Source organism: Gudongella oleilytica (assembly GCF_004101785.1).
GTDB classification, from domain to species: Bacteria; Bacillota; Clostridia; order Tissierellales; family Tissierellaceae; genus Gudongella; species Gudongella oleilytica.
This window is the reverse complement of record NZ_CP035130.1, coordinates 1,153,431-1,614,803: the sequence shown is the minus strand read 5'-3', so window position 1 is coordinate 1,614,803 and position 461,373 is coordinate 1,153,431. Positions and strand designations below refer to the sequence as shown.

Genomic DNA, 461,373 nt, shown 5'->3' with positions numbered 1-461,373 from the left:
AGTAATCAACTGGCCTGATTTAGCATCAGGCCTTCTTTTATTGGAGGAACGGATATGAAATTAAGAGTTTTTATTATAATATTAGGACTACTATTGGTTCTAAGCGGTTGTAGTTCAACTGGAGGAGTTAAAGAGGAAGAATATGACTTGACTGTTGAAGGCGGGGTCATATATGGGACTCTAACAGTTCCTCAGGGTGAAGGCCCGTTTAAGGTAGCAATTATTCACTCTGGTTCAGGACCTACTGACAGAGACGGGAACAGTGCAATAGCGGGATCGAACAATGGACTGAAAATGATTGCTCAGGAGCTTGCAAATAACGGGATCGCATCCATAAGGTATGACAAGAGAGGTATAGCCGAGTCTATGGGGCTTATAAAAAGCGAAAGTGAGCTTGTGTTTGAGGACTATATAAATGACCTGGTTCTCTGGATTGAAAAAGCTGGATCAGACGAGCGATTCAGCAGTGTTTACCTAATTGGACATAGCGAGGGTGCGCTTATATCGGCTGCAGCTGCCACAAAGACCCAGGTTTCAGGCTTTATTTCACTTGCTGGTGTAGGAGAACCCGCCTATGATACTTTAATCAGGCAGCTGTCCACACAACCTAAGGAAATAACCGATCTTACTACTCCGATAATAATGGAGCTTAAGGAGGGAAGGACAGTTGAGGATGTTCCTGAAATGCTTCAATCTCTCTTCAGGGACAGTGTCCAGCCGTATTTAATTTCGTGGTTCAAATATGATCCTGTGAAGGTTTATGGGGAGATAAATGCACCAGTAATGGTAATTCAGGGAGACAATGATCTGCAGGTAACAGTTGAGGATGCCAGAATGTTGGGCGAGGGTGCCGGCTTGGAGCCTGTGATAATTGAAGGTATGAACCACATCCTTAAAGAGGCTCCAACAGATAGTGAAGGAAATTTGAAGACGTATCAGGATCCAAAGCTTCCTCTACACCCCCAGTTGATGGATAAGATAATAAACTTTATTAACAACAATTAAGTCTGCCAGGTGCGGACTTTTTTTTCGAGGATAAATGATAATGTTTATCAATTATATCTTTGGGGTATATGCATACCGGATAACTAATAATTAATATAGATAAAGGAGAGATACAATGACATTCAAACTACCGGAATTAAATTACAAGTACGATCAACTTGAACCACATATTGACGCAAGGACAATGGAGATCCATCACACAAAGCATCATCAGGCATATATCAATAACCTGAATGCTGCACTTGAGGGACACGAGGATTTAAAGAGCAAGAGTATAGAAGAGATAATTTCCGATCTTGGATCCGTTCCTGAAGACATTAGAACAGCTGTTAGGAACAACGGCGGAGGGCACCTGAATCACTCAATGTTCTGGGAGCTTATGTCTCCAGAAGGTGGAGGAGAACCAAAGGGAGAACTGGGCAAGCTTATAGTCAGAGACTTTGGGAGTCTGGATGCCTTCAAGGCTGAGTTTAAAAAGGCTGCAATGGGCAGGTTTGGAAGCGGCTGGGCTTGGCTTGTTCTGGACGGAGAAAAGCTTAAGGTCGTATCAACCCCTAATCAGGATAATCCCATTTCCGAAGGTTTGAAGCCTATAATGGGGATCGATGTTTGGGAGCATGCTTATTATCTGAAATACCAAAATCTAAGGGCAGATTATATCGATGCATGGTTTAACGTTGTTGATTGGGATAAAGCTGAAGAGAATATGAAATAAATCAATAGGTTGAAGAAGTGGGTCCGGGAAACCGGACCTTCTTTTTTCGGCTCGATTTTAGACGCTGATTTTTACAAATATGCGGCAACTATGGTATAATACTATGAACATAATTGAGAAAGAGTGATAAAATGGAGAATTCATTCAGGTATTATAAAAACAACGATTGTCAGTATTATCCTTGTCATGAAATAAAAAATGAGGAGTTCAACTGCATGTTTTGCTATTGTCCACTTTATCTCATAAAAGACTGCAGAGGAAAATACTCAGTAATAAATGGCATAAAGGATTGCAGCAGATGTTTCATTCCACACAGCTATAAAGGTTATGAATACATAAACGATATTCTGATCAAGTACACAAGGGCTAATCCATTGGAGGAGTAGTTATGAAAAAAAAGAAATTTGATCCTGCAAGGATCACTCAGGGTCTGATGGGTAAGGCAAAGGAGTATATGGGAGACTCAGAAAGAATGAAAGATCTCTTGTCTTCAGCCAGCATTAAGGTAAAGGATAACGACCAGCTTTCCGGCATGATAGAAGATATCGGGTTGGCTTTGAGCTTAACAAGAGACTTTTCAAGAAAGACATACAGAGACATTTCCAAAGGAAGTATAGCTTCTATAGTGGCAGGGATAATTTACTTGGTAAATCCTGTAGACATAATTCCTGACTTTCTTATGACGGGATTTTTGGACGATGCGGCAGTACTTGGATATATCCTGACCAGAATGAGGGATGAATTGGACAAGTACAAGCATTGGAAGGATGTCAACAGGTAGGAGGTAATCGATGAGAAAGACATTAATATTGCTTATAATTATGATTTTAATCTTACAGCCATTTCATGTTGAGGCGGTTGGTTTCGAGCCAGGCACTCCCCGGGCAGTCAGTATAGGGTTGCCTGCCGGTGATACACAGGGATTAAATCTATCCTGGATAAATGATCCATTGTTGGAAGAATACATTAACAACAGTTACCAGGGAAGCGGACTGAGTTATCACGTCAATATCTACATAAGAAAGGGAACAAAGATCCATATCAAGGATCTCTATTACAGCTATGATCAGCTTCAGAAGGGATCGGATTCAAGGATTTCTGTAACGGTAACACTTGATGAGCTTGGATCAGATGAGACAAAAATTGATTTCATGAGCACATCCTATAGTGCAAGAGTAAGGTATATCCAGGCTATGAATGACATATTGGGCTCATACTATCTGGCGGACAGCTTCAGTGCAAGTGCAAGTCTTGGTCTCATATACCCATATAATTATGCCAGCAGCTGGGCTATTGAGGAGCTGGATAAGGCGATGGAGTATGGCTTTATCACACCGAGGATCAGCACTAACATGAGAGATATTATAAGCCGTGAGGAATTCAGTGAAATGATGGTAAGCCTCTATGAATCGGCAACTGGCATTGAGGCAGAATACAGTGAAGCCACTTTTACGGATACAGACGACCCCCAAATTTCAAAGGCAGCCAGCCTTGGCATAATAACCGGATATGATGATGGCACCTTCAGGCCAGCCAATCCGATCTCAAGACAGGATATTGCTTTGATAATCTTCAGAACCCTTAAGCTTATTATTCCTGAGATCAACAGTTATTATCAACCGCGGGACACAGGTGAACAGATCCAGCCTTATGCATACGATGCAGTAATGTTTCTTGTCCACAATGGGATAATGAAGGGAGATGCAAAAGGGGCGCTGAACCCACTCGACCATACTACAAGGGAGCAAGCAGCTTTACTTACCTTAAGAGCTTATGAGCAATTTAAATAGGATCGCACTTATAGACCTGCTGTCAGCAGGCCTAACTGGGTCGGACGATTAAGGAGTTGGATATTATGCCACAGGGCAATATAGGTGAGCTTGCAGCAGTGGCGACTGCAATAAGCTGGACTCTGGTAGGCTTGTTTTTCAGCCAGGCCAGTAAAAGGATAGGTAGTTTATCAGTAAATTTTTATAAGTTGATTTTTGGATTTACTATGTTAAGTATAACTGCATACTTTACAAGGGGCATAGCCTTGCCTGTCGATGCAACGCTCAAGAACTGGACCTGGCTGGCCTTGTCAGGCATAGTTGGGTTTTTCCTTGGAGATTATTTTATGCTCAAGGCTTACATAGAGGTGGGAGTCAGAGTGTCTATGCTTATGATGGCGTCAAGCCCGCCTATGGCAGCCTTATTGGGATTTTTCTTCCTGTCTGAAAGGCTATCTCCCTCTGCTCTATTAGGTATGCTTATCACTATTTCTGGCATCGTTTTAGTTATTTTAAGCAAGGATAATGGCAGAATGAGAGTAAGGTACTCGATCAAAGGCCTTACCTATGCCTTTATTGGAGCCTTTGGCAGTGCATCAGGAATGGTCTTCAGCAAGATTGGCCTCGGAGACTACAATACTATGGCAGCTACTCAAATTAGAATTATTGCTGGATTTCTGTGCTTTGTAATTTTTGTTACAGTAAGAAATGAGTGGAAAAACCTTCGTTCTGCAATCATGGACAGAAAAGCCTTGAAATATACTTTTCTGGGGTCCATATTCGGGCCATTCATCGGAGTCAATTTATCGCTTGTTGCTCTTAAGTACACAAGCACAGGAATAGTTTCGACTATAACCTCAATGACTCCAGTCACAATAATACCTTTTTCCATTGCCTTATTCAAGGAAAAGGTCAAACCCAGAGAAATTCTTGGTGCATTGATTTCTGTTTCAGGTGTAGCTATACTTTTATTGACGTAAAAAGTGAGGGACAACAGCCTCACTTTTTTGGTTTTGTTGAACCTATTCCCACCAATGATCCAGCCAAGCCCAATAACAGTGCCGTTGAAAGGGTAAATATTGACAATCCTGTCAGCAGCAAATCATAATCTGGTAAAACCAGAAAAGGGAGAGAACCAGTCAGACCATTAAATATCTGTGAAGCTGACATGATAGTTACCCCGAGACTTAATATTCCTGATAAAATGCTTAGGAATACTCCATTGATGATGAAGGGCAGGTATATGAATCCATCAGGTGCACCAAGTAACTTTAACGTACCAATAGCATCTCTGTTAAGATAAATTCCCTGTCTTATTATATGAGAGGTCAGTACGACAGTGGCGGCACCAACTGCAGCTATAACAAGTAGTCCTGCAAGATTGAACACAGCTGATATGTCCTCAAGTTTGGTCAAGACCTCCCTGTTATCCCGTACGTAATTTACTCCCTCAACATTCGCTGCAGATACGGAAATCTCCTCGGCCTTATCCAGTTGTATGTGTACCTCAAGATACTCGCTGAAGGGATTATAATCAAATAGAGCGAGTATTTTGGAATCATCTCCAAGAAGCTTAACCATCCTGTCCTTCGCTTCATCAGCTTGTATAAGTATAATTTCTTCGACTCCATTTATCTCCTGCAGGTCTTCTGAAATTCTGTCAGGATCAGAACCCGGATCATAATAAACGCTGATTTCAGCCTCAGACTGGAGGGACTCAGCCATATAGCTCATTGAATATCCAAGGCCGGCAGTCATTGACAAAATGAAGAAGATCATAGAAAGACTCAAGACAGACAGGATATAGGACGACAGATCCTTCCTCGCAAGGGTGCCTGCTTCCTTCAGGAAGTAAGGAAAATTGAAAAGCTTAAAGCTCATGATGCACCTCCTTAAGAGACATCCTTCCGTCTTCTACCGTTATGTGTACATAGTCCTTCTCACGTTCCAAAAGATGTGTGGCGTGTGTAGTTATGATTACTGTAGTTTCAGGGGAAACAAAGGTTTTAAGAAGGTCGAGTACTATTATTGAATTGGATCTATCAAGGTTTCCAGTAGGCTCATCGGCAATTATCAACACCGGTTTGCGCGCAACCGCTCTTGCAATGGCAACTCTTTGTCTTTCACCATAGGAGAGCTTGTCAACGATATTGTGCACCTTATGGGAAAGACCGACCTTTTCTAATGATTCTAAAGTTCTCTGGTACAATTCTTCTTTGCTAAGCTCAAGAAACCTAAGGCCTGTCATAACATTCTCACAAGCTGTTCTCCCGTCCAGGAGCTTGAAGTCCTGAAATACAGGTCCTATCTTCTGCCTTAAGCTTCGCAGCTCACCATGACCGATAGATTTCATATCCATATTCATAACTTTAAGATCTCCACTGGTCGGTCTCTCGATACCTAACAGCATCTTTATAAAGCTCGTCTTTCCAGAACCACTTGCACCGGTTATGTATACCAGCTTTCCGCCGGCTATAACAAGGGATGCCTCTTTCAAACCGAAGGTTCCATCCTTGTATTGAAGACTTAATTGATTGGCTTCTATCATAGCTTCCCCCTAAAACAACGACATGTCAATATTCATATAAAGGTACCCGTCCTCTACACGGATCGATCTTATTGTATTATTTCCCAGTAGAGTCTCAAATCTCAGCTCAAACAGGCCAGCTGAAAATAACTCCTCCATAGCAGACCTTTCCAAAGTCAGACCCATGAATTCTCCAACGTTCAGAGAATACCCCAGCGTTCTATCGTCAAGCTGCTCTAAGCGACCCTTCATTATAAGTTGAAGCTCAGGCATTTCAAGAATCATTTCATCCTTTGCAAAAAGTATCCGGACTTTTGCAGGGTAATTCTTCAATGAGAGGTCCCGATTTAGTGACTCATCAGAAATCATTCCACTGACACCGTCAAGCCCAAGCTTAATGGCAACAAGATCCTGTGACAGGTTCCCTGACTCAATATCCTTGGACAATTGAGCAATAGTATCAGAAAAAACTGGCTTAATGTCAACAAGTGAGCTCTCAAGCTGGGCGAGCCAATCCTCGTATTTCTCCCTTTCATCCTGAAGAGCTGAGAGTCTATTCTCGAGCTCTAAAGAGGCTTTTTCCTTAGCCTGAATTGATCTCTGAAGCTCACTTCGTTTGTTGTTTAGCTGCACAAGGGACTCATCAAGCTTTATTTTTTCTGACTCAAGGGCTTCCTTCTCACCTTGCAGTCTGTCCAAAAGCCTCCCCGTACCTCTCGAGATATCTCTGATTCCATTTATCCTGTCTATCAGTGTTGCAACACTGTCTGAGCTTAATATCAGTTGAAGGTAAGAAACTGGTCCTCTTTTCTGGTAATTTTTGAGGATAACTTCCATAACGGACAATCCATTATCATAATCCTCTTGCTTGATCCTTATGTTCTCATCAAGGCTTTGTATGGCGGCATCCAGATTCTGGATCTCTTCCTCGAGCCTAAGCTCCTGTCGCAGAAGCTCATTTACCTCCTGGGACATCAAGAACAAGGCATCGAGAATTTCCTTCTCCTCACCCTGAAGTCTTCTAAGGTCGTCTTTAGCATCAGAGGTCAGGGAGAGAGTGGATGCAAAGCCCGTGAATGATAGTGAAAGAATGAGCACACCTACTATAAAATATAAAAGCAAACTATATTGCTTCATTTGCATCACCTCATAGTATGTTTATACCCTTTGAATGGTGCCGGTGTCAATATTGCAAGGTATAGAAATGCCCGGGAAGACCCGGGCATAAACTTTACTCAAGTGTGTGTATGAAAAGTCCGCTTCTAAGCTTTGGCTCAAACCAGGTTGATTTAGGAGGCATGACCTCCCCCGCATCAGCTATTGCCATAAGATCTGATATGCTCGTCGGGTACATGGAAAATGCCACTCTCATACCGCCTTCATCGACCCTGTCCTCAAGCTCAGCCAAACCTCTGATCCCGCCTACAAAATCTATTCTGTCGTCCACTCGTGGGTCCTGTATACCCAAAAGGGGAGTAAGGACATTTTTTTGAAGTATGGAAACATCCAGTCTGTCGACAGGTGAAGCTTCGTCGAAGGTTCCATCCTTGGCCTTGAGTATATACCATTTGTCGTCAAGATACATGCCAAAGGTATGTTTTTCTGCAGGCTTGAACTGACCCTCTCCTTCAAACTCCTTTACCTCGAAGCTTTGCTTCAAAAGCTCGATGAATTCAGCCGTAGAGTACTCATTAAGATCCCTTACAACTCTATTATAGTCCATTATATAGAGATCCTCATCCGGAAACAGGACTGCCAGGAAGTAATTGAATTCCTCAGTACCATCATAATCGGGAAACTGCTCCCTCCTTTTTAGTCCCACCTTGACGGCAGATGCTGCCCTGTGATGACCATCAGCTATATAGAGGTAGTCAACTCCGCTGAATTTTGCCACAAGCTCATCCACAATACCTCTGTCGTCTATATGCCACACTGTGTGAGTGATCCCATCATCGGAAACAAAGTCATAAATTGGGTCCTTATTTTCCATCCAGCTATTGATCAGTTGGGATATATCTTCCCGCTTTCTATAGGTCAAAAAAATCGGACCGGTATTAGCATTTGTATAATCTACATGATTTATTCTGTCCAGCTCCTTGTCAGCCCTTGTGAATTCATGCTTTTTGATTATATTGTTTAGATAATCGTCAATTGATGTAGTTCCAACCAACCCTACCTGAGTCCTGCCATTCATGATCTGCTTGTAGATATACAGGCTGTCCTGCTGATCATTAATGAATATCTTATCATTGATCATGCCATAAAGGTTATCTCTGGCTTTTTCATAAACCTGTACATCATGGATGTCCACTGAAGGATCAAGATCGATCTCAGCCTTGTCGACATGGAGAAAGGAGTAGGGGTTTCCTGCAACCATTTGTCTAGCCTCATCGCTGTTCATCACGTCATATGGCAGAGCAGCTACCTTGCTGGCCAGCTCAGGAGCCGGCCTGTATGCCTTAAAGGGTTTCAATACAGCCATTTACATACCTCCTTAGAAACTGGTCTTTATTATCTCTACTATCTCCCCGCCTATCCTTTCCTGTGCCTCTGCTGTTGAGCCTCCGATATGAGGTGTTGAAGACACCCTTGGATGATTTATTAAAGCCAGATTTTTAGTTGGCTCCTCGACAAAGACATCTATCCCGGCACCTGCAAGATCCCCGGACTCCAAGGCCTGTAGCAGAGCCTCCTCGTCAACAATACCGCCTCTGGCACAATTTATGATGTAAGCTGTATTTTTCATCAACTTAAGCTCATTCATGCCGATCAAGGCTTTACCTCCCTCAAGTGAAGGAGTATGGATCGATACGAAATCTGAAAGCCTAAGCAGCTCCTCAAGTGTTGAGTAACCGTATTCAGGGAAATCCTCCCTGGGACCCCGCCTGTTTGTATACAGCACCTTCATACCTAATGCGGTTGCTTTCTTGGCTAATTCAATAGAGATCCTGCCAAAGCCTACAAGTCCAAGTGTTTTTCCTGAAAGCTCGACCCCCGTATAATTCTTTTTATTCCATTTTCCCTCTCTCATAGTAACATTGGATATGCCAACAAATCTTGCGAGAGAGAACATATGTGCCAGGGCAAGCTCTGCCACTGATGCACTGCTGGAATTAGGGGTGTTTCTTACCTTTATGCCCTTAGCCTCGGCGTAGTCGACATCGATATTGTCAACTCCCACTCCAGCTCGGATGATCATCTTGAGCCTCCCAGCATCAGCTGCTGCATCTATGATAGGAGCTTTGACCTTTGTGGCAGATCTTACAACTACAACATCATAATCAGCGAGAGCTTTTTTAAGCTCCTCAGGTTCAAAATACTGCTCTGTGACTTCATGACCCATTGATTCAAGCTCATCCCGTGCGGACTTGTCTATTCCATCAGTTGCAAGTATCCTTAGCATATTTCTTATCACTCCAATCCAAGTATATCGTTTATATTATCTAAAAGCTCCCTGACAACTTCAACAGAGTAGTCAGCCATATGTGCGATCCTGAAGGTAACATCCTTCAAATCGCCATAGCCATTGGAGATCATAAAGCCTCTTTCTCCCAGCTTCTTATTTAGATCACTGACGCTTATTCCCTTTGTGTTCGTTATGGTAGTAAGAGTCTGTGACAGATATTTCTCGTCCTTGACAAACAGCGCAAAATGCTTCCTTGCCCAGTCTCTTACAAGCTCTGCCATTTCATGGTGCCTTGAATAGCGATTCTCAAGACCTTCTTCAAGTATCCTGTCCAGCTGGTAGTCCATTGCAAACATATGTGACAGGGATGGAGTGGACGGATATTGATAATCCTTTTTCTTGATGGTGTCATAAAGATCTACTATATCCAGATACAAGCCCCTGAATTCAACCTGTCTGCCAGCCTCAATAGCTCTTTCGGAAACAGAGCATATGCTCATCCCGGCTGGAAGGCCCAGTGCTTTCTGTGTGGAGGTTATACAGACATCTATTCCCCATGCATCAGTATCTATAAGAACTCCGGCCATGGAGCTTACAGTATCAACAAGGAATAATACGTCCGGATACTTCTCCTTAAGGAGCTTGCCGATCTCATCGACCGGGTTCATTATACCGGCGGAGGTCTCGTTGTGCGTAACAGTTATTACATCGTATTTGCCGGTAGCCAGCGCCTCGTCGACCATCTCGGGTGTTGTAGGGTAACCTGGCTCTGATTTGAATATGTCAGCCGGAACATTGTTGGTTTTTGCCATCTTATACCATCTGTCTCCAAATGCTCCTACGGAGAATACAGCTGCTCTTTTCCTTGTGAAGGATCTTATCGCACCTTCCATAAGACCGCTGCCTGATGTAGTTGACAATACTATCTGGTTTTCTGTGCGGAAAACCTTCTGCATTTTTTCGGAAATGTCTCTTTGAAGCTTGGATGCGTCCTTAGTTCTGTGCCCAATTTGGGGTGTTGCCATCTTTTGAAGTACATCTTCCCGAACATCAACCGGTCCCGGGATAAAAAGCTTCTTGTGCATATTAAAACCTCCTATAAATAGACTTAACACTATTTTACCCAAAAAAAGGCCTGTGTATCCCTAAAAAGCTTAAAATATAGATGCTTGTCTTTTCCAGGTCATCTTTCTGTGATAATATTATGATTGACAATAATTCAACCAATAGCCTTAAGGATGTGTTTATATGATAAAACTTGTTATTGGAGGAGCCAGAAGCGGCAAGAGTACCTTTGCCGAAAGCCTGTACAATGGAGTTAGGGATGTTGTTTATATTGCAACTGCAAAAGCTGATGATCAGGAGATGGAGGATAGAATAAAGCACCATAGGTCGTCAAGACCATCTGACTGGAGAACTTATGAGGGAACCGACAGCCTGCACGGAGCCATGGGTGATGAAAAACACTATCTCCTGGATTGCATCACTATTCTGACTTCAAATATTATGTTTGATTTGACCGGAGAATCAGAATACATAGACGATGCGCTCTCAAGGCAGGTGGAGGAACGCGTTGCAGCCGTTATAGACGAGCTTCTGGAAATGATCATCGAGAGAGATCTTGACCTTGTAATGGTTACAAATGAGGTTGGCATGTCATTAGTGCCAGAGCATCATATTTCCAGGGTATTCAGAGATATCCAGGGGAGGATAAACCAAAGGCTTGCAATGAGGGCTGATGAGGTTTATTTGGTATGTGCAGGCATACCAGTGAGGATAAAGTGACAGAAGGAATACTTTTAGCCGTCCAGTTTTTAACCAGGATCCCAGTAAAAAAAGTGATAGAATACAATAACAAAAACCTAAGGATAGCAATCTCAGCTTTTCCCTTGATTGGAATGATTATTGGCTTGATATCCGGACTTTTGTTCAGGATCCTTGTGGTGTATGATGATCAAGTCGCTGCCGGAGTGTGTATCCTCGCTATGGTCATCTTATCTGGAGGCCTGCACCTTGATGGACTCTCAGATACCCTGGATGGATTCCTGTCCGGACGGGGAAAAGAGAGGACAATGGAGATTATGAAGGACAGCAGACTTGGAACCTTTGGCGCTTTGGGACTTATTTTGGTTATTCTTTTGAAGTTTGTTTTTCTGAGCGTATTGGGTATTGATGGATGGATCGGAATACCTGTAGCAATGGCAGGGGGCAGGCTTTCAGCTGCATGGATGATATGGAGGTTTCCACCTGCACGCAAGGAGGGTCTGGGTTCGCTGTTCAAGGGTTCCCAACCAGATAAGAGTATATTAGTAACGTCTCTATTATTTATTATTTTGATTGGATTCTTGGGACTTCTGGGTATGATTGCTTTGACAGCAGCAGTCATTTCAGGCCAATTGGTCGGCAGGTGGTCTATGAAAAAGATAAATGGTCTGACCGGAGACGTTTATGGAGCAGGCATCGAGCTCTCAGAGCTCGTAGCATTAGCAATTTTTGGGGGAGTGAACCTATGGATCTAATATTTATAAGACACGGACAGTCAGAGGACAATCTGGATAAAAGAATGAGCAGAGACTTTACAGAGCTAACACCAAGAGGTATAGAGCAAATCAAACAAACCAGAGTAATGCTAAAGGACTACACCTTTGATACCGTTTACTGCAGCCCGCTCAAGAGAACTGTCCAAACGATGGAGGTACTCGGACTTGAAGGTATGCTGGACGATAGGATAAGGGAGATGAATTGGGGGATATTCACGGGGCATACCTATGAGGAATACAGTAGTAAATACCCCATTGAAACAGCTCAATGGAACAAAGATCCCTTTAAATACACTATTCCGGGAGGAGAGAGCATATACAAGACCTATGAAAGGGTCAAGGATTTTCTGGATGGATTTTCTAAAACCACTGAGAACATTTTATCGGTTACCCATGAAGGAATAATCAGACTTGCGTGTTCCTGGGTCATCGACGATCCTGAGACATTTTTCAGATTCAGGGCTGAGAATGGCAGCATCACAGTGATATCTGTCGTAGATGGATATAAGTATATAAGGCAGATGAACCATAGATAGCTCTAAACAAATTATACGAGGAGAGAGAGAATGGGCTACAGGATCTTAAACTGTATCAGCACTCATGAAAGCTTAAATATTGAGGAAGCAAACAGACTAAACTACGGGATTGAGCTTCAGGATTTCGTCGAGCCAAACCTCGCCGTTGAAGAGAAAAAGAGACTCATATCTGTCTATAGCAGAGATCTGTCAATGCTTAAAGGACCTAAGGCTATACATGGTCCATTTCTGGATCTTAAGCCTTCAAGTCCGGACCTGCTCATAAGGGAAGCCAGCAGGATGAGGTATTCTGAGACATTGGATATAGCTTCATTTCTGAATGTCGACTATGTCATATTCCATAGTCAGATCAATCCTTATTTGAATCTTCCAAGGCTTAGAAAACTTAATGCGAAGCAGGCTGCCGAGTACTGGCATGAAGCTCTGAGGCTTACAAAGTATAAAGGAACAATTCTGCTTGAAAATATTTTTGAGGAGACGCCTGAAATGCTTGCAGAGCTCCTTGAGGAAATAAGCGATGAAAGAATAAGGGTCAACCTTGACATTGGTCACCTCAGACTGGGAAAGTCAAGCTTAGACGAATGGATAAGCACTCTTGCTGAATGGATATCATACATACATGTCCACGGGAATGATGGCAAATTTGATGTGCATCAAGCACCTACGGATGAGGATATAGATGAGCTTATGGCTTCTTTATCGAGGAACGGCATATATCCGGTACTGGCACTTGAGTATACCGTAAAGGATATGGGGTCGGAAATAAGAAGGTATGTCAAATAGTTTCTTAAACCAAGGCTTAACAGGGTATAAGACAGATTAGGATAGCAATTAAGTCAAAGGAGGAATATATATGGCTTTAGTAACGTCAACTGAAATGTTCAGAAAAGCTCAGGCAGGAGGGTATGCGATCGGTGCCTTCAACGTTAACAACATGGAGATCATCCAGGGGATAATCGAGGCAGCGAAGGAGGAGAATTCAGCTCTTATTTTGCAGGTATCTGCAGGTGCGAGGAAATACGCCAACTCTGTTTACCTTAAAAAATTAGTTGAAGCTGCCGTTGAAGATAGCGGTCTCGATATAGTACTCCACTTGGATCATGGTGAGGATTTTGATATAGTAAAAAAATGTATAGATGACGGATTTACCTCAGTCATGATAGACGCTTCTCATCATCCATTCGAGGAGAATGTGAGACTTACACGTGAGGTTGTAGATTATGCCCATGCAAGGGGCGTAGTCGTGGAGGCTGAACTGGGAAGGCTTGCAGGTGTTGAGGATGCCATAAGCGTAAGTAAAGAGGATGCTACTTATACAGACCCTGACCAGGCTGTTGAGTTTGTCGAAAGAACAGGCATCGATTCACTTGCAATAGCTATAGGAACAAGCCACGGCGCATATAAATTCAAGGGAGAACCAAAGCTTGATTTTGAGAGGCTTGAAATCATTGGGAATAAACTTCCAAACACTCCGCTTGTCCTTCATGGAGCATCGACAGTGCTTCCTGAATTTGTAGCACTGTGCAACAAATACGGCGGGAATATACCAGGAGCCCAGGGAGTCCCTGAGGAAATGCTAAGAAGAGCTGCCAGCATGAGGGTTGCAAAGATAAATATCGACACAGATCTCAGACTTGCAATGACAGCAGCAATAAGACAATTTCTTGCAGAGAATCCTTCGGAGTTTGATCCGAGGAAGTATCTTGGACCTGCAAGAACAGCGATCAAGGGTATGGTAAAGCATAAGATAAAGAACGTACTGGGATCCAGTGGATCAAGTCTATAGGAAGGTGCAGGAGGAGGGATAACCCTCCTCCTTTTTAAGGAGGGTAAGCCATGGAGATCTTTCCGGATATAGACCAGGTACAGCAAATGCTGGAGGAGATTTCAGAGAGTATTCCTGCAGAATTTTTCAAGAAGCTGAACGAAGGAGTAGTACTGCTCCCTCAGCACAGGTACCATCCCAGGAGTAGGGAGGGAAGGCCTCTCTATATACTCGGTGAGTATAGAAAAAGCATCACCGGGAGCCATATAAGGATCTACTACGGTTCATTCAAAAGGACCATGGAAGGGATGGAACGCCAAAAAATCAAGGAGAAGCTTGAGGAAACCCTGTTACATGAGTTTACTCACCATCTTGAGACCCTTGCAGGCGAGAGAGGGCTGATACTGAAGGATCAGGAGTCAATAAAAAGGTATCTTGAAAAATAATTTTTCGCATTTGAAGACCTTGAGATAATCGTTTTCATACTTGTTTAATCAAAAGACACTAAAAGAAGAGTGTTGACAATCAAAAATTACGATGTTATAGTCTTATTTAAGTTGAAAAACAGCTTAGACGGGAAGAGTAAGCGTGTGAACACTCTCACAGAGAGCTCTCATTTGGTGAAAGAGGGCAGAGGATAGCAAGCCGAATATGGTCCCTGAGCATGCTTGTCGAAACACCCTGTGGTATTTAGGCAGGCACGTGATGCACACGTTACAGTGCCGGAGTATTAAAGGATTTTTCCTGCGTACTTTACAAGGCTTGTTTCGCGAGAAACAGGTGAATTAGGGTGGTACCACGATGCTTTCGTCCCTTTGCATTTTGCAAAGTGACGAGAGCTTTTTTTATTGTTTTGAAGAGGGGGAAGCAAAATGATCCAGCTAAAGGATGTCAGCAAAACATTCCAGGGAGGGTCGGGTGATGTTCTGGCCTTGAGAAATGTCGACCTAAATGTTGAAGAGGGTGAGATCAGAGGAATAATCGGTTATTCAGGAGCAGGGAAAAGTACACTGATCAGATGTATCAACCTTCTTGAAAAGCCGACAGAGGGACAGATCCTTTTTAAGGGAGAGGATCTTACTCTATTGCCTGAAAAGGAACTAAGGGAAAGGAGAAAGAGGATTGGAATGATATTCCAGCATTTCAACCTTATGCCATCAAGAACTGTTTATAAAAATATTGAGTATCCCTTAAAGGGTTCAGATCTAAGCAATAAACAAAAAAGAGAAAAGATAATGAGTCTCCTGGAGTTGGTTGGTCTTATGGATAAAGAAAATGCCTATCCTTCGCAGCTTAGCGGTGGACAAAAGCAGAGAGTGGCTATTGCAAGAGCCTTGGCCAATGATCCTGATATGCTGCTCTGTGATGAAGCAACCTCTGCGCTGGATCCAAAGACTACAAAGTCGATACTTAGGCTATTAAGGGAGCTAAAGGAAAAACTTGGGTTAACGATAATACTTATAACTCATGAGATGGAGGTAATAAAAGAGATATGCGATAAGGTATCAGTTATGGAGGATGGCCGCATAGTTGAAGAGAATGATGTAGTAGGGATATTTTCAAACCCAAAGGCCAGGATAACAAGGGATTTTCTGGAAACCACCTCTAATCTACCACGGCTGGAGGGCCTGCTGACAGACGACGAGGGATTCCTAAACAATAGAAAGGGTGTACTTGCAAAGGTTCAGTATTTTGGTGAGACTGCAAAGGATGCAATACTATCGCAGGCTTCAAGGAAATACAACATAGACATTTCAGTGCTTTATGGAAGCTTCGATATTATAGCGAAAACACCTGTTGGTGAGCTGATAGTCTTATTCAGCGGAGCCGATGATTCGGTAAATAATGGAATGGAATATTTCAGGACCAAGGGTCTTAAAATAGAAATTATAAATCAAAAGGAGAGAAATTAAATGAAAAGAAAAGGATCACTACTACTTTTAACGTTTCTATTGGCAATAGCAGCGGCTGGATGTACAGGAAATGCCTCAGAGGTAACCTCTGAGGAAGGCAAGACAATAGTTAAGGTTGGCCTAGTAGGAGAAATGGCTGAAATGTGGGTACCGATCCAGGAAAACCTCGAAGATGACGGAATTCAGATAGAGCTTATTAAGTTTGCGGATTATACGCTTCCAAACCAGGCACTGGCTGATGGAGAAATCGATCTGAATGCATTTCAGCATTATGCGTTCCTGTATAATGAAGTAGAGGCAAAAGGACTTGATCTGGTTCCGATTGGGAATACCATAATAGCACCATTAAATGTCTATTCATTAAAGCTGGAATCCATAGATCAAATCAAGGAAGGAGATAAAATAGCTATTCCCAATGACGTCACAAATGGGGGAAGAGCCCTGAAGGTGCTTGAAAGTGCAGGTCTTATAGAGGTTGATCCTCAAGCAGGATATAATCCATCAGTTGGAGATATCACAAGGAATCCGTTGCAGCTTGAAATAATCGAAGTGGAGGCCTCAAATCTTCCATCGCTTCTGCCGGATGTATCAGCTGCGGTTATAAATGGGAACCATGCCCACGATCATGGATTGAAGCCTGCAGAGGACGCAATTTACTCACAAAGCATCGACTCCATTGAAAGCGACAATCCATATATAAATATTATCGCTGCAAGAGCGGAAGACGCTGAGAATGAGGTATACTTGAAGGTAGTGGATGCATACAACCAACCAAACGTTGCAGATGTTATCAATGAGACTTATGACGGTTTATACGTACCGGCCTGGTTTGAGAATTAGGAGGAGATAATGATGGGCAAGTTGAGAAGGATAGGCATACTCGGAGCCGGGAATGTAGGCTCGCATTGCGGGTTTTCACTGGCTTTGCAGGGGGAAGCAGATGAAATAGTATTCGTAGACATTAAGAAGGAAAAGGCTGAGGGGGAAGCATTGGATTTAAGAGATGCTCTTCCATTCCTTCCACATAGAGTTAGGGTATGGGCTGGAAGTGTCGATGACTTTAAGGACAGCGATATTGTAATAGTTGCAGCAGGTCCACTTCCAAGACCGGACCAGGACAGACTTGATACTCTTGGTGAAACTCTGCAGGCCTTTGGAGATACGATTCCTTCAATTGTAAGAGCAGGCTTTGATGGGATCTTTTTATGCATATCAAATCCGGCGGATGTAATAGCTGACTATGTGAGAAAAGCCTCAGGTTTTCCAAAGAACAGGGTTTTCAGTACCGGCACGTCGCTGGATAGTGCAAGATTAAAAAGGATCCTTTCAAGAGATACCGGAATAGATGTTAAATCGATATATGCGTTTTCAATGGGCGAGCACGGAGGTTCCCAGATGATTCCCTGGTCTCAGGTGTCGATCGGGAATAAGCCAATAAATGAGTTTTTTAAGGAAAGGATTGACTCACTGGGGGCTTTTGACACCGAGGCCATTCTTGAGGAAACGAGATTTGCCGGTTATAGTGTATTGACTGGAAAGGGATCGACTGAATTTGGCATAAGCAATGCTGCAACTGATATTGTGAGAGCTATCCTGCATGACGAGAAGAGGATACTTCCTGTATCTCCTTTATTGGAGGGAGAGTATGGGGTATCCGGAGTACACGCCAGTGTACCTGCAGTCATTGGAAAGAGGGGAGTAGAGGAGATAGTCCAGATGAAACTCAGCGAAAAGGAACTGAAGGAGTTCCAACACTCCTGTGAACTAATAAAAAAACACATTGACCTGGTAAGTGAGTTGATTAAGGGAGGCAATTGATATGCAGCTATTTCAAACCTTATTTCCAAATCTCGCGGAAAAGCTTCCTGAGTTTTATGATAGCTTCGTGCAGACTCTATTCATGACAGGGTTCTCAGGTGTAATATCACTTGTCTTAGGACTATTTATAGGGATCACCCTTACAGTAACTAAAAAAGGAGGCATTCTTGAAAATGCCGTCCTTTCCTCGGTTTTAGATAAAACAGTAAACATATTCAGAACCATACCATTCATAATCCTGCTGGCGCTTCTGATACCCTTGACAAGGATGATCGCCGGTACTGCCATAGGCACAAAGGGTGCGATAGTACCTTTGATATTTGGGACAGTCCCGTTCTTTGCAAGACAGGTTGAAACTGCCCTCGCAGAGCTTGATAAAGGTCTTATCGAGGCAGCCTTGTCAATGGGGAACAGTCCAATCGAAATCATTAGACGTGTGTACCTGAAGGAAAGTCTTCCCGGACTCATCCGAGCAGTAACCATAACTGCAATAAGTCTGATAGGACTTACTGCCATGGCAGGAGCAGTTGGCGGAGGAGGCTTAGGCGACTTTGCAATCAGATACGGTCATCAGAGAAACCAGACTGACGTGACCCTGGCAACGGTAATTGTCCTGATATTACTTGTAAGCTTTCTTCAGAGCTTAAGCAACTGGATAATATCAAAAATCAGCCATTGAGTTCCTTGGTCAGGAGCTCGCCAAGGCGTTTAAGCCCCTCATCTATTTTTTCGGCATTGTTGGCTGAAAAATTGAGTCTGATGGAATGTATCCCATCTTCCTCATCAACACAAAATGCTGAACCGGGAACATAGGACACCTTATATTCCTCAGCTGCCTTTTTCAAAAGAGTCCTGGTGTTGACAGTATCAGGAAGGTCGACCCAGACAAATAGGCCGCCCTCGGGAACAGTGTACTTGATTTCAGCGGGGAAATACTTTCTAATACCTTCAAGCATTGCATCCAATCTTTCAAGATATAATGGGACCATGCTTTCAAGATGAGCTGGTAGAAGGCCTCTGTCAAGGAAACCGGAGCATATCGCCTGTGCAAGTATCGGCGTGTTTGTATCAGTTATGCCCTTGGCAAGAATTATGGCGTCGATGATCTCCTTGCTTCCAACCATCGTTCCGACCCTTAATCCGGGTGCAATAGTCTTGGAAAAGCTATTTGCAAGAACTACATGACCTGTTTTATCGAAGGTCTTGATAGGTGGGACTGAATTCCCCCTGTACCTTAGATCACAATATGGATCATCCTCAAGTACGATCATGTCGTATTCGGAGGCAAGGTCCGCAATCATCTTTCTTCTTTCAACCAAAAGGGTTTTCCCGGATGGGTTCTGGAAGGTTGGTATGGTATATAGCATTTTTGGTTTGTGCAGCTTGATTTTTTCCTCAAGGTCAGAAATAATTATACCTTCGTCGTCCATTTTGACTGAAACAAGCTTAGCTTCATATTTCTTGAAAACCGAGATAGTATTTAAATAAGTTGGTGACTCTACAAGAATACAATCACCTGGATCAATGAGGATTTGCGTCAAAAGGTCAACCCCTTGAGTAGATCCGGTAGTAACGACTACTTCATCTTCTGAAGCAATAACACCCTTAGGTTTGGCAACATGCTCCAAATAAGCTTTTTTGAGAGGCTGCCACCCATCTGTCGAGCCATATGACAATGATCTTTGTGAGTCATTGGCAAGTACCTCGTCGACTATCTCCCTGATAGCGTCAACCGGATAAAGCTCTCTTGCTGGACTTCCCATACTAAAGGAAATAACTGAAGGGTCGAGAGAATATCTCAGAATATCAGCTAAATCGTCACCCGAAAATTTTGTCATTCTATTCGCTAACTTCACCATTTCCATCCCTCCTGATTCTTTATTCCATCTACCATAGACTTGATCCCTGCAATATAAAATGCAATATCCGTAGATATGGTAACACTGTCAAAGCCTTGCTCAAGATAACCTATAGCCATTGCAGGATCAGCTGTGAATATAAAGCTTAATTTGTTGCTATCCTTGCATGCCTTTAATATCCTTGCAATAGCTTCCTTGAAAACCGGTTCATTGAATTGGGCAGGTATACCAAGACCCACCGACAGGTCATATGGACCAATAAATATACCGTCTACTCCTTCAAGAGCAGCTATAGCCTCGATGTTATCCAGACATCTCTTTGTTTCACATTGCGGTATCAGCAAAGTCTCTCTGTTGCAGGTTTTGAAATATTCCATAACGTTTCTTGAAAAATCCTCGTAACCAAACCCTGCTTTTCTCGCTGTGAAAAATCCTCTTTTACCAACCGGGTAGTATTTAGCCCACTCAACGAGAGATTTGGCTTCTTCGACTGTTTCCACACACGGTACGACCAGTCCTATGGCACCAATATCAAGATTCTTGAGAACTGAAGGTCTTGATACGTCCTTGATTCTGACAAGGGGTACAAGCTCCTTGAGCTCAGCGGCCCTTATAAGGCCCATTGTGCTCTCTACCTCAAAGGGGCCATGTTCCGTATCTATGATTATGTAATCGAGGCCTGTGTACCCAAGCCCTTCAACAGCTGTCTCTCCTCCTACCTCAAAAAAGGTGCCGATGGCTTTACCGCCTGAGACAAGCTTTTCCTTTAAGTTGTTTTTCATTTGATCCCCACCTTTCTTATCAAACAATGTACCTTTTTTTTGCATAAAAGTCAACCAATTGCTATAGTACAGTATTAAAGGGTATATATGCACATAATGAAACCCATATTTAGGAGGAGTCATAATGATCATAAAAGCACTTATGGAGAACAGGGGAAAATCTGATGAGTATTTGACAGAGCATGGATTGAGCCTATATATTGAAACCGATACAAGGAAGCTCCTTTTCGACACCGGAGAAACTGATAAGTTTCTTTCCAATGCAGAGAAACTCGACGTAGATCTTGCAGATGTGGATATTGTTATAATTTCCCACGGGCATTATGATCATGCCGGGGGTATAGCGTCATTTCTTGAGAAAAACGATAAAGCGAGGATATACATGCAACGTGAGGCATTTATACCCCATGCTTCCGATAAGGATGGAGATATTGAGGATGCTGGTGTTGAGCCATCATTAGAGAACCAGGACAGGATTACACTGGTAGACGAGGATATTTTCTTTGATGATGATTTGATATTGTTTTCAAGGATCAATGGGGACTATCTCGTGCCTGAGGGAAATTCGCACCTTCTTATGAAGAAGGGAGAGGAATGGCAGGTCGATGACTTCCACCATGAACAGAATCTGATCATTAAAGATGGGAAAAAGAGGGTACTATTTACCGGATGCTCACATAGAGGCATCGCAAATATTTTAAGACAAGCTGCAGAAAACTCTGACCTCCCCATAACTCATGTGATAGGAGGATTCCATCTATACGATTTGAAGCTGGATGATCAGAGCGATTTGGAATTTCTCACCAAGGTAGCCGATGAGCTGGATAAATCAGGCGCCATACTCTACACAGCACATTGCACAGGCTATGACCAGTTCAAATGGCTTAAGGGGAAACTGGGTCACAAAATCGATTACGTTTCTGCGGGTACAGTACTGGAGTTATGATTAAAACTTGTATGGAACAGGGTTTTATCGCTTAAAAGGACTTAAGTCCTGGTACGCCTGTGATTATTTAGGTGCTCATATGAGATTCAGCAAACATCTCATTTCATGGAAGGCAATTTCCAATCGGGGGTGAAAATCCGAAATTGGTTTTGAAAAAATGTTCTAATATCTGAAAATCATGCAAAAATGGTACTTACATTTCTTAAAAACAATAGTATAATATAGATGTAAATATTAAACAGCTAACATCTAATACCTCTCAATACATCCCCTTGCGGACGGTTCTTCCAGAAGCAGGGGGACTCCCTTTTTTGAGGGAACAAAGTACACTATTGTCGTATCGCTTTACATAGATTACACATTATGTTAAAATATTGTTGAATAAATAAATCTCCGAGTTTATTGACCTTCGATTATTTATGGTTTATAAACCGATAGGGTTCAGCTGGAAACGGCGGGGCCTCCTGATGGAAAGGAGAGTTATGCAGTATTTCCATTGGGAATGCTGCTTTTTGTTTTTGCAGTCATTCCTTTCCTGCGGAGTACAAACAAAACATGAAAGGTGGATGGATTATGACAAAGTTTAAAAAGGTATCTGCTTTATTATTAGTTATTGCTATGCTTTTCTCACAGGTTGTATTTGCAGAAGGCGAAGCAGTTGTAGTTATTAATGGTGCAGGGGTAGAAAAAGAGCTTTCACTGACTTTGGATGAGCTTAAGGCAATGCCAGAGGAAGCACAAATCGACGAGGAATACATATATAACAGCAAAACAGGTGAAAAGACTGTTACAGTTAAAGGCGTAAGTCTTGCATATGTACTTAGAGAGCTTGCGGGGCTTAAAGTAGAAGAGGCTGAGGTTGCTATGGTTGCTTCAGATGGTTATCCGATCGACCCTCAAATGCTTACAGATATTATGGCAGAAAGTCTAAAGTATGTAATAGCATATGAAGTAAATGGTTTAGCTATAGACAATGACGAGAATCCTGAAACAGATGAAATAGTCGTATATAGAAAGGTTAAAGAATCAGGTGAATTTGGAACAGTATTTAAGCTAGTGGCTGAAATTACAGTAGGAGAAGCAATAGAGCCGATTGTTGAAGAACCTGTTGTCGAGGATCCTGTAGCTGAAGAGCCTGCGGCAGTTGTATTTACAGATTTAACGGATGAATTCGCCTTCGCAAAATCTGCTATTGAAGGCTTGGCACAAAAGGGAATAGTAAATGGAAAGGGCAACGATTTGTTTGACCCTGCAGGTAGCTTCACAAGAGCAGAGTTCTGCAAGATAGCGGTAGTTTCTCTTGGCTATGAGCTTGTAGAGTATAAGGGCGGGTTCAGCGATGTCAAAGCAAGTGATTGGTTTGCACCATATGTTCAGACAGCAGTAGATAATGGTATATTCACAGGCTACCCAGATGGAACCTTTATGCCGATTAAAGTAATAAATAGACAAGAAATTGCAGCTGTTGCTGGTAGAGCTGCAGTTATGGCAGAGGTAGTTGCACAGGAGAAGTTGAATAAATTTGTGATGGAAAAATCCAATTACGAAGACAAGCTCTTAGTACCTGAGTGGGCTGCAAACGAAGTAGCTTGGCTAGAAGCTCAGGGAGTATTTGCTGGCGTTGCAGAGGGCCAATTCCAACCAACAAAGGTAGTCAACAGAGCTGAAGCAGCTGTAATAGTATATAACACCCTGTTCGCCGAGCAGGATTTAGAGTAAAGAATAGGACGGATAGAGCGAGGGCAAAAGTCTTCGCTCTTTTCATAGCACAGGAGGTGCAATTATGAAAAATAGGAAGCTGGCCAAAGCTTGGTTATCGATTATCCTTTCACTGACACTATTTCTTCCAGGTATCCCAATAGCGAGAGCAGAAGCAGTGGATCTTACGATAACCGGCACAGGTATAAATAACCAGATATCCATAGGTCCTGATGACTGGGACCGATATACTATAAAGGAAGCAGTTTTTTCTGGGAACAATAGCTTGAATTTTCACAAGATAACAAAGGTGAAGGGCTATGATCTGTTCGAGCTTATTGGAACAGAAAACCTTATATCAGGAACAGATTGGGAGATGACCTTTATCTGTTCAGATGGTTTTACCTTCAAGAAGACGATAAGCGAGCTTAAGGGTACATACACTTATCCCGATTTTACCGTGGAGAGCAAAAAATCAGCACCAGCAATGATAGCCAGATATTCAGCAGTACTTGCAGACTATCCTAAGGACAGTTTTGCACCTCCCGTCAGTTGGAGCGACAGAGCTCTCACCGAAAGTGACCTTGATAAGGATTTTCCCAAGCTTGTATTTGGTCAGGCAGGTATAAATGACATGAATTTATCCAAATGGGGAAAGCAAGTTGTAAAAATAATAGTTGGCGAGGAAAGATTTGCTGATGTGGGTTCAGCTTCTCCTTACAAACACATCAGCTATCCGGGAGCGCCATATAATATCGATGCCATTTCAGGAGCTACCTTTACTATTGAGGGACCTGCTGTAGAAGGCTACAGAGCCATTTCCTTAAGGCAAATAGAGGAAAACACCAAGGAACAGGCAGTAGTTGAATACTACGAAAAAACTGACCAAGGAGTATTCCTGAACAGCTACGAGGGAGTAGATGCCAAGAGCCTTTTGGAGAACTATGTAAAGCTGCGACCAAATGCAGGAAATATTACATTCAAGAGTAAATCCAGACAGACTATACTTACAGTACCTTTAGAGGATGCGGACAAATACACTATTGCCTATGGAGTAAATGAGGTGCCATATGTGTACCTCGACTCGGACGTAGGTTTTAAGCAGGATAAATTCAACGACAATGGATGCTTCAAGCTGGTATATGAGCAGGATAAAGCCTCTGCCAGGGAATTTTCAAATGTTGCATATATCTACGTTGAGGAAAAGGACGCAAAAAATATATTTGAACATTCCTATGCTCCATTTAACTCTACTGAATACACTGATTATGAAATAATAATACATGGAGATGCGCTTGGCAAGGAGATTAGATATAAGGTATCGGAAATTGAGGCAATGGACGATATCAAGTATACAGGTGAGTACAGTCTCTCAAATAGCGAGTATTTCTGGTATTATAACAACTATAAGGGAGTCAAGCTGTGGGATCTCCTTCTAAAAGCTGGTCTTGATCCTAAGACTCCCAATGATACCAAGATTAGATTCGTTGCGGCAGATAATTATAATTTTGCACCAATGACCATAGGAGAGATAAAGAACTACCAGCTTTATGGTTATTACGAGAAGGACTCCCAAGATTTGGGAGATGGCAAGTTCGACGGTTCAAATGTTAAGCCGGTCAAATCAGGCATGCCACCACTCGTAGCCTATGGTTTCAATGGATATCCATACGTTACAAGGCCGACTGATGAAGGATTCAACCCTGGTTTAGGAAATGACGGCGGGCCATTGAGGATAATATTTGGTAAGACAGGATATAATGATACCAATGGTTCTAATCAGGTACAATATATAAAGGAGATCATAGTTGGAGAGGGAGAAGCTATTGGAACAGGTACGATCAACCAACAAGGAACAGGTGTGGAGACTGCTTCATCTGTAGACTCTACATCGACCTGGAACCACAATCAGGGAGCATATAAAGAGTATTTAGATCAACCTGTTTTGAGAGTGACAGGCTCTCAGGTAAAGGAGCCAATGACCTTTACACTAAGACAGCTTGAGTCAATGCTGGATTATATTTTGCGAGATGTGTATACCGGTGATGGCATAAGAGAATTCGAGGGCATAGAGCTTTGGAAACTGATATCTGATTTTGTACAGCTCAAGGATGGAGTAGATCAACCATCCATCAGAGTATTTAGTGGCGCAAACTACAATCAAATATTACGCAGTAATGATCAGGTCATGAATGGAGTACTTAATTCATCTGGACAACTAAAAAAAATAATGCTCGCATATGCTGTGGAAGGATATCCTCTGGTTCCAAACGAAGCTTCCATTGGATACGAAAATAATAATGCATATGGACCTATAAGGCTTATAATAGAAGAAAGTAAATCCATGTGGGTCAAATGGGTAGATTGTATAGTCGTAGGCACTGGGGATTATGAACAACCGAAGACAGAGGACATCAAAGAGCTTGATTTACCAGAGCTTCCTGAACCAGTTACCAATAGGGAGGCGATCGTAGATTGGATAATCCATAGAAATGATACTGGATTTGAAATGTCAGAAGCCAGTGTAAGAGCTATGGAGTATGATAATGAAGGGAACCTTTGGATAGGAACTAATGGCGGCGGGCTTTCAGTAAGGTCAATCGATGGGAAATGGTCCCACATTACGGAAATAGAGACCATAAATGCAGGTACACTAAAGATAGATACGGTGTATGCGATAGTTCAGAGGGAAAATGGAGAACTATGGCTTACTCTGGGAGGGCCTAACGATCCAAGAGGAATACTTGTCAAGGATCCAAACGGCTGGAGGAGTATAAATAAAGAGAATTCAAATCTTCCGGCTTGCTTTGTACAGGAGCTTGAGCTTGATGGAGATGGTGGGATATATATAGGCACTCAAAACGGTCTGGTTCACATCGATAAATCCGGGGAGTGGAGTATTTATACTCAAGCTGAAGGTTTATTGCCATACTCAGTGGATGCAGTTGAGCCTGATGGTAAAGGAGGAGTATGGATAGGATATTATCCGGACACTAAGGGTACAGAGGCTGAGCCTAAGTATTTTGGAGGGTACCAATATCTTGATCCAAGTGGCAAGCTGACGACTTATCAGGGCTTTGACCCAGACAATTTTAACCATAATTGGGTGAGGAGCATATCAGTTGACCCTGATGGAGGAGTCTGGATAGTTCGTTCAGGGAACGCTCCAGGCTTTGGTCAGGGAGAGGTTGATTATATAATTGGCAATGAGAAGAAGACCTACAAAGCATCAGAGCTTTATCCGGGAATAGGAGAAGACAATGACATAAGACTTGTCAAGGCAAGCTCTGATGAAGCTGGTGTAATTTATATAGCAACAACAGCAGGCGGAGTTGCGAGGATTGATATAAAATTTGAAAAAGCAGAAGCGTATCTTTATGGTAAGCCATTCCCAACTAAGCAGTGGAACAATGTTTACTTCCTGGACTTTTCGGAGGATGGTCTTATGATCGGAACAAACGGAGGTGCAGCGGTCTATAAGGAACTGATGCAGTTTGCTGACACCGAAGGTCATTGGGCTGAGGCTTCAATTTCCAGAATGGCAGAAATGTCATACGTTAAAGGAGATTCCAGAGGATTCAGGCCAAATGACAGCATAACCAGAGCAGAGTTTGTGGTATTGCTTTCAAGGGTCCTTGGTCTGGATACTGAGACAAAAGTCTCTTCCTTTAAGGATGTAACTATAGGGTCATGGTATGGTAAATCCATAACAGCGGCAGTCGAAAATGGTCTGGTAAATGGTTATTCAGATGGAAGCTTTAAACCCTCTGGGAGAATAACCAGAACAGAGATTGCAGCTATCCTGGGCAGGGTCGTGGATACAGAGCTTTCAGAGTCGCAAATAAACGATGCTCTTTCAGAATTTAAGGACACAGTCCCAGAATGGGCTAAGGCACCAGCTGCAGCTGCAGTCAGAGCAGGGATAATCGATGGCTTCCCAGATGGCAGCTTCAGTGGGGCTCAGAGTGCTACCAGAGCACAGACAGCAGTAATGCTCATGAGATTATTGGGACACCAATAGATTTGAGAGCTGACATCCCCAAGGAGGAAGTAAAATGACTAAAAAAAATATAATATTGGTAGTTGTAGCCTTCTTGCTGCTCTCTGTCGTAGCCTCAGGCTGCAGCAAGAAGGACAGCACTGATGCTGAAGTACCGGCTGAACAGCAGGTATTTGAGGAGACTGCAGAGGACCCGGACATAGCTGAGGAACCAGTAGAGATAATCACCGGGGCACCATTGGAGGAACCCTTGGCAGAGCCAGAAGTTGACGAGATTGAGGAAGAGGAGCCAGCTTCAGAGGGATCAAAAGCACCTGAGGAACAATCAACATCATTGGGAGATCAACCAGTTCCACAGGAAGCACCTGTCCAGATAACAGAGTTACCAGTTGAATCACAATCAGCTGAACCTGAAAAGCCAAGTGGACCTTCAATCCAGCTTATCAAGACTAATGGAGAAACTTTCTACATGAGCCTTGATGATATGAAAGACAGATCAGAGCTGCATTTTTCGGGGAGCTTTTATTGGCTAAACAGCTTTGGAAGCACAGGCCATACTGATTTTAAGGGAGTTAAATTGTGGACGTTATTGGAAGCAATGGAAATAGTAGATTCATCCTCATCGAGAGTGAAGGTCATCGCTTCTGACGGCTACAGTATGGATTTTGATATATCCCAAATAAAGAGAATGGATTATATTGATGAAACGAATCAGGATGTTAAGCTTCCAATAATTATAGCCTGGGAGGAGAATGGAGAAGCTTATGATCCATCAGAGGGTGCGCCTTTCAAGCTGGTGGTAGGACAGAAGGAGCCCGGAGACATTAATAAGCCTCAATGGGTTTCTAATATAGAAAAAATAATTGTAGAGTAGGTTATAAAATGACTAAAGGTAAGAAACAATACATTATTTTTCTCGTCGTAACATTGATTATTGCAGCTACTATGCTTTATTTTACAGATACTGTTTCTGAAGAGGAGTCGAAGGTAAGGAGCTACTACCCGGAAGCAAAAAAGGTAAGGCTGATAAGAGATCTTTCTGATGAAGGATTCATAGCATTGAATATGCCTGCAGTTAGGAGAGGCTATGAGGTTGACGGTGAAATCAAGGCTATTGTTTCAAGCTGCGTTGGATATAACGGGCCGGTAGAGATCCTTGCTGCATTTGATGGACAAGCTCTAAGTGGAATTGAGGTCATTGAGCACACTGAATCACCTGATTACGCTGAGCATATTGAGAAGGAATGGTTCCTTGAGAGATTTAGGGAGCTTGGGGCAGATAAATACCTGAACCTTGTGGCTTTGGATAAGGAATCCCCTGAGGATATTGTCCAGGTAACCGGAGCAACTGTCAGCTCTCAGGCTGTAGTAAACGCAGTAAACGCAGCCATTGGTGCATATCAGTACCTTAATAATGGCGTCGAAATGGCTTCCGTAGAAGATGTTGTTCCTCAGGAGATGTGGCAGAAGGATGTAAACAGCTTTGCTATCAATTGGGGTGAAAGCTCAATAAGGATCGATACCGATGAGATAAAAACATATGAACAGGTAGAAAGAGAAGTAGTTCTTATAAATACCACTGGGACACATACCAATATGAAGGTGAAAGGCCCCACTCTTAAAGCATTGCTTGATGCTGAAGGAATAGATCTGTCCAGCTTTGAAGGGATAGGCATAACAGGCAGAGATGGATACTATACCTTAGTGGGTAAAGAAAAATTAGATGTGAATGAAGTTATCTTGGCTTGGGAGGTAGACGGAAAGCATGTAAAGGATGAAGAAAAGCCTGTTAGGGTTGCGATCCCCAACGAGCTGGGACCTTATTGGGTAAAAATGGTGTCGAACATTGACCTTTACGAAAAGATATCACCAAAGAATATTACCAAGGTCCATATGTTCGATGCTCTAACAAGAGGTATAGAGCCCTATTACTATGAATATTATGGCAGTAAGGACAAATCCATAGAAGTAGGGAAAATACTGTCAAAGTTTGACGAGATCGATAAGAAGGGCTTCTTCACTATGGCTGCCAACGATGGTTTGGAAAAAAACGAGACTATATCCCTGGTGATCCAACGGTACTTTATAAAAATCGAGGGAGAGAATGCACCAATGAATATTGCTCCTGGATTTAAACTGGGCATGAACGTAAAGCATATGACCCATTTCTCAACGACAAAAGATGCCGTAGTTTTCCCGGAGAAAATGATAGATGTTGTCAGGACTAAGTTTGCAGGAGATGAGGAAGGGATGCTTCTGGAGGATGTTCTATTGACAGCAGGCATGAGATGGGAGGAAGGAGCGTCATTTTCAGCCATAGCATCAGATGGGAGCATATTTCCGCTGGACTACGCAACGATGCTTCAATGCAGTATAATAGATAATGGAGATGAGGTATCACTTCATAATGGTGAAAAGATACTCACAAATGACCTTTTGAGGATCGAGATAAAATGAGGCGAGATATTAGAATAAGGCTGCAGCTTATTGCTGCAGCCATTGTAGCTGTCAACTGCATAATGTACTATCTATACTTAAATGGGATCACTGAGATAAGATCTTTTTCGATCGCTGATCTGAATCCATATGCAGGCTTTAGCCATCTGAAGGCAGGCTTAACAGATGTATCATACAGATGGAGAGGAATAACAAGAGGGATGGCTCTTACAATAGGGATAACCTTAGCAGCCATAGTATCCGGCAGAGTTTTTTGCGGATATGTTTGTCCAATAGGAATGCTTCAGGATATATCAAACCTTATTGGCAGAAAATTAGGACTGAAGAGCATCAAGTCTTCCAAGCTGACTAAAGACCTTGAAAAGACAAAATATGTTGTATTTTTGTCAGTCGTGATCCTTGGGATATTTGGACTTGGAAATCTGCTGACCCCGATGTCTCCATGGCTTGGATATCTCAATATATTTGCTGGTTTGAAGTTTCATACAGGCTTAATATTGTTGATTTTATTTTTGGTTATATCCCTTAAGATCAAGAGACCATTTTGCAGATTTCTGTGTCCACTTGGAGCTTACCAGGCTCTGCTTTCTGCTGTAGGATTTACAAGTATAAAAGATTCAGAGAATTGCAGCAGCTGTTCATATTGTCTTAGGGACTGCCCGGTAGGAATTGAGTCCTTCGATTATGGTTCAGCAAGTCCTGAATGCATTGGCTGTATGCGATGTGTAGAATCAAATTGCATTAAGGGAAATAAGGGCTATTCTATAAGACTTTTCAACCGACCTGTCAAGGGAATAAGAATCGTGATTATTTCCATGACAATTCTTGTCTTCTCCTATATAGTATTACCTGTTATTGGGGCAACTCAAAATACCACATCCAGGCTACCAGTAGGAGAGCTCAGGGATGGAAGCTATATAGGCCTTGGCACCGGCTTTGGCGGGCCGTTGATGGCTGAGATATATGTCGAGGGAGGAAGAGTCAGCAATATAAGTATAGTTAGCCATAGAGAAACAGAAGGCTACTACGAAGAAGTATTCAGATTTGTTGGATCAGAGATCGTGGCTACTCAGAGCATAAGCATCGATGCCTTAAGCGGAGCGACTGCAACCACCAGGGGATTCCTGGGTGCAGTAAGAAGCGGAATAAGCCAGGCATCAGCTCTTGATTAAGGGGAGAATTTTATGAAGAAAAAATATTTCATTGTAATTTTTCTAACTGTAATTATAGCTTCAGGGTTTTTCCTTTTAACAAGGGAAGGAGCACCCGTCCTGAATATAGTAATAGGTGAGGAAATAATAAGTGTTGACCCGGAATACATATATAATCACTCTGATGCGGAAACATTCCCATCAGTTGTCAGAAGCAGCGGACAGAAGCCAGTTGAAACTGAGTATACCGGGATAGAGTTATCAAAATTATTTGAAGGCTTGGGTGTTAAGCCTAGTGAAAAGATAACCTTAAATGCAGAGGACGGTTACAGGATAGTGATCTTAAAAGAAGAACTGGAGGAACACCATAATGTTTATCTGGCCTTTGCGAGAGATGGAGAGTACATGCTATCCAGGAAAAAAGGAGGAAATGGTCCTTATCAATTAGTAATAAGACGGGATCCCTTCAGCCAACGTTGGATCAAACATATTGATGAAATAGTTATAGTACCTTCAGAAGGAGCTGATGATTGATTTGAGCTCCAACAAACGGTTTTTCGACAGATATACGATATTTGAATTGGTAGCAATAGCGGTGGTCGCAGCACTTGGTGTAGCTACTAAACCAATAGTAGTGCCTCTTGTGCATATAATTACAGGACCATTATTTATACCAGGTGGAGCGATAGCAGGTGGCTTTTATATGCTGTGGATCATTCTGGGAATCGGCTTTGTCAAAAAAACCTGGACAGGGACATTGATAGGTTTGGTTCAGGGCTTGATAGTAGTAGCAACTGGTGTGATAGGGAGTCACGGAGTATTGAGCATTTTTTCGTACACACTTCCAGGAGTTGTAGCTGATCTGGTATTTATGTTTTCAAGGAATAAGAGCTATAATCTGATACATTTCATGTTAGGGTGCATGGCAGCAAATATTACAGGAACTATAATATCAAACTTATTATTCTTTAGACTGCCAGCTGAGATGTTATTATTGCTGATTTCAGGAGCTGCACTTTCTGGAGCTTTAGGCGGTGTCATAGCATGGAACCTTCTGAAGGCATTAGATAAATTAGGTCTGAATCTGTGAGGAATTAAAATGAAAATAAATTTTTTTGGAATGATACTATTACTATTAACAATAATTCTTTCAGGGTGTGGAAGCGCGGAGCCTGCGTATCAGAAGGAGATGGGCATAGGTGTGTTCACTCTCGAAGAAAATATACTTTTCAACTGGTATCCAAATGGCATTGAGATAGAGGACTCTATTGTTTCTAAAAAAATCACCGAGGGATCCCTGCTATTTCAATCGGGAAAGAGAGAGAGCTTTAGTGAGCTTCCAAACCTGGAAAGCAAGAATAATATGGTATACGTGGAAAATGGATATGTCGATGGACCGCTTGCTGGTATATATTTGGGGGAAAAAGTGGAATCCATTACCAAGTTATATGACGATGTCATAAAATCACTTGATGATGGTGTCCCTGTTCTTGTTTTTTTTATTGACGGTTTATCATTTGATCAATACAGTAATGTGGCGGAAACAGGCGAATTGCATTTTTTGGGGGAGTACTATGAAGACAAAATCATCAGTGTATTTACACCAGTTACAAATGCTGGATTTGCAGCAATGATAACAGGAAAGACACCTGATGAAAATGGGGTCCATGACAGAAGCTACAGAGACCTGAAAGCAGAAAGCATATTTGGTTATGCAGATTCAATAGGGAAGAGATCCCTATTGCTGGAGGGTGAAATAAAGATCCTCAATACCGAGATAGAGCCTGTACTTCATGTGGATGTCGATAAGGATGGAGATACTGATGATGAGATGGTTATTACTGCACTTGGTGCTGTGAACGAAGACTATGATTTGATCTTCATTCATTTTCACGGGGTCGATGACAGAGGACATCAATATGGTCCTCAATCCAGTGAAACCCTGGATTATGTAAAGACCGTAGATGAGTGGATCACGAACATCTCAAGTTCCTGGGAAGGAAACATTTATGCGACCGCCGACCATGGAATGCATTCCACCAATGAGGGTGGTGACCATGGAGTATGTAGATATGAGGATATGATAGTTCCGTATTTCACAAGGGAGAAATAGAATGAATAAAACAACTAAAGCAGCAATTTTTATAATAATCATTTTAATTGTCATTTTTTTTGCTGCATTGTTACTTAATAAATCAGAGATCGAGTCCCGAAGGGAACTTTTGGAGAGCTCAGCAATAGAGGTAAAATCGAAAGATTTGAGCGATAAAGTAGATCTTGAGACTTTACAGTCTATAGGACTTGAGGACTTCGAGGCAGTACTTGATACTTCGACTACAGAAGCTTCTTTACTTGAGTATACAGGAGTTCAATTGATCAAGCTATTAGCGAGCCTGGGCTACGAAATAAATGGAAAGGATATTATTATCGCTACAGGAGCTGACGGTTTTTCCGTTGCATATTCCGGTGAGGAAGTGTTAGATTATGGCAACATCTACATAGCTGTTATGGAGGAAGGAAATTATCTGGGTGGAATTGAGGATGGAGGAAGAGGACCTTTTGAAATAATAGTTATCAACGATTCCTTTAGTAACAGGAGATGCAAGTGGGTCACAGGGATCGAGGTGGTCAAATGAAGGCAATAGAGATAACCGGGCTTTCCTTTACATACAAAGGCTCAGAGAAGAAAGCATTTACAGGCATCGACCTTGATGTGGAGGAAGGTAGTATAACCGCGGTCGTTGGCAAGAGCGGGTGTGGAAAAAGTACGCTTCTACGTTGCATTGCCGGATTGTGTCCGAGAGTATATCAGGGGGAAATGGTTGGCACTATCTCAATATTCGGTGAGAAAATATCAAGTATATCACATGTAAGCCTATCTACGATAGTTGGCATTGTATTTCAAAACCCTGCCACTCAGCTATTTTCACCAACTATTGAGGACGAGTTAGCATTTGGCCCCGAGAACCTGTGCATACCGAGAGAAGAAATTGGCAATAGAATGAACGATGTTTTAAGGATCATTGGATTAGAGAAACACAGGAATCTTAATCCAGCTAATCTTTCGGGAGGTCAGCAGCAGCTCGTTGCGATCGGATCCGTTCTGACGATGAAGCCTCGAATATTGTTGTGCGATGAGATATTGTCCTGGCTCGATTTGGAAGGAAGAAAAGCGGTAAGAGATTTGCTGATTGAGCTAAAAAAACACGGAACAACAATTTTATTAGCAGATCATAGAGATGAAAAGATAGATATTGCCGACAAAATAGTAAGATTGTAAGGGCTGAGGTCATGAAACCATTTATTGTATTTGAAAATGTTGATTTTAAGTATAGAAGGAGTAATAATATCTTCCAGAGTCTGGTTCTTGCTATCAACAGTGAAGAAACAACAGCTATCACAGGAAACAACGGTTCTGGGAAAACGACCCTGTCAAAGCTTGCTGCCGGGATGCTGCACCCTCAGAAGGGCAGGGTAGTCGTTGACGGAGAAGATATTAAAGAAATGTCCCTGGGGGAACTGGGCACTAAGCTTGGATACGTGTTTCAGGCCGTCGAGAGGCAGCTGTTCGGTATGACGGTACTGGATGAGCTGACCTTTGTTAACAGGTTGAAGGGGATTGAAGAGTCAGAGACCTATGCTAAGGCAAATAAATTGCTGGAAGCTTTTGAACTGACAGATCTCAGAGATAGACATCCCTCTACCTTGAGCTACGGAGAAAAAAGACGCCTTGCGATAGCAGCAGCACTAATGTCTGATATTAGTTTTCTAATACTTGATGAACCTACTTCATTTCTTGATCCCGATAGGATAGAGAGCTTGTCATCAACACTTGATTCTTTAAAGGCGAATGGGGTGGGAATGCTAATTATAAGTCACGATGAAGACTTTGTTGCCAGACATGCAGATAGGATAATAAGAATAGAGGACGGTGGAATAGTAGATGATCACAGACATTAGACTGGACCCCAGAACCAAGCTTATTACGGCAGCAATTTTTTCCACTCTTGCAATCGTCTACTCTGATCTAAGGATATTGGCAATAATCCTGTTAATATCGTTCATTACGTCAATATCGACGAATAAAGAGATTTCATACCTTCTGTCGAGACTCAAAGGATTATTGATACTTGTAGCAGGGATAGCAGTTATACAAAGTTTATTCACCAACTCCGGGATCCCTTTGCTCAAGATTGGCGAGATAGTTATTTTGACTGACTTTGGAGCATCAAGGGGAATTGAATTTTTGCTGCGTATGGGGATTATTGCTTCTTCTTCGCTGATTTTGGTATCATCAAGCAGCAGAGAGATGATTCAGGGAATGATCAAGCTAAGGATCCCCTATGAGATCGCTTTTATGGTGTCTGTAGGAGTAAGATTTTTTCCGGTATTTCGGGAGGAGTTTATTGATATGACAAATGCGATACAGCTTAGAGGACTTGATTTTAAGAAAATCGGGATAGGGAAAAAACTAAGGGCATATACATATTTGCTTATGCCTATTACAATCAACTCACTTATCAAAGCAAAGGAGCTATCAGTTGCCATGGAGGCAAGGTCATTCAGGGCATATCCTACTAGAACCAGTTGGGTCGTCCTTAGGTTTGGTATAATTGATTATATAGTTTTATCTATGGCATTGGTATTTGTTATGTTGATAGCTTTGTTGGGCTGATAGATCACATATTATGAGAGGTGGATTATACGTGGGTAAAATGAAGGTATTATCAGTTGTAGGGATCAGCAAATCTGGGAAAACTACGACAATTGAAAACATAATCAGAGAACTGACTAGAAGAGGAAGGTCTGTAGGGACCATCAAGGAGATACATTTTCATGAGTTCAAGATGGATATGGATGGTACCAATACTGACAGGCACAAGCAAGCAGGCGCAACATTGGTCACCGCCCGTGGTGACAAAGAAACTGATATTCTTTTTCAGGAGAAACTACCTGTCAATGAAATATTGAGGTTTTATAATCAGGATTATGTGATCATGGAAGGAGTAAGAGACAGCTCCACTGCTAAGATAGTGACAGCTCATGACATAGAAGGTATAGAATCAAGGCTTGACGGAACTGTTATAGCGATTTCCGGAAGAATAGCTTCAAAGATCAGGGAGTATAAGGGAGTACCTGTAATAAATTCCATGACTGACATAGAAGCTCTTGTTGACCTGATAGAAAAGAGAAGCTTCAGACCTTTGCCGGATGTAAGTGATGAATGCTGCAGGGCATGCGGATTTACCTGCTGCGAACTGGGAGCAAGAATAGCACAGGGACTTTCCCATAGAGGTGATTGTGTTCTTGATAGGCAGGAAGTTGTTCTTCGTATAGATGGCACAGAAATACCAATGGTGCCCTTTGTTCAAAGGATAATAAAGAATACGATAATTGGAATTTCAAGTGAGCTTAATGGCTATTCAGACAATGGGGATATAGAGATATGTGTAAGAAGGTGAAGCTTACAAGTAAAAGAAACAAGGTATATAGGTTGCTTGAAGATGAGGGAAACAGCATATTAAAGACTTTCATTGACAAAGAAGACATGAAAAGGGAGCTCAGCATACTTAGATTGCTTCATGGTAGGAACTGTAGAGTGCCTGAGGTGCTTAAGGTCACCTCAGATTCTATTTATCTTGAGGACCTTGGTGACGAAACGCTGCTGGATTGGTATGAAAGCATTGAAAAGACAAATGCGGATAGTATATTGCCAATGATACTTAAGCTGTCGGATTGGCTTGAAGCATTCTATGACACATTAAGTTCCAGTAAGTACGGCAATTATATTATGGGTGATGTAAATTTTAGGAATTTCCTGATTAAGGATGGAGAGATCTACGGCATAGACTTCGAACAGTGCAGGGAAGGTAAGATAGAAGAGGATCTTGGGAAATTAGCTGCATACTCATTGACGTATGATCCTATGATGACTGATTGGAAGAAAAATTTTGTAAAGCTTCTTGTTGAACAACTGTCGATGAAGCTTGATATTTCAAAAGATGCCATAAGCTCTGAAATGGATAAAGAGCTTATTAAGATAAGGCTCAGAAGGAAAAAGAAATAGCATAAAAAAATCTTGATATTTTTATTCTAATAAACTAATATTGTTGTGTGAAGATGAAAGGAGATGGTTCAAATTTCCAGCATTAAGAGAGTTTATATCGAAAAAAGAGATGGGTTTGACATTGAAGCCAAGCATCTGTGTCACGAGCTCAAGGATGCCTTGGGACTTAAAGATCTGAACGGGGTCAGAATACTGAATAGGTATGATTTCACCTGCAGAAGCGATGAAGAGTATGGGAAAATAACCAGGCTGATATTATCAGAGCCTAACGTGGACATTATCCATGAAGATCTTCCGGTGGAGAAAAAGGAAAGCGTTTTAGCGATCGAATTCCTGCCGGGGCAGTATGACCAGCGAGCCGACTCAGCGGTCCAGTGTATCCAAATCCTTATAGGCGATATGGAAGCAAAGGTCAAGACAGCCAAGGTACTCTTGCTTGATGGAAGCTTGACCAAAGAAGACTACAACAGAATAAGGAACTATTGTATCAACCCCATCGACTCCAGAGAAGCATCCATGGGTAAGCCTGTCTCACTCGAAGAAGAGATAAGTGAACCTGATGAAGTGGAGATCCTTGAGGGTTTTATTAATTTTTGCGACGACACTCTGGAAGCCTTCAGGATAGACAATGGGCTTGCCATGAGCCATGATGATATTCTGATGGTTCGGAGCTATTTTAAGGATGAAGAGAAAAGAGATCCATCAGTTACAGAGATTAAGGTAATAGATACATATTGGTCTGATCATTGCAGACATACAACCTTTCTTACCGAGCTTGAAGAGATCAGATTCGAGGAGGGACCTTATAAGGAAGCTATAGAAGCTTCATTTGAGAGATATCTTAAATCAAGAGAAAATACTGGAAGAACCAATTCGATAACTTTGATGGATCTTGCCACTATCAATGCCAGGGAGGAGAGACTAAAAGGGAACCTCGAAGATCTTGAGCTTTCAGATGAAATAAACGCATGCAGTATTGAGATCGAGGTAAATGTCGACGGAAAGCCCGAGAAGTGGCTTCTCATGTTTAAAAATGAGACACACAACCATCCGACAGAGGTTGAGCCCTTCGGAGGAGCTGCGACATGCCTTGGCGGAGCGATAAGAGATCCGCTGTCCGGAAGAAGCTATGTATACCAGGCTATGAGGGTAACAGGAAGCGGAGATCCAAGGCAGCCAATGGAGGAGACACTGCCCGGCAAGCTCCCTCAAAGAAAGATCACCAGAGAGGCAGCCAGAGGCTACAGCTCCTATGGCAATCAAGTCGGCCTGGCAACAGGGCAGGTGACAGAAATCTACCACCAGGGATATATTGCCAAGAGGATGGAGGTGGGTGCTGTAATCGGAGCAGCTCCCAAGGACAATGTAGTAAGGCTCAAGCCAGTAAAGGGCGACCTTATACTTCTGGTAGGCGGACGAACGGGAAGAGACGGTATTGGAGGTGCTACAGGCTCATCCAAGGCACATACAGAGGAATCCCTGGCTAAGTCAGGCGCTGAGGTCCAGAAGGGAAATGCCCCGGAGGAAAGAAAGCTTCAGAGACTATTCAGAAATCCTCAGCTTTCAAGATTGATAAAGAAATGCAATGACTTTGGAGCAGGCGGCGTATCCGTAGCGATCGGGGAGCTTGCTGACAGTCTTCACATAAGGCTCGATGTGATACCTAAGAAATACGAAGGGTTGGATGGCACAGAACTGGCGATCTCTGAATCTCAGGAAAGAATGGCTGTGGTGATTTCTCCGGATGATTTGCTAAGCTTCAAGTCACATTGCGACATGGAAAACCTGGAGGCAACTGTTGTTGCAGAGGTTACAGATACTGGAAGACTTGTGATGGAGTGGAGAGGCAAGCATATACTTGATATCAAGAGGAGCTTTCTCGACATGAACGGAGCCGGTCAAAAAACCAAGGTTAATGTCATATCAGCAGATAAGAACAATACTACAGAAAAATCCCATACCTTCAGAGATGGATTGCTTGAGTCAATGCAGGATCTTAATGTCTGCTCCCAGCAGGGCATGAACCATATATTCGATAATACTGTAGGAGCAGCTACAGTACTGATGCCATTTGGAGGCAAGTATAGGATGACGCCCATAGAGGGCATGTGCGCAAAGATCCCGGTCCTTGAAGGAGAGACTGATACCTGCAGCCTCATGACCTTCGGTTTTGATCCATATATCAGTCAATGGAGCACCTTCCATGGCGGAGCTTTTTCAGTTGTCGAGGCAGTATCAAAAATCGTAGCTATGGGCGGTGACTATAGGAAAATAAGACTGAGCATGCAGGAATATTTTGAAAAGCCGGGGAAGGATCCGGTCAAGTGGGGCAAGCCCTTCAGTGCTCTTTTAGGAGCTTACACCGCTCAGACTGAGCTTGGAATAGCTGCAATAGGGGGTAAGGACAGTATGTCAGGATCCTTCGGGGAGATGACGGTACCTCCTACGTTAATAGCCTTTGCTGTTACAACGGACTCAACAAAGAACATAATCTCGCCCGAGTTCAAAAAGCAAGGCTCGAATGTCTTCCTTGCCGATGCACAATTGGATAAGAACGACCTTCCTGATTTTGAAAGGCTTAAGGAAATCTATGCTTATGTTCGTGAACTTGTACTTGAAGGTAAAGTCTTGGCAGCAAAGACCGTTTCTCACGGAGGAATAGCCGCTTCAGTAGCAAAGATGAGCTTCGGCAATAAGATTGGCTTCTCCTTTGAGGACGGATACGGCCTGGACGAAATGTTCCAAAAGAAAACTGCAAGCATCATCCTTGAGCTGGATATAGGTGAAGATGAGGATATACCAAAGATCCTAAGGCCTTTGGGAGTAACACTAAGGGAGGATGGCTTAAGCTGGTGCGGTCAGACAGTTAGTATTTCGGAGCTGGCTGAAGAATGGCAGAATACACTTAAAGGCGTGTTCCCGTTAAAGCTGGATTCAGAAGGAGAAATAATCACTCTTACCAGTGAAGCCAAGGCAGTACCCTATAAAGGTCAAAGCATTGCAAGACCAAGGGTATTTATACCTGCATTTCCAGGCACTAACAGCGAATATGATTCCCTGAGAGCATTTCAACGAGCCGGAGCTATTGGCACTATAGGAGTGTTCAGAAACAGAAATGCTGATGATATCAAAGAGACGATCAAGGAATGGACCGAAGAAATAAAAAATAGTCAGATCATGATGATACCAGGGGGCTTCAGTGCCGGAGACGAGCCTGATGGCTCAGGAAAGTTCATAGCTGCAGTCTTCAGAAATCCATATCTTTCAGAGGCGGTAATGGACCTCATTAAAAACAGAGACGGACTGGTACTGGGAGTCTGCAACGGCTTCCAGGCTCTGATTAAATTGGGATTACTTCCATATGGAGAGATCAAGGAGCTTGATGAAAATGCTCCCACATTGACATTTAATAGAGTGGGAAGACATATTTCCCAGTTGCAGAGCGTAAGGGTATCATCTAAGCTGTCTCCATGGCTTGCATATGCATCGGTTGGAGAAGTTTTCTCACTGCCGTTGTCGCATGGAGAGGGAAGATTTGTTGCAGATGAATTGACTCTTGCTGATTTGATCAAGAACGGCCAAATAGCTTCCCAATACGTGGATCTGGATGGGAAAGCAACCAATGACGGGACCTTTAATGCAAATGGATCATTGTATGCAGTCGAGTCACTGTCTAGTCCTGACGGACGAATTTTAGGGAAGATGGGCCATTCTGAAAGATGGTCGGAGGGGATCTACAAAAACATACCTGGAAATAAGGATCAACGGCTGTTCGAAGCCGGAGTCGATTATTTCAAATAGACATAACTCAAAAGCCCTGATTCAGGGCTTTTTTGATGACTTAAAATGCATGCAATTGCAGGAAAGAGAAATCATTTAATCAATTTCATCAAATATACTGACATAAAGAACATATTGGAAATAACTCATTTAGTGACGATTGGTTTATTGCCAAATCAATCTTGATAATGTATAATAATGTCGCATATGTCCGTTTCGGTTATCCGACAATCTGGGCATAGTATTTATAATAACACTTGGAGATGATTTTGTGGCACCCAAGATCCTAAGGTATAAGCATATCCTAAACTCATTGGATTCCATTCTGGATTCCTTGCCGGACATAGTTTTCTTTAAAAGTCCTGAGGGAGTATATTTGAAATGCAATAAAAAATATCTGGAGCTTAGGGGAAAAACAAAGGAAGAAGTGTTAGGAAAATCAGATTGTCAGCTTTACCCTGAAGAGGCAGATTTCTATATGGAAATGGATAGAAGAATTGCCGAGACGGGAATGCCCATTGAATTTGGCGAATGGGTCCAGTATCCCGATGGCAGACAGATTTATGTGCATTCCATAAAAACTGCGCAATATGACAATAAGGGAAATCTGGTTGGAATACTCGGCATTGGAAGGGACATTACAGAGCAAAAGCTTATGGAGCAAAAATTAGCTGAAAGAGAGAGTTACCTGTCGACTATATTGGAAACTACAAAGGAAGGCTTCAGCATTCTTGAGATGAATGGGAAAATAGTTGAAGTGAATAATGCCTTCTGTGAAATGACTGGGTACGACAGAGAAGAGCTCATAGGTATGAATATAAGAAGCATAGATGACAAATTTGGAAGCGAAGGTATTTCAGATAATATTCGTCAGATAATTGAGGACGGCTCCACCATGCTAGACACTATCCATAGAAGAAAGGATGGAAGTATCCATAACGTTGAGGTATCCGTTACACTTCTTGACAGAGACAAGAGGCTGATGGTGTGCTTTACCAGAGACATAACTGATAGAAAGCTTGAGATGAAGGAAAAGGAGTCCCTAAGCTATATAGATCATTTGACAGGTTTGTTCAACAGGAGATATCTTGAAAAGGAGCTAAGAAGACTGGATAATCCATCTTCTCTTCCTTTGGCTGTATTGGCGATCGACGTAAACGACCTCAAGCTAACCAATGATGCCTTTGGTCATCAGGGTGGCGATGAACTTCTTAGAGAAGTAGGCGACGTCCTCAGGAGAAGCTGCAGGGATGAAGATATTCTCGGAAGGGCAGGAGGGGATGAGTTTGTTATTTACCTGCCCAGGACCAGCAAAGAGGCCGCTGAAAAGGTCAAGGAGAGAATCCTCAAAGAAACTTCTGAGACCAGGGTAGAGCCCATGTTCCTTTCGCTGTCGGTAGGCATAGCAGTTAAGAAGGATAATTCACAACAGATTGGAGACATCCTTAAAGAAGCCGACAATTCCATGTACTACGACAAGGTACAATTCGCAAGGGCGAGGAAACAGGCAGCTCTGGAAAAATTCCTTGAAATCATATTTACTAAGACCCCATATGAAAAGCTGCATGCTGAAAGAGTTTCTGAACTAAGCTTCGCCCTGGCAAAAGAAACCGGCTTAAGTGAGGACAGGCTGGTGGGCTTCAAGGATGTGGCATATATGCACGATATCGGAAAGATTTCTATTTCTGAAAATATTTTAAATAAACCGGACAAGCTGACACTGGCAGAGTGGGATGAAATCAAGCATCACCCTGCTATTGGCTACAGGATCCTCAAGGGAGTGGAAGGCTATTCCTTCCATGCGAGGGTTATACTTTATCACCATGAGAGGTGGGATGGTACAGGTTACCCTATGGGAGCCAAGGGAGACAGGATCCCCATATTATCCAGGATACTTGCTATAGCTGACGCCTACGAGGCAATGACGGCAGACAGACCATATAGAGGAAAAATGAGCGATGAAGAGGCTGTAGAGGAGCTAAAGAATAATTCAGGGATACAATTCGATCCGGAGCTGGTTGAGATTTTTATAGAGAAGGTTTTGAGAGGAAAATAGAAGAGAGTCCGGAAATCCGGACTCTCTAATTACGTCATTTATCTGAATATTGGAAGTGGATCGTTGCCAACCTATACCTTTGGATCAACAACTACAACATCATCTTCAAAGTCAAATTCTCAAGTTACTTCCTCACCATCCCAGAAGATATCAACATAGCCTACAAGATATCCCTTGGTTATAACGCCCTGTGCTGCTCCAGCGTATATTGGTTTAGTATAAATTGGATCTACTACAGATCCTACACCTTCAACTAAATCTCCAAGGTACATGCTCCAGCCCCAGTTATTTGATGTTAGCCCAAGATCTGTAATGAATCGCTTGTTACCAAACATCCATGCTGTTTCATCACTGTGGCACAGGTTGTAGAAATCGAGTTGCATATTTGGATCTTCACAATCTGAAGCACCCTCTGATAAATCAACATAGATGCAGTCCTCTTCAGGGCCTACTTGTAGCCAGTAATTACCGTCCTTCATCCAGAATCCATATTTTTCTAATGGGTTATCCTCTTCATCAAATACTCCTTTTGATAAATAAAAAAACCGACCTTATAGATCGGCTAAGCTACCCGCTACCAAGGTGAAAAGCTTCTAAATACACACTTCGGTCATCGCCACCGTATGTAAATCAAACACCGCTAAGAATGTAATCGTATGCGTTGAGATTAGACCAATACATAGAATATATAGACATATATAAATGTTAATTATTTTTAATATCATATGTGAAAAAGGAATTTATAGATGCGTAAAATTGCCTCCCACTTGACTTTTAATGCAATCTGGCATCATAATGTTACTATATTGACAAATATATGACTAATTTTGGAGGAGACATGAAAAACAAAGAGTTGAAGGCTAGTTTACTTCTGCTGTTGACAGCTGCCATATGGGGATTCGCATTTGTAGCTCAAAGAAAGGGAATGGACTACATAGGACCATTCACGTATACAGGTATCAGGTTTTTATTGGGAAGTCTGTCATTGCTGCCGGTGATAAAGCTTTTTGGTGGAAGAAAGGAATCGGGTAATAAAGGCGATACGTCGAAGGATATTGTTAAGGCAGGTATTATTGCAGGGACCGTTTTGTTTATTGCAGCCACCTTCCAGCAGGTGGGTCTCCAATACACTACAGCGGGTAAGGCAGGCTTTATAACAAGTCTTTATATAGTCATTGTACCAATTATGGGCCTATTTATGAAGCAAAGGAGCAATGCCTTTATTTGGATAGGGGCCATAGTTGCAGCCTTTGGACTGTATCTGTTAAGCATCAACGAAGATCTTACCATTCAATTTGGAGACCTGCTGCAGTTGATAGGAGCATTTTTCTGGGCAGCACATATTATCATCCTTGGCATCGTTGCCAAGAAACTTGACCCGTTAAAATTCTCAGCAGTTCAGTTTACCGTGACTGGCACATGGGCAATTATCGCAGCTTTTATATTTGAGGATATTCAATTGGGAGGGATCATGGATGCGTCGATCCCACTTCTCTATGGAGGCATATTCTCTGCAGGAATTGCTTATACTATTCAGGCGATCGCTCAGAAGGATGCTAAAACATCACATGCTGCTATAGCCTTAAGTATGGAGGCCGTGTTTGCAGCTATTGGCGGAGCAATAATTCTCCATGAAAGGCTGCCTTTGAAAGGATATATAGGTGCAGGCCTTATGCTGGCCGGGATGCTTATTTCACAGGCTGACAATTTTAGAAAAATGCCTGAGACAAAGTAGTAGAAAGAAATATATTACTTCGAATATGATCGGCTGATTATCCAGCCATTTTTCTTTTTTAAAAATTAGATAAAAATTATTGGTTTTGTCATATTTGTGCAATAATTCATAGAGATAATGTAATCAAGAAAAAGAAAAGGAGGCGGGTTAAAATGATGCTTGTTCCTATACTGCTAATAGTGCTTGTGTATTTGTTGTTCTCTGATGGCAGGAAGAATATCTACATTAAGAGTGAGGATAATGCAGAAAGCATATTGAAGGAGCGTTACGTAAACGGTGAGATAGATGAAGAGACCTTCAGAAAAATGCGGTCTGTGATCAAGAAATAAGGGGATGTAAAAGGAGGGTATTATTATGATGTTTGCAAGAGGGGCTTATGGGATTGGAAGGTGCCTGAGCGGAGGTTTCTTCGGTCCTTGGCATATGATGATCGGGTTAGGGCTTTTAATCGCTATTGCAGCTGTTATCATACTGCTGGTAAGAAAAAATAAAGCGACCGGAAACGATGATGATCTGTTGGCTATGCTTAAGGAGAGGTACGTTAGAGGCGAGATCAGCGAGGAAGAGTATATAAACAAGAGAAACACTTTGACCAGGAGGTAATTTAGATGAAAAAAACTGCGATTGCAATGCTTGTAGTTTCAGGTTTGTTGTTAACTGTAGGGATACTTGGCGGAATAAAAACAGCTAATGCGATGATGGATACAAATTATTTTGAAATCAGGGACGAGAATGTTCCGGCATATGAAGATTCAGTGATGCCCGGATGGAGAAGGTATCAGGATGACTCAGGAGCATATGGCAGACCAAGAGGAATGATGGGCTGGAGATATAACGAGAATTATGCTGATGATGGAATTTACAGAGACATGATGGGACGAGGAAGCTGGCAGGAACCGCTTGTAGAAGGGGAAAAGCTCGATAAGGACTCTGCTAAGAAAAGAGCTGAAGATTTTATTGAGTTTCATAATCTGGATTTTGTGGTAGGTGATATATCTGAGGATGAGGATGGTTATTTCGAAATAAATCTTGTGGATAAAGATTCTGGAGAATTAGAACTCAAGCTGATAGCAGATATTGACACTGGCCTGGTATTTCCGGAGTATTGCCATGGGAATATGGGTAGATTTAATGGGAGAAGGAACTAGCAGTAGATAAGCAAGAGGTGAGGGAATGAATCGAAAAGTATTGGTAGTAGAGGACCAAAGAGAGATCAGTAGTATAATAATCAAGTATCTTGAAAACGAGGGCTATGATTATCAGTTGGCTGAGGATGGTTTGTCCGCTCTCGATACTTTTTCTGATGACTTCTTTCACCTTGTTTTATTGGACGTTATGATCCCTGGCATAGATGGCTTCCAGGTGCTCAGCGAGATAAGGAAAGTTTCTAATGTACCTGTGATCATGCTTACTGCCAGAGAACTGGAGCCGGATCGTATAAAGGGCTTTGATCTCGGTGCAGATGATTATGTTATTAAGCCCTTTAGCCCTAAAGAACTGATGAGGCGGATCAAGTCCTTGTTCAAGAGAGTATACAATGAAAACAGTAGTCAGATAATTGAGTTAGGGGACTTGAAATTAAACATGGGGAGTATGACTCTGGAAAAACGAGGACAGACAGTGGAGCTTACCTCAGTTGAATTCAGGCTTTTAAAGGTATTAGTGGAGAACAGAGGGATAGTGCTAAGCAGGGAGCAAATAATCAACTTAGCCTTTGGTATTGATTACGAAGGTATAGATAGAAACATCGACAGTTATATAAGAAGACTCAGGGCAAAACTGGAGGATGACCCTGGAAAGCCTAAGTATTTAGTGACCAAATATGGTGCAGGCTATGTTTTTGGAGGTGATCAGCAATGAGCATAAAGAGAATGCTGCTGATCATACTCCTTTTGGTTGCGCTGATATCAGTAGGCATCAACGCTGTTATTTTGGGCTCTTTGACAGATAGATTCTTCTCAAACTATTTAAACGAGGTCTATGATAATCACATTGAACAAATAATGGACTATGCTCTCAAGGTGCTTAAGGAGAAGACAATTACAAAAGAACAGCTTAAGGCAGATATGGAGACTCACTTGGTCGACCCGATATTCAGGATAAGACTATTTGACTCGGAGGGTAAACTTTTGGAGGATGTCTCTTCTGACATGCATATGCGTGGGATGATGATGGACGGAAGATTGGCAAGAATGAGATCAAACGGGGACGAAGTTACAGACCAGTTTATCCTGGAGGATGACGGCGGAACCTGGGGTTCCATATACATTACAAGATATAGTGCAGCAGACAATTCTCTTGTGGCAAGATTATTTAAGATGTCTTTGCTCTCCAACAGCTTAAGGGCTGTAATGATTGCAATGGCAATCTCAGCGTCTATTGCACTTCTCATTAGCAGGCTTATGAGCAAAGATCTGAAGGAAACTGCCATACTGGCTTCTGACATTCAGTCAGGAAAGCAGGTAAAGTTCGAAAGGTCTATAGTTTCAGAGATCACAAGCATTAGGAGCAGCCTCCATGATCTTAGCACAAAACTGAGATTGAAGCAGAAAGGGAGAAAAGAACTCACTGATAAGCTTATACATGAGACCAGAACACCCTTGACGATCATAAAAACCCACCTTGAAGGTATAGAGGATGGCGTTATTGCAGCCGATCAGGTTGAAATCGAACTTTTGAAAAACCAGGTTGAGATTATAACCTCTCTTATAAAAGGCTTGAGCGGAATGATAGAAGCTGATGTGCTGCAGAATGAAATGAGCATAGAGGAATTTGAGCTGAATAAGCTTCTGAAGCAGATATTAAGTGGATTAAGCACACAGTTTTCAAATAAAGGATTAAAAATCATACTTGATTCTGAAGATAAGGTTATCATGAGAACAGATAAATTTAAGCTTAGTCAGGTATTTTACAATTTACTCAATAATGCCTGGAAATATACTGACGCTGGAGGTCATGTAACAATTTCATACAATAGGTCCGGTGATTTTATCAACATAAATATAGCAGATAACGGATCTGGAATAGACAATGACGATCTTAAGCATATCTTCGATGCCTATTATCGAGGCAAGGATCAAGCTGGATCAGGTGACGGAATTGGCCTTTATATTGTCAAAGGAAATATGACATTACTTGGAGGGGATGTAACTGTAAGCTCAGCAGTAGGTGATGGAACAGAGTTTGTTCTGAGCTTGCCTGTCACTTATAACAATGGGGAAGCAGAGGAGGTATAACGGCGATGGAAGCAAGGAAGCAATTGGAACTGGCAGACTGGATTGTTGTGAGCTTAATAAAACGGTCCAAAAATTAATATGCGAATCAATGAACAATTATATTGAATATGGTAATTGCAACTGATAGAATCAGACTGTTGATTACATTATTGAGGCTCCCAGATTTGGGAGTCTTATTGATTTAAGGAGATGCTTTTGTTGAAAAAAATTACTAAATACATAGGAATGAGAACTTTAAAAACTGCTATAGGTGCAGCGCTGGCAATTTTCATCGCCCAGCTGCTTGGTCTGGACTATGGTGTAAATACAGCCATAGTCGTCATCCTGAGCCTTCAAAACACTAAAAGAAAGTCTCTTAACCTTGCTGGTGTAAGAATAGCTTCATCAGTTATTGCCTTATCCATAGCCTGGGCTGTTTTTTCGGTAATTGGCTTTAATCCTGCCGCCTTTGGCTTTTACCTCCTGTTATTTATACCAATAGTCGTAAGATTCAGGTTAAATGAAGGCCTGGTTCCAAGCTCGGTTCTAGTAAGTCATCTTCTGGCATCTAATTCAGTTGCCATGGCAAGCCTGATCAACGAATTTGCACAAATGGTAATTGGCGCTTCAATAGCTCTTGTTCTGAATCTTTATATACCTGGTATTGAAAGTCACATTCTCTCTGACCTAGTGAGGATCAAGCAGCTGAAATTCGGCATACTTGGGAAAATGGGAAATATACTTTGTAAAAATGAAAAAACTGGGGATATTCGTTCACTTTTGTCAGAGCTAAGTGAAAGGATAAAGCTTGCAATCCAAAGAGTAACCAGTGAGTATGGGGATAATTTTAATAGAAGCATGGATTATTATCTTAGGTATTTGAAAATGGAAGCTGATCATCTGGACACATTGGAGTACATGGAACGACAAGTCACTATTCTATCGGAAAGTGATGAGGAATGTGGAATTGCATCCGAATTTACAGTAAAAATCTTGGAACAGCTTAAGAAACAGAGCATCGAAAAGGAAGCAGCTGATACGCTGAAGGAATACCTGGATGCCTACTCTTATAGAGGAAATGCAAAAACCAGGGAAGAATTCAGGAACAAGGCGGCTCTATTTGAGTATTTGACCGATCTTTACAGATTGCTTGAAATTAAATCGGAATTTTTAAAAAGTCTGAATTATAATGATAGAAAGCTTTTTAGAGAAATGCACGAAGAAATATTTACTTCCAAGAACGACTTGGAATAAAAATTGACAAAAAACCTTCAAAATATTGTAAATTATCTCTGATTATTGTATCATTATGTTAAACCTGTTTCATTATTCTGAGAATGGGGCTGAACATATTGATAATACCTAATGTAGCAATGATTATGGAGATGGTTCTGGTAAATGTTTATTCGACTCTTTCATGCTCAGGAAAGAAAAAATCAGCCTTGAGCACTTGGTCATATCTGGTTTTGTTCTCAGCGGCATTATTCGCATTAATAGGTTATTTGATTCCGGAGATAGCTCTCTATGCATTGGAGGACAGATACAGGCTGTTGTCCTTTACAGGTGTAGTTTACCTTATTCCACTGATTTTACTTACCAAGCAGCCATACAAGCATACTATGGTCATATTCAATACGTTCTGGATATATTCCCTGATAATTTTTGCAATATCATACAGGATAGCGTGCATTACATGTATTGTCAGCAAATCCTTAGATTCGTTGGTGATCCAGACAGCAGCTTACTTAATTACCCTCCCTGTATTATTGAAGTTTATGAAGAAAAAAATGACTTATACTCTCCAGAACATAAAGGAAGAGACACTAAATTCGCTCTTATCCTTGTCGGTATCAGTGATCCTGGTGATCTATACCATAAAATACGCATTGGAGAATGGTGGATCTGATTTAGTTGAAATCAGTTTATTCCTGTTGCTGGGAGCATGCTTCGCAATAACCTTCCAGCTTGCATACTCATTGGTGGAGGCAAGTAAGTCAGTTGAAATGTTGGGGATAAAAACAAAGACCGACCCACTGACAAGACTGAAAAACAGGGAAGCGATGATTGAGGATGCTACCGGAAGGCTTCGCAATGGCAATCCATTCTGTTTGATTTTCATAGATCTTGATAATTTTAAAACTATAAATGATAATCATGGTCATAGCATTGGGGACGACTACCTTATAGCCTTTTCAAACTCTGCCAGAAGGCTGCTTGATTCAAAGGATAGGTTTTACAGAATATCCGGAGACGAGTTTGTCGTGTTAAAGGATGGGAGTTTTTGTAAAAAAGCATGTACTGAGTTTGAGAATCTAAGATTCTTGAACGATCCATCAGGCATAAAATTTCTTGGTTTAAGCACTGGCTATGCAAATTATCCTGAAGATGCCAAAAACATTAGTGAACTGTTGGGAATAGCAGACTCAAGGATGTACCAGAATAAGAAGAAAAAGCATAAGAGTACCTTTGAATAAGTCTTTCAGTTGCAAGAGTGCCGAGGAATGTTTATCTGGTTGTCATAGGGGTATCACTTGAATGTGGCGAAGTGGTGATGCAGTTGATTTGAAAGGAGAGTCCCTATGTCTGTGGTAAAGGTAATAGAAATACTTGCAGAATCGACAAAAAGCTGGGAAGACGCTACACAGATAGCAGTTACTGAAGCATCGAAGACAGTTAAGAATATTCAAAGTGTGTATGTAAAGGATTTTCAGGCAGTTGTAAGCGATGGACTGATCACCAGGTATAGAGTAGACGCTAAGATATCCTTCATAGTAGAATGACGAAAAAGAGCCGCCGGGGGAACCCGGTGGCTTTACATAAAATGGAGATGATGACATGGCAAGAAGAGCAGTTTATTATATGGCGGTAAAGGAAGGAATAGACCATGTGGCAGCACCGGTTTATTCAGCACTGAATTCTTTATTGAGTTTTACTGAAAAAAGTATTGAAGTGGATGGATACCCGGTCCTGGAATACATAGATGATAAAGGGGATCTTTTTTGGTTCGTAAGAACCGGGAAGGTTGTTTGTCACGACTATAACAGGTATCTGCCAGCGATGCTCGAGCATTTTTCCGACTTTGACGTTGCAGGCCTTATAACATGGCATGAGGGAGAAAATGCCCCTGATAAAGTATTCTCAGTACATACCACCGGAGATGTTGACACAGGGAACTTCGGCCCTGCATCCCCCAGATACATGCATAACCTGTTGGTATGGCTGGAAAAAAACAGGCTGAGAGAGGGTCTGGAGGCTTTCTCGGTTACTACTGAGGCGACCCACTGGTCTGGAATTATGTACGGAGATGCAGCGCCTGAACTTATTCCTGTCTATAAAGTGCCCATAATGGATATTGAGATTGGCAGCACAGAAGAAAGCTGGGGAGATGAAAATGCAGCAAAGGTTCTTTCTGCTTCACTTCTTAGGATTTTTGATGATGATGGACTGACGCTTAAAAATATTCTTTGTGCTGGCGGTACACATTTCGACAGAGCTTTCTCAGGGGAGATCTTTAGGATATGGGAAGATAAAGCATATGGAATATCACATATCATACCAAACCAGTGGCTTGTTACAGGAGGATACGATGGAGACAGGGGACTGGAAAAACTAAAGGGCTGCGTCGATTCCATAGATGGTGGTATCCATGGTATAGCAATGCATGATGGGCTAAAAGGAGCATATAAAGAGAAACTGAGAGAGCTTGGTAAGGATTATGGGGTACCAGTTTTCAAGCATCAACAGCTTAGGAAACCGGAACTAATTGAATGGGCAAAATAAATAGATAAACATGAATATGATTGGGTATATACATTTCAAATACAATAAGGGAAGGGAGGTATACCATGAGCCCGCATGAAGAGATATTGAGAGACTTAAAATTATTGAAAAGGCAGCTTGATATTGAATCCATGAGGAAAATAAGAATAGATTTATATGAGAACATCATAATCAGAATGCAGCATCTTTCTGGTGAGGTCCATGAATGCTCAGATTACCTCGACAATTTGAAGATTGTACTTGATGACATTAAGCAATCACGAGGAAGAGTAAAAAGAAGCCAGATAAAGCTCCTAAAGGACATTAGAAAGAATCTTACGAAGCATTTGAAGGACCACCACGATCTTATACCCAGAGGACAATATTTATCGAGATCCACTGTAATTGGAATCATCGCAGGCTTGGTTTTCGGCGTTATAGCTATGGAATACGCCCTCGTTGGGAGCTTCTTCGGAGCAATTATTGGTATTGCGATTGGAAGTAAGCTTGATTCAGATGCAAGACAAAAAGGAATAGAAATATAGGACATTGGAGCATCAGAAATTTAATTCACGTAAAATCCCTGGATAAGATATCCAGGGATTTTAGTTAAACTGATCATTATAATTGATAATTAGGGCTGGAACATCTGGTATCCTTCAGGAATGGCGAAAAGGGTCTCATCTACCTGGTCAGTTAACTCCTCTATGTCGAGGACATTGCTGTTCCCATCAAAAATCATTTCGATCCTATCAAGCATATTGCCATCAAAGTAATACCTTATACTTCCATCTTCTACCGCGTACTCCTCATAAGTTCTCATATTTCCCATAAATTCAGCTTCGCCCTTTTCGATGTATGTCATTCCATCCATATCAATGTTAGCTGGGCCTTCCGGAGCAGCCTCAGTTGCCTGGTCGGTATCAGCTGGAAATACCATGATCATCTTTTGTTCATGCATAATGAGGTACAGCATTTCATCCTTCATTATCGATGTAGAGGATATATCATCAGATTCAAATACCATGGCAAAGTCATCACCGTCAACAGCCATGGTCATTCTGCCTTCAATCTCTTGTCCTTCAATGTTTGAGATTGTCCTGTACTTCATAGTATAACTTTTACCCTTCATTATCTCAGCATATGTTTCTGAGAGCCTCTCTTCAGGCTCTGGTGGAGCAAACGGCTCCGAAGGTGTTTCAACAGGAGGAGCTTCAGCTGCAGGTAATTCCTGAGGAACGTCAGGAGCAGGAGATTCAGGTGAGCTGCATCCTGTTGACAATAGTCCTATAAGCAGTATCAGTAAGATAAGAGTGTAAATTCTTTTCATAATATCCTTCCTCTCTCAGTCATTAAATCTATGCTTACTTTATACCCTAATATTTAGAATATGGAATAATGGACTGGAAAACATAAAAATCAAATTGAGGATATCAACATATTATACTAACTGGTATAATTAAAAGAGATAGCGGGAATGTTTAGGGGGGATACTATGAGTACAACGGAAAATATATTACGAAAAATCAATGATCTGAGAACCTTGATTAGTCCTCAGGCTTCTAAAAGATTAGACCTGGATACCTTTGAGCGTATAGTACTGAGACTGGATAGCTATAAAGAAAGCTGCAATACCTGTATGGAATTTCTTGAGCACACGGATAAATATTTTGATAGTCTTTCGAATAAGAACGGTGCTGTGAGTAAAAATGACCTGAAAAGACATCGGGATATAAAGACAGAGTTGATCGTCCACCTTATGAAACAGCATAAGCTGGTTCAAAAGGGTCAGTATATGGCAATGTTTATGTCAGTTGGAATGGCCATAGGAGCAGCTCTTGGTTTGACTGTTCTCAATAACCAGGCGATAGGGTTGCCTGCTGGCCTTGTAATGGGTATTGCAGTGGGTAATGCGGTAGATCATGATGCCAAGCGAAAGGGAAGAGTAATATAACAATGGTGGAGATTGGAGCGAAGTACAGACATTTCAAGGGCAATGATTATCTTGTGCTGAATATTGCAAAGCATTCCGAGACCCTTGAGGATTTTGTGGTTTATCAAGCACTTTATGGTGACAGAGGTATATGGGTCAGACCAATGAGTATGTTTGAAGAAATGGTTGAAGTTAACGGGATACCTGTGAACAGATTTAAAAGAGTAGGATAAAAGAAAATTATCAAAAGAAAATTATTACAAAGCGGTTAAAATATAAGAGAAATCCGATATAAGCACCAAAAATGGAGTATAATAGGCATATGTATCCTGTTATTCTCCATTTTTGATTTAGGTTCGCTTATATGAACCATGGGTATAACAATATACGAGATAAAGGAAGACTGGATGGTGTAAAAATGAGAAAAATAATATCTTTTATTATCATAATTTCAATACTGGCAACTACAGGTATTTCAATAGCTGCACCCAGTACTTGGGCTTCTGATGAAGTGGAAATGGCAAGACAATTAGGGCTTGTGCCATCAGGCTTATTAAGCAATTATCAAAGCCATATCACAAGAGAGGAATTCTCGGAGATGGTAGTAAAGCTCTACGAGGAGCTGTCAGTCAGTATTGCAGTTCCGGTATCCACAAATCCCTTTACTGATACATCAAATCCGGAGATACTTAAAGCTTATAAGCTTGGGATAGTTGAGGGAGTAGGTCAGGGGAAGTTTGCCCCATTGGACAAGATAACCAGGGAACAGATTGCTACTATGTATTACCGCACTCTATACGCTGCAGATCCGACATTGGTCACAGGGTCTTACACATTGGGATTTGCAGACAGGGGTCTTGTGAGCAATTGGGCTGCTGACGAAGTTGCCTTTATGAGTGCTAAGGGTGTGATCCAGGGCAAAGGGAGTAATATTTTTGATCCTAAAGGAAACACTACAAGAGAAGAGGCAATCGCCCTGACGGTGAGAACCTATCAGCAGTTTTCAAAGAATCCTCAAACGCCTGTCACATCATTACCTGGGGGCAAGCTCACATCAGAACAGATAGGAGCTTTATCAGACAGTGTTGTTCAGATATTTATTGAGCAGTATGACGGGACCTACAATACCGGCAGCGCTTTTTTCTATGACAAAGGAAGACTTGCTACAAACTTTCATGTAATCGAAAATGCGAAGTCCATAACCATGGAGTATGAGGACGGATCCACCTATACAGGAGGTATAACCGTGACAGGTTATGACAGAGAGCTGGATCTGGCAACCCTGATGGTATCTGATATAAGCACACCGCCCCTGAAGCTTGGGGACTCATCAACTGTAGTAAAAGGACAAAGAGTCTATGCAATAGGGAGTCCTGTTGGGCTTACTAACTCTCTATCTGACGGATTGGTAAGTGCAGTAAGAAGTGATATGATCCAGGTGACCACAGCAATAAATCCCGGTAATAGTGGTGGGGTATTGCTGGATGAATATGGCAGAGTAATAGGTATAACCTTTGCAAGGATAACCGATGGCGATAATTTAGGCTTCGCTATCCCGATAAATTTACTAAAGTCTATGAATAAAGATCGAGTACTCTCAATTAAACAATTCAATGATGAGATTAGCCTAACACTTGAGGACGGATCTAATGAAATAAGTAACTACAAAATAATTGATCACCTTTTTGATAATATGCAGAGTATAGTGGCAAATGGGGTTGAAATTAGCTTTGATGGATATGATGTAGTTAAAAAAACAGATACCCTCACAAAGATATTTGCATATATAGATGAGGAAAACCTCGATAAGTTTCTTGCTTCTGAGAAAGCTGGCATCACAAATATTGCAAAGATATTAAAGGTTCATGCAGTATTCTACGAGGAAATAATTGGGACCAATGTCAATATAGAAGTAATTTACTATGGCGTTTATGATGAGTATCCAAGATTCTTCGAAGAGAACTATTTAAGCGAAGATACTATCTCATATTATGGGATATGGGAAGTGCTTTATCCGTTGATTGAGGTATCTAATAACTCAAATCAATTCAGATCTTGGTACGGCTCACATACATTATAAATATGTTTTTTAAGGATTGCGTTAAATAAACACAATCCTTTTTTTTAGAATCCTATATAATCCGATTGTAACCCATATGTAAATGAAATACGTTGAAATTCGGGTATAATCATAATGGTAACGTTAGCTTATCGAACCTGGAGGTTAGAATATGGGTACTTTCTCAAAGTCTATTATAAAAGTTGCAAAAGGAGCCATGGATGCGTTCGGAACATTTCCCGCAGCTATTGCAAGTGCCCTTGCATTTTCAATAGTCACTGCTATAAGGATACACTTGGACTGGCCACAGCAGGAGGAGTTTAACTTCCTTTTCAATTGTCTGCACTGGGCATTTGGTTTTGGTGCTTTGTTTGGAATTGCAGCTGTCACATATGTGAGGACAAGAAAAAACAGTGTGAAGGATTTTACTATTGCAAATCTCTTCACTGCAGCTGTCATAACAGTCATTTTTATTTTGCTCTATTTCTTTGGAGGAAGAGAGCTCTTGCCAGATGACAATTTTAGATTTATGAGGCTCACTGATATATCGATCGGTAGAATGACTGCACTCTCATTTGCAGTTGCGGTGGCATTTGTAATATTTGCCGGCTTACCAAGAAAGAACCCAAATATGACCAGATCGATTTTCATGACACAAAAAGCATTCATTACGGCAGCTATCTATGGAGGAGTAATGATGGGTGGAACATCAGCGGTTGCAGGCACAATCCAGGCCCTTCTCTATAATGATATGAGCTATAAGGTGTATCAATATCTGGGCACGATAGTTGGATTTTTGACCTTCACAATTTTTGCCGGCTATTTTCCTGATTTCTCCAAAGCTGAGGAGGATAAAAAGAGAAAGTCTGCACAATCTCAGTCAAGATTTATGGAGGTACTCTTTTCATATATAATGGTGCCAATCGCCCTGTCACTGACTGTGGTTTTGCTTTTGTGGACGGTAAGAACAGTTATGGAGGGCATTGGCTCAAGCTTTGTTAGGCTGTCGAGCATAGCTACAAGCTATGCTGTGGGAGGCATTTGGCTTCATATTATGGTTGCGGAGCATAATAACGGTCTGGCGAAATTTTACAGACGAGTATATCCCGTTGCTGCTCTTTTGATACTTGGCTTTGAAGCATGGGCATTAGTTGTGCAGCTTGGCAGGTTTGGCATGAAGACAACTGAATATTTTTTCCTGATTACCTGGGTAGTTGCTGTAGTTTCAGTATTGCTGATAATTTTACAGAAAGAGAGAGCATATATTAAAATATCAATATTGACAGCCTTGGCAGCTTTGATAGCGGTATTACCGTTGGCTGGATATCATACGCTGCCAGCAAGACTCCAATCACAGCGACTTGAAAAGCTGTTAATAAGGGCAAATATGCTCCAGGCAGGAGCAATAGTTCCAGGAAGCGAGTCAATAGATAAAGAACTGCGTGAACAGATCACTGACTCCGTATCATTCCTTGCCTATCAATATGATGCTGAGCTTCCGGATTGGTTCGACAGAGATTTAGCCAATTACAGGGACTTCAAAGACACCTTTGGCTTTGAACAGGCCTGGCCACAATACGACGAATATATTTCCCCATCTGAGTATGTCAGTACTTTCCTGACCCTTGAACCTGTAGCCATAGATGTAAGTGGATATGATTGGGCTTTCAACCTATTGGATTTTTCAAGAAAAGGCGAGGGTGCAGCTGAATTGTCAGGACGTAATGGAGCATATTTGGTTGAATGGATTTTAAATGAAACCAACAGCTCTGTTCCAAGGTTGAGAATTAGCCTTGATGATAAAATCATACTGGATGAAGTTATGCAAAGCTATGTGGACAGGATATCTGAGAAGTACCCGCCGACTGCTTATCAGCCTAGAACCGTTGGCTTGGAGGACATGAGCGAAAGGTTTTATAGTGACAATATAGAAGTTTTAGTAGTTTTTAATACTGCAGAAATAAATCTGGATGCAAAGAATGACAGTATAACTTACTGGTTGTCATTGAATTCAATCTATCTAAAGGAAAAATAACAGAAGCTCCTCGCTAATGAGGAGCTTCTGATCATTTACCTGAAAGTGACAGCACTGTGTGGGCAAACCTTTATACATTTGCCGCACCCAATGCACTTTTCATCATTGACTACTATCTTTCCCATAAAGAAACCGGCTCTTTCGATCGCCCCAGTAGGACAAACTCTCTTAGAAGGGCAGAATGGGGACTTATCGCACTTTGCCTCCATAATAAATGCTTTTTTTCCTTTTTTTGGTTTTTTTTCAGGTTTCAATTATGTACCTCCAATTAGTATTGATTCAATTATATACCATATGGGGGTATATGTAAATAGTTATTGTGTATCAACTCACAAGTAAATATTGTACAATATGATTAAGAGGAGCACAGCTTTATATTTGATAATCACAGGAGGGATAACATGAGATTTAGTATCGAGGGAGAGTATCCTGTTCTTAGGTGTTACTTAAACAAAGGAGAAACGATCAAAACAAGTGCTGGTGCGATGTCATGGATGGATGGAGAGGGCTTTGACACCGAGGTTACAACAGGTGGAATAATGAAAGGTCTTGGGAGGATGCTGGCCGGTGAAAGCTTGTTTTTCAGCTACTATACAGCCAGGTTGGATAACCAGGAAATAGTGTTTGCATCATCCTTACCAGGGAAAATAGTCAATATCAAAATGGGAGGAAAGACCTTTATAGGTCAGAAATCCGCATTTTTAGCGTCTGAAAAAACGGTGGAGATGGAGACTGTATTTACTAAGAGATTTTCTTCAGGTCTGTTAGGTGGAGAAGGGTTTATATTACAAAAATTCTCAGGGTTTGGGGAACTTTTTCTTGAGGCAGATGGTGCCTTGTTCGATTATGAGTTAAGATCTGGTGAGAGCTTGCTGGTTGATCAGGGGCATGTATTTTTATTTGAGGAATCAGTAAGATATGAAATAGAGACTGTAAAGGGAATGAAGAATGTTTTATTTGGAGGGGAGGGCCTTTTCCTTGTAAGATTGATCGGTCCCGGGAAGGTGACGCTCCAATCAATGCCTATCGCAAATTTGGCAGGGAAAATAATACCATATGTTCCTTCAAAGGATTGATATAAGCATATTAACAATATCAATGGCCAGATAATCTGGCCTTTGATATGCTATACATCTTGTTTTGTTAGAGAATCCTGAAGAGTAACTACAGTGACTGATGCAATAACAACAGCTGCACCAAATAATTGTAGAGGAGACAATGTTTCTCCAAATATGAAATAGCTGAAGATAAAGGTGAAAACGGGTATTAAGTTCATAAAAATCGCAGTAGTGGCTACACTAAGATTGCTAAGGGCATAAATATACATGAAGTTCGCTATAGCTGAACAGCCTATTGCAAGGAAAAGAAAATGGAATATAATATTTCCGTTAAGCTGGCTCCATCTGACAGTCTCAAGCCATAAAAAAGGTATAAAAGCAAGTGTACCAAAAATTGACTGGTAAAATGTAACTGCAATACCTGAATAATTTCTGAAAAGTGGCTTTGTAATTATCATGAATATGGAAAAGGAAACAATTGCCCCAACCATATACAGGTAACCCGAAACACTTCCACCTTCAAGCTTGCCGCCTATGATTATGTAAATTCCAAGGATAGATGCTATTATTGCTGCTAATGAGATAGGCGAAAGCTTTTTCCTCAGGAATGCCCATTCACCCATGGCAGCAGCTACTGGCATTATAGCGATTATTATAGATGCATCATTTGGGCTGATTCTCAAAACTCCATTATTCTCGAAGAAAAAGTATATCGTTATACCAAGTATGCCTGAAAATGCCATAAGCGGGAGGTGCTCTTTCCTCAAGGTTTCTCCCGGGCTCATTTTTCTAAGCATAGGATACAAAATCAGGCATGCTATGAGAAATCTGTAAAATGCCATGCTTAACGGAGGAAATACCTCCATAGAAATCTTTATACTCACAAATGATAAGCCGAACATTATGGTTGATCCGATCAAAAAAACGACTGCTGTAATTTTCTTTCTGTCCATACTTAGTTCCTCCTGAATGTATTAAAGAGATTATAACATATTTTGACAGTTAAGAGGCTTAGTATCGATTGATATTAAACTTTATTCCATATGATAAAATATCATTATAAAATGAGTTGATCAAAAGGATGGTGGAAAATGAAAATCTATGTTAAGTATTTAGGTGTAATGGATTATGATCTGCCTTTAGAGATTATAATAAATGAAGGGAGCACGATAAAAAATTTATTTGATGAAATTTTGGATGATGATAAAGAGCTCTTTAACTCAGTATTTTTGGTCAATAACTTACCTGCCAGCCTGGAACAGGAGTTAAAGGAAGGAGATACTTTACTAATTCTTCAGGTATTAGGCGGTGGATAAAAGTGAAAGAGCTTTCTAAGCAATATTTGAATTGAAGCATATTTATTTATATCTTACACATAAAACTGCGAAAAAAGTGTATAAATAACATAAGTCAATATTAAATAAGGGGTGAATAAGATGAAAACAAGGAGTTTGGTTTTAAAGACAGCTTTTTTTATGGCATTTTTGCTGGTCATAGGACTGATAACCCCCTACATAAGCTATGCTGATGATCCAAGTCCGTGGGCATCAACTGAGGTACAGCAAGCAGTTGAAGCAGGGCTGATACCAGTTACCGTAAGTCTTGGATACAGGGAAAATACAAACAGGCTCGAATTTTGTCATCTTGTTATGAGGCTTATACAGGCAAAAACAGGGATGAGCATCTCAGATTTTTTGAGAGTCAAAGGAGTTGAGATTGAACCTCTAACATTTTCTGATACAAATGATTCTTTGATACTTGCAGCTAATGCTTTAGGGATAGTAAATGGAGTTGGGAACAACAGATTTGATCCTTTTGGACAATTGCAGCGTCAGCAGGCAGCAGCAATGCTTTCAAGAGCAGCTAAAGCATTGGGCTATACAGACACAGGAGAGCCAGGCATGTCGTTTTCAGACAGATTGAGCTTTCAGGATTATGCCGTAGAGCCAATAGAATTTATTTCTGGTGTCAAGGACCGGATTTCTGGGAAGAGAGTAATGGGCGGACTGCCTAACAACATGTTTGGTCCTGCTTCTCCATACACCAAGGAGCAAGCAATTCTAACCATGCTTAGAATGTATAATTCCTTTGATTTTATTCAAGTTGCCAGAGTTGTTGGAATCGATTCGATCGAAGGTAAGCCAATGCCTGGTCATAAGCTCACAGCAGGAGAGATAACCTATGATTCAATTCCACAGGATAATCCAGTTCTCCAGTGGCAATGGGTAATAAGTCAGTCAGAGGACGGTACCTATACCCCTATTCCCGGGGCGGTCAAAAGGGATTACACTCCATCCACTGACGAAGTAGGAAAATACCTTAACGTAATTGTTACAGCTGAAGGAGCAGCATATGGCTCTGGCATAAGCTTTCCGGTATTAATAGAACCATTTCAGCTTGTTTTGGCACCGATTAAACCAATAGAAGGTTTCTACCCAATCGATGCCGATTTACCTTTTGATGGTGGGAAGGGAACTAATGAAAGCCCGTTTCTTATTTCTACGGCTGAGCAGCTTGATCTCCTTAAATCTAATACAACTGACACATATTTTAAGCTGACTCAGGACATAAATTTGGGCAATCTTACTGAAAGGATAACTAACACGTTTTTAGGTCACTTGGATGGTGATGGGCATAAAATAACTTTCTCATACGCGGCTGGACTTTTTAGACAGATTGGAGCGGGTGCATCGGTTAAGAATCTAATTGTTGCTGGCGGCATTACCGGAGAAAACCCTAAGGGTATTTCAATTGGAAGACTTGCGGACACTAACTATGGTACGATTGAGAAGTGCGGAGTTGATATGTCGTCCATGATTTTGAAGAGTGCTGTAAATGTTAGAGTAGGTGGGCTGGTTGGAACAAATTATGGACTGATCTCTCAAAGCTATGCAAGTGGGATAATTAAGGTGCAATTGGTCAAGAGAGAAGCAATAAATGGATCTTATCGTTCGTTGGCAGACGATATACTTGGAAATGATTATAACAAAGGCTGGGTTGGTGGGTTATGTGGTGTAAACGCTGAGGGAGCTACCATTAAGAATTGCTGGTCAAACTCAACTGTTATCCTGGAAGCACCTGGGGATATGACCTATGGTATTTCAGGTGGATTAGCAGGAAGCAATAATGGTTCGATTTCTAAATGCTATACGGTAGGATCAGTCTCCAGCAACAAGTATAGAGGTGCAATTTCCGGATCCAGAGGGTCAGGCTCGTTATCTCAGGATTGTTACTACGATATGGATACCTTCAGGCTTTCAGACACCTACGCAGGTCAGCCAAAGACCTCATTACAGATGGTACAGAGATCAACGTATGCGGGATGGGATGATACTATCTGGAGATTTGAGACAGGAACCATTGATTATCCTAAGCTATTCTGGCAGGAATAAAGGCAATTTGCTTTAGTAACGTATAAAATAGAAGCCGGGGAGTGTTTAACGTTCACCGGCTTAGCTTTATTTTAAGATTGCAAACAATAATAAATGAAGAGGATATGCTGCATAGAACGATAGTTGGAGTATCTTGTTTTTTAGACCTTGCTTATTGTTATACATCATCAATGGAATCAGAGCAAGAAGGGAGTATTGCTGCAATCCAGAGGATCCAATCATATTTGTAAGAAACATTATTGCAGCTACTATAGTAAGTCTTTTTAATGAAGGTATCCAATGTGTATAGTAAAAGGCGAGTATATATATAATTCCGATGTATGCATAATCAGTAGAAAGGACCGTTGCAATAAAAGCAGCGCTTAATCCCACAAGGAGCTTAGTTATGTAGCTTCCATCCTTGGATTTTTCAAGCAGAATCATTGCTATAAGACCGATAAATAATGTGAAGAATATATTTTGATGTCCCCAATAGATACCACCAAAGAAAGCATAATCAAATGGAAGCTCAGAAATCAAGGCAAATAAAAAAAGTCTTAAGGAGTATTTTTTAACATCCTTGGTATGAAAGAAACCTTCAACCAACAGGAAACAGTAAATAGGGAAAGCTAACCTACCAATAAGCCTGAAGGTAAGATTTCCTGGTTGGAATATTGCACCGTAGTGGTCGATTATCATTGTAGTAAGCGCGATGAGCTTTAATATCAGCGAGTTCATATACTCCATCCTGTTCATATTTGATAATGTTAGTATAGCAGATTTCCAACATATTTGAAACCAAACTATCTTCCTGATATAATAATTAGGCAAAGTAATAATGTGATCATGACTGTTAGCAAGGAGGAAAATATGGCAGAAATCAAGTTTGAGATAACTGAAAAACTGGGTGTTCTAAGCGAGTCATCGAAGGGCTGGAAGAAGGAGCTTAATAAAGTATCCTGGAATGAATATCCCGCAAAATACGATATCAGAGAATGGGATCCGGACCATCAAAAAATGGGCAAAGGCATTACTTTGAGTAAGGAGGAGATGAGGTTGCTGAAGGAGATCATCAACAGCTTAGAATTGGACTAACAGAGAAAATTTAATGTAAATGCGAGTAGAACAAAACACCTTAGGGTAATAAGATAAATAGGAAACGAGGAGGTGTTGTTATGCTTTATTTCGCTTATGCCAGTAACCTAAGCAAGAAATACATGGCTGGAAGGTGTCCGCACGCTGTGCCTCTGAAGAAGGTAAGACTAAAAGACCATAAACTGACCTTCAACGAGTTGGCAGATATTGTACCATTTAAGGGAGAGGATGTAATTGGGGGTCTGTACCTCATCTCCAAACAGGACCTTGAAAAGCTTGATGCACTTGAGGGTCATCCTGATCTTTATGAACGAATGATGGTTGAACTGGAAGATGAAGAAGGGAACCTATACGAGGCTTTTGTATACTCCATGGTAGACAAGAAAGAGCAGGCTCCCCCTGAAAGCTATTACAAGATCCTCATTGAAGGTTATAAGGACTGGGAAATCGACATGAAAAGGCTTGAAAGAGCCAGACGATTCGAATAATATTTATCCCCTGGTGTATTCACTGGGGGTAATTCTATGAGTAGGATAAAATAATATATATTGGGAGAGACGATATGATCAAGAATTTAAAGGATGTAAAACCAAATATTCATTCTGAGGCCTTCGTTGCAGAAACAGCAGACGTTATTGGAGATGTCGAAATTGGTGAAGGTTCCAGTATCTGGTACGGAGCTGTATTGAGAGGAGATATCGAGGATATAAAGATAGGGAAGTACTCAAATATACAGGACAATGCCACAGTCCATACTGAGACTCACATACCTACAAGGATCGGCGATTACACTGTAATAGGTCATAATGCGATAATACATGGATGCACGATAGGAAGCAACACCTTGATAGGGATGGGATCCACAATCCTTAACAGGGCTGTAATTGGGGACAATTGTATAATAGGCGCTGGAACTGTTGTAACTGAAGGGAAAGTAATACCTGATAATTCAATGGTGATAGGGATACCAGGTAAAATAGTCAGACAGGTAACTGAAGAAGAGGCTGAAGCCATAAAAAGCAATGCAATGAGATATAATGAGCTTTGGAAGAAGCATTTGGATTAACTGGGATTGCACGGCTTTAATGGGTATAAATTTTTAAGGGTGACAAGTACATTACCTATGGAGGGGTGACTATGGAATATAGAGAAAGGTATCAGTCATGGCTGGATGATCCTTATTTTGACGAAGCAACCAAGGCTGAGCTTAGAGCCATAACAGATGAGAACGAGATTGAGGATAGATTTTATCAGGATTTGGAGTTCGGTACTGCAGGCTTGAGAGGAAAGATTGGAGCAGGCACCAACAGGATGAATAACTATACTGTAAGTCTTGCTACCCAAGGTCTTGCACAAACAATAATCAATCATGGCGAAAAAGCTATGAAGAAAGGAGTTGCCATAGCTTATGATGTCAGGCAATACTCCGATAAGTTTGCTGAAATTGCTGCAAGAGTTCTTGCTGGTAATGGAATAAAGGTATATTTATTTGATGATATTCGACCAACCCCCATGCTGTCGTATACAGTTAGAAGACTTGGGACTATTTCCGGAATCGTCGTAACGGCGAGCCATAATCCTAAGGAGTACAACGGGTATAAGGTTTATTGGGAGGAAGGCAGCCAAATCCTCGATGACATAGCAGATGAGATACTTAATGAGATAGACAGTATTGAGCATTTTAGAGATATAAAAGTAATGGAACTTGATGAAGCAAAGTCGAAGGGATTGATTGAAATAATTGGCGGTGCCATCGATGATGAATACAACGACAAGCTCCTTAATATGGCGATAAATGATGATATTGATAAGTCTGTCAAGATAGTCTTTACTCCGTTGAACGGCACAGGCAATATTCCGGTAAGAAGAGTTCTGAAGGATAGGGGATTTACAGACATTACTGTTGTACCCGAGCAGGAAAATCCTGATTGGACCTTTGCAACAGTGGGCTATCCGAACCCTGAGGATACTAAAGCATTTAAATATGCGAGAAATCTTGGACTGAAGGTCAAGGCAGACGTATTGCTTGCTACAGATCCTGATTGTGACAGAGTTGCGATAGGAGTTCTGAATGATAATGGTGATTACACCTATCTGAATGGAAATCAAACAGGTGCATTGCTTATTTATTATATTTTGTCACAGAGGTTTGAAAAAGGAACACTTCCCGAAAATCCGGCAATCGTTAAGAGTATCGTAACAGGAGATTTGGGCAAGGCAATAGCTAAGAAATTTGGCGTAACAACATTTGAAACTCTTACCGGATTCAAACATATCTGCGCAATGGCAAACGAGTGGGATATAACAGAGGCATTCAGCTTCATATTCGGATATGAGGAAAGCATAGGGTACGTCTATCAGGATTTAGTAAGAGATAAGGATGCAGTGGTTTCATCCATGATGATCGCTGAAATGGCAGGATTTTATAAGAAGCAGGGACTGAGCCTTTTAAATGTTCTGGAGAAAATATATGAAGAGTTTGGCTATTACAGCGAGAAACAGATTTCTATAGTTTTGGAGGGAGTTGAAGGACAGCAGAGGATCAAGAGAATGATGGATGACATCCGTCATATGCCTGTTGAATCTATCGGCGAAATGATGCTCCAAAAGACAGTGGACTATTTGAGTGACGAGACGGATGCAGGACGCTCAAATGTTCTGAAATACTATATGGATGACGGATCATGGTATGCAATAAGGCCTTCAGGAACGGAGCCTAAGATAAAGCTTTACATTTACTCGAAGGGTAAGTCAGAAAAAGACGCAAAGGATAAAGTGGAACTCATAGAAAAAGTAGTGAGGCATAGGATGGAGTCAGTAGAGTAGAGTTAGTTTATAATAATAGTTACATGTAAAGCACTCCAAATGAATTCGGAGTGCTTTGTCATGCTGAATGAGTTGCTTGAAATGGGATCAGCATAGTGCTATACTCTTTAGAGTGTCTAAATATATATGAGGGTGATAGTATGGAATCTGCATTTGACAAGAAAAAAATCCGAGGTGACATAACCAGGATAGCAAACCCCGTTTTTATAGAGCTTTTGCTTGGTACCCTATTTGGAATGGTCGATATGATGATGCTTGGTAGATCTGGATCTACCGAGATAACTACTGCATCAATAGCTGCAGTAGGCATAACCAACCAGTTGATATTTGTTGGCCTTTCACTGGTACAAGCACTTAATGTCGGGGCAACCGCAATGGTAGCGAGGTACATAGGTTCTGGAAAGACAGACAAGATAGAGTCCGTGGTGAAACACATAATTATCATGACTCAAATTTTTCTCGTTCTGCCTATTTTGTATCTTGGACTGGTGAAAAGCTTATGGGTAATGGAGGTTCTGGGTGCTGAAAGCGACACTATATCAATAGGGATGGGTTATTTCAGGGTGGTTACTCTAGGATTTATATTTCAGGGCTTCAATTTCTCTTTATTTGCTGCACTAAGAGGTGCTGGGGATACCAGGACCCCAATGAATATAAATATTAAGGTAAATCTATTAAATGTATTCGGTAACGCAGTTTTGATCTTTGGTTTGCTGGGTTTCCCAGCGCTGGGAGTAACAGGAGCAGGGATATCAACTGCAGTTTCACAATTCATTGCAAGTATACTATTGGTAAGGTACCTAATCAAAAGTAAAGGTCACATAAAACTTAATCTAAGGCATAGATTTAAAATTGACAACGACGTAATATACAACCTGGTGAAGATTGGAGTGCCAGCATCATTGGAGCAGATCGCTTTCAGAGCGGGAATACTTATTTTTACAAGAATGGTTGCCACACTTGGTACGATTGCATATGCGACCCATCAGATTTGTATAAATATAATGAATCTATCCTTTACACCAGGTCAGGCCTTTGGAACTGCAGCTTCGACATTGACCGGAAGAAGCCTTGGGGCTCAGGATCCTGACCTTGCGGAGAGATATATTAAGGAAAGCAGAGGCATAGGATCTATAATATCGGCTTTAATGGGACTCTTATTCTTCTTCCTTGGACCATATGTGGCTATGCTGTATACAGACAGCCCGGAGGTTATTGCTGAGGCAACACGTGTTCTTAAGCTGATGGCCTTTATCATGCCGTTTCAGGGATCTCAACTTATTGTAGCTGGCGGTTTAAGGGGAGCTGGGGATACTATATGGACTCTGGTAGCGACATTTGCAGGCATAATAGGTGTAAGAATAGCACTGGCGTGGTTATTCGTAGTAGTTCTTGGATATGGACTCCTTGGGGCATGGCTTTCAGTACTGATAGACCAATTTGTTCGATGGGTTTTTATCTCACTTAGATTCAGGACAAATAAATGGAAATACATTTCTATAAGATAAAATCCGCCGCTTCCAGGCGGATTTTTATTTGACTTTAAATTTAAGGGATGATAGTATATGAGTATAATCGAATATAATCATATAACGAGGTGAAAAGATGGAAGAGCTTTTTAAAGCCATAGGGGATGAAAACAGGCTTCGGATATTGAATCTGTTGACGGATTATGAGCTCTGCGTATGTGAAATTGAGGTCCTCCTCGATTTGAATCAATCCAATGTGTCAAGACATCTGGGTAAGCTAAAATCATCAGGCATAATTTCATCCTATAAGGATGGTCAGTGGATCCACTATAGACTAAGTGATGAGTTCAAGAAGAATAGCACTGACTTACTCAAATACCTTAGAGAGCAGGTTTTCAATAGGAGCGCTTATGTTAGAGAACTTAGAAAATGTAAAATATACATCGACAGTCCTCTAAGCTGTCAGGATATAACCAGCGACAAAGACAGGGTGCAGGTTTTCCTTGAAGGGGAGCTTGAGAGGCAAATATTTCTGGAGGAGTCCAAAAATGAAAAGTAATAAGTTGCATGGAATAAGTTTTTTCGAGAAATACCTTTCGATCTGGGTCGCTCTATGTATGATAGTAGGTGTAGCTATAGGCGTATATTTGCCACAAATACCTAAGTTCCTAAGTAATTTTGAGTACTATAAGGTGTCAGTGCCGGTTGCGATCCTGATTTGGCTTATGATCTACCCTATGATGCTAAAGGTAGATTTTAAGAGCGTCAAAAAGGTGGGGGAAAATCCTAAGGGCTTAATAGTTACATGGGTAACAAACTGGCTGATCAAACCTTTTACAATGTTTGCTATAGCATATGTATTTTTTAATATATTTTATAGAGGTATGATAGATAGTGATACAGCCAAGCAGTACCTGGCTGGAGCAGTTTTGCTTGGAGCGGCACCATGCACCGCGATGGTATTCGTCTGGAGCCACCTTACAAAAGGAAATCCCGCATATACCTTAGTGCAGGTTGCCACTAATGACCTGATAATACTTGTGGCTTTTGTACCTATAGTTGCCCTGCTGTTGGGAGTAAGTGACATTTTAGTGCCATGGAATACTCTTTTCCTTTCAGTAGTACTATTTGTTGTGATTCCTTTGGCAGCAGGTGTGATATCAAGAAATGTTATAACAAAGAATAAGGGACTTGAGTATTTTGAAAAAGTATATATACCAAAGTTCAGCAATGTCACAATAATCGGGCTTTTACTGACGCTTATAATTATTTTTTCGTTTCAGGGGCAAATTATTATCGACAACCCAATAAACATTCTGTTGATAGCAGTTCCTCTGATAATACAGACATTTTTGATATTCTTCATTGCATATTTTTGGTCGAAAGCATGGAAACTGCCTCATGATGTTGCTGCTCCTGCAGGAATGATCGGAGCGTCTAATTTCTTTGAGCTTGCGGTTGCTGTTGCAATATCTGTATTCGGTTTGACATCAGGCGCAGCGGTAGCAACAGTCGTCGGTGTATTAGTTGAAGTACCTGTAATGCTGATCTTGGTCAAGATTGCTAATAACACAAGGCATTGGTTCGATAATGGCTCAAGTAGACTTAAGGAGGTGTAAATTTTGAGAAAACCGAGAGTTGCATTCATATGTGTTCATAATTCCTGCAGAAGCCAGATGGCCGAGGCTTTGGGAAAGCATCTTGCTTCCGAGGTATTCGACAGCTACTCAGCTGGAACTGAGACAAAACCCCAAATAAATCAGGATGCAGTAAGGATCATGAAGGACAGATTTTCAATAGACATGGAAGAGACTCAGCATTCAAAGCTTCTTGATGAGCTGCCAGAGATAGATATTGTCATAAAAATGGGCTGCAACGTGATATGTCCATTTCTTCCGAGCCAATATGAGGAGGATTGGGGACTTGACGACCCATCAGGAAAACCAGATGAGGAGTTCCACAGGGTGATAGATATTATTGAGAAAAATATGGTCGATCTATCCAGGAGAATAAGTGAAGGGGAAATTGAGCTTCAGCTATAAATAAGACCGCCGGATATCAAACCGGCGGTCTTCTATATGTTTTTCATAATATGTTTTGCAAATTCTCTTGCTTTGTCCTCGATGTCCTCTATTCTAAGGATGGAGCCGGGGTCATTTGCCGTTGCCTGCAAGGAGAATGCAGGTGGGAGCTCAAAGGTCTTATTCATATTCAAGCTGCTTATAAGCTGCTTTGCCAGTGCGTCTCCTCCGGAATATCCGGAAACGATAACAGAGAAGAGCTTTTTATCATAGAATTTAGTTTTGCGGAAAAGTGCTGTTAATCTGTTTATTGTGGCTACTATATTGGCAGTGAGCATATCGTTGTAGTTGGGGCAAAGCATTATCAGAGTCGAAGAGTTGCTTATCGCAGGATACACCTCCTCAACAACGATCCCTCCATAAAAGCACTTTGATTGTCTGCCAAAGTATTTGCAAGTTTTGTAACTGCAGCCTCTGCAGTCAGTTATATTTCCATTTCCAAGATATACCTCAGTAATATCAATCCCACTTAGATTTTTCCTTACAAGGTCCCATAGCTGGAGAGTATTAGAGGTACCCTTATTGGACGAGTGAAGTACAGCTATGCTTTTATTTCTGAAGTACTCCTGTGTTGATATGAGTCTTCTTCCAAGCTCCTCGCATTTTAACAGGCAAATTTCCTCAAGAGGCATTCTGTAGATTTTTTCCATTGGCTGGAAATTATCCAGATTTTCATTGGCTTCAATCGCCGGTCTTCCAGGAAATAAGCAACCAAGCTGGTTTGCAAGATATATTATGTCCTGTGACGCTGTTTTGGTAAAGGAGTTATAGCTGCTGTGTACAAGAAGTCCACCTCTGGAGCCTGATAGCGAGGATTTGCCTCTTTCCCAGAGCTTTTCCAGGATATGATTCATTTCAGTGTTTACTCCAATTGGATTTAGCTCAACAGCAAACAGGATATCGTTTTCAGTCATGTCAGGAAGCTCCATGGCGCTCCTTATTATTCTGTGGGAGTTATCCCCTACAGCCCTCTTTATCATTTTTTTTAGCAATCGTCCAGGCTCAGAGGGTATTACTACAGTTAATTGTCTCATATAATGCTCCTTAATCCATTGTAGGTTTCCTTAAGCCTTTCCTTCAATAAAGGATGAAGACTATATTGGGGCACCTCGAGCCCGGAGTCTGTTATTCTAATCTTTGAGCCCATATAGACGTGCCCCATTAGTGAAGAGCCATAAAAATATTCGCCCTGAATCGCCGCTATTATGGATAGGCTCCCTGAAGAAAGACTCGGTGCAACATAAGGCTTATACCCAAGTGCTCTTATTTCGAGATTTGCTTTTACTGTTTTTTCTGTCAGGTATATCGACTTTTCATTATTATAATCGATCATACTGTCAGCAACGATAAGGCCGTTGCCGTGAGGCCCGAAAACCTGACCTTCCCTAAGGTATTGACCAAGAGAAACGTCTCTTTCAGCGTAAAAAGCAGCCCTTGCATCCATTACACCCAATCCGAAACCGATTATCTTATTCGAAGCTATTCCATTAAAATCCATCTCTCCATTGTCATCACTGTTGCTGTCAATAAATACTGCTTTACACAAGGGATCGACAGGATCGCTAACTACTGCAAAGTAGCCCTTAAAACCTATATTTCTTGCCATCTTAGCATATTTATGGATAATCTCCCTGTTTCCTTCAAATTGAGCCATTCTTACATCAGATACATTGGATCCAACTGGAGGAATACCCTTTGATGCACAAAAAACTAACATATCACAGTTAAATAAATCTTCTTCGGAGGCACTTGCCACTTTCGGTAAACTGCCTTCATCAAAAGGTCTTCTTATTTGGTTAAGCTCATATTCCCATCTTTTTTGCTTCTCAGGACTCCTGTCATATAACCCTATGTCAGAGATGTTTTTACCAAGAAGTCGCAGACCAATAGCGAGAGTGCTTCCAACATCTCCCAATGCAGCTATGTTGATCTTCCATTTTTCCGGGAGAGGATCAAGCTCATCTTTCCAGTTGGGATAATTTTTGTTGACTACTTTTACGTCGCCTGCAAATATCCTATTTTTGATCCAATCAGGCAAATCCATACTCTCTTCTTTATTTTCCAGAAGCTCCAAACCTTCAGCCTTGTTTTCCAGCTGGCAAGCAGACATCGCTTTAAAGCCCCTTCGAGAGAGAAGTGGATCACTTCTCCCCAGGTAGTATATGGTTCTCTCATGGTTTTTTACAGCGCCTTCATCAGAATCTTCAAGATCGTCAAACAACTGCCTTGAAAACAAGAAACTATCTCCAGTTTTATAGTAATGCAATTCAATCACCTCACATGTCCTCTAAGGGTGTGCTCGAGTCTTTTCAGATAGTCAAGATCCATCTTGATAGATGCAGAGGGCTTCATATGGCGTTTCTCGCCTATACTCCTCTCAAGATCAGGATACCTTGGTATATGGATGACCTCACCCAGCGAGGCGATAGTCAAGTTCTTTTCATTGATCTCCTGATACAGTTTTTCTATCGCCTTGAAAATATCCATGGTATTCCTCAGAGAAACCTCTGACATTCTGTAGATACTGTCCTGGCTTTTTACCTTAATGAATCTTGGTGAGACATATGGGAGGATGAAGTTTATGCTTGGTATCAGATTATTCTCAAGGTAATCGCTTCTGACCATATCGCCTCCAAGAAATGGGTACTGACCGCTTTCATTGAACCAGAGCTTGAGATTAGGAACGAAGTATGCAGAATCGATATTCAGGTTTCTGATTTCAGCTATTTCTTTACCCTTGCCGGACAATATGCCTACAAGAAGCTTAGATATCTCAATTTCCTCATTTCTCAACAACGGCTCGACTATCTTTATTCTGTAGCCCTTGTGGAGCAGGTCATCCAGAAGGATCACAGGTTTGTTGAAGGATTTAATGGTTTTACATTGTTCCTCCAATGTCAGGTAATTGGGGAAGTGACCAACTGTAAAGCTTTGAATGTCAGGTTCAAAGATCCTTTCAGTATGAAGGGTCTTCGTTACTGTATTGGGAATAATGGAGTTATTCAGTATGATTCCAAAGGGTACGCACATTTTACCTCCAAGCTGTCTTTTACCTGAATCAAGTACTGGCACCTCATTTTCGTCGCAGATTTTTTGTATTAGCTTTGAGTAGACCATATCCCTGTTAAATGAAATCAACAGCTCTCCAGGATAAAGATCTGCCAGAACTTTCTTCAACTTCTTCCTGGATTCGTATATGACTCTCTGAACTCTGGGATCCTCGTCATAAGGAGCCTTTAGAGTGTTCTCAAGATCAAGGTTCAAGCTGACTGGATTGTTCATGTCCACCATAAGGATTGGAGATCCCCTGTGGGTATAGGGGGTTTTAACAAATCCCTGGAGGCTTAGGAATTCCTCAGCTTTTTTATTTTCACCCTTGACCATGGTATTGCTGTATAAAGCATAGTTATAATCTCTGTTTAATGCGATTGACAAAGTCTCGTTCAGGATCATGTCCATTAGATTGTCGTCATCATCCTTGGCAAACATACAGGAAATAAAAGCTGTTCGTCCCTTTGCATTATTTCTTATGAACTCTGTGGTTTCCTGATCCTTGAATTCATCAAAGAGCATACTATGGCGGACCCAATAGAAGGCTGAAAAACCAAGCGGTGAATTAGTCTCGGTGTCCATCAAAAGTATTATCCTGTAGCTTAGTTTTTCCCTTATACCAATAAGACCTTCAATGTCAAGCTTATCTCCAAAATGCCCTGTAAGGTAATCGAGCAGTTCACTGCTTAGGTTTCTATGAACGTCGATATCTACGGTCTTCGTTTCCAGGAGTGTCTTGTATAGGGGTTCTCGAAGATACAAACCAAAATTGTAGATATAATCAGCTGCCATCGGATCGATGAGCTTTGAAATATCTCTATTCTTGTCTATATTTTCCCGGATTTTTGTAGAACTGATGTCTTCATATTGGGTAGGCAGAGTAAGCTTTACTACGTTGCCCTTTATTCTTGAAATCGCTGATTCAAGTCTTTCAGACTCATTTATGTGATTCTGATCTGTTTTTCTGTCGAATATTACATGAGAAAATTTCAGAATTTCTCTTTCTCCTCTATATGCAGAAGCATTCACCAGGACATCAGAGCCAACGGCAAGGTAGACCTCTCTCTTGCCAAAGATAGATTTCAGTTTTTTCATGTCTTGGTCATTTCCGATATTTACAGGTATTTCTCTTGGGAAAAGATAAATTCCGTCCTCCTTGGCAATACTCATATTGATTATATTTCTCCTGAATTGATGGGCCTCTGTTCTCTTGGACCATGAAAACTCATCAACTGCAAGGTAAACCTCGAAGCCTTGATTACGGATCTCCTTGGCAATTTCCCTGTGACTCAGGCTGAATGGATCAAAGGATCCAGGGAAGAATACGACATCCTCCTCAGATTCAATGTCCATATCACCTATTTCAAACTCATACTCAGAAATAAATCTGTATATGTGGTTCAGGGATGCGGCATTATTGTAAAATACAAATGCATTCTCCCGTGCATCCTCGATTAGAGTCAACAGCTTTTTACCTACTCTTCTGAAGACCACAAATTTATCTTCAAGCGATAGTCTGTCTGAGTTAAAGACTGTCGATGAAATTACCCTTAAGGCCTCTGTTTTTATTTCTACCTTATAGGATGATATTGGAACGAGAAGAAGGCCAAGCAATCTGTAAAGTCTTGTTATGTTTCTGCTGAAATCCTCGGGGAACAGATCCTTGTAGATAGGGTAATTAATTATTGCCGTGCCAATAGTATTTAATAACAGAATGACAGTCTGGGGTCTTGAAACCCTGATTTTATCCTCGAGGTCATCAACGATCTCATCAAGCTCCTTCGGAGGAAGAAACAGGAACAAGTGTCCCAGGTACTCAGGTATGAACTTAGTGAACTGATAGCTGTCCATTTCGAGAGCTCTCAATAACTCAATGGCAACGTCGTTCCTCTGCTCAAGCGATAGAAGTGGTATTATATTAAGCAATGTATAACCACTGTAGTTTCTGACCCTTTCAACAGCACTCACCTTTAACAGATTGCATAAGTGTATGGCTGTATGAATGCCTGTCGTCTGGGGATTTTTTCTTACCTGGTCATAAAGGATATCGATATTTATTTTTTTATTGGTCCATCCAGTTGCTGTCTTTAGATTTTCCAGAAACAATTCAGATACATTTGCTTGATCCGAATAGTAGTTTGCTCTAAATACAGCAATCGCGCCATCGTCCATCTTAAGCTTCATGGCCAGGATGTATCTTAGATAATTCTCTGCAGGGATATTTGATTTTTCCATCATTTTAGACAGATAGTTCCTTATAGGGATAAAAAGCTTCTCATCAGCAAAATTTGTAATAATTTCAGAGGTTCTGTCCAAAGCACTTAGTCGGATATTTGTGTTTGGAGAGGATATTTTTTTAAGGATATACCTGTATAGTTGAGATCTTCTGTCATCATCCAAGCTGCTTAGCGGAAGATAATTTATTGTTTGTACAAGATAAAACTGTGCAATTGGGGTCAGACTGTCACATTCCTGATAAAATGAATTCAGCTTATCGAAATATATGGGATATTTATCCCTGTGACAGAACTCGAAAATAGATTTTACTATGAGCTTTAGGTTATACAGCCACTCATTTTGAGAATCGGCAAGCTTATAGCTGGGATACAGAAGGTCAGTCAGCAGTTTTTCAAGAAGCATCTCGCTGGTCTCATCCGGACGATTCATAACCACTGAATCAGGCAGCTCTTTTCTGTATTCCTCGTCATAATTTGACAGGATCCTACCTATTAACTCCGAGGCCTCCTTACGGACATCTTCCTCTTTATGGAGCATCAGGTCACTGAGGAAATGAAGCACCAGTATCTTTTGTTTTTGTGTCAGATAAGTGGAATATTCCTTGAGGATCTCAATATAAAGCCTTAGTCTTCGCCAATTAGCTTGACTTCTTGCCTCCTCCAGAATTTCCAGGAATCTGTCCTGGTTTACAAGGTTAGCCATGAGGTATACGTTGTTTTCTATGGCTTTATATTTGACTGAGCGAACTATATCCTCACCCTTTAGTAAGCTCCAATACACTTGGCCACGGGGGTTGATGCCGCCATTTAAAGTTGTGTCCACACCAAGCTCGATGATATATTCCTCGAAGTCCTTCAGCTTGTTATATACTCTCCTGTACCTTTTCTCCTTTGCTTCATCAACATTATCAAGCTTGTCGAGTATGACCTGGAAGGATTCCTCAAGGGTGTAGGTATACATCTCAAGTCTCCCATCCACGGATCTGTTTTTTACTCTAAAGTCTGCGTATATAAGAACCAGTGACTCCAATGGTAGAGTCTCAAGCTCGAGATCCCAGGTGGAATGATTTGTGGCGATATGACCTATCCTGTCAAGTCCAAGTTCTTTGAACCATTGTTCTGTATAGAAGTAGTGCAGATAAGGTACTCTTGGCTGTTCACGCTGGGTAACTCCATATTTCCCTATGTCATGGCCAAGACTGGAACCCAATACCACACCCAGGTCTATTGGGAGACCAAGGCTTTTTAGTTGGAGAGCAACATGCATAGCCACATCCTTAACACCTAGTACATGCTCAATGGTGTTATGGCCTGTGGCTGCCATATCAAGCTGCATCATCTCAAATATAAAGCGGCTTTCATATTCTGACTTAAAAGTATAGAACTCATGAGAACCATCTGTTATTGTGTAGTCAAAATGCGAGGAACCATTAAGCTCCCTCAACCCTGTCAGGACAGCTTCGTAGAGTTCTATATGCTCCGGTTCTATTCGAGAGGTTCTCTTATGGGGGTATGATTTTGAAACCGCATAGTCAAATAAAGTTCTGATCCACTCATCAGTTCCCATAACCTTGTAACCATCCAGGAAACCCTTAATGACTCCAATATATTCTATCACTGTCTGGTCTAAGCCAATATCAGAACTTTTAAAAGAATCAAATGCCTCTATACCGTTTATGAATTCATCAAGCTTCTCTCTAATATTCATAGAATGCCTCCCAAGGTCTGGAATCTATTTTTCAAAATTTTTATCAGGCTTATAGCTCCAATACCATTTAATCTCGTCGAGTCCGGTTATTTCTGCCAATGTTTCATCACTTAAAAATCCATCCACCTCACATATCATGACTGCTGTATCGCCGGTTCTTTCTACTCTCATATTGGCAATATTTACATCGTGAGAAGCCAGAATGTAACTCACCTTGCTTATTATACCCTTTTGATCGGCATACTTAAGTACAAATGCAGATAATTGGCCTGAAAGGCCATACTCCTCATACATACAGATCCCTCCTCGTAAGTCATCTTCATTATATAATTATAAAGAGTTGTTTTCAATGCTGAAATGGCAATGCCAATTGCCATTTCACCTGTGTGAAGGGTATAATATTCTAATGGGAGGTGTATACTGTGATATTATCTGTAGATTTAAATCCTGTTTTAAGGAAAAGAATCAAAGTTCCATTTAGGAAGGACCATCCAGGAGCTTTAACTCCTGAAAGAATAGATATATTTCCTGGAGGTGAAGGTATCGAGCTTGCACTGATGCTGAGAATAATGAATGAGGATGCATTGGTTTGCGGAATCTCCGGAGGATATACCGGAAAGGTTGTCAGAGATTTTCTTGATGGATCAGGAATCGAGCATGATTTTGTTGAGATCAGGGAATCTACAGGTGAACAGTTATTTATACACTATAGCGATGGGCAGACTTTGATTTCTGAGATCAGACCAAGACTGTCAAAGGACGAGGCAGCTGTCTATCTGAGGCATTTTAAAGAAAATCTTAATACCTGTGAAATTACGTGTATCACAGGTACTGTTCCAAATAATCTTCCTGATGGTATGTTGGAGGAAATGCTCATAATGTCCAGACAGTTTGGAAGAAGATCCTTAGCAGCGTTAAAGGGAAGAGATGCTGCTCAGGCAGTGAAGGGTTCTCCCTACCTCATGGCACTTGATCTGGCTAGTCTTGAGAACATAACTCACCTTAAGCTTGAGTATGACTCTGAGATAATTAAGGCTTGCAGATATTTGCTGGATAAGGACATTGAGTATGTTTTCGTGGATCTAAGAGAGAAGGGAGCCCTGGTGCTTTCTGATGAAAAGGGCTACAGGGTAGATATTCCTTCAATCGGAAGGGAACACTGTAATACTAATTATGGTTATTTGCTCGCGGGAGTGGCATTGGGAATGATAAGAGGCTATGATGAGGAGACGATTTTCAGACTTGGTTCAGCAGCAAGTCTTATACATTGCTTCATAAGATCTGGAGAGGTCGACATGTCCGATATTAAGGGGCTTATGAATAAACTGGAGGTCAGAACCTTTAGAAATATATGAAGGCGGGGGATCAAATGATTAGATTTATCCATACTGGCGATATACATCTTGGACTGAGATTCACAAATACCTCCTTCGGACCAGAAAAAGGCAGGAAGAGAAGAGAAGAGCTGTGGAGCTCATTCCAGAGGCTTGTTTCATATGCTGTTGAAGAAAACATAGATTTATTCCTTATTTCAGGTGATTTGCTTGAGGAAGACAATTTTACACAGAGAGATATTGCAAGGCTTTCAAATATTCTTAGTTCCGCTGAAGGTGTTAGGTTTTTCATTATTGCAGGGAACCACGATATGTTATCCTCAGATTCAATACTATCCAGGTGGAGCTTCAGCGATAATGTCACAGTATTCAAGGGAAAGGAAGTTGAAACAAAAAGATTGGATGATATAGGCGTTGCGGTGCACGGCGTAAGCTGGATCAAATCTATGGATACGTCTGATTTCATCAGTGGTATAAGGGTGGTCGATGGCTGCCATAATATTCTCATGCTGCATGGCGATGTTATGAGTACAAGTAAGTATATGGTACTTGAGAAGAAAAATCTGGAGTCCTTGAAAATGGACTATATTGCACTTGGACACATACATAAGCCAATGTTTATAGCCCATAATATTGCCTACTGCGGCTCGCTTGAGGGTCTGGACTTTGGTGAGCCAGGGAGAAGAGGGTTTATTCTTGGGGAAATCGGAGAAACCAATAGCTTTAATTTTACACCATTTAGCACAAGGGAATTTCATCTGCACCATATCCAATTAAGTGGTGATATGACCCATAGTGATATTTATGGGACTGCAAAAGACATTGTGACTGGGGCAGGGAAAGACGATTTTCATCGAATCCTGTTATCTGGGCATTCACCCAGGCATTTTAATGTTGAGGCATTATATGATCAGCTTGAAAAGGATTGCTACCATATAGAGATCCAGGATAAATCGAGTCCTGATATAAATTTGGATGAACTTCTGGAAATGAATGAAGGGAATATAATAGGTTCATTCATAAAATCATTCACTGAAGAGGATATTGCAACTGATGTAGGAAGAAGAGCTCTTTACTTGGGACTTGAGGCTCTTTTGGAAGGAGGATCTTCTGATGCTGATAAGAGAGATTGACATTAGAGCCTTTGGGAAGCTTAGGGATAAAAGGATTAGCCTTGAGGAAGGTTTAAACGTCATTTATGGTCTCAATGAAAGCGGTAAGACCACCATCCATAGCTTCATTGGAGGTATGCTTTACGGGTTCCTGAAACCGGGAGTCAAGTCTGCCATATATAATCCGGAGCATTCAAAATACACTCCGTGGGTCGGAGAAGCCTATGGCGGCAGATTGACTCTGATCAAGGATGGGGTTGGATACATAATCGATCGTAGTTTTGTAAAGGGCAGAGAAATGACGCGGATAATCGATGAAGCTACTGGCGAGGATGTTACCTCGCAAATGAGGCTGGGACCGTCTGGAAGAATAGCACAGCCGGGCTATCAATTTATCGGAGTCAGCAGCAGCATATTTTACAATACGATTTATGTTGGACAAAGGGCAATTGATACAGATTCAAGGCTCTCAGAGGAAATAAGGGAAAAAATGATCAACGCAGCCGCAACAGGACATGATTCAATCTCGGTGGAGAAAGCCTTAAAGCTTCTGGATAGGAAATCAGCTGATATTGGAACCAATAGAACCTCAAGGACCTGGTTCGGTCAGCTTTCCAGAAGACTGGCTGATATTGAAGAACGGCTTAACGAGCTCAATGAGATCAAGAACCGCTATGATTCAGCCTCCATCCAGAGACAGGAGCTTTCAACAATGCTGGATCATAAGGTAGATAGATATAATTACCTGATATCACTGGCAGATCAGATCAATGCTATAAGGAGAAGGGATAAGAGGGCTAAAATTGATTCAATCGTCAGGGATATAAAGGAACTTGAGCTCAAATGCTTGGATATAGAGTCCTATAGTGTTCTTGTTGAGGACGATCTTGAGGAATGCTATCGCCTCGAATCTGACATCAGATTATCCAAGGACAGGATATCCGGGTTTGATGAACAATGGGGTAATTTACAGGATCAATTATTAAGGTTGTCTGATAACAAAGAAAGAACAGAAGAGCTGAAGCAGATCATCGAGGATGGGCACAAAGCTGAACGTCTTGAATCATCTGCCGGTTATGCCACGAGGGAAGCAGTTGAGTATGAAGTAAAAAGTATTGAGGTAAAAAAACGAAACACTTCAATATTTTTGACAGTAGCAGCGTGTATTTACATCATTGGAAGTGGAGTGCTGCTTCAGACAAGGAATTTTTCTTTGCTACTCTTCATCCAACTGTTCCTCATAGTTGGCCTGCTCCTTTATTTTTCAACGAAAAAATCAGCAAAGTCTATTGCTGAACTGAGGGAGAAACTGCAATATATTGTTGATCTTGAAGCAATCGTTTCTGAGAACGGCAAGAGCACATTAAAGGATTTCTGGCAAGAATTCGAAAGTGCAAAGCTCGAAATTTCATCTTTAGAGTTAAACAGACTAAGAAGGATGGAGCTTGAGGAATCTATGCTGGCAATCGAAGAAAGACGGAAACAGGAGCTTACAGAACTGTCGATGCTGGAGAAACAACTTGCAGGGATATTACGGGATAACAGGGTTTCTGATACACTTGAGTTTAAGACTGGTTTAAGAAACAAGGCATTGCACAGCAAATTGAAGGCAGAAATTTCCAACAAACAGATACAGCTTAAGGGACTTGAGGGAGAAATCGCCTTGCTTCCAAAAGAAAGTGAAGAAGCAACAAGTCTGGACAATGAAAAGCTTCCCTTGGACTTTGACGAGGAGGGTGTTCTGAAGGAGTTGTCTGAACTTGATGAGGAGCTTAAAAATCTGCGGATGGCCATTAAGGAGTTGGATGGAAGGATAATCGCGTATGAGGAGAGCCTGGGGGATAAAATTGAGATGGAGGAGGAAAGAGATCTTTGCATGCAAAAGCTCTCCGAACTTGAAATAGAGAAAAAAGCCATTGATCTTGCAACCTCGAAAATAAAGAGCATATCTGCCGAAATGCATAGAGATTTTGCTCCAGTCCTAAACAAAGAGGTAAGTGAAGCTATTAGAATACTGACTGCAGGGACCTACAATACTGCAAAAATTGATAAAATGCTTAGTGCAAGGGTTATGGATGATTCAACAGGCAAGCTTCTCAACCTTGACGATCTAAGTGGAGGGACTGCTGATCAACTATATCTTGCTTTAAGGATTGGGATGCTAAAGAGCTTAGTCCCAAGGAATACCCCTTTATTTTTTGATGAATGCTTTCAACAATACGATTCAAAAAGGCTTGAGGCTTCATTATCTTTGATTATTGAGGAAGCAAGAGAAAGACAGATACTGCTCTTTACCAGCCATGAAAGAGAAATGTATTTGCTCGATAAGCTTGGTAAAAGTTATAATCTAATTGAACTTAATTAACACTGAGGTGCTGATATGATATTTGCTATTGGAGATCTCCACCTGGATCATTCCGGACAAAAGCCCATGGATATCTTTGGTGACAGGTGGATAGGCCATGAAAAAAAAATAGTCGAGAACTGGAAAGAGCAAGTCGGAGATGAAGATCTCGTTCTTATACCAGGGGATGTTTCGTGGGGACTTAGACTTGAGGATGCTGTTCCTGATTTGAGACTAATAGACTCGCTACCAGGAAAAAAACTCATTATCAAGGGTAATCACGACTATTGGTGGGAGAGCATGTCAAAGCTTGATGGTCTTTCGTTAAAATCCATTCGATTTATGAGAAATACTGCTGAAAATTATTATAACGTAGGTATTGCGGGAACCCGAGGTTGGATGTCCAGAGATTCGGAAGGATTTGATGAAGGTGATGAGAAAATTTACAAGAGGGAGCTGGCAAGGTTGGAGACTTCGATTTTGGCTATAGACAAATCTTGCACCACCAGGATAGTGATGCTCCATTATCCTCCCTTTGACAATAAGCTAAGACCAAATGAATTTGTTGACATCATGAGGAAATATAATGTTAATGTATGTATTTACGGACATCTTCATGCAGAAGGGCACAAGTATTCTGTAGAAGGAGACCTTGAAGGATTGACGCTGCACCTTGTATCCAGTGATTATTTAGAATTTAAACTTAAACCGATTATGGAGGTAGGAGATGAAAATAATTTTGGCTAACAGCTATAATGAATTGAGCAGAAAAGCAGCAGATATAATCGAGGAACTGGTTTCTTCCAATGGTAATGCTGTATTAGGTCTTGCCACTGGATCAACCCCTGTCGGGACCTACAGGGAATTAATAAAAAGATATTTAGAGCATAGCCTCGATTTTTCCGGGGTCACTACCTTCAATTTGGATGAATACATTGGATTAAGAGCATCTAACCATGACAGCTACAATTATTTTATGAATTACAATTTGTTCGATCATATCAATATCAACAAAGATAATACTCATGTTCCTGATGGTATGACTAATGATCCCAGGACATATGGCAGACTTTACGACCGAATGATAGAAAATGCCGGAGGGATCGATCTTCAGATACTTGGAATAGGTTCAAATGGTCACGTTGCCTTTAACGAACCTGCAGAGGAACTGAATCTTGGAACAGATCTTGTAAAGCTAAGTAAAAAGACCATTGAAGACAATTCCAGGTTTTTCGAATCGAAGGAGAACGTTCCAACAGAAGCAATATCCATGGGAATAGGGAGTATTATGAAAGCCAGGAGAATATTACTCCTGGCAAGTGGAGAGGGAAAAGCTGAAGCTATAGGCCAAGTACTGAATTCAGGTAAAGTGACCACCTGGCTGCCTGCTTCTCTCCTGCTATTACACCCTGATGTGACATTGATATGTGACCAGGAAGCTTTCTCACTTGTAGATAGAAGAATAATGGCTGGTGCTATTGTATGATCAGAGAGCTGGAAGTAAAGATTCTGGGCATCGAGCCTGAAGAAATGGAGAAAAAAATAATTGCTTTGGGTGGAAAGCTTATATCAAAAGAGAAACAGACTAATATCCTTATAGACTCTGAATCAAGGCCGATCAAGTCTTTTCTTGATGCATACTTAAGAATAAGACATACCGAAGACCTTATTTCAGGAAACGAGTTTTCAGAGCTTACTCTTAAAAAAAATCTTCGTAATGAAGTTTTGAGGGAAAATGTGGAGCTTAATGTGACTATAGACGACAGTAATACCATGCTTAGTATCTTAAGAGAGCTCGGATTTGATAAAGTGACTGTTGGCTTTAAGGACAGAACATCTTATCTGTTTTACGGGGCAAGGCTTGACTTAGATGTCTGGGATAAGGAAACTTACCCAAATCCTTACATGGAAATAGAAGTCAACAACGAGGAAAAACTTGCAGAGATCCTGGGAGTTCTTCAAATAAAGCCAGAGAGTGTCTCCAGATTGTCAATAGTGGAACTGCAGAGGAAGTTAAGGGAGGATACAGATGCTAAGTGAAAGAGTGGTCAGCAATACAATAAATGCTGCTATGATGAAGGGTGCTGAATTTGTTGAAATTTTTGCCGAGGATAAGCTTATTGGGAATATCAAGACTGTAGGAGGGCTTGTTGAGGATAGTTTATCCGGTAGAGACTATGGTGCCGGCATCAGAATAATAAATGGTCTTAAAAGCATATATGCTTATACCAATGACACATCGGAGGATAACATGGTCAGGCTCGCTTCAGAGGCAGCGCAGTCAATAAAAGAAGGTTCGCCCAAAGAGTTAGCATTCAACAAGAAAGATGCTCCCATTTATAACATGGTTGATAAACTGCTTTTCAGCACTCCAAGAGCAGAGAAGCTTGAATTGCTGAAAAGGGCATATTCTTCTGCTAAGGGTTATAGTAACCTGATAACTCAGGTAACCTCAAGCTACATGGAGGAAGAGCAGGACATTTTAATTGCCAATTCTGAAGGGTTGTGGATCATTGATAAAAGAATAAGGACCCGTTTTGCAGTTTCATCTGTTGCTTCTCTGAACGGGGAAATGCAGCAGGGCTATAATGCACCAGGGGCATCGATGGGCTTCGAGTTCTATTCCATCAATCCGGTTGAAAAAATAGCTGAAGAAGCCTCAAGGATTGCTGTAGAAATGATACATGGAGAATATTCTCCCAGTGGAATAATGCCGGTAGTCATAGACAACGGATTTGGAGGGGTCCTGTTTCACGAAGCATGCGGACATGCTCTAGAGGCTTCATTTGTATCAAAGGGAGTATCCGCTTTTGGTGGTAAGCTGGGCGAAATGGTGGCTTCACCATTGGTAACTGCTATAGATGATGGAACATTAGCAAACGGCTGGGGCACTACAGGAATCGATGATGAAGGAACACCTACCAGGAGAAATATCCTTATCGAGAATGGGGTTCTTAAATCCTACCTGGTAGACAAGCTGAATGGCAAGCGTATGGGTATGGAATCTACTGGTTCTGCAAGAAGACAGTCATATAGATTCTCTCCGACCTCAAGGATGAATAATACCTTTATTGCAAATGGAGATATGGATCCCATGGATATTATCTCAACCACAGAATATGGTTTGTATGCTAAAAGCCTTGGAGGCGGAAGTGTGGACCCGGCTACAGGTGACTTCAATTTCGCTGTAATGGAGGGTTACCTCATAAAAAATGGTAGACTCACAAGGCCGTTAAGAGGTGCAACTATTGTCGGCAACGGTGTCAAGGTACTTGAGCTTATTGATGCAGTGGGAAACAACCTGGCATTGGGACAGGGGATGTGCGGTGCTGAAAGTGGTTCAATTCCGGCAAATGTAGGGCAGCCTATGATAAGAGTAAGCAGCTTGACTGTTGGTGGAAGGAATGGTGATAAATAGTGGAGTTTAATACCTTTACCAGAAAAATATTTCAGAAATCCAGGGTTATCTTTGAAGAAGCTGAGATTTTCAGGGTAGAGAGCGAAAACCTGAAGATAGGGGTATTTAAGGGGGAACTGGATAAATTCAGCTTCTCAAATACTTCAGGGGTTTCTCTTAGAGGGATACTCAAAGGCTCGCCGGGTTACTCCTATACAGAGGCCATCGACGATAAGTCAGTTGATATACTTATAGAAGGAGCTCTCTCCAGTGCTGAGTCAGTAGAGACTGACACAAGGCTTACACTCCCTGAAGCAGGGGAAAGCTATGATGCAATGCCTGAGCCGAAGAATAAGCTTAACTCGATTACAACAGAGGATAAGATAAAAGCAATGCTTCAGCTTGAAGAGAAGACACTTTCACGGGACAGTAGGATACAATCAGTCCAGGAATGCATGTACCAGGAATTTAAGTCCAGGAGAATAGTAAGGAATAGCAAGGGACTTGATCTGGAACATTCTGATGAAGGAGGCTTCGCATATGTATCAGTAGTTTCAAGGAATGGCACTGATACAAAGACTGGATCCAGCTACAGACTTTTCAGAAACCCTTTGGAAATGGATATCGATAAAATGTCCGAGGAAGCGGCAGAGGAATCACTTTCAATGCTGGGAGCATCTCCTGTTGCAAGCGGTATGTACCCTGCAGTCATAAGGTATAATGTTTTTGCTGAGCTGCTTGAAGCCTTTTCTCCTATATTTTCAGCAGATAATGTCCAGAAGGGATTGTCCGGCTTAAAGGGGAAGCTGGGAATGGAAATAGCCTCGTCGGGAGTGACGCTGATTGACGATCCTTTTCATAAGGATGGCTTTTCTGGCTCCAGCTTTGATGATGAGGGAATACCCACATCCAGGAAACTGATTGTGGAGAGTGGAGTTTTAAGGACATATCTACACAATATTCGAACAGCTGAAAAGGATATGACTGAATCAACAGGGAATGGATTCAGAACATCATATAAGACGGCAATTGGTGTAAGCCCGACAAATTTCTACATGGAACCTGGCGAGCATGAACTGGAAGAATTGCTGGAGAGAGCTGACGGAGGTATCCTGATAACTAAGGTTGCAGGTATTCACTCTGGCCTTGATACAGTCTCAGGAGATTTTTCTGTACAAGCCCAAGGTTATTTAATAAAGAAGGGAAAAAAAGAGGACCCTGTTAATGGAATAACGATATCCGGGAATTTTTATGACCTACTGTTACACGTTGAAGAAATAGGCTCTGACCTTAAGTTTACACTTCCTGGTAATGGACATTTTGGATCGCCAAGTGTGTTGGTTGAGAGAATCTCCATATCAGGCATATGATTATCATCCGGCAAGGCCGGATGAATTTTTTTATTATAAGTACTGCAAAATGAACATTCGATTTCTTACGAAGCAACTTGGGATTGGCTCAATTTAAGGAATGGGTCAAATGTATATTAATGGAAATTGAATGTTTTCTATATAACGACTCTTTAGATTGTTAATTCAGATTCTTTATTATATAATGGACTTGTTGAACTATATCTAAGAGCAAAGGAGTTGATATTGTGGGCTGCTGTGGAGCAAAGGAACTAAAATCACACTTCCTGGATGAGGCCGTTGACCTTTCAAAAATGGATTCAGTCATAGCCAAGTACAAAGAGGTAAAGGGAAGTCTTATAACTATTCTTCAATATGCACAGGAAACCTATGGTTACCTCCCAATGTCAGTGCTGGAGTACATATCTGGAGAGACTGGTATATACAGCTCTCAAGTCTATGGGGTAGCTACCTTTTACACCCAGTTCAGGCTGAATCCTGTTGGAGAGAACCTGATAATGCTTTGTAAAGGTACGGCCTGTCATGTAAACGGTGCAGACAACATAGAGGAAGCTATTAATGAAGAACTTGGGATCAAGAACGGCGAAACTACAGATGATAATGTTTTTACACTTAATAATGTAGCCTGTCTTGGCTGCTGCAGTCTTTCTCCTGTAATGATGATAAACGGAGAAACATATGGAAGCTTGACTCCTCAGAAGACAAAGGATATTCTTAGGAGCCTGAGAAAAGCTACCTTGGCTCAAAGGGAGGGGAATTAAATGAAGGTTGTCGTCGGTCTTGGCAGCTGCGGGATAGCAGCTGGAGCCAGAAAAGTATACGATGTCCTGAATGGTGAGGTCAAAAACAACAGGCTCGATATCGATCTTGAGATTACTGGCTGCGTTGGGATGTGCCACCTCGAGCCAATAGTGGACATTTATGATGAGAATAATAATTTAGAAAGATACGTGAAGGTATCAGGTGATGATGTCCTTGGTCTTGTTCATAAGGCTTTGGCAAAGGAAGAGGAAGGTTCACACAAGATATCTGCTGTCGACGAGGAAGCACTTGGAAAACAAGTAAGAATTGCAATAGAAAATTGCGGGATAATAAATCCGGAAAGACTGGAAGAGTACATAGAAAGAGGGGGATACGAAGCCCTTAAGAAGTGTCTTACTGAAATGACTCAGGAGCAAGTGATTGAAGAAATGAAAGAATCAGGCCTCCGTGGAAGAGGTGGTGCGGGATTCCCGACCTGGTTCAAATGGAATGCAGCTTATAGGGAAAAATCAACGCCAAAGTTTATGGTCTGTAATGCGGATGAGGGAGATCCAGGCGCATTTATGGACAGGTCCATACTTGAAGGGGATCCACACAGACTTTTGGAGGGTATGGCTATAGGTGCTTATGCAATAGGTGCAGAGGAAGGCGTTATCTATGTAAGAGCAGAGTATCCCCTTGCAATCAAGAGGTTGGAAATTGCCATAAGACAGGCCAGAGAAGCAGGCTATCTTGGTAAAAAGATTTTTGGTTCTAATTTTAATTTTGATATCAGAATAAAAGCTGGTGCGGGAGCATTCGTATGCGGTGAGGAGACTGCCTTGATAGCATCACTTGAGGGCGAGAGAGGAATGCCAAGACTTAAGCCTCCGTTCCCGGCACAAAAAGGCTATTGGGGGCAACCTACAAACATTAATAACGTCGAGACATTTGCCAACGTTCCATGGATAATCAGGAAAGGCGGAGCAGCCTTTGCAGCTTATGGTACTGAAAGGTCAAAGGGAACCAAGGTTTTTGCTCTTACCGGAAAGATAAAGAAAGGTGGCCTTGTGGAGGTTCCAATGGGAATGCCAATCAAGGAAATCATATACGGTATTGGAGGCGGTATACTAAACGACAAGAAGTTTAAAGCGGTTCAGATGGGGGGACCTTCGGGTGGATGTATTCCTGCACATCTTGAGGATACTACCGTAGATTATGAATCACTTGGAAAGGTCGGGGCAATAATGGGCTCTGGCGGAATGGTAGTAATGGATGATTCAACCTGTATGGTTTCAATGGCAAGATTCTTCCTGGACTTTACACGTAAGGAATCCTGCGGCAAGTGCATACACTGCAGACTTGGAACCAAGAGGATGCTTGAGATACTTGAAAGAATAGTTGACGGGAAAGGAAGACCTGGCGATATTGAGCTGCTGGAGAGCCTGGCAGTCGAGGTCAAGGACGGTTCACTGTGTGGCCTTGGGCAGACGGCTCCAAATCCTGTCCTGAGTACGATCAGATATTTCAGGGATGAGTATGAAGCTCATATACATGACAAGAAATGTCCATCAAAATCCTGTAAGGCGCTCATCAGATATGACATTCTTGACAACTGTATAGGCTGTGGAATGTGTAAGAGAAGCTGCCCGGTTGGAGCCATAACTGGTGAGCCCAAACTGATCCACAAGATAGATCAGGACATATGTATCAAGTGCGGTAAATGCTATGAGGTTTGTAAATTTGATGCTATAGAAATAAGATAGAAAGGTGGGGGTGAATATGTCTGTTATAAATTTGAATATCAATGGAAAAGAAGTTAAGGGTAATGCAGGTCAGACGATTCTTGACATTGCCAGAGCAAACAAAATAGAAATCCCTACCATGTGCTTTGATGAAAGGGTAGAGATATACGGTTCCTGCGGACTGTGCGTCGTAGAGGTTGAGGGTATTCCTAAGCTGTTGAGGTCCTGTGCAACTGTTGCATCCGATGGGATGATAATAAATACAAACACAGACAGAGTTAAGAGCTCAAGGAAAACAGCGCTGGAGCTGCTTTTGTCAGATCACGTAGGAGACTGCAGACCGCCATGTGTTCTTGCATGTCCGGGATATACAGACTGTCAGGGATATGTAGGGCTTGCTGCAAACATGGAATACAGAGAAGGCTTAAAGCTCATAAAGGAGCAGCTGCCACTTCCTGCTTGTATAGGAAGGGTGTGCCCACATCCATGCGAGACTGCCTGCAGAAGACAGCTTGTGGAAGAACCGATATCGATTGCATATCTTAAATCCTTCCTTGCTGATATAGATCTCGCAAGTGACGACGTTTTTATGCCGGAGCTTGGCGAACCGACAGGAAAGAAGGTAGCTATAATAGGCGGTGGTCCAGGAGGACTTTCAGCGGCCTACTTCCTTAGAGTTGCAGGACATGAGGTTACAATTTATGAACAGATGCCTGAAATGGGCGGGATGCTCAGATATGGAATTCCTGAATACAGGCTTCCTGGGCACGTTATCGATCAGGAGATAGACATAATAAGGAAAATGAATGTTAGATTCGTCAATAATGTCAAAGTTGGTGAGCAACTGGATCTTTCCTACATAAGAAACAACTTTGATGCATGCTATATATCCATAGGGGCTTGGAAGAGCACCAGCCTGAGAGTAAAGGGCGAGGATCTTTCTGGAGTTATCGGCGGTATCGACTTCCTAAGAAAAGCAACGATCAATGAAAATATGATGATTGGTGAAAGAGTCGCTGTAGTAGGCGGCGGAAATACAGCTATGGATGCATGCAGAACTGCAGTAAGGCTTGGAGCAAAGGAGGTATATGTACTTTACAGAAGAACTGAGGAGGAAATGCCCGCTGAGCTTATTGAGATAAAAGAGGCCAAAGAGGAGGGCGTTATCTTCAAGTTCCTCGTCTCTCCTTTGGAAATAATTGAAGAAAACGGTAAAGCTGCAAGGATCAAGCTCCAGAAGATGGAGCTGGGTGAGGAGGATGCATCCGGCAGAAGAAAGCCAATCCCAATTGAAGGATCCTTTGAGTACCTGGACATAGACCTTGTCATTGGAGCGATTGGACAGGAATCAGTTCTGGATGGCTTTGAGATCCTTGAGAAAACAAAAAGAGGAACCATTGCGGTAGATGAGAACAGCTATCAAACAAATGTTGAGGGGATATTCGCCGGCGGCGATGTGATCAATGAGGGAGCCAATATAGCCATTAAGGCGATAGGCGATGCTAAGCGGGCTGTAGGGGTAATTAACTCTTACCTTGAGGGTCATGTTATTCCATACAGAAGACCTTATGTCGTAGAGAGGACACATCTCACAAGCGAGCATTACAAAGATAGATCAAAAGAATACAGATCTTCGATGCCTCATCTGTCAGCAGAAGAGAGAAAGAACAACTTTAATGAGGTGAATCTTGGCTTTACTCCAGAGCAGGCTGTGAAGGATGCCATGAGGTGTCTGGAGTGCGGTTGTGGAGACTTCTTTGAGTGCAAGCTGTACAACTATGCAAATGATTATGGTGTGCAGCCCGAAAGATTTGAAGGAGAGGTACATTACAGGGAGCAGGACGATGATCACCCATTCATAGTTAGAAATACAGACAAATGTATTCTTTGCGGACTTTGCGTGAGGGTATGTGACCAGGTGATGGATAATGGGGCCCTCGGGTTGGTTGACAGAGGCTTCGATACCATTGTAAAGCCGGCCTTAGACCTGAGACTGGCAGATACATCCTGCATATCCTGTGGACAGTGCGTCAGTGTTTGCCCTGTAGGTGCAATTCAGGAGAGACTGCAGATAGATAAATCGGTGCCTGTTGAAACTGAGAAGACTAAGACGATATGCTCCTTCTGTTCAGTTGGCTGTAATATCGACATAGAGACAAGTGGAGAAATGCTTTATAGAGCAGTTCCAGATAAAGAAAGCAAGGTAGATGAAGGCCTGCTGTGCGTCAAGGGAAGATTTGGATATAATCAAGGCAAGCAGAAGACGAGACTTTCCAAGCCTTTGGTCAGGATGGGCGACGAGCTCGTAGAAGGTACCTGGGATCAGGGAATGAGACTTGCTGCCAAGAAGCTTCAGTCTCTCAAACTCCAGTATGGTCCTGAATCGGTTGCAGTTGCAATATCCGACAAGCTTACCAATGAGGAGATATTCATTGCCAAGAAATTTGCTTCAGAATTTTTGGGAACTGAAAACATCACTTGCTTCAACAGAACCTATGGCGGGATAAAGGACGTACTTGGCTATGATGCATCGTCAAATACCTTTGAAGAGATCAAGCAGTCAGACTTCATTCTCGTTATGGGAGCTGATATGATGAAGGACCATACCATTGCTGCTCTTAAGGTCAAGCATGCAGTTGACAGAGGAGCAAGGATGGTAGTAATAAATAACAGCTATGACCAGATAAATGAATGGTCAAGCGCTGTGGATTGTCCGGATAATGACCTTACCTGCCTAAGGGGCATACTGAAGGTGATCATTGACAAAGGCTTTGAGCCCAAGAATGCAGAAGGCTTTGAAGAGCTGAAGGCATCACTTGAAGGATTACAGCCTAAGCCTGAGGCAATTGATATTGCAGAGCTATATCTTGAGGCCAAGAAGCCCGTCATAATATTTGATCAGAACTACCTTACTGCTGAAGCTGCAAAAATGCTTGCAAATATTGCTGTTATTTCAGGCCAGATTGGCAAGCCAAGAAGAGGTATCATCCAGCTTAAGCCAAAGAATAACAGCCAAGGCTTAGCGGATTTGGGAGTAGATAAGCCTTGGAAAGATGTAGTAGAGGGTATCAGGGCAAGGAAGATAAAAGGATTGATGTCCTTTGGCGAGGATATTCCTGTTGAATATTTAGATGGGCTTGAGTTCTTTGGAGTACAGGATCTTTATCTCACCCCATCTGGAGAGAAGGCCGATGTTGTAATACCTGCAGTAAGCTATGCCGAATCAAAAGGGACCTACACAAACAGTGAGAGAAGGATCCAGTGGACAAACACGGCAATCCCGCCGCTTACCGGCTACGCAAACTGGCAGGTGATAAACGAGATGATGTATATCCTCGGCAGAGTCAATAAGTACAAAAAGGTCGAGGAGCTTACAGAGGAAGTATCCAAGGCCGTGCCTGAATACAAGGATTTGTTCAAGTTAGATGGATCGACTTACTGGCCTATAGGAGGAACTGAGATCCTTTACACCAGGGGCTTCAACTTCCCGGATGGGAAAGCCAGACTTGCAGCAATCTCAGAAGGGAAGCTGTTTGATAAAAGGATTTCAACAGACTTTGTGGAGAAAGAGTTTGCTAAGGTATTGGAAGAAATATAAGATCGGAGGCAGGGAAACCTGCCTCTCAGAATGAAGACAAAGCTCAACAATCTTTATTGATTGCTGAGCTTTGTCTTCATTCTGATCAAAATGGGAGCGGAAGCTCCCATTTTGATCAAGAGTAATATTCAACTATCAATTGGTCCTGTATTTCAATCGGCACCTCTTCCCTTTCAGGAAATCTTAGAAAAGTTCCAGACATCCTGTCCTGGTTCTTGATGATATAAGGAAGGGAGCTGAGAAATGCATTTTCAAAATTTTCCTTGAAAAGCTCCACGGATTTTGACTTTTCCCTTAATTCCAAAGTATCACCAGGGGTACACAAATAAGAGGGTATATCTATCTTTTTTCCGTTAACAAGAACATGTCCATGAACGACCATCTGTCTTGCCTGTCTGATCGATGATGCGAAGCCGACCCTGTAAACAAGGTTATCAAGCCTTGATTCAAGAATCCTGATAAGAGCAGGCCCGGTCTGATCCTTGCTCTTTTTTGCATTTTCAACATATTTCGCAAATTGCTTTTCCATCACTCCGTAATATGCCCTCAGCCTCTGCTTTTCCAACAGTTGTTGGCCGTATTCAGACAACTTTTTGTCAGCTCGGGAAGTTCCCTTCCTTGCCCTGTCCATAGCCTTGGGATGTCCAACCACATTCAGACCAAGTCTCCTGCTCAGTTTAAATCTTGGACCCATCATTTTAGCCATTAATTATCAACTCCATAAAATATTTGCCGCGATAATTTTAGAGCCACAGTGATTATATCATATAATAGATCCCATGTAAATGATAAACGCTATCAATTAGGTAGAATGTTCAAGTGAAATGTCATAAATGAGTTTAATATGGTATATTGTATTTAAGGACAATTATAAAATATTTGGGAGTGATACGTGTGAAGGTATTCATCAGTGCAGATATTGAAGGTGTAACAGGGTGTACTACCTGGGATGAGACAGAGAAGGACAAAAGCTCTTATCAGGTCTACGCAAAACAGATGACAAGGGAGGTAGAGGCAGCTTGTGTCGGAGCCAATGAGGCTGGTGCCGAAGAGATAATCATCAAGGACGCTCATGACAGCGGTAGGAATATTGACCATTCTGTTCTCCCGCTAAACACTAAATTGGTTAGAAGCTGGGCTGGAGGCCTTTATTCAATGGTGCAGGAGCTGGACTCAACTTTCTCAGCCTTGATTTACATAGGTTACCATTCAGCGGCAGGAACTGACACAAACCCACTGTCCCATACAATGAACACAATGTTGGATAAAATCATTATAAATGGGAGAGTTGCAAGTGAGTTTCTCATTCATTCTTACATAGCAGCCTATCACAATGTTCCGGTTGTATTTTTGTCAGGTGATAAAGGACTTTGCAAAGAAGCAGAAGCAGTTGTTCCAGGAATAAAGACAGTAGCTGTAAAGGAAGGAAGAGGGAATTCGACAATAAATATACATCCGGAGCTTGCAGTCGACCTGATCAAAGAAGGAGTCAAGGAGGCACTTACAGGAGACCTTTCAAGGTATAAACTTCAATTACCTGAGGAATTCAATGTGTCGATCAAATACAAGAACCATAAGGATGCCTACGGCAAGTCACACTATCCTGGAGTAGAAAAAATAGATGAACACACTATCTGTTTCAATTCAAAGGATTATATCGAAGTATTGAGACTATTTAATTATGTAGTATAGGAGTATTGATAAAACTGATTTCACTTTCTAAGATGTGCAATCAGCAATGTTCTGGGAGCATTAAGAAAGTCAAAAATTTAACATTTGTACTTAAAATATATAGCAAATGGCTTGATTCATAGGGTTTCGTTACAAACATCCTGTCCGATATTTTGAACTCAAGTCATTGACACTACAATTTAGTAGTAGTACAATTAGTAGTAGTACAACAAAGTTGTAAACATCAATATGATACATGACATTTACCAATGCAAAAAGTGAGGACAGGCATGAACTACGAGAATTATTTGGAAAATCTTGAAAACAAGCTAAGAAACAGTTTTGACCTTTATAGAGACTATCCACTGGGGAATGAGATGTTTAACCTTTATGCCAGGTACTATATAAGAACTGAAAGATATATGCTTTCAAAGAAGGCTAAAATCTACGGACTTGAAAGCCATGAACATATTTTACTAAAGCATTTAGATTCATTGGACGAACATTCTATAAATGATTTTACTGATTGTATAGTAAATTTAATTGAGGAGGTTGTTGAACCACATCCAGAGCACATGTCAAGTATCGTTACTGGTGTAATGGTTGTTGAAAACTCGTTGAGCAATTTAGGTTCTGACTTAGTAAATTCAGTTCGTAAGTTCAATTACCATAAAGGATATTCATTCGGTCTGAGGGGATGGGTGGACGTCAGAATTCTGATAGTATCCCTGAAGGACGGAATTGTTATATCAAATAAGAAGGGAAGGGAGGTCGAAAAGTTATTCAAAATATAGTGACTTTCTATTTCCAAAATCATAGGGAGGGGATTTCATGAACGCACTTTGGTTAATCATTATTGGAATTTTAGTTTTTATTGCTGCTTATGCTACATACGGTTCGTGGCTCGCCAAGGAGTGGGGCATTGACCCAAGCAGAAAGACCCCTGCTCATGAGATAAATGACGGTGTTGACTATGTACCAGCTAAACCAGCAGTACTATTGGGACACCACTTCGCATCTATCGCAGGAGCAGGACCTATCAACGGACCAATCCAAGCAGCAATTTTTGGATGGGTACCTGTTCTCTTGTGGATCGTTATCGGGAGTATATTTTTCGGTGGAGTCCATGACTTTGGATCACTATTCGCATCTATAAGACATAAAGGCAAGTCTATCGGTGAAGTTATTAATACCAATATGGGACATAGAGGGATGCAGTTGTTCTCTGTGTTTGCATGGTTAACTCTCTTGTTGGTAGTTGCTGCTTTTACAAACATCGTTGCCAGTACATTTGTATCAGTACCTGCAGCTGCATCCACATCATTAATGTTTATTGCACTTGCTGTAGTGTTTGGATATGCAGTATACAGAAAAGGAATGAACCTGACTGTAGGAACAATTATAGGAGTAGTTTTACTATTCACAATGGTTTGGGTAGGGAATGTGTTCCCATTGTCACTAAGCCTTAACACATGGATTATTATTCTTATGGTCTACATTTTTATAGCATCTACAGTTCCTGTTTGGATTTTGCTACAACCAAGAGACTATTTGAACTCTTTCCTTTTGTATGCGATGATTGCTGGTGCTGTTGTCGGTATAGTAATTTTCAGACCTGAGATTCAACTTGCTCCTGTTACAGCTTTCAATGTAAATGGCCAGTGGATGTTCCCGATGCTGTTTGTCATTGTTGCTTGTGGTGCTATTTCCGGATTCCACTCACTTGTAGGATCAGGTACGACCTCCAAGCAGCTTGACAATGAAAAAGATGCAAAGATTATTGGTTACGGTGCTATGCTTATTGAAGGTGTACTTGCAATAATTGCCTTAATAACAGCAGCTTATGTAACTCAAGGTGAATTGGCAGAGCTTCTTAAGGGCGGACCAGTTAATGTATTCTCAAACGGAGTTGGAACATTTATGTCCAAGTTTGGAATACCATTTGGCATTGGTAAGTCTTTCGTAGCACTTGCAGTTTCAGCATTTGCATTGACCACACTGGATACAGCAACCAGACTTGCAAGATTCATATTCCAGGAATTCTTCGACAAACCTGATGCTGCTAAACAAAATCCATTGACCAACATGTATGTATCTACGGGTATCACAGTATTGATTGGTGGGTACCTTGCATCAGGCGGTTATGCAAGGATCTGGCCGATATTCGGATCTGCTAACCAACTTCTCGCTGGATTGTCACTATTGGCAGTCGCTGTATGGCTCAAGAAGACCGGCAAGAATTACCACATGATAACTGTACCAATGATTTTCATGATAGTTGTAACATTGACAGCATTGGTATTCTTAATCAGAACCAACTTCGTTGCTGGGAACTACATTCTGGTAATATTCCCGGTTGCTTTGTTCATACTAGCAATAATCCTTGCTATTGAGGGATACAATATCCTGTTTGGGAACAAAGCAGTAGAAACTAAAAAATAGTTAAATTATAAATTTTCCCAGAGGACCTACACCCGGTCTTCTGGGATTTTGTTTTGGAAGGATCAAAGCATGAGCAAAATCAATAGTAATTTTCTGATTTTATATTAAACTTGAAAATTGATATTGATTTTATTGTATAAGCTGTTATAATACTATTATATTTTGAATAAAAAAGCATTGAACTGGTAGAGTAGAGTAAGATTGGCTTCAAAGAGAGGGTACCGATGGTGAGAGATACCTAAGCATGATTGCCTGAAGTGCACCAGTGAGCATTAGGTTGAAATCGATAGTAGACCTATACGGGAGTTCCCGTTACAGAACTAAGGTATATAAGTACCTGAAGGAGATAGGATGTTTATCCTAAACAGAGTGGGACCGCGAAGATAGCCTTTGCCTCTGTATATGTATATATACGAGGCAGGGGTTTTTTGTTTTAAAAAGAAAGGATGATAATTTATGATCTACAAGAACATTGAAGCACTGATTGGGAGGACGCCAATTATCAATTTAGGCCACTTAGAAAAGGACCTTGCAGAAATATTCGTCAAGCTTGAAAGCTTTAATCCCGGAGGAAGTGTAAAGGACAGAGCTGCACTATTCATGCTTGAGGATGCTGAAAAAAAAGGATTGCTTTCTTCCGGGCATACAATAATAGAAGCAACCAGCGGCAATACAGGTATTTCTCTTGCGATGATAGGGGCCGCTAAAGGATATAAAGTTATCATAGTTATGCCGGAAACTATGAGTCTGGAAAGAAGACAAATAATACAAGCCTATGGAGCTGAACTGATACTAACACCTGGATCAAAAGGGATGAATGGTTCTGTTGAGAAGGCAAAGGAGCTGGTTGCAGAAAAAGGCTACTTCATGCCCAGTCAGTTTACAAATCCCTCTAATGTTGCTGCACACATGGAAACAACCGCTGAGGAAATATGGGAAGATTTCGGGGAGAGCTTGGATGCATTCGTTGCAGGTGTGGGTTCTGGAGGAACTATCACTGGAGTTTCAAGAGTTTTAAAGCTTAGAAATCCTAAATTGCTTATTGTAGCAGTTCAACCTGAAAAATCACCTCTACTTTCTGGAGGATCACCAGCAGGTCATGGGATACAGGGGATAGGGGCTAATTTCATCCCTGAGATTTTGTCCCTGGAGCTTGTCGACAGGATAATTGATATGAGCGAGGAGGAAGCCTTTCAGTGGGCAAGATACCTGGCAGTGAAAGCAGGCATATTGTCAGGAATCAGCTCTGGGGCGAACCTCGCTGCATCCATTAGGATGGCAAGAGAGCTTGGCAGGGATAAAAAAGTTCTCACAGTACTGCCTGACACAGGTGAAAGATATCTGTCCACCGATTTGTTTAAGGGGGTTGAATAATGCTCAAACAACTAATAGATGACAGCAAAAATATTCTCAAGAAGGATCCAGCAGCCAGGAGCCTGGTTCAGGTGTTTCTCCTTTACCCAGGGATAAAAGCGCTTATCTGGCATAGGATCGCTCACTATCTCTACAGTCATGGACACCATCTGGCAGCGGGATTTATTTCTCAGCATTCCAGAAGAATAACAGGTATTGAGATCCATCCTGGTGCTTTGATTGGCAGAAGACTTTTCATAGATCATGGAATGGGAGTAGTCATTGGAGAAACTGCTATTGTTGGTGATGACGTTACCCTATACCATGGAGTTACTCTCGGTGGTGTTGGAGGCAGCCGTGGCACCAAAAGACATCCTACAGTGGGAAATGGTGTTGAAATTGGATCAGGAGCCAAGATACTAGGCCCGGTCTCAATTGGTTCAGCTGCCAGGATTGGTGCAAATTCAGTAGTTTTGACTGACATTCCTGCTGGTGCTACTGCCGTAGGTTCACCTGCCAGAATAGTTGACAAGAAGGAAAAGCATTACGTCTATGCCATATAGTAAGGAGGACCTCCACACGGAGGTCCTTACTATATGGTCAAAATCTTATAGGAGTTCTATGAAGTCTTTAAGGCTGAGTATCTTTTTATTATTTCTTCCCACTGTAGTATTTGAACTTATCAGTGAGTTTAGAACTGCCTCTTCAGTTGCTTCGACAGTAGCTTTAAATACCATATCCAGGAGATCTTCGTGGATAACTTTTTGATCAATAAATGCTCTCTCCTCGTAGTGCATAACTCTGTTTGCTGTGGTGAATCCTATTGCTACTTCCCCAGACCCATTTCCAGTATACCCACCTGTTCTTGCAATTCCTGATTGAGTTCTCTTCAGGAGTCTTTTAAGCTGAAGTGAGCTTAGTGGGATGTCAGTAGCAACGATAACCATGATTGAGCCCTTATCCTTACCGGAGCCTTTCTGAGACAGCTCCTCTTTTATTTTCTCTCCGATTGGGTTCCCTCTGATCATAAGGTCCTCCATGGAGCCAAAGTTTGAGAGCACAAGTATTCCAACAGTGTACTCTGAATTTCCCAGCTGAACAATTCTTGAAGAAGAACCAATTCCACCCTTAAGGTCATAGCAGACCATTCCGGTTCCGGCACCCACATTTCCTTGTTGGAAGATGATATCTGCTGAGCTTATTGCCTCCAGAACATGGCTCTCAGTAAGCGCTGGTGTTCTTATCTCATTTAGAACTCCATCGTTGCATTCCCCAATTATTGGATTGACCGTTCCTGTGGTATCACCAATATCACTGTTTTCTTCAAGCATATAGCCTACTACAGCTTTATGAGCTGTTCCAACACTGAGTGTGTTGGTAAGTATTATTGGAGTTTCTATTGTACCCAACTCATCGATTTGAACCAGGCCTTGTGATTTTCCGAAGCCATTGATCACATGGCTCGCTGCAACAAGCTTTTCTCTGAAGACATTTCCCTCATGGGGTATTATGGCTGTAACTCCGGTCTTGGTACTGCCTGAATCCAATGTGACATGACCCACCTTGACTCCGGCCACATCTGTTATCAAATTATTCTTCCCGGTTGGAAGATGACCCAGATTGATTCCGTATTCTCTTAATTTTTTATTCATACGTTCCTCCTGATGATTCGTAATCAGTTCCCTTTTCTAAAACTATCTTAATCATATAGCTGAAAACAAGTCATTACAATACAAATTCCTAAAAGTATTGAAAAAATACAAAATTCAATTAATACTGTATGAAAAATGAATTATGCTATATAATGTTGTTAAGTAGCAAAAAAGGAGGTATACCCAATGAACTGTGAATATAAGCTTTATGACCCCTCCTGGTGTCCAGGCTGTGGTAATTACATGATACGAACTGCTTTAAAAATGGCGTTGGAGGAGCTTGAGATACCTCCTCAGAGAGTGGCTATCTTTACAGGGATAGGACAAGCTGCAAAAATGCCCCATTATATTGACACTAATGGATTCAATGGGTTGCATGGCAGAGCGCTTCCACCGGGGATAGGTGCCAAGCTATCCAATAAGGATCTTACAGTTATTGTCGAATCAGGCGATGGTGACACCTATGGTGAAGGTGGCAATCATTTCATACATACTATTCGAAGGAATATAGATATTGCCCACTTCGTACATGACAATCAAATTTACGGACTTACAAAAGGACAAGGATCTCCCACTACAGCAATGGGTCAGGTAACGACATTACAGTTCGAGGGAGTAAAGATTGAGCCGGTTAAGCCATTAGCTCTATCCCTTACAATGGGAGCAGGTTTTGTAGCGAGGGGTTTTTCCGGTGATATTCCCCAGTTGGTAAGTCTTATGAAGGAAGCCATTAAGTATAGAGGATATGCACATTTGGATATCTTCCAGCCATGTGTCGTATGGAACAAGGTCAATACATTCCAGTGGTATAAAGACAGAGTTTATAAGCTTGGAGAAGACCATGACTACACAGACTTTGAGGCTGCATTTAAGAAGGCTTTGGAGTTTGAAGACAGGATTCCTACAGGTATACTGTACAAAGTTGAAAGGGAGACTTATGAGGACAGATTCTCCTTTATTAAGAATGGACCGGCTTTGGTTGATTCCAGGCTCGACCCTATTGATGCTGAAAAGCTGATGGCAGATTTTGTTTAGGAGGGGGATAGAGATGGACTATACTATTTTGGTTGGTGGAGCGGCAGGGCAAGGAATCGAAACGGTCGTTCTATTACTTGAAAAAACTATTAAAAGAAGTGGTTACGAGGTATTCACATATAAGAATTACATGTCTATGGTAAGGGGCGGCCACAATTTTATGCAGGTCAGGTTTTCTGACGAGCCCGTCTACACCTACTCGTCAAAGCTGGATATGATATTTGCACTTACTGAAGAAACAATTGATTATCATGGAGACAGACTCAAGGAGAACGGTGTAATCATAGCGGATGATGAGATTTTTCCAGACATGGACATTTGCCATCTTCCACTTGCGAAGGCATCCAGAGACTCCGGGAACCAGAAGACATTTCCAACTGTAGGCTTCGGGGCAATAGTAAAGATATTTGGTATGGATATCGGGATCGCAGAGCAAGTTGTAAAAGAAAACTTCAGCGGTAAGATACTGGAGGTCAATCTTAATGCCTTGAAGTGGGGATATTCCCTGGTTGATGAAAGACAAAAGCTTCCAGGGAAAAAAGATGAGCGAATAATAATAAACGGGAATCAGGCACTGGCCCTTGGTGCCATTGCTGCAGGCGTTAAGTTCTATTGCGGTTACCCAATGACACCATCCACAAGCGTCATGAGCTACATATCTTCAAAGGCATCAGAGATGGGAATAGTCGTGGATCAGATAGAGGATGAGGTTGGAGCGCTCAACATGGCTTTGGGAGCCGCCTATGCTGGTGTTAGAGCTATGACAGGTTCATCGGGAGGCGGTTTTGCTTTAATGTGCGAGGCCATGAGTCTGGCAGGTATTCTGGAGACTCCGGTGGTCATAGTAAACGCCCAAAGGCCAGGTCCTGCAACCGGGCTTTCCACAAGGACAGAACAAGGGGACCTTAGATTCGTAATACATGCAGGTCATGGTGAATTCCCTAAGATGGTCATAGCACTCAGAAATCCTGAGGATGCGTTCTACCAGACAGCAAGGGCATTTAACATTGCAGAAAAATACCAGATCCCGGTCGTGCTTATGACCGAAGAATATCTGACTGACTATATGATAACCACTGAACCCTTCGATTTTAACAAAGTGACGATAGAAAGGCATATTACAGATCCCGCCGACCTTCCTGAAGGAAGGTATAAGAGGTATATGTACACAGATTCAGGTGTATCACCAAGGCTTATCCCAGGAAGAAGTGGTGATAAAACGGTCCTTGTTGACAGCCATGAACACAATGAATTCGGGAACATAGATGAGTCTGTTGAAACCAGAGTTAATATGATGAAGAAACGAATGAGAAAGCTGGAGTCCATTAAGGAAGACCTTCAGGAACCGTGCTACTTTGGAGTTGAACACCCTGAGGAGTTGATGGTAGCATTTGGAGCAACCTGGGGTGCATTGAAGGAGGCAGTTGAAGAACTTAATCGGTCAGGCGAGAAAGCAGGAGCATTGGTTTACGGAGATATATGGCCGTTCCCCACAAAGCTGCTTAATAGCTTCGGTAAGAAGGCAGGAAACATAATTACTGTCGAGCAAAATTTCACAGGTCAGCTGGAAAGCCTTATTAAGGAGCATACAGACCTGAGGATATCGGGTAACATAAGAAAATATGACGGAAGAGCGATCAATGGCGAAGAGATCGTTCAGAGCTACTATAATCTGAAAGCTAAGAAATTATAAAACGAGGTGTAGAGATGGAAGAAAACTATTCCAGTCCAAGGTATGAAAAGATAGCCCTTGACATTGCGAATGCGATCTATAAAGGGACTTACGAAGAGGGAGAAAAACTTTATGGCAGATCTACTCTTGCAGGTACATACAATGTATCGCCGGAAACTATTAGACGTGCTGTTAAGATACTGGAGGATGTTGGAGTCGTTGAATCCTCCAAGGGAAGTGGTATTACGGTCCTTTCTAAAGAAAAGGCCTTCAAGTATATCAACAGATTCAAAAATATCGAAAGTGTTACCTCATACAGAATTAAACTGACTGAGCAAATAGAGAAACGACAAAAGCTCGAGGAGGAGATCCTTGGGACTATTGACAGGATAATCGAGAGAAGCAGTATCCTGAGTCATACTACAGCACTGACTCCATTTGAGCTCGAGATATCGAAGGAGTGCAGGATGATAGGAAAATCTATCGGAGAGGTCAACTTCTGGCAAAATACAGGAGCTACAATCGTCGGAATAAGGAGAAACAACGAGACGATACTTTCTCCTGGTCCTTATGCCACCATGGAAGAAGGGGATATTCTTTTAATCATTGGGGAAGAAGAGATTGTCGAGGCAGTTAAAATATTTCTTGAAGAGGAATGATTATTGATTAACAAGGGTAAACTATTTGTGAAGGCAATGAGATAAAATCAGGGGGTGCATTATGGATAGGATACTTGTACCAGTGGACGGCTCGGAGAATTCGATGAAGGCAGTAGAAAAAGCAGTTGAGATAGGATCATTGAAGAAAAGTCACATAACTATTTTGACAGTAGTCAATAGTAAGAGAGACAACCCGTATATTATTGAACAGGATTATTCTACTGATATCAGTCAAAAGAATATCGAAAATGGAAAGAGAGTACTTAACAATGCCCTTGAGCTATGTGCAGGCTATGCTGGAGAAATTGATACACTATTAAGAAATGGTGATATTGCTGAAGTTGTAATAGATACTGCAGAGGAGCTTGATATAGACCTTATCGTTATGGGGCGCAGGGGGATGAGCATTTCAGCGAGATCCTTGCTGGGGAGCATCTCAAATAAGGTGCTCAATTATGCAAACAGATCAGTCCTGGTAGTAAAATAGGCGCTCTTCATGGGAGGCCACTGAAAAAGTTCATAAGATGAAAGAATACAAGTCATGGGAAAAACAAATTTCCTATGACTTGCTTTTGTGTAGAAGGGCTTGAAGTGTCGATTTTACAAGTATTTCAAGCACGTTTGTGATATAATTATGGTATCAAATCAAGTGGGTTATACTATGATTCAGCAACAGCAAACTATGATTTTAAGTCCATATAGCGGCATTTATGATTTGATTGTTCTAAAAGACAATCTTTTAAGAAAAATAAATGATTTAATAGACTTTTCCTTTATATACAACGAATTAATTGATAAATATTGTCTTGATAATGGACGTAATGCAATTGATCTTATCAGAATGTTTAAATACTTACTGTTAAAATCAATTTTTGACTTATCCGACGCTGATGTTGTTGAGCGTTCAAAGTATAATATGTCGTTTAAATATTTTCTAAATATGGCACCTGAAGATGACGTCATTGAATCCAGCTCTTTGACTAAATTTCGAAAACTACGTTTAAAAGATATGAATCTTTTAGATATGCTTGTAAATAAAACGGTTGAAATTGCTATAGATAAAGGCATCATTAAAGGCAAAAATATTATCGTTGATGCGACTCACACTAAAGCTGTGTATAATCAGAAATCCCCAAAAGAAAGTCTGATGGATATATCTAAAAAGCTTAGGAAATCAGTCTATGAAATTGATGAAAATATGAAGAATAAATTTCCATCTAAAATTACGATGTAAATAGAGTATAAAACGAAAAAGTGCATACCTAATTTTAACAAAAAGATGTCCTAAGATTTAAACTCCAGATCTTAGGGCATCTTTTTATTGCATTATTGTGAGACTGTCGAAAAATCGTAGGTTTTTCAGTGGCCTCCTTCATGGAGCGCCATTTTTTTATTTGATATAGCTGTCAAAGTAACCCTGAATATATATGATAGGGGTTCCCTTATCTCCGCTTCCGGATGTAAGGTCCGCAAGTGAGCCTATTAGGTCTGTTAGCCTTCTGGGTGTGGTCCCCTGAGATACCATATTTCCGACGAGAGACTCATCTTTATTTCTGATATATTCAGAGATAGCTCGTTTGAGCTCCTCTCCCTTCAGATGGTTGAATTGATTGTCAGCGAGATATTTAAGCTTGATCTCTGATGGTGTACCTTCAAGACCCTTGGTATATGCCGGTGATACAACGGGATCTGCCAGTTCCCAGATCTTTCCTACCGGGTCCTTGAAAGCACCGTCGCCATAAACCATCACTTCGACGATCTTTCCTGTTTTATCATGGATTTCCTTTTGAATTCTTTCAACTATTGGTTGACTGTTTCTGGGGAACAGCTTTATCTTGTCCTCAGAAGACTTGTTTGAGCCCAACAACCCGTATTCCTGATTAAAACCGCTTCCATTCATAGGAACCGACAGGATATCATCCAGACCGAATATCTTTTGACCCCCATACTTCTTAAGTAGTGATTTTGTTCTGGCCCTGGTATGGATATCGCAGGCAATGACATTCTTTGTAAATTCCAGTATAGTAAGTGGGTTGTTTGAGAATATTATCTCGAAATCAATACCACATTCCTTCATGATCGACTTATAGTATTCAATATAGTCCACACCAGTGAAAGGGTGTGTGTTAAAGCCGAAATACCCTCTGAACTTCTCTTCAGTCAGGACATCAGTCCATGGATTAATGCCCTTGATGTCAAGTACATCCATGTCTACTAAGTGATTTCCTACCTCGTCTGACGGATAACTTAGCATAAGTACTATTTTCCTGGCACCCATAGCAAGGCCTCGAAGGATTATGCTGAATCTGTTTCTGCTCAAGATGGGGAAAATCACTCCGAAGGTTTCTTCGCCAAATTTTGATCTGACATCCTTGGCAATATCCTCTGTTGTCGCATAATTTCCTTGAGCCCTTGCAACTACAGATTCTGTTACACAGACGATATCTCTGTCCTGGACCCTGAACTCTCCTTGAGCCTCTGCCTGCAATACTGTTTCAACTACAATAGATGCAATATCGTCTCCCTCTTTTATAATAGGTGCTCTCAAACCTCTTGAGACAGTGCCAACGATTCTTTCCACTTTCATCTCTCCTTTATAATAACCTTTGATTAAAGTATATAATATGTTATTATATAAGTAAAATAGATATTAAATATAGTTGGTATAAGGAGAGGTTATATGCTGGGAAAGCTTGAGGGATATAGAATATTCAATCAAGTGGCAGTGCTTGGAAGCTTTACAAAGGCTGCAAATACGCTTTTTATGAGTCAGCCGGCTGTTAGCCAGTCTATAGCTGCTCTTGAATCTGAGCTTGGAGTGCGACTGTTTACAAGGACAAGAAAGGGCGTTGTATTAACTGAGGAGGGCAAGCTGCTGTTTCAACATGTAAACCCTGGTATAAACCTGATAATAAATGGTGAAAAAAGAGTACAGGATAGCAAAAATCTTATGGAGGGGCATCTGAAGCTTGGGGTTGGAGATACAATTTCAAGATACTTCCTGCTTCCGCATTTAGAGAGCTTCAATAAGAGCTTTCCTTCCATAAAAATGAAAATAATAAACAGGACTACATCTGAGCTTGGTGAGCTGGTAAAGTCTGGCGATATAGACCTTGCAGTCATTAATCTTCCTCTGGAGGATAATTCATTGGAAATCGAGCCGATACAAAAGGTAAAGGACATATTTGTAGCAGGGAACAGATATTCAGCTCTTAAGGAAAGAAAGTTAAGTCTTTCAGAAGTTTCATCACTCCCATTGATAATGCTTGACTCCTCGTCCAGATCAAGGCAATACGTCGAGGATTTTTTCAGATCAAAGGGTGTAGACATTAATCCAGAAATAGAATTAGGATCCCACGATCTCTTGCTGCAATTTGCCAGAATCGGGTTGGGGGTGTCATGTGTGGTCAGGGAGTATTCGGAGGAGTTTCTTAAGTCTGAGGGGCTATTTCAACTTGAGCTCATTGAAAATATTCCTGAAAGAAGCATCGGTGTGTGCAGACTGCGAAGTGTAGAGCCTTCGCCTGCAGCAAGAAAATTCATTGAGATAATTCTATCGACATCTAAAATGTGATAATGATGGAACAAATGGGTATACCATTACAAATAGGATGAATTATTCTGGAGGCAGCTATGTCTTATAGGAAACATTTGGATAGAATAAATAAGACAATTGATGAGGGCGGGAGCTTGTCTCATCATTTTGACGAGCTTAGGAATAGTATAGTACCCTGGCGTGAAAGTCTCAGAGTAATACTAATATATATAATTATCGGTGCTACCTGGATTTTGTTTTCAGACAGATTGCTTTCCATTTTCATTGCCGATCCACAGACGTACCAAAGCATGCAGACCATTAAGGGGTGGGTTTATGTCCTACTTTCAGGGTCTGTATTTTATTTTATGATCAGAAATAGGCTCCAGCTTTTCAAGGCTGCAACCGACAGGATATATCAGGGATATCTTGAGCTGGATGAGTCCCATGATCGGCTTAGCAAAGCGGAAACGGAGCTTAGGGAAAGAATCGAACAGCTTGAATATTATCAGAAAGCCTTAAAGGACAGTCAGCTGCAGTATGATCTTTCTGTTGCTGGAGCCAATGATGGTATTTGGACCTGGGATCTCATAACTGGTGTATATAAAACATCTACCCTAATAAAGCCTGAATTTGGATATACTGAATCGGAACAGGCAGATATTGATACAATGGAAAAATGGAGGACCTTTGTCCATCCTGAGGATCTGGTCTTCGGGGTTAAGGTTATTGACAGCTATATAGAAAACGGCGAGGGGATATATGAGAATATATTCAGAGTCCGGGCTAAGGATGGTGCTTACAGATGGATCCTGAGCAGAGGTAAGGCTGTAAGGAATGAGGATGGGAAAGCTGAAAGCTTTGCAGGCTCACATACGGATATCACCCAGCAGCTTCAGCTTCAGGAAAATCTGAAGCTTGAACAAGGCTTGGTAGAAAGCATATCAAGGGAGGCTCCGATTTCTATAATTGTTTGTGATAAAAACGGACTTATTACCAAGTTTAATCAATACTCGGAGAGCATATTCGGATACACTCAAGGGGAGCTCGTTGGGGAAAATGCATTTGACTTCCTTGGCGATGATGTTCAAAAGAGTGAATTGGTTGATATGCTGCCAGGACTTATGAATGGTGAACCTTTGGCGAATGCTGAGCTCAAGGTGATAGCAAAGGACGGTTCAGAAAAAACCATGTTGTTTAGCAACACCTATGTTTGGAAGGATGGCTATATAGAGAGCCTTGTCTTTATAGGTGTTGATATCACAGAGAGAAAAACGATGGAGGAAAAGCTTGAGATACTGGCATATAAAGATATACTGACAGATCTCCCCAATATGACTAAATTCAGAGAAGAACTGTCCTATGCCTTAAAAAACAATAGCAATAAGCAATTTGCCGCCATCTACATTGACATAGATGATTTTAAACTAGTAAACGATACGATGGGGCATCATGCCGGGGATATGCTTATCAGTTTATTTGCAGATGAATTACTGAGATTTGCCAAGCCTGAAGACAGAGTCTACAGATCTGGAGGAGATGAATTTGTTCTCACATTGGGAAGCTTCAGCGACGATGGAGAACTAAGGGAGAGACTTTCTGAACTGATGGACGTTATTAGAAGGCCTTGGGTCTACAACGATCATAAATTCTTGATTTCATCAAGTATAGGGGTTGCAGTTTACCCGGATCATGGAGATACTCTCGAAACTCTGATGCAAAATGCTGATACTGCTTTGTCATATGCCAAGACTGGAGGAAAGAGCAGATATTTGATATATAACGACAATATGAAGGATAAGACATGGTCATTTATTCAACTGACAAGTGATTTGAGAATGGCATTGGAAAGAGATGAATTTTACTTGGTATATCAACCCCAGTATAATTTGGTAGATGGAAGCCTGGTTGGATTTGAAGCGCTCATCAGGTGGATTCATCCTCAAAAGGGTCTGATCTATCCGATGGATTTCATCCCATTTGCGGAGGAGACTGGACTGATAGATAAAATTGAGGACTGGGTGCTTGAAACGACCTTAAGACAGAGCTCAGGGTGGAGGTCAGGTGGATTTGGAGATATCAAGATATCGATTAATATATCTGCGAATACTCTGGGTAAAAGCTCATGGACTAATAAGGTAGATCGACACCTGAGTGAGTGGAACGATTATAGTGGAGTGGTCTTTGAGATCACAGAAACCGCAGTTATAGGTGATATGGAAGAAAGCATTAAGGCACTGAAAACTCTTCATGATATGGGCATCCATATAGCTCTTGATGATTTCGGTACGGGATATTCCTCTCTTACGTATCTACAAATGCTTCCGATAGATATCATAAAGCTTGATAAGTCGTTTGTCTGGTCCTTAGACTTGGACGATAACAAGTCTTTTATCGTCAAGACAGTTATTGACCTGGCTCACAGGCTGGGTATTAAGGTCGTGGCTGAGGGAGTCGAGACAGAAAAGCAGCTTATTTTTCTGAAGGATTCAGGCTGTGACTTAGCACAGGGTTATTATTTCAGTAAACCTCTGGATGCTTCTTCAGTGGATGCTTTACTGAAAGCTGGAGTTAAACAATGAAGAGGCTGAAGGTATCAGTCGGTGTATTTTTGATATTGGCACTCATTTATTTTATGACGATGCATATTTTGATATCAAGTGAAATAGAAAATACCCCGGTTGATAATGCAGATTATGCGATCGTTCTTGGAGCAAGGCTATACGGCGACATGCCTTCACCATCACTTGTTTTAAGATTGGATAAGGCGGTTGAATACCTTCGAGCTAACCCTCACACAATGGTGATCGTGTCCGGAGGGCAGGGGAAGGGTGAATCAATAACTGAGGCTGAGGCTATGAGAAGGTATCTTGAGAAAAAAGGTGTCTTATCTGAGAGGATTATTATTGAGGATAAATCAACCAATACAAAGGAAAATTTGGAGTTCAGCATTGAGAAAGCCAGAAAAAATGGAGCTTCAGAGGAGTCTTCATTCCTGATAATAAGCAGCAAATATCACATTTACAGATCAAAGCTTTTAGCCAAAAGGATTGGCTTCGCAGCAGATGTACTTCCTTCAGAGGTGCCCTCAAGTGTAAAAGCAGCATCCTGGATAAGAGAATACTTTGCGCTGGGAAAGTCAATGGTGTTTGATTGGTAGGAGGTTTGATAGAGAGAATAAACATATATTGATAGTGTAACTGATCAAGGAGTGATTTGAAATGGACGATAAGCTGGAATTAGTAGCCTTGACTGAGGTTGAGAATGAATTTGTGCTTGGTATAGTAACAGCTATTCTGAAGGATAATGGAATTCCATTTATAATTAAGAACAAAGGCTCCGGGGGCTATATGAGAATAGTTACAGGTTCTTCCCCTTATGGTAGCAGCATTATGGTTGAAAAATCAATGCTTGAACGAGCCAGAGAATTAATAACCCCTTTAATTGAGGAATGAATGGCTCATTTTGGTCAATCCTATTTACAACAGCCAGTTAAAGGGTTATAATCAACTTATTATACTGTGATGGAGAATAGTATCTTAGGAAAAGCTACAAGAGAGCCGTGGTTGGTGGAAAACGGCAGCAGGACCTTTGTGAATGGACTCCGGAGTGCTGTCTGAATAAATAGGACAGGGAAGGTCTCGCCTTAAGAGATAAAAGCCGGCAGAAATGCAAAAAGAGTGGCACCGCGGATTACCCTTCGTCTCTTACTTAATAAGACGAAGGGTTTTATATTTTAAAAGGAGTGAGAATCAATGAACAAAAAAATCGTATTTAGTGGAGTTCAACCCTCAGGATCACTGACCATAGGAAATTATATCGGGGCTTTGAAAAATTTCGTCGAGCTTCAGGATGAGTATGAGTGTTATTATTGTATAGTTGATCTTCATGCTGTTACTGTTCCGCAGATCCCAAAGGATTTAAGATCACATTCCCTTGATGTTCTGTCACTATACCTGGCTGTAGGTATTGATCCCCAAAAGTCGACTCTTTTTATCCAGTCACATGTTCCTGCCCATGCAGAGCTTGGCTGGATATTGAACACCATAACCTATATGGGACAGCTTAACAGGATGACTCAGTTCAAGGAGAAATCCAAGAAGTCCGATGAAAACCTAAATGCTGGCTTATTTACCTATCCAGTGCTGATGGCTGCTGATATTCTCCTTTATCAAAGTGACTTCGTTCCTGTAGGAGAGGATCAAAAACAACATCTTGAGCTTGCAAGGGATCTTGCAGAGAGATTCAACAGCAGATATAGCGATACCTTCGTTGTGCCTGAGCCGCTTATAAAGGAATTTGGAGCCAGAATAATGAGCCTTCAGGACCCTGAGTCTAAAATGAGCAAGTCCGACAGGGATGAAAATGCATTTATACTGATGCTTGATAACAAGGATGCCATAAGGAGAAAGATAAGGAGAGCGGTTACTGATTCATTGGGGATAGTTGCTTATAGCGACCAACAGCCAGGCTTGAAGAATCTTCTAAATATCTACTCAGTACTATCTGATAAATCAGTGGATAGTATCGTAGCAAACTATGATGGGAAGGGATATGGAGAATTTAAGGATGACTTGGCGGACGTAGTGATACAGGCTCTGTCTCCTATCCAGGAAAGATATAAGGAGTACAGGCAGGATAAGGCATTTCTTGAAAGCATATACAGAGAGGGAGCTGATAAGGCTGAAGCTTTTGCGGCCAAAACTCTCAGGAAAGTATATAAAAAAATTGGGTTTATCCCACGCATATAATTGAAAAAAATAGTTTCAAATAGAAAAATCCGGCATTTCATTATGAAAACATAAAATGCCGGATTTTTACTTAATTGGGATGTATTTTCCAATGAATAAAATCCATCAACACCTGCAACAATTTTTTTGCAATCCGAAATGAGCTCTAATTTCAACATTAAACAATAAACATAGACATATAATTATTGTCAATCGATATTTATGTAATATGTTGGCACGGTACTTGCTATATATGATGGTGAAAATATGATAAACCAAATCTGAAGAGTCAGGCATGATTTGGTTGTCGCGGCCAGCTGAACACTCAGCAAATATTTCAAAAAAATTTATGGAGGTTGTTGCGAAATGATGGAAAAAACCAGAGAATTTTTAGTAAAAATTGGTTTGCCTGCTGGAGATGCATTTGATCTTCCAACATCTGAGAAAAGATTCCCAGGTGGAGCACATTTTGGAATTGAGGTTCCAACGATCAACACATCAGTAGCTTGTAAATCCTTGATTGAAGAAGCTGAAAGATTAGGGATCCAAATCAACAGAGTTGATGAAACATATGGTGCATTCAGACATACATTTTCTGAGTTGAAAGAATATGCTGCAATATGTAAAGCTCACGGTGCTGGCTTGAACATGTCCATTGGACCTAGAGCTGCTTATGATACATCCGCAACAAGGCTTAGCGAGCAAGGGAGAGTTATTGCTTACAGACTTAGAGGACAAGAACAAGTAGCAAGAGCAATTGAGGATGCAAAGAGAATAGCTGAGGCAGGCATTAGAGGATTATTAGTATATGACGAAGGACTCCTTTGGGTACTTAATGAAGCTAGAAAGATGGGAGAACTTCCAGCTGAAATGAAATTCAAGAACTCAGCTCACAATGGCCAAGGAAATCCAGCAAGCTTTAAGCTGCTTCAGGACTTGGGTGCAGATTCGATCAACCCGGTCAGAGACCTTTCGCTTCCAATGCTGGCAGCTCTTAGACAAACAGTAGACGTTCCATTGGATCTACATACTGACAACCCACCTGGATCAGGTGGATTCATAAGAGTATACGAAGCTCCAGAGATGGTAAGATGCTGTGCACCAGTTTATCTTAAGACAGGTAACTCCTGTGTATCGGGCCATGGCCAGTTGACAACTGCTTCAAATGGAATCGATATGGCAAGACAAGCCCACATAGTTCTTGAGATGGTCAACAGATACTACCCTGAAGCAATCCAATTGAAGGCTGGAGAGGCTGAGCCGCAAATAGCTGACTAACATATTCCCAACCGATTATCTCTCCTGCTTGACCCGGTCTTGCAGGGGAGATAATTATATACGAAAGGAAGAGATTTGATGAGGGAAATAGACGTTCAAAAAATAACAGATGAAATAGAAAGATTATCAATTGAATCCAATTACTACCTTCCTCTTGATGTCAAAAAGGCACTTGAGGATTTTCTTGAGAAAGAGGAGTCGCCTCTGGGAAGGGATACACTTCTGGATATCCTTAAAAACCAGGAGATTGCAAGGACCAACCATGTACCAATATGTCAGGACACAGGCCTGGCAGTTGTATTTTTGGAGCTTGGCCAGGATGTAAGATTGGCAGGAGGCTCCCTTAATGAGGCTATTAATGAGGGAGTAAGGAGAGGATATGAGAAGGGTTATCTTAGAAAATCTGCTGTTGACGATCCCTTCTTTGAGAGAAAGAATACAAAGGATAACACTCCTGCAATAATCCATACAAAGATCGTTCCCGGAGAAAATATAAAGATAATATTCGCACCAAAGGGCGGAGGCAGCGAAAACATGAGCGCATTGGCAATGCTCAAGCCTTCAGATGGTATACAGGGTATTAAAAAATTCGTACTTGATACAGTAGATAAAGCTGGCTCAAATCCTTGTCCTCCAATAATTGTAGGTATAGGTATCGGCGGAACTATAGAAAAGACGACCCTTATTGCAAAGGAAGCCTTGCTTAGAAAAGTTGGTGAGCATCATTCAAATCCTATCGTAGCAAAGCTTGAAGAGGAGCTGCTTGAGGAAATCAATGATTTGGGGATCGGACCTCAGGGGTTTGGAGGGAGAACAACGGCGTTGGCAGTCCACATAGAAACCTTCCCAGCTCATATTGCAAGCATGCCAGTTGCTATAAATATCCAGTGTCATGTTGCCAGACACAAGGAAGCTGTTATTTAATTGTTGGAGGTGAAAGAAATGGCTAAAATTATAAATACTCCATTGACAGACGAGACGGCTAAAACCTTGAGGGCTGGCGACAGGGTCTTACTTAATGGGATCATCTATACGGGAAGAGATGCAGCACATAAAAGACTGGTAGAAATGCTCGACAAAGGTGAAGAGCTTCCAATGGATATAAAGGATCAGACTATTTATTATGTGGGACCATGTCCGGCTAAACCTGGACAAGCTATTGGATCAGCTGGGCCAACCACCAGCGGGAGGATGGACGCATATACTCCTCAGCTTATGGATGCAGGGTTGAAAGGTATGATCGGTAAAGGACTAAGAAGCAAAGCTGTAGTCGACTCCATAATAAAGCATAATGGAGTTTATTTTGCTGCCATTGGAGGAGCAGGGGCGCTGTTGGCCGAGGCAATTAAGGAGGCTGAGGTAATAGCCTTTCCGGATCTGGGTGCTGAAGCTATATATAAGCTTAGGGTAGAGAATTTTCCTGTAACTGTAATTATTGACAGTGAAGGAAATGACCTTTATAAGTCAGGAAAAGAACTATATAAAAAATAGGATGGTGTTGATCATGTCACTAAGAGACGACGCATTGAAGCTACACAAGGACAATAAAGGCAAGCTGAACGTACAGAGCAAGGTTCCGGTTACAGATAAAGCAAGTCTAAGTCTTGCCTATACACCAGGAGTTGCTGAACCATGCAAGGAGATACATAAAAATATAGATGACGTATACGAATATACATCAAAAGGGAACATGGTAGCGGTAGTATCAGATGGAACTGCAGTTTTGGGACTGGGCGATATAGGTCCCTACGCAGCTCTACCAGTCATGGAAGGCAAGGCTGTTCTATTCAAGGAGTTTGGTGGTGTGGATGCCTTTCCAATTTGTGTGAATACTAAGGATCCGGACGAGATCGTTAACCTTGTGTGCATGATCGAGCCAGCCTTTGGAGGAATAAATCTCGAGGATATTTCTGCACCAAGATGCTTTGAGATAGAAAATAAACTGAAGGAAAAACTGAATATACCCATATTTCACGACGATCAGCATGGTACAGCTATTATAGTTCTCGCCGGACTTAAGAATGCCTTAAGATTAACAGGTAAGAAGATGGAGGACCTTGTAGTAGTAATAAACGGAGTTGGAGCAGCAGGAGTCGCCATAGCCAAGATAATTCTTAACATAGGCGTAAAAGATATGCTCCTCGTAGACAGCAAGGGGATAATCTATAAGGGAAGAAAAGACGGGATGAATTGGGCCAAGGAAGAAATGGCAGAAGTTACCAATAAGGATTTAAGGACTGGCGGTTTAGCTGAGGCAATGAAGGATGCCGATGTTTTCATAGGGGTATCTCAGGCTAATATTGTTACTGAAGAAATGGTGAAGACTATGAATAAGGATGCGATAATATTCGCGATGGCGAATCCGGTTCCTGAGATAGACCCTGATCTGGCGAAAAAAGCCGGTGCGAGAGTAGTTGGAACTGGACGATCTGATTATCCAAATCAGATAAACAATGTCCTAGCATTTCCGGGAGTATTCAGAGGGACTTTCGACGTTAGAGCAAAAGAGATCAACGAGGCTATGAAGATAGCGGCAGCTAACGCTCTGGCAGAGCTTATTGCGGATGATGAGCTAAAGGAAGATTATATAATCCCTAATCCCTTTGATAAGCGTGTAAGACCTGCAATCGCAGAGGCAGTAGCCAAAGCTGCAAGAGAGACCGGAGCAGCAAGGATCTAATCCAAATAATTAGAAAGGAGTTGTCCGATATGGAACAACCCATATTATATGATCTTAGTACACTTAATGATTTTTGCATAGAAGTACTGACAAAAGCGGGTGTGAAGCTGGAGGAAGCAGAGATAATAAGTGAGACTCTACTTTTTGCTGAGCTTAGAAATATCAAATCTCATGGGATAGTAAGACTACCTACCTATGTCAAAAGGCTAGAGAACGCAGCGGTGAATCAGAATGCTGAGATGAGATTTCTTGAGAATAAGGCTGCAGCTGTTTCAGTACTGGATGCCGACAATGGCATGGGGCAGGTGGCCGGCTATAAGGCCATGAAAGCAGCTATAGATATTGCGAGGATATATGGAATAGGCTTGGTTGCAGTTAAGAATAGCAATCACTTTGGAGTTGCCTCATATTTTTCAATGCTGGCATCTAAGGATGATATGATCGGACTTGTAATGACCAATGCTTCGCCAGCAATTGCACCCTTTGGTACAAAGACTCCGTTATTGGGAACCAATCCTCTTACAGTTGCAGTCCCAGCTAAAAAAGGGAAGCCAATCGTTCTGGATATGTCAATGTCTACAGTAGCCAGGGGCAAAATAAGAATGGCAGCACTTCAAAATAAGGAGATGCCTCTTGACTGGGGATTGGACAAGGATGGCAATCCTACATCTGACCCATCAGAAGCACTATTGGGCAGTCTTGTACCAATAGGAGGAGTAAAAGGATCGGGGCTCTCTTTGATAATAGATCTGCTGACAGGAGCATTAACAGGTACCTCTTCCCTTGGAGAGGTCAAGAATATCACAGATATGAGTGGGCCATCCAAGACAAGCCATCTTTTCATCGCGATAAATATTGGCGCTTTCATGGATATAGATGAGTATAAGGAAAGAGTGGATGATGCCATATCAAAGATAAAGTCTCTTCCTCCCAAAGGAGATAATGAAATATTCATGGCAGGGGAGATAGAGCAAAATCTTATGGAAAAAAGACTGGCTGAGGGGATACCGGTGGATATTGAGGTAGTAGCTGAGCTAAACAAGCTTGCTCTGGATTATGATGCAGCGAGGCTTTAGTTATTTCAAAATAAAACGGTTTATTATCACATTAAATCAATAAACATTTCAAATTGAAACCCGACGATGATAGAGGCCTGATAGATATTTAACTAATCTGAAAATTTCAAAATCGCCGGGTTTTACTCAAATGCATTTAGTTGGCATTAGACTTGCATATATTATAATACAGAAATCGATAAATACTTCAAGGAGGTGTCTTTTGTGAAATATGAAATATCCAAAGGTTCAATGGACAAGGCCGATAAGGTTTATTTCCAGAACATGACCGGTAAACAGGTCAAAGAAAGACTTAAGGAAAACGATATTATAATCATCCCGATAGGCAGTACTGAAGCTCACGGAGATGGTCAGTGCTTTGGTGAGGATACCTTTCTGGTAACAAGAATGGCTGAAACTGTCGCTAAAGTAACAGGATGCACAGTCTCCCAACCGATTTGGTTTGGATCCCATCCATGGGCACATATGGGTATGCCTGGAACTATTGTGATCCCTGAAGAAACCTTTACAAACTACCTAAGATGTATTTTTGCAGGCTTTTGGAATGCCGGCTTCAGAAAAATGATATTGCTGAACGGACATGGACAGGAATATGTAATTCCTAATGCAATACATCAATTCGGAAAAATATGGCAAGTGCCTGCTATTATTATGTTTGTAAACTGGCCGACTGTAATTCCAAACTATCTAAAGGATAAAGCCCATGGAGGTCCATTTGAAACCCCATTTGCACATGCAGACGAGGTTGAGGCGTCATACTCCTTAGCTCTTTTTCCGGAGATGAACAGTAAGGCAGATATGGTTGATTCCAATCCGGTAAGCAAATGGCCAAAAGGGTGGATCGACAAGGGTGGAGACGTTTATCAGTCACCTATCCCGGGACATGCACAAATAGGTGCAGGAGGCCTTGAGGTCAAGGTATATCCAGAGGCCGTCATTGGCAAGCCATCCTTAGCTGATGCCAAAAAGGCTGAAGAAGGTCTGGAGGTATTATTTGACTTTATGGTCGCTCTTCACGACGAGATAAGAAGACAGTATCCCGTCGGAAAGCTTCCTCCGATAGAAACAGCATCTGAAAAGCCACGTGAACTGATTGAGGAAGTCATAAAGGGACCTTTGAACGGCGGGAGAAGCATTTACGCTATTCATCATCCAGTTTAGAAGATAGGTCATAGTAGAAGGAGGTTATGATATGGCAGAGATCAACAAAGAATTTTGGCAAGTCGTATTAGATAGACGAAGTATAAGAAAATACACGAATGAGCAAGTTTCTGAGGAAGACATCAGACTTATCATGGAAAGTGCAAGACAAGCTCCATCTGGCGAGAATGCTCAACCCTGGAGATTTATAATAGTCAAGGATCAAGCTAGCAAGGATTTTCTTTCAATTGTCGGCAAGGGAGGCAGCGGTAGAAGATTTACCGGAGAGTACCTCAGTAAGCATATGCAGACCAGGTTTGAGACTCTTGAGGATGAAGATAAGAAAAGAGCAGCCTTTAAAAAGCTGACCTCTGGAAGTGTTTCAGCTTTTGTAAATCAGGCAGCTATCGATATACTTGTCCTGGGGAAAAAGGAAGTGTGGGATGCTCCGTTTGATACCTCTGCAGCTATCGAGAATATTCTTTTGACTGCTGCAAGCCTCGGGCTTGGAGCATGCTGGCTGGTGGCTCCTTGCATAGATATTAGAGATGAGTTGAAGATGAAGGAATACTTCAAGGTTCCCGAGGATTACAAGCTATATGCTATCATTGCAGTAGGCGTCCCGGGAGAGACGAAAAATCCAAGGCCGAGACTTCCTTTGAATGAGCTCGTTTTCAAGGAGACATTCGGCGAGGCATATTACGAGGAATAATCATAGAAGAGGAGGTCGGAAAAATGAGTGATATAGGGAAATTGAAGGATCAACTTCTTTACGAGGTTCAAAAAGCCTTCTATGATGAGAGGGGCAAGGGAGCAAGATATCGTTTGACCTTAGTCGGCGTTGAATATATTATGTCTGAACTTGGTGATAAAGCATATGATAAGACAGTTCTCATTCAGTGGATGAAGGAGAAGGGATTCTTTGAGGATATAGAGTACACTGAGGATGAGTTTGTTTTTATGGCGAAGGTCAAGAACTGTTCTCTAATGGGTATCAGGGAAGGCTTTAACAGCAAGGGTATGCAGCCATTAAGCTGCCCGATCGGAAATATGATAATGAATGCCCTTGAGCATGAAAATGGGTTTGCTCCAGAGCTTATGCCTATAGATATGGGAGCCGGCTATTGTGGTCTTAGCTGTGCTAAGGCAGGTACTTCTGACGTAGTAGGAGATTAGGTATATATTTCATTTATATACAAAAAAAGTAAGGGGGAATGAAATCAGGGAAGTCGGGTTTTAAAGAGGAAGGCAGAAAAATCCAAATTAGGAGGTATAGGAATGAAAAAGTTTAGGCTGATGTACTTAATGCTTGCGATGCTAATGGTCTTGTCGGTTGCACTCGCAGGGTGTGCTCAGAAACCAGCGCCAGCTCCAGAGCCAGCACCCGCAGAGGAGCCTGCGGAGCCTGCAGAACCAGCGGTAGATCCTGCAGTTGCAAATTATCCGGAGAGACCAATCAATGCAACTGTTGGTTTTGGGGCTGGTGGACCTACTGACGTAATTGCAAGAGGAATTGTTCCAATATTGCAGGAAAAGGTTGGAGTAGGTATTGCAATCACCAATACACCAGGTGCTGCTAGTGCTACTGCCGCTTCATTTGTACTTAATGCAAAGGCTGACGGGTACACTTTATTCTTCGGATCAGAGATCATGTCAGTATGGCAAACGATGGGTACAATGGATATGAATCCAATTAGAGACTTCATCCCAATAAAGCTTGTTGCTGAAGCTACTCCGGTCATGGCAGTGCCTCCGGATTCACCCTTCAATAGTGCTGAAGAAGTGATCCAATATGCTATAGATAACCCTGGAGAATTGACTATTGGTACTGCTGGACCAGGAACTGTTCCTCATATAAGCGGTCTGCTTCTTGAACAATACCTGGGAGCTAAGTTTACTTTTGTTCCTTTCCTTGGTGGAGGACCAGCAATCACTGCAGTTATGGGAAGCCAGGTTGATGCAACGATAGAAATGGTTCAATCCATGGTTGAGGCGCATAAAGCCGGAAATCTCAAGATACTTGCAGCCTTTACAAATGACCCGATTCCAGGGCTTGATGACATCCCAACTATAGGCAAGCTTTATCCGGAAATGGCTCCATTCGTACCATATGGACCATACTTTGGTTTATTCGCAGCAAAGGGCACACCTAAGGAGATCACAGACTTCCTGCAAGCAAAAATGGAAGAGGCAATGGCTGATCCCAGATGGATTGAATACACTGACAAGCTATTCCTAACAAGGATAGATTATAGCGGTGAAGAAGCTATTGAATACCTGACAAATTGGACCTCCAAAGCAGCCTGGTTGCTGTATGACACAGGAGCTGCCCCAAATTCACCTGAGGATTTCGGTATCGAAAGACTAGATTAGCTTGTATCTATGACAGCCTTTTGAGGAGTCAAAGGGCTGTCATAACTTGATTCATAATACCTGCCTCAAGCTTTCTGTTACCAAGTATATGATTTCATGCCGATTTTCATTTAGAACTATGTATAACATATTGAGGGGGTGCGAAGCATAGTGAAGAGATTCAAACCTATAGATTTAGTAATTTATGCAATAGTTGGGGGCATAGTAGCAATAGTCCTGACAAGCATAAGCAGTTGGGTGAATAAAGACGGGATGAAGCTATTTGAAACGACATCTCCCCTTGTTTTTCCTTTCCTTATAGGGGTAGCTCTATTTATATTCCTTATCCTGACTATAATAAGTGATTTTAGGAATTCTTCAAAAGAAAAAGAAGATGGAGAAGATAAAAATGACCTTGGGCATGACGTGCTAATGGCAGCAGTCTATGCAATTGGTGTTTTGATATATGCATTTATTGTACCTAGCCTTGGATTTATTGTCGGTACCATAATATTTTTGGCAATAATCATGATTTTGATGAATTACGAGGAAGCTAATATTGGGAAAAGAGCGATCAGAGCTATCGCGGTATCTGCTGTTACTGTTCCGATATTGCACTTCGTATTTTATCAGGTATTCAATGTTATGCTGCCATAGAAAGGGGGGTTCCATATAGTGGTTGAATTTGAATTGATCTACATATTGTATATTTTCGTAGGTGCAGTAATTGGTCTTATCATGGGAGCCTTGCCAGGCCTTACTGTTACCATGACGATCGTTCTGGTTGTATCTTTGACATTTGGATGGGAGATGATTCCCGCATTGGCTTTTATCATAGGAGCCTTCGCGGGAGGAGTAATTGGAGGTTCAATATCGGCAATAGCTCTTAACATTCCAGGGACAGCGGCAGCAGTATCCACTGTATTTGACGGATATCCTCTCAAGCTAAGGGGAGAAGCCAACAATGCCCTGGGGATTTCTTTGTTTGTAAGCTTGGTTGGAGGAATATTCGGTCTCATAATCCTAACCTTCGTAGGACCTCTGTTAGGAGAGATAGCGCTTAAATTTGGACCTCAGGAGTACTTTCTCATAACAATGTGGGGGATAACACTTGTGGCAGTGCTTAGTCAGGGGCGAATGACAAAGGGCCTCGTAGCAGCATTTCTTGGGGTGTTCGTAGGAATGATAGGAATGGATCCTATAACTGGTCTTATGAGATTTACCTTTGGTACGAGATTGCTTAGCGGTGGAGTCAATTACATCGCTGCGATGATTGGTCTTTTTGGTATGAAGGAAGTATTTGTTCAGCTTAAGAAATCCAAGACACTAAACATCGACGAAACCTACAGCATAAGAGATCTATTCCCCAAGTTTAAGATAATAAAGACACTGATACCAACTATGACATGGTCAGCTGTTATAGGCTGGGTAATTGGTCTTTTGCCTGGAACGGGTGGAGACATAGGATCGCTTGTTGCGTATGGGGCGACCAAAAGCATAGTCAAAAATCCCAGCAGACCCTTTGGTCAGGGTGCATATGAAGGAATAGCTGCTCCCGAGACAGCAAACGATGCAGCTATAGGTGGAGCGCTTACAACCATGCTTACCTTGGGTATACCTGGAGATTCAGTTACTGCGGTCATCATTGGAGCTTTCTATATGCATGGCCTGCTTCCGGGACCAACCTTCATGCTGACGAACAAACACTATTTTTACTATATTATTATTTTTCTGGCTATAGGAACAGTAATGTCCTACTTTATCGGGATATTTGGCTCAAATTTAATGCTGAAGCTCTTAAAATTTCCTAAATGGGCTATAGTTCCTGTTATTTCCCTGCTTTGTATAATAGGCTCTTATGCACTGAACAATAATATGAACGATGTTATAATAATGGTATTTTTCGGTTTTGTTGGATATCTCCTAGAACGAAGCAATTATCCTGTATCGCCGATCGTTCTTGGTATAATACTTGGTCCAATGATTGAAACCAACTTCAGACAAGCTCTCATTAGCTCTAAGGGTTTTGTTCCGTTGATGACATCATTTGTTACAAGGCCTTTGGCTTTGATCATCCTTGTACTGATAATAGGTTCCTTCATTCTTCAGAGCTTCACAATGAAGTCTGCAGTGAAGCCTGAGGGAAAGTAAATAGCAGAGAGGGGATATTTATGGGAAACATCTTAAGAGTAAATATGACAACAATGGAGGCAGTTTCCAATCAGGAAGAGAAATACGACTTTCTGGGTGGAAGAGCCTTATCATCAAAGATAGTTCACGATGAGGTGCAGGCAAACTGTGAACCGTTGGGTAAAAAGAATAAGCTGGTATTTGCCACCGGAGTTTTGTCAGGCACCATAGCTTCAAGTGCAAGCCGAATATCAGTAGGTGCTAAAAGCCCGCTTACCAAGGGCATCAAAGAGGCTAATTGTGGCGGGGTCGCAGGAGCAAGAATATCGAAGTGCGGGTACCAGGCAATCGTAATCGAGGGCAAAGCCTCCTCAGGAACCTGGGTTCTTATAATAGATAAGGATGGAGCAAGACTTGAGGAGTGGAGCGAGTTGAAATCCAAGGGGACATATGAGACAGTTTCCAGACTCTATAAGAAGTTTGGAGGCAAAGTAGGGATACTTTGTGTAGGGCCTGCAGGGGAACGAGGTCTTAGAGGAGCCTGCGTGGCATCCACTGATCCTCATGGGGAGCTCAAGTTTGCTGCAAGGGGAGGTCTGGGAGCAGTTATGGGATCCAAGGGTCTTAAGGCGATAGTAGTCGATGACTCTGAATGTGATCATATCCAATATAAGGATAAGGAGCGGTTCCTCGAGATAGCCAGGGATTTCAATAAAAAGCTTGCAGGAGACCCTAAAACCAAGGACGTTTACCATAATTATGGTACTACAGGAATCGTAAAGGCAGTAAATGGGATGGGAGCTCTGCCGACGAACAGCTTCAGATATGGGTCCAGCGAGCATGTCGAGAATCTATGCGGTGAAAAGATGAATGAGCTTATCAGAACACGTGGTGGGGAGGGTAAGCTTGCAATCTCATGTATGGATATCTGTGCAATAAGATGCAGCACAGTCTTTCCTGATGAAAATGGAAAGAAGATCGTATCTACCATGCAGTATGAGAATATAGCATTATTGGGCTCAAATCTTGGCATGGACAACCTGGATGCTGTAGCCAGATTAAATTATGAAATAAACGATCTTGGACTCGACACGATCGAGACGGGATGTGCCATAGGCGTAGCTCTTGATCAGGGCTATGGGAGATTTGGAAGCGAAGCGGATTGTATGGCACTTATCAAGGAGATCTGGAGAGATACCCCAATGGGAAGGATGCTGGGGAATGGTGCTCAAATAACCGGAGAAGTGCTTGGAAGTGATAGAATACCAACAGGGAAAGGCCAGGGTTTTGCAGGGTACGATCCCAGAGCACTTAAAGGGAATGGAGTTACTTACTCAATGTCTACGATGGGCGGCGATCACACTGCAGGAAACTGCTTCGGTTCAAGAGGTACAGTCGACCCACTTGGAACAGAAAAGCAGGGTGAACTGTCAAAACAGCTTCAAATACAGATTGGAACTTTGGATTGCATAGGATTATGCATGTTTGCAAGAGGTCCATTGTTCGCAGAACCTCAGTTATTAGCAGAGATAGTAAATACAAAATGCGGAAGCAGTTATGATAAGGATACAATTTGGAATCTTGCTGTCAACACCCTAAAACTTGAAAGGGACTTCAATATAAATGCAGGCCTGAGTCCTGCATACGACAAGCTGCCGGAATACCTTTATGAAGAACCTCTAAGTCCCACAAATGCGGTGTTTGACCTCTCTGAGGAAGAAATGAAAAAGGCATTGATATAGGTGCAACGGAATGGTCAGGATAAGGATGCATCTATCATTTATTGACAGGACAGGAAGTCATGAATTTGAAGTTCCTCCGGGTGTAGTAGATACTCTGCCTGAGTTCCTCGATATTCATGGCATTAGGTCTGATGAGATTGGAATGGCGATTGCCGATGGAAGATGGAAAGTACCTCGAGATATTGTCATCGATGAATACTCCGTGATTGAAGTATTCCCCCACCTTGAAGGTGGTTGAATAAAGAACATACAGCGTGAAAGGAGACAGGCAAATGGATAAATCAAAGGTTATAGTTAGAGAGGCTGATATAGCAGGAGAACTTAAAACGCCATACCCAAGAGTGTCTAAGATATTGATAAGCGAGCATACAGTTGGTGCTACTAAAATATCAATGGGAACAAATGTAACTGAGCCGGGAAGCAGGATCCCATTACACAGACATACAGACTCGGAGGAAGCGATGTTTGTAATCGAGGGTACAGGTAAGTTGATCGTTGGTGATGAAGAGTACGACCTTTATCCGGGTACTGCAATTTTCTCCCCATTGGGAGTAGACCATACCATTATAAATACTGGAGATACACAATTTAAAATAGTCTGGGCTTATGGTCCTCCACTGGAGGCACACCTTAAGAAAGAAGATTAAGGACGAAGCTTCATTTTCATCCCCCACAGCAGGTCTGCCAATACGGAGGCCTGCTTTCTTTGTTGTATTAGCATGATAAATTCAGGTGTCAATCATTGCTGAAATGAAGTATAATATATGGTAAGAGTCAAGACAAAGCAAGGGGTTGATGGCAGTATGAATGGCAGCATAGTGATAATTTCACCCGATGAGAAGTTTACGGAATATGCGCAACAGGTCATAGATGATCTTGGAGAAGACATTGAGGTTTTTGAAGGCTCCTACAGTGAAGGACTCGGCAAGGCAAGAAAGGCTGTCGAAGGTGGAGCCAGCGTAATAATAAGCAGAGGCGGTACAGGCAACCTCATAAAAAAGAACATCGATATTCCTGTCGTGAATATAGATTTTAGCAGCTACGATGTTATTGAGTCCATAGGCAAGGCAGTTCAACATTCAAACAGAATAGGCATTGTAGGCTTTGAGGATCTATCCAAGGCATATATAAGAGTCAGCGAGATTTTGGAGAAAACCTTCTCAGCGAAAATTGATATCATAACAATTAAATCTGTGAGGGAGATAGATAAAGCCATAACTGAGCTGTATCATAACGGCTCAAGGGTATTTATCGGAGGTCACACAGTAATGGAGGCTATTTATAGCCGCCGTATGAATGGCGTTCTAATTGAGACTGGCAAGGAAGCAATAGCAGAAACCATACGACATGCAAAGAGGCTGCTGGAGGTCCAACAGATAGAAAAGGAGAAGGCAGCTATTCTGAAGTCTATAATCGACTTTGCCTATGATGGTATATTAGGAATCGACAAAGATGGTATGATAACTGTATTTAATCCAGTTGTTCAGAAGATAACAGGGATCAGATATGAGAACGCGATTTCGAAGAATGTCGAGGAAGTAGTGGAAAACACGAGGATGCTTGAAGTATTGCGAACTGGAGAAGCAGAGCTTGGAGAAATTCAAAAAATTGGTGATATCTCCATATTGACCAACAGGGTCCCAATTATAGTAGATGATAAGATAGTAGGTGTGGTAGCAACTTTCCAGGAAATTGAAAAGATCCAGAAGATGGAGACTCAGATAAGAGCCAAGCTTCATGCAAAGGGGCATGTAGCAAAGACAAAATTCCAGAATATAATTGGTAAAAGTGATGCAATAGCTCATGTTAAGGAGAAGGCCAGGTTATATGCAAAGGTTGACAGCACTGTCCTTATACAGGGAGAAACAGGAACCGGTAAGGAATTATTTGCTCAAAGCATACATAATGCAAGTCTGAGGATCGATAAGCCCTTTGTAGCAGTAAATTGTGCGGCTCTTCCTGAGAGTCTTCTTGAAAGTGAGCTTTTTGGTTATGTTGAGGGAGCATTTACAGGTGCGAGAAAAGGCGGAAAAACGGGCTTGTTTGAGCTCGCCCATGGAGGAACCATATTCCTTGACGAGATAAGTGAGATGTCACCAAACCTACAGGCAAGATTTCTTAGAGTGATCCAGGAAAAAGAAGTCGTCAGGATAGGAGATGACAGGATCATCCCGGTGGATGTCAGGATAATTGCTGCAACTAACAGAGATTTATTTAAGCTCGTCGAGGATGGGGGATTCAGAGAGGACTTATTTTACAGACTAAGTGTCCTTAGATTGTCGATACCTCCATTGAAGGAAAGAAAGGAAGACATCTCTGATCTTGCAAGCTTTTTCGTCAGAGAGAAAAGCAGATATCTTAATCAGCGGGTAGAAGGTATTGCAGTTGAAGCCTTGGCAAAGCTGATAGTCTACGATTGGCCTGGGAATGTGAGACAGTTGGAGAACTTTATTGAAAGATGCGTTGTATTGGCTGGTGATAAAAAAATGATAGACTCCTCCATTGCTGATGAGGCAAGCCAGGGGATGCTTGAGTTTGGGAGAGTAAGATCGGAGAAACCTGAAGGAAGCAATTTGCCAAATGATAAGGGAGTGCTTCATCAGATAGAGAATGATACAATTCTAAAAGTATTGGAGGAAACTGGAGGAAACAGGTCACTTGCTGCAGAAAGACTTGGGATCAGCGTAACGACATTGTGGCGGAAGCTCAAGTCAATAGAGGAGGCAAATCTTAAAAAGAAGTGATTTTATTTGACAAAATATTTATCATTGGATAATATCGTACTATGTAAAATTATTAACAATCCCAGAAGGAGCCAATATGACACTGCCTAATGTGATCACCTTATTTAGAATACTGCTAATCCCGATATACCTGCTCATATTTTACTCTGGAACGGAGAATAGGATACTATTTTCAGGACTTGTATTTATACTAGCAGGGATATCGGATGTTGCAGATGGGTTCATTGCACGACGTTATAATCTTGAGAGTAAGCTCGGAGCATTGATGGATCCCTTTGCTGACAAGCTGATGAGCTTTGCTGTACTTTTCACTTTCACCTCTGTAGGATTGATTCCGGTATGGGTTCTGATACCGATGCTCATAAAGGAAATTGTGATGATCCTTGGAGGAGGACTTTTATACTTGAAGCATAAAGGATCTGTGATCCCTTCCAATAAATTTGGAAAGGTAGCAACGTTTTCATTATATGCTTCAATATTATCGATAATAACCAAGGTATCCTTTAATGTTTCCTTATTACTTCTTACATTGACCTTGGCTCTTAATATCCTGGCTTTCATTAATTACATGAAGATTTTTAGAAGACTTGTGGATGATAAAAAAGGCGAGATTGACAAATAGTCTCCTGTATTTTATAATTAGGACAATTATATCAATGGCTTTGAAAAAGAGGAGTAATCAGATTCCCTAATAGAGAGCAGGCTTGCTGGTGGAAGAGCCGCAGTAGGAATATGATGAAGGTCGCTTTTGAGCTGGCAGACTGATTAATCTAAGTCTGCACGGGGAACCGTTATTTCATATAAGTGCCTCAGCTTTAGCTGTGGAATTAAGGTGGTACCGCGAACCCTTCGTCCTTACACGGATGAGGGTTTTTTATTTTTACGAGGAGGGGAATCTATGTTAGAGAATTTACCAAAGAATTATGATCCAAAGGAGTTTGAAGACAGACTTTATAAGTTCTGGAACGACAATGGGTATTTCACACCTGAAATTGACAAAAATAAGAAACCATACACAATAATGATGCCTCCGCCAAATGTAACGGGAAGCTTGCATATGGGACATGCCCTGAACAATACTATTCAGGATGTGCTTATCAGGTGGAAGAGGATGGAGGGATATTCCGCTCTCTGGCTGCCAGGAACGGATCATGCCAGCATATCTACTGAGGCAAAGGTAGTAGAGAAGATAAAATCTGAAGGGAAAAGCAAGGAGGAGCTGGGCAGAGAAGGTTTCCTTAAGGAAGCCTGGGCATGGACCGACATATATGGCGGGACTATAAAAAACCAATTGAAAAAGCTTGGAGTTTCATGTGACTGGTCCAGAGATAGATTTACACTGGATGAGATGCTTAGCAACGCCGTTGAAGAGGTCTTCGTAAGGCTTTATGATAAAGGACTGATTTACAGAGGAGATAGGATCATCAACTGGTGTCCCAGCTGTCATACTGCAATATCAGATGCCGAAGTGGACCACGAGGATGCTCATGGTTACCTGTGGCATGTTAAATATCCAATAAAGAACAGTGATCAGTTTATTACCATTGCCACAACAAGACCAGAGACAATCCTGGGAGATCTTGCCGTTGCAGTTCATCCAGACGATGATCGATATTCACACTTGGTTGGAAAGACCGCTTTGGTTCCAATCATCAACAGAGAGATACCTGTTATAGCTGATCCATATGTTGAGATGGAATTTGGGACGGGCGCTCTAAAAATAACACCATCCCATGATCCAAATGATTTTGAAGTGGGAGAAAGGCACGGACTTGGCCAATGCGTGGTTATAAACGAGGACGGGTTTATGAATTCCAACGCAGCTGAATTCGAAGGCCTGGAGAGGTTCGAAGCCAGAAAGACTGTGGCCAAAGCACTGGAGGAAAGGGGTTATCTGGAGACAGTTAAGGATCATGACAATGCTGTAGGCCATTGTGAAAGATGCAAAACAATTATTGAACCGCTGATATCAAAGCAATGGTTTGTAAGAATGGAGCCACTCGCTAAGCCGTCATTGGAGGCCTATTATAATGGTGAATTAAGATTTATACCAGAAAGATTCGGGAAGGTATACACACATTGGCTCGAGAATATCAAGGATTGGTGTATCTCAAGACAGTTGTGGTGGGGACACAGACTGCCTGTATACTATTGTGACGATTGTGGAGAGATAATCGTATCAAGAGAAAAAATTACAAAATGCAGCAAATGTGAAAGCACGAATATCCGTCAGGAGACGGACACTCTTGACACCTGGTTTTCATCGGCCCTTTGGCCTTTTTCTACACTGGGATGGCCTGAAGATACTGAGGATATGGATTATTTCTTCCCAACGGATGTTCTTGTAACAGGCTATGATATTATATTTTTCTGGGTCATCAGAATGGTATTCTCAAGCCTTGAGCAGACTGGAGAGCTTCCATTCAAGGATGTTTTCCTTACAGGTCTTGTCAGAGACTCACTGGGAAGGAAAATGAGCAAATCTCTGGGGAACGGAATAGATCCTCTTGAGCTTATTGAAGAATACGGAGCTGATGCTCTAAGATTCACTTTGGTTACGGGTAATACACCTGGCAATGACATGAGATTTTACACTGAAAGAGTTGAGGCAAGCAGAAACTTTGCCAACAAGCTCTGGAATGCCACAAGATTTGTAATGATGAATCTTGACGATGAGACTGAGGATTATACCATCGACACCAAGGAGCTGGAGCCAGAAGACAAATGGATCATTACAAGACTGAATAAGGTTATAGGGGACGTTAAGTCTAACCTGGATAAATATGAACTTGGACTGGCTGCCCAAAGGGTATACGACTTCATTTGGGAGGATTACTGCGACTGGTATATCGAAATGACAAAGACCAGATTATATGGCGAGGATAAAACCTCAAGGGCAACAGCTCAGCAGGTTCTTGTGTCGGTACTGAGAGATACTTTGAAGCTTCTGCATCCTTTTATGCCATTCATAACAGAGGAAATCTGGCAGCATTTGCCCGGCAAGTCGGATGCCCTAATAATGGAAGCCTGGCCAAAGCCTGATAGCGCGTCTTTGTTTGAGGAATCTGAGAAGAATATTGAATTTATCAAGTCAGCCATTAAGGGTATCAGAAATGCAAGAGCTGAGATGAATATTGTCCCCTCCAGGAAGGCAGGGTTGATATTTGTTACTGAGGATGAATCTTTAAAGGAAATAATTTCTCAAAGTGAGAAGAAGTTCAGAACCTTGGCATCGGCTGATTCCATTACATTTACCTCAGATAAAAGCGGATTTGGGGAGGGCTTCGTGTCAGTTGTATTGGATGGATGTGAGGTTTTCCTTCCTCTTGCAGATTTGATTGACTTTGACAAGGAACTGGAGAGACTTGAAAAAGAGAAGGCCAAGCTGGAGGATGAAATCAAGCGGGTTGATGCTAAGCTTTCTAATCAGGGATTTGTCGCCAAAGCACCAGCTAAGGTTGTTGACGAGGAAAAGGAAAAACAGATTAAGTACAAGCAGATGCTTGAAAATGTCTTGGAAAGGATTAATTCCTTAAAGAAATAGTGGGAGGATAAAATGAACTACCAGGAAGCGTTAGCTTATATCAATGATAAGGACAAATATGGCTCCAGGCTCGGTTTGGATTCAGTTGGAAGGTTGTTATACCACCTTGGAGAACCTCATAAGGATATGAAGTATATCCATATTGGCGGTACAAATGGTAAAGGCTCAATATCAGCTTATATTGCAAAATGCCTTGAGACAGCCGGTTATAGGACAGGGTTGTATACATCTCCGTACCTGGAGAGATTTACCGAGAGGATCCAGATAAATGGTGTAGATATTCCAGAGGAGACACTTGGAAGACTTACTGAAGAGGTTAAATCTGCTGCTGATAGAATGGTTTCAGAAGGAATTGAGCACCCTACCACCTTTGAGATAGTAACTGCTTTGGGCTTCCTATATTTCAAGGAAGCTGGAGTTGATTACATCGTACTTGAAGTTGGTCTGGGCGGTAGATTTGACTCGACAAATATTATTGAAAAGTCTTTAGCTTCAGTTATAGCAACCATAGATTATGATCATATGGATGTTCTGGGGACCACACTGGCAGAAATTGCTTATCAGAAGGCAGGGATAATTAAAAAAGACGGACTGGTCGTAGCATATCCACAAAGAGATGAATCCAGGCAGGTTATAAAACGGGTATCTGAGGAGATAGGATCAGACTATGTAGAGGTCGATCCAGATGACATTGAAGTGAAAACTGAAAATGATAAAGGCAGCGTATTTGATTTGCATTATAAAGGTCATTCCCATAAGGGGATCAGAATATCTATGCTCGGTGATTACCAGATTTATAACGCCTCAACAGCAGCAGTTTGCCTTCTTGAATTAAGGGAAAGAGGTTTGGTCAAATTTACTGATGAACAGCTATATGAAGGCTTGATGGGAACAAAATGGAAGGGGAGGCTTGAGGTTCTAAGTCGTGAACCGATCTTCCTGATTGACGGGGCTCATAACCTTCAAGGTATTGAAAATCTGGCAAAGGCCGTAAGTTTATTTAAATTTAAAAGGCTTATTTTGGGTGTAGGAGTCCTTAAGGATAAGGATTATACCCATATGATAGAAAAGCTGATTCCATTGGCCAGCGAGGTTGTTGTAACTGAAGTTAGTATGCCCAGGAAGCTGAAGGCTGATCTGCTGGCTGAGGAAATAAGGAAGTATACTGATAAAGTGTACGTTGAGCCATCAATAGATAAAGCTGTGAGGAAGGCTATCGAGCTGGCTGGTCCTGAAGATATGGTGCTCTTTGGAGGTTCACTTTATTTGATTGGAGAGGTTAGAACAATTGCTAAAACCCTGCTAATATAGCAGGGTTTTAGACTGGATCAATTATTTTCATGATTTTACCAAATATGTTTGAAGGCTCAAGCTTCCAATTAGAACAGATTTTTTTCGCCTGTATCTCATCCGGTATACTAAGGGTAAGCCTGAATATGGTTAAGCCTCTTTCAGTTAAAACAAGATCTACGGAAAATTCTCCTGTTTCTGACAGGAAATATGAGGCGTCAGCTCCTTGCAGCTGCCCTGAGGTTATGAATAATGATTCTACAAGACTACTGATCTGATCCGACAGCTTATCCTTAAAAAGCTCCAGTATAGAATCACCAGCATCTGTTATGGAATAGGTGACTTCTCCTCCGAATTTTGAACTTGCCAGGAATCCACTCTCGGTTAACTCAGAGAGATGCTGTTGAACCTGAAAGAAATTCATATCGAAGTTTTCAATTGCGGCTTCTGATATTTTAGTATTAGTAATATTTGACATTGAAGAACTGGTTATCTTCAAGAGTATCAGTCTTTGTAGAGCTGTGTCCTCTGACATTCCCTGGAACATATTGTATCACCTCATAATATTTGATAGGATTATACCACAGATTTTAGCAGATAATCTATGTGATTTGTTTAAGCCTAATGTGGTGTTGTTCTACCCTTTGGGTATAATGAAAATCAGAAGCTTGATTTTTAGAATAAAGGATGGTATTTTATGAATACAAACCTGATAGTAGGTGCTATAATATTTATAATTATAATCAGCATTCAATTCACCTTGAATCTTATTTTAAGGGAGTTAAGGGAAATAAAACAGATATTGGGGAGAAAATAAGTTGAAGGGAGAGACTGACTTGTTTGAGGACAAAAAAGAGAAGGTTTTAATTTCCAGGGATGAAATAAGCAACAGAGTCAGGGAAATGGGCAAGGAGATCAGCAAAGACTATAGGGGCAAGGACCTCGTAATAGTGTCTCTTCTGAGAGGCAGCTTCATTTTTACTGCCGATCTTGCCAGAGAAATGGACATTCCGGTAGAAATTGAATTTATGACAACAGCAAGCTACGGACACGCTGAGATATCATCAGGAAGAGTTGAGATTCTGCAGGATATACGAGGTGAAATTAAAGGTAAAAGCGTACTGATAGTCGATGATATAATCGATTCAGGTCATACATTATTGAAGGTAATGGAGCATCTGGAGGAGAGGGAACCAGCTTCGATCAAAATCTGCGTAATGCTTGACAAACCAAGCCGTAGGCAGGTGGATCTTGTGCCGGACTACGTTGGGTATGAGATACCCGATGTGTTCATAGTCGGATATGGTCTGAACTACGGAGATCACTACAGGAATATACCTTATATTTTTACATTTGAGTAATTAAACATCACCTGCACTTGCTGCAGGTGTATTTATTGATTCGGAGGAAGTGATTCAGTGAGAACAGAGAGAATTCCATCTCCTAACGGAGTAAATATTTTATACCTTTCGCTCGGTCTGGCATTCCTTCTCGTAGGGGGGTTGGTTCAGAGAAAAGAACTTTATACCGGAATTCTGATAACAGAATATCTAATAATACTCCTTCCAAACATCCTCTTCCTTAAGCTCAGAGGGTATTCCCTGAAGAAGGTTTTAAAGCTGAATCCAATTAGTTTGAAACAGGGATTATTCACTGTTCTTACTATGATATTTGCCTATCCTATAGCCGTATTTCTGAATTATATTATGATGCTATTTCTAAATTCAGTAAGTGACAGTCTTCCCACCGGGGTGCCTATTCCATCGAGCTGGCCAGAGTACTGGCTTGCACTTTTTGTTATCGCGGTAACACCAGGAATATGTGAAGAGGTAATGTTCAGGGGTACGATGCAGTCTGCTTATGGCAGATTGGGAGAGAAGAAGGCATTGATCCTTTCGTCGCTGCTTTTTGGATTATTTCACTTCAATCTTATGAACTTCCTGGGGCCTGCATTTTTAGGGTTGATCCTGGGGATAATAATGATAAAGACAAAAAGCCTGTACGCAACTATAATTGGACATACACTTAACAATGGCATTGCTCTTTCGATTGGTTTTGCTGCCTCAAGTATGCTTGAGAGGCTGGAGGAGGTCGCATCCGGAACACCACAGCTTCCATCAGGGCTTGAAGCTATAGCAGCCTTAGTACTACTTGCAGGGTGGGGGCTCTTTTCACTGGTGATCTTATTTCTGATACTCAAATATTTTCCCAAATCTCAGGAACCTCTGCACGAAACGGAGGTTTTAGATGAGGGTTTCTATGAGTGGGATGATAATCAGCGAGTATACTGGGTTCCTGTTTTTGTAACCATTGGCCTATTCGCCATTGTAAACTATATGTATTTTCTCGCTGGTTAGGAGGGTTTTTATGGGTACTTACGACAAATTTTCAATTCTATATGATCAATTAATGGATGATTTCGACTATAATAAGTGGGGAAAGTACATCAATGACATCATTGCCAACAAAGGCTTGAATGGCAAAAATATCCTTGAGATGGCATGTGGCACTGGAAATCTTACAAAGGAACTCCTCAGGACAGGCTACTTTGTAGATGGATTTGATTCCTCGGAGGAGATGCTTGCTCTTGCGGGCAATAAGCTTAGGAAATACAAAGGGCTGAGACTTTTCAACATGGACATGAGAAACTTCAAAATGGATAAAAGCTATGATGTTGTTTTGGCTATATGCGATAGTATAAACTATATATTGGATGAAAGAGATATTGAGAAGACATTCGCAAATGTATACAGGCACCTTAAGCCAGGAGGTATATTCATATTTGACTTAAACTCCGAGCATAAGCTAAGGAATATACTCGGAAATAATATTTTCCTAGAGGACAGGGAGCATGTTTTCTACACTTGGGAAAACCAGCTTGATGAAGAAACAGGGATAGTGGATTTCATTTTGACTTTTTTCGTAACAGATGATGGACTAAACTACAAACGATTCGATGAGGTCCATCAAGAGAGGGCATATAGAACAGAAGACATAAAAGAGCTTCTGTTAAAAGCTGGTTTTCAAAATATTGAGGCATATGAGGCCTTCAGCTTTGAAAGCTTTAGTAACGAATCTGAAAGGATAAATTACGTCGCAACTAAATTATAGTAAATTACAGAAAAGGGTGATATAGTGAAGGATTATATGATTAGGAGCATGGATAAGCTGGGCAGGCTTAGAATGTTTGCTGCTTCTACAACAGGTATAGTTGAAGAATTCAGAAGACTGCACGGCTCTTCACCAACGGCTACTGCTGCAGCTGGAAGAGCCATCACTGCAGCCGCTATGATGGCTGCAACCATGAAAAACGAAAGAGACAAATTGACATTAAAGATATCAGGTGGAGGACCGCTTGGTTCTATAATAGTTGTTGGGAATAACAAAGGGGAATTGAAAGCACTTGTGGACAATCCAGGTGCCGATGCCCCAAGTACACCTGACAAAAAGCTTGATGTCGGAAGGATAGTTGGTAATGATGGAACAGTTACTGTCATAATGGACCTGGGCTTAAAGGAACCGTATATAGGCCAGACGAGTCTTTTGACTGGAGAGATAGCTGAAGACATAGCAAACTTCTACATGGTTTCGGAGCAATTCCCAACAGCAGTAGGTCTTGGAGTATTGATAGACAAAGACATAACCTGTAAAGCTGCAGGAGGCTATATGATCCAGGTTTTACCATTTATTACGGAGGAGGAAATTTCCCAAATAGAGGAATCCATTAGGAACGCTGAACCTATTTCAACGATGGTTGATAAAGGTATGACACCTGAGGAGATAATGAACTCTCTTCTACCTGGCTTTGATATGGAGATCACGGATACACTCGAGCTAAAGTATCATTGCGACTGCTCAGTTGAAAGGATAAGGGATGTCCTCGTAAGTCTGGGCGACAAGGAGATCCGTGACATAATCGAAGAGGATGGCGAAAGTGAGGTAGTATGCCATTTTTGTAATACGAAATACCGATTTGACAAGGAAGATCTGGAGAAAATCTTATTGACAATAAGAGGGCAATAATGTATACTTGCTATTGTGACATCAGCCCGGAAAGGTTAAACCGGCCCAGATAGCTCAGTCGGTAGAGCAGTGGACTGAAAATCCACGTGTCGCTGGTTCGATTCCGGCTCTGGGCACCACAATAGTACATCAAATGGAAATGCGGGAGTGGCTCAGTGGTAGAGCATCGCCTTGCCAAGGCGAGGGTCGCGAGTTCGAATCTCGTCTTCCGCTCCATACGAGGCGGCATAGCCAAGTGGTAAGGCAGAGGTCTGCAAAACCTTCACCCCCAGTTCAAATCTGGGTGTCGCCTCCAAAACGAAGTCAACCCTTCTTATGACCTAAGAAGGGTTTTGTGTTATGGAGGATAAAATGAAAAATCCCTATGTACCTGAGTCAAGAGCAAGCCTGGCAATCATAAGCAGAGATGCGCCTGAAGCAGTTAAATCAGGTTTAAGAGAGCATATTGAGAATATCATTGAAACGATACCACTTGTTGGTGTATATAAAGCGATATCCAATCACCCGGACATTGCTATGCTCCCTGTTGGCTATAAAAAGCTTGTTGTTGCACCCTCTGTATATGAATACTACAGGGATAAGCTTGAACCTTTCGATTTTGTGGTTATAAAGGGAGCTGGCGAACCAGGGTACAAGTATCCTGCCAATATAAAGTATAATGCGGCGATTCTCGGGAATAGAGTCATATGCAGCCAGGATCACCTCGATGAAATTGCTGAGGCAGAGTTAAGATCTGGAGACCTGCAGATATTGAACGTAAGGCAAGGGTACAGCAAGTGCTCTCTGGCAATTATCGGTGAGGCACAGGGTATTACTTCTGACGTAGGCTTAGCAGCAAGCCTCAGGGAAATCGGATATGATATACTTTTGATCGAGCATGGCCACATCAGACTCCCGGGACTAAACTACGGGTTCATAGGTGGATCAATGGGGTTGTTGTCAGAAAGAGAGCTTTTGATTGCGGGAAGCCTTACCCATCACCCGTCGTGGGGTATTATAAATGAGTTTTTAGGCAAATACAATATCAGGCATATTCAATTAAGCCAGGAGCAAGTCATTGATATCGGAACGATTCTTACATTTTGATGTACAATCTATCAGAAAACAATGATAAAATAAAGACCAGATACTTTTAGTAAGGGGGAAAGTGAATGAGCAAGAATATTGTAAAGCCTTCCATATTACCTGGATTCATGGAACTGACACCACAAAGTCAAATGCTGTTCAACAACATGATGGATACTGTAAGGAAGAATTATGAAAAGTTTGGATTTTTACCCATAGATACACCTGTAATTGAGAAAACTGAGGTATTGCTGGCTAAGGGTGGCGGTGAGACCGAAAAACAGATTTATCAGGTGGTTAAGGGGAGCACGGAAATGTCCTTGAGATTTGATCTTACAGTCCCATTGGCGAGATATGTCGCTCAGCATTATTCAGAACTTGCTTTTCCCTTCAGAAGGTATCACATAGCAAAGGTATACAGAGGAGAAAGAAACCAAAGGGGAAGGTTCAGGGAATTTTATCAGGCAGATATTGATATAATTGGTAATGGTTCCCTGGATATAATCAATGATGCCGAGATACCGAGTGTTATTTATTCAACGTTTAAGGACCTTGGATTCGACAATTTCACTATAAGAATGAATAACAGGAAAATACTGACCGGATTCTTCTCCTCACTGGGAGTTGAAGATCCTCACATAGTTATGAGAGCTGTTGACAAGCTGGAGAAAATTGGCCTGGAAAAGGTCACCGAAGAGCTGCTTGCCAATGGCATCGATAAGGACAGTATCGAATCTATAATTGGTTTCATCGGGATCAAGGGTTCACCGGCTGAAATAATTGATAGCCTGAACTCTCTGAATATTGAGCACGAAGTGTTTCTGGAAGGAGTAAAAGAGATAGGGACAGTCGTAGGTTATCTAAAGTTATTCGGTGTACCGGAAAAAAACTATGCCTTGGATCTTACCATTGCTCGAGGCTTGGATTATTACACAGGTACAGTATATGAAACTATCCTGAACGATTACCCTGATATAGGAAGCGTATGCTCCGGAGGAAGATACGATGACCTTGCATCTCATTATACAAACCAGAAGCTACCAGGAGTAGGGATTTCGATCGGACTGACAAGGTTATTCTATCAACTGGAGGAGGCAGGGATTATTTCCTCTGAGAACTACCATCTTTCAAAGGTCCTTGTAATACCTATGGAAGGATATTCGGCTGAAGGTATCCAGCTTGCTGCAAAGCTTCGAGCCGAGGATGTATATGCGCAGATTTATCTTGAGGATGCAAAGCTTGGGAAGAAGTTCAATTACGCTGATAAGCTGGGAATACCGTATGTGGCAGTGATCGGAGAGGAAGAAAAATCAAGCGGTATGTATACTCTTAGAAATATGAAGACCGGTGAGCAGACCAGACTTTCCATCGAAGGCGTCATACAAAAGCTGCGGGAAATCCATTAACCACAGGACAACAATGTCTTGACACTATAAGGGTTTGCTGGTAAAATTGATACAACATAAATATGAAATGCAAAGATGGGACGAGTAGGATGAAAAAGCATGCAAGAGAAGAAAGGCCATGGCTGAAAGCCTTTCTGATGATATTCATCCGAAAACCACCCCGGAGCATATTCCGAAAGGAAGTACGCAAAGAGCGTTAACCAAAATGAGTATAATTAGGGTGGAACCACGGTCCTTCGTCCCTGCATTCAGCAGGGATGATGGGCCTTATTTTTTTAAGGAGGAATAAAAATGATACGTTTGACTTTGCCTGACGGAACAGTCAGGGAATATGAGAGAGGCATCAAGGTATATGACGTAACTGCTGATATATCTGAAGGCTTGGCAAGAGTTGCCGTAGGAGCTGTTGTTAATGAAAAGATAATGGGGATGCAGGAAAGCATCAATGAAGATTCAAGCTTCAGAGTGGTGAAGTTCGAGGATCCTGAGGGTAAGAAGATTTTTTGGCATACATCAGCTCATATCATGGCATATGCGGTACAAAAGCTATTCCCAGGCGTCAAATTTGCCATAGGGCCAGCAATAGACAATGGCTTCTATTACGATTTTGACACTGAACACAGATTCACCCCGGAAGACCTGGAGCTTATTGAGAATGAAATGCATAATATCGCCAAGGAAGGCTATTTGCTTGAAAGATTTGAAATGTCAAGAGATGAGGCCTTGAAATTTTTTAAGGATAGTGGAGAGGTATATAAGGTTGATCTTATCGAAAACCTACCGCCAGAAGAGATTATTTCTTTCTATAAGCTTGGTGAATTCACAGATCTTTGCGCTGGACCTCACCTATACGATACTAAGAGAGTAAAGGCTATCAAGCTTATGAGTATCGCTGGTGCGTACTGGAGAGGCGACGAGAAGAACAAGATGCTCCAAAGGATATACGGTACTACCTATGAAAAGAAGAAGGACCTTGAGGAATATCTGAACAGGCTGGAAGAAGCCAAAAAAAGAGACCACAGAAAGCTGGGCAGAGAGCTTGATCTTTTTAGTATGCAGGATGAGGGGCCTGGTTTCCCATTTTTCCATCCAAAGGGAATGATAATCCGGAATATCCTTGAAACCTTCTGGAGAGATGAGCATACAAAGAGAGGCTATGGAGAAATAAAAACTCCACTTATACTATCTGAGCATTTATGGCATCAATCCGGTCACTGGGATCATTATAAGGAGAATATGTACTTTACGTCCATCGATGAAGGTGCCTTTGCAATCAAGCCAATGAATTGTCCAGGCTCAATACTTGTTTACAAATCAAAGATGTACAGCTACAGGGATTTCCCTCTCAGGTGGGGCGAGCTGGGCCTGGTTCACAGACATGAGCTTTCAGGAGCGCTTCATGGACTGATGCGAGTTAGAAGCTTTACGCAGGATGATGCTCACTTATATTTGCTGCCTTCTCAGGTCAAGGAGGAGCTTAAAAAAACTATTGACCTTGCTGATTATATATATGGCATATTTGGATTCAAGTACAGGATCGAATTGTCAACAAGACCTGAGAATTCAATGGGTTCTGAGGAGCAGTGGGAGCTTGCGACAACAAGTCTTCAGGAAGCACTGGATGAAAAGGGCATAGAGTATAAGATAAATCCTGGTGACGGTGCTTTCTATGGACCTAAAATAGACTTCCACTTAGAGGACGCTATAGGGAGGACTTGGCAGTGCGGTACAATACAGCTTGATTTTCAAATGCCTGAAAGATTTGACCTGACCTATGTGGACAAGGACAATGAAAAGAAAAGACCGGTAATGGTACACAGAACTATACTTGGCAGCATGGAGAGATTCATGGGAATATTGATTGAACACTTTGCTGGGAAATTCCCTGCTTGGCTGGCTCCAGTACAGGCTACAGTTCTTCCTATATCCGAAAAATTCAATGATTATGCACATGAGATCAGAAGAACAATGGAGGATAAGGGCTTTAGAGTGGAAACTGACGACAGAGCTGAGAAAATAGGATTTAAAATTAGAGAAGCACAGATGATGAAGATTCCCTATATGTTGGTAGTCGGCGAAAAGGAAATTGAAGAAGGCTTAGTATCCGTAAGAAAGCGAGACGAGGGAGATCTTGGCCAAATGAGCATGGAGGCATTCATCGACAAGCTTTCTGAAGAGGTAAGCAAGAAAATAATCTAAGTGGAGGAATTAAATGGAATTCAGACGATATATCGATGCCATGAAAGCTGATTTAATAAAATCCACCCAGGAAAGCATAAGGATCAAATCAGTTGAAGAGTCCGAACTGCCAGGCATGCCCTTTGGAAAAGGAAACCAAGAAGCACTAAATCATTTTCTGGAGTTGGGCGAGAGCATGGGCTTCAGATCCTTAAATCTGGATGGCTACGCCGGACACCTTGAAATGGGTGATGGTGAGGAAACTTTGGGAATACTTGCCCACCTCGATGTGGTCCCTGAAGGAGATGGATGGACATATCCACCCTATGGAGGAGAAATACACAACGGTAAGATTTATGGAAGAGGAACTACTGACGATAAAGGGCCAGCTATGGCGGCCCTTTATGCAATGAAAGCAATCAAAGACAGTGGAATCAGCCTGAAGAGGAAGGTCAGACTCATTCTTGGGTTGAATGAGGAATCAGGCTGGAGATGTATGGAGCATTACTTTTCAAAGGTAGAGCATCCTGATATGGCATTTACTCCGGATGCTGAATTTCCAGTCATCCATGGAGAGAAGGGTATAATTATTTTCAACCTTAAGTACAAGCTGCATCAGTCAGAGGACTGTGAGGTTTTTATTAAGGAGCTTAATGGAGGAATTGCACCAAATATGGTCCCAGACAGTGCTAAAGCTGTGCTGAGTGTGAAAGACAAAGTTTTATTCAAAGCAGCCTTCGATAAATTTACTGATGAAAAAAATTTACCTGTTACTCTTACCAGCTTGGGAGATGACCTGGTAATAGATGCCAGAGGCATCTCTGCACATGGGAGCACCCCTGAAAAAGGAGAAAATGCAATAACACATCTAATGAGTTTTCTTGGAGCAGTATACAATGGCGGATGTTCGATGTGCAGCTTTATTCGTTTATACAACGAAAGGCTTGCCAATAATCATCATGGTGAGAAGATTGGGTGCGGTCTGGAGGATGACGTATCCGGGAAGCTAAATTTTAATGTAGGAATGATAGCGTTAAAGGATAACGAGATTATTATTACAATAAACGTCAGGTATCCCATAAAGTCGGCTGCTAAGGAGGTATATGATGGGATCCGGGAAAACCTTAAGGATACACCTATCCTGTTGGTAGAGGGAAAATCTGATTCCAAGCCACTATATGTTCCGGTGGATAACTTCCTTGTGGAAACGTTGATGAAGGTTTATCAGGAACATACAGGAGATAAGGAATCAAAACCAATAACCATAGGCGGTGGAACCTACGCAAGAGCTACCAAAAATGCTGTTGCATTTGGACCCATGTTCCCAGGTCAGCCAGATGTTGCACATCAGAAGGATGAATATATATCCATAGAGCACCTTGTTGATCTTGCAGATATATACTCAAAAGCTATTTACCAATTGGCTTCGCAATAATTTATTTGACAAAGACCTGGTAGTAGCATATAATGTGTAAGGAATTGAATATTCATCAAAGTAGAAGTTTCCGCTTCTCACCCTATAGCTGAGGCTCATAGGGTAAATATTTCCACAAGGCACCAGGTGCCCTTAATTTGTTGTGGTCGATTTGCGGACATTTCTATGTCCGCTTTTTTTATTTGTTATACACGGGAGGTGTAGGATTATTAAAGAACTTCAAATCAATGAAGAGATAAGAGAAAAAGAGGTTAGACTTATTGACGTGGATGGTAGTCAATTGGGCGTGGTTCCTTTAAAAAGGGCATTTGAGCTGGCTGCAGAGAGAAGGTTGGACCTTGTGAATGTAGCTCCGACGGCAAAGCCGCCTGTATGTAAGATCATGGATTACGGTAAATACAAGTATGAAATGTCTAAGAAGGAAAAGGAAGCCAGAAAGAACCAGAAGATCATAAACATCAAGGAAATAAGATTGACCCCCAATATTGAATCTCATGACTTGAATGTTAAGGCAAACAGAGCCATTGAGTTTCTTCAGGACGGAGATAAAGTTAAAGTCTCTGTAAGGTTTAGAGGAAGAGAAATGGGCCATACTGAAATGGGCAAGGAAGTTTTGGACGAATTTGCAAAGCTGATAGGCGATGCAGGAAAAATTGAGAAAGAAGCAAAATTGGAAGGCAGAAACATGACTATGTTTTTGATGCCGAAACCAGAATAAGGTTAGGAGGATATAGACAATGGCAAAAATGAAAACTCACAGAGGCTCCGCCAAAAGGTTCAAAAGAACAGCAACTGGTCTTTTGAAGAGATTCAAGGCATACAAGAGCCATAAGACAGGCAAGAAATCAGCCAAGAGAGTAAGGAATCTTAGAAAGGGAGCTTTGGTTAGCAAGGGCGATCAAAAGAGAATTGATTCAATGCTACCATAGTTACCAGATTGATATATAGGAGGATTGTAAAATGGCAAGAGTAAAGAGAGCGATCAATGCAAAAAAGAAGCATAAAAAAATACTAAAGCAAGCCAAGGGCTACTTCGGAGCGAAGAGCAAGCTGTTTAGACCTGCAAATCAGGCAGTTATGAAATCACTGAACTATGCTTACATCGGTAGAAAGCAAAGAAAAAGAGACTTCAGAAAGCTTTGGATCGCAAGAATAAATGCGGCTGCAAGACTTAATGGAATGAGCTACAGCAGATTCATCAATGGTCTTAAGAAGGCTAACATAGAAGTAAACAGGAAAATGCTTTCAGAGATGGCTATCCATGACTCAGAGGGCTTCGCAAAGCTCGTAGAAATTGCAAAGGGTAATTAATCATGCAAAAGTTCCACTAAGGAACTTTTTTTGCATAAAGGGATAAACCGGAGGCAAATCATGTCTTTTATTAGAAGCAAATTGAACGGTCTGGAAATGAATCCGCCAAGAATTCTGGCATTGGGATTTATGACTACAATTTTATTAGGTGCTTTATTGTTGAATCTCCCTAGAGCCTCAGTATCAGGAGAAAGCATTGGGTTTATAGATGCCCTGTTTACATCAGCCTCTGCAGTTTGCGTCACTGGACTGGTGGTAGTCAACACTGCTGATCATTGGACTGTTTTTGGACAGGCTGTGATCCTTATGCTTATCCAGATAGGTGGTCTGGGTATCATGACCATGGCCACGATTTTCGCATTGGTATCGGGGAAAAAAATATCACTAAAGGAAAGATTGGTTATAAAAGAGCAGCTCAACCAGGAATCCCTATCTGGTCTCGTAAAGCTTGTAAAGTACGTAATAGCAATGACTTTGTTCATTGAATTTGTGGGAGCTGTTGTATTATCCTATGTTTTTATACCTGAGTTTGGATTGAAGCAGGGAATATGGAATTCATTATTTCATTCTGTGTCAGCTTTTTGCAATGCTGGCTTTGATATCACCGGGAATAGCTTCATGGATTATAATGATTCCACCATTGCAATTGTTGCGATATGCTTCCTTGTAGTGCTTGGAGGGTTAGGATTTTCGGTAATAATCGACTTCTTGAGGCACAGATCATGGAAGAGACTTTCTCTGCATACAAGATTGGTAATCATTATATCATTTTTATTATTAGCGATTGGTACACTGCTTATTCTCGTTTTGGAATGGAATAATCCAGGTACGTTGAAGGATATGACCCTGGGAGACAAGGTTCGAGCAGCATTGTTTGCCGCTGTGGTACCGAGAACTGCAGGCTTTAATTCCATCGATGTTGGAGCAATGATGCAGGCAACTGCATTTTTTACCATAATTCTAATGTTTATCGGCGGCTCTCCGGGTTCAACTGCAGGGGGAATTAAAACCGCAACCTTTGGCGTGGTAATAATGGCGACGATTGCAATTATCAAGGGTGAAAGAGACATTGAGATCTACAAGAAGAGGATACCTCAGGAGACGGTATTTAAGTCCCTTGCGATAGTAACAGTCGGTATGGGAATGATTATAGGAGTTTCTTTTTTACTTACTCTGACTGAAAGCTGGGGATTCTTAGATACGATGTTTGAGGCAACATCTGCATTCGCAACAGTAGGATTATCAAGAGGGCTTACCCCAAATCTAAGCAATGCAGGGAAACTTATCATAATTGGAACTATGTATGCAGGAAGAGTCGGACCTTTGACCATGGCATTTGCATTCGGTTATAATAGGAAGCATAAGAGATACAGATATTCAGAGGGACACATAACTGTAGGTTAACGAGGAGGACTATTATGAAATCTTTTGCAATAATAGGATGTGGAAGGTTTGGTTCAGCTGTTGCCAGAACTCTCCATGAATTGGGGAATGAGGTTTTAGCCATCGACGGCGACCCGGACGTAGTTGAGATGATTTCTCCCAGTGTGACCCATGCAATTCAAGCAGACGTAATGGATGAGGCAGTCATGAAGGAGCTTGGACTGAAGAACTTTGATGTAGTCATAGTCAGCATAGGTACCGACTTGCAGGCATCGATAATGGCGACATTGATAGTCAAAGAGCTAGGGGTAAAGCATGTAGTAACAAAAGCTCAATCAGAGCTCCACGGAAAGGTTTTGAGAAAAATAGGAGCAGACAAGGTGATCTATCCGGAGAGGGATATGGGAGTAAGAGTTGCTCATAACCTTACATCAAAGAGCATAATTGATTACATTGAACTTTCTCCTGACTACAGCATACTTGAAATAAGATCCCTGGAGAGATGGTGGGGAAAAACACTTTCAGATTTGCGCTTAAGGAATAAATACGGTGTAAATGTTATGGCAATAAAAAGAGGAGATCAGGTAAACGTCTCACCTGGTCCAAATGATAAGATTGAAACAGGAGATATCCTCGTGGTTTTGGGAAGTACTGATGAAATTGCTAAGCTGGAACAAAAGGCTGGTGATTAAATGATTGAAATAACATCAATCAACAATCCTGTGGTCAAGGAGATCAATGCTCTTAAAACCAGAAAAGGAAGATGGACAAAAGGTCTTTACCTGGTGGAAGGCTATAAAATGATTACGGAAGCAATCAGAGAGAGCGGGCTTATCGTTAAACTAATCATAAATTCGGATTTTATTGATGCACCTGAGACAGCATCGTTGATATCTGGTATGGAAGCTAAAACTGATGCCATAATCACAAACAGCAAATTGTTCTCGAGACTTTCTGCCATGGACTCACCTCAAGGTGTAATGGCATTAATCAAAATGAAAATCAAAACAATAAAAGAGTTTCCCGGTAAAGGGAGATTCTTGTTTTTGGATGGACTTCAGGATCCAGGTAATTGCGGAACAATAATCAGATCTGCTGATGCTTTTGGCTTTAATGGGTTAGTCATAGGGCCAGGCTCAGTTGATCCATTTAATCCCAAAGCTGTGCAGGCATCGATGGGTTCTATATTAAGATCATCACTATACTTTACTCACGATGGAGCCTCTGATCTGGAGAAACTTAAAGCAAAGGGTTACAAGGTAGCTTCCACTTCAATGGAAGGCAGCGTTGTGCTGAAAGAATACGAATTTACAGATAGGGATATTGTGATTATTGGCAATGAAGGATGCGGTATATCTAAAGAGATATTTGATATTTGCGACCAAAGGATAACTATACCAATGCCAGGAAAAGCTGAATCTCTGAATGCTGGCGTAGCCGCTTCTCTCATAATGTATGAAGCCTCTCTTAATTCCAGATTGTCGGTTGAGTTTTAGTATCCGGGGTGCTATAATTTAGTAAATAATCAGAAATCATTTAATTTACACATTGAAAGGAGTCCGTTATGAAGGATAGACTTGAGGAATTGAGGGATTCTGCCCTCAAGGAGCTGCAAAACGTAGTGGATATGGCTGACCTGGAGAGCCTGAGGGTCAAATTTCTGGGGAAAAAGGGTGAAATCACCTCGATCCTTAGAGATATGGGCAAGCTGTCAACAGAAATGCGCCCTGTAATCGGTCAGATGGCAAATGAGGTAAGGTCAGAGATCGAAGATAAAATATCTGAGGCTAAGGAGCTTCTTAAGGAGAAGATGAAAGAGGCAAAACTTGCTACAGAGACTATAGATGTAACAGTTTCTACAGAAAAACTGGTAAGAGGCCATAGACATCCGCTGATAGCAACAGCTGAGGAGTTGGAGGACCTTTTTATAAGCATGGGTTTCAAAGTAGTGACCGGCCCAGAAGTGGAGACGGTCGAGAATAACTTTGATGCATTGAACACTCCAGATAATCACCCCTCAAGAGATATGTCCGATACCTTCTATATAAATGACCATATTCTGCTGAGAACACAAACATCTCCTGTTCAAATAAGGGCAATGAAGAAATATGGAGCTCCTCTTAGAATGGTTTCGGCTGGAAGGACCTTTAGATTCGACAATGTTGATGACACACACTCGCCAATGTTCCATCAATTGGAAGGTCTGGTCGTTGACGAGAACATTTCCTTAGCGAATCTAATACACACTCTGGACATCTTCGTCAAAGAGTTATTTGGAGATGATATGAAGACCAGATTCAGACCACATTATTTCCCATTTACTGAACCAAGTGCTGAGGTTGATGTAACGTGTATAAAATGCAGAGGAGAAGGTTGTCCTTCATGCAATTTTACCGGTTGGAGCATGGAGCTTTTAGGCTGTGGAATGGTTCATCCTAAGGTTCTTGAGACCTGCGGTATAGACTCTGAAAAGTACACGGGGTTTGCTTTTGGGATGGGGATAGACAGGATTACCATGGTAAAATATGGCATTGACGACATAAGGATGCTGTTTGACAATGACAAGAGATTTCTTGATCAGTTTTAGGGAGGGGATTATTGGATGCTATTACCATTGAAATGGCTTGGAAAATACGTAAATATTGAAATTTCGCCTAAAGAGCTTGCTGATGGTCTTACCTACTCAGGCTCTCACGTTGAGTCAATAACCCGCCTGGACAAGGGAATCGAAAACGTTGTTGTGGGCAGGATAAATGAAATAGAAAGACACCCTAATGCTGATAAGCTTTTTGTGTGCAAGGTTGATTTGGGGGATAAGCTGGAGACTATAGTGACAGGTGCTACAAACCTTAAAAAAGGAGACTATGTGCCAGTAGCAATTAATGGAGCAGTTCTTGCTGGAGGAGTATCTATTGGTTCGACAGTCTTCAGAGGAATAGAATCCAACGGGATGCTTTGCTCACTTCAGGAGCTTGGTTACCCTGATAATGTAATACCAAAGGAAGTAAGAGATGGAATATTCGTATTTGACAAAGAATACCCGCTTGGAGCGGATGCAATCGAATATCTCCAATTGGATGAGGATGTCATTGAGTTTGAGATAACTCCAAACAGACCTGATTGTCTTAGTATATACGGGATGGCAAGAGAAACAGCAGCAACGTTTGGATGGGAATTGGAATATCCAAGGATTTCAATTAAACACGAGGCAGATGATATAAACGATTATACACAAGGCATTTTTGTTGAAACACCAAATTGCAAAAGATATTATTCAAGGGTGGTCAAGGATGTAAAGATTGGACCTTCCCCGCTATGGTTACAAACTACACTTATGAATGCTGGAGTAAGACCAATAAGCAATATTGTAGATGTTACAAACTTCGTAATGCTTGAGCTGGGAGAACCGCTTCACGCATTTGATCTGGATATGCTGCAGGGAAGAAAGATAATTGTGCGACAAGCAAAATCTGGTGAATCATTAACAACTCTTGATGGTACAGAAAGAACTTTGGGAGAAGATGACATAATCATTGCTGATGCAAGTATGCCCATTGGTATAGCCGGGGTAATGGGAGGTCTTGACAGCGAAATAACGCAAGGGACCACCACTGTTCTGCTTGAAGGAGCAAATTTTAGCAGCAGACATATTCGTATGACGTCGAAGAAGTTCGGACTCAGAACAGAAGCTTCATCGAGATTTGAGAAGGGAATCGACCCAAACTTATGCAAGATGGCTGTTGAAAGAGCTTGCCAGTTGATTGAGGAGATTGGAGCTGGAACTGTAGTAAAGGGTGAAATAGATGTCAACCAGTCGACTTCAGCATCCAGAGTATTGACCTTAAGACCTGACAGAGCAAGACTCCTTATAGGGACTGATATAGCTGATGAGGAAATGATAGGATATCTTACAAGACTTGAATTCAAGGCACTCCTGGAGAATGGTCTGATAAAGGCTGAGGTGCCATCCTTCAGAGATGACGTTGAGGGGGAGGCAGACCTTATTGAGGAAGTTGGAAGGATATATGGTTTCCACAGGGTTGAAAGCAAACCTCTTGTAGGTGGCTTGACAAGGGGCGAGAGACCCTATAACAAACAAATGGAGCTTAAGGTGAAGAATGTGATGCAAGGGCTTGGATATAATGAGGTAATGACTTATTCCTTTATTAGCCCGAAGGCATATGATAAATTGAACCTGCCTGAGGATGCACCTGAGAGAAAATACATCAGACTGATGAATCCATTAGGTGAGGACTACAGCACCATGAGGACAACTCTATTGTCAAACATGATGGAGCTTTTGTATAGAAATGAAAAAAGAGGAATAGATGAAGTTCTGGCATATGAGATTGGCTCGGTTTTTATCCCCGGATCACTCCCTGTAACAGACCTGCCTGATGAGAAACAGGTTCTTTCAATAGGAGTATATGGCAGCAAGGATTTCTATTTCGTGAAGGAATCTCTTCAGATGGTATTCGGGAGAATGGGGATCAGGAACTTGAGATTTAAGCCTCTAAGCTCCCATCCGTCCTTCCACCCGGGAAGGACAGCCGAAGTATATTCTGGAGATGAAAGTATGGGGTATTTCGGAGAGATACACCCTGACGTACTTGAGAACTATGACATCAAAAACAAAGTATATGCAGGTGTCATTGATTTTGATCAAATCATAAGACTCGCAAATCCGGAAGTGAAATACAAACCACTTCCAAAGTACCCGGCTGTTACAAGAGATATCGCAGTAGTAGTAGATGAGTCTGTTTTAGTAGGAGAGCTTGAGGAAACCATAATTGAGAATGGAGAAGGTCTTGTTGAAGCAATAAGTCTTTTCGACATTTACAGAGGAAATCAGGTTCAGGATAATAAAAAGAGTGTAGCCTTCTCCATTGTCTACAGGTCATATGAAGGGACCCTCACAGAGGATATAATAAGCAGGATACAAAGAAATACTATCACAGGGCTTGAAAACAAGCATAATGCAAAACTAAGAAGCTGATGGGGGTGGGCTTTGTCCCACCGCCTAAAACTGGCTTGGCAGGTCAAAAATATAGGAGGACGTTATGACGGAAAAGAGAAAGATAAACGTTTTGATCGATGGTCGTAACTTCACAGTAGTGGGCTCAGATGATGAAAGATACATAAGAGAACTTGCTGCTTTCGTAGATAGCAACATAAAGAAGCTTGCCAACAAAAATGAAAGGTTAAGTCCAACTATGGCATCTACTTTGGCTGCCGTAAATATTGCCGATGAATACTTCAAGCTTCAGGCGATTCATAGAGACCTCGAGAAACGAGCCAAGGAACCGCTTGAAAGGTATAATATCCTTAAGAAGGAACTGGAAGAGGCAAACGACAGGGTCAGAGAAATGGAGAACAGAAGCCTGAGCTTTCAGGATGAGATGATAAAAACAAAGCTGTCTAAGGAAGAGCTATTTGGCGAGATCAATAAGTTGAAGGAGAAGCTGGACCTGAGCGAAGCTAGAATAGCTGAGTTGGAGAAAATCAACAAGGAACACAAGGACAATCATTTTAAATCGCAGTTGGAGATCGTGGAGCTGAAAAAGCAGCTGTCTCAAGCGCTGCAGCTTCTGGATGAAATGTAGAACGGAGGAAATTTTTTGAATAAAGGAGTTGAGCTTTTAGCTCCTGTAGGGAGCTGGGAAGCGTTAGTGGCCGCAGTGCAAAATGGTGCCGACGCAGTATATTTAGGCGGCAAGCTGTTTAATGCCAGGCATTATGCCTCCAATTTCAGCGATGAAGAGCTGAAGGAGGCTGTTTCTTATGCACATTTAAGAGGAGTACTTGTATTTGTTACCGTGAACATCCTTATCGATGATTCAGAGATGGAAGAAGCTCTGGACTATACCAAATATCTATATGACATAGGTGTTGATGCCATAATAGTGCAGGACATAGGATATGCATCATTGGTCCGAAAAGCAATTCCGAACTTTGAGATTCATGGGAGTACCCAAATGACTATTAACAACCTTGAGGGTGCTAAGCTGCTTCAGGAGATGGGATTTTCCAGAGCAGTCCTTGCAAGAGAGGTTCCTGCAAAGGAAATCAGAAGTATCTCTGAAAACTGCAGCCTTGAGCTGGAGGTATTCGTACATGGTGCGCTTTGCTATTCATATTCTGGTCAATGCCTTATGAGCAGCTTGATTGGGGGAAGAAGTGGCAACCGTGGAACCTGTGCTCAGCCATGCAGAATGCAATACTCGATAGTGGATGATAGAGGTACGCTGCTTAACAATTGGGATAAGAGTCACTTCTTAAGCACAAGGGATTTAAATACAATAGAACAGATTAGTGAGCTCCTTAGTCTGGGGATAAGATCCTTTAAAATAGAAGGAAGAATGAAGAAAGCAGAATATGTGGCAGCGTTGACATCTGTTTATAGAAGGGCGATAGATGAAGGCAGCTGTGCAATAACAGAGAAGGATAAGAAAAATATAAAGCAAATATTTAATCGAGGATTTACTAAGGGCCTGACCTTTGGTGACTTCGGCAAAGATTTCGTAACACTGGACAGGCCAGATAACAGAGGGATCCGGGTGGGGACAGTGTTAGAATCCGGGAACAGAGGGACAGTCATATTATTAAAGGATAAGATATCGAAGGGTGATGGACTGGAGTGGTTGTCCAGAGATGGTTCAACAAACGGTTTGAAATCACCCAGGGACATATCAGCTAATGAAAGATTTTTTCTCCAGAGAGTTTTTGATGCAAAAGTTGGATCTGATGTCAACAGAACCTCCAGTATTGAACTACTTGAGAACATGAAAGATACCTACAACCTTGATACTAGGAAAACACCTATTATCATGAACGTTAAGATAACCATAGCAGAGCCTCCGATCTTGAAGCTTTCTTCAAAGGATCACCAAGCAGAGGTCAAGGGTGATGTTTTAGTACAGCCTGCTTCAAAGGCTCCTTTGACTAAGACTAAGGTTGAGGAACAACTCGTCAAGCTTGGTGAGACCCCCTTCTATGCTGAAAGCATTTATATTGAGCTGGAGGAAGGATCATTCCTGCCTGTTAAGGAGTTGAACGAACTTCGAAGGAGTGCAGTCCTGCAAATGCAGGAGAAAATTCTTTATTCCAAAGGCAACTCAGAACTAAGCGAAGAAATCTACCGAAGGGCTAAAAAACAAGCATTCAACCTGGTTAGAAAAGATAATACATCAACTGGCCTGAGTGTCAGAGTTAGTTCTCAGCTGCAACTGGATCAAATGGACCTAAGTAAGGTGGACAGATTATATTTAGGATTTTATGAAAATATTGAAAACAACCTGAGGCTTTTAAAAGCCCATGAAGTAGAAACCTACTTCTGGACTGACAGGATCCTTTATCAAAAAGACCTCGAAAGATTGGGCGAAATTGTTAGGGATAATTATGATCTGATTGATGGAATTTCTGTTTCAAATTTAGGCAGCATTATGTATTTCAAGGGATTTGGCAAGAAACTTCATGGTGATTTTGGTCTAAATGCTTTCAATTCCTTGGCTTTGGATTATTTGGAAGGATACGGCCTACACAGTCAGACGATGTCTGTTGAGCTAAATATCGGACAGATTGAAACGATCCTGCGAAAAGTAGGTGGAGTTAAAGAAGCAGTGGTATATGGATATCTGCCTTCAATGGTGGCAAGGAATTGTCCTATGGCAGTCATTAAAGGCTGTAGTGATGACAGCGGATGCAGGAGCTGCCGTTTTGCCCATGGATTTAGGCTAAGAGACAGGATGGGCAAGGAGTTTGCAATGGAGAGAGGGGAAGGATTTACGACGATCTATAATTCAGTTCCATTGATGGTTCCGGAGAGCCTTATCTCTTTCAGAGAGAAAGGGATAACCTTATTTAGACTGGAATTTACAGTTGAGGAAGATATAAGAGATATCCAAAGCCTATACTACGACTACCTCAACGGGAAGATAAATAGAAGTGAGGTAGATGATTTTATGAAAAGCTACAAGCTTGGAAATGAAATAACAAGTGGACACTATTTCAGAGGAGTTCTTGAGAGGTGATTTGATTGAACCTGAAAAGCTTGAAAGTACTTGAATTCTATAAAATTAGAGAAAAACTTTCAGAGAGGACGGAATCCTCTCTTGGAAAGGAACTGGCATCAGTTCTTGTCCCAGCAGTCTCTGTTTCTGAGATTGAGCATCTCCAGAAGGAAACTGGAGAAGCGCTAAGCTTGCTTATGAAGAGAGGTACTCCCCCTCTTTATGGTATACATGCAATTGCATCAGATGTTAAGAGAGCTGAGCTTGGAGGCATGCTTAGTCCTTCAGCTTTACTCAAAATAGGGGAGTCTTTAAGAGTTTCAAGAGCATTGAAAAGCTATATGCGTGAATCAAGGGAAGACAAAACAGACAGCTACACCATTATTGGTGACCTCATCGATACCCTAAGCGTGTATAAGCATATCGAGGAATCTATAAACAATGCCATTATCGGAGAAAATGAAATTTCAGACAATGCCAGCTCAACTCTTAGAAATATAAGAAGACAAATAAGAAGCAAGAACGATGGGATACGAGAAAAGCTAAACAGCATGATCAGCTCATCAACTTATAAGAAATACCTCCAGGACAGCATAATTACTATGAGAGACGGAAGGTATGTAATACCGGTCAAGCAGGAGAATAGGAGCAGTGTTCCTGGTCTGGTGCATGACATATCCTCAAGCGGAGCTACTGCGTTCGTAGAACCTATGGCAGTGGTTGAGCTAAATAATGAATTGAGGGAATTGGAAATAAAGGAAAGAGAAGAGATTGAGAGGATCCTTCTGGAGTTGTCCTCATATGTAGCTGAGGAAGCAGAAGGGATCAGGGGAAATGAGTTGATCCTGTCAAGGATCGACTTCGCATTTGCAAAAGGTAAACTGGCTTTGGATATGAAGGCAACTCAGCCGATCCTGAACGATAGAGGCTTGATAAATATAAAAAAAGCCAGACATCCTCTGCTTACAGGTAAGGTTGTTCCAATAGATGTTTATCTTGGAGGGGATTTCAACACTCTTATCATTACCGGACCTAATACAGGAGGCAAGACTGTAACCTTAAAAACAGTCGGTTTACTTACGCTAATGGGACAATCGGGTCTTCACATACCAGCAGATTTCAATTCACAACTGGCTGTTTTTGATCAGGTTTTTGCAGACATAGGGGATGAACAAAGCATTGAGCAAAGCTTATCAACTTTTTCCTCACATATGACTAACATCGTTCAAATATTCGCAGAGCTTAAAACAAACAGTCTTGTATTGTTTGATGAACTTGGTGCAGGAACAGATCCAGTCGAGGGTGCTGCACTGGCAATGGCTATACTTGATCAACTGAAAAACAGGCAGATCAGGACGCTTGCTACTACGCACTACAGCCAGCTAAAGGTATACGCGTTGACTAGTGATAACGTTAAAAATGCGTCAGTTGAATTCGATGTTGAGACCTTAAGCCCTACTTATAAGCTCCTAATAGGTGTACCAGGTAAATCAAATGCCTTTGAGATATCAAAGAGGCTTGGACTCCCTGAGCATATAATAAATCAGGCGAGGGAACTGGTTTCACAGGAGAACATTGAGTTTGAGGATGTTCTTCAGGCAATGGACAGGGACAGAAGAATGGCTGAGGAAAACAAGCTTGAAGCTGAGAAAATAAAAAAGGAAATTGAAGCTCTGCGAGCAGAGATGGAAAGAGAGCGAAAGAAACTTGAAGAGACAAGGGAGAAAATAATACAAAAAGCAAGAGAAGAAGCTCTGCAAATAGTGAGATCTGCGAAGGAAAGCAGTGATCTTCTTGCAGGGGAGTTAAGGGATCTTGCTGCTGAGTTGGATAAGGAAAAGGCACGAAGGCTTCAGGAAGCACAGGATATGATTCGAGAGGAGCTGAAAAACCGCGAAAGCGCCGCTGGAAACGGGATAAAAGAGGTAATATCCAATAAACCTCCTAAAAATCTCATGGCGGGAGAGTCTGTCGAGGTCCTTACTCTAAATCAAAAAGGTATCGTACTTACTCCGCCAGACGATAAGCAGAATGTCGATGTCCAAATAGGAATAATGAAGGTCACTGTTAAGCTTTCGACATTGAGAAGGTGCAAAGATGAGCAGCCTACGGTGGCTCAAAGGGGAGGGAAAACTTCTCTTGGGGCTAAGTCCAAGACTATCAAGACCGAGTTGGATCTAAGAGGCAAGAATATCGAGGAAGGGATTCTTGAGGTGGATAAGTATTTGGATGATGCTTACGTGTCGGGGCTCAAAGAGGTATTTATAATCCATGGCAAGGGTACGGGAGCATTAAGAGAGGGAATAAAGCAGTATATGAAAACTCATAGGCATGTTATGACAATGCGCGCAGGCAAATATGGTGAGGGCGGAGATGGTGTCACTGTAGTTGAGCTTAAGTGAGTAAGATTTGACATCTCTTATATCGTAATCAAATAATGTTGAAAATAATGTGATTATAGGGTATATTTAAGTAATAAATATTGAGTCAGAGATGGGAAAAGTACTCAGATGGATATCAAAGCGAGCCGGGGTTGGTGTAAGCCGGTGATTGAAATCAAAAGGAAAAGAATCCCTGAGACTGCGAGAGTACGTCGATCGCGTTAAGATCTCAAGCGGGCATAATTGCCAATAAGAGTGGTACCACGGGATAGCTCTCGTCTCTTGCAGGAGATGAGGGCTAATTTTATTTTTAGGAGGAGATTGAATGTTAATATTTAAGGACAAAGCAGTGGACCTGCTTTCTACGATCATAACCGATCTGGAAAGGGAAGAACTGGATAGCCTGATAGAGATCCCACCATCGTATGATATGGGGGATTATGCATTCCCCACCTTCAGGCTGGCTAAAGTTTTGAGAAAAGCTCCGGACATTATAGCACAGGATCTGGCTGACAAACTGAAGGAAGATGATAACTTTGAAAAAATTGAAGCGGCTGGACCCTATCTCAATTTTTTCATAAGCAGGGAAAAACTTGCACAAACGACTATTTCCGAGGTATTAGAGAAAAAAGAATTGTATGGCTCCTCGAATATCGGAGAAGGGAAAAAGGTTATAGTAGAATTCTCATCACCTAATATTGCAAAACCCTTCCATATTGGGCATATACGTACTACAGTAATTGGAAATTCCCTTGCCAAAATATACAAGTTCCTTGGATTCGATACTATTAAGATCAACCATCTTGGAGATTATGGTACTCAGTTTGGTATGCTCATATCTGCATTCAAAAAATGGGGGGACAGAGAGGTCATAGAAGCCAACCCAATTAAAGAGCTTCTTGCTCTTTATGTAAGATTCAACACAGAAGCCGAAAACGATCCTCAGCTTAAGGATGAGGCAAGATACTGGTTCAAGGAGCTGGAGAACGGAAATCAGGAGGCTTACGAGCTATGGCAATGGATAAGAGAGATTAGCCTTAAGGAGTTTAGCCGAGTATATGATATGCTGAAAATAGACTTTGACTCCTATGCAGGGGAAAGCTTCTATTCCGATAAAATGCCTGAAGTACTTGAGGAAATGAAGGCGAAGGGAATAGTTAAGGAATCTGAGGGTGCCCTGATAGTTGATCTGGAGCCATACGGAATGCCTCCTGCTTTAATTATGAAAAAGGATGGCTCAACGCTTTATACGACAAGAGATATTGCAGCAGCTATCTATAGAAAGAATCATTACGATTTCTATAAAAATCTATATGTTGTAGCTTCTCAACAGAACCTTCACTTCAAGGCATGGATGAAGATCGTGGAGTTGATGGGGCATGAATGGGCGAAGGATTGCATTCACATTCCATTCGGGATGGTCAGCCTGGAAGAAGGGACTTTATCCACAAGAAAGGGCAGAGTAGTATTCCTTGAGGATGTTTTAAATACAGCCATTGAAAATACAAGAAAGATAATTGAGGAAAGAAACCCAGGCCTGGCTGACAAGGATGAGGTTGCAAAGCAGATAGGTATTGGAGCAATACTATTTCAGGAATTATTTAACCAAAGAATAAAGGATTATGTCTTCAATTGGGACAGGACCCTGAGCTTCGAAGGAGAAACCGGGCCATATGTTCAGTATACCCATGCTAGAGCAAATTCACTTTTAGAAAAGGGTGGATTTGACGATAAAGGCAAGATCGATTATAGTCTCTTAACCAATGAAGATGAGACCAATATTATCCGACTTATCTACAACTTCCCGGACACAATAGTCGATTCCATGGAGAAGAACGAACCATTTTTTATCACCAGACATATCGTTGATCTGGCAAAGGCATTCAACAAATTCTATAACAGTACCTCAATCATAGTTGAGGATGAAACTCTCAGGAACACAAGGCTTGCACTGACTTTCGCAACAAAAACAGTAATCAAGACAGGATTAGGACTTCTTGGTATAGATGCACCGAATAAAATGTAAAAAAGAGACTTTGTCAAATTGACAGAGTCTCTTCCTTTAGGTATTCCAGAAATCTCTCCTGTGGCATTTCGGCAAGAGACGCCAGTTCCTGGAGGATATTGTTCCTCAGCTGAAGGAATTGATCAATATTAGTTGATTTACCTGTATACTCAAGGGCTTCAATGATCAAAAGCATGTCATCCTTAGACATTTCCTGTATTGAAATTCTGTCGAAATCAAAGTGTTTCATTTTTTGTCCCCTTTCAAATGTTCTTTCACTATTCTATAATGTTTAGGATAAAGATTCAATAGCCTACAGGCAAAATCGATTGGCACGCGCGTTCTTTTGTTGTAGAATATGATTACAGTCAAATTCCTGTAAGGAAGGTATTGCGATGAAGACTTTATTGGTTGCCCTAAACTCAAAATATATACATTCAAACCTAGCTATTAGATATCTTAAGGCATATGCTGGTGAGCTATGCGATATTAGGATTGAAGAATTCACAATAAATCAGAGAGTCGACTCAATAGCCGCCGAAATATTTCGCATTAAAGCTGATATAGTGGGTTTTTCCACCTACATTTGGAATATCGAAGAGGTACTGGATATTTCGAGAATTATAAAAATCGTATCTCCAGAAACCCGTATCCTACTTGGTGGCCCGGAGGTATCCTATGATCCGGTTGAGATACTTCAGAGTAATAGATTTATAGATATTGTTATTTACGGAGAAGCTGAAGAAACCTTCAGAGAGTTGATCACTGGAAAGAATGTAGATGAAATTGATGGTTTAGCCTATAGAAAAGGGGATGAAGTATTTATTAATCCTCAAAGACCACTTATAGAGAATCTTGATGACATTCCATTTCCTTACTCGGAGAATGACGGCTTGGAAAATAAAATAGTGTATTATGAGGCATCCCGTGGGTGTCCATTCAATTGTTCATTCTGCTTATCTTCAACAATTCCTGGTTTAAGGCGATTCTCAATAGATAGAGTGAAAAGAGAATTGGACTTCTTGATAGGCTCCGGTGCCAGACAGATTAAATTCGTAGATAGGACATTTAATGCAGATAAGAGCTTTGCACATCAGATAATGGAACACATAGCTCAAAACTCAAAGCAAATGACAAGCTTTCATGCAGAAATTTCAGCCCACCTTGTTGATCATGAGCAGTTGGAATTTTTCAAAGGACTAAGGAAAGGGTTGTTCCAATTTGAAATCGGGGTCCAGTCGACCAATCAGGATACTATAAATGCAATTGGCCGGATTACTGACTTCAATAAACTGAAGGAGGTTTCAAAGACCATAGCTTCATTCGGTAATATTCACCAACATCTGGATCTTATTGCAGGACTTCCATTTGAGGATTATCATAGATTTAGTAAATCCTTTGATGATCTCTTTGAGATAAATCCTGAAAAAATACAATTGGGATTCCTCAAGCTCCTAAAAGGGTCGAGGCTTCGGGATGAAGCTGAGCTTTATGGATATGAGTTTCTGGAAAAAGCTCCCTATGAGGTATTAAAGACAAAATGGCTAAGCTACGAAGATATAATCAGACTAAAAGACATTGAAGAATTGGTTGAAAGATACTATAATGAAAGGCTTTTCAAGTACAGCATTACACATATATCCATAAAATATTTTGAATCTGCATTTAGATTTTTTGAATTATTTTCAGATTACTGGAGAAGGTCGAAGCTGTATGATCAAGCACACAGCAGGGAATCCTTATACAATATTCTATTTGAATTCTGTAAAAGCATGGATATTGAGGATATGGCTCTTATAACTGACCTTATTAAGCTGGATTTTTATGTAAACAATGATTTGAATAAGCTTCCAAAAGCTTTCGGCAAAACTAATTCTCTTGAAGGGTCCACACTTCACGATCTTTTGAGGAAGACTGAATTAGTTAAAACCTATATACCAGAGGAGCTTGAGACATCAATAAAGGATCTTATTAAAAGGATCAAAGTTGACTATTTTAGTACGGACATATTCCAACTTATTAAGGCAGCTCCACCATACTCTTATTCTGAGACAAAAACCGCAGTCATGATCTATAGTCCTCCTATGAGAAAAGAGGATAAAAAAATATTTGATGTAACAAAATTTGTCAGGGAGGTATTGGTTTGAATATCATTCAAGATATAGCATACGTTAACGGAGAAGTATTAAAAAAGACGACAGAAAACGTCAAGGAAAATCCTCAGGTACTGTTTTTAGGATTTGCATATGTAATTGTCGGGATTGGGGTATCATTTCTGATGAACTATCTCCTCTCAGGACCAATTGGCATATTCGGTGGTATCATAATGGCGATACTGCAAAGTGCACTTGTATCAAGCTATCTCTTCGTATTAGGGAATGTAATAGTCTATAATCGTTTTCGGTGGAAAGATGCCAGATATGGATTGACTCATTACCTTTGGAAGGTATATGGAATATTTTTCATATTTTATATATCAAATATGGTGCTTAATCTCTTAGCCGGAATCATTGGAACGATCATTTACACAATATATTGGGTACTGCCTTTGATAATATTATTACTCCTTAATCCATTGCCTGAAGCGATATACATTAAAGACAGAGATCCACTTGACACGATTATATATACTTTTGGATTTATGAAAGAGAACTGGCTAAATTGGCTGATTCCGAATATTGCTTTTATGTTTTTGATATATGTTTTCACAAGTGGCATCTTCAGCTCGGAGATTTTAGGAAGTGGCTCTGGAGGAATTGTGTGGTTTATTATGCTTATTGCTTCAGGAGTGGTTATTTCTGTCGGGATGTTATATAGAGGGCATCTATTTGCACTGCTTAATGGATCGACCAGAAGAAAAAGGCAGTTCATGCGAAAATTTTAGGAGGTAGCAATGAAGGAATCAGACAAATATTTTTCAATTAAATCTAAGGATGTAGGTTTTGTTAGCCTCAAAGGGAAAAGTGGTGAAAGACTTGCTCTTATTGGATTAGATCCTGATCTTCCTCTTCCCGTAATTACTGAGAAACTGATCAAGGATTTAAGCAATTCGGGTGAAGATAAGGAGATATCCGTTGATCAGATAGTCGAGGGGATATCATATACTTTGGGTGCTGACGAGAACTTTCCCCACAAGAAAGATTATGTTAAAATCCTGAAATACTACAGTCCCGATATTGATAAGCTGCTGCTAAGGAAAGCTCTCGAAGAGCTTGATAATGGTGATTTGGTTACTAGCGGGATGTATCTTCGGACACTAAAACAATTGATCCCTTCACATGATGGTGATTTCTATTATGCAATTGTGCTTGAACGCCTTGCAGAGGAAATGCTTCAATCAGAAGACCCATCTAAGGGGATCAAGTTTCTGCAAGAATCAACCTTGATCCTTGAGAAGATCCTTGAAGAGGACTCTGAGTATTATCCAGCATATTACAAGCTTGGATATCACTACAGATACCACAATCAATTTGCAAAGGCGAAGTTAACCTGGGACAAGGTACTAAGTCTTGACCCTGATGAATTTAGGAAGGAAGAAATAAGGCTTCAACTTGAGTCCGTAGAAACTGATTACAGGATAGAGATGGCACTTTCCTATATGGATAACATGAAGTATGATCTGGCATTAGACCATCTTCTGAAGCTTTTACCAGCAGAATCCAAGAACTGGTATGTGAATTATTTGATCGGTCTGGCTTACAGAGGCTACGGGGATGTTGAGAATGCGATAGAGTACCTTAATATCTCATTAGAATTAAAAGATAATGTAGCAGACACCTATAATGAGTTGGGAATTTCCTATTTTAATGAAGGCGATATCGGTACAGCCATAGAAATTTTTACTGATGGTCTGGTAAAATGTGGAGAAGATTACAGATTATATTTCAATAGAGGTCTTGGAAGGCTCAACACTGGCGACTTTGATAGCGGTCTGCTTGATATAAGGACAGCTCATAAGCTGAATCCCAAAGATGAAGGTGTAAAAGCACAGCTGTATTCATTGGAAAACTACATGAAGGAAAAGGGAGGATCAATATGATAAAATCATTGGATGAGTTACTGGAACTTAAGGGTAACAAGATGAAGCTTGCTGTAGTTGCTTGCCAGGATGAAGACGTACTGGGAGCTGTCGTAGAAAGTGCGGAGATGGGGATAAGCGACCCTATACTCATAGGTTCAAAGCAGGAGACCTTCGATTTTGCAGAAAAGCTCGGTCTCGAGATATCAACCTTCAGATTCATTGAGAGTTCAAGCCTTGAAGAGGCTGCTGAAACGGGAGTAAGGCTCGTATCCGCGGGAGAAGCAGATTATTTAATGAAGGGCTTGGTCGATACTTCAATATTACTAAAAGCAGTGTTAAACAAGGAATGGGGATTAAGAACAGACAGCCTCTTAAGCCATGTCATGGTCTATGAAATCGGCACTTACCATAAGCTGCTCTATCTGACAGATGGTGGAATGAACCTCTATCCCGATGTTGAGGAGAAAGCAAAAATTATTGACAATGCATCAGTTGTAGCGAGAGCTATGGGTAATGAAAAGATAAAGGTGGCTGTTTTAGCTGCTAAGGAAAAGGTAAACCCCAAAATGCAGGCAACAGTTGATGCTGCTGAGTTGGAAAGATTGGGCAAAGAAGGAAGATTTGGAGATGATGTGATCGTTGAGGGACCGATGGCTTTGGATCTGGCATTGTCAAAAGAAGCGGTCCAGGTCAAGAGATTTCCCGGGGAAGTAGCTGGAGATGCGGATATTCTGCTTGTGCCAAATATTGAAATGGGTAACGGTATTGGCAAGGCAATAACATATTTGGCAGGCGGGAAATCGGCCGGCATAATCATGGGAGCAAAAGTTCCTGTAATTTTAGTCTCCAGAGCAGATGACAAGGAAACAAAACTTTACTCAATTGCACTGGGAAATATGATTGCCAAGTACTCAAGAGAAATGGCTAAATAGAGTCATCCTCCACCATAAAAACAAGGCATTTTCACATTAATTATTTATAAAAACCCGTTGACTTTGAGGATAAAAGGTGGTAACATTTATAAAGTCAGCACTACATTTGAGGATGCGTTAAAAAACCTAAAAAAACCTGTTGACACCGCTTAAGTATAGATGCTATACTAAGCAAGTCGCCTCAAGAGGGCGGCGAATGAACCTAGATAACTAAACAGTGTGAGAGCTTTGAATGAACCAAAGATTTCAATTTTTTAAGAACAAATAATATGAGCTAAATCAAACTATTAAATGAGAGTTTGATCCTGGCTCAGGACGAACGCTGGCGGCGTGCCTAACACATGCAAGTCGAGCGAAGTGACTCAGAGAGAAGTTTTCGGATGGATCGAAGAGTCATCTTAGCGGCGGACGGGTGAGTAACGCGTGAGAAACCTGCCTTTCACAAAGGGATAGCCTCGGGAAACTGGGATTAATACCTTATGAAACTGAATTACCGCATGGTAGATCAGTCAAAGCGAATAAGCGGTGAAAGATGGTCTCGCGTCCTATTAGCTAGTTGGTGAGGTAACGGCTCACCAAGGCTTCGATAGGTAGCCGGCCTGAGAGGGTGAACGGCCACACTGGAACTGAGACACGGTCCAGACTCCTACGGGAGGCAGCAGTGGGGAATATTGCACAATGGAGGAAACTCTGATGCAGCGACGCCGCGTGAATGATGAAGGCCTTCGGGTTGTAAAGTTCTGTCCTTGGGGAAGATAATGACGGTACCCAAGGAGGAAGCCCCGGCTAACTACGTGCCAGCAGCCGCGGTAATACGTAGGGGGCGAGCGTTGTCCGGAATTATTGGGCGTAAAGGGTTCGCAGGCGGTCTGATAAGTCAGATGTGAAAGGCGTAGGCTCAACCTACGTAAGCATTTGAAACTGTCAGACTTGAGTTAAGGAGAGGAAAGTGGAATTCCTAGTGTAGCGGTGAAATGCGTAGATATTAGGAGGAATACCAGTGGCGAAGGCGACTTTCTGGACTTATACTGACGCTGAGGAACGAAAGCGTGGGGAGCAAACAGGATTAGATACCCTGGTAGTCCACGCCGTAAACGATGAGTGCTAGGTGTTGGGGGTCAAACCTCGGTGCCGCAGCTAACGCATTAAGCACTCCGCCTGGGGAGTACGTACGCAAGTATGAAACTCAAAGGAATTGACGGGGACCCGCACAAGCAGCGGAGCATGTGGTTTAATTCGAAGCAACGCGAAGAACCTTACCAGGGCTTGACATGCCGCTGACCGGTGCAGAGATGCATCTTTATCCTTCGGGGTACAGCGGACACAGGTGGTGCATGGTTGTCGTCAGCTCGTGTCGTGAGATGTTGGGTTAAGTCCCGCAACGAGCGCAACCCTTGTCTTTAGTTGCCATCATTAAGTTGGGCACTCTAAAGAGACTGCCGATGACAAATCGGAGGAAGGTGGGGATGACGTCAAATCATCATGCCCTTTATGTCCTGGGCTACACACGTGCTACAATGGTCGGTACAACGAGAAGCAAGTCAGCGATGGCAAGCAAATCTCTAAAAGCCGATCCCAGTTCGGATTGCAGGCTGCAACTCGCCTGCATGAAGTCGGAGTTGCTAGTAATCGCGGATCAGAATGCCGCGGTGAATGCGTTCCCGGGTCTTGTACACACCGCCCGTCACACCATGGGAGTTGTCAATACCCGAAGCCAGTGAGCTAACCAGTAATGGAGGCAGCTGTCGAAGGTAGGGGCAATGACTGGGGTGAAGTCGTAACAAGGTAGCCGTATCGGAAGGTGCGGCTGGATCACCTCCTTTCTAAGGAAGATTTCAGGATAAGTATCTCGCACTGTTTGTTATATATAATTCACAATGCACAAATCACAATGCACAATTGTGAAATGTGAATAGTGAATTAAATTAACTTGGCAAGCCAGAGGCAAACTGGCCTTTGAACAAAATTGTTCATTGTCAATTGTCAATTGCGTAGTGCCCAGCAATAGAAATATCCAAAATCTATGATTTTGACATATTTCATTGACAGGGTATTAATTGATTACGGGGGTGTAGCTCAGCTGGGAGAGCACCTGCCTTGCAAGCAGGGGGTCAGGAGTTCGATCCTCCTCATCTCCACCAAGAGATCCAATGCACGATGAACAATGCACAATGCACAATTAAAAGAAGTCATCCTGAGCGAAAGCGAAGGATCTTAGGTTTAGACTTAAGAGAATGACCCTGATAACTGTGAACTGTGAACTGTGAACTGTGAATTGTCTCAACTGAACATTGAAAACTAAATCTAAGAAGAAGAACAAACATGAAATAGGTCAAGTTATTAAGAGCATAGGGCGAATGCCTTGGCACCAAGAGCCGAAGAAGGACGGGATAAGCACCGAAATGCTACGGGGAGTCGCAAATAGACGTCGATCCGTAGATATCCGAATGGGGGAACCCACTTGAGCAACCCTCAAGTACTCATGACCCAATAAAATAAGTCATGAGAGGTAGACCAGGGGAACTGAAACATCTAAGTACCCTGAGGAAGAGAAAGAAACATCGATTTTCAAAGTAGCGGCGAGCGAAATGGAAAGAGCCCAAACCTGATTTATCAGGGGTTGAGGACACAGCAAAGGAATGAATGATCCATAGTCGAAGAAAGCTGGGAAGCTTTGCGAAACAAGGTGATAGCCCTGTAGACGAAATGGAAGATTCACAGGCTGTGCTCCAGAGTACCACGGGACACGAGAAATCCCGTGGGAAGCAGGGAGGCCCACCTCCCAAGGCTAAATACTACTTGGTGACCGATAGTGAACAGTACCGTGAGGGAAAGGCGAAAAGAACCCCGGGAGGGGAGTGAAATAGAACCTGAAACCCTATGCTTACAAGCAGTGGAAGCACGTTAAAAGTGTGACCGCGTACTTTTTGTAGAACGGGCCAGCGAGTTATGATATGCAGCGAGGTTAAGTAATTAAGTTACGGAGCCGTAGGGAAACCGAGTCTTAACAGGGCGGATATAGTTGCATGTCATAGACCCGAAACCGGGTGACCTATCCATGGGCAGAGTGAAGTTTTAGTAAAATAAAATGGAGGCTCGAACCCGGTAGCGTTTAAAAGCTATGGGATGACCTGTGGATAGGGGTGAAAAGCCAATCGAACTCGGAGATAGCTGGTTCTCCTCGAAATAGCTTTAGGGCTAGCCTCAAGAATGGATGAGATGGAGGTAGAGCACTGAATGGTCTAGGGGCACATAGTGTTACCAAAACCTATCAAACTCCGAATGCCATACTCATAAGCTTGGGAGTCAGACTGTGGGGGATAAGCTTCATAGTCAAAAGGGAAAGAGCCCAGATCACCAGCTAAGGTCCCAAAATACTGATTAAGTGGTAAAGGATGTGAGGTTTCACAGACAACCAGGATGTTGGCTTAGAAGCAGCCATACATTTAAAGAGTGCGTAATAGCTCACTGGTCGAGAGACCTTGCGCCGAAGATTTCCGGGGCTAAAATCAGATACCGAAGCTGTGGGATGTATAAATACATCGGTAGAGGAGCATTGTGTAAGGGACGAAGGTGTACCGAAAGGAGCGCTGGACATTACACAAGAGAGAATGCTGGCATAAGTAGCGAAAGGTGAGTGAGAATCTCACCCGTCGAAAACCTAAGGTTTCCTGAGGAAGGCTCGTCCACTCAGGGTAAGTCGGGACCTAAGCCAAGGCTGAAAAGCGTAGGTGATGGACAACAGGTTATGATTCCTGTACTGGAGGTATTCGTTAACAGAGAAGTGGGGACGCAGGAGGATATGCAGAGCGTGCGGTTGGAAGAGCACGTCTAAGCACGTAGGGAGAGAAGACAGGCAAATCCGTTTTCTTAATGATCCTGAGGTGTGATGGGGATCGAAAAACAAGTAGAGAAGCTGCAGACTCCACACTGCCAAGAAAAGCCACTATCGAGAATATTTTCACCCGTACCGCAAACCGACACAGGTAGGTGAGGAGAGAATCCTAAGACGAGCGGAAGAACCTTTGTTAAGGAACTCGGCAAAATAGCCCCGTAACTTCGGGAGAAGGGGTGCCATTTGGAGTGGATATCATACGATATATAAGCTTTGGATGGCCGCAGTGAAAAGGCCCAAGCGACTGTTTACCAAAAACACAACTCTCTGCTAAGTCGAAAGACGAAGTATAGGGGGTGACACCTGCCCGGTGCTGGAAGGTTAAGGGGAATGCTTAGAGGAAACTCGAAGGTGTGAACTTAAGCCCCAGTAAACGGCGGCCGTAACTATAACGGTCCTAAGGTAGCGAAATTCCTTGTCGGGTAAGTTCCGACCCGCACGAAAGGTGTAACGATTTGGGCACTGTCTCAACAAAGGATCCGGTGAAATTGTAGTACTCGTGAAGATGCGAGTTACCCGCGACAGGACGGAAAGACCCCGTGGAGCTTTACTGCAGGCTGACATTGGATTTTGGCATTGCATGTACAGGATAGGTGGGAGGCATAGAAGCAAGTGCGCCAGTATTTGTGGAGCCGTCCTTGGGATACCACTCTTGTGATGCTGAAATTCTAACCTGGCACCGTGAAACCGGTGTGGGGACACTGTCAGTTGGGCAGTTTGACTGGGGCGGTCGCCTCCTAAAAAGTAACGGAGGCGCTCAAAGGTTTCCTCAGCACGGTCGGAAATCGTGCGAAGAGTGTAAAGGCAGAAGGAAGCTTGACTGCGACACCAACAAGTGGAGCAGGAACGAAAGTTGGACTTAGTGATCCGGTGGTACCGCGTGGAAGGGCCATCGCTCAACGGATAAAAGCTACCCCGGGGATAACAGGCTTATACCCCCCAAGAGTCCACATCGACGGGGGTGTTTGGCACCTCGATGTCGGCTCGTCTCATCCTGGGGCTGAAGTAGGTCCCAAGGGTTGGGCTGTTCGCCCATTAAAGAGGCACGCGAGCTGGGTTCAGAACGTCGTGAGACAGTTCGGTCCCTATCCGTCGTGGGCGCAGGAAATTTGAGAGGAGCTGTCCTTAGTACGAGAGGACCGGGATGGACAAACCTATGGTGAATCAGTTGTCTTGCCAAAGGCATGGCTGAGTAGCTAAGTTTGGACGGGATAAGTGCTGAAGGCATCTAAGCACGAAGCCCCCCTCAAGATGAGATTTCCCATCACGGAAGTGAGTAAGACACCAGGAAGACGACCTGGTAGATAGGTCTCAGGTGAAAGAGCAGCAATGCTTGAAGCTAAGAGATACTAATATGTCGAGGACTTGACCTAAACCAATGCACAATGCACAATTGTGGAAGTAAGGATTTAGGGTCTAAGACCCAAGAGAATGACCCAAGTAATTGTGAACTGTGAACTGAGAATTGTGAATTGAAAGAAGTAATGTTTGTTCTTAGAAAGATTTAGTTTTCGTCTGGTGACGATAGCAAGAGGGAGACACCTGTACCCATACCGAACACAGAAGTTAAGCCTCTTAACGCCGATGGTACTTGGTTGGAAACGACCTGGGAGAGTAGGAAGTTGCCAGACTAATGACCTAACATAGCGAACGGAAGTAAGCTTTAGCAGGTCAGATGTCGCGCAGTCCAAATCTATGATTTGGCAAACGCAGCCGACTCTATTCTTAGGTAGCTCAATGGCGGAGCAACCGGCTGTTAACCGGTAGGTTGTGGGTTCGAGTCCCACCCTGAGAGCCAGAGTATGCCGGGGTGGCGGAACTGGCAGACGCACAGGACTTAAAATCCTGCGACCCTTAAAGTCGTACCGGTTCGATTCCGGTCCTCGGCACCATAACTCTATGGCATAAAAGGGTTAAAAAATTGACGCGGGATGGAGCAGTCTGGTAGCTCGTCGGGCTCATAACCCGGAGGTCGTAGGTTCAAATCCTGCTCCCGCAACCATAATTTACTCCGTAGGAAATCAATTGCGGAGTGCCAGGTTGGTGCAACCATTATATTTAACTTGGCGGCGTAGCTCAGTTGGCTAGAGCATGCGGTTCATACCCGCAGTGTCAGCGGTTCAAATCCGTTCGCCGCTACCACATTTTAACTAAAAATATAGGCCCTATGGTCAAGCGGTTAAGACACCGCCCTTTCACGGCGGTAACCCGGGTTCGAGTCCCGGTAGGGTCACCATTAGTGGGCGCATAGCTCAGTTGGGAGAGCACCTGCCTTACAAGCAGGGGGTCACAGGTTCGAGCCCTGTTGTGCCCACCACTTACATCAATGAACAATTTATAATGCACAATGCACAATTAAAAAATCACCTTCTGTCACAAAATCACAGGGTATTCTGAAATAATTGTGAACTGTGAATTTAGAATTGTGAATTATAACTATCATTGGCCTGGTAGTTCAGTTGGTTAGAATGCCAGCCTGTCACGCTGGAGGTCGAGGGTTCGAGTCCCTTCCAGGTCGCCAATTTTCAATTGACAGTGTACAATTGACAATTGACAATTGAAACATAACAAATATTTTAAGGATAATTATTTAATTGTCAACTGTCAATTATGTAATTGTCAATTGCTTAAGCTGGCGTAGCTCAATCGGCAGAGCAACTGACTTGTAATCAGTAGGTTGGGGGTTCAATTCCTCTCGCCAGCTCCATTGAAGTACTCCATAGGAAATCGTTAGGTGTCCTTTAGGATTGATGCATAGCAAGGGAATAGATATGGAGGAGTTCCCGAGTGGCCAAAGGGGACGGACTGTAAATCCGTTAGCTAAGCTTTCAGTGGTTCAAATCCACTCTCCTCCACCAAATAAACTTAATAAATATGCGGGTGTAGCTCAGTGGTAGAGCCCCAGCCTTCCAAGCTGGTTGCGAGGGTTCGATTCCCTTCACCCGCTCCACCAAAATCTAAAAGTTTATAAACATGCACCTATAGCTCAGTAGGATAGAGCAACGGACTTCTAATCCGTGTGCCGGGGGTTCGAATCCTCCTAGGTGCACCATAGTGTTGGGGTGTAGCCAAGTCGGTAAGGCACTAGACTTTGACTCTAGCATTCCACAGGTTCGAGTCCTGTCACCCCAGCCATTTTTAACTAGTTAACCTATACTGCATGCAGTATATTTTTTTACCAATAATATAATATGATCCATTAGCTCAGTCGGTAGAGCACCTGACTTTTAATCAGGGTGTCCCGCGTTCGAGTCGCGGATGGATCACCATTTGGAGAGGTACCGAAGCGGTCATAACGGGGCGGTCTTGAAAACCGTTAGGGCTTTGCGGCCCACGTGGGTTCGAATCCCACCCTCTCCGCCAAAAGGAGAAGTACTCAAGTGGCTGAAGAGGCTCCCCTGCTAAGGGAGTAGGTCCTGATAAGGGGCGCGAGGGTTCAAATCCCTCCTTCTCCGCCATAAGATGGGGGCCTTTAGCTCAGTCGGTTAGAGCGCCCGGCTCATAACCGGTAGGTCCGGGGTTCGAGTCCCTGAAGGCCCACCAACTACAAATTTGTAGTTACCTGCCCAGATAGCTCAGTCGGTAGAGCAGTGGACTGAAAATCCACGTGTCGCTGGTTCGATTCCGGCTCTGGGCACCATCCCATCTATTCACAAGCTGCAATTTTTCAAAACATCTTATGATGAGTTTGATGGATTGATTTGTGAATTATTTTAATACAGGGGCGTAGTTAAACGGTATAACAGCGGTCTCCAAAACCGTCGATGAGGGTTCGATTCCTTCCGCCCCTGCCATTTTATTTAACAAGGACTTGTAGCTCAGGCGGTTAGAGCGCACGCCTGATAAGCGTGAGGTCGGTGGTTCGAGTCCACCCAGGTCCACCACCATTTGTCATTAATTTGATAAATGGGCCTTTAGCTCAGTCGGTTAGAGCGCCCGGCTCATAACCGGTAGGTCCGGGGTTCGAGTCCCTGAAGGCCCACCAAAGAGAAAAACTCATCGAATGATGAGTTTTTCTGTTTTAAACCAATATAGATAATAGATGCTCTCTGATCAGTGTTTTGATATTGCCGATATTCAGATTTTTCCCAGATGATACTATCACATATCCGCTTGGTATACTCATATCCATATTTGAGAAGCATTCTTCAGTGAATTCCAGATTGCTTATATCGATCAGAGCAACCTCAAGCTCATTTTCATTTGTTGCATAGATTAGCTCATAGGATATAGTAAAAGTATTGTCATCTCTTAGGTCGATTGACCATCCTTGTGCATAAAAGCGTATAGGCATATTATAATCAGAGGTATAGCTACCATTTATGGTCAACATCTCTCCAGTAATTCCAAGCTCAACGATATGGAGATCTATTATATGGTCATTGTCCAAGATACTTACTTTTTTACTATCATGAATGATCCGTATCAGACTTAGCAAACCAGGCATAGAGCATAGATCATCATGGTTATGTCTTAATATGATTTCTCTTAAATAAGAAGAGCCGGTTTCTGTGAATTCTTTGTAGAAATCAATACATTCTTTACCTGTATACTGATCCTTGCGAAAAATTCCTAAGTTCTCTTCAACTGTTCTCAGCTTAAGATTTGGAAGGTTGAAAAAGATACTGTTGTTCTTAAGCAGCTTAAAGAGATCCAAAGATTCTATAGGAGGCATAGAGATACGATTCTTATCCATTCTAGCCTTTATAAAAGGAATATCAAAGGCATCCCCGTTATAGGTGACGACAAGGGATCTTGCATTCACATAAGGTAGAAGGGCTAAAAGTATATCTTTTTCTTCTGAAGAGTTTTCAGCAAATAGCTGCTCTATAAACCATTCCTTACTTTCTGTGTCATAGTAGGCAAGACCTATAAGATATATCCAGTTATATTTGCTTGAAAGTCCTGTGGTTTCAATGTCCAGGATCAAAAGCTTCTTAAGGTCGATAAATGGATATTCTCCTGGATTAGGACTGATGGGCATCTTAAGTATTTTCATAAATCATAGCTCCTTATGTTTTGGGATGCAAATATTGCTTTTACTGATAGGAAAAATAGTATACAATAATTATATCATATAATCGGGAGGAAGCTAATTTGGAAATAGAGACTAAACAGAGGAAAACCATAGGTTCAGTTATAAAAGCCATAGAGATAATAAATTATATTGCTGAAAGCGAGCACGAAATGGGTGCGACTGAAATCAGCGAGGGTTTAGGCTATGGGGTTAGCGCAACCTATCATTTGCTGAATACCCTTAAAGAGTCAAACTTTATCACGCAGAACGAGAGGACTAAAAAATATCAGCTTAGCCTGAAATTGTGGCAGCTGGGTATGAAGGCATTTAGCCAGAACAATCTTGGTACAGCACTGAGACAATTCCTGGTGAGGCTTAAGAAAGAAACAGGAGAGACGGCCAATCTTACAGTTCTGGATAGGAAATCAATTGTTTACATTGCGCAGGAGGAAAGTGACAAACTAATAAAAATGTTTACAAAAACAGGAGCTACTGCACCATTACATTGCACAGCATCCGGGAAGATATTTCTTGCTTATATGGATGAAATCAAAAGGGACGAGATCCTCAAGGGCTATGTAATGACTAAATTCACCGATAATACTATTACCACAAAGAAGCAGCTTTTCAATGAATTGAAGGAGATAAGAGAAAAGGGCTATGGTTTTGACGTAGAGGAAAGAGATGATGATGTGTCATGTGTGGCAGCTCCCGTATTTGGAGCCAACGGTGAAGTATTGGCATGCATTTCGATATCTGGACCTCATACCAGGTTTACTGAAGCAAATAAACTCAAGTGGACTGAAATTATATTGCAGGTGTCAAAGGATGCATCTGCGTTCCTGAACAACGAAAAATAGCTAACAATTTTACCGCCTCAGCTATTTTATTAGTCTGAGGCGTTGTTGTATTCTCGAGAAAAAATGTCAGATTGTAGTCTCGAATAGCTCTCTGATTTTATCCATATCATTGGTCATTCCAAGTAAGAGCATTAGTTTGATTCTAGCTTTTTGTCCAGGAAGATTCCCTCCAAATATGACCCCCATATCTCTTAAATGCTTACCTCCACCTTCATACCCATAGGTATACAAGACCCTCCCGGTATTGCATCTCGATACAAGAACGACAGGGATAGAAGCGATTATTGCTTGCTTTATCCCGCTTATCATCTGTGGGGGTACATTACCTCTGCCAAGACCCTCAATCACTATACCCTTATAACCAGACTGGATATAAAAACTGAAGATATCTGAACCAAGTCCCGGTACAGCTTTTATCAGAGCTACTTTTTTCTCAATCTTATCTGTTTGTATCCTTTGTCTGTCGGGCATGTTTCTGTAATAAATAACTTCATCATTATCTACGATACCAAGAGGCCCAAATTCCGGAGATTTGAAGGTATCCAGGGACAAGGTATTTGTCTTTGTAACCTGGCTTGCTGCGTTCACTTCATTATTCATAACTACCAGAACACCCTTGTCCCTTGACTTGGGAGAAAGAGCTGTACATATTGCTGCTGCAAGGTTGCTTGAGCCGTCATATCCGAGCTCTGAGAAATTTCTCATTGCTCCTACAATTATAACCGGCTTTGGCGTATCAAGTAGAAGGTCAAGAAGATAAGCTGTTTCTTCAAGAGTATCAGTACCATGGGTTATTATTATTCCTGTTATAGATTCGTTCTCGGAAAGCTCCTTGGTTTTTTTATAGAGCTCCATCATTATATCTGGAGTAATATGAGGACTTGGCAGATTTGAGAAATTTATAATCTCCAGATCAGTCAAGTCTCTGACATTTTTAATCATCCCAAGGATCTCATCCGCATTCAGTGCTGGTATAGCTGCATGGAGATCTGGATCTATCTTCATAGCTATTGTTCCACCTGTAAAAATCATGGCGAGCTTGTGCTTCATCATATCCTCCACATTACCATTTACAATTTTGATAAGCCTATAGAATAAAGTCCCCAATTAAATAGTATCATGAATTAGATAAAAAAAGAAGACTCCGCATTTGGAGTCTTTCATCCCATTTACACAGGATGGAACAAAACCGTTCAAAAGGGGTATTGGGAATAGAGATCTTACTTGAGGTTACCAGGGGGATAACCTCATATAGATTATAGCAAATATGATGAATTGATGCAACGGCATATTGATATTTATTATCAATAATCCAGAAAACAGTTTAAAATGGGGAAAATATTGGATATAATGATAAGGTGAAGTAAATGGAAGGAGCGATATCATGGATAAAGCTGTCAGAGCTTTGCAAAAGAATGGTTTTGATGTGAGGGTTTTTGATACAAAAGAAGAGGCTGTGTCTGCATTGATGGAAGATATCAAAGTTGATGAGCCCGTTGGGTTGGGAGGTTCCATTACTCTTCAGGATATGAAGATATATGATCATTTATCTGAAAGAGGGAACACTGTATATTGGCACTGGAAAGCCGAGGATAAGGGTGCTGCACTAAGAGATGCAGCCAGCTCGAAGGTTTACATAACAAGCACGAATGCAGTTACTGAGGATGGAAAGCTGGTTAACAAAGACGGAACTGGAAATAGGGTTTCATCTATGTTCTATGGCCATGAGAGAGTATATATAGTAGCGGGTAAAAACAAAATAGTGAGAAATTACGGGGATGCTATTTATAGAATAGAACACACTGCGGCACCTATGAATGCAAAAAGGCTTAACCTTACAACGCCATGCGTTTACACTGGTGTATGCAGCGACTGCGATTCTCCTCAAAGAATTTGCAATGTTGAAACTGTTATCAATAAAAAGCCTGGTGGCGTTGGGAAGATAGTTATTTATCTGGTCAATGAAGACTTGGGTTATTAAGAGGTGAGACATTGATTTATCTTGATAATTGTGCAACTACCCGTCCCAGACCTGAAGTCGTTGCTGCAGTAGAAAGGACAATGGCCGAGGAGTTTGGTAACCCATCCTCACTTCACAGACTCGGCCTAAGAGCAGAAAAGCTTGTGAAGGAAGCGAGAAATCGTACTGCCGATTTTCTGAAGGTTCAAGAAAGTGAAATATACTTTACATCCGGCGGTACTGAGAGCAACAATATTGTGGTCCAGGGAATAGCAAGTATTAAATCCAGCAAGGGGAAACATATTGTAACCACATCAATAGAACACCCAGCTGTTATGAACACACTAAAGTACCTGGAAAAAAAAGGATTCGAAATAACATGGCTCAGAAATGATCATCTTGGAAAGATAGACATCGGCGAATTGAAGGAGTCACTGAGAGATGATACTATACTTGTTACAGTGATACATGTCAATAACGAGGTAGGCATCATCCAGGATATTGAGGAAATTGGGAAAGCACTAAGCACTGAAAAATCAAAGCCTCATTTTCATCTTGATGGAGTGCAATCATTTGCGAAGCTGCCATTGTCTTTAAAAGCATGGGGCGTTGACAGCTATGCATTCAGTGGTCACAAACTTCATGGACCAAAGGGTATAGGGGGACTGTATCTGAACTCTAAGGTTAACCTACCTCCCTTGCTTTTCGGTGGAAATCAGGAAAGAGGCTTACGATCAGGAACTGAAAATGTCCCGGGCATTGTGGGACTTTCCACAGCCTTGTCATTTGTTTCTAAAGACAGTGCTCGAGAGTTTGCCCATGTCAATAATCTAAAATCATTGATGATAGAGCTTCTAATTGAAGGCATTCCGGAAATAAAGATCAATTCACCTGTAAATCCATTATTTTCTCCATATATATTGAATGTTTCAATCCCGTGGACCCGGGGAGAAATAATGGTTCATAGCCTGGAGGATAAGGATATTTACGTGTCAACCACTTCCGCGTGTTCCTCAAAAGGTAAGAGTAAAAGCCATGTTCTTGAAGCAATTGGCCTGGATGATAAATGTATTGAGGGAACACTGAGAATAAGCTTTTCTCATGAAAACACTGAGGATGACATTCGCATCGCGGCCAGAGAGATAACAAATGCAGCAGTTGAAATCAGAAGTATAATGAGGAGATGATCAGTTGGACAGGGTTTTAAGTGTCAGCCTGGGAGAGGTTGTTCTCAAGGGTTTGAACAGAAAGTATTTTGAGGACAAGCTGATTAAGAATATCAGGCGTGCCTTGGAGGGCCTCGTCGATATATCCATTTACAAAGAGCAGGGGAAAATTTATATCGAAGGACTTGAAGGCTACGAAGAAATAGCAACCAATAGACTTAAGAAGGTATTTGGACTTGTTTACATCAGCCCATGTATCAGAACTACAACAGACATGGAGGACATGAGACAAGCTGCGTTATTGGCAGTCAAAGAATTCACTGATCAGGTGGACAAAGCATTTACTTTTAAGGTGGATGTAACCAGGTCAGATAAAAGATATCCTCTCAAGTCGCCTGATATATCGAGAGATATAGGTGGTTATATTCTGAAGAACTCAGGAAATCTTAGGGTGGATGTCCACGCACCTCAAATACTTGTGAAAGTTGATGTTAAGGAGAAAGGATATGTTTATACTAAGCGCGATAAGGCCTTTGGAGGTCTGCCGGTAGGGACAAATGGGAGAGGCCTGCTCCTTTTATCAGGGGGGATCGACAGTCCTGTAGCAGGATTCTTAATGGCAAAAAGAGGAGTAGATATTGACTGTATCCATTTCCACTCCTATCCTTTCACCTCAGAAAGGGCTGAGGAAAAGATATATGATCTTGCAAGGATAATGGCAAGATATACGGGACCATTAAAAATTTTCAGCGTCAATCTTCTGAATATACAGAAGGAAATCGGGAGAAGCTGTCCTGAGGATGAAATGACCATAATATCGAGAAGATTTATGATGAGGATAGCTGAGAAGCTTGCAGCTCCCAGAGGCTATGATGCATTGATTACTGGGGAGAATTTAGGACAGGTAGCCAGTCAAACTATCCAAAGCGTAGATGTGATCAACAGGTCTGTGGAAATTCCAATCCTAAGACCCTTGATAGGAATGGATAAAGTCGACATAATCAAGTGGTCCAAGGATATAGAAACATATGAAACCTCTATACAGCCATTTGAGGATTGCTGCTCAGTTTTTCTTCCAAAGCATCCTGTGACGAAACCAAAGCTTATTGATATATTGAATTCTGAGAGTAATTTGGATATCGATGGATTGATAGAGGATGCATTATCTAACCTGAAGATAGTAAACATAGAATAAAATTTGTTAAAAAATCAGAACCGAAAGGTTCTGATTTTTTGTAGTACATTGGTAAACTTCAAGTTTAGTTAAATGAAGCCATAATTTGGTTTTTCACATAGAGCAAACTGTTTCAGCGATTATTTTTATTGACACTGACACTTGCCTAAACTATAATCAAATGGTGAGTGTTTAGTGACTATAAACAATTTGTTTAGTAATATATGATTTTCAGGGGGGTGTGTTATGAATATCGGAGAAAAAATAAAGGCACTTCGGGTAAAGAAAAATCTTACGCAAGAGGAACTGGCAGACAGGTGTGAGCTTACAAAGGGTTTTATATCACAGCTTGAAAGAGACCTCACATCTCCTTCAATCGCAACTCTTATGGATATATTGGAAGGCCTTGGGACGAACCTAAAAGATTTCTTCAATGAAGCTACGGAGGAAAAAATAGTATTTCGCAAAGAAGATGCCTTTGAAACTATAAATGAGGAGTTAAAGTACACCTTAAGATGGATAATACCGAATGCTCAGAAAAATTTAATGGAGCCTATCCTCATAAGTCTGCAGTCAGGAGGAAAAACAAAGGAGGACTACCCTCATGAAGGTGAGGAGTTTGGATATGTGCTCCAAGGGAATATCTACGTAAATCTGGGTGCTGAAAAACACAAGGTAAAAAAGGGCGAAAGCTTCTATTACAGGACTAATAGTGACCATTCAATATCAAACGCAGGGAAAACTGAAGCAACATTTATATGGGTGAGCACACCTCCTAATTTTTAGTAAGGAAGTGATATAATGACGAAATTTCATGCAATAGATTTGATCGATATCTCAAAGGATTTTGGAGACTCAACTGTTCTTGAGAATATGAATCTATATATTCGCCAAAATGAATTCCTTACGCTGCTTGGACCCAGCGGGTGCGGAAAGACTACTACTTTAAGGATTATCGGTGGCTTTGAGGCCCCCACTTCCGGGAAAGTGATATTTGAAGGCGAGGATATAACAAAGCAACCTCCATACCTTAGACAGATCAATACTGTATTCCAGAAGTACGCTCTCTTCCCTCATCTAAATGTATTCGAGAACATCGCTTTTGGTCTTAGGATTAAAAAAACGCCTAAAGATGACATAGCTCTTAGAGTCGCTGAGATGCTAAGGTTAGTAAACCTTTCAGGCTATGAAAAGAGAGACATAGAATCTTTAAGCGGAGGTCAGCAGCAAAGAATAGCAATAGCAAGGGCACTTGTAAATGAACCAAAAGTCTTGCTCCTGGATGAACCGCTGGGAGCCTTGGATCTAAAGCTGAGAAAAGAAATGCAGATGGAGCTAAAGAAGATTCAAAAAAGCGTCGGAATTACATTTGTCTATGTTACACATGACCAGGAGGAAGCACTTACCATGTCTGACACCATAGTAGTTATGGACAAGGGCAGGATACAACAGATAGGGACACCAACCGATATTTATAATGAACCCAGGAATCGATTCGTAGCAAAATTCATCGGGGAAAGCAATATAATTGAAGGCACCATGCTTGAGGACTATAAAGTAGAATTTGCTGGTAAAATATTTTCTTGCGTCGATAGAGGCTTTGAAAACAATGAGCCTGTTGATATAGTAATAAGACCTGAAGATCTTGACATAGTACCTTTAGAGGAGGGGCAGATCACCGGGAGGGTTATTAGTGTTACATTCAAGGGTGTTCATTACGAGATGGAAGTACAAAACGGCAGCTTTACCTGGACAATACATTCCACAGTAATGAAGGGAATTGATACAGAAATTGGTATGAGGGTAATCCCTGAGAATATTCATATAATGAAGAGGAGTGTGTATGATGAAAATTAGAAACACTGCCTTCCCTTATTTCATATGGCTTGGGATATTTATAGTAGTACCTTTGTTTCTCGTATTATATTTTGCCTTCACAACAGGCGACAGTCAGACGTTGTCGGAATTTACTTTCAGCTTGGATAACTACAAGAGATTTCTTACACCGATATATCTTAATGTCTTTTACCGGTCAGTTTGGCTTGCTGTATTATCTACTGCAATATGTCTGGTTCTGGGGTATCCCATAGCATTCATAATCAGCAAGGAAAAAGCAAAGACAAGAAATGTTATGGTGTTGATGCTGGTCATTCCAATGTGGATGAACTTTTTGTTGAGGACATATGCATGGCTTACCTTGCTTGGTAAAAACGGGATAATAAACTATATTGCAGGGAAGCTGGGTTTTCAGGGACTGGATCTGTTATATAATGACACAGCCGTTCTTCTTGGTATGGTTTACAATTTTCTTCCATTTATGGTGCTTCCCATTTTTTCTGTAATGTCAAAAATGGATAGAAATTTGATAGAGGCTGCTGAAGACCTCGGTGCCGACAGGCGACGAACATTTCTTAAGGTTATTTTCCCATTAAGCCTTCCAGGCGTAATAACAGGTATAACCATGGTATTTATCCCTGCTGTAAGCACCTTTGTCATATCAAGCCTTCTGGGTGGTAATAAATCAACACTTATCGGTAACCTTATTGAACAACAGTTCAGGTATACGGGAGACTGGCACTTTGGATCATCAATGTCAATAATACTGATGGTATTTATTTTTCTTGCAATGGCATTGACATCAAAATTCGACAAAGAGAAGGAAGGCGAAGGAGGTGGAGGCTTATGGTAGAAAAGAGTATCAAAAGGCTTTATACATTCATGATTTTTTTATTTCTCTACGCTCCTATAATAGTGTTGATAGTTTTTTCCTTTAATGACTCCAAATCCAGGGGAGTATGGAGTGGTTTCACTCTAAGATGGTATTTTGAATTATTTAAGGACAGGGAGGTTCTTAGAGCACTATATTATACAATTTTTATAGCCATAACATCATCTCTGATCTCAACCATAATTGGAACCTTTGCTGCAATAGGGATCTTCGGTATGAACGGATTTGGGAAAAAATTAGTTTTGAACCTAAATTATCTGCCTGTCCTGAATCCGGATATTGTGACAGCTGTCGCATTGATGACGCTTTTCAGGTTTGTAAAGCTGGAGTTTGGTGTTTTAACGATGCTTTTGGCACATGTTACATTCTGCCTTCCTTATGTTATACTATCAATCCTGCCAAAGCTTAAGCAGATGAACAGACACCTTGCTGAGGCAGCTATGGACCTTGGAGCAACTCCTTTGTATGCATTAAGAAAAGTAGTGCTACCTGAGATCATGCCCGGGATAATAACAGGAGCCCTCCTGGCTTTTACATTGTCTATCGATGACTTTGTTATAAGCTTTTTCACTACAGGGCATGGGATATCGAATCTGAGCATAACAATTTTTTCCATGGCCAGAAGAGGTATCAATCCAATTATAAACGCACTTTCAACTCTTATGTTTATCATAATGGTATCATTGCTTCTGATTATAAATTATCGAACAGAAAAGCAGGAAAAATCTTTAGTAGAAAGAAGGTAGTCAAATGAAGAGAAGAATAGGATTTATCTTGATACTGACTTTGGTCATCTCAGTGCTCGCATCAGGATGTGGGAGCAGCAAACCCTCAATAAACGTCTACAACTGGGGAGACTATATAGAACCAGAGGTATTGAGGATGTTTGAAGAGGAATATGGAGTTAAGGTAGTATATGACACATACGCTACAAACGAGGACCTTTATATCAAGCTAAAGCAGGGTGGCAGCAGTTATGATGTTATAATACCTTCTGATTACATGATAGAGAGAATGATAAAAGAAGATTTACTGGCTAAAATCAATATGGACAATATAGATCAGCTGAGCAATGTAGACGAAAAATTCATGGGGCTTGACTATGATCCTACCAATGAGTATTCAGTCCCATACATGTGGGGCACCGTAGGCATAATCTACAACAAGTCAATGGTTTCGAGGCCATTGACCAGTTGGGCAGATCTGTGGGATGAAGAATTTTCTGGCCAGATCATAATGCTTAATAGTCAGAGGGATACCCTGGCAGTTGCACTTAAGAAGCTGGGCTATTCAATGAATACAAGAGAGATCAAAGAGCTTGAGGAAGCCAGAGATGAGTTGATCGCTCAGAAACCTTTGGTTTACGCTTACCTTGGAGATGAAGTCAAGGGTGTAATGACAGGCGGAGAGGCAGCTATAGCTGTGGTATGGTCCGGAGATGCTGTGGCAATGATGCAGGAAAATGAAGACCTGGAGTATGTTTTGCCATCAGAGGGAACCAATCTGTGGTTTGATGCTATGGTGATCCCAAAGAATGCAAAAAATCAATCGGATGCCGAGAAATTTATCAATTTCATGACAAGACCGGACATAGCTGCAATCAATGCGGAGTATATAGGCTATTCATCACCGATTCCTGCAGCCGTAGAAATGCTTCCGGAAGAAATTCAGAATAGTCCCGTAGCTTATCCTGCAGATGAGCTGCTGGAAAACACAGAAATTTTCAAGGATCCTCAGGATATCCTGTTCGAATATGACCGTATATGGACAGAAATAACAAGTGCACAATAAAATTAGTGTGGCTGCCTAATTATAAGGTAGCCATCTCTTTTTGATTAGTGCTATAATAATACATAGATAGTCTGTTATACCTGACAAAACAGGAGGGGATCGCGTGAATCTTAGTTTTTTTGGAGCAACTGAAATGGTAACAGGTTCTAATTACATGCTTACAACTGAGAACCATAATATTCTGATAGACTGTGGAATGTTTCAAGGGAACCAGGAAAAAGAGAAGATGAATTTCCGAGAGTTTCCTTTTAATCCTGCTGAAGTGGATATCTTGATTTTAACTCATGCACATATCGATCACAGTGGCAGGATTCCCAAGCTTGTCAAGGAAGGCTTCAGAGGCAGAATAATATCAACTAAGGCAACATATGATCTTTGTACCATAATGCTACTGGACAGCGCTAAAATTCAGGAATCAGATGCTGAATGGGACAACCGGAAAAGACAAAGAGCTGGTCTGCCTATGATCGAGCCATTGTATACAAGTGAAGATGCTGAACAAAGCCTCAAGTACTTTGAAACATACCTTTATGAACAAAAAGTGGATATAAATGGAGAAATCTCCTTAAGGTTTAGAGATGCAGGGCATATTCTCGGGTCATCTATTCTCGAGTTATGGATTAATGATAAAGGTGTTTCAACAAAGCTGGTATTCTCGGGAGACATAGGAATGCCTGGCAGGCCTATTATCAATACACCGGAATTTATTGAGGATGCTGACTATCTGATTATGGAATCAACATACGGCGACACGATCCATCCACCATTTAAGGAAAGCACTGAGAAAATGATCAGGATCATCGACGAAACTGCTGAAAGGGGAGGCACAGTCTTAATTCCATCATTCGCTGTTGGCAGGACCCAGGAGCTGATATACGAATTAAACCATTATTATGAATATGGCGATATCGAACAACACATGAGAGTTCCAATTTACATTGACAGTCCTATGGCTGTAAATGCTACAGAGATATTCCAAAAAAATTCAGGAAGTTTCAATAAAGAGACGCAAGAGCTTATATTGAGCGGTGATAACCCATTTTCCTTCGACAATCTTCATTATGTGAGGAGCCAGGAGGAGTCCATGGCGCTGAACAAATCTTCGTATCCAAAGGTAATAATCTCAGCAAGTGGGATGGCTAATGCGGGACGAATAAGGCACCACCTAAAGCATAATATATGGGATCCGAAGAATTCTCTGATATTTGTTGGGTATCAGGCTGAAGGGACTCTTGGAAGGATATTGCTTGATGGGGTTAAGAGAGTCAAGATACTGGGTGAAGAATTAAACGTTGCGCTTCAGATCCATAATCTGGAGGGATTTTCCGGTCATGCAGATCAACCATTTCTTCTGAAATGGTTGGGAGAGTTTAAGAAAAAACCGAGAAAGATATTCCTTGTTCATGGTGAAAAAGAGGTTTCCCAAATATTTGCCAAAGAAATAGAGAAAGCATATGGCATCAATTGCATAATTCCTAAGCTTGGGAACACATATAGCGTGGCAATCGATGCTATAGAGGTAGAAAAGGGGATCACCCTGGAGCCGGAGATACTTAAGGAGCAAATATCTAAGGAGCTTGAAAGTGTTTATAATCAGTTCAATGCGCTGATCAGCAGATCGAATGGATTATTTGACGAAAAACTTCTTGAGAAGGATTTTGATCTACTAAAAAATAAATTACTTGAGCTTCAGGGACAATTAATGGATTTAAATATGATGATAGGGAAATAGGAGGCTGAAATGAAATATATAACTAATCTTTCTAATGATCCACATTACAACCTGGCATTTGAAGAGTTTTGCTTCAAAAATCTCCCTGAGGGAGAAGACTATGTCTTTCTCTGGATAAACGGTCCAGCAATAATAGTGGGTAAAAATCAGAACACTATAGAGGAAATCAACCAGGAGTATGTAAGAGAGAATGAAATAAAGGTAGTCCGCAGAATAACCGGAGGAGGAGCTGTATATCATGACCTTGGTAATCTTAACTTTTCGATCTTTACAAAGTCTGACGGTAAAGAACGAATAGATTTCGGACAAATAAACATACCTATATTAAAGTCGCTTGAGCGATTTGGTATCGAAGCCAAGTTGTCGGGTAGAAACGACTTGACTGTCGATGATAAGAAGGTTTCAGGCATCGCTCAGTCAGTATGGAAGGGCAGAATTCTCAATCACGGAACGATATTATATGATACTGATTTGACGGTACTTTCAAAGGCCTTAAATGTAAGGGCTGATAAATATGAATCCAAGGGCGTGAAGTCTGTCAGGTCGAGAGTTACCAACATAAAGCCATACATGAAGCACGATGTAGACATAATAAAGTTTAAGGAGATGCTGCTGGATTATATATTTGAGTATGCCGGAGAGGAAAAGAAGGAATATTTCCTATCGGCTGAACAGCTTCAAAGTATTGACGCTCTTTATAAGGAAAAGTATACCACCTGGGAATGGAATTATGGGGAATCACCTGACTTCGGGGTTAAGAACTACAGAAAGTTCCCGGTTGGCGGAGTTGAGGCAAGGATACAGGTCAAGTCTGGTGTTATCAATAATATAAGGATCTTCGGCGATTTTTTCGGAACCAGGGACGTAGCCGAGCTGGAAAGTGTTCTAAAGGGAACCAAATATGAAAGGGAAAGTTTGGAGGAATTATTTGGAAGCATTGCCTTGCAGGACTTCTTCGGTGCAATAGATAACAATGATTTTATTGAGCTTTTAATCGAATAATATTCCGGGAGATGAAAAATTGGACATCGGGGATGAAGTAATAATTAAGAATGTTGAAACCAAGAGCGACTTGAAGCAGTTTGTGGACCTTCAATTCAGGCTTTACAAGGGTGATCCGGGGTGGGTACCTCCGTTAAGATCAGACCAGTTAAAATATGTTGCTGGAGCAGGTAATTATTTAAATCAGGCAGGGCCAAGTACTAAATTACTGGCATTGAAAAATGGCGAGGTAGTAGGCAGACTTCTGGTAGGTATCAATGAGGAGTTGAATCATGATAAAGGGCTGAAGTCCGGTTATTTATCATTATTTGAATCGATCGATGATGAGATGGTTTCAACTAAATTACTTGATTTTGCAGAAGAATGGCTGAAGGGTAAGGGAATGGACCACATGAAAGGCCCATTCTCACTCCCGGGTGGTGATGACAATCGAGGATTTCTTCTGGACAATTTCAAGGACCCCACAATGATCATGAACACCTACAATAAAAGCTATTATCCAAGGATGTTTGAGAACTACGGATTCGAGAAGTATCACGATGTATTTGCCTATATAAGCGACAGCAAAAATGGGAATATTAAAAGGTACGAAAAGCTTGTGCCTTATGCGATGGAGAAAAATCATTTTACTGTTGATAAAATCCGGTTGAAGGAAATTCAGTTGGAGATGAAGGATGTAAAGGAGATAATTGATAAGGCCATGCCCAAGGAGTGGCTCGATTTTATTCCTCCTAATGATGAAGAAATCCAGCTAATTGCTAAGCAGCTGGTACCCTATGCAGATCCTGACCTGATATACATCGCAAGAAATCTTAAAGGAGAGCCCATAGGCTTCAACATTGCTCTTCCTGACTACAATGAGGTTTTGTCCAAAATGAATGGAAGCCTGTTTCCCCTTGGAATATTTAAGTTTCTATACTACCGAAGGAGGATCAAGGGCTTGAGGTTTTTTGTTTTGTTCGTGGTTCCGGAGTATAGGAATAAGGGTGTTTCATCAGCAATCTATTACCATATTTTTAGATCCGCTGTCGAAAAGGGATATACCCATGTTGAGGGCTCTACGATCTGGGATTACAATGAACCAATGAAGCTGGACATCGAAAAATACGGCGGTAAGATTTACAAAACCTACAGGATATATACGAAAAAAATCAATAAATAATGGGGGCTAAAATGAAAAAGTTTCTATTAGTCTTGCTTTTAATTATTCTTGTGACAGGAATTGGAGGCTTCTTCTTGCTGCCAGGATATCTTTCAAGAACCTATAATCAGGAACCTGTGGAGATAGTCGTTGAACCGGGAGATTATCTGGGGACAATTGCAGAAGGCATCTATGAGAAAGGAATAATTAAGAGCCGACTTTGGTTTAGATACAAGGGACAGGAGATTGCAACCAACATCAAACCAGGAACCTATACACTCGAGGTTGGAAAAGGCATAGATGAGATATATCGGCTTATACAGCTTGGAGAACAGGAAACACCTGTTATTGTAACTTTCCCGGAGGGCTTCATATTATACCAGTTTGCACAAAAAATTGAGGAATCGGGATTAGGCTCAGCAGATGATTTTATCGAGATCACAGAGTCGAAATTTGAGGAAAGCTACAGTGAAGGAGTGGACTATGAAGAACTCTACTTCAAATTGGAGGGTTATTTATTCCCCGACACATATTATTTCTCGAAAAAACAAAGCCTTAATGAAATAGTAAGAACTCTGACAGATACGATGGATAGATTTTGGACTCAAGAAGTCGAGCAGAAAAGAGAAGCTTTAGGGCTTTCAAGGCATCAGGTGATAACTATCGCCTCGCTTATAGAGAGGGAAGCTTACAACGACTCGGAAAGAAAAACCATAAGTGGTGTGATCTATAACAGATTAGAGCAAGGAATGCCATTGCAAATAGATGCAACTGTAATATACGGAATAGGTGAAGGAAAAGAACACATGACAAGGGTTCTCTATTCCGATCTTGAAAAAGAGAATCCATTCAACACATATAAGAATAAGGGTCTTCCTCCCGGGCCCATAGCCTCCCCTGGCAGGAACTCATTGCTTGCAGCTATTGATCCCGAGGAACATGAGTACCTATATTATGTTATGAGTGAGAATGGCCACGTATTTGCAGAAACATACAATGAGCATCTTAAAAACGTAGAAAAATACAGAGCTATACAGCAATAAGAAAATCCCTGCGAAATATCGCAGGGATTTTCTTAATCTGGTGCCGAAGGCGGGAGTCGAACCCGCACGGTGTTGCCACCGCTGGATTTTGAGTCCAGTACGTCTGCCAATTCCATCACTTCGGCAAATGACTACGAAACTTATGATAGCACATAGGATGGTAAAAATCAACAGGTTTTTATAGACATCTATCAGGTTTACCAATCCCGGTTGATATTGTATACTATTTCTATGGGGAGGCGTTATTATGGATAGGGACAGATTAATGATAATAGATGGCAGCTCGCTCGTGTATAGAGCATTTTATGCTATGCCCCCGCTAAATACAAAAAGCGGAATATATACCAATGCGGTCCTTGGATTTTTGAATATGCTAAATAAGATTCGGGATGAATATGCACCAACTCATATATGCGTGGCATTTGACAGGAGTGCCAGGACATTTAGACACAAAGAGTTTGCAGATTACAAGGGTACAAGGGACAAAACGCCAAATGAGCTGTCACAACAATTTCCGCTGATTAAGGATATTCTACGGGCTATGGGAATAAAGATCCATGAAATGGAGGAGTTTGAAGCCGACGATATCGCAGGAACTCTGGCTAAAAGAGGTGAGGAGCTGGGGATGGATGTCATCCTTGTAACAGGAGACAAAGATTACCTTCAGCTTGCAACAGATAAGTCTAAGATCCTTATCACAAAAAAAGGTATCTCGGAAATGGAAATATATGATAAGAACAGGATCATAGAGGAATACGGTATTTTGCCTGAGGCATTTATAGATATGAAGGGATTAATGGGAGATAAATCAGACAATATTCCAGGTGTACCAGGAATTGGTGAAAAGACAGCATTAAAGCTCTTGACAGAATTTGGCACTCTTGAGAATATCTACGACTCAATTGAAGATGTCAGCGGCGGAAAGCTTAAAGAAAAGTTATTGGATAACAAAGAAATCGCATTTTTAAGCAAAAGACTTGGTAAAATCATTGTAAATGTACCTCTCGGATTTGGTGTGGAGGAGCTTTTGTTAAAAGAGGCAGACATCGATTTGCTAAGAAAGAAGTATGAAGAGCTTGAATTGAAAAGCCTTCTTTCAAAGCTTCCGGATCCCATAAGAAATCGTGAGGCTCATGTGCATAAGAATCCTAATGCTATATCCACGAAATCAGAACTAAATGGAATTATAAAGAAATTAAAGGGCAATTGCTCATTCTCATTCAAAACATTGTTTAATGGCGATTATCTTAAAGGAGACCCTATATTGTTTGGGTTCTCTATTGCTGGATCTGGTGCGTGGTTTATTGATCTTAGAAAAGAAAATGCAATGGAGTTGTTTTCAGAATTAAAGGAGATTTTCGAGGACCCGGCGGTAAAAAAAATCAGCTGGGATGTCAAGGCTGATATTTGTTACATGCTTTCACTTGGATGGAATCCTACCATAATAGATTTTGACGCCTCAATAGCGGAATATATAATAAATCCAAGCCAAAGTAATTTGTCAATAAATAAGCTAAGCGATCAATACTTTGGCGTTTATGGTCCTGATATTGATGACAAGCTTAAGAAGAGTAAGGCTTCTCTCAGGGATTTACCAATTGAGGAAAGCATTTCATACCTTGGATTCATCCTGGATACTATTGAAAAGCTTGAGCTTCCGATGAAAGATATAATTTCCAACAGGAACATGGTTCAGCTTTTTAGTGAGGTCGAAATGCCCCTGGTTACAGTCCTTGCAAGTATGGAAAATGCTGGTGTTGCCGTTGACAAAGGTCAACTGTTGAAATTAGGCGATGAATATGCGAAAGAGATAAAAGAACTGGAAGAGAGTATCTATTCACTGGCAGGTAGAAGCTTTAATATAAATTCCCCCAAGCAGTTGGGAGAGATACTGTTTGAGGAGCTTGGATTGCCGGTAATCAAAAAAACCAAAACCGGTTACTCAACAGATGTTGAGGTTTTAGAAGCACTCGAGAAGGAACACCCTATGATATCCAAGATACTTAGATACAGGCAAATAGTGAAATTAAACAGCACCTATATTGAAGGTCTCCAGCCTATGATAAATGAAAGGACTGGAAGAATACATTCAAAATTCAACCAGACTGTTACATCCACTGGAAGAATATCAAGTACTGAACCTAATCTTCAGAATATACCTATAAGAACTGAGGATGGAAGACGAATCAGAAAAGCATTTATTGCTGAAAAACCAGGATTCAGATTTTTGGATGGTGACTATTCCCAAATTGAGCTAAGGCTTCTGGCTCATATATCTGATGATCCAAAGATGAAGGAAGCCTTTCTTAACGAAGAGGACATTCACTCCAAAACAGCGTCGGAGGTTTTTAAAATACCCTTGGAAGAAATTACTCCTGAACTCCGTTATAAAGCCAAAGCTGTAAACTTTAGCATAATCTATGGGATATCGGATTTCAGCCTTTCCAGAGACCTGGGGACCACTCGAAAGGAAGCAAGAACCTATATAGATAACTATTTTGACAATTACAAGCTAGTTAAGGAATATATGGACAGATCTGTAGAGATGGGCAAAGAAAAAGGCTATGTGGAAACATTGCTTAACAGGAGAAGGTATATACCTGAGCTCGAATCCAGCAATTTCAACATAAGATCCTTTGGGGAAAGAGTAGCTATGAACATGCCTATTCAGGGAAGCGCTGCTGACATTATAAAGCTTGCTATGGTAAAGATATATGACAGATTAAAAAGTGAAGGCCTTAAGTCCAGGCTAATTCTTACAATACACGACGAGCTTATTATTGAAGCAGCTATTGATGAACTTGAATATGTGAAAGATATGATGAAGGAGATAATGGAGAATGCTATTGATCTTAGGGTACCATTGAAGGTGGATGTTATGGAAGGAGACAGCTGGTATGACACGAAATAAGCCATATGTAATTGGCTTGACTGGAGGTATTGCTACAGGGAAATCCACAGTCTCGTCAATCATCAGGAAGTTTGGTTACATGGTTATCGATGCAGATGAGATAGCAAGATACATCCTGGAGCCAGGGAAAAAGGGGAGTAGCTTAGTTGCTCAAGAATTTCCTATGGTTATAAACCCTTCAGGTGAAATAGACAGAAAATTGCTGGGGGATATAATATTTTCAGACAATAAGCTTAGGAATAAGCTTGACTCGTTGCTGCACCCGCTTATTTCGGAGGAAATAGTAAGGAGATTGTGTATCAACAGTGATCAGGAGATAGTATTTATTGATATACCCTTATTGTTCGAAGTAAAAGGAAACATGGAGGAAGAGGGCGTCTATTTTGATGAGATTTGGCTCGTTTATGCAAGTAGGAACGCTCAATTGGCTAGACTGAGAAAGAGAAACCTGCTGGATGAAACTGAAGCAATTAAGAGAGTTGAGTCGCAAATGGACATAGATCTTAAAAAAGACTTATCCGATATAATCATAGATAATATGGGATCAAAGGAGCATCTTGAAGATCAGATTCATCAATTATTGAATGAAATGGAACTGAGGATCAGCGGTAATAGATGCATTGAAGATCTGGATTCTGAATTCGAGGAAGGTAATGATGAAAAGAGTTAATACAAGGATTGTTTATTTGATTTTGCTTATCTGCTTTAGCATAATATTGTCAGGATGTGGCCTGGATATCTTAGAGACAACTACCCCCAATGAAGATACTGGTGTAGAGTACATCATTGTAGAGAACGGGGAAATTGGGTTGCCATTGACAGGATTCAATGATTTAAATCCCCTTCTGGTCGATAACATTGACTATTTTTACTTCAATAAGCTTATATTTGAGGGTCTCTTTGATTATGACAGTAATATACAGCCTATACCAAGATTGGCAACTTCCTATTTGCTTAGCGATGACGGCAAGAGGGTTGAATTATATCTGAGAGAGGATGTAAAATGGCATAACGGTGAAACCTTTGATGCAGATGACGTGGTTCACACCTTCAATGCATTGATATCAGCAAATTCTGAAGGCTATCTTTACAAGCTCCTTGAAAATACTGTACGTAGCCCAGTAGATCCAGGCTTCATGAAGCTCAGGAAGCTCTCAGAAAGAAGCATCGAAGTGGAGTTTAAGGAACCTTTATCCAATTGGAAGGATCTTCTTACATTTCCCATAGTCCCCGCATCTACAGGCAGCTCTGTGTTGCTCAGAGATGGATTTGAACCTGTAGGGACTGGCCCCTTCAAATTCAGGGAATATATAAAATACAAGGAGGTTGTGCTTGACTCATTTGCTGACTATTGGGGGGGAGAGCCTCAGATTTCAAGAATATCCGGTAAAATATTTGAGGATGAGGAGCTGATTTTAACTGCTTTCGAGACCGGAAAGCTAAGTATGGCACGAAGCATAGGCTCTGATTGGGATAAATATGAGCATATTGAAAGGATAAGGTTTTTAGAGTACGTATCTGATGAAATTGAGCTGCTGGCTTTCAATTATAATAGCGAGCCATTTAACCTTATGGAAAGCGGCTATCTGAAGCGGGCTATAATGCTGGGTATCGACCGCCAGGATATTATAAATAAGGTGTTGCTGCAGCATGGCACGCAATCTGATTCTCCGATTCACCCTCAGTCATATCTTTTTGACCCCTCGACAGCACAGCTCGGATTCAGTGTTGAAAGAATGAGACAAGAATTGTCAGAATCAGGGAGATATGAGATAGATATGGTAACGGGACGTGTTAGGGATATTATTGACCAGGAGGAGTTGACACTTGACCTTTTGGTAAATCCCGAGAGCAAAACAAGAAAGGTGATCGCCGAAAGGATTAGTGAAGATCTGGAAGACGTGGGAATAGGAATCAATATTGTCCATCCCGAACCACTTAAAGGTGAGACAATGGACCAAGCATTCTTAAGGATGCTTCAAAACGGGGATTATAAAATTGCCCTGGTAGGGTTCAGTGTATCAGCCGTCCCGGAATTCTCATCCTTATTAAATGCTGTTGGATGGATTGATAATAATGTTGACCAGACTGAGGGATTTGGAAGCTACTTTGATTCAAGTTATTCAAGCTGGGATGAAACAGCTAAGTTCGATAATTTTTCAAGACTCCAAAGAGCCTTTGCAGACGATATCCCTGTAGGCAGCTTGTTTTTCCTCAACAGATCCTTGATGGTGGACAATCAGATAGCAGGTCCGCTGGAACCTAATTTCTATAATCTCTATAATGGATTAGAGAAATGTTTTCTAACATTTTCAACAGATTAAAGTTGAAATTGTGCCTAAAAAGTATTATAATTGATGAGTAATAATCCTCTGCGGACTGACACATCAGTCTGCAAATGTTGTGCGAGTGTGCTGGAATAGGCAGACAGGCATGTTTGAGGGGCATGTGCCAGTATTGGCGTATGGGTTCAAGTCCCATCACTCGCACCAGCACCTACCCGTTTCATTTATTTTTCCCAAATCAAAGACAATTAAGATACCCATATTTATATACATTCAAACTAATTAATGCTATAATGTTCATAGCAGTGATTTGTGTGTGAAAATTTGGCATAAATTGCTAAAATTATATCAAGTAAAGAGGTGGAATAGGAATGAGCCAAGGAAAGTTGACTTTCAAGGGTGGAGTTCATGTGCCCGAGTTCAAGGAATTAACCGAGAAGAAGTCAATAATAGTTGCTGATAGCCCTCAACTCGCTTATATACCTTTGCATCAGCATACCGGTGCACCATGTGAACCGATAGTAAATGTTGGTGACAGGGTAAAGATTGGTCAAAAGATCGGGGAATCAAGCGCTTTTGTTTCGGGAAGCATCCATGCCAGTATAGCTGGTAACGTCAAGGAGATAAAGATGATGTATACTCCTACAGGAATGAAGGTAAAATGTGTCGTTATTGAAAACGATGGCACAGAAGAAATGGATGATTTTGGAACACAGAAAAATCTTGATGAGCTTACAGCGGAGGAAATAATTGCAATCATTAAGGACAAGGGTATTACAGGCATGGGTGGTGCAAGCTTCCCGGCGCATGTAAAATTCTCTCCTCCTAAGGATAAGCCAATAGATACTTTGATCCTTAATGGCGCTGAGTGCGAACCATATTTGACAAGTGACCACAGAGTAATGCTTGAGCAGCCTGAACTTGTAGTCCTGGGACTGAAGGCAGTAAAAAAAGCTCTAAACGTTGAAAAAGCTTACATAGCAGTAGAAGATAATAAACCGGATGCAATCGAAGCTTTGAAGAAGGCAGTCGATCCAGCTGATGGAATCCAGGTAGTGGCACTAAAAACCAAATATCCTCAAGGAGATGAGAAGAGGATAATCGATGCGGTAACTGGCAGAAAGGTACCGACAGGTGGTCTTCCTATGGACGTTGGATGCGTTGTTTCAAACGTTTCCACATCAAAGGCGATAGCGGAAGCAGTTCTGTACGGGAAGCCCTTATACGAAAGAGTAGTGACTGTAACAGGTAAGGGAATCGTAGAGCCAAAGAACGTACTAGCAAGAATAGGGACACCATTTGGTGAACTGATTAGACAATGTGGCGGATTTTCAGCTAAGCCCGGGAAAGTCATTTCCGGCGGACCCATGATGGGAATAGCACAGTTTACTCTTGATGCTCCAGTAATAAAGGGCTCAGGAGGAATATTGGTTATCCCTGCAGAAGAAGTAAAAGAAGAGCCTGTACTTCCATGCATTAAGTGTGGGAAGTGTATAGAAGTTTGTCCTTCAGGGCTTCAGCCGTTGTTCATCAGTGCGTATTCATTAAAGAACAACTCTGAAATGGCAGACAAGTACTTTGCTTTGTCATGCGTTGAATGTGGAGCGTGCTCATTCATTTGTCCTGCAAAGAGGCCACTGGCTGAATCGATTAAGAATATCAAAAAAGAAATAATTGCCAAGAGAAAAAAATCATAGGTTAGGAGGAAGATGAATGGATGAGAAAGTAATGGGTCCAAATCAAAACGGCCCTGTCATATTGGATGATCTTTTGATTGTATCCCAGTCTCCACACGTCAGGTCTGATGAATCAGTCAGAAGGACCATGATGGATGTACTTATCGCATTGTTACCAGCCATGATAGGCAGTGTTTACTTTTTTGGTTTCAATGCATTGAAGTTGATATTAGTAACCGTTATTGCTGCTGTAGGCTTTGAGGCCTTGATACAAAAGATGTTCAAGAAAGCCATAAGGATTGGAGACTTAAGTGCTGTTGTAACTGGAGTCCTCCTTGCGCTGAATCTGCCTGCCGGAACACCATGGTGGGTCGCAGTGTTTGGCGCGGGATTTGCAATCATAATAGTTAAGGAATTTTTCGGAGGAATTGGACAAAACTTCATGAATCCAGCTCTCGGAGCAAGAGCAGCCCTGGTGGCTTCCTGGCCGGGAATAATGACTGCTTATATTACTCCGGATGGGATAAGTGCTGCTACACCTCTTCAAATCCTGAAGAGTGGATCAGGAACATTGCCTGCAATTCAGAGGATGATTTTTGGAGATATTGGAGGAGTTATTGGAGAAACCTCTGCGATCCTGTTGCTTATAGGTGCTGCTTACCTGATCATAAGAAATGTCATAGACTGGAAAATACCTGTTATTTACATAGGTACCACATGTGCTTTGCTATTGGTACTTGGAGTTGATTCAGGAAATCTCCTTTATCATGTTCTTGGTGGAGGGCTTATTCTTGGTGCCTTCTTTATGGCAACAGACTATTCGTCTTCGCCTGTCACTCCACTTGGTAAAATAATATTTGCGTTGGGCTGTGGGATCCTGACGGCTCTTATCAGAGTCAAGGGAGGACTTCCGGAAGGAGTCAGCTATTCAATACTTATTATGAACGTTGCCGCTCCATTAATTGAGAAGTACACAAAGCCTAAGGTTTTTGGGGAGGTAAAATAGATGAACGAAACGATTAAATTAGGATTAGTTTTGTTATTGGTTGCTGCAATTGCAGGCGGAGTGTTGGCAGGTGTAAACTCTGTTACTGCTCCTGTTATAGCTGAAAGGGAGAGACAGGAGAGCTTTGGAGCTCTGTTGGAAATATTTTCAGAGGCTGATGACTTCCTACCTATTGATGAGGCTCTACTTGCTGAAATAACTGCAAGTAACTCATTTGTAACTGAGGTTATGGAAGCTAAGAAAGACGGAGAAACCATTGGCTATGCAATGAAAACAAAATCTGGCGGATATGGCGGAGATATAATAACTCAGATAGGGATCAACATTGACAGTACAATAGCTGGCATCAAGGTAATGCAACAGTCAGAGACTCCAGGTCTTGGTTCCAGAATAGTTGATGAACCAGCATTTGCGGCTTCATTCGCGGGGAAGGATTTTACATCTGGTTTAGCAGCTGTAGGGTCTCCAACGGCTAATAATGAAGTCATGGCACTCTCGGGAGCTACTGTATCAACTAATGGTGTTATGGCTGGGGTAAACGGTGCGATTGAAGCTTTTAACAGCTTTCTGAACAATTAGAAGGAGGTGCAGACTTTGAAAATATCGTCGATAATTAGAAATGGTCTGGTCAAGGAGAATCCGATTTTTGTTCAGTTGATTGGTATGTGCTCAGTTCTGGCTGTTTCTAACTCATTCAAAAATAGTATAGGTATGTCTGTTGCTGTAATCGCAGTACTCACATTATCTAACATTGTAATATCAATCATCAGGAAATTCACACCTGATAAAATAAGAATCCCGATATTCATAGTAGTAATAGCAACATTTGTAACCATGACAGAGATGTTTATGAAAGCCTATATGCAGCCACTATACCAAGCTCTTGGGATATTCCTTCCATTGATTGTAGTAAACTGTTTGATCCTTGCAAGAGCAGAGTCCTTTGCATCAAAAAACGGTGTATTTAAGTCAGCAATAGATGGTCTTTCAATGGGTCTGGGTTATGCAGTTGCTATATCGTTACTTGGGGCCATAAGAGAAATAATTGGTGCAGGGAGCATTTGGGGTATTTCTCTGTTCGGTGAAAGCTTCCAACCTGCAGCCATATTTGTTGCACCTCCAGGAGCCTTCATACTCTTGGGCATTCTGATAGCACTGTATAACACCTTTATTAAAAAGAGATTTGCTGAATAAGAGAGGGGGATGAAAAGTGGGTCTATTCGCATTGATAATATCAAACATATTCGTCAACAACTACGTATTCGCAAGATTCCTTGGGATCTGCCCCTTCCTCGGTGTCTCCAACAAAATGGAGACTGCTACAGGCATGGGCCTGGCAGTAACCTTCGTTACTACCTTTGCGTCTGTGATTACTTATATAATTCAAAAAGCTGTATTAGATGTATTCGGCCTGGGGTATCTTCAGACAATAGTATTCATCCTGGTCATAGCATCCTTGGTTCAGTTTGTAGAACTTGCATTAAAGAAGATGAGTCCTACACTCTATAGTGCTATGGGAGTATATCTTCCGCTAATAACCACAAACTGTATTGTACTGGGTGTTGCTATCCTTAATATCCAGGAAGGATACAACCTTATTCAGACTACTGTAAGTGCCGCAACTGCAGCTTTAGGATTTTTCCTTGCATTGGTCTTGGTAGCATCCTTGAGAGAAAAGATGGAAATTGCAGATATCCCTGAGGCACTTGTGGGATTCCCAATTACCCTTATCGCTGCTGGTTTAATGTCCATAGCCTTCTCAGGCTTTGCCGGACTAGTTTAGGAGGTGGCAGAGATGAGTGAAATACTAAATCCTATTATTGTGCTTGGTGGTTTGGGACTTCTTTTTGGTGTTCTGCTTTCAATAGCTTCAAAGGTATTTGCAGTTAAGGTAGATCCTAAGGTTGAAGAACTATTAGGTGCTTTACCTGGAGCAAACTGCGGTGCCTGTGGGTATCCAGGTTGCGCTGGACTTGCCAATGCATTGGCGGAAGGCAGAGCACCAACAAATGCTTGCTCAATTGGCGGACAGAAGGTGGCCAACCACGTTGCTGAGATACTCGGTGTAAATGCAGCATCATTTGAGAAAAAAGTAGCTGTAGTCCTTTGTCAGGGAGATTGTGACAAGGCAAAAAACAAATATGAGTATCAGGGTCTTCAAGACTGCAGGATACAATCCACTTTGGCTGGTGGCAAGAAAGAATGTACATACGGTTGTGTTGGTTGCGGTTCATGCTTCGATGTTTGTGAGTTTAATGCAATCAGGATGATAAATGACATTGCCGTTATTAATAGAGAAAATTGTACAGCCTGCAACAAGTGCGTTGAAATCTGCCCCAAGAATATAATCGAATTGGTACCGTATACTAATAATGCTGTGGTAAAATGCAAGAGCCAGGATCCTGGTAAGCTTGTAAGAAGCTATTGTTCAACAGGTTGTATAGCATGCCAGATATGTGTTAAGAATTGCCCAACAGATGCATTCAGCTTCGAGAACAATCTCGCAAGGATAAATTACGACAAATGCATCAATTGCATGGTTTGTGTGGAGAAGTGTCCTACAAATGCCATTGATAATGTATCTATCGTAAGCGAGGATTTTGTACAGAAATTTGCAAGCTAAGGCAGCCCCTTCGGGGGCTCCTTTTTATTTCCGGGCAACTTGTAAATAGAAATCATAAATGATAAACTATACTATGTGGTATTATGACCAGATAAATGAGGGATGATTGATTTGACCAAGGGCGACAAGCTGCTTATACTGCTGATTATATTGATAAGCATTTCCTCGTTTGCCTACATCAACAGGTATGCCTTTTCAGGCAGAGATAAGTATGTAAGCATTCAGGTGGATGGCGAGGAAATCAAAAAAGTTATTTTTGATCCTCAGTTGGCTGGCAGTACAATTCCAGTCGAAACAAAGTACGGCTACAATCTTATTGAGTTAGGGGACGAGCGGGTCAGAGTTATAGAGGCCGATTGTCCTGACAAGATAGACGTCAAACAAGGATATATCTCCAGGATCGGTGAAACCATTGTATGTCTTCCAAACCATCTCGTAATTGAGATCAAAGGGACGACATCTGCAGATGAAATTGATATAATGAATTACTAGAGTGGGGATCAGATGAAAAAAACAAACAAGATGATATTTATATCCTTGCTGGTATCAGTTGGACTTGCTCTCAGTGTAATTGAATCTGCTATACCGTTGCCAATAAGTATGCCTGGAGCCCGTTTAGGTTTGTCTAATATGGTTGTTTTGGTCACCTTGATAGTATTTGGGTTTAAGGACGGAATAAAAGTGGGGATGCTTAAGAGCACTGTACTTATGCTCGTGACAGGAAGCATATCTTCATTTTTATACAGCATATCGGGTGCTATGTTAAGCTGTATAATGATGTATCTTTTTCATAGATATTTATCCCGATTTTTCAGTCTTATTGGCGTAAGCATAATAGGAGCAGCTTCTCACAACTTTGCACAAGTGACAGTAGCAGTAATTATGCTAAGCAACCCGAGGATATACTCATATTTGCCATTCTTATTGATAATAAGCCTTTTCACCGGTTATTTTGTAGGCTTGTCCTCAATTTATATCGTCGATAATCTAAAAAAGAATTTCAGAGTATTATTTCAAAAGCAGGTGAACTCATGAAGAAAATCGTTCTCGCATCAGGATCTCCCAGAAGGAAAGAGTTATTTGCTCAGCTTGGATTAACCCCGACAATTTGGTCAAGTGATATACCTGAAATGAGCTCTACCACTGAAAAGCCGGAAAGTATAGCAATGTCACTTGCTCTCCAGAAAGCATTAATGGCTTCCAACATATTTGAAGACAGCTTGATCATAGCTGCGGATACTATTGTTGTTCTCGATGGGTCGATAATGGGAAAACCAAGGAATAATGGGGAAGCTTTTGAGATGCTTAAAGCATTGAGTGGAAGAAGCCACGAAGTAATTACCGGGATTGCAATAATTGACTCCTCAAAAGGCTCAAAGGTAGTCGAATATGAAAAAACGATAGTTACCTTCAGAAACCTTGAAAATGACAGAATCAACTCATATATTGCCACTGGAGAGGTTTTAGATAAAGCAGGTGCTTATGGCATCCAGGGCAAAGGAGCTCTCCTTGTGGAGAAAATTGAAGGCTGTTACTTCAATGTGGTTGGACTGCCATTGACGAAGCTTGAGTCATGTCTTGAAAAATATTTCGACACAAAATTTTTGTAAAGGATGATGCGGCAAAATGCAGAAGAATGACATAAGGGATAAAGGCTACACGATAAAGGACCTGCCCAAAAGTGAAAGACCTAGGGAAAAATTATTGGCTCATGGACCAGATGCACTGTCCAATGCGGAGCTATTAGCAGTGATAATAAGGACCGGAACCGGTTCGGAAACTGCAATAGAGGTTTCAACGAGACTTCTTGGGATGGATAATAGAGGGATAAGGCATCTGATGGATGCATCTATTAATGATCTGACAAAGATAAAAGGCATTGGGGAATGCAAGGCAGCACAGATAATCGCAGCTATAGAGCTAGGCAGGAGGATAAAGCGTATTGGTTATTATGATAAGGTAAGGGTTACATCACCTGAAATAGTTGCTGAGGTTTTGATGGACGAAATGAGCAGCCTTTATAAGGAGCATTTCAGGACTGTAATACTCGATACAAAAAACCAGATAATTTGTATTGAAAATATATCGATAGGAACTCTTAATGCATCAATAGTGCATCCCCGTGATGTATTTAAAGCAGCAATAAAAAACAATGGCAACTCCGTGATCCTGGTACATAATCACCCCAGCGGTGACACCACACCCAGCGTTGAGGATATCAACATTACGAAAAGACTCGTCGAGGGTGGGAATCTTATGGGTATCAAGGTTTTGGACCACTTGATTGTTGGAAATGGAACTTATTTGAGCATGAAAGAGAAAAATTTAATGTAAACATGGAGGACGGAAATGGTGCTAACAAATGCTTTCACAAAGGATATGGGAATAGATTTAGGTACAGCAAACACGTTGGTTTTTATTAAGGGCAAAGGTATCATAATCAGAGAACCTTCGGTTGTTGCCATTGATAAATTCAGCAAGCAGGTACTGGCCGTAGGAGAAGAAGCAAAAAAAATGATAGGCAGGACCCCTGGAAACATAGTTGCCATTAGACCTTTAAAGGATGGTGTGATAGCAGATTTTGATGTAACGCAGGAAATGCTGAAGTATTTCATCAGAAAAGCAACACAAAAAAAATCCTTGTTCCAGCCAAGGGTAGTCGTATGCGTACCTAGTGGAGTTACCGAAGTTGAGAAGAGAGCTGTTGAAGAGGCTACAATTCAAGCTGGTGCTAAAGATGCATTCCTGATTGAAGAGCCAATGGCTGCTGCTATAGGAGCAGGACTTCCTGTTCAGGAGCCCACAGGCAGTATGGTAGTAGATATTGGAGGGGGAACAACAGAGGTTGCAGTAATTTCGCTTGGAGGGATAGTAACCAGTAAGTCTATAAGAGTAGGCGGAGATGAACTGGATAATTATATCGTGAACTATGTTAAGAAGGAATACAGTCTTATGATAGGCGAGAGAACTGCTGAGGAAGTCAAAATTGAAATTGGGTCGGCTATGGACAGCAATGAACTTGGTGCAATGGACATCAGAGGAAGAGATCTTGTGAGCGGACTTCCAAAAACGATCTCAATATCTTCAAGAGAGATAAATGAGGCTCTAAAGGAGCCTGTGAACAATATTATAGATGCAATAAAGTCCACCTTGGAGAAGACTCCTCCCGAGCTTTCCTCTGACGTTATGGAGATGGGGATAGTCCTGACAGGGGGGGGAGCGTTGCTTCACAATCTGGATAAGCTTGTGACTATAGAAACCGGAATTCCTGTAAGAGTTGCAGATAGTCCTCTGGATTGTGTGGCTTTGGGAACAGGAAAGGCACTTGAAAGTATAGAGATATTGAAAAAGACCTCAACCAAATATCGCAGATAGGGTAGGGATTTGGCATGTATTTTTTAAAAAAATACAAAGAAAGAATGATAGTGGCTGCAGTTGCTATCATTCTTATTGTAATAATTGGATATACGGCAAGGGAAAGACTCAACATATCTCGTTCGGAAAATCTGATCGGGAAGCTTTTGCGTCCTGTTATAAGCTTTTCTTCAGATGTTCAAAACAGGGTGAGTGGATTTTTCACCTCAATCGGAGATGTTTTTGATGCCAAAGAAGAGAATGAGGTCCTACACGCAAGGATAAAGCAGCTGGAAAGCGAAAACAGGGATCTTCAAAATATCATTGGTAAGGCTGACTACTTAAAACGGGAACAGATGCTTACTGAGAATACACCCTATGATTTAATTAAAGCAAGGATCATTGCTAAGGAACCAGGAAACTGGTTTGATCAATTCATAATAGATAAAGGCAGTAAAGATGGGATATCAAAAGGAGATACTGTTGTCCAGGGTATAGAGATAGAAAAGGATGTGTACATCGAGTGTCTTGTTGGGAGGATAGTGGATACTGGTGACAATTGGTCAAAGGTAGTGTCACTGATAGATGAGCTTAACAGCACATCTTTTAAAATAATAAGGACACAGGATGGTGGGATCGTCTCAGGAAGTGTGGATGGACTACTTGAGGGATATCTATTTGATTACACAGCAGATGTAATTGAAGGAGACCAGCTTTACACCTCTGGACTTGGAGGGATATACACAAAGGATATTTACATTGGAGAGGTATCTGAGATCATTGGGGATCAGGAGGAGCTTACAAAAAGACTCGTAATTGAGCCTGCACTTGATTTTAAAAAGCTTTACAATGTATTTATAATCAACAATCAGGAAGAGGGATCCTATTGACAACATTTTTGGTCGGTATGACCTTGATACTGAATATCATACTCCAGTCCGTGATACTTCCAGGTTTTAAAGTGTTGGGTGCCAGTCCTAATACAGCCTTGGCAATAGTTGTTGTTATCGCACTTTCCAGAGGAAGGATATATGGGGGGGTAGTGGGACTTATTTCCGGACTCATAATGGATGTAATGTTCTCCATGACGATAGGAATAAGCTCCTTGATTCTATTTATAATTGGATATGTTACTGGCATAGCTGCGGATTCATTTGCAAAGGAAAATGCAGTTAATCCGGTAATCTTTACATTGTTGGGCACCGTTTTCTACAATGCTCTGTTTGCTATGTTTATGTATTTTGCTTCCCGAAATGTTACGCTTGAATATGCAGTAAAAAGTATACTTTCTTTTGAACTTATTCTTAATGGAATAGCTGCCTTACTGATATATATGCTTTTCAGAAAGATTTTTTCCAGACCGCAGATAAGGTTTAATAAAAGGTGATCAAATGAAGCTTAGTGAAAAAATATTCAACCGATATAATTTAATGATAGCCCTGCTTGTTCTTATAATGCTGGCTTTAATTTTTAAGCTCGCTACATTGACACTTGCTCAAGGAGATTACTACCGCGACTTGAGTGATAATAAGAGAGTCAAGGAGGTATTCACTACAGCTCCAAGAGGAGAAATAAGGGATAGATATGGCAGACTTTTAGCCGGTAATATTCCCAGCTTTACAGTACAGCTACTTAAGGATGAGCTTAACATAAAGGACAAGGAGCTTAGAAACAGCTATCTTATAAGGTTAGTCCGTTTTTTGGAGGAAGATGGGGTTCCCTATAACAATGATTATCCAATTCAATTGAATATTTTCGAATATAGCAGCATCGACCTTTATATGGCAAATGAGCTTTCGCCAGAGGATACAGTTATAACTGCTTTGATAGAAAACGGTCTTTTGATTGAACTTATGGGAAAGCAGCTACAGAAGCCTTATCAGGAGCATTTTCAACTCAGCATGTATAAGAGAGGTCTTGATGCAATTGCAGACAGAGGAATATCGACAGAAGGTCTAAGCTACGATTCGCCGGATGATGGTTCTATTGTCAAGGTTGTGCAGATTCTTGAAAGTGACAGAACTCTGGTAAGGAAGATGATCGACCACCCAATAGCCAGAGAGCTTGCTTTTGGATTATTGGAGGAGAAAGGCTTAGAATCCGGAGTTATTCTAAAGCCATACTCGTTGTCATTTCAAACTGATTATTTAAATCAAAAAATAGCACTTATGAAGCAATTTCCATTTGTGACGATGAATACAACTGCAAAACAAGACTTCATCAATTTATTCACTGAGGTATCACTCGAGTCATTTCTCCAAAAAATCATAACAACAGGTGATGAAACCGGTGAAAGGTTGGTCCCCGCACAGATACTGATAGATATGCTTAAGGCTGAGGGCATAGATTCAGCTGTAAACCTGCAAATTAATGAAGATCGCGAGGACGTCCTCTTAAGCATTTCAGGTGAGAGTTCCATCATATCTCCTCAGCCAGTCCGGGTTCTCATAAACGAGGCAGCAGAAAGCGGAGTACTCGAGAAGTTCATAACAGATCCTAAAATAATATACCAAGCCCAAGCAAAACTGATATCAGATGGAGTTAATCCAAGAATATCAGTGAGTGGCGAGATCGAATACGTCCATATAAATAATTTGAACAATTGGTATTCTGGAGTTCGCGCAGATCGAACTTCGGAACTCGAGGATATATTTAAGGAGCTCAAACAAAAGAACAATATCCCGGAGAACCTTAGCAAATATGAGACCATCGCAGTACTGGGGTTGTTAAATCAGTTGACCATTCAAGGATACCTTGCTTATCAACCTATAAACGTAGCTTATGGAATCAAGGATTCTACAGTAGCTAAAATTGAGGAAGAACTTTCGCAAGCTCCTGGTATCAAGGTTTCCATAGAACCTGTCCGATTTTACCCGGAGGGTTCTACTGCTGCACACGTATTGGGTTATATTGGGAAAATCAGTCAGCCTAATGAGATAGAGAAGTATATTAGAAACGAAGGCTATTCTCCAGGCACTCTGATTGGCAAAACAGGTATTGAAGAAAGCTTTGAACTGCATCTGCGAGGACAGAGCGGCGTCAAAAAAGTAGAGGTTGACGTAATTGGAAATACCACCAATGTCTTGGAGGAGATCAAGCCTATACCTGGGAATACTCTATATTTGACACTTGATCTCAAGCTTCAGCAGGTGGCCGAAGAGGCTCTTAAAAAGACCCTTGATCAGTTGAGTAAAGGCGGAACTTACGAGAGCAAATGGGGAAATTATACATTCGGGATCCAAAGAAGAAAGAACAGGCCTTACATCAATGCTACTTCAGGTGCAGTTGTAGTAATAGATGTAAAAACCGGAGAAACCTTAGCTATGGCCAGCTACCCTGCTTACGATCCAAATCTGTTTTCTACAGGTATAAGCAATCCTGACTGGTTGAGTCTATTCCCCGAAGATACAGAAGATCCACTTGCACCAAGGCCTCTTTATAATATTGCGACCCAGACAGCAATTCAACCTGGATCAACATTCAAAATGGTAACAGGATTGGCAGCGTTGGAGAAGGGTTTAAACCCACTCCTTAGAATAAGAGATATGGGATATGTTACAGTAGGAAATAAAAACTTCCATTGCCTTATTTACACATCAACCGGAGGAACTCATGGGTATGAAAACTTTTATGAGGCATTAAGGGACTCCTGCAACTATTATTTCTACACTCTGGCATTGGGAAGAAATCAACGAACCGGCCAAAATATCGGAGTAAAGCTTGAGATAGAAGATATTGTAGAAACATCCAAGAAGCTTGGTTTGAATGATAAAACCGGAGTAGAGATCAATGTTCCTGCAGAGGTTTCAGGAGGAGTACCTGACCCACAGAGAAAAATTATAACTACGAAGTACTTGTTAAAGCAAATGCTGCAAAGAACGATTTCTGGCTATATAATGGAAGACAAAGATTTGACTGCGGAGGACATCGATACAGTTATAAATGAAATAATTTCCTGGACAGATATGGAAACTCCCATGACCAGAGGAGAGGTTGTCAGAAGACTGACTGAGATGGGCATAGAGCCTGAGCTAAGATTGCCAGGCGAACGAGAAGGACTCGCAGATAAAATAAAGTACACCTACTTAAATCAGGCTGGGTGGAACATAGCTGATACCTTGAATGTAACTATAGGCCAGGGCCAGAGTGCATACACGCCTATCCAAATGGCAAACTATATTGCTACAATAGCAAATGGAGGTTATCTAAATAAGGTAACGCTTATTGAATCCATTAGAGATTATAGCAACTCTGCTGTACTTTATGAACACAGAGCTGAGGGTTCACTCATAGAGCTTAACAACTATGAAAATCTTGACCATGTAAAAAAAGGTATGCAAATGGTTGCTGAGGATGGTACTGCAAGAAGAGTGTTCTCAGGTTTTCCAATAGAAGTTGGTGTAAAAACAGGAACTGCCGAAAGAAGTGGAATAAATCCTTCCACAGGTGATACCTATGATGACTTTGCGTGGTTTGTGGGGTTTGCACCGTTCGATGAGCCTGAAATAGCAGTGGCTACAGTCATTTTCCAGGGCGGAAGTGGTGGCTACGCTGCTCCGATGGTAAGGGATATCATAGCTCAGTATTTGGGACTGAATACACCTGAGGTCCAGACCTCATTGCCTATCGAAGGAGAACTAATACTTGACTGAAACATAATTGCTGCAGCTATAGATTTTTTAATCAATAACTAGTAAAATAGTGACAAGGATGTTTTGACGGAGGTAACCAATGAAGAACGATCTAGTTACAATCAAGGGAATGGCAGACGGAATGTATATTGAAGTAAGAGGAAATGATCTTGAATCCTTGACTACAGCGATTCATGAAAAGATCATGAAAGCTGGTGAATTTTTCAAGGGTGGAAAGCTGATTGAGGTAAGAGGAGATGAACTTTCTCCGGAAAACAGGCTGGAGCTTATGCTTATTTTAAAGTACAAATATGATTTCAAAGTAGACATTCCCGGCATTTCAGTGCCTGTAGCTGAGGAAGAAAAAACGGAGCCTGCGAAGATAAATGTATTTGAAGCAGAGGAGGGTCTCTCAAAATTTGTTCATGGAACTCTTCGATCAGGACAGGAGATTGCCTTCAACGGTAATATAGTAGTAATAGGAGACGTCAATCCTGGAGCGCAACTTAAAGCTAAGGGGAATATAGTTGTTCTTGGATCGCTTAAAGGGCTGGCACATGCAGGTGTAGGCGGAAACACTAAGGCTGTCGTAGCCGCATACAGCTTACTTCCTACTCAGCTGAGAATAGCAGATCTTATAGTAAGACCACCTGAGGATGACACTCAGTATAAGTATCCTGAGATTGCAAGGATTGTTGATGGTGAGGTGGTAATAGAGCCTTACTTGCCAAACAAATAAAAGGGAGGAAAATAAATGGACAACGAAAAAATGGGTACAGCAATTGTTGTAACTTCCGGGAAAGGAGGCGTTGGGAAAACAACTACCAGTGCCAACTTAGGTACAGGTTTGGCAATGTTGGGCTATTCAGTAGTAGTTCTTGATGCTGATATTGGGCTTAGAAATCTCGACGTAGTAATGGGGCTTGAAAACAGGATAGTTTACGATATCGTGGATGTTGTTGAGAAGAACTGCAGACTAAAGCAAGCGTTGATAAAGGACAAGAGACATGAAAAACTGTTCCTGCTGCCGGCAGCACAAACTAAGGACAAGACTGCAGTAAAGCCGGAGCAAATGGTTGAGCTTGTTAACGAGCTTAAGAAGAATTATGATTATATAATTATAGATTCTCCAGCCGGAATTGAGCAAGGCTTCCAATACTCTATAGCTGGTGCTGACAGAGCAGTAATAGTAACAACTCCCGAAATATCAGCAGTAAGAGATGCGGATAGGGTAATCGGGATACTGGAAGCAAAGGAGCTTCACGATCCAACCCTTATAATTAACAGGATAAGGACCGACATGGTAAAACGTGGAGACATGATGAGCATCGACGATATATTGGATATTCTTGCCATAGATCTTTTAGGAATAGTTCCAGATGATGAATCGATAGTAATATCCACCAACAAGGGCGAACCGGTCGTTATGGATGATAAAGCCATTTCAGGGAAAGCTTACAGGAACATTGTAAGAAGGATCACTGGTGAAGAGGTAGAACTGCTGAACCTGGAAGCAAACGACGAAAGCAAGTTCAGTAAGGTACTTAAACTTATATTCGGTAAATAAGGGGGGATTGGCTTGGATTTTTTCAAAATGTTTACCAAAAAACAGGAAAAAAGCAAAAATGTCGCTAAAGAAAGACTAAAGCTTGTGTTGGTACATGACCGAGCCGATTTGTCTCCTAGATTTCTGGAAATGATAAAGACTGATATAGTCAAAGTTATTTCCCAGTATGCTGAAATAGATGAGGCTGAGATCGATATAAAGATGACCAAAATGAAAAAGGATGGGAATTCATCACCTGTATCAGCGTTGGTGGCAAACATCCCGATAGTGAAAGTTAAGGAGAAAAAGAAGTAGAAAAAAGCTCTAACCTTGGTTAGAGCTTTTTATGCGGGAAGGTGAATAGGAATGTCTTTGATATATACTTAAGCAATGGTAATATTATATTGAAGAATTGATGAAAGGTGAATCAGATGATAGATAAATATAAGCTGGATAAAGTTTTAATGAAGGTGGAGAAGCCTGCCAGGTATATTGGTATGGAACAAAATTCAATAAAAAAAGACCTGAGCAAAGCGGCTGTGAAGTTTGTTTTCTCCTTCCCGGATGTCTACGAGGTGGGTATGTCACATCTTGGCATGCACATACTTTACAACCTCATAAACAAAGAAGCTGATATGGTTTGTGAGAGAGTATTTGCACCATGGGTCGATATGGAAGAGCAAATGAGGTCAGAAAAACTGCCTCTTTTTACTCTGGAAAGCAAGGAGGAGGTAAGAAACTTTGATTTTCTGGGATTTACTCTTCAATATGAGATGAGCTACACAAACATACTCAATATACTGGATCTTTCCGGTATTCCTATACTCTCAAGAGATAGGAAGGAAGGCGATACTATAGTCGTAGCAGGTGGTCCTTGTGCGTACAATCCAGAACCTCTTTGGCAGTTCATAGATATATTTGTGATTGGAGAAGGAGAAGAAGTAACTCTGGAACTATTGGATTTGTATAAAGAGCATAAAAAAGAAGGCTTTGGAAGAAAAGCATTCCTCGTTGATGCTGCAAGAAGGATCGAGGGTGTTTACGTACCTTCACTCTACACAGAGATATATAATGACGATGGTACAGTACGCGGAAGAATGAAGCTGATAGACGATATTCCGGAAATCATAGAAAAGCGGATGATAAGAGACCTGGACACTATGTTTTCACCGGAAAGCATGATAGTTCCATATCTGGAAACAGTTCATGACAGGATATCAATGGAGATCTTCAGAGGGTGTACGCATGGCTGCAGATTCTGCCAGGCGGGAATGATTTACAGACCGATTCGTGAAAAATCCGTTGATCGTTTATTGGAACTATCAGAAAAGCTTGTAGAGTCAACTGGCTACGAAACCATATCGCTTTCCTCGCTCAGCTCCTGCGATTATTCTCAACTGCAAATGCTTGTTTCAAGTCTGCTTGAGAAGCACTCAGATAAGAAGGTAGGAGTGTCTTTGCCTTCACTTCGGTTAAACTCCGTTAGCATGGAAGTATTGAAGGAGATAGAAAAGGTAAGGAAATCTGGGCTTACGTTTGCTCCTGAAGCAGGAAGCCAAAGGCTTAGAGATGTAATAAACAAGGGAGTAAGTGAAGAAGATCTTGAGACTGCAGTCACTATGGCATTTAAAGAGGGCTGGTCAAGAGTAAAGCTATATTTTATGATAGGACTTCCAACAGAAACCGATGAGGATGTAATGGGGATAAAGAGGCTTACATATTTGGTAAAGGACCTTTTCTTCAATCGACCAAAGGAAGAGCGGATTGGTAATTTCCAGGTGACAGCCAGTGCATCTTGCTTTGTGCCAAAGCCGTTTACACCATTTCAGTGGCATGGGCAGGCAACAGAAGAGGAGTTCAGATCCAGGATAAAACTGGTAAAGGATAGCATAAGAGACAATAAGGTAACTTTTAATTACCATGATCCAAAAACCTCATATCTTGAGGCTGTAGTGGCAAGGGGAGACAGAAAAGTCAGCAATGCTATTCTTAAAGCCTGGGAGAATGGCTGCAGATTTGACGGATGGTCAGAGCACCTTAAGTACGATATATGGTTAGCTGCATTCGAAGCTGCAGGCATTGACGGGAGCTTCTATGCTAACAGACAAAGAAGCCTCGATGAGATTTTCCCTTGGGATTTCATAAGTCCGGGACCTTCCAAGAGCTACCTCTTAAGGGAGTATAAAAAGGCTTTGGAAGGAGACACAACCAGAGACTGCAGACTAGGTTGTACGGGCTGTGGAATATCTGATTGTGCAATGTGGGGGGTGTTTAATTGATAATCCGCGTAAGATTCACAAAGACAGGTTACCTAAAATTTCTGTCACACCTTGACCTGGTAAGGCTTTTTACCAGATCTTTCTCGAGGTCGGGTATTCCTGTAAAATTCACTGAAGGCTTTAACCCGCACCCAAAATTCTCAATTGGAAACCCATTGTCACTGGGAATAGAAAGTACTGCTGAATATATGGAGATAGAGTTTGCAGAAGATATTAGACCTGAGAAGGTAATGGTAAGTCTTAACACAGTTTTACCTGAAGGTATAAAAGTGACAGAGGCGGTAGTGAGTGAAGGCACAGCATCACTTACATCACTTATAAGGTGGTCACACTATGAGATCCGACTTTGGGTAAAAAATGAAGCAGACAGGACTACTTTAGCAGATAAACTCAAAGGTTGGGATGATTTAGATTCCGTATTCATCGATAAAAAGAAAAAAAGGGGGAAAAATAAAATATCAGTCCGGGTGGACATAAAACCGCTTATTGGGAACCTTCAATTCAAAGATTTTGACCAGGATGGCTTTGCTGTATTGGGTGCTTTGCTTAAAACTGGTGAAGAGGGCAATTTGAAACCTTCTGATTTGGCAGAGGCACTGGAAACGCATCTCAGTCTTGGAATTGACCTTGAAATGACTCAAATAAAAAGACTTGATGCTTTCGTCGAAAAGGATGGTAAGATAGAAAAACCAATTTAGTCAGGAAGTGAGGAAATGAACGTCATTTACATCGATACCTCCGATGGATCCCTAAGAATATGCATAGTAGAGGACGGCAGGCTTGTAGAGTACTTTAAAGACGACATGCAAAGTCAGGGGATACTAGGGAATGTCTACAGGGGAAGGGTTGAAAATGTTCTACAGGGAATGGAGGCAGCATTCGTTGATATTGGCATAGGAAAGAATGCATATCTGCATATCAAGGATGCACTTGAGAAAGATCATTTAGGTCTAAAGGATAAGCCTTCTATCGACGATATTATAACCAGAGGCGAAGATATAATCGTTCAGGTGATCAAGGAGCCTCTTGGAAACAAAGGCCCTAAGGTAACAAGACATATTAGTATTCCTGGAAGATACATGGTACTTACTCCTTTCTCATCGAGGGTAAATATTTCAAACAAAATAAAAGACATTAGCGAAAGCTCAAGACTAAAGGAGCTTGGGAAGATGATTGTGAAGGATGACATGGGAATGATATTCAGGACCGTATCCGAGAATACTGAAGCCGAGCTTTTAAAGGGTGAATATGAGCAACTATATAAACTTTATAAAATTATTGAGCAGGAGAAGAACTATCTCCCAACTCCAAAGCTCATATATAGCGAGCTGGACCTGCTGTCACAGATAATCCGGGATTATTACAAGTACCCAAATACTGAAATAGTTGTCAATGACAGGAGTATCCAAAATAAGCTATATAACAACAAAGATCTTTCACAATATGATATGGAGGGAAAGATAATATTTGATCCTGATTTTAATATGGATTACAATATGAACATTCAAATCGACATGAAGGAAGCTCTGGCAAGAAGAGTACAGCTTAAGAGTGGTGGCTTTATCGTAATCGATGAGACTGAGGCTCTCACTGCAATCGATGTAAACACAGGTAAGTATGTGGGGAATTTTACTCTCGAGGACACAGTTTTAAGAACAAATATCGAGGCAGCGGCTGAAATAGCGCGTCAGTTGAGACTTCGTGATATTGGTGGTATAATAATAGTGGATTTCATAGATATGAAGAGTCACTCTGATATGGAGATAGTTGTAGAGAAGTTAATCTCTGCATTCAAGGGTGACAGAAATAAACCGATTGTAGTGGATGTAACAAAGCTGGGACTTGTTGAGGTGGTTAGAAAGAAGAATCGACCAACACTGGACAACAAGGTTTCAATAACTTGCCCTACCTGCGGAGGTAAGGGGAAAATAAGGAAAAATGAAGCTTGACATAGTTTTCGGTATCTGTTAAACTATTCAGGTGTAAAGCCGCTCAATGTGGGTTCAAAGCATAGTCACCTGACATTGGCGAGACTAGGTTAGAGGAGGTGCAGCAAGTAATGTACGCGATTATTGAAACAGGCGGAAAACAATACAAGGTTCAAGAAGGCGATATAGTTTATGTAGAAAAGTTGAATGCTGACGAAGGTCAGGCAGTAAGCTTTGACAGAGTACTATTGGTGTCAGGAGATGCTGGTTTGGTTCCCGGAAAACCGTATGTAGACGGAGCCAAAGTTGAAGGAACAGTTCTTGGTCAGGGGAAAGCAAAGAAGATCATTGTCTACAAGTATAAGGCTAAGAAAAACATCAGAAAGAAGCAAGGACATCGCCAACCTTTTACTAAGGTTCAAATCGACACGATCATAGGCTAATTATGATCAAGGCAAGTATTTTCAATGGACCCTTTAACCAAAGAATTGGATTTGAAATCAACGGACATGCAGATTATGCTCCACACGGTGAAGACATAATATGCGCTGCCGTATCCATACTGAGTTATACTGCACTAAACAGCCTCACCGAGGTTGCTGGAGTTAGCTTACATCAGCTTCAGATCGATATAGACGATGAAAAGGGCTATATGAAGGTGCTGGTAGACAAAAAGGTTATTGAAGAACCGACCAATAGAGATGTTCAAGTAGTTTTGAATACTCTGGCAATAGGCTTGGAAACCATAAAAGAAAGTTACCCTAAATATATCACCATCGAATATAGGGGAGGTGGAACTCGTGTTTAAATTGAATTTACAGCTGTTTGCTTCCAAAAAGGGAGTAGGTAGTTCTAAAAACGGTAGAGATAGTGAATCTAAAAGACTTGGCGTAAAAAGAGGAGACGGGCAATTTGTCCTAGCGGGAAATATCCTGGTCAGACAGAGAGGAACCAAAATCCATCCCGGCAATAATGTCGGTATAGGTGGAGATGATACTCTCTTCGCAACCGTCGACGGAGTTGTCAAGTTTGAAAGAAAAGGCCGCGACAAAAAACAAGTCAGCGTCTATCCTAAAGAAGAATTAGCATAGAAATTGAGCTTACCGTCAGGTAAGCTTTATTTTTTGCGAGTATAAGTTTGTAATGGAAAACTATGTTGAATGAGGATGATGACGATGTTTATTGATGTAGCTAAAATATTTGTTAAGGCTGGAAAAGGGGGCAACGGAGTTGTCGCCTGGAGAAGAGAGAAATATGAGCCTGCTGGTGGGCCATACGGTGGAGACGGAGGTAAAGGGGGCTCAATCATCCTTCATGCCGATGAAGGTATCAGGACGCTCATGGACTTCAGATATAAGAGGTCATACACAGGACAAAATGGAGAAGATGGGCGGGCAAAAAAGCAATTCGGAGCAGATGGTGAGGACATAATCCTTAAAGTACCCGTTGGAACACTTATTAAGGATGAAGAGACCGGGAAGGTAATAGTGGACCTTAAATATCCAGGGCAGGAGTTTGTGATTGCAAAAGGTGGTAAGGGTGGAAGAGGCAATGCCAGATTTGCCACAGCTACAAGACAAGCACCGGGTTTTGCTGAAGCAGGCAGGAAAGGGCAGGAAAGACATATAATTCTGGAACTGAAGCTGTTAGCTGATGTCGGGCTTATTGGGTTCCCTAATGTGGGTAAATCTACGCTTCTTTCTATAGTATCTGCAGCAAGGCCTAAGATTGCAAATTATCACTTTACAACCCTGAAGCCCAATCTTGGCGTAGTAAGGATCGCTGATGAAAAGAGCTTTGTGATTGCAGATATACCCGGCTTGATTGAAGGAGCTTCAAAGGGTGCGGGACTTGGTCATGATTTTCTAAGGCACATAGAAAGGACAAGGGTGCTTGTTCATGTTTTGGATGCTTCCGGAAGTGAGGGTAGAGATCCTATAGATGATTTTTATAAGATTAACCAGGAGCTTTCTCAATACAATGAGAAACTCATGGACAAGCCTCAAATCATTGCAGCAAATAAGACTGATATTCCAGGTGCAAAGGATTGGATAGTCAAGATCAAAGAGGAGTTTGAACCTAAGGGGATAGAAGTACACGAGATATCTGCTGCGTCCCAATCTGGGATAAGAGAACTTCTTTACTCAATTTGGGATCTTCTTGAAAAAACGGAGATCGTTTATGAGACATATGATGAGTTGCTTGAGGAAGAATATGAAGATATAAATGATGAAATAATTGTCCGTAAGGAAGAGGGAGACTATATTGTTGAGGGAGGCTTTATGGAAAGGCTGCTTCAGTCGACTTATATGGACGATAATGAGTCTCTCAAATACTTCCAAGAGATGCTGAGGAAAAAGGGAATAGTAGATGAGCTTAAAGCTCTTGGCATAACCGAAGGAGAATCGGTCTTCATTTGTGGTTATGAGTTCGAATTTTATGAATAAACGAGGAGTGAAGCAATGATAACAGGAAAACAAAGAAGCTACCTGAAAGGCATAGCCAATACCATAGACCCGATATTTCAGTTGGGTAAGAATGGATTGACGGAAAATTTCATTCGACAAGTGGATGATGCATTAAAGGCAAGAGAGATAGTTAAAATAAACGTATTGAAAAATTCAACGCTTGATCCTTCAGAGGTAGCTTCACAGCTGTCTGAGGAGTTGAATGCAGAATTTGTTCAGAGTATAGGAAGAAAGTTTGTTCTCTACAGACAATCAGAGGACAAACCTGAAATTATTCTTCCCAGATAATAATTTAGCTCCCAATAGGGGGAGGAGGGTTTAAATGGCCATAGGGGTAATGGGAGGAACATTTGATCCTATCCACATCGGGCATCTATTGATAAGTGAATATATCAGGGAGGAGTTTGGGTTGTCAAAAATTCTATTTATCCCAACCGGTGATCCCCCTCACAAGCCTGACAGGATAACACCTGCCAGAACAAGATTCGAGCTGGTCAAAAAAGCTGTTGCCGATAATATAGCCTTTGAGGTTTTGTCTATAGAAGCGGACAGACAGGGGAAAACCTACACTGTAGACACAGTATTTGAGCTTGAGAAATTATACCCGGGTGAAAGTCTTTTTTACATCATTGGGACGGATACATTGTACCAATTGAACACCTGGAAGGATCCATGGCTCCTTAAGGACAGGGTTAAATTTGTTGTCTATAATCGAGGTGGAGACAAGCTCGAGGTGGAAAGACAAATAAAATCCATAAGAGATGAGTTTGGTCTGTCATTCGTTTTAAGCAAAGGTCCAATGCTGGATATATCATCGACTGAGATAAGAAAGAGACTCGGATTAAGAAAATCGATAAAATACATGGTCCCTGATAGTATCGTTGAAGAAGTTAGGAGTATATCCATCGAGTTGGAGTTTGATTTGACTGCTATTGAGGGTATCGTCAGGGAAAGACTTGGAGAAAAAAGATTTCGTCATACCATGGGAGTTGCAAAAAAGGCGGTAGAGCTTGCAGTACGCTATGGTGCTGACAGTGACAAGGCTTATATTGCAGCATTGCTGCACGATTTGGCTAAGCCTATGGATCACGCCAGTATGTTGATGATGGCAAATGATTCTGGTATAATATTTGACAATGAAACTCTGGGAAGTACGGATTTATTACATGGAGCTATTGGGGCATATATTTCTGAAAAGGAAATCGGAATAGGGGATACTGAAATACTGGATGCCATCAGGTACCACACTACAGGGCGTCCTGATATGACAGTATTGGATAAAGTAATATATCTTGCAGACTTTATCGAACCAGGAAGGAGCTTCCCTGGAGTGGATGAAATACGGAAACTATCAATGATAGACCTTAATGAGGCTGTGATAGCAGCTTTAGAGAGTACGATCGAGCATTTGAACAGGGCTGGCAAAAAAGTTCACAGTTCGACGGTTGAGTCGAGAGATTACCTGATTATGGAGAAAAATTTGGAGATATAGATGAAAAATCAAAACATGAAGCTTTTTATTAAGTATTTTGCGTTATTTTTTACGGTATTTACACTACTGTTTTTTGCGGTCGGCTTAATCACAGAGGGCACGAGCAAAAACATGACATTCTTAATGATGGGCATCGACTCAAAGAGCTTTGCTGAGAGCAAAGGCGTAAGGTCAGATACTATCATGCTCTTTAATGTGGACAGAGGGACTGGTGAAATTTCCATCTTGTCCATACCACGGGACACGAGAACACCCATAGAAGGTAGAAAAAACAAAGAGAAGATCAACCACAGCTTCGCGTATGGCGGGCCTGAATTGACTGTAAAAACCGTTGAGAATCTTCTTGGGATAGATATAGATCATTATGTGGTGGTTGACTATCAGGTAGTATCGGAATATGTCGATTTGATTGGAGGAGTCAGGTTCAACGTCCCCATGGATATGTCTTATTCCGATCCGGTCGCAGATCCACCTTTGAAAATCGATCTTAAGGCAGGAGAACAGATTCTTGATGGTGACAAAGCCCTTCAGTATTTAAGATACAGAAAAGGCTATAAAAATGCTGATTTGGGAAGAATTGAAGCCCAGCAGTCATTCCTGAAGGAATTGATAGCTCAATCGGCCAAGCCAGGTATCGTACTAAAAATACCGGGGCTATATGGAATATACAATAGTGGGGTAAACACAGACATTCCACTGACTAAGCTTGCATTATACGGGATATCCATATTTAAATATGACCTGAGCAATTTGATCAGCGAGACTTTACCCGGCTCTCCGAAGACTATTGATGGGGTTTCTTACTACATCCATTCTGAAGAGAAAACGGCTGAGATCATACAAAGTATGATAGAAACAAATAATCAATAGATTGTTATTAATGAAAGGAGAGTGGAATAATGACAGAAATCACTAAAAAGCTTGAAATAATCAAAAAGGCTGTTGATGACAAGAAAGGGCTGGATATGGAAGTTCTGGAGGTTGGAAAGCTTACTACGATAGCTGAGTATTTTGTAATAGCAAGTGGCAACTCCTCAAGTCAGGTCTTGTCTATTGCAGATGAAATCGATGAGAAAATGTCATTGGAAGGATTTGAAACCTTGGGTACCAAGGAAGGGTACAGAAGTGCAAGGTGGATAGTTTTGGATTATGATGATGTGGTGGTACACATTTTTCATAGAGAAGAAAGGGAGTACTACAATCTTGAAAGATTGTGGTCTGAATTCGCAAGAAAGCCTAAGGAGGATTAACAGATGAAAATTGAGTATTTGGCAACAGAAAAAGCCCCAGCAGCAGTAGGTCCTTATTCGCAAGGCATAAAGGCAGGTCAATTTGTTTTCACGTCAGGGCAGCTTCCTCTTGATCCCAAAACAGGACAATTGGTGCAAGATGACATTCAAACTGCAACCAGAGTTGCTTTGGAGAATGTTAAGGCCGTATTGGCTGCTTCAGGCGCAACACTTGAGGATGTTGTAAAGGTCACAGTATTTGTAAAGGATATGAACGACTTTGGCAAGATCAATGAGGTGTACGCTGAGTTCTTCGCCAACCACAAGCCTGCAAGAAGCCTTGTGGAGGTAGCCAGACTTCCAAAGGATGGAGTAATAGAAATTGAGGCAGTTGCGGCTATAGCATAATATAAAATCACTTGAGAGTTTATTCTCAAGTGATTTTTTTAGAAACGTATTGTTGAAGGAGTTCTTCTCCTGGATTTTTTTCTCGATTTCTTCCTGTTCAATGCATAAGCTCTAAGAAGTATCAATAGACCAAATACAAAAAGATACCATTTGCTCAGAATTCTGTTATGGAGCTTAGTCATAGGATCGATCTCCACATCCGATGTGGCTATTACATTTCCTCCACCTATGATCTTCCCATTTAAAACATAATCTACCGTACCGATGATTTGTCCCTTCTCAACAGGCGCCCTCAGATCTGCAACGGGATTTATCTTTTTTTCGACCATAAAAGCATCACTACCCGAAACGGGGTAGATAACATCCCTGTCAAGAATACCTGCAACAAATGGGACAACGCCTTGTGAAACGGGAATGTTGTCAATATACTCGTTAAAATTGGCTATAGCTTTATTCTGGAAATTCGAGAATCCGTAGTTCAAAAGCTTATGTGTATCTGAATAGCTGCCATTTCCTTCTGCTTTAAGTACGGCAGCTACAAGCCTTTGATCGTTTCTTTCAGCATAAGATACAAGACAATTCATAGCCTCAGAGGTATAACCCGTTTTGATTCCGGAAGCACCTTCATACTTTGCATTAACAAGCACACCATTCACATCTATTTTCTCTGTACTGTATAGGAGCTTATTAGTTATCTTGATATATCTTGTCTCGGCCTTCTTATTTGTAGGGGGTATCTCATATGTAACGGTACTCACTATGCTTCTTATAGTCTCAAGCTCCATAGCTCTTCTGCCGATCAACGCCAGATCATGAGCCGTTGAAATATGTTCATCATTATGAAGACCGTTTGGGTTTACGAAATTTGTATCGGTCGCCCCCAATTCTCTTGCCCTTTCGTTCATCATTCTGACAAAATTATCCACGCTTCCTCCAATATGCTTTGCAATTGCAAGGGCAGCATCATTTGCAGAGGGCAGCATCATTGCATAAAGCAGCTGCTCAAGTGTAAGCTGTTCGCCAGGCTCGAGTGCTATATGGCTTCCCTTTGTCAGGCTTACGACCTCCTGGTCTACTGTTACGATATCCTGAAGATTTCCCTTTTCCACTGCTAAAATAGCCGTCATCATCTTTGTTGTACTTGCGGGATATAGCTTCATACTGCTATTATTATCATATAAGATCTTTCCTGTATCGAAATCAATGAGTATCGAGCTGGGAGCGGAAAGGCTTATATTTTCAGCGAATACTGTATATGTGTTAAGGAGAGATGCTAACACTAAAATCATGATCACAAGTTTCTTCATTATGTACACCACCGTTGATTTTTGTATTTTACAATAATAGATTATATCAGATTTTACAAAAAAACTTAACGGTGATAAGATAAATAATTATTCATGACATTAGTAATCACTAAAGGGTTTGACAGGAGGATGGATATGGATTTCTTTACAAAGAAGGAGCAAATAGCTATACTGAGTATAGCCATCATTTTGTTGGCTTATTTTGGAATTGGAGGGTATATAAGAAAAAACCAGCCAACACAACCACTGGCTTTGATTCAGTCTGAAACATCTGTTAAATATGATGAAAAAGAAGAATCGGAGGAGCCTTCGCTAATAATGGTTCATATCAGCGGGCAGGTGTATTACCCGGGAATATATGAGCTTATAAGCGGCGATCGGGTAAAGGATGCAGTTGATCTTGCAGGTGGCTTGACAAAGTCAGCTGACATTGACCGTATAAATCTTGCGAAAAAACTTAAAGATGAGGATAAGATATATATACCAGCGATCGGAGAGGAAGTTTCCCAGAACATAGAAGCCATAAATACAGGAAGCGATAATGGCTTGATAAACATTAATACCTGCAGCAAGGAGGAGCTCGACAGCCTGCCTGGAATTGGATCGGTTATAGCCGACAGGATAATTGAGTACAGGAAAAGTAGTAGGTTTGAGAGTATAGATGATATAAGGAACGTATCAGGTATTGGAGATGCTAAATTCAACGACATAAAGGACCTGATCACAGTTGACTAGGAGGAACAAATATGGAAGAAATAAGATTGACCCAATTGACGAAAAGCTCTGGGTGAGCGGCCAAAATCGGACCCGATATACTTGCACAGGTCCTGTGCAATCTACCAAAGACAAATGATGAGAACCTGTTGGTTGGAATCGACACCTCCGACGATGCAGCAGTGTATAGGATCAACGATGATCTGGCAATGATACAAACCCTGGACTTTTTTACTCCAGTGGTCGATGATCCATATACCTTTGGACTAATAGCAGCCGCGAATTCCCTGAGTGATGTTTATGCGATGGGGGGAGAACCCAGGCTGGCACTTAATATAGTTTGTTTTCCTGAATGTCTGGAGCCTTCAGTGCTTTCTGAGATACTGCGGGGCGGATATGATAAGGTAACAGAGTCAGGGGCTATACTTGTTGGGGGACATTCTGTTTCAGATGATGAACCAAAATATGGACTATCAGTTACAGGCTTTGTACATCCTGAAAGCATCAAAAAAAACAGTTCATCCAGGCCAGGTGATGTACTCGTGCTTACCAAACCCCTGGGGCTTGGTATAATAAACACGGCAATAAAGGGTGAGTTAGCAAGCGAAGAATCCTATGATAAAGCCGTCAAAGTAATGACAACTCTCAATAGGGAAGGGATGGAAGCCTTCAAAGGCCTCAGCGAAGTAAACAGCGTAACCGATATAACAGGTTTTGGGCTGTTGGGTCATTGCCTCGAAATGGCTGAGGGAAGCAACACGACAATAATTATTGAATCGAAGAAGGTGCCTTATATTGAAGAAGCCAGAGATTATGCAGAGATGGGGTTGATTCCTGCCGGAGCATACAACAACAGAAGCCACATAGGCAACAAGGTCGAGGTGGCTGCAAGTGTTCCCAGGTATCTTGAGGATATCCTGTTTGACCCCCAGACCTCAGGAGGATTGCTTATTTCAGCTTCGCCAAAAACCGCTGGGATCATTATGGATAATTTGAAGGATTCAGAAATTCCTCATGGGATAATCGGAAGAGTAGAAAATTTTACCGGAACACATCTTAAAGTAGAATAGAGAAGGGGTGACTGAGAATTGGAAACCAATTTATATACATTGATTCCCAAGGTCGACGAGATACTTGAATATGAAATAGTTAAAGAGTACCTGAACTCTTCTCCGCGGGCTGTTGTTCTTGAAGCCGTCAGAGAGGAAGCTGATGAGCTGAGAGAAGGTATAAAAAATGGTGAAAACAGGTCCTGGATTGAGGAACAGCTTGAAAAACTTGAATCATCAATTTCCTCAAGAATTGAAATGAAACTGCACTACAGCTTAAGAACAGTTGTTAATGCCACAGGTGTGGTAATCCATACAAACCTTGGCAGATCACTTATCGATAGACAAATAATGGAGCAGGTTTTAAGGACAGCAATATCATATTCCAACCTGGAATATGACCTAGACAAAGGCACCAGAGGTTCAAGGTATGATCATCTTGAACAGATTGCCGCTAAAATCGTTGGTGGGGAAGCTGCCCTAGTCGTCAACAACAATGCGGCTGCAGTCATGCTTGTTCTCTCAACTATGGCAAAAGGAAAGGAAGTTATAGTTTCCCGTGGCGAGCTGATAGAGATTGGAGGAGCCTTCAGGATCCCTGCGGTAATGGAGCAAAGCGGGGCTAAGCTAATTGAGGTTGGAACAACCAATAAAACGCATTTATGGGACTACGAGGCTGCCATAACTGAAAACACGGCTGCTATTCTGAAAGTCCATACATCAAATTACAGAATAATGGGCTTTACCTCTTCAGTTGACAGCGAGGAGCTGCTGCCGTTAAAGGAGAAGTATGGAATTCCTGTGATCGAAGATTTGGGAAGCGGCGTGCTTGTAGATCTTTCAAAATTCGGACTTTCTTACGAGCCCACAGTATCATCCTGTATAAGAAAGGGAGTAGATGTAGTGACCTTTAGCGGAGACAAGCTATTGGGAGGTCCTCAGGCAGGAGTAATTGTCGGAAGGAAGGAGTACATCGATAGAATGAAAAAAAATCCCCTTACCCGCGCCCTAAGAGTGGACAAATTTACAATATCTGCACTCGAGGCTACAATGAGGCTTTATCTGGATGAGGAAACTGCAATTAAAAGGATACCGACACTTAGAATGCTTACAATGAGTTATGCTGAAATCTCTGAGAAAGCTCAAGACCTAATGGATTTACTCAGATCATCCATAAGTGATCTTCCAGTAGCCATAAGTTTGGAGGATGATTTTTCAGAGGTAGGTGGCGGTTCTCTACCAATGGAAAGGATACCAACAAAGTGCGTTGCTTTAGAACCCTTGGCAGGCAGTGCTGTAATTCTTGAGAAAGGCTTAAGAGGCTATGAAGTGCCTGTCATATCACGAATAAGCAAAGAAAAGGTTTTGCTGGACCCAAGGACAATTCAGGAGGATGAGCTTGATATTATCAATAAAGCCCTCCTGTTTGCAGCTAGTAAGCTTAAGGAGTGTAGGTAATGAAGCACTTGATCATAGGCACTGCTGGTCACATAGACCATGGTAAAACGACATTAATCAAGGCTTTGACAGGCAGGAATACTGATCGCCTTAAAGAGGAGCAGGAAAGAGGAATATCAATAGAGCTGGGATTTACCTACTTTGATCTTCCCGGAGGGCAAAGAGCGGGGATAATTGATGTACCCGGCCATGAGAAATTCATTAGGAATATGTTAGCAGGTGTAATAGGAATAGATATTGTATTGTTGGTAGTAGCAGCAGATGAGGGTATTATGCCACAAACGGCTGAACATCTTGCAATTCTTGACCTTGTCGGCGTGAAGAGCGGGTTTGTTGTAATTACCAAATCTGATTTGGTTGATGACGAATGGCTACAGCTGGTGGAGGAGGAGATCAAGGATGAAGTAAAGGGTACCTTCCTTGAGGGAGCCTCTATAATACCAGTATCCTCAACAGAAAAAATAGGAATTAGTAATGTTATAGAAGAAATATTAAAACTATCGGAATCACTCGAGGATAAAAGCCTCGATGACATGCCAAGGCTACCGGTGGACAGGGTATTTACAATTTCAGGCTTCGGGACAGTGGTCACAGGTACCCTTCTTGCGGGGAGCCTTAAGGTAGGAGATGAGATACAGGTCTATCCAGGTGATACCATAGCAAGGATAAGATCAATTCAGGTACACGATCAGGATGCGTCAGTAGCATATGGGGGACAAAGAGTTGCTCTTAATCTTGCGGGCGTAAAAAAATCTCAGATAGACCGAGGCAGCATTGTCGCCCCAGTCAATTCAATGAGATCCACCATGATGCTTGATGTAAAAATTAAGCTATTGAGATCCTTAAGCAAGGGATTGGAGAATAGGACCAGATTAAAGCTCTATCTTGGAACAGATGAAATACTCTGCAGAGTAGTGCTTCTTGACAGAGAAGTACTTGACCCTGGGGATGAGACATACGCTCAGCTCAGGCTTGAGGAGGAGACAGTTGCAAAAATGGGTGACAGGTTCATCCTCAGATTTTATTCCCCAATGTTCACAGTTGGAGGAGGTGAGGTTCTCGAGCCAAATCCAGTGAAGAGAAAAAGGTTCGATGAGAAAAGCCTGGAAGAACTGGCGATCAAGGATCAAGGGAATTTCAGTGAAATTGTGGAGCATATAGTCGAAGAAAACAGTAGGAGCTACCACTCATTGAAGGAAATATCCAAAACGGCCTCAATGCTTGAAGAAAATCTGGAAGAGGAGATAAAAAAGCTTGAGGGAAATGGGAAGGTAATAATTTTTAGACTAAGCAAAGACATTTATCCTGTCCACAAAAAAGTATTGGATTTATTAGAGGATCAAATCATTGGTGAGCTCGAGGACTTCCATAAAAAGTTCCCGATAAGAAACGGAATGGCGAAAGAAGAGCTTAGAAGCAGGTTTCTGTCAAAAGCTAAACCAAGACTGGCTGAAGAGATACTTGATCATTTGATTACCGGTGGAAGAATCAAACAACTAAAGGATCTTGTCGCTCTTTCAGGGTTTGAACCTGAACTTAATGACAAACAGCTGGCACTTAAAAAATGGATATTGGATAGCTTTGAAAAAGCTCCATTCATGCCTCCCAAGCGTGAGGATTTACAGGTGACCACTTTGGGTACTAATGGAGAAACTGAAGAAATGATTATGTATCTCATTGGCTCAGGCGAACTGGTGAAATTGTCTGATGATCTTTTTCTTTTGCCGTCAAGCTTGGAAAAGGCTAAATCGTCATTATATGATCTTATGGCAGAGGCAGGGAATATTACTGTAGGTGGATACAGGGATATATTAAATACAAATCGCAAAGTAGCAATCGGATTGCTGGAGTATTTTGATCAAATCAAGATAACAAGACGGTCCGGAGAAAACAGGGTACTGTTTAAGTAGCCAGGGGTGAAATGATGAGCGGAAGAGTGTTGATTGTAGATACAGATAAGTCCTTTGTCAAAGGTTTGAGATATTCTCTCGAGCAAGATGAATATGTGATAGAACATGCAGGAAGTGCAGCTGCTGCAATGGAACTGTTGAACAGGAAGAATTATGATATGGTTCTCACTGAGATCGAGCTTCCTGATAGCAACGGACTCCTGTTTTGCCAGAATTTGAGAACTATTTCTGCTGTTCCACTGATATTTATAACTAATGTTGATGAGGATATAAAGAAGATCCTGGCACTTGAATATGGTGCAGACGATTACCTTGTGAAGCCCTTTAACATCCTTGAACTCAAAGCACGGATAAAGGCTGTCCTAAGGAGATATTCAAACAAGCTTCAGGAAAGTGATGGCAATGTGATCGAGATAAGAGATATCAGGATAAACACAGTAGGCAGAAAAGTAACTTGTAAAGATAAGAATATTAGCCTTACCGGTAAAGAGTTTGATCTTCTATACGTTCTGGCATCAACCCCAGGAAAGGTATATACAAGGGAAGAGCTCCTGGAAAGAGTATGGGGCTATGCATATTATGGTGACCTGAGAACGGTGGATGTCCATATAAGGAGAATACGGGAAAAGCTTGAAAAAGACCCAAAAATCTCGGAATATATAATAACGAAATGGGGAGTAGGCTACTTTTTCAGAGAAAAATAATATTGATGTTTGGATTCGAATACTGTATAATGGCTTTTGTAGCCAATGGGGGTAGAGGAGTTCTGGTGGGCTCTCTGGTCTTCAAAACCAGCGCGAGGGGTTAGGAGCCTCTTGGGTGGGTTCGATTCCCACATACTCCCGCCAAAAGTAAAAAAGCGCCGGTTAAGGCGCTATTTTTTTTGGTCCATAGCTTTCATAACCAGTTCGAGACATCTTTCCAACAGCCCATTCAGGTGGCTTGAGGAGATCGATCCTTGAACTGTATTGCTATTTCCGCCGCCTTTTATCTGATACAGGGAGGAGAGTTCCTTGTAGATATCGTTTAGCTCCAGCTCTACGTCCTTGCTCTTACTGATCATAAATTGGCTGATACTGCTACCTTCGATCCCGAATATAAGTACCAGTCTTTCGTTGGTATTTGTAAGCCAATTACCCATGTAGCTGACTTCTTTGAAATCCTTGTTGTCAAACATCTTACAGATTATTCTTCCTTCACCATGCAGCTTCGTGCCACGCAATAGATTCTCACCCTCCAGGGATAAAAGCTTCTCCTTTAACTCCTTCATATCCTTCAAAAGTGAGTTTCGCTCGTTGTAAATAGCGCTGAATCTTTCAAAGACCTGAGTATCACCTGTCGATAGAACAGCACTTATGTCCCTTACAGAGTTGAACTTATTGATGTAATCATCTACGGCTCTTTTCCCAGTCAAAAAATATATTCTTGTGTTGCCCTTATATTTTTCACTTCTGATTACTTTTAACAGCCCCAACTCGCCTGTTGCAGCAACATGTGTCCCTCCACAGGGGGAGTAATCAAATCCGTCAATCTCAACGACCCTTATATTTTTATCAACACTTGGTCTTTTTCTCACAGGAAGAAGCCTGACTTCATCTGAGGAAACCACATAGGATTTGATCCTGAAATTTGACTGGATGATCTTATTGCACAGCTGCTCAGCTCTGGTTAATTCATCCTCAGAAACATCAGGGACGTTCAAATCTATTGTAGTATACTCCTCACCCAAATGAAATCCAATGGTTTCAGCACCGAACAATCTGAAAAGAACACCTGATAAAAGGTGTTGCCCCGAGTGTTGCTGCATTAGGTCCATCCTTCGTTCACCACTTATTCTGAGATTAGCTTTTCCCAGTGCTAATCTTTCCCTGACAACATGGACCAGGTTGTCGCCATCCTCATATGTCCTAATTACATTGACACTATTTATTGTTCCATCATCGCCAGGCTGACCACCCGACATATCAGGGTAAAAAATGGAACGATCCAGGGTAACCTGAAAGCCTTCCTCATTGTTGTCAATTCTTTCTATCTTAGCGTCAGTCTCAAAAAGATACGGATTCTCCCAATACAATCTTCTGGTCAAGTTGGATTCCTCCCAAGTATTCATTCTTCAACATTTTCATTCATCAAAGCTATAGTCTGTGATATAATAGATTCTAATAATCACCTAATTTTTAATATCTTCATTATATCCTATTAAAGGATAAATATAAAGTACAGAGAGGATACATATGAAACGACCTATGATAATACCTGCTGTCGGAATAATGACAGGTATAATCTCTGCATATTATATTGATGTCGACCACAGTTTCCTTTTACTTTTGGGAACAACTGCTTTAGTCTGGATTGCATTGGGATTTATTAATAACAAAATAAGAGTTTCTGGGCTCTTAATACTCTTCGCGGTATTGGGAGCATTTATAACAAGCGAGAGACTTTCAGAGATCATTGAACTCTCTGATGCAAGGCAGTATACATTCGTCGGAACTGTTGAAGAAATATCCTCCGGATCATCCTCAACAAGATATGTTATCGATCTTGAACAGATTGAGGGTATAAAAACAGAGGGGAAGGTCTTGTTAAGGTATTATAATGAAGGTAAATCTCACGAGATCGGAGACCGATTGAAGATAAAGGGGATTGCAAAGAAACCTCTGCCTAACACTAATCCACTTTTTTTCAATTACAGGCTTCACCTTCTTACTGAAGGTATAAGCCATATAATCGATGGAGACAGATCTACAATAATCCTTGAGGGAAGATCTGAAGCTATTGGATACTGGTTAAGAAAAAATGTTGCGGAGTATATTTCGAGTGTTTATGATACTGGCCTCAGAGATGAAAATTCCAGATTGATGAAGGGAATGGTTCTTGGCAACAGCTCCTATCTTGATGAAGAAGATCTCAATTTGTACAGAAATCTGGGGATATCTCACCTGCTTGCGGTTTCAGGATTACACATCGGAATAATTGCAGGATCTCTTATATGGGTCCTTTCCAGACTAGGGGTCAAGAGATGGCTTAATATCATTTTTTCAGTTGCTATCCTATTTGTCTATGGCTATTCAATAGGATTTCCACCATCAGCTTCAAGAGGTATTGCCCTGTTTTCAATGCTTTACCTTTCAAAGCTAATAAATAGACCTGTAGATCGCTTTAATCTCCTTGCCGGTTGCATGTCTTTGCTTCAATTGTACAATCCACTTTGGATATTTAATTCCGGATTTCAGCTTTCCTTTGGTGCCACAGCTGCAATTATCCTTCTGTCAGACAGGATAAAGACCCTGATATATCCGCTAAATGGCAGGATTATCGATCCAGTTTCTGCAACAATAGCGGCAAACCTTGGGATCGCTCCCATACAGGCCTATTGGTTCAATAGTTTCCCTCTGCTGACCTTACTCTCAAATATAATTATTGTACCTCTGGCTTCAGGTTGCCTTGTCCTGGGTATAGCTTCACTTATGGTAAGCTGGCTGTTGCCGATCCTTGAATTTCTGCTCGACCTTCAAAGAAATGCAGCCATTCTGATCCAACGTATCCCATTGGATCAGATCATACTTCCAACGCCAGGGATTGCGGGATTTGTCATATATCTAACTATTCTGGCAGTATTTTTTAATTGGCGGACCGTCGAACGTTTGGATTTAAGCATCAAGAAGGCAATTTTTGTCGGACTGCTTACAATTTCGATTGCACAGTTTTTAGAAACGACTACAAATAAAGAGCTTGAGATTCATTTTATTGACGTAGGTCAGGGAGACAGTGCATTAATAAAAGGGCCATTTGGGAATTATATGATCGATGGAGGAGGTTCAAGATTAGATGACCAGGATATCGGTTCAAGGATCACTCTCCCCTATCTATTGAAAAATGGGGTGTCAAGGCTTGAAGCTGTATTTGTATCACATAATCATGAGGACCATTATAGAGGTATTCTTCCTGTAATTGACCAATTAAGTATAGGGGCAGTCTACACAAATGGAGTGTTTAATAAAGAGCTTCATGAGAAAGCGGAACAAAGAAACGTTCCAATATATGAACTGCACAATGAAATCGAGGCCGATTTGGGAGATGGTATAGTACTTAAGGTGTTGTGGCCTGAAAATAATGAATACAGGTACTTGAATGAGAATGAAAATTCACTGGTATTTCTGCTGGAATATCTTGGAAGGCGAGTATTATTTACAGGTGATATTGAAGAAATTGCAGAAAAAAAGATTGGTTCATCATATGATATAGATGTTGATGTGCTTAAAGTGCCGCATCATGGCAGCCTTACATCGAGCTCGCGCCAATTTCTGGATAAAGTAAAGCCTGAATATAGTATAATATCTGTAGGGAGAAACAATCTGTACGGTCACCCCAACCCCCAGGTCATTGATAGGCTCAGGGAGATTGGCTCTGAAGTGCACAGGACAGATGAAATGGGTATGATAAAGGTACTTATATCAAGAAATAACCTCGAAGTGATCCCGTTTGATTATGAGAGAATAAGACCCTCACTAGCAGAAGCAATCAGAGAATATTACATTGAACTGATGTTTATGGCTTTGTATTTAATAACCTCACACTATCTTGTGATAGACTACATAAGGAGACAGGGTGAAATGCAATGGATAAATTAAGTGTTAGCAGTATGGTCAGGGAAGCAGCAAGCAAGCCCATTTGTTATATTTTTGGAGAAGAGACATACCTTGTAGAAAAAGCAGCTGCTGATATAGTAACAAGTCTGCTTACACCTCAGCAGCAGACTATAAACCTGGCTTATCTGGACGGGAAAACAGCAGGTGTGGAGGATTTGGAAGCTTCATGTGAAACGCTTCCATTTCTTGCAGCAAAAAGGATTACCGTTCTAAAAAATCCATCATTCTTTCTTGAAAAGGAATCAAAGGATGATACACTTTTGAATTATTTTCTTAAGCTTGGAGACCATCAACTATTACTTCTGGTTGACTCAGAAAACGGTCTTAAGAAAAATACCAGGATATATAAACAGCTTGAAAAAAGAGGCTATACAATGGAGTTCGTAAAACTGAACTCCAACCAGCTTCAATCGTGGGCTAGACAGTCGATCGCATCCGAAGGGAAGGATATTTCCCAATCTGACCTATCCTATCTTTTGCAGTTGTCTGGTTACTTGAACAGGAACAATACGACCAATCTTTATGATCTTGAGAATGAGCTCAATAAAGTGGCCGCATATACATCTTCCAATCAGATCAGCAGGGATGATATAGACAGGGTAATGACCAGAAGTCTTGATAAAAATATTTTTGACCTTCTCGAAGCATTGGGGAGGAAGGATACAGGCAAGGCTCTTGAACTTTTTCATGAGATACAGCTGATGAATGAGCCTGTCCAAAGACTATTATTCATGATTTCCAGGCAGTTCAGATTGATCCTGGCATATACTTCCTACAGGAAGAAGGGCTATTCGGAATCGGAGATCCAGAGCAAACTACAGATCAAACCCTATGAATTCACAAGGATTAGCACTCAGGCACAAAAATTCAGTGAAGGATACCTGGAAGATATATTGGAAATGATACTTAGAACAGACAAGAGGTTTAAGACACTTCCGGTCGACCCAAAGCTTGAGATAGAGATGCTGCTTGTTTCAATTACAGACAAAAAATAAAAAAACTTCGGCGAGTCCCGAAGTTTTATTTACATAGCCTTGTTTAAAGCTTTAGTAAGCCTACTAACCTTCCTTGATGCTGCATTCATGTGTATGACGTTTTTGTGAGCCGCCTTCTTAAGCTTCTTGTCGATGACCTTCAACAATGCTCTCGCCTCTTCGTACTCACCTTTAGCTACAGCGCTGTCAAATTTTTTGATATATGTCTTAATCTCTGATTTTCTACTTTTATTAAGTGCAGTTCTCTTCCTGGTTACCAGGATTCTTTTCTCAGCAGATTTGATATTCGCCACAATTTCACCTCCTCTAATCTAACAAAGGATATTGTACCACGGAGTAATTTAAAAAGCAATAAAAAATAATAGTAAATACCCACACGCAATGCATTCTCCCATGCTTTTAGGATAAATCCTTATACAATAATGATACCACACAAATGCCAGTCTTGTCAGCAAGACATACTTTTAATTGATTTCAGAGCTTTTAGTGGTATAATATTTCTGTAGCACTTAAGATTCATCGGTTGAGGCCTGGGGACTTCAGGTCTGAAAGGAGTATCAACATGGAAGAAGAAGTTAAAAAGAAAAGTGAGGCTATTGAATGGATCAGAAGCATCATTGCTGCTATCGTGATAGCTTTGGTAATAAAGACCTTTGTGTTTAATACGACTTATGTTCTTGGAAATTCAATGTACCCAACACTTCATGAAAGGGACAGGCTTTTTGCTTTAAAGGTACCACTATATTTCAATGGACCAAACAGAGGAGACATAATAGTATTGGAGGCTCCAGACAGCCCCGATAAAGACTATATAAAAAGAGTGGTCGGTATTTCTGGTGATACGATCGAAATCGAGGACGGAAAGGTCTATCTGAACGGAGAGCTTCTCCATGAGGACTATCTTCAGGGAGACCCATACACCCACATATACAATGAAAGCATTTGGGTAGTTCCTGAGGGTGAGGTTTTCGTGCTGGGTGACAACAGAGAAGAGGGAGCGAGTAAGGACAGTAGGTATTTCGGCACCATATCTCTTGACACAGTCAAAGGTGTAACCGATTTCAGGTACTTTCCCCTAGACGAAAGATTTGGAAAGATTAAATAGCCTCCCTTTATCAGGGAGGATTTTTATCGATAGCTTCAGGAGGAATGTTAATGAACAGTAAAAAAGAGAAGATAAGAAATTTTTCAATCATTGCTCATATAGACCATGGTAAGTCCACTTTGGCGGATCGTCTTATCGAAATGACAGGGATGCTGACATCCAGAGAGATGCAGTCTCAGGTTCTGGATAAAATGGATCTGGAGAGAGAGAGGGGAATCACAATCAAGCTAAAGGCTGTCAGGCTGGTCCATAAGGCCAGTGATGGACAGGAGTACATACTAAACCTAATCGACACACCTGGACATGTAGATTTCAACTATGAGGTATCAAGATCTTTGGCTGCATGCGAGGGTGCAGTACTTGTAGTTGATGCAACACAGGGTGTGGAGGCACAGACTCTTGCCAATGTATACCTTGCGATCGAGCAGGATCTTGAAATAGTACCTGTAATCAATAAAATTGATTTACCGAGTGCAAGACCTGAAGAGGCAATCAGGGAAATTGAGGATATCATCGGTATAGAGGGGCATGATGCTCCCCAAATCTCAGCCAAGGACGGACTTAACATTGATCAGGTGTTAGATGCAATAGTTAAGAAGGTGCCTTCGCCATCCGGGGATGAGAATGCCCCTTTGAAAGCCCTGATATTCGATAGCTATTATGACAGCTATAAGGGAGTAACATGCTACATACGGGTATTCGATGGTGTAGTTAAGCCAGGTATGATGATAAGGATGATGAATACAGGAAAGTCCTTTGAGGTTACTGAGGTAGGCATAAACACAAGTAAACACATTCCAATGGAAAGCCTTCAGGCGGGAGAGGTAGGTTATCTGACAGCCAGTATAAAAAACGTAAAGGAAGCCAGAGTTGGTGACACGATCACAGATGACTCAAGGCCTGCTTCTCAGCCGCTCCCAGGCTATAAGAAGGTTATTCCGATGGTTTATTGCGGTATTTATCCTGCAGAGGGAGAAGACTTTAACACAGTCAGAGACGCACTTGAAAAGCTTCAGGTGAACGATGCGGCGTTGGTGTTTGAACCAGAGACATCAGTAGCTTTAGGCTTTGGATTCAGATGCGGCTTTCTTGGACTGCTCCATATGGAGATAATTCAGGAGAGGCTTGAAAGAGAGTTTGACCTCAATATAATAACAACAGCACCAAGTGTTATTTACAGAGTAACCAAGAAAAATGGGGATTTTCTTGAAATCCAAAACCCATCAAACCTCCCTCCGGCTGCCGAGATAGAATATATGGAAGAGCCTATAGTCAGCGCCTCCATAATGACTCCCACTGAGTATGTAGGAGCAATAATGGAGCTGTGTCAAAATAAAAGAGGAAGCTATCTGAATATGGAGTATCTCGAGGAGAAAAGAGTCGTGCTGCACTATGAGCTTCCATTAAATGAAGTAATTTATGACTTTTTCGATGCTCTCAAATCCAAGACAAGAGGTTATGCCTCCTTCGGCTACGAGCTGAAAGGCTATAAGAAGAGTGAATTGGTTAAAATGGATATTCTCATCAACAGTGAGCTGGTCGATGCCTTTTCACTGATAGTCCACGAAGAGAAAGCATATGAAAGAGGGCGAAATATAGCCGAGAGGCTTGTCGATGTTATCCCAAGGCATCAGTTTGCTGTACCGATTCAGGCTGCAATCGGCTCCAAGATAATCGCCAGAGAGACTATAAGGGCACTTAGAAAAGACGTTCTTGCAAAATGCTATGGAGGAGACATATCCAGGAAGAGAAAGCTTCTCGAAAAGCAAAAGGAAGGTAAGAAGAGAATGCGCCAGATAGGATCAGTTGAGGTTCCTCAGGAGGCTTTTCTAACTGTGCTGAAATACGACGAAAGAAAGTAAAAGACAAAAAGTGCACACGATGTGTGCATTTTTGATTGGAGAGATATCAATGGAAAATGCCGGCATCTATATACACATTCCCTTTTGCTTAAGTAAGTGCAGCTACTGTGATTTTACATCAGTACCATTGAATGATACCGTGGGGAGATATGTTTCATCTTTACTGAAGGAGCTGCAAATTAAAGCTCATATCCTTAGAGACTATAATATTGATACCATATTCATAGGAGGGGGAACACCTTCAGCTATAGAATCTGAGCACATAGGCAATATAATAAAAACAGTCTATGATTGCTTTGCTGTGGCAAAAAATGCAGAAATAACCATAGAGGTCAACCCGGGCACGGTAGATAAATACAAAGCTGAATCCTATAATTACTTAGGGATAAATAGAATAAGCATGGGAATACAAAGTTTTGATGATCGCTTACTGGGTTGTCTTGGAAGGGCCCATACAGGAGAGAATGCGATTAACACAGTAAAGATACTGAAGGATTCGGGATTCAATAATATAAATGGAGATTTTATATTTGGACAACCAGGTCAAACGCTTGAATCATTCCTCAATGACCTTAAGACAGCTTCAGAACTTGGCTTATCCCACATTTCAATGTACGGCCTGATAATTGAGGATGGTACCTTGATGAAAAGGTGGCTTGATGAGGGTTTCGTAAAACTACCGGACGAAGACCTTGAAAGAGAGATGTATCACCAAGGGATAAGACTGCTTTCAATGGAAAAGTATCACCAGTACGAGATATCGAATCTCTCAAGGGAAGGAATGGAGTGCAGGCATAATATCGGTTACTGGAGGCTTAAGCCCTACATCGGAGCAGGATTGTCAGCCCATTCAAACATAGGGTCAAAGAGATTTTGGAACACTTCGAGCTTTGCAGAGTACTTTAAAAAGATTGAAGGGTGTGAAATGCCTGTGGAGGACGAGGAAAACCTTGATTCTGAAACAAGAGCTTCAGAGTACATAATCCTGGGGCTTAGAATGAATGAGGGAATTGATTATGTTGAGTTCGAGAATAGATTTGGCTTTGATGCGAAGAAAAGATTCGGGGCAGTTATAGATAAGCATAGGAGAGGAGGACTTCTGACCAAATCCAATACACATCTAAGACTTACCAAAAGGGGGATGGACCTTAGTAATATTGTGGAAATCGATTTTCTGCCATAGGACAAAAAGTATTGACAAAGCCGTGCAGGGATGATAATTTATTAATAGGATTAGCACTCTACATCTATGAGTGCTAACAATCATCCAAGTAAAGCAAGGGGTGGGATATATGTTGGATGAACGAAAATTTAAAGTACTTTACGCAATAATTGACAGCTATATTTCATCAGCTGAGCCAATAGGCTCCAGGACGATTTCCAAATACTATGATTTGGGGGTAAGCCCGGCAACCATCAGAAATGAAATGAGCGACCTTGAAGAACTCGGATTTCTTAATAAAACTCATACATCTTCCGGAAGAGTTCCTTCTGATAAGGCATATAGACTGTATGTTGATTCCCTTATCCGACAAAATGACGTTGACCTTGATAAGAAATGGAAGACAGAAATCAGGAAAGCCCTGGTAAAGGAAAGCAAAGAGATGGATCAATTGATCCAGAATGCTGCCAGAATTTTGTCAAGAATCACAAGATATACATCTTTGGCCATATCTCCACAGCTAAAAGAAACCAAAATAAAGCACATCCAGCTATTGCCAATCGGTGAAACTCAAATCCTGTTGATACTGGTGAACGAGTCGGGAGTAGTCAAAAATGCAGTTTTTAAACTCACCAAGAGTATCCCGGAACATCAAATATCTGAAATCTCAAATATCCTCAATGACAGGCTTAAGAACAGGACATTCCATGCAATAAACAGAGAACTTGCAATTGAAATATTCGATGAGTTTAGACAATACAAGGAGGAGCTTCAGAGGTTGCTGCCGTTCATTGGCAAATCAGTTGATCACATAGAGACCACCGATCTATATGCAGATGGTCTGACTCAACTGTTGAACTATCCTGAGTACAAGGATATAGATAAAGTAAGGTCGATTATTTCAACAATCGAGGATAAGGATAAGCTTATTGAGATTATGGCCGAGAGTGCTTTATCCAGCGACATAGATGTGAGAATAGGGCAAGAAAATGTATATGCTCCACTCAAGGATTGCAGCATAATAACTACGACTTATAAGCTTAATGGCGAAACAATCGGGAGAATCGGAATAATAGGTCCTACACGGATGGATTATGCTAAGCTGATTGCTACACTTAAGATATTCTCAGATAATATTTCTGAGATTTTAAACAATCACAACACAACAGGCAAGAGGTGATATAGATGACGGATAAAGAGTTTGAAACTAATGAAACAGAGCTATCCAATGAGGAAAATACCAATGAGGGAAATACCGATGAGGAAAAAGCCGATGAGGAAAAAGCCGAATATACTGAAGAAATGGGGGAGGAAGTGAAAAAGAAAGACTTTGAAGCGCTTCTCGAGATAAAGGAAAACGAGATTGCCGACCTGGAAAATAAGCTTGCCAGACTTCAAGCTGATTTTCAAAACTATAAGAAAAGGTCAGACAGGGAAAGAGAACAGTCTGTAAGCTATGGAGTGGAAGCGGTCATATTAGATTTACTTCCGGTAGTTGATAACTTTCAAAGGGCAATTTTAACCTGTGAAGATAAAACCAACGGATTCTATCAGGGAGTCGAAATGATAGAAAAGCAGCTCCTGGATTTGCTCTCAAGCAATTCCGTACAGGAGATCCCTGCGCTTGGTGAAAAGTTTGACCCGAATCTTCACCATGCGGTCTCAGTTGTGGAATCTGACATTGATTCCGAAACAGTGATTGAGGTACTTCAGAAGGGCTATATTTTTAAGGACAAGGTAATCAGACCAGCGATGGTAATCGTATCTAAATAATAAGGAGGAAATAAAATGGGAAAAATAATAGGAATCGACTTAGGTACCACCAACTCAGCAGTTGCCGTTATGGAGGGTGGAGAGGCAATAATAATTCCTAATATAGAGGGTAACAGAACAACGCCTTCCATAGTTGCTTTCACAAAAGATGGGGAAAGATTGGTAGGTGAAACTGCCAAGAGACAAGCAATCACTAATCCTGAAAGAACGATCCAATCGATCAAAAGACAAATGGGAAGTGACCACAAGGTAAATATAGACGGCAAGAGTTATAGCCCTGAAGAGATTTCAGCTATGATACTTCAAAAGATCAAAGCTGACGCAGAAAGCTATTTGGGTGAAACTGTTACAGATGCCGTAATCACTGTTCCAGCTTACTTTACTGACAGTCAGAGACAGGCAACAAAGGATGCAGGCAAAATTGCAGGCCTGAATGTAAAAAGGATAATCAACGAGCCTACTGCAGCAGCACTGGCATATGGACTTGACAAGGAGCATGGTCAACACAAGATAATGGTATTTGACCTTGGAGGCGGAACCTTCGACGTTTCCATACTTGAGCTTGGGGATGGTGTATTTGAGGTATTGGCTACAAGAGGAAACAACCACCTCGGCGGGGACGACTTCGACGAAAGGCTGATCGATTATATAGCAGAGCAGTTTAAAAGAGAAAGTGGAGTGGATCTTAAGGCCGACAGGATGGCACTGCAGAGGCTCAAGGAAGCTGCTGAAAAAGCGAAGAAGGAGCTTTCTACAACAAAATCATCAAATATAAATCTTCCATTCATCACAGCCACCAGTGCAGGACCTTTGCACCTTAATATGGACATAACAAGAGCTAAATTTGATGAACTAACAGCAGATCTGGTTGCAAAGACAATCGAGCCAGTGAAACAGGCTCTCCAGGATGCTGGAATTACCGCTTCTGACGTAGAAAAGGTTCTTCTTGTAGGTGGATCAACAAGGATACCCGCTGTACAGGACGCAGTTAGAAAGCTTATAGGCAAGGAGCCTCAAAAAGACATAAATCCGGATGAAAGCGTTGCAATAGGGGCTGCAATCCAAGGTGGAGTTTTAAGTGGAGAAGTCAAGGATCTTCTGTTGTTGGACGTAACTCCGCTTTCTCTGGGAATCGAGACTCTGGGTGGAGTAACCACAAGGCTTATCGAGAGAAACACAACGATACCCACAAAAAAATCACAGGTGTTTACTACCGCAGCTGACAGTCAGACATCAGTAGATATTCATGTTCTGCAGGGAGAGAGACAAATGGCAGCTGATAACGTGACCTTGGGGAAATTCCAGCTTACAGGCATCCCACCGGCACCAAGAGGTATACCTCAGATCGAAGTTACCTTTGACATAGACGCAAACGGTATAGTTAACGTCAGCGCTAAGGATCTTGGAACAGGAAAAGAACAAAGGATCACTATAACTGCTTCAACCAAGCTGTCAGAGGATGAGATAAATCAAAAGATAAAAGAAGCAGAGAGATACGCAGAAGAAGACAAGAAGAAAAAAGAGAACATCGAATTAAGAAATAATGGCGATTCAATCGTATATCAGACCGAAAAGACATTAAAGGATCTCGAAGGTAAGATTTCCGATGCAGAAAAGGGCAAAGTAGTTGAAAAACTGGACTCACTTAAGAAAGCACTTGAGGGAGACGATTATGAGCTGATAAAGACCAAAACTGATGAACTGACACACGAATTCCATGCAATTTCACAAAAACTGTACGAGCAGGCGCAGGGTCAAACGCAGTCACCTGAAGGTGGAAGCTCCAATGAAGATGTTGTTGATGCTGATTATGAGGTAGTTGACGAGGAATAATTATTACAAAGCCAAGCCCAGGGCTTGGCTTTGAACGATTGATATGGAGGCTGGTGTGAGACAGTGAGGGATTACTATGATATCCTTGAGGTGAGCAAGGATGCAGGACAAGATGAAATTAAAAAAGCCTACAGAAGACTGGCAAAGAAGTATCACCCCGACCTCAATCCCAATGATCCAGAGGCTGAGCAAAAATTCAAAGAGGTCAATTCAGCTTATGAAATTCTGAGTGATGAGGAAAAAAGATCCAGATATGACAGGTTTGGACATGCAGGAGTTGATCCTCAGGCATCAGGTGGAGCTGGCTTTGGAGGATTTGGAGATATATTTGACGATATATTCGACATATTTGGAGGAGGATTTTCAAGAGGTTCAGCTTCGAGACGATCAGGCCCGGTGAGGGGTGGAGATGTAAAACAAAGCATTGTCATAGAGTTTAAGGAGGCTGTGTTTGGAGTCGAGAAGGAGATCCAGACCAGAAGATTTGAGACCTGCTCTACCTGTGAGGGTTCGGGGGCAAAGCCGGGAACTGAAAAAAAGACCTGTAGCAAATGCCATGGATCAGGAGAAGTAAGGTATGCACAAAGGACTCCTTTTGGACAATTTATGCAGGTAGGCACCTGTGATCAGTGCGGAGGATCGGGTCATGTTATCGATGAGCCCTGCGAGACCTGTAAAGGAAGCGGGAAGGAAATCAAAACAAGAAAGATAAATGTTAAGATCCCTGCTGGAGTTGACAGTGATTCAATAATCTCAGTACGTGGAGAAGGCCACCATGGTGAAAAGGGTGGGCCACCTGGAGATCTTCACATCTATGTTACAGTAAAAGAAGATCCGGTATTTAAACGTGAAGGCAACGATGTGTTCGTTACAATCCCAATATCCTACACTCAGGCAGTTCTGGGAACGGAAATCAAGGTTCCGATCCTGGATGGGTATCAGGATTATACTATTCCCGAAGGCACTCAGCCCGGGACTATCTTCAGGCTTAAAAATCAGGGAGTACCAAACGTCAGAGGTCTTGGAAGGGGAGATCTTTTCCTGACAGTTGATGTAACCATTCCAAAAGATCTTAACGACAAGCAAAGGGAGCTTTTGATCCAATTTTCAAAAGAAATGGGTGAGCAGTACAGTTCTCCGCCTAAGAAGAAGTTTTTTGACAAAGTAAAGGATGTATTAAAGTAATACAAGCCTTATCCCTCTCAAAGAGATGGATAAGGTTTTCTTTTGTAGAAAATTCCATCATAATGATATATAATTGTCTGAGAAAATTAAAGGATGTGATCTTTTGAATTGGATAGAGGTCAAAATAAAAACAAAACAGGAAAATGAAGATATAGTAAGTCATATTCTTTACGAAAATGGGGCAAATGGACTGGCTATAGAGGACCCGCGGGATATAACAGCACTTTCGAAAAGGGAAGAGGATTGGGATTTTATTGACCCACAGCTCATAAAAATTGATGAAGAAGGGATAGTACTTAAGGCTTATTTTTCAGAGGAAGAGGACATTGCAGCAATAACCGGGAAAATAATTGAACTGATCGAAGCTCAAGGATTGGGAGAAATCCTTCTGTCTGAGGTGGATGAGAGTGATTGGGCTGAGAATTGGAAGAAATATTACAAGACAACCAGGATCGGTAAGAGCATAGTTATTAAGCCAAGCTGGGAAACATTTGAACCTGAAGCCGGTGATATCGTCATACAGCTTGATCCGGGTATGGCCTTTGGAACAGGCTCTCATGAGACAACTGCAATGTGCACAGAGGCTCTCGAGAGGTATGTTAGCCCTGGGACAACTGTTTTTGACGTAGGTTGTGGCAGCGGGATATTGTCAGTAGTTGCAGCAAAGCTTGGTGCAGAAAGAGTTCTTGGAATCGATCTGGATCCAATGTGCGTTAAGATCAGTAAAGAAAACTTTCAAATAAACCAAGTGGAGGACAAGGCGGAGGCTATCCACGGTAATCTGCTGGACATGGTGGATGAGAAAGCTGATATAATTGTAGCAAACATAATAGCTGAGATTGTCGCAGGACTTGTACCTCAACTAAAAAGCTTCCTGAAGGATAACGGGCTCATAATAGCATCTGGGATAATCGACGAAAAGCTTCATTTAGTCGAAGATGCCCTGGTCAAGTCAGGGTATTCCATACTGGATTCGAGGAGCCTCAACGGTTGGTGTGCTGTTGTTGCAAAGAGGTGATCTGAGTGCATAGATTTTTTATTTCCAAAGAAGAAATCATTGATGATAAAGCCATTGTAAAAGGACAGGACGCAAGACATATAAGAGATGTAATCAGGCTCAAAGAGGGTGAGATGATTCAACTGGTCACTGAAAGTCAGGTAATGCTTTGTATTCTTGATGAGGTATCCAGGGAGAAGGTATCCGCTCGAATAGTAGAAAAGATGGGCAAGCTCAATGAACCTCCTATTAAGCTGACCCTATTCCAGGGACTTCCAAAAGCAGCAAAGATGGAGACTATACTCCAAAAGTGCACTGAGGTTGGAGTAAGCTCATTTTATCCTGTTGCCACTGAAAGAAGTGTCGTTAAGATCAAGGAGGTTTCTAAGGAGTCGAAGAAGCTGGATAGATGGAGTACGATAATTGAGGAAGCATCTAAGCAGTCTATGAGGGATTCTATACCAAAATTAGGCAGAATTCTTAGTTTCAGCGAAATGCTAAGCTTTGTGAAAGACAAGAAGGTCCTTGTTCCCTATGAACTGGAGAGAACAAATACTCTCAGAGGTTTTATCGAGGACGCTAAGGGTAGTGAAGAAATCTGCATTATAATTGGTCCTGAAGGCGGCTTTGAGGAAGATGAGATAATGGAGTTGAAAAAAGCCGGTGCCCATACTGTAACCCTGGGAAGAAGGATACTTCGAACGGAAACTGCGGGCTTGGTTGTTGCGAGCATTTTACTTTATGAGCTTGGGGATTTAGGAGTGATTCAATGAAAAAAGTAGCATTTCATACACTTGGCTGTAAGGTCAATCAGTATGAAACAGAAGCGATGGAAGAACTGTTCAACAAGAATGGGTATGAGATTGTTGAAGAGGATTCATTAGCAGATGTTTATGTTATAAATACGTGTACAGTTACAAACCTGTCTGACAGAAAATCAAGACAATTCATTAGAAAATCCAAAAAGCTTAACCCCGATTCAGTGGTTGCTGTGGTAGGTTGCTACTCACAGGTTTCTCCGGACGAGGTACAAGAAATTGAAGGTGTAGATGTTGTGATCGGAACGAGCGAACGTGATATGGTCGTGGAGCTATGCGAAAGGGCATCAACAAATAAAGAGAAAATCAACATCGTAAGACCTGTTAAGACATATAAATCATTTGAAAAGATACGTATTGAGGAGATCAAATCAAGAACAAGGGCTTTCCTGAAGATACAGGATGGCTGTAACCAATTTTGCAGCTATTGCATTATACCATATGCAAGAGGACCTATAAGAAGCAGAGAATATGAAGATATCGAAGAAGAGGCAATGAGGCTCGCTGAGGCTGGTTTCAAGGAGATCGTTCTTACGGGTATCCATGTTGCCTCCTATGGCAAAGACTTAAAGAAGGGATCCTTAAGCGACGTTATTTCAAAGATAAGCAGAATTGAAGGAATAGAGAGGATACGCTTAAGTTCTGTAGAGCCTGGATTGATCGATAAGGACTTTATGAAAAGCATAGTTGAAAGTGGAAAGGTATGTGACCATTTTCACCTGTCACTGCAAAGTGGCTCTGATTCAGTTCTCAAAAGGATGAATAGACGCTACGACACGCAAGAATTCAGGGAAAAGGCAGAACTGATAAGAAACTACATGCCTGATGCAGGCTTGACTACTGATATTATAGTTGGATTCCCTGGTGAAACTGAAGAGGAATTTTCAGAAACAATGAGTTTTGTGGAAGAAATTGGGTTTTCCAGGATACATGTTTTCAAGTATTCACCAAGAAAGGGGACGCCTGCAGCGATCATGAAGGATCAGGTGCAGGGCGATATAAAAAACAGGAGAAGCGAGCAGCTTATCGGTTTAGGTGCCAAGCTTGCTGCCAGATTCCACAGGGAATTCGATGGCAAAACAATGTCAGTGCTCTATGAGGATGGGAATAGTGGTAAAGGGTTTTATGAAGGCTATACAACTAATTACATCAGAGTAAAAACTCCTTCACAAACAGACCTGATTGGTGATATTATTAGAACAAGGACACTGATAGGTGATGATTTGACTATGGAGGGAACTCTTCTTTAAGGGGGTGTTAATATGGATTGCTTGTTTTGCAGCATAGCAAGTAAGGATATACCCAGTCAGTTGATATATGAGGATGAATTAGTAATGGCCTTCAGGGATATAAATCCCCAGGCCCCAGTGCATTTTCTTGTCGTTCCCAAGCTTCACATCCATTCACTTGACCAGGTAAATGAAGCTCATGATGGGCTGATAGCACATATCATGAGACTTATTCCGAGCCTTGCATCCGAACAGGGAATTGTGAACGGCTACAGAGTTGTAAACAACTGCGGAAGCGACGGAGGTCAGACTGTGGGACACATTCATTTCCATGTCCTGGGTGGAAGAGAAATGTTGTGGCCACCCGGTTAAAAACAGTTGAAAAGCGAAAGGATATATTGTATAATTATTAAGTATGCATCCAATAGCTAAGTCAGTATTGTTGCACTCTTGTAGTTGAGAGGGGAGGGAAGAAACGATGACGGAAATCAAAGTTGGTGAAAACGAATCTCTGGACAATGCCCTGAAAAGGTTTAAAAGATCCTGTGCAAGGTCAGGAGTTATTGGGGAAGTCAGGAAGCGTGAGCACTATGAGAAACCCAGCGTAAGAAAGAAGAAAAAATCTGAGGCGGCAAGAAGAAAGAAGCATTCCAAGTTCTAATCGAGAAGGTGAACCTATGTCACTCAAAGATAAACTAATGGAAGAATTCAAATCCTCCATGAGGAACAAAGATACTATAAGAAAAAATACTGTCACAATGGTGAGAGCTGCAATCAAACAGCGCGAGGTCGATGAGAGGATAGAGCTCGGTGACGAGGAAGTCCTTGAAATCATATCAAAGCAGCTGAAGGAGAAAAAGATGGCAATAGAGGAATTCCGAAAGGGAAACCGACAGGACCTTGTAGATCTTACTGAAGCAGAAATGAGCATACTATTAGAGTACCTGCCCAAGCAGCTTTCTGAGGAAGAGGTTGAACAAATAGTTCGAGAAACCATAGATGAAATTGGAGCTACCTCCCTAAAGGAAATTGGGACCATAATGAAAACTGTAATGCCAAAGGTAAAGGGTAGAGCCGATGGCAATATGATCAATCAAGCAGTTAGAAAAATATTGAACTAAAACCTGAGTAAATCTCAGGTTTTTTTGGTACGACGGGCATGCCTTCTGTCTGTGGTGAAAGTCCACAAGGGGCGTAGTTGCCGACGAACCCTATAGCGACTTGCAAGGTTCACATCGTGAGGTGTGGGCGAGAGGAAGCAATAGCGAAATCGTAGCCTGACGGACAGAAACCTGATACCAAGGCTTGCATGGAGGATAAGCTGGCCAAAAGCAGTGAAGTCCAAAAGGCAATCGTAACCCATGCAGGTAGATCAGGCAGGTAGACGAGGAAAGACAGAGGACTTATCCCGTGAGGTCTCATGGGCGGCTAAAACCGTAGTAATAACGAACCATGAGAAGTCAGCAGAGGTCATAGTACTTGGAAACAAGGAAGGACTGAACAATTCAAAGTCAAATGGACTTACGGATGTAAATGCATAGGCCTGACGAGAATCTCAGTAGCGAAGACGTAACGGAGCGAAGGGTTCACAGGAGGTAAGGTTGATATGCATGAAAGCAAAACAGGAAAAGGAGACAAATCATGTCACAACTAATGGAACAGATATTATCAAGAGAGAATATGCTGCTTGCATACAAGAAGGTAAAAGCCAACAAAGGAGCAGGAGGCATAGACAACATAAGTGTAGACGAAATTGATGAATATCTGAAAGGAAACTGGGAAGACATCAAGGAACGTATTCGTAACAGAAAGTACAAACCTCAGCCGGTGCTAAGAGTTGAAATACCAAAGCCAAATGGTGGAGTAAGAAAACTTGGTATACCCACAGTGATGGACAGAATCATAGAACAGGCAATAGTGCAGGTAATCACACCCATAGTGGAGCCACATTTCAGCGAATACAGCTATGGTTTCAGGCCGGGTAGACGAGCACAACAGGCAGTCATCAAACTATTGGAATATCTGAATGACGGATATATCTACATAGTGGATATTGACCTTGAGAAGTTCTTTGATAATGTACCACAAGACAAGCTGATGACCCTTGTAGGCAAAATCATACAAGACCCTGACACAGAATCACTCATAGCTAAATATCTAAAGGCAGGAGTGATGGACAAAGGAAAATATGAAGAAACCAACGAGGGGACCCCGCAGGGAGGAAACCTCTCCCCAATACTCAGTAACATCATGCTCAATGAGCTTGACAAAGAGCTTGAAGCAAGAGGACTTAATTTTGTTAGATATGCAGATGACTGTGTAATAGCAGTAGGAAGTAGTGCAGCTTCCAACAGAGTTATGAACACCATAACAAAATGGATAGAGAGAAAACTCGGATTAAAAGTCAACGCAGAAAAGACAAGAACCACAGAACCAACAAAGCTAAAATATTTAGGATTTGGTTTTGTGAAGATGGATGGTAAATGGGAGGCAAGGCCTCATCGGGACTCCATAGTTAAATTCAAGAGAAAACTCAAGCAGCTCACAAAACGCTCATGGTCAATCAGCATGGACGATAGAATAAAGAGACTCAATTGGGTAATCAGAGGCTGGATAAACTACTTTCGAATAGGTAAAATGAAGACTAATATGATACGAATAGATGGACACTTGCGTACAAGAATCCGTATCGTGATATGGAAGCAGTGGAAAACCAGTCAGAAGAGAATGTGGGGCTTAAGAAAACTCGGTGCTCCGGAATGGATGGTAAGACAGTCGGTAGGGTTTAACAACCATTACCAGGCAGTGGCTAAAACCACAGGTTTACGTAAAATATCAAAAGAAATCCTCGCAAAGCGAGGTCTCATTAGTTGTTTGGATTATTATTTGAATTGAACCGCCGTATGCCGAACGGCACGTACGGTGGTGTGAGAGGGGAATTAATTTTCCCCTACTCGATCATTTATAGCTAAGATTTGGGTATCATAAGAAAGTAGTGCATATTGGAGGTGAACGTATTGAGGATCAGAAAAGTTGGGATTGTGTTGTTTTTGGCAATTGTGGCAATTCTCGCTGCGAGCCTGAACGTATCAGCCCAGGAAACACCCGGGAAGGTCTATGTAGTACCAATCAAGGGTGAAATCAACAGAGCGACTCACAACTTCGTTAGAGATGTAGTAGACGACTTGAACAGAGAGGGAGCTGAAGCAATAATATTTGAGATCGACACCTATGGTGGGCTGGTTGACGAGGCAATCAAGATAAAGGATGTCATTATTGATACAAACATCCCTACGATCTCCTATGTAAACAACAAGGCTGCATCTGCGGGAGTTCTTATTACCATAGCAAGCGAACATGTTGTTATGGCTGAGAACGCAGTGATTGGTTCAGCAGAAACTATACCGAACACTGAAAAAGTTTTGTCTATGTGGCGAGGAGTATTAAGAGACACAGCTCAATATCGTGGGAGAGATTCATTGGTTATTGAGGCTATGGCTGATAAGGATATTGAGATCCCGGGACTTGTAAGTGCAGATAAGCTGGTTAATCTTACAGCTCAGGAGGCTATTGAGTACGGGGTAGCTGATATCCTGACCAAGGATTACCGGGAAATGCTCGATCACTTCGGATACAATTCCTCAGACATTGAGGTTGTTGATGAAGGCCTCCAGGTAAAGCTCGCCAAGTATATCTCAAACCCGTATATCAGCACAATACTTCTTACTTTGGGATTTGTGGGATTAGTAATTGAGATTCTGACACCGGGATTTGGATTGGGAGGCACCATTTCAATAATGGGCTTTGCACTTTATTTCGGGGGTAATATCCTTGCGGGGAACTCAAACTGGACTTCACTTATCCTATTTGTCGTAGGTCTCATCCTTCTTATTATCGAGGGATTAGTACCTGGATTTGGACTTCCGGGGATAGGCGGACTCATATTTGTTATTGCGGGAACAGTTCTTGCCATGCAGGACTTGTCAACAGCGGTTCTATCCTTAAGCATTTCAATTATAATAACGGCATTGGTAGCGATAGTTATGGTTAAGATGGGATTCAAAAGTAAGCTATTAAACAAGATAATACTGAACAACCGTCTTGAGGGTAAAAAAGGCTACCTGAGTAATGAAGCTGAAGCAAATATGATCGGCAAAGAAGGTGTATCATTAACCGAGCTGCGCCCATCCGGCTTTGCGACGATCGAAGGAGAAAAGTATGATGTATTGTCTGAAGGAGGCTTTATCCCCAAGGGTACCCAGATCAAGGTAATAAGGGTAGAAGGGGCTAAAATATTTGTAAGGAGGGTATAGGATGGAACTTATTTTAACATTGGGAATTGCATTGGTAATAATTATTCTGGTTATGCTGTTCTTCACATTTGTACCTGTTGGCTTGTGGATCACAGCATTCTTTTCAGGGGTTAAGGTAAAAATCTCAACCTTGATAGGTATGAGACTAAGAAGAGTAGTGCCAAACAGGATAGTCAGCCCTATGATCAAGGCCACAAAAGCTGGTCTGGACATCAATATTGATGAACTTGAAGCTCATTACCTTGCAGGCGGTAATGTAAATACACTGGTTGATGCATTGATAGCAGCTCAAAGAGCTAACATCCCTTTGGTATTTGAAAGGGCAGCTGCAATCGATCTGGCTGGCAGAAACGTGCTTGAAGCAGTACAGGTGAGCGTAAATCCAAAGGTAATTGAAACTCCTCAAATAGCTGCTGTGGCAAAAGACGGAATAGAGGTAGTTGCTCGGGCGAGGGTCACAGTTAGGGCTAATATTGAAAGATTAGTTGGAGGAGCTGGGGAAGAGACTATCATAGCCAGAGTTGGAGAAGGTATAGTTACTACTGTTGGTAGCTCCGAAACTCATAAAATGGTTCTTGAGAATCCTGACAGCATATCAAAAACTGTACTCGGAAAAGGCTTAGATTCAGGTACGGCCTTTGAAATATTATCTATCGATATTGCTGACGTGGATGTAGGTAGAAATATCGGAGCTAAGCTGCAAATGGAGCAGGCAGAAGCCGATAAAAAGATTGCTCAGGCCAAGGCTGAGGAAAGAAGAGCAATGGCTGTGGCTAAGGAACAGGAAATGATCGCAGAGGTACAATCCATGAGAGCTAAGCTGGTTGAGGCTGAGGCTCAGGTTCCTTTAGCATTGGCAGAAGCCCTTAAAAAAGGTAATCTGGGAGTAATGGATTACTATAATATGAAAAATATACTTGCAGATACTGATATGAGAAATTCTATCTCAAAGATGACAGATGATGAGAAGAAGCAAATATAGGGAGTGATTAAATGGATAGCCCTATTAGCATTCTAATATTCTTGGTGCTTTTAAATCTTGTTATTGGAAATGCAAAAAATAAGAAGAAAGTTCAAAAAAAACGGCAACGAAGCTTTAATCAGGACACAGACAGGGAAAAAAGCACAGGGAAACAAGGGCAGGATTTAAGAAAGTCTCTTGATGAATATAGAAAACAAATAGAAAAGGAATTTGGGGGTCAGCCGGGCAAGAAGACTCAACCACAACAGAACAGGCCTGCAGCTTCAACTGCATCCCAGTTTGGCGAACCTCAGAAGCAAAAAGCTCCTGAACCTCAAAAAAGGATGGAATCAGTCAGGGATGAGCCTGTACTTCAGACCGCTGTAGTAGACGAAGGACCTCAAACTGAGTATATTGACTCAAAGATGAAGTTAGAACCAAAAAAGGATATTTTAAAGGCTATAATTTACAATGAGATTTTGAACAAACCAAAATCAATGACAAGATAGAAGATTATTTACAACAAGAGGAGTTCTTAATAGGGCTCCTCTTAAGTTTACCATAGACACAAACTGTGGAAAATCACATGGTTATGTGGTATTATTTAGGTAGCAAAGCAAATTAATCCGGGAGGTAACCACTTGGTTCAAAACAAGGAAGAAAGATCTATTTTAATAAGAGATCACCAGGTAATGAAGGAATTGCTGGGGAATCTGGATGAGAATCTATCTTTTATTAAGGAAGGGCTCAACGTGGAGGTAAGGTTAAAGGATGATTCTCTTGACTTATTTGGGTACTCAGAAGAATTAAATCTGGCAGAAGGTCTTTTGAAAAATCTGGTGTATATAATAGAAAGACAGAGAAGGCTTGATCCCCAGGATCTCAAGTATCTAATGGAAATGGCAAAGGCTGGTGGAGACTTTGATATTAGAGAGCTGCTGAATGATGTCATTTGTATTGCAGCTTCTGGGAAAACTATAAAACCAAAGACCTTTGGACAGAAGAGATATGTGGATGCACTTAGAAAACATGACATCGTATTTGGTATAGGACCTGCCGGTACCGGGAAAACCTATCTGGCGATGGCCATTGCAGTACAGGCATTTAAAAATAGAGAGGTAAGCAGGATCATACTTACCAGACCGGCGGTTGAGGCTGGTGAAAACCTTGGATTTCTTCCAGGGGATCTTCAGGAGAAAGTTGATCCTTATTTGCGTCCGATTTATGATGCTCTCTTTGATATACTTGGAGCTGATTCCTATCTAAGGTTATTTGAAAAAGGCCTTATCGAGGTAGCACCCCTTGCGTATATGAGAGGAAGAACACTTGATTCAGCCTATGTAATACTTGATGAAGCTCAAAATACAACCAACGAGCAGATGAAGATGTTTTTGACGAGGCTTGGATTTGGCTCAAAAGTTTGTGTTACAGGAGATATAACACAAATCGATCTTGGTAAGGGCAGACAGTCAGGATTAAAGACGGTAATGAAAATACTAAAGGACGTAAAGGGAATCGAATTTATAAATTTGACCAGCGCTGACATAGTAAGACATCCTTTGGTCCAGCGAATAATAAACGCCTATGAGGCCTATGAGTCAGTTGAGAATAACGGTTAAGAAACCTAAAATAGTTCAATGACCCAAGGGGGATAAATATGGAACTGTATATTGATAACAGACAGAATCAGATAGATATTGACGACAAGACAGAAGAATTACTAAAAAAAATAGCAGTGGTCTGTTTGGATATAGAGGGCTATGGCCTCGACTGGGAGATAAGTGTATCTTTTGTCACCAATGATGAGATCCGGGAACTAAACAGGGAGTATAGAGGAAAAGATGAACCAACTGACGTTCTTAGCTTTCCATTTGAGGATGAGTTCAGGATTGGGGAAAAGATGCTGGGAGATATTGTTATCTCAACAGAAAAGGTCCTTCAGCAGGCCAAAGACCTCGGACACAGTCTGCAACGGGAAATATCCTATCTTGCCGTACACAGCATGTTCCACCTGATGGGATATGACCACCTGGAGGCTGAAGAGAGAAAAGAAATGAGGTTAAAAGAGAAAAGAGCCATGAAAGAGCTGGGGATTTTCAAGGATCAGGAGGTTGAGCCATGAAGGTGAAGGAATTCATTGACAGCTTCAACTACGCAGTTTCCGGTATAATGGCAGCCATGAAAATGGAGAAAAGTCTCCGGGTCCACTACATAGCTGCTATTACTGTCATATTGCTAAGTACTTTTTTCAATTTGACCAGAGTTGAGTTTATGATCTTACTCCTGACAGTAGTCCTTGTTGTTGTTCTTGAAATGATAAACACAGCTCTGGAAAAGACGGTGGATATGATAACAAGGGACTACCATCCTCTAGCCAGAGTTATAAAGGACGTATCTGCTGGAGCAGTATTGATAGCATCCCTGAATGCTGTGGTGGTAGGATATCTAATATTCTTTGACAGACTCAATCCATTCAAAGAGCAGGTAATAACAAAGATACAAAATTCCCCTATCCACCTTACATTTGTGGCTGTGATCCTGGTCGTTCTCGCCACGATAGGCTTGAAAACCAAATTCCATACCGGAAAAGGCACTCACTTCCAGGGGGGAGTTGTCAGCGGGCATTCCGCTATATCGTTTTGCTTAGCCACGATCATATCCACACTCAGCGATAATCTGCTGATCATCACTATGGCATTCGGGTTGGCTCTTTTAGTAGCTGAAAGCAGAGTTGAAGGGAAGATACACAGTACCTTTGAAGTAATAACAGGAGGACTTCTGGGTACTTTAATAGGAATTTTAATATTTCAAATCATCGGTTAGGAGGACATTAAAATTTGAAGAAAACCAGCTATTTCGCTTTTATCCTGATATTGATAACCACATCACTGATAGGGTGTGCCAAAGCACCTGAGCCAACACAGGAACCAGAACCTGTTGCTGAGATACCAGTTGAGATACCTGAGCCTGAGCCTGAGCCGGAAATAGTAGTCCCGGAGGGGATACAATCTCCTTTAAGCGGAATTTATGGTCCCGAGGAAGTGGTCAATGGCAGGATCATGGCAATAGTATTTGACAATCATCCAGCAGCAAGATGGCAGGCGGGCTTGAAATATGCTGAGATAGTGTATGAGTATCCCGTTGAAGGAACCTTCACAAGGTATATGGGATTATTTTTATTAAATCATCCAGAGGGCCAGATCGGACCTGTGAGAAGCGCCAGACCTTATTTGGTGACAAAAGCCTATGAGTTTGATGCGATATTTGTTCATGTAGGAGGCAGTGAAGCTGCAAAATCAGATGCAAGAAATCTTAAAGTAGCTGAGATTGACGGACTAACCAGTTCACCCAGGGTTTTCTGGAGAGAAAGCAGCAAAAAAGCCCCAAACAATCTTTATACAAGCATGGATGAATTAAGAAAGGTACAAAAGGATAAAGGCTTTAGAGATAAAAGTGAAATCGAGGGCTTCATTTTCGTGGGTGAGGATGTCCCAATGACTGGTTCACCTGCCAATAATGTAGAAATCATCTATAACAAAAGCAACAATACCAGATTTGAGTATAACAATGAATCAGAGGCCTACCTCAGATTCAAGGATGGGAAGCCACATGTGGACGAATCGGACGGAAGCCAGCTTAAAGCGGACAATATAATCATTCAGAAAACAAATATTAAGGTGCTGGATAATGAGGGCAGATTAGGGATAGCGGTTGAAGGAGAAGGAAGCGGGTTATACATATCAAGAGGTCTGTCGCAGGAAATCACCTGGAGTAAGAAAAGCAGATCCGGCAAAACCTTCTATTTCGACAGCTCAGGGAACGAGATACAGTTGAAGCCGGGAATCACTTGGATCCAGATCATTGGTGGAAATTCTTCTGTAATAATTGAATGAGGTGAGAGATTTGGACAATAAAAAGCTTATAAGAAAAGCCTTGGAAGCTAAGAAAATGGCGTATGTTCCCTACTCAGGCTTTCACGTAGGTGCTGCGGTAGAGATGGAGGATGGAACCGTATTTACTGGCTGCAATATAGAAATAGTTTCATATTCGCCAACCATATGCGCAGAGAGGACAGCAATTTTCAAGGCAGTTTCTGAAGGCCATAAAAAGATCAGGAAGGTTGCAGTTGTTGGAGATTCCCACCACACCTATCCCTGTGGAGTGTGCAGACAAGTAATACGGGAGTTCGGAAAGGATGCAAGGATCCTTATAGCAAACACAGAGGATGATTTTCTGGAGTACGGTCTGGATGAGCTTCTTCCACATAGCTTTGGCCCGGAGGAGCTTCTTCCTGATTCAGAGGAGGAAAATAATGTATAAATCAGGTTTTGTAACAGTCATTGGAAGACCCAATGTTGGCAAATCGACATTGCTCAATCAGGTAATTGGAGAGAAGATTTCAATTATCTCAGACAAACCTCAAACAACGAGAAATAAAATACAAATGGTTTATACCGGAGATGATTTTCAGATAGTGTTTCTGGACACTCCAGGCATTCAGATGCCAAAAAATATCCTTGGTGACTATATGCTCAAAATATCCAGAACTACACTTGAAGAGGTAGATATTGTGACCTTCATGGTTGACGATAGTCTTGAGACAGGTAAGCTGGACAGCTATATTCTGGGGGAATTAAGAGCTATTTCCACACCGATTGTTTTATTGATCAACAAGATCGATAAACTTGCGAAGGAAGATATTGCAAAGCTTGTTGACAAATATGATTCCATGGGTCTTTTCAAGGGAATAATACCAGTTTCTGCCCTAAATAATGATAATCTTGACAGGTACATCCAAGTCCTTAAAAATATGCTTCCGGAGGGGCCGCAGTATTTTCCCGATGATATGATAACAGATCAGCCAGAACGCTTTATAATATCTGAAATAATCAGGGAAAAAGCGTTGATAAATCTTGAGGACGAGATACCCCATGGAATTTATGTGGAAATTGACAAGATAGTCGAGAGAGAGGATAAGGACATTCTCGATGTATTTGCAAACCTTTATTGTGAAAAGGAGTCCCATAAGGGCATGGTTATCGGCAAACAGGGAAAAATGCTGAAAATGATTGGGCAACAGGCCAGAGAAGACATAGAGCGGCTAATGGATACAAAAGTTAACCTGCAGATATGGGTAAAAGTAGAGAAAAACTGGCGAGAGAGAGCAAACAAGGTAAAATATTTTGGGTACAAGTAGGCGCATGTAAGGGATGAAAATATGGCAAAAACCTTTGGTATAGTGCTATCCTGGATCAAATATAAGGAGAGCAGTAAAATTGTAACATTATTCACTGAGGATCTTGGCAGGATCAGCATTATGGCTCAAGGTGCCCTTAAGCCCAAATCCCAAATTTTGGCGGCAACAGAGGTTTTCAGTAAAAGTCATTTTGAGCTAAAAAAAGGGAAAAACTTCTACTACATCGAATCTGCAGAGCTTGAAAGCTCAAACTTTACTATCCGCCAGGACATAGACAGGCTGACATACGGATTTTACATCCTTGAACTGGTTGAAAGATCAGTGCCTGAAGGGGAATCATCCTCGAAGATATTCAATATGCTGGACAAAGCTTTGTTCGATATGTCCAGTTCCATGAAGCCAATATTACAGACAGTAGCTTTTGAACTTAAAATGATCTCGATCCTCGGGTACAGGCCGCAGTTGTCTAAATGTCTTAAATGTGGGAGAACTGCATCTGAAATTTGGGATTTCAGTATAATAGAAGGAGGCGTATATTGCGACAGCTGCAGAAAAGGCTCAGGTGTGCTTATAGATCAGGCTTTATTTGAGGCAATGGGCAACATACTACTGTCAAGGTTTGATCAGCTGGATGAGCTGAACCTAAGCACTGAGGCTTTATTGAGGATACACAGTATCCTATATCAGTTCATTATATACAATCTCGATTTAAAGGAGTTAAAATCCCAAACAATGCTGCAAAGGGGACAAAAGCTATAGAAAAGCACCGTCTTGACACAAACGCCATAATTTGTTAGATTAATGTTTATAAACTGAACAATTGCATTGACGCAGAGAGTAGCTGCAGAGTAAGGACAAAGAGAATCCGGAAGAGGTGGGAACCGGGTACCTTAGATGCAAGCAAAAGGCACTGCCGAGCAAGCTTACTGAGAGAATACCTTTCGGTATTAAGTAGGGTGGAACCGCGGAAGATACCTTTCGTCCCTATAGGGATGACAAGGTTTTTTTGTATTCAAAAATATTGAGGAGGGCTAAGATGTATTTTCAGGATTTAATGCTGAAATTGCTTAATTACTGGGGAGAAAAAGGTTGTATAATAGCAGAGCCATACGATGTGGAAAAAGGAGCAGGGACAATGAGCCCTCACACATTCCTTAGGGCACTTGGTCCGGAACCTTGGAAGGTGGTATATGTTGAGCCGTCAAGAAGACCTGCTGATGCCAGATACGGGGAAAATCCAAACAGAGTCTATCAGCACCACCAACTCCAGGTTATCCTCAAACCATCCCCTGATGATATCCAGGATCTTTACCTGGACAGCCTGAGAGCTATAGGTATCGACCCCCTTAAACATGACATAAGATTTGTCGAAGATAATTGGGAAGCTCCTACTCTTGGCGCATGGGGACTTGGTTGGGAAGTATGGCTTGATGGGATGGAAATAACCCAATTCACCTATTTCCAGCAAGTCGGGGGGATCAATTGTGATTTGGAATCAGGAGAGATAACCTACGGACTTGAAAGAATAGCCATGTATCTGCAGGACGTTGACAATGTATTCGACATAAGATGGAACAAGGATTTTACCTATGGAGACATTTTTAAAAAGGCGGAATACGAGCATTCCGTATATAGCTTCGAGAAGGGTGATATTGAAGTTTTGAAGGGTTTGTTCAATACTTATGAGAATGAAGCCAGAAAGATTATAGAAGAAGGTCTGGTGCTGCCAGCATATGACTATGTACTAAAATGCTCCCATACCTTCAATGTTCTTGATGCAAGGGGCGCAATATCTGTATCAGAGAGGACATCCTACATTGGCAGGGTTAGAAATCTTGCAAGGAGTATTGCAAATCTCTACATTCAGCAAAGAGAAGAAATGGGTTTTCCATTGCTTAAGAAGGACGGTGAATTAAATGAATAGAAAGTATCTCCTGGAAATAGGAGTTGAGGAGCTTCCGGCAAGATTGATAAATGATTCCTGCAGTCAGCTTCATTTAAATATCGAAAAGCTATTGAAAAATGAAAGACTTTCATTTGAAAAAATCAACATCCTCTCTACACCACGAAGATTGACCTGCATCGTTGAAGGGCTCGGAGATGCTGGAGGAAGCGAGGAAATTGTTGTAAAAGGACCTGCCAGGAGGATAGCCTATGATGCATCCGGAGAACCTACCAAAGCTCTTCTTGGTTTTATCAAGGGGCAGGGGGTACTGATGGAGGATGTCTTCATTCAGGAATTTAATGGGGATGAGTATGTCTACGCAACCGTCCGAAAGGAAGGTAAGGCAGTTGAAAGGGTATTGAAAGAGAATATTGGTGAAGTGATCAGGGCAATCGGTTTTCCAAAGTCTATGAGGTGGGGCGGTAAGAACCTAAGGTTTGCAAGACCTATAAGGTGGCTGGTATCTATTCTTGATGATAAGGTTCTGTCATTTGAGCTTGAGGGAATTATTGCTTCGAATATCACAAAAGGTCACAGATTCCTGGGTAGTCAGGAGATCGTTATAGATGCAATAGACTCTTACAAGAGCGTGATGGAGAAAAACTATGTGATCGTGGATCCTGATGAGAGGAAGGATATGATACGTTATGGAGCAGAAAAATTAGCCAGAGAGAAGGGGGGATCCATCCAAAAGGATGAAGGTCTGCTTGACGAGGTTACAAATCTGGTGGAGTACCCCACTCCAATAATTGGTAGGATCAGGGATGAGTACTTGAAGCTTCCCTTTGATGTAGTAACTACTCCAATGAAGGAGCACCTGAGATATTTTCCAGTTCTTGACGGTAAGGGAAGACTTCTTCCTTACTTTATAACCGTCAGGAACGGTGATGGAAATCATGTGGAAACTGTCGTTAAGGGAAATGAAAAGGTTCTTGGTGCAAGGCTGGAGGATGCAAAATTCTTTTACAAGGAGGACATGAAGCTTCCGTTGGAAAATTATGTCGAGAAACTTAAGACACTGACATTCCAGGAAAAACTTGGGACAATGCACGATAAAACCTTAAGACTACAAAAGCTCGTCAAGAAAATTTCGGATTATCTTGAGGTTGGAGAAGAAACTGAAAAGAATGTGTCAAGGGCAAGTCACTTGGCGAAAGCTGACCTGGTAACGAAAATGGTAACTGAGTTCACAGAACTTCAGGGGAAAATAGGCATGGAGTATGCGCAGGAGGCTGGAGAAAATGAAATCGTCAGCCTGGCTTTGTTCGAGCAATACCTGCCAAGATTCTCTGGTGATAAGCTGCCGTCCACAACTGCTGGCTCCATACTGTCAATGGCTGATAAACTGGACTCTATTTGCGGACTATTTGCCATTGGGATTCAACCGACAGGATCCCAGGATCCATTTGCGCTAAGAAGAAGTGCTTTGGGGATAATAAATATCATCATAGATAAGAAACTTAACATATCCCTGTTAGACCTGATCGACTTCTCTTTGTATATATATGTTGAAGAAACTGGACTTGCTTGCGACTACAATAAAGTAAGAGGTGAAATACTGGACTTCTTCATGGGTAGGGTAAGGAACCTGTTCCTTGATAATGGAATACCCTACGATGTGATCGATTCAGTTATTCATACAGGAACAGACAACATATATGACATGAGAATAAGATGTGAAAAACTGGATTCATGGGCAAAGGGAAATGATGTTGCTGATATTCTCGCAGCATTTGGCAGGTTATCCTCTTTGGCTGTTAAGACTGACAAAACAGAGGTCAAGAGAGACCTTCTTACAGAGGAAGAGATTCTTTTGTTTGATGCTTACAATGCTATCGAAGAAAAAGTTGACACTCATATCCAGAAAAAGGAATATGATAAAGCCCTTGTTGTCCTTGGGACACTTAGATATAGAATTGACGGATTCTTCGATAAGATAATGGTAATGGTCGACGACTTGGAGCTTAGAAACAACAGATTGGCACTTTTAAGAAAAATTTACGAAACGATGATGAGAGTTTGTGATTTGACCTACATCGTCGGAAGATAGAGGTGATCCCTATCCAACTTTCGAATCGACAAGAGCAGATCATAGAAATTGTACGAAGAAAGCAACCAATTACGAGCAACGACATTGCTAATGAGCTAAAGCTTACGAGAGCGACCTTAAGGCCTGACCTTGCAATATTAACCATGACCGGCATACTGGATGCAAGACCAAAGGTTGGATATTTGCTTACTGGCAGGACCCCGGATGATTTTCTTTCAGATTCCATCAGCTCCATTCAGGTTAAAAACATAATGTCATTGCCGGTAGTTATTGATGAGGATAGAAGCATTTACGACGCTATAGTTTACATGTTTACTGAAGATGTTGGTTCCGTCTTCATTACCTCTGCAGAGAAGCTGACCGGTGTCGTATCGAGAAAGGATCTGATCAGGGCTTCCCTCGGGGGGTTGGATCTGCAATCGGCACCTGTGGGTATGATAATGACAAGGATGCCTAACCTGGTAACGACTGAGCCTGAAGATACAGCAATCAGTGCTGCAATAAAGCTTATTGAACATGAGATAGACAGTCTACCGGTAATCGAAAGGATTGATGACGGGAAGAAAAATTACAGAGTCGTGGGCAGGCTTACCAAGACCAACATAACAAGATTGTTTGTCGAGCTTGGCACTAAGCTATAAGGGGGGAATACCATGAGCAAATTAACTCTATATGTTATGTCTGACTCCATTGGTGAAACTGGTGAGCTGATTGCAAGAGCAGCTGCAAAGCAGTTTATAACAGAAAATTATGAAATCAGAAAGTACCCATACATGAACGACGAGGAGCATATCAGACAGGTTTTGAGTGAGGCTGAGCCTGGCGAAAGCCTTGTTATTTATACAACGGTACTTGAACATATAAAAAATCTAATTGATACAATAGGCTATGAAAGAGATATTCCTACCATAGACGTTATGTCACCTCCTATCCTGGCTATTGAGAAGCTGCTTGGCTATGCCCCGAAGCGTGAGGCAGGTCTAATAAGGAGGATTGACGAAAACTATTTCAGAAAAGTTGAAGCTGTTGAATTTGCAGTAAAATATGACGATGGAAAGGATCCAAGGGGGATAGACAAAGCAGATATCTGCCTCATAGGAATTTCCAGAACCTCCAAGACCCCTTTGGGTATGTACCTTGCTCACAAGAACTTTAAGGTGGTTAACATTCCTCTTGTGCCTGAAGTCAATCCTCCGGAGGAGCTTTTCAAAAAAGACAGAAGACGGGTAATAGGCCTTGTTGCTGACCCAAAAAAGCTCATAGAAATTAGACAGGAGAGATTGAAAGCGCTGGGACTGAGAGACTCAGCCAACTATGCAAGCGTAGAGCGGATCCAAAAGGAACTGGAATACTCAATGGATATCATGGGTCAGGTAGGCTGTGAGATAATCGACGTATCATCCAAAGCAATCGAAGAAACTGCTGCGCTGATAATTGATCATATGACCAAGCAATTTGGTGATAAAATGTTTTAGTGTTCCATTAGGGACACTAAATTTTTCTTGTGATTTCGAAAATAAAGAAGGATTTTTATCGTTCATGTCGAATATATATATAACGGTATATGGAGGTTGGGGCATGGATATTAGAACTGAATCTGAGAAATATGAAGCAGAAAGATTGTTCCCATTTGCTATGCTAAGCATGAATTCAAGGGGAAGACTTGCTTATGAAGAAAAATGCAGCATCAGGACAGAATTTCAAAGGGACAGAGACCGGATAATCCATTCAAAGGCATTTAGGCGTCTGAAGCACAAGACACAGGTATTCATTGCTCCGGAAGGAGATCACTTCAGAACGAGGCTTACGCATACCCTTGAAGTGGCGCAGCTTGCAAGGACTCTTGCACGTGCGTTGAGACTAAACGAAGATCTTGTGGAGGCTATTGCACTTGCTCACGATCTGGGTCACACTCCTTTCGGGCATACTGGAGAGTCGATACTGAACAAACTTAATCCAAGAGGCTTCACGCATACAGATCAGAGCCTGAGAGTAGTAGATTTTCTCGAGAGCCACGAGAGAAGAAAAGGGTTGAATCTGACATATGAGGTCAGGGAAGGGATCATGAATCACTCCGGTGAAAGAGTATCAGAAACTCTGGAGGGTCAGATAATCAAGTATGCAGACAGAATAGCCTACATCAATCACGATATTGATGATGCCATAAGGGCTGGTATCATAAGCGAAGAAGACCTCCCTGCCGACTGTGTTGAGATTCTGGGATACAGCCATGGAAATAGGATCAATACGATGATCTCGGATTTGATAGAAACAAACTACGGGAAGAATCAACTCCAAATGAGTCCTCTCATAGGCGAAATGACCAATAAGCTTAGGGACTTCATGTTTGAGGAAGTATATTTTAATAAAAACGCCAAATCGGAGGAGGGAAAGGCCGAACACGTTATAACCGTGCTCTTCAATTATTACAGGAATAACAGCAACAGACTACCCTCAGATCATCTCGCACTTTATAGAGATGATGACTATTCTCTGGAAGATATTATTTGTGATTATATTGCAGGAATGACCGACAGGTATATTGTTAATCTGTTCCAGGAGCTTTTTATTCCAAAGCCGTGGAAATGACATAACAATTATTTAACAGTTTTTAATAAAGCACTTTGAACTTTTCGTAATTTATATTATAATTGATTGGTGTGCTCAGGTGGTGATCAGATGGCTGATGGTAAAAATGATATGCTTGATAAAATTAAGGACAGACTCGATATAGTGGAGTTGATCGGTGAATACGTTCATCTGAAAAAATCCGGCTCAAACCATATAGGCTTATGTCCATTCCATAGTGAGAAAACCCCTTCATTCACCGTTTCTGACTCCAAGCAAATGTTCCACTGCTTCGGGTGCGGAGCTGGGGGCGATGCAATCACCTTCGTTATGAGAAGAGAGAACCTTGATTTTGTTGAAGCGCTGAAATTTCTCGCTGAAAAATATAATATACCTTGGGAAGATTCCGGGAATCAGGAAAACTCTGAGCTCAGGCAGGTCTTTTATGAGATAAACAAGGAGGCAGCACGTTACTTTCATCAAAACCTGATGAAGCATAAGGAAGCGACAGCTTACCTTAATTCTCGGGGGATAGGCTATGAAACAGCAAGAAAATTTGGGCTTGGATTTGCCTCAGACAGCTGGGAGCAGCTGATGAATTTTCTTAGGGGAAAAGGCTTTTCCGAAGCAGACATAGAGAAAACAGGGTTGATCGGAATAAGAAAAAATGTGACCGGGTTTTATGACAAGTTTAGAAATCGGTTGATTTTTCCCATAGTAGATACAAGATCCAGGGTAATCGGATTTGGAGGCAGAGTGCTTGACAAAAGCCTTCCAAAGTATCTCAATTCTCCTGATACAGTAGTTTTTAACAAGGGGAACCACCTTTACGGGCTGAACATAATAGATAAGAACAAGAATCGTAGCAGGATAATGCTGGTGGAAGGATATATGGACGTTATCTCGTTACATTCAAACGGTATAGACTACGCAGTTGCAAGCCTTGGAACTGCCTTGACGGAAACTCAGGCTAAGCTTCTGAAAAGGTATGGCGACGAGATATACATTTGCTATGATGGTGATCAGGCAGGCATAAGAGCCACAGTAAGAGCTATTGATGTAATGCAGAGACTGGATCTTGAGCCCAGGATCGTAATGCTCCCTGAAGGAATGGACCCTGACGATTTTATAAAGAACAACAGCCTGGCGGCATTTGAAAAAAAAGTTGCAGAATCGTTAAATCATATTGATTTCAAGGTATATATACTGAAAGGGAAGCACGACCTGAAAAGTCCTGAGGGGAAAATCCGCTTTACTCAGGAGGCTGCAAGGATGCTGAAGGAACTCAAGTCGCCCATACAACAGGATGTCTACATTGAGAAGCTTTCGTCAGAGCTTGCCATAGCCAAAGAAGCTATAGCAAGCGAAATGAAGGGGCCAAGACACATAAGAGAACATAAATCGACTGAGATAAGGCCTGTATCATCCGTGGTTCTCGAACCTGCCAGAAGAAAGGCTGAGGCTGACCTTATAAGTTTAATGGCATCCGGCAGAAATAATTATACCAGAATAACAGCCGATATCTCGATGGACGAGTTTGGAGACCCCGACTGCAGATTCTGCTATAAATTAATACAGGAAGGGTACTCTGCTGATGACGAATTGAACAAAGAAGTACTGTTAAAAGAGCTGGATTTTGATGATACCGGAAGTGAGAGACTTAAACAGTTATTGACCAGGACCACAGAATACACACCCTCAAATCTTGATAAAGTCATTGTCGATCTTATCAAAACAATAAGACTGGATAGATTGGAAGCAGAGAGAAAAGAGTTGAAGCAGGAGATAGAAACACTGGACAGCAGTGCAACTGATGGAGAAAGATTATCTGAGCTGCTGAGGATTTTGATTGAGATAGATAAAAAAATAAATCTCATTAGCTAAGTAGGGAGGAAACGAGTTTGGATGACATTTTGAAAGACCAAGAAAAAAATCTTACAAATAAACAACTTGCAGAAAAAAAGCTTTTGTCAAAAGGGAAAAAAAGTGGTTTATTGACCTATAAGGAGATAATTGCCACCCTTGAGGCAATCGATTTGGATCCTGAAGAGATCGATGAGATTTATCAGAAGATTGAAGATAGCGGTATTGATATAATGGGAGATAAGGAAGAGGAAGAATCCATCATCAATGATGACTCCGAGGACGACGAAATAGACAGCGCTATCGATATAGAGGTTGAAGAAGATGAAGAGGAAGAAATTAAGGAAGATCTCTCAGCTCCCAAAGGAATAAGCGTGGACGATCCGGTTAGGATGTACCTTAAAGAGATCGGTAAGATACCTTTGTTGTCGAGTGAAGAAGAGATAGATCTTGCTATGCGTATGGAGGAGGGCGATGAGCTCGCCAAGAAGAAGCTGGCTGAAGCCAATCTAAGACTGGTAGTCAGTATAGCAAAAAGGTATGTGGGCAGAGGTATGCTGTTTCTTGACCTTATTCAGGAAGGTAATCTGGGGTTGATGAAAGCAGTAGAGAAGTTCGAATACAGAAAGGGTTTTAAGTTCAGTACCTACGCAACCTGGTGGATAAGACAAGCCATAACAAGAGCAATCGCTGACCAGGCCAGGACCATCAGGATCCCTGTTCATATGGTTGAGACAATCAACAAGCTGGTAAGAGTGCAAAGGCAGTTGGTACAGGAGTTGGGGAGAGATCCAACACCTGAGGAAATTGGAAACGAGATGAGCCTTGATGTTGAAAGAGTAAGGGAAATAATGAAAATTGCACAGGAGCCTGTAAGCCTCGAGACTCCTATCGGAGAAGAAGAGGACAGCCATTTGGGAGACTTCATCCCTGATGAGGATGTATTGGCACCTGCAGAAGCTGCAACCTTTACAATGCTAAGGGAACAGCTTATTGATGTTCTTGACAGCCTGACACCCAGAGAGCAAAAGGTATTGAAGCTTAGATTTGGTCTTGACGACGGAAGAGCCAGAACTCTTGAAGAGGTAGGTAAGGAGTTTGAAGTCACAAGAGAGAGGATCAGACAGATTGAAGCTAAAGCGTTGAGAAAGCTTAGACATCCAAGCAGAAGCAAAAAATTAAAGGATTTTCTTGAATAGATAAGATTCGCTATGCGAATCTTATTTTTTAAAGGAGGATAAATTTTGAAGCTGGACAAAAGACTTCGCACAATCGCAAACCTTGTCCCTAAAAATTCTATAGTTGCCGATATAGGCACTGACCACGGTTATGTACCCAAATATCTCATAGATAATGAAATCGCAAAACTTGTTATCGCAAGCGATGTAAGTGAGTGTTCATTAGCAAAAACAGCTGCCTATGTAGAAGAGGAGAATCTCGCCGACTATATCATACCGAGAATCGGATCTGGTTTGGAGCCCATTAAGCCCTTTGAGGTAGATACTGTAATAATAGCCGGAATGGGGGGGATCCTCATATCTGAGATATTAAGGGAAAGCAGGAAAAAAGCAGAAACCTATCTTCGGTTTATTCTCCAGCCAATGGTAGGAAGCGATGAGCTGAGAAGATATCTAATAGAAAACAAATTCAAGATAGTAGACGAGGACCTGGTGCGGGAGGATGGGAGATACTATGAGGTCATCGTAGCTGAAAATGGTCTTCAACGCTGCCCTGAGGATGTATACCTTGAAATAAGCCCTATCCTCATAGAAAAGGAGCATCAATTATGGAGAGAATTCGTAGAATGGAAGATATCTGTTCTTGAGGCTATAGTAAATGAGCTGGAGGGCCAGAACAGCGATAAAAGCCTTAAGAGATTGGATGAGCTAAGCATAAAGATTAATAAATTCAGGGAGGTGCTCCGGGGTTGAAAATTTCAGAGATTGTTGGAATTATGGAAGAATGGGCAGACCCATGCTTAATGGATTCCTGGGACAACGGCGGGCTTCAATATGGCTCAATGGAACAGGAGATAAATGGCATCCTTATATCCCTGGATGTCACTGAGGAAGTGCTTGAATATGCTATCAAATTTGGATCAAACCTCATCATATCACATCACCCTTTGATATTTAAAGGCATCAAGGACCTAAGCCTGTCAACACACCAGGGAAGGATGGCTTATAAAATCATTAAAAATGACCTTGGAATATATTGTGCCCACTCCAGCCTGGATCTTGCACCTGGTGGTGTAAACGATGTTTTGGCAGATGAATTTGGAATACTAAACAGCATCCCTCTAAGGGTCCATGAAAAAAGATTTCACAATGGAATATTGGGTTATGGAAGAGTTGGCGATATTGAGCCCTTGACACTAGAGGAACTCGTTAGGCATGTAAAGGATAGACTTGGGGTTGAAGTTTTGAGCGTTTATGGAGAGACAAAGGATCCAATAACCAGGTTGGCTGTATGTGGAGGCAGTGGAGCAGACTTTATAGAAGATGCAGCATCCTTTAGAGCCCAGGCCTACATAACTGGTGATATAAAGTATCACGATGCACAGTTGGCCAGGGAGCTTGGGATAGTGCTAATCGATGCAACTCATTATCACACGGAAAAGCCAGTATTATATGCTGTTAAGAATAGGTTAAAGGACAAAATCCTCGAAGAAATGAACATGAAGATTTATGAAGGACCTACATTCGCCGTTAAACGCTATTAAAGTGAGGAGTGGAAAAATGTTCGACCTCAATATGCTTGTGAAACTTGATGAATATCTTAAGGGAGTGGAAGAGCTTGAGAAACGATACAAGTCCCTTGAGAGGGACCAATCCCTGGTAGAGCTTGATCAAAACATGATAAGGCTTCAGCAGGCCTTGGTCGATATAATCCAAAATGTCAAAGAAATCGAGTATGAAGCTGCTGAAGCTTCAAATAAGCTAAAGACTTGTACCATTCGGCTGGATCATATCAATAAAACCCTTTATGACGGTTCCATCAGGGATCTGAAGCAGATGGAATGCATGGAAAGAGAGTTGATTTCACTCAGGAGCCAGAAAGAAGAGCTTGAGTGGAAGGAACTTCAATGCCAGGAGTCTATCGATGAGCTGATAAAACAAAAATCAGACCTGGATGAGAAGCTTTCTGTCATTAAAGGAAAGTTTTCCACTCGAAGAGGTGAAGTGCGCCTTGAAGCATCGATTATTAAGAATGAGATACTAAGACTAAAAAAGGAAGCTGAGGAAATAACACAAAAGGCAGATAAGAGTATATTAGCTATTTACTATGAGATCAGGGCAAAGAAAGGTTCCGGAACAGCTGTTATTATTAACAATATTTGCACTGGCTGCAATATGATGATCGCGACTACTATCATCGACAGGATAAAAATGGGAAAGAGTATATTTTACTGCGAGACGTGCGGCAGGATCCATGTAATCCCAAGGAATTAGTCATGCAATCTTTGTATTCAATATTGATGAAATATATGTTATAATAATCATAGAGTAAGTTGTGTGGTCGCATGTCTTCGACATGAGGAAAGTCCGTGCTCCGCAGAGCAGGATGCTGGATAACGTCCAGTGGGGGCAACCCTAAGGATAGTGCAACAGAAATAGACCGCCCGAAAGGGCAAGGATGGAAAGGCGAGGTAAGAGCTCACCAGCGTTTAGGTGACTAAACGGCTCTGTAAACCCCATCTGGAGCAAGACCAAAAGGGAGCAAAAAAAGGCGGTTGCTCGCTGCCGCTCCAAAGGTAGGTCGCATGAGCCTTTCGGCAACGACTGGCCTAGATAGATGACCATATAAACAGAACACGGCTTATAGACTTACTCCATCATGAAAACCCCGGGGGGATACCCGGGGGTTTTCTTTTTTTATGCTGAAAATATTGATCAGTAAATGTTGAAAAATTTAACTTAGACTAAGTTTTAGGAACATGGCTGTAACCGTTTTGTCATTAATTCATTGATTAATGACTCCAAGTATAATATAATAACCACATGCAGGCTAATCAAAGAAGGGAGTGTTTTCATGCAGAGGAAAAAACACCTACATTTACATAAGCTGGCATTGCTGTGCTTATTGATGGTAGTAGGATTTAAGGATTCAGGAATTCTGGTCCAGGACTATACTGCATTGTTGAATAACGGCGCAGCGATTGAACTAAAAGAGCACGAGAAGGTTGAAGTCGCCAAGGAAAATGACGACTCATATATTGTATATAAGGAGGGTGAATACCTCCAGATCCCTAAAAACACTATGATAAGAACTACCAGAAAAAGCGACAAGTTCACTGTTTCTGAAGAGGTAGAGCTACTATCTGAACCACGTAAAGGCTCAAAAACAGTTAGGATGCTCGTGCCAGGTGAAGAGCTCATAATGGCATCATATGACCAGGATTACGGAAGGTTTATTGCTACCGCTGATTTTGGGATTGGTTATGTAAGAATGGATAAAATTATAAGCAACATGGTTGAGAACATTTCCTACGGTGTTTCCAATATTTCTGCCATAGTGAGAAATGATTCCTCAATGATCGTCCTTGTTAAAGGAGAGACAGTTGGGGTAGTGGACTATTCAGAAGGAAAGTACACTTTGGTTGATGAAGCTGGACAAAAATATAAGGTGGATAAAACTGCGGTAAGTCTATATAACAGTTTTGAGCAAATAACAAGAGCAGCAGACAGGACTTCCTCTAAGCAGCTAACCAGCTTGATAAAAGGAGCATATTCACTTATAGGCAAGCAATACGTTTATGCGACCTCAGGGCCAAACACCTTTGATTGTTCAGGTCTGACCTACTATCTTTATAAGACTCACCTTGGTATAGTATTGCCCAGAAGCTCCTACCTGCAGCCAGGCGGAGGAACAAAAGTAGAAAAATCCGAGCTCAGACCAGGTGATCTGGTATTTTTCAATACTACTGGCAGCAGGATTTCCCACGTCGGCCTATATATAGGAGATGGCAATATGATTCATGCTTCTTCAACTAAAGGTCAGGTAAGGATCGACACGATCAATTCGGGATGGTATTATTCAAGGTATGTTACTGCTGTAAGAGTAATTAATTAATTTGTCAAGGAAAAGGCACCCAAGAGGGTGCCCTTCATTTGTGGTCAGATAAATGCAAGGAGATGAATAAAGGAGGATTAAGAGCATGGCAAAGGTTTTAAAAGGAAAAGAAGTTGCGGACAAGATAAAGGCTGGGATGAAGCTTTCAATTGAAGAACTTAAAAAAGAAGGTAGGACTCCATTATTAACAATCGTAAGATTGGGAAATAATGCGGGCGATGTCTCCTACGAAAAAAGTATAGTCAAGGCATGTGAAGCAGCAGGTATTAAGTCGAGAGTTATCGAACGTGAAACAACAATGACGACGGAAAAGCTGGAAGGACTTATGCAGGAGCTGAATGCTGATTCAGAAGTCTCCGGGATCCTATTATTCAGGCCGTTGCCAAAGCATATAGATGAGGAAAGGATCAGAACCTCAGTATCACCTGATAAGGACGTTGACTGCATGCATCCACTTAACCTTGAAAGGATATTCGAGGGCAGGATGGACGGGTTTTCACCATGTACACCGAAGGCTGCAGTAGAGATACTGGTACACAATCAGGTTCCTCTGGAGGGTAGAAATGTAGTGGTCGTAAACAGGTCAATGGTTGTAGGAAAGCCGCTTGTTATGATGCTCCTTGAAAAAAATGCTACAGTTACAATATGCCATTCAAGGACTAAGAATCTTAAGGAGCTGTGTTCCAAAGCTGACGTCGTTGTAACAGCCTTAGGTAAAGCCAAGTTCTTCACAGAGGATTTTTTCAACGATGATTCAATTGTTATAGACGTAGGAGTAAGTATGAGTGAGGATGGAAAGCTTAGTGGAGATGTGGATTACGATAGCGTTGCAGAAAAGGTATCGATGATCACACCGGTTCCGGGAGGAGTAGGAAGCGTAACAACCACGATACTATTGAATCAGGTCGTTCTCGCAGAACTAAAGAAGTAAATAACAAATAATGAGCCTGGGCTTTTGCCCAGACTCATTATTTTAGTTGCCGTTATTTCCATTTCCATTTGGATTAGGGTCAGGAATACCACCATTATTGTTATTAAACCATTGCTCCAGCCAATCAAGAACCGGATTTTCAATTACTGTGGTTTCATCGTGATCAGTGCACACCTCAGTTGGAAGCTGGTAAGCAAAATCACTTGGTATGATTCCCTTGTGGTCCTCTGGAACATAAGGAGGAGTTCGTTGTATGAATACCCTTGTTTCTACATTTTCGTCAGGGCAGAATTCATTTGCTAGTTTGCCATTTGTAATGTCTATCTGAGCTTCAACATGCATATCACAATATGCTTTAGGTACAGTTCCGCTTACAAACAACTCTGAATTGACCACTCCCCTTGGATCGTGGGAGCAAAGTTCCGTAGCCAAAAGACCTGACTGAGTACAAATGCTTGCAGACACCAAACCATCTGGTCTTTCAAATGATGTCTTTCCCTCAAGGCCTTCATGGATTGTTGTATTTATATGCTGCCAAAGCTGAGCTGCAGTACTGCTGCTTCTCGAAAGCGTGACCCTTGGAGAATCGTTTCCTATCCAGGTTCCTGACACATAGTAAGGAGTATAACCTACAAACCAGATATCAGCCTGATTTTGTGTCGTTCCGGTTTTTCCTGCAACTACCATATTGTTCATCCTTGCTCTTCCGGCAATTCCGTTTGCAACAGTTGTCCTCAATATATCACCCATCAGATATGCAACCTGTGGTGACGAGGCCATTGTTTCCTTTGGAGTATTATCTATTAGTAAATTGCCATTCTTATCAAGTATCTTTGTAAAAGCTATGGGTTCAACATATATTCCTTTATTGGCTATTGCCCCGTAGGCTGCTGTAATTTCAAGCGGGGTCAAACCCTTTGTCATACCTCCAAGACCCAGTGAAGAAAGATTTTCATCATTTACCTGTCTGTTCTCAGTGCTGGTTACAAAGCTGTCCCTTTCCGGGTGTTCCACATCAATGATACCAATCTTCTTAAGATGCTCAACAGAAGCAGGGATACCTATTTTTTGCAGCATTTTTACCGAATTGACGTTTACTGATTGCTCGACAGACTTTCTAAGAGTATGAAGACCTCTATACGAATTATACCAGTTTTTTGGCCATAGCTCCCCGGCTCCGTTATAGAATGGAATATCATCTATTGCTGTTGCTGCAGTCTGACCATTATTAAGTGCAGGCCAGTAAACTGCTATTGGTTTTATAGCTGACCCAGGTTGTCTCTGGGAATCAGTTGCTCTGTTAAGAATTCTCGTTCCATCTACATCTCTGCCCCCAACTATTGCCTTGATATGACCTGTCCTGTAATCAAGTATTACAGTAGCTGATTGAGGTTGGACAACACCATCCTCATGAACATAAAAGTATCGATTGCTGATAATTAAATTTTCGCCATTTTGTGAATAGAATTCGGGGTTGTCCTTCAAATAGGTACTCTTTATTGTAATCGTTCCGTTTTCAACACTGAACTGTCCCTCTGGGATTACTATAGATCCTACGGAATGAGCAACGAGATTTTTTCTTTCATCAATCGTGAAAAAGTCCGTCACATCAAAGTGAGTAGGGTAAGGTGTTATTTTTGAGGTCTTAATAATTAGATCCCCATTTTCGAGCTTGTAGTCCTCAGGTGTTAGAATAAGATTATGGTCGTCAGTCATAAGATTTGCTTTTGAATAATAGACTATTGAACCCTTTTCATCAACAACATTTCCAGCCTTGTTAAGATTCCAGTCCACCAGAACTGGCCCCTTTAGATTTTCTGTATTGCCAACCAGCACCTGTACAAAATTCTCGTATATTTCCTCAAGCTGCTTTTGCATATTCATATCTATAGTAGCATATAGTGATAACCCACCTGTAAACAGCTCCGCCTCTGCCTGGGCTTTGGTATAGCCGAGCTTATCCATCATAGCCTCGATAGCCTGGGTTTTAACCAGATCTGCGAAGTAGGAGGTAATATCCTGAGGCTTTTTTTGCTCAGGCTTCAGGCTTGTTCTCATATCCTGAGCCAAGGCTTGGTCGTATTGCTGCTGGGTAATCTTTCCCAATGCCAGCATTTGGCTCAATACAAGCTTTTGTCTTGCTTCAGAATTCTCATTGTAAACGGCAATAAATTTCTCACCAAGAACTTCTATTTGTCCAACCTCAAAATGCTTAGACGGGTCAAAATCCTCAGGCTTCACCCTGTAATAAGGCTGAAATTGGGTTGTGCTTTTTACTATACCTGCAAGCATTGCCGATTCTGCAATAGTAAGATCCTTGACATCCTTCGAGAAATATGTCCTCGATGCCTCTTGAACTCCGTATGCATTCTGACCAAAGTAATTCCTGTTAAGATATGCCTCAAGTATCTGGTCCTTGGATAGAATAGTCTCCATTTTTAAAGCAAGGTAAGCCTCAGTAATCTTTCTCGTAAGCTTAACTTCGTTTGTCAGGTACACATTTTTTACCAGCTGTTGTGTTATCGTGCTGGCTCCACGCATGCCTCCCGATCTGAAATTATCAAGTAGGGCACCGGCTATCCCCTCGATGTCCACCCCGGGATGGGACTCAAATCTTTCATCCTCGATAGCGATAAAGGCATCCAAAAGATGCTCCGGCATCTCCTTTATGCTAACTACGGTCCTAAGTTCTTCAGCAAGGATCTTTTCTATTAAATTTCCGTTCATGTCGTATATACTTGAAGTCTGGTCAAGGTTCGACATTATTGTAGTGGGATCTATCTCCGGAGCATCCTCCATTATTGCCAGAACAGCAGTTCCAATCGCACCTCCGGCCATTATACCGGCCATCAGGATCAAAATTATAAGTATTTTAACGAACTTGCCGACTGTGAATCTTATTTTGGTTCTTTTCTTTCTATTTTCAGTAGTCATAACCATCCTCCTTGAATTGACGACTATAGAAGTCCAGAATATTATACCACAATCGACTTTTATTGTTAATATCGAGCAGATTACAATACAGTGACAACCTGAAAGCCTTTAATTATATGGAAAGAACCGCTGAAAAATGCTATACTATTACCTATAAGATTGAGGTGCATGATATGGAGAATAAGAATGAGAAGGTATTGATAGCCGGAGTAGAGCTGCATGACGACCAAATCGACATCGAGGATTCCATGGATGAACTGGCTGAGCTTGTAGAGGCAGCTGGAGGCACTGTTGTTGCAAGGATAATCCAAAGAAAGGATCGGCTCAATGCAGCCTATTTCATTGGCAAGGGCAAAGCAGAGGAAATCAGGGAGCACTGTGAGCAGCTTGAGGTAGATACTGTTGTCTTCAACGATGAGTTGTCAGGAGCACAATTGAGAAATCTTGAGGAAATTATAGACAGAAAGATAATCGACAGGACGAATCTGATACTTGATATTTTTGCCCTGAGAGCTTCTTCCAAGGAGGGAAAACTTCAGGTCAAGCTGGCACAACTCAAATACAGATTGCCCAGACTAATTGGGTTCAGGGATTATCTTTCGAGGGAAGGTGCCGGAATAGGAACAAGAGGCCCGGGAGAACAAAAACTTGAAACTGACAGACGGCATATTCTGCGGGAGATCCATAGTATTGAAAAGCAATTGAAAGAGGCTGAAGGTGTTAGAGAAGTTAAACGAAGAAAAAGACTTTCTTCACAGCTTCCTATGATAGCTCTTGTGGGTTACACGAATGCTGGTAAATCAACACTTATTAATGCGCTTATGGATCACGATGAAGCTGAGGAAAACAGTAAGCACGTATATGTTGAGGACATGCTGTTCGCCACTCTTGATACATCCCACAGATTGGGAAAGCTTCCAAATGGTCAAAGTTTCCTGCTGGGAGATACAGTAGGCTTTGTATCCAAGCTACCGACTAAGCTGATAGAAGCCTTCAAGGGTACACTTGAGGAGGTAAAGCATGCCGATCTACTGATACACGTGGTAGATGCCTCCAATAAAAATCTTGATATCCAGATAAAAACAACCCTTAAGCTTCTAAAGGAGCTTGAAGTGATGGATAAACCTCTCTTGACCGTGTTTAATAAAATGGACAAAGCAGAATCACCTGAGAAAGGGCACGACTTAAGGGATATTGGGGAGAGCATGGATATTTCAGCGAAGCTGGGGACAAATCTTGAACTGCTTCGAATTAAAATCCAGGAGATGCTCCCTCAGATATATAGAGATGCCACACTTCTCATACCCTACTCTAATCAAAGCCTCGTAAGTTATTTTATGAAGGAGTATGAAGTCGAGAAGTTGGAGTATTTGGAGGAAGGTACAAGAATTAAGCTGGTGATAGACCAAATTGATTTCGACAGATACAAGGAATATATAATATAACGGAGGTTGATCAAATGCTAATAAGAAATTGTGCAGGCGGCGTCGTATTCAAGGATGATAAGGTTCTGATTCTTAAAAATGACAAGGACGAGTGGGTCCTGCCAAAGGGCAAGATAAGAGGTGATCAGTTACCACCTGAAACAGCTCTTCACAGAGTCCGATTTGAAGCGGGCATAGATGCTGAAATTGTTTCTACTGCAGGCGAAACAGCATACGAATTTTTTTCAATAACGAGAAATACCCCTGTTTGCAATAAAATTACCTGGTATATAATGGAGTCTGAAAACCTTGCAGCCGAGCCAAATACAGAAGAGGGCTTTTCTGAGGGTGGATTTTTTGATATAACAGAGGCTATGGATAAAATAACCTATAGTCAGGACAAATCCCTGGTATCACTTTCATACAAGCGTTACAACGAGTTCCGGGATTACAGGGGAAAGTTAGGCGAAAGGTAAGCATTATGGACATTGGCTATAAAACGGTAGCAGGCTTTGGATCTGATGAATTTATAATCAATAAATCCAGATTCATCGGTCACTGCACGGCAGTCGAGGATGAAGAACAGGCAATATCATTTATTCAGTCAGTAAAAGAAGAGCATCGAAATGCCACTCATAATGTTTATGCTTATATAACTGGAGTAGGTGGAAATCTCCAGCGCTTCAGTGATGATGGAGAGCCCTCGGGGACTGCCGGGATCCCGATACTGGAGGTCATAAAGAAGGAAAACCTTAAGCATGTTGCCGTCGTTGTCACAAGGTATTTTGGCGGAATAAAGCTCGGAGGCGGAGGGTTGGTCAGAGCGTATACCAAGGGAGCCAAGATAGCGCTTGATAGTGCAGTAATAGTTGAAATGATGCCATTTGAAATACTTAAGGTTCAAATAGGCTACACAGCCTTTGGAAAACTGGAAAACTATCTCAGAGATAGTGGAATCGAGCCTGACGAAATAATCTTTGAGGATAACGTTAAGCTGAGAATCTCTATCCCAAATAAAGACATCGAGAGGTTTATGGCAGATATGAATGAGATGACCAGCGGTTCAGCACTAATAGAGAGTGCGGGAGGAATTTACCTGCCGATAAAAGATGGAGTGAGATACATGCCGGGCAGGGGTATATAATAGGCGAGGTGATATTATGTCAAGTAATGAATTGAAGGAAAAAATGATGAGTCTTAAAAATTGGGCAGTCGTCGGCGTTTCCGGAAACAAAGACAAATTTGGCTACAAGATATGGAAAACATTGAAGGAACATGGCTATACTACCTATGGTATCAGCCCAAATTACGATGAGCTTGAGGGAGACAGAATATATAAATCACTGTCAGAGCTGCCTGAGAAGGTTGATATCATAGACATGGTCGTTCCTCCGAGATTAAGCATCACGATACTTGAGGAAGCAAAGGAAAATGGGATAGAGTATATTTTCTTCCAACCGGGAACATACAACGATGAAGTCGTAGCAAAGGCAGAGGAGCTTGGTCTTAACTTCCTTACTGATGACTGTGTATATGCTACCCTTAAAAAGGGAGCACACTAAGAAAAACACACATTTATGACAGGGGGGCCACCTAGTGAAGGAAACGGGCAAAACTATTGAAAGCATTGTGGAATGGTTAAGAGAACAAGTGTCTAATGCTGGAGCAAAAGGGGTAGTATTCGGGCTTAGTGGCGGAATTGATTCTGCTGTTGTTGCTGCTTTGGCAAAGAAAGCATTCCCAGGTGAGAGTCTTGGGGTCATCATGCCTATAAACAGCAATCCTCAGGATGAGAAGGACGCTATCCTGGTAGCATCAGTCTTCGAGCTTGATACTGCAACAGTAGATCTTGCTCCTGTTTACCATTCCTTTCTGAAGGCACTGCCATTTGAAGGCGAGGGCGTACTTGCCAGGGCTAATCTCAAGCCCAGACTTAGGATGATGACACTGTATTATTTTGCACAGGAGATGGGATATCTGGTTTGCGGGACAAGCAATAAATCAGAGCTTGAAGTAGGATATTTCACAAAGTATGGCGATAGTGGGGTCGATCTGTTACCGATCGCTGACTTTGTAAAGAGCGAGGTAAGGGATCTTGCCAGAGCTTTGGGTGTACCTTCTGAAGTAATATTAAAGGCACCAAGTGCAGGATTGTGGGAAAATCAGACCGACGAAAAAGAAATGGGCTTTTCCTATGATATTCTTGACAATTACATTCTCACCGGAGAGGGACCAGAGGATATAGTCGAGAAAATTCAAAGGATGAACAGAAACAGCGCACATAAGAGAGTCTACCCACCAAGATTTGAAAATAATTAGTGAAATAGTTTCCCTCTTATGCTAAAATATTTAAGTTAAATCAAAGGAGAGGTGAAATTATGTCAGGACATTCCAAATGGAGTACCATTAAGCATAAAAAGGGCAAGGAAGATGCCAGAAGAGGCAAGATATTCACTAAGTTAGCCCGGTATATTATGGTTGCCGCAAAGGATGGTGGAGGAGACCCTGATTATAATCCTTCCCTTAAAGCGGCTATCGATAAGGCAAAGGCTGAAAATATGCCTAATGACAACATAGAACGAGCCATTAAAAAGGGGACAGGCGAGATGGGCTCCGAGTCCTTCGAGGAGATAATATATGAAGGCTACGGTCCTTCAGGAGTTGCTGTGATCGTAAACTGCTTAACTGATAATAGAAACAGAACTGCATCCGACGTAAGGCATGCCTTCGATAAATTCGGTGGGAACCTGGGACAAAGCGGATCTGTTGCATTCATGTTTGATAGGAAAGGGCTTATTGCAATTGAAAAAACTGATGAGATAGACGAAGATGAGCTGACGCTGCTGGCAATAGAGCTGGGAGCAGAGGACTTCACCTCAGAGGAGGATGGATTTGAGATAATCACAAGTCCCGCCAGCTTCAACGCAGTAAGAAATGGGCTCGAGGATGCTGGCTACAAGTTTGCCGCTGCTGAGCTTACCTTCATACCCCAGACTTATACCACTTTGGAAGCAGAGGAAGATGTTAAAAACATGGAAAAATTGATAGACATGCTTGAGGACAATGACGACGTGCAGGAAGTATATCATAACTGGGATATTTAGCACGCTTGGGATAGAATTTGATCTATCCCTGTTTTCTTGACCGGGAGGAGGGCATGAATGATAAGAAAATTCTTGGTGATCATACTTGTATTATCAATATCTCTGCTGGCCTTAGTGCTTGCCATAGAGGAAAATGCTTATGATCTTGAGTATTACACTGAATCATTTAAAAATAACGCAGTATATGATACAACCGGGAAGACTGAGGAAGAACTGGAGCTTGTATCAAAGGACATAATTGATTATCTCAAGGGGAAGGATGACTCCTTACTGGATACTCATTTTAATCAGAAAGAGATACAGCATATGGAGGATGTTCTCTCACTTTTTGATCTTGCCAGACTTGTCAAATTTGTTTCCTTAATATCCGCACTTGCAGTTGCGGCTTATTTCATAATAAAGCTTGAGACTAAATTTGCTGGCAAATGGCTGGGATTGGGGTTATTTCTGAATTACTTATTGGTTTTAATTGTTGCCATTCTTGCAAGAACAGATTTTACAAAATACTTCATTTACTTTCACGAAATATTTTTCGACAATGATCTATGGATATTGGATCCCCGGACAGATCTGTTGATACAGATGCTTCCTGAGCCGTTTTTTATAAACATAGCCATAAAAATCGGTATAAGTTTTATCAAATATGTGGTTATTGGTCAGCTAATCGGATACATATTGTTCCGAAAGGGGACCTATGGAATTGGTAGATTCAAGTGGCAGCGTATGTAGTTGACATTTGGGTATAAATAAGCTGGTTGAAACAATCAGCCTATAGAAAAAATTAACCGTTAGACAGAGTAGGTAAAGAGCGTTAAGTGCCACGGGATGGGAAGTTGCCTTTGGACGAAAGATGACTCTGCGATTCTTTACCGCATCCGCTGACAATTAAAGAACCTTTCTTTAGTTGGCAGTACTGTCGACAAAGAAAGGAGAAAAAAATGCAAAGAGAAGGTGGCAAAATCAACTTAAGAACAATGGTAAAAGCAGGATTTCTTGTTGCTATTTCCATTGTAATGACCAGGTTCGCCTATATAATGGTGCCTCTGGCTGGAGTGCCGGCATTACGTATCAGCTTTGGAGATGTACCTCTTATGATGTCTGGATTCATGTTTGGGCCCTTGGTGGGAGGACTTACAGGGCTTGCGGCAGATATCATAGGGTTTTTGATCAATCCCCAGGGACCATATCACCCTGGCTTTACTCTTAGCTCCATATTATGGGGAGTAATACCGGGAATTTTCATGCTTATGTATGGAAATAACGGAAGCTATGAATCAAGGTTCTCATTCAAAAAGATCCTTTTAGCAGTTGCTGTAACTGCGGTTGTAATATCACTTGGTCTGAACACCTATTGGCTTTCAAATTTATACGGGAAGGGCTTTTTTATACTTCTCCCCACCAGGGTAATTGCAGCTCTTATTAGCATACCACTTCATTCGATAATAATACGATACCTTTTGAAATATCTTAAAAATTATGCCTCCGTCAGCTGACGGAGGCTGCTTTTCAGAGAAATTGACCAACTATTGACAATGTCTTTGTATTAAGCACAAAAAACAGTTATAATTATACTATATTCAGAATTACGAGGAGGTTTACTATGAAAACTAAGTTGCCGATCGCATTATCAAACAAGCATATCCACGTCAGCCAAAAAGACCTTGAGATACTTTTCGGCGAAGGCTATGAGTTAACTAAGATGAAGGATCTGTCACAACCAGGCCAATATGCATGTAATGAGAAGGTAGATGTAGTTGGACCTAAGGGGACACTTAAGGGTGTAAGGATTCTTGGACCGGTAAGACCAGATACTCAAATCGAGGTATCCATTGCAGATGCATTCGCTTTAGGAGTACAGCCAATTGTCAGAAACTCAGGTGAGTTGAATGAGACACCAGGCGTAAAGGTAATAGGACCCAATGGGGAGGTAGAGCTGGAAAAAGGAGTAATAGTTGCGGCCAGACACATCCATATGCATACCCTGGATGGAGAAGAGTATGGCGTGAAGGACAAAGATATTGTAAGCATAAAGGTACCTGGGCCAAGAGGGTTGATATTTGACAATGTACTTGTAAGGGTACATCCAACTTATGCTCTCGAAATGCACGTTGATCTCGAGGAAGGAAATGCTTCCGGAGTAAGAAACGGAGATCTTGTTGAATTAATTAAATAGGAGTGATCCAAATGATGGATATATCCAAAGCTATCGACCACACCCTCCTTAAACCTGATGCTGGCAAAGCAGGCATAAGAAAGCTGTGTAATGAAGCTGTTCAATACGGCTTCAAGGCGGTGTGTGTAAATCCCTCACATGTAGTGCTATGTAAGGAGCTTTTAAAGGGAACAGATGTAAAGGTTGCCACTGTGGTTGGGTTTCCCTTGGGAGCTAATACAACAGAAACAAAGGTTTTCGAAACTAAGGACTCGGTCCTTAAAGGTGCAGATGAAATCGACATGGTGATCAATATTGGCGCTTTGAAGGAAGGAGACTATAAGCTTGTCGAGGATGATATCAAAGCAGTTGTCGATGCATGCCGGGGACAGGCAATAGTAAAGGTCATAATTGAAACCTGTCTATTGACGGATGAGGAGAAGAGGAAGGCATGCGAGCTTTCAAAGTCTGCAGGGGCTCATTTTGTTAAGACTTCTACAGGATTTAGCACTGGCGGAGCTACTGTTGAGGATGTTGCGCTAATGAAGTCCGTGGTGGGCGACAACCTTGAGGTAAAGGCTTCAGGCGGAGTGAGGGACAGGGAAACGGCAATAAAGATGATAGAAGCTGGGGCAACCAGAATAGGAACAAGTTCGGGTATAAAAATAATCGAGGGCTGATAAGCCCTCTTTTTGATTTGAGACGCCCTCAATTTGGGTATACAACACCTGTACGCATTCTAAATGAATGCTGGAAGGAGTGGTAAAATGGAGCTTAAATCAAATCGAATAGCCTTAAGCAATGGGATATTCCTTAATATTGTAGAAACCGATAAATTCAAATCGAATCTTTTGACAGTGAACCTTATAAGGCCGCTGGAAAAAGATGAAGTAACATTGAATGCATTACTGCCCATGGTACTTGAAAGAGGATCAAGAAGCTTTCCAACAAAACTCCTGTTGGAAAGGAAACTTGAGGAATTGTATGGCGCAAGCCTTGACCTGGGATCCTCAAAAAGAGGAGAGAGACAGATTGTTAAGGCATCTATAGAATGGGCTGATCCAAAATTTACAGGAGATAAAAAATCAGGCAAAGAAGCAGTCAATCTTTTAAAAGGTGTGTTATTTGATCCGGTAATTGTCAATGGAAGCTTTGATGACAACTACATTTTCCAGGAAAAGAGAATACTTATCTCAAGAATAAGAAGCAGGATCAATGACAAGAGAAATTATGCCATAAGCCGCTGTATTGAGGAGATGTGCAAGGGAGAGAAGTTTGGCATATACAGCCTTGGATACGAGGAGGATGTAGAAGCCATAGATGGCAGAAAGCTATATGAACATTATCGAAGCATCCTGATGACTAGTCCTATAGAAATTTTCTTTGTGGGGAATCCCGATGGACTGGAGCTTGAACAGTTGTTACCCGCAGAGCTTCATAATAGACGGGAAATCCTTTTTATCCCTAGAGAAATCATACCGGAGAATTACATGTCTAAACGTCAGGTCGAGGAGAAGTTGTCCGTTTCACAAGGAAAGCTGGTATTAGGCTTCAGATCTTCTATACCGTATGAGCACGAGCTTTATAACGGATTGCTCGTAGGAAATGAGCTTTTGGGAGGTGGACCCAACTCCCATATGTTTAAGACTGTAAGGGAGGAAAAAAGCCTTGCATACTATGCTTCCTCCAGACTTATAAAGCACAAGTCCATAATACTTGCCGATGCCGGCATTCAGTTTTCAAACTACAAGCAAGTTCTCGATTTGATACTCGATCAGGTTTCCAGGTTAAAATCTGGAGATTTCTCAGATGAGGACCTTCAGATAGCAAAAAAATCATTAGAGAACTCAGGCAGGTCAATTGTAGACAGCAACCAAATGATATCAGAATTTTTCCTTGGAAAGGTGATCTCAAAGGATGAAAGAAACCTCGAGAATATGCTGGGTGATTTAGAAAAAACCGACAGAGATAAGGTAATCAGTGCTATGGATACTGTAACTCTCGACACGATATATTTTCTTAATGGGAAGGAGGGAGAGACTGATGAAGAGAATCTGGAACAATATTCTTGATGAAGGCTTGATCCATCTCCAGCTGGAAAATGGCATCAATTTGTACTACTACCCCAAAAAAGGCTTTACTAAGAAGTATGCAATTTTCTCAACCAGCTTTGGCTCTAATCATACCAGCTTTACCGAGAAACCTAATGGAAAGATAATCAAGCTTCCGAATGGGACTGCACATTTCCTGGAGCATAAGCTCTTTGAGGATCCGGATAGGAATATATTTGAAAGGTTTGCAAAATATGGTGCTAACGTCAATGCCTACACCAACTTCGACCAGACCTCCTACCTATTCAGTACCTCTGATAATTTTTATGACAGCCTGTCCCTGCTGGTTGAATTTGTCCAAAACCCATACCTGACCGATGAGAACATCGAGAAGGAGAAGGGGATAATTGGTCAGGAAATTCAGATGTACAGGGATAACCCCAGGTGGAGAGTATACTTCAATTGCTTGAGTGCCATGTACCATAACCATCCCGTTAAGGATGATATAGCAGGAACTATTGACAGTATCAGGGAAATATACAAAGAGGACCTTCTCCTTGCTTATAACAGGTTCTATCATCCATCGAATATGGTACTTTTTGTAGTGGGTGATCTGGAGCTGGATAGAATTGCTGAGGCGGTCAATAAGGCATCCAGACGTTTCCCTGCAGATGCAGGAACACCTGTCAAGTACTATCCTGAGGAGCCTGCGGTTGTGCGTCAGAATTTCATTGAAGATTACATGTCAACGTCAAAACCTCTATTTTATATTGGCTTCAAAGATACAGATCCAGGAAAGACTGGGAAGGCCTCAGTTAAAAAAGACATAGTGACCAACATGCTTCTGGATATTTTGTTATCTGAGAGCTCGGAGTTTTATCAGGATATTTACTCACAAGGTCTTATAGACTCAAGCTTTGGAGCTTATTATTCAGGAAAATCGGATTACGGCCAGTCTATGATCGTAGGCCAAAGTGATGACCCTAAAAGGGTATACCAGCTGGTAGTTGAACTTATGAGCAATAAAACGTCCCCGCTAAACGAAGATGCTTTTCTACGTGCGAAGAAAAAGGAAATGGGAAGATTCCTCATGGGTCTTAATTCTGTTGAGTTTATAGCAAACAATTTGACTGACCTTTATTTTCAGGGATTCTACCTCATGGATTATCTCGATCTTCTCTCCGAAACCACCTTTGAGGATCTTTTGGAAAGATTTGAGAGACATTTTTCCAGTGGAGAAAGCGTTCTGTCTGTAATATGGCCAGAAGGTATGGTAAAATAAGAGCAGCAAATTGAAAGGTGGTCATAATGTGTTGGCAGTTGCATTCAGTATTTTTGGATTAGAGATCAGATGGTATGGTTTATTGATAGCATCAGCTGTACTGATAGGAACAGTACTCGCCTTGAAGGAGGCAAAGAGAAAGGGAGTAAAGGAAGAGACACTCATTGACATGCTTCTTTTCGCAGTACCTGCAGCGATAATAGGTGCAAGAGCCTACTACGTCATCTTCATGTGGGACTATTACAGCAAAAATCCATCTCAGATCTTGAATATAAGAGGTGGAGGCCTTGCGATCCACGGAGTTATAATCGCAGGAACACTTGTCGCCATTATATTTGCAAAGGTAAGGAAGGAGAGCTTCTGGAAACTTGCCGATATTGTAGCGCCAAGCTTGATATTAGGACAGGCAATAGGAAGATGGGGCAATTTTGCAAATCAGGAGGCCCATGGGGGACCAACAGATCTTCCCTGGGGTATAATGATAGATGGTGTAAAGGTGCATCCGACTTTCCTTTACGAGTCGATATGGAACCTTCTCGTATTCGGATTTTTGCTATGGTATAGAAGGAAGAAGGCAACTGTTGAGGGAGAAATATACCTCCTTTATCTGATTCTTTATTCAGTAGGCAGGTTCTTTATTGAAGGACTAAGGACAGACAGCCTTATGCTTGGACCCTTTAGAGTAGCTCAACTAATCAGCCTTGCAATAATAATGTCAGGTGGAGCTTATCTCATCTGGAAAAAGAAAAGAATCAAAGCAGAATAAGGCCAAAGCCCCGGTGATCCGGGGTTTTTTTATGCTCTGACTTATGATGGGACTAAAGTCCCAAATCAATACTTTACTCCATTGAAATGGTGGTATTTAGATGAGGTATGGGGTAAAATGGAATCAAAGTGGTGAAAAGTGGAGTGAAGTGGTAGATTTAGACCTCGGGTGGAGAGTGATCCCTCATGTTTATAGGTGAATATCAACATACCATAGATGAAAAGGGGAGGATTATCCTGCCCTCAAAATTCAGGGATCCCCTTGGATACGAGTTTGTTATGACCAAAGGTCTCGACAACTGCCTTTTTGTTTATCCTAAGAAAGAATGGGAAGTGCTGGAAGAAAAGCTTAAAAGCCTTCCGTTGACAAATAAGGACGCAAGAGCATTCGTCAGATTCTTCTTCTCAGGAGCTACGGAGTGCATACTCGATAAACAGGGGAGAGTCGTCATTCCTGCGAACCTAAGGGAGCATTCAAAGCTTGATAAGGAAGCGGTAGTTATTGGAGTTTCAAGCAGAATAGAAATATGGAGCAGGGAAGAATGGGAAAGCTACACAGACGACGATAGCCTTAGCTATGACAGAATAGCAGAAAAAATGGCCGAGCTTGGAATATAATGAGGTGATCTTATGGCATTCCACCATGTTTCCGTATTATTAAATGAGGTTATTGACGGTTTAGCAATAAGGCCGGATGGGATATATGTTGACGGCACTCTGGGTGGTGCTGGTCATTCAATGGAAATAGTTAAAAGGTTGGGATCCGGAAAGCTGATCGGGATAGATCAGGACCCGGCAGCTCTGGAAAAATCGAGGGAAGTCCTTTCGGAAAGTATGGACAAAGTTATCCTTATCCACAGCAATTATGCAGGCATTAAAAGCGTATTGCGTGAACAGGGAATAGACAAGGTCGACGGTATTCTTCTTGATCTTGGTGTTTCATCATATCAACTGGACACTGAAGAGAGAGGATTTTCCCATAATAAGGACGCACCCTTGGATATGCGGATGGACACTACAGCAAGCTTTTCCGCGTGGGATGTAGTCAACAAATACACAGAAGAGGAACTGGAGAAGATACTTCTTGAATACGGTGAGGAAAAATGGGCAAGAAGGATCGCGCAGTTTATTGTGATTGAGCGGGAGAAAAAAAGCATAGATACTACCTTTGAGTTGGTCAGTGTAATCAAGAAAGCTATACCTAAAAAGGTTAGATTGGAGGGACATCATCCCGCCAAGAAGACTTTTCAGGCAATCAGGATCGAGGTAAACAGAGAGCTGGAGGTCCTTTCCAATGCTATAACAGATATGGTTGATTGCCTGAAGCCGGGTGGAAGACTGGCAATAATAACCTTTCATTCGCTGGAGGACAGGATAGTGAAGGAAGCCTTCAGAGAATTATATAAAGACTGTATCTGTCCACCAGAGCTTCCTAAATGTGTCTGTGATAAAAGAAGAGAGATAGATATAATAACCAGAAAACCATTGACTCCTTCTAAACAGGAGTTGGAGTATAACCCTAGGTCAAGATCAGCGAAGCTAAGGATTGCAGAGAGGCTATAAGTAACTGCCTCTCATCACACGAGGGGGGAGAACCGTGTTGGCTGAAAAGCTTGAATACTACCAGTATCCTGAGTTTCAGGAAGTAGTCAAACCTAAATCAAAAACTAAACCAAAGGTACATAGGAGCTCAGTTCTGAACAAGCAAATGTATTTGGCACTTGCGATCTCAATATTAATTACCTCTTTGTTTATTTTGCAGGGTTATGCTAAAATAACATCAGTCAGACTGGACATAACAAGGTTAGAAAAGGAAAAGTCAGAGCTATATAAAGTGAGACAGGAGCTTGAGGGCAACCTGGAAGGACTAAAGAACACTGCTCTGATAGCTGAGCAAGCAAGGACCTATCTTGGAATGATATATCCCGAGGAAGGTCAGATATCCTACGTGGCAGTCAATAACTCCACCTTCGAGGATACCCATATGTTTTCCTTAACTGATAAGGTGAGAAACGTCCTTAGTATATTTTCCAGTCTGTTTTAGGGGGAGTGGAATTGAGAAAACCAACAAAGAAAACCAAACTACGATTAGGGATTGCGCTGACAATTGCAACCTTAATCGTGTTTTTTTTAGGGTACAGACTAATTAGAATACAGCTGTTCGAGGGTGAGGAGTATAAAAAAGGAGCTCTCCAGCAGTGGACCAAGGCCATAGACATTACTTCAGACAGAGGCTTGATCTATGACCGGAAGGGGAAAAAGCTTGCAGTAAATACGACAGCATATACAGTTTGGGCAGCACCATCAGATATGGATGAGCCAGAAGCCGCTGCTTTACAGCTTGGTCCCATACTCGGTCAGGATCCTGAGGAGCTTTATAAGAAACTAACCTCAGAAGCCAACGTCGAGAAGCTCAAGCAGTGGGTGACTCGTGCTGAAGCAGATCAAATAAGAGATCTGGGAATAAGAGGGATATCCATTGTCGACGACAGCAAGAGATATTATCCCTTTGGAAGCTTCGGATCATACATTCTTGGTTTTACTGATATAGACAACAAAGGGCTTTATGGAATAGAAAGAGTCTATGATGAATACCTGGCAGGTACTCCAGGGATTTGGGTCAAGGCCACAGATGCTGCCAACCGACAGCTACCATATGATGGAGAACAGATATACGAAGCAAAGGACGGGCTTTCAGTAGTTCTTTCAGTTGATGAGACCATCCAGGGCTTTGCAGAAGATGCAGCAGAGAAAGCAATGGAGACAAACAAAGCTAAAAGTGTCTCTATAATAGTTATGGATCCTGAAACAGGGGAAATCCTTGCTATGGCAAACAAACCTGATTACGATCCAAATTATCCAAGACAACCTCTTGATCCGGCTGTAGGTGAACAGTGGAGCAAGCTGCCGCCGGAGGAGCAGCAGCAAAAGTGGTTTCAGATGTGGAGAAACTATGCAATAAATGACTTGTACGAACCAGGCTCCACCTTCAAGATAGTAACGGCAGCAGCAGCGCTGGAGGAGGGCTCAGCTACTTTAAACTCCCACTACTATTGCGATGGATTCATAAGGGATATCAAAGGTGTGGTTCTCAGATGTTCAAGCTGGTATGATCCTCACGGGGATCAGGATTTTGCAACATCCTTCAGCAACTCCTGCAATGTGGCATTCGTAAATATGGCTAGAGAGCTTGGAAAGGAAAAGCTCTATGAGTACATTAAAGCCTTCGGATTTGGACAGACAACCGGTATAGATCTCCCTGGTGAGCAAAGAGGCTTGATCCCGTCCGGAATAGACAGTATTAAAGAGGTCAATCTTGCAACTCTTTCTTATGGTCATGGCATTTCAGTAACACCAATACAAATGATCAATGCAATCGCAGCTGTTGCAAACGATGGGAAGCTGATGACTCCAATGATGACGAGAAGTCTTATAGATAGTCAGGGCAAGGTGGTCAAACAATTTCAACCGCAGATGAAGAGGCAGGTCATCTCGGAGAAGACAGCGGACATGCTTCTGGATATGCTGGAAAAGACGGTTCTTGAAGGCACAGGTAAAAAAGCATACGTGCCAGGCTACAGAGTTGGAGGAAAGACAGGCACTGCTCAAAAGATAATAGACGGCAGATATGTTGAAAATAAATACATATCATCCTTTGGAGGCGTTGCTCCAATAAATGATCCAAGAATAGCAGTCCTTGTAATAGTTGATGAACCCACCGGAATCTATTACGGGGGAACTGTTGCAGGTCCATTTGCAGCCATGGTAATAGAGAATACGCTGAACTACATGGAGGTACCAAGATCGTACACCGAGGAGGAACTGAAGGGTATTCAGGAGACTGTTCCGGTCCCGGAGGTGATTGGTCTGACCATAGCGGAAGCAGGAGAATTGATATCCGAAATTAGTCTGAAATATACCACTGAATATGAGGACTTCAGTCTCGATACGGTTGTAGTAGACCAGTATCCAAAAGCAGGAGAGGAGATTCAGATAGGAGGTATAATAGATCTTTATCTGTCTAGCGGAACTAACAATCCAACTCTCTCCGAAGAAACCTTTGAGGATCGGTAGATAATATTCCTCAACCTGCTGACAAAACAAAATTATGTGGTAAAGAAATTAAAATTCTATTATAATATTATGATGCACGAGAGCAGCAATAAAAAAATCAGGAGGATTTCTCGATGAATTATGCACTGAACATAGCACTGGCATTTTTAATCAGTGCGAGTCTGAGTACTTTTCTGGGACCCAGGATAATACCAATGCTCAGGAACCTGAAGATAGGACAAACAATACGAGAGGATGGTCCCAGATCACATCTTGCTAAAACAGGTACACCCACTATGGGTGGGATCATATTTATTATCTCGTTGACTGTGAGCATATTGTTGTTGGGGAAGCTTACGCCTGATGTCTTATTAGTTCTTGCTTCCACCCTTTCCTTCGGTGCAGTTGGATTCATAGACGACTTTCTAAAGGTTGTAAAAAAGAGAAATCTTGGCCTGAGAGCATATCAGAAGATACTATGTCAGCTTATCGCATCTGCACTTATTATAGCCTACGGGTTTTATTTTAAGGAAGGACTCCAGGAGTTTTACATACCATTTATGGGGAACCTGACAATACAGCTTGGGATATTTACTATACCATTTTTTCTTATAGTGATACTCGGAACGGTTAACGCAGTAAACCTTACAGATGGTTTGGATGGATTAGCAACTGGAATTTCAATAATTGTTTTCTCAACCTTTGGAGTGATGCTGAGCATCCTGGAGAAGTGGGACCTGTCAATATTAGCATTCGCTTTAGTTGGAGCATTGCTGGGATTCATTCTGTTCAACTACAAACCAGCGAAAGTATTTATGGGAGACACCGGATCTCTGGCACTGGGAGGTGCGCTTGCTTCCTTGGCGGTCATATCAGAGCTTACATTCTTCATACCTTTAGTTGCAGGCGTTTTCTTTGTTGAAACCCTTTCTGTTATGCTTCAGGTCGGTTATTTCAAGCTTACTAAAAAAAGACTTTTCAGGATGGCGCCCCTTCACCATCATTACGAGCAAAAAGGTTGGGGTGAATTAAAGGTAGTATGGAGCTTTTGGGCTGCATCTGTCTTATTTGCATTAACTGGATTATTGGTGTTTTAGCGGGAGGTCATAATGGATCTTAAAGGGATGAAAATTTTAATAATGGGACTGGGAGTAACTGGAGAGTCTGCTGCAAGAACCCTGAATGGAAAAACCGCAGGGCTTTTTGTATTTGAGGACAAGCCATGGGTGGCCATCAGTAAAGAGCTTTCAGATAAGGATCTTCAATTCCTTGAGATAAGGACTGGAAACCCTTTAAAGATTCTGGACCAGATAGACCTTATAATAAAGAGCCCCGGGATAAATCCCCGTCATGAGCTTTTAGTCGAGGCAAACAAAAAAAGTATACCGGTCTACTCAGATATTGAACTTGCCTACAGGATGTATCCTGACAGGACAATAATTGCTGTCACGGGCACAAATGGTAAAACAACCACAACTATTTTGGTTGGAGAGGTGTTTTCTGATGCTGGCTTTAGAGTAAATATCGCAGGCAATGTAGGGGTAGGAATACTTCAGGCTATGGAAAATTCAGAAGAAGGAGACGTCTTCATAGTAGAGGCAAGCAGCTTTCAGCTTGAAAACACAGAGGACTTCAAGCCAAAGGCAGCTGTAATCACAAACATCACACCAGATCACCTTGATTGGCATGGAAGCCTTGATAAGTATGTAAAAGCCAAGTACAAGATTTTTGCAAATCAGAATTCGGAGGACTATCTCGTACTAAACTATGAGGATCCGATATTGAGAAGCTTCGAGGGAAATATTGTGCCAAAACCCGTATGGTTCAGCTCCAAGAGGATCCTGGACTCCGGAATATTCATTGAAGACGGCTGGATCAAGGCAAGAATGTGGGATGCAGAGAAAAACATCATGCCATTGTCAGAAGTTGGGATACCTGGGATCCATAATGTTGAGAATATAATGGCTGCTGTGGGATTGTCGCTTTGTCTTGGCGTAGATGCTTCTACCATAAGAAAAGCTGTGAAAGATTTCAAGGGAGTTCCCCATAGGATCGAGCTTGTTGGGACAATAGACGGTGTAAGATACTACAACGACTCAAAAGGTACAAACCCTGATTCAAGCATCAAAGCCCTGAATGCTCTTGATGCACCTGTTATACTCATTGCAGGTGGCTATGACAAGGGGTCTGACTTTGAGGAGCTTCTCAAGGTTTTTTCTCTGAAGGGCAAGGCGCTGATATTGATGGGGGCAACATCTGAAAAAATCGGTACTACGGCGCATAGTATCGGTATTGACCATATAGAGTACGCGGAGGACATGAAGGCAGCAGTCTACATGGCACATCAGCTGTCAGAGGAAGGAGACAACGTGCTTCTTTCACCTGCTTGCGCGAGCTGGGATATGTATAAAAACTATGAGGAACGTGGAGACCATTTCAGAGAGCTGGTAAGGGAACTGATGGAGTGATAATATGGCAAGGAATAACAGAAAGAAATCCGTAGACTTTTACATATTAATAGCTGCCGTAGCCCTTGTTTTTATCGGTATAATTATGGTATACAGTTCAAGCTGGCCAGAAGGAACCGTCAGATATGGCGATGGATTTCATTATGCAAAAAGACATCTTATGTGGGCAGTAGTAGGTATATGTGGTATGCTTGTAATGATGAACCTGGATTACAAGATCTGGAGAAAATACTCGCTGCATATCTATATCCTTTCAGTAATTCTGGGGCTCCTTATCTTTACCCCCCTTGGTCTTGAGCTAAAAGGAGGAAGGCGCTGGATAGATATCGGATTTACGACACTCATGCCATCTGATGCTTTAAAGCTTGGAAGCATAATTTTCTTTGCAGCATTTTTAGATAGGAAAAAGGATAAGGTTTCAAGCTTTGTTAATGGATTCATACCTGCAGCTGGGATCATAGGATTCACAGCAGCCCTGATTTATTTTCAGAAGGATCTGAGCACTACCATAACCCTGCTTGCTACACTTTTCAGCATGTATTTTGTAGCCGGGATGCACCTCTCAGTGATTGCAATAGCAGCTACAGGAGCATATTTCTTCTGGCAGTACGCCATAAATTCCGAGGGAAATGAATATAGACTCAGAAGAATCCTTGCATTCCGTGATCCTTTCGCAGATAAGCTGGGTGATGGGTGGCAAGCAGTTCAGTCGCTATATGCGCTCGGCTCAGGCGGCCTTTTAGGAGTGGGCCTTGGACAAAGCAGGCAAAAATTCTTCTATATCCCTGAATCCTACAATGATTTTATTTTTTCAATTATCGGAGAGGAAATTGGACTAATCGGCACTATTTTTGTTCTATCTCTCTATGGATTAATTGTATGGAGAGGAGTTTTGACAGCAATGAACGCCAGGGATACCTTCGGATGCTACCTTGCTACAGGCATTACAGCGTTGCTGGCGATACAAAGCTTCATAAATATTGGGGTAGTAACCTCAAGCATTCCTGCAACGGGTATTACCTTACCACTAATTAGCTTCGGCGGAACCTCGCTTGTGACATATCTAACCGGAATTGGGATACTATTGAACATTACCAGATACACAGATAAGAATAGGAGAAAGACCGATGAAGTTGATAATTAGCGGTGGCGGCACTGGAGGGCACATTTACCCTGCATTGGCTATAGCCGAGGAACTTAGTAGAAAAATTCCGGAGGCAGAGATACTGTATGTAGGAACTGCCGGAAGCATGGAGGAGGAGCTTTCTGAAAAAGCAGGCTTGAGGTTTAAGCCCATAAGAGTCAAAGGTATGCCCAGAAAGCTTGATAAGAGGTCCCTGATAGCAGCATGGAATTTGCTTCTGGGAGTACTTGACTCAAAAAAAGTGATAAATGAAGAAAGGCCTGATATGGTCATAGGAACCGGTGGCTACGTATCCGGACCAATCTCCTTTGTTGCGGGATTATCGAAAATCCCTTTATTGATCCATGAACAGAACGCTTTTCCTGGCATCACCAATAAACTGCTTTCGAGGCTGGCTGACAAAGTTCTCCTGACCTATCCGGAATCTGCAAAATATTTCAGGTACCCGGAAAGGACTGTAGTTACAGGAAATCCCATAAGGAAGGATATTACCGGAGTAGATAAAATAGAGGCAAAAAAAACCTTAGGGATCGAAGCTTCAAAGCCATTCGTCCTTTCCTTTGGCGGAAGTGGAGGACAGCGCAGCCTGAACGATGCTATATTGGACATACTGACCAGCGGGTTGCTGGGAGGTGACATCCAGCTGTTGCATGTCACCGGCAACAGACATCATGAAGGATTTATAGATAAGCTTAAAGACACAGGTTTCAATGACAATAAAAATGTAAGGATCGAGCCGTATTTTCATCAGATGCCTCTGGCTCTAAACGCAGCCGATATAGTAATAACTAGCGGAGGAGCAATAACCCTTGCTGAAGTATCTGCAGTTGGGGCACCGTCAATACTTATACCTAAGGCATATACGGCTGAAAATCACCAGGAATACAATGCCAGAGCATTTGAGAGCGCAGGAGCGTCGACAATGATACTTGAAAAGGATCTTAACGGAAAGATTCTTGCCGAAAAACTGTTGATGATTCTAAGAGACAGGGAAATACTTGAAAGGATGGCAAATTGCTCAAGGTCACTTGGCAAACCTGATGCTTCAGAAAAAATTGTACAGGAGATCCTTGAATTTCTAAATATATGATCGGGTGGTATTGTTGAAAAAGGAAACCAGAGTACAAAAAAAACAAAGAAGAAGAATGTTCATGCTCAGGCTGTTTTTTATTTCTCTCATAGTAACAGCCATGGCAATATTTGCCATAAGATCAAGCTTTTTCAAGGTCGATCAAATAGTAGCCTCAGAGGGGAACTCAGTATCGAAAGAAGAAATCCTAAAGGCTGCAGGTATTTCAAAAGACGACAACATCCTCATTATAAGAAAGAAAGCTATCATCGAAAGACTTGAATCTATACCATATGTTAAATCAGCAAGCATAAAGAAGAAGCTGCCTGACACTGTTGAGATTGATATAATCGAGAGAAAACCCTATCTCCAGTTTGAAAATGGCTACAGCTTTGCTGTAATAGATGCAGAGGGAGTGCTGTTGGAAAATAGTATTCTGAAGCTCAAGGGCATTGGATTGGTTAAAGGGATCGGCTGGGAATACATACCCGATGGAGGCTCAATCATCGACAAGACTCAGGGGACATCTATTCTTGATTTATTAAATGACCAGAATATAGCACCAGTGGTCGAGAAAATCGAAGTAATTGATCTTAGTGACTCAAGCAATATTAAATTTAATTTATTTAATGGTATCGCAGTTGAATTTGGACCAATGAATAATGTAAAATATAAATTAAAGGTACTGGGAGAAATCCTGGCAGATGTCGAAAAGAAAAATATTCCTACCAAGATGATCCTTATGAACAAAGGTGAGCATCCAATATTGGTAAGAGACGACATATAGACTGCATAACCATTCCTGATTCAGAGTTGATAGTTAGTAATACTTTCGGCAAGGAGGATAAAATGAAAAACAAGAAGGAGATAGCAGCCCTTATTTTTGTTTCCCTTCTGCTCGGACTAATTTTATCCATCCAGTTCAAAACAATAAATAAATCCATTGGGGGAGGTGCATTGCCCACTCAGAGAGCGCAAGAACTTGCCAATGACCTGAGGAAGGCTCAGGCTGAAAAAGAATCCCAATTAAGGCTGATACAGGAACTGGAAGACAAGATCGAGCAATATGAGAAGAGCGGCATCGAGGATGATATATACGCAGAAAACCTATACAAGGACGCAATGAAATACAGAATGCTGGCCGGGTATTCAGACATGTCAGGCCCCGGAATCGTACTTGAGATAAACGATCCTCCTGTGGATATCCAATATGGAGAGGGCTTTAGCATAGTGGATGAGCTTGATCTGATCCTTCAGGTAATAAGCGTTTTGAATGCTGCTGACGCCGAGGCAATCAGTATAAATGACCAGAGATACACTGCCTTTACTGAAATAGTTAGAGCCGGTAATCATATTGAAATAAACGGTGTTTCGACCAGCTCACCTATTGTGATAAAAGCTATAGGCAATGCGGACACGCTTGAATCTGCACTAAGCATTAAGTGGGGAATAGTGTGGCAGCTTCGGAACTACGATTATATAGTAAATCTTACACAAGACAAAAACGTAGTAATACCAAAATATAGAAGAGTGAAGGAATTCATTTACGCAAGTCCAGTTGAAGAGAAGCTTCAATAGGGAGGGGAAGGCTATGAGGATAAGCAGTCCAAAGCTGACCCTTGGAATATTCAGTATCATTGTCGGAATACTAATAGCGTCTCAGATGAAGCTGAATGTAGACCAAATAACTCCTGTGACGATACAATCCATAATTGCGGCAAGAAATGAGCTGAACTCCGTAAGAAATGAAATAGTTGACCTTGAGAAAACAATAGCTGCCAAGGAAGAAGAGCTCAGACTTCTCGAAAGCATAGGAGAAGGGGAAGCAAATTTAGTTGACATCCTGAGGGATGACGTATACAAGAACAAGGTGGCTGCAGGCTATACAAGCCTTAAAGGTCCTGGGATACAAATTGTAATGTTTGATAATATGGATCTGGAGGAGTTGTCCTTTAGCTTTAATGATGATATTATTCATGATGTGGACATACTCAATATAATAAATGACCTTAAGGTTGCTGGAGCTGAAGCAATCAGCATAAACGACCAGAGGGTGATGTCATATTCAGAGATAAAATGCGGGGGCCCAATAATAAGGATCAATGGAAAGAGTATTGGTACGCCCTTTATAATCAAGGCAATAGGAGACCCTCAGCTTTTAATGGCTGCAGTTAACGCCCCGGGGACCTATGGAGACACCTTGAGGACTGTTTTCGGCATCGGACTTCAGCCTTACGCTGAGGATGAGATAATAATCCCGGCATACCATGGTGACTTTGTATACAGCTACGCAGGATTATTGGAAGAGGGTGAATAGATGTTTTATGCATTGATAGGGATTTTAATAGGAGCAGTAATAGGTTTTCTACTGCCGTATACCTATAATACGGCCTACACCCTTTATATCTCGGTAGCTATACTGGCTTGTCTCGATTCAGTCTTCGGAGGGATCAGAGCTAACCTTGAAGGTAAATTCAACACAAGGATATTTATTTCCGGTTTCTTCGGGAATGCCATACTGGCTGCATTTCTGGCCTATATAGGTGACAGGCTTGGCTTCCCGTTATACTACGCTGCCATATTCACCTTCGGCAGCAGACTGTTTGATAATTTCGCGAAGATCAGAAGAGTATGGTTAGTTAAAAACAAGCCAAATAACATTGAAGAGCAGCACCACTAGAATGGAGGAATGGGAATGTTTGATTTTGACGTTGATGTTGACCAATTTGCAAAAATCAAAGTCTTTGGAGTAGGTGGCGGTGGAAACAATGCCGTAAACAGAATGATCGAATGTGGCGTAAGAGGAATCGAGTTCATTGCGCTCAACACAGACAAGCAAGCATTGTATTCCTCAAGAGCTGAGCAAAAAGTCCAGCTTGGAGAAAAAATAACCAAAGGCCTAGGGGCAGGAGCAAATCCGGATATCGGTGCAAGGGCTGCTGAAGAGAATAGAAACGAGATCCTTGAGTCACTTAAGGGTGCCGATATGGTTTTTATAACTGCAGGAATGGGTGGCGGAACAGGGACAGGTGCTGCGCCAATAGTCGCGGAAATAGCCAAGGAGCTGGGAATACTTACAGTAGGCATAGTTACAAAGCCTTTTACCTTTGAAGGCAGAAAGAGACAACAGCATGCCGAAAAGGGTATCGAAGACCTTAAATCCAGGGTAGATACTCTTGTTACCATACCTAATGACAGACTGCTCCAAATATCAGACAAAAAAACTACAATGGCAGATGCCTTTATGATGGCCGATGAGGTATTGAAGCAGGGCATCCAGGGAATATCCGACCTTATATCTGTCCCAAACCTTATCAATCTCGACTTCGCCGATGTTAAGACGATCATGCTTGACAAAGGCATAGCTCATATGGGAATAGGCATAGCCTCAGGAGACAACAGAGCAGTTGATGCTGCAAAACAAGCAATAACAAGCCCATTGCTTGAGACCTCCATAGAAGGTGCCAAGTCAGTTCTTTTAAATATAACTGGCGGAAGAGACCTCGGGATATTCGAGGTCAACGAAGCTGCTGATATAATCAGACAATCAGTAGATCCAGAAGCAAACATAATATTTGGTGCGGGAATCGATGATTCAATGTCTGATGAAATCAAGATAACTGTGATTGCAACAGGGTTTGAAGACAGCCCGATCAAGAATAGATCGACAATGAACCAAAAGACCGGAATATTTGGTGCAAAGAAGGATTCTGAGCCAGAGGAGCAAAAGAGAAGAGAGGTCCCCGTTGAGGATCTCGATATCCCAATATTCCTTAGAAAAAGAGACAAAAGATAATTTGCAGGGAACGTATCCTTCAGGGTACGTTCATTTTGGTACGACGGGCATGCCTTCTGTCTGTGGTGAAAGTCCACAAGGGGCGTAGTTGCCGACGAACCCTATAGCGACTTGCAAGGTTCACATCGTGAGGTGTGGGCGAGAGGAAGCAATAGCGAAATCGTAGCCTGACGGACAGAAACCTGATACCAAGGCTTGCATGGAGGATAAGCTGGCCAAAAGCAGTGAAGTCCAAAAGGCAATCGTAACCCATGCAGGTAGATCAGGCAGGTAGACGAGGAAAGACAGAGGACTTATCCCGTGAGGTCTCATGGGCGGCTAAAACCGTAGTAATAACGAACCATGAGAAGTCAGCAGAGGTCATAGTACTTGGAAACAAGGAAGGACTGAACAATTCAAAGTCAAATGGACTTACGGATGTAAATGCATAGGCCTGACGAGAATCTCAGTAACGAAGACGTAACGGAGCGAAGGGTTCACAGGAGGTAAGGTTGATATGCATGAAAGCAAAACAGGAAAAGGAGACAAATCATGTCACAACTAATGGAACAGATATTATCAAGAGAGAATATGCTGCTTGCATACAAGAAGGTAAAAGCCAACAAAGGAGCAGGAGGCATAGACAACATAAGTGTAGACGAAATTGATGAATATCTGAAAGGAAACTGGGAAGACATCAAGGAACGTATTCGTAACAGAAAGTACAAACCTCAGCCGGTGCTAAGAGTTGAAATACCAAAGCCAAATGGTGGAGTAAGAAAACTTGGTATACCCACAGTGATGGACAGAATCATAGAACAGGCAATAGTGCAGGTAATCACACCCATAGTGGAGCCACATTTCAGCGAATACAGCTATGGTTTCAGGCCGGGTAGACGAGCACAACAGGCAGTCATCAAACTATTGGAATATCTGAATGACGGATATATCTACATAGTGGATATTGACCTTGAGAAGTTCTTTGATAATGTACCACAAGACAAGCTGATGACCCTTGTAGGCAAAATCATACAAGACCCTGACACAGAATCACTCATAGCTAAATATCTAAAGGCAGGAGTGATGGACAAAGGAAAATATGAAGAAACCAACGAGGGGACCCCGCAGGGAGGAAACCTCTCCCCAATACTCAGTAACATCATGCTCAATGAGCTTGACAAAGAGCTTGAAGCAAGAGGACTTAATTTTGTTAGATATGCAGATGACTGTGTAATAGCAGTAGGAAGTAGTGCAGCTTCCAACAGAGTTATGAACACCATAACAAAATGGATAGAGAGAAAACTCGGATTAAAAGTCAACGCAGAAAAGACAAGAACCACAGAACCAACAAAGCTAAAATATTTAGGATTTGGTTTTGTGAAGATGGATGGTAAATGGGAGGCAAGGCCTCATCGGGACTCCATAGTTAAATTCAAGAGAAAACTCAAGCAGCTCACAAAACGCTCATGGTCAATCAGCATGGACGATAGAATAAAGAGACTCAATTGGGTAATCAGAGGCTGGATAAACTACTTTCGAATAGGTAAAATGAAGACTAATATGATACGAATAGATGGACACTTGCGTACAAGAATCCGTATCGTGATATGGAAGCAGTGGAAAACCAGTCAGAAGAGAATGTGGGGCTTAAGAAAACTCGGTGCTCCGGAATGGATGGTAAGACAGTCGGTAGGGTTTAACAACCATTACCAGGCAGTGGCTAAAACCACAGGTTTACGTAAAATATCAAAAGAAATCCTCGCAAAGCGAGGTCTCATTAGTTGTTTGGATTATTATTTGAATTGAACCGCCGTATGCCGAACGGCACGTACGGTGGTGTGAGAGGGGAATTAATTTTCCCCTACTCGATTAATTGGGAGGGTTTGACATGAAATGTCCTTACTGTGAGTTTCCCGAATCAAAGGTAGTCGACTCAAGGCCCACCGATGAGGGACAGGCTATCAGAAGAAGAAGGGAATGCATGGGCTGCGGCAAAAGATTTACTACTTATGAAAAAATCGAGGAACTTCCTATAATCGTAGTAAAGAAGGATGGAAACAGACAGACCTACGACAGAAACAAGCTTATGAACGGAATAATCAAGGCTTGCGAGAAAAGACCTGTATCTATGTCCACAATCGAAAGAATAGTGGACGACATAGAGAAAAACTTGTTCAACTCCCTTGAAAATGAGGTAACCTCTGTTGAAATAGGTGAGATGGTGATGAATAAGCTCAAGGACGTGGACGAAGTAGCCTATGTAAGATTTGCTTCGGTCTACAGACAGTTCAAGGATGTCAACTCCTTCATGGAGGAGTTGAAAAAAATACTTGATGAAAGCAAATAGAGGTGACTTATAATGAAGAAAGCAGACCTGAATGAGCTATTGGTGCAAAATATTTTGCGGCATGGGAATATTGGGATCCATGTAATAGACAAGGAAAGAAAAACCATTGTCTACAATGAAGCTATGGCTGAGCTTGAAGGCCTGGAGATCTTCCAGGTCATGGACAGGGACATTTTGGACATTTTCCCCAGCCTAAACGAATATACTTCTACCCTGATCAAGGTTATGAACTCCGGAGAACCCATAATTAACAGCACACAGACATACTTCAATTATCGGGGTCATTCTATCACCACGATCAGCTCCACTCTTCCATTGATATCTGATGGTCATGTAATTGGTGCAATGGAGATCGCCCAGGATGTAACAAATCTTAGAAAGCTATCAGATCAGCTTTTAGAACTGCAGCAGGAGCTGAAACAAACGAAGCAGGAGACGAAAAAAACTCCTCAAATAAGAAAGTATAACTTTACAAGTATAATTGGGAACAACAGAAGCCTTTCAATTGCCAAGGAAATAGCTGAGAGAGCCAGTGAAACAGCTTCAAGTGTACTTATCTTTGGAGAGACAGGCACAGGCAAGGAAATGTTCGCCCAAAGCATCCACAATCACGGAGTACGCAAGGGCAACACCTTCATAGCTCAAAACTGTGCAGCAATACCTGACTCGCTTCTCGAAGGGATACTCTTCGGAACAGAGAAAGGGGGATTTACCGGGGCGATTGAAAGAGAGGGAATTTTTGAACAGGCAAATGGCGGGACTCTTTTGCTGGATGAGATAAATTCCATGAGCTTGCCACTCCAGGCAAAACTTTTAAGGGTTCTTCAGGAGGGCTATATAAGAAGGATAGGCGGAATTAGAGACATCCCTGTGGATGTAAGAATAATTGCTACAACAAATGAGGATCCGAAGGTTAGCCTTGAAAATGGGACCCTAAGACGAGACCTTTACTACAGACTCAGTGTAATCAATATACATATACCTCCTCTCAGGGACAGACTGGATGATCTCAAGCTTCTAATAAAGTTTTTTATTCAGAAATACAATGAACTGCTAAATAAAAACATAGACAAGGTCTCAGAGGAAGTGATGGAGGACTTCAGAAACTACAGCTGGCCGGGGAACATCAGGGAACTGGAAAACTTCATCGAGGGTGCCATGAATATGGTTTCCTCAAGGGATAAGGTCCTTAACAGAGAGAATTTTATTACATCCAGCTTCATACCGAAGGGAAAGCCATTGACAGCAAATCTGTCAGGGAGACTTCCAGAGGAAACTCTGCCTGAAATACTTGAGGATGTCGAAAGATCAATAATTCAGGAAATAATGAAGCGATACGACCACAACATTTCAAACACTGCCAGACATCTTGGAATAAAGCGTCAAACCCTTCAATATAAGCTCAGGAAAGATTAAACGCAAAATATTATGCATTAAAACGCAAAAATATTTGCGTTTTTTATTTTATTAACAACAATTTTACGGGACCTTATTGATAATAATACGCTTAAATGTTGGAATTTCTTATTGATTGATAGTTGGCACGGGACTTGCATAAGTATATACCGTTGGAAGTAGTAAATACTTATGGAGGTGTCTTATGAGAAAAGAAAATGTAAAGGTAATAATTTGGGGACTAGGAGCAATGGGAAGCGGAATGGCTGACATGCTGCTTAAGAAAAAGGGTGTTGAAATAGTAGGAGTTGTTGGAAGAGGCTCAAAGGTTGGCAAGAGCATGTACGATTTCATCAAAACCGAAAGAGGAGACAGACCTGATGTAATAATTGGAACTCCCGAAGACGTTATCAAGGAAGGCGCAGCGGACGTTGTTCTTGCGGCAACTGACTCCTTTACAAAGACAGCTTTTGAGAGACTGAAATTTATTCTTGAGAAAAAAATAAATGTCGTATCCTCAGCTGAAGAAATGGCCTATCCAATGGCACAATCACCTGAAGAAGCCAAGAAGCTTGACGAGATAGCCAAGGCAAACGGAGTATCAATAATCGGGACAGGTATCAATCCTGGACTTATTATGGACCTTCTGGTAGTAACAATGACGGGATGCTGCGAAGAAGTTGATCACATACTGGCAAGAAGAGTAAACAGTCTTTCACCATTTGGACCTGCAGTTATGGAAGAGCAGGGCATTGGTATCACCAAAGAAGAGTTCGAGGAAGGCGTAAGGACAGGCCATCTTTCAGGTCACGTAGGCTTCCACGAGTCCATCCACATGGTCGCTGATGCTATTGGCTGGAAGGTAGAGAAGGTAACTACTTCAATGGAGCCGATAATGACTGACGTAGACAGAAAATCTCCATATGGCTTTGCAAAGGCTGGGAATGTAGCAGGCTGTGCCATGAAGGGCTTTGGCTATGTCGATGGGGAACTGAAGATAGAAATGGATCACCCGCAGCAAATCGAGCCAGAGCAAGTTGGAGTACAAACTGGAGACTATGTAATAATAAAAGGAACTCCAAACATCAATTTGGTGAACTCTCCAGAGGTTCCGGGAGGAATCGGAACAATAGCTATGTGCGTAAACATGATCCCTCATATCATCAATGCAAGGCCAGGTCTTAAGACAATGCTTGATCTGCCGGTTCCAAGAGCTATCATGGGAGACATGAGAGACCTTATTGAAGACTAATTATAATAGAAGATTGCTGGGATGAGTAGGTTTTTGGCCTACTCATCCTTCCATGCAAAGACGAGATAGAAAGGATGATTATAATGGATGCAAAAAGAGGAGACTGGGTAAGGATCCACAAAACGATCCTGAACGTTGGAGAACGAGCTCCAAATATACCTGAGGACACACAAAGCGTACCTCTTGAGATGTGGGATAAGGGCTTCCTGATGAATGAAACAGCCAATAAGGGAGATTTGGTTGAAATAGAGACCTATATCGGAAGAAAGGTAGAGGGCACCCTAATTGAAATAAATCCATACTGGGATCATGACTACGGTAAGGCTGTTCCAGAGCTATTGTATATTGGCAGACAAGCCAGAGAACTGTTGGAAGAAGGTGCAGATAATGAGTAATGATAGAAGCTTCAGCGCTGTAATGGCAAGAAAACAGGAAATAATGAAGAAATCAGTTGGAATCGACTATGAGATATTTGAATCAGGCTCTATATCCTTCGATTACGAGAGAATGATGAAGGAAACCGGATACAGTCTGAAGGAGATCGAGGAGATCCAAAAGCAGACATCAGTAGGGAATACACCTTTATATGAACTAAGAAATATAACCAAGCTGGCTAGGAAGTATGCAGAACCTGGAAAGGGAGCAAGAATATTTATAAAGGATGAGGCAAGCAACCCTTCAGGAAGCTTTAAGGCAAGAAGAGCTGCAACAGCAGTTTATCACGCGCAAAGACTCGGCTATAAGGGAGTTATTGCAGCTACGTCAGGAAACTACGGAGCAGCGGTTGCATCCCAGGCTGCCATGAGAGGCTTAAAGTGCATCATAGTTCAGGAATGCTACGACTCCAGAGGAGTAGGACAGCCTGAGATCATTGAAAAGGCAAGAGCATGTGAGGCGTATGGAGCAGAGGTAGTTCAGCTTTCAGTTGGGCCTGAGCTTTTCTATTCCTTCCTTTTGCTGCTGGAGGATACAGGATACTTCAATGCATCGCTATACACTCCATTTGGCATAGCTGGAGTTGAGACTCTTGGCTACGAGCTTTCAATGCAGTTCAGAGAGCAGGAAGGGAGAGACCCCGATGTTGTGGTTATCACCAATGCAGGCGGCGGCAATCTTACAGGTACAGCCCGCGGGCTTATAAAGGCTGGCGCACTTGATACAGAAATAGTTGGCGCATCAGTAAGCCTTGCAGGTCTTCATATGGCCAGCGACACTCAATTCAACAAGAAATCCTTTACAACTGGGCACACAGGATTTGGTATACCATTTGCAACCTGGCCGGACAGGTCAGACGTTCCAAGATCGGCAGCAAGACCTCTTAGATATATCGACAGATACGTTACTGTCAATCAGGGCTCCGTATTCTATATGACAGAGTTGTTGGCTCAGGTGGAAGGTCTGGAAAGAGGACCTGCAGGGAACACTGCTTTGGCAGCAGCCTTTAAGGTAGCACAGGAGCTTGAACAGGACCAGATAGTAGTAGTTCAGGAAACAGAATACACAGGAGCAGGAAAGCATATCCTTCCCCAGCTTACATTTGCCAAGGAGAATGGCATAGAGATCCTTATTGGCGATCCCAGCCAGGAGATCCCGGGAAAGAACATAATTCTTCCAAAGGATCCCGGATACCTTTGCATAGAAGAGCTTGATCTTGAAAAAACCAGGAAGTCTTATATAAGAAACTGCATAACCAATTATAATGTAAATAAGGCAACAGCTGAGGATCTTGCATTCCTGATCGCTGACACCAAGTCGAATGAAGGATTCGTAAGAGCTGTATTAGCTGAATTAGATATCGAAGTTGAAACGGAGGCGAAATAATGAAAAGAGCAGACGATTTTCAGGACAGGAGAAAACATCTTGCCGATCTCTCTGACGAGCAGCTTGAGGCGAGATTTTGGGAGTTGGCTGAAAAGCTTGTTGATCCGATAATAGAACTGGGATATAAGAATACCAGTCCATCCATTGAGAGAAGTGTGCTTCTTAGAATGGGCTTTTCAAGCGTAGAGGCAAAGGGTATCGTCGACAATGCAATAGACAGGGGACTCATTGGCAAAGGTGCAGGACACATAGTCTATAAGCTCGCCAAGGCAAAGAACATCGGTATCAGAGAAGCTGGTCTTATGCTGGTTGACGGAGCTTCCTGGGATGAGGTCAAACCACTGTTTAACGGAGGTGCGAAATAATGGAATTGAAACCTAATCAAAAATTGGACATAAAAGAGCTTTTAAAGGACCTGGAAAGCTACAGGCCTAAGAGAAGAGGCTGGCACTGGAGAGAGGGCGTAGGTGAAAAGAGGCAAATAGGTAAATTTGAATACTACGATTCCTCAGAGAGCCTGAAGCAAAGCCAACCGCTCCCGGCAGCAAAGTACTTTGACTCCATAGACCCACAGCCGCAGCCTGTAATCACTACCGAGATCGCATCAGGAAGGTTTGAGGATGACATCAGAAGAATGAGAATGGCTGCATGGCATGGAGCTGACCACATTATGGTTATTCGTACTGCTGGCCAGTCACACTTTGAAAGCCTTATTGAGGGAACACCACAGGGAGTAGGCGGTATTCCCATAAGCAGAAAGCAGGTAAGGGCTCAGAGAAAGGCACTTGACCTTATTGAGGAAGAAGTAGGAAGGCCCATAAACTACCACTCATACGTATCGGGCGTAGCTGGTCCGGAGATCGCTGTAATGTTTGCTGAGGAAGGCGTAAACGGAGCTCATCAGGACCCACAATACAACGTTCTTTACAGAAACATAAATATGATCCGTTCCTTCGTGGATGCTGCTGAGGCTAAAAAGGTAATGACCTGGGCAGATATAGCTCAGATCGACGGAGCTCACAATGCCAATGCAACTGCGAGAGAAGCATGGAAGGTAATGCCTGAGCTTATGGTTCAGCATGCAATCAACTCCATATTCTCAGTAAAGGTTGGAATGAAGAAGGGAAATATTTGCCTTTCTACAGTACCTCCAACAGCTCCGCCAGCTCCAAGTATGAGACTTGACCTCCCATATGCAGTAGCGTTGAGAGATCTCTTCAAAGAATACAGAATGAGAGCACAGATGAATACCAAGTACATGGAATCCTCCACAAGAGAGGCAACTGTTACCCATGTACTGAATCTTTTGATCTCACAACTGACATCGGCTGATATTCAGTCTACCATAACTCCTGACGAAGGAAGAAACGTTCCCTGGCATATATACAACATCGAAGCAATAGATACTGCAAAGCAAGCCTTCAATGGCATGGACGGCTTGATGTCGATGATAGAGCTTAAGAAGGACAGCAAGGAGTTAGGAGGCAAGGTGAGAGAACTTAAGGAAAGAGCAGTTCTCTTTATGGAAGAGATGCTTGAAATAGGTGGTTACTTCGAGGCAGTTCAGGCAGGATTTTTCGTTGACTCCGGACAATACCCGGAGAGAAATGGCGATGGGATAATTAGAAAGATCGATGCTGGCGTCGGAGCAGGGACAGTGTTCGAAAGAGATTCTGACTATATGGCTCCTGTAACTGCACACTTCGGATACAATAATGTAGCTCAATACGGTGAGGAATTTGTTTCTGAGCCATCAAAGCTTATCGGCGGCGGAACCTTCGAGGATCCCTCAAAGATAATCTATATCGATGAGCTTGATGAGACAGATAACGTGAACGTAAGACTTGAAGAGGTCAAGGAGTTAGTTGGAACTACAAAGATCAAACCGGAAATGGAGTGGAGGGGAGACGGGATCGTCCACCTTACAATGTTCCTTCCAACAGATATAAGAACAGCAGAATTCGCAGCTCTTGAATTCGCAAAGAAGATGAATCTTACCGACTGCGAGGTCATCCACAAGGAGATCATGCAGGAGGCAGAGGGAACCAGAGTAGAGATCAAGGGAAGACTTAACATGACTATCGATACCACTACCCTTGTAATTCCTCCCAAGCCTGAGGAGCTGTCTGAGGATGAGCTTAGAAAGGACATAGCTGCAAAGCCGATGAAGGTAGTGGCAGCAACCGTCGGAGAGGATGAGCATTCAGTAGGCATAAGGGAAATCATTGATATTAAACACGGCGGAATCGAGAAATATGGTATAGAGTGTCACATACTCGGTACCTCAGTAGCAGTTGAGAAGCTTGTCGATGCTGCCATAGAGATGAATGCTGATGCTGTATTGACTTCAACGATCATCTCCCATGACGACATACACTACAAGAACATGCAGAAGCTTCATGACTACGCAATAGAGAAGGGCGTTAGAGACAAAATGATGTTTATCTCCGGTGGAACTCAGGTATCCAATGAGCTTGCAGTGGCTCATGGAATGGATGCAGGCTTCGGGAGAGGTACCAAGGGCTCACATGTAGCCACATTCCTGGTGAAGAAGAGACGTGAAATGACCAATGAAGATTGATCTTCTCGTTGCCGAGATAGGCAGCACGACAACTGTAGTAAACGCCTTTCATAATATATCCACAAATCCGGAATTCCTCGGACAAGGGCAGGGGGCAACCTCTGTCCTTCAGGGGGATGTGAATATTGGACTAAAGGAAGCAATAGACGATCTGTGCAGAAATCTAAAAGTGGACTCTGTGGAGTATGGTGAACTAATAGCCACCAGCTCTGCTGCGGGTGGTCTTAGGATGACGGTACACGGTCTTGTCTATGATATGACGGTGAGAGCGGCAAAGGAAGCAGCTCTTGGTGCAGGTGCAAACATCAAGTTCGTAACAGCAGGAAAGCTCAGGAAGTCAGATCTTCGAAAAATAAAGGAAATCAATCCCAATATTATCCTTATAGCCGGAGGTGTAGACTACGGCGAAAGGGAAACTGCCCTGCACAACAGTGAGCTGATAGCAGAGCTGAAACTTAGTATTCCTGTGATTTATGCTGGAAACATCGAGAATCAGGACGATGTAAAGGATATTTTCGAGGAATCGGGAGACGAGCTTTACCTCGTAGAGAATGTTTATCCAAAGATCGATGAGCTAAATATCGAGCCGACAAGAAGGGTCATACAGGATGTATTTGAAAGGCACATCATACATGCACCGGGGATGGAGCATATAAGAGAGCTTGTAACAGGAAATATAATGCCAACACCTGGAGCGGTAATGGAGGCCAGTCAGCTTTTATACAATGAGATAGGCGACCTGGTAACCATAGATGTGGGTGGGGCAACGACAGACGTCCATTCAGTGACAGAGGACAGCGAAGAGATCGCAAGGATCATCCTTAGCCCTGAGCCAAAGGCAAAGAGAACTGTAGAGGGTGACCTTGGCGTATACGTGAATATGAGGAATATTGTCGCCATGGTAGGCGAAGACGTTCTGATGAAGGAACTGGAACTGGATGAACCAGCTTTCCAAAATCTTATAGAGCACCATAAACCGATTCCTGTATCAGAGCTTGAAAAGCGCTTTGTGGAGGTTCTGACAGAGCATGCTGCCATCACTGCAATAAAAAGACACGGTGGAAGACTTAAGAATCTCTATGGACCAAGTGGCAAGAAGACCATAGCCGAAGGTAAGGACCTCACTGGAGTTAAGTATATCGTAGGAACAGGGGGAGCTCTGACCAGACTGCCTGGAAGACTTGATATCCTTAAGAACATACCTCATTCAAACAACGGAACAGATCTGTTGCCTAATAAAGAGGCTGAAATTTTGATAGATAATCACTATATCATGGCATCTCTGGGTGTAATGAGCAAGAAATACCCCGAGATCGCCCTTGACCTTATGCTAAAAAGCATGGGTTTGAGATAGGAGGTCAGGATGGCTTATCCAAGAATAGTAGTAGACACAAAAAAAGTAGAGAACAACGTAAGAAAAATAACTAACCTGGCTAAGTCCAGGGGCGTTACCGTGGCAGGAGTAACAAAGGTATTCTGCGCACAGCCTGAGCTGGTTAAGGCATATATTGATGGCGGCGTCGATTTTCTGGCAGACTCAAGGCTTCAAAACCTTAAGAGGATGAAGGATTTCCCGCTTCCTAAAATAATGCTGAGGCTGCCGATGATATCTGAGGCTGAAGAGCTGGTAAGGTACGCAGATTATTCCCTTAACTCCGAGCTTGAGACAGTAAAGGCTCTTGATAAAGCAGCTGAAAAAAACAACAAGAAACACAACATTATCATCATGGCTGATCTTGGTGACCTGAGAGAAGGCTACTTCAAGGAAGATGAACTCCTCAAAGCAATAGAAGAGATGTTAAAACTTAGATGGATAAAAATTTCTGGTCTTGGTGTAAACCTGACCTGCTACGGCGGAGTAATACCAAATCAGAAGATCCTGAAAAGACTGACAGACCTGGCCGAGAGAGTAAGAAATGATTATGGCCTTCCACTTGAGATAGTATCAGGTGGAAACTCAAGTTCAGTATATATGCTGGAGGGAGAATTCCCTGAAGGCATAAACCATCTAAGGCTTGGGGAGGTATTTGTAATAGGGACAGAATCAGCATACGGCAATCAAATGGAGGGAACGGACCCCACAGCCTTCGTACTTGAGGCTGAGATAATAGAGGTCAAGGAAAAGCCTTCAGTCCCGACAGAGGAAATCGGCAGAGATGCATTCGGACAGGTTCCAACCTTTGTTGACAGAGGAGTAAGAAAAAGACTTCTATGTGCAGTTGGCAAGCAGGATCTTGACATTGGTACACTGAAACCAGAGGACAATGGATTGATCGTTCTTGGTGGAAGCTCAGATCATCTTATAGTCGACGGCTCTGATTCCGAAACCGATTACAAGGTAGGCGATGTAGTGAGATTCAACATGCACTACGTCAGCATACTTCGTCTGATGACCTCTGAGTTCGTAGAAAAGTACTATATTTAACAAAATGATTTCCGGTCAAATGAGAATTTGACCGGAAATTTTATATCTTGTGTAATTTCACGGCTTCTTGACTGTCTTTTGATGTGGTATAATGGTAACACCAACCTATGAGGGTGATCAAATGGATTTGTTTTCTATATCTATGGAGGAAAAACTAAAAAAGTCAGCACCGCTTGCAGACAGGATGAGACCTCAGGATCTGGATGATTTTGTAGGACAGGATCATGTGCTTGGAGAGGGTAAGTTTTTACGAAGAGCCATAAAGGCTGACAGGATAAATTCCATGATCTTCTTCGGGCCACCGGGTACAGGCAAGACGACACTTGCAATGATAATCGCCAACCAGACAAAGATGAGATTTGAAAAGCTTTCAGCCGTAACAGCCGGAGTCAAGGATATTCGTGAGGTGGTAGCAAGAGCCGAGGAAAGCCTAAAAATGACTGGCAAAAAGACTATCCTTTTCGTTGATGAGATCCACAGGTTCAATAAGTCTCAGCAGGACGCTCTGCTGCCATTTGTAGAGCGAGGCATAATCATCCTTATTGGTGCAACCACTGAAAATCCTTACTTTGAGGTTAACAAAGCTCTTCTGTCAAGAGCTATGGTCATAGTCCTCAACTCACTTGAAAGAGAAGATCTGAGGCTTCTTGTGGATAAAGCCCTTACGGATAAGGAAAGAGGACTGGGGGATTATAATGTCCATCTGGAGGATGAGGCACTGGATTATCTATTGACCATAGCACAGGGTGATGGTAGAATCGTTCTTAATTCACTTGAAATCGGAGTATTATCCACCGAGCCAGATAAAAATGGATTGAGGACAATAGACCTTGATGGCATAAGGGACTCTATCCAGGTCAAATCAGCAAGATACGACAAGGGCGGGGACGAACACTACGACACCATCTCAGCATTTATAAAGAGCATGAGAGGCTCTGACCCACAGGCCGTATCCTACTACCTTGCCAAGATGATAAATGCAGGCGAAGACCCCATATTTATCGCAAGGAGGATCGTAATAGCAGCCTCCGAGGATGTGGGTAATGCCGACCCTATGGCACTCCAGGTTGCGGTTGCAGCATTGCAGGCAGTCCACGCCATAGGGATGCCGGAGGGAAGGATAATCCTTTCCCAGGCTGCATTATATGTTGCCAATGCACCGAAAAGCAACAGTGCAATAGTAGCTATAGACAAGGCAATGGATGATGTCAGGAACCTCGAGATAGGCAGAGTGCCAGGTCACCTCAGGGATGCCCATTATGGGGGAGCCGAAAAGCTGGGGCATGGGAAAGGATACCTTTATCCTCACGACTACCCGGGGCATTATGTGGAGCAGACCTATCTGCCGGAAGGCTTCGAGGATAAAATATACTACAAGCCCTCAGGTCAGGGCTTGGAAAAAGAATAAGCCATCGGGGACGGTCCCTTTTGGCAGGAAATGCATATAAATCCACACAATTACAGCCAAAAGGGACCGTCCCCGATGGCTACCGATGGCTCACATTACTTAGGAGGGATACAATGAGTTTGTCTATAAAAGACATTTACAGAGGCTATAAGGACTACCTTGACAAGGAGATCATCCTGGAGGGATGGATCAGAACATCCAGATCCTCAAAAGCCTTTGGCTTCATAGAACTTAACGATGGAACATTTTTTAAGAATCTGCAAATTGTTTATGACGATACCTTAACAAATTTCAAGGATATAGAGAAATTGCCTATCTACTCAGCAATAAGGGTGTCAGGCACTCTCGTGGAAACTCCTGAGGCTAAGCAGCCATTCGAGGTCAAGGCGTCATCGATTGAACTTGAGGGAATGAGCGACAGCGAGTATCCCATTCAAAAGAAGCGTCACACACTTGAATACCTGAGAACCATAGCGCACCTAAGACCAAGGACTAACACCTACAGCGCCGTTTTCAGAGTAAGGTCGATCCTTGCCTTTGCCATCCACAAGTTCTTCCAGGAGAGAGGCTTCGTATATGCCCACACTCCTATAATCACCGCTTCGGACGCAGAGGGTGCAGGAGAAATGTTCAGGGTAAGTACCCTTGATATGCTGAACCCTCCAAGGACGGAGGACGGGAAAGTTGACTTTTCAAAGGACTTCTTCGGAAAGGAGACAAATCTTACAGTCAGCGGGCAGCTTGAAGCAGAAGTGTTTGCTCTTGCCTTCAAGAATACATACACCTTTGGACCTACCTTCCGGGCTGAAAACTCAAACACCGCAAGACATGCCGCTGAGTTCTGGATGATAGAGCCTGAGATTGCCTTCGCAGACCTTACAGACAACATGAAGCTTGCTGAGGATATGTTTAAGTATATTGTGAACTATGTATTAGAAAATGCTCCTGAGGAAATGGAGTTTTTCGACAGCTTCGTAAGCAAGGGGATAATCGAAAGACTAAAGTCGATAGTAAACTCCGAGTTCGGTGTCGTAACCTATACTGAAGCAGTGGAGCTTCTGAAAAAATCAGGCGAGGAATTTCAGTATCCAGTGGAATGGGGAATTGACCTTCAAACAGAGCATGAAAGATATATAACGGAGAAGATATTCCAAAAGCCTGTATTCGTAATCAACTACCCCAAGGAGATCAAGGCCTTTTATATGAGGGTAAACGAGGACAACAGGACCGTAGCTGCCATGGACCTTCTGGTGCCCGGAGTCGGAGAGATAATTGGCGGAAGCCAGAGAGAGGAGAGACTCGACGTCCTCACTCAAAAGATAATCGACAATGGAATGGACCCGGAGGACTACTGGTGGTATCTGGAGCTTAGAAAATACGGCGGAACAAAGCACGCAGGCTATGGACTTGGCTTTGAGAGAGCAATTATGTACATCACAGGAATGTCAAACATAAGAGACGTTATCCCATTCCCAAGAACAGTCAACTCGGCGGAGTTCTAAGATTAGCCCGGTTAAATATGTCTTGCTTAAAGGCTTGGCATTTGCTATAATTTTAGCTAAATTACAACATCGATGAACGGAAATATTAAGCAAGGAGCCTCTTTTAGAGAGCAGCCGGCTGGTGGAAGGCTGCAGAGAGAATTGCTGAACTCGTCCGGGAGGATCCCCTGTGTAAGCCGGGGACGGAACGCCTACGTTACAGGCATCGAGTGGGATTATCAAAAAGAGTGGTACCGCGGAATTAACCTTTCGTCTCTAACAGGGCGAGAGGTTTTATTTTTTGTAAATTGAGGAGGTAATGTAAATGAAAGACTACACCCCAAAGTCCATCGAAAAGAAATGGCAGGATATATGGGATGAGCACCAATGCTATAGAGCCGAGAACAACAGTGAGAAGCCGAAGTTCTATGCTCTTGTGGAGTTCCCGTATCCATCATCAAATGGACTCCACGTAGGTCACCCGAGACCATACACTGCCCTTGACATCGTATCAAGAAAGAGAAGATACCAGGGCTACAATGTACTTTTTCCAATGGGCTGGGATGCCTTCGGACTTCCAACTGAGAACTTCGCAATAAAGAACAAGATCCATCCAAGGATCGTCACAGAGCAAAACATTGCCAGGTTTAAGGGACAGCTAAAATCAATAGGCTTCTCCTTCGACTGGTCCAGAGAGGTAAACACAACAGACCCAAATTACTACAAATGGACTCAGTGGATATTCCTTAAGCTGTTTGAAAAAGGATTGGCATACAAACAGGAAATGCCAATAAACTTCTGTACCTCCTGCAAGGTCGGTCTCGCCAACGAAGAGGTAGTGGGAGGAGTATGTGAACGTTGCGGAAGCGAAGTCATCAGACGCGTCAAAAACCAATGGATGCTTAAAATTACCGAATATGCGGAAAGGCTTATCAATGACCTGGATACTGTCGATTATATTGATAGAGTTAAGATCCAGCAGATCAACTGGATAGGAAGGTCTGAGGGAGCAGAACTGGACTTCAGGATCGTCGGCGGAGATGACGTACTAAGGATTTTTACGACCAGACCGGACACTCTTTTTGGGGCAACCTACATGGTAATAGCTCCTGAGCACCCATTGATCGATAAATACAGAGACAGAATAGAAAACATCGACCTGGTGGAGGCATACAGGGCAGATGTTTCAAAGAAATCAGACTTTGAAAGGACAGAGCTTGTAAAGGAAAAGACCGGTGTCGAGCTTAGAGGCTTGTCAGCAATAAATCCAGCAACTGGTAAGGAGATACCTCTTTGGGTATCAGACTACGTTCTAATGACCTATGGTACAGGGGCAATAATGGCAGTACCTGGCCACGATCAGAGAGACTGGGAGTTTGCTACAAAGTTCAATCTGCCCATCATCGATGTAATAAAAGGCGGCGACATCACAAAGGAGGCCTACACTGATACCGACTCAGGGATCCTTGTTAACTCCGGTTTCATAAATGACATGGAGGTAAAGGATGCAATCAGAACGATGCTTGACTGGATCGAGAAGGAAGGTCTCGGAGAGAGAAAGGTAAACTACAAGCTTAGGGACTGGGTATTCTCGAGACAAAGATACTGGGGCGAGCCGATCCCATTGGTACACTGCGACGAATGCGGCTGGGTTCCTATTCCTGAGTCTGAGCTTCCGCTAAAGCTTCCTGAGGTTGAAAACTATGAGCCGACTGATACCGGGGAATCACCTCTTGCTGCGATCCATGAATGGGTACACACCACTTGCCCCAAATGCGGAGGACCGGCTCACAGAGAAACTGACACCATGCCTCAATGGGCAGGTTCATCCTGGTACTTCCTAAGATACATGGATCCGGACAACCATGATCAACTGGCTTCCAAGGAAACACTTGAATACTGGTCGCCAATAGACTGGTACAACGGAGGCATGGAGCATACAACCCTTCACCTTCTATACTCAAGATTCTGGCACAAGTTCCTCTACGATATCGGTGTGGTTCCAATGCCTGAGCCATATGCAAAGAGGACATCGCACGGTATGATCCTTGGCGACAACAATGAAAAAATGTCAAAATCAAGAGGAAATGTAGTTAATCCCGATGATATAGTAAGGGATTATGGAGCTGATACGCTAAGAACCTATGAGATGTTTATCGGAGATTTTGAAAAAGCCGTTCCATGGTCCGATAATGGTGTGAAGGGCTGCAGGAGGTTCCTCGACAGGGTATGGAGACTTCAGGAGATACTGACAGAAGGGAATTCCTACACTCCTGAGCTTGAATCCAGCATCCACAAGACTATCAAGAAGGTTTCCGAGGACTTCGAAAACCTAAAATTCAATACTGGAATTGCTGCAATGATGAGTCTTTTAAACGAATTCAATGACTTTGGAAGGCTTAACAAAAAGGACTTCCAGACATTCCTCATACTGTTGAATCCTGTTGCTCCACATATAACAGAGGAGCTGTGGGAGATCGCAGGCCTGCCAGGATATCTGTTCCAGACAACATGGCCGGAATACGACCAGGAGAAGACCATAGACAAGGTCTTTGATCTGCCTGTTCAGGTAAATGGAAAGGTGAGAGGTACAGTTGAGGTCAGCATTGATGAGAGCACAGAGAGCATCAAGGAAAAAGTTTTTGCATCTGCCGGCGTGAAGAAATTTACCGATGGAAAAACTGTCGTGAAGGAAATCTACGTTCCAGGGAAGATCTACAACATAGTTGTAAAATAGTCAATCTGCCGCCACATGGCGGCAAATTAAGGCTGAAGACAAAGCTCAGCAATCAATAAGGATTGTTGAGCTTTGTCTTCGGTCTGCCCCGGACTTGTCCGGGCCTTCTTAATGAGATTTTTATATCAACCTCAGATAATTATGCTATAATAGCAATATAGCAATTCCAAAAGACTACGGAGGTGCAGTGGATGAGAAAGATACTTATTACTGGAGCGCTTGGACAGATAGGTTCCGAGCTGGCAGTAAGAATGAGAGACGTTTATGGTAATGCAAACGTTATCATCAGCGATCTTAAAGCCAAGGAAACCCATAAGGAGCTCATTGAAAACGGACCATTTGAAGTAATAGATGTTATGGATAAGGATCGTATGGCAGAGGTGGTAGACAAATACGGAATAAATACCATTGTAAACCTCGCTGCCATACTCTCAGCAACTGGCGAAGCAAGGCCGGACCTGTGCTGGAGCATTAACATGAACGGGCTTTATAATGTGCTTGAGCTTGCAAGGGAGAAAAAGCTGTCTGTGTTTACACCAAGCTCGATTGCAGTTTTTGGTGATTTGACTCCAAAGGATTCTACTCCACAGGATACTGTGATGAGACCTGGCACCATGTATGGTGTCACCAAGGTGGCAGGCGAGCTATTATGTGACTATTATTTCCATAAATTCGGGGTTGACACGAGGGGTGTCAGATTCCCAGGACTTATTTCCTACGATACACTGCCTGGAGGGGGAACTACCGACTATGCAGTGCATATTTACTATGAAGCCCTTAAGAATGGAAAATACTCAAGCTTTATAGATAAGGGAACAAAGATGGATATGATGTACATGCCTGATGCCCTTGATGCAATCCTAAACCTGATGGAGGCAGACAGTTCAAGGCTGATCCACAGAAATGCCTTTAATATCGCGGCTATGAGCTTCGATCCTGAAGAGATCGCTGCATCTATAAGAAAGCACATCCCCGGATTTGTTCTTGAATACGATGTGGACCCTATAAGGCAGGCGATAGCAGATTCCTGGCCAAATTCACTTGACGACAGCGCAGCCAGGGCAGAGTGGGGCTGGGCACCTAAATACCTTTTGGACGACATGACAAAGGATATGCTTGAGAAGCTGAGTAAGAAGTTGAATATCAAGATTTAGCAAATTATATAAGTAGGGTGCGGACGACCCTGCCCGCCCGATAATTCAAAATAACGAATAGTAGGTAGTAGGTAGTAAATGAATAAGATAAGATCCTTCACTATCGTTCAGGATGACTGCGATATCCAGTTATTCTGAGAATTAGAGGAGGATTTTTTACTTTTAATTGTCAATCGTCAATTGTCAATTTAAACTATTCCTTTCCTTTTCCCCTTTCCCCTTATAGCTTTCCCCTTCCAGCATTCCAACTTCTCTTTATTTTGATTTTGAGTTGTGATCTGTGAATTTTGCATTATCTTCATGTGTTTTCAATGTTGACAAGATTACCCGGATATACTATACTGAAAAAGTAAAACCAACCAAAGCAGTTGGGATTAAAGAGGTGAAATGAATGAAACTGTCAACCAAGGGGCGTTACGGGCTAATGGCGATGTATCAATTGGCTCAGGATTATGGACAGGGGCCAATATCTCTTAAATATGTAGCGGAAAAGCAGGGCTTGTCAGAGAACTACCTTGAACAGCTGTTTTCAAGCCTGAAGAAGGAAGGGCTTCTTACAAGTACAAGAGGAGCATATGGCGGATACATGCTGTCAAGAAAACCGCATGAAATAACTGTTGGACAGGTTCTGAGATCTCTGGAGGGGCAAATGTCACCTTCAGAATGTGTATCTGAGGACGGCTTTGATTGCGTGAGGGACGATAGCTGTGCAACCAGATTGGTGTTTGCTAAAATAAAGGATAGCATCGACAGGGTGATCGACTCCATAAGCCTTGAGGATATGGTTAGAGACAGCCAGCCGGGACTATATCGGGAGGAATTAAAATGAACAAAATGATATACATGGACCACTCTGCAACCACACCGGTAAAAAAAGAAGTGCTTGAGGAAATGCTACCATACTTCAGCGAGTTTTATGGAAATCCCTCAAGCGTATACGCGCTTAGCAACCACTCGAGGCTTGCAATTGACAAGGCAAGGGAAAGAGTTGCCAAGGCCATAGGGGCCAAGAAGACCGAGGTATTCTTTACAGGCGGCGGCTCTGAGGCTGATAACTGGGCACTCAAAGGAATAGCATATAAGAATAAGGACAAGGGAAACCACATCATAACCACAAAAATCGAACACCACGCAATACTCCATACCTGTGAGTATCTTGAGCAGCAAGGCTTCAAGGTGACATATCTGGACGTTGATGAGTACGGGATGATATCGCTTGAGGAGCTTGAGAAAGCAATAACCGAAAAGACAATACTTATTTCCATAATGTTTGCCAACAATGAAATCGGTACTATCCAGCCTGTTAAGGAAATTGGAGAACTGGCGAAGAAACACGGAGTTCTTTTCCATACTGATGCAGTTCAGGCAGTAGGCAGTCTTCCTATTGACGTAAAGGAAATGAACATCGACCTCTTAAGCATGTCAGCTCATAAACTTTACGGACCTAAAGGCGTTGGAGCTCTTTACATCAGGCAGGGAACAAAGATAGATCCTCTTATAGCAGGCGGCGCACAGGAAAAGAACAAAAGGGCAGGAACTGAGAACACACCTGGTATAGTAGGCCTTGGAAAAGCAATTGAGCTTGCTTACGAGCATCTTGAGGAGAATACTACTTACCTGATCTCACTTAGGGAAAGATTGATCAAGGGCATTAAGGAAAGAATACCATACGTCAGACTTAATGGACACCCGGAGAAAAGACTTCCCGGCAATGCCAACTTCTGCTTCCAGTTTATCGAGGGCGAAGCGCTTCTTTTGAGCCTTGATATGGTTGGCATCGCTGGCTCAAGCGGCTCTGCATGTACCTCAGGCTCTCTTGATCCATCCCATGTGCTATTAGCAATAGGCCTTCCTCACGAAATAGCCCACGGTTCACTTAGACTGTCACTGGGAACAGGCAACACTGAGGAAGAGGTGGATTTTGCTGTTGAAAAGCTCGTGGGAATAGTGGACAGATTGAGAATGATGTCACCGTTATATGAAAAAATTCAAGGGGGTAACAAATAAATGTATTCAGAGAAGGTAATGGAGCACTTCATGCATCCGCACAATGTTGGAGAGATAGAGAACGCAGACGGCGTCGGTGAAGTAGGCAACGCAAAATGCGGTGATATAATGAAGATGTATCTTAAGATAGACGGAGAGATAATAACCGACGTAAAATTCAAGACCTTTGGATGCGGTTCTGCGATAGCGTCATCTAGCATGGCTACTGAGCTTATAAAGGGAAGAACAGTAAAGGAAGCCATGGAGCTTACAAACAAGGCAGTAGCAGATGCGCTTGATGGACTTCCACCGGTAAAAATGCACTGCAGCGTACTTGCTGAGCAGGCAATCAAATCAGCTCTGCTTGATTATTCCCATAAAACAGGGGTAAAAATAGAGGGATTGGAAGATGTTGACTTCGATGACGAGCATCTCCACGACCACGCTGACGAAGAATAAACTTTAAGAAGGAAGACTCTGGCGGGAGCTGATATTGGCGTCATGCCAGAGTCTTTTGCAGCTTTGGGGGGATATTTATGGGATTGAGCACAGCGCCTGTGCTTTCAGTAAAACTCGTATGGATCCTTTTACCGATCCTTCTTTTCCTTATCATCTACTATCTGATAAATATTGGAAACAGGTATGTGGCACCGAGAAAGGCGATCCATTACAATACCAAGCTTATCCTTTGGGGGATAATCACACTATTCGCCCTTTATTTTGTGGTGCAGATATTCAGGAAGTATACTCTTATATCAGATACCTTCTTCACGATACTGGTATCAATGCTGCTGGCATATCTATTAAATCCCTCCGTCACTTACTTTGAACGGAAGGGGATGAAAAGGATCCTTGCTGCATCCATAGTATACCTAATAATCCTGGGCGGCATCGTCATATTGTTCCTTGCAGTGCTTCCAAGAACAGGCAGGGAGATCATGCGACTGGGTGCAAATCTGCCTCAGTACTTAACTTCAGTCACAAATTGGTTCCAGAATCTTTACTCCAGCTATTCTGACACATTTGGTGAGATGCCTGAAATACTCCAGTCAATTGAAAATGTAGTTTCACAGAACATCGACCGGATACAGCAAAGCCTTGCAAACGGGGCAGAGAAGTTTATTCTCGGTCTGGCTGGTATGCTGTCACGGATAGTAAGCCTGGTACTTACACCTGTTTTAACCTTCTACTTCCTGGTTGACAAGGACCATTTCCAAAAGAAAGTAGATGTTCTGATCCCTTCAAGGTACAAGGAGGAGATATATAAGCTTCTCGGCGAGATGGATGATGCGATGTCGCAGTTTATCCGGGGCAGACTTCTCATGGCTGTAGTAGTTGGAATTACCACTACCATATTCCTGTTCCTGATGGGAATAGAGTTTGCGATAATAATCGGGTTTATAACAGGACTTGCGGATATCATCCCCTATATCGGACCTTTCCTTGGATTCCTGCCGGCAGTTGTGTTCGCCTTTATTTCCAGTCCCACGAAGGCACTATGGGTGGGAGCGCTCTTTTTACTTATCCAATGGATGGAGAACAACATACTGGGCCCAAAGGTCCTTGGAAAGACCACCGGAATGCATCCCCTGACTGTTTTGGTTTCCATAATAACGGGAGGAACCATTTTCGGTATAATGGGAATGATCGTTTCAGTTCCGGCTGTGAACATAGGGATAATACTTTACAGGTATATTAAAGATAAGGTCAACAAAAGACTTTCCGACAACTCAGAAACCGGAACAAATTGACATAAGGCCCTATTTGCATTAAAATATTATAGATAGACTAACCTCCCTGAAGGGGAGGATTTTTCTAATATTTAGGGTGAGGTGTAATTATGAAAAAGTTGGGACTGCATGAGATACGAAAAGAATATCTTGATTTCTTCAAAGAAAAAGACCATCTGGTAGCATCAAGCTTTTCACTGGTGCCTAAAAATGATAAATCTCTGTTGCTGATCGGAGCGGGAATGGCACCGCTTAAGCCATACTTCACAGGCGATGCGACACCTCCCCACAATAGGATGGCAACATGTCAGAAGTGTATAAGAACCGGTGACATCGAAAACGTAGGAAGGACTGCAAGACATGCCACCTTCTTCGAGATGCTTGGAAATTTCTCCTTCGGGGACTATTTCAAGAAGGAAGCAGTAGCATGGGCATGGGAATTCCTCACTGAGAGGATGGAGCTAAAGCCGGAGGATCTTTGGGTGAGCGTCTATCTTGAGGACGACGAGGCATATGAGATATGGAACAAGGATATCGGAGTGCCTGCAGAGAAAATAGTAAGGCTTGGAAAAGAGGACAATTTCTGGGAACTTGAAGTAGGACCATCAGGTCCTTGCTCAGAGATATATATAGACAGGGGCCTGGAGTACGGCTGCGGACACGAGGATTGTAAACCAGGCTGCGACTGTGACAGATTCCTCGAGGTTTGGAACCTTGTTTTCACCCAGTTTGACAAGGACGAGCAGGGAGTTTACCATCCGCTGCCAAATCCCAATATAGATACAGGAATGGGTCTTGAGAGAATTACTTGCATAATGGAGAACGTGGACACCATATTCGACATCGGTGCCATAAGAGACATCCTCCACAAGGTTGAAGAGATAAGCGGATATGAATACGGCTCAGCCTACGAGAAGGATGTGTCAGTAAGGCTCATAACTGACCACACAAGGGCTATGACATTCCTTGTCAGCGACGGAGTAATTCCCGGCAACGAAGGAAGAGGCTATGTTCTAAGAAGGCTTATCAGGCGTGCTGCAAGACACGGCAAGCTACTGGGAATAGAAAAGGGCTTCCTTGACCAGATGGCAGGTGTTGTAATAGACTCCTGGAGCGTTGAGTACAAGGAGCTTAAGGAAAACGAGGCACAGATCAAAAAGGTAATAAGAGCAGAAGAGGAGAAGTTCCAGGAGACAATCAACCAGGGAATAGATATCCTCGATGAATATATCGAAGAAATGAAGGCAGCCGGATCTGAGGTATTCGGAGGAGACAAGGCATTCAAGCTTTACGATACCTATGGCTTCCCATTGGAGCTTACTCTGGAGATCTTGAACGAGAAGGGCATCAAGCTCGATACAGATGGCTTCAAGGCTAATATGGAGGAGCAGAGACAAAGGGCAAGAAGTGCAAGAGAAGGCACAGACGGCGGATGGGGCGGAAAGGAAGAAGAGGAGCTAACAAAGGGCTTCAAATCGACCTTCCTTGGCTATGACACCACCAGGGCTGAGTCTGTAGTGCTAGCCTTGTTCAAGGAGGGCGAGAGAGTCATCCACCTGAGCGAGGGAGAGGAAGGACTTGTTATCCTTAAAGAGACTCCTTTCTACGGCGAGCAGGGCGGTCAGGTAGGAGACAAGGGCAAGCTTCTGTTCGAGGGAGGCTATGCTGAGGTAACCGATGCAAGACCTACCAAGGAAGGCGCTATACTCCATATTATATCCGTTAAGGAAGGCCAGCTGAAGGAAGATATGAAAGCAGAGGCAGCTGTGGATGACGAGCTGCGCGATGCTACGAGAAGGAACCACTCAGCTACACACCTGCTGCACAAGGCACTGAAATCAGTTTTAGGCGGTCACGTAAACCAGGCAGGCTCACTTGTAATGCCAAACAGACTCCGCTTCGACTTCACTCACTTCGAGGCAGTAAGCAAGGAGGACCTCGCAAGGATCGAGGCCGAGGTAAACCATAACCTGTTAAGGGCGATGCCGGTGGTTACAGAGGTTGTCACTCTTAAGGAGGCACAGGAGAAAGGTGTTATAGGGCTGTTTGAGGATAAGTACGGCGAAGTGGTAAGAGTCGTTTCCATGGGAGACTACTCCCAGGAGCTTTGCGGCGGCACACACGTTTCAAATACAGGGCAGATAGGTCTGTTCAAGATAGTGTCGGAGGCAGGTATTGCTGCCGGAGTAAGAAGGATAGAGGCACTGACAGGGCTAAATGCCTTTGATTACATGAACAGTCTTGAAAAAGAGCTCGAGCAGCTTTCACATTCGATGAAGACCAACAGACAATCGTTGAAGGAAAGAGCACAGGTCATCATGGAGGAGCTCAAGGAAAAGGAAAGAGAGATAGGAAGGCTTAAAGACAAGCTTTCTGCAAATATAGCGGATGAGATACTTTCAACTGCAAAGGAAGTCGAGGGAGTCAAGGTAATAGTGTACACTGCGCCCGAGATGGATATGAACAGCCTGAGGAACCTTGGAGATGAGCTAAAGGCAAGGCTTCGTTCAGGAGTAGTCGTTCTTGCAACTGCCATCGGCGAAAAGGTTTCACTTGTTGCCATGGCGACCAAGGATGTAACTGAGAAGGGAATACATGCTGGAAACATTGTAAAGGCTGTAGCAGCTGCAACAGGCGGAAGCGGCGGTGGAAGACCGGAGATGGCACAGGCCGGAGGCAAGGATGTCTCCAAATTGAAGGAAGCAATGGATAGTGTTGAAGGTTTGGTAAGGGAACAGTTGAAGAGATAATTCACAATTAACAATTCACAATTCACAATTCACAATTCACAATGCACTATTCACTATTCACTATTCACTGATTATGTTATAATAGTTAAAGGGGTGGTACTGTGAACGATAAAATGAACGAAACCGTGAAATTCGAAGCCACTAAGGAAACACTTACAGAGCCCAGAGAAATACTGATTTCTGTTTTCAACTCACTGGAGGAAAAGGGATACAATCCCATCAATCAGATCATCGGGTACATCCTTTCAGGAGATCCCACCTATATTACAAGCCACAACAACGCCCGAACGATCATAAGAAAGATCGAGCGGGACGAGCTATTGGAGGAAATACTTCGGGCATACTTGAAATGCACTAAAGACTGACTTTGAATGGATGGATGGCACAGGGCTATCCATCCTCTTTATGTAAAGAAACGAAAGGAAACCGGAAGTGGAAAGAAGACGATTGGGCAATACTGACATAGAGGTATCCGGGCTTTGCTTCGGTTCCCTCACCATGACCCCCTTTCAGGCAAATCTAAGCCTGGATGAGGGCGCAAGGCTCATCAGATACGCCTACGAAAAAGGTATCAACTTCATAGATACAGCGGAGATATACGAAAATTATGAATATATCAGAAGAGGGATCCAGGGTATAATAAGAAGTGATTATGTAATTGCCACTAAAACCTATGCTTATACTGAAAAGCTGGCAGAGGACAGCTTGCATAAAGCTTTGAAGGAGCTTCAGACTGATTATATAGATATATTTTTACTTCACGAGCAGGAAAGTGAGCATACAATAAGAGGGCACTACCCTGCCATTGAGTACCTTTTAAAGGCAAGAGATCAGGGCAAGGTAAGGGCTGTCGGGATATCGACCCACAAAGTGGCAGGGGTAAGGGGATTCCTTAAATACAGGGAGCTTGACATAGTCCACCCCCTGCTTAACGTAGACGGCATCGGGATCCATGACGGCACCAGGGACGATATGGTAGAAGCGATTAAAGCTTGCCATAAAGAAGGTCGTGGCATTTACAGCATGAAGCCTCTTGGAGGAGGACATCTCATAAAGCGTGCTGAGGAGGCCATAGGTTTTTTAAGAGATATGAAGGAGCTTCATTCAATAGCAATAGGCCTGCAGTCGACTGAAGAGGTCGACGCGGCTGTTCAAATGCTGCAAAGTGGGTATATAGAAGAAAATACAAAGGAAAAGATAAACAGATCAAACAGAAGGCTTATAGTTCAGGATTACTGTCAGGGCTGCGGGAACTGCGAGAGCAGATGCCAGCAGGGAGGCATAACTGTAATTGACGGAATGGCGGTCCCAAACGATAAATGCATCCTTTGCGGATATTGTGCCACAGTTTGTCCGGAATTTTGTATAAAAGTTATTTGATAATGATATAATGGAGAGAGTATGGAGAGAATTTTAGGCTTGGACGTTGGAACAAAGAGAATAGGAGTCGCAATAAGCGATCCATTGGGCATAACGGCTCAGCCTCTCACAACCATTGAGAGGGAAAGCAAGAAAAAAGACCTTGAGGCTATCGAGGCCCTGCTTGATCAATACCAGGTCAGAAAGGTCGTTGTCGGAATGCCTTATAACATGAACGGAACAATTGGTCCTTCGGGTGAAATGGCAAAAATGGTCGGCGAAAAGATTAAAAACAAATTTAAGATCGAGCTGATATATGTAGACGAAAGACTAAGCACAGTGTCTGCCGAAAGAGTACTTATTGAGGGTGACATAAGGCGAGAGGAAAGAAAAAACATTATCGACAAAGTGGCAGCATCCTATATCCTGCAAACTTATCTCGATTCAAAGTAAAGGAGGATATCATGACTGAAAAACATGTATTTTATGACGAGCTTGGAAATGAGATCGAGTTCCTCGTCAAGGCGAAATTCAGCCTGGACGATACCGATTACGTTGCACTGTTGAATGCTGACCAGCTGGACACAATGACCTATCTATTGAAGCTTGAGCTGGACCAGGACGGAGAACCCATATTTGTTACTATAGATGACGAGGAAGAGTTCGAGGAGGTAAAATCAGCCTACGAAGAGCTAAGCAGAGAGCATTTACAATAAGGCGGGTGAAAACAGTGGAAACCACCATTAAAGGCTACATGGATCAGCTGCAGAAACGAGGCTACAAATACACAAATCAAAGAGAGGACGTCCTTAGGATCCTTTTGGAGAACAAGGAGTCTCATTTGAGCTGCGAAGAGGTACACGGAATAGTTGCCCGTGAAAGCAAGGATGTGGGCATAGCCACTGTTTACAGGACACTCCAGCTTTTTGAAAGGCTGGGGATAGTATACAGGATTAATTTTGACGATGGAGTGAGTCGTTACGAACTGAATCTCGGCAACGAGAATCATCACCATCATCATTTAATATGCACAGAATGTGGAAGCGTGACTGAGGTGAAGCTGGATCTTCTTGAAGCCCTTGAGGATGAGATCGAAAAAGAGGAAGGGTTTGTTATCCGGGATCACAATGTCAAATTCTACGGGATATGCAAAAAATGTAAGAATAAATGAAAGAATTTTAGAGAAAAACAAGGAGTGGTAAAGTGGCAAAACAAAATAAACTGAAAATTATCCCGTTGGGTGGATTGGGAGAGATCGGGAAAAACATAACCGTTCACGAATACAAGGATTCAATAGTAATCGTGGACTGTGGCATGACATTTCCCGAGGATGAAATGCTCGGAGTAGACATAGTCATACCGGACATTTCCTACCTGATCAAGAACAAGGAGAAAATAAAGGGATTGGTATTGACCCATGGTCATGAGGACCATATTGGGGCTATTCCCTATGTTCTGAAAAAGCTTGACATCCCCATTTACGGGACCAAGCTGACTTTGGGCTTGCTGAACAACAAGCTGAAGGAGCACAACCTGCCAAATGCACAGCTGAATGTGGTGGCTCACGGAGAGAAGATAAAGCTGGGCCATTTTGAAGTGGAATTCATACGAACTACCCACAGCATACCGGACAGTGCGGCCATCGCGCTGACAAGCCCGGTTGGAACAGTTATCCAGACTGGCGACTTCAAAGTGGACTTTACACCAATAACCTCGGACAAAATAGACCTTAACAGGTTCGCCGAGCTTGGAAATAAAGGGGTCCTGGCACTATTGTCAGACTCGACCAATGTTACGAGACCGGGCTATTCAATGAGTGAAAGAACAGTCGGGGAAACCTTCCGGAACCTTTTCTACAAGGCAAAGGGAAGGATAATCGTCGCTACCTTCGCCTCAAACGTGCACAGGGTTCAGCAGATCATAGATGCAGCGGAGCTTAATGACCGTAAGGTAATAATGTCCGGAAGATCCATGGTCAACGTGACCACGGTCGCCTCGGAGCTTGGATACCTTCGCTTCAACGAGGGCACGATAATAGACATAAAGGACATGAACAAATACAGAAAGGACGAGATCGTCCTGATAATGACCGGGTCTCAAGGAGAGCCAATGAGCGCCCTGACAAGGGTCGCATCAAATGAGCACAGACAGATCGATCTTATGAGCGATGACCTTGTCATAATATCGGCAACACCGATACCGGGAAACGAAAAAACCGTATCTAAAGTAATAAATAACCTTCTGGGGAAAGGTGTAGAGGTAGTATTTGAGGCATACGAGGACATCCACGTATCAGGCCACGCCTGCCAGGAAGAGCTGAAGCTTATGCACAGTCTTGTAAAGCCGAAGTTTTTTATTCCTGTCCACGGTGAGACTAAGCACCTAAAGATGCACGCCGACATAAGTGAAGCACTTGGAACGCCAAGAGAAAACATCTTTATCCTCGAGAACGGTCAGACCCTGGAGCTGTCAAAAAACGAAGCAAATCTCGGGCAGATGGTGCCGTCGGGACATATTCTGGTGGACGGCCTTGGAGTCGGCGACGTTGGAAATATAGTATTAAGGGACAGAAAGCACCTTTCAGAGGATGGACTCATAGTAGTCGTAGTGACCATGGACAAGGAGAAGGGCATCGTAGCAGCAGGACCTGATCTGGTTTCCAGAGGCTTCGTCTACGTCAGGGAATCCGAGGACCTTATGGTCGAAGCAAGACGGGTAGTAAAGGAGACCCTTGAAGCCTGTGAAGCAAAGAAGATCAAGGACTGGTCTGCAATAAAGTCCAACATAAGGGATGACCTGAGGACCTTCCTCTATACAACAATAAAGAGAAATCCTATGATATTGCCTATCATTATGGAGGTATAGGACAAAAGGAGAATACGAATGGGTACAAGACTTATAATGTACCTGGCAGTCATCATGCTGGGAGCTTTGGTTGGAGCCAGAGCAAGCCTTGGCGAACAGCTGAAGAAAAGACTGGGCAGCATCCAGACTGCCTGTCTTCTTTTGTTGCTGGGGGTAATGGGAGTAAAGATCGGGATGGATCAGGGCGTAATTGATTCCTTCCTTCAAATCGGATACAGAGCAGTAGTAATGAGCATATTCACCATCAGCTTCAGCATCCTGGGAGTTCTTCTTGTAAAAAGATTTGTTACAGGAGGTAGTGCAAAATGACCCTTAGGATACTCTTAGCAGTAGCTGTTGGAGCTCTTATGGGAATGTTCATCCTTCCTCAGGGAGCTCTTGCATACACTGATCTTGTTATCGACATCGGGCTTATGCTTCTGCTGTTTTTTGTCGGGATAGATATCGGGCTTAACCGATCTGTATTCGGCAGAATAAAGGCAATCGGATTCAGGATACTGTTTATACCTTTAGCCATCATTATCGGGAGCATAGCAGGCTCAGCAGTTGCAGGGATCGTTCTTGGTATGCCATTCAACGAGGCAGGTGCAATAGGTGCCGGACTTGGATGGTACACACTCTCATCTATCCTCGTTGCAAATTATTCAAGTCAGCTATCAGCCATGGCATTTATCGCCAATGTAACAAGAGAGCTAATAGCATTTATTATCATACCTACGGTGGCCAAAAAGCTTGGCTTTCTTGAAGCCATCGCTCCTGCTGGCGCAACGGCCATGGATACTGGGCTGCCGATCGTCTCCAGGTCCACGGATCCTGAAACGGCAATAATAGCATTTATATCCGGAGTAATCTGCACCTCTGCAGTTCCGGTTTTAGTCCCGCTGATACTGAATCTATAGCAGGGAAGGAATGATATCATGAACATTAGATACCTAACCAAGGCAAGCTTGATAGCTGCCATATACTTAGTTCTGGTTCTTCTTCAGGCTCTGCCATTTCCAATGGCTAACCTGACATTTGGACCAGTTCAGTTAAGAATCGCAGAGGGGCTTACGCTGCTCCCCTTAGTCGAATCTGCAGCGGTGCCAGGTCTTTTTATCGGAGTTCTCCTGGCCAACTTTCTGTTGGCACCCTATTCAGGCTTTGGACTCGTTGACATTATAGGAGGCTCACTTGTAACTCTTATAGCAGCATATCTTACCTCAAAGGCAAAAAACAAATACATAGGTATGCTGCCGCCTATCCTGTTAAACGGAGTCATCGTGTCGATCTGGGTATCCTATTTCACCAAGATCCCATACCTATACACAGTGCTTGGAATAACTGCAGGAGAGCTTGTAAGCGTCTCCATATTCGGAAGCCTTATTCTCTATGTCTACGAAAAGGCATCAAAATACAGGGAATGGTAAAATGGCTCATATAAATGAAGACTACATCACAACCTATATAAGGGAGCTGACTCCTAAAAGCTCACCTCTTTTACAGGAGCTGGAAGCTTACGCCGAGGAGAACCATGTTCCCATAGTTCAACCGGAGGTTGGTCAGCTTCTAAGGACTCTTTTAAGGATCCATAAACCTGCAGCAGTCCTTGAGGTAGGGACTGCAATAGGCTATTCAGCCATACTTATGGGGGAGTGCCTTGAAAGTGGATGGACGATCACAAGTCTTGAAAGAAACCAGGAAATAATCCCGATAGCGCTTGAAAACATAAAAAGAGCAGGCTATGAAAAAAGCATTAAGGTCATCCCGGGGGATGCCCTTGAAACCTTCCCGCATCTGTCAGGCTCCTATGATTTCATATTTCTCGATGCAGCCAAGGGACACTATATGGAGTTCTTTGACTATGCCTCAGCGCTTCTTAAGCCTGGAGGGATGATCGTCTCAGACAACGTGCTATACAAGGGTATGGTGGCAGAGGACAGCCTCGTGATGAGAAGAAAAAGAACTATAGTTAACAGACTCAGGGACTATCTTGAGAGAATAAATAACCTTGAAGGCTACATCTCATCAGTGATACCAATAGGTGACGGAGTCGCAATAACCTGCAAGGAGGCAAACTATTGAAGAAAGTAGAGCTGCTGGCACCAGCCGGCGATTTGGAAAAACTGAAAATGGCGATAATATACGGGGCAGATGCCGTATACCTGGGCGGAGAGGCCTTCGGAATGCGTAAGGCTTCAAAGAACTTTACCCTTGATCAGATCAGGGAGGGCGTATTGTTTGCCCATGACAGAGGGAAAAAGGTATACGTAACACTTAACATCGTTCCCCACGACAAGGACATGGAGGGGATCGAGGAGTATGCAAAGGAGCTGGAGGAGGCAGGAGTTGACGCCTTCATAGTATCAGATCCCGGAATGTTTACAGTAATCAAGAGAACAACTCCAAATATGGAGATCCATATAAGCACACAGGCAAGCGTAACAAACTACGAAACCATAATGTTCTGGCATGGCCTTGGTGTAAGACGTATCGTACTTGCCAGAGAACTTTCACTGGAGGAGATAACAAATATAACCAGGAGACTTCCCGATGACATGGATATAGAGTGCTTCGTCCACGGGGCAATGTGCATGAGCTATTCGGGAAGATGCCTTATAAGCAACTACATGACTGGCAGGGATGCCAACATGGGCGACTGTGCCCAGCCCTGCAGATACAAATACCATGTGGTTGAAGAAAAAAGACCCGGACAGTACTTCCCAATAGAGGAGCACGAGGAGGGAACGTTTCTCTTCAACTCCAAGGATCTCTGTATGCTGGAACACCTTCCGGAGGTCATAGAGGCAGGCATCCACAGCCTTAAGATCGAGGGCAGGGTAAAGAGCTCCTATTATGTCGCAACAGTAATCAGATCCTACCGTATGGCATTAGATGCTTACCTTAAGGATCCTGAAAACTACAAATACGATCCTGCATGGCTTACTGAGATCCAAAAGGTCAGCCACCGGGACTTTACAACTGGCTTCTTCTTCAAGAAACCGGGAACCGAGGACCATGTATATGGAACCAGCTCATACCTTAGATGCTATGACTTTGTAGGAATGGTGCTGGATTATGACAAGGAATCAGGCATAGCAACTGTTGAACAAAGGAACAGGATGTTCGTCGGTGAGGAGATAGAAGTATTCGGACCTGGAAAGGACTATTTCGTTCAGACAATCGGGGAAATGTGGGACGAGGAGAACGTTCCTATAGATGTAGCGCCTCACCCCCAGCAGATACTAAGGCTTAAAACAATGCAGCCTGTTGAAAGGTTCGATCTCATAAGAAAGCCCAGGGAGGATTGATCAAAGGTGAAAAGGCCCATACTCATAGGAATAGCAGGAGGAACAGGCTCTGGCAAATCAACCGTAACAAGGGAGATATATAAGTCAATAACTGACAAGAATGTCGCTATTATAGAGCAGGACTCCTACTACAAGGACCAGAGCGATATAAGCTTCGAAGAAAGAGTAAAGACCAACTACGATCACCCTTTTGCCTTCGATAACGAGCTTCTTATAAGCCACCTCAAGGACCTTCTCGACGGTAAATCGATTCAAAAGCCTATATATGACTTTGAGAATCACAACAGAAAGAAGGAAACTGTCCTTGTTGAATCAAAGGACATAATCGTTCTCGAAGGTATCCTTATCCTATACGACGAGGACCTTAGAAACCTTATGGACATAAAGCTGTTTGTAGATACTGATGCAGACGTAAGAGTCATCAGGAGGATACTAAGGGACATCAAGGACAGAGGAAGAACCCTGGATTCAGTAGTAAAGCAATACATGACAACCGTCAGGCCTGCCCACATGCAGTTCGTCGAGCCTACAAAGAGGTATGCAGACATTATCATTCCTGAAGGCGGCTACAATAAGGTAGCCATCGACATAATCGTTACAAAGGTAAATGACATAGTAAACAGAAAAGTTAAGTAACGATAAATATACTGCTGAAATTAGAAATCAGCAGTTTAATTTTTTTGAAAATGATTAATATTTGTTCATAAAAAGTTAACTTATGGGTATTTTATACGATATCAAACTGAATTATTTATTATTTGATCAAATTTTTGTTGCATTTCATTCATATTTGGCAAATAATATTACAATGGAAATATTTGTGACAATTTGTTCATAGCTGAAATATAATTGGAAATAAACATTGATTTTATGGTATTTTCGTTATAAAATATTGACATCGGACTAAAATAAATGAAATATTCAAAAATATTGATATAAATTAACGCCAAACATAGATCATTGCTGCTGTCAAGCGATCGGGGAGAAGGGTGAAAGATGCAGAAATCAACGCTTAAAATTGGGGAATTATTGCTGTATGCAGGCAAAATATCCTCGGAACAGCTTAACACAGCCCTTGAGTCCCAAAACGGAACCAACCGCAAATTGGGAGAGGTTCTTGTAGAGCTTGGCTTTGTGACCCAGGAGGATATAGTTGAGGTCCTCGAATTTCAGCTGGGCTTTCCCAGGATCGACCTTAACAAATATGAGATAAACCAGTCAGTTGCAACAATACTGCCTGAGAGCATAGTTAGAAAGTACAAGCTTATCCCCATAGATAAAAAGGATGGCAAGCTGATAGTCGCCATGGTAGACCCATTGAACTTCTTTGCTGTCGACGATATAAAGCTCTATACGAAAATGGAGCTTGAATCAGTCCTTGCTACCGGTGCTGATATAAACAAAGTAATAGACCGGTTTTACTCAGGTGCAAGTGCCAAGAGGGTGCTTGAGGAATTCACAGATGGAGCAGTATATACTGAAAACGACTTTGATGATGTAGAGGAGGCCGAGGTCGCCTCAGCTCCAATAGTAAGGCTTATAAATTCACTTTTCGAGCAGGCGACAAGGAGCAAAGCATCCGACATCCATATTGAGCCATACGCCGAGGAAATCAGGATCCGTTTCCGTATCGACGGGGACCTGAGGGAGATTATGAGCCTTCCAAGGTCAAATCACTCAGCCATAGTAACCCGTATCAAGATCATCGGCAAGATGAACATAGCTGAAAAGAGAGTACCTCAGGACGGCCGTGTGGAAACAAAGATCAATGACAGGGAGATCGATATGCGTATTTCGACTCTTCCGACTGTATACGGAGAGAAAATAGTTCTAAGGCTATTGGACAAAACCAGCTTCAACTTCAACAAGGAAGGACTTGGATTAAGCCAGCACAACTTAGGATTGTTTGATACGATTCTAAGACAGCCCTACGGCATGATCCTTGTAACCGGGCCTACCGGAAGCGGCAAAACTACAACGCTTTACACAGTTCTGAGAGAGCTGAACCAGATAGAGAAAAATATAATCACGGTTGAAGACCCTGTAGAGTACCGCTTAAGCGGAATAAACCAGGTGCAGGTAAACGTAAAATCCGGACTGACCTTTGCATCCGGGCTCCGTTCCATACTCCGTCAGGACCCTGACATAGTAATGGTTGGAGAGATACGTGACAGCGAGACGGCTGAGATAGCAGTAAGGGCTGCGATAACAGGACACCTTGTACTGTCCACACTTCACACCAACGACAGCCCCTCGACCATAGCCAGACTTATAGATATGGGTGTTGAGCCATATATAGTATCTTCAGCGTTAATCGGTATCGTATCTCAGCGGCTTGTAAAAACCCTTTGCAACAAATGCAAGCAGCCCTATGAGGCAGGCTACAATGAGCTGAAAATGTTTGGAATGGATACAAACAAGACCCTGGTACTGCACAAGCCCGTAGGCTGCAACGCCTGCAACGCAGGCTACTCAGGAAGAGCGGCAGTTCACGAGATAATGCCTGTAAACGAAGAGATTCGTAAGCTGATCGACACCGGAGCCAATACCGACAAAATAAGGGAAAAAGCTTTGGAGCAGGGTATGACAACTCTGTTCCAGTCAGCAAAAGCACTGGCAGAGCAGGGTAAGACAAGCTTTGAAGAGGTCATGAGGGTAGGCTTTACCCTTGGATAGGAGGCGGTACCATTGAATATAGATCAAATTGTGGATGAAGGATTAAAAAGAGTCGCATCGGATATTCATATCACTGTCGGGATCCCTCCAAATCTTAGGATCAACGGTGCCTTGATCCATTTGGGCGATAAGCCACTTTCGCCAAGTGACACCGAGGAGCTTGTAAAGCAGACCTTGAGTGAAAAACAATTCGAGGTTCTCAAGGACAAGGGAGAGGTGGACTTTTCCTATGCAAGCCCCGGAAAGGGCAGATTCAGGGTCAATGCATATATTCAAAGAGGCAGCTATGGAATGGCGCTTCGTATCATACCACTTGAGATACCAACAATGCAGCAGCTTGGTTTGCCAAGTGTAATAAGTGATCTTACAAGGCTTCCAAGAGGTTTGATACTTGTAACAGGGCCTACAGGAAGCGGTAAATCAACTACCCTTGCAACGATGATAGACCAGATCAACAGGGAACGTAACGTCCACATACTGACACTGGAGGATCCGATAGAATACCTTCACAGACACCAGAAGTCGATAGTTAACCAAAGAGAGATAGGATCGGACTCGCAAAGCTTCTCAAGTGCTTTAAGAGGAGCACTCAGGCAGGACCCGGATGTTATCCTGGTCGGTGAGATGCGAGACCTTGACACCATATCAATAGCAATAACAGCAGCTGAGACAGGGCACTTGGTCCTTTCCACACTCCATACCCTTGGAGCTGCAAAGACGATAGACCGTATCATAGACGTTTTTCCTCCATATCAGCAGCAGCAGGTAAGAGTACAGCTTGCATCTGTTATCCAGGCCGTAATATCCCAGCAGCTTCTGCCCAAGGGAGACGGCAAGGGAAGGGTTGCAGCTCATGAGATAATGATTGCAACTCCTGCCATAAGGAATCTAATACGTGAGGACAAGATACACCAGATAGATACCAGCATCCAGACAGGCGGGAAGTTCAGGATGCAGACCATGGATTCGTCTTTGGTTGATCTTTATAACAGAGGACTTCTAAGAAAAGACATTGCGCTGACCCAGGCGGTCAACCAGGAAGAGATCAAAAAATACATTGTGTAGGTGAGGCTGATGAAGTACAAGTACCGAGCCATAGCAAAAAATGGACAGACTGTCGAGGGCGTATTCGATGCCGCCAGTGAATCAGACGTTATTGCCATGATAAAAGCCAACAGCTACATGCCTCTTCAGGTTGAAAGAGACGTTGGAGAGGAAGCCAGGTTTGAACTGTTCAAGAAAAAGGTGAAGAAAAAGGACCTTGCAGTTTTCTGCAGGCAGTTCTTCACAATGATAGATGCAGGCTTGGGTATTGTAAAGTGCCTCGATATCCTCGAGATTCAGACAGAAAACAAGACACTAAAGGCTGCTGTTGGAGTGGTCAATGAGGACGTTCAAAAAGGCCTTGCTCTATCAGAGGGTATGAAAAAGCACTCACTAGTGTTTCCATCAATACTTACAAGTATGGTGGAGGCGGGAGAGGTCAGTGGTAACCTTGATGCGATCCTTGAAAGAATGGCAGTGCACTTTGAAAAAGAAAACAAGATAGAAAACAAGGTAAAAAGCTCGATGATCTACCCGGCAGCCCTTGCAGTAGTAAGTGTAGCAGTAGTTGTCTTTATGCTGGTATTCGTAATGCCGACCTTCGTCGGTATGTTTACAGGCAGTGGAGTACCTCTACCTGGACCCACACGACTGTTGTTAGGGATAAGTGATTCAATCAAAACCTACTGGTATCTGTACGCTGGAGCACTGATTGCAATATCCACCAGCTTGGGAGCATATATGAGGACTGATGAAGGGCGCTTAAACTTCGACAAGCTAAAGTTGAGATTGCCTGTTGTAAAGGACACAACTGCAAAGGTAGTGACCTCACGCTTTACAAGAACATTATCGACACTTATGGATTCAGGAATCCCTCTCATAAAGTCAATGGAGGTTGTGTCAAGAGTTGTTAACAACAAAGTTATTGAGGGTAGATTGCTGGACGGTATCGAGCAGATCAGAAAGGGAGTACCCCTATCAAGATCGATAAAGGATGTTGAGGTTTTCCCTCCAATGGTTGATTCTATGATTAAGATCGGTGAGGAATCAGGTTCTCTGGACGACATACTTATGAAAACTGCAGACTTCTACGATGAAGAGGTTGAGGTTGCACTAACTAAGCTGACCTCACTCTTAGAACCCATAATGATAGTCTTTATGGCAATAATGATAGGCTTCATCGTTATCGCGATGTATCTGCCAATGTTCGACATGATGCAGACGGTATAGTGAATCATTGACAAATAATTATCTTAGGTTCATAATGGCTGTATATTGGAATTATTACAATAATTCGCGTCATTACCGGCCACTTTCCTCTGTCATCCCGACCGAAGTGGAGGGATCTCAGTAGTTGTCAATCTGAGCGGGAGTGAAGAATCTTAACCCTGTCATCCCGACCGAAGTGGAGGGATCTCAGCATTTGTCATTCTGAGCAATAGCGAAGAATCTTAAATCTTTTCATTGTGCATTGTGAATTGTGCATTGTGAATTGAAGGAACGGCTTTAATAAAATTCATATACATTAAGGCAAGTCGATGAAAAATAAAAAACACAAGGAGGAATTAAAATGTATCAATTAATTAGTAAAAAAATGAGCAAGAAGAGGAAAGGGTTCACCCTTATTGAACTAGTTGTTGTAATTGCAATATTAGGTATATTGGCTGCATTGGCAATCCCAAGATTAACAGGCGCAAGAAATAATGCAGCAATAAGTGCTGATGCAGCATCAGTTAGAACAATTCAATCAGCAATATCTTTAGCTGAAGCTGATGGAACTTTAAATTTAGCTACTACAGCGCCTACGGCAGCTACAATTAAAACTGCAGTAGTACCTAAGTATTTAGCGGAAGTTCCCAAAAGTCAACAATTTACTGCTGCAACTGATGGTTGGCAATTTACCATATCAGGTACGGCACCTTATACTGTTAAGGTAGAAGCAAAAGCCGCTGTTACAGCTGGATGGCTTAATGATGGAACTGTTAAATAAAGGAAAAGTCAGTCTATGAAGTTAATCGGTGATAGGCACTAACTTATTAACTTATTGTAGAAAGCAATAGACACTTAAGATTAAGCTATTTCTACAAGACAGAGGGACAGGAACACTGTCTTATAGTGAAATGATTATTTGGCTGTGGTCGATGGAAAAATCTCTTGGCCGCAGCTTTTTATTTGCAGAAAAGATAACAGTAAGGGGACAGGTTCACTGTCTTACCACTTAAAATAACAAATTAAATTAAAACCAACAAGGAGGCTTAGGATCATTAGATTCTGAGCCTTTGGTGTTATTGGGGGACTTTGCTTAATTGGTGTTGTGGTATACTGGAAATATAAGAAAAGGTTTAGGAGCAGGTGAATTAGTTGATTGATTGAATGAGGTGTATCCGTTTTTGGAGAAGTGTTTTTTAGAATCTCATGGAGGATGATTATTTGAAAAATAAATTCATGGAGCAATTTGAAGAACATGGGTGTTTATACCATTACACAACAGTAGAAAGTCTATTGTATATTCTAATTAATAGGGTTCTAAAATTTAACAAGGTAGATAATTTTAACGATTTATCTGAATCTGTTAGAAATGAACATGTAAAATTTTTCGCTAGTTGTTTGTCTTATTCTGCAAAAGAGTCCATACCGCTGTGGCACATTTATGCAAATAAAGAAAATGGTATTAGAATTGGCTTTCCAAATGTAGAGGTCTTTACTCAAGAATCCTATTTCTATTCTGACGTAGGAAATAAGAATTTAATTAATCTAAATGAGGTCGGTGGAATCTTATATGGACAAGTTGAGTATGATGATGATCTTGCTAGCAAGAGCCCTTCTCAAGGTAATGATGGATTTAGATCCACACATGTTTATTACATGGCATGTCAAAAGAGAAAAGTCTGGAGTTACGAAGAGGAGCTTAGGTATTTTATAGTTGATGATGCAAATCTTATTAAAGATGCTAAGTGTTTATATGTCTCTTTGAATGATACCTTCTTCAATGATTTAATAATTACATTTAATCCATTCATGGCTGAGTATAAGAAGAATGTGACAAAGGAAGCTGTTAAGAATTTAGGTTTGAACAATGTACGATTCGAAGAAAGTTCATTGAAGGGCACTATTAAATAATCAGGAAAGTTTTTGAACGTGATTTTATCAACGTGATTTTTTTACTCAAATCTGAGTATGACATTGACAGCTTAAATTTGAGCCACCAATCATTACACAGGGGGAGTCTAATCCCTACAACCCTTGCAAATGGTGACCGCGTCAGGGTCACGTGTGAAAAATCGCAAAATTCCATAGGGGGGATACCCCAATAACATTCATATAATAGCCACAAGGCTGTGATGTGCTGAAAACAGTGCATTACGAAGCCCTGTGGCTATTTTTGTTTCGTCCAAATGGTTATATATAAAAAAGTAACCGAACATAAAACTGAAAAATGACCGAATGAGAATTGCAAAAATGACCGAATAGCTTTATAATATAGTTGAGGTGAAATAATATGAGGAATCAAGATTATTTACCAAGAATCATTGATGAAGCTGTAAAAAGTCATTTAAAGACATTTGGAGCGGTCTGCATTGAAGGTGCTAAATGGTGTGGAAAAACCTGGACCGCTAATATCCACAGCAATAGCAACTTATATCTAGGAGATCCAGCTGGAAATTTCCAGAACAAATCTTTAGCAAAAATAGATCCCAAACTGGTTTTGGAAGGGGATACACCAAGGCTGATAGACGAATGGCAAGAAGTTCCTGAACTATGGGATGCTGTAAGATTTGAAGTGGACCAAAGAGGTAAAAAGGGGCAGTTCATATTGACAGGTTCCGCCACTCCTGCACAAAAGGGGATTCTGCATAGTGGTGCAGGAAGAATATCAACTTTAAGGATGAGACCAATGTCTTTGTACGAGTCGAAGGACTCATCTGGGCAGATTTCCTTTAATGAAATTTGCAATGGAAACTACAAGAACATTGGGGTTGATGAGGCAAGTTTAGACTGGATCATAAACCTTATAATCAGGGGGGGATGGCCAGGGAGTTTGGGTATTGAAGCATCGGAGTATACCACTCTTGCAAGAGAATATTTAGATTCAACTATCAACCATGACATATATAGACTGGAAGGGATCAATAGGAACACTCGGAAGATGAATCTACTCCTTAGGTCCTTGGCAAGGAATGAAAGCACAACGGTTTCGATGAGAACTTTAAGACAAGATATAAGGGAACACGAAAAAGATGATCTGGATGAAGATACCATCTCGACATATTTGACTCTTTTTGAAAGAATGTTCCTGATAGAGAACCAGAAAGCTTTCTCTTCAAATATAAGATCATCAACAAGATTGAAAAAGCTGGATAAGAGGCACTTTGTGGACACTTCATTAGCCTGTGCTTTACTGAATGCAACTCCTAAGATGCTTATTAACGATTTGAACACATTAGGCTTTCTATTTGAAGCACTATGTGAAAGAGACTTGAGGATCTATGCAGAATCCTTTAATGGTAAGCTATATCACTATCAAGATTATGATGGGGATGAGATCGACTCAGTTGTAGAATTGGAGAATGGAGACTGGATTGCCATAGAGATAAAGCTTGGTAGCAATCAGATCGATGAAGCAGCAAATGCATTGATAAGAATAAAGAACAAAATAGCAGACGATGGGGGAGAACCACCAAAGGTCATGTGCGTAGTCTGTGGAATTTGCAAGGCTGCATATTTAAGGGAGGATGGAGTTTATGTGGTTCCGATCACTGCCTTAAAACCATAATCTAATCTCACATTATGAGAGAATTGATTAACGATTTCACTCAAATTAAAGATTCCCTAAGGAAAAGAGATGAAAAAAATGAACGGAGTTATTTTTATGTTATACAACCAAAAAAGATTACTATTCTGGCATTTAATATGAATTGGTGCATTCAACATAGTCGATTATCTTTTAACAGTTGATTTCCTCGACTATGGATTATACGAGGTTAACCCCTTCATGGCAAGCACCATCGGTACCTGTGAATTTACATTGTTAAATTCATAGGTACCCTTAGTTCTCTTCGCTCTATGGCAGAATAAGGATAGAGTTGGTAATTATCCGATTACTTTTACAGGGATTCTATTTCTTGGATATTTATCGATATTTTTCATTGATAGTTTATTTTAGATTTCTTATTGTAACTTATACTATGCATAATAACAACACCCATATAGGTCCAAATCGGATTTTGAATAATTGACATCTATATACTAGTTACAGGATGTCACTGTATATGACAAGATATAAAAAATCAAAGATACTGTATTTAACTGAATTACAAACGTATTTCTTGGGTATAATGGCTCCAAAGGTTTATATTTTTGTTTTATTTTAAAAAAATATTATTATTTTCCCAATAAATGGTATAATAATGTTGAAATTTTCTATTTTTAAAGAGTGAATAGCAATTCGAATTTGGCAATTTATTTCTTAATTTGTTAATTCCTAGTAATAGTAAATTACATTTCAGAAAATGTATAATATAGTGTGTCTAAGATTCATATATCAGGGGTTATTGCAGAATGGAGGTGTTATAAGATGAGTAAATTTCTCAAAAATAGAAGGGGAGCAGCTCTTGCTGTAACAATCATTATATTCTTTATATTAACAATACTTGGTACCACTGTTCTTGCAATTTCTTTATCTGAGAACAAACAAGTAGCTATCCAAGAGAATAAGATGAAAAGCTATTTTGTAGCAAGAGGCGGAGCTGATGCGATGGCTTCATTTCTGATTTCAAACCCCGCAGAATTGGATGGAATTATACAAAAAACAAAATTAGGACCCGCTGTGGGTGAGATTGATGGAAGAGATTTTGAGATTTATGTCACTGGTACCGAGCATGAATTTATTATTGAATCAATTTCTTATTCACCGCAAGGAACGGAGGAATCTAGGGTTTATCTCACAATGAAAGAATTGAACCTGTTGGATCATGCGATATTTGCAGATCAGATTATTGATACAGGAAACAATGTCACAATAAACGGCGATATAGGTACGAACGGTGCTTCCATAACCTTTGGCAATACTTTGATAAATGGTAATATAACATTGGGAGTTGCTGCTACACCATCAGACGTTGCTGAGGCAGAAAGCAATATTGTACCAGGACATTTGGTAAATACACTTACAGTACCTATGGTATTACCATCAATTAACCCTGCTGATTTTCCGACTGTTATAGAGAACGGTACAATAGATATTAACACTGAAAATTATACAATGGTAGATGGGAAATTAAAGGGTACACTAAGTAATATAAATATAAATGGTAATACACAGTTTTATGCTCATGGAGGAGGACAGGTTCACCTATATATTTCAGGATCAATATCAGCCTCAGGAACTGCAACTATAGGAACTGATAGTGAAACAAAGCTTTATATTTACTATGATAAATCAGATACAATTGAATTTAATGGCTCACCCGATTCGAATGTAACGATATATGCTCCTAATGCCACTATAGAATATAATGGCGGTGGTAACTCAGAAATATTTGGATCATTTATTTGCAATACTTTTGATGGACCTGATAGTAATTCAATCATAAGCAAAGGATCTGGAGATATGGCAGATTTGAATATTGAAGGAGTAGCTGGATACCATAGAGCCATTTGGAGTGATTAGTATGAGATGGATAAAATCGATTCAAAAAGCAGAAAATGGATTCACGTTAATTGAAGTTATTGTAGCTATGGCAATAATTGGTATAGTTGCGCTTTCAGTACTCAGTATATTCACAAACGGCTTCAGTTGGATTACTTTGGCAGGGGATAAATCAGAGGCTGGGTTTGAAACCCAAAGACAAACAGAAATAGTGCTAAACCAGAAAGATAGTGACCCTTCTCCTTCAAATTTAACTATTACATTTTCTTCAGATAGTTCAACAATTACAGCATTGGGGAATGTTGAGACGCTAAGTCAACCAATTAGAACTGGATCGGTAAGTATTACTGTATTTCAACCGAAATACTGATAAGGGGTGGAATCCATGAATAATTATTTCCACAACAGAAAAGGAGTAACGCTTGTTGAACTGATAATTACTATTGCGATCTTCAGTCTAGTAATTTCAATTATTTTCTCAATGAACATATTCGGGATTAGGAGTTTTGCTTTGTCCAGAGACAGCGCTGATAGCCAATTTGAGGTCAGGATGCCTACTGATTTTATTGCCAAGAAAATCAGATATGCGAATAGCATTAAGATCTTATCGACAATTCCTACTACTCCTACACCTAATTCCCACCAGATTTATTTGGAAAATGGAGAGATAATTTATAAGGATGCAGGATCAGACTCATTAATAATCGGGACTTCAAATGTTGATGATTACACCTTGCTATTTGAAAAAACATCAAACAATATGATAAGCTATACAATTGGCAAGAGTGGAACCACGAAATTTAATCTTAAAACTGAAGTAGTTGGTTTAAATCTGGATAAAATTGGCATTACCGGTGATACAAATGGTATTTATGTAGAATTTTTCACTGATAATGCTGATGGGGTTACGCCTGTATCTATAGTGAGCTTAGCTGATCCCCCAACAGCATATGCCCAACTAAATACTGCTGTATCAACGCCGCTTAGAGTAACAGCAACGATGTCCGATGGGTCGACAAGAAAAGTAGCCGCAAGATGGACGCCTTCAACAATTGATACCTCAACGACAGGAATGAGAACAAGTGTAGGTAGAGTAGTAGGGTATAATGGTACAGCTACATTTACTGTGGTTGTTGGTAATTATACGATTAGTAATATAGATGATATTACCATTAGTATTAATCAAGGACAGTTATTTGCTATGCCTGATTATGTTACTGCAGAATCTTCCGATGGAAGCAATACTTTTACTCATGAGGTTCCTGTGTTGAGTTGGGATACAATGATAACTTCAACTATTGCTGGAACTTTTACAGCACAGGGCACAGTAGATGGATATAAGGATATTGACGGTAACCTTAAAGAATTTACTCTTACTGTGATCGTAAATGCACTATCGATAACAGACATAGCTGACATTACTGCTACAGTAAATCAGGGCGTTTCATATACTCCGCCTACTGAGGTAGCTGCTACAATGAGCGATGGCTCAACAAACACATATCCCATAACTTGGTCACCTTTAACTATTGATACATCGACTTATGGCACAAAGTATGCAACAGGTACTGTCGTAGGCTATTCAAACCCTGTAAACTTAACTTTAACTGTAATTCAAAGTAAAATACCAAAGCCAGTCGTAGCAATAACAAAAGGTGGTAAAAATGGTACAATTAAGGTAATTGGACTTGCTGGGGCAACTGCTACAATAACAAAAAATGGTGGTGGAGTTGTCGGAACAGGTATAATTGGAGTATATGGAGAAGTTGAAATAACGGTAGTAAACACAAATAACCTAGATAAAGTTGTTTTATCAAAAACAGGATGGTTAAACAGTGATCCGTATATTTTTTAGGCATTCTATTGGGCAAATCAACTTATATATTCAAAAGGGGGTAAACATATACCTCCTTTTGTTTTGGTGAAATTAATCTGAGGGTATATTAATCGTTGATAGTTGATATTAAAAGGTAGTTGTTTATTTGCAATCATATAGTTCTCATACACATGGTGGAACTATTTGGAAAAAAATATGCCAAAATCTGTTATAATATGCAAAATAGTGTGACAAATATCCGATTCTAAGGTATAATTCCATCTTTGACAGTTGAGAGACACAAAAACTCTGGAATGCATTGTAATTAGTGCACTTCAGAGTTTTCGCTTTGTTTAAAAACTGCGTAATGTATTCTTCTTTTTTGTTTCCTTAAAATAATTTTTCATCTTTTTTATGCTTACTATCTCATAATCCGTTCTGAACCCAAATGCCTCATGCAAAGCATCAGTAAAATCAGTTCTCGTGTAGGTTGGAATATATCCTTCTGTTGGAATAGAGTAGAAATTCATATCTCTTAAACCATTAATAATCTCCTGACTTGTAAATTGTTCACCTAATAATTTCTCTAAATATCTATATAAAACTAATGCAAGAAAACATGTAGTGAAATGTGCCTGTATACGATCGTCTCTGCTTAAATAAACAGGCCTTGCCTTAAATTCTGATTTCATAATTCTAAAACATTCTTCAATTTCCCATCTTCTGTGGTTAATCTTTGTAATAGCTTCAGCATCATCTTCTAAATTTGTACATACAGCATAAAATCCATCATACTTTTCTTCTTTAACCACTGCATCTGTATCTATACCATATATAGTTTCATCTGCAATTTCTCCATCCTTTGTAACGTTTGTAGATGATATAAACCTTCTGAAGTCATTTTGATTTTTCTTTTTGATATCTGATTTTCTGTTTGTAATTAACTTAGCTGCACGTTCTAGCTGCCCAGCTCTAATCTTTCGTTGGTAATCTCTGTATTTGAGAGAATAGGTAACAATAAGCTTTTGCTCAAGCCCATCTTCTTTTATCCAACGTTCTTTGTAAAAGGTTTTATTTTTGTACTTATCATAGTTTTCTCCATCTTGATCGATTAGGTTAATATCAAATAAATTATCACTGCCTGCTAGGTGCCATCCTGTTGGATCAAGAGCCCACTCTTTCAAATGTTTCTTTAATTTTTTTACAGACTGAGTTGTAATAAATGCTCTACCATTTATGTCATTAAATTTACGATTATCTGTTGAAGATAATCCAGCATCAGTACATACAATGAATTTAGATAACTCAAAGTCTTTAAAAATTCTCTTCTCTAGCGGTTTCAGAGTAGTTTGTTCATTGGTATTACCACTATGAATATCGAAAGCAAGGGGGATACCATCACCATCCATAAATAGTCCCATTCCCACTATAGGATTAGGCTTATGTTCCTTAGAAAATCCATATTGTTTAAGTCCATCTTCATTTTCTATCTCAAAAAAATAATTAGTGCAATCATAATAGAGAATACGGTCGTTTCTTTTTGAAACAGATAAACTATTTTCATAGAGTTTTGACTGAATATAATCACTTTCTTTTGCAATAACCTCTAAAGCCCTATAAATATGCTGCAAATCAAAGTCTGGCTCTTCTAAAAGATTACTAGACTCCTGATAAGTATTTAATTTTGAAGAAGGAAAAAGGATTCTTCCGTAAATTAACCTTGAAAGAATTGAGTCAAGATTAAATTCAAACTTATATTTAGCAGAGATATTATCACAGATCTTATTTAATCCAAGCATATGATAAAGCTGCTGTAAGAATAAATATCCACCATTAAAAGACCTTTGGATATTCTTATCAATTTGCCTTGATTGACTATATTTCACAATAACATCTCTATTTTGTTCATCTTCTTTTTTATTTAATTCATCAATATATTCTTTTGCCCATTCAATAGGATCTTGTCCATTTAATTTTTCTTCTAATTCTCTTACAGTACCTAATTTCTCAACTATTTTAGTAGTACGTTTATTTCCTTCTATAACATCTTTGATAACATAAAGTGAAGTCGAATTCTTAAACTTTGAAAATGATAATCTCATATTAAAACTCCCCCTATGCTTTATATTATAATATATTACGATATATTATAATATAAATATTTCCGAAAATTGACAAAAAAATAAAGCCTTTCCAATGGCTTTAGCGATTATTTTTTGAAGTAAGTGTCAAAGACCCGGGTATATTAATCGTTGATAGTTGATATTAAAAGGTAGTTGTTTATTTGCAATCATATAGTTCTCATACACATAGTGGAACTATTTGGAAAAAAATATGCCAAAATCTGTTATAATATGCAAAATAGTGTGACAAATATCCGATTCTAAGGTATAATATCACTATAATTGTTGGAATTTAGCAATATATCAGCGAGGATAAATATGGCTTTTATTATTTTTGTATATGGTTTATTGATAGGTTCCTTTTTGAATGTTCTTATTTACCGGATCCCCAGGGAGGAAAGCATTGCATTTCCTGGATCTCATTGCCCTGTGTGCAGCCATAAGCTAAGGTGGTACGATAATATTCCACTCATATCCTATTTATCACTTAGTGGAAAATGCAGATACTGTGGTACTAAGATCAATTTGCAGTATCCCCTTATAGAAGCTGCCAACGCGTTTACATATATATTTCTTTACATTTTTTTAGGCTGGAGCATAGATTTTGTTTTTTTTGCTCTCATTTCCTCGGTTCTCATCGCAATATTCATGATCGATCTTAAGGAGCAAATAATACCTGACAGTCTGGTATTATCCATACTTATCATTGGGTCGATCCATAAGCTTATCAATTACTTTGCATATGCCAAACCCTTGGGCTTACTTGATAGTATAATCGGCCTAGCAATTGCTGGCGGCTTGTTCCTTCTCATCGTTATCTTTTCAAAGGGCGGTATGGGCGGAGGAGATGTAACACTTATTGGAGCTTTAGGTTTTGTACTTGGAGTCAAGGGTATTCTGCTTACTATATTTCTTTCATTTATGCTTGGTGCAGTCATCTCCGTATTTTTATTAGTCTCAGGAATAAAGTCAAGGAAAGATCCAATTCCATTTGGGCCCTTCATAATTTTAGGATTTTTCATTACCCTGCTTTGTGAAGAAAGTATTATTAATTGGTATTTCCAAATATTGACATAGAAATAATTTTTAGATTCTTATAAAGTATTTCGGTAGAGAGGAGGAAGTAAATTGGGCATATTGAAGAACGGCAAAATAGTAAGCCTGGACTTTGGCTCTGACAGCATCAAAGGAGTCGAGGGAAAGTACTCTAAGAAAGGCTTGCTCATTGACAAATGCTTCACCATTGAGCTGCCAAAGGAGCTTTATTCTGACGGTGAGATAAAGGATCTGGACCAGATGACCTATCTTATAAGGGCAGGCTTGTCGGAGCATGGCATAGGTCAGGACGATGCACATTGCGTTGTCAATTCATCAACGGTGGTAATGCGTGAGGTCACGCTTCCCAAGGTGACTCCGGAGGAGATCCAGGCCATAATCAATTACCAGCTTGAGGATTATATCCCCATCAATGCAGAGGATTATATCGTCAAGTATATAAGCCTTGGCTCAAGAGTTGAGGAGGGAATTGAGAAGCTTCTCCTTATGCTTGTGGGGATTCCAAGGACCTTGATCCAATCACATCTTACGCTTTTGAAGAATGTGAACCTTAAGCCTGCAGTAATGGACTATCATGGCAATGCCATCGCCAAGCTGATCGCAAATGGCGGAATGATAAATGAAACCTATGCTCCCAACAATACCGTTGCCTGCATCGATTTAGGTGCAAAATCCACATCCCTTTCTATCGTTGAGGATGGAATTATAAGGGTAGCCAGGGAGCTTGACACAGGATCAGACTACTTCTTCAGGGAGGTAGAAAAGAAGGCTCCCATGTTTGAGGAGGAGGAAATTCTCAAGCTGTTGACACAGCTTGACGACATTAACAAAAAACCTTCCGGAGAGGGCGACGAGGTTGCTGCAATAGAGACGTTTAGAGACAGTCTTTATGAGATGTATGATAAAATAGAAATGATATTCAGATATTATAAGACCAGAGAGGTAAGCAACGAGATCAACCTGATACTATTGTACGGCGGTCTTTCAAAAATTAAGGGTATTGAAAAGATGTTCAGGGACTTTTTTGGTATAGATACTGTTGTTCTTAATTCGATGGAGAGAGTAAAGCTGAACGGTGACCTTAACCGTTACGCCAACGCCATCGGCGGACTTATACGCTACAGCGAGGTGAAAAAATGAGAGATCTAAACTTCTTTGAACCGTTTCTCGATAAAAGGCAGTTCAGGTTCAACAAAATGACGATCCTCTATTTTCTGCTTGTAGCAGTGATCGTCGGTCTTGGGATCTGGGGAGGATTGAACCAGATACAGATAAATGCCCTGAACAGGGAGGTAAACAGCCTGAGAGAGGTTGCTGAAAACCCTGCAACTGTTAAGAAGGTTGAAGAGATAAAGGCATTTGAGGAGGAAACTGCACAATTCAGGGCTGAGGTTGAGAGAATAATCCAGCTGGACAAGAACATTCAGGCAAGGGATATTATCGGAGAAAACCTTCTTGAGGATATAAACTCAAGACTTCCTGAGGGAGTTTTCCTTAATACCTTGAATGTAGCAGGAAGAGAGATCCAAATGTCGGGATTTGCAACTGACAAATACTCCATTGCAGAGTTCGGCAAGGGGCTTGAACAGCTTCCTTATTCCGACAGTATATTTATATCCAACATTTCGGCTATAGATAGCTATTACAGGTACTCGATGAACCTGACCCTAAAGGAGGTGCTGGTGGATGCCAACTAAAAAGCCATCATTTCTAAGTAAAATAAAAACCAGACCTTTGACCAACAGCGAAAAGGTACTTCTTACACTGCTCGCTATAGTAGGCATCGCGTGGCTTGGGAACAGGTATATCATTGAACCTCAGGAGTTGAAGCAGGAGGAGCTGACAGTTCAGAAATATGAGCTGGAAACAAAGATAATGGAGATGAATGCAACTCTAAGAAGAGAAGCTGACATTAAGGCAGAGTGGGAGCAGCTGCACAGGGAGAGAAACCAGATCGTCTCATACTATTTCCCGACTCTGGATCAATCACAGATAATCTATCTTTTGAATGATATGCTGCCAGAGGATCAGGTAGAGATAGTTGACCTGAACTTCACAAGACCGGGTGCTGAAAAAGTTGCGGACATGGACGTCTATAATATGGGTATATCGGTTCCATTCAGCGGAAGCTATGCCGGCATAATGAATATGGTAAGAGCGGTTGAGATGAGTCCAAGAAGGATGATGGTCGACACTCTTTCTCTTGACAGAAAAGACGACGCATCTCTTGGCGGTACTATGAACATCAAGGTATACAGCCTCGAAGGCCTTGCGGATACAGATCCAAATGTAATACCTGTTGAGGTTGCGGATAATCCAAATACAGGAACCCTTTTTGGAAGCTTTGCAGGCTTCACAGGTGAGACCTCGTCAGGCTCAACAGGAGGAGGCGGAACAGGTGGAGGTACAACAGGAGGCACTGAGCCTGTAGTTGAAATAAAGGGCGACATCCTCCACAGCTTCGAAATGAGAAATTACGATTTCATTCCATCCCATGAGCTGATCGCAGGCTCTGCTGTCCCATCAACGATTGCACAGCACGGCAAGTATGGGATGAGGCTTGAGTACAAGATCCTTGGCGTAAATGAAGAGAACAGAGCCTATGTTGATATATCAAAACAGAACATAGAGCTTAGATATCCTCCAAACGAGCTTAAGATGTGGATATATTCCTTTGATTATTCTCCGGGGAATATAGGCATAAGGGCAATCACACAGAGCGGAGAAGAAATCGAGCAGGTTGTATCAATCGGAGTGCCTTGGCTTGGATGGGGTAACATTAATGTTATGCTTCCAGGTGACACCTCCATGTATCCTCTTAAGATAACTCATATTTACTACGAAATGGGCAAGGAGAGAGATGACTTCGGAGTCCTTATATTCGACAAGTTGGAGGCATTCTTCAGCAATCATACGGAAGAGGTAATCCAGGACGAAAAGATAAAAGCATCTGACTTCATGTTTTACGAGGTACAGCCCGGTGATACAATAACCGGGATTTCGCGAAAAACATATGGAACTGAAAAGTATAAGAACGAGATAATGGCAAACAATGAAATAAAAGCAGGCGATGTTCTTACAGTCGGTAAAATACTTGTACTTGTTAAGAGATAGGAGGGGTGAAAATGAAAGCTAAATGGACAATGATTTTGATACTTGCATTTGCACTCCTTGTGCTGCCTGGTACGGTATTTGCTGGTCAAGTAGAGGTTTCCGTGATAACTGCAGATGAAGCATATGATGCCGGATATTCAAAGGGTGCTGAATTTTATGGAATAGATCCAAGCTTTGAGGATGAGGATGATGCACTGGATGCATATATTACTTCTGACATTTTTGATGAAGACCAATATGATGAGATAAGACTTGCTGGCAGACTAGGTGACTTTGAAGAGGGATTTGTTGAAGGATATGAGGATGCCCGAAAGGGTGATGTTAAGGTCAATTATGCAGATGCTTTAGGTAAAAGCATGGGTAAGACAGCTGCTCTGAACGACTTTTATGGAGGCAGAGACTCTGACTGGGTGGATGCCATTCCAAGTGACAGAACTATATCGAGAGCCTTTAATCTTGACCAGATGTCAGAAGACTATGAAGATCAGTTTATAACTGAATTTAAAGCAGGTTTTAAAATCGGCTATGAAGAAACCTATGAAAAAATGATGTTTGATCCTGCAAAGAACAACATGGATGAAGGTCTTACCAACGGCCAGAGCGCAGGTGAAATCGAGGGTAACACTGCTGCTCAAAAGGATTACCTATCAGGCCTTGAGATGGACTATGACAGACATATCCTCAGTGAAAGGGAAATAAAGGACAGGTATAGGTTAAGCATGGCGTCCGCTGAGTACAGCGACGCGTTCGTTGAAGGTTTCAGATCAGAATTCTATTTATCATATAACAGTACCTATAGAGAGCTATTAGGCAGTCAGGCAGTCAATAAGACCACTTCAGTATTTGTAACCGCCAAAGGTGGAGAGCTTACAGCTAATGCAATATTCGATGGGATAGACGACCCTGGAATAATGGTTACCATAGAGCCTGGAACCTTCTATCTTCCTACACATTTAACGATAGATACTATGAATACCTCATATTATCAATTAGGACCGAGTATAAGAGCCTCTGAGCTTTACAGGGTGCTTCTCGACAACCCTGCAAATACGATCGATAAAACCAAGTATGTGACCCTTAGCTTCCCGTATTACGGGGATTCCAACAAGGGCGGCATATACAAGTTCATCGATGAAAGATGGTATTATCTGCCGTCGGTAGTATCAGACGGCATGATAAGCACTAAGGTTGCACCTCATACACTCGCAAACAGAGACAGTGTCTACGCAGTATTTATGGACGACAGCATAAGGATCCTCACAGATGTCCGTGACCATTGGGCAAAGGATGAGATCGAGACCATGGTCAGAAGGGGAATAATCCTCGGATACCCTGGCTCAACTCCACTTGATGGTACCTTCAGACCGTCACAAAATATAACGAGGGCTGAATTCCTTATACTTTTAAGCAGGATCGAAAACTGGGTGCTTCCCAATTATGTAGCAAGAGCGACCTATTTCAATGACTATCTGACTTTCAGCACCTATGACAGGATCATAAGCTATGGACTGAACAACGGCTATATATTGGGGTATACTGACAGGACCTTCAGACCCCACAATCCAATTTCATATTATGAGGTGGAGCTTATTATGGGACGGGTACTCCGTGATTACAGCTTCCGCTGGAACAGCGTGGCGACTCAGATGATGTATGAAAAGGCATACAAATCACCCAGCTTTGTTGACTTAAACAGAAAGATCACAAGAGCTGAGGTTGCTTATATGCTTTATACGCTTAATGAATGGCGTTATTAGAGAGTAACAGGAAGGGCTACACACTCATCGAGCTGCTGATGGTGGTAGCCCTTATTTCTTTGTTTTTGGCCATTGCTGTTCCGAGATTTTCCTTTGTCCACGCCATGAGGGAGAAGCAGGAGATCAAGTACCTGTATAAGGATCTGTTATATGCGAGAAATAAAGCCGTTGTTGAAAAAAAGTCCATCAGCTTTGACATTGATCTGGCAAAAAATAGCTATCGAATAAGTGAAGGTACGAAGGAAATAAAGAAGGTCGAGCTTAAGAATGGAGTGATCCTTGAGGGCTGCACGAAAGGAAATCTGCTGTTCAATAGAATCGGAAGCTCAGGAAACAATGCACAGACCATAACCTTTAGAACAAGAAGCGGAGATTGGTATCAAATTACTATTCCAGTAGCAACACCTGACATAACATTAAAGAAGGTCGATTGACATGAAAAAGGGGTTTATATTGCTGGAAATACTTTTAGGGATCACTTTTTTAGGAATTGTCGCTGCTGCCAGCTTACCTTTAATGACGAATTCCATGATAAGCATGGACAGAGCTGCGGAGAGAGGCGAGATGATTTATCTTTGTGATTATGTGGCACAAAAACTTAAAACTGATGACGATGAGGTATTGGAATCAGTTGAGAGTTTACTCAACGAAGGCAGCATTGAATACCGGGATGAGGAAATTGATGAAGATGTGTATAGCTGTACCCTTGATCTGATGGAAGCTGAGGGGAATTATATGTTGATCGGAGTAAGGATCAAATCACAAAAATATGACAACATGGAGGTCAGACTTGAAGTCAGCAGGCAAATACAAGGGGTTTTCACTAATTGAGGTGGTTGTAGGGCTGGGATTGGTTTCAATTGTTGTTGCGAGCTTAATGTCTGTCCTTCAGCTTTCCAATCTTATCACAAAAAGAGTTGAAGAACAGGATAAAAGCTCAATATCTGCGATATACTCCCTGGAATATATTAAGGATGAGATCAAGAGATCGGAAAAGGTCTACCCAATAGATGCATGCCCCGGCCTTTCTGATATTTACCCCGATAATTTTGGATTTATCCTAATGGAAACAGTGAAGGATGATGATGGAACGAAGTATAACTACAAGACATATTACATGGGTGATGGCACGATCAAAAGGATCGCTTACAACAACAGCATTGTAAAGATGCCAGCTTATGACAAATTTTCAGGCTTCAATACTGTAGCAGAAAATGTAGTGTCTATTGAGGGTACCGGCTTAGATGCTGAAAACGCACTGATCCGTATATGCTTGGAGGTAGATCAGGGTGATGATAAGACAAGAACCTACATTGCAGCGGCTTCAGTAAAGGGGCGTGTTATCGATTGAAGTTTATAAATAGAAGGGGATCTGCTCTAATGATGTCCCTTATTGTGTTTTCTTTAGTTTTTATGATGACATTTTACTGCCTGTATATGATTACATATCAAAATCATTTGGCTTCTGCTCTTGAACAGAGGATAGCAGACAGACTCACAGCCGAGAATGAGCTTTATAAGATCCTGTACAGCTCTGGAGAGGGCGGGCTGATATTCAATTTGAAAGATGCTATTTATAAAGCATTAAGTAACCAGGGTAAGAAATGGACAGTAACACCCGAGGAGCTTGGAAGTGAATCCGGTATTATAGGAGATATTTCCTACAACCAAGGTCAACTTAAAGTCGACCTTCATTATCCTGTGAATTTAGGCGATGATATGCCGTCTATCGAAATTGTTGGAGAACTCTATAATCCGATATTCCTTGAAGGAGATCCAATAGTAACACCTGACTCGCTTGATTCCGAGGAATTGCAGTTGCTGGACTTAGTCTATGAAAATTTACCTGGAATAGTTGAAGAAGAAAATCTACTTATTCCAAATGTGGTTGTTCTTGAGCAAGGCAATATTGATGCTTTTATCAAAAGGACGGGCTATGGAGTATATAAAACAGAAATCTTAGTTGACGGATTCTCTAAGTATTATAGTTTTTCGCAACCCCAAATTACAATATTTCAAATGTCAAAAAAGAATTCTGATGACATTGTGGAGCTACGACTGGATCTTAATAATTATGCATCAGGTATCAAAGCTATTTTTTACGTTGAAGGGGATGTAATAATCGAATCAGACTTCAAGCTTAATGGGATACTCATAATAGAAGGAGGCAGCCTGACGATAAAAGAGGGAGCAACATTTTATCTAAATGGTAAACTTATAAGCGATGGTCCGATTAATAATGATAATATCGTTGATGTTATAGCTAATCCTAACGTAGCACAAGTAGGAATTCACTTGCCCGGCTTCTTTAAACCTGTGATACAATATATTAAAGTATATTGATGGAGAAAAACAATGAAAAATATCGTATTGATAGGTATGAGCGGCGTGGGTAAATCCGTAAAGGGAAGGTACCTGGCTAAGTATATGGGCTGGAGATTTCTTGACACGGACAGGATGATTTCTGATGAGATGGGAATGACCATTGAGGAGATATTTGAAAAACATGGAGAGCCATTTTTCCGTCAGAAGGAAAGGGAGGTCCTTGCGTATGCCATGTCCTTTGAGAACACTGTCGTTTCGACTGGAGGGGGAATAATCCTTGATCCAGAGAATGTTAAGCTTATAAAGGACAGAGGTGTAGTATTTTTTCTCCATGGCTCAATCGACTCAATTGCTTCAAATATTGAAAGCAGCAGCATTGCCAGACCTCTTCTTGCTGGGGATGGAGAACTTAGAGACAGGATAGAAAGGCTTTACAGGAGCAGGGAAGCTTTGTATTATTCATCCTGCCATATGGCCATACATGTAGATGGCATGACACGGAGTGAATTCTCCCGAAAAATCAAGGACAGCTACCGTAAACTTTTACCTTGTTAGGTTATTGTAATACTGATATAATGTTGTTATTAGGGGTATTGCGATCATTGCAATGCGTTTTGATATGAACAGGAGGGAATAGCTTGATACAAGCAGGGGAGTTTAGAAAGGGTATAACCTTCGTCATGGACGGGGATGTATGGCAGATAATCGATTTTCAACATGTTAAGCCTGGAAAAGGCGCAGCATTTGTAAGGGCTAAAATCAGAAACGTTTTGTCAGGGGGAGCGAAGGAAATCACCTTCAACCCGACTGAGAGATTCGAGAAGGCTGTTATTGAAACAAAGGAAATGCAGTACCTGTATTCAGATGGCGAGCTATATCACTTCATGGATACTGCAACATATGAGCAGCTCCCGCTTTCCTATGAATCAGTTGAGGAAGCTATCAAATACCTTAGGGAGAATGATACAGCAGTTATCAGATTCTTCCAGGGCAAGGCCTTCGAAGTACAGGCACCTAACTTTGTTGAGTTAGAGGTAACTGAGACTGAACCGGGAGTAAAGGGTGACACAGCTCAGGGAGCAACAAAGCAGGCAATAGTTGAAACCGGAGTTTCCATCAGTGTTCCGTTGTTTGTGAACATTGGAGACAGAATAAAAATCGACACGCGAACCGGAGAATATCTGTCCAGAGTATAATCGCTGGAAGATTCTCCTGCCTCGTTGATCGCCTTTGAGTGCTTTTTGCATTTAGCAAGAAGCTCCATTGAGAACTTTATAAGGAGGGGTAAAATGGAATACTTATTTCAGAAGGTAGCATACCTTAAGGGCCTGGCTGATGGGCTGGGTATCGACGAATCCACTAAGGAGGGCAAGCTTCTCCTGACTATCGTCGAAACGCTGGAAGAGTTCGCAGAGGTTATGGAGGAGATCGTTGAGGATCAGATCGATCTTGAGGAGTACGTAAACTTCATCGACGAGGACCTTGCCGACGTAGAGGATGACATCTACGGAGACGAAGAGGACTATGAGTTTGATGATGACGACTTTGAGTTTGACGATTACACTGACTGCTGTGACGATGAAGGCTGCGGCTGTCACAAGGGATTTGGAATCGATGAATATTTCGATGACGAAGACGAAGAGGACGAAGAATAATCATTGGCCTAAAGCTTAGCTTTAGGCCTTTTTCCTGCTTGGAGGCTGTATTGTAATGAGTGGTCAGCTTTGGTATAATACCTTTATAATGATCGAAGGAGTGTTATTATGACTGATAAGATCCATATGGAGGGCATAGAGAACGGAAGCATAAAAATATCCAACGAAGTGATCGCCAGTATTGCAGGCATGGCTTCAAGCAAGGTAGAGGGCGTTGTGGGAATGAGCGGCAACCTTGCAGGCGGCATAACTGAGCTTCTTGGCAAGAAGAATCCGACAAAGGGGATAAAGGTTGAGGTAAGGGACGATGGGGTTTACCTTGAGATGCACCTTATGCTTTGCTATGGCTCAAAGCTTAATGAGGTTGGTCTTGAGGTGCAAAAGAAGGTCAAGGAAGCTATTGAATCTATGACTGACCTTACCGTCAGGGAAGTAAATGTGTTTATTGAGGGAATTGGAAAGACTAAAACGGACAAGGAAACTCCGGAGACAAAATAGTCGGCTGGAGCTTGGAACTTTGATAAAAGGATAGGAGCAGGGTATGGGTAGAAAGCAGGCAAGAGAAGGTGCAATGCAGCTTTTGTTTCAAATCGAATGTAACGGCGAGTTTGGGGAGGATGTAGTAGGAGCCTTCCTTGAGAACTTCCAGTTTGAAGGAAACGAGGCAAAATTTATTGAGGAAGCGATCCAGGGAGTGCTTGATAACAGGGAGCATATAGATTCACTTATCACAAAAAACCTTGAGGGATGGTCTCTTGAAAGGCTGGCTAAGGTCGATCTGTCGACTCTGAGACTGGCTGCATACGAGATTCTTTACAGGGATGATATCCCGGTCGAGGTATCCATCAATGAAGCAATTGAGATAACGAAAAAATACAGCTCAGATGATTCCTACAAGTATGTAAATGGAGTACTGGGAGGCCTTGTCAGAGGCCTTGAGAAAGATGAGTAGACTTTACTTGGGTTTGGATACAAGTAACTATACTACTTCAATATCCGTCGTAGACCAGGATGGGAATATCGTCCAGGATCTAAGAAGGCTCCTGAAGGTAAAAGAGGGAGAAAGGGGTCTTAGACAGCAGGAGGCCCTTTTTCAGCATGTAAAGAACCTTCCTGAGCTGTTTGAGGAGCTAAGGTGCGATACAAAGGGTATACAGGCAGTTGGTGTAAGCACAAGGCCCCGATCTGAGGAGGGCTCGTATATGCCGGTTTTCCTTGCAGGGGAAGGCTTTGGCAGAGCTGTTGCAGCTATGCTTAAGGTACCTTTATTTAGGCTTAGTCATCAGGATGGGCATGGGGCTTGTGCACTTATGGACAATCCGGGCATAGAGAAAGCTCTGTTGCTTCATATATCCGGAGGCACCACTGAGTTGGTTGAACTTACTGACTTATCTGATGAATTTTCTACAAAAATTCTTGGAGGAACGCTTGATATAAGTCTGGGCCAGCTGGTTGATCGTGTAGGAGTCAAGCTTGGGATGGGATTTCCCAGCGGGATGGAGATGGACAGGCTCTCAATTATGGGATCCGGTTTGCCTATTAGCTTAAAAGTTGATCCAAAGGATGGCTGTGTAAACCTCTCAGGGCTTGAGAACAAGTTTTCAAAGGAAATCGATAAGGGATCAAAGCCCGAGGATATTTGCAATACATTATTCTTAACTTCAGCTAAAGTCTGCGAAGCACTCATCCGATACGGACTTTCTCTTGAAGCATATGAAAGGGTAATCGTCGTAGGCGGCGTTGCAGAGAACAGGATCATAAGAGAAAGACTTGCTGAAATATTTCCACAGGGACTTCTAAGCTTTACAAAATCCGGATTATCCTCCGACAATGCAGTAGGCATAGCCTGGCTGACAAGGAGACTTAATGAAGGAAGGGAATGATCGTATGAGGCCATTGATGGTCAGCGAGGTAAACGGCTATATCAAGAAGCTGTTTGCAGGAGATATATTGCTTACATATCTGCAGATAGAGGGTGAAATTTCCAACTTCACCCACCATTACAGCGGACATATGTATTTTAGCCTGAAGGACGACAAGAGCAGGATAAAGTGCGTTATGTTCAAGAACGATAACGAGGCTATAGATTTCAAACCGAAGGATGGCATGAGAGTCGTGATATCGGGGCAGGTATCCGTTTATGAGAAGGATGGAAGCTATCAGGTATATGCCAGAAAGATGGGAAAACAAGGCCTTGGAGATCTGTACCGGGCTTTTGAGGAACTGAAAAAGAAGCTTGCTGAGGAAGGCCTGTTCGACCAGGAGAGGAAGGTACCCTTACCGAGGATACCTAAGAAAATCGGTGTAGTCACATCCTCAACGGGTGCTGCAATTAGAGATATTACTAGTATACTCAAGAGACGTTACCCAGCTGTAAATATGCTGCTTTATCCAGCTTTGGTTCAGGGAGACGGGGCTCCCAAGGATATAATAAAAGCGCTTAAGTACCTTGATGCAAGGGAAGATATAGACGTGATAATCGTAGGAAGGGGTGGAGGATCCTTCGAAGAGCTTGGTGCATTTAACGACGAGGCTCTTGCAAGATGCATAGTAGATTTGGACACACCGGTGATTTCAGCTGTCGGTCATGAGACGGACTTTACAATAGCCGACTTTGTCGCTGATGTCCGAGCTGCTACTCCCTCTGCTGCAGCAGAGCTGTCAGTACCTGATAGAAAGACCCTTTTGGATGAAGTAAGCTCGATTGGGAGCTCGGTCCTTGGAGAAATGGGGAGAAAAATCTCCAGGGAGGATGATAAGCTGGATGGACTAATGAAGAGGTTATCCTACTCAAGTCCCTACAGGTCCCTTTCAGATAAGCAAATGGAGCTTGATGGCATATTCAGACAACTGGAGCATTCAATGTTTCGAAGCTTTTCAGGCTACAGGGAAAGGCTTGCCGGGTATGATGCCAGACTTAAGCTTTCCGATCCGGGGCTTCCACTTGAAAAGGGCTATGGAATAGTGACTGATCCTGATGGAAGGATAATAAGAAGCATCGAAGGGATAAGACCAAAGGATGTGATCTCAGTAAGACTTAAGGATGGCAGCCTAAAGGCAAGGGTTGAAGAGGTTTTCGAGGAGGCTAAGGATGAAAATTAAGGATATGAACTACGAAGAAGGCTATGAAAGGATCCAGGAGCTTCTTCAGGAGCTTGAGGGTGGAGAGTTGAAGCTTCAGGAATCAGTGGAAAAGTTCAAGGAGGCTATGGATATATACGAGCATTTAAGGGGATTGTTGACGAAGGCTGAGGGAGAAGTAAAGCAGGTGCTTGAAAGAGACGGAAGTCTTCAGGAGGAAGATTTTCCAGGGCAAGGTCAGGAGGGTATCGATGAGAGCTACTGATAACAGGAATGAGTATCTTAGGCTAATTGATGAGGGCCTTATGAATGCTATAAAGTCGAGGACCCCCTATGAGCTCGAGATTTCTCAGGCTATGGAGTACAGCCTTTTTACAGGCGGAAAGAGGCTAAGGCCACTTATGACGATAAAGGCTTATGAGATGTATCACGATTATATATACAAAGCGCTGCCCTATGCCATAGCTATTGAGATGATCCACACTTATTCGCTGATACATGACGATCTTCCTGCAATGGATAATGACGACTACCGAAGAGGGAAGCTTACAAGCCACAAGGTCTTTGGCGAAGCAATGGCAATACTTGCAGGAGATGGTCTTTTGAACCTTGCATTTGAGACTATGCTGTCTGCTGCAAAGGAAAGCTGTGATATGGAATCCATTAAGGCTATGCAGGAAATAGCAAGAGCCTCCGGCTGTAAGGGAATGATTGGAGGACAGGCTATTGACCTAAGATCTGAGTTGGAATCCATGGATGAGGAAAGCCTTTTGTTTATGTACAAGAGTAAAACTGCTGCCCTGATACAGGCAAGCATAATTTCAGGAGCGATCCTTGGAGGTGCCGATTCAGAGCATATTGAAAAGCTGAGGGACTTTGGATTGAGGCTTGGGCTTGCATATCAAATACAGGACGACCTTCTTGACGACGAGAAGGACGAGAGTATTGAAAAGTGTACCTATTTATCCTTCCATTCAAGGGAAGAGGCGGAGAAGAAGGTGTTGGAGCTTAGCAATAGAGCTGTTTCAATACTGGACTCTCTCGATGAAGTTGACACATCATTTTTCCGGGATCTGACTCTTGAGCTCGCCGGCAGACAGGTATGATCCATTGCAAAATGGAGGAAATTGTGATATAATCGGCTTAGCAATAAGTGGTACAGTATTCTAGTCAGCACAGCTATTCTTGAAGGCGGGGCTAAAAATCCGTCAAAGGGCATATCGATGAAGTTCTTTATGCTTGGCTTGCGACGCCCAGTCGTGGGCTTTCATAAGGAGTAAGAAGGATGGGGCGATCTGCAATGGCATGCGGGCGTGGACCCTGCCTTCGTGGAGACATGATATAGTGATAAATAGTATTATATCGTGATAAACCTGCAAGACACTAAATATCTAATAAAATGTGCAGAGTAGCCTGCCTTGAGTGGAGTAGTGCGGATGATAAGTTCAATTTGACCAGACGGGGCCCAGTTCTGATCAGATTCTGTTATCGAAACCTAATCTGCAAAAGAGGCTAGGGAATAGACTGGCTGTTGAGGAAAACTCCTAGACTGTTCAAGCTATGAGGTAACAAGAGGATTACAGTGCGGACTAAGTGGCAATCCAGTTCTGTCTTTGGCAACAGGACAGATGGAGGAATAAAGGGAAACCGCTGCACCGGCGACGGGCAGTTCCTTCTTGGGAAATCCTACTGGACCTGAAGCCGTAAGATTTACTCTGGTTACTACCACTAGGTTAGGCTGATAGCTTCGCTATCAGCTTTTTCATATAATTGGATAATATACATATAAATCAATTCAATGAGGTTGACGCTGTTATGGAGGAAAGAAATGGCAAAGAAGGATGACGTAGGGTTTTATCGGAAGTATAATATGAAATGGGTGTTTTTTATCACCCTGTGGACCTTTATTATCTCCGTTGGCTTATCTATTTTTGCAGAAAGCCTGGTTCAAAACCTGGATGTTATACTTGGTTTCTTGATTTTGTTGTTTTTCATATTCATTGGAATATTGTTTGATATAATTGGGATCTCAGTGACAACTGCTGATGAAAAACCGTTTCACGCTATGGCCTCAAATAAGATCGGAGAGGCGAGGACAGCCATTAAGCTTGTCCGCAATGCAAGCCAGGTAAGCAATTTCTGCAACGATGTCATTGGAGACATAAGCGGAATTATCTCGGGAGCTGTTGCGACCAGCATAATCTATAAGCTTATGACAAGGCTTGGGTTTGTAGACGGCACACTTCTTACCATACTTCTTACAGCAGTTACGGCTTCTCTTACTGTAGGGGGAAAGGGAGTTGGCAAGTCGATTGCCGCCTATCACTATGAGGAGATAATTTACAGCGTATCAAGGGTAATAGGCTTTTTTGAAAGACTGACGGGCCTTGAGTTTATGCCTCCAAAAAAGAAGCCTGTTCGCGAGAAGGTCAGGAAGGACAAGGAGAACTGATCATGGTTAAGAAGAGAGCTGACATTATCCTGCATGAGAAAGGCCTGGTCGAGTCAAGGGAAAAGGGCAAGAGAGTGATCATGGAGGGTTCGGTATATGTTGGAGAAAAACGGGTCGATAAGCCGGGGGAATATCTGGATGAGACCGTTGAAATACATATAAGGACCAATCCTCTCCAGTATGTGAGCAGGGGAGGCTTGAAGCTTGAGAAGGCAATGGCCGAGTTCGGTATTGACCTTCAGGGGAACGTCTGCATGGATATGGGCGCTTCAACCGGGGGATTTACTGACTGCATGCTGCGATCCGGCGCATCGAAGGTATATGCAGTCGACGTTGGCTATGGTCAGCTTGACTGGAGACTCAGAAACGATCCTCGGGTGCTTGTCATGGAAAGGACCAATATCCGCTATATGGAGGAGGATTCCATAGAGGATAGACTTGACTTTGTATCCATCGATGTCAGCTTTATTAGTCTGAAGCATATCCTTCCTGTCGCCTCGTCATTTCTTAAGGAGGATGGAAGGGTAGTTGCTCTTGTTAAGCCCCAGTTTGAAGCAGGAAGGGATAAGGTCGGGAAGAAGGGCATAGTCAGGGACAGATCTACCCACAAGGAGGTAATCAAGGCCGTCATCCTTCATGGAGAGCAGTGCGGTCTGTACCCTGAAGGACTTACGTTTTCACCTATAACCGGAACTACTGGTAACATTGAGTTTTTACTTTGCCTCTCTAAGGCCAAGCGAGTAATATCTGAAGAAATTATTGAAAAGGTACTGGATGAGGCCCACGATAATTTAGGATAACGGAGGGAAGCCATGCTAAAGGAGCTCCACATCAGTAATTTTGCCATAATTGAAGATCTGACGATTGAATTTGAGGAGGGCTTTAATCTCCTCACAGGAGAGACTGGCTCAGGTAAATCTATTATTATCGAGGCGTTGGAGCTGGTACTGGGAGGCAGAGGAAGCCGTGAAATGATTCGAAGCGGCTGTGATAAGGCGGTCGTGGAGGCAATGTTCGCATTGAACGACAAATTCAGGGAAGCGCTCTCTTCACAGGGATTCGAGGCTGAGGACTGGCTGATACTGACAAGGGAGCTTTCCGAGAAATATCCAAGTGTGTCCAGAATAAACGGAAGACCTGTTACATTGTCAACTCTTTCCTCTTTTACCAAGGGGCTGGTGGATGTATTCGGCCAGCATGAGCATCAGTCTTTGCTGGATGTATCAAACCACATCAGGATACTGGATATGCTTTTAGACGCCGAGGGAAGAAGTATCATTGCAGAGCTTGCCAGGGATCATGAGATTTACAGGGAGCTTGCAGGAAAGCGCGAAGAGCTGGTAATTTCATCTCAGGAAAGGGAGAGGGAACTGGATCTTCTCGAGTTTCAGATAAATGAAATCGCTGAAGCAAACCTCACTCCAGAGGATGACGAGAAGCTTGAACTGGAATTCAAAAGGCTTTTCAACCTAAAGGATATTATAGCAGGAGCTTCTTTGGCAGGGGATGCCATTAGTAGCAGAGAGTATGGACAGGAAGGAGCACTGGCTCTTTTAGACAGAGCAATTGCTTCATTAAAGGATATTAAGAAATATGATGAAAAATTATTACAATATAGCAATAAATTAGATTCTCTGAGGTATGAACTTGAGGATATTGGCAGGGAGCTATCCCATTATTGCGAGTCGCAGGAGATTGACGAGGAGAAGCTTTTCTCTTTGAGGGAGAGACTGGATAAGGTGAACTCTCTTAAGAAGAAGTATGGAAATTCCGTTGAACTGATAATGCAGTTTAAGTACAAGACAGAGGACAGAAGAGAAAAGCTTCTTAACCTCGACAAAGAGCTGTCCCAGCTTGACCAGAGGATCAATGCTCTCCAGGCTGAAAGGCTTAAAAAGGCTGAGAGACTTAGTATTCTCAGGAGGGAGGCTGCTGAGAGACTTGATCGCAGCATGGAATCTGAGCTCCAGTCTCTTAGTATGGAGAATGTCCTTTTCAAGACCTCGTTCACCCGAAAGAATGAGGTAGGGAAATACGGGATCGATGAGGTAGAGTTCCTTATATCCACTAATCCGGGCGAGGACTTGAAGCCTCTCTCAAGGATAGTATCAGGTGGAGAAATGTCCCGTATAATGCTTGCCTTTAAGGGAATAATTGCCGACGGGGATGGCATTCCGGTACTTATTTTTGATGAAATAGACACTGGGATAAGCGGAAGGACCGCACAGGTCGTGGGGGAAAAGATCAAAAGGATAGCAGTGAACCACCAGGTAATATCCGTATCCCACCTGCCTCAAATTGCAGCTCTCGCGGATACGCATTTTGCCATAAGCAAGGATTCGAGGGACAAAGACGTTATAACCCTTGTGAGGAAGCTGTCCAGAGAGGAACGGATCGAGGAGTTAGCAAGGCTTATAAGTGGAGCGAGTACCACCGAAACGACCCTGAAGCATGCAAGAGAGATGCTGGAGCTGTCAAATAAGGTTAAATAAAAGCCTTTATGTGGTATAATATAAAGATAATCAATGGTTGGGAGGGTCAAAATGACTTACGAAGAAAAAACCATGAAGTGCGACAGGATATATGAGGGCAAAATAGTGAACCTTAGAATAGACACGGTCGAGCTGCCTGATAAAAAGTACTCCAAGAGAGAAATAGTTGAACATCCTGGCGGAGTAGGAGTTGTTGCCTTTGATGAAAGTGGAAAGGTTTTGCTTGTAAAGCAATACAGGAAGGCGACAGGCCAAGTGCTTCTTGAACTGCCGGCAGGTAAACTTGAGGTCAATGAGGAGCCGAGGGAGACCGCACTTAGGGAGCTTAAGGAGGAAACCGGATATTCTGCAGCCAGGCTTGAGTACCTTCTGGAGTTCTACACTTCTCCGGGATTCAGTACAGAGAAGATATATCTTTTCCTTGGAGAAGAACTTACTCCTGGTGAACAGGAGCTGGAGGCTGGAGAATTTATTGACATTGAAAGCTATAGTCTTGAGGAACTCAACAGGATGATAAGCAGGGGTGAGATAATGGACAGCAAGACCATTATAGGCATACAGACCGCTGCACAGATCGTTAAGAACAGAGCTGAAAAATAAATTTTGGAGCTGGCTATGTTTGATAAATGGATCAGAGGATTTTCGAATTATATAACGGATGAGAAGAGCCTTGTGAAGAGCTCGGCAGAAGCATACATTGGAGATATCAAAGGATTTCAGGAGTATCTTAATGACCTGAAGCTGAATGAGCCCGATGATGTAAGCAGCACCATCATCATCAGGTACATGCTCAATCTTCAGAGGTCAGGGAAAAATCCTTCAACCATATCACGACACCTGTCAAGCATAAGGTGCCTGTTTCAGTACTTAAGGGATGAAGGGATCGTAAAGACAGACCCTACGAGAAATCTTAAGCCACCCAGAAAAGAGCGGAGAAAGCCTGCTGTTCTTACAGAAAACCAGATTGGAAGTCTTCTGGAACTGCCAACTGGAGAAAATGAAAAGGGTGCACGAGACAGGGCGATAATCCAGCTTATGTATGGAACAGGGCTCAGGGTATCTGAAATCATATCACTGTCCATAGGCGATATTGACCTGAAGGGTAAGACTATCTCCATAATGGGCAGGCTCGTACCTATGGATTCTGAACCAAGAGACAGCATTGATTCTTATATTTTGAAGTACAGACCGGACAGCAGACCGGAAGAGCCGCTGTTTACAAACAGGAGCGGAAGCAGATTGTCAAGACAGGGCCTCTGGAAGATCATAAAGAGCTATGGGAGTGAAACTACTCCACAGAGCATTAGAAACTCATTTGCGGTACATATGTTGAGCCGTGGAGAGGAGCCTGAAAGAGTAGGACAGCTCCTTGGTCATTCGGACCCATCCTCCATCCACATCTTATCTGAAATTGCTGATGGATCAAAGGACTGACGGATAATTGAGCTTGACTAAAACAAGGAGGCAAATATGAGAGCAGTAGATATTATAGAAAAGAAAAAGCATGGCCTGGAGCTTAACAGGGATGAGATTTACTTCCTTATTCACGGCTATACAAAGGGCGAGATACCTGATTATCAGATGTCTGCCTTTCTTATGGCTGTGTATTTTAAAGGGATGACTCCAGCGGAAACATCAAACCTTACAATGAGCTTTGTAGAATCTGGCGATCAGGTGGATCTGTCTGAGATCGAGGGTATAAAGGTCGACAAGCACTCAACTGGTGGTGTAGGCGATAAGATAAGCCTTATAGTAATCCCACTGGTTGCCCTGGCCGGAATTCCCGTAGCGAAAATGAGTGGAAGGGGTCTGGGTCATACAGGCGGTACCATAGATAAGCTGGAGTCTATAAAGGGCTTCAGAACAGAGCTTTCGCCAAAGGAATTTATATATAATGTCAACAATTATAAAATGGCGATCGTAGGCCAATCTGCCAATCTGACTCCTGCCGACAAAAAGATATATGCATTGAGGGATGTAACCTCAACCGTAGATTCCATCCCGCTTATAGCAAGCTCGATAATGAGTAAGAAGATAGCATCCGGAGCAGAGGCAATAGTGCTGGATGTGAAGGTTGGGTCCGGAGCATTCATGAAATCTCTTGATGAAGCGAAATCCTTGGCAAGAACCATGGTGGACATTGGCAACAGCCTTGGCAGAAGAACTGTTGCCGTAATAACAAACATGGATCAGCCTCTTGGACACGAGGTTGGTAACAGCAGCGAGGTTATAGAGGCCATTAAGGTGCTTTCGGGTAGTGGAGCAGAAGATGAGACTCAGGTAGCACTTACGATTGCAGCTCACATGTGCGTACTGGGCGGTGCCTATGACACCTTTGATAAGGCTTACAGCGCTCTAAAGGACACCATAAGCTCAGGCAGAGCTGTTGAAAAGCTTAAGGAGCTTATAAGTATACAGGGCGGAGACCCAAGGGTAGTTGAAGACAACTCGCTTTTGCCCCATGCCAGGAGAAGTCTGGAAATAAGGGCTGAAGCATCCGGCTTTGTAAATGCCATTGATGCTGAGGAAATCGGTGTTGCCGCTATGCTCCTTGGAGCAGGCAGAAGGACCAAGGAAGATCCAATAGATTTTGGAGCCGGAATATCCTTAAAGAAGAAGCTTGGAGACCAGGTAGAGGCGGGAGATGTGCTTTGCATCCTTCACACTGACAAAGAAGACACTAAGGAGGCTGAAAGGAAGGCCTTCGAAGCCTATACAATTTCTCCGATGGCACCTGAGAAAGCTCCGTATATATATACGGTCATTGAATAATCAAACGGAAAAGAGGTAACTGATGAGCTACTTGATAAGCCTTCCGGGGCTTTTAACGGCAATTATATTTCATGAGCTGGCACACGGCCTGACCGCATACTGGCTGGGAGATCCCACTGCAAAGGATGCTGGGAGGCTTACCTTGAATCCGATCAGGCATATTGATCCTGTGGGTTTTTTGTTCATGCTTGTGTTCAGATTCGGATGGGCTAAGGCTGTGCCCATTAATCCTATGAATTTCAAGAATAGAAAGCGTGATACTATATTGGTCTCCATAGCGGGAGTTACAGTGAACTTTATCATAGCCATGATCCTTGGAGCTGTCCTGGTCTATGGGAACGTTACCAACCAGACCGCTATAGATATACTTGGAATAGGGATGTGGTACAATATAATGCTTGGAGTTTTCAATCTCCTGCCATTCCCGCCCCTTGACGGATCAAAGGTTGTGGCAAGTCTTTTGCCTGTAAAGATGGAGTATTATTTTTATAAATACGAAAGATACTTCTATATAATATTGCTTGGACTGATAGCTACGGATATGGTCCAGAGGATATTGGGTCCATTGGTAAACTTTGCATATTCACTGATCATCAGGATTTTGGTTTAGGAGGCGTGCTTTGAAATACCAGGTTAGCATGGAGGCTTTCGAGGGTCCGCTGGATCTTTTACTGAGCCTGATAGACAGGAATGAAATAGATATTTATGATATACCTGTTCATGTTGTCACTGAACAGTTTATAGCTCATATCCAAATGTGGGAGGAGATGAACCTGGAAATTGCCAGCGACTTCATTCTCATGGCTGCAACTCTTCTTGAGATCAAGTCCAAGATGCTCCTTCCCAAGGACTCGGTCATCATCGATGGGGCAGAGGTTGAGGTCGACCCCAGAGAAGAGCTTGTGAAGAGACTTATCGAGTATAAGCTTTTCAAGGAGATATCTGAGGAGCTTAAAAAGAGCGAGGCAGTCTATAGCAGAGTGTATTATAAGCCTCAGGAAGATATAAGCGAATTCAGGGATCCATTTGATGAGCTTAGCTCAGTAGAGCTAAGGGACCTGGTTAACACATTGGAATCCATACTTCAGCGCTTCAGGTATGAGAATCCCTCGGACCAGATATTCGACCTGGAAAGAGAGGAAATCAGCATGGAGGAATGTGCCGAGGATATCAATGAGAGACTGAGCTCGCGGAAAACTTTTAAATTCAGTGAACTGGCAACCGTTTGTAAAAGCAGATCCAGGATAATTGCGTATTTCCTATCACTTCTTGAGATGATGAGGATGAGGATTGTTATTGTCAAACAGGATATCAGGAATTCTGACTTGATAATTGAGAAAAGGGGTTGAAGCATCGATGGATGACAGAGAGACAAAGTCAATAATTGAAGGGTTGCTGTTTACCTTCGGCGACCCCCTGGAGTCCAAGGAACTGGCGAGAGTGCTTGAACTGCCCCAAAAGGAGGTCACAAGGCTGCTTAAGGAGATGAAGGATGAATTTGACTACAACAGAAGAGGCATCAGGCTTATAAAATTCAACGATTTTTACCAGCTTGGGACAAGGCCTGAGCATCATCAATGGATAAAATCGATCGTTCTTGAAAGAAATACCAAGTCCCTGTCAAACGCAGCTTTGGAGACTTTATCGATAATTGCCTACAGACAGCCGGTGACTAAGGCTGAAATAGACCATATAAGGGGAGTTAAAAGCGACAGGAGTATTGAGACCCTTGCCATGAGAAGGCTTGTCAGAGAAACCGGAAGGCTGGATAAGCCCGGCAAGCCGATCCTTTACGGCACTACGGATGAATTTTTGAAATACTTTGGGCTGGAATCATTGGATCAGCTTCCTCCTCTGGAAGGACTGGCTGATTCTGATTATATGGAAGAATAGGGGGGAGAACTGCATGAGCAAGGAAGGAATAAGGCTTCAAAAATACATGGCTCTTTGCGGCGTAGCTTCCCGCAGAGCTTCAGAGGAGCTTATTAAAAATGGGCAGGTACAGGTAAACGGGAAGGTTGTCCTTGAAATGGGTACAGTGATAGATCCTGACAAGGACAGAGTTTCCGTGGACGGCAAGACTGTAAAGCCTGAGAAGAGAAAGGTATATATCATGCTTAACAAGCCTGTTGGTATAGTAACAAGCCTTAAGGATGAGAAGGGTAGAACAGTCGTTACTGATCTTATAGAAGGCGTGGATGAAAGGATATATCCAGTAGGAAGACTGGATTCAGATACAAGCGGACTGCTTCTATTGACAAATGATGGCGAGCTGGCATTTAAGCTTACACATCCCAGCAAGAGGATATTTAAGAAGTATATTGCCATCGTCGAGGGGCTCCCCAATAAGGGAGAACTGGAAAGACTTAGAAACGGAATAAAGATAGATGGCCGGGTTACCTCCAAGGCCAAGGTAAAAGTGTTGAAGAACTTTGGAGAGGATTCAATATTGGAAATCGAGATTTTTGAGGGAAGGAACAGGCAAGTAAAGAAGATGTGTGAGGCAGTAAATCATCCGGTTAAAAAACTTAAAAGAGTCGCCTTTGGAGAGCTTCAGCTGGGGGGACTTGAATCCGGGAACTGGAGATACCTGAACGATGAAGAGCTCGCATTCATAAGATCACTATAAGGAGATATTATTATGCTGGTTTTTAAGGATATAAGAGATGAAGATCAATTGGGAAAATACCTTCTGGAGAATGGTCTGGAGCCTAAGGCCTTACGTGACAGCACATTTTTTGGCGGATTCGAGGATGAAAAGCTGTTTGGCATATGTGAAGCATATCTTTCAGATGACGGAGTTTTCCTCGGGAATTGGCACGTTGACGGCTCACATTCGGGGCAAGGCATGGAGGAGGCTATACTTCGATCCCTGTTTAACAAGCTTGAGCTAAATCAAATAGACTACATCTATAGCAAGGACAAACATAATCTCCTGGACAGGATCGGATTCCGGGACAGTCCTGAAGGATACAGGCTTGACCTTAAAAAGCTTTTCGATGGTGGCTGCAGCTGCTGTGGAGGTGAAGTTCATGAGGAATGAAAAGCTCAATAATGCAGTTCAGTTTACTGAGCTTATCATCAAAAGCTATGTGAAGGCAGGAAATGTATGTATCGATGCAACAGCCGGAAACGGAAACGACACCGAGATCCTCGCCACAGCTGTAGGGCAGGCGGGAAGAGTGTATGCCTTCGACATACAAAATGAAGCAATAGAAGCGACCAGATTCAGACTGGGAGCCAAAGGCCTGCTCGACAGGGTGGTACTTATAAATGACGGTCACGAAAGGATAAGGGAGCATGTCAGTGAGGAAGCGGATTTTATAATATATAACCTGGGGTATCTCCCCGGTGGTGACAAATCCCTGTCCACAACCAAGGAAACAACTCTGGAAAGCTTGAAACAGGCTCTGACCTTACTTGCACCAGCCGGATTAATGGCAATAACCTGCTACAGAAGCCACGAAGGCGGTGAAGAGGAGTACAAGGCGGTAATGGAGTTTGTTTCGCAGCTGGATCAGATAAAATACAATGCTTTTAGATTTGAACTTTTAAACCAAAAAAATGCTCCGCCTGTGGTTATAGGCGTAGAGATGAGGGGAGTGGCGTAATGGCAAAGGTAAAAATAATGGAAACTGCATTCAGGGATGCTCATCAGTCCTTGATTGCCACCAGAATGAGCACTAAGGATATGATCCCGATAGCCGAGAAGTTGGACAGGGTTGGATACCATGCACTTGAGGTTTGGGGTGGGGCAACCTTTGACTCATGTCTGCGGTTCCTAAACGAAGATCCCTGGGACAGGCTGAGACAGCTTAGAAAGGCATTCAAGAATACAAAGCTGCAGATGCTTCTGAGGGGCCAAAATCTTCTTGGATACAAGCATTATCCTGATGATGTGGTCGAGGAGTTCGTCAAAAAGGCCATCGAGAACGGAATAGATATAGTCAGGGTTTTCGATGCCCTAAACGATTTGAGAAATCTGGAGACTTCAATCAAGGCAACAAAAAAGTATGGCGGACACGCTCAGGGAGCCATATCCTACACAGTCAGCCCTGTTCACAACAATGAATACTATGTTCAGGTGGCTAAGGAATTGGCTGAAATGGGAGTTGATTCAATTTGTATCAAGGACATGTCGGGGATATTGTTGCCTTACCCTGCATATGAGCTGACTAAATCAATTAAAGCAGCTGTAGATCTGCCTCTTGAAATACATTCTCACTTTACCAGTGGAGTCGCCAATCAGACATATATGAAGGCAATCGAGGCTGGAGCAGATATAGTAGATACTGCCATATCACCACTTGGCAACGGTACAAGCCAGCCTGCAACTGAGCCGATGATAGTGTCTCTCCAGGGAACAGAATATGCTCCTGATATTGATCTGGACTTGCTTCTTGAGATATCGGACTACTTCAGGGAGCTTAGGGATAAGTATCTCGCTCAGGGACTGCTGGATGTCAAGATGTTGAATGTCGACGTAAATACGCTGAAGTATCAGGTCCCAGGAGGGATGCTTTCCAATCTGGTTTCCCAGCTGAAGGCACAGGGCAAGGAGCATATGTATGATGAGGTGCTGAAGGAAATACCACGAGTAAGGGAGGATTTTGGATATCCGCCTCTTGTAACTCCAATGAGTCAGATGGTGGGTACAACCGCAGTCTTCAATGTTATTCTCGGAGAAAGATACAAGATGGTTCCGACTGAATCGAAGAATTATGTCAAGGGATTGTATGGAAAGCCTGCGGCACCAATTTCTGAAGAAATCAGGAAGAAGATAATCGGAGATGAGGAGGTTTTCGAGGGAAGACCTGCAGATCTTCTTGAGCCGCAGCTTGAAAACTACAGAAATGAGATAAAGGAATACCTTGAGCAGGATGAGGACGTGTTAAGCTATGCATTGTTCCCGCAGGTTGCAATACCGTTCTTCAAGCAAAGACTCGCAGAAAAATACAGGATAGAGACTGACCTTTTAAACCAGGAAGAAAAGACACATCCGGTATAAATATTAAAATAAAAGACAAGGGTTTTTTATAACCTTGTCTTTTATTTATCAATAAAAACCTCTCAAATGTTGTTATATTCTATCGTTTGCAAGGATACTTGCAATTTTTTTTTATTTAACCAGAACATGAAAGAAATCTTGCAAAACCCTTATGTGTTTGATATCATTAGATTAGAAGAGAATGAGCAATCTGTGGGAGGGAAAACCATGTCAGATAAGAAAGATAAGATCGTGACCGTTGATAAGGAATGGTGCAAGGGCTGCGGTATTTGCGTCGCTTTTTGCCCGAAAAGCGTTCTTGCGATAGAAAATGGTAAGGTAGAGATAAAAAATATTGATGCTTGCATACAGTGCGGCCAGTGTGAACTGAGATGCCCTGACTATGCGATTTATTTGGGAGGTAAATAGCTATGGCGATAAAATTGATGCAGGGAAATGAAGCATGTGTTGCCGGAGCATTGAAGGCAGGGATGAGGTTTTACGCCGGATATCCAATTACACCCTCCACTGAGATAGCAGAGCTTTCTGCCGAGGCACTTCCAAAGGTGGGCGGCAAGTTCATACAGATGGAGGATGAAATCGGAGGGATCGCAGCAGCACTGGGAGGATCACTGGCAGGTCTGAAATCAATGACAGCGACCTCCGGACCAGGGTTCAGTCTTAAACAAGAAAATATTGGATATGCGATCATCACAGAGACACCTATTGTAATAGTAAATGTTCAAAGAAGCGGACCCAGCACGGGACTTCCGACTTCACCGGCACAGGGAGACATAATGCAGGCAAGGTGGGGTACCCACGGTGACCACTCAATAATTGCCCTTTATCCATCATCGGTAAGGGAAATATATTACACAACTATAAGAGCGTTCAACCTGGCAGAGAAATACAGAACTCCAGTAATACTTTTACTTGATGAAATCATCGGACATATGAGGGAGAAAATTGAGATACCAGAAAATGACACGGTAGAGATTTACGATCGTAAGACACCTTCAGTAGGTCCTGAGGAGTATAAGGCATATAAGGTTCCTCAAGGTGCAATAGTTCCTGAAATGGCTCCCTTTGGAACCGGATACAGGTTTCACGTTACTGGACTTGTCCACGACGAAACCGGATTCCCATCAGGAAATGAGCAGGTAGCCGAGAAGCTTCTAAACCGTCTTATGGACAAGATTGAGGACAACATAGAGGATATAGTTACTTACGATGAGTACATGATGGAGGATGCGGAAATTGGCATAGTATCCTTCGGAGCAATTGCAAGATCTTCAATGGCAGCAGTTGATACGCTTAGGGAGCAGGGGATAAAGGTTGGACTGTTCAGGCCTGTCACCATATGGCCTTCACCGGAGAAAAGACTTGCTGAGCTCGGAGAAAAACTTTCCTCTATTTACGTTGTAGAGCTTAATGCAGGACAATATTTCCTCGAAGTGGACAGGATAGCAGGGAAGAAATGCAGGATAGAGAAATATGGGAAATTCAACGGCGATATCATCACTCCTGAGGAGATCGTCGCGTTTATAAAGGAGGACCAAAATGCCTAGTGAACTGGTTAAAGAATATTTTAGAACACAAAATCTAGCCCATATTTGGTGTCCAGGCTGCGGGAATGGTATAGTTACAAGAGCTATAGTGAAGGCAATAGATGCCCTCGGATTGAATAAGGATGAGGTATGCATAGTATCTGGAATAGGCTGCTCCTCCAGAGCTCCGGGATATCTTGACTTCAACACTCTTCATACAACTCACGGAAGAGCACTGGCCTTTGCCACCGGAGTTAAGCTTGCAAATCCAAAGCTTAATGTAATAGTAATAACTGGGGACGGAGATTCATCTGCAATTGGAGGAAACCATTTGATCCATGCCTGCAGAAGGAACATAGACATTACTACAATAGTATTCAACAATAATACCTACGGTATGACCGGAGGGCAATTCTCACCAACGACTCCTACAGGAGATAAGGGGACCACAGCTCCTTATGGAAGCATCGATCCAAATTTTGATCTCTGCAATCTGGCACAGGCTGCCGGGGCTTCCTATGTTGCAAGGGGAACTGTTTATGCAGCAAATGCTTTAGAAAAAAATATCAAGGAAGCTATACAAAACAAAGGCTTTTCATTCGTGGAAGCCATGTCCACCTGCCCAACCTATTACGGCAGAAAGAATAAGAAGGGTACTGCAGTAGATATGGTAGAATACCTTAGGGATCATGCAATAATGAAGGCTGCATGGGATAAGCTTCCTGATGAGAAAAAGGAAGGAAAGTTCGTAGTCGGAAAGCTCCACCATATAGAAAGACCTGAATATACGGAGCAGTACGATAAGCTTATCGAAAGAGTAAGGAAGGTGGATTAGGATGAAGCGTTGGGAAATGAGATTGTCCGGCTCTGGAGGACAGGGTTTGATAACAGGGGGGATCATTCTTGCAGAGGCAGCCATACTGGATGGCAAGAATGCGCTGCAGTCACAGTCCTATGGACCGGAGGCGCGAGGCGGAGCAAGTAAAGCCGAGGTAATCATAAGTGATTCAGAGATAACCTTCCCGAAGGTCGAGGAGTGCAATTTCCTTCTCTCTCTGACACAGCTGTCATGCGATAAGTATCTTAAAAATCTGGAACCCGGTGGGATACTGGTCATAGATACGACCGTTGAAATGCCCGAAAGAGAGGATATTAAAATATTCAGGATTCCAATACTTTCTACAGCTGAGGAAAAACTCGGTAAGCCGATGGTTGCCAATATAGTTGCACTTGGCGCTATAAACAGCATTACAGGTCTGGTTTCTGAGGAGGCTCTTGAAAAGGCAGTTTTATCCAGAGTACCTAAGGGAACTGAGGAACTGAATAAAAAAGCCCTTGTCGAGGGCTACAATTTAGTATCATAGAGGGGCCATCGGATAATGATCAGCAGTCAGAACGTTATTAAAACCATTCAGGACAGCTATTCCAGACTTAGCAAGGGACAGAAGATCATAGCAGAGTATATGATAAACCATTATGATAAGGCTGCATTTATGACGGCGGCTTCGCTTGGTTCCATCCTGGGAGTGAGTGAATCTACAGTAGTACGGTTCGCCAATGCTATCGGTTACGATGGATACAAGGAGCTTCAAAAGGAACTTCAGGAGGTCATAAGGAACAAACTGACCACAGTGCAGAGACTTAGCCTGTCCGATGAATTCACCAAGAATGAGAATTCAATTTCCAGAGTGATTGAAAAAGATATTGATAATCTTAAAAAGACTTTGTCGGATATTGACTTTGGAAACTTCCACAAGGCTGTGGAGTACGTTGCATCAAGCAAAAAGATATATATAATGGGCTTAAGAAGCTCATCCTTTCTATCCGGTTATCTGGCTTTTTACTTAAACTTTATTTTCGACAATGTCAGACTTGTGGAACCTGGGCCTAACGACATATTTGAGCAGCTGGCGAAGGTCGGAAAGGACGATGTAATAATCTGCATAACATATCCGAGGTATTCAAAAAGAACCCTTGAGGCTATGGAGTATGCAATGACTAAGGGCTGCAAAGTAATAAGCTTTACAGACAGCCTTATTTCTCCTGCGGCATCCAAGGCACATCTGACATTGATAGCTAGGAGCGACATGTTGTCCTTTGTGGATTCACTTGTTGCGCCTATGAGCCTGATCAATGCATTTATAATTGCGGTTTCGAGCATCAAGGATGAGGATATAACACCTTATTTCGAAGAGCTTGAAAGCGTCTGGAAGAAATATAGTATCTACGACGAAAATAACCAATAGTAAAATCAATCGAGCCTGCATATTTATAAAGTGCAGGCCAATATTTTACAGACAATAATCATATTTAATATTATCATAAATGATAAGTATTCCTGCCCGTTTTTTGTTATACTATTCCTACTAAGGAGGAAGGTATATGACTACAAGAGTTGGTGTGATCGGAGGCGGCCCTGCGGGTATAATGGCAGCGGGAGCAGCTGCCGGAAGAGGACATGACGTTACATTGATCGAAAAAAATAAACAGCTTGGAAAGAAGCTTTTCATAACAGGAAAAGGTAGATGCAACATTACAAACGCATCGCCGATCAGTGAGTTTTTTGATAATATTATAAGCAACAGGGAATTTTTATACAGCAGTCTGTATACATTCGATAATGAAGCAATCATAAGACTTCTGGAGAGCTACGGATTAAATACGAAGGTTGAAAGGGGGAACAGAGTTTTCCCTGAAAGCGATAAATCAAGTGATGTGATAAAGGCTTTTCAGAAGTACCTGGATCATATGGGAGCAGAAGTGCTATTAAATTCCAGGGTAAGTCACGTCTATATGGAGGACAACATCTTTATGGTTGTATTGACCACTGGAGAAAAAATGCAGTTTGACAGGCTGGTCATTGCAACTGGGGGTGCCAGCTACCCAGCTACCGGTTCTGAGGGTGACGGGTACAAAATGGCAAGGGCCTTCGGGCATACTGTAACTGAATTAAAGCCATCCCTTGTCCCAATTGAGCTTGAAGAGCCGTGGCTTAAGGACTTGATGGGATTATCCCTTAAGAACGTTACTCTGCGAGCCTATAGTGACAAAAAGCTTATACATGAAGAGTTCGGGGAGATGATTTTCACACATTTTGGCATATCCGGGCCTATCGTACTTACCATGAGCAACCATATTAACAGGCTGAAGAATAAACCAGTTCTTACTCTCGACCTTAAACCTGCATTGGATGATGAAACCCTTGATAACAGGCTATTGAGAGATTTTCAGGAATATAAGAATAAGCAGCTTAAAAACGCTCTGAATGATCTTTTGCCTCAAAAGCTGATACCTTTGATTATTCAGGTTTCAGGAATTTATCCCGAAAAGACCGTAAATCAGATTACAAGAGAAGAGCGAAGCAAACTTCTTGAGGCTATAAAGGCGTTTCCTTTGCAGTTCAAAGGCTTCAGACCTCTTGATGAAGCAATCGTTACATCAGGAGGGATCAAGGTCCAGGAGGTAAATCCATCGACCATGGAGTCGAGGATAGTGCCTGGCTTGTACTTTGCAGGTGAGATAATAGATATAGATGCTTTAACTGGTGGATATAATCTTCAAATCGCATATTCTACCGGCTATTTGGCTGGAATTAATGTATAAATAGCTTGTTTACCTACGCATGATATTATATAATTGTAAAGGAGAGTTTGTATGAGTGTAGTGTCAATACGAGGGGCTATTACTGTTGAGGAGAATACCCAGGAAGCTATCCTGGATGGAACTTTGGAGCTATTGGGGAAGATTGAGGAAGAAAACCATCTGCAAAGAGACAGGGTCGTCAGCATGATTTTTTCTGCCACCGGAGATTTGGATAAGGCATACCCTGCTAAAGCCGTCAGGGATATGGGATATGTAAATTGTGGACTTATGTGTTTTGGTGAGATGGCTGTGGAAGGCAGCCTTGAAAAATGCATTCGGGTTATGATTTTATATGATTCCGATGAAGGACAGGGAAGTGTCCGTCATGTTTATCTCAAAGGTGCCAGAAGCCTCAGGCCTGACTTAGCTACTTGATACAAACCACCCATGGGTGGTTATTTCTTTTTAGGAGGCACCGCGATGAAACATGTTTCAATAGCTATAGATGGCCCTGCAGGAGCAGGTAAAAGTACAGTAGCAAAGATAACAGCTGAAAGACTCGGCTTCCAGTACATTGACACCGGGGCTATGTATCGTGCGTACACTCTAAAGGTATTAAATAACGGCATTGATCCCACAGACGAAAGAATGGTACTGACCCTTCTTGAGTCTACAAATATAGATTTCAGGGATAACAGAATAATTCTCGACGGAGCTGCCGTGGATGATGAGATCCGTGAGGGAAGCATCACAAGGAATGTTTCCTATATAGCCAGCTACAAGGCTGTACGGGAGAAAATGGTCAGTCTCCAGCAGGAGATGAGCAAAAGGAAGTCTGTTGTGATGGACGGGAGAGATATTACGACGGTTGTACTCCCTTTTGCTGATTTTAAGTTTTTCGTAACTGCAACTGCAGAGGAAAGAGGCAGAAGAAGATACCTCGAGCTCCTTGAAAATGGCGTTGAGGGGATCACTCTTGAGGACACGATTGCGGATATCAAAAGACGGGATACCTTCGACAGCACCAGAGAGGAATCGCCTTTAACAAGAACCGATGATTCATATCTGGTGGATACGACTCACATGACTATTGAGGAGGCAGTGGAGCATATCATTTCCATTGTCAGGAATAGTAAAATCATGGCTGATGAGTCAGAAAACCAATTGGAATAAAGGGGGGAGAGTGGGATTGTTCTATACAGTGGTCAAAACTATAGCTTTTGTCCTATTTAAGATCATCTTCAGAGTAAGGGTAAGTGGGGCAATCAACGTACCCGCTGAAGGAAGACTGGTTTTATGTGCGAATCATATGAGCAACTGGGATCCCATTGTTCTTGCAGCTTTTTTCCCCAGGAAGATTGCCTGGATGGGGAAAAAAGAGCTTTTCGAAAAGAAAATCATGGCTATACCTTTGTCCTGGCTTGGCGTCTTCCCCGTAGACAGGCAAATTGCCGACATATCTGCAGTAAAAACTGCCCTTAGGATATTAAAGGATGAAAGAGTGCTTGGGATATTCCCCGAGGGTACAAGGGTAAAGGAATATAATCCTGATAATGCCAAGGCGGGAGTAGCTTTATTGGCCATAAAGGCAAAGGCACCGGTCCTCCCGGTTTTTATGAGGAGCACTTATAAATTATTTAGTCCAGTTGAGATCATCATAGGTAGTCCGGAGGATTATGCTGCAAGTAATCCCGGCAAACTTGAAAATGAAAAATATACAGAATTAAGTCAGGACATCCTGACAAGGATCTACACGTTGGGAGGTTAGACGTTGGAAATAATAATAGCAAAAAATGCAGGATTCTGTTTCGGTGTAGACCGAGCTGTCAAAATGACTCTTGAAGAGCTTGATAAGGATGGTGAAAGGGTATATTCTTACGGACCATTGATCCATAATCCCCAGGCTGTAGAAGAACTTGAGGAAAAAGGACTTACAACTCTTGAGAGCTTTGAGGACCTTGAGATGGGGAGGCTTATATTCAGATCACACGGGGTTCCGGAGACCATTCAGGATAAAGCTGAACAGATGGGTCTCTCAGTAATCGACTGTACCTGCCCATACGTAAAGGCAGTGCATAAAAGAGTTAGGGCTTACAGTGAAAAAGGTTATGACATAGTAATAATAGGAGATCCCGAGCACCCGGAGGTAGTAGGGATAAATGGCTGGTGCAACGACAAGGCATTCATCATCAATTCAGAGGAAGAAGCGATGCAGCTTCCAAAACTTGAAAAAGTATGTGTAGTGTCTCAGACTACCAACAGACTTGAAAAGTTTCAGCTTTTATCTGATATCGTCAAGGAGAAATCTGGAGAATCAGAGGTATTCAATACGATCTGCAATGCCACCAGAGCAAGGCAGGATTCAGCTGCAGAGCTGGCTCAAACAGTTGATGCCATGATAGTGATCGGCGGGAAAACCAGCTCAAACACGACCAAGTTAGCAGAAATCAGCAGAAAGTACTGCAATAATGTTTATCTTATAGAAACAGTGGAAGAATTAGCTTTACAAGAGCTACAAAATTTTAATACAATAGGAATAACCGCAGGTGCTTCAACACCTGACCGGATAATTAAGGAGGCTGTTAAGGTAATGGAGAACTACAACAAAGATGAGATGATGGAAGCAATCGAGAGCTCATTCAAGAGAATCAACAGGGGAGAGGTCCTCAAAGGAACTGTGCTCTATGTAACAAACAATGAGGTAATGGTCAATATCAATTACAAAAGCGATGGTATAATCACAAGAGATGAGCTGTCAAAGGATGGCGATGTAAATCCTAAGGACCTTTTCAAGGTTGGCGACGAGATAGACGTATTTGTAGTTAAGCTTGACGATGGAGAAGGAAACGTTGTTCTTTCAGCTAAAAGGGTTGGCTTCATTAAGGATTGGGAGGTTCTTGAGGAATCCTTCAAGAATGAGGAAATCGTAGAAGCAAAAGTAATTAATGCAGTTAAGGGCGGACTAACCGTCATGGTTAACAGTGTTAACGGATTTATGCCAGCATCACAGATATCAATGAGTTATGTTTCAGATTTGAACCAGTTCAAGGGTAAGACCCTAAGGGCTAAAATAATTGATTTCGATATACAGAAGAGAAGAATGATCCTTTCCAGAAAAGCGATAGAAAAAACTGAGTCCGATGCCAAGAGAAAAGCTCTTTGGGAGACGATAGAGGTAGGCAAGACGCTGGCAGGTACTGTTCAAAGACTTACTGACTTTGGTGCTTTCGTAGATCTTGGCGGAATCGATGGGCTTATCCATATTTCTGATCTTGCATGGTTCAGAGTCAAGCATCCATCAGATGTCCTTAAGGAAGGCGACAAGGTTGAGGTAAAGGTACTTGCATTTGATATGGATAAAAACAGAATATCACTTGGCTTGAAGCAAACTACAGAAGAGCCATGGGAAGTGTTTGTAAGAGACTATAAGGTCGGCGACGTTATAGAAGGAGAGATAGTAAACATTCTCGATTTCGGAGCATTCGTACGAGTGATAAAGGGAGTCGATGGATTGCTTCATGTATCTCAGATTTCCAAAGAACATGTCGAGAAGCCTTCTGATGTACTAAAGCTTGGTCAAAAGCTTATGGTAAAGATAACTGAGATCAACGAAGCTGACAAGAAGATCAGCCTGAGCGCAAAAGATGCAATTGAGGACTCAGTAGAGCCAGCAGAAGCAGAAATGGAAGCTGAGGCTGTTGAGGAACCCATCGCTGAATATACAGCCGTTGAGGAAACAGTTGCTGAAGAGGCAGTCGTTGAGGAAGCTGAAGCAGAAGAATCAGTTGCCGGTGATGATGAGGAAACTAAGTAATCGTGATCGAACATTCCAAATGGGTTAAATTAATTTTTAACCCATTTTCTTTTATGAGGAGGGATGAGGCTTGGATAAATATGAATTTTTAGAGCTATTGACCAATGGTCATGGTGTCTCTGGGTTTGAGTACATGTTGAGCAAGGCGGTAATAGACGCTTTTACTCCATTATGCGATTCAGTCAAGATCGATAAGATGGGCAATGTTATAGCACATAAAAAAGGATCTGGCGATGGAGCAGTCAAGATAATGATGGCAGCACATCTTGATGAGATCGGCTTCATGGTAAAATATATCGAGGATAATGGCTTTATAAGATTTACTACAATCGGCGGTATTGATCCAAGGACTACTATAGGGCAGGAGGTCTGGGTACATGGTGTCGAGACTATATTGGGTGTAGTTGGATCAAAGCCTCCACATTTGCAGGACGCAAAGGAGCAGGAGGAAGCTATAAAGCTTGAGGATATGATAATTGATACAGGCTATTCCAAGGAAAAGCTTCTGGAGTTAGTATCCATTGGTGATACTATTACTGTAAAAAGAAACACTGTTAAGCTATTGAACACCAAGGCTGCAGGAAAGGCTATGGATGACAGAGCAGGTGTTGCAGCTCTTTTAGAGACATTAAAAATGTTACATGGTATGAATCATTATCCGGACGTCTACATGGTCGCAACTGTTCAGGAGGAGGTATCGATGACTGGAGCCTTCACTTCCACCTATCATATCCAACCGGATATTGGAATAGCTGTCGATGTGGGTTTTGGAACGACTCCCGAGCTTGAAAAGGCAGATACCATTGAGCTAGGAAAAGGGCCTGGAATAACAATAGGCGGCAATGTCCATCCAACTCTCGTGAAGAGGTTGTTCGAAACTGGAAAGGTCCATGGTATCCCCTGTCAGAAGGATGTAGCACCAGGACCGACCGGTACCGATGCGAGAGCTATGCAAATCACTAAGGAGGGTATACCTGCACTTGTTGTATCGATACCTTTAAGGTATATGCATACCTCAGTTGAGCTTTTGGATCTCGAGGATATCCATCATACCGCCAGGTTGCTGGCTCAATTCACCAACTCTGTGAAAGAGGGAGAACTGGAGGGATTGTTATGTTTTTAAAGAGACTCACCGAGGCTTGTGGAGCCTCAGGAAATGAGAAGGAAGTCAGAGACATAATAATTCATGAGATCAGTCCCTTTGTCGATTCTGTTCGAATAGACGGGATTGGAAACGTAATAGCCTACAAGAGTGGTAAAACTCCTGCAGCAGGAAGGGTCATGGTAACTGCTCACATGGACGAGGTAGGTCTTATGATAAAGGAAATAGATTCTGCAGGATTGCTGAAATTCCTGACTGTAGGCGGTATAGATAAGAGAGTGCTCGTTTCCAAAACTGTTGTGGTAGGCAAGGATAAGATCAAGGGTGTAATAGGCTCCAAGCCGATACATCTTCAGAAGAGAAACGAATGGACCAAGGTCCTGGACATAAACGAGCTATATATTGATATTGGAGCATCATCCAGGGAAGAGGCAGAAAAGATAGTTTCTATTGGCGATTATGCAGTCTTCGATACTCAATACGAGGAGTTTGGAGATGACAGGATCAAAGCTAAAGCTCTTGATAACAGAGTAGGTTGTGCAATACTTGTAGAGCTTTTGAAGTCCTCAATTGACACTGAAATCCATGGTGTCTTTACAGTTATGGAGGAAGTTGGTCTGGTTGGAGCTGGGCCAGCCGCATACACTGTCGAACCTGATGTAGCAATAATACTTGAGGGAACGATCTGTTATGAGATGCCTGATCTGGATACATACGATATTCCTACTGTTATGGGAAACGGACCAGCAATATCTCTTGTTGACAGAGCAACAATATATGATGCAGCTTTCAGAAAATGGATAGTTGAGGTAGCTGAAAAGAATAACATTAAGTATCAGTACAGAAAGACTTCAATGGGGGGAAATGATTCAGGAAGTATCCATACCTCCAAAACTGGATGTATTACTACTGCTATATCCGTGCCTACGAGATATATCCACAGTCCTCTTTCTGTAATCAGCAAGTTTGATTATGATAATACTCTGGCATTGGTCAAGGCAGTCATATCTGATTTGGAAAAGGAGGCTTTATAATGGTTTTTAATAGTGAACTGCTTAAAAAAATTGTTATGGTTTACGGACCATCAAGTAGGGAACACCTCATTAGAGAGGTTATCTCAAATGAGATAAAAGATCACGTGGATGAATTGTCTACCGATGCCCTTGGAAATCTGATAGCACGTAAAAAAGGTCCTGGGAAAAAGGTGATGATATCTGCCCACATGGATCAGATAGGATTAATAATAACTGATATTGACAAGGATGGTTTTTTAAGATTTGGCAATATAGGTGGAATTTCACCTGCAGTAACCTTCAGTCAGAGGGTCATATTTGAAAACGGTACAGTTGGAGCGATATATTCTGAGCCTGTTGAGGACCTATCAAAGCTTAAGCTTGAGGATATGTACATTGATATAGGGGCTAAAACAAAGGAAGAAGCGGAGATGAGTGTGAGCATAGGTGATATTTGCGTTTATCACGCAGATTACTCTGAGAATTCCAACGTAGTCTTTACTCCTTATCTTGACGACAGAGTTGGTTGCTTTGTCGCTATTGAAGCTTTAAAGTCCATCCAGACGACCGAGAACGATCTGTACTTCGTTTTCTCAGTTCAGGAGGAGGTTGGTCTTAGAGGAGCCAGGACTGCGGCGTATGGAGTCGATCCTGATTTCGGTATTGCTGTCGATGTAACAATACATGGAGACACTCCAAAGGCGAAAAGATTTGCAGTCGGCCTTCATAAAGGAGCAGCAATAAAGGTAAAGGACAATTCTGTGATATCGCACCCTGTCGTCAGGGAAAGACTTGTTCATCTGGCAAAAGAGAAAGGGATACCATACCAAATGGAGGTCCTTGAATTTGGAGGCACTGACTCCGGAGCAATCCACATGAACAAGACGGGAGTGCCTTCTGGTGTAATATCGATACCAACAAGGTATGTACACTCCACGGTAGAGATGGCATCCAAGGAGGATATAACCAATTGTGTAGCCCTACTGACAGCATATCTCGAGGAAAGGCTGTAGGGAATAATATAGTAATCATTGAGGAGAGAAGCATTTAATGAAAAAGGTTTTAATTAATACTTTTGGCTGCCAAATGAATGAGCACGACTCTGAGAAGATCGCCTGGATAATGGAGGGTATGGGCTATGGTCCTACCATGGATAAGGAAGAGGCAGATGTTATTATATTCAATACCTGTGCAGTGAGAAAGAGTGCAGAGGACAGGGTTTTTGGACAGTTAGGCGAGCTGAAGGAGCTTAAGAGAAGAAAACCTGAGATTGTTTTAGCTCTTTGTGGCTGTATGATGCAAAGAGACGATATCAGAAGCTATTTTCTTAAGAAACACAGACACATTGACATAGTATTTGGAACAAATAACATACACAAGCTGCCACAGCTGTTAAACAGACATCAAGAAAGCGGAAAGCTTGTAGTGGATATTGTTGAAGACACCAGGGAAATAGAGGAATCAGTTGAAGCTGACAGGAAATACTCCTACAAGTCATATGTGAACATCATGTATGGGTGTAATAACTTTTGTACCTACTGTATCGTTCCTTATACGAGAGGCAGGGAGAAGAGCAGGGATCCAGAATCGATTATCAGGGAAATAACTGATCTTGCGGCGAATGGGACCAAGGAAATAACACTGCTTGGACAAAATGTAAATTCATACGGTAAAACACTTGACAGAGATTATAGTTTTGTTGACCTATTAAAGGATATCAATGAGATTGATGGAATTGAGCGCATAAGGTTTATGACCTCACATCCAAAGGACTTTTCCAGAGAACTTGCCCTGGCTTACACAAGCCTTGATAAGCTCTCTCCGCACCTTCACCTTCCGGTACAATCGGGGAGCAACAGGATATTGAGGAGTATGAACAGGAACTATACCAGAGAGGATTATCTTGAGAAGGTATCCTGGATAAAGGAACTGGTTCCTGATATTTCGATTACGACAGATTTGATCGTGGGCTTTCCTGGTGAGACCGAGGAGGATTTTATGGATACCGTAAGGCTATGCCAGGAGGTCAGATTTGATTCTGCCTTCACATTTCTTTATTCTGTAAGGGAGGGAACAAAAGCAGCTTCCATGCATGACCAGGTGTCTGATGAATTAAAGCATGAGCGATTCCAAAGACTTCTTGACACGCTTCATCCAATCGGACTTGAGCTCAACAGGAGGCTTATCGGGACCATACAGAAGGTCTTAGTAGAAGAGGTCAGCAAGAATGACGAGAACATGCTCAGTGGAAGAACAGATGGTGGAAAACTGGTCCACTTCCGAGGAACCGAGGATTTGATCGGCAAACTTGTCAATATTGATATACGAGAAGCAAAGACATTTACTCTTGAAGGAGTTCTGGTATAAAGGGAGGATAATATGAGTCAGCTGACGCCTATGATGCAGCAGTATATGGCCATGAAAAATCAAAATAAAGATTCCCTGCTTTTCTTCAGAATGGGCGATTTCTATGAAATGTTTTTTGAGGATGCCAAGATAGCATCAAGAGAGCTTGAGATTGCACTGACAGGACGAGACTGCGGTCTTGACGAAAAAGCTCCTATGTGCGGTGTACCTCACCATGTGGCAGAGACTTATATTTCCAGACTCGTTGACAAGGGTCACAAGGTTGCTGTCTGTGAGCAAATGGAGGATCCTGCACTTGCAAAAGGACTGGTGAAAAGACAGGTCACAAGGATAGTAACTCCAGGGACAATAATAGACCCAGGTGCTTTGGATGAAAAGACTAATAATTTTCTTGCCTCGGTTTATTTTGATGATTATGGTGCGGGAATATCCTATGTTGACAATTCTACAGGTGAAATGTTTACAACTGAGTTTATTGGTGAGATAGAGAACAGCTCAAGGTTCCTTCTGGATGAGCTTGGAAAAATCATGCCTTCTGAAATAATATGCAATAACGGTTTAGTAGACAATAAAAAAATTATGTCGACTATTAAGGTAAAAATAGATCCATACATCAACCTTGTGGAAGATCCATCTTTGAACATTGACAGCAGTCTTAAGCTGATAGAGGAATTTTTTGATGGTGACCCAAACGTAAGAAACCGGCTTAAGGGCAAGGTATACAGTGCGATTTCTGCATCCAGATTAATTGGATATCTGAAGGATACTCAATTCAACAGACTGGAGCATATAATGGAGCTGCAGCATTATGAGCCGCAACAATATATGCTTATGGACATAAGTACCAGAACAAATCTCGAGATACATGAGACTTTAAGGTCAAGAGAACGCAAGGGAGCTCTTATAGGCATACTTGACAAGACACAAACCGCTATGGGCGGAAGGCTGCTTAAGAAGTGGCTGGAACAGCCTTTGCTTGATAGGACCCAGATTAATTCAAGACTTGATATGGTCGAGTTTTTTGTTGATAATCCGATCACTCTTGATGAAGTAAGAGAAATTCTAAGAGAAGTGTATGATATAGAAAGACTTAGCAGTAAAATTGCTACCGGAAATTGTACTGCCAGAGATATGGCAGCTTTGAGGCAGTCTATCTCACAGCTTCCTCAACTGAAATCTATTTTGGACAGTACAGAGCTGGACAATCTTCAAAGACTGCAGGAAGAAATGGATCCTCTTGATGATCTGTATAAAATTTTAAATGAAACTATTATCGATGACCCTCCTCTTTCAGTTAAGGAGGGAGGCTTTATAAAGAGCGGCAGCAGTCAGGAACTGGATGAGCTGAGAAGCAGCGGGAGTATGGGAAAGGAATGGCTTGCCCAGCTGGAGCAGAAGGAACGTCAAAGAACAGGTATAAAAACGCTGAAGGTCGGATACAACAGGGTAATGGGTTATTATATCGACATTACAAAGACAAACCTTTCTTTGGTGCCAGATGATTATATCAGAAAACAGACTCTTGCCAACTCTGAAAGATATTATACTGAAGAGCTTAAAAGGCTGGAGGAAAAGGTAGTTGGAGCTGAAGAGAAGGCTGTTCAGCTTGAATACGAGATTTTCCAGGAGCTAAGAGATTACATTAAAAAGCAGCTTACGAGATTGCAGAAAACAGGAAAGCTCCTCGCAGTGCTGGATTGTATTGGAGGTCTTGCAAAAGTTGCTTCTGCCAATGGCTTTACAAGACCTAAATTAAACAACAGGGGAGTAATAAGCATAAGAGAAGGAAGGCACCCTGTAGTTGAGGCAGTCATAGAACACCAGTTATTTGTCCCAAATGATATCGAAATGGATAATAGAGAAAATATGTTGCACATAATTACAGGCCCAAATATGGCCGGTAAGTCGACCTTTATGAGGCAAACAGCCATTATAGTTCTATTGGCACAAATGGGATCCTTTGTCCCCGCCAAAGAGGCTGACATTGGAATTGTCGATCGAATTTTTACCAGGATAGGTGCTTCCGATAACCTTTCTCAGGGAGAGAGCACGTTTATGGTCGAAATGACTGAGGTTTCCAATATCCTGAGGTATGCAACCAAGCACAGCCTGCTGATACTCGATGAGGTAGGCCGGGGTACAAGCACCTATGACGGACTTAGCATAGCATGGTCCGTAATCGAGCATATAGCCGATCATATAAAAGCAAAGACCCTATTTGCAACACACTACCACGAACTTACTCAGCTTGAGTCAAAGGCAAGAGGTATAGTTAACTATACTATTTTGGCGGAAGAGAGAGGAGAAGACGTAGTCTTTTTAAGGAAGGTAGTAAGAGGGAGTACCAGTCAGAGCTTTGGGATACAGGTGGCTCGTTTGGCTGGGATCAGAAGGGAAATTATTCAACGGGCAAATGAAATATTGTCTATGATCGAGGGGAGCCATACCTTTAATCTTCATAAGCCCGTTATGAAGCCAAATCAAAAGCAATTGGATCTATTGGATTACAAAAAGGATTTCTTTATTGACAGAGTTAAAAATGTTGAAGTTAACCAGTTGACACCTATAGAGGCTTTGAATCTCCTCAACAGCCTTGTTGAAGATGCCAGGAATCTCAAGGAGTGACCCGCATGAATAAGATAAAGGTTCTGGATAGTATTACAATTTCAAAGATAGCTGCAGGTGAGGTGATTGAGAGACCAGCCTCTATAGTGAAGGAGCTGGTGGAAAATTCACTTGATGCAGGCGCAACCCAGATAATCGTTGAGACCCAGGATGCGGGGAAGTCTCTTATAAGGGTAACTGACAATGGAGAGGGAATGGATAAGGAGGATCTTCTGATAGCTTTTGAGAGACATACTACCTCAAAGTTATCTTCGGCTGAGGATCTTGAAAACATATCTACACTGGGCTTCAGAGGAGAGGCATTGTCAAGTATTGCTGCAGTATCTAAAATGGAGGTCATGACCAGAACTGATTTTTCAAGCTCGGGGATTCAGGCAAAGGTAGAAAATGCTGCAGTTATTGGAATATCTCCTGCAGGAACTCCGGTGGGCACAACTATGATAGTTAGAGAACTTTTTCAGAATGTACCCGTAAGGAGAAGGTTTCTTAAGAGCAACAGCACAGAGGATGGGCAAATAGGTGATATATTGGTTAAGCTTGCCATTGGAAACCCTGGAACTTCCTTTAAGTATATAAAGGATTCTAAAATAATATTCAGTACCAATGGGAAAGGGGATGCTTTTGCAGCTATATTTCAGCTTTTGGGAAGAGATGTTGCAAGAGGCCTTATACCTTTCTCGCTTAAGTCAGATAAATTGTCTATAGACGGCTTTATATCTAATAATAATCTATACAGAGGCAACAGAAACCATCAATATCTCTTTGTAAATGGAAGGTATGTTGTGGATTACAGATTATCAAGAATAGTCGAGCAGCAGTACAGCTCAATCATACCCATAAACAGATATCCGTTATTTGTATTATATTTACACATGGACCCAGCTGATCTCGATGTAAATATCCATCCTACAAAACAGGAAATCCGCTTTTCTTCAGACAGTAAGATATACGAGGCCATAGAGCTCGGGTTTAAGGACAGCTTAAGAGAATTGTTAAGAATCCCTGAGGTAAGAAATGAGAGTTTCAGACAGAATAAAAGTGAAAAAGAAGCTCCGAAGCTGTGGGAATTAAGCAGCCCTAAGAACGAGATCGAGCAGGTAATCACAAACTCAGCACTTGTAATCAGAGATTACACTGCGGTTGATTATGAGAAAACAGTGCCTTCAGATAATGAGAATTCTATCCACAATGGCGGAAATAAAGAATCAAGTGTACGAGAAGAGATCAATTTTGAGGCACTTAACCCAATAGGGGTCATTTTTGATACCTATATAATTACGGAAGACAGACAGGATGGATCTATGTGGATAATAGATCAGCATGCAGCCCATGAAAGAATAATGTATGAAAGACTCAAAGCAGACTTTTTGAGTGAATCTATAGCTGTTCAACAGCTTCTTTCACCAATAGTAATTGAGCTTACGCCTGGCGAATACAGGAAGACTATGGATAATCTTGAATTTTTCAATCTGCTTGGATTTGAGACGGAAGCATTTGGCGACAGAAGCATAATCCTGCGAGGCGTTCCAATGATATTCGGGAGTCCGGACGGCAGGGGTTTATTTATAGAGATTCTTGACGGTTTGGAGGAAGGTTTGACCCTCCCCTATGAAATAAGGCTTGACAGGATCATGAAAATTGCTTGTACCAAGGCTGTGAAGGCGGGAGATAAGCTGGATAATAGAGAAATAGACTCGTTACTGACACAGCTAATGGACTGCGAAAATCCACTTACCTGTCCTCACGGAAGACCAACAGTTGTCAAGATGACCAGACAAGAGCTTGAAAAGAAATTTTTGAGGATAATGTAGGTGAATGATATGAAGGAAAAGCTTGTAGTGTTGGCCGGGCCGACGGCAACAGGTAAGACTGATCTATCCATAGCCATTGCAAAGGCTTTGAATGGTGAAATAATATCTGCTGACTCGATGCAAATATATCGTTACATGGATATTGGAACAGCAAAGGTGTCAAGGGATGAAATGGAGGGCATACCTCATCACCTTATTGATTTTTTAGACCCCGATCAGGAATTTTCTGTTGCTATGTACAGTGAGTATGCCAAGAGTCTTATATCTGAAATCAACGAAAAGGGGAAACTTCCAATAGTTGTTGGCGGAACCGGTCTATATATAAACTCATTAGTGTATGATCTTGAATTTGGCAGAATAGAACCTCTGCCTGATTACAGAGCTGAGCTGGAGACGATGTACATGGAATCGGGAGGTCAGTACCTTCTGGATATGCTTAAAAAGGTGGATGAAGAGTCTGCATCCAGACTTGGACCAAAAGATAAAAAGAGGATAATCAGGGCTCTCGAGGTTTACAAGGCTACTGGCGAATCCTTAAGCGCACAGGGAGGCAGCTTCCGCAAGGAGACAGAAAGATATGAACTTTCATATTACTGTCTGAACATGGATCGGGAAAAGCTCTATGACAGGATCAATCATCGTGTCGATTTAATGATGGACAAGGGTCTGGCCGAGGAGGTCAAAAATCTCCTCCTTAAGGGATATCACAGAGAACTCCAATCTATGCAGGCAATAGGTTATAAGGAGATATGCCAATACCTATACGGAGAGTGCACTCTCGATGAAGCTGTCAACAGAATAAAACAGGGATCCAGGAATTATGCTAAAAGGCAATTGACATGGTTTAGAAGAGATAATAGAATTAAATGGATAGATATTGACACTTTTGATGATAAAGCTGATTTATTCAGCTTTCTTATAAATGATATAGAAAGGCTTAATGACAAGGAGGGTCTATAATGAAGCAAGGGCTGAACCTGCAGGACCAATTTTTGAACACCGCGAGAAAGGATGGTATCCTAATTACGGTTTTTCTTGTGAACGGCTATCAGATAAAGGGTTATGTTAAGGGATTTGACAGCTATACGATCGTATTAGATGCTGATGACAAGCAACAGTTGATCTACAAGCATGCAATATCCACAATAATACCCAACAAGGTAGTAAGCTTTGAATATTAGGATTAAAAGTCTCTGATGACAGAGACTTTTAATTTGCTATAGGAGGATTGGAATAATGAATGAGTTTACCAGAAATTATTTATGTAAACATATGGGGATCAATGAAGCTGTTATTGATTATGTTTCTTATAGTGAAGAAGAGATTAAGCCTCACTTCAGTGAACTTGATACAATTAGGGAGTTTAATCAGTTTAAGGTAATTGAGGCTATGCAGTTTAACAGACTAAGCTCCACAGATTTTTACTGGACTACAGGCTATGGCTACGGAGATGTGGGAAGAGAAAAGATTGAAAGTATATTCGCCAGAGTATTCAGAGGAGAAAGTGCTCTGGTTAGACCTGCGATTGCTTCGGGTACACATGCCCTGAATCTTACCCTCTCAGGTATATTAAGACCTGGGGATCAGCTTCTCTACGCTACAGGTAAGCCTTATGACACGCTCTTAAAGGTTATAGGTACCAAGGGCAGCATGGGAGGGTCTCTGATAGATTATGGAGTCAGCTACAAGGAAGTACCATTGAAAAATAATTTAATGGATATAGAGGCTATTCTTGATTCAATTGAAGATTCAACGAAAATAGTTGCTTTCCAGAGATCCACCGGCTACAGCGATAGGAGAGCTTTTACCGTATCTGAGCTGGAGGAAGCAATTTCTGCGGTAAAAAATAGATTTCCTGAAAAGATTGTAATGGTGGATAACTGCTATGGTGAATTTTTGGAGGAGAGGGAACCATTAGAGATTGGAGCAGACATAATTGCAGGATCGCTCATAAAGAATCCAGGCGGTGGCCTGGCACTTTCAGGAGGATATGTAGTTGGTGGAGAGGATCTTGTGGATTTGGTCGCTAATAGATTGACCGCTCCAGGTTTGGGAAAGGACACAGGATTGACATTTGGTACAAACAGGACTACGATGCAGGGATTGTTCCTTGCACCACATATAACTATGGAGGCAGTAAAGGGAGCACTACTAATGGGAAAAGTATATAAAAACCTGGGTTTTAAAATCGTTCCTGAGTTGGATGATATAAGAAGTGACATCATCCAGGGCATTGAGCTTCAGACAGAAGAGAGGGTAAGTGAATTCTGCAAAGGGATACAAGCTGCATCTACAGTCGATTCTTATGTTATACCTGAAGCCTGGGATATGCCTGGGTATGCGGATAAGGTCATTATGGCTGCAGGAGGATTTATTGAGGGATCATCGATCGAATTAAGTGCCGATGGTCCTATGAGAGAGCCGTACTATGCATATTTCCAGGGTGGACTGACATATGATCATTGCAAATTGGGAGTATTAAAATCACTTAACAATCTTTATGTAAAAGGCTTAATAACACTATAAAATATTAAGTTTAATTAATGAATTTATTGTAAAAACAAATCAGGTCTGAGGTGATACTAAAGCCCTCAAACCTGATTTATATAGTTTTGAAGATCAATACTTTCTAAACAGACCCTTTACCTTGCCAAGTATTACGACTTCAGTTGAATATATGGGCTCCATAAATTGATTCTCAGGCTGCAGCCTTATTCTGTCCGTTTCCTTATAAAATCTCTTTACAGTAGCTTCTTCTCCCAACAGTGCAACCACTATGTCTCCATTCTGGGCAGTTTTTTGTTCTTTAACAAGAACAAGATCTCCATCCATTATCCCTGCATCTATCATACTTTCTCCCTGAACCTTCAGCATGAATACATTTTGACCTTCAACATCCTCAAGAGGGAGTGGGAAGGTATCCTCGATATTTTCAACAGCGAGAATAGGGGCTCCTGCAGTGACACGTCCAACAATTGGAACGTCAACAGTCTGTCTCTTCCGAAAATTAATGTCCGAATCAACACCAACGATTTCGATAGCCCTAGGCTTTGTAGGATCTCTTCTAATATAGCCCTTGGTCTCCAGAGTATTCAGATGGGCATGAACCGAAGAGGGGGAGCGCAACCTGACAGCGTTACATATTTCTCTCACTGTCGGTGGATAACCCTTTGTTGCAGCTTCTCGTTTGATGTATAGCAATATGTCAGTCTGTTTCCTGGTTAGATCTTCATACATAGAATCCACCTCGCTTATTAGATAGAACACCTGTTTTGTTGATTATATCACAGCTAACAAAAATAATCAAACATGAGTTCGATTATTTTTGCAAAAGCTATTGACACAGAACAAGCGTTCGTGTATGATTTAAGTAATCGAACACATGTACACTAAACGCGAGGTGTTAATATTGAAAGCGAAAAGATATGTCATTGTAAACCAAACCAGATTTTTTACCTTCATAACACTGATCATTGCCGTTGCTTCACTTATTTTATTCACTTTGTTCAACATGTCAGGCGCTTATGGATCAGAGCTGGAAACAAAATATGAGGAGCACCTTGTAACCGCTGGTGACAGCCTGTGGGAGATCGCACTTGAATACGCACCAGAAGACTATGACATTAGAAAACTCATATATGAAATAAAGGAGCACAACAACCTGCAGACCAGTATGATCTATGAAGGAGAAAGGCTGTTGATACCAATGATTGCAAGCAACGACTAATAATCGTTGCTTTTTTTCTTCCTGTTTGCTAGAGGGTTTGACTTTATGGCATCTCTAAGCCTTTCATCGTCCAGGTGAGTGTATATCTGTGTCGTGGAGACTGATTCATGCCCAAGGATCTCCTGAAGAGCCCTTATGTCAACATTACCATACTTATACATAAGAGTAGCAGCAGTATGTCTTAATTTGTGAGTAGAATAGACGGTTGGATCAAGACCGGACTTTTGAAGGTATTTATCTATCATGTGCTGTATAGCTCGGTTGCTGAGGCGTTGCTTTCTTTTGCTGAGAAACAATGCTTTTTCCCCAGGGGAGGAGGGACGTACGTTTATATAGTCTGTTATAGCTTCAACACACGCCTCGTTAAGAAATATAGTTCTTTCCTTGTTGCCTTTACCAATGACAGTCAGATTATCACCGCCGTTGATCTTGTCCAGATTGATGCTTGATAGCTCTGACAGACGCAGACCACAATTTAAAAACAACATAATAATTGCATAATCTCTTGCACGGTATAGCTCATTTTCAACTGAAAGCACTGTATTTAACAGTGTTTCAGCCTGCTCAAGCGTCAGGTATACAGGATATCTGTCATCTGTCTTGGGAAATTCCAGCTGCTCAGCAGGATTTTTTTCAAGCAGGTTAACTCGGTTGGCCAGATATTTGAAAAAGGACCTCACAGAAGCTACTTTACGTGCTCGGGTAGAACTACTATTGGAGCGCTTCTTGTCAGTATAGGAAATATAGGCATGAAGATCCTGTATGGACACTTTTCTTAGAAGCTCGACATCTATGTCATCAATCGGAATATCATCGAATTCAACTGAGCTGTCGACCATTTTGAATCGAAGCTTTAAAAATCTCAGAAAGGTCCTTAGGTCAAAATAGTATTCCTTGACAGTATTGGAGGAGGTTCCTTTGATTGTTTCCATATAATCCAGGTAGTCCTCGAGTATCTGGGGTATTTTCATGAAAATGACCTCTTTTTTTATATTATTAGTCACAAAATAGTTATTTTGTGACTAATAATATGATACCATATAACCATTGAAAATGCAACTTTTTTTCTATTGCTTCGTAATGAATAAATATTTTGCTGTCACTATTATTGAGTTTAATTATTAGCACTCAACTATATTTCCAATAACCTCAGAGTCTTGTGATTTTGGCGTCTTAAATAATGATCATATCATTCATCAAACTAAACATTAGTCAAATCTTATTTTGTCGATATTTTGTAAAATACATAGATAATTTTGATCTTTAATTCTATTTATAGAATAAACTTATTTTCAAGAATGCCCTGGGTCAGGATCCTGCTTGTATGACCTTGCACCGCTCCTTATACCTTTGATCGTAGCAAGGCATGTTGTTGTATGCTTTTTATATTTTAGAGGTCTTAAAATCGATTCTGAGGCCTCGTTTTTTGTAAACATATATATGATTTCCCAAAAGAGCCTTTTTAGGTGAGAATTAAAACTATAAAGCTCTGAAAATATTTACGATGTATTACTTTATTGTTAATCATCTCTCGGACCATAATAAAAACTCAGGCGATGGTTTACGTAATATAATTATGTAAACCATCGCCTGAGTTTTTATTGCATGGTGTTATTATTTAGCTCCCAGCAAATTTTTGACTCTTTCGAGACCTTCTTCAATATTTTCCATAGAAGTTGCATATGACAATCTCACATAATTGTCATCTCCAAAAGCTATTCCAGGTACTACTGCAATCCTGCACTTATCCAATAGAAGATTTGTAAAGTCAACTGAGTTTTCAATTTTCATGCCCTCTACTTCTCTGCCGTAATATTGTGAAGAATTTAACATAACATAGAAAGCACCCTTTGGATTTAGGCAACTAAGGTCCTTGATATCATTAATAAGTTCGACCATTCTTTTTCTTCTGTGATCAAATTCATCTCTCATTTGGAAAATACTAGTTTGGTCTCCCAAGAGTCCCTCAACGCTAGCATATTGTGAAATTGAGCTTGGATTTGAAGTTGTATGACTCTGTATATTAGACATGATCTTAGTTATTTTCTCATGGCATGCTGTATAACCAATCCTCCAACCAGTCATTGCATAAGCCTTAGACATACCATTTACAATTATAGTAAGTCTCTTGATATCATCATTCAAGGAAGCAATACTTATATGCTCCTCACCATCATAGACCAATTTTTCATATAACTCATCGGAGATAACAAATATATCGTTTTTAATTGCCCAGTCCGCTATATCCTGAAGCTCTTCCCTGCTGTAGACTGAACCAGTCGGATTGCTGGGGCTGTTTATGATCAATGCTTTCGTCTTATCGGTCTTGTATTTATCGAGATCTGCTGAGTTGAATTTAAACTCCTTTCCCTCAAAAGTAGGAATAATTACGGGTTCACCACCTGCAATCATAACCAATTCAGGATAGCTTACCCAATAAGGTGCACTGAAAATAACCTCATCTCCAGGATTAAGTATTGCCATTAGGGCATTGTAAAGCGAATGCTTTCCTCCGTTAGAAACAACGATCTCAGTGGGCTTATATTCAAGTCCGTTGTCTTCCTTAAGCTTTTTACATATAGCCACTTTTAAATCAAGAGTTCCAGAAGCAGGTGTATATTTTGTAACACCTTTTCTAATTGCCTCAACCCCAGCATCCTGAATATTTTCAGGAGTATTGAAATCAGGCTCCCCAACACTGAAACTTATTACTTTTTCACCAGCTGCTCTCATAGCTGCAGCCTTTGCAGTTATCTCCAGGGTAACTGATGGCTCGATTGATAGACCCTTCTTGGATAGATTAAACTCCATTTAACTTCCTCCTAATCAAATTTTGATGTTATAGATATCTTTTAATACATTTCTTATAATAAACAGTGAATCATCAAAGGAAGATTTGTTCATCTGCTTGATAACATTGTAGTGTTCCCTTCCCTTATCAGTAATGTGATAGATCCTGATAGTACGTTTGGTGGGTTCATCCCAGTGCCCTGTTATATAGCCTTCACTTTCAAGCTGATTCAGAAGAGGATAGATCATTCCCGGACTGGGGCTCCATTTTCCGTTAAGTCTCCTGCTGATCTCATCTTTAAGCCGATTACCATAATAGCTTTTCGAATTCAATAGATGAAGTATATAAAGCTTCACAAAGGATGTGGTGCTTATGGTAGTCGGGAATTGTCTGTGCCTTTCCCCTGATTTCAAAATAATCTCTCCTTGAATTGAGGTAGATGATCCAGATCGATTGATACAATTCCAAGGATCTCATCATCTCCATGGAAATCTGACCCGCCAGTTTGAAGCAAACCATTCATGATACAAAGTTTTGCAAAAAATTCCGTATCTTCCTTCGAGTGCTTAGTATGAAAACACTCTATGCCCATTATACCCTTTTCTATGCAAAATGTCACCGTTTCCATTTTGAGCAGGAGCCCAGGATGAGCCAATACTGAAATACCGCCTATGGAGTGAATAATCTCGATGGCTTCATTGACTTTTAGTTCGAATCTTTCCACATAAGCAGGCCTATCTTTACCAAGATATAAATCAAAGGCTTCTGGTATACTATGAACATAACCAAAATCAATGAGATTTCTGGCGATGGTAGCTCTCCCAATAAAACCATTTTTCCTTGCTTCCTCAATGATGGCTTCCATGGGAAGCTTAATTCCCAGGAGTTCAAGTTTTTGGAGTATTTTTTCACCCCTGATCCACCTCTCATCTTTTATTTGAATGAGCGCATCCTTTAATTTCGAACTTTGATGATCTATAAAATATCCCAGGACATGGACCTCCTCATCACCTTCAACACAGCTGAACTCTATCCCAGGCACAACCTTGAAGTCATTGATCGTATTTGATTCAGCTATTGCCTCCGGAATACCATCAATACTATCATGGTCAGTTACGGATATCCCTGAAAGTCCAATAGCTGAAGCTTTTCTCACCAGCTCCCCAGGAGTAAGTAAACCATCTGAGTACTTAGTGTGTGTATGAAGATCGAATAATTTCAACTTTTCACCCCCATATTCATATCCAAAAATAGAAAAAACCTGCCTTAATTGGCAGGTCCGTTTTCTATTTGGCGTATTCTATAGCCCTGGTCTCTCTAATTACGTTAACCTTAATCTGACCAGGATAATCCAATTCTGATTCAATCTTCTTCACAATATCTCGAGCAGTATGAATAATTTGTGCCTCTGTAATATCCTCTGGCTTGACCATAATTCTGATCTCTCTACCAGCCTGGATTGCAAAGGATCTCTCAACACCTGGGAACGAATTAGCTATTTCCTCAAGCTTTTCAAGTCTCTTGATATAAGCTTCCAAAGTTTCTCTTCTAGCACCAGGTCTGGCGGCTGAAATTGCATCTGCTGCCTGCACCAGAACTGCCTCAACTGTTTGTGGTTCTACGTCACCATGATGCGCTTCCATACAGTGGAGAACATCTTTAGACTCCTTGTATCTTCTTGCTAAATCGACACCGATAGCCACATGTGGACCTTCTATCTCATGGTCAACAGCTTTGCCTAAGTCATGAAGCAAACCACCTCTTCTTGCTATCTTGACATCAGCCCCTATCTCGGCTGCAATTATACCTGCAAGCTGAGAAACCTCAACCGAATGCTTAAGAACATTTTGCCCATAGCTGGTTCTGTATTTAAGTCGGCCTAAAAGCTTTATGATTTCAGGATGTAGTCCGTGTACAGCAGCATCAAATGCTGCCTGTTCGCCTGCTTCTTTAATGGTATTTTCGACCTCTTTTCTGGCCTTTTCAACCATTTCCTCAATCCTTGCAGGATGTATCCTTCCGTCTACTATCAGCTTCTCAAGTGCTATCCTGGCAACCTCTCTCCTGATTGGATCAAAGCCTGATAGAACTACAGCCTCGGGCGTATCGTCGATTATGAGGTCGATTCCGGTAAGCGTCTCCAAGGTTCTGATATTTCTTCCTTCTCTACCAATGATCCTGCCCTTCATTTCATCATTTGGCAACGCAACTACAGTAACTGTCGTCTCAGCGACATGGTCTGCAGCGACTCTCTGAATTGTCGTAGAAATGATCTCCCTGGCCTTTTTGTCAGCCTCTTCCTTCGCCTTAGCTTCCATTTCTTTAATCATCATTGCAGATTCCTGAACGATTTCTTTTCTTGTTTCATTTAAAAGCAACTCTTTGGCTTCATCAGAGGACAAGCCGGACAGTCTTTCCAGCTCCTGTGTCTGTTTTAGATAAAGTGCATCTACTGCCTCTTCCTTATCTTCAAGGTTTCGCAACTTTTTATTGAGATTTTCTTCCTTCTTCTCAATAGCTTCATTTCTTCTGTCAATGGCTTCTTCCTTGTTTTGAAGCCTTCTCTCAAGCTTTTGGATCTCATTTCTTCTTTCTCTGATTTCCCGCTCGATGTCATTTCTTGATCTGTGAATCTCTTCCTTGGCTTCTAAAAGGAGCTCTTTTTTTCGAGCTTCGCCATCTTTAACAGCATCTTCAGTAATTTTCTTGGCTAATTCTTCAGCATTTTTTATCTTTCCTTCGCCGATGTATCTTCTAATGAAGTATCCAACGAAAACTCCAATAATCAAGCCTGGAATTGCAAAAATTAAAGATTCAATAGGAAACACCTCCAGTTTATTAAGTTTTCAAGTTCCATATATCAATTATACCTAATCTCAATGACCATTAAATGTCTAAATGGCCTTATCATTCCATGGATAATTATCAAGGTTATACCCTTGGATATGAAAATTCCTTCATAGGAATGGGTAAAATCGTATATTTCATATGGTTACATACAACTTAATTTTATTACTTTTGTTGTTTCCTGTCAAGGCATTATACTCACTCAATAGGAGTTACAATGCTTGTATTTCCTGAGTATTCGACTCTATAAGCACTATTGGACAGTGCAGCAAGGTGAGAGTTATGAGTGACCATTATTACTTGTCTGTTGAATATCTCAGATGTTTGTTTTAAGAAGTCTCCAACATTATGGATATATTCCTCGCTGACATGCTTTGCGGGCTCATCAAGAATCAAAGGCCCTGATATTGGAGGCTTGTGAGTTTGCAAAAAAGATATCCTAAGAGCTAATGACACAATATCTACAACCCCTCCCCCTCTGGACTGTTCAGGCTTGGTTTTTAAAAAGAAATCCTTTGTATTGTTAACTACATAGAATTCTGCACTGGCTTTGTTTCGAAGTTCATCCAACTCAATTTGAAACTCCACGGAAGAATCAAAAATATATTGAAGGCATTTAGTTACCAAAGCTTCGATTTGGTTTTTTGCCTGATCCCTTGCAAATTGAGAAGTCATTTGAAATAAGGACATTACTTTTTCGAGTATATCTTGTTCCTCATTGAGATCTTTAAGAACCCTTATCTTTTCATTTCTGATTTCCATCAGTTGATCCCTCTTACCCTCCTGCCTTTCTATCTGCAGTATTAGTTTTCTTGATCTTTCCTTTAATTCATTGATATCCGGGGTCATTTTAATCACCTATTTATTTAGTAAATCATTAGGGAGCATTTCATTCGCTTTCTTTAATAGCTCTTCAATCCTAACCCTAAGTGATTCTATTTCTTTATCAAGATCAGCTGGTTCAACTCCCAGTGTTTTTAACTCTCTAATTATCTGATCCTCCTGATTCTTTAACTGCTCGAGCCTTGCTTCTGCTTTATACTTCAAAGTTTTCGCCTTTTCAAGACTTTCCTTTAAAGTGTTTAACTCCTTTTCATAGTCCATATCATTGACCTCCCAGATGGTTTTTAATTAGGTGTTCTACTGTGTCTTCACTAATATCGCTTAAACAATAAGGGCACTTTCCAATCTCTATAAGCAGATTCCCATATCTTTCTAATAGCATTCTGTGCCTTTCATCGTTGATTTTCAATTCGTTCAATGTGCTGTTGATATTCCGTTTATTATCATCGTATCTGCTCTTGATAGACTTGATCATTAGTTGCCTCTCTGAAAGTGTATTGCATTGATTAATCATATCTTCATTGTTTAGGAAGCTTTCAAGCTTACCCAAGTAATCATTGCCTTTTGCTATACCCTTCATTGCCTCATTGTATTTATTTGATAAATCTATGAGTCTGTTATATCTGGATAGATCTCCTTCAAGAATTCCAACATCCTGTTCTGTCTCATCTGCTGATCTAAGAATATTCAGCCGGTCAGTAAGTCCCTTTTTTTCAGTCAAGACATTCTTATATTCGAAGTAGAATTTGGTCAGAGCTGCCAATCTGGATGTCAAAGAAGACGTTTCAGACTCGATTTTTTGGATATCCTCAATGTGATCGAGCTGACTTGATGCTTTAATCCATGAGCTTCTTTCTTCAAGAAGCTGCTTGAAGTTATTAGACTTACTTTTTAACACTTCATACTTAAAAACCAGGTTGGCTGTATCCTCGATATTTTGCTTTGCATTGTCAATGTCACTTAGCTTGATGAGTGCATCTAACTGGTGATTCTTCTCGATTGATATATCATTCAACGACTTAAAGTAAAACTCAAGCCTGGTTTTTACTTCCAGTAAATTCTCAGCTTCGTTTATCAGAGCAGAGCTTATCATACTCCTATTTCTTAATTCATCAAGATATTCAAATTCCTTGATCTCCTCATTCAACTTGACCAATGCATCTTCGGTTTCCTTTTTTCGAAGGCTGATGCTTCTAATGTCCCTTAGGACGTCTCTCAGTGCATCGTCCAGAAGATTTACTCCAACTAACCTGCCAATTGCATTAGCCCGCGTGGAAGGTTTCTCTGTCAATAGAAAAGGACCCTCAAGCTGTTCTCCCAGGTTGATAGCCGAGCTGGAATCCTGATCAAGGATTATTTTAGTTATACCGGTTGCATCGACGATCTCCTGCGGTACACCAGATCCAATTCCTTCAAATCTCATTTCCTCATCATCCGGATTCAAAAGTACATAACCATTCTTACTCCTGCTTCTGTACCTCTTCAAAGTCGTACCATCGTTGAATTCTATAGTTACACTGCACTCCTTTTCACCTTCTCTGATAAAAAAATCACCGGCTGGCTCATTATAAAGGGCCCACTTCAAGGCTCTGATAACAGCAGATTTACCGGAATCCGAAGGGCCAACTATGACATTAAGCCCTTGTCCTAAGGTAAATACCGATAGACTATGAGATTGAAAATTTTCAATTATTATTTTAGAGATATATTTCATCTTATCACCTGCCTATAGGCTCTTCATTTGAACTGCAACCAGTCTTTTAAGAGCTTCTTCGCGAATTCTCTTAGGGACATTTTCTGCAAAGGCTACCTCAGTAATGAGGTCGTTAATATCAAGCTTTTCGAACTCCAAAGCCGCATCAATAGATTGCTTGAACTCGATTATTCGCTCACTTCTGAACACTCCGTTTTCAAGCACTGTCCTGTCCAATACCTCAGCGCCCGGCTTAGCTGATTCAAGATACAATTCTTCGATTTCGATTGATGATCTGCTAAGCTCAATCAATATGACTTTGGGCATTCTTTCAATTTCCTTCAGGCTATTAGTAACTCTGACAAGACTTCCAGGATTAATGAAATACTTCCCGTCTCGAATTATGGTTTTATACCCTGCATGGTAGTGTCCTGATAGTGTAATATCAGCCTTGGTTTCAATTATATCATCTACAAGCGTATAGGGTATGCCTTTAATAAATGGTTTGTCCAGCAGCATTCCATGAACAACATTGATGGAGTAGTCAGCTTGATCCGCAATATTTTTAAGAATATATGAATTTGGATCAGAGTCAATATCATAAGAATAGGGAACCCCGGAAAGCTGGACGGTAACTCCATTCTTTTCTACAAGTATTGGCGAATCCTTTTCCAGTACCTGCAAAAAATCAAAGCTCCTTAGCAGCCCAAGCATAGTTCTGTCAAGGGTATCAGGGTTATGACCGAATATATCGTGATTTCCACTGACAATAAAAATTGGCTTCTCAATTAGCTTTAGTATCCCGGCAAACCTTGTTACTACCGAAATAGATATGTCAGGTCTATCAAATAGATCACCACCATGGATCACGTAGTCGATATCCTTCTCTTTGACCAATCCTGCGATTTCAGAAAATTTAACTTCAAGAGTTCTGATAAAGTCATCGGTCCTGTTCTTAGGATTTGATCCTCTAATATGTGTATCTGTGAAGTATATAAATCTCATAGCAATCTCCTAACATAAAACCTCCCGTTAAAGGAGGTTTGTTTCATCTATTCTTTAGTGGTTGAGTCATCAATATCTTTGATAAGTCCAAACTTTTGTCTTACCAATTTATCAATTTCCTGATATAGCTTGGGATTCTCTCGAATGAAATCCTTTGCATTCTCGCGACCCTGGCCTAACTTTTCGTCATTATAGCTATACCATGACCCTGATTTTTGAATGATTCCAGCCATAACTCCAGTATCTAGAAGACTTCCTTCTCTGGAAATACCCTGACCATACATTATGTCGAATTCCGCTTGTTTAAATGGGGGTGCTACCTTGTTTTTTACAACCTTTACCCGTGTTCTGTTACCTACGACTTCATCGCCTTGTTTAATAGAGTCGATCCTTCTGACATCAAGACGAACACTGGCATAGAATTTTAGTGCTCTTCCTCCTGAGGTCGTCTCTGGATTCCCAAACATTACCCCAACCTTTTCTCTAAGCTGATTGATGAAAATACAAGTAGTATTGGACTTACTAATAGCTCCGGCAAGCTTTCTAAGGGCTTGTGACATTAGCCTTGCCTGAAGTCCGACGTGCGAATCTCCCATTTCACCTTCAATCTCTGCCCTCGGAACAAGAGCTGCCACAGAGTCTATGACAATGACATCCACTGCACTGCTCCTGACTAGTGCTTCTGTTATCTCAAGCGCCTGCTCCCCGGTATCTGGTTGTGAGATGACAAGATTCTCGATGTCGACTCCCAGTTTTTTAGAATATCCAGGGTCAAGAGCATGCTCAGCGTCTATGAAAGCTGCTATCCCGCCATTTTTTTGAGCCTCGGCAATAACATGCAGGGCTATGGTAGTCTTACCAGATGATTCAGGCCCATATATTTCGATTATCCTGCCTCTTGGTACACCGCCAATTCCCAGTGCAATATCCAGATCAAGAGATCCTGTGGATATGTACTCCATGTTCATTTGAGCGCCTTCTCCAAGCTTCATTATCGAGCCTTTTCCAAATTGCTTTTCGATTTGGCTTAATGCCAGGTCAAGAGCTTTCTTTCTTTCATTGATGTCTGTCATAATAATTCCAGTTAAACTGGATTCACCCCTTTCTGTGTCTCGAACATTAGTTCTATATATTAATGTTACACTATTGACGACATCTAGTCAACGGATTATTCAAAAATTTGTGCAGATTAGCCAGTGCAAGACTTGCAGCTTTTTCCTGTATAGCTTGTCTGTCACCTGTAAAGATCCTTTCAAAAATCTCCACTCTTGTCTTGTCCGCTACACATATATATACTAGTCCTATCGGTTTTCCTTCGCCTGTGGAAGGCCCGGCAAAGCCTGTGGTAGATATTGCAATGTCAACATCTTTACGATTCAAAAGACCTTTAGCCATTTCGACTGCAGTTTCCGAACTCACAGCGCCGTATTTTTCGAGCGTATCTTCACTTACATTAAGATCTCTTACCTTAGACGCTTCAGAGTATGCAATTATGCCGGATATAAAATGTCTTGAGGCTCCTGGGATTTTGGTAATACGCCTTGTAATTTCACCTCCAGTAACTGATTCTGCAACTGCCAGGTTGAGATTCTTATCTTCAAGCCTATTTAGTACAGCCTCTTCGATTGTTATATTGTCAAATCCATAGATACTGTCTCCAAGCCTTTCCGACAGTCTTTCTATCAGGATTTTCGAATTTCGTTCCAGTAGTTCCTTATCATATCCCTTTCCTACGATCTTTATTTCGACTGTACCCAGACTTGCATAAGTATTAACAGTAAAGTCAGGAATATTGATATCCATTTCTCTAAGGATCTCTTCCAGAGCTGACTCCCCTATGCCTATAGTGTTTATGGAGCGTATTGAAATATGAAGGTCGTCTTTAATCAATTCTGTTACAAAGCCCTCAAACATGGGAATCATTTCACGAGGTGGACCAGGAAGAAGTACTATAAGTTTTCCTTCATGCTTTATAAATATGCCAGGTGCGGTACCCTTAAGATTAGGTATGAATTCTGTTCCCTCAGGCTTCCTGGCTTGTTTCAGATTGTTCGATGGCATTGGTCTGTTGGAGTAAGTAAAAATATTCTTAATCTGCTCCTCGACAGAGATATCAGAAATCATGCTACGACCTAATACCCGGGCAATAGTCTCTTTAGTTAAGTCATCCTCAGTTGGTCCAAGCCCCCCGGTTAGAATTATTAAATCTGATCTGTCGACCGCAATCGAAAAAACACTGGACAGCCTCACTGGGTCATCGTCAACTGATGTATGATAGCAAACCTCCAAGCCCATCTCTGAAAGACGTTTTGAAAGATAGACTACATTGGTGTTTACTATACTTCCCAGCGTGATTTCAGTCCCCACAGCGATTATCTCTGTAATCATTCTTTTCCACCTACCTGTCTCCTGAACTGAGAATATGATAATTCTTAATAATATAGTCGGCACCAGATATTATAGTCAATACGAGTGCAAGATAGAGCATAAAAACATCCATCGGAATACCGAGATAGCTAAATGGAAAGTTATTTAACAGCAACAGAATTATTGCTGTGAGTTGAGATATGGTTTTAGCCTTTCCCCACTTGCTTGCTGCTATGGTAATGCCCTCAGAGGCTGCAATTATTCTGAATCCGCTTATTGCAAACTCTCTGGCAATTATTATAATCACTACCCAGGCTGGAACCTTACCAGCACTTACGAGTACTATAAGGGCAGCCGCAGCCAATACCTTATCTGCAAGAGGATCTGCAAACTTACCAAAATTCGTGATGAGGTTTCTGGACCTTGCAATGTGGCCATCAAGAGCATCTGTAAATGAAGCTATTATAAATATTGATGCTGCCAGATAATTGCTGAAGGGTATATCAAGATAAAATACGACAACAAATACAGGTACCATCAAAACCCTTAAGAGGGTGATCTTATTAGCAAGATTCATCTCTAAGCTCCCCAATCAAATCATATTCCAAGAACTCAACTGCCTGAGCCTTAACTATTTCCCCCAACTCCAGCTCTCTATTGCTCTTTACATAAAATACTCCATCTATTTCAGGGCTATCCATATAGCTTCTTCCAACATAAAGTCCCTCTTCAGCAAACTCTTCGATCATAACATCATAAAAATTTCCTACTTTGTTACTCATAAGCTCTTCAGAAATTTTCATTTGAAGTTCCATGATCCTCTCTCTGCGTTGCTCCTTTATTGCATCATCGATTTGGTTAGGTAAGGAGAATGCAGGTGTACTCTCTTCACGTGAGTAAGCAAAGACACCAAGTTTATCAAATCTAACTTCTTCCACAAAATTACATAGCTCATTGAAATCTTCCTCAGTTTCCCCCGGGAATCCGACGATAAAGGTTGTCCTGAGAATTAAACCCGGCAATTTGCTTCTAAGTTTTGTTATTGTATCAGTGATTTCCATTCTCGTAGTCCTTCTATTCATAAGCTTAAGTATTCTGTCACTTGCATGTTGAAGAGGTATATCAAGGTATTTGGCTACCTTTTTATTTCTTTTTATGCTATCAATAAGTTCGTCGTTTATGTTATCCGGATAAACATAGAGTAGTCTGATGAGTTCAACACCCTCAACAGAATTCAGTCTGTCCAGAAGATATCCCAATTTATACTCATCATAAAGATCTATTCCATAATCTGATGTATTCTGTGCAATGAGTATTATCTCCCGCACGCCTTTTTCTGCTAGATCAGAGGCCTCCTCAACTATGTCTTCAATCCTTCTGCTCCTGTGTCTTCCTCTAATCTGTGGTATTATGCAGTATGTGCAGAGGTTGTCACAGCCTTCTGATATCCTAACATATGCCACAGGGCTTGTTACTTCCCTATCAATTCTCTCGAGATATTCTGAGTTAATATTATCTGTTGAAATTATTCTTTCACCCTTGTTTATTCCTTCCAGTACTGCATTTAGATATTTAATATTCCCGGTTCCAATAACTGCATCTACCTCAGGCAACTCCTCTAAAAGCTCCTTAGAATAGCGTTGAGCCATGCATCCTGCCAGGATCAGTCCTTCACAATTGCCTCCGACTTTATATTGTGCCATAGATAAAATGGTATCTATTGATTCTTCTTTAGCTGCCTCAATGAATCCGCAGGTGTTCACAATAATAATATTAGCTTCTTCGGGTTCATTTACATATTCAAAGCTTCTTTTATCAAGTATTCCCTGCATAAGCTCAGAATCAACCTCATTCTTTGAGCACCCCAATGTCACTATGTTTACTTTCTTTCTACTCATCTGCAGTCTCCCATTCTTCAAGTTCTGTTTCAGTTATTAATACTTTTCTTGGTTTGCTACCTTCGTAGCCTCCAACGACCCCTCTTTCCTCCATATCATCAATAAGTCTTGCAGCTCGGGCGTATCCAATCTTTAGCTTTCGCTGTAAAAGCGATATCGATGCTACTCCCTCTGCAACAACAAGCTTAATAGCTTCAGGCAGAAGATCATCTCCTTCATCATAGCTTACCTGTTTTGTATTCTGAACTACATCCAGTATGTTCTCATCATAATTGGGCATATTTTGCTCCTGCAGGTATTCAACTACCTTTTCAACCTCGTTGTTGGATATAAATGCACCTTGGAGCCTTACAGGCTTGGAATAGCTCGATGGATAAAACAGCATATCTCCCTGACCAAGAAGCTTCTCTGCACCAGCCATATCCAGGATAGTTCTGGAATCAACCTGCGAAGATACTGCAAAACTGATTCTGGAAGGTATATTAGCTTTTATCGTCCCAGTAATGACATCCACTGATGGTCTTTGAGTAGCCACGATAAGATACATACCAGCAGCTCTTGCCATTTGGGCAAGGCGGGCAATATAATCCTCTATCTCCTGTGCCGCAACCATCATAAGGTCAGCTAACTCATCAATTATTATCAGTATCTTAGGCAACTTATCCCCATCGGTTGAATGCTTTTCATTATATGATTGTATGTCTCGGACATTACTCTTTGCAAAGAGCTTGTAACGCCTCTCCATCTCACCAACTGCCCAGTTGAGTGCAAAAGCCGATTTCTTAGCATCAGTTACAACCGGGATGAGCAAATGCGGGATACCGTTATATACACTCAACTCTACTACCTTCGGGTCAATCAAAAGCATTTTCAGATCTTCAGGCGAGCTTTTATAGAGTAGCCCCATAATTATTGTATTTATACAAACGCTCTTTCCGGATCCGGTGGCACCAGCAATTAAAAGATGAGGCATTTTATCAATGGTCGAAATTACGACATTTCCAGTGATATCTTTCCCAAGGACAAGAGGGATGTCTGACTTTGAATCGGCAAACTCTTTAGATTGGATCAATTCTTTGAATAATACCATATCCTTTGTCTTATTTGGTACCTCGATACCTACTGCTGCCTTGCCTGGAATTGGCGCCTCTATCCTGATATCCGATGAAGCAAGGCTCAGCGAAATATTGTCTGACAGTGATACGATCCTGCTTAGTTTGATCCCAGGGGCAGGAGAAAGCTCGTAGCATGTAATTGTAGGTCCTACGTTTATGTGTGATACTTTAGCCTCTATGCCGAAGTTTCTCATCGTTTCTTCTATTATTCTCGCATTATTCAGGATGTCTTTCCTATTGTTCCCTTCTGCCTTGGGGGCTGGGGATTGAAGCAAGCTAATGGGTGGAGTCTTGTAATAAATTTTTACGACTTTTTCTTGTTTTTCCTTTATTTCCGAGTCTATAGTCTGAGCTTCCTTAACTAGTTGGTCCTTTGGTATTTTAGGTAGTGATTCTTTCTTTTCTTTCTCAATACCATCTGGGTGTTGTTGGTTTTTAGTGTAATCACTGATTCTTATTACCTCAGTTTTTTCTTCCAGAAATCGGTCCGGATTTACAGGAGCCTGTTTTTTTGCTGCAGTCTCCTTGACTTGCTCAACAGGCTTTATTACCTTTATGCTTCTGGCCTTTCCCAATACTTCCTTTACCGTGAGATTTGTAATTATCAACAAGCTGGCTGTTATCGAAAAAGCCAGTACTACATAAGTACCGACAGAACCAAAGAGTTTGTAGAAAAAGAATCCGAAGAAGCTTCCTAAAACTCCTCCTCCTCTATTGGCGCGGGACAATTCCAGCCCTGATTTTATCCTGTCAATAAGGCTTGAAGAGTCCATGTTTATTCCATCGAGAACTATAAGGAAGCTTAAGAATATAATTATCAATGCTACAAGTATCCTAAGCTGGATCCTGTCAAATCTTTCCATCAACAGTATTATTCCAGATCCAATTATAAATAGAGGAAAAAAATATCCCCCAAAACCCATCAACGAAAATGTAGTGCCATTTATTATCTCCCCAATAATACCCATTTTCAAGCTGAACAGACTAAACAGCATGACAACTCCTACTCCTATGACGAGTATACCTATAATGTCCAATCCTAATTTATCAACTGTTGCTTTTTTTGATTTTATGTTATTGTCTATGGGCTTAGCGTTTTTCCTCATAATGTCACGTATAATCCAATTAACCTCTTTAATAGAGGGGGTTGGATTATTTCTCCTTTCTCCCAAATTATTTGGGGATTATCTATTACTCCGTTATTATAATGATAAAGCACTGTGGATTTGTTTCTATTTTGCTACAGCTTTGACTGTTTTGAGGTGACTCAGACCACAGCTTTTCGTCTTCACTGGTAATTGGTTAGTTAACGCTTTGACGTTTGTATTTACGTGATTACATGGCCGGAAACCTTGTGGAAAACAACAGTGCTAAATATTATTAAAGGAGGTATTTCTAATGTTCTATGTCGGAATCGACATCTCTAAGTTCAAACACGACTGTTTCATTGTTACTGAAGCAGGCGAGGTTGTTTGTGATTCTTTTTCTATCAAGAACGATTCTGATGGATTTACAGAACTCTTATCTGTTCTAGATTCTCTTTATCCTAAAGAGAATGTAAGAATAGGGTTTGAATCTACTGGTCATTATGCTTTAAACCTGAAGTTGTTCCTCGAAAAAGCCCACTACAGCTTCATGGAATTTAACCCTGTTCTTCTCTCAAAGTTTAACAAGTCTCAGTCTTTAAGGCGTACCAAAACGGATGCAATTGATTCCATATCCATTGCCCGCTGGCTTATGACGGTTGATTACAAACCCTATCCAATAGGATTTTATCATACCTATGCGCTTAAGTCATTAACTCGTCTTCGTGACTCTCTTGTTAAACAGAGAAGCTTTTACATGGTTAAGATTACAAATGTCCTTGATCACGTCTTTCCTGAGTTTAAGCCATTTTTCAATAATCGGTTTAGCAAGACTGCTATCTACCTTTTAGATAATTATGGTTCTGCCAAAAGTATTGCTAATATGAATACTAGGTCCTATGATGCTTTACGCAGTATTTCCAGAGGAAAATTCTCTATGCAAAAATTTATAAAGCTAAAAGAATTGGCCAAGAATACCGTTGGCTGCGATCATGAACTTTTTACTTGCCAATTGAATAGTCTGCTATCTTTGTATAAACAATTAGCAAATGAGGTAGACTCTCTTGAAAGTCAAATTGAATCTTTAATCGTTGAAATTGATCCCAAAACTTTATCTATACCTGGGATTGGCCCTCTGTCAGCAGCTGTTATATATGCTGAATATGGTGATTTATCTAGATTTAATTCCCCTGCTCAGATGCTTTCTTTTGCTGGGCTTGAACCAGGTTATTATCAATCAGGGACGTCGGAACATGGTGGAGGTATGGTTAAAAGAGGTTCTTCCCATCTTCGCTACACCTTGATGAATCTATGTATTCCATTGATTCAATACAACATGACATTTGCTGAGTACTACCACAAAAAGCGTAATGAAGGTAAATCACACCGTGTGGCATGTTCTCATCTTGTCAAGAAATTGATTCGAGTCATCTTTACTCTTGAAAAGAATGGAATTGATTTTGATCCAACAAAACTTCGCTGATTGTGTAGTGGCGATCAGTAACACTAAAGTCTGATTGCTTTTTGAAATGATCTATCAAAAGGCTTGTTTGGTATGCCCATTTTTGTTTCATCATATTTCTAAAAAAATCATTGACTTTTAATAGTTAGTCACCTCTAATTGTTTACAAATCCCATAACGATGGTCAATATCCCAAGAACCCAAAGATAGTATGAGAAATACTTGAGCTTATTGTTATTTAAGAGCTTTATCAGAGCCTTTATTGCAAAGACACCAGTAACAGCTGAGAGTATGACACCAAGGACCAATTGTCCGTTTATAAAAGCCCCTCCTCCTTCAGCTACGTCCTTCATGCCTAATAAAAATGCTCCAAATGTTGCAGGTAAAGCTAGTAAAAATGAAAACTCAGTCGCAACTGGTTTTTTCAAACCTCTGAATAGTCCGCCTACTATCGTCGAGCCAGATCTTGATATACCGGGAATAATTGCAATCCCCTGGAAAATCCCTATAAGGACGGCATCAAGCAATCTTACATCCTTCACATCCTTGCCTTCGTTTCCTTTTTTTTCGGCAATCCATAGAAGAAATCCAGTCACAATGAATGCAACACCTATCGGAATTATTGATGTGTAAAGAGATTCAAAAAAGTCCTTGAAGGTCAAGCCAATCAATGCAGTAGGGATAGAGCCGATGATGATTAGTAGCCCAAACCACTGATGCCTGGTAAGCTTATGGACTCTTTTACCTTTTATTAACGATCCAATAAGCCCTATGAACTCATAAATTATTCTTGCAATATCCTTGAAATACACAATAAATATAGAAATCAAAGTACCAAAATGCAGCATCTCTGTGAAAAAGAGATTCCCTTCCTTTATGTCGAACAAGTACTGTAATAATGCAAGGTGACCAGAACTGCTAATTGGTAGAAACTCTGCTATACCTTGAAATATTCCCATGACTATAGCCTCAAACCAACTCAATTTATGTATCCTCCCTATGCTTGTTAATCTTAATTATATCACAATCTGAGAACATTAATTATAATCTGGCCGTAGAGGTTAACATCGTCTTACAGGCCTGTGTGGCCAAATCCATTCTTACCTCTCTCAGTATCATTAAGCTCTTCTACCAGTTCAAAATCAATTTTTTCATACTTGCAGAGCACCATTTGCGCAATTCTGTCGCCGTGTTTTATCTCAAATGGCTCGGTGCCAAGGTTTATTAGTATGACCTTTATCTCTCCACGGTAATCACTGTCAATGGTTCCTATCCCGTTGGCAAGGGATATTCCATTGTTTATTGCAAGACCACTCCTGCCTCTTATTTGAGCCTCATACCCCTCTGGGATCTCTGCGAATAATCCGGTTGGGACAAGGTATCTCTCAAGTGGCTTAAGAATAACAGGCTCGTTCAAATTAGCCATAAGATCCACCCCGGATGCACCCGGTGTTTTATACTCAGGTAAGCGTAGGCTTCCCTTGTTTACAATCCTTACATTCATTGGCTCATCTCTCCTCCCGTCAAAATAGAAGCAAGCTCTTTCTCAAAAGCACCTTTGTTTTTAACATTGCCGACATAGGAAATATTTAAATGGTTCCAATCGATATATTTGTCGATCACTCTAATGACCGAATCCATGTCAACATCGTTTATCTGCTTCATTACATCTTCTGGTGTCTCTATCTTTTTATCGTGAAGAAGACACTTGCCCATTTCATACATTTTATTGAAAGAGCTCTCAAGACTTAAAATATAACTTCCCTTCAGGTGCTCCTTTGACTTGTTAAGCTCGACTTCACTGATATACTCCTGTTTTATCCTAACCAATTCAGATCTTAATAGCTTTGCAACCCGATATACTTGTTCGGTATTAAGAGCCAGATAGATAGATAACATACCAGCACCATTATATGAGGTTATGGAAGATTCTATATTATAAACGAGCCCAAGGTTCTCTCTGATTTCCTGAAATAATCTTGAACTCATCGTTCCACCAAGTATGTTATTTACAACCATAAGGGGGAAGATGTCCTCCGAATAAGTCGATGGTCCTGTAAAACCAAGGCAAACATTCATTTGCTCAATATCCTTGATGAATCCGTCAAGCTTAAATGTTGGTGAGTAGTCGTATGAAGGAGTTACAAAATTGTTCAAAGAGAAATTATTTGAATTAAAGCTTCCGAATTTTTCATTAAGCAAGTTATAGGCTTCCTTCTCGTCAAGGTTTCCTGCAGCTGCTATTACCATTCTCTTGGGTTTATACTTTTCATAAAAGTATTTCACGATCTGATCCCTTGTGAATGATTTTACAGTTTTCTCAGTTCCCAGTATAGGCATTGCCAGGCTCATTTTGTCATAAAGCAGCTCATTCAAGAGCTCGAAGGCGAGATCCTCCGGAAAGTCCTGATACATGTTTATCTCTTCGATTATTACACCCTTTTCTTTCTCGATCTCATTTTCATCGAAGGTTGAGTTATTCAGCATATCACTTAATACATCAACTGCAATCGGCAGATGCTCGCTAAGCACCTTTGCATAATAGCATGTGTGTTCCTTGCTTGTGAAGGCATTGATCTGCCCCCCGATATCATCTATTGCTTCAGCAATCTGTCTTGCGCTGCGGTTTTTGGTCCCCTTAAAAAGCATATGTTCAATAAAATGAGACACACCATTATTATTTTTATCTTCATAAAATGAGCCGCTTTCAATAATGATGCCAAGAGTTATCGAATTTAAATAAGGAACCCTTTGCATAATAGTCCTTATTCCGTTATCTAAAGTTCTGATTTTAAACATCTATTCCTCCGAAAAATTAGTCTATACCACTATTTTAACAGTTTAGTGACTGGTTTTAAACAGAAATAAACATGAACCGAATCGGTTCATGTCTCATCTCTACTTATCTTCAGTATTTTCCTTTGGAGGTTCGTCCTTTAGAAGAACTTTCCTTGATAGGTTTATTCTTCCCTGACTATCGATTTCCATTACTTTAACGGTTATCTCATCGCCAACCTTGACTACATCCTCCACCTTATTCACTCTTTCCTTCGCGAGCTGTGAAATATGGACAAGCCCTTCCTTACCATTAAGCACTTCAACAAAAGCTCCAAAGTTCATAATTTTCGTAACCTTACCAGTATATATCTCACCAGCTTCAACTTCCTTGACTATATCCATGATCATCTGGATTGCTTTCTTAGCTCCCTCTCCGTCATTGGACACAATAGCCACTCTTCCATCGTCCTCAATATCTATTTTGACACCTGTTTCATCTATGATCCTGTTGATGACCTTGCCCCCTGGGCCTATAATGTCTCTGATCCTATCAGGATTGATCTGAAGAGTGTGGATCCTTGGTGCGTATGGAGAAAGCTCAGTTCTCGGAGTCTTGATTGTCTCTTCCATTTTATCGAGGATATATAACCTTCCTATCCTGGCTTTTTCAAGAGCTTCCTTAAGGATTGGCTCATCGATACCGGGTATCTTGATGTCCATTTGGATTGCAGTTATCCCACCTCTTGTCCCTGCTACCTTGAAGTCCATGTCTCCCAAATGGTCCTCCAAACCCTGGATGTCTGTCAGGATGGCTACCTTATCCTCATTCTTTATTAGTCCCATTGCTATTCCAGCTACCGGTGCCTTTATTGGAACCCCTGCATCCATGAGCGCCAGGGTACTACCACAAACACTTGCCTGGGATGTGGAACCATTAGAGCTCAATACCTCTGATACAAGTCTAAGGGTGTAAGGAAACTCACTTTCGGGAGGAATTACAGGCTCCAGTGCTCTTTCGGCAAGAGCTCCATGTCCTATTTCTCTTCGCCCCGGGCCTCTCATTGGTCTGGTTTCCCCCACTGAAAATGCAGGGAAATTGTAGTGGTGCATATATCTCTTTGATTCCTCTTCACCTAAACCGTCAATTATCTGAACGTCTCCTGATGCACCGAGTGTTGCTATAGTAAGGACCTGAGTCTGTCCTCTGTTGAAAAGACCTGAACCATGGGTCCTTGGGAGTAGCCCTACTTCCGAACTGATTGGTCTTATTTCATCAAGACCTCTGTTATCGGGTCTCTTGCCTTCCTCGGTTATCAGCTTTCTAACCTGCTCCTTAATTATCTTATCAAGTACATCCGCAATATCCTTCTGTTTATCGGGAAATATCTCAAGTACAGCTTCAGTTGTTTCCTCCTCGACAGCACTTACCTTATTATCTCTCTCAGCTTTATCGACAGTATTCAATGCTTCAGCCAGCTTTAAGGTTGCAAACTCTCTTACCTTTGATTCAACCTCTGGATCAGGGTTGAAAAGCTGATAATGGACTTTCTCCTTGCCACATTCTTCGACTATTCCATCGATGAAATGACAAATCCTCTTGACTTCTTCATGCCCAGCCAGTATAGCCTTAAGCATTGTCTCCTCAGTTATGAACTGAGCACCTGCTTCAACCATCATGATCGCATCCTTTGTTCCTGAGACGACCAGGTGAAGTTCAGATCTTTCTCTTTGCTCGCTGTTGGGATTAATCACGATTTGTCCATCAATTAATCCAACAAGTACTGAACCCGTCGGCCCTTGGAATGGGATATCAGAAATGGACAAAGCTATAGAAGATCCTATCATGGCCACAATTTCAGGACTCGTATCCTGGTCTACACTCATTACTGTTGCAACTACCTGGACGTCATTTCTAAAGCCATCAGGGAACAATGGTCTAATTGGTCTGTCTATTAAACGTGAAGACAAAATTGCCTTCTCACTTGGTCTTCCCTCTCGCTTGATAAATCCACCTGGAATCTTTCCAACAGCATAAAGTTTCTCTTCATAATCACAGCTTAATGGAAAGAAGTCAATGCCCTCTCTTGGTTTTTTTGATTGCGTTGCCGTAACTACAGTAACTGTGTCACCATACTGGACCATGCAGGCACCACTGGCTTGTTCGGCCAGCTTCCCTACTGTTACTGTCAATTCCTTCCCGGCAAGCATATAATGGAATTTTTTCTCCATAAAATACCTCCTCTTGATTTCTATATGTCAATACATTTGTGTCTACTTTGTTGTATGTCTTATAAGACTTCCTTAGCATAATAAACTAATAGAGCGGGATAACCCGCTCTAATTAACCTCTGATACCTAGTTTCTCAATTAAAGAACGATATCTCTCAATATCTTTGTTCTGCAAATATCTGAGAAGATTTCTTCTTTGTCCTACCATTTTTAGAAGGCCTCTTCTTGAGTGATGATCTTTCTTGTGGGATTGCAAATGCTCATTAACTGAATTGATTCTGTGTGTAAGCAGAGCTATTTGAACCTCTGGAGAGCCAGTGTCCCCTTCATGCATTTTGTACTGCTCGATGATTCGATCCTTTTCAATCTTGTTTAACATTTATTGCACCTCCAAAAATATTTGTCCACCGATTGCCGCGCACTCGCCGAGGTACGAAAAGCTCAGCAACGGTACTCCTTAACATGGAAATTATATCACAAGTCATATCAATTGTAAATTGGATTTTGATCTGACATAAGCTATGTCCTCTTGCATTTTTCTCTTCAGATCCTCAGCACTGTCAAATTTGATTTCAGGCCTTATATACTCCATGAAGAATACCTCAATTTCAAGCCCATAAATAGACTGATCAAAGTCAAGGATAAATGTTTCCACCTTTAACTCCTGTTCGCTAAAGGTTGGATTTGTGCCTACATTTGTGGCACTAGGGTAATACCTGCCGTTTACTCTGGTAATCGTTCTATATACGCCTTTCCTTGGGACTACATACTTACAGGCTGGCTTCATATTAGCAGTTGGTACGCCAAGGTGCTTGCCAAGCCCCTTACCGTTTACTACTTCTCCCACTATGCCAAAAGGTCTGCCAAGAAGCCTATTGGCGTCCTTGATGTTACCCTCAGAGAGCAAGTGCCTTATTAACGTACTGCTTACAATTTCATCTTTATAGTAGACAGGCTCAACTACCCTGACTTGTATTCCCAGCCTCTTGCCTATGTCCCTTAGCATTCCCACATTCCCAGAGGCCTTATGACCAAATCGATAGTCTGTTCCTACAACCACAAGTGAGCAATTGAGCTTATTTATTAATATCTCCTTAACGAAGTCCTCAGGTGAAAGATTCATAATATGCTCATCAAACCTCATTGTGTATAGATTACGTACACCTAGTTTTTCCAAAAATTCATTTTTTTGAGAATTTGTACTTAGAAGTCTTGGCCCATTGCCATAGACGAAGGATTTAGTGTGGTTCTCAAAAATAAGCATGGACGGCTTCAAATCTTTTTCCTTTGCCTGCTCCAGCATTATTTCGATCAACTTTTGATGCCCGATATGGACTCCATCGAAGTTTCCTAGTGCAATAGCAGTATTGAACATGGTTTCATTAGTATTGTCCACATTGATTATTTTCATAGTAGTCACCTTGCAAGCACCTTTTCCATTTTCAATGACAAATCGCTTCCTTCTCCCGAAAGTATTCCTATACCAACAAACTTATTACCCGAATACACTCTTAACGGTGTGAACCTTGGTAAATCATTATGTCTTGGACTTACCTTTGAGGTAAGCCCATTTACTAGCTTATCAAATCTATCACTGTCAAGCTCCACAGCCTTCAGATGTGATAACGCTTTATCCAGTGGGGTTATTATTTTCTCTAAATCGTCTTTGTTGAAGTCTTTTAGGGTCTCAATACCCAGCGAATCATTGATCAAAAAACCTCCAGCCTGAGTTCTCATAAGGAAGCTCATGTGGCCAAATGTCCCTAAAGCATCTCCGATATCATCGCAAATCGTTCTTATATATGTCCCCTTTGAACACTTGGTTCTGAAAATTATCCTCTGATTTTCCAGAATATTAAGGATCTCCATCTCATATATCTCAATCTCTCTCGATTGTCTATCCATAACGAGTCCCTGCCTGGCAAGCTCATATAACTTCTTCCCCTCTACTTTCCTTGCAGAGTACATTGGTGGTATCTGATGGATCTTACCCCTATAGTTACTGAAGACAATATTGATCTTTGACTCATCAACTGTTATTTCTGATGAATCCAAAACAGTACCTGTTGAATCCAGGGTATCTGTCTTTGATCCCAATGTTAGCTCTCCGATGTATTCTTTCCGGGTGTCAGTAAGGTACTCTGCAATTCTGGTGCCCTTCCCTATACAAACTGGCAGTACTCCTGAGGCCATTGGATCGAGAGTGCCAGTATGTCCGATTTTCTTTATGCCTAATAGTTTTCTGAAAAAGTGTACTGCATCGTGGGAGGTCATCCCTGCAGGTTTAAAGAAATTAACAACTCCGTCCACAAGATCACCTGTCATTCTATGTGTCTTTTAATCTCTTCAGAAATAAGTGCAGCTGCTTCCTCCAATGTTGCAGAGATAGTGCACCCCGATGCCCGGATATGGCCGCCTCCGCCAAATGCCCCACATATTTTATTGGCATCGATCGGATCTTTTGTCCTGATGCTTGCCTTTATAAGGTTTTCATCAAATTCTTTTAATATACATGCTGCTTCAACAGATTCTGTGTCTCTTAAAAATTCAACTATCCCTTCAGTATCCTCCATGGAAGCACCAGTTTCCTCAAGCATTCTCCTGGAAACTTTTACAACAGCTCCCTTACCCTCAAACATAAGCTCCATTTCTGCCATTGCCCTTGAAAATAATCTGGTACGTTTGAGACTCCTTGTCTGATACAGTCTCTTATTTATTTCATAACCATTGATACCAAGGTCATACAAGCTTGCAGCAATCCTGTGAGTACTGGCAGTTACACTCTGATATGAGAATCTGCCGGTGTCTGTAGTTATAGCAGTATACAGGCAGGTTGCAATTTCTTCATCAATTGGCAGGTTAAGATCCTCAATTATTTCGAAAACAAGCTCCCCGGTGGATGATGCTTTGGGATCAACTAATAAAATATCTCCAAACATAGTATTGCTTACATGGTGGTCGACATTTGCAACGATTTTGGCATCATCAATAAGTTTTTGGTTCTCACCAAGTCTGGTTAGATCGCTGCAATCCAGAACAATCAATAAATCCAGTTTATCTCTTAGTTCACCGTATCCTGAAAGTCTTTCAATCCCCGGGAGAAAATTGTAGTCCTCTGGTATGATATCAGGCTTAATGAAATCAACCTTCTTTCCTAATTGGACAAGAGACATACCCAAGCCCAATACTGAGCCTAGATTGTCTCCGTCGGGATTAATATGAGAAACAACTGCAATATAAGCGCTGTTATCTATCGCCTTTAACAACTCGTTTTTTTCACTATTCATCGCTATCAGCTTCTCTTTCATGCATGCCATTATTGACCTCATCGATCAACTTTAACATATGGATAGCATGTTCAATGGTTTCGTCGAGATAAAACAAAGGTTCGGGAACATGTCTGAGATCGATCCGCCTGCCAATCTCTTTTCTGATAAAGCCTTTGGCACTTTCCAGTCCCTTAATTGTATTCACTTTTTCTTCCTCATTGCCTAAAACAGATATATATATCTTAGCAAATTTTAAGTCCTTTGTAACATTTACTCTGTTAACACTTGGCATCCCACTTATTCTTGGATCCTTTATTTCACTTAACAAAAGATCTGAAACGACCTTTCTAACTTCTTCAGAGATCCGGTTGATCCTCTTGTCGTTCATCTATCACACCTCTAATCTATTTCTACTTCCTTCATAAGATACGCCTCAAGGTTGTCGCCTTCCTTGATGTCGTTGAAATTATCGAGACCAAGTCCGGCTTCAAAGCCCGTCAGTACTTCTCTTGCATCATCCTTGAACCTCTTAAGGGATGACACTGACCCATCGTAAATTACGATGTCATCTCTGAGAAGCCTAATTTTTGCATTTCTTGTAATTTTCCCACTAACCACGTAGATTCCAGCAATAGTATTTCCATTTGGAAGCCTGAAGGTAGCCCTTACCTGAGCTCTGCCAAGGACTTCTTCAACAATCTTAGGTGCATGCATTCCCTTTACAGCTGCCTGTATATCCTCTATTGCCTCGTATATAATTCTATAGGTCCTTACATCGACATTCTCTTTCTTGGCAACCTCGATTGCATTGAGATTTGGTCTGACATTGAACCCGATTACGATTGCATTTGAGGCTGAAGCAAGCATTATGTCAGTTTCTGTTATACCACCTACTCCACCATGGATCAGATTTACCCTTACCTCATCTGTGTCCAGCTTTTTTAGTGATTGGTTAAGTGCTTCTATAGACCCTCTGACGTCTCCTTTTACGATTATGTTGAGGTCCTTGACCTCACCCATCTTTATTCTTTCAAATAAATCGTCAAGTGATACCTTTGAAGATTGCTTCATTTGAACTTCTCTCAGTTCATTTTTTCTAAGATCGGCGAGGTGTCTTGCTTCCTTCTCCGTTTCAACTGCGAAAAGTTGGTCACCGGCATTTGGAACCTCTGAAAGGCCAAGTATCATGACAGGAATAGAAGGTGTAGCATTTTTTACCTTCCTGCCTTTTTCGTCGAGCATAGCCCTGATCCTTCCACTGGATGTACCAGAAACGACCATATCACCCACTACCAATGTGCCTTTTTGTACAAGTACTGTTGCCATAGGACCCATTCCCTTGTCCAACTGAGCTTCAATTATCGTTCCAACGGCTTTTCTGTTTGGATTAGCCTTAAGCTCCTGCATGTCAGCCACGAGAAGTATCATCTCCAAAAGCTCTTCGATACCGAGCTTCTTAAGAGCGGATACTGGAGCAATGATTGTATCTCCACCCCAATCCTCAGGGACAAGACCGTTATCAGACAGCTCCTGCTTGACCCGATCCATATTGGCGCTAGGTTTATCGATTTTGTTAACAGCAACGATTATTGGTACTCCTGCTGCTTTAGCGTGTGATATCGCCTCTATGGTCTGTGGCATTACTCCATCATCAGCTGCTACTACAAGTATTGCAATATCTGTTACCTTAGCTCCTCTTGCTCTCATAGAGGTAAAAGCCTCATGACCTGGAGTATCCAGGAACACGATCTTTCTATTGTTGATATTCACAGCATATGCTCCTATGTGCTGAGTTATCCCCCCAGCTTCCTTGTCAGTTACATTAGTATGCCTGATCGCATCAAGAAGTGAGGTTTTACCATGGTCAACGTGACCCATTACAGTTACGACAGGCGGTCTTGATTGCAGGTCCTTCGGGTCGTCCTCAAAATCCAGAAGCTCAGCTTCTGTTTTTTCTACAACTGGTTCCAACAACTTAGCCTTAAATCCAAATTCGTCTGCAACCAAAGCAGCTATCTCTCCATCTACTGCCTGATTCTGGTTTACCATGACTCCAAGACCTATCAACTTGGTTATTACCTTTGAAGGATTTACTCCTAACTTCTCTGCCAGATCCTTGACAATGATCTCAGGCTCTATCTCTATTATTTTGATTTCACTTGAAACTATCTCTAATGAAGGAGTTTGGATATCAGGTTGTGGCTGTAATTTTCTTCTGTTGTCTTTGTTGCCCTTTTTACCTTTTTTCTTAACAGGTTTTTCAACCTCTAAAATATCTATAGCTTCGATTTCCTCTTCAATCTCCTTTACGGGCTCGTCTGGAGCCTTATTCTCTTCTGTAAGCAGTTCTTTTATAAGCTGAGCCTCTTCTTCTTCTATTGAACTCATATGGCTGTTGATCTTAAGGTCTAGTCCCTCGATTTTCTCCATGAGTTCCTTGCTGCTTAGATTAAGTTCTTTGGCTAACTCATATACTCTAACTTTTGTCATACACGACACCTCCTGTTTGATTAAGGCGATCCTCTACTTTTCAATTGCTTCCCTCAGCCTCATATAGATCTCCTCAGTAATTTCGGTTTCAAGATTTCTGGCGAATCTCTTAGATTTGTATGCCTCTTCGAAGCACTCCAGATTTGGGCATATATAGGCTCCCCTGCCATTAGCTTTTCCTGTTAGGTCAACGCTTACTTGGTTTTCATTGTTTTTCACAACCCTGATAAGCTCTTTCTTTGGTTTCATCTGGTTGCAAGCGATGCATCTGCGCAATGGGATCTTTTTAGTTTTCACGATATCACTCCTCGCTCCATTTCAGCATATTGGGACTCAGACTTAATATCAATTTTCCAATTGGTAAGCTTTGCTGCAAGTCTTGCATTTTGTCCTTCTTTTCCTATTGCCAGTGAAAGTTGATAGTCAGGAACCACAACAAGAGCTGATTTTTCTTTTTCATTAGGGATTACCTTAACGACCTTGGAAGGGCTCAGACTGTTTGCGATGAACTCTCCTATATTTTTGCTCCATATTACTATATCAATCTTTTCTCCACTTAATTCGTCTACGATTGCTTTTACCCTTGCTCCCTTGAATCCTACACAGGCACCCAGAGGATCAACTTCAGGGTTCTTTGAATAAACAGCAATTTTAGTTCTTGAACCCGCCTCTCGAGAAACTGAATAAATTTCTACTATCCCTTCGCTTATCTCTGGAACTTCAAGTTCAAAAAGTCTCTTTACAAGACCCGTATTCGCCCTGGAAAGTACTATCTGTGGTCCCTTTGTGGTTTTTTTGACCTCCAGGATCAACAGCTTTAGTCTTTGGCTCTGAGAGTATTGTTCACCTTCTATTTGCTCAGCAGGAGGCAGGATACCCTCAGTTTTGCCAAGATCGATGTAAACGTTGTTCTTAGAGATTCGTTGTATTTGTCCAGTGATTATTTCATTTTCCCGGTTTATAAACTCGTCAAATATGACGTCTCTCTCCGCATCCTTGATTCTTTGAATTACGACCTGCTTGGCAGTTTGGGCAGCAATTCTTCCGAAGTCCCTTGGAGTTATTTCTATCTTGACCACCTCGCCCAACTCATAGGCAGGGTTTATCTTCCTGGCCTCATCCAGTGATATTTGAAGAAGAGGATCCTCGATCGAGTCAGCAGAAACTACATCCTTAGTTGCATAAACCCTGACAGCGCCAGTGTCTCTGTTCATTTCCACCAAAACGTTCTGCGATGAACCAAAATTTTTCTTATAGCTGGAAATGAGAGCAGATTCAAGCGCATCAAATATTATATCCTTAGCTATACCCTTCTCTTTTTCTATTTCTTCCAGGGCGTTGATAAAATCAACATTCATCCCATTATTCCTCCTTAAAATTTGATTGTTAAACGAACCAGAGATACCCCATCCCTTGGGAACCTATACTCTCTGTCAGCAGTTCTTATATATATAGCGGAATCATCATATGTTTCCAGATTTCCTTCGAACTTTTTTGTCCCATCAACAGCTTGATAGAGGTGCACCTCGACCTCTTTGCCGAGGTTTCTGTCCAGATCCTTATCCGTTTTTAAAGGCCTGTCCAAACCAGGTGAAGACACCTCCAGGTAATATGCTTTATCTATCAGATCAAGTTCATCAAGCTTTTCTCCTAATTTTTCGCTCATAGCCTGACAATCATCCAGGTTTACACCACCAGGCTTATGGATGTATACCCTTAGAAAATAATCGCCATGCTCTTTTAAGTATTCCACATCGACAAGTTCATACCCAAGCTGATTAGTCAGCTCCTCTCCAAGCCTTTTTACACTTGATAATATATCCTTTTTACTCATGATCCACCTCCTGAAACCAGTCCATGACACAAATGAAGAGTGGGAAATCCCACTCTTGCCAAAATTCACTATATTTGTCTTATTTATTATAACACGGGAAGCAGTATAAATCAAATATTAAATAAGCTGATTTGATTATCCTGCGGCAGAGAATCAAGGCATCCGTGGTTTTGAAGGGCGTCGATGACAGGCCTTGTAGCTTTGCCTCTCTGTATCAGGTCTTGGATGGAAATAAATGGAGACAGCTCTCTTTCCTCAACAAGCTTCCTGGCTGCGTTTTCTCCTACTCCTTCAAGAGCCTTCAATGGTGGTATGATCCCTGATTCGCCAAGAAGAAATTTATCGCTGTGAGACTTGTAAAGATCAACCTTTTCAAAGGCAAAGCCTCTCGCAAACATCTCAATGGCAACCTCAAGGACTGTCAGTTGATTTTTTTCCTTCGAGGTTGCTGCATTACCTTTTTGTTCCAGTTCAATTATCCTCGATCTAACTGCACTCTCTCCTTTTGTTATCAGATCCGCATCAAAGTCAGCAGCCTTCGTGGTAAAATATGTGGCATAGAATGCTTCAGGATAATGAACCTTGAAATATGCGATCCTGAAGCTCATCGTAACGTATGCAGCAGCATGAGCCTTGGGGAACATATACTTGATCCTGTTACACGAGTCGATATACCAATCTGGGATGCCCAGATCCCTCATAGACTTTTCATCCTCCGCTGTGAGACCTTTACCCTTTCTAATCTTCTCCATGATGAAAAAGGCCTGTTTTTTCTCCATTCCTGCACTTATCAAGGAAAGCATGATGTCCTCTCTGGTGGATATAACCCTTGAAAGAGGAGCCACACCATTTTTGACAAGATCCTGGGCGTTATTGATCCACACGTCTGTTCCATGCGAGAGCCCGCTAATCCGGACCAGCTCAGCAAAGGTTGAGGGTTTGGTCTCTATAAGCATCTGTCTAACAAACTTAGTGCCAAACTCAGGGATTCCAAGTGTACCAACAGGGCAATTGATTTGATCAGGACCAGCGCCTAATGCATCAGTGCAGGTGAAAAGACTCATTGTCTCCCTATCGTCCAAGGGAATATTGACTGGATTAACTCCTGTTATATCCTCAAGCATTCTGATGATACTTGGCACATCGTGTCCGAGTATATCCAGCTTCAGTATTCTGCCGCTAATTGCGTGGTAATCAAAATGAGTAGTCACCACTCCGGATCCTTTATCATCTGCTGGGTATTGTACTGGAGTAAAATCATGTATGTCCTTGTAGTCAGGAACTATCATAACACCACCTGGGTGTTGTCCGGATGTCCTCTTTATCCCAGTACACCCCTTTAGAAGTCTGTTAACCTCTGCTTGATTGACGGGAATGTTCCTTTCCTCAAAGTACTTTTTCACGAATCCATAGGCTGTTTTATCAGCAATTGTACCGATAGTTCCGGCACGGAAAACCTTTCCTTCACCAAAAAGCTCTTCAGTGTACTTGTGAGCTTTGGATTGGTATTCACCAGCAAAATTAAGATCAATATCAGGCTCTTTGTCGCCCTCAAAGCCCATAAACACCTCGAAGGGGATATCCTGGCCATCCTTGATATATTCACAGCCGCATATTGGGCATTTTGCGTCAGGCAAATCGAATCCGGATGCAGCAGATTCGTCTACTTCAAACTCTGAGTTTTTGCAGCAAGGGCATATATAATGTGGAGGTAGTGGATTAACTTCAGTAATGCCACTCATAGTCGCAGCGAATGAAGAACCAACGGATCCTCTTGATCCAACAAGATATCCATCTTCAAGCGATTTCCAAACCAGCTTTTGGGCTATTATATACATTACTGCATAACCGTTTTTTATAATAGACTCCAATTCTCTGTCAAGTCGATCCTTTACAATTTTGGGGATAGGGCTGCCATAAACTTCCATTGCTTTGGTGTAGGTTATTGTTTTAAGCTCCTCATCCGCTCCATCAATCCTGGGAGGAAAGGTGCCGTCTGGTATTGGTTTGCATGTTTCAACCAGGTCACTTATAATATTGGGATTATCAACGACTAACTCATAAGCGACCTCTTTTCCAAGGAATTCAAATTCCTCAAGCATTTGATGTGTTGTTTTAAGATAAAGTGGTGCCTGAAAATCAGCATCCTGAAACTTCTGACCAGACATCAGAATTCTCCTGTATACCTCATCCTCGGGATCAAGAAAATGAACATCTCCTGTGGCTACCACAAGTTTGTTACGCTTCCTTCCTATTTCATAAATCTTTTTAATGATATCCTTGAGCTCCTGATCCTGACTTATTACTCCCTCTCTTATAAGGTGAGAATTATTCCCTATAGGCTGTACCTCCAGATAGTCGTAAAAATCAGCAATTTCATTAATTTCATTCTCAGATTTTCTGGAGAGAATAGCCTGATAAAGTTCACCAGCTTCGCAGGCGCTGCCAATCAATAGGTCTTTTCTATGTTTTTCGACTAAAGACTTTGGCATCCTCGGTTTTCGATGAAAATGGTCTATGTGGGAGGCAGTAATGAGTTTGTAAAGCTCCTTGAGACCTCCTTGGTTTTTGGCAAGAATTACGGCATGGTACATATCTCCTTTTGAAAAATCTGATCTATATGCCATTTCATTTAATGCGGATATTGTATTGATATCCTTTTCATCAAGCAATTTTAAAATATATGCCAATATATCTGCAGTTGCTTTTGCATCATCTACTGCTCTGTGATGGTTCAACAGCTCTACCTTAAGATGTTTCGCTACTGTATTCAGCTTATGGTTCTTTAAACCAGGGAAAACAATCCTTGCCAGCTGCAGGGTATCGAGAACTGGATTTTTTACATCCAATCCAATAATTCCCAGGCTCTCCCTGATGAATCCTACATCAAAAGAAGCATTATGAGCTGAAAGAATACTGTCTCCAACAAATTCCAAGAATTTAGGAAGTACTTCTGCAATTTTAGGCTGTCCTGCTACCATATTGTTGTCGATTCCAGTTAGCTTGACTATGTTTTCAGGTATTAACACTTCAGGATCAATAAGCTGACTGAAGGTTCCAACCACCTCACCTCTTTTCAGTCTGACGGCACCTATTTCTGTTATCCTATCATTTCTAGCAGATAATCCGGTTGTTTCAATGTCAAATACTACTATGTCATCGAGAGGAATATCTTTAGTCCATCCTGTAACTATATCATTTCTGTCATTTATTAGATAAGCTTCTACACCATAAATTATCTTGATATCCTTATCCATTTCCATGGCATCGGGAAATGCCTGCACGACACCGTGGTCAGTTATCGCAATAGCTGTATGGCCCCATTCAATTGCCCTCTTGATGAGAGACTTGACTGGAGTGATCCCGTCCATTGAACTCATATTCGTATGAAGGTGAAGCTCTACCCTTTTCTTCTGAGCTTTGTCCTTAATGCTTTCCCTTTCTTTAATTTCCATAGATTTTGCCATAATGACAGTTTCTTTTGAATAACTGTCGTATACCACGTCACCGTCGATCACAAGGTCAGTACCTGGCTTTACAGTCGCTTCAAATGCCTCGACCTGATCCTCGTTCAAAAAAAGCTTTACAGGGATCGAATTTGTTCCATCCGATACATAAATTATGCCAATAGCTCTGTTATCCTTTATCCTCTTCAGCTCTGACTGGAACACAGTTCCCTGTATTGCTGCGTTTCCGGTTTGAAGGTTAATATCAATTATGTCTATGATCTCTTTCCTGATTTTCTTACCAATAGAGAAGCTTTTCGGTGCACCTTTCTTTTTTTGCTCAGGAACCTTCGCTATTATTTCCTTAAGAATCTTTCTTTCCTCAAGCTCTTTCTCCAGAAGATATTCATCTGAAGCTTCCAATTCACCATATCTGAACTGAAGACCTTTATCCCTTTCTTTCCGAATAATCTCTGATAACTCTACTTTGAGCCCATTCCTGGTTACAGACTGATAAGCAAGATAATGAGGCAACTGAATTATGTAATCACCTTCAGCAATCAAAGCAATATCCCCCAGCCATGATAAGCTGGAGGGTATATGTTTTCTTATTTTATTTTTAACAAGCTCCAACAATGCATCCTCAGTGTTTGCTAATCCGGATTCTTTGTATTCTATAGACACTTTGAAGTTGTGAAACTTTTCACTGAATTGTTTTAGTATTTTATCCTTGTCATTTGAACTGAGTGTAAGACTGTTCTCCAGATAAAGCTTCATTGTAAGCTCTTCACGATCTATCTCTACACGTATAATTTTGACATTGGATTTTATTGATTCTTCAAGGTCACTGTCTGGAAGCAATTCTCTTAAACTGGTCTTAATTTCTGTCATCCGTAACGCTCCTTTGGATATCTATATTAGCTCTATCTCCTTTATCAATTCCTCCAGAAGATCCTTTTCAGGGACTTTTCTAATAATTTTACCATTCTTGAATATGAGGCCTTCTCCATTGCCTCCGGCGATTCCTATATCCGCCTCACGTGCTTCTCCAGGGCCATTGACAGCGCAACCCATTATTGCTACCTTGATAGGATTTTTGTAGGCTTCAAGACGCCTTTCAGCTTCCTCAGCTATGCTTATAAGATCAATATGTGTCCTGCTGCATGTTGGACATGAGATCAGTTCCAAGCCATCACTCAATAATCCGAGTGATTTCAATATTTCTTTTCCTACTCTTACTTCTTCCACAGGATCACCCGTTAAAGAAACCCTTATTGTGTCGCCTACTCCCATTGCTAAGAGCGCACCTATACCAACGGAGGATTTTATTGTCCCTCGCCAGGGAGTTCCAGCCTCGGTAATACCCAAATGAAGTGGGTAATCGCAGAGTTCAGACATCCTTAAATAGGATTTGATTGTCAAAGGTACTGAGCTTGCCTTAAGGGAGATCTTTATATCCTGAAAATCCATTGATTCTAAAAGCTTTATCTGCTCTATCGCACTTTCAACCATTGATTTTTCGTTAACTCCATTGTATTTGTCCAATGTAGCTTTGCTTATGGAGCCTGAGTTTACTCCTATCCTAATTGATAAGCCTTCAGATTTGCAGGCTTTGACAACCTCTCTTACCCGTGATTCACTACCGATGTTTCCTGGATTGATCCTGAGCCCATCAATACCTGAAGATATGGCCATTAATGCCAGTTTATAGTCAAACTGGATATCAGCAATCAAAGGGATTTTTGTTGAAGACTTAATTTTCTTTACTGATTCAGCATCATCCTTAGAGGATACTGCAACTCTAACTATATCGCACCCTGCCAGTTCCAACTTCCTGATTTGCTCGATAGTTGCATTTGTATCTGAAGTAGGAGTATTTGCCATAGATTGAATACTGACAGGATTATTTCCTCCAATCATCACACTTCCAACTTTAATAACTCTGGTATTTTGCCTTTCCATCTTAATCCACCTTAAAATATATTTATCCTTAAGAGATCCTTATAGGTTACTATCAACATCAGAGATATAAGAAATACAAATCCGACTAGATGAATAAAACCCTCTTTCTCAGGATCTATGGGCTTGCCTCTCACAAGCTCAATCAACAGAAATACTATTTTGCTGCCATCCAGTGCAGGTATCGGTAAAAGATTGAAAAAGCCCAGGTTCACACTAATAAATCCAAGTATATATAATAGATTTGTGAACCCCATTTTAGCTGCATTTCCAACCTCGTTAATCACACCAATAGGCCCTGCCAAATCATTTGTGGATACCTCTCCCTGGAATAGCATGCCAAGGAATTGGAACATAAGCTTGATGAAGTACCAAGTATCCTGAAATCCAGCCTTAACAGCAGATCCAATGCTTTGCTTATATTCCGGGGTTATACCGATAACTACTCTACCCTCATCCTCAACTGGCATAACCTGGATCGTTTCAAAAGAACCATATCTTTCAACTTTGACTGATAGCTCGCTGCCAATACCATAGTAATTTATGGCATCTATAATATCCTGCCACTCTTTGATTTCAATTTCGTTGATTGCCAAAATTTTATCTCCTGCCTGGATGCCAGATTCCTGTGCGGGACTACCATCTATTGTACCTGATAATGTGGTCGTCGGGACTCCAACGTTGAAAGCAACAATGGAAAGAACTATTATTGCAAGTACAAAATTCATAGTTGCACCAGCGGCTATTGTTGCTATTCTCGACATGACTGATGCCTTACCAAAGCTTCTCGGGTCATCAGAGTTTTCTTCCTCACCCTCCATTCTTACAAAGCCTCCAATAGGGAGCGCCCTTAGGGTGTATTTGGTTTCGCCATTTTGCCTTTGAAAAATCTTTGGTCCCATTCCTATCGCAAACTCATTGACCTTGATGCCAACCAGTTTTGCCACAGAAAAATGTCCAAGCTCATGTAGAAGTATAACCAATAAAAACACAAATATCGCAGCGAAAGCTGTGATCATTTTAAAAACACCTCATCTCTCATCTTAAAAAATATTGCATGTAATAAAACACCAAGGGAGCAGTAAAAATAACACTGTCAAACCTGTCCAGCATACCGCCATGACCGGGCATAATGCTTCCGAAATCCTTGACTCCTGTTATTCTCTTTATTCTGGATGCAGTCAGGTCCCCCAACTGTGATAGAACTGATCCGATCAGTGATAGAATTCCAATGCTCCACAACGGACCAATTTCATAAAATGCACCGTATGACATGGTTACAAGGATACTTCCCACTATTCCTCCAATAGCACCTTCAACTGATTTTTTTGGGCTAATCTCCGGGCATAGTCTCTTTTTCCCAAACTTACTTCCGATGATGTAGGCAAAAGTATCTGTCCCGAATGCAATTAGAAAAACAACCAGCATGATCGGTTTTCCATCCATCAGTAATATGTGATATAGAAGGAATGGTATGTAGATAACTCCTGTCAACGTTATTGCAGCATCAAGGATATCATGTCTCTTGGAAAGCACTGTCGTTGATAATAACAACAGGGTTAGAGCAGAGACTATAAGATCAGCAAGTTCAAGCTGATAATAGAAGGAGGCTAAGAGCAATACCGCTGCAACATACCCTATCAAATCCAATGGCTTCCTGCCAAGCTTCTTAAGAGCCGTATAAAATTCTTTTAGTGCTATTGTGGATACTATAAGAAGTCCGATACCAAGAACTGGTCCGCCAGCAAAAAGTACCGACAGAAGCAGCACCAGGCCTATAGCTCCAGAAGCAACCCTAATTCCCAAGTCTTTCACTCAAATACCTCCAAATCTGCGATCCCTTTTCTGATAGTCAAAGATTGCTCTATAAAGCTGCGTCTTATCAAAATCAGGCCATAGTATGTCTGAAAACCAGAACTCTGAATAGGCCGATTGGTAAGTGAGGAAGTTACTCAATCTAAGTTCTCCACTAGGTCTAATTATCAAATCAGGATCCGGTTGACCATTTGTATACAAATACTGACTGATGGTATCCTCACCTATGACATCTACATCTATATTACCCCTTAAATGATCTTCTAAAATCAGTTTTACTGCACGTGATATCTCTTGTCTGCCTCCGTAATTGAGCGCGATATTGAGCACCATATCACTATTATCCTTAGTAGCTTCGATTGCTCTATTGATTTCCTTTTGGGGAAGGTCAGGAAGAACTGACCAGTCACCAAGGATGTTTAACTTAACACCATTAGTGACCAAGCGTTGCAACTCCCTTCTTATGAATAGGACTAGAAGATTCATAAGGGCATCTATCTCAACTTTAGGCCTTTTCCAATTTTCTGTTGAAAAAGCATAGAGAGTGAGATATTTAATGCCAATATCCTTTGTAGCTTCCACTATATCGATAACTCTATTCATCCCTTCCTGGTGCCCGAAGTGACGAGGAAGGCCTCGCTTTTTTGCCCATCTTCCGTTTCCATCCATAATAATGGCTACATGCTTTGGCAATTTTGTAATATCTATATCAGATTTATTTATTTTCTCTGTTATCATAGATACCCCCATCAAGTAAAACCCCTTCTTTTGAGAAGGGGTTAGTTTTATATTTCCATAAGTTCTTCTTCTTTTTTCTTAGTGATCTCATCAATCTCAGCAATGAACTTGTCGGTTATTTTTTGCATTTCCTCCTCGGCCAGCTTTCTGTCGTCCTCGGTTATCTCCTTGTTTTTTTCCAGCTTCTTGATCTTTTCGATTGCATCTCTTCTAGTATTTCTAATAGCTACTTTAGCATTTTCACTGTTTTTCTTAACTACCTTAGCAAGATCCTTCCTTCTTTCCTCAGTCAATTGAGGTATAAGTAATCTTATTATCTTTCCATCATTTGAAGGGTTCAAACCTAGATCCGACTTGAGGATTTCTTTCTCGATCGCAGGGATCAGTTTTGTGTCCCAAGGCTGTATAACAAGCATCCTTGGTTCCGGAGCTGAAACACTGCCCACTTGTTTTAATGGAGTTACCTGGCCGTAGTAGTCTACATGAATTCTGTCAAGTAAAGCAGGATTGGCTCTGCCTGCACGGATTGCTTGAAGCTCCTCCTTGTAGACTGATATGGTTTTTTCCATTTTTGACTCGGATTCCTTGTGCACTTCCAATATCATAGTTATTCCTCCTTTACGTGTGTTCCAATATTATCGCCTATTACTACTTTTACAATATTGTCAGGTTGATCAATCCCGAACACGATCAATGGTATTCTATTATCCATACACAACGAGGTGGCTGTAGAATCCATTATTCCAAGCCCTAACTTTAGTATATCAATATATCTTAAAGTGTCAAACCTTTTTGCTTCGAAATTAAGCTTGGGATCGGAGTCATAGACTCCATCCACGCCTTTCTTTGCAAGGAGTATTACTTCAGCCTCAATTTCAGCAGCTCTCAAAGCTGCGGTTGTATCTGTTGAAAAATATGGATTCCCAGTTCCTGCACCAAAAATTACTACTCTTCCCTTTTCCAAGTGCCTGATAGCTCTTCTTCTGATATAAGGTTCTGCAACCTGTCTCATCTCGATTGCAGATTGAACTCTCGTCACAACTCCCATATGTTCCAAAGCATCCTGAAGTGCAAGAGCATTCATCATGGTTCCTAACATACCCATGTAATCAGAAGTGGCCCTGTCCATCTCTTTTGAAGATCTGCCTCTCCAAAAATTCCCGCCGCCTACTACAATTGCAATCTCTACCCCCATGGATTGAAGCTTCTTGACTTGATCAGCAATGCTGCTTATGGTTTCCTGATCGATTCCAGTACCTTTCTCACCTGCCATTGCCTCTCCGCTAAGTTTAAGCACTACTCTCTTGTAAATGGGTTCCATATTTACACTCCTCAGATTTAATATTCCCCTTTATTCGATAAAAGGAGAACACAAGTGTTCTCCTTATTTACTATGCCTTGATTTGCTTTGCAACTTCTTCTGCAAAATTTTCTTCTTTTTTCTCGAGACCTTCTCCTACCTCGTATCTGACAAACCTTCTGATAACAAGGTTTTCACCGATCTTTGATATTTTCTGAGCAAGAAGATCTTTTACCTTGACGCTTGGATCCTTTATAAATGCTTGATCAAGCAGACATACCTGCTCGAAGTATTTCTCCATTCTGCCCTCTACTATTTTTTCAGCTACGTGAGCAGGTTTGCCTTCATTCAACACCTTATTGGTCTGGATTTCTCTCTCATGAGCAATTTCCTGCTCAGTAAGCTGTTCTCTTGAAACAACCTGTGGATTGGTTGCTGCTACCTGCATTGCCATATCTTTAACGAATTCCTTGAATTCAGCATTTTTTGCAACGAAGTCAGTTTCGGAGTTTACCTCAATTATAACTCCGATCCTTCCACCATGAATATAAGCTTCTACTAAGCCTTCAGAAGCAATTCTTCCTGATTTTTTAGCCGCTGATGCGAGACCTTTTTCTCTTAAATAGTCTATTGCTTTATCTATATCTCCATTGGTTTGCTCCAAAGCCTTCTTGCAGTCCAGCATTCCAGCTCCGGTTTTTTCTCTAAGTTCTTTAACCAAAGATGCGCTAATGCTCATAATATCCCTCCTGTATTATTAAAATGGTAAGAGAAGTAGCCTAAGCTACGACTCTTACCTTATCCTTCTTAAGCCTCAGTTTTTTCTGTTTGCTCACCTTGCTTAGCCTCGATAACTGCATTAGCCATTGTCTCTGTCAAGAGCTTGACAGCACGAATAGCGTCATCGTTGCCAGGGATCACATAATCGATCTCGTCCGGGTCACAGTTTGTATCTACTATACCAATTACAGGGATTCCCAGTATGTGAGCTTCCTTAACTGCTATTTTTTCTTTTCTTGGGTCTACAACAAACAAAGCACTGGGAATTTTTTCCATAGTCTTTATTCCACCAAGGAACTTCTCGAGTCTTTCGGCTTCATGTCTCAGCTTGATAACTTCTTTCTTAGAAAGGACATCAAATGTTCCATCCTCTTCCATTTTCTCAAGCTCATGAAGTCTGTCGATTCTCTTTCTTATTGTCTTGTAGTTTGTAAGCATTCCACCTAACCATCTTTGATTGATGTAGTGCATTCCGCATCTTCTGGCTTCGTTTTCGATAGCCTCCTGTGCCTGCTTCTTAGTTCCTACAAAAAGTACCTCGCCACCATTCTCAACGATTTCTTTTATAATGTTGTAGGCTTCGTCTACCTTTTTGACTGTCTTTTGCAGGTCAATAATGTATATCCCATTTCTTTCAGTGAAGATATACTGCGCCATTTTCGGATTCCATCTTCTTGTTTGGTGCCCGAAATGTACGCCCGCTTCCAATAAACTTTTCATTGATACGACTGACATACTTTCACCTCCATGTTTTTTCCTCCACTTGTCTCATTTGTCAGTGGACTCCGTAGAGCAACCCCTTAGACATCGATCAAGTGTGTGTAATCACCATCAAAGATTATAGCACAGCTCCACTTGGATTACAACTTAATTCTTCTGTGTTTATCAAAAACAGAAACTCCGGAGGGAAGAAGATTCACCGAATACCCGGAGTTTGTTTATTGTCATTTTTTTTTGAGTTCGTCAATAAGCTTTTCATTAAGTATTTTAATGTGTGTCCCCTTCATGCCAAGCGATCTTGACTCGATTACACCGGCACTTTCAAATTTTCTCAACGCATTTACTATGACAGATCGTGTTATACCTACTCTGTCAGCGATCTTGCTTGCTACCAGAAGACCCTCCATACCATCGAGTTCATTGAATATGTGCTCCATAGCTTCTTTTTCCGAGTATGACAAAGTACCAATAGCCATCTGCACAACTGATTTCTTCCTTGCATCTTCCTCAATTTCCTCTGTTGTAGCCCTGAGGATCTCCATACCTACAACAGTTGCACTGTATTCGCAAAGAATAAGATCTTCAACATCAAATTCCTTACCGAATCTTGCTACCACAAGTGTGCCGAGTCTTGAGCCACCGCTGTTAATGGGCACTATAGTAGAGATTTTGTCAGGATAATTGCATTCTGAAACCTGGTCAAACACACAGTCGGTTACTTCTTTGATATTCTCGCTGGTTTCTGTAACTTTCAACAATTCATCATTATATTTCTTAGGGAACCTACGTTCTTTGACAACTTCGGAATTGATTATATCACAGTCAAATCCCGCTGATAACGCATATCCGAGGACTCTTCCCTTCTTGCTTGCAATATAGACGTTAGCCTCCAAAATATCTGATAATATCTTACTGAGATCAATAAAAGATACTGGCTGTGAGCCATAGCTTTGCAGCGTCTTGTTCAAGCGTCTGGTTTTCTTTAATAAACTCTCCATAACATCCCTCCATATTATTATTAATGTATGACATAAACAATTCTGAATATTCACCATTTATTTATAACATACTATATCCAAAGAGAAATGTACAGCCATTTTTTGATTTTTTTAAATATTTCTACTATAACCGCATTCTTTATTTAAGCATCTAATTACAGCTTTATTTTTAAATCTCTTAATGACCATAGGTCCCTCGCATTGCGGACATTTTTCATCAACTGGTTCATCCCATGATACAAAATCACAGGCAGGGTATTTGTCACAACCATAAAATACTCTACCTTTTTTTGATCTTTTCTTAACTATCTCGCCACCGCATACAGGACATTTTACATTGATTTTTTCAACTATGGGTAGTGTATTTCTGCAATCAGGATATCCTGGGCAGGCAAGAAACTTCCCAAATCTTCCGTTTTTGATCACCATATTCCTGCCGCACTTTTCACAGATGACATCGCTTACTTCATCCTTGATTTCAATTTTATCAATTTCCCTCTCTGCAACGGACAGTTCCTTGCTGAACTCTGAATAAAATTCACTGACGACCTTTTTCCACTCTACTTCACCTGAAGCTATTTCATCGAGGTGTTCTTCCAAACCGGCGGTAAACTCCTTATCCATAACATGCGAAAAATACTCCGTCAGAAGATCATTTACAAGGGTCCCCAGTTCAGTAGGATAGAAATATTTCTTTTCTAAACTTACGTAACCTCTTGAGAGTATAGTAGCAATTGTGGGTGCATAGGTGCTTGGCCTGCCTATTCCAAGTTCTTCCATAGTCTTGATTAATGTAGCTTCAGTATATCTTGATGGAGGTTGAGTGAAGTTTTGCTTTTTATCAAGCTTTATCAAGGAAAGAAGGTCATTCTCAACAAGCTCAGGAAGCCTCATATCCTTTATTTCCTCGTCAACAGTTGAGTATACCTTCAGAAATCCTGGAAACAAAAGCTTTGATCCATTAGATTTTAGAACATAGTCTCCATTTTGTATAGATACACTAACTGAATCATAGATTGCTTCCCTCATCTGAGAGCCAATAAATCTGTTCCATATGAGTCTATATAGTTTCAGCTGCTCTTTAGTAAGATTATTCTCAATTTCGTCTGGAGCCAAGCCTGGGTATGAAGGTCTAATGCCCTCGTGGGCATCCTGTGTCTCTTTTCTGGATTTGTTTGAATAGCTCTTTCCACCATTGGAATATTCTTTTCCAAAAGTATTCGATACATAATCTTTGGCAGCGATCATTGCCTCACTAGAAACTCTGGTCGAATCGGTCCTCATATAAGTTATAAGCCCAGTGACGCCTTCTGTCTTCAGATCGATTCCCTCGTATAGCTGCTGAGCGATCATCATAGTCTTTTTGGCCGTGAAACCAAGTTTTTTGGAAGCATCCTGCTGCAGTGTACTTGTAGTGTACGGAGGATAAGGGCTTCGCTTCCTTTCACTCTTTTTGACAGAAGCTACAATGAATGTTCCCTTGCTCAGGGCGTCAACAATTTTATTAGCTTCTTCTTCAGATTGAATTTCAAGTTTTTTGTCTTTTCCTTCCTTCATTATTCCATAAAATGCTGCATCAAACTCTTGATCGTCCTTCTTGAGATTTGCATTTATTGTCCAGTACTCCTTAGGAATAAACTCTCCAATTTCAGATTCTCGGTCACAAATCAACTTTACTGATACTGATTGTACTCTTCCTGCACTCAAACCTTTCTTAATTTTTTTCCACAATAGAGGACTGATTTTATAGCCGACCAGCCTATCGAGTATCCTTCTGGCCTGCTGTGCATCTATTAGATTTTTATCAAGAACTCTTGGAGATTTTATTGCCTGCTTTATTCTTTCCTTTGTAATTTCGTTAAATTCAACTCGAATGGGTGCATCATGATCCAAGCCCAATATGTGTGCTAAATGCCATGAGATAGCTTCACCTTCACGGTCAGGGTCAGTTGCAAGGTATACATTCTCAGAAGCTTTTGCTTCTTTCTTAAGATCCTTTATTAAAGATCCTTTACCTCTAATATTTATATAGTCGGGTTCAAAGTTGTTATCTATATCCACACCCAGTCTGCTTTTTGGCAGATCCCTAATGTGCCCGACAGAAGCAACCACCTTATATCCTCTACCTAAAATCTTGCTGATGGTTTTTGCTTTGGCAGGAGATTCCACTATCACCAAATTTTTCGCCATTTTATGCACCTCCAAGTGAGCAGACTATCGGAGTGTAAAAGTCCTGCTGCTCAGTTCCTTTATAGTTTCCTTCATTTCCAATATCATAAGTGTACCGAGGACGGTGGAGATATCCAAGCCAGTTCTTAGTGCTATGATATCACAGTGTAGTGGGCCTTCCTGCAATATCTTAAGTATTTTTTTCTCTGTTTCACTCAATGGTATTTTTTCATGCTCTTTAGCAAACGTTTTTCTGGAATTACTTCTTAACGCTGGTATCTCCTCGATTATATCCTCAGTAGTGAGAATAGGTTTCGCACCATCTTTTATAAGAAGATTAGTACCGCAGCTGTAAAGGCTGTTTATATTACCTGGTACAGCAAAGACTTCCTTCCCTTGGCTTGCTGCATAACTGGCGGTTATAAGCGAACCTGATTTCTCCTGTGCCTCGATTACTGCTATCCCAAGGCTCAACCCAGAGATGATCCTGTTCCTCATGGGAAAATGATAAGGAAGTGGCTGAGTCCCCAGTGGAAATTCACTGATAACAGCACCGCTTGATGAGATTTCTTCATATAGATACTTATTTTTCTGAGGATATACCACGTCTACTCCACAACCTAATACAGCTATGGTCCTGCCTCCAGCATCTAAAGCTGCCCTATGGGCATAAGTGTCTATTCCTGAAGCCATGCCACTAACTATTGTCGCTCCGATACCTGCCAGATCCCCTGAAATTTTTTCACATGCCCATTTGCCATAGGATGTCGCCTTTCTCGAGCCGACGATACCAATTGCAACGGCATCTTCCTTCTTTAAACTTCCTCTTACATAGAGTACCATAGGTCTGTCGTCGATTGATTTCAAAGCCTCAGGATAATCACTGTCGAAATCAGTCAGGATTTCAGCGCCTTTAATTCTAACCTTTTTCTCGTATTCAGTCAAACCCTTAATCGAATTTTTATCTATTATCTTGGCTATTTGAAGTTCCGAGAAAATCCCAGATGACCTTAAATCAACATCACTCATACTGTTAATTTCAGTAATATCCCCAAACCAATTGATAAATGAACAGATTCTGTCACTTGGAATCTGAAGCGTATTTAACCAAATCAAAGTAGATCTTTCGTCCATATTTCGAATCTACCCCCAATATTTTTTCTCAAGACCCCGGTAACCGATTGCTTCCAATAAATGGTTTTCCCTAATGCAGTCAGAAGAATCGAGGTCTGCGATAGTTCGAGCTACCTTAAGGATTCTGTTATAGGATCTTCCGCTTAACCTGTATTTATCAAAAGCCGTTCTCATAATCTCTTCACATGAGCTGTCTAATTTGCAATATTTTTTAATTTCTTTATTCCCCATATTTGCATTGCAAAATATTTTTACGTCTGCAAACCTTTCAGCTTGAATCTTTCGAGCATTTTCAACTGCTTTCTTCATTTCAGAAGAAGATCTGGCTTTCATTTCCATATTAAGATCATCGTATTTAACCGGCATTACCTCTATGTGAAGATCTATCCTGTCCAATAATGGATGGCTTATTTTCCCCAAGTATCGATCGATGCTACCCTGACTGCAACTACAGCTGTGCAGCGGATCACCTAAATATCCACAAGGGCAAGGGTTCATACTTGCCACAAACATAAATCTTGAAGGGTATGATAGTGAAGCATTCACCCTTGATATTTGAACAGATCCATCCTCCAGAGGCTGTCTGAGAACTTCAAGTACATTTTTCTGAAATTCTGGTAGCTCGTCGAAGAACAATACTCCATTATGTGCCAGTGAAACCTCCCCAGGCTTTGGTACTCTTCCACCTCCGATTATTGATACACCTGATGCAGAATGATGAGGAGCCCTAAAAGGTCTTTTCATTATAAGACCACCGGAAGTCAGGTAACCAGCCACACTGTAAATTTTGGTGACTTCTATTGCTTCCTCAAGCTCAAGATCAGGGAGAATTGTCGGAAGCCTTCTTGCTGCCATTGTTTTGCCTGATCCAGGAGGTCCAATTATCAAAAGATTATGAGCTCCGGCAGCAGAGACCTCCATAGCGCGTTTCATACCTTCCTGACCTTTAATATCAGCGAAATCAATGCTATCAGAATCGGCAAGTGAAGCATGACCAAGTCCTTCACTTTTATAAGGTTTAAGTTCGAGCTCTCCGTTTATGTAGCCACAGGCCTCCCAAAGATTTTCGACCGGAATTATCTCTACGTCCCCAATTATTGAACACTCTTCCCTATTTGCAAATGGAACGAGAAATCTTTTAAAACCCAGCTCTCTCATCGATATAACCATAGGCAATGCCCCTTCGATCCTGTTCAATGACCCATCAAGTGACAGCTCACCGATGAAAATGGTAGCTTCATAATCAAATTCCTTTAAAAAAGTAGCAGACCGCAGGATCCCAACTGCGATAGCCAGATCCATCTGCGAGCCATCCTTACGAAGGCTAGCAGGAGCAAGATTTATTGTTATCCTGCTCAATGGGAACTCATAACCGCTGTTTTTAACTGCAGCCCTTACTCTTTCCTTTGATTCTTTGATGGCAGCATCTGGAAGACCTACAATATTGAACATGGGTAGCCCTCGGGACAAATCCGCCTCAACCTCTACCAGATGTCCATTCAGTCCTTGTAATACGCAAGTGTTAACTTTGGAATACATATACATCTCTCCTTTGGCTGTAAGCTATAAGGAAAATGCATTCTCAAAATGATTGACTCTTACTTCCTCCATCGGATAGACTTCAATAACATCATACCTTACCTGCACATCAGACATTCTATTCTTCTGAAGATACATAAGAGATGCGTTTGCAATTTTCTTTTGCTTTCTGGAGTCGACTGATTCGAATGCATAACCGTAATTGGTACCCAATCTGGTTTTTACTTCTACAAAAACCAGGACGTCTTTGTCGTAGGCGATGATATCGACTTCCCCGATCCTATTCCGATAGTTGGTTTCGAGAATTACATATCCTTTGTCAGTCAAGTACTCAATGGCCAGAGATTCACCCATTCGGCCAGTATTTATGTGTCTGTTCATTTCTTACCTTCCATTATTTTTGATATGAAGCTTTTTCTATGTAATTCAGCAGGCCCAATCTCAAGCAATGCCTGGATATGCTTTGCAGTTCCATAGCCTTTGTTGCCTGCTATATCGTAGCCTGAATAAGCTTTATCCCAGGAAATACATAGACTGTCTCTGAAAACCTTTGCTACGATAGAGGCCGCTGATATGCCATGTACAATGTTGTCACCATCAATGACCCCTAACTGAGGTATGTCGGTTTGGATCCTCTCCGCATCTATGAGTACATAACTGGGGATTATGCGCTTACCATCCTTATCTGTCAAATTATCAAGCGCCTGTTTCATCGCCAGTCTCGTTGCTTCCTTAATATTAACCCGGTCAATGACAGCAGGTGTTATCCTGCCTAGTCCCACCGCAATTGAATCATGAAGGATATAGCCATTTAGCTTTTCTCTTTTAGAAGGGGATAGTTTTTTAGAATCTCTGACACCATCTATAGTATACCTTTGAGGCAGTATAATAGCACAGGCAACTACATCTCCGAATAGACAGCCCCTGCCCACTTCATCGATACATGCCACGAAGCGGTGTCCTTCATCATATAATCTTCTCTCAATTTCAAACACTTATAACACATCCTCAGGCTTTTCCAACGTTATTCTTCCAAGCAAACCTTTTCTGAACTCATCTAGAATCAATCTGGCTGTCTTCTCGTAATCTATGCCCCCGCCTTTGATAATGCATCCCCTTCTGCTTCCAATTGAATCCATTACCTGAAGGATTTCGGTATCTAAAATTGGAACCTGAAATCTATCCTGGATCAAATGCGGGTGCTCCTTACATAGCTTATGGAGAAGCTTTAGAGCCAGGGTTTCGGTATCAAGGATCTCATCCTTGATTGCTCCTGTATACGCTAAATTTAGCCCAACCTCCGGGTCCTCGAATTTTGGCCACAGTATTCCCGGTGTATCCAGTAACTCTATACCTCCTTTGGTTTTGATCCATTGAGTTGTCTTTGTTATTCCGGGTCTATTACCTGTTTTCGCTCCTTTTCTCTTTGCGAGACTATTGATAAGCGTTGATTTGCCAACATTAGGGATACCCAGTATCATCGCCCGTATAGGCTGATTTATTATGCCTTTGGCTGCATTGTTCACTCTCTTCTCTGCCATTATATTTCTTGCGAGATCAACAAGCTGATCCAGCCCTTTGCCACTCAGTGAGTTTAACAGCACAGAAGTGATACCCTTTTCATTAAAATATGACTGCCACTGTCTGTTCCCGTCCGGATTAGAAAGATCAGCCTTATTAAGTATAATTATTCTCGGCTTCCTGCCTACAAGCTCATCTATTATTGGATTCCTGCTGCTGAAGGGGATCCTGGCATCCAGGAGCTCAAAAACAATATCGATCATGACCAAGCTTTTCTGTATTGACTCCTTGGTTTTTTTCATATGACCTGGGTACCAGTTTATATTCATGTCCATTTTTTACACCTACTTAAATATGAAAATTGGGACTGAAACAGTCCCATTAATAAAATCTCTTCTCTTTGACCTTAGCAGATTTGCCCAATCTGTCTCTTAGGTAGTATAGTTTAGCTCTTCTGACTTTACCCTTCCTGATTACGACTATTTTTTCAACTCTTGGTGAATGCATAGGGAAAGTTCTCTCGACTCCAACTCCGTAGGAAATCCTTCTTACTGTAAAGGTCTTTCTTGCACTGCCTCCTTGAATTTTGATGACAGTACCTTCAAAAACCTGAATTCTTTCTCTTGTTCCCTCAACTACCTTGTAGTGAACCTGTACGTTGTCGCCTACAGCAAACTCAGGAAGATCATTTCTCAATTGTTCAGCTTCCAGCATTTTGATTATATCCATTATTTAGTATCCTCCCTTCTATCTAAACGTTCTTGCAGCATTTGCAGAGGACCGTTCTTAGTAAATACCTTTTGTATTATAGCATAGCGTTCTGATTTAGACAACTATCTTTTACCCAGTCTGTCCAGCAATATCCAGAGCTCATCCAGGTCGCTATTGCCTTCTTTTAACCTGCTTATAAGATCTGGTCTCTTTACTATAGTAGTTTTTAACGAACTGAGCTTTCTCCACAACGATATTTTCTCATGGTCTCCACTCAATAATACTCCTGGGACCTTCATACCCATAAATACTCTGGGACGTGTGTACTGAGGATACTCCAGCAGTCCATTGTAATGGGATTCGATCTGGTAGGATTCGTCCGATGCCAACACACCGGGAAGTAATCTTGCAATTGAGTCTATTAACACCATGGCAGGTATCTCACCACCTGTAAGAACATAATCTCCTATAGATATCTCCTCATCAACAAAGCTCTCAATTACCCTGCAGTCTATTCCTTCATAATGTCCAGCCAACAGTATAAGATGATCTTCTGATGAAAGCTCGACCACCTTCTCCTGTGTTAACGGAACTCCCTGAGGAGACAAGTAAATGATTCTGCTATTTGGACTTCTTACTGACAATATAGACGAATATACAGGCTCTGGTTTGATGACCATGCCCTTGCCTCCACCATAAGGGTAGTCGTCCACCCTTCCGTGTTTATCATCAGAGAAATCTCTTATATTTACGGCTGAAACCTCAAGTTTTTTTTCGGATATTGCCCTACCTACGATGCTATAGCTTTTCAACACGTCGAATAATTCAGGGAACAATGTCAAAACATCGATTTTCATTCAATCATTCCTTCTATTGGATCCACCTGGATCCTTTTATCGGCTATACTGACCGACACTATAAACCTCTCAACTGCAGGTATAAGATATTCCATACCATTGCCGCCGTCGATAACATAAACATCGTTAGCTGCTCCCTGAAGAACATCCTTTATCGTTCCAAGCTTTCTTTCAGTCATGTCATAAACCTCACACCCTATAAGATCTGATATGAAGTATCTTCCTTCAGGCAATTTGATTCTGTCATCATCTAAGACATAGATATACTGTCCCTTGAATCGAAGTATTTTATTTATATCCTCCAAACCTTTAAGCCTCATAAGGACCATTCCCTTGTGGATCCTTGGTTCTTCAGGCAATACCTCTTCCTTGATCTCTCCGACGTAAGCCTTCTTAAGAGAGAAGAACCTATCCGGATCGTCAGTCAGAGGAAATATCTTAATATCTCCCTTTACGCCATGAGAATTAGTGATTTTGCCAATGGCGGTATATCCCATTTCTTTCACCTGTCCGGTAAGGCATAACTACTGCAATATTTCAACGACAACTCTCTTGTTGTCTTTGATCGCGGCAGCTTTAACAACAGTTCTTATCGCTTTGGCGATCCGTCCCTGCTTTCCAATTATCTTACCCATGTCCGCAGGTGCAACCTTGATCTCGATTATTATGGATTGAGAGCCTTCCACTTCATTTACACTGACCATGTCAGGATTGTCTACCAGTGACTTTGCAATAAACTCTACCAATTCACCCATAGTGTGCACCTCCAGGATTATTTTTCAGTTGCTTCCTCTGCCTTGTTGTACAATCCACTATCCTTGAAGAGCTTTTCAACTGTCTCAGTAGGTTTTGCACCGTTCTTAAGCCATTTTTCAGCCTTCTCACTGTCAACCTTTATAGTCTTAGGTTCGGTAAGCGGATTGTAGTAGCCAATTTCCTCAATGAATCTCCCGTCTCTTGGTGATCTTGAATCTGCAACTACGATTCTATAGAAAGGATTCTTCTTTGCACCCATTCTCTTAAGTCTGATTTTAACTGCCATTAATTTCACCTCCTGTAATTTGATATCTATTTAGAAAAAGGGGAATCCTATTTTCCCTTTCTTCTTCGGACCTTTGCTCATTTCTGAGAATTTTTTCATCATTTTCTTAGTTTCTTTAAATTGTTTTAATAATCTATTCACATCTGATACGGTTGTTCCGCTTCCAGCAGCTATTCTCTTTCTTCTGCTGCTGTCGATAACATCCGGATTGTCTCTTTCTCTTTTAGTCATGGACTTTATGATTGCTTCTGTCTTTATCAGATCCTTAGGATTGAGGTCAAGTCCTTTAAGAGCTTTAGAATTCATCCCCGGGATCATACCCAAAAGCTCATCCAAAGGTCCCATTTTCTTCATTTGCTCCAACTGGTCCAGAAAGTCGTCAAAGGTGAACTGAGCTGTCCTCATTTTCTTCTCAAGTTCAATTGCCTTTTTCTCGTCGATACCAGCTTGCGCCTTTTCTATCAGGCTAAGCACATCGCCCATTCCTAAAATTCTCGATGCCATTCTGTCAGGGTGGAAAGGCTCAAGTTGATCTGCTTTTTCTCCCATGCCTACGAATTTAATTGGCTTATTTGTTACAGCCCTGATTGAAAGTGCTGCACCGCCTCTTGCATCTCCATCAAGCTTTGTAAGGACGACTCCAGTTATTCCAAGTCTTTCATTAAAGCTCTCAGCTACATTTACTGCATCCTGGCCTGTCATAGCATCCAAAACGAGTAGTGTCTCCTTTGGCTTTACAGTAGCCTTGATATTAACAATTTCTTCCATCAATTCCTCATCGATGTGAAGCCTTCCAGCAGTATCTACGATTATTACGTCGTTTCCATGCTTTTTGCCATGCTCAAGTGCAGCCTTTGCAATGTCTACAGGGTTATTCTTGTCTCCCATCGAGAAAACAGGTACGCTTACTTTTTCACCTACCACTTCAAGCTGCTTAATTGCAGCTGGCCTATAAACGTCGCACGCAACAAGCAATGGTCTTTTGCCTTGCTTTTTGAGCAGACCTGCAAGTTTTCCAGTGGTTGTAGTTTTACCAGCTCCCTGGAGACCACACATAAGGATCACAGTAGGAGGAGAAGAAGCAAACTCAAGCTTTTCTTCTTTTTCTCCCATTAAAGCCGTCAACTCGTCATTAACTATCTTGACTACCTGCTGACCCGGAGTAAGACTCTCCATTACTTCTGCACCAAGAGCCCTTTCCTTTATCCTCTTTATAAAATCTTTAACTACCTTAAAGTTAACGTCTGCCTCAAGGAGTGCTAATCGGACCTCTCGAAGAGCAGCATCAAGATCTTTTTCATTTATCTTACCCTTGCCCTTGAGCTTACCAAGAGCATTTTGCAGCTTTTCAGATAAGCTTTCAAACACCAATTTTGAACCCTCCTGCCATATTTAGGATGATACTCCTTAGATAAGTATTTTAGAGATCCTCTCCTCTATACCTATGGCTTTATCCATTATTTCCTTGTTTGCCCCATTTTCCCCAATTTCATAAATTTCAGCAGCTATTTTTCTTATATCACGTATAGTGTCCTGGCTGGAATAAAATTTATCCACAAGACCAAGCTCGTTTTCAAAGGAATAGAGCTTTTCTTCAGAGCGTTTTATGGTATCAAAGACACTTTGTCTGCTAATTCGCAGCTCCTCACCGATTTCTGAAAGTGAAAAATCATTAAGATAGTATAGTTCCATTATCTGATATTGCTTTTCACTGAGTAGTTTACCATAGAAATCAAGCAGTATACCTATTTTAACCAACTTGTCCATTCTATCACCAACCAAAAGTACTGTCAAGTAAATTCCTTGACAGTACTATTCTATTCTATGCACATTGAGTTGTCAAGCTTTTCCAGATTATTCAAACATAGCCTCAACGAAAGAGTCAACTGAGAAAGGCTGAAGATCTTCAATGCTCTCTCCTACACCTATTAGCTTAATTGGGAGTGCAAGTTCTGTTTGAAGTGCAATGGCTACTCCACCTTTAGCGGTACCATCGAGCTTTGTGAGGGCAACTCCAGTAATTTGTGCTACCTCTTTAAACACTTTGGCCTGGTTGATTGCATTCTGACCAGTTGTCGCATCCAAAACCAAGAGTATTTCTTTGGTTGCCTCGGGATATTCCCTCTCAATTATCCTGAAAATCTTTCCGAGCTCGTTCATTAAGTTTGATTTATTATGAAGCCTACCTGCTGTATCACAAATCAATATATCAGACTTTCGAGCTTTGGCTGCTTGTATGCCGTCAAAAATAACTGCTGCAGGATCTGAACCTTCAGTGTGGGCAACTATGTCAACACCTGCCCTTTTACTCCATTCCTCCAACTGTTCTATAGCAGCAGCTCTGAATGTGTCACCAGCTGCTATAAGAACCTTCTTGCCGCTCTGCTTGAACCCGTAAGCCAGTTTCCCAATAGTCGTTGTTTTTCCTACTCCATTTACCCCTACCACCAATAAAACAGACGGATGGGGCTCAAGATGAAGATCATTTTCTTGTACAGATTCAACCATCAATTTCTTGATCTCATCCTTTAGTAAGTTCCTAACCTGTTGACTTTCTGTTGCCTTTTCCTCTCTCACTCTTACTTTAAGTCTTTCTATTATTTTGACTGATGGACCTACTCCAGCATCTGTAGATACCAAAATATCCTCAAGATCCTCAAAAAGCTCATCCTCAATACCCTTGTAGCCAGTGAAAATGTCTTCAAGTTTATTGCTCATTTCCTTTCTCGTCTTTGAAAGACCTATCCTCAGTTTGTCCAGATATCCTTGATTTTGAACCTTATCCTCAATTATATTCCCCTTATCCTTTTTAAACCAATTAAACATAGCTACCTCCTATCCAGCCTCGCTGTAATCCTTAAGTCTAAGCGAAATAAGTCTGCTAACTCCTTCTTCCTCCATAGTAACCCCGTAAAGTATATCCGCTATCTCCATTGTTGTTTTTCTGTGGGTTATTAAAACAAACTGAGTATCATCATCAAAGGTTTTAAGATAGTTTGTGTACCTGCTTATATTTGCCTCATCGAGAGCTGCATCTATTTCATCAAGGATACAGAAGGGCGATGGCTTGGTCTTAAGGATTGCGAACAATAAGGCAACAGCTGTGAGTGATTTCTCACCACCAGATAAAAGCATTAAACTTTGAAGTTTCTTACCGGGAGGTTGGGCCATTATCTCGATTCCTGAGGTGAGAATATCTTCTCCTCCCTCCAACTCCAATCTCGCCTTTCCGCCATTGAACAGAATGGAGAAGGTATGCTGAAATTTCTCATTTATTTCGTCAAAGGATTTCTTAAATTGGTGCCTCATTTTCTTCTCCATGTCTCTGATAACCAATTGGATATCCTCACGAGCTGAATTCAAGTCATTCAATTGTGCAGTTAGGAACTGGAATCTTTCGACAGAATTCTTATAATCTTCTATCGCACCTATATTCACATTTCCTAGTTCCTTTATCCTTGATCTAAGCTCCTTAATGGTATTTTGCTCTTCCCGCACATTTTCAATTGAAATATTGAAGGCTAAAACTGCATCAATATCCAGATCGTAGTCTGTTTGCATTCTTTCAGTCATTGACTCAATTTGGATGTCAAATCTTGATCTGTCCATGTCAAGCTTGTCAATTTCCCTATCTACCTTTGCAAGTCTCTGAGCAAGTATTCTGTTCCTTTCCTGAAGCTCATAAAAGGAATCCATTAACTTGTCCTTAGATTGCAGTAGTTGTTCAAGCTCTCCAGCATCCTTGATATCCTCTTCCTGACCGTTAGATATTATAAGCTTCAGGTTTTCAATCTCGTTTCGGTTCGCTATGATCTGGTTTTCTATGGAACGCAATTCATTCTTCTTGTTTTCTAAAGAAATTCGGGTATCTTTTTCGCTTATATCAAATTGACTGATTTGTGACTCTAATGTAAATGAGCTGTTTTCTAGAATGTTGATATTAAGTCTAATATCAGTGATTTCATTAATTAATTTTTCCAAATCGCCACGAAGTGCGATCAGATTTTCTTCATTGGCTCTCGAAATATTTATTTTTTTCTCAAGGGACATAGAAGCCTCTGATAGTTCTGTATTTAATTTATCCAAACTATTTTTTAGATTACTCAACTCATGCTGTAGCGCTTTAAGCTCGTTTGTTTTCTTATCCAATTCGGCATTGAGCCGTTCAATATCAAGGTCAGTCAAATCGAAAAGTTTCTCACAGTCCAGTATCTCGCTATGCTGATTTTTATTTTCCTCTTGAATTTCGTTGATTTTGTTGTTAAGGTGTTTGATAATTCTATTCTCGGCTTCAAGGGTTTTCCTTAAAGATGACAATTCAAGAATCAAATTTGCAGTTTCAACTTTGATGGTCTCTATTGCTTGTTTTCTGCTAAGAATCGAAGTAGCTCTTGAATTGGTGCTCCCTCCAGTCAGACTCCCGCCTGGATTTATTACATCTCCATCCAAAGTTACTATCTTGCTCTTATACGAAAATCTCTTAGAGTATTCAATTGCGCTATCAATACAGTCGAATATCAAGGTCCTGCCAAGGAGTTGAATGAATATTTCCTTTAATTGACTGTCGCAATCGATTAGGCTGCTTGCGACACCTATGTATCCCTTAGATGATAATATATTGTTGTCAACAACTAACCTGCTTCCCTTTATTGAGCTGACTGGCATGAATGTTGCTCTTCCCTTATTGGAATCCTTCAAATAGCCAATAAATCTTTTGGCAGTTTCTTCATTATTTACCACAATGTTTTGTAAATTGCTCCCCAAGGCAATCTCAATTGCTTTAAGATATCGCTCCTCAACATTAAATAAATCTGCTACCAATCCCACATAGCCATTAGCAAATTCTTTGTCTTCATTTGCCTTAATTGCTATAGCCTTAACACTTCCGTAATAACCCTCAAAATCCTTTTCCATAGCCTCATAGAGTTTTAAGGTCGCAGTAAGGTTGTTTAGAGTCTTGTCCTTATCGTAAATGTTCTCCTCTAAAACACTTGTTGACTTGCAACGCGAGGAAAGCTCTTTCTCTTCCTTGGCCAGCAGGTCCAAGCCGTATCTCAATTTTTGTCTGAACCTATCAAGTTCACGTCCAAGTCTATTTTTTGAATCGATTTTATCGTTGATATCACTTTGGATAATGCTTATTTCTTCCTGGAGCTGAGTCATCCTCCTTTTAATATTCTCAGTAAATGATATTGTAGTTCCTGCTTCACTTTTAAGAGAAAATATTCGTGTCTGGTGATCCATTATTTCATTACGTAAAGTATTGGATAGAGAATCCAGTCTCTCTATTTCCTTAGTTAACTCAGATTTTTTGCTTTCAAATATATTCCAAGCATCCTTAAGTTGGTTTATTTGCTTCTGCAGGTTTAATAGTTCTATTCTCGATGTTTCGAGGTAACTTCCTCCATCTGAAAAAGATGTCTCCAGATCATAGATTTCGCGATTATACCTGTCGATTTCTTTCTGTAGATAGGTTTCCTTCTCCTGGAGTAGCTTGATGTTGTTCTTAATGCTTTCATTTCGTTGAAAGCTCTCAAGTTTCAGTGCCCTTTTATCCTCTATGGCCTTTTCAGCATTATCAAGACTCCCCTTTATGTTACCAAATGAAGCTGCAATCGATTCTATTTCGTTTTCCAGAAGATTTTTTTCTTCAATAAGCTCAGATTCCTTGACATCCAGTTTTTCAGATGCAGACCTTATTCTCTTTATTTCTCTTGAAGCCATAGCAACGTCAAGATCGCGAAGTTGGCTGAATAATCGTTGAAATTCACTCGCTTTCTCGGCTTCCTCTTTAAGCTGATCCTTTTGATTTTTTATCTCGTGGAGAAGATCTCCTATTCTGGTAAGATTGACTTCTGTCTTCTCTAGTTTTCTCAGCGCTTCTTGTTTCCTGGTTTTGAACTTGATTATTCCGGCGGCTTCCTCAAATATATTTCTTCTGTCTTCAGGCTTGTTGGACAATATTTCGTCGATCTTCCCCTGACCAATGATCGAATAGCCTTCCTTGCCTACGCCTGTATCCATAAAAAGCTCCCGCACATCCTTCAAACGACAGGCATTTTTGTTTATATAGTACTCACTCTCTCCGGATCTGAACATCCTTCGTGTAACCGCAACTTCCCCGTACTCTACTGGGATCTTCCCGGAGCTATTATCGAAGGTAATAGTTACCTCAGAGAAACCAAGGGCTCTTCGTTTCTCAGTCCCAGAAAAAATAACATCCTCCATTTTGATACCTCTTAAGCTCTTGACGCTTTGCTCTCCAAGAACCCATCTAATAGCGTCAGCGATATTGCTCTTCCCGCTTCCATTTGGGCCGACGATCGCGGTCACCTTGCTGTTAAACTCGACTTCGGTTTTTTCCGCAAAGGATTTAAATCCCTGGATATCAACTTTCTTCAGATACAAATCCAACACCTCATTCCTCTTTGGAGGATATAGTTCAAACAATAAGGTCTCCTATTGGAAACCTTATCCTATATTGCTGGCTTCTTCAATCTTTAATGCTTTCAGATCTATCTCATTGATAAATTCATCAGTTTCCAATCTTATTATATTATCAGGTAAATCTTCTTCGATAATTTTTAGTCTGGTTGTATTTAAAAGCTTAGCAATAGAGTCTTTATTAGCGCCTTTTTGACCGGATACGATAGAGCTATACCCTATTGGACAAAATATAGTCCAAGTCTTACCTGAAGGAAGTGTCCCTGTATCAATTGCTTTAGTCAGTAGCTTATATAAAAGTCTGGATTCAACCAGCTGACGGATCGAGGGGTGGAAAGGTCCCCCAATTACATCTTTTCCTGCCTGAATGTTGTCAGTAGGCTGCAGACCAATCCTTATAACTTTAGTATCCGATGCTTCAGCCAGTATAAGGATATCGCATGCAGTTTCGACAGCCTCCTCTAAGCTTTGAGGTTTATATAAACCTTCTAAATACATTTTCTCAAGACTGGTCCCTTTTATTACAAGAGTTGGGTAAATCCTTATAAAGTCAGGCTTAAGGGATATTATCTTCTTAGCGCTCTCAAGACTTTTCTCAGAGGTATCCCCAGGTAATCCAGTCATAAGCTGTAATCCCAGGTTAAATCCCATATCTTTGATCATCCTTGAAGATATAAAGACATCTTCATCGGAATGACCTCTTTCGCTCAGTTTCAGGACAACAGGGTCCATTGATTGCACGCCAAGCTCGATAGTATCTACGAGATTTTCTTTAAGCATAGTAAGAATAACATGATCTATAGCATCAGGTCGTGTGGATAGCCTTATTCCATTGATTTTTCCTTCTTCTTTATACCTCCTGGGTATTCCGAGAAGCCTCTTCTGAGTTTCAAAGTCTATGGCAGTGAAGCTGCCTCCATAGAATGCCACTTCGATAAAAGAATCTTTCTTAAATGTGGCCAAATATTCGTATATTATAGTTTCAACCTGTGATTCTGTGACATCTGTCTCAAAGCCGGTAATTTTATTCTGATTACAGAAGACACAGTCATGGGGACATCCATAATGAGGTACAAATATTGGTATTATGTAATGTCTAATCATAATCTTCACCCATCAGGATAAGAACCTCTTTCGCAGATAGTTGTTCAGCTTCCTTTTTGTTTCTTCCAAATCCCGAGCCAATAACATCAGACCCAAGAAATACGTCAACATAAAATATTTTATTGTGATCTGGCCCCTCTTCCCTAACTACTGCATAACTCAGCTTTTCTTTAGTTATTTTTTGAAGTTTCTCCTGAAGCTGCGTCTTATAATCGATGAATAAATTTCCTTTTGCTACAGCTCTTACAATATCAGTTTCAAACCTTGTAACTAAGAATCTCTTTACTGTATCGTAGTCACTGTCAAGAAATACCGCTCCTGCAATGGCTTCACTGGCATCCGCCAGTATTGAATCTCTACTTCGTCCGCCAGTGGCTTCTTCTCCCTTCCCCAGCAGAAGGAATTCTCCCAATTTTATTTTTCTTGCAGCTAAAGCCAAGGAAGATTCGCATACAACCTTGGCTCTAATTTTAGTCAGTTCTCCCTCCGGATAGAATGGATATTTATTGTAAAGATACTCGCTTACGACGAGATTGATTACTGTATCACCTAAGAATTCAAGCCTTTGATTGCTTTTACTGGGGTGGAGACCGTTTTCATTGGCATAAGAACTATGGGTCAATGCAGTTTCCAATAGTTCGATATCCTTGAAACCGTATTCCAGATTTTCCTGCAACTTATTAAGCCTTGAAGACAACGTTCCATCCATACCCCATCACCTCATTGATTACTGTATGTTTCTTTTTATATATTCCTTGGCGTCACCAACGGTTTTTATATTTTCAACTTCCTCATCCTCAACCTCTAAACCAAACTCATCCTCAAGTGCCATGATAAGTTCTACAAGATCCAGAGAATCGGCATTCAGATCATCCTTGAAAGAAGTCTCAAGTGAAATGGTATCCTCTTCCACATTAAACTGTTCAGCTATTAGTTTGATTATTCTCTCTGTCAGCATTATTTTCCTCCATTTTTTTAATATTGTTTTCAATAAGTGTAATAACATCATTTTCGATAAACTTTTTCAATTGTCCAATACCATTCATAAAAGCATACCAGTCAGAGCTGCCATGAGCCTTTACCACAGGCATTTTAGTACCCAACAACGGTGCTCCTCCGTACTCTCTGTAGTCAAGTCTCTTTTTCATTTCCTTGAGTTGATTCCGTAAAAGAAGTGCACCCAGTTTTGATTTGGTATCAGCAGTAAAGGAATCTTTCAACAATTGAAAAATTGAAGAGGCCATTCCTTCCGTTAGCTTCAATGCGATATTCCCCACAAACCCGTCACAAACCATGACATCTGCTATACCATATGGCATATCTCTACCCTCAATATTTCCAATAAAGTTCAGTTCAGTATTCTGAAGAAGATTGTATGTCTCCTTGGTCAGTTGATTTCCTTTAGCGCTTTCTGTGCCTACATTTATCAAGCCAACTTTCGGGTTTGTGATCATAAGTACTTGCTCCATATATGCAGAACCCATAATAGCAAACTGTTTCAGGTACTCTGGTTTTGAATCAACATTTGCCCCAGCATCGACAAGGATAGATACTCCCTTCAATGTTGGATAAAGTGTTGTAAGAGCAGCTCTGTCTATGCCTTCGATCCTTTTGACAATAAACAACCCCCCTGCAAGTAAAGCACCAGTATTTCCTGCAGAAATGAATCCATCTCCCTCACCATCCGCAAGCGCTTTCAAACCTACAACCATTGAACTGTTCTTTTTTTTTCGAATAGCTATGGCAGGGTCCTCATCATTAGTTATAATATCGGGAGCATTAAGAATCTCTATGCTGCCAGCTGGATATACATGCTTTTCCAATTCCTTGATAAGTGCCTCTGCTGGTCCTGTCAATGTAATATTTATCCCATATTTTGATACCGCTTCCACCGAAGCCTTTACAGTTGATATAGGAGCGTGATCTCCTCCCATTCCATCTACTATAATTCTCATAACGCCCTCCACTGTTTAGAAGTAGAAATCATAAATACATTTTATCACATAAAAAAAAGATAGTGAAGCTAATCACTATCCTTTACCTCTTACTCGACTACAATAACTTGTCTGCTCTTGTAATAGCCACAGCTTCTGCAAACTCTATGGGGTTGTTTAGGCTCATGACATTGTGGACATTCAACAACTGTAGTTCTATTTAGTCTATAGGAAGAGGCTCTTCTCTTGTCTCTTCTCTGCTTAGAAGTTTTCCTTTTTGGTACCGCCATCTAAAACACCTCCTTAATCATTTAGCGAAAGTTCCCTTAGCTTTTCAAATCTCAAATCTCCGGTATTGCCTCCACAGCCACAGTCGCCCTCGTTTAGATTCTTTCCGCACTTTGGACACAAACCTTTGCAGCCTTCACTGCAGATAAATTTCATTGGCAGGGAACTAACTATTTGATCCCAAATGTACTCACCGAGGTCCAATTGATCATCTTTAAGGCTTAATACCTCGTCAGAATACTCACCCTCATCAATGTTCCCCTTTTTTTCAGTTAGTCCTCCTGATGCTTTAAACTCTATGGTTTTATTTACAAGCTTCAGACAACGGTCACATTCGGCTTCATAACCATAGTTACCTTCGACATTGATTAAATATTCCCCGTCAACCTTGTAAATGTCTACCTTTAAAATAATTGGATATTTTACAGGGTATTCGTATTTGTTTGGCATAGCATTCTCATCAAGTTCAAGGGAAATTGAGTGAGCTGCTTCGTCACCATGAAGGAAGCCAGATAAATCAACAAGCATCTATGTCACCTCTTAGACTAACACTACCATTATATATACGTCAAATGGCTTTGTCAACAATTATCTGTTGCTTAGCAACTCAAGTGTATCTCTTGCAATCATTAGCTCTTCATTTGTTGGAATGACCATTATAGTAGCACTTGCAAGATTTCTGCTTACAATTGCTTCTTGACCTCTTGTGTTGTTTAACTCTTTATCGATCATGATATTCATACACTCAAGACCTTCACATACCATTTCTCTTATCAGACCTGAATTTTCTCCAATCCCAGCGGTGAATACAAGAACATCTATTCTGCACATTTGAGCTGCATATGCAGCTATGTACTTGGTAACTCTGTTGGTAAATACTTTCAATGCCAGCTCAGCTCTTTTATTGCCTTCCTCAGCTGCGATCTCAAGATCTCTGAAGTCACTACTGATACCAGATATTCCAAGAACTCCTGATTTCTTGTTAAGCATATCATTTACTTCCTCAAATGACAGTCCTTCCTTATCCATTATAAATGGAATAATCGCAGGATCAATATCACCTGATCTTGTACCCATTGCTAACCCCTCAAGAGGTGTGAAACCCATTGAAGTGTCGATTGATTTTCCACCCTGAACTGCAGTTACACTTGAACCGTTTCCAAGGTGGCATGTGACTATATTGAGATCCTTTATATCCTTTCCAAGAATCTCTGCTGCCCTCATAGAAACATATTTGTGTGAAGTTCCGTGGAACCCATATCTTCTGATCTTGTATTTCTCATAGTATTCATAGGGGATCGCATAAATATAATTTTCAGCTGGAATAGTTTGATGGAATGCAGTGTCAAAAACTCCTACCATTGGTACGTTGGGCATAAGTTCCTTGCAAGCCTCTATGCCCATTATGTTTGGTGGATTGTGAAGAGGTGCCAGCTCTATATTTCTGTTCAAAGCATCCATGACGGCATCATCAATAATCACTGAGGATGCAAAATCTTCTCCTCCATGAACTACTCTGTGCCCAACAGCACTGATTTCATCCATTGAAGCTACAGCACCATGATTCTTGTCAACTATTGCTGCAAGAACAAGTTCAAGAGCTCTCTTGTGATCCTTCATTGGTTCTTCAATGGTTACTCTTTCCTTGCCTGTAGTATCATGCTTTATCCTGGAACCCTCTATCCCTATCCTTTCAACAAGACCTTTTGCAAGAACTTCTTCTCCATTCATATCTATCAATTGATACTTTAAAGAAGAGCTGCCACAATTGATTACTAATATTTTCATCTGGTGACCTCCTTAGGTTTTTTCTATATCAATATTATATTATATCTGTTAAAAAATCAACAGATTAAATAGGAGTTAGGTAAAACTGAATCTCATAATACTCTGTTTGCTTAAGTATTTTATTGATGGTATCATATTGACATAAGATAATCAGGAGGCAATTATGAGAACTGTAGGACTAATAACTGAATACAATCCTTTTCATATGGGTCATAGACTTCACCTAATGGAATCTCTCAGACTTAGCGGTGCAGATAGATCCGTTTGTATTATGAGTGGTTCCTTCGTCCAAAGGGGCGAACCTGCAATAGTCGATAAATGGACAAGGGCTAAAATGGCTATTGATTCCGGAGTTGATTTAGTGCTGGAGCTGCCATTTGTGTTTTCAACTCAATCAGCTGAAATTTTTTCATATGGTGCTGTCAGACTTCTTGATGCTACTAATTCAGTGAGCCATTTGGCATTTGGAAGCGAAGAAGGTAAAGCAGACGTTCTCGAACCAATTGCAAAATTATTAGTTTCTGAATCTGAAGAATTCTCAGCCATTTTAAAAAAGAATCTTTCATCTGGTTTATCCTTTTCTTCCGCAAGAAGCCTTTCTGTATCAGAAATCCTTGGTAAAATGGGTCATGATCAAAGGCTCATACAAGACACTATTTCCAAACCAAATAATATACTAGGGATCGAGTATCTGAAAGCCTTAATAAAGCTGAAATCATCCATAAGACCAGTTACTTTTATGAGGACAGGCCATGGCTATAAGGATACTTCAACAAATTTGGGTATTGCTTCCGCAACTGCTATAAGACAGTTGCTCTTAAATAATGATTTTTCTAAGGTAGAAGGGCTTCTTCCGGAATTTAGCTATAGCTTGATAGTAAAATTCTTCTCAGAGTATAAAACATTTAACTATTTGGATAACTATTCTGAGATCATAAAATATGTCCTGAGACTAAAGTCATCTGAAGAGCTTTCTTTATATATGGATATGGAAACAGGACTGGAAAATAGACTTAAAAGAATATCCTCAGAAGTAAAAACAGCTGAAAATTTAGTACAGAGAACTACTACCAAGAGATACCCGGGAACACGAATCAGGAGACTTCTGGTCCATATATTGACAGATTTAAAAGCAGACTTAATAAAGCAAGCATTAAATAATAAACCGGAATATGTTCGTGTGTTGGCAAGCAACTATAATGGTTTCGAAATCATAAATGAGATCAAGAAAAATTCAGATTTGAAGATCATAACAAAGTTCTCTGATGCTTTCTCCAGTTTATCAGAAACATCTAAAGCTATGCTGGAAAAAGAGGTTTTGGCAACAGACTTGTACTATTTTGGGCTAAGAGGTTCAACACATCCCTTCGGGAAGGATTATCTTGTATCTCCATATGTTTTAAGTAAGTAGTCAAGATTTTCGATTTTATTCCCTGGTATCCAAAATAAAAAAACAAAGCCATACATGGCTGGCTTTGTCTGCTACTACCTGACCCTAAGTTCTCTACGATTCTCATTAAGTACCTGTATTATATCTTTAAATTTTTCCTGAGTGTCATAAAGAAGCTCATCAGCATATTCAAGAGCCCCATTTCTTATTTCTTCAGCACTAAGCTCTGCTCTGCGAATTATCTCCTCAGCTCTTTCCTTTGCTTGTCTCACGATTTCCTCGTTGTCGACAAGCTCTTCCAGCTTTGTCTCTGCTTCATTTAGCATAGAACTTGCACTTTTTTGAGCTTCATCAAGTATCCTTTGTCTTTCCTCCTTGATCCATGAAGCTTGCTTTATCTCATCAGGAAGCTTTATCCTTATTTCCTTGATTATATCCAACAGCTCATCACGGTTTACCATTACTCTGCTTGTAAGTGGCACTGATGTTCCGGCTTCAATTATGTCTTCAATTTCGTCGATCAGATTAAGTAAATCCATTAACGAGTACCTCCTTTGAATTTTTCTATCAGCGCAGCTTCTACTATTTCAGGTACAAAGCAGGATATTTCACCTTTGAATGAAGCTATCTCCTTTACTACACTTGAGCTTAAAAATGATACCTTTGATGAAGACACCATGAATATAGTTTCCAGCTGAGGATAGAGCTTTCTATTTACAAGAGCCATTTGCATCTCATATTCAAAATCTGATACTGCCCTGAGACCCCTTACAATTGTGCTGCAATTCTTTCTCTTAGCATATTCTGTCAGCAAACCGGAGAAGGAGTCAATCTGGATATTTTTCAAATGCAAGGTAGATTCTTTTATCAGCTCTATTCTCTCATCTACCGTAAATATACTGTTCTTCTTATTGTTGTTCAAAACAGAAATTATGACCTCATCAAATTTTTCAGAACATCTGGTAATAATATCCAAATGACCATTGGTCACTGGGTCAAAGCTGCCAGGGTAGATTACCTTCATTACTGCACCTCTTCCGGTTTATAATATGTCATCAGCTTGCTTCCATAGCTTCTTTCATCAAATTTCATGATATCACCATAAGAATCCTTTAGTGCCAGCCTCTTATCATGCTCCACTATGGCCAGACCATTCTCCTTCAATAATCCACTATCAGATATTAATTGCAGGACCTCATGAAAAAGCTCTGTCTGATTATATGGAGGGTCAATATAAATATAATCGAACTTCGTCTCTTTTGCTGCAAATCTTTGAATAGCCACCCTGGCATCAAGAACGATTATTTCACTCTTGTCTAGGTATTTTGTGTGCTCCAGGTTTTTTTTAATTACAGATATACTTTCTGCACCTCTGTCAACAAAGTATGTAAAAGAAGCTCCTCTGCTCAAGAATTCAATACCGATACCTCCTGTCCCTGCAAACAGGTCAAGAATAACAGCGCCGGATGATATTGGTGATATTATATTAAAAAGTGATTCTTTGACCCTATCTTCGGTTGGTCGGACATCTCTTCCCTTGGGTGCAATAAGTCTATGCCCTTTTCTTTCTCCTGAAATCACTCTCAACTCAACTCACACTTCCTTTAGATTATATTATCACAGTCAATTGCTTATTTAAACCTAATTGAGGATAATTTCCTCCTGAAGTTTCCTGAAAATGTCTTGAATATATTCCTTAATTAAAGCATTTTCTTCACTCAGAAGCTCAGGATCCTGACTTATTATCTGAATAGCATCTTCTTGGGCTGTTTTAAGCACATCCCTGTCCTTAAGCAAATTTGCTGCTTTCAATTGTGGCAGGCCGTGCTGCTTTGTTCCAAAGAATTCACCTGGACCTCGAAGTTCAAGGTCCTTCTCAGATATTTTAAACCCATCTGAGGTAGATTGAAGTATCCTCATTCTTTCGCGGGCAGTTGAATTACTGCTGTCGTTAATAAGTATACAGTAGGATTTGTACTTTCCTCTTCCTATCCTTCCCCTTAGCTGGTGAAGCTGAGCAAGTCCAAATCTTTCAGCATTCAGGATCAGCATTATGTTAGCATTTGGAACGTTTACGCCAACCTCTATAACTGTTGTGGAAACAAGGATATCCATTTCACCTGTCTTAAATGATCTCATAGATGCTTCTTTTTCAGCCTGGCCCATCCTTCCATGTATCAAACCAATGTTGAAATCGGGAAAAATATCAGAAGTTAAACGTTCATAGGTTTTCTCAGCAGACAACAAGTCCTGCTTCTCCTGCTCTTCGATAAGCGGGCAGACAACATATGCCTGTCTACCTTCAATTATTTGTTTTCTTATAAATGAAAATATCCTATCCTCCATATCTGAGCCAACAGCATAGGTTTCAATCAGTTTCCTGCCGGGTGGAAGTTCATCAATGATTGATATATCAAGATCTCCATACAGGATAAGTGCAAGCGTCCTGGGTATCGGTGTGGCAGTCATTATCAGCATATCAGGCAAATCGCCCTTGTCCGATAGATCTATCCTTTGTCTTACTCCAAACCTGTGCTGTTCATCAGTAATTGCAAGGCCCAGACGTTTAAACTTTACAGAATCCTGGATTAGAGCGTGTGTACCTATGACTATATCTACTTCGCCATTAGATATTTGATTCAAAATCGATTCCCTTGATTTCAAACTCATGCTGCCCTTTAATAAGCCTATTTTTATGGGCATGTTTTTCAACAAATCTTTTAATGTTTCAAAATGCTGATCAGCCAATATTTCTGTTGGAGCCATCATCGTTGCCTGGTATCCATTTAGAACTGCCAATACCATTGCCGCAGCACTTACAACAGTCTTTCCAGAGCCTACATCTCCCTGCACCAGTCTATTCATTCGCTTATTGGATGTCATATCACTTATGATTTCCTGAATTACTCTTATCTGTGCAGCAGTGAGTTTATATGGCAGATCAATTATAAATTTTTCAAGGCTTCTCACATTCTTGAATTTAATACCCTCGAGCTCTGCTCCACCCTTATTTTTAAACCATAATAAGCCTATTTGAAGCAATAGAAGCTCCTCATATGCAAGTGCCTTCCGTGATATCTCCGCATGGTTCAAATTCTTTGGGAAATGTATCCCAATCAAGGAATCTAATTTAGAAGGCAATTTTCTCTTAATACTATATGTTTTAGGCACAACTGATTTGATATCGTCATTGATCTCACTTAGAGCTTGAGCAACAATTTTCTTCATTTCATTATTGCTGATTCCATCTGTTAGAGGATATATAGGTGTAACTGATCCTACGTGGTCAGGACTCCACAGTTTAAAATCAGGATTCTGGATTTGGACCTGGTATCGGTTGAAAGAAAGTTTCCCATATACTATATAAACCTGACCTGGTGAGAATGTCTTTTTAAGATAATCCTGATTAAACCAAACCATTACTGCTTCACCGGTACTATCCCTGACGGGTACCTGAAGTATCGATAAACCTCTTCTTGGCCTTGACACAGTTGGGCTCCCTGTTACTTCAAGCACAAAGCTTTGTTTTTCACCGATAACCCCCTCTTGAATCTTGATGGTTTTAGTTCGATCTTCATATGCTCTAGGGAGGTGAAAAAGTAAGTCACCTAAAGTCATTATCCCCATTTTTCTAAATATCGACGCCCTTTTTGGACCTACTCCCTTAAGATATTGTATTTGTGTGTCAAATTTGTTCACGATTTCACCTCTCCTGTAAGATGAAGAACCCTGCCTTAAGGCAGGGTTACTCGATTGCAAAAATGTAGTAATACAGCGGCTGGCCTCCGTGAATCACCTCAATGTCAATATCAGGATATGATTCGGTCAGTAAATCTGCCAGCTCATTAGCTGTTTCCTCGCTAATATCGTCTCCATACATTAAAGTTATTATGGACATATCTTCATCCATTAGCTTATCTATTAGTTTTTTGGATACTTCGTTAATATCGGTACCCGCCGACAAAATATCCTTGTCAGACAGACCGATAATATCTCCTTTGGATATCTCTGTGCCATTAAACTCAGTATCTCTAACCGCAAAGGTTACCTGGCCGGTAATAACATTTTTAATGGCTTCAGACATAATATCCACATTGTATTCAGGGTCTTTTTCAGGGTCCATCGCCAGTAAGGCTGCAATCCCTTGAGGAATGGTTTTAGTAGGTATTACGATAATACTTCTATCACTAAGAGTTTTTGCTTGCTGGGCTGCCAGTATAATATTACTGTTATTGGGGAGTATTATTACATGATCCCCATTTGTCTTATCTATGGCAGAAATAATATCCTCTGTACTTGGGTTCATAGTCTGTCCACCTGGTACTAAAACATCCACATTGAGATCCTTAAATAATCTGTCAATACCCTCACCAACAGAGATAGCAATAACGGAATATTTCTGTTTTTCAATTGTCTTTTCAATATTCTGACCAACTTCAGGATTATCTCTTATTAAGTTTAACTCGTCTTTCAACAAAACCTCTTCATGCTGATATCTCATGTTGTCTATCTTAATATCACTTAATTCACCTATTAGCAGAGCTTTTTCAAGCACTTGCCCGGGATTGTTGGTGTGGACATGAACTTTGATCAAGCCCTCTCCACCAACTACCAGAAGTGAATCACCAAAAATTGCAAGCTCATCTCTGAAAGACTCAGCGTCACCGTTTATGGTATTTATCATAAACTCTGTGCAATACCCGAATTTTATATCATCGGTCTCAATATACTCTCTTCTCTTAGGTGCTTCCTTGATAGGTGATATTTTATCTATTCGAGGTACTGTTACTACCGTCTCCCCTTTCAGGGCTTGCAGAGCACCCGAAAAGATATAAATCAGACCTTTTCCTCCAGCATCCACAACTCCCGCCTGCTTAAGAACAGGCAGCATGTCCGGAGTCTTTTTCAAAACATCATTTCCGTGTTTAATTACCTCTTCCATGAGATCAGCCAAATCCTCGTGGAGATCATATATCTCCATGGCTCTCTCACCGCATTCTCTTGCCACTGTGAGAATAGTTCCCTCAGTGGGCTTCATAACTGCTTTATAGGCGGTGTCGGCAGCTCTTTTTAATGCCTCTGCCATTATTCTTGAATCAATCTTTTCATTTTCACCTATACCGCTAGCTAAACCTCTAAACAATTGCGACAGAATAACACCAGAATTACCTCTTGCTCCCATTAGTGAACCCTGACTGGCAGCCAAAGCAACCTTGGATGCGTTATTCTCATCTACTTGTAGTCCCTGCTTTAAAGCAGACTTAATTGTTAAAAGCATATTGGTTCCAGTGTCTCCATCCGGCACTGGAAAGACATTCAGGGAGTTAACCTCTTCCTTATTTTCTTCCAGCATCAGAGCTGCGCTTTCAAGCATGATTTTTAGCAAATTCCCATCTATTGATGTTGTTTTCAAGTGTTGTACCTCCCCGATTACTTATCTATTCGTATGCCTTGAACATATACATTTACCTTGTCTACTTTAAGGCCGGTAAAGTTTTCGATGTTGAATTTTACTTTGTCTATGATATTTTTGCATACGACAGATATTTTTATCCCATATTCCAGGATAACATACATATCAACAGTTACAAGATTGTCCCGAATATATACCTTAATTCCTTTTGTAAGGGACTCAGTCTTTAGTAGTTCAAACAAACCATCCTTAGCATTCTTTGCAGCCATTCCAACGATGCCATAGCTCTCCATTGCAGACATTCCAGCCAGTGAGGCGAATACACTGTCATCTATGATCAAGCTGCCATATTCTGACTTGGTTCTTACAGGCATTTTCATCCCCTCCAATGATAATAGTTGCTATCCACATTATTTTACAATATAATAATACAAAGTTCAACTAATTAAGCATTTGAGTGCCAAAATTGGGTTGCAATTTTATATCCAGATGTGTTAAAATGTAATATGTTGCAGAGAAATAATTATTATTATTCAATATTCTCTATGGTTGTTAAGGAGGTGTTTTCATGGCTAGGATATGTGAGGTTTGTGGGAAAAGCAAAGCATTCGGAAATAAGGTAACCTTCTCAAATAAAAAGAGTTCAAGGTCCTGGGCTCCAAACATAAGAAGAGTTAAGGCAGTCGTTAATGGTTCAACAAAGAGAATCAATGTCTGCACAAGATGTCTAAGATCAGGTTATGTTCAAAGAGCAATTTAGTTTGAGTAAAAAAGAATGAAAAGCTTACAATGCGATATTGCAATGTAAGCTTTTTTTATTTAGTCACGTGCTTTAATAATAAGAGCTTCCCCTTTATGGCAGATTACGGTCCCTTCGTTCTTCACTATATAATTGCTTACTCCTAGGCTGCTTCCCATAATCAAGCATTTATGATCAAGAGGATAATGAAAACCCTTAAGGCTGATTTCCGCTCCGATATCTGAAATGGGCAGAACTGAGATATAGGTTCCCTCATTCTTCATGCTCACAGCATTTACTCCTCGAATATAGGTCACACTATTATACTCATCTATAATGGTCCCATTTAGTCCCAGATCGTAAATATACCTCAAACTAAATATATTTGACAGCGTATGGTCAAGCCTATAGCCAGTACCTCCCAAGATAGTTATATCATCAACATTCAATTCATTAAGAACATCGATTGCCAGTTCAGTGTCCGTCTTGTCTTTTTCTACAGGATGGCGAACGACACTGGTGATACTTATATCGATCTCAGCAAGCAATGACTTGTCTACCGAATCAAAGTCACCGACAAGATAGTCGGGTTTTACATCTACTGCATTAAGATGCTTTAGTCCACTGTCAGCAGCAACCACAATATCAAAATCAGGGATTATCTCTTTTAATTTTTCAATACTGATACAATTACCACCAGCTATTATGATACCTTTCATATAATCAACCTACCTCATCAATTTTTGGATCGGCTTCCAAATTATCATTAGTACGATGATTGATATCAACAATTCAGGTACTAAATACGATGCATTGTACACTATAGAGTATATCCAGGGATTCTGATCGCCAGCATACTCAGCGAAGTATACTACTCCTGATAACACATGCGACAGCATCCTTCCAATTATTGCTATTGCGACGCCAAGGACTATAATTGGATACTTGATTTGTGCTTTGTCTCTACTCATAATATATACTAGTCCAGCGAGACCAAGTGCGCCATAAGCCAGTGGATAATCCAGCAAGAATTGAAGCGGATGTACGAAATAAGGCTTTAGAACGAAGTCCAGCAGCCCATAGGATGCACCTACAGCCAATCCTGGTAAAATTCCCCATCTCATCGAGAACAGCAGAATGGGTATCATGCTCCCTGCAGTTACACTTCCTCCATTTGGTGCCTGATAAATCTTAACGTAGCTTAATAATGCAGATAGCGCTATCATCATACCGCCTTCTGCCAGCATTAAGGTTTTGCTTCTTTTTTTGTCCACTTTCATCCTCCCTTTCTGCAACAGCAAAAGAGCTATAAAAAACTCACCACTTGGAGTGATGAGTATATTTTTTATATACACTTCCCTCCGCTAGAATTACCTAGTTCAGGTCATAAGGGTCGGGATTTCTCCACTCTCAGCTAACGCTCCCCCAGTGCTGTTGATATTTATTTATTTATTCGTACTACCATTATACCACTATTTATGAAAATTTCAATCAATCAATTATTAAAACAGTTCCTTGAATAGCTTTGTCATTTGTTCAGGGTCTCCATGAGAGAATATATCTGATCCTACAACGAGCAAATCTGCTCCAGCCTGCATCACAAGCCTTGCATTATCCAGCTTAATGCCACCATCAACCTCCAATACTATCTCCCTGCCAGAATCATCAATAATCTTCCTGACCTTTCTTATTTTATCTGTTACGGCATTAATGTAGCTTTGCCCACCAAATCCAGGATTTACAGACATAAGTAGTATGAGATCTATATCTTCCAAAATGTAATCCAGGATTTGAAGGGGTGTTGCAGGATTTAATGATACGCCAGCCTTTAAGCCCGCATTTCGAATTTGCTGCAATGTTCGATGCAAGTGAATGGTGGCTTCTGCGTGAACGGTAATAATATCAGAGCCTGCATTGACAAAATCGTCTATAAACCTCTCAGGTCTGTCTACCATAAGGTGTACATCAAATGGCAGCTTGGTTATCTTTCTTAGCTTCGATACTACGGGTGCTCCAAAGGTAATGTTAGGTACGTAGATACCATCCATGACATCGAGATGGATATAGTCAGCTCCACCATTCTCGACGCTCTTTATCTCGTCTCCTAGCCTTGAAAAATCAGCTGATAGAATAGATGGTGCAATCAAAGGCATATCAGTATTTCCTCCTCTTTCTTAGTTCGTCCAGTATAGCAAGGTAATTTTTGTATCTGTCTTCTCCAATTAATCTCTTAGATACTGCTTCCTTAACACCGCAGCCAGGCTCGCTGTCGTGAAGACAGCTTAAAAATCTGCAATCTGCAGCAAACTTCCCAAATTCTCTGTAATAATCACGAAGATCCTCAGGCTTTTCTACAAAATCCAGGGACAATGAGCTGAAGCCGGGAGTATCCAAAACATAGGAATCATTGCCAAGAGACAGTAGTTCAACATGTCTTGTGGTATGTCGGCCTCTTGCAGTTTTTCTGCTGATTTGACTGGTCTGAAGCTTAAGGGACGGATCGATAGCATTTAAAAGGGATGATTTTCCAGAGCCTGAGGCACCTGCAAACACGCTGGTATGTCCCTTAAGGTGCTCCTTTAACAAATCCACTCCATCACCTGACTTAGTGCTGGTCAATATGGATACAAATCCAGCGTCTTCATACATTGCTTTTAGGTCACACGCTCTTTCAAAATCAACATCGCTTTTATTTATGCAAAATACAATACTCAAATCCTGTTCCTCAGCCATAATGACCATCTTGTCAACCAGCCATAGATTTGGTTCGGGATCTCTTGTGCTTAAAACTATTATCGCCTGATCCACATTTGCGACAGGAGGCCTGAGAAGCTCTGATTTTCTTTCTAAAATCTCTTCGACGTATCCTGTGCCAGAATCGCTGTCCATCCTTATTTTTACTCTATCGCCGACCAAAGGTTTTAGGTTTTGCTCCCGAAAAAGACCCCTTGCCCGGCATTCAATAATTTCATCATTAGAAATGACATAGTAAAAACCACCTATACCTTTGATGATTCTACCCTCTCTCATAGTTAGGACTCTTTTACTCTTGTATATTGATAAATATCGTCATAATATACATCAAACTCGGCACCAGGAGTCCCTGAAACAGTCACTTGGAACGCCCCGTCCTCCTGCTTGTGAATGGCTGAGTAGACCATAGTCGTGATCCCATCCTGTCTTCTATATATAACTACATTGGTCTCATCCCTGTCCTCAAAAGGTCTTAGAACAAATGAAAAGCTTGTCTCCTCCTGAGCTGGAGGTGAAGTCGGATCCTCCGGATTTTCAGCAGGATCAGGCATTGTCGTATCCGGACCTGAGCTGACATACAAGTCGACGGCAGTGTTTGTCTCAAGAGGAGTTCCCGGCTCATATGACTGCCAAAAGACCTCATTCGCAGGCACTGTATTATTTGCCTCGTATTTGACCTCTCCTACCACAAGTCCTAGCCCGACTATTTCATTCATTGCTTGACTAATACTAAGCCCTTTAAGCTGGATCATAATGACCTCTGTAGTCTCCTGACCTTTGCTTACGACTACTCCTATCCTTGTATTTGGTTCGACTTCTGTCCAGGCTTCAATTTCCTGACTAATGACAACATCCAAAGGTATATCCTCTGAAAATTCGTATGAAACGTCGATCCTCAGATTTGCCTTATTAACAAGATCCTCGGCTTCAATCAAGGTTCGATTCATAAGAAGTGGAACTGATACAAGGTTAGTTCCGCTACTAATGGTAACTCCAACTGGATAGCCAGCCTTTATTCTGACACCCTCGTCAACGTTCTGGTCTATGACTACTCCTGCAGGATACTGTGAATTGCTGATTCTGTTTATCACGTTAAGCTGAAAACCATATTCTTCAGCAATTGCCTTGGCCTCATCCTCAGTACTACCCACTAGATTGGGCATAATTGATTCCTCAGACGAACCCAGCGCCTCCTTCAGTCTAGTGTAGCCTGCAAAAATGGATGTTACCAGTATAAATGCAGCAAGAACGGCGGCTGCGATAACCATCATTTTATTCTTCTTTTCCTGTTTTTTTGAACTTCTTCTAGGCTTGAAAGCTTCATTCATCTCCTCAGATATAGCATCAGTATCGATAGCAGGTATAACCCTGGTCATTTCAGTAGTATCTCCCAATTCTCCTGCAATATTGGGAATATCAGAGCCATTCGCCTTTAATGCTCTTAATAACTCGTCGGCGGTTTGATATCTGTCGCTTTGTCTCTTCCTTGAGCACTTCATGACAATATTACTCAAACTGACAGGTATTGCAGGATCCAACGAAACCGGAGGCGTCATTTCTTCCTGGACGTGCTTCAATGCTACTCCAATGGGGGTATCCCCATTAAAAGGAACCTTACCAGTCAGCATCTCGTACATTACTATTCCAAGGGAATATATGTCGGATTTTTCATCAGTATATCCACCTCTTGCCTGTTCAGGAGAAAAGTAATGCACTGATCCAAGGACACTTGAGGTAGTGGTTATAGTTGATGAGGTAACAGCCCTAGCTATCCCAAAGTCAGTTACCTTTACTCTATTGTCCTCGGTTATCATTATGTTGTGCGGCTTAATATCTCTATGGATGATGTGGTTCTTATGTGCATGAGAAATTGCTTCGGCGATTTGAATAGAGTAGCTTAAAGTTTCATCAGTCGACAGCTTACCCTTTTCATTGATCACTTCCTTGAGTGTTTTCCCCTTGATATACTCCATAACAATGTAGTGAATCTTATCATTACCAGACTCTTCAGATCCGACATCATAAATGTTTAATATATTTGGATGAGAAAGGCTTGCTGCTGCTTGTGACTCTCGTCTGAACTTCCTTATAAAATCATCATCGTTATTGAATTCTTCCTTCAAAACCTTTATAGCAACAAATCTATCCAGTAGATGGCATTTCGCCTTATAGACTATGGCCATACCTCCAGAGCCAATCTTCTCAACTATTTCATATCTGTTTCCCAATATCTTTCCTATCATTATTTCACCCTCTATCAAATTCGTATGGCTATTACGGTGATATTATCCGTTCCGCCATTATCCTTCGCCAGTTCAATTGCCATATTACATGCCTTCTGAAGGTCATCTCTGTCTGCAAAAATACTCAAAAGTTCAATATCTCCAACCATATTTGACAGGCCGTCACTGCATAATATTATAATATCATCTTTTGCAGGCTTTAATATAAGCGTATCCACCTCTATATCCTCACTAGTGCCTACAGCCCTGGTTATGACATTTCGTTGAGGATGATTGACCGCATCCTGTCTGGTTATTTTACCTTCTCGGATCAATTGATTGACCAGCGAATGATCCTCTGTCAATTGAGCAATACCACCATCTCTGAGTATGTATGCCCTGCTGTCTCCAACGTGTCCAATAATAATTTTGTTTTTAAATGCAAAAGCCATAGTAACTGTGGTTCCCATACCAGAACAATCCGGGTCTTCACTGGAACGGCTGAATATAGCTTCATTAGCAATTGAAATCGATTCAACTACTGCATTTTGAGCCTTCACCTCACTGGTCAATGTTTGCTTTACGCGGTCAAGATATGCTGCAATAGAATCTACCGCCATACTGCTTGCCAATTCACCTGCTTTGTGTCCGCCCATTCCATCAGCAATAATATATAGCCTTAAAGATGGATCATTTGAAATGAACAAGCTATCCTGATTAGCCGTTCTAACTACTCCAATATCAGATGCCGCACCTACAAACATTTAACCACCTCATCACTTATTATGTTCAATGAAACTTCTTCTTAATTGTCCGCATGAAGCACTAATATCGCTTCCCATTTCCCTGCGGATGGTAGTAGGTATACCAAATTCAAGAAGCTTTCTTTGAAAAGACAATACCCCTTTTTTTTCGGGTCTTCCCTTATTGTATTCCTTAATAGGATTCAATGGAATGAGATTGACGTGGCAAAGCATACCCTTCATTAGTCTTGCCATCTCCCGTACATCCTCTTCTCTATCATTTTCATTTTCAATCAATGTATATTCAAAGGTTATTCTTCTGCCTGTTTTTTCCGAGTAATATTTTAAAGCCTTCAACAGTTCCCCCAACTTGTATCTTTTTGCTATTGGCATAATCTCTGCTCTTTTCTCATCGAAAGGTGAGTGAAGTGATATTGACAAGGTGATCGGTATATCTTTAGCCGCAAGTTCATATATACCTGGTACAACTCCACAAGTTGAAAGTGTAATATTTCTAAGACTTATGTTTCTGCCTTTATCATGATTGATTATATCAAAAAACCTGTCCACATTGCAAAGGTTGTCGAGGGGCTCACCACTGCCCATCAAGACAATATTAGAAATCCTTATATTCAGGTCTTCCTCTGCCAGATAAAGCTGATTCAGCAGCTCTCCTGCAGTTAGATTTCTTACAAGCCCTTCCTTTGTCGAGGCGCAAAAACTACAACCCATCCTGCAGCCTACTTGCGTCGATATACATAGTGAGTATCCATGCTCATATTTCATAACAACACTTTCTATTATGTTGCCGTCATCAAGCAAGTATAGGAACTTAACAGTTGAATCCTGCTCAGAACTGAATTTTTTAAAAATCTTCATATCAGATATAAAATAGTTTTCTTTTAGCTTTCCTCTAAGATCTAAAGGTATCTGCTTTAGCTCGGCTATATCTCTTCCATTATGTTGATGGATAAATCTGAATATCTGCTCAGCTCTATATGCTTTTTCTCCAAGCTCTTCCATTAATTCCTTTATCTCATTTATTTTCATTGAGTTTAATTCCATTAAAATCCCTGCTCTCCAAAGTTTAGATAATCTTCATCCTTCTCTTACCATCTTAGCCATAAAGAACCCATCCGTACCATGAATATTGGGATAAAGCTCCAAATAACCACTATTTTGTGTTGCTGATATTTTTACTCCGTTTGCAAGCTCAATTGGCAATAATCGAAAATCAGTATTTTCCCTCAGAAAATTCGTGACAACATCAAGATTTTCTTGTCTATTGATAGTACACGTGCTATATACAAGTATTCCTCCTGGCTTAATATAACTTGAAGCCGTCTTAAGGATACTTGTCTGGAGTCTTGAAAGCTCTATTAGCTCCTCACTGGTACGCGTCCACTTGATATCCGGTTTTCTCCTTATCAGACCGAGTCCAGAGCATGGTGCATCAACCAGACAATAATCTACTTTGTATTTTAACTTGTCATCGAGTTCTGTGGCATCCCATATTTCAGATTTTATAGATTTTATACCCAATCGCAAGGACAGTTCCTCGATAAGCTTAAGCTTATGAGGATAAATATCCCTTGCTATGATCGTTCCTTTATCGCCAATCCACTGGGCAATATGAGTTGCCTTACCACCTGGGGCACTGCACACATCCAGAATTAATGAGTATTTTTGAGGATTCAGCACTTCTGTAACTAGCATACTTGCTTCATCCTGGATCGTAAAAAGACCGTCATTATACGCACTCAGTCTTGTCATAGACCTGGGATTCTTAATGATTACACAGTCTTTAGAATATTTTCCAGGCTCTGTTTCATATCCCTCGGCTTCAAGTATAGATATTAGGTCAGTGGTATCGATTTTCAGACTATTGTTTCTTATTGTGAATGGTGGAACAGAATTATTAGCTTTTAACAGGTCCTTTGTAAATTCCAGCCCATACTGGATTCTCCATAAATCAACTAAATAATCAGGATGAGAGTACCTTATCCCAAGTTCACTTTCTTGAGACATATACCCTTCGCTCTTGAAATAATCTTTCTTCGAGGAAACCCCTCTAAGAAGTGCATTCACAAATCCTGTAGTCCCTCTATGGCCATACTTCTTGGCAAGATTCACAGCTTCATTAACTATTGCACTCTCAGGTACGGTGTCCATAAACAAGAGCTGATATATAGCTGTTCTTAGAATAATGAGAATTATTGGATGGATCCTTCTGATCTTGACACTGGACGATTCTTTGACTATTTCGTCTATCAATCTCTGATTTTCCAGAACACCGTAAACTAACTCCCTGACAAAGCCTGAATCCTTTCTTTCACTTTTATCTTCTAAAGCTTTTTTTACGGCAAGGGTCGAATAAGCACCTTCGTTCTGTATTCTATTCAATATTTTTATTGCAAGCTCTCTTCCCGATTCCATATCGATGCCTCCATTAAAAAAGAGGGAAGATTCCCCTCTTATCTTTTTCTGTTAAATATTGC

General features: G+C 41.6%; 442 protein-coding genes, 27 tRNA genes, 3 rRNA genes, 1 other RNA gene, 1 pseudogene, 3 riboswitches and 5 other annotated features (2 of these 482 running past the window's edge). Of the genes and pseudogenes, 368 read left to right on the top strand and 106 right to left on the bottom strand.

Annotation, left to right across the window (positions count from 1 at the left end):
• The 7 genes from EC328_RS07735 to EC328_RS07705 form a co-directional block, all read left to right on the top strand.
• On the top strand, positions 1-5 hold the 3' portion of the coding sequence (locus EC328_RS07735; RefSeq protein WP_128426244.1) for a tryptophanase. 1,375 nt of this gene lie to the left of the window's left edge; only the last 5 of its 1,380 coding nucleotides appear in the window; its start codon lies off the left edge, out of view; it ends in the stop codon at positions 3-5.
• A gap of 49 nt (positions 6-54) precedes the next feature.
• Positions 55-1,005, top strand: a complete 951-nt coding sequence (locus EC328_RS07730; RefSeq protein ID WP_128426243.1) for an alpha/beta hydrolase family protein — start codon at positions 55-57, stop codon at positions 1,003-1,005.
• A gap of 115 nt (positions 1,006-1,120) precedes the next feature.
• Positions 1,121-1,720, top strand: coding sequence for a superoxide dismutase (locus EC328_RS07725; RefSeq protein WP_128426242.1), 600 nt, complete (start codon positions 1,121-1,123; stop codon positions 1,718-1,720).
• A 131-nt stretch (positions 1,721-1,851) separates the two neighbouring features.
• Positions 1,852-2,106, top strand: coding sequence for a cysteine-rich small domain-containing protein (locus tag EC328_RS07720; protein WP_128426241.1), 255 nt, complete (start codon positions 1,852-1,854; stop codon positions 2,104-2,106).
• A gap of 2 nt (positions 2,107-2,108) precedes the next feature.
• A complete protein-coding gene (locus EC328_RS11730; protein ID WP_128426240.1) occupies positions 2,109-2,501 on the top strand; it encodes a YkvA family protein in 393 nt (130 codons plus the stop codon).
• Positions 2,502-2,511: 10 nt separating this feature from the next.
• On the top strand, positions 2,512-3,510 hold the full coding sequence (locus tag EC328_RS07710) for an S-layer homology domain-containing protein (RefSeq protein ID WP_128426239.1): 999 nt from the start codon (positions 2,512-2,514) through the stop codon (positions 3,508-3,510).
• A 65-nt stretch (positions 3,511-3,575) separates the two neighbouring features.
• On the top strand, positions 3,576-4,469 hold the full coding sequence (locus EC328_RS07705) for a DMT family transporter (protein ID WP_128426238.1): 894 nt from the start codon (positions 3,576-3,578) through the stop codon (positions 4,467-4,469).
• A 19-nt stretch (positions 4,470-4,488) separates the two neighbouring features.
• Here the strand turns inward: EC328_RS07705 and EC328_RS07700 are convergent, their stop codons facing one another.
• The 6 genes from EC328_RS07700 to EC328_RS07675 form a co-directional block, all read right to left on the bottom strand.
• A complete protein-coding gene (locus EC328_RS07700) occupies positions 4,489-5,370 on the bottom strand; it encodes a cell division protein FtsX (RefSeq protein ID WP_128426237.1) in 882 nt (293 codons plus the stop codon).
• Entirely contained in the window at positions 5,360-6,037 is a 678-nt protein-coding gene (locus EC328_RS07695) for a cell division ATP-binding protein FtsE (RefSeq protein ID WP_128426236.1), read from the bottom strand. Before EC328_RS07695 ends, EC328_RS07700 begins: the two co-directional genes overlap by 11 nt.
• Before the next feature lie 9 nt (positions 6,038-6,046).
• Positions 6,047-7,153: a coiled-coil domain-containing protein gene (locus EC328_RS07690; RefSeq protein ID WP_128426235.1), complete on the bottom strand. Its 1,107-nt coding sequence runs from the start codon at positions 7,151-7,153 to the stop codon at positions 6,047-6,049.
• A 94-nt stretch (positions 7,154-7,247) separates the two neighbouring features.
• The gene (locus tag EC328_RS07685) at positions 7,248-8,498 is read right to left on the bottom strand and encodes a DUF1015 domain-containing protein (protein WP_128426234.1); all 1,251 of its coding nucleotides are present in this window, start codon (positions 8,496-8,498) and stop codon (positions 7,248-7,250) included.
• A 12-nt stretch (positions 8,499-8,510) separates the two neighbouring features.
• Positions 8,511-9,419 (bottom strand): D-2-hydroxyacid dehydrogenase, encoded by a 909-nt coding sequence (locus EC328_RS07680; protein WP_128426233.1) that lies wholly within the window; start codon positions 9,417-9,419, stop codon positions 8,511-8,513.
• Between the two features lie 8 nt (positions 9,420-9,427).
• The gene (locus EC328_RS07675; protein ID WP_128426232.1) at positions 9,428-10,507 is read right to left on the bottom strand and encodes a pyridoxal-phosphate-dependent aminotransferase family protein; all 1,080 of its coding nucleotides are present in this window, start codon (positions 10,505-10,507) and stop codon (positions 9,428-9,430) included.
• A gap of 163 nt (positions 10,508-10,670) precedes the next feature.
• Between EC328_RS07675 and cobU the strand changes: the two genes are divergently transcribed.
• The 10 genes from cobU (at position 10,671) to EC328_RS07625 (ending at position 18,673) form a co-directional block, all read left to right on the top strand.
• Positions 10,671-11,207 carry a bifunctional adenosylcobinamide kinase/adenosylcobinamide-phosphate guanylyltransferase gene (gene cobU / locus EC328_RS07670; protein WP_128426231.1) on the top strand — a complete coding sequence of 179 codons (537 nt, stop codon included), beginning with the start codon at positions 10,671-10,673 and terminating at the stop codon, positions 11,205-11,207.
• On the top strand, positions 11,204-11,941 hold the full coding sequence (cobS, locus tag EC328_RS07665; protein WP_164906067.1) for an adenosylcobinamide-GDP ribazoletransferase: 738 nt from the start codon (positions 11,204-11,206) through the stop codon (positions 11,939-11,941). Before cobU ends, cobS begins: the two co-directional genes overlap by 4 nt.
• A complete protein-coding gene (locus EC328_RS07660) occupies positions 11,932-12,498 on the top strand; it encodes a histidine phosphatase family protein (RefSeq protein WP_128426229.1) in 567 nt (188 codons plus the stop codon). Before cobS ends, EC328_RS07660 begins: the two co-directional genes overlap by 10 nt.
• A gap of 30 nt (positions 12,499-12,528) precedes the next feature.
• Positions 12,529-13,281: a sugar phosphate isomerase/epimerase family protein gene (locus EC328_RS07655; protein ID WP_128426228.1), complete on the top strand. Its 753-nt coding sequence runs from the start codon at positions 12,529-12,531 to the stop codon at positions 13,279-13,281.
• Between the two features lie 70 nt (positions 13,282-13,351).
• Positions 13,352-14,284 carry a class II fructose-1,6-bisphosphate aldolase gene (gene fba / locus EC328_RS07650; RefSeq protein ID WP_128426227.1) on the top strand — a complete coding sequence of 311 codons (933 nt, stop codon included), beginning with the start codon at positions 13,352-13,354 and terminating at the stop codon, positions 14,282-14,284.
• A gap of 50 nt (positions 14,285-14,334) precedes the next feature.
• The gene (locus EC328_RS07645) at positions 14,335-14,709 is read left to right on the top strand and encodes a metallopeptidase family protein (RefSeq protein WP_128426226.1); all 375 of its coding nucleotides are present in this window, start codon (positions 14,335-14,337) and stop codon (positions 14,707-14,709) included.
• A 115-nt stretch (positions 14,710-14,824) separates the two neighbouring features.
• Positions 14,825-15,081 (top strand) — a binding site (T-box leader).
• Positions 15,082-15,135: 54 nt separating this feature from the next.
• Positions 15,136-16,176 (top strand): methionine ABC transporter ATP-binding protein, encoded by a 1,041-nt coding sequence (locus tag EC328_RS07640; RefSeq protein ID WP_128426225.1) that lies wholly within the window; start codon positions 15,136-15,138, stop codon positions 16,174-16,176.
• Positions 16,177-17,016, top strand: a complete 840-nt coding sequence (locus EC328_RS07635) for a MetQ/NlpA family ABC transporter substrate-binding protein (RefSeq protein ID WP_128426224.1) — start codon at positions 16,177-16,179, stop codon at positions 17,014-17,016.
• Positions 17,017-17,028: 12 nt separating this feature from the next.
• Entirely contained in the window at positions 17,029-17,994 is a 966-nt protein-coding gene (locus tag EC328_RS07630) for an L-lactate dehydrogenase (RefSeq protein ID WP_164906066.1), read from the top strand.
• Position 17,995: 1 nt separating this feature from the next.
• Entirely contained in the window at positions 17,996-18,673 is a 678-nt protein-coding gene (locus tag EC328_RS07625; RefSeq protein WP_128426222.1) for a methionine ABC transporter permease, read from the top strand.
• On the opposite strand, the gene EC328_RS07620 is transcribed toward EC328_RS07625, so the two are convergent.
• On the bottom strand, positions 18,663-19,832 hold the full coding sequence (locus EC328_RS07620) for an aminotransferase-like domain-containing protein (protein WP_164906065.1): 1,170 nt from the start codon (positions 19,830-19,832) through the stop codon (positions 18,663-18,665). The two genes, EC328_RS07625 and EC328_RS07620, sit on opposite strands and share 11 nt — an antisense overlap.
• 14 nt (positions 19,833-19,846) lie before the next feature.
• Positions 19,847-20,635 (bottom strand): HpcH/HpaI aldolase family protein, encoded by a 789-nt coding sequence (locus tag EC328_RS07615; RefSeq protein WP_164906064.1) that lies wholly within the window; start codon positions 20,633-20,635, stop codon positions 19,847-19,849.
• Positions 20,636-20,759: 124 nt separating this feature from the next.
• Between EC328_RS07615 and EC328_RS07610 the strand changes: the two genes are divergently transcribed.
• The 17 genes from EC328_RS07610 (at position 20,760) to EC328_RS07530 (ending at position 42,790) form a co-directional block, all read left to right on the top strand.
• Positions 20,760-21,581, top strand: a complete 822-nt coding sequence (locus tag EC328_RS07610; RefSeq protein ID WP_128426219.1) for an MBL fold metallo-hydrolase — start codon at positions 20,760-20,762, stop codon at positions 21,579-21,581.
• 379 nt (positions 21,582-21,960) lie between these two features.
• A riboswitch (molybdenum cofactor riboswitch) is annotated at positions 21,961-22,075 on the top strand.
• Between the two features lie 79 nt (positions 22,076-22,154).
• Positions 22,155-23,300: an S-layer homology domain-containing protein gene (locus EC328_RS07605; protein ID WP_164906063.1), complete on the top strand. Its 1,146-nt coding sequence runs from the start codon at positions 22,155-22,157 to the stop codon at positions 23,298-23,300.
• 64 nt (positions 23,301-23,364) lie between these two features.
• Positions 23,365-27,300, top strand: a complete 3,936-nt coding sequence (locus tag EC328_RS07600) for an S-layer homology domain-containing protein (protein WP_128426217.1) — start codon at positions 23,365-23,367, stop codon at positions 27,298-27,300.
• Between the two features lie 34 nt (positions 27,301-27,334).
• Entirely contained in the window at positions 27,335-28,153 is an 819-nt protein-coding gene (locus EC328_RS07595) for a molybdopterin-dependent oxidoreductase (RefSeq protein ID WP_128426216.1), read from the top strand.
• A gap of 8 nt (positions 28,154-28,161) precedes the next feature.
• Positions 28,162-29,736, top strand: a complete 1,575-nt coding sequence (locus tag EC328_RS07590; RefSeq protein ID WP_128426215.1) for an FMN-binding protein — start codon at positions 28,162-28,164, stop codon at positions 29,734-29,736.
• Entirely contained in the window at positions 29,733-30,908 is a 1,176-nt protein-coding gene (locus EC328_RS07585) for a 4Fe-4S binding protein (protein WP_128426214.1), read from the top strand. Before EC328_RS07590 ends, EC328_RS07585 begins: the two co-directional genes overlap by 4 nt.
• Positions 30,909-30,920: 12 nt before the next feature.
• Complete coding sequence (locus EC328_RS07580) at positions 30,921-31,421, top strand: hypothetical protein (RefSeq protein ID WP_128426213.1); 501 nt, start codon at positions 30,921-30,923, stop codon at positions 31,419-31,421.
• Positions 31,414-31,977, top strand: a complete 564-nt coding sequence (locus EC328_RS07575) for an ECF transporter S component (RefSeq protein WP_128426212.1) — start codon at positions 31,414-31,416, stop codon at positions 31,975-31,977. The genes EC328_RS07580 and EC328_RS07575 overlap by 8 nt, the downstream gene beginning before the upstream one ends.
• Before the next feature lie 9 nt (positions 31,978-31,986).
• Complete coding sequence (locus tag EC328_RS07570; RefSeq protein ID WP_128426211.1) at positions 31,987-33,000, top strand: alkaline phosphatase family protein; 1,014 nt, start codon at positions 31,987-31,989, stop codon at positions 32,998-33,000.
• Between the two features lies 1 nt (position 33,001).
• Positions 33,002-33,523: a hypothetical protein gene (locus EC328_RS07565; protein ID WP_128426210.1), complete on the top strand. Its 522-nt coding sequence runs from the start codon at positions 33,002-33,004 to the stop codon at positions 33,521-33,523.
• Entirely contained in the window at positions 33,520-34,167 is a 648-nt protein-coding gene (locus EC328_RS07560; RefSeq protein ID WP_128426209.1) for an ABC transporter ATP-binding protein, read from the top strand. Before EC328_RS07565 ends, EC328_RS07560 begins: the two co-directional genes overlap by 4 nt.
• Positions 34,168-34,178: 11 nt before the next feature.
• Entirely contained in the window at positions 34,179-34,847 is a 669-nt protein-coding gene (locus EC328_RS07555; RefSeq protein ID WP_128426208.1) for an energy-coupling factor ABC transporter ATP-binding protein, read from the top strand.
• On the top strand, positions 34,831-35,562 hold the full coding sequence (locus EC328_RS07550; RefSeq protein ID WP_128426207.1) for an energy-coupling factor transporter transmembrane component T family protein: 732 nt from the start codon (positions 34,831-34,833) through the stop codon (positions 35,560-35,562). Before EC328_RS07555 ends, EC328_RS07550 begins: the two co-directional genes overlap by 17 nt.
• Positions 35,563-35,602: 40 nt before the next feature.
• Positions 35,603-36,349, top strand: a complete 747-nt coding sequence (mobB, locus tag EC328_RS07545; RefSeq protein WP_128427027.1) for a molybdopterin-guanine dinucleotide biosynthesis protein B — start codon at positions 35,603-35,605, stop codon at positions 36,347-36,349.
• Entirely contained in the window at positions 36,334-36,954 is a 621-nt protein-coding gene (locus EC328_RS07540; RefSeq protein ID WP_128426206.1) for an RIO1 family regulatory kinase/ATPase domain-containing protein, read from the top strand. The genes mobB and EC328_RS07540 overlap by 16 nt, the downstream gene beginning before the upstream one ends.
• 63 nt (positions 36,955-37,017) lie before the next feature.
• Complete coding sequence (locus EC328_RS07535) at positions 37,018-40,755, top strand: phosphoribosylformylglycinamidine synthase (RefSeq protein ID WP_128426205.1); 3,738 nt, start codon at positions 37,018-37,020, stop codon at positions 40,753-40,755.
• 250 nt (positions 40,756-41,005) lie between these two features.
• Positions 41,006-42,790: a PAS domain S-box protein gene (locus EC328_RS07530; RefSeq protein WP_128426204.1), complete on the top strand. Its 1,785-nt coding sequence runs from the start codon at positions 41,006-41,008 to the stop codon at positions 42,788-42,790.
• A 119-nt stretch (positions 42,791-42,909) separates the two neighbouring features.
• Here the strand turns inward: EC328_RS07530 and EC328_RS07525 are convergent, their stop codons facing one another.
• Positions 42,910-43,269, bottom strand: a complete 360-nt coding sequence (locus EC328_RS07525; protein WP_128426203.1) for a hypothetical protein — start codon at positions 43,267-43,269, stop codon at positions 42,910-42,912.
• Positions 43,270-43,607: 338 nt separating this feature from the next.
• Between EC328_RS07525 and EC328_RS07520 the strand changes: the two genes are divergently transcribed.
• The 11 genes from EC328_RS07520 to EC328_RS07470 all read left to right on the top strand — a co-directional run bounded on the left by EC328_RS07520 (position 43,608) and on the right by EC328_RS07470 (position 52,044).
• The gene (locus tag EC328_RS07520) at positions 43,608-44,525 is read left to right on the top strand and encodes a DMT family transporter (RefSeq protein WP_206363834.1); all 918 of its coding nucleotides are present in this window, start codon (positions 43,608-43,610) and stop codon (positions 44,523-44,525) included.
• 152 nt (positions 44,526-44,677) lie between these two features.
• Positions 44,678-44,854 carry an SHOCT domain-containing protein gene (locus EC328_RS07515; RefSeq protein WP_128426202.1) on the top strand — a complete coding sequence of 59 codons (177 nt, stop codon included), beginning with the start codon at positions 44,678-44,680 and terminating at the stop codon, positions 44,852-44,854.
• Between the two features lie 25 nt (positions 44,855-44,879).
• A complete protein-coding gene (locus EC328_RS07510; protein ID WP_206363833.1) occupies positions 44,880-45,128 on the top strand; it encodes an SHOCT domain-containing protein in 249 nt (82 codons plus the stop codon).
• 5 nt (positions 45,129-45,133) lie between these two features.
• Complete coding sequence (locus tag EC328_RS07505; RefSeq protein ID WP_128426201.1) at positions 45,134-45,673, top strand: hypothetical protein; 540 nt, start codon at positions 45,134-45,136, stop codon at positions 45,671-45,673.
• Between the two features lie 25 nt (positions 45,674-45,698).
• A complete protein-coding gene (locus EC328_RS07500; protein WP_128426200.1) occupies positions 45,699-46,385 on the top strand; it encodes a response regulator transcription factor in 687 nt (228 codons plus the stop codon).
• Entirely contained in the window at positions 46,382-47,761 is a 1,380-nt protein-coding gene (locus EC328_RS07495; protein ID WP_128426199.1) for a sensor histidine kinase, read from the top strand. The genes EC328_RS07500 and EC328_RS07495 overlap by 4 nt, the downstream gene beginning before the upstream one ends.
• A 198-nt stretch (positions 47,762-47,959) precedes the next feature.
• On the top strand, positions 47,960-48,994 hold the full coding sequence (locus EC328_RS07490; protein ID WP_164906062.1) for an aromatic acid exporter family protein: 1,035 nt from the start codon (positions 47,960-47,962) through the stop codon (positions 48,992-48,994).
• A gap of 98 nt (positions 48,995-49,092) precedes the next feature.
• A complete protein-coding gene (locus EC328_RS07485) occupies positions 49,093-50,214 on the top strand; it encodes a GGDEF domain-containing protein (RefSeq protein WP_164906061.1) in 1,122 nt (373 codons plus the stop codon).
• A 105-nt stretch (positions 50,215-50,319) separates the two neighbouring features.
• On the top strand, positions 50,320-50,520 hold the full coding sequence (locus EC328_RS07480; RefSeq protein WP_128426196.1) for a dodecin family protein: 201 nt from the start codon (positions 50,320-50,322) through the stop codon (positions 50,518-50,520).
• 55 nt (positions 50,521-50,575) lie between these two features.
• Positions 50,576-51,520 carry a D-aminoacyl-tRNA deacylase gene (locus EC328_RS07475; protein WP_128426195.1) on the top strand — a complete coding sequence of 315 codons (945 nt, stop codon included), beginning with the start codon at positions 50,576-50,578 and terminating at the stop codon, positions 51,518-51,520.
• A 65-nt stretch (positions 51,521-51,585) separates the two neighbouring features.
• Complete coding sequence (locus EC328_RS07470; RefSeq protein ID WP_128426194.1) at positions 51,586-52,044, top strand: hypothetical protein; 459 nt, start codon at positions 51,586-51,588, stop codon at positions 52,042-52,044.
• 89 nt (positions 52,045-52,133) lie between these two features.
• On the opposite strand, the gene EC328_RS07465 is transcribed toward EC328_RS07470, so the two are convergent.
• The gene (locus tag EC328_RS07465) at positions 52,134-52,829 is read right to left on the bottom strand and encodes a hypothetical protein (RefSeq protein WP_128426193.1); all 696 of its coding nucleotides are present in this window, start codon (positions 52,827-52,829) and stop codon (positions 52,134-52,136) included.
• A gap of 165 nt (positions 52,830-52,994) precedes the next feature.
• Between EC328_RS07465 and EC328_RS07460 the strand changes: the two genes are divergently transcribed.
• From EC328_RS07460 to EC328_RS07445, 4 genes are all read left to right on the top strand, one after another.
• Entirely contained in the window at positions 52,995-53,453 is a 459-nt protein-coding gene (locus tag EC328_RS07460) for a hypothetical protein (RefSeq protein ID WP_128426192.1), read from the top strand.
• A 2-nt stretch (positions 53,454-53,455) separates the two neighbouring features.
• Positions 53,456-53,665 (top strand): DUF1653 domain-containing protein, encoded by a 210-nt coding sequence (locus EC328_RS07455; protein ID WP_128426191.1) that lies wholly within the window; start codon positions 53,456-53,458, stop codon positions 53,663-53,665.
• A gap of 185 nt (positions 53,666-53,850) precedes the next feature.
• Positions 53,851-55,512: a trypsin-like peptidase domain-containing protein gene (locus tag EC328_RS07450; RefSeq protein WP_164906060.1), complete on the top strand. Its 1,662-nt coding sequence runs from the start codon at positions 53,851-53,853 to the stop codon at positions 55,510-55,512.
• 151 nt (positions 55,513-55,663) lie between these two features.
• Positions 55,664-57,526: a DUF4153 domain-containing protein gene (locus tag EC328_RS07445; protein ID WP_128426189.1), complete on the top strand. Its 1,863-nt coding sequence runs from the start codon at positions 55,664-55,666 to the stop codon at positions 57,524-57,526.
• A 35-nt stretch (positions 57,527-57,561) separates the two neighbouring features.
• Here the strand turns inward: EC328_RS07445 and EC328_RS07440 are convergent, their stop codons facing one another.
• Positions 57,562-57,780: a 4Fe-4S binding protein gene (locus tag EC328_RS07440; RefSeq protein WP_206363832.1), complete on the bottom strand. Its 219-nt coding sequence runs from the start codon at positions 57,778-57,780 to the stop codon at positions 57,562-57,564.
• Between the two features lie 147 nt (positions 57,781-57,927).
• Between EC328_RS07440 and EC328_RS07435 the strand changes: the two genes are divergently transcribed.
• On the top strand, positions 57,928-58,602 hold the full coding sequence (locus tag EC328_RS07435; protein WP_128426188.1) for a TIGR00266 family protein: 675 nt from the start codon (positions 57,928-57,930) through the stop codon (positions 58,600-58,602).
• A 50-nt stretch (positions 58,603-58,652) separates the two neighbouring features.
• Here the strand turns inward: EC328_RS07435 and EC328_RS07430 are convergent, their stop codons facing one another.
• Complete coding sequence (locus EC328_RS07430) at positions 58,653-59,537, bottom strand: DMT family transporter (RefSeq protein ID WP_128426187.1); 885 nt, start codon at positions 59,535-59,537, stop codon at positions 58,653-58,655.
• Positions 59,538-59,675: 138 nt separating this feature from the next.
• Here EC328_RS07430 and EC328_RS07425 point away from each other — a divergent pair, with 138 nt between their 5' ends.
• Together EC328_RS07425 and EC328_RS07420 are read left to right on the top strand one after the other, a co-directional pair.
• The gene (locus EC328_RS07425; protein WP_128426186.1) at positions 59,676-59,900 is read left to right on the top strand and encodes a MoaD/ThiS family protein; all 225 of its coding nucleotides are present in this window, start codon (positions 59,676-59,678) and stop codon (positions 59,898-59,900) included.
• 120 nt (positions 59,901-60,020) lie between these two features.
• Positions 60,021-61,976, top strand: coding sequence for an S-layer homology domain-containing protein (locus tag EC328_RS07420; RefSeq protein WP_128426185.1), 1,956 nt, complete (start codon positions 60,021-60,023; stop codon positions 61,974-61,976).
• 66 nt (positions 61,977-62,042) lie between these two features.
• Here EC328_RS07420 and EC328_RS07415 read toward each other — a convergent pair whose 3' ends face one another.
• Positions 62,043-62,693: a TraX family protein gene (locus EC328_RS07415; protein WP_206363831.1), complete on the bottom strand. Its 651-nt coding sequence runs from the start codon at positions 62,691-62,693 to the stop codon at positions 62,043-62,045.
• 132 nt (positions 62,694-62,825) lie between these two features.
• Between EC328_RS07415 and EC328_RS07410 the strand changes: the two genes are divergently transcribed.
• The 8 genes from EC328_RS07410 to EC328_RS07375 all read left to right on the top strand — a co-directional run bounded on the left by EC328_RS07410 (position 62,826) and on the right by EC328_RS07375 (position 69,387).
• A complete protein-coding gene (locus EC328_RS07410) occupies positions 62,826-63,050 on the top strand; it encodes a YdbC family protein (protein ID WP_128426183.1) in 225 nt (74 codons plus the stop codon).
• Between the two features lie 80 nt (positions 63,051-63,130).
• Entirely contained in the window at positions 63,131-63,538 is a 408-nt protein-coding gene (locus EC328_RS07405) for a gamma-glutamylcyclotransferase family protein (RefSeq protein ID WP_128426182.1), read from the top strand.
• 74 nt (positions 63,539-63,612) lie between these two features.
• A complete protein-coding gene (locus EC328_RS07400; protein WP_128426181.1) occupies positions 63,613-64,116 on the top strand; it encodes a gamma carbonic anhydrase family protein in 504 nt (167 codons plus the stop codon).
• A 71-nt stretch (positions 64,117-64,187) separates the two neighbouring features.
• Entirely contained in the window at positions 64,188-65,876 is a 1,689-nt protein-coding gene (locus EC328_RS07395; RefSeq protein WP_128426180.1) for a phospho-sugar mutase, read from the top strand.
• Positions 65,877-66,016: 140 nt separating this feature from the next.
• On the top strand, positions 66,017-67,384 hold the full coding sequence (locus EC328_RS07390) for an MATE family efflux transporter (protein WP_128426179.1): 1,368 nt from the start codon (positions 66,017-66,019) through the stop codon (positions 67,382-67,384).
• 97 nt (positions 67,385-67,481) lie between these two features.
• Positions 67,482-67,904, top strand: a complete 423-nt coding sequence (locus EC328_RS07385; RefSeq protein ID WP_128426178.1) for an ArsR/SmtB family transcription factor — start codon at positions 67,482-67,484, stop codon at positions 67,902-67,904.
• Positions 67,894-68,964 carry an ACR3 family arsenite efflux transporter gene (arsB, locus tag EC328_RS07380; protein ID WP_128426177.1) on the top strand — a complete coding sequence of 357 codons (1,071 nt, stop codon included), beginning with the start codon at positions 67,894-67,896 and terminating at the stop codon, positions 68,962-68,964. The genes EC328_RS07385 and arsB overlap by 11 nt, the downstream gene beginning before the upstream one ends.
• Positions 68,965-68,967: 3 nt before the next feature.
• Positions 68,968-69,387: an arsenate reductase ArsC gene (locus tag EC328_RS07375; RefSeq protein WP_128426176.1), complete on the top strand. Its 420-nt coding sequence runs from the start codon at positions 68,968-68,970 to the stop codon at positions 69,385-69,387.
• A 32-nt stretch (positions 69,388-69,419) separates the two neighbouring features.
• On the opposite strand, the gene EC328_RS07370 is transcribed toward EC328_RS07375, so the two are convergent.
• Genes EC328_RS07370 through EC328_RS07355 form a run of 4 tightly spaced genes read right to left on the bottom strand, consistent with a single transcriptional unit; the run spans position 69,420 to position 76,716 of the window.
• A complete protein-coding gene (locus EC328_RS07370; RefSeq protein WP_128426175.1) occupies positions 69,420-70,460 on the bottom strand; it encodes a flavodoxin family protein in 1,041 nt (346 codons plus the stop codon).
• A complete protein-coding gene (locus EC328_RS07365; RefSeq protein WP_240671462.1) occupies positions 70,457-71,662 on the bottom strand; it encodes a lactate/malate family dehydrogenase in 1,206 nt (401 codons plus the stop codon). Before EC328_RS07365 ends, EC328_RS07370 begins: the two co-directional genes overlap by 4 nt.
• Before the next feature lie 35 nt (positions 71,663-71,697).
• Entirely contained in the window at positions 71,698-76,422 is a 4,725-nt protein-coding gene (locus EC328_RS07360) for a cytidyltransferase (protein WP_128426173.1), read from the bottom strand.
• A 24-nt stretch (positions 76,423-76,446) separates the two neighbouring features.
• Entirely contained in the window at positions 76,447-76,716 is a 270-nt protein-coding gene (locus EC328_RS07355) for an ACT domain-containing protein (protein WP_128426172.1), read from the bottom strand.
• Between the two features lie 128 nt (positions 76,717-76,844).
• Here EC328_RS07355 and EC328_RS07350 point away from each other — a divergent pair, with 128 nt between their 5' ends.
• The 11 genes from EC328_RS07350 to EC328_RS07300 all read left to right on the top strand — a co-directional run bounded on the left by EC328_RS07350 (position 76,845) and on the right by EC328_RS07300 (position 92,063).
• Positions 76,845-77,777 carry a 1-phosphofructokinase family hexose kinase gene (locus EC328_RS07350; protein WP_164906059.1) on the top strand — a complete coding sequence of 311 codons (933 nt, stop codon included), beginning with the start codon at positions 76,845-76,847 and terminating at the stop codon, positions 77,775-77,777.
• Between the two features lie 14 nt (positions 77,778-77,791).
• On the top strand, positions 77,792-78,889 hold the full coding sequence (locus EC328_RS07345) for a metallophosphoesterase family protein (protein ID WP_164906058.1): 1,098 nt from the start codon (positions 77,792-77,794) through the stop codon (positions 78,887-78,889).
• The gene (locus tag EC328_RS07340) at positions 78,870-81,233 is read left to right on the top strand and encodes an ATP-binding protein (protein WP_128426169.1); all 2,364 of its coding nucleotides are present in this window, start codon (positions 78,870-78,872) and stop codon (positions 81,231-81,233) included. Before EC328_RS07345 ends, EC328_RS07340 begins: the two co-directional genes overlap by 20 nt.
• A gap of 15 nt (positions 81,234-81,248) precedes the next feature.
• Complete coding sequence (locus EC328_RS07335) at positions 81,249-81,959, top strand: metallophosphoesterase (protein WP_128426168.1); 711 nt, start codon at positions 81,249-81,251, stop codon at positions 81,957-81,959.
• A complete protein-coding gene (nagB, locus tag EC328_RS07330; protein WP_128426167.1) occupies positions 81,940-82,698 on the top strand; it encodes a glucosamine-6-phosphate deaminase in 759 nt (252 codons plus the stop codon). The genes EC328_RS07335 and nagB overlap by 20 nt, the downstream gene beginning before the upstream one ends.
• The gene (locus EC328_RS07325; RefSeq protein WP_128426166.1) at positions 82,695-83,252 is read left to right on the top strand and encodes a class IV adenylate cyclase; all 558 of its coding nucleotides are present in this window, start codon (positions 82,695-82,697) and stop codon (positions 83,250-83,252) included. The genes nagB and EC328_RS07325 overlap by 4 nt, the downstream gene beginning before the upstream one ends.
• The gene (locus EC328_RS07320; protein WP_128426165.1) at positions 83,242-84,630 is read left to right on the top strand and encodes a TldD/PmbA family protein; all 1,389 of its coding nucleotides are present in this window, start codon (positions 83,242-83,244) and stop codon (positions 84,628-84,630) included. The genes EC328_RS07325 and EC328_RS07320 overlap by 11 nt, the downstream gene beginning before the upstream one ends.
• The gene (locus tag EC328_RS07315) at positions 84,630-85,979 is read left to right on the top strand and encodes a TldD/PmbA family protein (protein WP_164906057.1); all 1,350 of its coding nucleotides are present in this window, start codon (positions 84,630-84,632) and stop codon (positions 85,977-85,979) included. Before EC328_RS07320 ends, EC328_RS07315 begins: the two co-directional genes overlap by 1 nt.
• 227 nt (positions 85,980-86,206) lie before the next feature.
• Positions 86,207-86,740 carry an NADH-quinone oxidoreductase subunit NuoE gene (nuoE, locus tag EC328_RS07310; RefSeq protein ID WP_206363830.1) on the top strand — a complete coding sequence of 178 codons (534 nt, stop codon included), beginning with the start codon at positions 86,207-86,209 and terminating at the stop codon, positions 86,738-86,740.
• A complete protein-coding gene (gene nuoF / locus EC328_RS07305; protein ID WP_128426163.1) occupies positions 86,741-88,486 on the top strand; it encodes an NADH-quinone oxidoreductase subunit NuoF in 1,746 nt (581 codons plus the stop codon).
• A gap of 16 nt (positions 88,487-88,502) precedes the next feature.
• On the top strand, positions 88,503-92,063 hold the full coding sequence (locus EC328_RS07300; RefSeq protein WP_128426162.1) for a molybdopterin-dependent oxidoreductase: 3,561 nt from the start codon (positions 88,503-88,505) through the stop codon (positions 92,061-92,063).
• 115 nt (positions 92,064-92,178) lie between these two features.
• Here EC328_RS07300 and rpsD read toward each other — a convergent pair whose 3' ends face one another.
• Positions 92,179-92,769 carry a 30S ribosomal protein S4 gene (gene rpsD, locus EC328_RS07295; protein WP_128426161.1) on the bottom strand — a complete coding sequence of 197 codons (591 nt, stop codon included), beginning with the start codon at positions 92,767-92,769 and terminating at the stop codon, positions 92,179-92,181.
• A gap of 188 nt (positions 92,770-92,957) precedes the next feature.
• Between rpsD and EC328_RS07290 the strand changes: the two genes are divergently transcribed.
• From EC328_RS07290 to epsC, 5 genes are all read left to right on the top strand, one after another.
• On the top strand, positions 92,958-93,755 hold the full coding sequence (locus EC328_RS07290; RefSeq protein ID WP_128426160.1) for a M55 family metallopeptidase: 798 nt from the start codon (positions 92,958-92,960) through the stop codon (positions 93,753-93,755).
• A 269-nt stretch (positions 93,756-94,024) separates the two neighbouring features.
• Positions 94,025-94,528: a DUF8052 family protein gene (locus EC328_RS07285; RefSeq protein ID WP_128426159.1), complete on the top strand. Its 504-nt coding sequence runs from the start codon at positions 94,025-94,027 to the stop codon at positions 94,526-94,528.
• A gap of 37 nt (positions 94,529-94,565) precedes the next feature.
• Entirely contained in the window at positions 94,566-96,176 is a 1,611-nt protein-coding gene (locus EC328_RS07280) for a carbon starvation CstA family protein (RefSeq protein ID WP_128426158.1), read from the top strand.
• A gap of 168 nt (positions 96,177-96,344) precedes the next feature.
• Positions 96,345-96,577: a binding site (T-box leader), on the top strand.
• 55 nt (positions 96,578-96,632) lie between these two features.
• A complete protein-coding gene (gene cysK, locus EC328_RS07275) occupies positions 96,633-97,550 on the top strand; it encodes a cysteine synthase A (protein ID WP_128426157.1) in 918 nt (305 codons plus the stop codon).
• Positions 97,550-98,092 (top strand): serine O-acetyltransferase EpsC, encoded by a 543-nt coding sequence (gene epsC / locus EC328_RS07270; protein ID WP_128426156.1) that lies wholly within the window; start codon positions 97,550-97,552, stop codon positions 98,090-98,092. Before cysK ends, epsC begins: the two co-directional genes overlap by 1 nt.
• Positions 98,093-98,137: 45 nt before the next feature.
• Here epsC and EC328_RS07265 read toward each other — a convergent pair whose 3' ends face one another.
• Positions 98,138-99,181 carry a DmpA family aminopeptidase gene (locus tag EC328_RS07265; RefSeq protein ID WP_128426155.1) on the bottom strand — a complete coding sequence of 348 codons (1,044 nt, stop codon included), beginning with the start codon at positions 99,179-99,181 and terminating at the stop codon, positions 98,138-98,140.
• A 186-nt stretch (positions 99,182-99,367) separates the two neighbouring features.
• Between EC328_RS07265 and EC328_RS07260 the strand changes: the two genes are divergently transcribed.
• From EC328_RS07260 to EC328_RS07240, 5 genes and pseudogenes are all read left to right on the top strand, one after another.
• On the top strand, positions 99,368-100,216 hold the full coding sequence (locus tag EC328_RS07260) for a 2-oxoacid:ferredoxin oxidoreductase subunit beta (RefSeq protein ID WP_128426154.1): 849 nt from the start codon (positions 99,368-99,370) through the stop codon (positions 100,214-100,216).
• 13 nt (positions 100,217-100,229) lie between these two features.
• Positions 100,230-101,909: a 2-oxoacid:acceptor oxidoreductase subunit alpha gene (locus EC328_RS07255; protein WP_128426153.1), complete on the top strand. Its 1,680-nt coding sequence runs from the start codon at positions 100,230-100,232 to the stop codon at positions 101,907-101,909.
• A 14-nt stretch (positions 101,910-101,923) separates the two neighbouring features.
• Entirely contained in the window at positions 101,924-102,547 is a 624-nt protein-coding gene (locus tag EC328_RS07250) for a GntR family transcriptional regulator (protein ID WP_128426152.1), read from the top strand.
• A 61-nt stretch (positions 102,548-102,608) separates the two neighbouring features.
• Positions 102,609-103,034: a universal stress protein gene (locus EC328_RS07245; RefSeq protein WP_128426151.1), complete on the top strand. Its 426-nt coding sequence runs from the start codon at positions 102,609-102,611 to the stop codon at positions 103,032-103,034.
• Positions 103,035-103,208: 174 nt separating this feature from the next.
• Positions 103,209-103,769 (top strand): annotated as a pseudogene (locus EC328_RS07240) (transposase); the annotation flags it as partial.
• A 168-nt stretch (positions 103,770-103,937) separates the two neighbouring features.
• On the opposite strand, the gene EC328_RS07235 reads toward EC328_RS07240, so the two are convergent.
• Positions 103,938-105,128 (bottom strand): coenzyme F420-0:L-glutamate ligase, encoded by a 1,191-nt coding sequence (locus tag EC328_RS07235; protein ID WP_128426150.1) that lies wholly within the window; start codon positions 105,126-105,128, stop codon positions 103,938-103,940.
• 99 nt (positions 105,129-105,227) lie between these two features.
• On the opposite strand from EC328_RS07235, the gene EC328_RS07230 reads away from it, so the two are divergent.
• From EC328_RS07230 to EC328_RS07120, 23 genes are all read left to right on the top strand, one after another.
• Complete coding sequence (locus tag EC328_RS07230; RefSeq protein WP_128426149.1) at positions 105,228-106,121, top strand: LysR family transcriptional regulator; 894 nt, start codon at positions 105,228-105,230, stop codon at positions 106,119-106,121.
• Between the two features lie 59 nt (positions 106,122-106,180).
• Entirely contained in the window at positions 106,181-108,664 is a 2,484-nt protein-coding gene (locus tag EC328_RS07225; protein ID WP_128426148.1) for a sensor domain-containing protein, read from the top strand.
• Positions 108,661-109,242, top strand: a complete 582-nt coding sequence (locus tag EC328_RS07220) for a YdcF family protein (protein WP_128426147.1) — start codon at positions 108,661-108,663, stop codon at positions 109,240-109,242. Before EC328_RS07225 ends, EC328_RS07220 begins: the two co-directional genes overlap by 4 nt.
• A 61-nt stretch (positions 109,243-109,303) precedes the next feature.
• Positions 109,304-109,537, top strand: a complete 234-nt coding sequence (locus EC328_RS07215) for a putative signal transducing protein (RefSeq protein ID WP_128426146.1) — start codon at positions 109,304-109,306, stop codon at positions 109,535-109,537.
• Between the two features lie 57 nt (positions 109,538-109,594).
• Positions 109,595-109,793, top strand: a binding site (T-box leader).
• A gap of 44 nt (positions 109,794-109,837) precedes the next feature.
• Positions 109,838-110,833 carry a tryptophan--tRNA ligase gene (gene trpS / locus EC328_RS07210; protein ID WP_128426145.1) on the top strand — a complete coding sequence of 332 codons (996 nt, stop codon included), beginning with the start codon at positions 109,838-109,840 and terminating at the stop codon, positions 110,831-110,833.
• 345 nt (positions 110,834-111,178) lie between these two features.
• A complete protein-coding gene (locus EC328_RS07205; protein WP_206363829.1) occupies positions 111,179-112,090 on the top strand; it encodes a hypothetical protein in 912 nt (303 codons plus the stop codon).
• Positions 112,091-112,168: 78 nt separating this feature from the next.
• Entirely contained in the window at positions 112,169-113,014 is an 846-nt protein-coding gene (locus tag EC328_RS07200) for a fumarate hydratase (protein ID WP_128426144.1), read from the top strand.
• Positions 113,015-113,032: 18 nt separating this feature from the next.
• Positions 113,033-113,581, top strand: a complete 549-nt coding sequence (locus EC328_RS07195) for a Fe-S-containing hydro-lyase (RefSeq protein ID WP_128426143.1) — start codon at positions 113,033-113,035, stop codon at positions 113,579-113,581.
• Positions 113,582-113,594: 13 nt separating this feature from the next.
• On the top strand, positions 113,595-114,770 hold the full coding sequence (locus tag EC328_RS07190) for an NAD(P)-dependent malic enzyme (protein WP_128426142.1): 1,176 nt from the start codon (positions 113,595-113,597) through the stop codon (positions 114,768-114,770).
• 29 nt (positions 114,771-114,799) lie between these two features.
• A complete protein-coding gene (locus EC328_RS07185; RefSeq protein ID WP_128426141.1) occupies positions 114,800-115,846 on the top strand; it encodes an Ldh family oxidoreductase in 1,047 nt (348 codons plus the stop codon).
• Positions 115,847-116,050: 204 nt separating this feature from the next.
• Positions 116,051-117,007 (top strand): 3-dehydro-scyllo-inosose hydrolase, encoded by a 957-nt coding sequence (iolN, locus tag EC328_RS07180; protein ID WP_206363828.1) that lies wholly within the window; start codon positions 116,051-116,053, stop codon positions 117,005-117,007.
• A 31-nt stretch (positions 117,008-117,038) separates the two neighbouring features.
• Positions 117,039-117,698, top strand: coding sequence for a nitroreductase family protein (locus tag EC328_RS07175; protein WP_128426140.1), 660 nt, complete (start codon positions 117,039-117,041; stop codon positions 117,696-117,698).
• Between the two features lie 23 nt (positions 117,699-117,721).
• On the top strand, positions 117,722-118,162 hold the full coding sequence (locus tag EC328_RS07170) for a hypothetical protein (RefSeq protein WP_128426139.1): 441 nt from the start codon (positions 117,722-117,724) through the stop codon (positions 118,160-118,162).
• Between the two features lie 102 nt (positions 118,163-118,264).
• A complete protein-coding gene (locus tag EC328_RS07165) occupies positions 118,265-119,359 on the top strand; it encodes a Bug family tripartite tricarboxylate transporter substrate binding protein (protein WP_128426138.1) in 1,095 nt (364 codons plus the stop codon).
• Between the two features lie 150 nt (positions 119,360-119,509).
• Positions 119,510-119,995, top strand: a complete 486-nt coding sequence (locus tag EC328_RS07160; protein ID WP_164906056.1) for a tripartite tricarboxylate transporter TctB family protein — start codon at positions 119,510-119,512, stop codon at positions 119,993-119,995.
• An 18-nt stretch (positions 119,996-120,013) separates the two neighbouring features.
• On the top strand, positions 120,014-121,489 hold the full coding sequence (locus tag EC328_RS07155) for a tripartite tricarboxylate transporter permease (protein ID WP_128426136.1): 1,476 nt from the start codon (positions 120,014-120,016) through the stop codon (positions 121,487-121,489).
• Positions 121,490-121,509: 20 nt separating this feature from the next.
• Positions 121,510-123,210: an aldehyde ferredoxin oxidoreductase C-terminal domain-containing protein gene (locus EC328_RS07150; protein ID WP_128426135.1), complete on the top strand. Its 1,701-nt coding sequence runs from the start codon at positions 121,510-121,512 to the stop codon at positions 123,208-123,210.
• A gap of 10 nt (positions 123,211-123,220) precedes the next feature.
• Positions 123,221-123,448, top strand: coding sequence for a hypothetical protein (locus EC328_RS07145; protein WP_128426134.1), 228 nt, complete (start codon positions 123,221-123,223; stop codon positions 123,446-123,448).
• A 34-nt stretch (positions 123,449-123,482) separates the two neighbouring features.
• On the top strand, positions 123,483-123,857 hold the full coding sequence (locus tag EC328_RS07140) for a cupin domain-containing protein (RefSeq protein ID WP_128426133.1): 375 nt from the start codon (positions 123,483-123,485) through the stop codon (positions 123,855-123,857).
• A 117-nt stretch (positions 123,858-123,974) separates the two neighbouring features.
• Positions 123,975-125,954, top strand: coding sequence for a sigma 54-interacting transcriptional regulator (locus EC328_RS07135; RefSeq protein WP_128426132.1), 1,980 nt, complete (start codon positions 123,975-123,977; stop codon positions 125,952-125,954).
• A gap of 76 nt (positions 125,955-126,030) precedes the next feature.
• Positions 126,031-126,576: a CDP-alcohol phosphatidyltransferase family protein gene (locus EC328_RS07130; protein WP_128426131.1), complete on the top strand. Its 546-nt coding sequence runs from the start codon at positions 126,031-126,033 to the stop codon at positions 126,574-126,576.
• A gap of 31 nt (positions 126,577-126,607) precedes the next feature.
• Positions 126,608-126,814: a binding site (T-box leader), on the top strand.
• A gap of 38 nt (positions 126,815-126,852) precedes the next feature.
• On the top strand, positions 126,853-129,498 hold the full coding sequence (locus EC328_RS07125) for a valine--tRNA ligase (RefSeq protein ID WP_128426130.1): 2,646 nt from the start codon (positions 126,853-126,855) through the stop codon (positions 129,496-129,498).
• 12 nt (positions 129,499-129,510) lie between these two features.
• Positions 129,511-130,809 carry a bifunctional folylpolyglutamate synthase/dihydrofolate synthase gene (locus EC328_RS07120; protein ID WP_128426129.1) on the top strand — a complete coding sequence of 433 codons (1,299 nt, stop codon included), beginning with the start codon at positions 129,511-129,513 and terminating at the stop codon, positions 130,807-130,809.
• 7 nt (positions 130,810-130,816) lie between these two features.
• Here the strand turns inward: EC328_RS07120 and EC328_RS07115 are convergent, their stop codons facing one another.
• On the bottom strand, positions 130,817-131,335 hold the full coding sequence (locus EC328_RS07115) for a DUF4364 family protein (RefSeq protein ID WP_128426128.1): 519 nt from the start codon (positions 131,333-131,335) through the stop codon (positions 130,817-130,819).
• Positions 131,336-131,606: 271 nt separating this feature from the next.
• On the opposite strand from EC328_RS07115, the gene hpt reads away from it, so the two are divergent.
• The 23 genes from hpt to argS all read left to right on the top strand — a co-directional run bounded on the left by hpt (position 131,607) and on the right by argS (position 156,005).
• Complete coding sequence (hpt, locus tag EC328_RS07110; RefSeq protein WP_276318530.1) at positions 131,607-132,149, top strand: hypoxanthine phosphoribosyltransferase; 543 nt, start codon at positions 131,607-131,609, stop codon at positions 132,147-132,149.
• Between the two features lie 57 nt (positions 132,150-132,206).
• Positions 132,207-133,145, top strand: coding sequence for a type II CAAX endopeptidase family protein (locus EC328_RS07105; protein ID WP_128426127.1), 939 nt, complete (start codon positions 132,207-132,209; stop codon positions 133,143-133,145).
• Positions 133,146-133,155: 10 nt separating this feature from the next.
• The gene (locus tag EC328_RS07100; protein ID WP_128426126.1) at positions 133,156-133,899 is read left to right on the top strand and encodes a class I SAM-dependent DNA methyltransferase; all 744 of its coding nucleotides are present in this window, start codon (positions 133,156-133,158) and stop codon (positions 133,897-133,899) included.
• 36 nt (positions 133,900-133,935) lie between these two features.
• Positions 133,936-134,811, top strand: a complete 876-nt coding sequence (gene hslO, locus EC328_RS07095) for an Hsp33 family molecular chaperone HslO (RefSeq protein WP_240671461.1) — start codon at positions 133,936-133,938, stop codon at positions 134,809-134,811.
• Between the two features lie 43 nt (positions 134,812-134,854).
• Positions 134,855-134,930 (top strand) — tRNA-Phe (locus tag EC328_RS07090).
• 22 nt (positions 134,931-134,952) lie between these two features.
• Positions 134,953-135,027: transfer RNA gene (locus EC328_RS07085), tRNA-Gly, on the top strand.
• A 5-nt stretch (positions 135,028-135,032) separates the two neighbouring features.
• Positions 135,033-135,106 (top strand) — tRNA-Cys (locus EC328_RS07080).
• A 56-nt stretch (positions 135,107-135,162) separates the two neighbouring features.
• Positions 135,163-135,897 carry a DUF6873 family GME fold protein gene (locus EC328_RS07075; RefSeq protein ID WP_128426124.1) on the top strand — a complete coding sequence of 245 codons (735 nt, stop codon included), beginning with the start codon at positions 135,163-135,165 and terminating at the stop codon, positions 135,895-135,897.
• Positions 135,898-135,962: 65 nt separating this feature from the next.
• Positions 135,963-137,282 (top strand): histidine--tRNA ligase, encoded by a 1,320-nt coding sequence (gene hisS / locus EC328_RS07070; protein WP_128426123.1) that lies wholly within the window; start codon positions 135,963-135,965, stop codon positions 137,280-137,282.
• Positions 137,283-137,573: 291 nt separating this feature from the next.
• A complete protein-coding gene (gene thrS / locus EC328_RS07065) occupies positions 137,574-139,481 on the top strand; it encodes a threonine--tRNA ligase (protein WP_128426122.1) in 1,908 nt (635 codons plus the stop codon).
• A gap of 13 nt (positions 139,482-139,494) precedes the next feature.
• On the top strand, positions 139,495-140,895 hold the full coding sequence (gene pepV / locus EC328_RS07060) for a dipeptidase PepV (RefSeq protein ID WP_128426121.1): 1,401 nt from the start codon (positions 139,495-139,497) through the stop codon (positions 140,893-140,895).
• A 187-nt stretch (positions 140,896-141,082) separates the two neighbouring features.
• A complete protein-coding gene (gene infC / locus EC328_RS07055) occupies positions 141,083-141,613 on the top strand; it encodes a translation initiation factor IF-3 (protein WP_128427019.1) in 531 nt (176 codons plus the stop codon).
• Between the two features lie 19 nt (positions 141,614-141,632).
• Positions 141,633-141,824 carry a 50S ribosomal protein L35 gene (gene rpmI / locus EC328_RS07050; RefSeq protein WP_128426120.1) on the top strand — a complete coding sequence of 64 codons (192 nt, stop codon included), beginning with the start codon at positions 141,633-141,635 and terminating at the stop codon, positions 141,822-141,824.
• A gap of 31 nt (positions 141,825-141,855) precedes the next feature.
• Positions 141,856-142,206 carry a 50S ribosomal protein L20 gene (rplT, locus tag EC328_RS07045; protein ID WP_128426119.1) on the top strand — a complete coding sequence of 117 codons (351 nt, stop codon included), beginning with the start codon at positions 141,856-141,858 and terminating at the stop codon, positions 142,204-142,206.
• A 60-nt stretch (positions 142,207-142,266) separates the two neighbouring features.
• Positions 142,267-143,610 (top strand): TrkH family potassium uptake protein, encoded by a 1,344-nt coding sequence (locus tag EC328_RS07040; protein ID WP_128426118.1) that lies wholly within the window; start codon positions 142,267-142,269, stop codon positions 143,608-143,610.
• A gap of 14 nt (positions 143,611-143,624) precedes the next feature.
• The gene (locus EC328_RS07035; RefSeq protein ID WP_128426117.1) at positions 143,625-144,281 is read left to right on the top strand and encodes a potassium channel family protein; all 657 of its coding nucleotides are present in this window, start codon (positions 143,625-143,627) and stop codon (positions 144,279-144,281) included.
• Complete coding sequence (locus EC328_RS07030; RefSeq protein WP_128426116.1) at positions 144,282-145,085, top strand: TrmH family RNA methyltransferase; 804 nt, start codon at positions 144,282-144,284, stop codon at positions 145,083-145,085.
• Positions 145,086-145,153: 68 nt separating this feature from the next.
• Positions 145,154-146,176 carry a phenylalanine--tRNA ligase subunit alpha gene (gene pheS / locus EC328_RS07025; protein WP_128426115.1) on the top strand — a complete coding sequence of 341 codons (1,023 nt, stop codon included), beginning with the start codon at positions 145,154-145,156 and terminating at the stop codon, positions 146,174-146,176.
• 15 nt (positions 146,177-146,191) lie between these two features.
• Positions 146,192-148,585, top strand: coding sequence for a phenylalanine--tRNA ligase subunit beta (gene pheT, locus EC328_RS07020; RefSeq protein WP_128426114.1), 2,394 nt, complete (start codon positions 146,192-146,194; stop codon positions 148,583-148,585).
• A 64-nt stretch (positions 148,586-148,649) separates the two neighbouring features.
• Positions 148,650-149,192, top strand: a complete 543-nt coding sequence (locus EC328_RS07015; RefSeq protein WP_128426113.1) for a cell division protein ZapA — start codon at positions 148,650-148,652, stop codon at positions 149,190-149,192.
• Positions 149,193-149,207: 15 nt separating this feature from the next.
• The gene (locus EC328_RS07010) at positions 149,208-151,619 is read left to right on the top strand and encodes a U32 family peptidase (RefSeq protein ID WP_128426112.1); all 2,412 of its coding nucleotides are present in this window, start codon (positions 149,208-149,210) and stop codon (positions 151,617-151,619) included.
• A 5-nt stretch (positions 151,620-151,624) separates the two neighbouring features.
• Entirely contained in the window at positions 151,625-154,000 is a 2,376-nt protein-coding gene (locus EC328_RS07005; protein WP_128426111.1) for an endonuclease MutS2, read from the top strand.
• A 304-nt stretch (positions 154,001-154,304) separates the two neighbouring features.
• Positions 154,305-156,005, top strand: coding sequence for an arginine--tRNA ligase (gene argS / locus EC328_RS07000; RefSeq protein ID WP_128426110.1), 1,701 nt, complete (start codon positions 154,305-154,307; stop codon positions 156,003-156,005).
• Between the two features lie 13 nt (positions 156,006-156,018).
• Here the strand turns inward: argS and EC328_RS06995 are convergent, their stop codons facing one another.
• Positions 156,019-156,234, bottom strand: coding sequence for a hypothetical protein (locus EC328_RS06995; protein WP_128426109.1), 216 nt, complete (start codon positions 156,232-156,234; stop codon positions 156,019-156,021).
• Positions 156,235-156,379: 145 nt separating this feature from the next.
• Between EC328_RS06995 and EC328_RS06990 the strand changes: the two genes are divergently transcribed.
• From EC328_RS06990 to EC328_RS06855, 28 genes are all read left to right on the top strand, one after another.
• Complete coding sequence (locus tag EC328_RS06990) at positions 156,380-158,131, top strand: B12-binding domain-containing radical SAM protein (RefSeq protein WP_128426108.1); 1,752 nt, start codon at positions 156,380-156,382, stop codon at positions 158,129-158,131.
• Positions 158,128-158,868: a hypothetical protein gene (locus EC328_RS06985; RefSeq protein WP_128426107.1), complete on the top strand. Its 741-nt coding sequence runs from the start codon at positions 158,128-158,130 to the stop codon at positions 158,866-158,868. Before EC328_RS06990 ends, EC328_RS06985 begins: the two co-directional genes overlap by 4 nt.
• A 9-nt stretch (positions 158,869-158,877) precedes the next feature.
• Entirely contained in the window at positions 158,878-160,023 is a 1,146-nt protein-coding gene (locus EC328_RS06980) for a tetratricopeptide repeat protein (protein ID WP_128426106.1), read from the top strand.
• The gene (locus tag EC328_RS06975; RefSeq protein WP_128426105.1) at positions 160,020-160,937 is read left to right on the top strand and encodes a bifunctional enoyl-CoA hydratase/phosphate acetyltransferase; all 918 of its coding nucleotides are present in this window, start codon (positions 160,020-160,022) and stop codon (positions 160,935-160,937) included. The genes EC328_RS06980 and EC328_RS06975 overlap by 4 nt, the downstream gene beginning before the upstream one ends.
• Before the next feature lie 287 nt (positions 160,938-161,224).
• Positions 161,225-162,760, top strand: a 16S ribosomal RNA gene (locus tag EC328_RS06970).
• A 242-nt stretch (positions 162,761-163,002) separates the two neighbouring features.
• A tRNA-Ala gene (locus EC328_RS06965) sits at positions 163,003-163,078 on the top strand.
• Positions 163,079-163,267: 189 nt separating this feature from the next.
• Positions 163,268-166,205: ribosomal RNA gene (locus EC328_RS06960) — 23S ribosomal RNA — on the top strand.
• 141 nt (positions 166,206-166,346) lie between these two features.
• Positions 166,347-166,463, top strand: a 5S ribosomal RNA gene (gene rrf / locus EC328_RS06955).
• Together the 16S, 23S and 5S rRNA genes with 21 tRNA genes alongside form the textbook arrangement of a ribosomal RNA operon.
• Positions 166,464-166,555: 92 nt before the next feature.
• Positions 166,556-166,630: transfer RNA gene (locus EC328_RS06950), tRNA-Asn, on the top strand.
• Positions 166,631-166,636: 6 nt separating this feature from the next.
• Positions 166,637-166,724, top strand: a tRNA-Leu gene (locus tag EC328_RS06945).
• Between the two features lie 33 nt (positions 166,725-166,757).
• A tRNA-Met gene (locus tag EC328_RS06940) sits at positions 166,758-166,834 on the top strand.
• Positions 166,835-166,897: 63 nt separating this feature from the next.
• Positions 166,898-166,974 (top strand) — tRNA-Met (locus tag EC328_RS06935).
• 19 nt (positions 166,975-166,993) lie between these two features.
• Positions 166,994-167,068: transfer RNA gene (locus EC328_RS06930), tRNA-Glu, on the top strand.
• Between the two features lie 5 nt (positions 167,069-167,073).
• Positions 167,074-167,149, top strand: a tRNA-Val gene (locus EC328_RS06925).
• 127 nt (positions 167,150-167,276) lie between these two features.
• Positions 167,277-167,353 (top strand) — tRNA-Asp (locus tag EC328_RS06920).
• 110 nt (positions 167,354-167,463) lie between these two features.
• Positions 167,464-167,539 (top strand) — tRNA-Thr (locus tag EC328_RS06915).
• 66 nt (positions 167,540-167,605) lie between these two features.
• Positions 167,606-167,690, top strand: a tRNA-Tyr gene (locus tag EC328_RS06910).
• Positions 167,691-167,708: 18 nt separating this feature from the next.
• Positions 167,709-167,782: transfer RNA gene (locus EC328_RS06905), tRNA-Gly, on the top strand.
• Between the two features lie 25 nt (positions 167,783-167,807).
• A tRNA-Arg gene (locus EC328_RS06900) sits at positions 167,808-167,884 on the top strand.
• A 6-nt stretch (positions 167,885-167,890) separates the two neighbouring features.
• Positions 167,891-167,967 (top strand) — tRNA-Gln (locus EC328_RS06895).
• 58 nt (positions 167,968-168,025) lie between these two features.
• Positions 168,026-168,101 (top strand) — tRNA-Lys (locus EC328_RS06890).
• 3 nt (positions 168,102-168,104) lie between these two features.
• Positions 168,105-168,195 (top strand) — tRNA-Ser (locus EC328_RS06885).
• A 3-nt stretch (positions 168,196-168,198) separates the two neighbouring features.
• Positions 168,199-168,290 (top strand) — tRNA-Ser (locus EC328_RS06880).
• An 8-nt stretch (positions 168,291-168,298) separates the two neighbouring features.
• Positions 168,299-168,375, top strand: a tRNA-Ile gene (locus EC328_RS06875).
• A gap of 21 nt (positions 168,376-168,396) precedes the next feature.
• Positions 168,397-168,472 (top strand) — tRNA-Phe (locus EC328_RS06870).
• 80 nt (positions 168,473-168,552) lie between these two features.
• Positions 168,553-168,626: transfer RNA gene (locus EC328_RS06865), tRNA-Trp, on the top strand.
• Positions 168,627-168,639: 13 nt separating this feature from the next.
• Positions 168,640-168,716, top strand: a tRNA-Ile gene (locus EC328_RS06860).
• 24 nt (positions 168,717-168,740) lie between these two features.
• A tRNA-Ile gene (locus tag EC328_RS06855) sits at positions 168,741-168,817 on the top strand.
• A 36-nt stretch (positions 168,818-168,853) separates the two neighbouring features.
• On the opposite strand, the gene EC328_RS06850 is transcribed toward EC328_RS06855, so the two are convergent.
• A complete protein-coding gene (locus EC328_RS06850; RefSeq protein WP_128426104.1) occupies positions 168,854-169,831 on the bottom strand; it encodes a ribonuclease H-like domain-containing protein in 978 nt (325 codons plus the stop codon).
• Positions 169,832-169,929: 98 nt separating this feature from the next.
• On the opposite strand from EC328_RS06850, the gene EC328_RS06845 reads away from it, so the two are divergent.
• Entirely contained in the window at positions 169,930-170,709 is a 780-nt protein-coding gene (locus EC328_RS06845; RefSeq protein WP_128426103.1) for an IclR family transcriptional regulator, read from the top strand.
• 66 nt (positions 170,710-170,775) lie between these two features.
• On the opposite strand, the gene EC328_RS06840 is transcribed toward EC328_RS06845, so the two are convergent.
• Entirely contained in the window at positions 170,776-171,759 is a 984-nt protein-coding gene (locus tag EC328_RS06840) for an asparaginase (protein ID WP_128426102.1), read from the bottom strand.
• A gap of 334 nt (positions 171,760-172,093) precedes the next feature.
• Here EC328_RS06840 and EC328_RS06835 point away from each other — a divergent pair, with 334 nt between their 5' ends.
• From EC328_RS06835 to mltG, 12 genes are all read left to right on the top strand, one after another.
• Complete coding sequence (locus EC328_RS06835) at positions 172,094-172,690, top strand: lactate utilization protein (RefSeq protein WP_128426101.1); 597 nt, start codon at positions 172,094-172,096, stop codon at positions 172,688-172,690.
• Between the two features lie 11 nt (positions 172,691-172,701).
• Positions 172,702-173,856 carry a cysteine desulfurase family protein gene (locus EC328_RS06830; RefSeq protein ID WP_128426100.1) on the top strand — a complete coding sequence of 385 codons (1,155 nt, stop codon included), beginning with the start codon at positions 172,702-172,704 and terminating at the stop codon, positions 173,854-173,856.
• A 4-nt stretch (positions 173,857-173,860) separates the two neighbouring features.
• Positions 173,861-175,030, top strand: coding sequence for a tRNA uracil 4-sulfurtransferase ThiI (gene thiI / locus EC328_RS06825; protein ID WP_128426099.1), 1,170 nt, complete (start codon positions 173,861-173,863; stop codon positions 175,028-175,030).
• A gap of 225 nt (positions 175,031-175,255) precedes the next feature.
• A complete protein-coding gene (locus EC328_RS06820) occupies positions 175,256-175,795 on the top strand; it encodes a helix-turn-helix domain-containing protein (RefSeq protein ID WP_128426098.1) in 540 nt (179 codons plus the stop codon).
• Between the two features lie 15 nt (positions 175,796-175,810).
• A complete protein-coding gene (gene potA / locus EC328_RS06815; RefSeq protein WP_128426097.1) occupies positions 175,811-176,866 on the top strand; it encodes a spermidine/putrescine ABC transporter ATP-binding protein in 1,056 nt (351 codons plus the stop codon).
• Positions 176,856-177,698 (top strand): ABC transporter permease, encoded by an 843-nt coding sequence (locus EC328_RS06810; RefSeq protein ID WP_128426096.1) that lies wholly within the window; start codon positions 176,856-176,858, stop codon positions 177,696-177,698. Before potA ends, EC328_RS06810 begins: the two co-directional genes overlap by 11 nt.
• Complete coding sequence (locus EC328_RS06805) at positions 177,692-178,483, top strand: ABC transporter permease (protein WP_128426095.1); 792 nt, start codon at positions 177,692-177,694, stop codon at positions 178,481-178,483. The genes EC328_RS06810 and EC328_RS06805 overlap by 7 nt, the downstream gene beginning before the upstream one ends.
• Before the next feature lie 4 nt (positions 178,484-178,487).
• Entirely contained in the window at positions 178,488-179,528 is a 1,041-nt protein-coding gene (locus EC328_RS06800; protein ID WP_128426094.1) for an ABC transporter substrate-binding protein, read from the top strand.
• Positions 179,529-179,631: 103 nt separating this feature from the next.
• Positions 179,632-181,260 (top strand): MBL fold metallo-hydrolase RNA specificity domain-containing protein, encoded by a 1,629-nt coding sequence (locus tag EC328_RS06795; RefSeq protein ID WP_128426093.1) that lies wholly within the window; start codon positions 179,632-179,634, stop codon positions 181,258-181,260.
• 9 nt (positions 181,261-181,269) lie between these two features.
• A complete protein-coding gene (locus tag EC328_RS06790; protein ID WP_128426092.1) occupies positions 181,270-182,262 on the top strand; it encodes a lipoate--protein ligase in 993 nt (330 codons plus the stop codon).
• A 19-nt stretch (positions 182,263-182,281) separates the two neighbouring features.
• Positions 182,282-183,424 carry a GNAT family N-acetyltransferase gene (locus EC328_RS06785; RefSeq protein ID WP_206363826.1) on the top strand — a complete coding sequence of 381 codons (1,143 nt, stop codon included), beginning with the start codon at positions 182,282-182,284 and terminating at the stop codon, positions 183,422-183,424.
• A gap of 11 nt (positions 183,425-183,435) precedes the next feature.
• Complete coding sequence (gene mltG / locus EC328_RS06780; RefSeq protein WP_128426091.1) at positions 183,436-184,446, top strand: endolytic transglycosylase MltG; 1,011 nt, start codon at positions 183,436-183,438, stop codon at positions 184,444-184,446.
• 38 nt (positions 184,447-184,484) lie between these two features.
• Here mltG and EC328_RS06775 read toward each other — a convergent pair.
• A tRNA-Leu gene (locus EC328_RS06775) sits at positions 184,485-184,571 on the bottom strand.
• Positions 184,572-184,693: 122 nt separating this feature from the next.
• Here EC328_RS06775 and polA point away from each other — a divergent pair.
• From polA to EC328_RS06610, 33 genes are all read left to right on the top strand, one after another.
• On the top strand, positions 184,694-187,357 hold the full coding sequence (gene polA / locus EC328_RS06770) for a DNA polymerase I (RefSeq protein ID WP_128426090.1): 2,664 nt from the start codon (positions 184,694-184,696) through the stop codon (positions 187,355-187,357).
• Entirely contained in the window at positions 187,344-188,027 is a 684-nt protein-coding gene (coaE, locus tag EC328_RS06765) for a dephospho-CoA kinase (protein WP_128426089.1), read from the top strand. The genes polA and coaE overlap by 14 nt, the downstream gene beginning before the upstream one ends.
• A complete protein-coding gene (locus EC328_RS06760; protein ID WP_164906055.1) occupies positions 188,014-189,681 on the top strand; it encodes an ABC transporter substrate-binding protein in 1,668 nt (555 codons plus the stop codon). The genes coaE and EC328_RS06760 overlap by 14 nt, the downstream gene beginning before the upstream one ends.
• Positions 189,682-189,762: 81 nt before the next feature.
• A tRNA-Leu gene (locus EC328_RS06755) sits at positions 189,763-189,849 on the top strand.
• 164 nt (positions 189,850-190,013) lie between these two features.
• Positions 190,014-191,339: an electron transport complex subunit RsxC gene (gene rsxC / locus EC328_RS06750; RefSeq protein WP_128426087.1), complete on the top strand. Its 1,326-nt coding sequence runs from the start codon at positions 190,014-190,016 to the stop codon at positions 191,337-191,339.
• A 31-nt stretch (positions 191,340-191,370) separates the two neighbouring features.
• Positions 191,371-192,324 carry an RnfABCDGE type electron transport complex subunit D gene (locus EC328_RS06745; protein WP_128427017.1) on the top strand — a complete coding sequence of 318 codons (954 nt, stop codon included), beginning with the start codon at positions 191,371-191,373 and terminating at the stop codon, positions 192,322-192,324.
• Complete coding sequence (locus tag EC328_RS06740) at positions 192,325-192,903, top strand: RnfABCDGE type electron transport complex subunit G (RefSeq protein WP_128426086.1); 579 nt, start codon at positions 192,325-192,327, stop codon at positions 192,901-192,903.
• Between the two features lie 15 nt (positions 192,904-192,918).
• Positions 192,919-193,518 (top strand): electron transport complex subunit RsxE, encoded by a 600-nt coding sequence (rsxE, locus tag EC328_RS06735; protein ID WP_128426085.1) that lies wholly within the window; start codon positions 192,919-192,921, stop codon positions 193,516-193,518.
• Between the two features lie 16 nt (positions 193,519-193,534).
• On the top strand, positions 193,535-194,107 hold the full coding sequence (locus tag EC328_RS06730) for an electron transport complex protein RnfA (protein ID WP_128426084.1): 573 nt from the start codon (positions 193,535-193,537) through the stop codon (positions 194,105-194,107).
• Between the two features lie 12 nt (positions 194,108-194,119).
• On the top strand, positions 194,120-194,947 hold the full coding sequence (locus EC328_RS06725) for an RnfABCDGE type electron transport complex subunit B (RefSeq protein WP_128426083.1): 828 nt from the start codon (positions 194,120-194,122) through the stop codon (positions 194,945-194,947).
• A 102-nt stretch (positions 194,948-195,049) separates the two neighbouring features.
• Complete coding sequence (locus EC328_RS06720; protein ID WP_128426082.1) at positions 195,050-195,439, top strand: NusG domain II-containing protein; 390 nt, start codon at positions 195,050-195,052, stop codon at positions 195,437-195,439.
• A gap of 12 nt (positions 195,440-195,451) precedes the next feature.
• A complete protein-coding gene (locus EC328_RS06715; protein WP_128426081.1) occupies positions 195,452-195,982 on the top strand; it encodes a Gx transporter family protein in 531 nt (176 codons plus the stop codon).
• The gene (locus EC328_RS06710) at positions 195,979-196,557 is read left to right on the top strand and encodes a Maf family protein (protein WP_128426080.1); all 579 of its coding nucleotides are present in this window, start codon (positions 195,979-195,981) and stop codon (positions 196,555-196,557) included. The genes EC328_RS06715 and EC328_RS06710 overlap by 4 nt, the downstream gene beginning before the upstream one ends.
• Positions 196,558-196,573: 16 nt before the next feature.
• Entirely contained in the window at positions 196,574-197,281 is a 708-nt protein-coding gene (radC, locus tag EC328_RS06705; RefSeq protein ID WP_128426079.1) for a RadC family protein, read from the top strand.
• A gap of 15 nt (positions 197,282-197,296) precedes the next feature.
• On the top strand, positions 197,297-198,322 hold the full coding sequence (locus EC328_RS06700; RefSeq protein ID WP_128426078.1) for a rod shape-determining protein: 1,026 nt from the start codon (positions 197,297-197,299) through the stop codon (positions 198,320-198,322).
• Positions 198,323-198,336: 14 nt separating this feature from the next.
• Entirely contained in the window at positions 198,337-199,191 is an 855-nt protein-coding gene (gene mreC, locus EC328_RS06695) for a rod shape-determining protein MreC (protein ID WP_128426077.1), read from the top strand.
• Positions 199,188-199,688, top strand: coding sequence for a rod shape-determining protein MreD (gene mreD / locus EC328_RS06690; protein WP_128426076.1), 501 nt, complete (start codon positions 199,188-199,190; stop codon positions 199,686-199,688). The genes mreC and mreD overlap by 4 nt, the downstream gene beginning before the upstream one ends.
• A 4-nt stretch (positions 199,689-199,692) precedes the next feature.
• The gene (locus EC328_RS06685; protein WP_128426075.1) at positions 199,693-202,953 is read left to right on the top strand and encodes a penicillin-binding transpeptidase domain-containing protein; all 3,261 of its coding nucleotides are present in this window, start codon (positions 199,693-199,695) and stop codon (positions 202,951-202,953) included.
• A gap of 79 nt (positions 202,954-203,032) precedes the next feature.
• The gene (gene minC, locus EC328_RS06680) at positions 203,033-203,671 is read left to right on the top strand and encodes a septum site-determining protein MinC (protein ID WP_128426074.1); all 639 of its coding nucleotides are present in this window, start codon (positions 203,033-203,035) and stop codon (positions 203,669-203,671) included.
• A gap of 15 nt (positions 203,672-203,686) precedes the next feature.
• Entirely contained in the window at positions 203,687-204,499 is an 813-nt protein-coding gene (gene minD / locus EC328_RS06675; RefSeq protein WP_240671460.1) for a septum site-determining protein MinD, read from the top strand.
• A 12-nt stretch (positions 204,500-204,511) separates the two neighbouring features.
• A complete protein-coding gene (gene minE / locus EC328_RS06670; RefSeq protein WP_206363824.1) occupies positions 204,512-204,793 on the top strand; it encodes a cell division topological specificity factor MinE in 282 nt (93 codons plus the stop codon).
• Between the two features lie 116 nt (positions 204,794-204,909).
• Positions 204,910-206,757 carry a TIGR03960 family B12-binding radical SAM protein gene (locus tag EC328_RS06665; RefSeq protein WP_206363823.1) on the top strand — a complete coding sequence of 616 codons (1,848 nt, stop codon included), beginning with the start codon at positions 204,910-204,912 and terminating at the stop codon, positions 206,755-206,757.
• The gene (locus EC328_RS06660; protein WP_128426072.1) at positions 206,754-207,455 is read left to right on the top strand and encodes a TIGR03936 family radical SAM-associated protein; all 702 of its coding nucleotides are present in this window, start codon (positions 206,754-206,756) and stop codon (positions 207,453-207,455) included. The genes EC328_RS06665 and EC328_RS06660 overlap by 4 nt, the downstream gene beginning before the upstream one ends.
• A 15-nt stretch (positions 207,456-207,470) precedes the next feature.
• The gene (locus EC328_RS06655; protein WP_128426071.1) at positions 207,471-208,706 is read left to right on the top strand and encodes an Rne/Rng family ribonuclease; all 1,236 of its coding nucleotides are present in this window, start codon (positions 207,471-207,473) and stop codon (positions 208,704-208,706) included.
• 110 nt (positions 208,707-208,816) lie between these two features.
• Positions 208,817-209,128, top strand: coding sequence for a 50S ribosomal protein L21 (gene rplU / locus EC328_RS06650; protein WP_128426070.1), 312 nt, complete (start codon positions 208,817-208,819; stop codon positions 209,126-209,128).
• Positions 209,129-209,130: 2 nt separating this feature from the next.
• Positions 209,131-209,493 (top strand): ribosomal-processing cysteine protease Prp, encoded by a 363-nt coding sequence (locus EC328_RS06645; protein WP_128426069.1) that lies wholly within the window; start codon positions 209,131-209,133, stop codon positions 209,491-209,493.
• A complete protein-coding gene (gene rpmA / locus EC328_RS06640) occupies positions 209,486-209,776 on the top strand; it encodes a 50S ribosomal protein L27 (protein ID WP_128426068.1) in 291 nt (96 codons plus the stop codon). The genes EC328_RS06645 and rpmA overlap by 8 nt, the downstream gene beginning before the upstream one ends.
• An 84-nt stretch (positions 209,777-209,860) precedes the next feature.
• Positions 209,861-211,132: a GTPase ObgE gene (gene obgE / locus EC328_RS06635; RefSeq protein ID WP_128426067.1), complete on the top strand. Its 1,272-nt coding sequence runs from the start codon at positions 209,861-209,863 to the stop codon at positions 211,130-211,132.
• 15 nt (positions 211,133-211,147) lie between these two features.
• Entirely contained in the window at positions 211,148-211,441 is a 294-nt protein-coding gene (gene yhbY, locus EC328_RS06630; RefSeq protein ID WP_128426066.1) for a ribosome assembly RNA-binding protein YhbY, read from the top strand.
• A gap of 34 nt (positions 211,442-211,475) precedes the next feature.
• Positions 211,476-212,645: a nicotinate-nucleotide adenylyltransferase gene (gene nadD, locus EC328_RS11510; protein ID WP_164906054.1), complete on the top strand. Its 1,170-nt coding sequence runs from the start codon at positions 211,476-211,478 to the stop codon at positions 212,643-212,645.
• Positions 212,646-213,515: an LCP family protein gene (locus EC328_RS06620; protein WP_240671459.1), complete on the top strand. Its 870-nt coding sequence runs from the start codon at positions 212,646-212,648 to the stop codon at positions 213,513-213,515. It abuts the gene before it with no gap.
• A gap of 29 nt (positions 213,516-213,544) precedes the next feature.
• A complete protein-coding gene (rsfS, locus tag EC328_RS06615; RefSeq protein WP_128426065.1) occupies positions 213,545-213,895 on the top strand; it encodes a ribosome silencing factor in 351 nt (116 codons plus the stop codon).
• Between the two features lie 3 nt (positions 213,896-213,898).
• The gene (locus tag EC328_RS06610) at positions 213,899-214,282 is read left to right on the top strand and encodes a RidA family protein (RefSeq protein WP_128426064.1); all 384 of its coding nucleotides are present in this window, start codon (positions 213,899-213,901) and stop codon (positions 214,280-214,282) included.
• Between the two features lie 38 nt (positions 214,283-214,320).
• Here the strand turns inward: EC328_RS06610 and EC328_RS06605 are convergent, their stop codons facing one another.
• Positions 214,321-215,589, bottom strand: a complete 1,269-nt coding sequence (locus EC328_RS06605; protein ID WP_128426063.1) for a D-alanyl-D-alanine carboxypeptidase family protein — start codon at positions 215,587-215,589, stop codon at positions 214,321-214,323.
• A gap of 135 nt (positions 215,590-215,724) precedes the next feature.
• Here EC328_RS06605 and EC328_RS06600 point away from each other — a divergent pair, with 135 nt between their 5' ends.
• The 6 genes from EC328_RS06600 to EC328_RS06575 all read left to right on the top strand — a co-directional run bounded on the left by EC328_RS06600 (position 215,725) and on the right by EC328_RS06575 (position 221,568).
• On the top strand, positions 215,725-216,324 hold the full coding sequence (locus tag EC328_RS06600) for a helix-hairpin-helix domain-containing protein (protein WP_164906053.1): 600 nt from the start codon (positions 215,725-215,727) through the stop codon (positions 216,322-216,324).
• Between the two features lie 11 nt (positions 216,325-216,335).
• Complete coding sequence (gene selD, locus EC328_RS06595; RefSeq protein WP_128426061.1) at positions 216,336-217,373, top strand: selenide, water dikinase SelD; 1,038 nt, start codon at positions 216,336-216,338, stop codon at positions 217,371-217,373.
• A gap of 18 nt (positions 217,374-217,391) precedes the next feature.
• Positions 217,392-218,810 (top strand): L-seryl-tRNA(Sec) selenium transferase, encoded by a 1,419-nt coding sequence (selA, locus tag EC328_RS06590; RefSeq protein WP_206363822.1) that lies wholly within the window; start codon positions 217,392-217,394, stop codon positions 218,808-218,810.
• Positions 218,810-220,720: a selenocysteine-specific translation elongation factor gene (gene selB / locus EC328_RS06585; RefSeq protein ID WP_128426060.1), complete on the top strand. Its 1,911-nt coding sequence runs from the start codon at positions 218,810-218,812 to the stop codon at positions 220,718-220,720. Before selA ends, selB begins: the two co-directional genes overlap by 1 nt.
• 14 nt (positions 220,721-220,734) lie before the next feature.
• Positions 220,735-221,424 (top strand): response regulator transcription factor, encoded by a 690-nt coding sequence (locus tag EC328_RS06580; RefSeq protein ID WP_128426059.1) that lies wholly within the window; start codon positions 220,735-220,737, stop codon positions 221,422-221,424.
• 47 nt (positions 221,425-221,471) lie between these two features.
• Positions 221,472-221,568 (top strand) — tRNA-Sec (locus tag EC328_RS06575).
• A gap of 26 nt (positions 221,569-221,594) precedes the next feature.
• On the opposite strand, the gene EC328_RS06570 is transcribed toward EC328_RS06575, so the two are convergent.
• Positions 221,595-222,806: an alanyl-tRNA editing protein gene (locus EC328_RS06570; RefSeq protein ID WP_164906052.1), complete on the bottom strand. Its 1,212-nt coding sequence runs from the start codon at positions 222,804-222,806 to the stop codon at positions 221,595-221,597.
• A gap of 148 nt (positions 222,807-222,954) precedes the next feature.
• Between EC328_RS06570 and EC328_RS06565 the strand changes: the two genes are divergently transcribed.
• Both EC328_RS06565 and holA read left to right on the top strand, forming a co-directional pair.
• Positions 222,955-225,354, top strand: a complete 2,400-nt coding sequence (locus EC328_RS06565) for a DNA internalization-related competence protein ComEC/Rec2 (protein WP_128426057.1) — start codon at positions 222,955-222,957, stop codon at positions 225,352-225,354.
• On the top strand, positions 225,342-226,367 hold the full coding sequence (gene holA / locus EC328_RS06560) for a DNA polymerase III subunit delta (protein WP_128426056.1): 1,026 nt from the start codon (positions 225,342-225,344) through the stop codon (positions 226,365-226,367). The genes EC328_RS06565 and holA overlap by 13 nt, the downstream gene beginning before the upstream one ends.
• Positions 226,368-226,396: 29 nt before the next feature.
• Here the strand turns inward: holA and rpsT are convergent, their stop codons facing one another.
• On the bottom strand, positions 226,397-226,660 hold the full coding sequence (gene rpsT, locus EC328_RS06555; protein WP_128426055.1) for a 30S ribosomal protein S20: 264 nt from the start codon (positions 226,658-226,660) through the stop codon (positions 226,397-226,399).
• Positions 226,661-226,929: 269 nt separating this feature from the next.
• On the opposite strand from rpsT, the gene lepB reads away from it, so the two are divergent.
• The 38 genes from lepB (at position 226,930) to EC328_RS06365 (ending at position 263,232) form a co-directional block, all read left to right on the top strand.
• Positions 226,930-227,472: a signal peptidase I gene (gene lepB, locus EC328_RS06550; RefSeq protein ID WP_128426054.1), complete on the top strand. Its 543-nt coding sequence runs from the start codon at positions 226,930-226,932 to the stop codon at positions 227,470-227,472.
• 50 nt (positions 227,473-227,522) lie between these two features.
• The gene (gene lepA / locus EC328_RS06545) at positions 227,523-229,334 is read left to right on the top strand and encodes a translation elongation factor 4 (RefSeq protein WP_128426053.1); all 1,812 of its coding nucleotides are present in this window, start codon (positions 227,523-227,525) and stop codon (positions 229,332-229,334) included.
• Between the two features lie 49 nt (positions 229,335-229,383).
• Positions 229,384-230,517: a radical SAM family heme chaperone HemW gene (gene hemW / locus EC328_RS06540; RefSeq protein ID WP_164906051.1), complete on the top strand. Its 1,134-nt coding sequence runs from the start codon at positions 229,384-229,386 to the stop codon at positions 230,515-230,517.
• 109 nt (positions 230,518-230,626) lie between these two features.
• Complete coding sequence (hrcA, locus tag EC328_RS06535) at positions 230,627-231,676, top strand: heat-inducible transcriptional repressor HrcA (protein ID WP_128426051.1); 1,050 nt, start codon at positions 230,627-230,629, stop codon at positions 231,674-231,676.
• Positions 231,677-231,681: 5 nt separating this feature from the next.
• On the top strand, positions 231,682-232,269 hold the full coding sequence (gene grpE, locus EC328_RS06530) for a nucleotide exchange factor GrpE (RefSeq protein WP_128426050.1): 588 nt from the start codon (positions 231,682-231,684) through the stop codon (positions 232,267-232,269).
• 15 nt (positions 232,270-232,284) lie between these two features.
• The gene (dnaK, locus tag EC328_RS06525; RefSeq protein WP_128426049.1) at positions 232,285-234,102 is read left to right on the top strand and encodes a molecular chaperone DnaK; all 1,818 of its coding nucleotides are present in this window, start codon (positions 232,285-232,287) and stop codon (positions 234,100-234,102) included.
• A 63-nt stretch (positions 234,103-234,165) separates the two neighbouring features.
• The gene (gene dnaJ, locus EC328_RS06520; RefSeq protein WP_128426048.1) at positions 234,166-235,287 is read left to right on the top strand and encodes a molecular chaperone DnaJ; all 1,122 of its coding nucleotides are present in this window, start codon (positions 234,166-234,168) and stop codon (positions 235,285-235,287) included.
• A 103-nt stretch (positions 235,288-235,390) separates the two neighbouring features.
• Positions 235,391-236,305, top strand: coding sequence for a 50S ribosomal protein L11 methyltransferase (gene prmA, locus EC328_RS06515; protein ID WP_128426047.1), 915 nt, complete (start codon positions 235,391-235,393; stop codon positions 236,303-236,305).
• A gap of 5 nt (positions 236,306-236,310) precedes the next feature.
• Positions 236,311-237,057 carry an RsmE family RNA methyltransferase gene (locus EC328_RS06510; protein ID WP_128426046.1) on the top strand — a complete coding sequence of 249 codons (747 nt, stop codon included), beginning with the start codon at positions 236,311-236,313 and terminating at the stop codon, positions 237,055-237,057.
• Positions 237,054-238,352: a tRNA (N(6)-L-threonylcarbamoyladenosine(37)-C(2))-methylthiotransferase MtaB gene (mtaB, locus tag EC328_RS06505; protein ID WP_128426045.1), complete on the top strand. Its 1,299-nt coding sequence runs from the start codon at positions 237,054-237,056 to the stop codon at positions 238,350-238,352. The genes EC328_RS06510 and mtaB overlap by 4 nt, the downstream gene beginning before the upstream one ends.
• A gap of 12 nt (positions 238,353-238,364) precedes the next feature.
• Positions 238,365-238,703 (top strand): histidine triad nucleotide-binding protein, encoded by a 339-nt coding sequence (locus tag EC328_RS06500; protein WP_128426044.1) that lies wholly within the window; start codon positions 238,365-238,367, stop codon positions 238,701-238,703.
• 106 nt (positions 238,704-238,809) lie between these two features.
• A complete protein-coding gene (gene rpsU / locus EC328_RS06495; RefSeq protein ID WP_128426043.1) occupies positions 238,810-238,992 on the top strand; it encodes a 30S ribosomal protein S21 in 183 nt (60 codons plus the stop codon).
• A 16-nt stretch (positions 238,993-239,008) separates the two neighbouring features.
• On the top strand, positions 239,009-239,452 hold the full coding sequence (locus EC328_RS06490) for a GatB/YqeY domain-containing protein (RefSeq protein ID WP_128426042.1): 444 nt from the start codon (positions 239,009-239,011) through the stop codon (positions 239,450-239,452).
• A gap of 240 nt (positions 239,453-239,692) precedes the next feature.
• A complete protein-coding gene (locus EC328_RS06485) occupies positions 239,693-239,872 on the top strand; it encodes a hypothetical protein (protein WP_128425093.1) in 180 nt (59 codons plus the stop codon).
• Positions 239,873-239,984: 112 nt separating this feature from the next.
• Positions 239,985-241,226 (top strand): group II intron reverse transcriptase/maturase, encoded by a 1,242-nt coding sequence (ltrA, locus tag EC328_RS06480; protein WP_240671456.1) that lies wholly within the window; start codon positions 239,985-239,987, stop codon positions 241,224-241,226.
• A 122-nt stretch (positions 241,227-241,348) separates the two neighbouring features.
• The gene (locus EC328_RS06475; protein WP_240671458.1) at positions 241,349-242,644 is read left to right on the top strand and encodes an NfeD family protein; all 1,296 of its coding nucleotides are present in this window, start codon (positions 241,349-241,351) and stop codon (positions 242,642-242,644) included.
• A 1-nt stretch (position 242,645) separates the two neighbouring features.
• Positions 242,646-243,626: a flotillin-like protein FloA gene (floA, locus tag EC328_RS06470; RefSeq protein ID WP_128426041.1), complete on the top strand. Its 981-nt coding sequence runs from the start codon at positions 242,646-242,648 to the stop codon at positions 243,624-243,626.
• 11 nt (positions 243,627-243,637) lie between these two features.
• Positions 243,638-244,114, top strand: a complete 477-nt coding sequence (locus EC328_RS06465) for a hypothetical protein (protein ID WP_128426040.1) — start codon at positions 243,638-243,640, stop codon at positions 244,112-244,114.
• A 183-nt stretch (positions 244,115-244,297) separates the two neighbouring features.
• Complete coding sequence (locus EC328_RS06460) at positions 244,298-245,224, top strand: PhoH family protein (protein WP_128427010.1); 927 nt, start codon at positions 244,298-244,300, stop codon at positions 245,222-245,224.
• A 38-nt stretch (positions 245,225-245,262) separates the two neighbouring features.
• The gene (gene ybeY, locus EC328_RS06455) at positions 245,263-245,727 is read left to right on the top strand and encodes an rRNA maturation RNase YbeY (protein ID WP_128426039.1); all 465 of its coding nucleotides are present in this window, start codon (positions 245,263-245,265) and stop codon (positions 245,725-245,727) included.
• Entirely contained in the window at positions 245,724-246,428 is a 705-nt protein-coding gene (locus EC328_RS06450; protein WP_128426038.1) for a diacylglycerol kinase, read from the top strand. Before ybeY ends, EC328_RS06450 begins: the two co-directional genes overlap by 4 nt.
• Positions 246,429-246,442: 14 nt before the next feature.
• Positions 246,443-247,498: a DUF3048 domain-containing protein gene (locus EC328_RS06445; protein WP_128426037.1), complete on the top strand. Its 1,056-nt coding sequence runs from the start codon at positions 246,443-246,445 to the stop codon at positions 247,496-247,498.
• Between the two features lie 10 nt (positions 247,499-247,508).
• The gene (locus tag EC328_RS06440) at positions 247,509-247,925 is read left to right on the top strand and encodes a cytidine deaminase (RefSeq protein ID WP_128426036.1); all 417 of its coding nucleotides are present in this window, start codon (positions 247,509-247,511) and stop codon (positions 247,923-247,925) included.
• On the top strand, positions 247,918-248,802 hold the full coding sequence (era, locus tag EC328_RS06435) for a GTPase Era (protein WP_128426035.1): 885 nt from the start codon (positions 247,918-247,920) through the stop codon (positions 248,800-248,802). Before EC328_RS06440 ends, era begins: the two co-directional genes overlap by 8 nt.
• Before the next feature lie 21 nt (positions 248,803-248,823).
• Entirely contained in the window at positions 248,824-249,561 is a 738-nt protein-coding gene (recO, locus tag EC328_RS06430) for a DNA repair protein RecO (RefSeq protein ID WP_128426034.1), read from the top strand.
• Positions 249,562-249,838: 277 nt separating this feature from the next.
• Positions 249,839-250,726 (top strand): glycine--tRNA ligase subunit alpha, encoded by an 888-nt coding sequence (glyQ, locus tag EC328_RS06425; RefSeq protein WP_128426033.1) that lies wholly within the window; start codon positions 249,839-249,841, stop codon positions 250,724-250,726.
• The gene (glyS, locus tag EC328_RS06420; RefSeq protein ID WP_128426032.1) at positions 250,719-252,797 is read left to right on the top strand and encodes a glycine--tRNA ligase subunit beta; all 2,079 of its coding nucleotides are present in this window, start codon (positions 250,719-250,721) and stop codon (positions 252,795-252,797) included. The genes glyQ and glyS overlap by 8 nt, the downstream gene beginning before the upstream one ends.
• 2 nt (positions 252,798-252,799) lie before the next feature.
• Positions 252,800-253,438, top strand: coding sequence for a transcriptional regulator CcpN (ccpN, locus tag EC328_RS06415; protein WP_128426031.1), 639 nt, complete (start codon positions 252,800-252,802; stop codon positions 253,436-253,438).
• 12 nt (positions 253,439-253,450) lie between these two features.
• The gene (locus tag EC328_RS06410; protein ID WP_128426030.1) at positions 253,451-254,272 is read left to right on the top strand and encodes a pyruvate, water dikinase regulatory protein; all 822 of its coding nucleotides are present in this window, start codon (positions 253,451-253,453) and stop codon (positions 254,270-254,272) included.
• 103 nt (positions 254,273-254,375) lie between these two features.
• On the top strand, positions 254,376-255,386 hold the full coding sequence (locus EC328_RS06405; protein ID WP_128426029.1) for a deoxyguanosinetriphosphate triphosphohydrolase: 1,011 nt from the start codon (positions 254,376-254,378) through the stop codon (positions 255,384-255,386).
• Positions 255,387-255,476: 90 nt separating this feature from the next.
• Positions 255,477-257,249 carry a DNA primase gene (dnaG, locus tag EC328_RS06400; protein WP_128426028.1) on the top strand — a complete coding sequence of 591 codons (1,773 nt, stop codon included), beginning with the start codon at positions 255,477-255,479 and terminating at the stop codon, positions 257,247-257,249.
• Between the two features lie 83 nt (positions 257,250-257,332).
• Entirely contained in the window at positions 257,333-258,427 is a 1,095-nt protein-coding gene (gene rpoD / locus EC328_RS06395) for an RNA polymerase sigma factor RpoD (RefSeq protein WP_407057844.1), read from the top strand.
• A gap of 45 nt (positions 258,428-258,472) precedes the next feature.
• On the top strand, positions 258,473-259,159 hold the full coding sequence (locus EC328_RS06390; RefSeq protein WP_128426026.1) for a tRNA (adenine(22)-N(1))-methyltransferase: 687 nt from the start codon (positions 258,473-258,475) through the stop codon (positions 259,157-259,159).
• Entirely contained in the window at positions 259,156-259,950 is a 795-nt protein-coding gene (locus EC328_RS06385; RefSeq protein ID WP_128426025.1) for a Nif3-like dinuclear metal center hexameric protein, read from the top strand. Before EC328_RS06390 ends, EC328_RS06385 begins: the two co-directional genes overlap by 4 nt.
• A 16-nt stretch (positions 259,951-259,966) precedes the next feature.
• Complete coding sequence (locus EC328_RS06380; RefSeq protein ID WP_164906050.1) at positions 259,967-260,680, top strand: zinc ribbon domain-containing protein; 714 nt, start codon at positions 259,967-259,969, stop codon at positions 260,678-260,680.
• Positions 260,681-260,731: 51 nt separating this feature from the next.
• Positions 260,732-261,066, top strand: an RNA gene (rnpB, locus tag EC328_RS06375) — RNase P RNA component class A.
• Positions 261,067-261,260: 194 nt separating this feature from the next.
• A complete protein-coding gene (locus tag EC328_RS06370; protein WP_128426023.1) occupies positions 261,261-262,301 on the top strand; it encodes a C40 family peptidase in 1,041 nt (346 codons plus the stop codon).
• 85 nt (positions 262,302-262,386) lie between these two features.
• Positions 262,387-263,232: a bifunctional 5,10-methylenetetrahydrofolate dehydrogenase/5,10-methenyltetrahydrofolate cyclohydrolase gene (locus EC328_RS06365; protein WP_128426022.1), complete on the top strand. Its 846-nt coding sequence runs from the start codon at positions 262,387-262,389 to the stop codon at positions 263,230-263,232.
• 42 nt (positions 263,233-263,274) lie between these two features.
• On the opposite strand, the gene EC328_RS06360 is transcribed toward EC328_RS06365, so the two are convergent.
• Positions 263,275-266,166: a penicillin-binding protein 1A gene (locus tag EC328_RS06360; RefSeq protein WP_164906049.1), complete on the bottom strand. Its 2,892-nt coding sequence runs from the start codon at positions 266,164-266,166 to the stop codon at positions 263,275-263,277.
• A gap of 116 nt (positions 266,167-266,282) precedes the next feature.
• Here EC328_RS06360 and hflX point away from each other — a divergent pair, with 116 nt between their 5' ends.
• The 67 genes from hflX (at position 266,283) to EC328_RS06025 (ending at position 334,258) form a co-directional block, all read left to right on the top strand.
• Positions 266,283-267,611: a GTPase HflX gene (gene hflX, locus EC328_RS06355; protein ID WP_240671457.1), complete on the top strand. Its 1,329-nt coding sequence runs from the start codon at positions 266,283-266,285 to the stop codon at positions 267,609-267,611.
• Between the two features lie 14 nt (positions 267,612-267,625).
• Positions 267,626-268,066, top strand: a complete 441-nt coding sequence (locus EC328_RS06350; protein ID WP_128426019.1) for an NUDIX hydrolase — start codon at positions 267,626-267,628, stop codon at positions 268,064-268,066.
• Between the two features lie 5 nt (positions 268,067-268,071).
• Positions 268,072-268,734 (top strand): YigZ family protein, encoded by a 663-nt coding sequence (locus EC328_RS06345; RefSeq protein WP_128426018.1) that lies wholly within the window; start codon positions 268,072-268,074, stop codon positions 268,732-268,734.
• 16 nt (positions 268,735-268,750) lie between these two features.
• A complete protein-coding gene (locus tag EC328_RS06340) occupies positions 268,751-269,152 on the top strand; it encodes a CoA-binding protein (RefSeq protein WP_128426017.1) in 402 nt (133 codons plus the stop codon).
• Positions 269,153-269,186: 34 nt separating this feature from the next.
• Complete coding sequence (nadE, locus tag EC328_RS06335; RefSeq protein ID WP_128426016.1) at positions 269,187-269,909, top strand: NAD(+) synthase; 723 nt, start codon at positions 269,187-269,189, stop codon at positions 269,907-269,909.
• Positions 269,910-269,968: 59 nt separating this feature from the next.
• Positions 269,969-270,694: a YebC/PmpR family DNA-binding transcriptional regulator gene (locus tag EC328_RS06330; protein WP_128426015.1), complete on the top strand. Its 726-nt coding sequence runs from the start codon at positions 269,969-269,971 to the stop codon at positions 270,692-270,694.
• A gap of 57 nt (positions 270,695-270,751) precedes the next feature.
• Complete coding sequence (locus tag EC328_RS06325) at positions 270,752-271,423, top strand: TIGR01906 family membrane protein (protein WP_128426014.1); 672 nt, start codon at positions 270,752-270,754, stop codon at positions 271,421-271,423.
• A gap of 62 nt (positions 271,424-271,485) precedes the next feature.
• A riboswitch (THF riboswitch) is annotated at positions 271,486-271,577 on the top strand.
• A 55-nt stretch (positions 271,578-271,632) separates the two neighbouring features.
• The gene (locus tag EC328_RS06320; RefSeq protein WP_128426013.1) at positions 271,633-272,187 is read left to right on the top strand and encodes a folate family ECF transporter S component; all 555 of its coding nucleotides are present in this window, start codon (positions 271,633-271,635) and stop codon (positions 272,185-272,187) included.
• Positions 272,188-272,294: 107 nt separating this feature from the next.
• Complete coding sequence (pduL, locus tag EC328_RS06315) at positions 272,295-272,867, top strand: phosphate propanoyltransferase (protein WP_128426012.1); 573 nt, start codon at positions 272,295-272,297, stop codon at positions 272,865-272,867.
• 14 nt (positions 272,868-272,881) lie between these two features.
• Entirely contained in the window at positions 272,882-273,526 is a 645-nt protein-coding gene (gene deoC / locus EC328_RS06310; protein ID WP_128427009.1) for a deoxyribose-phosphate aldolase, read from the top strand.
• Between the two features lie 87 nt (positions 273,527-273,613).
• Positions 273,614-274,918 carry an EF-P 5-aminopentanol modification-associated protein YfmF gene (yfmF, locus tag EC328_RS06305; RefSeq protein ID WP_164906048.1) on the top strand — a complete coding sequence of 435 codons (1,305 nt, stop codon included), beginning with the start codon at positions 273,614-273,616 and terminating at the stop codon, positions 274,916-274,918.
• A complete protein-coding gene (yfmH, locus tag EC328_RS06300; protein WP_128426010.1) occupies positions 274,890-276,179 on the top strand; it encodes an EF-P 5-aminopentanol modification-associated protein YfmH in 1,290 nt (429 codons plus the stop codon). Before yfmF ends, yfmH begins: the two co-directional genes overlap by 29 nt.
• Positions 276,180-276,207: 28 nt before the next feature.
• Entirely contained in the window at positions 276,208-276,945 is a 738-nt protein-coding gene (lgt, locus tag EC328_RS06295; protein ID WP_128426009.1) for a prolipoprotein diacylglyceryl transferase, read from the top strand.
• A gap of 185 nt (positions 276,946-277,130) precedes the next feature.
• On the top strand, positions 277,131-277,562 hold the full coding sequence (gene mraZ, locus EC328_RS06290) for a division/cell wall cluster transcriptional repressor MraZ (RefSeq protein ID WP_128426008.1): 432 nt from the start codon (positions 277,131-277,133) through the stop codon (positions 277,560-277,562).
• Between the two features lie 12 nt (positions 277,563-277,574).
• On the top strand, positions 277,575-278,507 hold the full coding sequence (gene rsmH / locus EC328_RS06285; protein WP_128426007.1) for a 16S rRNA (cytosine(1402)-N(4))-methyltransferase RsmH: 933 nt from the start codon (positions 277,575-277,577) through the stop codon (positions 278,505-278,507).
• Between the two features lie 34 nt (positions 278,508-278,541).
• Positions 278,542-278,988 (top strand): FtsB family cell division protein, encoded by a 447-nt coding sequence (locus EC328_RS06280; RefSeq protein WP_128426006.1) that lies wholly within the window; start codon positions 278,542-278,544, stop codon positions 278,986-278,988.
• 11 nt (positions 278,989-278,999) lie between these two features.
• The gene (locus EC328_RS06275; protein ID WP_128426005.1) at positions 279,000-281,018 is read left to right on the top strand and encodes a penicillin-binding transpeptidase domain-containing protein; all 2,019 of its coding nucleotides are present in this window, start codon (positions 279,000-279,002) and stop codon (positions 281,016-281,018) included.
• Positions 281,019-281,131: 113 nt separating this feature from the next.
• A complete protein-coding gene (mraY, locus tag EC328_RS06270) occupies positions 281,132-282,094 on the top strand; it encodes a phospho-N-acetylmuramoyl-pentapeptide-transferase (protein ID WP_128426004.1) in 963 nt (320 codons plus the stop codon).
• Positions 282,095-282,106: 12 nt separating this feature from the next.
• Positions 282,107-283,465, top strand: coding sequence for a UDP-N-acetylmuramoyl-L-alanine--D-glutamate ligase (gene murD / locus EC328_RS06265; RefSeq protein WP_128426003.1), 1,359 nt, complete (start codon positions 282,107-282,109; stop codon positions 283,463-283,465).
• Positions 283,466-283,469: 4 nt separating this feature from the next.
• Positions 283,470-284,609, top strand: coding sequence for a putative lipid II flippase FtsW (gene ftsW, locus EC328_RS06260; RefSeq protein WP_128426002.1), 1,140 nt, complete (start codon positions 283,470-283,472; stop codon positions 284,607-284,609).
• Positions 284,593-285,699: an undecaprenyldiphospho-muramoylpentapeptide beta-N-acetylglucosaminyltransferase gene (gene murG, locus EC328_RS06255; RefSeq protein WP_128426001.1), complete on the top strand. Its 1,107-nt coding sequence runs from the start codon at positions 284,593-284,595 to the stop codon at positions 285,697-285,699. The genes ftsW and murG overlap by 17 nt, the downstream gene beginning before the upstream one ends.
• A gap of 13 nt (positions 285,700-285,712) precedes the next feature.
• Entirely contained in the window at positions 285,713-286,465 is a 753-nt protein-coding gene (locus EC328_RS06250) for a cell division protein FtsQ/DivIB (RefSeq protein WP_128426000.1), read from the top strand.
• A 62-nt stretch (positions 286,466-286,527) separates the two neighbouring features.
• Positions 286,528-287,256 (top strand): DUF881 domain-containing protein, encoded by a 729-nt coding sequence (locus tag EC328_RS06245; protein WP_128425999.1) that lies wholly within the window; start codon positions 286,528-286,530, stop codon positions 287,254-287,256.
• Positions 287,257-287,269: 13 nt separating this feature from the next.
• Positions 287,270-287,995: a DUF881 domain-containing protein gene (locus EC328_RS06240; protein ID WP_128425998.1), complete on the top strand. Its 726-nt coding sequence runs from the start codon at positions 287,270-287,272 to the stop codon at positions 287,993-287,995.
• On the top strand, positions 287,996-288,358 hold the full coding sequence (locus EC328_RS06235; protein ID WP_128425997.1) for a small basic family protein: 363 nt from the start codon (positions 287,996-287,998) through the stop codon (positions 288,356-288,358). It abuts the gene before it with no gap.
• Positions 288,359-288,373: 15 nt separating this feature from the next.
• The gene (gene ftsZ, locus EC328_RS06230; protein ID WP_128425996.1) at positions 288,374-289,474 is read left to right on the top strand and encodes a cell division protein FtsZ; all 1,101 of its coding nucleotides are present in this window, start codon (positions 288,374-288,376) and stop codon (positions 289,472-289,474) included.
• A gap of 251 nt (positions 289,475-289,725) precedes the next feature.
• Positions 289,726-289,905, top strand: a complete 180-nt coding sequence (locus tag EC328_RS06225) for a hypothetical protein (RefSeq protein ID WP_128425093.1) — start codon at positions 289,726-289,728, stop codon at positions 289,903-289,905.
• 112 nt (positions 289,906-290,017) lie between these two features.
• On the top strand, positions 290,018-291,259 hold the full coding sequence (gene ltrA / locus EC328_RS06220; RefSeq protein WP_240671456.1) for a group II intron reverse transcriptase/maturase: 1,242 nt from the start codon (positions 290,018-290,020) through the stop codon (positions 291,257-291,259).
• A gap of 82 nt (positions 291,260-291,341) precedes the next feature.
• On the top strand, positions 291,342-291,800 hold the full coding sequence (nrdR, locus tag EC328_RS06215) for a transcriptional regulator NrdR (protein WP_128425995.1): 459 nt from the start codon (positions 291,342-291,344) through the stop codon (positions 291,798-291,800).
• A 12-nt stretch (positions 291,801-291,812) separates the two neighbouring features.
• A complete protein-coding gene (locus tag EC328_RS06210) occupies positions 291,813-293,216 on the top strand; it encodes a sigma-54 interaction domain-containing protein (RefSeq protein ID WP_128425994.1) in 1,404 nt (467 codons plus the stop codon).
• A 184-nt stretch (positions 293,217-293,400) separates the two neighbouring features.
• Complete coding sequence (ord, locus tag EC328_RS06205) at positions 293,401-294,447, top strand: 2,4-diaminopentanoate dehydrogenase (protein ID WP_128425993.1); 1,047 nt, start codon at positions 293,401-293,403, stop codon at positions 294,445-294,447.
• A gap of 83 nt (positions 294,448-294,530) precedes the next feature.
• Positions 294,531-294,842, top strand: coding sequence for a 2-amino-4-oxopentanoate thiolase subunit OrtA (ortA, locus tag EC328_RS06200; protein ID WP_128425992.1), 312 nt, complete (start codon positions 294,531-294,533; stop codon positions 294,840-294,842).
• Positions 294,835-296,268: a 2-amino-4-oxopentanoate thiolase subunit OrtB gene (gene ortB / locus EC328_RS06195; RefSeq protein WP_128425991.1), complete on the top strand. Its 1,434-nt coding sequence runs from the start codon at positions 294,835-294,837 to the stop codon at positions 296,266-296,268. The genes ortA and ortB overlap by 8 nt, the downstream gene beginning before the upstream one ends.
• Positions 296,268-296,633 carry an ornithine aminomutase subunit alpha gene (locus tag EC328_RS06190; RefSeq protein ID WP_128425990.1) on the top strand — a complete coding sequence of 122 codons (366 nt, stop codon included), beginning with the start codon at positions 296,268-296,270 and terminating at the stop codon, positions 296,631-296,633. The genes ortB and EC328_RS06190 overlap by 1 nt, the downstream gene beginning before the upstream one ends.
• Positions 296,633-298,849, top strand: coding sequence for a D-ornithine 4,5-aminomutase subunit OraE (gene oraE, locus EC328_RS06185; RefSeq protein ID WP_128425989.1), 2,217 nt, complete (start codon positions 296,633-296,635; stop codon positions 298,847-298,849). Before EC328_RS06190 ends, oraE begins: the two co-directional genes overlap by 1 nt.
• Positions 298,839-300,203 carry a GlmL-related ornithine degradation protein gene (locus EC328_RS06180; protein ID WP_128425988.1) on the top strand — a complete coding sequence of 455 codons (1,365 nt, stop codon included), beginning with the start codon at positions 298,839-298,841 and terminating at the stop codon, positions 300,201-300,203. The genes oraE and EC328_RS06180 overlap by 11 nt, the downstream gene beginning before the upstream one ends.
• 9 nt (positions 300,204-300,212) lie before the next feature.
• Complete coding sequence (gene orr / locus EC328_RS06175; RefSeq protein WP_128425987.1) at positions 300,213-301,274, top strand: ornithine racemase Orr; 1,062 nt, start codon at positions 300,213-300,215, stop codon at positions 301,272-301,274.
• A gap of 121 nt (positions 301,275-301,395) precedes the next feature.
• Complete coding sequence (locus EC328_RS06170) at positions 301,396-302,682, top strand: replication-associated recombination protein A (protein WP_128425986.1); 1,287 nt, start codon at positions 301,396-301,398, stop codon at positions 302,680-302,682.
• 113 nt (positions 302,683-302,795) lie between these two features.
• On the top strand, positions 302,796-304,184 hold the full coding sequence (asnS, locus tag EC328_RS06165) for an asparagine--tRNA ligase (RefSeq protein WP_128425985.1): 1,389 nt from the start codon (positions 302,796-302,798) through the stop codon (positions 304,182-304,184).
• A 63-nt stretch (positions 304,185-304,247) separates the two neighbouring features.
• Positions 304,248-304,444 (top strand) — a binding site (T-box leader).
• A 44-nt stretch (positions 304,445-304,488) separates the two neighbouring features.
• Positions 304,489-306,900 carry a leucine--tRNA ligase gene (gene leuS, locus EC328_RS06160; RefSeq protein WP_128425984.1) on the top strand — a complete coding sequence of 804 codons (2,412 nt, stop codon included), beginning with the start codon at positions 304,489-304,491 and terminating at the stop codon, positions 306,898-306,900.
• A 191-nt stretch (positions 306,901-307,091) separates the two neighbouring features.
• Positions 307,092-308,054, top strand: coding sequence for an L-threonine 3-dehydrogenase (locus tag EC328_RS06155; RefSeq protein ID WP_128425983.1), 963 nt, complete (start codon positions 307,092-307,094; stop codon positions 308,052-308,054).
• 391 nt (positions 308,055-308,445) lie between these two features.
• Positions 308,446-308,883, top strand: coding sequence for an RrF2 family transcriptional regulator (locus EC328_RS06150; protein ID WP_128425982.1), 438 nt, complete (start codon positions 308,446-308,448; stop codon positions 308,881-308,883).
• Complete coding sequence (nifS, locus tag EC328_RS06145; protein WP_128425981.1) at positions 308,880-310,061, top strand: cysteine desulfurase NifS; 1,182 nt, start codon at positions 308,880-308,882, stop codon at positions 310,059-310,061. The genes EC328_RS06150 and nifS overlap by 4 nt, the downstream gene beginning before the upstream one ends.
• Positions 310,062-310,499 carry a Fe-S cluster assembly scaffold protein NifU gene (nifU, locus tag EC328_RS06140; RefSeq protein WP_128425980.1) on the top strand — a complete coding sequence of 146 codons (438 nt, stop codon included), beginning with the start codon at positions 310,062-310,064 and terminating at the stop codon, positions 310,497-310,499.
• Between the two features lie 77 nt (positions 310,500-310,576).
• The gene (locus EC328_RS06135) at positions 310,577-311,791 is read left to right on the top strand and encodes an AI-2E family transporter (RefSeq protein ID WP_128425979.1); all 1,215 of its coding nucleotides are present in this window, start codon (positions 310,577-310,579) and stop codon (positions 311,789-311,791) included.
• Positions 311,792-311,880: 89 nt separating this feature from the next.
• Entirely contained in the window at positions 311,881-314,520 is a 2,640-nt protein-coding gene (alaS, locus tag EC328_RS06130) for an alanine--tRNA ligase (protein ID WP_128425978.1), read from the top strand.
• Positions 314,521-314,633: 113 nt separating this feature from the next.
• Positions 314,634-314,885 (top strand): IreB family regulatory phosphoprotein, encoded by a 252-nt coding sequence (locus tag EC328_RS06125; RefSeq protein ID WP_128427008.1) that lies wholly within the window; start codon positions 314,634-314,636, stop codon positions 314,883-314,885.
• A gap of 67 nt (positions 314,886-314,952) precedes the next feature.
• On the top strand, positions 314,953-315,900 hold the full coding sequence (locus tag EC328_RS06120; protein WP_128425977.1) for an aldo/keto reductase: 948 nt from the start codon (positions 314,953-314,955) through the stop codon (positions 315,898-315,900).
• Between the two features lie 21 nt (positions 315,901-315,921).
• Positions 315,922-316,332, top strand: coding sequence for a Holliday junction resolvase RuvX (gene ruvX / locus EC328_RS06115; protein WP_128425976.1), 411 nt, complete (start codon positions 315,922-315,924; stop codon positions 316,330-316,332).
• A gap of 11 nt (positions 316,333-316,343) precedes the next feature.
• On the top strand, positions 316,344-316,595 hold the full coding sequence (locus tag EC328_RS06110) for a DUF1292 domain-containing protein (RefSeq protein WP_128425975.1): 252 nt from the start codon (positions 316,344-316,346) through the stop codon (positions 316,593-316,595).
• Positions 316,596-316,600: 5 nt separating this feature from the next.
• Complete coding sequence (locus EC328_RS06105; protein ID WP_320404583.1) at positions 316,601-317,050, top strand: Fur family transcriptional regulator; 450 nt, start codon at positions 316,601-316,603, stop codon at positions 317,048-317,050.
• A 32-nt stretch (positions 317,051-317,082) separates the two neighbouring features.
• Positions 317,083-318,744 (top strand): ribonuclease J, encoded by a 1,662-nt coding sequence (locus EC328_RS06100; protein WP_128425974.1) that lies wholly within the window; start codon positions 317,083-317,085, stop codon positions 318,742-318,744.
• Positions 318,745-318,762: 18 nt separating this feature from the next.
• Positions 318,763-319,053, top strand: a complete 291-nt coding sequence (locus EC328_RS06095) for a LysO family transporter (protein ID WP_128425973.1) — start codon at positions 318,763-318,765, stop codon at positions 319,051-319,053.
• Positions 319,050-319,643, top strand: a complete 594-nt coding sequence (locus EC328_RS06090) for a LysO family transporter (RefSeq protein ID WP_128425972.1) — start codon at positions 319,050-319,052, stop codon at positions 319,641-319,643. The genes EC328_RS06095 and EC328_RS06090 overlap by 4 nt, the downstream gene beginning before the upstream one ends.
• An 18-nt stretch (positions 319,644-319,661) precedes the next feature.
• Positions 319,662-320,153, top strand: coding sequence for a QueT transporter family protein (locus EC328_RS06085; RefSeq protein WP_128425971.1), 492 nt, complete (start codon positions 319,662-319,664; stop codon positions 320,151-320,153).
• Position 320,154: 1 nt separating this feature from the next.
• Positions 320,155-320,808, top strand: a complete 654-nt coding sequence (locus tag EC328_RS06080; protein ID WP_128425970.1) for an O-methyltransferase — start codon at positions 320,155-320,157, stop codon at positions 320,806-320,808.
• Positions 320,805-322,034 (top strand): peptidase U32 family protein, encoded by a 1,230-nt coding sequence (locus EC328_RS06075; protein WP_128425969.1) that lies wholly within the window; start codon positions 320,805-320,807, stop codon positions 322,032-322,034. Before EC328_RS06080 ends, EC328_RS06075 begins: the two co-directional genes overlap by 4 nt.
• Positions 322,035-322,040: 6 nt before the next feature.
• A complete protein-coding gene (gene udk, locus EC328_RS06070) occupies positions 322,041-322,670 on the top strand; it encodes a uridine kinase (protein WP_128425968.1) in 630 nt (209 codons plus the stop codon).
• A gap of 360 nt (positions 322,671-323,030) precedes the next feature.
• Positions 323,031-324,710 carry a GspE/PulE family protein gene (locus EC328_RS06065; protein WP_128425967.1) on the top strand — a complete coding sequence of 560 codons (1,680 nt, stop codon included), beginning with the start codon at positions 323,031-323,033 and terminating at the stop codon, positions 324,708-324,710.
• Positions 324,711-324,722: 12 nt separating this feature from the next.
• Positions 324,723-325,775 carry a type IV pilus twitching motility protein PilT gene (locus EC328_RS06060; RefSeq protein WP_128425966.1) on the top strand — a complete coding sequence of 351 codons (1,053 nt, stop codon included), beginning with the start codon at positions 324,723-324,725 and terminating at the stop codon, positions 325,773-325,775.
• A gap of 9 nt (positions 325,776-325,784) precedes the next feature.
• Entirely contained in the window at positions 325,785-326,984 is a 1,200-nt protein-coding gene (locus EC328_RS06055; protein ID WP_206363821.1) for a type II secretion system F family protein, read from the top strand.
• A 340-nt stretch (positions 326,985-327,324) separates the two neighbouring features.
• Positions 327,325-327,744 (top strand): type II secretion system protein, encoded by a 420-nt coding sequence (locus EC328_RS11820; protein WP_128425965.1) that lies wholly within the window; start codon positions 327,325-327,327, stop codon positions 327,742-327,744.
• Between the two features lie 440 nt (positions 327,745-328,184).
• Positions 328,185-328,874, top strand: a complete 690-nt coding sequence (locus EC328_RS06045) for a DUF2971 domain-containing protein (RefSeq protein WP_206363820.1) — start codon at positions 328,185-328,187, stop codon at positions 328,872-328,874.
• Between the two features lie 379 nt (positions 328,875-329,253).
• The gene (locus tag EC328_RS06040) at positions 329,254-330,528 is read left to right on the top strand and encodes an ATP-binding protein (protein WP_128425963.1); all 1,275 of its coding nucleotides are present in this window, start codon (positions 329,254-329,256) and stop codon (positions 330,526-330,528) included.
• 801 nt (positions 330,529-331,329) lie between these two features.
• The gene (locus EC328_RS06035) at positions 331,330-332,424 is read left to right on the top strand and encodes a DUF7305 domain-containing protein (protein ID WP_128425962.1); all 1,095 of its coding nucleotides are present in this window, start codon (positions 331,330-331,332) and stop codon (positions 332,422-332,424) included.
• A 1-nt stretch (position 332,425) separates the two neighbouring features.
• A complete protein-coding gene (locus EC328_RS06030) occupies positions 332,426-332,773 on the top strand; it encodes a type II secretion system protein (RefSeq protein WP_128425961.1) in 348 nt (115 codons plus the stop codon).
• Between the two features lie 15 nt (positions 332,774-332,788).
• Positions 332,789-334,258 carry an Ig-like domain-containing protein gene (locus EC328_RS06025; RefSeq protein ID WP_128425960.1) on the top strand — a complete coding sequence of 490 codons (1,470 nt, stop codon included), beginning with the start codon at positions 332,789-332,791 and terminating at the stop codon, positions 334,256-334,258.
• Between the two features lie 314 nt (positions 334,259-334,572).
• On the opposite strand, the gene EC328_RS06020 is transcribed toward EC328_RS06025, so the two are convergent.
• Positions 334,573-336,321, bottom strand: coding sequence for an IS1634 family transposase (locus EC328_RS06020; protein ID WP_128425959.1), 1,749 nt, complete (start codon positions 336,319-336,321; stop codon positions 334,573-334,575).
• A gap of 339 nt (positions 336,322-336,660) precedes the next feature.
• Here EC328_RS06020 and EC328_RS06015 point away from each other — a divergent pair, with 339 nt between their 5' ends.
• The 18 genes from EC328_RS06015 (at position 336,661) to EC328_RS05930 (ending at position 350,436) form a co-directional block, all read left to right on the top strand.
• Positions 336,661-337,419 (top strand): prepilin peptidase, encoded by a 759-nt coding sequence (locus EC328_RS06015; RefSeq protein ID WP_128425958.1) that lies wholly within the window; start codon positions 336,661-336,663, stop codon positions 337,417-337,419.
• 51 nt (positions 337,420-337,470) lie between these two features.
• Positions 337,471-338,538 carry a pilus assembly protein PilM gene (gene pilM, locus EC328_RS06010; RefSeq protein ID WP_128425957.1) on the top strand — a complete coding sequence of 356 codons (1,068 nt, stop codon included), beginning with the start codon at positions 337,471-337,473 and terminating at the stop codon, positions 338,536-338,538.
• Entirely contained in the window at positions 338,535-339,095 is a 561-nt protein-coding gene (locus EC328_RS06005; RefSeq protein ID WP_128425956.1) for a PilN domain-containing protein, read from the top strand. The genes pilM and EC328_RS06005 overlap by 4 nt, the downstream gene beginning before the upstream one ends.
• On the top strand, positions 339,085-340,512 hold the full coding sequence (locus EC328_RS06000) for a LysM peptidoglycan-binding domain-containing protein (RefSeq protein ID WP_128425955.1): 1,428 nt from the start codon (positions 339,085-339,087) through the stop codon (positions 340,510-340,512). Before EC328_RS06005 ends, EC328_RS06000 begins: the two co-directional genes overlap by 11 nt.
• 11 nt (positions 340,513-340,523) lie before the next feature.
• Entirely contained in the window at positions 340,524-342,269 is a 1,746-nt protein-coding gene (locus EC328_RS05995) for an S-layer homology domain-containing protein (protein WP_128425954.1), read from the top strand.
• On the top strand, positions 342,257-342,703 hold the full coding sequence (locus tag EC328_RS05990) for a pilus assembly FimT family protein (protein ID WP_128425953.1): 447 nt from the start codon (positions 342,257-342,259) through the stop codon (positions 342,701-342,703). Before EC328_RS05995 ends, EC328_RS05990 begins: the two co-directional genes overlap by 13 nt.
• Before the next feature lies 1 nt (position 342,704).
• Positions 342,705-343,100, top strand: a complete 396-nt coding sequence (locus tag EC328_RS05985; protein WP_128425952.1) for a type II secretion system protein — start codon at positions 342,705-342,707, stop codon at positions 343,098-343,100.
• Positions 343,060-343,620: a PilW family protein gene (locus tag EC328_RS05980; RefSeq protein WP_164906047.1), complete on the top strand. Its 561-nt coding sequence runs from the start codon at positions 343,060-343,062 to the stop codon at positions 343,618-343,620. Before EC328_RS05985 ends, EC328_RS05980 begins: the two co-directional genes overlap by 41 nt.
• A 29-nt stretch (positions 343,621-343,649) precedes the next feature.
• A complete protein-coding gene (locus EC328_RS05975) occupies positions 343,650-344,612 on the top strand; it encodes a hypothetical protein (RefSeq protein ID WP_164906046.1) in 963 nt (320 codons plus the stop codon).
• A 12-nt stretch (positions 344,613-344,624) separates the two neighbouring features.
• Positions 344,625-345,149, top strand: coding sequence for a shikimate kinase (locus EC328_RS05970; protein WP_128425949.1), 525 nt, complete (start codon positions 344,625-344,627; stop codon positions 345,147-345,149).
• A gap of 83 nt (positions 345,150-345,232) precedes the next feature.
• Positions 345,233-345,790 carry an elongation factor P gene (gene efp, locus EC328_RS05965; RefSeq protein ID WP_128425948.1) on the top strand — a complete coding sequence of 186 codons (558 nt, stop codon included), beginning with the start codon at positions 345,233-345,235 and terminating at the stop codon, positions 345,788-345,790.
• Between the two features lie 93 nt (positions 345,791-345,883).
• Positions 345,884-346,249, top strand: a complete 366-nt coding sequence (locus tag EC328_RS05960; RefSeq protein ID WP_128425947.1) for a CD1247 N-terminal domain-containing protein — start codon at positions 345,884-345,886, stop codon at positions 346,247-346,249.
• 108 nt (positions 346,250-346,357) lie between these two features.
• Positions 346,358-346,747, top strand: a complete 390-nt coding sequence (locus tag EC328_RS05955; protein ID WP_128425946.1) for an Asp23/Gls24 family envelope stress response protein — start codon at positions 346,358-346,360, stop codon at positions 346,745-346,747.
• A 43-nt stretch (positions 346,748-346,790) separates the two neighbouring features.
• A complete protein-coding gene (nusB, locus tag EC328_RS05950; protein WP_128425945.1) occupies positions 346,791-347,201 on the top strand; it encodes a transcription antitermination factor NusB in 411 nt (136 codons plus the stop codon).
• Entirely contained in the window at positions 347,155-348,132 is a 978-nt protein-coding gene (locus EC328_RS05945) for an anhydro-N-acetylmuramic acid kinase (protein ID WP_128425944.1), read from the top strand. Before nusB ends, EC328_RS05945 begins: the two co-directional genes overlap by 47 nt.
• Positions 348,116-349,351, top strand: a complete 1,236-nt coding sequence (xseA, locus tag EC328_RS05940) for an exodeoxyribonuclease VII large subunit (RefSeq protein WP_128425943.1) — start codon at positions 348,116-348,118, stop codon at positions 349,349-349,351. The genes EC328_RS05945 and xseA overlap by 17 nt, the downstream gene beginning before the upstream one ends.
• Positions 349,341-349,595, top strand: a complete 255-nt coding sequence (gene xseB, locus EC328_RS05935) for an exodeoxyribonuclease VII small subunit (protein ID WP_128425942.1) — start codon at positions 349,341-349,343, stop codon at positions 349,593-349,595. The genes xseA and xseB overlap by 11 nt, the downstream gene beginning before the upstream one ends.
• On the top strand, positions 349,582-350,436 hold the full coding sequence (locus tag EC328_RS05930; RefSeq protein ID WP_128425941.1) for a polyprenyl synthetase family protein: 855 nt from the start codon (positions 349,582-349,584) through the stop codon (positions 350,434-350,436). Before xseB ends, EC328_RS05930 begins: the two co-directional genes overlap by 14 nt.
• Positions 350,437-350,888: 452 nt before the next feature.
• On the opposite strand, the gene EC328_RS11505 is transcribed toward EC328_RS05930, so the two are convergent.
• The gene (locus EC328_RS11505; RefSeq protein WP_164906045.1) at positions 350,889-351,059 is read right to left on the bottom strand and encodes a hypothetical protein; all 171 of its coding nucleotides are present in this window, start codon (positions 351,057-351,059) and stop codon (positions 350,889-350,891) included.
• A 99-nt stretch (positions 351,060-351,158) separates the two neighbouring features.
• On the opposite strand from EC328_RS11505, the gene EC328_RS05925 reads away from it, so the two are divergent.
• From EC328_RS05925 to EC328_RS05770, 32 genes are all read left to right on the top strand, one after another.
• Complete coding sequence (locus EC328_RS05925) at positions 351,159-351,782, top strand: hypothetical protein (RefSeq protein WP_128425940.1); 624 nt, start codon at positions 351,159-351,161, stop codon at positions 351,780-351,782.
• Positions 351,783-351,784: 2 nt separating this feature from the next.
• Positions 351,785-352,582 (top strand): TlyA family RNA methyltransferase, encoded by a 798-nt coding sequence (locus EC328_RS05920; protein ID WP_128425939.1) that lies wholly within the window; start codon positions 351,785-351,787, stop codon positions 352,580-352,582.
• A 12-nt stretch (positions 352,583-352,594) separates the two neighbouring features.
• On the top strand, positions 352,595-354,274 hold the full coding sequence (gene recN / locus EC328_RS05915; protein ID WP_128425938.1) for a DNA repair protein RecN: 1,680 nt from the start codon (positions 352,595-352,597) through the stop codon (positions 354,272-354,274).
• Positions 354,275-354,325: 51 nt separating this feature from the next.
• Positions 354,326-354,874 (top strand): NUDIX hydrolase, encoded by a 549-nt coding sequence (locus EC328_RS05910; RefSeq protein WP_128425937.1) that lies wholly within the window; start codon positions 354,326-354,328, stop codon positions 354,872-354,874.
• A gap of 15 nt (positions 354,875-354,889) precedes the next feature.
• On the top strand, positions 354,890-355,708 hold the full coding sequence (locus tag EC328_RS05905) for a tyrosine-type recombinase/integrase (protein ID WP_128425936.1): 819 nt from the start codon (positions 354,890-354,892) through the stop codon (positions 355,706-355,708).
• 36 nt (positions 355,709-355,744) lie between these two features.
• Positions 355,745-357,046: a pyrimidine-nucleoside phosphorylase gene (locus tag EC328_RS05900; RefSeq protein ID WP_128425935.1), complete on the top strand. Its 1,302-nt coding sequence runs from the start codon at positions 355,745-355,747 to the stop codon at positions 357,044-357,046.
• A gap of 22 nt (positions 357,047-357,068) precedes the next feature.
• Positions 357,069-357,656: a site-2 protease family protein gene (locus EC328_RS05895; RefSeq protein ID WP_128425934.1), complete on the top strand. Its 588-nt coding sequence runs from the start codon at positions 357,069-357,071 to the stop codon at positions 357,654-357,656.
• A 10-nt stretch (positions 357,657-357,666) separates the two neighbouring features.
• Positions 357,667-358,395, top strand: coding sequence for a segregation and condensation protein A (locus EC328_RS05890; RefSeq protein ID WP_128425933.1), 729 nt, complete (start codon positions 357,667-357,669; stop codon positions 358,393-358,395).
• 7 nt (positions 358,396-358,402) lie between these two features.
• Complete coding sequence (scpB, locus tag EC328_RS05885) at positions 358,403-358,939, top strand: SMC-Scp complex subunit ScpB (protein WP_128427005.1); 537 nt, start codon at positions 358,403-358,405, stop codon at positions 358,937-358,939.
• Positions 358,940-358,967: 28 nt separating this feature from the next.
• The gene (locus tag EC328_RS05880; protein ID WP_276318555.1) at positions 358,968-359,675 is read left to right on the top strand and encodes a pseudouridine synthase; all 708 of its coding nucleotides are present in this window, start codon (positions 358,968-358,970) and stop codon (positions 359,673-359,675) included.
• A 12-nt stretch (positions 359,676-359,687) separates the two neighbouring features.
• A complete protein-coding gene (locus tag EC328_RS05875) occupies positions 359,688-360,089 on the top strand; it encodes a hypothetical protein (protein ID WP_128425931.1) in 402 nt (133 codons plus the stop codon).
• On the top strand, positions 360,079-360,657 hold the full coding sequence (gene mnmM / locus EC328_RS05870) for a tRNA 5-(aminomethyl)-2-thiouridylate-methyltransferase MnmM (protein WP_164906044.1): 579 nt from the start codon (positions 360,079-360,081) through the stop codon (positions 360,655-360,657). The genes EC328_RS05875 and mnmM overlap by 11 nt, the downstream gene beginning before the upstream one ends.
• Entirely contained in the window at positions 360,657-362,054 is a 1,398-nt protein-coding gene (locus EC328_RS05865) for an oxaloacetate decarboxylase subunit alpha (protein WP_128425929.1), read from the top strand. The genes mnmM and EC328_RS05865 overlap by 1 nt, the downstream gene beginning before the upstream one ends.
• 207 nt (positions 362,055-362,261) lie before the next feature.
• On the top strand, positions 362,262-362,462 hold the full coding sequence (locus EC328_RS05860; RefSeq protein ID WP_128425928.1) for a 4Fe-4S binding protein: 201 nt from the start codon (positions 362,262-362,264) through the stop codon (positions 362,460-362,462).
• Between the two features lie 2 nt (positions 362,463-362,464).
• The gene (locus EC328_RS05855) at positions 362,465-363,601 is read left to right on the top strand and encodes a 2-oxoacid:acceptor oxidoreductase subunit alpha (protein WP_128425927.1); all 1,137 of its coding nucleotides are present in this window, start codon (positions 362,465-362,467) and stop codon (positions 363,599-363,601) included.
• Positions 363,594-364,415: a 2-oxoacid:ferredoxin oxidoreductase subunit beta gene (locus EC328_RS05850; RefSeq protein WP_128425926.1), complete on the top strand. Its 822-nt coding sequence runs from the start codon at positions 363,594-363,596 to the stop codon at positions 364,413-364,415. Before EC328_RS05855 ends, EC328_RS05850 begins: the two co-directional genes overlap by 8 nt.
• 1 nt (position 364,416) lies before the next feature.
• Positions 364,417-364,944, top strand: coding sequence for a 2-oxoacid:acceptor oxidoreductase family protein (locus EC328_RS05845; protein WP_128425925.1), 528 nt, complete (start codon positions 364,417-364,419; stop codon positions 364,942-364,944).
• Positions 364,945-364,959: 15 nt separating this feature from the next.
• Positions 364,960-365,826 (top strand): MurR/RpiR family transcriptional regulator, encoded by an 867-nt coding sequence (locus tag EC328_RS05840; protein WP_128425924.1) that lies wholly within the window; start codon positions 364,960-364,962, stop codon positions 365,824-365,826.
• Positions 365,827-365,962: 136 nt separating this feature from the next.
• Positions 365,963-367,183 (top strand): BaiN/RdsA family NAD(P)/FAD-dependent oxidoreductase, encoded by a 1,221-nt coding sequence (locus tag EC328_RS05835; protein ID WP_128425923.1) that lies wholly within the window; start codon positions 365,963-365,965, stop codon positions 367,181-367,183.
• 51 nt (positions 367,184-367,234) lie between these two features.
• On the top strand, positions 367,235-367,597 hold the full coding sequence (gene aroH, locus EC328_RS05830) for a chorismate mutase (protein ID WP_128425922.1): 363 nt from the start codon (positions 367,235-367,237) through the stop codon (positions 367,595-367,597).
• 45 nt (positions 367,598-367,642) lie between these two features.
• Complete coding sequence (gene cmk, locus EC328_RS05825; RefSeq protein WP_128425921.1) at positions 367,643-368,335, top strand: (d)CMP kinase; 693 nt, start codon at positions 367,643-367,645, stop codon at positions 368,333-368,335.
• Between the two features lie 16 nt (positions 368,336-368,351).
• Entirely contained in the window at positions 368,352-368,930 is a 579-nt protein-coding gene (locus tag EC328_RS05820; RefSeq protein WP_240671455.1) for a lysophospholipid acyltransferase family protein, read from the top strand.
• 3 nt (positions 368,931-368,933) lie between these two features.
• A complete protein-coding gene (locus EC328_RS05815; protein WP_128425920.1) occupies positions 368,934-370,976 on the top strand; it encodes a bifunctional 4-hydroxy-3-methylbut-2-enyl diphosphate reductase/30S ribosomal protein S1 in 2,043 nt (680 codons plus the stop codon).
• A 70-nt stretch (positions 370,977-371,046) separates the two neighbouring features.
• Positions 371,047-372,099 (top strand): M42 family metallopeptidase, encoded by a 1,053-nt coding sequence (locus tag EC328_RS05810; protein ID WP_128425919.1) that lies wholly within the window; start codon positions 371,047-371,049, stop codon positions 372,097-372,099.
• Positions 372,090-373,112 carry a M42 family metallopeptidase gene (locus EC328_RS05805; protein ID WP_128425918.1) on the top strand — a complete coding sequence of 341 codons (1,023 nt, stop codon included), beginning with the start codon at positions 372,090-372,092 and terminating at the stop codon, positions 373,110-373,112. Before EC328_RS05810 ends, EC328_RS05805 begins: the two co-directional genes overlap by 10 nt.
• Positions 373,112-374,104, top strand: coding sequence for a M42 family metallopeptidase (locus EC328_RS05800; RefSeq protein ID WP_128425917.1), 993 nt, complete (start codon positions 373,112-373,114; stop codon positions 374,102-374,104). Before EC328_RS05805 ends, EC328_RS05800 begins: the two co-directional genes overlap by 1 nt.
• Before the next feature lie 37 nt (positions 374,105-374,141).
• Positions 374,142-375,458: a tRNA (N6-isopentenyl adenosine(37)-C2)-methylthiotransferase MiaB gene (gene miaB / locus EC328_RS05795; RefSeq protein ID WP_128425916.1), complete on the top strand. Its 1,317-nt coding sequence runs from the start codon at positions 374,142-374,144 to the stop codon at positions 375,456-375,458.
• 12 nt (positions 375,459-375,470) lie between these two features.
• Positions 375,471-378,083, top strand: coding sequence for a DNA mismatch repair protein MutS (gene mutS / locus EC328_RS05790; RefSeq protein WP_128425915.1), 2,613 nt, complete (start codon positions 375,471-375,473; stop codon positions 378,081-378,083).
• Between the two features lie 5 nt (positions 378,084-378,088).
• The gene (gene mutL / locus EC328_RS05785; RefSeq protein WP_128425914.1) at positions 378,089-379,894 is read left to right on the top strand and encodes a DNA mismatch repair endonuclease MutL; all 1,806 of its coding nucleotides are present in this window, start codon (positions 378,089-378,091) and stop codon (positions 379,892-379,894) included.
• Between the two features lie 9 nt (positions 379,895-379,903).
• Entirely contained in the window at positions 379,904-380,854 is a 951-nt protein-coding gene (miaA, locus tag EC328_RS05780; RefSeq protein WP_128425913.1) for a tRNA (adenosine(37)-N6)-dimethylallyltransferase MiaA, read from the top strand.
• Positions 380,854-381,075 carry an RNA chaperone Hfq gene (gene hfq, locus EC328_RS05775; RefSeq protein ID WP_128425912.1) on the top strand — a complete coding sequence of 74 codons (222 nt, stop codon included), beginning with the start codon at positions 380,854-380,856 and terminating at the stop codon, positions 381,073-381,075. The genes miaA and hfq overlap by 1 nt, the downstream gene beginning before the upstream one ends.
• 55 nt (positions 381,076-381,130) lie before the next feature.
• Positions 381,131-382,420 carry a methionine gamma-lyase family protein gene (locus tag EC328_RS05770; RefSeq protein ID WP_128425911.1) on the top strand — a complete coding sequence of 430 codons (1,290 nt, stop codon included), beginning with the start codon at positions 381,131-381,133 and terminating at the stop codon, positions 382,418-382,420.
• A gap of 93 nt (positions 382,421-382,513) precedes the next feature.
• Here EC328_RS05770 and lexA read toward each other — a convergent pair whose 3' ends face one another.
• Positions 382,514-383,131, bottom strand: coding sequence for a transcriptional repressor LexA (gene lexA / locus EC328_RS05765; protein WP_128425910.1), 618 nt, complete (start codon positions 383,129-383,131; stop codon positions 382,514-382,516).
• 172 nt (positions 383,132-383,303) lie between these two features.
• On the opposite strand from lexA, the gene yneA reads away from it, so the two are divergent.
• On the top strand, positions 383,304-383,621 hold the full coding sequence (gene yneA, locus EC328_RS05760) for a cell division suppressor protein YneA (RefSeq protein ID WP_164906043.1): 318 nt from the start codon (positions 383,304-383,306) through the stop codon (positions 383,619-383,621).
• Here the strand turns inward: yneA and EC328_RS05755 are convergent.
• The 14 genes from EC328_RS05755 to EC328_RS05690 all read right to left on the bottom strand — a co-directional run bounded on the left by EC328_RS05755 (position 383,618) and on the right by EC328_RS05690 (position 399,286).
• Positions 383,618-384,592: a tyrosine recombinase XerC gene (locus EC328_RS05755; RefSeq protein ID WP_128425908.1), complete on the bottom strand. Its 975-nt coding sequence runs from the start codon at positions 384,590-384,592 to the stop codon at positions 383,618-383,620. The genes yneA and EC328_RS05755 overlap by 4 nt on opposite strands.
• Before the next feature lie 643 nt (positions 384,593-385,235).
• Complete coding sequence (locus EC328_RS05750) at positions 385,236-386,432, bottom strand: pyridoxal phosphate-dependent aminotransferase (RefSeq protein WP_128425907.1); 1,197 nt, start codon at positions 386,430-386,432, stop codon at positions 385,236-385,238.
• A 15-nt stretch (positions 386,433-386,447) separates the two neighbouring features.
• Positions 386,448-386,825, bottom strand: a complete 378-nt coding sequence (locus EC328_RS05745) for a PadR family transcriptional regulator (protein ID WP_240671454.1) — start codon at positions 386,823-386,825, stop codon at positions 386,448-386,450.
• The gene (locus EC328_RS05740) at positions 386,822-387,634 is read right to left on the bottom strand and encodes a PHP domain-containing protein (RefSeq protein ID WP_164906042.1); all 813 of its coding nucleotides are present in this window, start codon (positions 387,632-387,634) and stop codon (positions 386,822-386,824) included. Before EC328_RS05740 ends, EC328_RS05745 begins: the two co-directional genes overlap by 4 nt.
• 64 nt (positions 387,635-387,698) lie before the next feature.
• On the bottom strand, positions 387,699-389,246 hold the full coding sequence (gene rny / locus EC328_RS05735) for a ribonuclease Y (protein WP_206363960.1): 1,548 nt from the start codon (positions 389,244-389,246) through the stop codon (positions 387,699-387,701).
• A 211-nt stretch (positions 389,247-389,457) separates the two neighbouring features.
• Positions 389,458-390,108, bottom strand: coding sequence for an OLD family protein (locus tag EC328_RS05730; RefSeq protein ID WP_128425903.1), 651 nt, complete (start codon positions 390,106-390,108; stop codon positions 389,458-389,460).
• Between the two features lie 9 nt (positions 390,109-390,117).
• Positions 390,118-390,363 carry a hypothetical protein gene (locus EC328_RS05725; protein WP_128425902.1) on the bottom strand — a complete coding sequence of 82 codons (246 nt, stop codon included), beginning with the start codon at positions 390,361-390,363 and terminating at the stop codon, positions 390,118-390,120.
• A 1-nt stretch (position 390,364) separates the two neighbouring features.
• Complete coding sequence (locus EC328_RS05720; protein WP_128425901.1) at positions 390,365-391,816, bottom strand: AAA family ATPase; 1,452 nt, start codon at positions 391,814-391,816, stop codon at positions 390,365-390,367.
• A gap of 12 nt (positions 391,817-391,828) precedes the next feature.
• A complete protein-coding gene (locus EC328_RS05715; protein ID WP_128425900.1) occupies positions 391,829-392,800 on the bottom strand; it encodes a metallophosphoesterase family protein in 972 nt (323 codons plus the stop codon).
• A 47-nt stretch (positions 392,801-392,847) separates the two neighbouring features.
• Positions 392,848-393,873, bottom strand: a complete 1,026-nt coding sequence (gene recA / locus EC328_RS05710) for a recombinase RecA (RefSeq protein WP_128425899.1) — start codon at positions 393,871-393,873, stop codon at positions 392,848-392,850.
• A 70-nt stretch (positions 393,874-393,943) separates the two neighbouring features.
• Entirely contained in the window at positions 393,944-395,188 is a 1,245-nt protein-coding gene (locus tag EC328_RS05705; RefSeq protein WP_128425898.1) for a competence/damage-inducible protein A, read from the bottom strand.
• 10 nt (positions 395,189-395,198) lie between these two features.
• On the bottom strand, positions 395,199-395,744 hold the full coding sequence (gene pgsA / locus EC328_RS05700) for a CDP-diacylglycerol--glycerol-3-phosphate 3-phosphatidyltransferase (RefSeq protein WP_128425897.1): 546 nt from the start codon (positions 395,742-395,744) through the stop codon (positions 395,199-395,201).
• Positions 395,731-397,065 (bottom strand): 30S ribosomal protein S12 methylthiotransferase RimO, encoded by a 1,335-nt coding sequence (gene rimO / locus EC328_RS05695; protein WP_128425896.1) that lies wholly within the window; start codon positions 397,063-397,065, stop codon positions 395,731-395,733. Before rimO ends, pgsA begins: the two co-directional genes overlap by 14 nt.
• Positions 397,058-399,286 (bottom strand): FtsK/SpoIIIE family DNA translocase, encoded by a 2,229-nt coding sequence (locus EC328_RS05690; protein WP_128425895.1) that lies wholly within the window; start codon positions 399,284-399,286, stop codon positions 397,058-397,060. Before EC328_RS05690 ends, rimO begins: the two co-directional genes overlap by 8 nt.
• Positions 399,287-399,578: 292 nt before the next feature.
• On the opposite strand from EC328_RS05690, the gene EC328_RS05685 reads away from it, so the two are divergent.
• The gene (locus EC328_RS05685) at positions 399,579-400,748 is read left to right on the top strand and encodes an IS110 family RNA-guided transposase (RefSeq protein ID WP_128425894.1); all 1,170 of its coding nucleotides are present in this window, start codon (positions 399,579-399,581) and stop codon (positions 400,746-400,748) included.
• A 134-nt stretch (positions 400,749-400,882) separates the two neighbouring features.
• Here EC328_RS05685 and EC328_RS05680 read toward each other — a convergent pair whose 3' ends face one another.
• The 45 genes from EC328_RS05680 to EC328_RS05460 form a co-directional block, all read right to left on the bottom strand.
• Positions 400,883-401,710 carry an undecaprenyl-diphosphate phosphatase gene (locus EC328_RS05680; RefSeq protein WP_128425893.1) on the bottom strand — a complete coding sequence of 276 codons (828 nt, stop codon included), beginning with the start codon at positions 401,708-401,710 and terminating at the stop codon, positions 400,883-400,885.
• A gap of 89 nt (positions 401,711-401,799) precedes the next feature.
• The gene (dut, locus tag EC328_RS05675; RefSeq protein WP_128425892.1) at positions 401,800-402,231 is read right to left on the bottom strand and encodes a dUTP diphosphatase; all 432 of its coding nucleotides are present in this window, start codon (positions 402,229-402,231) and stop codon (positions 401,800-401,802) included.
• Entirely contained in the window at positions 402,228-403,526 is a 1,299-nt protein-coding gene (locus EC328_RS05670; protein ID WP_128425891.1) for a M16 family metallopeptidase, read from the bottom strand. Before EC328_RS05670 ends, dut begins: the two co-directional genes overlap by 4 nt.
• Positions 403,527-403,625: 99 nt before the next feature.
• Positions 403,626-405,734 (bottom strand): polyribonucleotide nucleotidyltransferase, encoded by a 2,109-nt coding sequence (locus EC328_RS05665; RefSeq protein ID WP_128425890.1) that lies wholly within the window; start codon positions 405,732-405,734, stop codon positions 403,626-403,628.
• Positions 405,735-405,846: 112 nt separating this feature from the next.
• Positions 405,847-406,113 (bottom strand): 30S ribosomal protein S15, encoded by a 267-nt coding sequence (rpsO, locus tag EC328_RS05660; protein ID WP_128425889.1) that lies wholly within the window; start codon positions 406,111-406,113, stop codon positions 405,847-405,849.
• A 102-nt stretch (positions 406,114-406,215) separates the two neighbouring features.
• Positions 406,216-407,145, bottom strand: a complete 930-nt coding sequence (locus tag EC328_RS05655) for a bifunctional riboflavin kinase/FAD synthetase (protein ID WP_128425888.1) — start codon at positions 407,143-407,145, stop codon at positions 406,216-406,218.
• A gap of 5 nt (positions 407,146-407,150) precedes the next feature.
• Positions 407,151-408,059: a tRNA pseudouridine(55) synthase TruB gene (truB, locus tag EC328_RS05650; protein WP_240671452.1), complete on the bottom strand. Its 909-nt coding sequence runs from the start codon at positions 408,057-408,059 to the stop codon at positions 407,151-407,153.
• Positions 408,056-409,051: a DHH family phosphoesterase gene (locus tag EC328_RS05645; protein WP_164906041.1), complete on the bottom strand. Its 996-nt coding sequence runs from the start codon at positions 409,049-409,051 to the stop codon at positions 408,056-408,058. Before EC328_RS05645 ends, truB begins: the two co-directional genes overlap by 4 nt.
• Positions 409,014-409,391: a 30S ribosome-binding factor RbfA gene (rbfA, locus tag EC328_RS05640; protein ID WP_128425886.1), complete on the bottom strand. Its 378-nt coding sequence runs from the start codon at positions 409,389-409,391 to the stop codon at positions 409,014-409,016. The genes EC328_RS05645 and rbfA overlap by 38 nt, the downstream gene beginning before the upstream one ends.
• 11 nt (positions 409,392-409,402) lie before the next feature.
• Positions 409,403-411,493: a translation initiation factor IF-2 gene (gene infB / locus EC328_RS05635; protein ID WP_128425885.1), complete on the bottom strand. Its 2,091-nt coding sequence runs from the start codon at positions 411,491-411,493 to the stop codon at positions 409,403-409,405.
• A 33-nt stretch (positions 411,494-411,526) separates the two neighbouring features.
• Entirely contained in the window at positions 411,527-411,790 is a 264-nt protein-coding gene (gene rnpM, locus EC328_RS05630) for an RNase P modulator RnpM (RefSeq protein ID WP_128425884.1), read from the bottom strand.
• Positions 411,787-412,851 (bottom strand): transcription termination factor NusA, encoded by a 1,065-nt coding sequence (gene nusA / locus EC328_RS05625; RefSeq protein WP_128425883.1) that lies wholly within the window; start codon positions 412,849-412,851, stop codon positions 411,787-411,789. The genes rnpM and nusA overlap by 4 nt, the downstream gene beginning before the upstream one ends.
• A 14-nt stretch (positions 412,852-412,865) precedes the next feature.
• Positions 412,866-413,327: a ribosome maturation factor RimP gene (locus EC328_RS05620; protein WP_128425882.1), complete on the bottom strand. Its 462-nt coding sequence runs from the start codon at positions 413,325-413,327 to the stop codon at positions 412,866-412,868.
• 110 nt (positions 413,328-413,437) lie between these two features.
• Entirely contained in the window at positions 413,438-417,664 is a 4,227-nt protein-coding gene (locus EC328_RS05615) for a PolC-type DNA polymerase III (RefSeq protein WP_128425881.1), read from the bottom strand.
• A 21-nt stretch (positions 417,665-417,685) separates the two neighbouring features.
• On the bottom strand, positions 417,686-418,735 hold the full coding sequence (ispG, locus tag EC328_RS05610; protein ID WP_128425880.1) for a flavodoxin-dependent (E)-4-hydroxy-3-methylbut-2-enyl-diphosphate synthase: 1,050 nt from the start codon (positions 418,733-418,735) through the stop codon (positions 417,686-417,688).
• 11 nt (positions 418,736-418,746) lie between these two features.
• Positions 418,747-419,751 carry an RIP metalloprotease RseP gene (rseP, locus tag EC328_RS05605; protein WP_128425879.1) on the bottom strand — a complete coding sequence of 335 codons (1,005 nt, stop codon included), beginning with the start codon at positions 419,749-419,751 and terminating at the stop codon, positions 418,747-418,749.
• Positions 419,752-419,770: 19 nt separating this feature from the next.
• Positions 419,771-420,547, bottom strand: coding sequence for a phosphatidate cytidylyltransferase (locus EC328_RS05600; RefSeq protein WP_206363819.1), 777 nt, complete (start codon positions 420,545-420,547; stop codon positions 419,771-419,773).
• Complete coding sequence (locus tag EC328_RS05595) at positions 420,548-421,285, bottom strand: isoprenyl transferase (RefSeq protein WP_240671451.1); 738 nt, start codon at positions 421,283-421,285, stop codon at positions 420,548-420,550.
• 47 nt (positions 421,286-421,332) lie between these two features.
• Positions 421,333-421,890 carry a ribosome recycling factor gene (frr, locus tag EC328_RS05590; protein WP_128425877.1) on the bottom strand — a complete coding sequence of 186 codons (558 nt, stop codon included), beginning with the start codon at positions 421,888-421,890 and terminating at the stop codon, positions 421,333-421,335.
• A 2-nt stretch (positions 421,891-421,892) separates the two neighbouring features.
• Positions 421,893-422,606, bottom strand: coding sequence for a UMP kinase (gene pyrH, locus EC328_RS05585; RefSeq protein WP_128425876.1), 714 nt, complete (start codon positions 422,604-422,606; stop codon positions 421,893-421,895).
• Positions 422,607-422,676: 70 nt separating this feature from the next.
• Positions 422,677-423,324, bottom strand: a complete 648-nt coding sequence (tsf, locus tag EC328_RS05580) for a translation elongation factor Ts (protein ID WP_128425875.1) — start codon at positions 423,322-423,324, stop codon at positions 422,677-422,679.
• 68 nt (positions 423,325-423,392) lie between these two features.
• The gene (gene rpsB / locus EC328_RS05575) at positions 423,393-424,100 is read right to left on the bottom strand and encodes a 30S ribosomal protein S2 (protein WP_128425874.1); all 708 of its coding nucleotides are present in this window, start codon (positions 424,098-424,100) and stop codon (positions 423,393-423,395) included.
• Positions 424,101-424,309: 209 nt separating this feature from the next.
• Positions 424,310-425,083, bottom strand: a complete 774-nt coding sequence (codY, locus tag EC328_RS05570) for a GTP-sensing pleiotropic transcriptional regulator CodY (RefSeq protein WP_128425873.1) — start codon at positions 425,081-425,083, stop codon at positions 424,310-424,312.
• Positions 425,084-425,194: 111 nt separating this feature from the next.
• Positions 425,195-427,273 (bottom strand): type I DNA topoisomerase, encoded by a 2,079-nt coding sequence (gene topA / locus EC328_RS05565; protein ID WP_128425872.1) that lies wholly within the window; start codon positions 427,271-427,273, stop codon positions 425,195-425,197.
• 24 nt (positions 427,274-427,297) lie between these two features.
• Positions 427,298-428,386 carry a DNA-processing protein DprA gene (gene dprA / locus EC328_RS05560; RefSeq protein ID WP_128425871.1) on the bottom strand — a complete coding sequence of 363 codons (1,089 nt, stop codon included), beginning with the start codon at positions 428,384-428,386 and terminating at the stop codon, positions 427,298-427,300.
• Positions 428,387-428,395: 9 nt separating this feature from the next.
• Positions 428,396-429,925, bottom strand: a complete 1,530-nt coding sequence (locus tag EC328_RS05555) for a YifB family Mg chelatase-like AAA ATPase (RefSeq protein WP_128425870.1) — start codon at positions 429,923-429,925, stop codon at positions 428,396-428,398.
• A gap of 24 nt (positions 429,926-429,949) precedes the next feature.
• A complete protein-coding gene (locus EC328_RS05550; protein WP_128425869.1) occupies positions 429,950-430,306 on the bottom strand; it encodes a YraN family protein in 357 nt (118 codons plus the stop codon).
• Positions 430,303-430,920 (bottom strand): ribonuclease HII, encoded by a 618-nt coding sequence (locus EC328_RS05545; protein WP_128425868.1) that lies wholly within the window; start codon positions 430,918-430,920, stop codon positions 430,303-430,305. The genes EC328_RS05550 and EC328_RS05545 overlap by 4 nt, the downstream gene beginning before the upstream one ends.
• The gene (gene ylqF, locus EC328_RS05540) at positions 430,921-431,775 is read right to left on the bottom strand and encodes a ribosome biogenesis GTPase YlqF (protein ID WP_128427001.1); all 855 of its coding nucleotides are present in this window, start codon (positions 431,773-431,775) and stop codon (positions 430,921-430,923) included.
• 52 nt (positions 431,776-431,827) lie between these two features.
• Positions 431,828-432,175 (bottom strand): 50S ribosomal protein L19, encoded by a 348-nt coding sequence (gene rplS, locus EC328_RS05535; protein ID WP_128425867.1) that lies wholly within the window; start codon positions 432,173-432,175, stop codon positions 431,828-431,830.
• 104 nt (positions 432,176-432,279) lie between these two features.
• A complete protein-coding gene (gene trmD / locus EC328_RS05530) occupies positions 432,280-433,014 on the bottom strand; it encodes a tRNA (guanosine(37)-N1)-methyltransferase TrmD (RefSeq protein ID WP_128425866.1) in 735 nt (244 codons plus the stop codon).
• Positions 433,011-433,511 (bottom strand): ribosome maturation factor RimM, encoded by a 501-nt coding sequence (gene rimM, locus EC328_RS05525; protein ID WP_128425865.1) that lies wholly within the window; start codon positions 433,509-433,511, stop codon positions 433,011-433,013. The genes trmD and rimM overlap by 4 nt, the downstream gene beginning before the upstream one ends.
• Positions 433,512-433,538: 27 nt before the next feature.
• Complete coding sequence (locus tag EC328_RS05520; protein WP_128425864.1) at positions 433,539-433,769, bottom strand: KH domain-containing protein; 231 nt, start codon at positions 433,767-433,769, stop codon at positions 433,539-433,541.
• Positions 433,770-433,786: 17 nt separating this feature from the next.
• Positions 433,787-434,056, bottom strand: coding sequence for a 30S ribosomal protein S16 (rpsP, locus tag EC328_RS05515; protein WP_128425863.1), 270 nt, complete (start codon positions 434,054-434,056; stop codon positions 433,787-433,789).
• Between the two features lie 30 nt (positions 434,057-434,086).
• Positions 434,087-435,427, bottom strand: a complete 1,341-nt coding sequence (gene ffh / locus EC328_RS05510) for a signal recognition particle protein (protein WP_128425862.1) — start codon at positions 435,425-435,427, stop codon at positions 434,087-434,089.
• Between the two features lie 36 nt (positions 435,428-435,463).
• Complete coding sequence (ylxM, locus tag EC328_RS05505; RefSeq protein WP_128425861.1) at positions 435,464-435,823, bottom strand: YlxM family DNA-binding protein; 360 nt, start codon at positions 435,821-435,823, stop codon at positions 435,464-435,466.
• Between the two features lie 87 nt (positions 435,824-435,910).
• Complete coding sequence (gene ftsY, locus EC328_RS05500; RefSeq protein WP_128425860.1) at positions 435,911-436,882, bottom strand: signal recognition particle-docking protein FtsY; 972 nt, start codon at positions 436,880-436,882, stop codon at positions 435,911-435,913.
• Between the two features lie 9 nt (positions 436,883-436,891).
• Entirely contained in the window at positions 436,892-440,464 is a 3,573-nt protein-coding gene (gene smc / locus EC328_RS05495) for a chromosome segregation protein SMC (protein WP_164906040.1), read from the bottom strand.
• A 63-nt stretch (positions 440,465-440,527) separates the two neighbouring features.
• Entirely contained in the window at positions 440,528-441,604 is a 1,077-nt protein-coding gene (locus tag EC328_RS05490; protein WP_128425858.1) for an elongator complex protein 3, read from the bottom strand.
• A complete protein-coding gene (rnc, locus tag EC328_RS05485; RefSeq protein ID WP_128425857.1) occupies positions 441,597-442,313 on the bottom strand; it encodes a ribonuclease III in 717 nt (238 codons plus the stop codon). Before rnc ends, EC328_RS05490 begins: the two co-directional genes overlap by 8 nt.
• 18 nt (positions 442,314-442,331) lie before the next feature.
• The gene (gene acpP, locus EC328_RS05480) at positions 442,332-442,562 is read right to left on the bottom strand and encodes an acyl carrier protein (RefSeq protein WP_164906039.1); all 231 of its coding nucleotides are present in this window, start codon (positions 442,560-442,562) and stop codon (positions 442,332-442,334) included.
• Positions 442,528-443,559, bottom strand: a complete 1,032-nt coding sequence (gene plsX / locus EC328_RS05475) for a phosphate acyltransferase PlsX (protein WP_128425856.1) — start codon at positions 443,557-443,559, stop codon at positions 442,528-442,530. Before plsX ends, acpP begins: the two co-directional genes overlap by 35 nt.
• Before the next feature lie 89 nt (positions 443,560-443,648).
• Positions 443,649-443,828 carry a 50S ribosomal protein L32 gene (gene rpmF / locus EC328_RS05470; protein WP_128425855.1) on the bottom strand — a complete coding sequence of 60 codons (180 nt, stop codon included), beginning with the start codon at positions 443,826-443,828 and terminating at the stop codon, positions 443,649-443,651.
• A 13-nt stretch (positions 443,829-443,841) separates the two neighbouring features.
• Complete coding sequence (locus tag EC328_RS05465; protein WP_128425854.1) at positions 443,842-444,354, bottom strand: YceD family protein; 513 nt, start codon at positions 444,352-444,354, stop codon at positions 443,842-443,844.
• Between the two features lie 60 nt (positions 444,355-444,414).
• Positions 444,415-445,614 carry an acetate/propionate family kinase gene (locus tag EC328_RS05460; RefSeq protein ID WP_128425853.1) on the bottom strand — a complete coding sequence of 400 codons (1,200 nt, stop codon included), beginning with the start codon at positions 445,612-445,614 and terminating at the stop codon, positions 444,415-444,417.
• 163 nt (positions 445,615-445,777) lie between these two features.
• Here EC328_RS05460 and EC328_RS05455 point away from each other — a divergent pair, with 163 nt between their 5' ends.
• Positions 445,778-447,025: a nucleotidyltransferase gene (locus tag EC328_RS05455; RefSeq protein ID WP_128425852.1), complete on the top strand. Its 1,248-nt coding sequence runs from the start codon at positions 445,778-445,780 to the stop codon at positions 447,023-447,025.
• Positions 447,026-447,099: 74 nt separating this feature from the next.
• Here EC328_RS05455 and EC328_RS05450 read toward each other — a convergent pair whose 3' ends face one another.
• Genes EC328_RS05450 through EC328_RS05425 form a run of 6 tightly spaced genes read right to left on the bottom strand, consistent with a single transcriptional unit; the run spans position 447,100 to position 452,791 of the window.
• Positions 447,100-447,543: an ATPase gene (locus EC328_RS05450; RefSeq protein WP_128425851.1), complete on the bottom strand. Its 444-nt coding sequence runs from the start codon at positions 447,541-447,543 to the stop codon at positions 447,100-447,102.
• Positions 447,543-448,028, bottom strand: coding sequence for a pantetheine-phosphate adenylyltransferase (gene coaD / locus EC328_RS05445; protein WP_128425850.1), 486 nt, complete (start codon positions 448,026-448,028; stop codon positions 447,543-447,545). Before coaD ends, EC328_RS05450 begins: the two co-directional genes overlap by 1 nt.
• Positions 448,028-448,585 (bottom strand): 16S rRNA (guanine(966)-N(2))-methyltransferase RsmD, encoded by a 558-nt coding sequence (gene rsmD / locus EC328_RS05440; RefSeq protein WP_240671547.1) that lies wholly within the window; start codon positions 448,583-448,585, stop codon positions 448,028-448,030. Before rsmD ends, coaD begins: the two co-directional genes overlap by 1 nt.
• Before the next feature lie 60 nt (positions 448,586-448,645).
• Positions 448,646-450,703 (bottom strand): ATP-dependent DNA helicase RecG, encoded by a 2,058-nt coding sequence (gene recG / locus EC328_RS05435; protein WP_128425848.1) that lies wholly within the window; start codon positions 450,701-450,703, stop codon positions 448,646-448,648.
• A 46-nt stretch (positions 450,704-450,749) separates the two neighbouring features.
• Positions 450,750-452,417 (bottom strand): DAK2 domain-containing protein, encoded by a 1,668-nt coding sequence (locus tag EC328_RS05430; RefSeq protein ID WP_128425847.1) that lies wholly within the window; start codon positions 452,415-452,417, stop codon positions 450,750-450,752.
• Between the two features lie 17 nt (positions 452,418-452,434).
• The gene (locus tag EC328_RS05425; protein WP_128425846.1) at positions 452,435-452,791 is read right to left on the bottom strand and encodes an Asp23/Gls24 family envelope stress response protein; all 357 of its coding nucleotides are present in this window, start codon (positions 452,789-452,791) and stop codon (positions 452,435-452,437) included.
• Positions 452,792-452,985: 194 nt separating this feature from the next.
• Between EC328_RS05425 and rpmB the strand changes: the two genes are divergently transcribed.
• Complete coding sequence (gene rpmB, locus EC328_RS05420; RefSeq protein ID WP_128425845.1) at positions 452,986-453,177, top strand: 50S ribosomal protein L28; 192 nt, start codon at positions 452,986-452,988, stop codon at positions 453,175-453,177.
• 59 nt (positions 453,178-453,236) lie between these two features.
• Here the strand turns inward: rpmB and EC328_RS05415 are convergent, their stop codons facing one another.
• From EC328_RS05415 to EC328_RS05375, 9 genes are all read right to left on the bottom strand, one after another.
• Positions 453,237-453,875 (bottom strand): thiamine diphosphokinase, encoded by a 639-nt coding sequence (locus tag EC328_RS05415; protein WP_128425844.1) that lies wholly within the window; start codon positions 453,873-453,875, stop codon positions 453,237-453,239.
• A 9-nt stretch (positions 453,876-453,884) separates the two neighbouring features.
• The gene (thiT, locus tag EC328_RS05410) at positions 453,885-454,430 is read right to left on the bottom strand and encodes an energy-coupled thiamine transporter ThiT (protein ID WP_240671534.1); all 546 of its coding nucleotides are present in this window, start codon (positions 454,428-454,430) and stop codon (positions 453,885-453,887) included.
• Positions 454,431-454,495: 65 nt separating this feature from the next.
• A riboswitch (TPP riboswitch) is annotated at positions 454,496-454,593 on the bottom strand.
• Positions 454,594-454,658: 65 nt separating this feature from the next.
• On the bottom strand, positions 454,659-455,309 hold the full coding sequence (gene rpe / locus EC328_RS05405) for a ribulose-phosphate 3-epimerase (RefSeq protein ID WP_128425842.1): 651 nt from the start codon (positions 455,307-455,309) through the stop codon (positions 454,659-454,661).
• Position 455,310: 1 nt separating this feature from the next.
• Entirely contained in the window at positions 455,311-456,186 is an 876-nt protein-coding gene (rsgA, locus tag EC328_RS05400; protein ID WP_128425841.1) for a ribosome small subunit-dependent GTPase A, read from the bottom strand.
• Positions 456,187-456,188: 2 nt separating this feature from the next.
• Complete coding sequence (pknB, locus tag EC328_RS05395) at positions 456,189-458,153, bottom strand: Stk1 family PASTA domain-containing Ser/Thr kinase (RefSeq protein ID WP_128425840.1); 1,965 nt, start codon at positions 458,151-458,153, stop codon at positions 456,189-456,191.
• 14 nt (positions 458,154-458,167) lie between these two features.
• Complete coding sequence (locus EC328_RS05390) at positions 458,168-458,896, bottom strand: Stp1/IreP family PP2C-type Ser/Thr phosphatase (protein ID WP_128425839.1); 729 nt, start codon at positions 458,894-458,896, stop codon at positions 458,168-458,170.
• A gap of 12 nt (positions 458,897-458,908) precedes the next feature.
• Complete coding sequence (rlmN, locus tag EC328_RS05385) at positions 458,909-459,940, bottom strand: dual-specificity RNA methyltransferase RlmN (RefSeq protein WP_128425838.1); 1,032 nt, start codon at positions 459,938-459,940, stop codon at positions 458,909-458,911.
• A gap of 33 nt (positions 459,941-459,973) precedes the next feature.
• The gene (gene rsmB, locus EC328_RS05380; RefSeq protein WP_128425837.1) at positions 459,974-461,311 is read right to left on the bottom strand and encodes a 16S rRNA (cytosine(967)-C(5))-methyltransferase RsmB; all 1,338 of its coding nucleotides are present in this window, start codon (positions 461,309-461,311) and stop codon (positions 459,974-459,976) included.
• Positions 461,312-461,349: 38 nt separating this feature from the next.
• Positions 461,350-461,373, bottom strand: partial view of a zinc metallopeptidase gene (locus EC328_RS05375; RefSeq protein WP_206363932.1) — the end only. Its footprint extends 660 nt past the window's final position; only the last 24 of its 684 coding nucleotides appear in the window; its start codon lies off the right edge, out of view; its stop codon occupies positions 461,350-461,352.

Excerpts from the sequence above, each read along its gene's own strand:
- EC328_RS11820 (WP_128425965.1), top strand. The coding sequence starts at position 327,325 with ATGTATCAATTAATTAGTAAAAAAATGAGCAAGAAGAGGAAAGGGTTC.
- EC328_RS06460 (WP_128427010.1), top strand. The coding sequence starts at position 244,298 with ATGAAGGAATTGCTGGGGAATCTGGATGAGAATCTATCTTTTATTAAG.
- EC328_RS06000 (WP_128425955.1), top strand. The coding sequence starts at position 339,085 with ATGCCAACTAAAAAGCCATCATTTCTAAGTAAAATAAAAACCAGACCT.
- EC328_RS05975 (WP_164906046.1), top strand. The coding sequence starts at position 343,650 with ATGATGTCCCTTATTGTGTTTTCTTTAGTTTTTATGATGACATTTTAC.
- nrdR (WP_128425995.1), top strand. The coding sequence starts at position 291,342 with ATGAAATGTCCTTACTGTGAGTTTCCCGAATCAAAGGTAGTCGACTCA.
- selB (WP_128426060.1), top strand. The coding sequence starts at position 218,810 with ATGAAGCACTTGATCATAGGCACTGCTGGTCACATAGACCATGGTAAA.
- mutL (WP_128425914.1), top strand. The coding sequence starts at position 378,089 with ATGAATAAGATAAAGGTTCTGGATAGTATTACAATTTCAAAGATAGCT.
- lepB (WP_128426054.1), top strand. The coding sequence starts at position 226,930 with ATGGAAGAAGAAGTTAAAAAGAAAAGTGAGGCTATTGAATGGATCAGA.
- EC328_RS07135 (WP_128426132.1), top strand. The coding sequence starts at position 123,975 with ATGGTAAGAGTCAAGACAAAGCAAGGGGTTGATGGCAGTATGAATGGC.
- mraZ (WP_128426008.1), top strand. The coding sequence starts at position 277,131 with ATGTTTATAGGTGAATATCAACATACCATAGATGAAAAGGGGAGGATT.
- EC328_RS07220 (WP_128426147.1), top strand. The coding sequence starts at position 108,661 with ATGAAGAGGCTGAAGGTATCAGTCGGTGTATTTTTGATATTGGCACTC.
- xseB (WP_128425942.1), top strand. The coding sequence starts at position 349,341 with ATGAAAATTAAGGATATGAACTACGAAGAAGGCTATGAAAGGATCCAG.
- EC328_RS07640 (WP_128426225.1), top strand. The coding sequence starts at position 15,136 with ATGATCCAGCTAAAGGATGTCAGCAAAACATTCCAGGGAGGGTCGGGT.
- EC328_RS07635 (WP_128426224.1), top strand. The coding sequence starts at position 16,177 with ATGAAAAGAAAAGGATCACTACTACTTTTAACGTTTCTATTGGCAATA.
- rpmB (WP_128425845.1), top strand. The coding sequence starts at position 452,986 with ATGGCTAGGATATGTGAGGTTTGTGGGAAAAGCAAAGCATTCGGAAAT.
- EC328_RS05455 (WP_128425852.1), top strand. The coding sequence starts at position 445,778 with ATGAGAACTGTAGGACTAATAACTGAATACAATCCTTTTCATATGGGT.
- nadD (WP_164906054.1), top strand. The coding sequence starts at position 211,476 with ATGGCCATAGGGGTAATGGGAGGAACATTTGATCCTATCCACATCGGG.
- EC328_RS05990 (WP_128425953.1), top strand. The coding sequence starts at position 342,257 with ATGGCGTTATTAGAGAGTAACAGGAAGGGCTACACACTCATCGAGCTG.
- EC328_RS07725 (WP_128426242.1), top strand. The coding sequence starts at position 1,121 with ATGACATTCAAACTACCGGAATTAAATTACAAGTACGATCAACTTGAA.
- EC328_RS05835 (WP_128425923.1), top strand. The coding sequence starts at position 365,963 with ATGACTACAAGAGTTGGTGTGATCGGAGGCGGCCCTGCGGGTATAATG.
- EC328_RS07705 (WP_128426238.1), top strand. The coding sequence starts at position 3,576 with ATGCCACAGGGCAATATAGGTGAGCTTGCAGCAGTGGCGACTGCAATA.
- murD (WP_128426003.1), top strand. The coding sequence starts at position 282,107 with ATGGATCTTAAAGGGATGAAAATTTTAATAATGGGACTGGGAGTAACT.
- rpe (WP_128425842.1), bottom strand. The coding sequence starts at position 455,309 with ATGCCTTTGATTGCACCATCTATTCTATCAGCTGATTTTTCAAGGCTA.
- hflX (WP_240671457.1), top strand. The coding sequence starts at position 266,283 with ATGGAAAGAACCGCTGAAAAATGCTATACTATTACCTATAAGATTGAG.
- EC328_RS06370 (WP_128426023.1), top strand. The coding sequence starts at position 261,261 with ATGCAGAGGAAAAAACACCTACATTTACATAAGCTGGCATTGCTGTGC.
- EC328_RS07340 (WP_128426169.1), top strand. The coding sequence starts at position 78,870 with ATGCTGATAAGAGAGATTGACATTAGAGCCTTTGGGAAGCTTAGGGAT.
- EC328_RS06150 (WP_128425982.1), top strand. The coding sequence starts at position 308,446 with ATGAAACTGTCAACCAAGGGGCGTTACGGGCTAATGGCGATGTATCAA.
- EC328_RS07115 (WP_128426128.1), bottom strand. The coding sequence starts at position 131,335 with ATGTTCCAGGGAATGTCAGAGGACACAGCTCTACAAAGACTGATACTC.
- EC328_RS06020 (WP_128425959.1), bottom strand. The coding sequence starts at position 336,321 with ATGAGATTATCATTTTCAAAGTTTAAGAATTCGACTTCACTTTATGTT.
- EC328_RS06365 (WP_128426022.1), top strand. The coding sequence starts at position 262,387 with ATGGCAAAGGTTTTAAAAGGAAAAGAAGTTGCGGACAAGATAAAGGCT.
- nifS (WP_128425981.1), top strand. The coding sequence starts at position 308,880 with ATGAACAAAATGATATACATGGACCACTCTGCAACCACACCGGTAAAA.
- EC328_RS06180 (WP_128425988.1), top strand. The coding sequence starts at position 298,839 with ATGAAGATTGATCTTCTCGTTGCCGAGATAGGCAGCACGACAACTGTA.
- EC328_RS05730 (WP_128425903.1), bottom strand. The coding sequence starts at position 390,108 with ATGACCCCGGATATCAATGAATTAAAGGAAAGATCAAGAAAACTAATA.
- EC328_RS07625 (WP_128426222.1), top strand. The coding sequence starts at position 17,996 with ATGCAGCTATTTCAAACCTTATTTCCAAATCTCGCGGAAAAGCTTCCT.
- EC328_RS07515 (WP_128426202.1), top strand. The coding sequence starts at position 44,678 with ATGATGCTTGTTCCTATACTGCTAATAGTGCTTGTGTATTTGTTGTTC.
- EC328_RS07300 (WP_128426162.1), top strand. The coding sequence starts at position 88,503 with ATGTCTGTTATAAATTTGAATATCAATGGAAAAGAAGTTAAGGGTAAT.
- EC328_RS07205 (WP_206363829.1), top strand. The coding sequence starts at position 111,179 with ATGATGGAAAAAACCAGAGAATTTTTAGTAAAAATTGGTTTGCCTGCT.
- EC328_RS06975 (WP_128426105.1), top strand. The coding sequence starts at position 160,020 with ATGATAAAATCATTGGATGAGTTACTGGAACTTAAGGGTAACAAGATG.
- EC328_RS07455 (WP_128426191.1), top strand. The coding sequence starts at position 53,456 with ATGGTGGAGATTGGAGCGAAGTACAGACATTTCAAGGGCAATGATTAT.
- EC328_RS07565 (WP_128426210.1), top strand. The coding sequence starts at position 33,002 with ATGAATAAAACAACTAAAGCAGCAATTTTTATAATAATCATTTTAATT.
- EC328_RS06710 (WP_128426080.1), top strand. The coding sequence starts at position 195,979 with ATGAAGAAAATCGTTCTCGCATCAGGATCTCCCAGAAGGAAAGAGTTA.
- rpsO (WP_128425889.1), bottom strand. The coding sequence starts at position 406,113 with ATGTTAAACAAGATTGAAAAGGATCGAATCATCGAGCAGTACAAAATG.
- EC328_RS06990 (WP_128426108.1), top strand. The coding sequence starts at position 156,380 with ATGAAGACTTTATTGGTTGCCCTAAACTCAAAATATATACATTCAAAC.
- EC328_RS05665 (WP_128425890.1), bottom strand. The coding sequence starts at position 405,734 with ATGGAGAAAAAATTCCATTATATGCTTGCCGGGAAGGAATTGACAGTA.
- EC328_RS06490 (WP_128426042.1), top strand. The coding sequence starts at position 239,009 with ATGTCACTCAAAGATAAACTAATGGAAGAATTCAAATCCTCCATGAGG.
- EC328_RS06040 (WP_128425963.1), top strand. The coding sequence starts at position 329,254 with ATGAGGAATCAAGATTATTTACCAAGAATCATTGATGAAGCTGTAAAA.
- EC328_RS07560 (WP_128426209.1), top strand. The coding sequence starts at position 33,520 with ATGAAGGCAATAGAGATAACCGGGCTTTCCTTTACATACAAAGGCTCA.
- EC328_RS07435 (WP_128426188.1), top strand. The coding sequence starts at position 57,928 with ATGAGATTTAGTATCGAGGGAGAGTATCCTGTTCTTAGGTGTTACTTA.
- rplU (WP_128426070.1), top strand. The coding sequence starts at position 208,817 with ATGTACGCGATTATTGAAACAGGCGGAAAACAATACAAGGTTCAAGAA.
- ortA (WP_128425992.1), top strand. The coding sequence starts at position 294,531 with ATGGATGCAAAAAGAGGAGACTGGGTAAGGATCCACAAAACGATCCTG.
- rpsB (WP_128425874.1), bottom strand. The coding sequence starts at position 424,100 with ATGTCAGTCGTATCAATGAAAAGTTTATTGGAAGCGGGCGTACATTTC.
- holA (WP_128426056.1), top strand. The coding sequence starts at position 225,342 with ATGGATAAATTAAGTGTTAGCAGTATGGTCAGGGAAGCAGCAAGCAAG.
- EC328_RS07580 (WP_128426213.1), top strand. The coding sequence starts at position 30,921 with ATGAAGAAAAAATATTTCATTGTAATTTTTCTAACTGTAATTATAGCT.
- dprA (WP_128425871.1), bottom strand. The coding sequence starts at position 428,386 with ATGGACGAAAGATCTACTTTGATTTGGTTAAATACGCTTCAGATTCCA.
- lexA (WP_128425910.1), bottom strand. The coding sequence starts at position 383,131 with ATGTATGAAGATCTAACCAGGAAACAGACTGACATATTGCTATACATC.
- floA (WP_128426041.1), top strand. The coding sequence starts at position 242,646 with ATGGAACTTATTTTAACATTGGGAATTGCATTGGTAATAATTATTCTG.
- EC328_RS07480 (WP_128426196.1), top strand. The coding sequence starts at position 50,320 with ATGTCTGTGGTAAAGGTAATAGAAATACTTGCAGAATCGACAAAAAGC.
- EC328_RS06610 (WP_128426064.1), top strand. The coding sequence starts at position 213,899 with ATGAAAATTGAGTATTTGGCAACAGAAAAAGCCCCAGCAGCAGTAGGT.
- EC328_RS07255 (WP_128426153.1), top strand. The coding sequence starts at position 100,230 with ATGGACTATACTATTTTGGTTGGTGGAGCGGCAGGGCAAGGAATCGAA.
- EC328_RS07100 (WP_128426126.1), top strand. The coding sequence starts at position 133,156 with ATGGGTACTTACGACAAATTTTCAATTCTATATGATCAATTAATGGAT.
- EC328_RS05840 (WP_128425924.1), top strand. The coding sequence starts at position 364,960 with ATGATCAGCAGTCAGAACGTTATTAAAACCATTCAGGACAGCTATTCC.
- EC328_RS06055 (WP_206363821.1), top strand. The coding sequence starts at position 325,785 with ATGAAGTACAAGTACCGAGCCATAGCAAAAAATGGACAGACTGTCGAG.
- EC328_RS06080 (WP_128425970.1), top strand. The coding sequence starts at position 320,155 with ATGGCTCATATAAATGAAGACTACATCACAACCTATATAAGGGAGCTG.
- EC328_RS06095 (WP_128425973.1), top strand. The coding sequence starts at position 318,763 with ATGGGTACAAGACTTATAATGTACCTGGCAGTCATCATGCTGGGAGCT.
- EC328_RS05895 (WP_128425934.1), top strand. The coding sequence starts at position 357,069 with ATGAGCTACTTGATAAGCCTTCCGGGGCTTTTAACGGCAATTATATTT.
- rimM (WP_128425865.1), bottom strand. The coding sequence starts at position 433,511 with ATGGGATATACCGCCATTGGCAAAATCACTAATTCTCATGGCGTAAAG.
- ltrA (WP_240671456.1), top strand. The coding sequence starts at position 290,018 with ATGGAACAGATATTATCAAGAGAGAATATGCTGCTTGCATACAAGAAG.
- hisS (WP_128426123.1), top strand. The coding sequence starts at position 135,963 with ATGAGCAAGAATATTGTAAAGCCTTCCATATTACCTGGATTCATGGAA.
- rplS (WP_128425867.1), bottom strand. The coding sequence starts at position 432,175 with ATGGATATAATCAAAATGCTGGAAGCTGAACAATTGAGAAATGATCTT.
- EC328_RS07730 (WP_128426243.1), top strand. The coding sequence starts at position 55 with ATGAAATTAAGAGTTTTTATTATAATATTAGGACTACTATTGGTTCTA.
- EC328_RS06225 (WP_128425093.1), top strand. The coding sequence starts at position 289,726 with ATGCAGGTAGATCAGGCAGGTAGACGAGGAAAGACAGAGGACTTATCC.
- EC328_RS06065 (WP_128425967.1), top strand. The coding sequence starts at position 323,031 with ATGCAGAAATCAACGCTTAAAATTGGGGAATTATTGCTGTATGCAGGC.
- EC328_RS05860 (WP_128425928.1), top strand. The coding sequence starts at position 362,262 with ATGTCAGATAAGAAAGATAAGATCGTGACCGTTGATAAGGAATGGTGC.
- EC328_RS06835 (WP_128426101.1), top strand. The coding sequence starts at position 172,094 with ATGGATAAAGCTGTCAGAGCTTTGCAAAAGAATGGTTTTGATGTGAGG.
- EC328_RS07140 (WP_128426133.1), top strand. The coding sequence starts at position 123,483 with ATGGATAAATCAAAGGTTATAGTTAGAGAGGCTGATATAGCAGGAGAA.
- ortB (WP_128425991.1), top strand. The coding sequence starts at position 294,835 with ATGAGTAATGATAGAAGCTTCAGCGCTGTAATGGCAAGAAAACAGGAA.
- EC328_RS05805 (WP_128425918.1), top strand. The coding sequence starts at position 372,090 with ATGTTTTTAAAGAGACTCACCGAGGCTTGTGGAGCCTCAGGAAATGAG.
- rsmH (WP_128426007.1), top strand. The coding sequence starts at position 277,575 with ATGGCATTCCACCATGTTTCCGTATTATTAAATGAGGTTATTGACGGT.
- EC328_RS05865 (WP_128425929.1), top strand. The coding sequence starts at position 360,657 with ATGGCAAAGGTAAAAATAATGGAAACTGCATTCAGGGATGCTCATCAG.
- EC328_RS07395 (WP_128426180.1), top strand. The coding sequence starts at position 64,188 with ATGGAATATAGAGAAAGGTATCAGTCATGGCTGGATGATCCTTATTTT.
- EC328_RS07335 (WP_128426168.1), top strand. The coding sequence starts at position 81,249 with ATGATATTTGCTATTGGAGATCTCCACCTGGATCATTCCGGACAAAAG.
- EC328_RS05555 (WP_128425870.1), bottom strand. The coding sequence starts at position 429,925 with ATGTATTCCAAAGTTAACACTTGCGTATTACAAGGACTGAATGGACAT.
- EC328_RS07410 (WP_128426183.1), top strand. The coding sequence starts at position 62,826 with ATGGCAGAAATCAAGTTTGAGATAACTGAAAAACTGGGTGTTCTAAGC.
- cysK (WP_128426157.1), top strand. The coding sequence starts at position 96,633 with ATGATCTACAAGAACATTGAAGCACTGATTGGGAGGACGCCAATTATC.
- EC328_RS07245 (WP_128426151.1), top strand. The coding sequence starts at position 102,609 with ATGGATAGGATACTTGTACCAGTGGACGGCTCGGAGAATTCGATGAAG.
- EC328_RS07555 (WP_128426208.1), top strand. The coding sequence starts at position 34,179 with ATGAAACCATTTATTGTATTTGAAAATGTTGATTTTAAGTATAGAAGG.
- rplT (WP_128426119.1), top strand. The coding sequence starts at position 141,856 with ATGGCAAGAGTAAAGAGAGCGATCAATGCAAAAAAGAAGCATAAAAAA.
- rsxC (WP_128426087.1), top strand. The coding sequence starts at position 190,014 with ATGAGCCAAGGAAAGTTGACTTTCAAGGGTGGAGTTCATGTGCCCGAG.
- orr (WP_128425987.1), top strand. The coding sequence starts at position 300,213 with ATGGCTTATCCAAGAATAGTAGTAGACACAAAAAAAGTAGAGAACAAC.
- ispG (WP_128425880.1), bottom strand. The coding sequence starts at position 418,735 with ATGGAAAGGCAAAATACCAGAGTTATTAAAGTTGGAAGTGTGATGATT.
- EC328_RS06740 (WP_128426086.1), top strand. The coding sequence starts at position 192,325 with ATGAACGAAACGATTAAATTAGGATTAGTTTTGTTATTGGTTGCTGCA.
- EC328_RS07385 (WP_128426178.1), top strand. The coding sequence starts at position 67,482 with ATGGAAGAGCTTTTTAAAGCCATAGGGGATGAAAACAGGCTTCGGATA.
- EC328_RS07420 (WP_128426185.1), top strand. The coding sequence starts at position 60,021 with ATGAAAACAAGGAGTTTGGTTTTAAAGACAGCTTTTTTTATGGCATTT.
- EC328_RS05465 (WP_128425854.1), bottom strand. The coding sequence starts at position 444,354 with ATGCTTGTTGATTTATCTGGCTTCCTTCATGGTGACGAAGCAGCTCAC.
- EC328_RS07525 (WP_128426203.1), bottom strand. The coding sequence starts at position 43,269 with ATGAAGGACGGTAATTACTGGCTACAAGTAGGCCCTGAAGAGGACTGC.
- argS (WP_128426110.1), top strand. The coding sequence starts at position 154,305 with ATGTTAATATTTAAGGACAAAGCAGTGGACCTGCTTTCTACGATCATA.
- EC328_RS07695 (WP_128426236.1), bottom strand. The coding sequence starts at position 6,037 with ATGATAGAAGCCAATCAATTAAGTCTTCAATACAAGGATGGAACCTTC.
- EC328_RS07660 (WP_128426229.1), top strand. The coding sequence starts at position 11,932 with ATGGATCTAATATTTATAAGACACGGACAGTCAGAGGACAATCTGGAT.
- truB (WP_240671452.1), bottom strand. The coding sequence starts at position 408,059 with ATGACAGGTGATCTTGTGGACGGAGTTGTTAATTTCTTTAAACCTGCA.
- EC328_RS07265 (WP_128426155.1), bottom strand. The coding sequence starts at position 99,181 with ATGAATAAAAAATTAAGAGAATACGGAATCAATCTGGGTCATCTTCCA.
- oraE (WP_128425989.1), top strand. The coding sequence starts at position 296,633 with ATGGAATTGAAACCTAATCAAAAATTGGACATAAAAGAGCTTTTAAAG.
- EC328_RS07360 (WP_128426173.1), bottom strand. The coding sequence starts at position 76,422 with ATGAATATTAGAGAGAAGCTTGATGAATTCATAAACGGTATAGAGGCA.
- EC328_RS06125 (WP_128427008.1), top strand. The coding sequence starts at position 314,634 with ATGAACGAAACCGTGAAATTCGAAGCCACTAAGGAAACACTTACAGAG.
- EC328_RS05415 (WP_128425844.1), bottom strand. The coding sequence starts at position 453,875 with ATGAAAGGTATCATAATAGCTGGTGGTAATTGTATCAGTATTGAAAAA.
- minC (WP_128426074.1), top strand. The coding sequence starts at position 203,033 with ATGAAGAACGATCTAGTTACAATCAAGGGAATGGCAGACGGAATGTAT.
- EC328_RS07345 (WP_164906058.1), top strand. The coding sequence starts at position 77,792 with ATGATTAGATTTATCCATACTGGCGATATACATCTTGGACTGAGATTC.
- ruvX (WP_128425976.1), top strand. The coding sequence starts at position 315,922 with ATGGAGAGAATTTTAGGCTTGGACGTTGGAACAAAGAGAATAGGAGTC.
- EC328_RS06720 (WP_128426082.1), top strand. The coding sequence starts at position 195,050 with ATGATTGATTTGACCAAGGGCGACAAGCTGCTTATACTGCTGATTATA.
- hfq (WP_128425912.1), top strand. The coding sequence starts at position 380,854 with ATGAAGCAAGGGCTGAACCTGCAGGACCAATTTTTGAACACCGCGAGA.
- EC328_RS05620 (WP_128425882.1), bottom strand. The coding sequence starts at position 413,327 with ATGAGTAAAAAGGATATATTATCAAGTGTAAAAAGGCTTGGAGAGGAG.
- murG (WP_128426001.1), top strand. The coding sequence starts at position 284,593 with ATGAAGTTGATAATTAGCGGTGGCGGCACTGGAGGGCACATTTACCCT.
- EC328_RS07620 (WP_164906065.1), bottom strand. The coding sequence starts at position 19,832 with ATGACAAAATTTTCGGGTGACGATTTAGCTGATATTCTGAGATATTCT.
- EC328_RS06665 (WP_206363823.1), top strand. The coding sequence starts at position 204,910 with ATGATAGATAAATATAAGCTGGATAAAGTTTTAATGAAGGTGGAGAAG.
- EC328_RS07645 (WP_128426226.1), top strand. The coding sequence starts at position 14,335 with ATGGAGATCTTTCCGGATATAGACCAGGTACAGCAAATGCTGGAGGAG.
- EC328_RS07250 (WP_128426152.1), top strand. The coding sequence starts at position 101,924 with ATGGAAGAAAACTATTCCAGTCCAAGGTATGAAAAGATAGCCCTTGAC.
- EC328_RS05750 (WP_128425907.1), bottom strand. The coding sequence starts at position 386,432 with ATGGAGTTTAATCTATCCAAGAAGGGTCTATCAATCGAGCCATCAGTT.
- EC328_RS05390 (WP_128425839.1), bottom strand. The coding sequence starts at position 458,896 with ATGTTTGTAGGTGCGGCATCTGATATTGGAGTAGTTAGAACGGCTAAT.
- glyS (WP_128426032.1), top strand. The coding sequence starts at position 250,719 with ATGAATAGAAAGTATCTCCTGGAAATAGGAGTTGAGGAGCTTCCGGCA.
- EC328_RS06245 (WP_128425999.1), top strand. The coding sequence starts at position 286,528 with ATGAAAAACAAGAAGGAGATAGCAGCCCTTATTTTTGTTTCCCTTCTG.
- EC328_RS06800 (WP_128426094.1), top strand. The coding sequence starts at position 178,488 with ATGAAGAGAAGAATAGGATTTATCTTGATACTGACTTTGGTCATCTCA.
- EC328_RS06015 (WP_128425958.1), top strand. The coding sequence starts at position 336,661 with ATGGCTTTTATTATTTTTGTATATGGTTTATTGATAGGTTCCTTTTTG.
- ftsY (WP_128425860.1), bottom strand. The coding sequence starts at position 436,882 with ATGTTTAATTGGTTTAAAAAGGATAAGGGGAATATAATTGAGGATAAG.
- EC328_RS07145 (WP_128426134.1), top strand. The coding sequence starts at position 123,221 with ATGGTCAGGATAAGGATGCATCTATCATTTATTGACAGGACAGGAAGT.
- EC328_RS07675 (WP_128426232.1), bottom strand. The coding sequence starts at position 10,507 with ATGCACAAGAAGCTTTTTATCCCGGGACCGGTTGATGTTCGGGAAGAT.
- EC328_RS05460 (WP_128425853.1), bottom strand. The coding sequence starts at position 445,614 with ATGAAAATATTAGTAATCAATTGTGGCAGCTCTTCTTTAAAGTATCAA.
- EC328_RS07655 (WP_128426228.1), top strand. The coding sequence starts at position 12,529 with ATGGGCTACAGGATCTTAAACTGTATCAGCACTCATGAAAGCTTAAAT.
- tsf (WP_128425875.1), bottom strand. The coding sequence starts at position 423,324 with ATGAGCATTAGCGCATCTTTGGTTAAAGAACTTAGAGAAAAAACCGGA.
- arsB (WP_128426177.1), top strand. The coding sequence starts at position 67,894 with ATGAAAAGTAATAAGTTGCATGGAATAAGTTTTTTCGAGAAATACCTT.
- rsfS (WP_128426065.1), top strand. The coding sequence starts at position 213,545 with ATGACAGAAATCACTAAAAAGCTTGAAATAATCAAAAAGGCTGTTGAT.
- EC328_RS07015 (WP_128426113.1), top strand. The coding sequence starts at position 148,650 with ATGACGGAAAAGAGAAAGATAAACGTTTTGATCGATGGTCGTAACTTC.
- EC328_RS07400 (WP_128426181.1), top strand. The coding sequence starts at position 63,613 with ATGATCAAGAATTTAAAGGATGTAAAACCAAATATTCATTCTGAGGCC.
- EC328_RS06980 (WP_128426106.1), top strand. The coding sequence starts at position 158,878 with ATGAAGGAATCAGACAAATATTTTTCAATTAAATCTAAGGATGTAGGT.
- rpsD (WP_128426161.1), bottom strand. The coding sequence starts at position 92,769 with ATGGCTAAAATGATGGGTCCAAGATTTAAACTGAGCAGGAGACTTGGT.
- EC328_RS06035 (WP_128425962.1), top strand. The coding sequence starts at position 331,330 with ATGAGTAAATTTCTCAAAAATAGAAGGGGAGCAGCTCTTGCTGTAACA.
- EC328_RS05690 (WP_128425895.1), bottom strand. The coding sequence starts at position 399,286 with ATGAGGAAAAACGCTAAGCCCATAGACAATAACATAAAATCAAAAAAA.
- EC328_RS07685 (WP_128426234.1), bottom strand. The coding sequence starts at position 8,498 with ATGGCTGTATTGAAACCCTTTAAGGCATACAGGCCGGCTCCTGAGCTG.
- EC328_RS07260 (WP_128426154.1), top strand. The coding sequence starts at position 99,368 with ATGAACTGTGAATATAAGCTTTATGACCCCTCCTGGTGTCCAGGCTGT.
- EC328_RS06085 (WP_128425971.1), top strand. The coding sequence starts at position 319,662 with ATGAACATTAGATACCTAACCAAGGCAAGCTTGATAGCTGCCATATAC.
- EC328_RS06450 (WP_128426038.1), top strand. The coding sequence starts at position 245,724 with ATGAAGGTGAAGGAATTCATTGACAGCTTCAACTACGCAGTTTCCGGT.
- EC328_RS07710 (WP_128426239.1), top strand. The coding sequence starts at position 2,512 with ATGAGAAAGACATTAATATTGCTTATAATTATGATTTTAATCTTACAG.
- EC328_RS05845 (WP_128425925.1), top strand. The coding sequence starts at position 364,417 with ATGAAGCGTTGGGAAATGAGATTGTCCGGCTCTGGAGGACAGGGTTTG.
- trpS (WP_128426145.1), top strand. The coding sequence starts at position 109,838 with ATGAACAAAAAAATCGTATTTAGTGGAGTTCAACCCTCAGGATCACTG.
- potA (WP_128426097.1), top strand. The coding sequence starts at position 175,811 with ATGACGAAATTTCATGCAATAGATTTGATCGATATCTCAAAGGATTTT.
- EC328_RS07130 (WP_128426131.1), top strand. The coding sequence starts at position 126,031 with ATGACACTGCCTAATGTGATCACCTTATTTAGAATACTGCTAATCCCG.
- nuoF (WP_128426163.1), top strand. The coding sequence starts at position 86,741 with ATGAAGGTTGTCGTCGGTCTTGGCAGCTGCGGGATAGCAGCTGGAGCC.
- EC328_RS07460 (WP_128426192.1), top strand. The coding sequence starts at position 52,995 with ATGAGTACAACGGAAAATATATTACGAAAAATCAATGATCTGAGAACC.
- EC328_RS07195 (WP_128426143.1), top strand. The coding sequence starts at position 113,033 with ATGGCTAAAATTATAAATACTCCATTGACAGACGAGACGGCTAAAACC.
- mraY (WP_128426004.1), top strand. The coding sequence starts at position 281,132 with ATGAATTATGCACTGAACATAGCACTGGCATTTTTAATCAGTGCGAGT.
- yfmF (WP_164906048.1), top strand. The coding sequence starts at position 273,614 with ATGGAGCTTAAATCAAATCGAATAGCCTTAAGCAATGGGATATTCCTT.
- EC328_RS07535 (WP_128426205.1), top strand. The coding sequence starts at position 37,018 with ATGGTTCAAATTTCCAGCATTAAGAGAGTTTATATCGAAAAAAGAGAT.
- EC328_RS06340 (WP_128426017.1), top strand. The coding sequence starts at position 268,751 with ATGTCAAGTAATGAATTGAAGGAAAAAATGATGAGTCTTAAAAATTGG.
- pknB (WP_128425840.1), bottom strand. The coding sequence starts at position 458,153 with ATGATAGGAAAGATATTGGGAAACAGATATGAAATAGTTGAGAAGATT.
- rseP (WP_128425879.1), bottom strand. The coding sequence starts at position 419,751 with ATGATCACAGCTTTCGCTGCGATATTTGTGTTTTTATTGGTTATACTT.
- EC328_RS11730 (WP_128426240.1), top strand. The coding sequence starts at position 2,109 with ATGAAAAAAAAGAAATTTGATCCTGCAAGGATCACTCAGGGTCTGATG.
- EC328_RS05670 (WP_128425891.1), bottom strand. The coding sequence starts at position 403,526 with ATGTTTAAAATCAGAACTTTAGATAACGGAATAAGGACTATTATGCAA.
- EC328_RS07415 (WP_206363831.1), bottom strand. The coding sequence starts at position 62,693 with ATGAACTCGCTGATATTAAAGCTCATCGCGCTTACTACAATGATAATC.
- EC328_RS07370 (WP_128426175.1), bottom strand. The coding sequence starts at position 70,460 with ATGAGACAATTAACTGTAGTAATACCCTCTGAGCCTGGACGATTGCTA.
- EC328_RS05655 (WP_128425888.1), bottom strand. The coding sequence starts at position 407,145 with ATGAAAATAATCAATGTGGACAATACTAATGAAACCATGTTCAATACT.
- obgE (WP_128426067.1), top strand. The coding sequence starts at position 209,861 with ATGTTTATTGATGTAGCTAAAATATTTGTTAAGGCTGGAAAAGGGGGC.
- EC328_RS06210 (WP_128425994.1), top strand. The coding sequence starts at position 291,813 with ATGAAGAAAGCAGACCTGAATGAGCTATTGGTGCAAAATATTTTGCGG.
- EC328_RS06725 (WP_128426083.1), top strand. The coding sequence starts at position 194,120 with ATGAGTGAAATACTAAATCCTATTATTGTGCTTGGTGGTTTGGGACTT.
- EC328_RS07570 (WP_128426211.1), top strand. The coding sequence starts at position 31,987 with ATGAAAATAAATTTTTTTGGAATGATACTATTACTATTAACAATAATT.
- EC328_RS07230 (WP_128426149.1), top strand. The coding sequence starts at position 105,228 with ATGCTGGGAAAGCTTGAGGGATATAGAATATTCAATCAAGTGGCAGTG.
- EC328_RS06030 (WP_128425961.1), top strand. The coding sequence starts at position 332,426 with ATGAGATGGATAAAATCGATTCAAAAAGCAGAAAATGGATTCACGTTA.
- radC (WP_128426079.1), top strand. The coding sequence starts at position 196,574 with ATGCAGAAGAATGACATAAGGGATAAAGGCTACACGATAAAGGACCTG.
- EC328_RS07575 (WP_128426212.1), top strand. The coding sequence starts at position 31,414 with ATGATTGATTTGAGCTCCAACAAACGGTTTTTCGACAGATATACGATA.
- EC328_RS05720 (WP_128425901.1), bottom strand. The coding sequence starts at position 391,816 with ATGAAATATATCTCTAAAATAATAATTGAAAATTTTCAATCTCATAGT.
- EC328_RS06565 (WP_128426057.1), top strand. The coding sequence starts at position 222,955 with ATGAAACGACCTATGATAATACCTGCTGTCGGAATAATGACAGGTATA.
- ord (WP_128425993.1), top strand. The coding sequence starts at position 293,401 with ATGAGAAAAGAAAATGTAAAGGTAATAATTTGGGGACTAGGAGCAATG.
- xseA (WP_128425943.1), top strand. The coding sequence starts at position 348,116 with ATGAAGGAAGGGAATGATCGTATGAGGCCATTGATGGTCAGCGAGGTA.
- EC328_RS06135 (WP_128425979.1), top strand. The coding sequence starts at position 310,577 with ATGGGATTGAGCACAGCGCCTGTGCTTTCAGTAAAACTCGTATGGATC.
- leuS (WP_128425984.1), top strand. The coding sequence starts at position 304,489 with ATGAAAGACTACACCCCAAAGTCCATCGAAAAGAAATGGCAGGATATA.
- EC328_RS05705 (WP_128425898.1), bottom strand. The coding sequence starts at position 395,188 with ATGATTACAGAGATAATCGCTGTGGGGACTGAAATCACGCTGGGAAGT.
- EC328_RS07610 (WP_128426219.1), top strand. The coding sequence starts at position 20,760 with ATGATCATAAAAGCACTTATGGAGAACAGGGGAAAATCTGATGAGTAT.
- EC328_RS07630 (WP_164906066.1), top strand. The coding sequence starts at position 17,029 with ATGGGCAAGTTGAGAAGGATAGGCATACTCGGAGCCGGGAATGTAGGC.
- coaD (WP_128425850.1), bottom strand. The coding sequence starts at position 448,028 with ATGAAGGTAATCTACCCTGGCAGCTTTGACCCAGTGACCAATGGTCAT.
- EC328_RS07225 (WP_128426148.1), top strand. The coding sequence starts at position 106,181 with ATGTCTTATAGGAAACATTTGGATAGAATAAATAAGACAATTGATGAG.
- EC328_RS06350 (WP_128426019.1), top strand. The coding sequence starts at position 267,626 with ATGCTAATAAGAAATTGTGCAGGCGGCGTCGTATTCAAGGATGATAAG.
- EC328_RS06170 (WP_128425986.1), top strand. The coding sequence starts at position 301,396 with ATGGATTTGTTTTCTATATCTATGGAGGAAAAACTAAAAAAGTCAGCA.
- pheT (WP_128426114.1), top strand. The coding sequence starts at position 146,192 with ATGCTATTACCATTGAAATGGCTTGGAAAATACGTAAATATTGAAATT.
- EC328_RS05595 (WP_240671451.1), bottom strand. The coding sequence starts at position 421,285 with ATGATAACAGAGAAAATAAATAAATCTGATATAGATATTACAAAATTG.
- EC328_RS07540 (WP_128426206.1), top strand. The coding sequence starts at position 36,334 with ATGTGTAAGAAGGTGAAGCTTACAAGTAAAAGAAACAAGGTATATAGG.
- hslO (WP_240671461.1), top strand. The coding sequence starts at position 133,936 with ATGATTAGGAGCATGGATAAGCTGGGCAGGCTTAGAATGTTTGCTGCT.
- EC328_RS07505 (WP_128426201.1), top strand. The coding sequence starts at position 45,134 with ATGAAAAAAACTGCGATTGCAATGCTTGTAGTTTCAGGTTTGTTGTTA.
- mnmM (WP_164906044.1), top strand. The coding sequence starts at position 360,079 with ATGAGGAATGAAAAGCTCAATAATGCAGTTCAGTTTACTGAGCTTATC.
- EC328_RS07150 (WP_128426135.1), top strand. The coding sequence starts at position 121,510 with ATGGGAAACATCTTAAGAGTAAATATGACAACAATGGAGGCAGTTTCC.
- rsmB (WP_128425837.1), bottom strand. The coding sequence starts at position 461,311 with ATGGAATCGGGAAGAGAGCTTGCAATAAAAATATTGAATAGAATACAG.
- lepA (WP_128426053.1), top strand. The coding sequence starts at position 227,523 with ATGAACAGTAAAAAAGAGAAGATAAGAAATTTTTCAATCATTGCTCAT.
- pheS (WP_128426115.1), top strand. The coding sequence starts at position 145,154 with ATGAAGGATAGACTTGAGGAATTGAGGGATTCTGCCCTCAAGGAGCTG.
- EC328_RS06715 (WP_128426081.1), top strand. The coding sequence starts at position 195,452 with ATGAAAAAAACAAACAAGATGATATTTATATCCTTGCTGGTATCAGTT.
- nusA (WP_128425883.1), bottom strand. The coding sequence starts at position 412,851 with ATGAATGTTGATTTTATCAACGCCCTGGAAGAAATAGAAAAAGAGAAG.
- EC328_RS06345 (WP_128426018.1), top strand. The coding sequence starts at position 268,072 with ATGGACATTGGCTATAAAACGGTAGCAGGCTTTGGATCTGATGAATTT.
- mobB (WP_128427027.1), top strand. The coding sequence starts at position 35,603 with ATGAAGGTATTATCAGTTGTAGGGATCAGCAAATCTGGGAAAACTACG.
- EC328_RS06155 (WP_128425983.1), top strand. The coding sequence starts at position 307,092 with ATGAGAAAGATACTTATTACTGGAGCGCTTGGACAGATAGGTTCCGAG.
- EC328_RS06850 (WP_128426104.1), bottom strand. The coding sequence starts at position 169,831 with ATGAAAATACTTAAGATGCCCATCAGTCCTAATCCAGGAGAATATCCA.
- yhbY (WP_128426066.1), top strand. The coding sequence starts at position 211,148 with ATGATAACAGGAAAACAAAGAAGCTACCTGAAAGGCATAGCCAATACC.
- EC328_RS07475 (WP_128426195.1), top strand. The coding sequence starts at position 50,576 with ATGGCAAGAAGAGCAGTTTATTATATGGCGGTAAAGGAAGGAATAGAC.
- rsgA (WP_128425841.1), bottom strand. The coding sequence starts at position 456,186 with ATGAGAGAGGGTAGAATCATCAAAGGTATAGGTGGTTTTTACTATGTC.
- EC328_RS05715 (WP_128425900.1), bottom strand. The coding sequence starts at position 392,800 with ATGAGATTTATATACTTCACAGATACACATATTAGAGGATCAAATCCT.
- EC328_RS07035 (WP_128426117.1), top strand. The coding sequence starts at position 143,625 with ATGAAATCTTTTGCAATAATAGGATGTGGAAGGTTTGGTTCAGCTGTT.
- thrS (WP_128426122.1), top strand. The coding sequence starts at position 137,574 with ATGATACGTTTGACTTTGCCTGACGGAACAGTCAGGGAATATGAGAGA.
- EC328_RS05970 (WP_128425949.1), top strand. The coding sequence starts at position 344,625 with ATGAAAAATATCGTATTGATAGGTATGAGCGGCGTGGGTAAATCCGTA.
- EC328_RS07175 (WP_128426140.1), top strand. The coding sequence starts at position 117,039 with ATGGCAGAGATCAACAAAGAATTTTGGCAAGTCGTATTAGATAGACGA.
- EC328_RS06605 (WP_128426063.1), bottom strand. The coding sequence starts at position 215,589 with ATGAAGAAACTTGTGATCATGATTTTAGTGTTAGCATCTCTCCTTAAC.
- EC328_RS06110 (WP_128425975.1), top strand. The coding sequence starts at position 316,344 with ATGACTGAAAAACATGTATTTTATGACGAGCTTGGAAATGAGATCGAG.
- EC328_RS06090 (WP_128425972.1), top strand. The coding sequence starts at position 319,050 with ATGACCCTTAGGATACTCTTAGCAGTAGCTGTTGGAGCTCTTATGGGA.
- EC328_RS05920 (WP_128425939.1), top strand. The coding sequence starts at position 351,785 with ATGGTTAAGAAGAGAGCTGACATTATCCTGCATGAGAAAGGCCTGGTC.
- miaB (WP_128425916.1), top strand. The coding sequence starts at position 374,142 with ATGAAAAAGGTTTTAATTAATACTTTTGGCTGCCAAATGAATGAGCAC.
- aroH (WP_128425922.1), top strand. The coding sequence starts at position 367,235 with ATGAGTGTAGTGTCAATACGAGGGGCTATTACTGTTGAGGAGAATACC.
- EC328_RS07190 (WP_128426142.1), top strand. The coding sequence starts at position 113,595 with ATGTCACTAAGAGACGACGCATTGAAGCTACACAAGGACAATAAAGGC.
- EC328_RS07215 (WP_128426146.1), top strand. The coding sequence starts at position 109,304 with ATGGACGATAAGCTGGAATTAGTAGCCTTGACTGAGGTTGAGAATGAA.
- pgsA (WP_128425897.1), bottom strand. The coding sequence starts at position 395,744 with ATGAATCTTGCTAATAAGATCACCCTCTTAAGGGTTTTGATGGTACCT.
- EC328_RS05800 (WP_128425917.1), top strand. The coding sequence starts at position 373,112 with ATGGTTTTTAATAGTGAACTGCTTAAAAAAATTGTTATGGTTTACGGA.
- codY (WP_128425873.1), bottom strand. The coding sequence starts at position 425,083 with ATGGAGAGTTTATTAAAGAAAACCAGACGCTTGAACAAGACGCTGCAA.
- EC328_RS06485 (WP_128425093.1), top strand. The coding sequence starts at position 239,693 with ATGCAGGTAGATCAGGCAGGTAGACGAGGAAAGACAGAGGACTTATCC.
- EC328_RS07200 (WP_128426144.1), top strand. The coding sequence starts at position 112,169 with ATGAGGGAAATAGACGTTCAAAAAATAACAGATGAAATAGAAAGATTA.
- EC328_RS05910 (WP_128425937.1), top strand. The coding sequence starts at position 354,326 with ATGACTTACGAAGAAAAAACCATGAAGTGCGACAGGATATATGAGGGC.
- recN (WP_128425938.1), top strand. The coding sequence starts at position 352,595 with ATGCTAAAGGAGCTCCACATCAGTAATTTTGCCATAATTGAAGATCTG.
- EC328_RS05955 (WP_128425946.1), top strand. The coding sequence starts at position 346,358 with ATGACTGATAAGATCCATATGGAGGGCATAGAGAACGGAAGCATAAAA.
- deoC (WP_128427009.1), top strand. The coding sequence starts at position 272,882 with ATGGATATATCCAAAGCTATCGACCACACCCTCCTTAAACCTGATGCT.
- EC328_RS06240 (WP_128425998.1), top strand. The coding sequence starts at position 287,270 with ATGAGGATAAGCAGTCCAAAGCTGACCCTTGGAATATTCAGTATCATT.
- EC328_RS07125 (WP_128426130.1), top strand. The coding sequence starts at position 126,853 with ATGTTAGAGAATTTACCAAAGAATTATGATCCAAAGGAGTTTGAAGAC.
- EC328_RS05725 (WP_128425902.1), bottom strand. The coding sequence starts at position 390,363 with ATGGACTATGAAAAGGAGTTAAACACTTTAAAGGAAAGTCTTGAAAAG.
- EC328_RS06410 (WP_128426030.1), top strand. The coding sequence starts at position 253,451 with ATGAGCAAATTAACTCTATATGTTATGTCTGACTCCATTGGTGAAACT.
- cmk (WP_128425921.1), top strand. The coding sequence starts at position 367,643 with ATGAAACATGTTTCAATAGCTATAGATGGCCCTGCAGGAGCAGGTAAA.
- EC328_RS07320 (WP_128426165.1), top strand. The coding sequence starts at position 83,242 with ATGCTAAGTGAAAGAGTGGTCAGCAATACAATAAATGCTGCTATGATG.
- pepV (WP_128426121.1), top strand. The coding sequence starts at position 139,495 with ATGGAATTCAGACGATATATCGATGCCATGAAAGCTGATTTAATAAAA.
- acpP (WP_164906039.1), bottom strand. The coding sequence starts at position 442,562 with ATGCTGACAGAGAGAATAATCAAACTAATAGCTGAACAGTTTAATGTG.
- EC328_RS07585 (WP_128426214.1), top strand. The coding sequence starts at position 29,733 with ATGAGGCGAGATATTAGAATAAGGCTGCAGCTTATTGCTGCAGCCATT.
- EC328_RS06655 (WP_128426071.1), top strand. The coding sequence starts at position 207,471 with ATGAACGTCATTTACATCGATACCTCCGATGGATCCCTAAGAATATGC.
- EC328_RS07355 (WP_128426172.1), bottom strand. The coding sequence starts at position 76,716 with ATGTATGAGGAGTATGGCCTTTCAGGCCAATTATCTGCATTTGTACTT.
- mreC (WP_128426077.1), top strand. The coding sequence starts at position 198,337 with ATGTATTTTTTAAAAAAATACAAAGAAAGAATGATAGTGGCTGCAGTT.
- EC328_RS06360 (WP_164906049.1), bottom strand. The coding sequence starts at position 266,166 with ATGACTACTGAAAATAGAAAGAAAAGAACCAAAATAAGATTCACAGTC.
- EC328_RS07285 (WP_128426159.1), top strand. The coding sequence starts at position 94,025 with ATGAACTACGAGAATTATTTGGAAAATCTTGAAAACAAGCTAAGAAAC.
- EC328_RS07690 (WP_128426235.1), bottom strand. The coding sequence starts at position 7,153 with ATGAAGCAATATAGTTTGCTTTTATATTTTATAGTAGGTGTGCTCATT.
- EC328_RS06995 (WP_128426109.1), bottom strand. The coding sequence starts at position 156,234 with ATGAAACACTTTGATTTCGACAGAATTTCAATACAGGAAATGTCTAAG.
- nagB (WP_128426167.1), top strand. The coding sequence starts at position 81,940 with ATGAAAATAATTTTGGCTAACAGCTATAATGAATTGAGCAGAAAAGCA.
- EC328_RS06580 (WP_128426059.1), top strand. The coding sequence starts at position 220,735 with ATGAGCGGAAGAGTGTTGATTGTAGATACAGATAAGTCCTTTGTCAAA.
- asnS (WP_128425985.1), top strand. The coding sequence starts at position 302,796 with ATGAGTTTGTCTATAAAAGACATTTACAGAGGCTATAAGGACTACCTT.
- EC328_RS05900 (WP_128425935.1), top strand. The coding sequence starts at position 355,745 with ATGAGAGCAGTAGATATTATAGAAAAGAAAAAGCATGGCCTGGAGCTT.
- EC328_RS07430 (WP_128426187.1), bottom strand. The coding sequence starts at position 59,537 with ATGGACAGAAAGAAAATTACAGCAGTCGTTTTTTTGATCGGATCAACC.
- EC328_RS07520 (WP_206363834.1), top strand. The coding sequence starts at position 43,608 with ATGACTAATTTTGGAGGAGACATGAAAAACAAAGAGTTGAAGGCTAGT.
- EC328_RS06810 (WP_128426096.1), top strand. The coding sequence starts at position 176,856 with ATGAAAATTAGAAACACTGCCTTCCCTTATTTCATATGGCTTGGGATA.
- EC328_RS05550 (WP_128425869.1), bottom strand. The coding sequence starts at position 430,306 with ATGAACAGACACATAAATACTGGCCGAATGGGTGAATCTCTGGCCATT.
- EC328_RS07590 (WP_128426215.1), top strand. The coding sequence starts at position 28,162 with ATGACTAAAGGTAAGAAACAATACATTATTTTTCTCGTCGTAACATTG.
- EC328_RS07550 (WP_128426207.1), top strand. The coding sequence starts at position 34,831 with ATGATCACAGACATTAGACTGGACCCCAGAACCAAGCTTATTACGGCA.
- EC328_RS06745 (WP_128427017.1), top strand. The coding sequence starts at position 191,371 with ATGGGTCCAAATCAAAACGGCCCTGTCATATTGGATGATCTTTTGATT.
- EC328_RS07390 (WP_128426179.1), top strand. The coding sequence starts at position 66,017 with ATGGAATCTGCATTTGACAAGAAAAAAATCCGAGGTGACATAACCAGG.
- EC328_RS06700 (WP_128426078.1), top strand. The coding sequence starts at position 197,297 with ATGGTGCTAACAAATGCTTTCACAAAGGATATGGGAATAGATTTAGGT.
- rlmN (WP_128425838.1), bottom strand. The coding sequence starts at position 459,940 with ATGGAATTAAACTCAATGAAAATAAATGAGATAAAGGAATTAATGGAA.
- EC328_RS06190 (WP_128425990.1), top strand. The coding sequence starts at position 296,268 with ATGAAAAGAGCAGACGATTTTCAGGACAGGAGAAAACATCTTGCCGAT.
- mtaB (WP_128426045.1), top strand. The coding sequence starts at position 237,054 with ATGAAAAAAGTAGCATTTCATACACTTGGCTGTAAGGTCAATCAGTAT.
- EC328_RS07495 (WP_128426199.1), top strand. The coding sequence starts at position 46,382 with ATGAGCATAAAGAGAATGCTGCTGATCATACTCCTTTTGGTTGCGCTG.
- EC328_RS06465 (WP_128426040.1), top strand. The coding sequence starts at position 243,638 with ATGGATAGCCCTATTAGCATTCTAATATTCTTGGTGCTTTTAAATCTT.
- EC328_RS06600 (WP_164906053.1), top strand. The coding sequence starts at position 215,725 with ATGGATTTCTTTACAAAGAAGGAGCAAATAGCTATACTGAGTATAGCC.
- EC328_RS06325 (WP_128426014.1), top strand. The coding sequence starts at position 270,752 with ATGATAAGAAAATTCTTGGTGATCATACTTGTATTATCAATATCTCTG.
- EC328_RS05755 (WP_128425908.1), bottom strand. The coding sequence starts at position 384,592 with ATGAAAATACCCCAGATACTCGAGGACTACCTGGATTATATGGAAACA.
- EC328_RS07030 (WP_128426116.1), top strand. The coding sequence starts at position 144,282 with ATGATTGAAATAACATCAATCAACAATCCTGTGGTCAAGGAGATCAAT.
- EC328_RS06685 (WP_128426075.1), top strand. The coding sequence starts at position 199,693 with ATGAAGCTTAGTGAAAAAATATTCAACCGATATAATTTAATGATAGCC.
- EC328_RS07165 (WP_128426138.1), top strand. The coding sequence starts at position 118,265 with ATGAAAAAGTTTAGGCTGATGTACTTAATGCTTGCGATGCTAATGGTC.
- EC328_RS07325 (WP_128426166.1), top strand. The coding sequence starts at position 82,695 with ATGATCAGAGAGCTGGAAGTAAAGATTCTGGGCATCGAGCCTGAAGAA.
- EC328_RS05685 (WP_128425894.1), top strand. The coding sequence starts at position 399,579 with ATGTTCTATGTCGGAATCGACATCTCTAAGTTCAAACACGACTGTTTC.
- EC328_RS07075 (WP_128426124.1), top strand. The coding sequence starts at position 135,163 with ATGAAAAATCCCTATGTACCTGAGTCAAGAGCAAGCCTGGCAATCATA.
- EC328_RS05985 (WP_128425952.1), top strand. The coding sequence starts at position 342,705 with ATGAAAAAGGGGTTTATATTGCTGGAAATACTTTTAGGGATCACTTTT.
- grpE (WP_128426050.1), top strand. The coding sequence starts at position 231,682 with ATGACGGATAAAGAGTTTGAAACTAATGAAACAGAGCTATCCAATGAG.
- dut (WP_128425892.1), bottom strand. The coding sequence starts at position 402,231 with ATGAATGTAAGGATTGTAAACAAGGGAAGCCTACGCTTACCTGAGTAT.
- EC328_RS07615 (WP_164906064.1), bottom strand. The coding sequence starts at position 20,635 with ATGAAAAACAACTTAAAGGAAAAGCTTGTCTCAGGCGGTAAAGCCATC.
- frr (WP_128425877.1), bottom strand. The coding sequence starts at position 421,890 with ATGATATTGGAAGTGCACAAGGAATCCGAGTCAAAAATGGAAAAAACC.
- hrcA (WP_128426051.1), top strand. The coding sequence starts at position 230,627 with ATGTTGGATGAACGAAAATTTAAAGTACTTTACGCAATAATTGACAGC.
- EC328_RS06005 (WP_128425956.1), top strand. The coding sequence starts at position 338,535 with ATGAGAGATCTAAACTTCTTTGAACCGTTTCTCGATAAAAGGCAGTTC.
- EC328_RS05875 (WP_128425931.1), top strand. The coding sequence starts at position 359,688 with ATGCTGGTTTTTAAGGATATAAGAGATGAAGATCAATTGGGAAAATAC.
- scpB (WP_128427005.1), top strand. The coding sequence starts at position 358,403 with ATGGATGACAGAGAGACAAAGTCAATAATTGAAGGGTTGCTGTTTACC.
- EC328_RS06405 (WP_128426029.1), top strand. The coding sequence starts at position 254,376 with ATGGATATTAGAACTGAATCTGAGAAATATGAAGCAGAAAGATTGTTC.
- hemW (WP_164906051.1), top strand. The coding sequence starts at position 229,384 with ATGGAAAATGCCGGCATCTATATACACATTCCCTTTTGCTTAAGTAAG.
- pyrH (WP_128425876.1), bottom strand. The coding sequence starts at position 422,606 with ATGGAACCCATTTACAAGAGAGTAGTGCTTAAACTTAGCGGAGAGGCA.
- EC328_RS07510 (WP_206363833.1), top strand. The coding sequence starts at position 44,880 with ATGATGTTTGCAAGAGGGGCTTATGGGATTGGAAGGTGCCTGAGCGGA.
- EC328_RS05520 (WP_128425864.1), bottom strand. The coding sequence starts at position 433,769 with ATGGGTGAATTGGTAGAGTTTATTGCAAAGTCACTGGTAGACAATCCT.
- miaA (WP_128425913.1), top strand. The coding sequence starts at position 379,904 with ATGAAGGAAAAGCTTGTAGTGTTGGCCGGGCCGACGGCAACAGGTAAG.
- rpmI (WP_128426120.1), top strand. The coding sequence starts at position 141,633 with ATGGCAAAAATGAAAACTCACAGAGGCTCCGCCAAAAGGTTCAAAAGA.
- EC328_RS05450 (WP_128425851.1), bottom strand. The coding sequence starts at position 447,543 with ATGGATTTACTTAATCTGATCGACGAAATTGAAGACATAATTGAAGCC.
- EC328_RS07680 (WP_128426233.1), bottom strand. The coding sequence starts at position 9,419 with ATGCTAAGGATACTTGCAACTGATGGAATAGACAAGTCCGCACGGGAT.
- EC328_RS07405 (WP_128426182.1), top strand. The coding sequence starts at position 63,131 with ATGCTTTATTTCGCTTATGCCAGTAACCTAAGCAAGAAATACATGGCT.
- epsC (WP_128426156.1), top strand. The coding sequence starts at position 97,550 with ATGCTCAAACAACTAATAGATGACAGCAAAAATATTCTCAAGAAGGAT.
- EC328_RS06500 (WP_128426044.1), top strand. The coding sequence starts at position 238,365 with ATGGATTGCTTGTTTTGCAGCATAGCAAGTAAGGATATACCCAGTCAG.
- EC328_RS07720 (WP_128426241.1), top strand. The coding sequence starts at position 1,852 with ATGGAGAATTCATTCAGGTATTATAAAAACAACGATTGTCAGTATTAT.
- EC328_RS05490 (WP_128425858.1), bottom strand. The coding sequence starts at position 441,604 with ATGATTAGACATTACATAATACCAATATTTGTACCTCATTATGGATGT.
- EC328_RS07170 (WP_128426139.1), top strand. The coding sequence starts at position 117,722 with ATGAGTGATATAGGGAAATTGAAGGATCAACTTCTTTACGAGGTTCAA.
- EC328_RS07605 (WP_164906063.1), top strand. The coding sequence starts at position 22,155 with ATGACAAAGTTTAAAAAGGTATCTGCTTTATTATTAGTTATTGCTATG.
- EC328_RS06380 (WP_164906050.1), top strand. The coding sequence starts at position 259,967 with ATGTTCGACCTCAATATGCTTGTGAAACTTGATGAATATCTTAAGGGA.
- EC328_RS07500 (WP_128426200.1), top strand. The coding sequence starts at position 45,699 with ATGAATCGAAAAGTATTGGTAGTAGAGGACCAAAGAGAGATCAGTAGT.
- EC328_RS07425 (WP_128426186.1), top strand. The coding sequence starts at position 59,676 with ATGAAAATCTATGTTAAGTATTTAGGTGTAATGGATTATGATCTGCCT.
- rbfA (WP_128425886.1), bottom strand. The coding sequence starts at position 409,391 with ATGAACGACAAGAGGATCAACCGGATCTCTGAAGAAGTTAGAAAGGTC.
- dnaG (WP_128426028.1), top strand. The coding sequence starts at position 255,477 with ATGGCTGATGGTAAAAATGATATGCTTGATAAAATTAAGGACAGACTC.
- fba (WP_128426227.1), top strand. The coding sequence starts at position 13,352 with ATGGCTTTAGTAACGTCAACTGAAATGTTCAGAAAAGCTCAGGCAGGA.
- EC328_RS06760 (WP_164906055.1), top strand. The coding sequence starts at position 188,014 with ATGAAAAGAGTTAATACAAGGATTGTTTATTTGATTTTGCTTATCTGC.
- EC328_RS07445 (WP_128426189.1), top strand. The coding sequence starts at position 55,664 with ATGGGTACTTTCTCAAAGTCTATTATAAAAGTTGCAAAAGGAGCCATG.
- rpsU (WP_128426043.1), top strand. The coding sequence starts at position 238,810 with ATGACGGAAATCAAAGTTGGTGAAAACGAATCTCTGGACAATGCCCTG.
- polA (WP_128426090.1), top strand. The coding sequence starts at position 184,694 with ATGGATAGGGACAGATTAATGATAATAGATGGCAGCTCGCTCGTGTAT.
- pduL (WP_128426012.1), top strand. The coding sequence starts at position 272,295 with ATGAAAACTAAGTTGCCGATCGCATTATCAAACAAGCATATCCACGTC.
- mltG (WP_128426091.1), top strand. The coding sequence starts at position 183,436 with ATGAAAAAGTTTCTATTAGTCTTGCTTTTAATTATTCTTGTGACAGGA.
- infB (WP_128425885.1), bottom strand. The coding sequence starts at position 411,493 with ATGACAAAAGTTAGAGTATATGAGTTAGCCAAAGAACTTAATCTAAGC.
- EC328_RS05645 (WP_164906041.1), bottom strand. The coding sequence starts at position 409,051 with ATGGCATGCATGAAAGAGAAGCTGATAGCGATGAATAGTGAAAAAAAC.
- ybeY (WP_128426039.1), top strand. The coding sequence starts at position 245,263 with ATGGAACTGTATATTGATAACAGACAGAATCAGATAGATATTGACGAC.
- recA (WP_128425899.1), bottom strand. The coding sequence starts at position 393,873 with ATGACAGACATCAATGAAAGAAAGAAAGCTCTTGACCTGGCATTAAGC.
- rnc (WP_128425857.1), bottom strand. The coding sequence starts at position 442,313 with ATGGATGGAACGTTGTCTTCAAGGCTTAATAAGTTGCAGGAAAATCTG.
- topA (WP_128425872.1), bottom strand. The coding sequence starts at position 427,273 with ATGGCGAAAAATTTGGTGATAGTGGAATCTCCTGCCAAAGCAAAAACC.
- era (WP_128426035.1), top strand. The coding sequence starts at position 247,918 with ATGTATAAATCAGGTTTTGTAACAGTCATTGGAAGACCCAATGTTGGC.
- EC328_RS05425 (WP_128425846.1), bottom strand. The coding sequence starts at position 452,791 with ATGCCTGTAAGAACCAAGTCAGAATATGGCAGCTTGATCATAGATGAC.
- EC328_RS06820 (WP_128426098.1), top strand. The coding sequence starts at position 175,256 with ATGAATATCGGAGAAAAAATAAAGGCACTTCGGGTAAAGAAAAATCTT.
- EC328_RS05995 (WP_128425954.1), top strand. The coding sequence starts at position 340,524 with ATGAAAGCTAAATGGACAATGATTTTGATACTTGCATTTGCACTCCTT.
- EC328_RS07600 (WP_128426217.1), top strand. The coding sequence starts at position 23,365 with ATGAAAAATAGGAAGCTGGCCAAAGCTTGGTTATCGATTATCCTTTCA.
- yfmH (WP_128426010.1), top strand. The coding sequence starts at position 274,890 with ATGAAGAGAATCTGGAACAATATTCTTGATGAAGGCTTGATCCATCTC.
- alaS (WP_128425978.1), top strand. The coding sequence starts at position 311,881 with ATGAAAAAGTTGGGACTGCATGAGATACGAAAAGAATATCTTGATTTC.
- EC328_RS05960 (WP_128425947.1), top strand. The coding sequence starts at position 345,884 with ATGGAATACTTATTTCAGAAGGTAGCATACCTTAAGGGCCTGGCTGAT.
- mutS (WP_128425915.1), top strand. The coding sequence starts at position 375,471 with ATGAGTCAGCTGACGCCTATGATGCAGCAGTATATGGCCATGAAAAAT.
- ylqF (WP_128427001.1), bottom strand. The coding sequence starts at position 431,775 with ATGAATATAAACTGGTACCCAGGTCATATGAAAAAAACCAAGGAGTCA.
- EC328_RS07040 (WP_128426118.1), top strand. The coding sequence starts at position 142,267 with ATGTCTTTTATTAGAAGCAAATTGAACGGTCTGGAAATGAATCCGCCA.
- rimO (WP_128425896.1), bottom strand. The coding sequence starts at position 397,065 with ATGAGTAGAAAGAAAGTAAACATAGTGACATTGGGGTGCTCAAAGAAT.
- nusB (WP_128425945.1), top strand. The coding sequence starts at position 346,791 with ATGGGTAGAAAGCAGGCAAGAGAAGGTGCAATGCAGCTTTTGTTTCAA.
- rpmF (WP_128425855.1), bottom strand. The coding sequence starts at position 443,828 with ATGGCGGTACCAAAAAGGAAAACTTCTAAGCAGAGAAGAGACAAGAGA.
- EC328_RS07700 (WP_128426237.1), bottom strand. The coding sequence starts at position 5,370 with ATGAGCTTTAAGCTTTTCAATTTTCCTTACTTCCTGAAGGAAGCAGGC.
- EC328_RS07185 (WP_128426141.1), top strand. The coding sequence starts at position 114,800 with ATGGAACAACCCATATTATATGATCTTAGTACACTTAATGATTTTTGC.
- EC328_RS07470 (WP_128426194.1), top strand. The coding sequence starts at position 51,586 with ATGAGCCCGCATGAAGAGATATTGAGAGACTTAAAATTATTGAAAAGG.
- ltrA (WP_240671456.1), top strand. The coding sequence starts at position 239,985 with ATGGAACAGATATTATCAAGAGAGAATATGCTGCTTGCATACAAGAAG.
- rpsP (WP_128425863.1), bottom strand. The coding sequence starts at position 434,056 with ATGGCAGTTAAAATCAGACTTAAGAGAATGGGTGCAAAGAAGAATCCT.
- ftsZ (WP_128425996.1), top strand. The coding sequence starts at position 288,374 with ATGTTTGATTTTGACGTTGATGTTGACCAATTTGCAAAAATCAAAGTC.
- EC328_RS05905 (WP_128425936.1), top strand. The coding sequence starts at position 354,890 with ATGTTTGATAAATGGATCAGAGGATTTTCGAATTATATAACGGATGAG.
- EC328_RS06645 (WP_128426069.1), top strand. The coding sequence starts at position 209,131 with ATGATCAAGGCAAGTATTTTCAATGGACCCTTTAACCAAAGAATTGGA.
- EC328_RS06330 (WP_128426015.1), top strand. The coding sequence starts at position 269,969 with ATGTCAGGACATTCCAAATGGAGTACCATTAAGCATAAAAAGGGCAAG.
- cobU (WP_128426231.1), top strand. The coding sequence starts at position 10,671 with ATGATAAAACTTGTTATTGGAGGAGCCAGAAGCGGCAAGAGTACCTTT.
- coaE (WP_128426089.1), top strand. The coding sequence starts at position 187,344 with ATGACACGAAATAAGCCATATGTAATTGGCTTGACTGGAGGTATTGCT.
- EC328_RS07595 (WP_128426216.1), top strand. The coding sequence starts at position 27,335 with ATGACTAAAAAAAATATAATATTGGTAGTTGTAGCCTTCTTGCTGCTC.
- glyQ (WP_128426033.1), top strand. The coding sequence starts at position 249,839 with ATGTATTTTCAGGATTTAATGCTGAAATTGCTTAATTACTGGGGAGAA.
- ylxM (WP_128425861.1), bottom strand. The coding sequence starts at position 435,823 with ATGGACAAGTTGGTTAAAATAGGTATACTGCTTGATTTCTATGGTAAA.
- EC328_RS07120 (WP_128426129.1), top strand. The coding sequence starts at position 129,511 with ATGAACTACCAGGAAGCGTTAGCTTATATCAATGATAAGGACAAATAT.
- plsX (WP_128425856.1), bottom strand. The coding sequence starts at position 443,559 with ATGAGAATTATAGTAGATGGAATGGGAGGAGATCACGCTCCTATATCA.
- dnaK (WP_128426049.1), top strand. The coding sequence starts at position 232,285 with ATGGGAAAAATAATAGGAATCGACTTAGGTACCACCAACTCAGCAGTT.
- EC328_RS06025 (WP_128425960.1), top strand. The coding sequence starts at position 332,789 with ATGAATAATTATTTCCACAACAGAAAAGGAGTAACGCTTGTTGAACTG.
- EC328_RS05855 (WP_128425927.1), top strand. The coding sequence starts at position 362,465 with ATGGCGATAAAATTGATGCAGGGAAATGAAGCATGTGTTGCCGGAGCA.
- trmD (WP_128425866.1), bottom strand. The coding sequence starts at position 433,014 with ATGAAAATCGATGTTTTGACATTGTTCCCTGAATTATTCGACGTGTTG.
- EC328_RS06235 (WP_128425997.1), top strand. The coding sequence starts at position 287,996 with ATGTTTTATGCATTGATAGGGATTTTAATAGGAGCAGTAATAGGTTTT.
- EC328_RS06620 (WP_240671459.1), top strand. The coding sequence starts at position 212,646 with ATGAAAAATCAAAACATGAAGCTTTTTATTAAGTATTTTGCGTTATTT.
- EC328_RS06840 (WP_128426102.1), bottom strand. The coding sequence starts at position 171,759 with ATGAAGCACAAGCTCGCCATGATTTTTACAGGTGGAACAATAGCTATG.
- EC328_RS06805 (WP_128426095.1), top strand. The coding sequence starts at position 177,692 with ATGGTAGAAAAGAGTATCAAAAGGCTTTATACATTCATGATTTTTTTA.
- EC328_RS05945 (WP_128425944.1), top strand. The coding sequence starts at position 347,155 with ATGGAGTACTGGGAGGCCTTGTCAGAGGCCTTGAGAAAGATGAGTAGA.
- recO (WP_128426034.1), top strand. The coding sequence starts at position 248,824 with ATGGCAAAAACCTTTGGTATAGTGCTATCCTGGATCAAATATAAGGAG.
- EC328_RS05770 (WP_128425911.1), top strand. The coding sequence starts at position 381,131 with ATGAATGAGTTTACCAGAAATTATTTATGTAAACATATGGGGATCAAT.
- EC328_RS05930 (WP_128425941.1), top strand. The coding sequence starts at position 349,582 with ATGAGAGCTACTGATAACAGGAATGAGTATCTTAGGCTAATTGATGAG.
- EC328_RS07450 (WP_164906060.1), top strand. The coding sequence starts at position 53,851 with ATGAGAAAAATAATATCTTTTATTATCATAATTTCAATACTGGCAACT.
- EC328_RS05615 (WP_128425881.1), bottom strand. The coding sequence starts at position 417,664 with ATGACAGAAATTAAGACCAGTTTAAGAGAATTGCTTCCAGACAGTGAC.
- EC328_RS06320 (WP_128426013.1), top strand. The coding sequence starts at position 271,633 with ATGCAAAGAGAAGGTGGCAAAATCAACTTAAGAACAATGGTAAAAGCA.
- EC328_RS05925 (WP_128425940.1), top strand. The coding sequence starts at position 351,159 with ATGGCAAAGAAGGATGACGTAGGGTTTTATCGGAAGTATAATATGAAA.
- ftsW (WP_128426002.1), top strand. The coding sequence starts at position 283,470 with ATGGCAAGGAATAACAGAAAGAAATCCGTAGACTTTTACATATTAATA.
- nifU (WP_128425980.1), top strand. The coding sequence starts at position 310,062 with ATGTATTCAGAGAAGGTAATGGAGCACTTCATGCATCCGCACAATGTT.
- minD (WP_240671460.1), top strand. The coding sequence starts at position 203,687 with ATGGACAACGAAAAAATGGGTACAGCAATTGTTGTAACTTCCGGGAAA.
- EC328_RS06790 (WP_128426092.1), top strand. The coding sequence starts at position 181,270 with ATGAAATATATAACTAATCTTTCTAATGATCCACATTACAACCTGGCA.
- EC328_RS05850 (WP_128425926.1), top strand. The coding sequence starts at position 363,594 with ATGCCTAGTGAACTGGTTAAAGAATATTTTAGAACACAAAATCTAGCC.
- EC328_RS07280 (WP_128426158.1), top strand. The coding sequence starts at position 94,566 with ATGAACGCACTTTGGTTAATCATTATTGGAATTTTAGTTTTTATTGCT.
- EC328_RS07465 (WP_128426193.1), bottom strand. The coding sequence starts at position 52,829 with ATGAAAAGAATTTACACTCTTATCTTACTGATACTGCTTATAGGACTA.